Genomic DNA, 455,744 nt, shown 5'->3' with positions numbered 1-455,744 from the left:
AACCGCAAACGGCGTGGTCTCCCCAGCCAGATCCGTATCGTCCTTGATCGCGACCGGCACCCCCAACAACGGCAGCCGCTCCCCCGCCCCCAACCGCCGGTCAGCCTCCCGAGCCTCTAGAAGCGCCGCCTTGTGACGCACCACCCGAAAGGCCCCCAAATCACACCCCTCCTCGGCGGCCTCCAACGCCGAGGCAACGAGCTCCTCCGCCGAAACCTCACCCCGCCCCAACGCCACCGCCTGCTCCCGCAACCCGAGCACGCACAACCCCTCTCGTTCGTTCGAACGAACGATACGCTGGACGTCTCCGATGCGAAAGACTGTGCGACCGTGACCACACCCCGCGAGCGGATCCTGCAAGCCGCCCTGCGCCTGATCGGCGAGCAGGGCGTCGGCGCCGTGACCAACCGCGCCGTGGCGCGCACGGCCGGCGTCTCCCTCGGCTCCCTGACCTACCACTTCCCGAGCCAGTCGGATCTCCTCCGCGAGGCCCTCCAGACGTTCGTGGACGGCGAGATAGCCCGCGTCACCGCCCGCGCCGCCCGCCTCCACGGCGCCGGCCCCGACCAGGCCGCCGACGAGGTCGAGAAGGCCATCGTCGACTTCGCCCACGGCCCGGAGCAGATCGCCAACCTCGAACTCCACCTGCACGCCGCCCGCGACCCCGCCGTCCAGGCCACCGCCACCCGTTCCGTGGAGGCCTACGACCGCCTCGCCACCGCCATCCTCGACACGCTGGGCATCCCCGACCCCGAACGCCACGCCCCCGCGGTCGTCACGATGCTCTACGGCCTGGCCGTCCGCCGCCTGGCCACCGGCGACACCTCCGCCACCGGCACCGCCGACGCCCTCCGCCTCCTCCTGCGGGGCGCCCTCCCCTGAAAAGGCTTCTGGCCCGTACGGCCCCAGAGCGGGGTTACAAGGCCGTACGAGCCAGAAACCAGTCTCAATCAGGAACCTCAGTCGGAACCTCAGCCGACGTTCGCTCTGCTTCCGCCTGTGCACCTCCGCCGTGTCTCCGATGTGACACCCAGAACGCTAGATCCCCCCACCCCCCACCGGAACTCCCTTAAGCCTCACTTAGGGAACCCCTGAGTCAGCCTTATTCGCGCCCCGTCCGGCACCGTCCGGGGAAGTCGACCAGGGAGCCGCTCACCTGCGAAAACAAGGGAAGGAGCCCACGGGACCAGTCCAGGCCCGTCCAGCACCGTCGCATCAAACCGACTGACGCTGGCTCCCCGGATTGGCTCCCGTGGCTCCCCCCTCTCAGCAGGGAGGAGGCCACACCCATGGCCCTAGAAATCACCGCAACCAGGATGACCGCCACAGCAGCCGGCAAGGTCATCGTCACCGCCACGCGAACCGACTGTGGTTGGCACGTCACCACATGCCCACGCCCCGTCGACCGCAACACCGCAATCACGGCCCTGATGCTCGCCGAACGCCTCATCACCCACGGCGAAGACGACCCGTGCGCCCAGGACCTGCGACGGGAGCTGAGCCGTGACTGACCGCCTCATCCGCATCACAACCGCGCTCGCCGTGGTGGCGGTAGCCACGGTGGCAGCCGTCATCTCGTACCGCCACGCCTACGAACTGGTCCACTCCCACGGCGAGTCCGGCCCAACGGCACGCCTCGTCCCGTTCACAGTTGACGGCCTCATCTGGGCAGCCTCCATGGTGATCCTGGACGCCAGCCGCCGAAAGCACCCCGCACCACCGTTGGCCAAGTGGAGCCTCGCCGTAGGCATCGTGGCCACGGTAGGCGCCAACGTGGCGCACGGCGCGACCCACGGCCCCATAGGCGCGATAGTCAGCGCCTGGCCGGCCCTCGCCCTCGTCGGGAGCTTCGAACTCCTGATGACCCTCACCCGCGCCGCAGCCAGCCCAGACCTCACCCAGAACGAGCAGCGCACCGAAGTGGAGCAAACGCCAGAAGAAGCGGTACTGCACGAGTACAGGGCGAGCCTGGACGGCCCAGGCCGTCCCCTTTCCCAGCGCTACCTAGCAGAGAAACACGGCATCGACCGCCGGAGGGTCAAGCGGGTCATCATGAACACGAACTCGGAGCCGATCTAGAGATACAAGGCTGCACCGCTGACGCACAGGAGGCCTCGGCGGTGCAGCCCTCCCACGCCCTCATAGATCGGTGTAAACCCCACCGCCGTCCCATCGATTTGCGAAATCCAGCAGACTCGGGTGGATATATTACAATACCCAGCCCGACGCCTCACAAAACAGATCGGTTCACAAGATGCTCCTGACCCAATGTGGCCACCTTTTAAAGGACAGACGAGATATACAATCGATTGCTATGGCGGGAGAGGATTCACAGCTAATCGGCCAAATTGGTCTTCACAATGCGAAGCGATGGCTGGACAAGTCAACCCGAGTCGCTAAAGCATGGTCCCACGAAGACCTTGGACTAAAAGAACTACTAGAATTCACTTGGCCACACGACAATTCATTCTCATTCGACCTGGGCGGGCAGTTTCGCGGCGAAAAACTAGAAGGACAATATTTTCTTGCCGAGATCAAGAACTACAAAAGCGAGAGCAATCTGCCCGAGCATTATCGATCCTTCCTCGCCAAATGCTATGTAGCATTCACCAAAAAGCCTCAACTCTGTGATCATTTTCTATGGATCTCTTGGTCGCCTTTCCAGGCGCGAAAATGGGATCACCACACGACAGCCGCGACAGTAAAGGAGTCTGTTCTCCACGAGAGGAAGAGAATATTTGACACGGACGATCAGGGACAGGCCCTCGCGCTTCTGGACGTGGCCGCCGTTAGCGCGGTTGCGGACAGACTTTGGCTAATAACTCTGTGCGACAAGCAGTTGCAGTTGGTCCTTTCTCCTGAACATCACGGAGAAGTCCTGAAGCTCATGAAGGTGAACGAAGGATAAGAAAGTGTCTCAAGTTCTTTCCCGCGCCCTAGAAGTGGCTTTTTCTCATCCTTCCCCTGACGACAGAGTTGCTGCGATAAAAACCGCGATCACTGGCCAACTAGAGCAAACAGATACCGGCGCACAGGTACGTCACACCGAGTATTTTAACAACACCATTGCACCCGATCTCGTTATGCACTGGCCGCGCGAGAATCGAGAGCGATTGGTTTTTCTTCGGCCGAGTCCTGCGCCAACCTACTTCACCGAAGATCTCGAATGGATCTCTCCCAGCAAGCCACTTGTCATCACACTGAACACTGCATTTGATAACGGAAATAGAGAGAGCTTTGATGAGCTACGACAGCTCGCCGTTAGCAGTGACACCCTAGTTGCCGACCCAAGAGCAATCGGCGAACTTGGTGAGCGAAATGCCAGCGAGCCAGCCGCAGGACTGATGGCCCAAGCTGTACTTCGAGGAGGACGAGGCCTCCTGGATGAAAAGACGACGCGTGAAGCTATCTCGAAGACTGTGGAAGGATTCCACGGAGCCGAGTTTGTCAATCTAGAAAAAACTCGCCAAGCCACTAACCTAGTATCTTCTCTGCTTCAGCCCGAGCAAGCTGGCCGAATCAGTCGCGTGCTGCAATCTGTTTGGGAGGGTCACGGCGGAAGCGCTTCGCATTTCCCTGGCTCGCCTGACCTGGCTGGGGCGATGAGCGAAGGGGATATTGAATTTCTCATAGAGAACGTTCCTACAAGAAGCACTGACTTTTGGCACAGGATCGGGCGCGGGATCACGGCGACCCAGATCGGACGTCTACAAATAGAAGCCTACTCGACAAACTTTCAGCTTCTAATTACAGCGAACAGCGATGTTCTCCTCGCTAAAGCAATGCGGGTCTTCCGCGGGCAGCGCCGACTCGATGAAGAACACGAGACTTCCACCCCTTATTGGATCACCTCTCGCGGATGCATTGTTCTCAGAGGGGACGGCTGGGAAGCACACATCGCACCGAACAGTATCAACGACCTACCGAAGAGCGTTAGGCAAGACGGACCTTCTCTCGACGACGTCAGAGATAGAGCTGACAGTCATGGGACTGTCATTGGAAACTTGAAGCTCGACACCGGCGATCGCCTCATTTCTTATTCATCTAAGGCAGGAGAGGATGTCCTGCATGATGAGAGAATCGCGCAACTGGTAGGTCAACCGACCGTACGCGTCAGCCGAGCCACACTTGCCCTTCCCGGAGGAAGTCGACTGATCTGCGACTTCAATACGATGACAGCGTCTGGCCAAACGAGCGCCACGTTCGCGGTAGGGAACATCTCCAAATTTGCCCTCCCCATTCTAATGAAATTGCGTGAAGAAGATGATGCCCACCTTGAAAATCTCAACGTTTCTCTCGCTCAATCTGGGGCCGCTGAACAGCAAGAGCTGGACCTAGATCTAGACTTGGATTAAGCCCTTTTCCTTGCAAAGGGCCCTGAGTCATACACTGGAGGAGCACGCCCAAACGCGTTCGAAGCTCTCCAGGTGCGTGCTCGCCATGTCACCGTCTTCTGTCCGCCGCAAGTGAAGGACAGGAGCGTGGGCTGCGGCGATGCCGTAGGCGTGCGGGTTGATCAGTAGGTCGTCATCGGCGCGGTAGACGGAGTTATAGAGCACGGTGTCATGAAGCCGGATATCAACTCCCGCCACCTCGCGTAGGGCGCGGTAGTGGACCAGGGCGTTCCGGATCTTCGCGGCCATGGATTCGCCTACGCCCTCGTCGCTCCCGCGCTCGGCCACGCACGCGCCATCCGGGTCGCCGAGCAGGATGCGAACAGCGACGCCGGCGCGCGCCCGCTGTGCGAGCACGCGCATGATGCCCATGTCTTCGGCGAGGAAGAGTCCCGCGTAGGCCAGGACGCCGATCTCGTCGCGCGCGGCCCGGAAGAGCTGATGCCACACCGGACGAGGCACGGCCATCGGTGCGGGTAGGTCGCCAAGACGTCGATCGCTGGTGGCTCTACCCGGACGTTCGTCATGGCGAGGTGCGGCCACAGGTCGGCCTCGTCTCGTCCGACCAGTGAGGCGACCCGCGTTCGGTGGCGTGGGTAGGGCACGCGCCCGGCGACCCACCGTTGGACGGTCTTGGGGTCCACACGCAACCGCGCCGCAACGTCGGCTTCGGTCAGGTGCGCGTCGGCAAGGGCACGTCGCAACAAGTCGTTCACCGGGCCTCCCGCGATGCAAGTGAGAACGACGCATGACCGACGCTAACAGAAGACGTCCCTAGACGTCCCTGGATGCCGATAGAGAGGTCCCCGTACCGGACGGAAGGCTCAGGACACAGGCGAACACGCCACCTCGTACCAACGAACCCGCAAGACGAGGAGCCCACCCCATGTCCACCGAACAGCCCCCTCAGACCACTCCCGATGTCGTCAAAGCCGAAGCAGAGGCGGCAGAGAAGGCGCTCGCCGACTTGCGCCGGGACTTCACCGGATACCGCATATGGCGCGCCACCCGGTGGGACGGGCGTCTCGGGGACTGGGTGGCGAGCTTGCACGACCCGCGCGCCGGCGTGGATCCGACGGTGATCGCATCGAACCCCGCCGCGTTGCGTGAGGCCCTCGTCCACGAGGGCGAGCGCGCCAAGAACCCGCGCCCAAGGACCCGGTGATGGCACGGGAGCGAGCCCCGCAACTGTCACCGGAGGAGGCCGTGATGGGGAGCACGGCCTCATGGGGTGGGGAGGAGGTGGCGCGGTTGGTGCTGCTTCCCTCGAACGCACCGACCGCGCTCCCTCCGCCCACCTACAGCGGTCCATGGCGCGCATGCTGGCACCTCACGCGTCTCGCCCTCGTCCTGCGCTGTGACGGCTGGACGACTCAACTCCGCACCGAGACTCCCCACACGCTCCTACGCGTCTACTCCAAAGGCGCGCCCACCATCGGCGAGAGCATCTCCGTGGCCTGGGGCAAGGGCACCTGGTGGTACCTGTCCAGCACCGGCCTATGGCTCACGCCGCGCAAACGCCTCTGCCTCGCCGCGGACAAGTTGAACATCCTGCTCCAACCCTGGGTTGCGGCGGCATTCGATCCCCTGAGAGACGAGCAGCACTGACATGACCCGCCGCACGGCATGGGGCACCCACGTGCACATCACCCGCGTGCTACGGCACCGCCTCACAGATGGCAGCTACACCCCAGGCGCCCGCCTACCGAGCGAAGCCGCCCTCTGCGCCGAGTTCGGCGTCGTCCGCAACACCGTGCGGCGGGCCCTGTCAGTCCTACAAGCCGAAGGACTCATCACCGTCCGCGCTGGCGTGGGCCGATTTGTCCCAGACCCCGACACCCAACCGCGCACGAGTACAGAGCACATCGCCGCAAGCCTGCGCCACCAGATCGAGACCGGACGCTTCCAAGCGGAAGACGCGCTCCCCAGCGAGAAGCAACTCGCCCGACGCCACGACGTATCCCGCTCCACCGCCCGCGCAGCCCTCCTTGCCCTCGAAACCGCCGGCCTGATCACGTGTGTGCACGGCAAGGGACGTTACGTCAGCCAGGACGTCCCAAAATGACCCCCGTGTGCCCGTGGACGTCCACCCGCATCCTCGTAGCGTCGAGCTCATGAAGAAGAACACCGCGGCCTGGGCAAGCGACCTCGCGCGCAGTCAGCTAGAGATCCCACTCCCCCGCCGCTGGGCACACACCCAAGGCGTAGCCCATCAGGCCCGCACGCTCGCTCCCCTTCTCGGGGAAAACGCCGACCTCCTAGAGGCAGCAGCCTGGCTCCACGACATCGGCTACGCCCCTGGTCTCATCAGCACAGGCTTCCACCCACTAGACGGCGCCCGATACCTCCGGCAAATCCACGACACCCACGAACAACTGTCTCGTCTTGTCGCCCACCACTCGTGCGCCTTGGTCGAAGCACACGAACGCGGACTAGCTCACGACCTCATTCAGGAGTTTGGTTCAGAACCTCCCTCTCTGAGTGTTCCTCTCACCTATTGCGACATGACCACCGGCCCAGGCGGCGATCGGCTCTCAGTGGAGGAACGGATCAGCGAGGTTCTAGCCCGCTACGGAAACGGACATATAGTAGCAAAAGCTATCCAAGTTGCACATCCCACACTCGTCGGGTCGGTGCAGGTAGTTCACCAGAGTCTTCTCATATCCCAACGAACCGCCTAAACTGAGCAATCCGCAGCAGCTGCTCACCCGAGACCGCAGCTGACTTGCTCGATGAATGGCGGACGCTATGCATGGGGAGACAGGCGCCGAGTTTGAGGTTAGAGCCTTGAAGCTCGCTCGGGCGATCCATGATCCAACCGACACCCAAGGTGCAAGCATGCAAGGAGGGAAAGAGCGGGACGCGGTCTTCATCACTAACGAATCAATTCATATTTACGAGTTCACAGTATCGCGCACCAAAGACAAAGCAACACAAGACGCCAAGAAGATCATTGAGCTGATTGAAACCCTCCACAAGAGACCCGAAAATTCTTACAAGAATTTTACTGGATGGTTTGTCACACGAGAAGAACCTACAGCAGATCAACGCCAGGCGATTGCAGTTCTCCTCAAGAATAAGCACGTTACGGTACATGCAATTAGCATTGCAACACTATACAAGCGCTTGTGTGACTCAGAAGCCTATCTGGCAGCGCGCGAAAACGCTCCCTTTGGGAGCATCGTGTATGCCTCTCAACAGGCACTTCCGCAGACAAAGGTCGAAGTGTCGTTCACTCGGCACGATAGCCAAAAGCTAACTGTTCGAAAACTTTCCGAAAAGCTTATTTCGGGTTCCAGGAACCTACTCACTGGAGAGTTTGGTGTAGGCAAAAGCCATGCCCTTCGTGAAATCTACTTCGAACTACGCAAGCGCTACTTTAAGGGTAACAGACTCACGCCTTTCCCCGTGCACATCAACCTGCGTGATTGCACCGGACTGCGATACCCCTCCGAAATTCTGCGCCGCCACGCGGAAGAGATCGGATTCGCCGATGATAGGAGTCTCATCTCGGCATGGCGTGCCGGTGCCTGCATCCTCCTACTGGACGGATTCGATGAGATTGTCCCCTCGCGGTGGCTGGGTAGCGCATCTGACCTCAAGGGAGTCCGCTGGGAAGCCCTATCACCAATACGGCGTCTAGTCGAGGAAACCCCGCATGGGGCAGGCATTATCGCTTGCGGTAGGTCACACTACTTCTCTTCACCATTCGAGATGGCCGATACGCTGGGTTTCGAGTCAGAGTCCGAAATTATCTCTCTTCAAGATTTCGACCAACAGCAGGTTGCAGATTATCTCGAACTGGCGGGCGTCAAATGGAAAGTGCCTGAATGGATGCCTACACGCCCACTGCTTATCGGCTATCTAATAGCCATGGGCTCTTTTACAGACATAGATGCCAGTAATACCACTCAAGCAGACGCATGGCGCAAACTTTTCCATGCAATTTGCCAACGGGAATCTCGTATCTACACTGCCGTGCGGCCAGAAACAATAAGACTAATCGTCTCTCGCCTTGCCACTCTTGCACGGTCCAAGGGACAAGAAACCGGCCCTGTTGACATGGAAATGATGAAATCTGCCTTCGCCGACATAAATGGGCGTGAGGCGGACGAGGAGGGAATTCAGCTGCTTCTGCGTTTGCCAGGCTTCGCTATCGGCGGTTACGCTGGCACGCAAGAACAGAGAGTATTTGCGGACCGCAATCTAGCGGAGACCGCTTACGGCGAAGACCTCGCAACTTACCTAGTATCGCCTTACGAGGGCCATCCCCTCTCTCGCACCGCGTCCTGGGGTACGGCAGCAAATAGCCTCGGAGTGGAAATCGCGGCATCAGCGTTGCTTGAACAACGAGTTCCCGCATCAACCGCCCTTGCGGCAGCTAGCCGACGTCAGGACAATCACCAGTTTGATGCTGTCTTGGCGGATTCCTTGAGGGTAAGCAGTGAACTAAATCCGACCGACGAGCAAGTCCGTCACGGATTCTTGGTCGAGGGCGTAATCGTCCCATTCCTCGCTATTAACGGCGACGACCCAGTACTCTCGCGAACTATTTTTCGCGACAGCCTGATCGATGTCCTGGATTTGTCGGGGATCTCCAGAGGAGAACGTTATCCTACCTTCCAAAGCTGCATTTTTGGCTACGTTGACGGAATGTCTGGATTTCCATCATGGCTGAAAGAGAACTTCATTGATTGCGAAGTGGAGAAATTCTCCACGGTATCAGAAACAACCTCCGGGATAATGGACCTGAAAATTTCGCCCGAGAGAAGGGTTGCACTTACCGTTCTCAAAAAGGTATACAATCAACCGGGCAGTGGCCGCAAAGAAGAAGCACTATCGCGCGGCCTAGATATGGCGAGCCGCGAACTGGTTCCCAACGTACTAAATAGACTCGTTTCAGACGGATGGCTTCATCCGGTATCGAGTCGCGGCAAAATAATATACGTGCCAGTTAAGGGTCGGCGCGCAGCGGCATTGCAAGCTTTGGAAAGCCCGAACAGTTTCCATATCTAGCAAAGGCTCGACAGTTCAGGCGATCTCGACTCGACTCGACCCTTTATGCAAGTATCTCGTGATTCGTCTTCTCATGGATTGATCCATTTGTCTGCTGAGAAGATTCGCATCGATCGGAACCCACTCCACCGAACTTGATTCTGCACTTCTCCGCATACGGCCTCCAAATGGAAGCGCAGCAAGCAGAATAGAAAACTCCTGACGAACTTCGTTGTTGCTCGTGTAGCGAATGACGTGTTTCGGATCACTGTAGATTCCGACTAGACCAGTGACCTCTACGTCAATGCCGGTCTCTTCCTTGGTTTCCCGAATGGCGGCTTGGGCAACAGACTCTCCCAGGTCAATAGCCCCACCTGGGAGCGCCCAATTTTCATTGTCAGTGCGACGGATCATAAGGATCTCGCCTTTGTCATTCTCGACGACGACATTGACGGAGGGGACGAGGCTGTTGGCCTTCGGGGCGTTGGGGTCGTCGTAGTAGTCAATTCTGCGGCCCATGCGTCAGTCCCCCGCGATGGGTGTGGCGCCTTCCCAGACGCGTTCGAAGCTCTCTAGGTAGGTGTTGACCAGATCTCCGCCGGCTATGCGGCGTAGGTGCCAGACGGGGGCGTGGGGGCCGGTGACGCCGTAGACGTGGGTGTTGACGAGGAGCTGGTCATCGGCACGGTAGATGGAGTTGTAGAGGACCGTGCGGTGAAAGCGGAACTCGACGCCGTCTTGCCTGCGCAGGTTCTTGTAGAGGACCAGGGCGTTGCGGATCTTTGCGGCCTGGGCGTCGCCTACGCCCTCGTCGTCGCCTCGTTCGGCTACCTGTGGGCTGTCCGGGTCGCCGAGGAGGATACGGACGCGGACACCGGCCTCCGCTTTCTCAGCGAACGTGCGTTGGATGCCGGAGTCTTCGGAGAGGAAGAGGCCGGAGTAGACCAGGACGCCGATTTCTTCTTTGGCGGTGGCGAAGAGACGTCCCCATGCGTCCCTCGGGACGGATGTCCGGTGCGGGTAGATCGTCACTAGTTCGCTGCTGGACGCTGCGGTGACCTGCTCGTTAGAGAGTGCGTCCGGCCATAGGAAGGTCTCGTCTACGCCCAATCGCGAAGCTACTGCGTAGCGATGCCGCCGGTAGGGGGTGCGGTCCTTGGTTATCCACCGTTCTACCGTTTTTGGGTCAACGTCGAGTGACTCGGCGAGCGTGGCGATAGTCAGGCCCTGCTCTAGTAGAGCGGCGCGTAGGCGTTCGTTCGGCATGCACCCGTCCGGATTCCGGGACGTCCTAGGACGCGGTCAAGCCTATGAGGACGTCATGAACACGTCCAGTCATGTAGTGATCTCGTCCCGCAGGTCAAGCGCACTCTCTTTCTCGTAGACACCGACCGCCCGGACCGTCCCCGCCGGATACGGGCCTTACGAGAGGAGTGGTCACAGATGATCCTCGTTCTGGCAGCGATCCTCGCCGTCTTCCTCGCTGGCTCCACCTGCGGAATCTTCGCGATGCTCGTCATCGGCATCCACGCCGAAGAGCGCCGGACCGCGCGAGGGCTCGCCGAGACGTCCCCGCGTCGGCACCGCCTCTAGGCGAGTGCTCAGCACCCGCACATGTGACGACATGCCGGCCCGCGTACCGGCGGGGCGGTGACCATGCGGATGCCTCGCGCCATCACCGGTCACACGTGCCCCTGTGGCGCACGCGTCGAGCCCGGTAGCCGGAGGTGCCGCAAGTGCCGCGCCCGCGCCCGGTGGCTCCGCCGCGGGCGCGGCCCGCAATACCCCGTCCCGTGGCTGTGAGGAGGTACGTCAGTGAACGTCTCTCTTCCCCTGGTGGCGATCCTCGGCGCCGTGGTGTGGGTCGCGTGGCGGTACATGGGACTTCGCGGCTGGCACATCGCGGTGTGCCTGCTGTTCGGGTTCTTCCTCGCCGCGACCAGCGCCGCGCCGGAAATCCGCCGCCTGGTGGCCGTCCTCGTCCGGTCCCTTTCTCAGCACTGACGTCCCCTACCGAAGGGAGGGATGCCTTGGTGCCTGATACACCGCCGCATGTCCAAGTCAACATCAAGAGGTGCGTACGCGGAGCCTCGCAGCGCGTGAGATCCTCTCCAGCCTTTCCGAGGCGATGCCGTCCATCGAGGATCTGTGGGCGCGGCTCTACGCCGCGCTCGCCGATGTTCCCCAACTCCTCTCCGAAATCTCCCGGCTCTCGTCCCTGCTCGCGAAAGTCCGGCGGGACCGCGCGAATCTGGCGGCTGCGGGGCGAGCCACTCTCCGAGCCGACCGCGACGGCGAACCGGATCCGCTGTACTACCTGCGCGATGAACTACGCGCGCAAGGCCACCTTCCCCCGGAGTCCTGGGGGCGCTCATGAGCCGGACGCGTCAGATGCGACGGCATGCCCAGAAGATGCGGCGCAGTGGGTTGCAGCCCATGGTGATCATCGACCGTGACGACCAGTTCCCGGACGTGGCCGGCGTGCTCCTCGCGCGGGCCCTGTGGCGGTACCGGTCCGAGCTGGGGCCGGTCTACCTGGTGGCCGCGCTTGCCGTGGGAGGTACGGTCCTACATCTCACCCATCCGGAGTGGTGGCCGTGGCTGTTGGCCCTTGCCTCTTTGGCTGCGTGGGCACTCGCCATGTTCGGCGAGAGGTTGGGCCTCTCTCCGCGAATCGAGCGGCTGTATGCCGCTGGCGTCGTGATGGGGGCTGGTGGGTGGCTGTCTGCGGCTACTGCACTCGGGCCCACGGTCTCGCCGCTTCCTGGGATGCTTGCCGGGGGCGTAATCGCGCTCGCCGCGCCGTGGTGGGCGCACCGGAGGCGGCGCGCCAGAGTGCGAGTCGACCGGCAGATAGCCGCGTGGCCGGAGATCGCGCGGGACGTCGGCCTTGCTGGCTCGCGCGCGCAATCCGCGGTGGTGGACGTGTGGGGATGGCGCGCACGGTTCGCCCTGGCACGCGGCCAGACGATCCAGGACGTCATCGCCAAGGTTCCGGCTATCGAGTCGGCGCTTGGGACGTTCCGGGGTGCTGTACGCGTCGCACCGACGCGCGACGGCAAGGCCAACCGGTTCGAGTTGCGCGTGCTCGACAGGGACCCGCACGCCGACGCGATCCCGTGGCCGGGACCGTCCGTCTCCTCCATCACCGAACCGATCGACCTCGGCCCGTTCGAGGACGCGACCGGCGCGCGTGTTCTGCTGCTGCGACGCCACGGCCTCTTCGGGGGCGTGGCCGGCTCCGGGAAGAGCGGCGGGATCAACGTCCTGATGGGCAACCTCAGCGCATGCCGGGACGTCGTTATCTGGGCCGTCGATCTCAAGCGCGGGATGGAGCTCCAGCCGTGGGCATCCTGTATCGATCGGCTCGCCACCACACCGGAGCAAGCCCGCGCCATGCTGCGCGACGCCGTCACCGTCCTGGAGGCTCGCGCCGAATGGCTCACGGCCAACGGGCGGCGCGTGTGGGATCCGACGCCGGAGCATCCCGCGCTCGTCATCGTCGTGGACGAGTACGCCGAACTCGCCGATGACGCTCCCGACGCCGCAAGCGACACCGACTCGATCGCGCGGCGGGGGCGCGCCGTCGCCGTGACGCTCATTGCGGCGACCCAGCGGCCTACGCAGAAGGCCATGGGCAAGGGGGCCGTCCGGTCACAGATGGACGTCCGCGTGAGCTTCCGCGTCCGGGAACGCAAGGACGTCGATCTCATCCTCGGGCAAGGGATGCTCAGCGCTGGATGGCACGCCCACACCCTCAACGCCCCCGGCAAGTTCCTGCTCTCCGCACCCGAACACGACACACCTCGGCGAGGCCGCGCCTACCTGCTCACGGACGCCACCGTTGCCGAGACAGCAGAGCGCCACGCGTCCATCCGGCCGACGCTGGACGAGGTCTCGCTACGCGCGCTGGACGAGGCACACATGGCGCCCGTCTCTGAGCCGTCCGTCCTCGTAGCGCCGTCCCGTGAAGACCACGCCGAGACAGCACTGAGGGAGGCCCTGGACGGTGCGCCAGAGGAGGGCCTCCCGATCGCCCATCTGCTGATGCTCACCGGGCTGAGCCGTCCCACCCTCTACCGGCGCCTCGCCGAACTGGTGAAGGCCGGCCACGCCGTCCAAGTCGGACGAGGCCGCTACAAGGCGTCCGATCACACCCCGTAATCGTCTCAACGTCTCGTCTCGCGCACGCGTCTGTACGTATGGGCGGCTGAGACGTCCATGAGACGAGACGAGAAACGAGCACACACCGCAACCGAGGAGATGATCCCCACCCACATCCGCGCACGGCCCCGGGACGAAGCCCGGGTGAGAGGAGGTGGTGTCCCCTGCAGGCGTACACCGTCGAGCAAGTGGCCGAGATCCTCAGCATCGGACGGGACAAGGTCTACTTCCTGATCCGCACCGGCCAACTCCGCAGCATCAAGATCGGCAAGCTGCGCCGCATCACTGACCGGCACCTCGCCGAGTTCGTCACCTCCCTGGAAGAGCCCTCCCTCGAAGAGGCCAAGCGCTGACACCCGCACGGGAGGCCCGTCCGGACCTCGCCCGTAAAAAGGGCCTCCCAACCTAGGGACGTCTTGGGACGTCTTGAGTTATGGTCGGTGGTGACCTCGATCGATACGAGGAGGGATCCGTTGGCAAAGATCCTGGTCGGCACGTACGAGGGGTCGATCTACGAGGAGGGCGACGGGTACACCGGCGCGCTCTCGCTCGGCTTCGGCCCGGACGGCAAGCGCAAGCGCAAGCGGCTCAAGAGGAAGGGGCGCACCAAGACAGAGGTCAAGGACAAGCTCAAAGAGGCCGTCGAAGAGCTGGACAAGGGCGTCAAGACGGACCGCAACTACTACGTCCGGGACGCGGTAGAGGAGTTCCTCGCCGCGTTCGCCAAGTCCGGCAAGTCACCGAAGACCAACGAGGTCTACCGGTCACTCGCCGATCACCAGCTCATCCCGTTCATCGGACGGACTCGCCTCAAGGAACTCACGGCCGACGACGTCGAGACGTGGCTCAACGGCAGAGCCGAACACCTCACATCGTCCTCGCTGGGCATCGTTCACAGCATCCTCAAGCGCTCGATCCGCAGAGCGGCGCGCCATGACCGCATCGGCCGGAACGTCGCCGAACTGGTGGACACCCCGGACGGCAAGCCCGCCCGAAAGTCGCGCTCGCTCAGCCTGGTGCAAGCGAGCACGCTGCTCGAAGAGGCAAGCAAGCCGATGCACCGGTTCGGTGCGTACGTCGTCTTGGCGATCGTCTCGGGGCTCCGCACGGAGGAACTCCGCACCCTCAAGTGGAGTGACGTTGACCTCGACAAGGCGACCGTCTACGTCCTGCGAGCCGACCGCCACAAGGGCGAGACCAAGACGGCGCTCAGCCGACGCGGACTCGGCATCGCAGACATGGGCGTGGAGGTGCTCCGCAGCCACAAGACGAGGCAGGGCGCCGAGAAGCTCAAGGCCGGCGAGGCGTACCAGGACAACGATCTCGTGTTCTGCCACGAGGACGGGCGCCCCTACACGGCGCAACACGTCCGGCACCGGTTCCGCAGGGTGCTCACAGCGGCGGACCTAAACCCCACAGAGTGGTGCCCTCGCGAGCTACGGCACACCTTCGTGTCCCTCATGAGCGACCACGACGTCCCCATAGAGAAGATCAGCATCCTCGTCGGGCACTCCAGCACGAAGATCACCGAAACCGTCTACCGCCACCAGCTCAAGCCTGAGATCCGCGACGGCGCTGAGCACATGAACGACATCTTCACCCGCAAGACCAAGTCAGCGTAGGGACGAGCGTGCTCCCGAGCTGGCTCCCCAAGGCATCGGACGGAAAGGCGCCCCTCCCCCACCTGGATCGACACAGAATCCAGGCTTGGGCCTCACTTAGGGAACCGCTGAGCCACCCTTATCCACCCAAGATCCGCCCCAGTCCGAGACAGCCCCCAAAGAGCCACTCACCTGCAAAAACACAAGAAGAGGACCGGGAACCCAGTCCAAGCCAGTCGACCGGCACTCATGTCACTACGAATCACCGAAGACACGATGACCGCAACCGTCAACGGCACGGCCAAGCGCACGCCCGATGGCTGCCACCCACCTGCGTCCCGCTCCCGCACAACTCGGCGATCATGACGCCGCCGGATGCCTGACTGCCTCATTCGCGCCACCACCGCGACCGCCGTCCTGGCTGTCGGTGGCCGCGGTCATCTCCTACCGGCATGCATACGAACTGGTCCGCACGCACGGCGGGCCTGGCAGAACGGCACACCTGGTCCCGTTCACCGTGGACGGCCTGATCTTGGCGGCGTCGATGGCGATCCTGGACGCGAGCCGGCCAAGCGCCCTCTACCACCGGCGCCAACGTGGCGCGCGGCCCCTTGGGCGTATGGGCAGCTCTCGCCTTGGTCGGCTCGTTCGAGTCCTCATGCCCCTCACCCGAAATACCGTGTCACCAGCAACCGGCGAACGGAGAGCAGGAAGCGTCTCCCTGGCTGGATCTGGACTCTAGCCGCACCAAAGTGACGCCAGCCCCAGAAGAGGCGGTTCTCGCTGACTACCTCCCGAGCCTGCAAGGACCAGGAAGGCCGCTCTCACAGCGTGCTCTCGCCGAGAGGTGGCACAACCCGAATCCAGCGTGAGCCACGACAGGCCCTGACCTGCCCAGCCAATGACGTGTGCCACCGTAAGCACGCGTTAGCCGTTGCGACCGAGCGTTGTTTGTACTTTTCTGCTGCACAGCAAACCCTCGGCCTGTGCCGGCATCCGCGTCTATCCCTTATCAGCGGCCTGGATGACGACGCTCGCCAAAGCGCCCGGGACGACCCGACACTGAGCCAGACCATGTTTCGCCGCTCGTGGCGGCGTGTCTCACTAAGTCGAGCAGGTGGATCGGCCGGAACGACCCAGTCAGCCCGTCGATCGGCTGACAGTGTCGAAGTGGCGGGGAGTATGCTGAGCAGCTGATATCTTAAATATCAGGTGGGAAGCGGAACACTGATGAGTATCATGACCACCGACGCTGTCATCCGGAAGTGGGGTGTACCGTTTTCATCGGTACCGGTGCCGGGTGATCGATACAGAGAGTTCGGCGGACGGGTTCCCGACGCCCTCTTGGAGGCTTGGCGGAAGTTTGGTTTCGCCGGTTTCGCCAAAGGTTTGTGGTGGCTGTGCGATCCAGTGGCGTGGCAGCCGGCGGTCGACACCTGGACCGCCGACCTTGAACTCGATCCAGGCCCGGATCGTTGGTGTGCGGTAACACGGTCGGCCTTCGGCCAGTTGAGTCTTTGGGGCGACCGAACCGGAATGGCATTGACGATCAACCCTGTTTTCGGGACGATCTTTCCTGATGACCAGTCCGACGAAATGGACAGTCAGTTCGACCGCGACCTGCAGCTTTATTCGGCATTGCTGACCCAGCAAGCACGGGCGCTGGACATCGATGGCGACGACGAGGTTGGATTGTTCGATCGGGTTCTCGAACGGCTGGGGCCGGTTGGTCCGGATACCATGTATGCTTTCGCGCCTGTTCCGGCATTGGGCGGTCCGATGATTCCCGAGAACGTTGAGATCGCCGACGCGGAAGTGCATATGCAGATATTGAGCGAGACGACGCCCCGTCAGATCATGGCGAATCCGTACCGGTGAGGTCGGGCCGATATCCTGCGGATATTGCTTGCCTCCCGACGCGCCGCGCCGGCGGGGCACCTTGATACCGAACAGCCCAATTCGGCAAGGCTGGTATACCACTGCAGTATCTCAATCCTCGAACCCGCCGGCGGTCGTCCAGGCCACTTGAAATTCTGCCGATGTGATTTCGCAGGCTGCGAAACCTGGTCGTCGAGATATTTCGGACACCATGGGTACCGGGTCATCGTTTAGCCATGTTGTTTCGCCTTCCTCGAGTCCGCCTGCGTAATCGGATCTGCCGTCAGGGAAGATCTCGACTTTACGATTCTCGTACCCCTCCTCATCGATCTCACAGAAGATGGTCACAGGATCGGACGCCGGATCATCGGTACGGTCGATTCTGATGTACCGCATCTCGTCGGACGGCGAAAAAACTGCTGACGCGTCGATGGCCTGCGGTGCGCATTCGCTGGCCTGTCCTGGGAATATGGCAGTAGCATCCGGCGCCGAACTGCCTGAGGGATAGCCGCGCTCGTAGATCAAACGCTCTGCCTCGGCTATCTCGTCGCGCATCCATTGGGGGATCCTCGATCGCGGATACCTCTCAAGGTCAGCTTTGAGCGCAAGGCCGATCGGACTCTTCATTGATGGCCGATCATCGTAGTCAAAGCTCGTGCTGACGTCGCCGTCCGATGTGATGGTCAAATACATCGTAAACCAAGTTCCCGCCCCTGGCATGTACATGACATCCCGCAGTTCGTGCACCGAATCGGTGTCGACAAGCTCGGGCGGAAAGCCGTCATACGGACCCGTTTCCGTCTCAATGGCAATTCGGCGATGAAACCAATTACCTGCGAGCATGTAAACCGCATCAATCCGGGTCCACTTCAATGGCGCCCGGCTGGCCACTCCGCGGCTTATATGCCGAACCAACTCATGTTGCCTGACCAGCTTGGGGGTCCCACCGTCGCGGGACATCATCGATCAACTCCAGTTCTCATATCCTGGTGCGGCCAGTCGGGGTTGGACGTGTTCAGAAAGCGCCACGTGGTCATCTATCCTGCCATGCTGCGGCTTGTGGTGGATGGCGGTGAGGGAGCGGGCTCAGTTGGCGTCCCATGTTTGGTCCGGACCGGTGTGGTACCGTCCGAGATGGCGAAGTATTCTCCGGGGTGACCACACTTTCCTTGTTCTCCCGTAACCTCCTCGGCCGGGCAAGCTCGACGTAGTCGACCGTGTCACCCGGCATGGCCAGGGCTTCAAACGGAGATTGAACATCGGGGAGAACGGTGGTGCTCGGCGATAGCTTGTTCCAGCGACTGCATGAAGGGGCGGCCACCCGGCGCCCCCGCTTGCGGGGCGCCTGTCGAAAGTCTTCATCCGGCGAGGAGAGGATCACCGGGTTCGGTGGCGTTGCCCGCCGGCGAATGACGCCTCACAGTGCGCGATATGCCTTCGTCTGACTGACTCGCCGCAGGTCGTGCTGTCAGATCGTGGACAAGATGAATCAGCCGGAGCCGGGGTCCACGATCTCCGTGCAAACTGATGGGGTCGCGAAGGTCTCTGATCGGCCGCTTTGCTGACAGGATTTGGGTCTCTGGTGGAGCGACAGCGCCGTACTGGGGTCATGGCCTCGGCAGCGCCTCGAACGCACCAAGGCTTCCTTCCCGAAGTCGAAGAGGGCATCTTGCAACAGGGCGAACGCAGCCGATATCACGATGCCGTCGTGGCCGGTCCGGAGAGGAAGCGGTCGGCCTCGTCGAGTGTTCGCGGTTGCTCGGGTGTCACCTTCAGGACGTCGCGCCGGTAGTTGCGGATCTCCAGCACGCTGCCGGGGTCCGCCTCCGGCATGAGCCGCAGCCCCCGTTCCACCATTGCCCGCGGGTAGACCTTGAACGTCTTCTCCCGCACCGAGGTGCGGCCGCCCATTCCCTCGAAGCCGTGCGCCCGCCGCAGGTCGAACTTCAGGTCGATGACGGGGAACGGCTCGCGGTCCCAGGTGGTGGAGGGCATCGAGTTCCGCCCCTGGATCCGTGCCTCGACGAACGTCTCGGTGTCCTCGTCGCCGATCTCGCAGTCGCGGATCGGGAAGACCCTGCCGAGCCTGCCCCCATGGTTCGCGGCCGTCAGCGAGGGCGCACAGAACAGCACGTGGTCGAACGGGCCGATCGGCGCGGGCAGCGGCACCTTGTGATGAGAGCGGCCGTCGAAGGCCAGCCCGACGCGCGGCCGGACGAAGTCCAGGAAGGCCGACACCATCGCATCGTCGTGGCCGGGCTTCTTCACCACCAGGGACAGGCCCCGGCCCGCGGTCTCGCCGAGGATGCAGTAGTCGTAGAACGGCCCGGGCCCGGCCTTGAAGTCGTGGAAGATCACGAACACGCCGGCGTGCCCGGCGACCGGCTCGTACTTGTCGCCGTGCGCGACCACGTCGAGCAGATGGACGTCCGCCTCGGTACCAGGCTCCGCCTGCGGCGCCTCTGGCGCGACCTCGACGTACCCGGCCCGCTTCTTCTCGCTGATCTTCTTGGTGAAGTGGCGGAGCGCGTGCGCTTCGTCGTCGAGCGTCATGCTCGACCCGCGCATGACGCCGCCGGCCACGCCCCAGCCCATGCGGCAGCGGATCCCGTCCAGGGTAATCTGCCAGCGTCGGACGACGTCCTTGTCGTTCTTCTCGAAATACCGTGTCTCCGCCATGTCCCCGCCCCTTGGGATCCGAAAAGCCGCATGTTCCCATGCACGTCCGACACCAGGGAGTCGACCGCACCACCAGGAGCTTCAGTGCCCCTCCGCGAGCAGCGCCGCCGGATCGGCTCGCGCTGGCGGGCGTTGCCGCCCGGCCGCCAAGCCCTGCTGGTGCCGGTGACGCAACGAGACCTCCCAGCAAGGCCCAGCCGATCGACCGGCGCACCGACCCGCACGGCTGCCTGATCTGGGCCTCGGCGGCATTGCCCACGGGCGCACTCACCCGGTGGGCGATCGCGTGGCCATACCGGTGTCTGAGGCACGATCGGCGCTCCTGTGCTCAGCCAGCAAGAGCCGGCACTGAGCTGGATCGCCTGGACGATGGCGGCCAGCCGCGCTGGTGAGCAGCGTGCGTTTGAGGGCGGCGTGGTGCCGGTTGAACACCTTCTTGCAGCGGCCGTGATGTTCGGGTGTCTGGGGTGTCGCTTGGGGAAGCGCTGAGCAAGTCGGCCTACCTGGAAAACGCAGCGTGGCGGGGGTGGTCGAACCAAGTGGGTGGGGGTTGCGTCTCACTTGGCATGATCAGCAGGGTGGTGCGGGGTTTGCGGCGGCGGTTGGGGCTGGTGCTGCTTGTTGCGGGGCTGGTCGTTTGTTTGGCGCTTGCGCCGATCGGCTGGGCGTACGCGGATACCGCGTCGCACCGGAAGGCTGTCCAGGACGTTCCGGTGACGCCGGTGGCGCTGGTTTTGGGAGCGGGGATTCGGGACGGGGAGCCTTCGCTGTCGTTGGCTGGACGGCTTGACGTGGCGGCGGACCTCTATCGCCGCGGCAAGGTGAAGGTGCTGCTCGTTTCGGGCGACAACCGGGTCAAGGAGTACGACGAGCCGACCGTGATGCGCGACCACCTTGTGAAGCGGGGTGTCCCGGCTCGGAGGATCGTCCGGGACTACGCGGGGCGGGACACCTGGGACTCCTGTATCCGGGCCAAGCGGGTGTTCGGTGTGGAGCGGCTGACCGTCGTCACCCAGAGCTTCCACCTGCCGCGTGCGGTGGCGCTCTGCCGGGCCGCCGGGTTGGACGCGTGGGGTGTCGGCCACAGTACATGGATCAGGGGCGCGACCGAGGTGGGGTACGCGCGCGAGCCCCTGGCCATGATGAAGGCGACCACGGATATCGTCAGGCGTCCCGATCCCGCCGTGCTGGGTCGGCCTGAGAACGGCGTGCGCGAGGCGCTGGCTGCGAATTGAAGGAAATGGTCGTGTGCATGTGCTCGACGACATGTCGGGTTTGTCGGAGAGGGCTCGCCGGTTTCTCTCCCTGAATGCTTGGCGGGTGGAGGAGAAGCCGCGTCCGTTCACCGAGATGATGCGAGTGCGGGACGGGCGTGGGCGGTTGGTGCCGGTTCCGTTCGAGGTGGTCGTGCGGCGTGAGGGGTTCGCTGAGCGGTTCGGGGGGCTCAGGTTCCGGACGCGGCGGAGTTTCCTGTATGGGGATGAGGCCGCTGTAAGGACGACGGAGTGGTCGTTCGAGTTGGGGTCGTCCGTGTGGCGCGATCGGAGTGGGTGGTTCTTCGACTGGTACGGGGAGCGGATGGCGATTCCGTTCTGGTTCGTGCAGCACGTGGACGGGCGGTCGGGGGTCAGTGATGGGTCGTTCATTCCCGTGCACGAGGCGGCGCTGGGCGTCATCGAAGAGTGCGCGATGGTCGATCTGGTGGGCGGCTGGCGGCCCCTACCGGACGCGATGAAAGTGGCGTGGCGGCTGCCGGAGTTGCCGGTCGTCCCGGAGGCTTCGGGGCGATGGGTGCGGTGGCGGATGGATGGGCAGGTCGCCGTCCGCGAGGCGTTGGAGTGGACGAGCGAGCGTCCCCGCGCGTGGGGGGCGTGGGCGTGGATGTCAGATGCGGGAGTGGCGGCGTCTGACCAGGCGGCGGGAGCGGCGCTGGGGCGGTAGCCACTTGGTCCGGAACCACATCTGGATCTGCGCGCCGCCCAGTACCGAGCGGTGGATGCGCAGGTGCCCGCCGGTGGCCTCGGCGGCGCGGCGGGCGATGTCCAGGCCCAGGCCGGTGGAGCCGCCGCCGCTGCTGCCGCGCTTCAGCGCGGCGGCGGGGTCGGTGATGCCGGGGCCGGCGTCGGCGACCAGGATGCCGGTGAGGCCCTTGCCGACGTGCAGGGTGACGGCGAAGTCGGTGCCCTCGGCGGTGTGCCGGAACACGTTGCCCAGCAGCGCGTCCACGGCGGCGGCGAGCTCGGTCGCGGGGATCGGGAGCGAGGTGGGGCGGTCGGCGCCGATCAGCTCGCAGGAGCGGCCCTCGTCCTCGGCCAGCACCGACCAGAACGCGACCCGTTCGCGCAGCACCTTGGCGGCGTCGCAGTTGCCGCGGGCGGTCGGCTTGCGGACGGTGCGGATGATCTGGTCGACCTCGTGCTCGATCCGGCCGACGGCCTCGCGGGTCTGGTCGGCGACGGGCCCGCCGCCCAGTGCCTCGGCGTTGAGCCGCAGCGCCGCCAGCGGGGTGCGGAGCCGGTGCGACAGGTCGGCGGCCATCTCGCGTTCGGCGGCCAGGAGCTGCACGACGTGGTCGGCCATCGCGTTGAACGCCAGGCCCGCCTCGACCAGTTCGGGCGGGCCGTCGGGGTCGATCCGCACGCGCAGGTCGCCGTTGCCGAACGCGGCCGCGGCCTCGGCCAGCCGCCGGGTGGAGCGGATCATGCGGGCGCCGAGCCGGTCGGCGACCGCGACCGAGCCCGCCACCAGCGCGGCGGCGACGGCGGTCATGACCAGCCAGGCGTTCCACACGCCGCGGGAGAGGTCCTCGTCGGGGATGAACACCTCGACGACGGCGGTGCGGCCGGCGTCCAGCGACACCGGCTGCAGCAGCGCGTACCCGCCGTCGACGCGGGTGGTGTACGAGCGGCCGCGCCGGGCCGCCTCGGTGATCTGGTCGAGGCGGGCCCGGGAGCCGTCGCGGGGGCCCTGCGGGACGACGGTGTTGTCGGGCATGTGGACGGCCATCCGCCGGGCGGCGCCGGCCTGGGTGCTGGCCACGGCCCGTTCCAGCGCCCCCGGGTCCTCGGTGACGACCAGGACCGGGCCGAGCGCGCTGGCCTGCCGTTCGGCGGTGGTGAGCGCCCGGTCGCGGGCGATCTCCCGGACGGTCAGCGCCAGCGGGATGAGGAACGCCAGCGCGACCATCGAGGTCACCGCCAGCGACACCAGGACGAGCGTCCGCCTCATGGCTTGCGCGGGTCGGCCAGGCGCACGCCGACGCCGCGCACGGTGTGCAGGTAGCGGGGTTTGGCCGCGGTCTCGCCGAGCTTGCGGCGCAGCCACGACAGGTGCACGTCGATGGTCTGGTCGTCGCCGTAGGCCTGCCGCCACACCTCCGCCAGGAGTTCGCGCCGCGCCACCACCCGGCCGGGCCGGGCGGCCAGGTAGGCGAGCAGGTCGAACTCGCGGCGGGTGAGCTCCAGCGGGGCGCCGTCCAGCGCCGCCTCCCGCCGGTCGAGGTCGATGTGCAGGCCGCCGACCCGCAGCTCGGCGGTGGGGCCGGAGCGGGACGCGCGGCGCAGCACCGCCGCCAGCCGGGCGCTGAGGTGCTCGGCCGAGAACGGTTTGATGAGGTAGTCGTCGGCGCCCGCGTTCAGCAGCCGGACGATCTCGGGTTCGTCGTCCCGGGCGGTCGCGATGATGACCGGGACGTCGGACACTCCGCGCAGCATCTTCAGCACCTCGGCCCCGTCGAGGTCGGGCAGGCCCAGATCGAGGATCACCACGTCGGGGGGCGACTGGGTCACCTCGCGCAGGGCGTCCATGGCCGTTCCGACGCTGCGGACGACGTGCGACCGCGCGCTCAGTTCACGGATGAGGGCCGTCCGGACGTTCGGGTCGTCCTCCACCACGAGCACACTCGCCATGCCGGAACCGTATGCCACCATGTGCCAATGCGTCGCGCGATGTCGTACGTTGCCCCATGGGCTCTCGTAACGGCGCTGGCCGTGGCCCTGTCGTGGCTCGGGGTGCGGGACGTGGTGCGCGGCGCGATCTCCGATCGTTCGGCGCCGCCGCCCGTGACGGGCCCGGTGATCCACGCCAGCCCGACCCTCGGGACCCCGGCGGCGCGGGACGATCCGGACGGCGACGGGACGGCCTCGGGCACGCTGTCGCCCTCCCCGACGCCGACGCCCACGCCGACGCGCAGCAAGCGGGAGCGGGAGCGGGGCGGCAACGTGCGCAGCTACTCCACGCACGGCGGCCGGGCCGCGCTGGCGTTCACCGACCGGGACGGGGTGCGGCTGGTGTCGGCGACGCCCAACCCCGGGCACGAGACGCGCGTGACGAGGGCGGAGGGCTGGCTGCGGGTGGACTTCGTCGACAGCGAGCACACCTCGTCGGTGATCGCCAGCTGGTACGAGCACGATCCGATCGTGAGGGTGTACGAGTACGGGACGCGCCAACGCTAGGCGCCCACGCCGTGGTCGGCGGCGAAGGCGGCGAGGCGTTCGGCGGCCTCGCCCGTGCGGCGCCAGGGGCGGACGATGAGCCGGTCGACGCCCAGCGCCTCGAAGGCGGCGACCTCGTCCGGGCCGGAGAGTTCGTAGGCGTGCACGGTGATCTCGAACGGCTCCGTGCGGCCGGCCTCGGCGCGGTACGCGCGGAGCAGGTCGAGTTGCGGCCGGACGCCGTCGAGCGTCTGCGGCATGCTGATCCAGCCGTCGCACAGGGCGGCGGCGCGGCGCAGCGCGGCCTTGGATTCGCCGCCCGCGACCACCGGCAGCCGTTCCTGGACGGGCTTGGGCTCGAACGCGACCTCGGGGAAGTCGAAGAACTCGCCGCGGTGCTCGACCGCAGGCTCGGTCCACAGCCGCCGTGAGACGGAGATCGCCTCGTCCAGCCGCCGCCCGCGGGTGGCGAAGTCGATGCCGGCGGCGATCCATTCGCCCTCGTACCAGCCGGCGCCGACGCCCACGATGGCGCGCCCGCCGGAGATCTGGTCGAGGGTCGCGAAGGCGCGCGCGGCGACGAAGGGGTGCCGCAGGCCGTAGAGGTAGACGGCCGTTCCCAGGCGGACCCGGGAGGTGACGGCGGCGAGCGCGCACAGGTAGGCGGGCGCGTCGAACAGCGGCGTCGCGGGCTTGATGCCGGGGCGGTCGGTGCCCGGGTAGGTGGCGGTGGACAGGTCGGTCGCGAAGACGAGGTGCTCGGGCAGCCACACCGACTCGAAGCCCAGCCGGTCGGCCTCCACGGCCAGGTCCCGCCAGATGGCCGGGTGCACCAGGCCCAGCGGCACGCCGAACTTCATCGTGGGTCCTCCAGGGTGGTGCGGCCGTCGGCGAGGTCTCGCCGGACGGCCTCGGGGTCGCGTTCGGCCGGGTCGCCGTAGCCGCCTCCGCCGGAGGTCTCCACGACCAGTGCGTCCCCGGCGTCGAGCGGCTGGCGGGTGGCCTTGGTGCCGAGCGGCTCGCGGGTGCCGTCGGCGCGCTCGCGGAAGTAGCCGCCCGCGCGGCCGGGTCCGCCGCCCGCCGCGCCGGGCGGCGGGCGCAGCAGCCGGTCGCCGCGGGTGTCGACGCGCGCGTCGTCCAGCATCCGGATCACGGTGCGGGTGCCGAGCCCGCCGCGGTGGCGGCCCGCGCCGCCCGAGCCGGGGATGAGCGAGACCTCCTCGACCCGCACCGGCAGCCGCGCCTCGATCGGCTCGGCCTGCGGGATGATGTTGCGCCCGCCGCCGAACAGCGCGCCCGTCGCGTCCGGGCCGTCGTGGCCGTCGCGGGCGCCCATGCCGCCGAGGTCGAACGACATGTGCAGCCACGGGCGGCCCGCCCCGCTGACGCTGAACGCCTGGAGAATGCCTGACGCCGCCACTCCCCCGCGTCCGGGGGACGCCGCGGTGAGCGCCGCGAAGATCGCCTCCTCGGCCGCCGCGACCGTCCCGAACCGGCCGCCGCCGGGGAACGGGGGCGTGCAGTTGACCAGCGTCCCGGCGGGCAGCCGGACCTCGACGGGGGTGAAGCAGCCCTCGTTCATCGGCAGCGCCGGGTCGACGAAGCAGCGCACCGCGTACAGCACGCCGCCGTGGGTCTGGGAGAAGCCGGAGTTGACCGGCAGCGGCACCTGCTCGTCGGTGCCGTCGAAGTCGACCACAACGCCGCCGCGGCCGTCGACGGTGACGGCGACGCGGACGGTGTGCCCGTCGTCCAGCCGGTACTCGCCGCGGTGCGTGCCCGGCGGGAGCGCGGCCAGGCCGGCGCGCATGCGGCGCTCGGTGTGCGCGAGGTAGGCGTCGACGCCGCGCGCCAGGCCCTCGGGCGTGTGCGTGCGGGCGATCTCCTCCAGCCTGCGCGCCGCGACGTTGGCCCCCGCGACGAGCGCGCGCAGGTCGCCGACGAGCTTGCCGGGCGTGCGGCTGTTGGCGGCCAGCACCCGGACCATGTCGTCGGCGAGGCCGGCGGCGGTGGCGATCCGGACGGGCGGCAGTTGCAGGCCCTCCAGGAACACGTCTGTGGCGTCGGAGGCCATGCCGCCCGCCGACAGCCCGGACAGGTCGGCGACGTGGATGAGCGTGCCCGTGAAGTACGCGGGAGGCGCGCCGTCCCCGAGGAAGACGGGCTTGAAGACGAGGAGGTCGTTGGCGTGGATGCCGCCCTGGTAGACGTCGTTGAGGACGAACACGTCGCCGGGCGCCATCGTGTCCGGCGGGTAGGTCTCGAGCACGTACGGCAGCGCGCTGCGCAGGCTCGCGCACTGGATCAGGGCGGTGGACAGGGAGTGCGCGACGAGCCGTCTCTCCGCGTCCAGGATCGCCGCCGCCGCGTCCGCGCCCTCGACGATGAACGTGGAGTACGCCGAGCGCACCACGACGATGCTGGCCTCCTCGGCCGCCACGCACAGCGCGTTCCGCAGGATCTCGGCGGTCAGGCCGGTGTCCTCGTTCATGCCGGGTCTCCTTCGCGCTGGATGAGGAGGGCGCCGTGGTCGTCGGCGGCGCCGCGCCAGCCGGGCGGGATCAGCAGCGAGCACTGCGGCTCGGTGACGACGCACGGCCCGGCCAGTTCCTCGCCGGGGGCGCATGCCGCGCGGTCCCGGGTGGGGACGTCCCGGAACGCGCCGTCCAGCCACACCCGGCGCGTCCCGGACGCGGGTCGCCCGCCCGGCGGGGAGGCGCCGGGGACGACGCGTTCACGCGAGCCCGCGGGCAGGACGACGCGGACGCGCGCCGTCGTGAGCTCCGCGGGGTCGCGCAGGTCGATGCCGTAGGACTCCTGGTAGCGCTTGTAGAACTCCTCGGCGGCCCGGCGGAGCGTCTCCGGTGTGACGGGCCCCGAGGGCAGCTCGACGGTGAAGGCGTGCGCCTGCCCGATGAAGCGGATCCCGACCGACCTCACGCACACCGCCTCCTCGGCTCCGAGGTCGTCCAAAGCGGCGCGCTCCAGGTCGTCGAAGACGCGCTCCAGGCCGCCGACGCTGCCCGAGCGCGACAGCAGGCCCGCGACGGGCGCGAGGAACGTGCGGGCGCGCTCGATGGCGAGGTCGGCGTACAGCAGGCCGACCGCCGACCCGACGCCCGCGTGCGGCGGCACCAGGACGCGCGCGATGCCGAACCGCTCGGCGAGGCGGGCGGCGTGCGTGGGCGCGGCGCCGCCCAGCGCGACGAGGGTGAAGCCGCGCGGGTCGATGCCGCGCCGCACCGTCACCACGTGCACGGCCGCGCCCATCTGCGCGTTGGCGATGTCGTGGATCGCGGCGGCCGCCTCCACCACGTCCACGCCCAGCGGGCCGGCGACGTGTTCGGCTATGGCCGCGCGGGCCCGCTCCTCCGACAGCGTGAACGCGCCGAAGCCGTCAGGGGCGAGGTGCCCGAGGACGAGGTCGGCGTCGGTAACGGTCGGCAGCGCGCCGCCCCGCCCGTAGCAGGCGGGCCCGGGGTCGGCGCCGGCCGAGCGCGGCCCGACGCGCAGCGTGCCCGCCTCCGCCCACGCGATCGATCCGCCGCCCGATCCGACCTCGGCGAGGTCGATCGCGGGCACCTTGATGGGCACGCCGGTGCCGGGACGGCGCCCGCCGAAGCTGCCCTTGCCGCCGACCTGGAACTCGTGGGTGACGCCGGGACGTCCGCCGCGCACGAGCCCGGCCTTGGCGGTGGTCCCGCCCATGTCGAAGGAGATGAGGTCGGCCAGCCCGCGCCGGGCGCCCTCGCGGGCGGCGGCGATGACCCCCGCCGCCGGGCCGGACTCGATCGTGTAGACGGCGCGGGACGCGGCGAGCGCGGCGGGCAGCACTCCCCCGGCGGACTCCATCACGTGCACCGGAGCCGTGACGCCCAGATCGCGCAGGCGCGCACCGAGCCGTTCGAGGTAGGACGCCATGACGGGGCCCACGTAGGCGGACATGAGGGTCGTGGTGGCGCGCTCGTACTCGCCCAGTTCGGGCCACACCGACGAGGACGTGACCACGGGCGTGCCTACGGGGAGCGCGTTCCGGACGATGTCGGCGAGGCGCTGCTCGTGTTCGGGGTTGACGTAGGAGTGGAGCAGGCAGATGGCCACGGCCGCCACGTCCAGGGCCGCGATGTCTTCGGCGACCTGGGCGGCGGCCTCCTCGTCCAGGGGGACGACCACCTCGCCGTCGGCGGCGATGCGTTCCGGTACGGCGAAGGTGTGCGAGAGGGGGACGGGCGGCTCGGGCCGTTCGTAGGCCAGGTCGTAGCGTTCCTCCTCCACGCGGGCCTGCCGTCCCAGGGCGAGCATGGAACGGAACCCCGCCGTGGTGACGAAAGCCACGGGCACGCCTGTGCGTTCAAGGATGACGTTGGTCGCGAGGGTGGTGGCGTGGACGAACCGTTCGACCCGTCCCGGTTCCGCTCCGGCGTCGGCGAGGACTTGCTCGACCCCTCGCAGCAGTCCGACGGTGGGGTCGTCGGGGGTGGTGAGCGTCTTCGCCACGTGCACGCGCCCGTCGTCCCCGGTGAGGACCACGTCGGTGAAGGTGCCTCCGACATCGCTGGCGAGGGTGAGGGTGGGATCCACGCGACCTCCGGCAGAGACCAACCTAGCGATCGCTTGGTACGCTAGCGTCCGGCCTCCGCCGGGACAAGGGTTCAGACCGGGGTCGCCACGGTCACCGACACCTCGGGACGCCTCCGGAACTCGGCGAGGGCCTCCTCCGGCGCCCCCGCGTCGGTGATGAGCGTCCACGGGCGGTCCAGCGCCGTCCACCAGTGGCTCTCGGCCCGGCCCAGCTTGCTCGCGTCCGCCAGCACGAACACCTCGCGCGCCTGCTCCACCATGAGCCGCTTCAGCGCGGCCTGCTCCGCGGTGCCCTCGCACACCCCGCGCCCGGCCACCACGCCGTCCGCGCCCAGGAACACCGCGTCCGCCGTGATCCCGCGCAGCGCGCCCTCCGCGATCGGCCCGATCATGCCCAGGCTGACATGGCGCACCGCGCCGCCCAGCGCGATCAGCTCCACCCCCGCGCTGTCGGCCAGGGCCTCCAGCGTGGTGAGGCCGTTGGTCACCACCGTGATCCCGGCCCAGGACGCCAGCCGCTCCGCGAGCGCGCCGACCGTCGTCCCGGCGTCCAGCAGCAGCACCGTGCCCGGCCGGACGCACCCCTCCGCGGCCTTCGCGATCGCCGCCTTCTGCGCGAGCGCCAGCTTCTCCCGCTCGTGCAGCGACTGCTCGCCCGGGGCCGCCGACAGGGCGCCGCCGTACGTCCGCACGACCGCGCCCTCGTCGCTGAGCGTCGCCAGGTCGCGCCTGATGGTGGACGGCGACACCGCGAACAGCTCGGCCATCTCCTCCACCCGGACCGGCTGCTCCCGGAGCAGACGGGCGATCCGGACGCGGCGTTCCTCAGCTCTCACGGCCCCCATTGTCCTCCGTCCGCGAGGGTGCGAGATCGACCGCCTGGCGCAGCGCCTCCAGCATGCTCTCGTGGTCGGCGGTGCCCGTCCCCGCGATGTCGAACGCCGTCCCGTGGTCGACGCTGGTGCGGATGACCGGCAGGCCCACGGTGATGTTCACCCCGGCCTCAAGGCCCATCACCTTCACCGGGCCGTGCCCCTGGTCGTGGTACATCGCCACCACCAGATCGAAGTCGCCCCGGACCGCGCGGAAGAACACGGTGTCGGCGGGCAACGGGCCGCGCGCGTCGATCCCGCCGGCGCGCAGCCGCTCGATCGCCGGGACGACCTTCTCCTCCTCCTCGCCCTGCCCGAACAGCCCGTTCTCGCCCGCGTGCGGATTGATCCCGCACACCGCGATCCGCGGCTCGGCCACACCCGACTTCACCAGGGTGGCGTGGCCGCGCCGCACCGTCCGCTCCACCAGGCCGGGCTCGATGCGGCGCACCGCGTCCACCAGCCCGATGTGGGTGGTCACGTGGATCACCTTCAGCTTCGGCGCGCTCAGCATCATCGACACCTCCTCGGTGCCGGTCAGCTCGGCCAGCAGCTCGGTGTGCCCGGGGAAGCGGTGCCCGGCGGCGTGCAGCGCCTCCTTGTTGAGCGGCGCGGTGCAGATCGCGTCGATCCGGCCGGCCATCGCCAGCTCCACCGCCCGCTCGACGAACCGGTACGCGCCCTCACCCGCGACCGCGCTCAGCTCCCCGAACGGAAGGTCCGCGGGGACGCAGGCCAGGTCGACGCAGTCGATGACGCCCGGCTCGAACGCGGCGTCCTCAGGGCCGTCCACCACCTTCACCTCGACCGGCTCGCCGACGATCTCCGCGGCCCGGCGCAGCCGCGCCGCGTCCCCGATGACCAGCGGACGGCTGACGCGGTGCGCCTCCGGCGCCGCCAGCGCGCGCACGATGATCTCCGGTCCGACGCCCGCCGCGTCCCCCATCGTGATCCCGACGATCGGGCGTTCCATTGGCTCACTTCCCATGTCCGGGACTCACTCCCCCTGTTCGGTGCGTACGGCGCGCACCACGCGCGCCAGCGTGGCGGGATCGCCGAAGGCGCCCGCCTTGGTGATGAACAGCGCGCCGGTCCCCCGCACGCGCCCGGCCACCACGCCGGGCTCCGGCTCGCCCACCGGCCACAGTTCGGTGGCGCCCAGCCCCAGCAGCACGGCCCGCGCGGTCTCCCCGCCGGTCGCCGCCAGGATCCCGGCCGCGTCCGCCCCGCCGACCGCGACGGCCGCCAGCGCGCGGGCCGTGGCGAACGCGCGCGCCCGGTCGACCGGGGCGTCCGGGTCGACCGACAGGACGACGTCGCCGCCCGCGAGCCCCGCGCGCACCGCCCGCACGGCCTCGTCGGCACCGGTGCCGCCGGGCCCCACGTGCACCGGCGTCCAGCCGCCCGCGACCAGCTCGGCCCGCTGGGCGCGCGCCAGCTCCGAGTAGCTGCCGATGACGACCAGCGCCGGACCCGCGGGCGCGGTCACCGCGACCGGCTCCGCCGGGCCCAGGGTGCGCGCCAGCGCCGCCGTGAGACCGCCGGAGCCGACCAGCAGCGTCGCCGTCCCGTCGCCTGCCGCGTCGCACACGGCCCTCAGGTCGGCGTCGGTCTCGCCGTCGCACACCACCGCGTCCAGACCGTCGCGCAGCGCCTGCGCGAAACGCGCATCCAGACCCGGGCCGCGCACCGCGTCCAAGCCGATCCGCCGCGCCCGGAGCCCGGCCGCGGCGAGCAGCGCGACCACGTCCCCGCCGTACCGCCGGCCCGGCAGCGGCTCGCCGCCGACCCGGACCACGCCGCCGGACACCGTCCGGCCGGTCGCCGGGAAGGCCGGCGCGACCACCGCCAGGACGCGGCCGCCCGCCGCCTCCCGGGCCGCGGCGATCTCCGCGCCCACGTTCCCGCGCAGCGTCGAGTCGATCTTCTTGACGATCCGGGCGCCGTCCGCGCGGCCCCGCGCCACCGCCTTCCCGACCCGTTCCGCCGCGACCGCCTCCGGCGAGTACCGGCTGTCGGTGTCGACCGCCACGACCCGCGCCCGCGGCCACGCCTCGTCCAGCGCCACCGCCGTGCTCGCCCGCGCCGCGAACGGCACCGCGCTGTCGGCCGCCCCGGTCAGATCGTCGGCGACGATGACCACCTCGGTCATGACGCCTCCGCCGGCTCGGCCGCCCGCTCTTCCCGCTGCCTCACCCGGTTGGCCCACCACGCGGTGACGATCGGCACGAGGATCGCGGTCACCACCACCGAGGCCGCCACCAGGACGGTCGCGTGCGCCGCCGCCTCCTTGTACGCCGGGTTGGCGCTGGCCACGATCGCGGGGACGGCCGCCGCGTTGCCCGCCGTCGACGCCGCCGCCAGGCCCGCGACCCCGGTGCCGCCGGTCAGCTTGTCGGCGGTGAACAGGATCGTCCCGCTGAAGGCGACCACCGCGACGCCCAGGCCCAGGCCGAGCAGCCCGGCCGTCCACACGCTGGTCAGGTCGATGCTCGCGCCGAGCGCGAACGCGAAGAAGGGGATCAGCACGGGCGTCGCCCCGCCCAGCCACTTGCGCAGGTCCGGGTCGAGGTTGCCCAGGATCGCGCCGACCAGCAGCGGCAGCAGCGCGCCGACCATGGTCTGCCAGGGGAACGCCGACAGGCCCGCGACACCCAGGGTGAGCATGGTCAGGAACGGCCCCGACTCGATCGTCATCAGCGAGTAGGCGGCCACGTCCTTGGGCTTGCCGAACTGGCCCATCAGCGCCATGTAGAGGCCGCCGTTGGTGTCGTTCATGGCCGCGACCACCGCCAGGGTGGACAGCCCCGCGAAGAACCCGCCGCTCACCGGCGCCTCGCCGAGCAGCCGGCCCAGCACCACGCCCACGATGACCGAGGCGACGATCTTCGCCCCGAGCAGCGCGCCGCCCTTCTTGACGATGTACGGCGTCGCCCTCACGTCGATGCTCGCGCCCATGCACACGTAGAAGACCGCCAGGATCGTCAGCGATCCGCTGAACAGGGCGCCGGTGAACGAGCCGAAGTACTCGCCGGTCGAGGGGAACAGCGTGTACAGCAGCGCGCCCAGCAGCAGCGGGATGATCATCATGCCGCCGGGGACCCGTTCCACGCTCTTCTTGATCGGGACTTGCATCGCACACTCCGTACCCCGGCGCGCGCGCCGGCCTCACATCCCGGGACGGACCCGTTCCACGTCGCGCTCATGTTACTGCGCGTTTCGCGCATATTGAAGCGCTCAATGCGCGAAACACGCAACCCAACCTAACGCTTGGTACACTGCCCGCATGTCGCTCCAGGGCAAGATCGCGGTCATCACCGGCGCCGGCCCCGGCCTCGGCCGGACCCTCGCCGTCCTCCTGGCCCGCGAGGGCGCCGACCTCGCCCTGGCCGCCCGCACCCCCGCCACCCTCGACGCCATCGCCGCCGAGGTACGGGCCGAGGGCCGCGACGCCCTCCCCGTCCCCACCGACATCGCCCGCCCCGACCAGGCCCGCCGCCTCGCCGACACCGTCGCCGCCCACTACGGCCGCGTCGACGTCCTGGTCAACGCCGCCTTCCCCGGCACCCACCGCCGGAACGTCCTCGACATGGACGAGACCCACCTCGAACAGTGGCGCTCAGCGATCGAGACCGCCGCGTACGGCACCCTCCTGGCCTGCCGCCACCTCTCCCCCCACATGCCCGAGGGCGGCTCCATCGTCAACCTCACCTCGATGTCCAGCCGCACCGGCTACGCGGGCCGCAGCGACTACGCCGCCGGCAAGGCCGCCGTCCACCTGCTCTCCCACTGCCTGGCCGACGAACTGGGCCCCTCCGGCATCCGCGTCAACTGCGTCGCCCCCGGCTGGATCGCCAGCGACGTCCTGGACGACTGGATGCGCACCCGCGCCGCCACCGAGGGCGTCCCCTACGAGGAGATCCGCGCCCGCGACGTCTCCGCCATGGCCCTGCGCCGCATCGCCACCGAGGAGGACGTGGCCCGAGCCGTCCTCCACCTCGCCTCAGACCACTCCCGCTCCACCACCGGCGCCACCCTCGACGTCAACGCCGGCCACCTCTTCACCTGACCCGAACCCCGTCATGCACCCGCACGAACGGCCCGTCCGCGCGCACCGCGTCCAGCACCCGCACGGCCCGCGCCTCGACCATCCGCGCCCGCGCCTCGTCCACCGTCAACCAGGCGACCTCGGCCGCCTCCTCGGTGGCCCGCCCGGCCCCCTCGACCACGCGGCAGCGGAACGCCAGCGTGACCACGCCCCGCTCCATGTTCTTGTAGACGCCTGTCAGCCCCTCGGGCTCGACCCGCACGCCCGTCTCCTCGTACACCTCACGCACGACGCCGGCCTCCGGGCTCTCGTCCAGCTCCAGCACCCCGCCCGGCGGCACCCACCGCCCATCGTCCGCCCGCTTGATCGCCAGCACGCGCCCATCCCGGCGCACCACCACCCCGGTCACGCTCACCGAATGGAGCGGCAGCTCAGAAGGCATCCGGCGCCGCCCACTCGTACGTGAGGCGCCACAACTGCCCGGGGAAGACGTTGGTCACCATCTCCAGGGCCCGCCCGCTCTCATCGAACGCCAGCCGCTGCACTTCCATCACGTACTGGCCCCGCCCGACCTCCAGGAACTCCTGCTCCTCGGCGAGCGGCCGTCGCGCCTCGATCTCCTCCGCGAACCGGACGACCCGATGCCCACGCTCGGCCAGCCGCCGATACATCCCCGTCGGCCCCGTATCCGGTGTCGCGATCTCGATGCCGCCCGCGACGTCCAGCGGAATGTAGGAGACCGCGAGCTGCACCGGCCGCTCGTCCGCGAACATATGACGCCGTCGCACCAGCACGCGCGCCGCGCCCTGGAGGCCGAGGCGCTGCGTCACCCCGGCAGGCACGGCGGCGACCTCGACCTGCACCAGCTCGGTCCGGGGCTCGAGTCCGGCCTTGCGCATCTCTTCCGCGAAGCTGCTGTTCTCCGCGCCTTGTCCGGGCGGTATCCGTCGAACACGCTTCACCGTGGGCGTCTCGACGACGAACGATCCCCGTCCGTGCTCGGTCCGCACGTATCCTTCGGCCTCCAGGAGGGCGATCGCACGGTTGATCGACGTCTGGTTCAGACCGTACTTCCGCGCCAGTTCGGGCTGGCTCGGCAAAGCGTCTCCGGGGCCATGGTCGCCCCGGACGATCGCCTCACGCAGATCGTCCGCGACCTGGCGGTAGCGCGCCCGAGGCGGCTCCAAGCCCATGAGTTCTCCCTTGCCGATGACCGATGTGTCGACCTTAGCGCTGCACCCTCGAACGGACGGTCACGCTATGCGTTCAAACGGCCACGCTACTTATGACATATGTGTCAGGTTCTCGGCGAACGCTCAAGAACAGGCTGTGACCTGGCAGGAGGTCGGGTTTGGTGACCACGAATATCGAGCTCGCCGAGCGGCCGCGCTGCGTGCTCGCGCTCAGACCGGCCCCCACGGAGGTCGGCGTCGCACGGCGCGTACTGCGTGCCGCGCTCCGCGAACGGGAGCAGCCCCATCTGGCGGACGACGCGTGCCTGATCGCCGGCGAGTTGGTGACCAACGCCGTGGAACATGCCGGAAGGATCGCCCTCGTCGCTCATCGGACGTCAAAACACCGTCTCACGCTCGAGGTATGGGACGACAACCCCGTACCACCCGCGTTCGAGGAGGCGTCGCCCGACTCGCTGGGCGGCAGAGGGCTCCTCATCGTCGGAACGCTCGCGTCCGCCTGGGGGTGGCGTCCGGCCTACGGCGGCAAGGTCGTGTGGGCCGCTCTCTGACCTCAGGGAGAGGTCAGAGCAACAGAGCTCTCGGGACGGGTGCAGCGCGCGGCCCGAATGATCGTCTGGGTGGGGTTGGGGGGTGATCTCTGCGGGGTATCGGTGTGGGCAGAGTACGGCGGTGATCGGCGGGGGCGATCGGAAAGGACGGCCCCCATGGTGCTGGATCCCGGCGAGGCGGGACGGGCGCGCGCGCTGGACGAGGCCGAGCGCGGCGGGCAGGTGCGCAAGGCGGCCCTGGCGAGCGTGGTCGGCACGAGTATCGAGTGGTACGACTTCTTCCTCTACAACACCGCCGCCGCGATCGTGTTCAAGGACGTGTTCTTCCCCGAGTCCTCGGACTACGCGGGGACGCTGTCGGCGTTCGCGACGTACGCGGTGGGGTTCGCGGCGCGGCCGGTCGGGGCGGCGATCTTCGGGCACTGGGGCGACCGGCTCGGGCGCAAGGCGACGCTGATCATCACGCTGGTGCTGATGGGGTCTCCAGCGCGCTGATCGGCGTGCTGCCGGGCACCGAGACGCTGGGGGTGGCGGCGCCCGTGCTGCTGGTGCTGCTGCGGATCCTGCAGGGCATCGCGGTCGGCGGCGAGTGGAGCGGCTCGGTGCTGCTGTCGATGGAGTGGGGCGACCAGAGGCGGCGGGGGCTGATGGCGAGCCTGCCGCAGATCGGGGTGCCGATCGGGCTGATCCTGGGCACCGGGGCGATGACGGCGATCGCGCTGTCGGCCGGGGACGCCTTCACCGCCTGGGCGTGGCGGATCCCGTTCCTGCTCAGCCTGGTGCTGGTCGCGATCGGGCTGTGGGTGCGGATCCAGGTGATGGAGACGCCGCTGTTCGCCGAGGTCGTGCAGAAGGCCGAGGTGGCGAAGGTGCCGGTGGCCGAGGTGATCAGGCGGCATCCGAAGGAGATCGTGCTGAGCGCACTGCTGCGCTGCTCGGAGCAGATGCCGTTCTACATCTTCACCTCGTTCGCGCTGACGTTCATCCACGACGAGCTCGGCATGGCGCAGGGGCTGGCTCTGGGGGCGGTGACGGCGGCGGCGGTGCTGGAGCTGTTCACGATCCCGGCCGCCGGGCATCTGGGCGACCGGATCGGCGGGCGGAAGGTGTACGCGGCCGGGTCGCTGCTGGTCGCGGTCATCGCGTTCCCCTACTTCGCGCTGCTCACCACCGAGGTCGCCGTGGTGGTGTTCCTGGCCGTGGTGGTCGCGCAGATCCCGCACGCGATCCAGTACGGCCCGCAGGCGTCGCTGATCGCCGAGAGCTTCCCGACCCGGCTGCGGTACGGCGGCGCGGGCATCGGCTACCAGCTGGCGTCGGTGATCGCGGGCGGCCCGGCGCCGCTGCTGGCGACCTGGCTCCTGCACGATTACGGGTGGTGGGCGATCGCCGTGGCGATGATGGTCAGCTCCGTGCTGACGCTGACGGCGGTGGCGCTGCTGCCCGACCGGTCGCGGGCCGACATCACCAAGGACGAGTCGTACGCCTAGAGGCGGGGCGTGATGAACATCGCGGTGGCCTCGACGGTGGGCTTGCCGTCCGGGCCGATGATGCGGCCGTCGACCCAGCACTTGCGGCCCTCGGCGCGGGTGGCCGCCGCCTCGACGACGAGCGGGACGCTGTGCGGGGTCGGGCGGCGGTAGCGCAGGTCGAAGGTGGCGGTCATGCCCGGGGTGCCGTTGGCGGACGCGGCGACGCCGAGGGCCTGGTCGAGGATGAGCGCGGAGACGCCGCCGTGCACGAGCGTCGGCGGCCCCTCGTAGACGGCGCTGAGCGTGAACTCGCCGCGCACGCCCGCGCCGTCCGGGAGGATCTCGACGTGGACGGGCGGGGAGATCGGGTTGAGCTCGCCGCCGACCGGGCTGGCCAGCTGCCGGACGCCGCCGTGCTCGTCCAGCTGCGCGACCGGCGGGTACTCGCGGCGGACCGCCGACAGCCGCTCGGTCAGCACGGCGATCTCGGCGGTCGCGGCGGCGATCTCGTCGTCGGGGGCGTCGGTGTGCAGGACGGCCTCGGTCAGCTCCCGCACCCGCGCCGCCAGGTCGGCCAGCACGTCGATCCGCGCGCTCTTCAGGGCGTGCCGTTCGCGCGCCACGTAGACGCGACTGATCATCGCCCCGGTCCCGCTCACCCGTTCGACCATGCCGCCCTCCACTGATGCCGAACTGGATTCTAGGCGGGGGCGGGGCCCGGCCGCCCCGGCCGCGACGGTGCTTCTCATCACGTCGCGGCCACGGAGTCAGCTCCAGACGACGGTCTCCAGGTCGCCGAGGTCGGTCAGCGCGACGCGGTCGTCCTCCGCCAGGGCCCGGACGACCTCGGCGGCCTCGTCGAGCGTGGCCCAGCGCCCGTACGAGCAGCGCGCCCCCGGGTCGGGCGTCTCCAGCCAGAACCGCGGGCCCTCCTCCCACATGCCCTGGACGACCTGCCCGGAGCGGCCCTCGCAGGTGATGAAGTTGTCACCGGCGGGCACCAGCTCGTACAGCAGGCCGCGGAAGTCCTCGAACGACATCGTGATCGGCTCGTCCTCGGCGCGGTCGCGGGTGTAGTCGCAGTACGTCACCGCCAGGCTCCCGCCCTCGTCGTCGGGCCCGCCGGGCGAGCGGGCGAGGTGGGCGTAGCGGCGGCGGCGCCAGGTCAGCGGCAGGTGGATGCGGGTGGTGACCTCGCCGTCCCACTCCACGGTCAGGCCGCGCTCGCGCAGGGCGCGCACCGCCCGCCGCCCGATCTCGGCGTCGTCGCCGCCTTCGCTGAACGCGCCGTACGAGAGGAAGAGGCCCTCGCCGCGCGCGGCCGCGTCGACGTCCTGCCGGTGGCAGAAGACGTATCCGGCGGGCGCCTCGCCCGCGGGGGCCTCGGCGCCGATGTCGTTGGTGCCGCAGGACTGGCAGCAGGTGAAGTCGGCGCGGGCCACCACCCCGTCGGCGTCGAGGTCGCGGAACGCCGCCAGCAGCCGTTCGGCGTCGAGCAGGTCGCCGTTCCAGGCGCGCTGCTCCTCGCGGTAGGCGGCGAACTCGGCCCGCGCCACCGCGCCGACCGCGTCGCGGTCGGCCTTGCCGTCCAGCAGGTCGAACGCGTCGGCCACGATGGTGTCGAAGTCGTCCTCGGCGCGGGCCAGCGAGACGCGCACGTGCTCGCGCAGAAGGCTGTGCAGTGATCCGTCGACCATGTCCGAAGTATGGCAACCGCCACCGACGGCGGGGACCGTTCGTTCGAGATCGTCCGTCACGACCCCAGCGGCTCGCCGCGGGCGAACCGGACGGTCTCGTCCACGCTGAGGGCCCGGCCGCGCAGGCGGTGCTCGGCGAACCGCTCCTTCGCCAGCTCCTCCCGGACGCGCATCTCCGGTTGGGCGTCCGGGCCGTGCGGCTGCAGGAGGCTGAGCCGCGGCACGGTCATCGGGTCGGGATACCTGGACGCGGCGCCGATCAGGACCGCGCCCTCGGCGTACCGGTGTTCGCGCGCGTACACGTAGCCGAGCATCTCGAAGCAGTTGGCGAGCCCGGCCGGGTCGCCCATCCTGCGGAACATCTCCAGGCAGGCGCGCAGTTCGGCGGCGCAGCGCTCCCCCTCGCCCAGGCTCCAGTGGGCGAGCGCCTTGACGTAGCCGAGCCAGGACCGCATCCAGCACTCGGTGGGCGCGTCCTTCATCAGCTTCAGCGCGCCGTCGCATTCGGCCAGCGCGGCGCGGGGGTCGCCGGTACGGGCGTTCAGATAGGCGCGCAGGACGTTCACCATGACCAGGTCGGAGTGCAGGCCCGCGGCGTCCAGGAGCACGACGGCCTCGGCGAAGGACCGCCGGGCGCGGGCGGTGTCGTCCATGAACATGGCGGCGGTGCCGAGCGTGCGCAGCGCCCGCGCGTACCCGGCCGTGTCGCCCGCCCGGTCGGCCAGCTTCAGCGACTCGGCGACCAGCGGCAGGGATTCGGGCGACGCGCCCTGGTTGGTGAGCAGGTAGGCGTTCTGCCAGAGGGCCTCGGCGCGTTCCGGCACGGGTTCGGGGACGAGCGCGAGGCCGCGTTCGAGCCAGTACCGGGCCTCGGCGTAGCGCGAGCGGCACAGCCAGATCCCCCACATCGCCGCGGCCAGCCGAAGCCCCGCGCGCTCCTCGCCGGGGACGGTGTAGGAGAACTCCAGCGCGGCGCGGATGTTGTCGCGTTCGGCGTCCAGGCGGCGCACCCAGGACAGCTGGGTGTCGGACATCCACGCCTGCGCGGCGCGCCCGGCGAGCCGCGCCACGCAGTCGCGGTGCCGGGCCAGCAGGGGGCCGATGTCCTCGACCTCCTCCAGCCAGACGGCACCGTACTCGCGGATCGTGTCGAGCATGTCGTAGCGGTCCGCGGAGACGCGGTGCACGATGGACTTCTCCACCAGCCCGGCCAGGTACGCGGCGACGTCCTCGCGGCCGAGCCGCTCGTCGGCGCACACCTCGACGGCCATGCCCAGGTCGAACCCGCCGGCGAAGACGGTCAGCCGGGCCCACAGCAGGCGTTCGAGCGGGGCGCACAGCTCGTGGCTCCAGCCGACGGTGGTGCGGAGCGTCTGGTGGCGCGGCTCCTCGTCCCCGCCGCCGCCCTCCAGCGTCCAGAACAGCCCGTCGACCTTGAGGACGAGGCGGTCCAGCGGCGTCCAGCGCAGCTGCGCGGCGGCCAGCTCGATGGCGAGCGGGATGCCGTCGAGGCGGCGGCACAGCAGCGTGGCCTGGCGCAGCCGGTCGCCGCCGAGGGTGAAGCCGGGGTCGGCCTCGGCGGCCCGCAGCGCGAAGAGCGCGAGCGCGTCGCCGTCTCCGTGACCGTGGCCGGTCGGCGGGGGCAGCGGCAGCGGCGCCACGGACAGGACCGACTCGCCGTCCAGCCGGAGCGGCTGCCGCCCGGTGACCAGCACGTGCAGCCTGCGGCAGGACGGCAGCAGCGACCGGACCAGCTCGGCGCAGTCGGCGACCAGGTGCTCGCAGGTGTCCAGGACCAGCAGGAAGCGGCGGTCGCGCAGGCCCCGGGCGATCAGCTCGGCGGTGGAGGCGGCCGTGCCGTCGCGCAGCCCGAGGGCGGCGGCGACGGTGTCGGCCAGCAGCCTCCCGTCGCGGAGCCCGGACAGCTCGACGAAGGCGACGCCGTCGGGGAAGCGCCCGGCCATCTCGTACGCGGCGCGCAGCGCGATCCTGCTCTTGCCCACGCCGCCCGGTCCGGTCAGCGTGACCAGCCGCGTCCGCGTGACCGCGGAGCGGACGGCGCCGAGTTCGCGCTCGCGTCCCACGAAGCCGCTCGGCTCCGCGGGGAGTTCGCCCTGGGGCCCGCCCACCCTGTCCGCCTCCCGCCGCCGGCGTTCCGGGATCGCCGGCGTTTCAAGTATGCGCTCGCGCACCCTCGGTTCCCAGGAGGTCGCACGAACCGGCCAGAGGCGCCGCTCGCGGGTCAGGACGGCTCGGCCGACTCCAGGAAGGCGGCGCAGCGGCCCAGCAGGGAGACCAGCGTCTCGCGCTCCTCGGCGGTGAACGCCTCGGCGAGCCCGCGCTCGACGCGGATCGCGCGGGCGTCGGCCTCGGCCAGGATCTTCTCGCCCTCGGCGGTGAGCCGGGTCTCCAGGATGTTGCGGTGCCACTCGTGCGGGGTGCGCTCGATGAGGCCGCGCTCCTGGAGGTTCTTGAGCACGGTGTTCATGGTCGGCGGGGTGACGCCGCACGCCCTGGCCAGCGCGGCGGCGGAGATGCCGGGGTTCTCGGCGAGGAACAGCAGCGCGCCGAACTGCGGGACGGTCAGGCCGGACGGTCTGAGCGCGGTGTTCTTGGCCGCGTTGAGCGCCTGCTCGGCCCGCTTGATGTGCGAGCCCAAACGCTGCGCCACCGGCATCGACGTCATCCCCGCATGGTAGCCGGGGCGCCCCGGGGGGATGTGAGAGCCTTGACGAGCATTAGGGTTCTAATTAAAGTTTGGGCTCGAATTCAGAGAAGAACTCTACTGGAGGCGTGATGTCCCCCTTCTTCGGAGCGGCGGCCGTGGCCGCCGCCCTGTCCCTTTCCCTCGCCCCCGGCGCCGCGCCGGCCCTCGCGTCGGAGCGGCCGCCCGAGGCGCGGCCCCACGTCCAGGTCCACGCCCGGATCACGACGGCGTACGAGCTGCCCGGCGACCGCGTCTACCCCGAGGGCGTCGCGGCCGACGCCCGCACCGGGGTCCTCTACGCCGGGTCCTACGCCGACGGCACGATCTACCGGGCGACCCCGGGCCGGAAGGCCGCCGAGGTCTTCCTGCCCGCGGGCGCCGACGGGCGCGACACCGCCAACGGCCTGAAGGTCGACCGCGCCGGACGGCTGTGGGTGACCGACTCCACGACCGGCGTCGCGGTCTACGACACGCGCACCCGCCGCCTGCTGGCCTCGTTCACCGTGCCCGGCGAGGGTGCGCGGTTCGTCAACGACCTCGCCATCGCCCCCGACGGCGGCGCGTACGTGACCGACAGCGTCCGCGCCGTCGTCTACCGCGCCACGCCGCGGCAGCTCGCCCAAGGCGGCGGGACGCTCGTGCCGCGCTTCGACCTGAGCGGCGTCCTGGAGCCGCACGCGCCGGACGCGTTCACCCTCAACGGGATCGTGGCCGCGGGCCGCCACCTGCTGGCCGTGGACATGACCGGCGGCGACCTCTACCGGCTCGACCCGGCGACGGGCGGCATCCGCAAGGTCGCGCTGCGCGGCGGCGACCTGCTGCACGCCGACGGCCTGGAGTTCCAGCACGGCCGCCTCTGGGCCGTCCAGAACACGACCAACACGGTCACCCGCTGGCGGGTCTCCCGGGACGGCTCGGCGGTGTCGCTGGAACGGCGGCTCACCGACACGTCGTTGCGGGTACCGACGACGCTGGCGCGCCACGGCGGGACGCTGTACGTGGTCCGGTCGCAGTTCGACAGGGGCGGGCCGATGGGGCCGGGCGTCCCGGAGACGCCGTTCACCATCGCGGCCGTCCGCGGCCTTTGAGCGCGCGGCTCAGCCGAGGTAGGCGGCGCGCACGACCGGGTCCTCCCGGATCCGCGCGGGCTCGCCGTCGGCGATGACCTTGCCCAGGTCCAGGACCACGATCCGCTCGCACGCCGACATCACGAACCCGACGTCGTGCTCGACCAGCAGGACCGTGGCCTCCAGCCCCCGGACGACCTCGGCGAACAGCGCGGCCTGGTCGCCGTCCAGGCCGGAGGTCGGCTCGTCCAGCAGCAGCACCGACGGCTCGTCGGCGATGGCGCGGGCCAGCTCCACCATGCGCCGCTGCCCGATCGGCAGGTCGGCGGCGTAGGCGTCCCGCAGGTCCCCGATGCCGCAGCGGTCCAGGACGGCGGCGGCGCGGTCGCGGCGCTCGCGCTCCAGGCGCCGCCGGGCGGGCAGGCCGACCAGGTCGGCGGCCAGCCCGCCCCCGCCGCCGTGCCACTCGGTGGCGGTCAGCACGTTGTCGAGGACGGTGAGGCGGCCGAAGACCTGGGGGCGCTGGAAGGTGCGGCGCAGCCCGAGCCGGGACCGCCGCACCGCCCCGGCGCCGGTCACGTCCCGGCCCTCCAGCCGCACCGTCCCGGAGGTCGGGCGGCGCAGCCCGGTCACCACGTCGAACAGGGTCGTCTTGCCCGCCCCGTTCGGCCCGATGACCCCGCAGGTGCGGCCGCGCTCCACGGTCAGGCTCACGCCGTCGAGGGCGTGCACGCCGCCGAACCGGACGCCGACCCCGTCGACCTCGATCACCGCGTCCCCGCTCACTGTGCTCCCTCCGCCGCGAGACCGAGATAGGCGGCGGCGAGGCGGTCGTCGTCCACCTCGGCGCGCGGGCCCTGCCAGGAGATCCGGCCGAGCCGCATGAACGCGACCGTGTCGGCCAGCGCCAGCGCCTCGCTCGCCTTCTCCTCCACGACCAGCAGGCCGACGCCGCGGTCGCGCAGCTCGCCGAACAGCTCGAAGATCTGCTCCACCACCAGCGGCGCCAGGCCGAGCGACGGCTCGTCGGCGATCAGCACCCTGGGCGGGCGGACCAGGGCGGGGGCGAGCGCGAGGAGCTGCTGCTCGCCGCCCGACAGCGCACCGGCGGCGACGGTCCGGCGCCCGGCCAGGTTGGGCAGCCGCTCGTACACCCGCTCCCGGTCGGCGGCGTCCGGCAGCCAGGTGGTGAGGTTCTCCTCGAGGGTGAGGGACGGGAACACGCCGCGACCCTCGGGCGCCAGGTAGATGCCGGCGCGGGCGCGGCGGTGCGCGGGCCAGGCGGTGATGTCGCGGCCCTCCAGCAGGACGCGTCCCGCGGCGGGGGTCATCGACCCGGCGACGGCGCAGGCGGTCGACTTGCCCGCGCCGTTCGCGCCGAGCAGCGCCACGACCCGCCCCGCCGGGACGGCCAGGTCGACGCCGCGCAGCACGGTCGCGTCGCCGTATCCCGCGACGACGCCCTCCAAGCGGAGCACGTCCGGCGGAGCCCCGTCCGCCTCCTCGCGGGGCGCGGCCCGCACCGCGGGCTCGCCGGCGGCCGCGGCCGGAGCGGCGGTCTCGGCATCGGCCTCGGCCCTGGCGAGCCGCTCGCGGCGCTTGCGGCGGCGGTAGCGCTGCTCGGCGAACTGGGCCAGCACGCCGTCGGGATGCCGGGCCAGGATCATGCCGCCCAGCCCGAACAGGATCATCCCGACGTACTCGGAGTCGGTGACGTTGTCGAGCACCTCCGGGGTCAGCGCCATGATCACCCCGCCCAGGACGGCGCCGCCGATCCGCCGCACCCCCTGCAGCACGACCACGGCCAGCCAGACGAACCCGGTGAGCGCGGGCAGGTCGGTGGCGGTGATCTGGCCGTTGAACGTGGCGTGCAGCACCCCGCCCAGGCCCGCGATCCCGGACGCCAGCGCGAACAGCGTGATCTTGGCGCGGGTCGCGGAGATGCCCACCGACCGCGCCGCGGTCGGCGCCGACCGCACGGCCAGGATGGCGCGCCCGGACGCGGACCGTTCCAGGTTGCGGACCAGCAGCGCGACCGCGCCGATCACCGCCAGCAGTAGCACGACGCGGGTGCGCGGATCGTTGGTGTCGGTGAAGCCGAGCGAGAAGGCGGGCAGCTTCCAGCCGACCGTGCCGTTGCTGAACGCGTCGATCTGGAACAGCACCTGGTCGGCCAGCAGCGCCAGCGCGAGCGTGGCCAGCGCCAGCACCCGGCCGCCGAGCCGCAGCGCGGGCAGCGCCACCAGGACGCCGGCGGCGACGGCGGCCAGCACCCCGGCCGCCACCGCCAGCGGGAACGGCAGCCCCTTGCCGAACACCAGCCCGGCGGTCAGCGCCGCCAGCGCGGCGAACGACGCCTGCGCCAGGTTGACCATGCCGCCGATCCCGGTGACCACCACGAACGAGCAGAAGATCAGCGCCAGCACCAGGCCCTGCGCGATCAGGCCCACCCAGTAGTCGTCGCCGAGCGTGAACGTCCAGACCAGCAGCGCCGCCAGCGACAGGCTCCACGGCAGCGCGCGGCGCCAGCGCGGCAGGTCGGCCAGGTAGTCGGGGGGCGGGGCGTCCTCGGCGATCGTCCCGGCGGCGCGGCCGCGCGCCCGGCCCAGCACCAGCAGCCCGGCGAACAGCAGGATCGCCGGGACGGCCGTGCGGAACCCGGTGACCTTCTCGGCGAAGTCGGCGTACCCCGCGACGAGGTTCTGCACGACGCCGAGCCCGAGCCCGGCCGCGAACGTGATGGGGATCGACTGGAGCCGTCCGAACACCGCCGCCGTCGCCGAGGCGAACAGCAGCACGGTGAAGGCGTTGGAGTCCAGCCCCAGCGCCGGGACGGCCAGCACCCCGGCGAGCCCGGCCAGCCCGGAGCTGAGCATCCACGCCTGCGCGGAGGCCGCGTCGGCGTCGACGCCGCGCAGCGTGGCCAGCCACCGGCGGTCGACGGTGGCGCGCATCCGCAGGCCGAACGGGGTGTGCCGCATCAGGACCCACAGCCCGGCGGCGGCCGCGAGCGCGAGCGCGAACGTGACGAGCTGGTCCGAATCGATCGTCACCCCGCCGATCGGGTGCCAGGTCTCCACCGGGCGCGGTCCGAGGCCGCGGGCGGCGGCGCCCTCGGTGACCCTCGGCAGGTCGGCGCCGAACGTGCCGACCAGGACGTCCACCGTCCACAGCCCGAGGGCGGGGAGCGCGATCGTCAGCCCGATGGTGGCGACGATCTGCGCGGTCTCCCCCGCCGTGGCCAGGCCGCGGAACATCAGCCGGTGCAGCAGGTAGCCCAGCAGCGGCGCGAAGACCAGGATGGCGAACGGCCCGGCGATCCAGACGGGCCAGCCGAGCCCGGTGGTGAGCTCGAAGAAGAGCAGCGCGGTGAGGAAGCCGACGGCGCCGTGCGCGAAGTTGAACACGCCGGTGGCGGCGTACGACAGTGTCAGTCCCGAGGCCATCAGCGCGAAGACCGCGCCGGTCACCAGCCCGCTCAGGACGTATCCGACCAGTTCAGACACCCGCTACCTCCGCGTCCTCGCGCCGATGCCGCCGCCGCCCGTGCCCGGGGGGCTCAGAGGGTCGTGTTGTCGAAGCACTTGAGGTTCTGGGCGATGGTGAACTTGCCGCCGTCCAGCTTCACCAGGGCTCCGCAGCCGTTGGACTCGGTCTTGCCGGAGGGGAGGCGGAGGCGGCCGATGCCCTTGTTGTCGTAGGAGAAGGTCTCGACGGCCTTGAGGAAGGAGTCGCGGGTGAGGTCCTTGCCCGCCTTCTGGAGCATGGCGAGGAAGACGTCGGCCGACCAGTAGCCGGTGGCCATGTGCTGGTCGGGGACGACGGTCGCGCCGCCGGTCTTGCGCAGGTCGGCCACCATCGCGACGACCTCGGGCGCGGTCGACTCGAACGGCTCGAACTGCGGCGCCGAGTACACGCCCTCCAGGGCCTGGAGGGTCTGCGGGTCGGCGAGCACCTTGGGGTCGTAGGAGGTGGCGTCGGTGATGAGGCCCTTGTAGCCGGCCTTCTTCAGGGCTCCGTACAGCCCGGAGTTGAACTTGCCGCCGGCCATGACGGACACGACGACCTCGGGCGGCCTCCCGTCCGCGCTCTTCATGATCTTGTTGACGTAGGGCGACCAGTCCTGCGGGGGCGCCTGGGCGGGCAGGGCGGCCGAGGTGCCGGCGAGCGCGAACCCGGCCGCGGTGAACGACTTGGAGATGGTCTGGACGCCGTACTTGCTGGCCGTGGAGTCGGTGGCCTGGACCCAGACCTTCTTGCCCGCGCCGCCGCCGAGCTGGGCGGCGACCTGGTTGCCCCACCAGGTCTGGGTGCCCTGGCCGGGCTTGGGCGCCAGGCAGCCGTTGAAGCCGAACGCGCTGGCCTTGCCGCACCAGAACGGGCCGGTCGCCCAGCCGACCCACGGCACCTTCTGCTGCTCCAGGAACTCGGCGCCGCCGAACTGCGGGGCGCTGACCGGGACCAGCGCGAACACCTTCTCCTTCTGGACGAGCTTGCGGGCCGCGGCGGCGCCCTTGTCGGGGATCATCCCGTCGTCCTCGGCGCCGAGGAACTCGATCTTGCGTCCGTGCACCCCGCCCTCGGCGTTGGCACGTTCGAAACGGGCCTTGGCGCCGAGTTCGGCGCCGCCGGTGGAGTAGCCGGTGGCGCTGGTCTCGGTGAGGATTCCGCCGATCTTGATCGTGCCGTCGGTGACCCCGGCGGCGCCGTCGCCGCCGCCGGACTCGTTGCCGGTGGCGCATCCGGCCAGGGCGAGCGCCAGGGCGGTGGACGCGGCGAGCGTGGTGGCTGTCTTCATCGCGTTCGTGGCCTGCATGGCGCCTCCGGGCACGTTCGACCAGCACGGACGAGGCGGCGGCCGGTGTGACCTAGCGCTCGTTTGGGCAGGAGCGTAAGTTCGGCGGCGCGAGACTGTCAACGCTCCGCCGCCCTCGACCAAGCAATTGCTTGGTGTTACGGTGAGCCGGGGCGACACCGGCGGAAGGATGGGACGGACGTGACGGTGACCGGGAACGACACCGCGGGCACGGGCCCCGGCGAGGAAGCCGGCGCGGGCTCCGGCACGGCGATGCGCGCGGCACTGCTGCGCGGCTTCGGCCGACCGCTGGAGATCGCCGAGGTGACGGTCCAGGACCCGCGCGCCGGCGAGGTGCTGGTGAAGGTGGCCGCATCCGGCATCTGCGGCTCCGACATCAAGGCCGTCGACGGCAAGAGCCCGGTCGTCGCCCACCTGCCCTGCGTGCTCGGCCACGAGAGCGCCGGCGTCGTCGAGAGGACCGGCCCCGGCGTCACCGGCGTCAAGCCCGGCGACCACGTGGTCGTCGCGATGAACGGGCCGTGCGGCCGCTGCCGCAACTGCGCCCGGGCCCGCCCCCACCTGTGCGGCGGCCGGACCCGGATGTCCACGATCATGGGCCTGACCGCCGACGGCACCACCCGGCTGACGGCCGGCGGCGAGGTCGTCCGCCCCTACATCGGCATCGGCTCCTTCGCCGAGAAGGTCGTGGTCGGCGAGGCGATGTGCGTCAAGGTCCCCCGGGACGCCCCGCTCGACCTGCTCGCCCTCACCGCCTGCGGGGTCGTCACGGGCGTCGGCGCCGTGCTCAACACCGCCCGGGTGGAGCCCGGCTCCAGCGTGCTGGTGGTCGGCTGCGGCGGGGTGGGGCTGAACGCCGTCCAGGGCGCGGTCCTGGCCGGCGCCACCACGATCATCGCGGCCGACGTGGTGGAGGCGAAACTGCGGCTGGCCGAGGAGTTCGGCGCCACCCACACCGTGCCGGCCGACGACCTGCCCAAACGGGTCGGCGAGATCGTCCGCGGCGGCGTCGACTACGCCTTCGACGCCACCGGCATCGCCGACGTGCTGGCCACCGCGTTCGCCGCCACCCAGCCGGGCGGCACCACCGTCATGGTGGGCAGCCCCGCCGCCGGCGAGGACCTGCGGATCCCGCCGGGACAGCTGTTCGGCTCGCGGCGGCTGATGGGCACCCAGGGCGGCGACGCCTCCCCCGCCCGCGACCTGCCGCTGCTGGCCGACCTGCACCGGCGCGGCCGGCTCAACCTGGAACGCCTGGTCAGCGAGCGGATCCCGCTGGAGGAGGTCAACGAGGGCGTCGCGCACGTCCGCTCGGGCGCCGTCGCCCGCTCGGTCATCGTCTTCGACTGACGCTCACGAGCGGGAGAGCGTGCCCTCCACGGTCCAGGTCTGGCCTTGGGACGTCCCCCGGTAGCCGAAGCGCAGCGCTCCGCCGGTCTCGCGCGCCAGCGTGGTCGTGCCCGTGTCCACGCACGCCTGGGTGTTCGAGGTGATCTGCTCGCGCAGGGCGAGGGACCGCTCGCCCGGCTCGCCGATCAGCGTGACCACCCCCGAGCACGCGTGCTGGGGATAGGACACCCGCCCCTGCCGCCCGCCCTCGGGAAGCGTGAGCGCGACCGGGAAGACCTTGCCGTCGTTCTGCCGGACCTGCCCCGTCCAGGTGCCGGCGAAGGCGGCGGGGAAGCCCGCGGGATCCTCCGGCGGGTCCTGCCCGTCGGGCGGGGTCTGCGGCTCGTCCGGGACGCCCGGGGTGGACGCCGTCGCGGTGGTGGTCGTGGTCGTGGTCACCCTCGGATTCGCCTGCGGCGGAGTGGACGCGCCACCCGAGGGCCCGCCCCCGCCTCCGATGAACGGGAAGGCGCCGGTCAGCGCCAGCACCGTGACCACGACGGCCACCGAGACCGCGATCACCGCCCCCGACACGGCGACCACCCCGGGCACCCCGCCCCCGGGCTTCGCCGCCGGAACGGTCGCGGGCGGCGGACCGTCCGCAAGCGTGGACGACGCGGGCGGCGCGGGCGGCGCAGGCGTGAGCCCCGGCCCCGTACCGGCGACGGCCGCCGCCCGCAGGACCGCGGGCGGCAGCGGATCCGTGGCCTCCGGCTCCGGCTCTCCGAGCAGCGTCCGCAGCACCTGCGGGGCGGGCGGCCGCAGCGCCGGGTCCTTCTCCAGGCAGCGCGCCGCCAGCTCGCGCAGCGGACCGGGCAGCGCCCCGAGACGCGGCGCCTCGTACAGCACCCGGTGCGCCACCGCCGTCAGGTTGTCGTCACCGAACGGCGGGCGCCCGCAGGAGGCGAAGACCATCGTGCCCGCCCACGCGAACACGTCGGCCGCCGGTCCCGCCCGCTCCCCGGCCAGCTGCTCGGGCGCCATGTACGCGGGGGTGCCCATCCCCACCCCGCTGGCGGTGATCGTCGAACCGTCCAGCGCGCGGGCGATGCCGAAGTCGATGACGCGCGGGCCGTCCGGGCCCAGCAGCACGTTGTGCGGCTTGAAGTCGCGGTGCACCACGCCCGCCTGATGGATCGCCACCAGCGCGGTGGCCGTCCCGACCGCCAGCCGCTCCAGCACCCCGCCGTCGCGCGGGCCCTCGGCCCGGACCACCTGGTGCAGCGACGGGCCGTCCACGTACTCGCTGACGATGTAGGGGTGGTCGCCGTCCACGTCGGCGTCCAGCACCGCCGCCGTGCAGAAGCGGGCGACGCGCTTGGCCGTGTCGAGCTCGCGCATGAAGCGCGCCCGCGCCTCGGGGTCGTGCCCCAGCCAGGCGCGCAGCAGCTTCACCGCCACCGGACCCGCCGGGGCTTCCTCTCCCTCCTCCGGCAGGGCCCGCTCGCCGAGGAACACGACGCCCTGGCCGCCCTCCCCGAGCCTGCCGATCAGCCGGAACGGCCCGATCCGCTCGGGATCTCCCGCGCGCAGTGCCTCGGTCGCCGACATGACACCTCCGTGAGGTGGGACGCCGCCCCGTTCGGCACGGTTCGGATAGATTCCTGTCCCGTGACCGATCAACCTCCCCCCTCGCCCGACAACATCGACCAGCCGCCGCCCTACCACTCCCCCTACGGCCAGGCGCCCGGCGCGCCGCCCCCGCCCGGCTACGGGCACGGCCGGCAGCAGGGCCACGGAGACGGACCGCCCCCGGGCGGCCCCGGCGCCGGCCCCGGTCAGGGGTACGACCCGCGCTGGGGGTACGGCCCGCCCGGCGTCCCCTACGGCCCGGGTCCGCAGGTCTCCAGCGAGGAGACCACCTGGGCGTTGATGAGCTACCTCGGGACGCTCTTCCTGAGCTTCCTCGCCCCGCTCATCATCTACTTCGTGAAGCGGCGCGAGTCGGCGTTCGTCCGCTTCCACGCCGCCCAGTCGCTCAACTACCTGCTCACGATCCTGATCCACCTCGTGGTGGTGCTGCTGGTGTGCGTGCCGCCCGCGATCCTCCTGGACGCGCCGGCGTTCCTGGTCCTGCTGATCCCGGTGTACCTGATCGACGGCCTCGGGCAGTGGGTGTTCCTGATCCTGGGCGCGGTCAAGGCCGGGAAGGGCGAGTACTACCGCTTCCCGACGTTCTTCTGCTTCCGCATGATCCGCTGACCGGCGGGGCTCAGAGCGGCCCGTAGGTCCGCGCGTACCCGTCCAGGACGGGGAGGACCTCGTCGCGCCCGCCCGCCGGCACGCGCAGCACGACCTCCTCCACGCCCAGCGACGCGTAGTAGCCGAGCTTCTCCGGCGTGGGCAGGGTGCCGAACGGGACCACCCGCGCCATCTCCCGTCCCGCCGCCTCGCACGCCCGGCGCAGCGCGGGCAGCGCGTCCCGGATCCCGGCGCCGCCGATGGGCATCCAGCCGTCGCCGAACTCGGCGATGTGCGCGAACAGCGTCGGGCCGGGCGCGCCGCCGAGCAGCACCGGGATCCGGCCCGCCGGCTTGGGCCAGGACCAGCTCGGCTCGAAGGCGGCGAACTCGCCCTTGAACTCCGCCTCGTCCCGCGTCCACAGCTCGCGCATGGCCAGCACGTGCTCGCGGACGACGGCGCGCCGCCGCTCCCACGGCACGCCGTGGTCGGCGGCCTCCTCGGCGTTCCAGCCGTACCCGGCGCCGAGCACGAACCGTCCGCCGGAGATCCGGTCGAGGGTGGCGATCGCCTTGGCGGTGACGATCGGGTCGCGCTGGGCGGGCAGGGCGACGCCGGTGCCGAGCACGATCCGTTCGGTGACGGCCGCCGCGGCGGCCAGCGCCACGAACGGGTCGGGCGTGCGGGCGTACTCCTCCGGCAGCGTGTCGACGCCCGTGGGCGGCGGCGTCCGCCGGGACACCGGGATGTGGGTGTGCTCGGGGAGGTAGAGGGAGGCGAACCCGCGCTCCTCGGCCGCCGCCGCCAGCTCGTGGGCCGCCATGGTCCGGTCGGTCGCGAACAGCGTGATGCCCAGCCGCATCCCGGCGGCCTCCTCTCCCCCAGCGGGCGGTACGCGTCACACCCTATCTTCCTAACCAAGCGATTGCTCGGGTCTTGTCGATTGATGTAGCGTGCGCTTGTTCAAAGATTCTGCACGGGACGGATCGTCGGACCGGAGGACCCCATGCCATTCGCCGAACTGGGGGACGTGCGGCTGTTCTTCACCGACGACGCCCCGAGCGAAGCGAGGGGCGGCGGCGCAGCCGTTGCCGGGGGGTCTGGGGGGTCGCCCCCCCAGAAGCAACACGACGGCGACGACGGCGATGCGGGGAGCCCGCTGCTCCTGGTCCATGGATTCGGGGCCGACTCGCACGACTGGGCGTTCCACATCCCCGAGCTGGCGGCGCGGCACCGGGTGATCGCCCCCGATCTGCGCGGGCACGGCTACTCCTCGGCCCCCGCCGCCGGCTACCGGCCCCGCGACCTGGCCGGGGACCTGGTCCGGCTGCTCGACCACCTGGGCGTCGAACGGGTGACCGCGATCGGCCACTCGCTGGGCGCCTCGGTCGTCAGCGCGCTGGCCGTCGAGCATCCCGGACGCGTCCGCGCGCTGGTGTGCGTGGACCCCGGCTACGGGCAGCCGCCCGCGATCGCCGCCGCGTTCCCCGCCATGATCGAGGCGCTGCGGGGCGACGACCCGTACGGCACCGCGCTCGCCAACGACGCGTGGTGCTACACCCCCGCATCACCGCCCTTCCTCCGGGAATGGCACCGGCGCAAGATCCTGGGCACCTCGCGGCAGGCGCTGGCCCAGGCGTTCGCGGGCCTCTACGAGGGCGACGACCAGTTCGGCGTCCGGCCCGCCTCCGAGGCGTACCTGGCCCGCCGCGCATGCCCGGTGCTGTCGTGCTGGTCGGCCGTCCAGGCCGGGTCCGCCGCCTGGGAGGGCGCCCTGTTCAAGCATCCCGCCTCACGGGCGATCGTCTGGCCCGGGGGCGGGCACCGGCTGCACGCCGAGCGGCCGGCCGAATTCCTGCTCGTCGTCGGCGACTGGCTCAACGAACTCGACACGCTCGACAAGGAGAAGAACGCGTGAAGTTTGCCATCTTCCTCAACCCGCAGATCCCCGGGTCGGGCTGGGCCTCCGAGGAGAACGCCAAGGCCAAGCGGCCGATCGGACGGGACGTCGAGTCGTACCAGAAGCTGCTGCACGAGGTCCGCGAGATCGCGGTGCACGCGGACCGGGTCGGCTTCGACGCGCTGATGATGACCGAGCACCACTTCCACTCCGAGGGCTTCGAGTTCTCGGTCAACCCGCTGATGTTCCTCACCGACCTGGCCGCGCGCACGGAACGGATCCTGCTGGCGCCGCTGGGCATCGTGCTGCCCGCGTGGGACCCGATCCGGGCCGCCGAGGACGTGGCGCTGCTGGACCACTTCTCCAAGGGCCGGCTGCGGCTCGGCGTGGCCCGCGGCTACCAGAACCGGTGGATGAACGTGCTGGGGCAGCGCTGGCACGCCGCCGCGGCCCGTTCGGACGGCTCCAAGTCCGACAACCGCAACTTCGACGTCTTCGGCGAGGTCCTGAAGATCATGAAGATGGCGTGGGCCGAGGACTCGCTGCGCTACAAGAGCGAGGTCCTGGACTACGAGGTCCCCGCGCCCTACTCCGGCATCGAGGGCTGGCCGGCCGCCGACTGGACCCGCACGTTCGGCGCGCCCGGCGAGATCGACGAGGACGGGGTGATCCAGTCGGTGTCGGTGTGCCCGAAGCCGTACCAGAACCCGCATCCCGAGCTGTGGCAGCCCTTCACCGTCTCCGACCGGTCGGTCATCCGGGCGGCGCAGGAGGGCATCATGCCGTGGATGTTCACCCCCAACCCCGACGACCACGCCGCCAAGGCCAAGCTCTACCAGGAGGAGTGCGCGCGCCAGGGCAAGGACTACAAGCTCGGCGAGCACACCGGCATCCTCAAGATCATCGGCATGGCGGACACCCGCGAGGAGGCCATCGCCACCTACGGCAAGGGGATGCAGAAGGACTTCGCGTCGTTCTTCGGCCCGTTCGGGTACCTGGAGGTGCTCCGCAAGAAGGAGGACGACCAGCACAAGCCCATCTCGCCGGAGAAGGGCGACTTCAAGCGCATGAACGAGGTCGAGATGGCGCTGCTGGGCACGCCGGACGACGTCAAGCGCGGCATCCAGCGGATGCTGGACCGGATGCCCGACCTGGAGTGGTTCGGCCTGTTCATGCAGGGCCAGCAAGGCGTGCTGCCGCTGGACACGGTCAAGCGCAACCTGGAGATGTTCGCCACCAAGGTCATCCCCGAGTTCCAGGACTGAGGCGCATGGAGTTCTGGCTCGGGGCGGCGTTCGTCGGCACCCGCGAGTACGTCCCCCTCGCCCAGGCCGCCGACCGGCTCGGGTACGCGGCGGTGGCGGTGTCGGACCACATCTTCTACACCGACTACGACGCGGACTACCCCTACAGCGACACGGGGGCGCCGCCGTACAAGCCCGGCACGCACTGGCCGGACGTGTGGGTGACGATCGGCGCGATGGCGGCCGTCACCGAACGGGTGCGGTTCGCCACCAACGTCTACGTCGCCCCGGCCCGGGACCTGTTCACCGTCGCCAAGTCCGTCTCGACCGCGGCCGTCCTCTCGGATGACCGGGCGATCCTCGGCCTGGGCGTGGGGTGGTGCAAGGACGAGTTCCTGCAGACCGGCCAGGACTTCCACACCCGCGGCAGGCGCCTGGACGAGATGATCCCCGCGCTGCGGGAGCTGTGGAAGGGCGGGACCGCCGAGTTCCACGGCGACCACTACGACTACGGCCCGCTCAGCATCGCGCCCGTCCCGGACAAACCGGTGCCGATCTATTTCGGCGGCGACAGCGACGCGGCACTGCGCCGGACGGCGCGGACCGGCGACGGCTGGATCGGCAACCGCCTCTATTCGGAGGAGCGACTCGAGGTCCTGCTGAAGCGACTGGAGGGCTTCCTGTCCGAACACGACCGGACACTGGACGACCTCGACGTGATCGCGCCCATCGCGGCGATGCCCAGCATCGACCTCTACCGCAGATGGGCGGATCGAGGCGTACGCGGAACACTGGCCGCCCCCTGGTGGACCGCCACCCCCGAGGAGAAGGCCGCGCACGAGCACGACCCGCTGAGCCTCAAGATCGCCACCATGGAACGCTTCGCCGAGGAGGTCATGGCCAAGCTGTGAGGACCACCCCGCCGCTAGCATGGCCGTCATGAGCGAGATGCCGATCGACGATCCGCACGAGACGATCCATCTCGGCGGCCAAACCGCCGTCGTCGTCCCCTTGGACGAATACCTCCGGCTGCGGGAGGCGCAGGTCGAGGCCGAGCAGTTGGCCGCCCATCGCCGTTTCCTCGAGCGCAAGGCGGCGGGCACGACGGCCCCGGGAATGACTCCGGACCAGGTGCGGCAGATGCTGCGGCTGGACCAGGCGTGACCTACACCGTCATGTGGGAGACCGAGGCGACCGCGCTGCTGTCGCGTTTCCTCGACGACCCGAAGGGGGTCTCCGAGGTTCTCGACGCGAGTGAGGATCTCGCTCGGGAGCCCCGCCCCGACCACGCCTTCGCCTACGGCGACGACGACAGGCGCCTTCGGGTCGGGCGGTACCGGATCATGTTCCACATCGACGATGAGGCCCGCGAGGTCCGGATCACCCACGTCGCACGGATCTGATGGGCGTCCGCGTCCGCCGGCACGGGAGGTCTCCGCGGTTACGCGGTGATCTTGGCGATGGCGCGGGTCGGGGCGCCGTCGCCTTCGAGGCGGAGCGGGAAGAGGGAGACTTCGACGGGGCGGCCCGCGGCCTGGGCGTCCAGTAGGCGGTCCAGGGCGGTGAGGTTCTCGGCTATCACCGCTTGTGCGCCGCACAGCACCCGGTGGACGTCCAGGGAGAAGGCGTCGTCGCCGGGCGGGGGCGTGCGGTCGACGCTGAGCGCGTCGATTCCGACGGTGCGGACGCCGGCCGCCACGATCGCCTCGGCCGTCTCGACCGTCGGGTAGGGGTGGGCGAGGTAGGCGTCGGTGCCCCAGTGCCGGGACCATCCGGTGGCGATGAGCAGGACCGTGCCGGGCTCCAGGCCGCCGGGCAGGACCTCCGGGCCGATGGGCGTGCGGGGCGGCAGGCCGCGGGCGTCGGCGACCACGGCGGGGCCGGTGAACCGTTCGAGCGGCAGGTGCTCCAGGCGGGGCAGCGCGTCGTCCACGTGGTACGGGGCGTCCACGTGCGTGCCCGTCTGCGAGCCCAGGTGGAGCCGCCGGACGTTCACGCCCGAGTTGGTCACCGTGAGCGCGGGCGTGACGACCACCTCGGGGTCCCCGGGGTACACCGGCATCCCGGAGAGGATCGGCACGGACAGATCGACCAGCTCAACCGCCATACTCCGATTATCCCGGGGCGCGCGCACCCGCTAACGTGAAGCCGTGCTGCCGCTTGTGAAGGCCATACGCTACGTGACGCCGCTGCGCGAGGGCGGGTCGCTGCCGGGCGTGGTCGAGGCCGACGACCTCGGCACCTACGTGATGAAGTTCCACGGCGCCGGGCAGGGCCGCAAGGCGCTGATCGCCGAGGTGATCGCGGGCGAGCTGGCCCGGCGGCTCGGGCTGCGCGTCCCGGACCAGGTGATCATGGAGCTGGATCCGAAGATCGGCCGCCACGAGCCCGACCCCGACGTGCAGGACCTGCTGAAGGCCAGCACCGGCTGGAACCTCGGCGTCGACTTCCTGCCGGGCTCGCTGGGCTTCGACCCGCTGGGCTGGACACCGGACGCCGAGTTCGCCTCGCGGGTGCTGTGGTTCGACGCGTTCATCGGCAACGTCGACCGCAGCTGGCGCAACCCCAACATGCTGGTCTGGCACGGGAACACGTGGCTGATCGACCACGGCGCCAGCCTGTACTTCCACCACGCCTGGGCCAACGCCGGGCGGCTGTTCTCCGGCCCCTACGACGTCGACGACCACGTGCTGACCCCGTGGGCCAAGAAACTGGCCGACGCCGAGGCCGAGCTGCTCCCCGCGGTCACCGAGACGCTGCTGCGCGAGGTCGCCGGGCTGGTCCCGGACCGCTGGCTGGAGGGAGAGCCGGGCTTCGCCGGGCCCGCCGAGCTCCGCGACGCCTACGTCGCGCTGCTGGCCGAGCGGGCCGGGAAGCCGCGCGACTGGCTGCCGGAGCTGTCGGTCGGCGACCGCCGCCCCGGCGGCACCGCGGCCAAGCGCGGCGAGAACCGCCCCGACTGGCTGGGAGGCCCGGCATGAGCGCCGGCCAGAAGACCGCCGTGCGCGGCACCGACCGGAAGATCTTCGAGTACGCGGCGCTGCGGGTGGTGCCCCGGGTGGAGCGGGGCGAGGCGATGAACGTCGGCGTCCTCGTCTACTGCCAGGGGCTGGACTTCCTCGGCTGCCGCTCGTACCTGGACGAGCCGCGGCTGCGGGCCCTGGACGCCTCGCTCGACCTGGACGGCGTCCGGCACGCGCTGCGGGCCGTGGACGCGCTGTGCTGCGGCGGCGAGAAGGCCGGGCAGGCCGCGGACGAGCCGCCGGGCGGCCGGTTCCGCTGGCTGACCGCGCCGCGCAGCACGATCGTCCAGCCGGGCCCGGTGCACGCCGGGCTCACCACCGACCCGCGGGCCGAGCTCGACCGGCTGCTCGACCTGCTGGTCAAGTAGCTACTCCCACTCCCAGCGCATGCCGTGGTAGCCGGCGGCCACGCCGAACTCGATGAAATGGGCGCTGTGGTAGCTGGACAGCCGCAGGTCGGCCAGGTCCTTGAGGGCGGTCTGGGCGTCGGGGCGCCAGGTGCGGTAGCAGCGGGCGGGCAGCGCCGAGGGGTGGAAGCGCACCTCGATCAGGAACTCGTGCTGCGGCGTGCGGAACCCGCGGCCCTCCTCGGACACCGGGGGGCCGGTCTCGTCGAACCCGAAGCCGTATTCAAGGAGGTACGTCTCGCCCCGGCCGAGGACCCGGTCGAACAGGAGTTCGGCCGCGATCAGACCGCTGGCCTCGTCCACCCGGACCCGGCCGAAGCGGCAGCCGCGGGCGGTGCGGGACGACGGCAGCACCCGCTGCGGATGGTGGTAGACCGCGATCCACCGGTCGGCGCCGCGCTGCTGCGCCTGGAACACCGCGCGGCTGCGGACCTCGCGCAGCTCCCGGCGCGGGCCGATCACGTGCTGGTCGTGCAGGCTGAGCCCGGTGAGCTGGCGTTCGCCGCGCTCCCCGATCTCGTCCATGAGGTCCCGCACGCCCGGCTCCGGGCACAGCTCCTCCACCGGAAGCCACGGGCCCGGGGAGCGTTCCGCGGACGGCCTGAGGAGCGTGAGCAGGGAGTGCCGGGGCAGGCCGAGGATGACCTCCAGGGCCCGTACGGCGCGCAGCGAGTCGGCGCGCTCGGGACGGGTCCGGCCGCGCTGCCAGTAGCTGAGGGTGGACAGGCTGACCGCGATGTCCTGGTCCTCCAGCCGGCGCCGCAGCGCCTCCAGGCTGAGCCCGCGGGCCTGGATCGCCGCGTGCAGGGCCACGTTGAAGGGGCCGTACCGCAGCACCTGCAGGAGATCGTCCTCAGTGACGCTCTGCACCGCCATCGCCTCCGGATCACGTCCGGCCGGCCCCCGCCCTCGGCCTTGACAACAGCAGTCGGGACTTTGGGGCTCACTGTAAGGCCCGTGGGCCCCGATTCCCATCGGCAACTTGTCACAACAGTCGCACGGTTCCCGCGGCGGTCACTCCCATTCCCATTCGATGCCGACGATGCCCCGCCGGACGTCGCCCAGCGCGAGATGCGCGCTGCCCGAGGCGCCGATCCACAGCTCGCCCAGGCGCCGGCGCGGGGCCCCGCCGCCCTCCCGGGCGAACCCGTAGCAGCGGGCCGGGAGCATCTCGGCGTGGAACTGCACGACCGCGAGATAGTCGCGGACGGGACGCGGGAACCGGCGCTCGTACTCCGCGGCGGGACGGCTCAGCTCGTACTCGATCACCACGGTGTCGCCGGACGCCAGCACCCGGTCGAAGATCAGCTCGAAGCCGATCAGGCCGCCCTCGGCGCGGACCCGGCCCGGCCTGCAGTACCGCAGGCCCGCCAGGTCGGGCTCGAGACGCGGCCCCGGGCCTGGCGCGAGGTCCTCCACGGGGTGGACGCGGACGACCCGGTCCACGTCGTCGCCGGTCGCCCGCAGCACCTCGCGGACCGCGAGCGCGCGCGGACGGCGGTCGGGGCCGAGGCGGTAGAGATCGTGGACGCTCAGCCGCTCCACCCGGTGGTCGCCGGAGCGGTCCAGCTGCCCGACCACGCGGGCGTAGCGTTCCGGATCCGGCCACAGCTCCCGGTCCGCGCCCGCCTGCCCGCCCGAGGAGGGCTGCTGGACGGCGCCGCCGCGGCCGCCGGCGAGCCCGCCGCGGGCCGGGACGGCACCGGGCACGGGGTCGTCCAGCAGCTCCAGCAGCGACCCGCCCGGTACGCGCAGGATCTCCTCCAGCGTCGCCACCACCGCGCGGGACCGGGGCCGGCTGCGGCCCCGCTGCCAGTAGCTCAGCGAGGCGACGCTGACCGTGAGCCCGCGCTGGGCCAGCCGGTGGCGGATCCGCTCCAGGGTGAGTCCGCTCGCCTGGATGGCCTGCCGCAGCGCACCGGCGAATTCCACGGGCGAATTTTACCGGTACGTGACCTCGGCGGCCGGTCACGGCCATCGTGCTAGAAGAGCACGGACATGAAGGTGTCGATCTCGGTGAAGCCGACCCGGCGGTACGTGGCGCGCGCACGGGTGTTGAAGTCGTTGACGTACAGCGAGACCGTCGGCGCGATGCCCCGCAGGGACTCCTCCACCAGCGTGGCCATGCCGTGCACCGACAATCCCTGGCCGCGCAGGTCGGGCGGCACCCACACCCCCTGCACCTGGCAGGCGTGGGGGGTGACGGCGCCCACTTCCGCCTTGAACATGACCCGGCCGTCCTCGATGCGGGCGAACGCGCGTCCCGCCCGGATGAGCTCGGCGACCCTGGCCCGGTAGAGGACGCCCCCGTCACCGGTGTTCGGGGAGACGCCGACCTCCTCGGTGAACATCGCCACGCAGGCCGGGTAGACGACGTCGAACTCGTCCATCCGCACGCGCCGGACGCGGTGGTCGGCGGTGACGGGCGGCACCGTGGACGTGGCCATCACCGGCTGCGCGGAACGGATCGCCCTGGGCGGCCCCCAGTAGGGGGCGAGCATGTCCCACAGCTCCCCCACCAGGTCGACGGGGCCCACGATGGACGAGCACCTCCGCCCCTGGGCCTGGGCACGTTCCGCGAACGCGCGCAGGGCGTCGGAGGTGGCGGCCACGGGGACCAGGTTGGCTCCCGAGTAGCACAGCGAGTCCAGATGACCGTCCCGCATGTAGCCCCACATCTGGGCGCCCAGGCGGCGAGGGTCGAGGCCCACGGCGTGCACGCGGGAGCTGACGAAGACGTTGGCGACCGGGTCCGCGTCCAGAATGGCCAGGGCCTCGGCTCGGTGTCGGTCGTCCAGTATCCGTACCGGCAACGACCCCAGCATGCGCATGGCCTACCGGCCCCGCTCCCGGACGGGCGACCATGGACAGGTCACTGCTTTCAGCACCACGCCGACAAGCCTATGACGTTCGGCATCCGGACGTGATGGCCGCCTCCCTAACCAAGCCGGTCATGCGGCACGACACCGGCCACTCCGGCCCCTCGCGCGAACCTGCCCGCCTTCTTCGACGGCCCCGCCTTGGGCTGGGGGCCCGCGGGGCACGACAGGTCGGGGCCGCGGCGGTCGGCGGGGAGCCTGCCGTTCCTCAGGTAGGTCATCACAGGGGTGTCGACGCACGCGTCCCCGCCCAGGGCGACCCCGTGGTTCCCTCCTCCTGCCAGCACGATCAGGCGCGAGCCGGGGAAGAGGCGGTGGGTCTCCAGCGCACCGTGGTAGGGCGTGGCCGCGTCCTCGGTGGCGTGGACGAGCAGGATCGGCGACATCCCGGGCTTGCCGTGGACGTGCGGCCGCGGTCCCCCCGGGACCGGCCAGAACGCGCAAGGGGCGTTGTACCAGGCATTACCCCAGGTCTCGAAACGGTATCCCGAGCGATACAGGCGCCAGTGGTCGTCGTGCCAGACGTTCCACTCGCGGGGCCAGGGCGCGTCCCGGCACTGGACGGCGTTGTAGACGGTGTAGTTGTTCTGCTCCAGCCAGTTCGGGGGCTTCCATGCCTTCACCAGCGGCGTGGGGTCCCTCTTGACGACGTAGGCGGACAGCGCTCGGGCGTGCGCCGGCCAACTGTGGTCGGCGTACCCGTCGGCGAGGAAGATGTCGTCCAGCTCCGACGGCCCCACCTTGCCGTTGAGCGGCCTGGCCTCGGCCCTGGCCCGCGCGCGGTAGTAGGAGGCGGCCACGGCCTTGCGGGTCTTGCCCAGGCGGTACCTGGAGTGGTGGCGGGCGATCCAGGAGAAGTAGGTCTGGATGCGCTTCTCGAACGCGATGTTCTGGTCGAGGTTGCTCCGGTACCAGACGGCGCTCGGCCGCACGACGCTGTCCAGGACCATCCGCCGGACCCGGCCAGGGTAGGCCGAGGCGTAGGCGGCCCCGAGGTAGCTGCCGTAGGAGTAGCCGAAGTAGTTGATCTGCTTCTGCCCCAGGGCGGCGCGGATGGCGTCCATGTCGCGGACCCACTCGCGGGTGCCCATGTAGGGGAGCACGCGGCCGTACTTGGACGCGCAGTCGGCCGCGTAGGCCCGGGCCCGGCGGACCCATGCCCGCTCCTCCGCCTCGTTGGCGGGGACCACGTCGGCCTTGGGACGGTCGGGCTTCTGGTACTTGGTGTCGCACACCAGCACGGGCCTGCTGGCGCCCACGCCGCGCGGGTCGTAGCCGATCCAGTCATAGCCCGCCGCCACGTCCTTGGGCAGCCCGGCCTTGAACAGGCGCGCCAGGTCGCGTCCATGGGCGCCGGGCCCGCCCCGGTTGAGCAGCATCACGCCCTGGGAGCGGGCGGCGGTGTGCCTGGCCCGGGTCAGCGCGAGGGTGATCTGCTCACCGCGCGGCCGGGCGTAGTCGAGCGGCACGCGCAGCGAGCCGCACTCCAGCCCTTCGAGCGCCCCCTTCTCCACGGGGTCCTTCTTGGGGCACCGCTTCCAGGCGATCTTCGGGGCGGCGGCTCCGAGGCCCGCGATCTCCGCGGACGGCGGCAGGGCACGCGCGGGCGCGCCCCCGGAGGCGATGGCGGATGCGGCTCCTGAGGCGGTGGCGGGCACGGAAAGGCTCCCGAGGGCGACGGTGGCGGTCGCCATCCCCGCGGCGGCGGTCTTCGACGCGTTCAGCACCCCCGAGTTCTACCGGGGACGCCCCGTCCCGCCACGGATCCGCGAATCGCGCGATTCCGGGCCCAACAACGGCGAAACGGCCCGGCACCGGAGCGAATCCGAGTGCCGGGCCGTTTCGGCAGGCCCGCCGCGGGGGCTACGGCCGCCCGATGGGGACGTCCTTGCCCTTGCCGGCCCCCGCCGTCCTGGCGGCGCCGGGGTTCGGATCGTTCAGTGCGGGCAGCGCGTCGCAGACCACGTCGGCGCCCTGGCCGGCCCGGCGCGGCGCCAGCGTCCCGTCGGTCAGGTACGCGGCGACCTTCTCGTCCAGGCAGACGTTGCCGTTGAGGGTGTTGCTGTGGGTCTTGCCGCCCCTCTCGGCCAGCAGCGTCGCCGAGGGGAACAGCTTGCGCATCTGCGGGCCGCCCGGGTACGGGGTGGCCGCGTCCAGCGTCGACTGCACCAGCAGGAACCGCGGCACGGCCTTCTGCCTGTCGCCGATCGCGAACGCCTTGCCGCCCTTGGCGGACCAGTAGTGGATCGGGGCGTTGAACCAGGTGTTGGACCAGCTGTTGAAGCGGATCCCGCTCTTGTACTGGCGGACCGCGTCGTCGTGCCAGGTCCTCCACTTGGACGGCCAGGGGGCGTCCACTGCCTGCACGGCGTTGTAGACGGCGAACCCGTTGTCGCCGCCGCCCTCGCTGACCCACTCCAGCAGCGGCGCCGGGTCCTTCTTGGTCACCCACGCCGACAGGGCCTGCGCGAACGGGACGTAGAAGGCGGTGTTGTACCCGGCGCTGAGCACGATGTCGTCGAGCTCGGACGGGCCGACCTTGCCGCCGATCGGGCTCTGCTTCGCGGCCGCGCGCACCTTGTAGTAGTTCGCCTCCACCGCCTTGCCGGTCGCGCCGAGCTTGTAGAGGGAGTTGTACTTGGCGGTCCAGGCCCACCAGAGCTTCATGTTGCGCTCGAAGGCCTCGTTCTGCCGGAGCTGGCCCTGGTACCAGACGTTGCGGGAGTCGACGTTGCCGTCCCAGACCATCCGCTTGACGTTCTTGGGGAACAGCGTGGCGTAGGTGGCGCCGAGGTAGGTGCCGTAGGAGAAGCCGTAGTAGCTGATCTGCTGGGCGCCCAGGGCCGTGCGGATCGAGTCGAGGTCGCGCGCCGAGCTGGTGGTGCGCAGGTGCGGCAGCAGCCAGCCGTACTTCTGCGCGCACAGGTCGGCGTACTTCTTCGAGCGGGCCAGCCAGCGCTTCTCCTCGCGGACGCTGCGCGGGACGTAGTCCGGCCGCACCGGGTCGGAGTAGGCCGGGTAGCAGCTGATCGCCGGCTTGCTGGACTCCACGCCGCGCGGGTCGAACCCGATGATGTCGTAGCGGGCCGCGACCTCCTTGGGCAGCCAGGAGGCCAGCCCGCCGGACAGGTAGAGGCCGGCGCTGCCGGGACCGCCCGGGTTGCCGATCAGGACGCCCTGGTAGTTGGCCCGGTCGGTGGCCTTGACCCGGGACACCGCGACCGAGATCTTGCGCCCGGTCGGGTTGGCGTGGTCCAGCGGGACCTCGACCTGGCCGCACTCGGCGTTCTTCAGGTACGAGCCGCCGGTCACGTCCGTGGGGCACGCGCCCCAGGAGATCTTGGACGCCGCGGCCGGGTTCGCGGTCGTCTCCGGCCCCACGCCCGCGGAGACCGCGACGGCCGTGCCGCCGATGCCCACCGCCGTGGCCGCCGTGATGAGTACGAGCCTCTTCACCAAACCCCCTCGTTCGCCGGCGGCATGCCACGCCGCGCGCGGGGCGGGGGGTGCCCGGCCGTGGCCGCGCGAGGGGCGGGAGCCGCTCCGCTAGAGCGATTCATGCAATAGCTGGAGATTGTGGCGCTTGTGGGGGTATGGACGGCAGGGGCTGTCGGGAGAGGATGCGCAATCGTGACAACCTTCGCGGAACCCGTGATACGACTCACACGTTGAAGGCCCCCGGTCCACGACCAGGGGCCTCGCTCGGGGGGCTTGCTCGGAGGGCTCGGGGGGCTCGCTACGTCAGCCGACGACCACCGTCGCGCCGGGGCCGGTGACGGCGCCCTCCTCGTCGATCTCGATGCCCATCTCCTCGGCGATCCGCATCGCCTCCTCGATGAGCGTCTCGACGATCTGGGCCTCGGGGACGGTCTTGATGACCTGCCCCTTCACGAAGATCTGGCCCTTGCCGTTGCCGGAGGCGACGCCGAGGTCGGCCTCGCGCGCCTCGCCGGGGCCGTTCACCACGCAGCCCATCACGGCCACGCGCAGCGGGACGGGGAAGTCCTTGAGGCCGGCGGTCACCTGCTCGGCCAGGCTGTAGACGTCGACCTGGGCGCGTCCGCACGACGGGCACGACACGATCTCCAGGCCGCGCCGCCGCAGCCCGAGCGACTCCAGGATCTGGGTGCCGACCTTGACCTCCTCCACCGGAGGAGCCGACAGCGACACCCGGATGGTGTCCCCGATCCCCTGCGACAGCAGCGCACCGAACGCCACCGCCGACTTGATCGTCCCCTGGAACGCCGGACCCGCCTCCGTCACCCCCAAGTGCAGCGGATAATCGCACGCCGCCGCCAGCTGCCGGTACGCCTCGATCATCACCACCGGATCGTTGTGCTTCACCGAGATCTTGATGTCCCGGAACCCGTGCTCCTCGAACAGCGAGCACTCCCACAACGCCGACTCCACCAGCGCCTCCGGAGTCGCCCGCCCGTGCTTCTCCAGCAGCCGCTTGTCCAGCGACCCCGCGTTGACCCCGATCCGGATCGGCACCCCCGCGTCCGAGGCCGCCCGCGCGATCTCCCCCACCCGGTCGTCGAACTTCTTGATGTTCCCCGGATTCACCCGCACCGCCGCACACCCGGCATCGATCGCCGCGAACACGTACTTGGGCTGGAAATGAATATCGGCGATCACCGGAATCGGCGACTTGCGCGCGATCACCGGCAACGCCTCCGCGTCATCCTGCGACGGCACCGCCACCCGCACGATCTGGCACCCCGACGCCGTCAACTCCGCGATCTGCTGCAACGTCGCGTTCACATCCGCCGTCAGCGTCGTCGTCATCGACTGCACCGACACCGGCGCGTCCCCGCCCACCGGCACATCCCCCACCATGATCCGCCGAGACGCACGGCGCGCGGCCACGGGACGCGACTCGCCCGCTCCGCCGGCCTCGTCGCGGATCGCCGGAATTCCGAGTGAAACGCTCATCCCTCTCCCTTTGACTGACGACCCTGTCACGGACGGCGCGCACGCCTCCGTCTTCCCCCGCGGGAGGGGCAGGCGGCCGGCCTCACCTCGGGCGCCTGGCCCCTCCTACCCTAAGCGCCCGGGACGAATGGGGTGACGCGGACGGGCGAGCAAAACAGTGACGGTTCAACTACCTGCCGTACACTATTCGGGCAGGCGCAGCGGGTTGATCAGATCGGCCAGAATCAGCAGCAGCCCGAGCCCGATCAGGAGCATCACCGCCAGGTAAGTGATGGGCAGCAGCTTGCTGACGTCGACCGTGCCGGGGTCGGGGCGGCCCCGCGCCCTGGCGGCCAGGGCGCGGGCGCGCTCGTACGCCACGATCGCCAGATGCCCGCCGTCCAGGGGCAGCAGGGGGAGCACGTTGAGCGCCCCGAGGAAGATGTTCACCGAAACGACAAGTGACAGATACAGAACGAGCTTGTCCTGCCAGGAGCTGTGGGAGGCGAAGATCTGGCCGGAGACGTCGGTGGCGCCGACCACGCTGCCGACCTGGCCGCCGGGCGTGCTGCCGCGCTGCTCGGAGAACAGGTTCGGGACGGCGCGGGGCAGGTCGGCCAGGGCCTGCCCGATGCCGCCCACGGTGCGGCCGATGACGCGGGTGGCGAAGACGGCGGCGTTCACCGGACCGGTGCGCTCGTACCGCTCCCCCACGATCCGCGGGGACATGCCGAGGAACGGCGTGCCACCCGACGACGCCAGCGGCACCTGGAGGGTCACCGGCCGGGCGCCCTGCGGGCCGGGCCGTTCGACGACCAGCCGGACGGTCTGGCCGGGCCGGGACGCGCCGATGGCCCGCCGCAGCTGCCCCCAGTCCGCCACCGGCCTGCCGTCGTACGACACCAGCCGGTCGCCCGCGCGCAGCCCCGCGGCGGCGGCCGGCGAGCGCGGGTCGCCGCGCGCGCACACCGCCTGCGCGTTCGCCGGGACGCACGGGCTGACCGTGTCGACCGTGCTGGTGGCGGTGCCGGGGACGCGGATGCCGATGGCCATCGCCATCAGCGTCAGCAGCAGGAACGCGAACGCGAAGTTCACCGCCACCCCGCCGGCGATCACGATCGCGCGCCGCCCGGCCGGCTGCCGGTAGAAGGCGCGCGGCCGGTCGGCCGGGGGGATCTCCTCCAGCGGGGTGTAGCCGACGATCTTGACGAAGCCGCCGAGCGGGATCGCCTTGACGCCGTACTCGGTCTCGCCCTTCCGCCACGACCAGATCGTCGGGCCGAACCCGACGAAGTACTGGGTGGCCTTCATGCCGAACCGCTTGGCGGGGACCAGGTGCCCCGCCTCGTGCAGCATCACCGACACCAGCAGCGCGACGACGAAGGCCACGGCGCCGAGGAGAAAGGCCATCGCTGCCCTCCCCTCGCCCGGCGATCAGCCCAGCCCGGTCACTTCCCTGGCTCTGGCACGCGCCCAGGCGTCGGCGGCGAGGACGTCGTCGAGCGTCAGCCCTCCGCCCCCCGGAACCGAGGAGCCCGTACCGTGCTCCTCCACTACCCGCGCGACCGTGTCGACTATCCCCAGGAACGGCAGGCGTCCCGTACGGAACGCCTCCACGCACTCCTCGTTGGCGGCGTTGTAGACGGCGGGCGCGGTGCCGCCGGTCTCGCCGACCTGGGCGGCCAGCGCGACCGCCGGGAACGCCTCCTCGTCCAGGGGGAAGAGCTCCCAGGTGTGGGCCCGGGTCCAGTCGATGCCGGGCGCGGCGTCGGGCACGCGGTCGGGCCAGGCCATGCCCAGCGCGATCGGCAGCCGCATGTCCGGCGGGCTGGCCTGGGCGATGGTGGAGCCGTCGGTGAACTCCACCATCGAGTGGATCACCGACTGCGGGTGGACCATGACCTCGATCCGGTCGAACGGGACGTCGAAGAGCAGGTGCGCCTCGATGACCTCCAGGCCCTTGTTGACCAGGGTCGCGGAGTTGATCGTCACGACCGGGCCCATGTCCCAGGTCGGGTGGGCCAGCGCCTGCTCGGGGGTGACCCCGGCCAGGTCCTCGCGGCGGCGGCCGCGGAACGGCCCGCCGCTGGCGGTGAGCACCAGCCGCCGCACCTCCGCGGCCCGCCCCCCGCGCAGGCACTGCGCCAGCGCCGAGTGCTCGGAGTCGACCGGGACGATCTGCCCGGGCCGGGCGCGCTCCTTGACCAGCGGGCCGCCGACGATCAGCGACTCCTTGTTGGCCAGCGCCAGGGTGCGGCCCGCGTCGAGGGCGGCCAGCGTGGACGACAGGCCGAGCGCCCCGGTGACGCCGTTCAGGACCAGGTCCGACGGCCAGGCCGCGACCTCGGCGACCGCCTCCGGCCCCGCCACGATCTTCGGGATGGCGTAGTCGCCCGAGGCGTAGCCGCGCTTGCCGGCCTCGGCGTAGAAGGCCAGCTGGAGGTCCTGGGCGGCGGAGGCGCGGGCGACCGCGACGACCTCGGGACGGAACTCCAGGGCCTGCGCGGCGAGCAGGTCCACGCGCGCGCCGCCGGCGGCCAGGCCGGCCACCCGGAACCGGTCCGGGTTGCGGCGGATCACGTCGAGGGCCTGGGTGCCGATCGATCCCGTGGAACCCAGCACGGCCACGTCGCGGCGGGCCCGGCCGCCGGCCGGGCCGTGGGAGGCGGGGGACGCGTCGCTCGAAGAAGGCATCACCCGTCCATTGTCGGCCATGTCGGGACCTCCCGCCGGGGGCCGGGGCTTCCGGCCGCGTTCTCGTGATCACCGCGCGTGCCCGGCCACCCGAAACCCGACATCCATCCTCACATGGGCAAACGTCCAGAGATGCACAGAAGACACCGTTCCTTTGTGCATTTATGCCACTAGTCGCATGGCACCTCCCGAAATTACCGTCCGCTCACGGACGGACACCATGCCCGGCGCCCTCCGCCACCCCCCGACCCCCCGGAGACCCCATGGAACGCTCCCCCCGCTTCAGGGCCATGACCTTCTCCACCCTCGGCGGCGCGCTGCTCGTCGCGCCCCTGCTGACCGCGCCGCACGCCCAGGCCGCGCCCGCGGCGCCCTCCTCCTCACCGTCGCCCGGCGTCCGGCAGCAGGCCACCGACGCGGCCGCCAAGAAGCGCGTCCTCGGCTACTGGACCCGCGAGCGGATGCGCGCCGCCACACCCATGGAACGGCTCTTCACGCCCAAGCGCACGAGCGGGGAGAAGGAGGCCGTCCGGCGCGGCCTCGAGCAGGTCCTCCCGCCCACCGTCGTCCAGTCGATCCCCAATCCGGGCGGCGAATGGACCGGCGGCGGCGCCGTCACCCGCACCGCGGGCCGGGTCTTCTTCACCTACCAGGGCCGCAGCGCCTCCTGCTCCGGCGACGCCGTCAGCAGCGCCAACAAGAGCACCGTGATCACCGCCGGCCACTGCGTGAAGCTGGACGGCGCCTGGCACACCAACTGGGTGTTCGTCCCCGGCTACAAGGACGGCGACCGCCCCCACGGCACCTGGACCGCCGCCAGGACCCTGGCCACGCCGCAGTGGACGGCGAGCGAGGACCTCAGCTACGACGTCGGCGCCGCCGTCGTCAACGCCCTCGACGGCCGCAGGCTCGTCGACGCGGTGGGCGGGCAGGGCATCGCGTTCAACCAGCCGCGCGGGCAGAACATGTACTCCTTCGGCTACCCGGCGGCGGCCCCCTACGACGGCTCCAAGCTCATCTACTGCAGCGGTCGGGTCATCAACGACCCGCTGCTGAGCAGCGGTATCGGGCTGGGCTGCGACATGACCGGCGGCTCCAGCGGCGGCCCCTGGTTCCTGCGGTTCGACGAGGCCGCCGGGACCGGCGTCCAGAACTCGGTCAACAGCTTCAAGTACAACTTCCTGCCGACGCACATGTTCGGCCCCTACTTCGGCGCCGATGCGCAGAACGTCTACAACGAGGCCCAGTCGTCCTAGGCGGACCGGGTCATCCGCCGTCCATCCTGGGCGCGACGGGCGCGGCCGGGGCGGCGGGCGTGACGGGAGCGGCCGTCATCGGCGGCACCGGCGGCCGGAGCACGCGGCGCTGCGGCCGCTCCGGCACGCCGTCGCCCTCCTCCACGGGCGCCCTGTGACGGGGCAGGTGGAGGACGAAGCGGGCGCCGTGCACGCTGGCGCCGACATAGAGGCGGCCGCCGTGGGCGAGCACGATCTCGCGGGCGATCGCCAGACCGAGGCCGCTCCCGCCGCGGTCGCGGCTGCGGGCGGCGTCCACCCGGGCGAAGCGCTCGAAGACCCGCTCGCGGTCCCCGGCGGCGATCCCGGGGCCGTCGTCGTGGACCTCGAGCACGGCGTCGTCCCCCTCCGTGCCCAGCGTGACGTCCACCCGCCGCGCGGCGTGCCGGTCGGCGTTGCTGAGCAGGCTGACCAGGACGCGGCACATCTGCAGCCGGTTGACGTCCACCAGCACGCCGTCCTCCAGCCGGCTGCTCACCGCCGCCCGCGGCAGGCGACCGGCCAGTTCGGCGCGCACCAGCGCGGTCAGGTCCAGCGGGGCGCGGGCCGGCGTCTTCCCCGTGTCCAGCCGGACCAGCTCCAGCAGGTCGTCGACGATCTGGTGCAGCCGCTCGGCGTCGCGCAGGGCGTCGCGGAGCGTGCCGACCAGGTCGGTGTCGGCGGGGTCGGCCAGTGCCACCTCGATCCTGGTGCGCAGCCCGGTGATGGGGGTGCGCAGCTCGTGGGAGGCGTCGGCGGCGAACTGGCGCTGCAGGTCCACCGCGCGCTCCAGCCGGTCCAGCGTGACGTTGACGGTCCGCGTCAGCCGCACCACCCGGTCGTCGGCCGCGGACGGCACCGGCATCCGCGGGAGCGGGTCGGCGCCGGCGTTGATGCCGGCCAGGCCCCGTTCGAGCTCCTCGACCGGGCTCAGCGCCCTGCCCGCGCGCAGCCGGACCGCCCACACGGTCGCTCCGGTGGCGACGGCGGCCAGGACGGCGAGACCCCCGACGATGACCAATGACGGATCGAGCGCCTGGGCGAGGGAGGCGCCACCTCGTACCCACATGTCTCATTTGTATGCGCCTGCCCCCAAACGGAAGGCAAAGCCGATGCCCCGATCCGCCCCCGGCCCGAGGGCCACCGCGCCTTTGCCGCCATTTTCACTTTGAGTAACGAGAGCAACACGTTTCACCACCTATAAAGGATTCTGTGATGTCGGCTCCCGCCGTACAGGGGGAATGGGCAATGGTCCAGACGGGCGAACCTCGGTTCGACCCAAGCGTGCTGACCGCCGCGCAGCGCCAGGGCGACGCATGCGTCGTCTGCCACAAGAAGTGGCCGCGGCCGCGAGTGCGCATAGGGCTCCTGCCCGACGGCCAAGGGGTGTTCGCGTGCGACGATTGCGCACCCGCCCCGCCGAGTCCCCGCGGGCCTCAGCGCCCGCAGGAGCCGACCGCTCGGGTCGGACGCCCGCTCACCCGTCGGGCGCCGGCCAGGAGGCCGGTCTTGGATTAGACCGGTCATCTGGGAGATCTCTCCAGGAGGAAGGGTGACCCGGGCCATCGGGGGGAGGCCCGGGACCACCCGAGGGGCGCGCCCGGCTGGGGGCGGTCGGGCGCGCCGGAGAGATCTCGGCCGCGTCCACCGGCGCTTCGGCGCCGGTGGCGGTTCATGTCACTCTCTGTTACCGGACCGCCGGCCTACTGGCGCGTGGCCTCGTGCCAGGCGAGGGTCCACTCTGCGTAGTCGGTGCAGTCGCGCCGGCCGCCCTCCCGTTCACCCGAGCCGCAGACCTTGGACGGGGTGTGCGCGAAGATGACCTTCTCCAGGTAGTCCCGGTCGCCCACCCGGTAGGTGTCGCAGAACGTGGCGCGCAGCCGGTCGCCGGTGCACGCCTGCGGGTTGGCGGGCGCGACGCCCGACCACTCCGCCACCTGCTGCTGGACGTCCGGGGACGCGGTCCACTGCAGCCACTGGTACATGCAGTTGGGGTGCTCGGCGCGGGCGCCGACCATCCAGGAGGTCATCCACCCGGTCACGCCGCCGGAGGGCACCACGCCCTGCACCGGCTTGCCCGCCCGGGTCAGGACGTCCACCTGGTACGGCCAGACCTGCCCCACCGCGGCCTCGCCCCCGGCGAACGCGCTCACCGCGTCGGCGGGCTGCTCCCAGTAGGTCTTGACGTGCGGCCGCTGCTCGGCCAGCACCTTGGCGGCGGCGTCGAGCTGCTTGCGGGTCAGCGAGTACGGGTCGTTGATCTTGAGCTTGCGCTGCGTGCTCCGCAGGTAGAGGGCGGCCTCGGCGATCACCAGCGGGCTGTCGCGCATGATCAGCCGCCCGGAGTGCTTCTCGGCCTGGTCCGGGTCGAACAGCGCCGCCCAGGTCGAGGGGGCCGACTGCACCGCCCGCGAGTCGTACATGAGCAGGTTGGAGCCCCACACGTACGGGACGCCGTAGACCTTGTCGCCCTTCTTCAGCAGGTTGCGCAGCCGCGGTTCGAGGCGCTTGTAGCCGTCGACCAGGTTGGGGTTGACCGGGGCGGCGTGCTCGCCGGCGATCAGCGGCCCGGTGACCTCGGGCGGCGCGGCCACGCCGTCGTAGCGGCGCGACCGGTTCTGCATGAGCCCCGTCATCTCCTGGGAGTCGCGGGCGACCTTCCAGGAGACCTTGCAGCCGGTGCGCTCCTCGAACGGGGTGACCCAGTCGACCCGCGGGTCGTTGCCGCCGTTCTCCATGTAGCCCGGCAGCGTGACCAGGGTGAGCGAGCCCTCGCCCGGCCCGAGCGTGCTCGCCGCCTTCACCGCGCCGACCGGCTCCTCGGCCTCGCCGCCGCTGCAGGCGACGGCCAGCGCCGCCACCATCGCCGTCACGGCCAGCACCGAGGCCGACGCCTTGGCCTTCAGCCCCATCTCGCTCCCGACTCGCGTCCATGCTTCTGCTGGGGGCGGACCCCCGGCCCCCGGGCTTCGCCCGACTCGAACGGGCCGTCCCCGTCGCGAACCCGCCCGTCGGCGCAGCGTAGCGTCTCGGCGGCCCCGGGACGGCGCGCACCGGACGATCTCACATCCTCCGGGCCGGGCCGCGGCCGCCGGATTCGCCTCTTCCCGGACCTTCCCCGCGCTCCCCCGCACTTCCCCGCGCGGACCGGACGTCCCGGCCGTCCGATCGGCGGTGCCGCGCCGAATTTCCGACGGAATGCACTGAAAGGCGAGCGATCACCCGCACATTATCCGGAAGGGCGGCGATTTCACGCCATTCGGGGGGCCATTTTCGGACGTTCCGGGGGCGGGTTTCCCGGAAACAGGAAAACCGCCGCGGGCCCGGGGACAGTGGGTGCTGGCGTCCGCGCCACACACGGAGGGTGCTGGAGAGGGATGTGGCGCGGGCTACTGTCCGTCCCGGGGCCGCGGCGGCACCGGCGGGCGTGGCGAGGTTGGGGAACAGCGGATCACCTTGCAGTGCTGCCTGGCCACGCGATCACCGGTACCCGGCGGAACGGCGCCGGTGTGACGCCCTCGAGACGGAGGAGGTTCGAGGGCCGGCGGGCGTTCTGCCGGGGGTCGCCGTACGGTCGGGGACCCTGATCGATCGTCGACGTGCTGGGGTCGGCGTGCTGCTGGACCACCTCGATCCGTGCGATGAGCCTCTGCGGGGTCTCGGCCTCGACGAGGGCGCCGGCGTCGCGTCCGCGCGGCGGCAGCGCCCACCAGGTGCCGGTGAACGAGCCGAACCAGACGGTCCAGCCCGGAAAGAGCCGGGCGAGCGCCCGGGCCTCCGCCGCGTGCCGGTGGTCGTCAGCCGTCATGGCGCCGCTCTCCTGCTCATCCCGCCCCACCGAACCCTTACGGCGCCGGACTTCACGGCCCCTGACCAATCCGGAACCCTGACCTTTTCTATTTGCGACCCAATTAATTGAGCCAATCAGATTGTGTCCTCCACCACAGAGGCAGTCAACACTTGTAGCTATTATTTGTCGGACCGGGCTCGACGAAAATTGACGACGAAAACATGCGGGCGGCAGAAAATACCGGCGTGCGGGACCTGCCGGTTGTCACAGCGGGCGACGCCGCGGACCGTACCGGGTGACGGAACACCGCCGCGCCGCCCCGCCGGCGACCTGCGGGCGGGACGGAGGGCGGCACGGAGGACCGCCCGGTCACGAGGCATGCCCGGCGCCCGGCCGCGAGGGTCGCGGCCGGCTCCGGGTTTTCATGATCGCGGAGGGCCATCCGGCGTTCACCGTGGCGTCACCGGAGCCGCCTAGCCTGAGGCCCCTTGTGACCGACAACGCACTCCGCCGGACGCTTCCATCCAGGCGTCTTTTGGCCTTCTTTAGTGGAAAATGGGCGATTCGCCCGTTCATCAGCCACGCACCGTTCCTGGTGGCGCTCATCGGCGGGGCGGTGGTGCGCTGGATCACCGTGCTCGGCTATCCGGGCGTCCTGTGGTTCACCGGGGACTCCTACTTCTACCTCGGCCGCGCCCTGCGCCCCGAGCCCTCGCCCAGCAAGACGCTCGGCTACTCCTACCTGCTGAAACTGCTGGAGCCCGCGCACAGCCTGACCCTCGTCGCCGTCCTCCAGCACCTGATGGGGCTGGCCGTCGCCGTCATGGTGTACGCGCTGCTGCGCCGCGCCGGGCTGCCCGGCTGGGCCGCGACGCTGTGCGCGCTGCCGATCCTGTACGACGCGTACCAGATCGAGCTCGAGCACCTGCTGATGTCGGAGGCGCTCTTCACCTTCCTCATCGCCGCCGCCCTGACGCTCCTCCTCTGGCGGGCCCTGCCCCCGCGGCGGGCCGCCGGAGAGGACGCCCCGCCCACCCCTGACGGTGAGAAGGAGACCGCCAAGGCGGAGGCCGCCGAGGCGGGGGCACGGGCGAAGCGCGGGCGCGGGGGACGGAATCCGGCCTGGTGGATGGCCCTGGCGGCGGGCGGGCTGCTCGGATACGCGGTGCTGGTCCGCTCGGCCGGGGCGCCGCTGATCCCGCTCGTCCTGCTGTGCCTGCTGATGCGCCGCCGCGGCTGGCGCCCCGCCCTGTTCTTCGGCACCGCCGCCGCGGCGCCGCTGATCGCGTACGCGGTCATGTTCCACGGCACGTTCGGCACCTACTCGCTGACCACCAGCGACGGGCTCTACCTGTGGGGGCGCACCGCCCCGTTCGCCGACTGCGCGAAGATGCGGCCGCCGTCCCACATGGAGGCGCTCTGCCTGTCCCCGGAGCTCAGGGCCAAGGGGTACGCGCCGGGGCACCTCATCTGGCGGAGCGAGGTCCCGCCGCGGGTCCTGTACGAGAACGTCACCGCGCCCGAGCACAACTCGACCATGCGGGACTTCGCGATCCGCGCCATCCTGGCCCAGCCCGGCGACTACCTGCGGACCGTCGGGGACGGCCTCGGCAAGGCGTTCAGCCCGAGCCGCTTCCCGCATCCGACGGCGACCACCGAAGGGCTCTACCACTTCCCCGAACGCCCGCAGCTCTTCCCCGGAGGCAAGGGCTGGGGCGGCGGAGCGAACAGCACCGCGCTCTCGGACGCCGCCCGCTACGAGGGCGACCTCACGCTGAGCCGGGTCGTCCCGCCGCACGCGGACCGCATGATCGCCTACCAGCGGTCGGTGTACCTGCCGGGCCCCGCGCTCGGCGTGCTCTTCCTCGCCGGGGCCGCCGCGACGGTGCTGGCCCGGGACCGCCGCGGCGGGCTGCTGGCCTGGTCGGCCGCAGTGACGCTGCTGGTGTTCCCGATCGCCAGCGCGGACTTCGACTACCGGTACGTGGTGCCGGCGATGCCGTTCGCCTGCCTGGCCGCCGGGCTCGCCGTCACCCGCCCGTTCACCCGCTCCCCCGCGTCCGGACCCCGGACCGGACGGCCCGTCCGCACGGACGGCGAGGACCGCGCGGACGAGGCGGACGGGGCGGGAGACGCGCCGGAGATCAGCCGTTGGTGGGGAAGCCGAGGTTCACGCCGCCGTGGCTCGGATCGAGCCAGCGTGCCGTGATGGCTTTCGTGCGGGTGTAGAAGTGCACGCCCTCCATGCCGTGGGCGTGGCTGTCGCCGAACAGTGACGCCTTCCAGCCGCCGAAGGAGTAGTAGGCCATCGGCACCGGGATCGGCACGTTGATGCCGACCATGCCGACCTCCACCTCGTTCTGGAAGCGGCGCGCGGCCCCGCCGTCGTTGGTGAAGATCGCGGTGCCGTTGCCGTACGGGTTGGCGTCGATGATCTTCATGGCGTCCTCGTACGACGCGGCCCGCACCACCGACAGCACCGGCCCGAAGATCTCGTCCCGGTAGGCGTCCATGTCCGGTGTCACGCGGTCGAGGACGGTAGGGCCGAGCCAGAAGCCGTCCCCGGGCCCGCCGAGCACCGGGGTCTCGCGGCCGTCCACGGCCAGGACGGCGCCCTGCGCGACCCCGCTGTCGAGGTAGGAGGCGACCTTGTCCCGGTGCGCCCGGGTGACCAGCGGCCCCATCTCCGACTCGGGGTTGTCGCCCGGCCCCACCTTCAGCCGGGCGACGCGCTCCCTGACCTTGTCGATCAGCTCGTCCCCGACCGGGTCGACCGCGACGACCACGGAGATCGCCATGCAGCGCTCGCCCGCCGACCCGAACCCGGCCGAGACGGCGGCGTCGGCGGCCAGGTCGAGGTCGGCGTCGGGCAGCACCACCATGTGGTTCTTGGCGCCGCCCAGCGCCTGCACCCGCTTGCCGTTGCGGGCGGCGGTCTCGTAGATGTAGCGGGCGATCGGGGTGGAGCCCACGAAGCTGACCGCCTTGACGTCCTCGTGGTGCAGCAGCCCGTCCACGGCCACCTTGTCGCCGTGCACGACGTTGAACACGCCGTCGGGCAGTCCCGCCTCGGACCACAGCTCGGCCAGCCGCACCGACGCCGAGGGGTCCTTCTCCGACGGCTTGAGGACGAAGGTGTTCCCGCAGGCGATCGCCACCGGGAACATCCACATCGGCACCATCGCCGGGAAGTTGAACGGGGTGATCCCCGCCGCCACGCCCAGCGGCTGCAGGATCGAGTAGGCGTCCACCCGGGACGAGACGTTCTCCGAGAACCCGCCCTTGAGCAGATGCGGGATCCCGCAGGCGAACTCCACGACCTCCAGGCCGCGGGCGACCTCCCCGGCCGCGTCCGAGACGACCTTGCCGTGCTCGGAGGAGATCAGCCGGGCCAGTTCCCCGGCGTGCGCGTCGACCAGTTCACGGAAGCGGAACAGGACCTTGGAGCGGCGGGTCAGGGAGGCGTCCCGCCAGGCGGGGAAGGCGGCCTTGGCGGCGGCGACGGCCGCGTCCACCTCGGCCGGGCCGACGAAGTCGACCGTCCCGTTCACCCGCCCGGTCGAGGGCTCGAAGATCTCCCCCCGCCGCCCGGCCTCTCCCCCGTCGAAGGACTTGCCGTTGATCCAGTGGGTGACGTGCTTGCTGGTGGCGTCGGTCATGATGTCGCGGCCCCGTTCACGGTTTCCAGGGAGTCGATCAGGATGCCCAGGCCCTCGGCGGCCTCGGCATCGGTCAGCGTAAGCGGCGGCGCCATCCGCACGACGTTGCCGTACAGGCCGCCCTTGCCGACCAGCAGGCCGCGCTCGCGGGCCGCCTCCATCAGCGCGGCCGCCAGCGGCGGGCTCGGCTCGCCGGTCCCCGGGTCCGCCAGCTCGATCGCGAACATCAGGCCCTTGCCGCGCACGTCCTTGACCACCGGGAACCGCCCGGCCGCCGCGCGCAGCCCGCCGATGATCGTCTCCCCCTGGCGGGCCGCGTTGACCTGCAGGTCGTGGTCCAGGACGTAGTCCAGGGTGGCGTTGCCCGCCGCCATGGAGATCGGGTTGCCGCCGAACGTGGACAGCCCCACCGCGTGCAGGGAGTCCATCAGCTCGCCCCGGGCCACCACGCCGCCGACGGCGAACCCGTTCCCCAGCCCCTTGGCGAAGGTCATCATGTCGGGCGTCACGCCGTGGTTCTCGATGCCGAAGAAGCCCTGGCCGGTCCGGCCCCACCCGGTCTGCACCTCGTCGGAGATGAACAGGATGCCGTACTCGTCCAGGACCTCCTTGTAGGCGGCGAACAGCCCGTCCGGGGCCATCGTGAAGCCGCCCACGCCCTGGATCGGCTCGGCGATCAGCGCGGCCACGTCCCCGCCCGCCGCCGTCGCGAGCAGGTGCCGCAGATCCTCGACGCAGGCCGCCGTGTACGCCTCGTCCGGCAGGCCGGCGAACTGCGGCAGGTGCCGGTCGGCGCCGTGCAGGAAGTGCACGTGCAGCGGCGAGTAGGACAGGTTGGTCCACGCCCGGTTGCCGGTCACGCCGATCGCGCCGAACGACCTGCCGTGGTAGCTCTGCCGCATCGCCAGCACCTGGTCGGTGCGGCGCGCGTAGGCGGCCAGCAGCAGCGCCGTCTCGTTGGCCTCGGTCCCGGAGTTGGTGAAGAACACCTTGGCGTCCGGGATCCGCGACAGCCGCGCGATCTTCTCGGCCAGCTCCACCTGCCCGCGCAGCAGGTAGGAGGTGGAGGTGTGCACGACGCCGGTGGCCAGCTGCCGCTCCACCGCCTCCCGCACCTCGGGCACGTCGTACCCGATCATGTTGGTGAGGATCCCGGTGAAGAAGTCCAGGTAGCCGTTGCCGCCGGCGTCGGTCACCCGGTTGCCCTTGCCGGCGACGATCTCGATGGGTTCGGCGTAGTTGAGCGCCAGCCACGACGGCATCACGGCCCGGTGACGCGCCAGCAGCGACGGGGTGTTCGCAGGTTCCGACATGCTCCCCAGTCTTGTCCGCGCAGGTACCCGCGGCTACCGCCAGAGTGTCACGATCCGGGCCGCGGGATTGACGGTGTGCAGCCTTTACACTGTGTAAGCGATGCTTCCGACGCTGGCCGACGTGCTCTGCCTCGACGCCGTGCGGCGAGGCCAGCCGCACGTGGTCGCCGGCGGCGACCGGCTGGACAACCGGGTCCGCTGGGTGCACGTCGCCGAGGTCACCGACATCGCCCACCTGCTGCACGGCGGCGAGCTGGTCCTCACCACCGGGATCGCGCTGCCCGACGACCCGGCCCGGCTGCGCGCCTACATCTCCGAGCTGGCCGAGGTCGGGGTCAGCGGGCTGATGATCGAGCTGGGCCGGCGCTACGCCGAGTCGCTGCCGCCCGCGCTGCTGGCCGCCGCCGAGGACCACCGGCTCCCGGTGGTCATGCTGGCGCACGAGCCGGCGTTCGTGGACATCACCGAGTCGGTGCACGCCCGGATCGTCCAGGACCAGTTCGCCGAGCTGCGCGCCTCCGAGCGGCTGCACGAGATCTTCACCCAGCTGTCGGTCGAGGGCGCCTCCACCGAGGAGGTCGTCCGGCAGGTGACGGCGCTGGGCGGGCATCCGGTCGTCCTGGAGAACCTCTCCCACCAGGTGCTGGCCGCCGACGCCGACGGCCGCGACCCGGCCGAGCTGCTGTCGGCCTGGGAGACCCGGTCCCGCGCCGTGCGGCCCGAGCAGCGCACCGGCTACGACGAGGCGTCCGGCTGGCTGGTCACCATGGTGGGCGCCCGCGGCGAGGACTGGGGCCGCCTGATCATCCCGCTGGGCGCCCCGCCGTCGCCGCGCGAGACCGTGCTGATCGAGCGGGCCGCGACCACCCTGGCCCTGGGGCGCCTCCTCGACCGGCACGCCGAGAGCGTCGAGCGGCAGGCGCACGGCACGATCATCGCCCGCATCCTGGAGCACTCCTACTCCGACCCGCAGGAGGCCACCGCGCGGGCCCGCGCCCTCGGCGTCCCGCTGTCGGGACGGCGGCTGCTGGGCGTGGTGCTGCGCACCCGCGGCCCGGTCCAGCCCGCCGAGATCTCCGAGCTGGCCGAGCTGGCCGCCGCCGCGTGCAAGGACGCCCGGCTGGCCGCCCTGGTCGGCGTGCTGGACGAGGGCGGCCCCGACTCCCGGGTGGGCGTGCTGGCCTCCCTCCCGGCCCGCGCCGACGCCGAGACCGCCCTCACCGCCGTCGCCACCCGCGTCCGCGGCCAGTCCCACGCGGTCATGGCCGCCGGCTCGATGGTGGAGTCGATCCGCGACGTGCGCCGCTCGTTCCTGGAGGCCGACCAGGTCGCCGACGTCGCCAGCCGCTCGTCCGGCGACCGCCTCTTCTACCGCCTCCCCGACCTGCGCCTGCGCGGCCTGCTCCACCTCCTCCGCGACGACGCCCGCATCCAGACCTTCGTCGAACGCGAACTGGGCCCACTGCTGGAGTACGACGCCGAACGCCACGGCGACCTGACCCGCATCCTGCGCCTCTATCTCGACTCCGGCCGCAACAAGGCCGTGGCCGCCCAGCAGGCCCACCTGTCCCGTCCCGCCTTCTACGAACGCCTCCGCCGCATCGAGCGCGTCCTCAGCGCCGACCTGGACGACGTGGAGTCCTGCGTCTCGCTCCACGTGGCCCTTCTGGCCCTGACCTCCCTCCGCCAGGAACGCCCCTGACGGAAAGCCCGCCGTGGCGCGTACGTAAAGAGTCGCTGGGCAGAACCACACAGTGAGACCGCGCACCTTCGGAGTCGAGGAAGAGCTGCTGCTGGTCGACCCCGAGAGCGGGGCACCGCGGCCGATCTGCGACGCGGTGATCCGGTTCGCCCGCGAGAACGGCGGGCCGCCGCCGGCCCCCGCGGGCGACGCGGAGCTCCTCGAGCCCGAGCTGCAGCGGCAGCAGCTGGAGACCCTCACGCCGCCGTGCGTGTCGCTGGACGAGCTCGCCGACCATGTGCGCGGAGGCCGCCGGGCGGCGTCGGCGGCCGCCGCCGGGGCCGGGGCCGCGGTGGCCGCGCTGGCCACCTGCCCGGTCGAGGTGCATCCGTCGCTGACGCCGTCCCTGCGCTACCGGCGGATGGCCGACGCCTACGGGCTCACCGCCGACGAGCAGCTCACCTGCGGCTGCCACGTGCACGTGGGCATCGGCTCCCCGGACGAGGGCGTGGCCGTCCTCGACCGGATCAGGCCGTGGCTCCCGCCGCTGCTGGCGATCAGCGCGAACTCGCCGTTCTGGCAGGGGAACGACTCCGGGTACGCGAGCTGGCGGCAGCAGGTGTGGTGGCGCTGGCCGTCCAGCGGCCCCACCCAGCTGTTCGGCTCGGCGGAGCACTACCGGGCCACGGTGGACGCGCTGCTGGGCACCGGGGCGCTGCTGGACGAGGGCATGGTCTACTTCGACGCCCGGCTGTCGCGGCGCTACCCGACCGTGGAGGTGCGGGTCGCCGACGTGTGCCTGCGCGCGTCGGACACCGTGCTGGTGGCGGCGCTGGTGCGGGCACTGGTCGACACCGCGGCGCGGGAGTGGCGCGCCGACCGCCCTCCGGACCCGGTCCGGACCGATCTGCTGCGGCTGGCGATGTGGCGGGCGAGCCGCTCGGGCCTGGAGGGCGACCTCGTCCATCCCGTGACGCGCCGGGCCGCCCCCGCCCGCGCGGTGATCGGCGCGCTGCTCGACCACGTGCGGCCCGCGCTGGAGCGCTACGGCGACCTGAAGACGACCGAGCGCCTGCTGGCCCAGGTGGCGGAGGAGGGCACCGGGGCATGCCGCCAGCGCCGCGTGCACAAGGAGAAGGGCAGCGTGGCCGAGGTCGTGTCCGACGCGGTCCGCAGGACGACCACGTCCTAGCGGCCAGAAGCTGGTGATCCGCGGCAGAATGCCGGATGTGACTCGGTTGCTGGGCGAGGAGGCGCTGGAACGGTCGCCCGTGGTCGCCAACTGCACGATGAACCGGGAGCGGTCGCTGACCGGCTCCAACGGCTACGGCCGCGAGCTCGGGCTCGACATCGCCGCCGAGCTGGCCGCCGCGCCGGGCGGGGCGCCCGCGCGCTGGCTCGACCTCTGCTGCGGGACGGGCCGCGCCCTGCACGAGGCGGCGGCGCTGCTGGGCGGGGCCGTGGAGATCGTCGGGGTGGATCTGGCCGGGCACTTCGTCCCGGCCGCGGCGCCGCCCGGGCTGACGCTGGTGGAGGCGTCCGTGACGACGTGGGCGCCGGAGGGCCGGTTCGACCTGGTCACGTCGGTGCACGGGCTGCACTACGTGGGCGACAAACTGGGCGTGCTGGCGCGCGCCGCGTCGTGGCTCACCGGCGACGGGCTGCTGATGGCCAGTTTCGACGCGCGTTCCGTCCGGCTCGCGGGCGGGCGGCGGGTCGCGGCCGAGCTGCGGCGGCAGGGTTTCGCCTACGACGCCAGACGGAAGCGGATCTCGATGCGCGGAGGCCGCGAGGTCTGCTTCCCGTACCGCTACCTGGGCGCCGACGACACCGCCGGGCCCAACTACACGGGACAGCCGGCCGTCGACTCGTTCTACGAGGACCGGAGGACGTAGCCTTCGAGGCGTGGATCTTGGATTGAGCGGCCGGCGCGCCGCGGTGGCGGCGGCGAGCAACGGCCTGGGGTTCGCGGCGGCGCGGGCCCTGCTGGCGGAGGGCGCGCGGGTCGCGATCTGCGGCCGGGACCGGGACCGCCTCGACGCGGCGGCCGCGAAGCTGGGCGGGGACGTGCACCCGATCGTCGCGGACGTGGGGACGCCCGAGGGCGCGACCGCGTTCGTCCAGGCATCGCAGGACGCGCTCGGCGGCGTGGACGTCCTGGTGACCAACGCGGGCGGGCCACCGCCCGGCACCTTCGCCTCCACCCCCGTGGACGCCTACGGCTCGGCCCTCGACCTCAACCTCATGTCGGTGGTCGCGATGTGCAAGGCGGCCGTGCCCGCGATGCAGGAGCGCGGCTGGGGACGGGTCGTGGCGATCACCTCGGTCACCGTGCGGCAGCCGAACCCGGCGCTGATCCTGTCGAACACGGCCCGCGCGGGCGCCACCGGCTTCCTCAAGACGCTGGCGCTGGAGGTGGCGCGGGACGGCGTGACCGTGAACTCGCTGCTGCCCGGCTCGCACGCCACCGACCGGCTGCGCCAGGTGCGCGGCGGCGACCTGGAGCAGGTCGCCGCCGCGATCCCGGCGGGCCGCGTGGGCGACCCCGCCGACTTCGGCGCCCTGGTCGCGTTCCTGGCCTCGGACCAGGCCAAGTTCGTGACCGGCAGCGCCCTGGCGGTGGACGGCGGAGAACACGGCGGCCTCCTCTGACCCGAACCGTGGACGCGTGACTAGCAGGGCGGGGCGGGCCACTGCGAGGTGCCCGAGGCCGGGCGATCCCGGGGCGAGCGCAGCATGCCACCCGCCCGGGGGCGTCCGGTGGCACGGGCTCGGGGGCGGGCCGGGCCGCCGCGGGTGCCCCGGGGGTGGGCGGTCCCGCGGCGGCGGTCGGTGCGCCTGGTGTCCGGCTTCGGCCACATCCGGCCGTGGCGCGTGCCCCTGTCGCGCGCGACGGCCGGGGTGGGTCAGGCGGCGGCGGGGGTGCGCCGCTGGAACGGGAGGTAGCGGTCGGCGCGGCGCGGGCGGGCGAGCAGGCCGGTGGCCTCGACCGCGAGGACGCGGTCGAAGCGGAAGGCCCGGACGCCGCGCCGCATCCGGCACCAGCCGACCAGGTACCAGTGGTCGCGGTGCACGAGGCAGGTGACGGGCTCCACCTCGCGGATCGTGACGTTGGCGTCGGCGTCGCCGTAGCAGAGCCGGACGACGCGGTGCTCGGTGATGGCGGCGGCGATGACGCGCGCCCGGTCGGCCGTGGAGGCGTCGAGGGTCGCGGTCAGCGTGCCGAGGGTGGCGGCGACGACGTCGTCGTGGACGTCGAGGTCGAACAGGGCGCGCAGGGCGCGGCGGGCGGTCGTGGCCTGCGGGCCGGTGCCCAGATGGGCGAGGGAGAGCGCGAGTGCGGCGATCTCGCCCGCGGTGAGGTCGGTGCGCTGGTCGGTCCGGTGCGTCGCAACGTTCGCCATGGTTCGATCATACGTTCGAACACTGACATTTTGCAGGCCCATATCGCCCCGGCCCGGGGCCCCTTGAGAAGCCGCCCGGCCATGCGGAACACTGATCCACCAGTGGGTGTAACGGGGGATACAGGGTCAGTGTTGGGCCGATGGGGGCAACCCGCCGATGAACCGTGACGAGGTGGACCGCGCTCTGCGGCACCTGCGGGAGGAGAAGGAGCGCATCGGCGCGGCGCTGCTCGACCTGGAACGGCACTCGGGTTACCGGCTGCTGGAGGGGGCGGCGCTGAGCGGGGAGACGGGCCGTCGCCAGGCCGAGGTGCGGTCCCGCATGGGCGAGCTGTGGACGCTGTTCGACCTGTACGGGCGGACGCTGGGCGAGGCCGAGGAGCTGCGGGCGCGGCACTCGCGTCCGAACGGCGCGCAGCTGGCCGAGCTGGACCGCCTGCTCACGGGCACCTCGGTCGAGCTGCCCGCGGAGGAGGTCCCGCTGGAGCGCCGCACGCTGCTGCAGTCCCCCTCGGGTGAACGGCTGACGCTGCGCGGTGTCGTGGAACGGATGACGGCCCTGTACGAGGAGTCCGCCCGCGCGGTCGCCGCCGTCGACACGGTCTGGTCGGCGCTGCTGGCGCGGCTCGGGTCGGTGGAGGCCGAGCAGCGCGTCGTCGCCGAGATGGCGGAGTCCCTGGGCCTCGCGGAGGACGCGGAGTACCGGCGCGTGCGGGAGGAGCTCGACGCGCGGGCCCGTACGGTGCGCGGCGATCCGATGGCGCTCAGCCGGGACGGCCGCGCCGACACCGCCGACCTGGAGAGGCTGGCCGCCGATCTGGCGCGGCTCAAAGAACGGTTCGCCGAGGCGGTGCGCTTCCGCGCGCGGTACGACGAGCAGGTGGGCCGGGTGCGGAACGCCGTCGGGCGGGTCCGGGCGGCGGAGGAGGACGTGCGCCGCGCCCGTGACGAGGTGCTGGTGAAGATCGCATCTCCGGCGCTGCCAGCGCCGGCCGCGGCGGCGGCCGCGCTGGCCGACCGGCTGGCCGCCCTGCACACGCTGCGCGACCAACGACGCTGGGGCGAACTCGCGGACCGCGCCGCCGATCTCGAACGCGCCACCCGGGACGCGCTGGAACGGGCCCGCGCCGATCTGGGCCTGGTCACCGGCCTGCTGGAGCGGCGCGAGGAGCTGCGCGGGCGGCTCCAGGCCTACAAGGTGAAGGCCGCGCGGCTCGGGCACGCGGAGGACGCCGGCCTGGCCGGGCTTTACGAGGAGGCCCGCGCGGTGCTGTGGTCCTCCCCCTGCGACCTGAGGAAGGCGACCGTGCTGCTGTCGGGCTATCAGCAGGCCATCTCGTCCAAGGCGGACGCGTCCAAGGCGAAGGGAACGGGCGGATGAACGCGCCGACGAACCGGTGCTCGGCGCCGGGCTGCAACGGAACCATCGAAGACGGCTACTGCGTCGTATGCGGTATGGCTGCCACGGCGAGTCCCGGTCCCTCCAGCGGCGGTACGGCGCCGGGCTCGTGCGCCGAGCCGGGCTGCTCCGGCACGATCGTCGACGGTTACTGCGACGTGTGCGGGCACCCGGCCGCGCAGCCCGCCGCGGCGGCGGCGCCCGCCGCGGCGCCCGCGTCCTCGAAGTGCGGGGAACCCGGGTGCTCGGGCACGATCGTGGACGGCTACTGCGACCTGCACGGGCACCCGGCCGCCACCGGCAGCTCTTCGGGGCGCTCCGCGCCGTCGTCGTCGGTGCCGTTCTCCTCCACCGGCGGCACCTACTCCGGTTCCACGCGCTCCGGGTCCACGTCCGGCCGCACCGGGTCCGCGCGGTCGTCGGGACGCCGCGGCATGCTGGGCGCCGGGCTCGTCGAGGTGCCGCGGGTGCCGTACCGCGACCCGTCCACGGCGGTGCTGACCGACCCGCAGGTCGCCGAGCACAAGCGCTTCTGCAGCAACAGCGACTGCGGGGAGGAGGTCGGGCGCAGCCGGGAGGGACGCCCCGGCCGCACCGAGGGATTCTGCCCCAAGTGCCGGACGCGGTTCTCGTTCACGCCCAAGCTCTCACCCGGCGAGGTGATCGGCGGGCAGTACGAGGTGCTCGGCTGCATCGCGCACGGCGGGCTCGGCTGGATCTACCTGGCCAGGGACCGCAACGTCAACGGCCGCTGGGTGGTGCTCAAGGGCCTGCTGGACAGCGGCGACGCCGAAGCGCTCGCCGCCGCCGAGGCCGAGCGCGCGTTCCTGGCCGAGGTCGAGCACCCCAACATCGTCAAGATCTACAACTTCGTGCGGCACGGCGACGCCGGCTACATCGTGATGGAGTACGTCGGCGGCCAGACCCTCAAGGACATCCTGCTGCGCCACCGGCAGGACACCGCGGCCGAGTCGCTCCCGGTCGGCCAGGCGATCGCCTACGGCCTGGAGGTGCTGCAGGCGTTCGGGTACCTGCACGCGCAGGGGCTGGTCTACTGCGACTTCAAGCCCGACAACGTGATCCAGTCCGAGGAGCAGCTGCGGCTGATCGACCTGGGCGGGGTGCGGCGGCTGGACGACCCGGACGGCGCGATCTACGGCACGGTCGGCTACCAGGCCCCCGAGATCGGGGACGACGGCCCGTCGGTGACGTCCGACCTCTACACCGTCGGCCGCGCGCTGGCGGTGCTGAGCTTCCCGTTCAAGGGCTACACCAGGGCCTACGAGCACAGCCTGCCGCCGCGGGCCGAGGTGCCGGTGCTGGCGCTGCACGAGTCGTTCGACCGGCTGCTGCGCCGCGCCACGCACGAGCGGCCGGCGGAGCGGTTCCAGGACGCGGCGGAGATGGCCGAGCAGCTGACCGGCGTGCTGCGGGAGGTGCTGGCGGCCGAGGACGGCGTGCCGCGGCCCGCGCCGTCCGGGCTGTTCGGCCCGGAGCGGGCGGTGCCGGGCACCGACGTGGCCAAGCTGGCCGACGGCGAGGGTGTGCTGCCGCCGGTGCTGCCCGCCGAGGCCGCGGCCGCGCTGCCGATCCCGCTGGTGGACGGGGGCGACCCGGCCGCCGGGTTCCTGGCCGGGCTGACCGCGCTGGACCCGGCGCGGCTGGCGGCGGCGGTGGCGAGCGCGCCGGAGCAGACGCCGGAGGTGCGGCTGGCGCTGGCCCGGGTCCGGATCGAGCTGGGCGCCTTCGCCGAGGCGGGCGAGTTGCTGGACAAGGTCGAGGAGGATCGTCCCGGGGACTGGCGGATCGACTGGTACCGGGCGCTGGCGCTGCTGGCCGGGGGCCGGCCGGCCGACGCCGCCGCGGGGTTCGACCGGCTGTACTCGCGGCTGCCCGGCGAGGCGGCGCCCAAGCTGGCGCTGGCCTGCTGCCTGGAGCGGAGCGCGCCGGAGGAGGCGGCCCGGCTGTACGAGCTGGTCTGGCGCACCGACCGCACCTACATCGGCGCGGCGTTCGGGCTGGCCCGGGTGCGGCTGGCGGCCGGTGACCGCGCCGCGGTGACGGCGGTGCTGGACTCGGTGCCCGAGGTCTCGATCCGGTACGTGTCGGCGCAGGTGGCGGCGCTCGCCACGGCGGTGCGGGACCGTCCGCCCGCCGAGCTCACCCCGGCGGAGCTGGAGCGGGCCGGGTCCCGGCTGGACGGGCTCGGGCTGGAGGGCGAGCGGCACGACCGGCTGGTCGCGGAGATCCTCGAGGCCGCGCTGGACTGGGTGGAGCACGGCACGGGCGCGGCCGTGGGCACGGGCGTCGCGCGGCCGCAGGGCACCGGCGTGCTGCTGGGCGCGCCGCTGAGCGAGGTCCCGCTGCGCCGCAGGCTGGAGCAGACCTACCGTTCACTGGCCCGCCTCACCACCGACCGGGAGGACCGGCGGTGGCTCATCGACTGCGCCAACGCCGTACGGCCGAGGACACTCCTATGACGGGAAACGCCGAGACTATGAAGACCGCCGAGCTGAACTGCCCCTCGTGCGGCGTGGTGGTGTTCCCCGGCGAGGGCTTCTGCGAGGCGTGCGGGCATCGGCTCAGCGACGACGCGGAGGCGGCCGAGGACACCGCGCCGGCGCCGGCCGCCGCGGCGGTGTCTGCGGCGGCGGGCGGCTGCGTCGGCTGCGGCGGGTCCGCGATCGACGCCGACGGCTACTGCGAGCGGTGCGGCCTGCGCCAGCCCGCCGAGCGCGACCACGTGGAGGTGGAGCTGCCGGGACGGGCCGCGGCCGGGGTCAGCGACCGCGGCAAGCGCTACGCCCGCAACGAGGACGCGATGGCGCTGGCCGGGCACGCCGGAGGCGTCGCCGCGGTCGTCTCGGACGGGGTGGGCTCGTCGCCGAACCCCGACGACGCGTCCCGGACCGCCGCCGACACCGCGCTGGCGGAGCTGGTGGCGCGGCTGGCGGACGGTTCCGCGCCGGACGCGGCGATGCGGGCGGCGATCGCCCGCGCGTCCGACGCGGTGGCCGCCCTCGCGGCCTCCCCGGCGGAGGCGCCGTCGTGCACGTTCGTGTCCGCGGTGACCGCGCCGGGGTCGGTCACGGTCGGCTGGATCGGCGACAGCCGCGCCTACTGGCTGCCGTCCGCTGCCCCGGCCGCCCCGAACGGATCGGCGCCGCGGCGGGCGCCCGGACGGGACGCGGGCTCGCCGCTCGACACCCTCGACCCGGCGGAGGCCGACCGGCCCGAGCTGCGCGCGTCCCGGGCGCTCACCACCGACGACTCCTGGGCCGCGTACATGATCGCGGAGGGGACGCTGACGGAGGCCGAGGCCGAGGTCCACCCGAACGCGCACGTCATCACCGGCTGGCTGGGCGCCGACAACGACGACCTCCGGCCGCACGTCGCCACCTTCGTCCCCGACCCGGACGTGCCGGGCACGCTGCTGGTCTGCAGCGACGGGCTGTGGAACTACCTGCCCGGCGCGGAGGACCTGGCCGCGGTGCTGGCGGAGGCCGCGGCCGACCCGGCGGCCGACCCGCTCGGCGCCGCGCGGGCGCTGGTACGCCGCGCCCTGGACGCCGGCGGGCGCGACAACATCACCGTCGCCGTGATCCCGCTGCCCGCACGGACCACCACCTCCCCTTCGAGCCCCCTGGAGCACGCGCGTTGAGCGAGCAGCCGCAGTTCAGCATCAAGGTCGACCAGAACAAGTTCCTGCCCGAGGGCGGCCGCGAGGTGCACGCCATCGTGTCGGTGGAGGCGACCGGCGCGCCCGTCGCCAGCGCCGCCCCGGCCTCGGCCGCCGAAGTGATCCTCATCGACACCTCGGGGTCGATGTCGTACCCGGACACCAAGCTGCGCTCGGCCATCGCCGCCGCGCAGATCGCGATCGACACCATCCGCGACGGCGTCCACTTCGCGGTCGTGTCCGGCGCGAACTCGGCCGCCATGGTCTACCCGCGCAGCGCCGTGCTGGTGCGCGCCGACGCCCGCACCCGCCAGGAGGCCAAGCACGCGCTCAGCCGGCTCCAGGCGTCCGGCGGCACCGCGATCGGCTCCTGGCTGCGGCTGGCCGACGAGCTGTTCGACCCGCACCAGGACGGCATCCGCCACGCGATCCTGCTGACCGACGGCAAGAACCAGCACGAGACCGCCGAGCAGCTGGACGCGGTGCTGTCGCGCTGCACGGGACGGTTCGTCTGCGACTGCCGCGGCGTGGGCACCGACTGGGAGGTCGCGGAGCTGCGCAAGATCTCCTCGGCGCTGCTCGGCAGCGTCGACATCGTCGCCGACCCGCAGGACCTGGTGGCCGACTTCCAGGCGATGACCGAGGCGGCCATGGGCAAGAACGTCGCCGATGTCGCACTGCGCGTCTGGACGCCGCAGACCGCCCGGCTCCGCTTCGTCAAGCAGGTGATGCCGACGGTGGAGGACCTCACCGGCAGGCGCGCCGAGGCGGGCCCGCAGGCGGGCGACTACCCGATCGGGGCGTGGGGCGCCGAGAGCCGCGACTACCACGTCAGCGTGGAGGTGCCGCCGGGCGAGGTCGGCAAGGAGCTGCGCGCCGCGTGGGTCAAGCTGGTCGTCCCGGGCGCCCCGGGCGAGGAGCCGCAGGTGCTGGCCACCGCGAACGTCCTCGCGCAGTGGACCGACGACGAGGCCGCCTCCACCAGGATCAACGCGCGGGTGGCGCACTACACCGGGCAGGCCGAGCTGGCCGAGGTCATCCAGGAGGGCCTGCAGGCCCGCAAGGACGGCGATCTGGACACCGCCACCGCGCGCCTCGGGCGGGCGGTGGCGCTGGCCGACGAGGCGGGCAACGAGGCGACGAGCAGGCTGCTGCGCAAGGTCGTGGACGTGGTGGACCCGGCCACCGGCACGGTGCGGCTGAAGAAGAACGTCGACAAGGCCGACGAGATGTCGCTGGACACGCGATCGTCCAAGACCGTCCGGACCCGCAAGGGCGAGGGCTGAGCATGGCGATCTGTCCCGGCGGCCACACGTCCTCCGCCGCCGACTACTGCGACGTGTGCGGTGAGCGGATCGGCGGCGCCCCGGTCTCGGCCCCGTCCGCTTCGGGCCCGCCGGGCGGGCGGCCGACCGGCACGATGGAGCTGTCGGCCTCGGCCGGCGGCACGCCCTGCCCCGACTGCGGCACCCCGGCCAGCGACCGCTTCTGCGAGGAGTGCGGGTACGACTTCGCCACGGGTGGCGGCGCGCCCACCCCGGCCGCACCGCCCGCGCCGTCCCCGCCGCCTCCCCCGTCCCCCGATTCCGGCCCCGTGTCCGGCCCTGTGTCCGGTCCCGTGCCGGGCGCGCCGGAGCGGGCGGCGACCGGCACAGGACCTCTGGCCACGGGCGGCTCGCGCGGCACGGGCGGCGGCGCCGGCACCGGCTGGGTCGCGGTCATCACCGCCGACCGCGCGTACTACGACGCGGTCCTCGCCGAGCTCGAACCCGACGCCGGGGTGATCGCCTTCCCGCCGTACTGCCCCGAGCGGCGGGTGCCGATCCGCGGCGAGCAGATCCGCATCGGACGGCACAGCGCGTCCCGGGGCCTCACCCCCGAGATCGACCTGCGGGTCGCGCCGGAGGACCCGGGCGTCTCGCACGTCCACGCGGTGCTGCTGGCCCGTCCCGGCGGCTCCTGGGTGCTGGTCGACCCCGGGTCGACCAACGGCACCAGCCTCAACGGCTCGACCGCGACGATCCCGCTCAACGTGGAGGTGCCGGTCGGGGACGGCGACCGCATCCACGTCGGGGTCTGGACCACGATCACCCTCAGGAAGGGCGGGGCGTCATGACGGCCGTACAGCAGCCGCACGCACGACCGCAGGGCCAGGGCCAGGCTCCGGTGCCCGCGCCCGGCGCGGGCGGCGGGCCGCCCGCACAGGCGCGGCGGCGCCGGTCGGGCGTGCGCAGGCCGCCGTCGCCGCAGCCGTCCGGGCGGTCCCGGTTCCGGCTGGTGCCGCGCACGGTGGCGGGACGGGTCCGCGCGCTGACGAGTGTCACCGTGCTGTCCCTGGCGGGCCTGCTGGCGGTCACCGCGATCGCGGTCGGCAACGCGCGCGACGGCGTCCGGGTGATCGGCCACGACGCGGGGCCGCAGGTGGTGGCGACCGGCAACCTGTACTTCCACCTCACCAACATGGACGCCCAGCTCGCCAACGCGCTGCTGATCGGCGACACGCGGAACCTCGGCATGCGCCGCGAGCAGGCGCTGCAGGGCTTCGACCAGAGCCGGGAGGCCGCGGGCGACGCGCTGCTGCGCGCCGCGAAGCTGGCCGACGAGCCCACCGAGGAGCGCACCGCGCGCGAGTCCCTCAACGCGCTGGCCCGGTACGAGCGGCTGGCCGGGCAGGCGCTGCTGCTCGACCAGCGGGCCCCGCACGAGGCCGGTCCGCCGCAGCAGGAGGTCATCGGGATCTACCGGCAGGCGACCGACCTGATGAAGCTGGACCTGCTGCCCAAGGCCTACAACCTGACGCTCGACAACGGCACGCTCGTCCGCAAGACCTACGAGTCCGAGCGCAGCGCCGTGCAGGCCGGCCAGGTGTGGGTGCTGGTGCTGGGGCTGCTGACGCTGGCGCTGCTGCTCGCCCTGCAGTTCTTCCTGTTCGTCCGGTTCCGGCGGCTGCTGAACCCGGCGCTGGCGGTGAGCACCGCCGTGGTGCTGGTGCTGGTGGGGGCGAGCACGGTCATGCTGCTCGGCCAGGAGCGCCACCTGCGCACCGCCAAGAGCGACGGCTTCGACTCGCTGCTGGCGCTGTCGCGGGCGCGGGCGATCAGCACCAGCGCCAACGCCGACGAGACCCGCTACCTCGTCGACCCGGGCCGCGCCGACACCTACGAGCAGGTCTACCTCAGCAAGTCGCAGACCGTGCTGTACCGGGCGGACGGCAACAACCTCACCCGCTACAACCAGGCGATCCAGCGCGACCTCGGCAAGCCCGGCCTCGACCCGGCCAGGGACCGGTTCCTCGGGTTCCTGGGCCGGGAGGCCGACTACGGCGACCTCCCCGGGCAGCCGGAGGTCTACACCGAGGTGCTGCGGAACTACCGCGCCTTCCAGCAGAGCGACTCGCGGGTGCGGGCCCTGGCGCGGGCTGGGCAGACCGGCAACGCCGTGCAGGCGCGGCTGGGCGGCGGCTCCGGCGGACTCTCCTCCGACCGGGACTTCCGGACCTACGACCAGTCGCTGACCAAGCTGATCAAGATTCACGACGACGCGTTCAACGAGGCCGTCCGCAAGGGCGACGCGGGGACCCGGGGCTGGAACGTGGTGCTGCCGGTGGTGGGGCTGGTCCTGGTCGGTCTCATCCTGGGCGGCGTACGGCCGCGCCTGGCGGAGTACCGGTGAGCCCGATCCCCGTGAACCGGGCCGCGGCCCTGCCGCGGACGTGGCGGCGCGGACGTCGAGGCGTCCGACGAGGTGAGGGAGCGGATGATGCGAGAACGCCGGGCCGGCCTCCTGGCCGCCCTGTCCGCCGCGGCGGCCCTGCTGGCGGGGGCCTGCGGCGTCGCGAACGCCGGGGAGGAGTCCGTCGCCGACAAGGACGCCCTGGTCATCGGGGTCAACACCGACCAGCCCGGGCTGAGCTCCCAGGAGGGCGGCGGCGCCTACGCCGGCTTCGACGTGGACGTCGCCCGCGAGATCGCCCGGCGGCTGGGCGCGACGGTCGCTTTCAGGCCCGTCACCTCGGCCACCCGTGAGACGAGGCTGCGGAGCGGCGACGTCGACCTGGTGGTCGCCAGCTACTCCATCACCCCGCAGCGCAAGACCCTGGTGGCCTTCGCGGGCCCGTACTACGTCGCCCACCAGGACATCCTGGTCCGCGGGTCCGACGCCGGCGCGGTCAAGAACGTGCGCGATCTGGAGGGCCGGCGGCTGTGCCACGTGCGGGGCTCCGTCTCCTACCCCCGCGTCCAGGAGGAGAAGGGCGTCGCCGTGCTCCCCGCGGACGCCGACGGTTACGACCACTGCCTGCAGCGGCTCTCGGCCGGGGAGCTGGACGCGGTCTCCACCGACGACCTGATCCTGGCGGGCCTGGCCGCCAAGGCCGCCAAGGAGGGGCGGGGCGGGCCGCCGCTGCGGATCGTGAACGCGCCGATCTCCGACGAGCCGTACGGGGTCGGCATCGCGCGCGGCGACCTGGACGGCTGCGAGGCGGTCAACCGGGCGATCACCGGCATGTACCAGGACGGCACCGCCGCGCGCCTGCTGAAGACCTGGTTCGGGCCCTCCGGTCTGCGCGTGACGACGACGGTCCCGCAGTTCGAGGGATGCGATTAGCCCGGATCATTGCGCTTCGTCCCATCCCAAAACCGGCCTGGCCGGGACGGTTCGGAACCCTGCGGTCAGTGAGATCAGTCGGTTACGTAAGTGCCCGAATCGGTGCATGATCGTAAGTTATGGTCGCGATCAAAACCCCTTCCGTCAATCGCGACCGGCCCCGAGGAGTTTCATGACGACGGTCATCCTGGTCGTGATGTGCCTGGTGGTCGGGGCCCTTGAGCTGTACGCCGGCAAGCAGAGCAAGGACCAGGCCCGCGCCTTCGTCCGCCGCATCGAGGAGCTGAACGACCAGGTCACCAAGCAGAACAACGTGCTGGTCACGGTGGGCGAGCAGCTCACCGCCGAGCTGTCGAAGGTCAAGCGGGACACGCTGCCGGCGCTGGACGCGCGGCTGCGCTCGCAGACCGGCCAGGTCGAGGAGCTGGCCACGCTGGTGCACCAGGCCGACGAGTACCTGCGGGCGCAGGCCGGGCGGCTGCACGACCTGGAGAAGCAGCGGATCACGCTGGCCGCGCTGCGCCGCAAGCTCGCCGAGGTGGAGACCTCCGTGCGCTCGTTCACCCGGGCGGGCACGGCCGCGGTGGAGAGCAAGGTGGACACCGCCCTGGACCGGCTGGCCGACCTGGAGCGCGGCGGCGAGGAGATCCTGGAGCTCCAGCGCACCCTGACCCGCACGCTGGAGGAGGTCGAGGACGTCGTCGCCGAGCTGCTGCGCTTCACCGAGAGCGAGCTGGACGAGTCGGCCGGCGCGGCGCTGGCCGGACGGCCCCGCAGCCCGTCCGACGACGGCGCCGCGGTGCGCGCCACCGGCCGACTGTGGACACGGGACGGCCAGCTGGACGACATCCTCACCGAGATGTACGAGCGGTGCGTGCGCGCGGCCCGGCTGAACATCCGGTTCCGGACCTCGGAGGGGCCCGGCGGCGCCGCGCCCGGAACCTCCGAGCAGCGCCGCTACTTCCTCGCCGGGCAGCACGTCGAGGACCTCATCGGCGGGTTCACCGCGCTGCTCATCTCGACCGGCGCGGATCTGCCGCACAACGGCACGGGCGAGCGTCAGCGTCCCGGCTCCCTGGCCCGCGTCCAACCAGGCCAGGGCCTGCCGCCGGGCGTGGAGCCGACCCGGCCGCCCGAGGACGAGGCGGCGCTCAAGGCGCTGCTGCGGACGCTGTTCGAGAGCAACGGCGCCATCGCCCAGATCGGCCCGCTGATGGTGGTCCGGACCCGGGACGAGCTGCTGTGCGCCGTCCTGACGCCGCCGCAGTCACTGGAGATGGAGAGCGACGAGGTCTTCTGGGACCCGGCGGCGGCCACGGTGCGGCTGCGGCGGCTGCCGTCCCATCAGCTGTGGGACCTCACCGCCTGGGCCGCGACGCCGTAGGCCCGCACGGTGCGCTCGGAAGGGGCGCCGAGCCGGACGAACAGCGGGCACAGCGGGGCCCGCGTCTCCTGGTCGATCTCCGCGCACAGCCCGACCCCGGCGGCCCGGTCGAGGAAGACGACGTTGTGGACGGCGCGGGCGGCCCGTACCGCGTAGGGCACCGAGTCGGCGTCGGCGGGTTCGAGCAGCTCCTCGAAGGTGAGGCGGCGGGCGAAGCGCAGCAGCGCCTCGGCGTCCACGATCCGGGTGCCGACGGCGGCGGCCGGTCCGGCGATGACGATGCCGAAGCTGGGGTCCTCGCGGCCGCGCACGTAGATCTCCCGGTCGGGTTCGAGGCCGTGGCGGCGCTCGGCCAGGTGCAGCCCGAACCCGGCGTCGCCGTTGAGGAACGCGGGCGCGCCGAAACCGTACGAGCTCTGCGCGGCGGCCGAGCCCGGGACGCGCAGCGCGCCGTCGGGCTGCCGCCAGCCGGGCAGGTAGATGCTGAGGCCGCGCATCAGGAGCCGCCAGACGGGCCGCCCGGTGACGTCGGGGACGAACTCGCCCTGCGCGCCGCGCGCGCCCTCATGGTCGTCCTGGCCCTCGGGATCGTGATCTGCGGGAAGCTCGGGGAGCGGAGGCGCCGTTCGCGGGACGGGCACCGGCGGCCGCGCGGGCGCCGCTGCCGCCTCGGGAACCGGGCCGGGCTGAGGCTGAGACGGTGCGCCCTCTGGCGGCTGCGGCGGGGTCTCCCGCGCCTCCGGCGGCCGGGGCTGCTGTGGACGGGATACGAGAAGCCGGTCCGGCCATGGCTCCTGCCGCCCCCGAGAGGGCTCCCGCGCGCCGTCCATAACGACCATCTTGTGGCGCCGGAGCCACGCGCACAAGGGCGCCGCCGATCATCGTGGGAGGCGGGGCCGCACGGTACCCTGATGGGGTCCGCCCCATCTCGCGGGCATCTCGTGGACGCATCACGACGCGCGGCGGGAGCGGCTCGGCCCCATGAACATGCAGGACCTGATGGTCTACCGCGACCAGAGTTCGCGGACCGTCGACAAGTACCTCATGGCCCACGAGGGACGGGTCATCGCGGTGCGGCGCCATCCCGCCGTCCTGCTGCTGCCCCTCGGGTTCGCGCTGGGCGGCCTGATCCTGTGCGCGTTCGCCGCCACGATCACCGGCGTGCTGTGGCTCTGGTGGGTGTGGCTGGCCGCCCTCGGCTACCTGGGCTGGAAGGTCCTCGCCTGGTCGGTGGAGTTCTTCCTGGTCACCGAGCACCGGGTGATGGTCGTCAGCGGCGTCCTCAACCGGAACGTGGCGATGATGCCGCTGGCCAAGGTCACCGACATCGCCCTGGAACGTTCGCTGGGCGGGCGGCTGCTGGGGTACGGCGAGTTCGTCATGGAGTCCGCCGGCCAGAAGCAGGCGCTGCGGAACGTGGGCTTCATGCCCTACCCGGAGCAGCTCTACCTGGAGGTCTCCGGTGTCATCTTCGGCGCCGAGGACGAGTCCCCCGACTGATCCCGGCCGTCTCTCTCGGCCCGCCCCTTGACGCCCCCGCCGATGAGTTCGCGGCGCTCCCCCGGTCTACCCCCAGAACGGATGGTCCCGGCTACGGGAGCGGAGCGAACGGAGCGTGCGAACGATGAACGGCAACGGCGGCTTCTCCAAGCGGCGTCTGGACCGCATGCGCGAGGTCATGACCGGCCATGTCGAGGCGGGGCGGGTGCCGGGCGCCGTGACGCTCCTCGCCCGGCACGGCGAGGTGCTGGTGGACGCCATCGGCTCCCCCGCGCTCGGCGGCGCGGAGCCGATCCACCCCGGCACCATCTTCCGGATCAGCTCCATGAGCAAGCCGGTCACGGCCGTGGCGGCGCTGATCCTGGTCGAGGAGTGCCGGCTGCGGCTGGACGAGCCGGTGGACCGGCTGCTGCCCGAGCTGGCCGATCGCCGCGTGCTGCGCGCCCCGGACGCCGAGGTGGACGACACCGTCCCGGCCCACCGCCCGATCACCGTGCGGGACCTGCTCGACTTCCGCTGCGGCCTCGGCATGATCTTCGAGCCGGAGGCGTTCGGCTACCCGATCTACCGTGCGGCGCAGGAGCTGGGGGTCACCGGGTTCGGGCCGCCCGACCCTCGCACCCCGCACTCCCCCGACGAGTGGGCGCGGCTGGTCGGCACGCTGCCGCTGGTGTGCCAGCCGGGCGAGCGCTGGCTCTACAACACCGGCTCGTACCTGCTGAGCGTGCTGGTCGCGCGGGCGTCCGGGCAGCCGTTCGAGGCGTTCCTGCGCGAGCGGATCTTCGAGCCGCTGGGCATGAAGGACACCGGCTTCAGCGTCCCGGCCGCCGAGCTGGACCGCCTGGCCACCGCCTACCAGGTGGCCGAGGACGGCACGCTGCGGGAGTACGACTCGCCCCGCGACAGCGGCTGGGCGCGGCCGCCCGCCTTCCCCGACGGCGGCGGCGGGCTGGTCTCGACCGCCGGCGACTACCTCGCGTTCGCGGGGATGCTGCTCGGCAAGGGGACGTACCGGGGCGAGCGCGTCCTGTCGCGGCCCGCCGTGGAGCTGATGACCTCCGACCAGCTCACCGGGGCGCAGCGGCGGGAGGCGTTCGGCGACGCGTCGAGCTGGGGCCTCGGCGTGTCCGTGGCCCTGCGCCGCGACCGCCTGTCCACCACGCCGGGCCGGTACGGCTGGGACGGCGGCCTCGGCACGAGCTGGTACAACGACCCGGCCGAGGACCTGGTGGCGATCCTGATGACGCAGCGCGCCGAGTTCCCCGACGTGAACCCGGTGTGGCTGGACTTCTGGACGGGCGTCTACCAGGCCATCGACGACTAGGGCCGGTCAGGCGTCCACGGCGGGGCGGGCGCGGGCGGGGACCAGCAGGTCGAGGTCGGCCCGGGTGACGCGGGCGCGCTCGGAGAGCTCGTCGCGGTCGACGCCGGAGGCGGCGGTGAGCTCGACCGCCCGGGTCAGCATGGTGGGGCCTTCCAGGGGTCTGGCCTGGCCCGGCTCCTGCCGTCGCCAGCCGCGCGAGGCCATGGTGCTCATCGCGCCGCGGTAGGTGCCCTCCTTCATGATCCCGAGGGTGCGGGCGCGGTAGAGCAGCGCGGACATGCTCACCCCCCAGGCCGCCTTCAGCGCCGCGAGGCGCGACCAGTCGGCGGTGGACGGCAGTTCCCCGGCGATCCCGGCCTCGGGCATGAGGAACTCGGCGGCGAACCGGTGCGCCTGGTCCTCGATGACCTTGCTCCCGGGTTCGGCGTCGGCGTGCATCACCAGGTGGCCGAGCTCGTGGGCGCCGTCGAAGCGGTTGCGCCAGTAGTCGCCCTTGGCCGGGTTGAACATCACCATGGGCCGCGGGTGGGCGCCGATGCTGAACGCGTCGACCCGTTCGGTGGACGGCGGCAGGATCAGCACGATCACGCCGTTCTTCTCCAGCAGCCGCACCATGTGGGGGACGGCGCCGTGCCCCTCGCCGAGCAGCGCCTTCCGGGCGAGCCGGGCGGCCTCCACCGGGCCGGGACCGGCGATCTCGTCGGGCTGCACGGGGTGCTCGGGCAGCTCGGCCGCCGGGAACTCCACCAGGTCCTCCAGCGTCCCGACGATGTCGGCGGCGATCCTGCCGTAGGCCAGCGCCTGGTCGCGTTCGATCTGGGTGGTGGAGCGCAGCGAGCGGAAGTGGGCGTGCGCCGAGTCGAGCGTCACCGGGCTGCGGCCCGCGTGGAAGAACTCCACCGGGACGCCCAGCGCGATCGCCAGCCGCGACAGCGACTTCTCCGAGGGGCGGTGCACGCCCGCCTCGTACTGGCCGATGGCGGTGGGGGTCGTCCCGACGGCCTGGGCGAGCTGGTTCTTGCGCAGGCCGCGCAGGCGCCGGGCCAGGGTCAGCCGTTCGCAGTCGAACAGCAGCCGGGCCTCCGCCACACGGTCGGCGGTGCGGTCGTTCACTGGGCCTTTTCGTCGAGCGGTCGGGCGGCGCGGCGGCCGCGCAGGCGCATGGGGACGTCGGCGTCGGTCGCGGTCCGGCCGCCGCCGCCCGCGCCGTCGCCGGCGTCGGTCCAGAGCGGCAGGGTCGGCTCGGCGGGACGGCGCCGCGGGTCGGGACCGAGCGCGTCGCCGGACAGCTCCAGCAGCCAGTGCCAGGGGTCGCCGCCGCCGGCGTTCAGCCGCGGCCGGCCCAGGAACAGCTCCAGTTCGAGGGGCTCCTCGCTGGCGCTGTGCGCGAGGACCAGCGTCACCGTCCCGGAGTCGTCGCGCGGCCCCGGGTCGGCGGGGAAGGGGAGCGCGAGCTGCGGGTCGCCGTCGAAGCCCTGCCGGGCGACGAGCTGCTTGGTGGCGCTGTCGCGGTCCCAGCGGATGCCGCGGACGGCGCCGAACTCGTGCCGCTTGAGCAGGACGCGGTAGCGCCCGCGCCGCCAGCCCGGCGAGTTGTTCAGGTTGTCGCGGGTGACCGCCGGGTCGCCGTCGAAGACCCGGTCGATCTGGGACTCCAGCACATCGTAGGAGGTGTAGCCGTACGAGCGGTCCTTGAACCCGGCGCCGCGGCTCAGCGACCCGAACACCGCCAGCGTCGCCTCCAGGTGCGCCTCGCGCAGCCCGTGCAGGAACCCCGCCGGGAGGAGCTCGTCCCAGACGTCCCGATCTTCCGAAGACATGCACGGGACTATAGACGCATCCAGTGACGCCCGTGCCGAAATGAAGTCCGTGTCGCCGGCTCGGGGCGAATCGACCATCAGCCGGTGTGGGCGCGGCGGAGGTTCTCGGCCAGCAGGGGGTCACCCGAGTGCTCGGCCAGGAGCAGCGCCGTCTCGTACGCCCGGCCGCCCGCCGCCCTCGTCCGCCGCTTCCGGGCCAGCGCCTCCCCGATCTCGAAGATCGTCCAGATGACCTCGGAGACGAGCTCGGCGGCGTGCGCGGCCAGTCGCGGGAAGGTGTCCGCGGCCTGCTCCGCCCGGCCGTCCAGCGCGGGCAGGACGCAGGCCGCCGCCGCGTGCGCGCCGATGTCCTCGGCCGCCGAGATCCGCCCCCAGGCCGCGGCGGCCTCGCGCAGGTCCTCGCGCCGGACCAGGTACGCGCCGAAGAAGAACCAGGCGCGAGGCCGGAGCGCGCCGAAGCCGACCTCGTCCAGGCGGGCGATCGCGGTCTCGGCGCCGTGCCGTCCGGCCTCGGTGGAGAACATCAGCGCCACGGCGGCCGCGCCCTTGGGCGCGTGCACGGGGTGCGGGCTGTTCGCCTGTGAGGTCGGTTGAGTGAACATGGGGGTGATCAAGTGATCCGGCTTGACGTTTTGTGTTCGTCTCTGTACTTTCGGTAGCGCGATCTGGGACGCCGGGTTCGATGTCAGCGTGCGGGGCCCCCTTTCCACCGGAGTGATGGTCTGGGGCCTCCCCGTCGCCTCTGGTCGAGCCCACATGGCCAGGTCGCGCAGGGAACCGGCCTCCCGGGAACGGACCACGCACGCGATGCGTGTCGCCGCCCCGGGGTCGAGTACGCCGGGGACCAGTGCGTCCAAGACCGTTCGGGGCGCGCGGCTGAGCGACTCATGCACAGTCCTTAGGAACGGTGGCCCGTGTCCATGGCCCGCTCGTACAGGCGGATGGCGCCCTGGAGGTCGCTCTCCTCCAGGGCGGGCTCGGCCAGCCGCAGCGACGCGCTGCCCACGCCGTCCGGTCCCTGCGCCTGGGCGATCGCCTCCGGCCCGGCGGCGGCCACCCGGCGCGGCTCGGCGAGGCCGCCGTCCAGGTCGCCGAACTCCTTCGCCAGCAGCAGCCCGAGGTGGACGGCCGCCATCGACGCGGCCGGTCCCTCGCCGCCCCGCGCCCACCGCAGCACCTCCAGGGCCCGGCGGTGCTCGCCGCGGGCGGCGAGAACGGTCGACAGGTCGGTCGCCGCCATCGCGCCGTAGCGGGGATGCCCCGTGGCCATCGCGCGCTCCAGCACCGCGGCCGCGGCGTCCTGGTCGCCGAGCATGGTGAGGGTGGAGCCGAGGTAGGCCAGCCCCGCGGCGGCCACCTCGGCGACCGGGCACCCGGCCGCCTGCTCGAACGCGGCGCGGGCGGCCTCCAGATCACCGTCGGAGGCCCACAGCCGGCCGCGTCCCAGCGCCGCCCGCCCGGCCACCTCACCGGCGGTGGCGGGCGCGGTACGGGCCGGGACGTCGTGCCGGGCCAGCGTCCGCAGGTTGCCCGCGGCGGCCTCGGCGACCCGTCCCAGGCCGTGGTCGGCGGCGTAGCGGAACGCGGCCTGCGTCGCCTCGGGGTCGGCGTCGACCAGGGCGGCGCCGATCCGCAGCGCCGCGTGCGGGCCGAGCTCGGGCTCGCCGCCCTCCACGATCCGGGCGAACCAGTCGACGGCGTCGGCCACGTCCCCCTGCGCGAGCAGTGCCTCGGCGCACTCGGCCAGCATCTCGGCGCCCTCCCGCGTCCCGGCGATGTCGGCGGCCATCGCCAGCAGCGCCAGGTTCCCGGGTCAGGCGGAGAAGCCCAGCTTCAGGCGGTCGAGGAGGCGCAGCCACGCGCCCCGGCGGCCCCCTCGCCGGTCGGCCCTCGCCATGCCGCGCCGCGTCAGGCCGATCGCGCCGTACCGCAGCGGCTCCGGCGGGAACGGGAAAGGCTTGGAGCCCACCATGGCCAGGCCGGTACGCGCGGGATCCGCACCGGGCAGCCCGAGCAGATCGAGCATCACCTCGGCGCCGAAACGGGTCGCTCCCACGCCCAGGCCGGTGTACCCGGCGGCGTACGCCAGGCGGCCCTCGCAGGCGGATTCGAAGAACGCGCAGAAGCGCGTCGAGGTGTCCACGACACCGCCCCACGCATGGGTGAAACGGAGCCCTTCCAGTTGCGGGAACGTGGTGAAGAAGTTCTCCGCCAATGCCGCGAACGCGGCCCGCCGCTGTTCCAGTTCCGGGCGGACGCGGTTGCCGAAATGGTAGACGGCGTCATGACCGCCCCACACGATCCGGTCGTCGGCCGTCAGCCGGTAGTAGTGGAACTGGTTGCGGTAGTCGCCCAGCCCCTGGCGGTGGCGCCAGCCCAGGGAATCGAGCCGCGCGGCGCTGAGCGGCTCGGTGGCCATCGCGTAGTCGTACACCGGCGCCACGTACCGGCGGGCACGCTTCAGGAGGGGCGGGAAGGCACCCGTCCCCAGGGCGACGTGGCGCGCCGTCAGGGAACCGCGGGGCGTCCCCAGGGTCACCGAGCCGTTCTCGTTGTGCCGGATGTTCGAGACCCGCGTGCCCTCGTAGAAGCGGACGCCCAGGGCACGGCATGCCCCGGCCAGGCCCCAGGCGAGTTTGGCGGGGTGGAGCATGGCCACGCCCTCCCGGTCCCAGAGGCCGCCGACGTAGGTGGGCGAGTCCACTTGGGCGCGGACGGCCTCGGCGCTCAACAGGACGGGCTGCCAACCCAGCTCGAAGGCGACCTCCGCCTCCTCGTTCATCTCGGCCAGTTGCCATTCCTCTGTGGCGACCGAGAGTTCCCCCGTGAGCTCCCATTCGGCGTCAATGCCGTACCGGACCAGGGTCTCCCCGATGGCCTGGAGGTTCTCCCAGCCGAGACGTTCCAGTTCGTGCATGTCGTCGGGCCAGCGGGCCATCCCGTTGAGCACGCCGTGGGTGAGGCTGGCCGCGCAGAACCCTCCGTTCCGCCCGGACGCCGCGGCGCCGATCCGCTCGGCCTCGACCAGCACGACGTCCAGGGACGGGTCGCGCTCCTTCGCGCGCAACGCCGTCCACAATCCGCTGTACCCGCCGCCGACGACCGCGAGGTCGCAGTCGCGCGCCCCCGCGAGCACGGGCGCGGCCTCCGGCCACCCGCCGCCCGCCAGCCAGAAGGCCCGGGGCTCGGCGTCCGCGATCGCCCCGTCCGCGCGGCCCCGCCCCGGGCTCACCGGGAGCCTCTCGCGGTCAGCGTGCGGCGCGCGGAGACCACCGCGATCAGGACGCCCACCGCGAAGATCAGCGTGCCCATCACGTTCACCTGCGGCGGCGTCCCGGTACGGGTGGAACCGTAGATCCACAGCGGGAAGGTGACCGTCGCGCCGCCGGTGAAGCCGGTGATGACGAAGTCGTCGATCGACAGCACGAAGGCCAGCAGCGCGCCCGCCACCACGCCCGGCCGGATCATCGGCAGCGTGACCAGCCGGAACCGGGCCCACGGGCCCGCCCCCAGGTCCCGCGCCGCCTCCTCCACGGCCGGGTCCAGCAGGCTCGCCCGCGCCCGCACCGTCACCGCGACGAACGCGATCGAGAACATCACGTGCGCGACCAGGATCGTCCCGTACCCGCGCGGCAGCCCGAACGTCACGAACATCGACAGCAGCGACGCGCCCATCACCAGCTCCGGGCAGCTGATCGCCAGGAACAGCACGAGCGTGGACGCGCCGCGCCCGCGGAACCGGAACCGGGCCAGCGCCAGCCCCGCCAGCGTCCCCAGCACGGTGCTGATCGCCGTGCTGAGCAGCGCGATCGACAGGGAGTTCAGCAGCGCGGCGGTCAGGTCGGGACGGTCCAGCAGGTCCGCGTACCAGCGCAGCGTGAAGCCCTCCCAGCGGAAGTTCTGCTTGCTCCGGGTGTCGTTGAACCCGAACAGGATCATGATCGCGACCGGCAGCGCCAGCCAGCCGATCAGCGCCCAGGTGTAGATCCGCAGCCCGTGCCCCCGGCTCATCGGCGCGCCGCCTCCAGCACGTCCCGGGTGCCCGCCGCCCGCGCGTACGCGAAGATCCCCAGCAGCAGGATCGCCATCAGGGTGAACGACAGCGCCGACGCCGTCGGGTAGGCGCCGCTGTCGAAGTACTCGGACTGGATCACGTTCCCGATCATGGTGTCTCCGGGGCCGCCGAGGACCTCGGCGTTGACGTAGTCGGACGCCACCGGCACGAACGTCATGATCACGCCCGCGAACACGCCCGGCAGCGACAGGGGCAGGACCACCCGCAGGAACGTCTGGACCCGCGACGCGTACAGGTCGCGCGCCGCCTCCACCACGCGCGGATCGATCCGTTCCAGCGCCACGTAGATGGGCAGCGCCATGAACGGCAGGAAGTTGTAGGCGAGCCCGGACACGACCGCGACCCCGGTGTCCAGCACGTGGAAGTCGTCCGGGAGCAGGCCCCAGCCGCGCAGCGGCCCGAGCACGGGCCCGTTGTCGGTCAGGACGAGTTTCCAGGAGACCGTCCGCAGAATGTAGGAGACGAAGTAGGGCAGCAACAGGAGCAGCAAATACGTCGTCTTCCTGCGACCTCCGTGAAAGGCGATCCAGTAGGCGGCCGGATAGGACAGGGCGATGCACAGCAGCGTCGCCAGGAGTCCGTACCACAGCGACCGGACGAAAGCGTCCCCGTACGTCTGCAGGCCGTCGGTGTAGTTCTGCCAGTGCAGGGTCTGCCGGAACCCGTCGACCAGATTCCCGGTCTGCAACGACAGGGAGACCATCATCGCCAGGGGAATCGCGAAGAACGCCAGCAGCCAGAGCCCGCCAGGCAGGATCATCACATACGGCGTGAACCCTCCGGAAGACCGTCTCCCGGGCCCCGCCGCCATCAGGAACCCTTGGGAATGGGCTCGAAGATCCGCTGGTATTCGGTCTCCTCCGCCTGCGTCAGCCGCCGGTAATCGCGCAGCCGCGCCAGATCGGACGGCGACGGGAACACCAGCGGGCTGGTGGCCAGGCGCTCCAGGTCGGCCTTGTCCTCGCCCTCGGCCTTCCGCGCGTCCGCCTCGATGACGGGCCGCGCCGCCGGAACGGGCGTGATGTAGTTGATGAACTCGGTCAGCCGGGCGTTGTTCTCCGCGTCGTACAGCCAGTCCATGAGCATGAGCGCGTCGACCGGGTTCTCGGCGGTCTTCGGAATGCACAGGTTGTCGGTCCAGAGCGTGCCGCCCTCCTTGGGCACCACGAACTTCACCTCGGGCGAGGTCAGGCTGTAGACGTCCCCCGACCAGGCCATCGTCAGCCACACGTCGCCCTTGCTGACCGCGTCCGCGTAATCCTGCTCGTAGTACTTCCGGACGATCCCCGCGTCCCGCTGCCCGCGCAGTCTCTCCGCCGCCCGCCGCCAGTCCGCCGGAGTCGACTTCTCCGGATCGACCCCCAGCAGGAACATGCCGAAATTGCCCAGCTCCTGCGAGTCGCTCATCATCCCGACCCGCCCCTTGTACCGGGGATCGAAGAGCTGCGCGATGCTGGTGATCTCCTCCTTGACGTACCTGGTGTTGTACGCGATCCCGGTGATGCCGGAGACATAGGGAATCGTGAACGCGTTCCCCGGATCGTAGGAGGGATTCTTGAACTGCGGTCCGGCGTTGGCGGCGAACGTCTTCAGCCTGGAATGGTCCAGCGGCGCCAGATAGCCCAGCTGCCGGAGCTTCTCCAGCTGGATGCCGTTCGTCATGACCATCAGGTCGAACCCGATCGACTGCCCCGCCGCCAGCGGCGCCTGGATCTTCCCGAACCACTGCGCGGTCTCCTGGATGACCTCCTGGTAGGTCACCTTGATCCCGGTCTCCTTCTCGAACGCCCGCACCGTGGCCCGGTCGTCCTCGACGTAACCCGGCCAGTTCGCCCACCGCAGCGCGCCGTTCCTCGCCTTCCCGGCCCAGTACTTCTGGACGTCCGACGGACCGGCCTTCTCCTTGCCGCCCTGCCCTTCCACGCCGCACGCGGCGAGGGCCAGCCCGGCGCCGGAGGCGCCCGCGAGACGGAGGAAGTCGCGCCTGCGGGGCAGGGTCAGCCCGCGCAGCAGCGGAGGGGGTATCGAACTCACTTGAGCGCTCCAATGGCGTACGAGTGCCGCGGGTCCCACGACAGCCACACGGTGTCGCCGCGCACCGCGACGCCGTCGGCCGACGCCGCGTTCTGCGCGAAGACCACCATGTCGGACCCGGTGGCGGTACTGATGGTGTAGTTGGTCGAGGTGCCCAGGTAGACCACCTCGGAGACGGTGCCGCGGACGCCGCACAGCGCCGCGCCCGGACGTTCTGGAACGATCCCGATCTTCTCCGGCCGCACCGCCAGCTCCAGCCTGTCCCCCGCGCCCACCGGCAGTTCCGGGCGCAGCGGCACGATCACGTGCCCGTCCGGGCCGTGCGAGATCACCGCCCGCCCCCCGGAGACCTCCGCGACCTCCCCGCCGAGCAGGTTGGAGGTCCCGATGAACTCCGCCGCGAACCGGGTCGCGGGACGCTCGTAGATCTCCCGGGGCGTGCCGAGCTGCTCGATCCGGCCCTCGTTCATGACGGCGATGCGGTCCGACATCGTCAGCGCCTCGCCCTGGTCGTGCGTGACGTACACGAACGTGACCCCGACCTCCCGCTGGATCCGCTTCAGCTCCCCCTGCATCGCCTGCCGCAACCGCAGGTCCAGCGCGCCGAGCGGCTCGTCCAGGAGGAGCGCACGCGGCCGGTTCACCAGGGCCCGCGCCAGCGCCACCCGCTGCTGCTGCCCGCCCGACAGCTCCGCCGGCCGCCGCCTCCGCTCCCCTCCGGCCAGGTCCACGATCTCCAGCATCGCGCCGACCCGCGCACGGATCTCGCCCTTCGGTACGCGCCTGCGCCGCAGGCCGAACGCGACGTTCTCGAAGACGTCCATGTGCGGAAACAGAGCGTAGGACTGGAACACCATGTTCACGTCACGCCGGTGGGCGGGCACTCCGGTCACGTCCCGACCGTGCAGCAGGACCCGCCCGTCCGTCGGCTCCTCGAATCCCGCGATCATCCGCAGCGTGGTCGTCTTCCCGCACCCCGACGGCCCCAGCAGCGAGAAGAACTCCCCCGAGGCGATCGCCAGGTCCACGCCCCGGACGGCGCCGACCATATCCCCCCGCGCCCGGTACGTCTTGGCCACCCCGGCCAGCTCGATCTCGTCGGGGCGAGGCTCGCTCTGGGCCATGGGCAGGATCCTTTGCACGGGGGCTTCGGCACGCCGGTCACCCGTGCCGCCCCACCATGTTCGCGGTTCCCCCCACGCCCCACCAAACCGGACGGAGCCCCGCCAGAATGCAACTTGCACCACTCATCTCCGCATAAGCCGTTTCGACACCGCCCATCGTGCCGTTTCCACGGAAAGCTTCGCGCGACCCGAACTTCACGGGCAAAGCCATTCTCCGCACATCTTCCGTACGACGCGGACGAGGCCACTGCCGGTTCGTTGCCGTACCTTAGAAACCGTGCTCGCACCAGGGACGACGCCACCCACGTCCAGGAACGGCCTTCACCGTGACCGAAACCCCTGCTCGGCGGCACCGAGTTTCTTCGGCCGGCCGATTTCTCGTTCTTAATGAGGATGCAACCGCGGCCTGGCCCGGCGTACTTTTGAATGCTGCAGGAAGGAGACCGGCCATGTCGGTTCGCCAGGACCTTCCCGACTCCCAACCCGCCGAACGCATCGAACTCCAGACCACCGAGGAGCAGGCCCTCGCGATCCGCAAGGCGGCCGACCTGGTGGGCTGGACGGTCCCTCAATACGTTCTGTCGGCTGCCCTGGACCGGGCCGAACGAGACCTGTACGAACAGGCCGCCCTGGAGGCACAGGCCACCAGGCGAGCACCGTCGAGCGACGGCACGGAAAGAACCGCCGCCGACCCCTTCGTGGCCGTCGTCACCGCCCTCGGCTGGCCCCCGTGACGGCCGTGCGCAGGCGCTCCGCGTAGTCCGCGGCCTCCTCGTCCGAGGCGTACTTCTGGCGCGGCCAGAAGAAGCCTCGCAGGCCGTCCTTGCGGTTGCGCGGCACGACGTGCACGTGGAGGTGCGGCACGCTCTGGCTGACGCGGTTGTTCATCGCCACGAACGACCCCGCCGCGCCCAGCACCGACTCCATCGCGCCCGCGAGCCTCCGCGCGTGCCCGAAGTACGACCCGAGCATCTCCTCGGGGAGGTCGGTCAGGGTCTCGTAGTGCTCGCGCGGGACGAGCAGCGTGTGCCCCTTGAAGAGCGGCCGGGCGTCCAGGAACGCCACCGCGTCCTCGGCCTCCACGACCATGTGCGCCTGCCGCCGCCCTTTGATGATCTCGCAGAAGATGCACGCCACCTCACCCATGCGCCGCATTCTCCCACCCCGCTTACGGCGTGCTTACGGCTCGGCCACTACCTTGCCGTGCTTGTGCGACTGGACCGCGTTGCCTTCCGCTATCACCGGCGCGCGCCCTGGGTTCTGCGGGACGTCACGCTCCTCCTCGCCCCCGGCGAGGTGATCGAGGTAACGGGCCGCAACGGCGCGGGCAAATCCACCTTCCTCCGCCTGCTCGCAGGCCTGCGCACACCAAGCCGCGGCACCGTCACCGGACGCCCCGTCAACATCGGCTACGCCCCCGAACGCTTCCCGACCGACCAGCCGTTCACGGTGCGCAGCTATCTGACCCACATGGCCGCCATACAGCGGGCACCCCGCACGGCCATCGACACCTGGGCGGAACGCCTCACCTTCGACCATCTCCTTGAGACACGCCTCCCCGAACTCTCCAAGGGCAGCGCCCACAAAGTGGGCATGGCCCAAGCCCTGCTCGCCTCCCCTGACCTCCTGATCCTGGACGAACCCTTCGCGGGCCTCGACGCCCCCACACGCGACGCCCTCCCCGCCCTGATCTCCGAACTGGCCTCTCAAGGCACCACCGTCGTAGTCAGCGACCACCAACGCTGCCTAGCCCCGCTACCTGACATCAGCCGCATCCACATAGCCGACCAAACCGCCACCCCAAGCGGTGAGCCGGTTGCATCTGGACACAACGTGCATGGGCCAAGCACACATGCGTCCGACACGCGTAACCGCGACGCAACTGGCCCTTGCGCCAGCGAGCCCAACATGAACGTGCCAGGCACAAGCGCCCCTGAAGCAAACGATCCCGACCCGCACAGCCCTGGCACGGACCAGCGGAGCACGAGTGAGCCCGCCAAGAAAGCCCCTGACGTAAATGGGCCCAGCACGAACAACCCCGACACAGCCGCGCCAAACCCAGCCGGACCCGACGCGGGCGGCCCCGGCGCCAGCGAGCCCGATCCAGCCGGGCCCAGTGCCGTCGGCCCCGACGCGGGCGGCCCAGGTGCCGGTGAGCCCGGCGCAGCGAGGCCCGATGCCGGTGGCCCCGGCGCGAGCGGGCCCAGTGCCGGCGGGCCCAGTGCCGGCGGGCCCAGTGCCGGCGGGCCCAGTGCCGGCGGGCCCGGTGCCGGCGGGTCTGGCACAACCGGGCCCAGTGCCAGTGGCCCCGCCGCGGGTGGGCCGGGTGCAGCCGGGGTCGGTGTCGGTGGGGTGGGTGGTTTCGTGGGGGGCGGCGGTGAGGGGCTAGGGCAGGGGCGCTCGGTGGTGGCTGGCCCAGCAGAAGCCGGGGGGAGCGGGCATGAGGACGGGGCTCCGCAGGGCTTGGTGACCTGGAGGGTTGTGGAGGTGGTCGTCCGGGCGGACGAGTTGGACGAGGTGGTCGGCAAGTTGCGGGCGGCCGGTCTTGAGGTCAGGGAGCCGGAGCGGTGATCGCGCTCGCGCGTTTCCAGGTGGCGGGGTACGTGCGTTCGCTGCGTGTCCTGCAGCCGCTGGTCGTGGTGCTGCTCCTCCTCTCGCTCGTGATCTTGCAGGGCTCGGCCGACGACGCCGAACTGGCCGTGGGGACGTTGGGTGATGTGGCGGCCTTCCTGTTCCCGGTATGGGCGTGGACGGCGCGGGCGCTGCTAAACACCCAGCCGGACGAGCAGCGTTGCCTGTCGGCCCTCGCGGTCCGGGCGCACCGAGTACGGGCGACCGACCGCACGCGCGGAGCCACGGATACGGCTGCAGGCGCGGACGGCCGCGCGGGTGGTATTCGCTCGCGCCTTATGGCGGCGCATTCACGGGCTTTGGCGGGCTTGATCGCGGCGTACGTGGTCAATGCGGGTATCGCCGTGCTGGTTCTGGTGGTTCCGGTGGTCCAGGCCTACCTCGCGGGGGTGGGATCGGGCGCGGTGTTGAACGGTCTCGGGTTGTGCCTGCTGGTCGCGCTGGCGGCGACGGTCCTGGGCGCTTGGACCAGCCGGGCCATCATCACGGACCCGGGCTTCTCCCTGCTGGCGCTGCTGGGCGGAGTCGTCGCCGCGCTCCTTCTCAGCCTCAGCCCCCTCTCCTGGGTCGCGGTGCCCATGGTCGACTGGTTGCGGGCCGCCCACGACGGCCCCGCCGCGTTCACGGGTGCCTTCCCTGCGATCGCGCTGCACCTGGCGCTCTGGATCCTCGTGGTCGGCACGTCCTACCTCGTGGCGAGCCGCAACCGCCCGTGAATGGGCGGGCGGATGCCTATGTCGCTTGGAGAGTGAGCCAGGCCGTCTCCAGCGGTGTGTCCCGGCGTGTACAGAAGTAGATCCGGCCCGGCTCGCCCCAGTGCCAGCCGAGGCTCGGGTCGGAGTCGAGTTGCAGCACCAGTTGCCAGTCATCGGCCAGGGCGGAGACCTCTTCCGGAGAGAGGGGCGTCGTGTCGGGATCAAGTCCCGTGGAGGCGTAGTGGCAGTCGTGGGCGACCGGTCGTTGTACGACCAGCGGCCAGCCACCGATCTGGTGGGCGGGGGTGTCGTCCGGCCAGATGTGCTGCTGCCAGGCCACGTGCAACTGCTCGTACACGGGCAGGACACCGCTGTAGAGGCCTTCGAGGCGCTCGAGGAACGGCTCCTGGGGCGCGGGCAGGGACAGGAAGGGCGCCGCCTTCAACGAGCATTCCGGGAAGGATGATGCCGCGGGCGGGGGCTGCACCTCCTGGAGGTCGCCGCTGAAGAGGCGCCAGGCGTCGCGCTGGCCCAGGTCGTCTCCCCATGGACGCGGCAGGCCGCTGGCGTAGTAGAAGGCGACCGTACCCTTCGCGGGCAGGTCCGCCACCTCGGGTAGTTGGTCGAAGTCGACCGAGCCGAGGTAGTCGAGCGGACGGTCGCGCCAGGTCGGCCAGGTCTCGCCGGGCGGCAGCAGCGGGGCCCCGCCGAGCCGGACCGTCGCCTCGCCCTCGGCGCCGAGCCGGACGGCGGGACGGGCCAGGGGGAGCAGCGCCCCGGTGACCTCGGGAGCGAAGAAGACACCGAACAGTGAACGCAGCCGCTGACGCTGCGCCTCGAAGTGATCCATGTCACTTAGCGTTCCCCGCCGAGGCCCGGTGCGCCAGCCCCTAACAAGATCTGTGGATAACTCAAGAGACTTCTTGGTGCAGTGTCGCCTTATTCGCGACAGCGCCCTTCGCCCGGCTAGATGCCGATTTCGGTCCCCGCCACGGGGATCCGCGGGGACGGGACGCCCAAGACCAGTCTCAACTCAGACCTTGCCGAGCGGGCAGACAAGATCCACATCCGTCCAGGGCCCGCCGGCGCCACCCGAGCCGGTTCGATCAGCCCTGTGGCCCGGTTTCGACGCGAAAGCATGCCTCATTTCGGAAAGTCCAGAACAACGTACTCGAACTCGCTCAGCCGCTGTACCCCGATACCGCGATTCGGCCCGATCCTGCCGTCACGGTTCTTATCGATGAACACGGTGAGGAACACATCGGCGCGCTGACGTTGCAGCACGGTGGATGCATGGCCCAGCACCATCGTGGTGAAACTCACTTTGTCCATGGCGGAGGACAGGGGTGCAATGCGTTCGTCGACGAAATGGTTGTGAGCCTCGTTCTCGAGCCGGAGCCTGCCCGAGCCGTACTCGGAGTCCGGCATTCCCGTGCCCGGGCGGAAGAAGGGAACGTCCCTGACCAGCCCGTCCTCCTGCAATGAGAAGATCGAGCTATCCGTCCAGGCGCAGATCTGCACCGCCATGCCCTTGGGCTGATGCGGGAGGCGAAGTTCGAACGGAGCCCGCTTCATCTGGACCGTGACGTGGCGGTTTTCGTCGCCGCTCACCGACATGGGTGCTTGCCTGCCACTCTGCCAGATCTCCAGTCCCAGGCGGGGCGACCGCGGCACGGGAGCTCCGGGTGGGCTGCTCTCATTCCCCGACCCCGCTCGCACCTCGTTGACCGCTACTGCGGCTCCGGCCGTGATCAATCCGGCGATGAGCGTGGCGGTGGCACCGCCGACGAGCTGCACCGCGAGGGGCTGGGTGGTGATAATGCGCCAGATGCGGGACCGCCGCGGTGCCTCGGATTCGCCTTCGGACACAGGTGCTCCTTTGACCCTGGAATGCGCGGGATCAACGTCACTCTCTGCACGTGGTCGGCGGACACAGCGCGATGATGATACTGACGCGCCGCATCGTCCATGCGATGGTCAATAGCCCGGGGATGACCCGCGGCCAGGCCCAGCGTGGTCATTGCCCTCATGGTCGTGACCGCCGGCAGAAGCGTAACTCTGGACGGGTCACGGCCGGAAGGTACGTCGAGGCCGCGGTGTACTGGCTCCACGTACTCGGGCGGTCACGAGGTCGGCCGGCTTCCGGGCGAAGCAGCTCTCAAAAAGGCGGAGAGATGCCGGTGGCGAATCGCAGCGGCGGCCAAACGCCTTCGGGATTTCCGCGTCACGCAGTGCCGGCTGAACGACGACCGGGAGGGCGGGGTCAGCGGCGTTCCAGGGCGCCGGCCAGTTGCACCAGGAACCGGTCGACCTCGCCCTCGTCGTAGCCCGGGCCGAGCCGGACGATGCGGAACGCGCTGTCCCGTACGTCGCGGGCTGTCATCGGCGGCGCGACCCCGCGCAGGCCTGCGACGACGCGGTCGAGGAAGGCGTCGACGTCACGGACGTCGTATCCGGCGCGCACCCCCGCCCCGGAGAAACGGGCGTTCTGGATCCAGCTGATGAGCCAGCCGGGGTGGACCTTGGGCCGTCCGGGGCGCACCCCCATCGGCGCGGCCGACTGCAGTTCGCGGATGGCCTCCTGCAGCAGTTCGTCCACCGCGCGCTGCTCGTAGCCCCGCAGCACGATGTCGAAACGGGTCCGGCGCACGTCGTCGGCGGTCAGTCCCCAGCGGCCGTAGCGTAACGTCGCGGTGACCCGTTCGAGCAGGGCGTCGACCTGGGCTCGGTCGTACCCGCGCAGCGCCACCGGCAGGCGCGTGTCCGTCTTCACCGGTTCCTCCGCTCCCCGCTCGCTCGCGGGGCACGGCGTCCCGCGCGGCCCACGGCTCGCTCACTCCTTGGTGGCGGCGGCCAGCTGGCCGCAGGCGCCGTCGATCTCCCTCCCCCGAGTATCGCGAACCGTGACCGGCACCCCGTGGGCCTCCAGCCTGCGGACGAACTCCCGCTCGTCCTGGGGCCGGGACGCGGTCCACCGGGACCCCGGCGTGGGGTTCAACGGGATCAGATTGACGTGTACGAGGTGGCCGCGCAAGAGCCTGCCGAGAAGATCCGCCCGCCATGACTGATCGTTGACGTCCTTGATCAGCGCGTACTCGATCGAGACGCGGCGGCCGCTGCGGTCGGCGTACGCCCAGGCGGCGTCGAGGACCTCGTCGACCTTCCAGCGGTTGTTGATCGGCACGAGCTCGTCGCGCAGTTCGTCGTCGGGGGCGTGCAGGGACACCGCGAGCCGCACCGAGAGGTCCTCGGCGGCCAGCTTCTCGATCGCCGGGACCAGGCCCACGGTGGAGACGGTGACCGAGCGCTGCGAGATGCCCAGCCCCGCCGGGGCGGGGTCGGTGATCCTGCGCACCCCGCCGAGCACGGCCTTGTAGTTGGCCAGGGGCTCCCCCATGCCCATGAAGACGATGTTGGAGACGCGGCCCGGCCCGCCCGGGATCCGTCCCCGCGCCATCGCGCGGGCCCCGGCGGCGACCTGCTCGACGATCTCGGCGGTGGAAAGGTTGCGGGTCAGCCCGGCCTGCCCGGTGGCGCAGAACGGGCAGTTCATACCGCAGCCCGCCTGCGAGGACACGCACATCGTGGCCCGGTCCGGATAGCGCATCAGGACCGATTCGAACAGCACGCCGTCGAAGGCCTTCCAGACCGTCTTCAGCGTGGTGCCGCCGTCGCAGTCCAGTTCGCGGACGGGGGTGAGCAGCGTGGGGAGGAGGTCGGCGGCCAGGCGTTCACGGATCGCGGCGGGGAGGTCGGTCATCTGCGCCGGGTCGTCGGCCAGGCGGGAGAAGTAGTGGCGGGAGAGCTGATCGGCCCGGAACGGCTTCTCGCCCAGTTCGGCCACGGCCGCGCGGCGCTCGGCGGTCGTGAGGTCGGCCAGGTGGCGGGGCGGTTTGGCCCGCCGCGGCGCGGCGAAGACCAGCTTCGGCGGGGTCTTCCCCGAGGCGGCGCCCTTGGACGTCTGTGTGGCGGACGTGCCACTGGACGCGCCCCCAGGTTCGGTGTCGGGACGCGGTTCAGTGGCGGCCGGGGCGTCGGCGGCCTGATCGGCGGTTGAAGACATGGTCCTTCCAGTGTGGCAAACGCTCGGGCATGCCTAGGTCGCATCCGAACGGTCCCGTCTGGGCGGAGGGCTGTTGGGAGGACGCATGTGCCCCGTGCCCTGCGCGTCGTTTCAAGCCTCCAGAGCGCCTGGCGAGGAACGCTACAGGCCCGGTCGCCTCAGACTCCCCGGCTCCGAGGACGCCCTCAGCTCAGAAGAGGAGCACGGAGCCGGCGGGCCGTTCAGGGGCGGGAACCGATCGCCTTGGATGACGCTTGACAGGCCGGGTCCGGAAGGGCGTGCGAACACGCCATCGTGGCTCGTGGACAAGCTGTACAGTCTCGATCATGTCGGTATTGCGAAGGGGTTCCGCCGCGGGCAAGGGACCGGCCGTCACGGTCGTCCACACCGAGGACAGCCCCTACGGGAGCCGCCGGCTCGTCGTCGAGACCGACGGGGTCGTCAGCGCGGCGTACCTCAAGGATTCCCGGGACGCGGTCGTCGGCGCCGTCTGGATCACCAACCATGACGCCGCCCCCGCGGCGGTGGACCAGACGCGGCTGGACGACGGCCAGACGCCCATGCTGCCCGCCTCCCATGTACGCCACGCCCAAGGGCGCCCCCAGCTCAAACGCGACGCGCTCGAAGTCGTGTGGTTCGAGGAGGGCGACGGGGTGGCCGTCCTGGAGGAGGGCGAGCCGCTCTGCGTCATCCCTGGGTGGTCCGACATGGCCCGTGGGATCCCCGGTTACAGCCGTGACGTGACGGGTCAGAGCCCTTTCGCGTTCCCTCTGGACGACGAGATCGAGGAGTTCGGCCCGCGCATCGGCCGTGCCCGTGACCACTGGAAGATCTGTGAGGCCGAGGGGTCCTGGGCCGACTTCCAGCAGTCGGTGCTGGGCCATCTGCTGCAGCGCCTGGGGCCGGGGGGCCACTACTGGCACGACGTGGGACGGCAGCTCCCCGGCGGCAACCCCGGCGTCCTGCCCACGGTGGGGGTGACCGAACGTCCCGTACGCGGCGACCGCGAGTTCACCGTGCTGAGCACTGTCGGTATGAGCCGCCAGCGCATGCCCACGGTCGAGTTGTACGAGGACGACGTCTCCCCCTACAGCCGGATCGAACTCGCGGTGGCCACCACGCTGCCCAGCCAGCGGGCCGGAAGCATCTTCCCCTGGCTCGCCCAGTACCCGTGGCGCGCGGTGACGTGGTTCGCGGCCGGCGACGTGGTCAAGTGGTACCACGAGGCGCACACCTTCCCCCTCAACACGGGAGAGACCTCGTGGGAGGGGGTCCTGCTCCTGGACGACCCGAGCCGGTTGGCCGGACCCGTGGCCCCTGGCCTGGCGGGACTGTCCACGGAGGGGGATCCGGTGCGCTGGCTCTGGCTGGTGCCCATCACGGACGAGGAACACCGCTACGCCAAGAACGAGGGCTCGGACGCCCTGATCCGCCGCCTCGCCCAGCAGAACCGCTCCTGGGTCGTCTCCTGACCCTTCCGCGCTCCAAGCCGGGGACGAAGAGAACCGCCCCTTGAAGCACATGCTCCAAGGGGCGGACGGCCGTCGCGCGGCGCGGCTGACCAGCGGCTAGCTGGAGGGCGTGAACAGCTCCAGAAGCAGCCACACCACGGGGGCCGCGGCAAGGAGCGAGTCCAGGCGGTCCATGACGCCTCCGTGCTCGGGGAGCAGGGACCCCATGTCCTTGATGCCGAGGTCGCGCTTCAGCATCGACTCGATCAGGTCGCCCACGGTGGCGGTGACCACGGCCGCGGCGCCGATCAGAACACCGTGCCACCATGCGCCGTCGTGCAGCAGCCACCACATGAGCCACGCGCCCACCAGCATGCAGGCCAGCGCGGACCCGGTCACGCCCTCCCACGTCTTCTTGGGGCTGATGGTCGGCGCCAGTTTGTGGCGGCCGAAGAACGTTCCCGCGAAGAAACCGCCGATATCGCTGGCCACCGTCACCGAAATGAAGATCACGATCCGGTGGTGGCCGTCGTCCGGCGCCATCAGCAGCGCGACGATCCCGCCCATCAGGATCAGGTAGCCGGTGACGAACACCGCCGCGGTGACGTCCCGCACGTACCCGTCGGCGGGCCCGTCGGCCATCCGCCACACCAGCACGGTCAGGACGATCAGCGCCAGGGAGGCGACGAGCGCCTCGGGCCCCCACGTGTACGCGGCGACCGGGGCCGCGACGAGCCCCACGCCGAGCGGGAGCATGGGCACGCGGATGTCCCGGGTCTTGAACGCTCCCGCAAGCTCGCGCAGGCCGAGCAGGAGGAAGACGATCATGACCGCAAGGAAGAGTTCCTTGACGTAGTACAGGGAGAGCAGGACGAGCGCGCCCAGTCCGAGGCCGACGCCGACCGCGATGGGCAGATTGCGTCCGGACCGTCTCTTGGGTGGATCAGCCGTGACGGCGACTCCGTCGTCCGGCCCCTCTGGGACGGCCCCAGCGGTTTCGGCACCGGCGCCCTCATCGGCGGTCCGGTCGGTCGCCGGACGATCGCCGCTCAGGGGACCTCCCGCGTTCGCATCCGCCTCGCCGACGGGCTCAGACTCACCTGAGCCGCCCCCGGTCGTGACGTCGGACTCTGGGACGGCCGAGGGCGTCGAAGCGGCATCCGAAGCACCGGGAGAGGGCCGCTCCCCCCGCCCAAGGGGCTCCTCAGGCCGCCCTTCGACCGCGTCGAGCCTTTCGAGCTCCGGATCAGGCTCCCGCTTCCGCTCCGCGCCGGAATCCGACTCCGCCCCCGGCGCGGGAACCGGCCGACCCGAACCGGAACCGCTCGGACGACCAGAGGCGTCGTCCGGCGGCACCACGGCGGCGACACCGGTCTCGGGCACGGCCTCCACGGTCCTGGAGGCGATGTCCTCAGAACCCGCGGCGGAAGACACGACGGGCGGCACGGGGGGCAGGCCGGGCTCGGCGGCCCCGACGAGGGCGGGGCCGGGAGCCTGCGGCTCACCCGGGGAGCCCGCGGGCTCCCCGGTTCGGTCGAGTCTCATCAAACCTCGAGCAGTTCGGCCTTCTTGTGCTCGAGGAGCTCGTCGATCTGCGCGACGTAACGATGCGTCGTGTCGTCGAGCTCCTTCTCGGCGCGCCGGACGTCGTCCTCGCCGGCCTCGCCGTCCTTGGCCAGCTTGTCGAGGGCCTCCTTGGCCCGCCGCCGGATGTTGCGGATGGAGATCCGGCTGTCCTCCGCCTTGCCGCCCGCCACCTTGATGAACTCCCTGCGGCGCTCCTCCGACAGGTCCGGGAACACGACCCGGATCACGTTGCCGTCGTTGGTGGGGTTCACCCCGAGGTCGCTGTCGCGGATGGCCTTCTCCACCGCCTGCATGGACGACTTGTCGAAGACCTGGACGATCACCATCCGGGGCTCGGGCAGGGTGAACGACGCCAGCTGGTTGATCGGCGTCGGCGTCCCGTAGTACTCGGCGGTGATCTTGTTGAACATGGCGGGGGTGACCCGGCCGGTGCGGATGGCCTGGAAGTCCTCCTTGGCGACCGCGACCGCCTTCTCCATCTTCTCCTCTGCCTCGAGGAGGGTCTCGTCGATCACTTCGACTCCCATGTCATCAGGTCGGCCCTTGTCCGTGCCGGTCCGTACCGCGGGTGGAGCGGATCAGCTGTCCGCCGGACTGACCAGCGTGCCGATCTTCTCACCCCGGACGGCCCGGACGATGTTGCCCTGTCCCATGAGGTCGAAGACCACGATGGGAAGCGCGTTGTCCATGCAGAGGCTGATGGCCGTGGCGTCCATGACCTTCAGGCCCCGCTGTAGAACCTCACCGTAATCCAAACGGTCGAACTTCACCGCGTCCGAATTCTTACGGGGGTCCGCGTCGTACACTCCGTCCACCTGGGTGGCCTTCAGGACGGCCTCCGCGCCGATCTCCAGCGCGCGCTGGGCGGCGGTGGTGTCGGTGGAGAAGAACGGCTGGCCCAGCCCGGCCCCGAAGATCACCACGCGGCCCTTCTCCAGGTGCCGCATGGCGCGGCGCGGGATGTACGGCTCGGCCACCTGGCTCATGGTGATCGCGGTCTGGACCCGGGTGTCGAGGCCGAGCTTCTCCAGGAAGTCCTGCAGCGCCAGGCAGTTGATCACCGTGCCGATCATGCCCATGTAGTCGCCGCGTCCGCGGTCCATGCCGCGCTCGGCCAGGGCCGCGCCGCGGAACATGTTGCCGCCGCCGCAGACCACCGCGACCTGCACGCCGTCGCGCACCGCCTCGGCGATCGCCTCCGCGACGTGCTGGACCACCTCGGGGTCGATGCCCAGCGGGTCGCGCCCGGCGAAGGCCTCGCCCGAGAGCTTCAGGAGCACCCGTTTCCAGCCCGCTCGGGGCCCGTGCTGCGCGCGCGCCTCGTGCTCGGCGGGCTCGGCGCGCCGCTCGTCCGGCGCCGGCGACGACGACGCCGCCGTAGGGTCACTGGTCGTTGGCTCCGGCACGTCGGCGGCCTCCTCGTTACGGCGTCTGGTGACTCGTCGGGGTCCTGTTTCCAGGATTCCCGCTCAACTCGTGTTTCCTCGGTTCGCGACCCTCGTTCGACGGTATAGGGCCGAACCCGCCGCGCCGGCGTGGGCGCCCGCCCCACACCGCCCAAGCTCCGGCGGTACGGGGGCGAATCGCGGCCGACCCCGGTCCTTGAACCTTGCCCGGCATGAGCCCGGTCACTCTCACCCGCTGACTAGACCCTACGCCCTCGGCAAAGATCACCGACCGGAAAACTCCGACCCTGTCCGGACCCCGGCCGTCACCGTCCGCTCACCGAAAGGCCCCGTTCGGTGAACGGGGCCGTTACTCACGGTGGACGCCGCGCCGGACGATCGTCCGCCTGGGACGGCGTCCTCCCGAAAACGGGCCGATCCGTAACGGATCGGCCCGATGCTTCCAGGGCGGCCCGGCAGACCGTCCCGGATCCGGACGGTCGAAACGGGGCCTGGTCTCGGGAGACCGGCCCCGCCCTCCCGAGATCAGGCCTGGCCGACCTTGAAGCGCGCGAAGCGGACGACCTTCACGCCCGCCTCGTCCAGCACCTTGGCGATCGTCTTCTTGTTCTCCTTGACGAACGCCTGCTCCAGCAGCACGAAGTCGCGGAAGTACGCGTTGACGCGCCCCTCCACGATTTTCGGGATGGCCTTCTCGGGCTTGCCCTCGTCGCGGGTCAGCTGCTCGGCCAGCGCCCGCTCCTTCTCGATCGCCTCGGCGGGGATCTCGTCGCGGGTGAGGTACTTGGGGGCCATCGCGGCGATCTGCTGCGCGATGTCCTTGGCTACCTCGGCGTTCTGGGAGTCCAGCTCGACGAGCACGCCGGTGGTCGGCGGCAGCGACGGGTCGGACTTGTGCAGGTAGCTGGCCACGTACTCGCCGGTGAAGTGGGCGAAGCGGCGCAGCTCCAGCTTCTCGCCGATCTTGGCGCTGTTCTCCTCGATCAGGGCTTGGACGGTCTTGCCCGGCTCGATCTCGCTGGACTGCAGGGCCTGCGCGTCGGCGGCGCCGCTGGAGACCGCGAACTTGACCAGCCGGTCGGCGAGCTCGATGAACTGCTCGTTCTTGGCGACGAAGTCGGTCTCGCAGTTGAGCTCGAGGATCGCGCCGTCGCCGTCGCCGGCGAAGTGCTGGGCGACCAGGCCGTTGCCGGCGGTGCGCTCGGCGCGCTTGCCCACGTCCTTGGCGCCCTTGAGGCGCAGCAGCTCGACCGCCTTGTCGAAGTCGCCCTCGGCCTCGGTCAGCGCGTTCTTACAGGCCATCATGCCGGAGCCGGTCAGCTCCCGGAGCCGCTTCACGTCAGCGGCGGTGAAGTTCGCCATCGCTCTCTTCGTCTCTGTGGTGGTGAACGTCTGGTGGAGATTGGAAGATCTGGGTCGCCGTAGGGCCCGGAGCGTCGTCCCGGCTCGAACCCGCGGGACAGGACGCCGTCCCGTTGCCCGGACCGTCGCGCCAACGAAATGGTCGCTCAGGACAATCCCGGCATCAACCGCGACGTCCCGGCGGAGCGGCCCCGGGGCGCGGACGGCGCCCCGGGGTCCGCATCGTCAGCTCTGCCCGGTGCTCCCGAGCTCGGCCTGGTCCTCCTTGACCTCGGCCGGAGCGTCGGCGGGGGCCTCCGTGGCGGCCTCGGCCTCGGGCGCGACCTCGGCTTCGGGCGCGGCCTCGGGCGCAGCCTCGGCCTCGGGCGCGGCGGGAGCCTCGCCCTCGGCGGGCTTGGCAGCCTCGGCGGCCTCGGCGCCTGCCTGCTCCTTGTTCTCCAGCAGCGCGCGCTCCCACTCGGCCAGCGGCTCGGCGGCGGCCACGCCCTCGGCCGGCTTCTCCTCGCCGCCGGTCGCGGCGCCGGCGCGGGCGATGAGCCCGTCGGCGACCGCGTCCGCGACCACCCGGGTCAGCAGGCTGACACTGCGGATCGCGTCGTCGTTGCCCGGGATCGGGTAGTCGACCTCGTCCGGGTCGCAGTTGGTGTCGAGGATCGCCACGACCGGGATGCCGAGCTTCTTGGCCTCGTTGACCGCGATGTGCTCCTTCTTGGTGTCCACGATCCAGACGGCGCTGGGCACCTTGGCCATGTCGCGGATACCGCCGAGGGTGCGCTCCAGCTTGTCCTTCTCGCGGCGCAGCCCCAGGAGCTCCTTCTTGGTCATGCCGGAGCCGGCGACATCGTCGTAGTTGATCTCCTCCAGCTCCTTGAGCCGGGTGAGCCGCTTGTGGACGGTCGAGAAGTTGGTGAGCATGCCGCCCAGCCAGCGCTGGTTGACGTAGGGCATGCCGACGCGGGTGGCCTGCTCGGAGATGGTCTCCTGGGCCTGCTTCTTGGTGCCGACGAACAGGATCGTGCCGCCGTGCGCGACCGTGGCCTTGACGAACTCGAAGGCGCGGTCGATGTAGGACAGCGACTGCTGCAGGTCGATGATGTAGATGCCGTTGCGGTCAGTGAGGATGAACCGCTTCATCTTCGGGTTCCACCGGCGGGTCTGGTGGCCGAAGTGAACGCCGCTCTCGAGCAGCTGCCGCATGGTGACGACGGGTGCCATGTCCCGTACTCTCCTTCTCCGGCCCGTTACCGGGCCACGTTTGGTTGATTGCCTGCGTCCGGACACAACCCCGCCGTCACCGAGATGACGGACCGAGGGGTCGCGCCCCACCATGCGAAGCAAGTGGCTGGCGGACGCATGAATTCGGCCGCGTACACGACCGTCGGCCCGGGATCGCCGCCCGGGCCTGTGACCTGTCCGCTCGACGATGGAGCGGCTTCTCGTTCTGCCGGCCGCGGTGGCCGGTCGAGCGACGGCCAAGCCCTGACCGGTGACCATTCGGGCACGGACCCTAGGTTATCAGGGCCCGGAGGGCGCCGGGGAACGCCGGATCCGCAGGGTTATCCACAGTTCGCGAACCCTCTGTTCCGCCGCCCCGCGGCCCCGGCACACTGCGCTCATGACGCTCCTCACATTGCTGCTCACCTTCGCGCTGCCCGCCTGGATCCCAGCCCAGTCCGACGCGTGGCGCTGGCCGTTAGGGCCGCCCGCGCCCCAGGTCGTGAGAACGTTCTCGCCGCCGCCCCAGCCCTGGGGCCCCGGCCACCGGGGCGTGGACCTCGCCGCCCGTCCGGGCCAGCCGGTGTACGCCGCGGGGGCGGGACGCGTCTCGTACGCGGGTCACTTGGCGGGACGCGGCGTCGTCGCCATCACCCACGGCGCGCTGCGCACGACCTACCTCCCCGTGCGTCCCATCGTCCAAGCGGGCCACGACGTCCGGGCGGGCTCCCGCATAGGCACGGTGGAGCCGTCCGCCCACTGCCCCGCCCCCTGCCTCCACTGGGGCCTCCTACGGGGCCACGCCTACCTCGACCCGATCAACCTCGTCCGACCGGAGGTCCGCCTGCTCCCGCACTGGCCAACCCCGAGCCCTCAGCCCGAAACCCCGCGGCCCACCTCGTCCAGCACGGAGATGGGCCTGCGCGACGCCACAACGGCAGGCAGCGGCGCACTCGCAGGGATGCTGTTCGCATTCACCCTGATGTCGCTTTGGCGACACGGCCGCCCCAGACGCCCTCTCCCACCCGGTGTGATCGACCTGACCCGCGAACGCCGAGAACGCCGCCTACGAAGAGCCCGCTAACCCCCACCCCTCCGAGGCACCACCCCACCTCGGAGGGGTGGCCACCCCAAAACGGCCGTCACGCCGCCGACGGCCCCCAAGCCGCCCCCAGCCCACGCAAACCCCAAAACCACTCCACAACCCACGCCCGACACCCCACGCCCGCTGACGGCACCACCCCACTCGAGACGTCGGGAGCGCCCAGCCAGCGGGCGCGCCACCCGCTGGCCACCCACGAGTGCCCGCTGCGACCAGCGCCAGCACAGGGGCGCGACCTAACAACCCACGCATGCCTCATGACCAACAGCCCACCTGCCCACCTGCCCACCTGCCCACCTGCCCAATCAACCCACGGAAAGGCCCACAAGCCCCAGACGGCCACTTGAACCACACCCAAAGCCCGACACGCCCCCGCAAGTCCCACACGCCTAGTTCATGCCGCAACGCCACGCCACCATGTCGCAGGGCCTGTGGCCAAGGCGGGGCACCCTCGCACATGCCGGTATCCCCGAGTCACCGAGGCCCCCTCAGCCAAACTCCCCGGTGAAACCGGAGGCTGGGAACAACTGGACGGGACTACTCGGCCCCACGGGGGTGCGCCTGGCGGTGCACCTGTCTGAGGCGTTCGGGCGAGACATGGGTGTAGATCTGCGTGGTCTGCAGCGACGCATGCCCGAGGATCTCTTGGACGCTGCGTAGATCCGCTCCGCCTTCGAGCAGATGTGTGGCGGCGCTGTGCCTGAGCCCGTGAGGACTCACGTCAGGCACCTCCCCCACCTCAGCGATACGGGCATGGACGATGCGTCGCGCACTGGTGGGGTGCAGGCGCCCACCGCGGGCGCCCAGGAACAGGGCCGGGCCGCTGTGCTCAGTCGCGATCGCCGGCCGTCCGGCTCGCAGCCAATCCCCCACAGCTCTGGTCGCAGGTTCTCCGACGGGCACGGTCCGTTCCTTGTTGCCCTTGCCCAGGACCCTCGCGGTACCCCGCTCGACATCGATGTCATCGACATCCAAGCCGCACAGTTCGCTGACACGCACGCCCGTGCCGTACAGCACCTCGAGCACGGCCAGATCCCGCAGCCCCAAGGGGCCTTCCACGTCCATCTGGTCCAGTAGCCGCGCGGCCTCATCCTGCCCCAGAACATTGGGCAGATCGCGATGCCGCTTGGGCGTCCCCAGCAGTTGCCCCGGATCCTTCTCGATCAGCCCGCGCCGATGCAGGTACGCCGTGAAGGTACGCACAGCCGCCGTACGGCGAGCCAGTGTGGCCCTGGACCGACCCTCCGCATGCTGTTGAGCCAACCACGCCCGCAGGACGTTGACGTCCAGACCGGCAGGTCCCTCCACGCCGACATCAACCGCGTAACGGCACAGATCCCGGAGGTCGCCTTCGTAGGCGCGCAAGGTATGCGGCGACACATCCCTCTCAGCCCGTAGATGCCGACGAAACCCTTCCAGCGCCTCTTGCAGCCCCTCGGTCACAACGCCCCCATACGGCTCCGCCCAACGTCCGACTCCAAGCACAGCAACAAGCCCGGTCCACGATCAAGCTCTCTTCGCCCCCAGACACCCTCCGCTGCTGAGGCGCTCCCAGGACATCCCCGCAACTCGACCGGCGCTGGGAACTGGCTCCCGCTCCGGGCGTACGCCACCTTGCACGACAACGTCCGCCCCGGCCAGCGGACCCTGCTGTTCACTTCGAGCCACCGTCTGGAGTCGATGGGCCGCGGACTCCCCAACCACCCAGCCAGCCTCAAACTTCTACTCGCTAACGACCCACTACCTCAGCGCGTCCTGCGCCCAGCCGTCCCTCCCGCATCTGGCTTGCCAATCCGCACTTCACACTGGCAGAGCCTTCGAGCTACGAGGAGCCCCCGGAACGTACGCAGTGACCCAGCCGACCACCCATGCACGCACGGGTGTGGCCGCCGCGCAACACCAAGGCTTGCGATAACCAACGTGCCGCGCCGCCCCGAGGGCTGCACTCGCCGCCGTCGCGATCGCCCCATGCCCCCGTCGATCACCCGCACCCCCGCGCACCCCAACCCCCCGCGCATCCCCCCGCGCATCCCAACCCCCCGCGCATCCCCCCGCGCACCCCAACCCGCCGCGCATCCCCCGCGCACCCCAACCCGCCGCGCATCCCCCGCGCATCCCAGCCCCCGCGCATCCCAGCCCCCGCGCATCCCAACTTCCGCGCATCCCAACTTCCGCGCATCCCCGCGCGCATCCAAACCGGCCCCGTATCCCACCCCGCCGCGTATCCATGCCACCGCGTATCCATGCCGCCGGATTCCTGGCCGCCGGCAGCAGCCTGGCCAGAGCGGGGGCGGCCAACCCCGGCCATCACCCTCAACTCCCTTGGTCCTCGCCAAGACGATCATTTCGGCGGAGTTCCACGGCTGCCCGGACGTACTTCGCCCCCCTCACCTCGGCTCACGCCCTGATCACGCAGGAGCGCGGACCGGTCTCCCCTGGCGGTCGCGCGAACCGCCCGAGCGCGTGCGCGGCGCGTGCGGCCGCGCACAGGGCCGCGCGCCGCACGGTCGCAGAACCACCAGTGCCAAGCACCAGCACTCAGACCGAAGTCGCCTCGACCGAAACTCTACGCACCTACATCGCTACGCAAAGTTATCCACAGAACGGGATTCCACTGTTGGCCGCGTCGCCCCTCCGGCAGCTTCGTAGGCGGAGGTGATGAGGTCCATGAACTCCAACCAAAGCCTCGGTGCGCGGGGTGAGAGTGCCGCCGCCGACTACCTCGCCCGCCTGGGCTGGACGGTCCTGGAGCGCAACTGGCGCTGCCGCGACGGCGAGCTCGACATCGTGGCGCACGACGGGACGCGGCATGTCGTCTGCGAGGTGAAGACCCGAAGTTCCACCGACTACGGCGACCCCCTGGAGGCGATCACGCCGGAGAAGGCCGTCCGTTTACGGCGGCTGGCCTGGCGGTGGGCCGCCGAGAACGGCGTGTCCGGGGCCAATGTCGGCGTCGATGTGCTCGGCCTGGTGATCGACCGGGACGGCTTCACGATCCAGCACCTGCGGGAGGTGTGCTGAATGGCCCTCGCCAGAACGCGTTCGGTCTCACTGGTCGGCGTAGAGGGCTTCGTGGTGGACGTCGAGGCCGCGATCACCAGCGGTGTGCCGGGCCTGCATCTGGTCGGCCTGCCGGACGCCGCGCTCAACGAGGCCCGCGACCGGGTCCGGGCCGCGGTCTACAACTCCGGCGAGGACTGGCCCAACCGCCATGTCACCGTCTCCCTCTTCCCGGCAAGCCTCCCCAAACGGGGTTCGATCTTCGACACGGCCATCGCGGTGGCGCTGATGGCGGCCGCGGAGGCGGTCCCGCCGACTTCCTGCGCGGGTCTGGTGGTGATCGGCGAACTGGGCCTGGACGGGCGGCTGCGGGCCATTCCGGGCGTGCTGCCCGCCGTCCTGGCGGCGGCCAACACGGGCTGCCGCAAGGTCGTCGTCCCCCATGCCAACAGCGCGGAAGCAAGACTGGTCCCCGATATGGAGGTGATCTCGGCCGGGACGCTGCGCGGTCTGCTCTGCCTTCTGCGCGACGAGCCGCCGCCGGTCGAGGAGCCCGTAGAGGAGCTCATGACGCCGCGCCGGTCGGCCGACGGCCTGGTGCTGCGCAACCAGGGCCACCGTGGCGATCTCGACCTGGCTGATGTGCGAGGCCAGGCCGAGGCACGTCACGCCTTGGAGATCAGCGCGGCGGGAGGGCACCACCTCTTCTTCAGCGGCCCTCCCGGCTGCGGGAAGACGATGCTCGCCGAGCGCCTGCCGACACTACTCCCGCCGCTGGACCGGGACGCGGCCCTGGAGGTCACGACCATCCATTCCGTGGCCGGCACGCTGCCCTTGGGGCAGCCGCTGATCGTCCAGGCGCCCTTCTACGCGCCGCATCACACCGCGTCCACGCCCGCGATGGTCGGCGGCGGTTCCGGACGGATGCTCCAGCCCGGAGCGGTCTCGCTCGCCCACCGCGGCATCCTGTTCCTGGACGAGGCGCCCGAGTTCCAGCGCGGGGTTCTCGACGCGCTCCGCCAGCCCCTGGAGGAAGGCGAGGTCCGGATCTCCCGCACCGAGGGAACGGCCAGCTTTCCCGCTCGCTTCACCCTCGTCCTGGCCGCGAATCCGTGTCCGTGCGCGGCCGCCAAAACGATCAACTGTTCCTGTGCCCCGAACATCCGGCGCAGATATCTCAGCCGGATCTCCGGTCCCCTGCTCGACCGGATCGACCTCAAACTGGAGCTCACACCCGCCACCCGCGCCGAGCTCCGCTACGACCTGGAGTTCGCCGAGAGCAGCGACGTGGTCGCCGAGCGCGTGCTGCTGGCCCGCGAACGCACCCTCAAACGCCTGGCGGACACGCCTTGGCGGTCCAACTCCGAGATCCCGGGGCCCGAGCTGCGCCGCAGGTACACGCCCCGGCCGGAGGCGATGATGGCCGCCGACGAGGCGCTCCAGAACGGCTCGCTCAGCGCCCGCGGCCTGGACCGGATCCTGCGGGTCGCCTGGACGATCTCCGACCTGGCAGGACGCGACGAACCCGGCGAGGACGACATCGGCGGCGCCCTCGCCCTGTGGACCGGGAGGAGACCATGACCGGCGACGACGAGCGTGCGGCGCGCGCGGCCCTGTGCGGGATCGCCGAGCCGGGCGACACATTCCTCAACCAGATCATCGATCACGTGGGCGCGTCCGCCGCGCTCGAGGCGATCCGCACCGGCCGGCTCCCCGCCGATCTGACCGCCACCGAAGGTGAGATACGGCGCCTGGAGCACTGGCGGATCCGGTTGCGGGCCAACGCGCCCGAGGAGGATATGGCCGTGTGTCAGGAGATGGGCATCCGCTTGGTGTGCCCCGGCGACCCCGAATGGCCCACCACTCTCGACGATCTCCAGGCGGCCCGCCCTTACGCGTTGTGGCTGCGCGGCCCGGCCGACCTTCGCCACCACTGCCTGCGCTCGGTGGCCATGGTGGGATCCCGCGCGGCATCGGGGTACGGGCTGCGCGTGGCCGCCGAGATGGCCTCCGAACTGAGCGAACGCGACTGGACCGTGGTCTCCGGCGGCGCCCTCGGCATCGATGCGGCCGCCCACCGCGGCGCCTTGGCCGCCGACGGCATGACCGTGGCGGTGTTCGCGAACGGCGTGGACGTCCCCTACCCCGGAGGCAATGACGGCCTCTTCGCCGAAATGGCCCGGCGCGCCCTCCTGATCAGCGAGTCACCGCCGGGCACCCCGCCGCACCGGCTCCGCTTCCTCGTCCGGAACAGGGTGATCGCCGCGCTGTCGCGGGGCACGGTGATCGTCGAGGCCGAGCAGCGCAGCGGGGCGCTCAACACCGCCGCCTGGGCCCGCAAGCTCGGCCGCTCCCTGATGGTGGTGCCGGGCCAGGTGGACTCCCGCTCGTCCGCGGGATGCCTCCGTCTGCTCCGAGAAGACCCGGACTCGACACTGGTCACCTGCTCCGACGAGGTCATCGAAATGGTGGGGCGGATAGGCGCCGATCTGGCACAGCGTCCCTCGGCCCCGGTGTTACCGCGCGACCGCCTCGACCGGCTCACCCGGGGCGTCCTGGAGGCCTTCCCGGCACGCGGAGCGGCGGGCCCGGCGCAGCTCGCCGCCAAGGCCGGAATGGACCTTCCCACGGTGAACGGGAAGCTGGGGCTGCTGTCGGCGGGAGGCTTCATCGAGCGCACCCCCGAGGGCTGGCGCCTCACCCGCGCGGCGAAATCCCGGGACTACTGATCGGAGGGCAGCTCGAAGTCGCTCTTGGCCAGTTCCTCGACATTGACGTCCTTGAAGGTGACGACACGGACGTTCTTGACGAAACGGGCTGGCCGGTACATGTCCCAGACCCAGGCGTCCTGCATCGTGACCTCGAAGAAGACCTCGCCGTTCTCGGTGTCGCGCACCTGCAGGTCGACCGAGTTGGTGAGGTAGAAGCGCCGCTCGGTCTCGACCACATAGGTGAACAGGCCGACGACGTCCCGGTACTCGCGATAGAGCTGCAGCTCCATCTCGGTCTCGTACTTCTCGAGATCCTCGGCGCTCACGCTCGTGCCCCTTCCGTCCGGCCGTCGCCGGGGACCTCTTCCACGAGGTCGCCCCCGGTTTCCTCCCCCAAGGCCACCTCCCCATTCTTACGCAAGGCCCGCCCCACATTGACAAAGGAGAACCGATGCTCAGGACACGGACCGTGTTCGGCCAGCGCCGCCGAATGTTCCCGCGTCACATAGCCCTTGTGCACATCGAAGCCGTACTGCGGATAGCGCCCATTGAGCTCCACCATGATCCTGTCTCGGGTCACCTTCGCCACGATGGACGCGGCGGCCACGCACGCGGCCACCTGATCCCCCTTGATCACCGCCAGGGCCGGCACCCCGACCCCCGGCACCCTGAACCCGTCGCTCAGCACGTACGCGGGCCGCCGCTCCAGCGCAGCCAGCGCCCGCCGCATCCCGGTGACATTGCAGCGATGCACACCGATCCGGTCGATGTCATGGCACGGGACGACGATGGCGCTCCACGCCTCCGCCCGCTGGACGATCTGCTCGTACAGCACCTCCCGCCGCGCAGGCGTGAGCAACTTGGAATCGGCCAACCCTTCGATTCTGCCGCGCCGTCCACCGCGCAAAATCACCGCCGCCACCACCAACGGCCCCGCACAGGCCCCGCGCCCCGCCTCGTCGACACCCGCGACCGGGCTCAATCCGGCATGCTCCAAGACGCGCTCATAGGCGTGCAAACCTGCGTCTCGTCGCGGCGTGTAACGGAGTGGACGACCCTTCATGCTCCGCAGCGTACGTCGCCGAAGCCCCTCAAGGCGCCCCGAATCCCCCCTTCGGGCACCCCACCATGCCACCACCGAAAGAATCACCAGCCCACACCCGGCCCCATCCCACGAAGTAACCCGCCTCACAAGCCAACGCCCCCACCCGATCAACACCCCTGCCCCCGCCCCCGCTCCTCCACACACGAGCAACACCACCCCATGCCCCGCCCAGCGCGCCCCCACCAACCCGCGCCGCCCGGCCCCACCCGCACACACGACACCATCCGCAGCCACACCACCACCGCAGCAAGAAGCCCGCGCCCAGCCCGCGACTCAACGCCTTACCCCGTGCCCCCCAAAAGGACCCTCGCACCAGACCACTCAAGGGCAAGTGCGATCAACCCCAGCACACGCACATGCCACACCAGCCACCGCCACTTGCAAGCAGCCCCCCGGCCCGCGCCAGCAAGCACGCCCCACCACCCGCAGGCACGACACCGTCCCAGCCACACCACCGCCCCGGGAGGAAACTCGCGCCCAACCCCCTATTCAGGCATACCAACGTCGCCGCCCTTGCGCTGCCTCGCACACCAGCGACCACGCTCGCTCCCGTCGCGGACATCCATGCGGCCACCACCCGCACGTGTCACATCAGCGGTGACCGCGCCGCCACCAGCTCCAGCGCGCCAGACCGCTCAAAGGCCCGCGCGAGTGCCGAGCAACCCACCACCTGCATTGCCACACCAGCCGCAGAGCGCCGCGTCCAGCAGCACGATGCGTTGGGCGGCGCTGACGACGCCCGGCGCGCCCGTTGCGGTGGTGCCCACCTTGGTCGCGGCGGCCGCGTTCGAGCCCGCCGTCGGCAGCCATGCCGCGTCCCTGACCGATTGGAGACCCCTCGATCCGCAGCGGCGGGCAATACAACGTGATCCAGAGGGAGGTCGCCGCCCCATCCGCAGCGCCCGGTTTGCACCCGCTCTCCAACCCCACACGGCCCCGCGCACCAGCAACCGGGTCAAACTGCATGCGTATGTGCCCGTCAAGCCCTCGCCCGCACATGCCAGACGGCCGCAGCGCATCGCCGCCCGGGAGGGGAATCCGAGCCCAGGCCGGCATTCAAACCCATACGGATGCCGCTGCCTCTCGCACGGGGCGTGGATACCAGCGACCGCTCGCACTCGTCGCGGATATCCATCCAGCGCTAGTCGGCGGCGGGCCCCTCCGGGGGAACGGCCGGTTGCGACGGCGCCCGTCGAGATCCCTGCTGCTCCTCGGTACATGGCGTCGTCCAGGCCGGGGACGCCCTGCGTCCCCGGCCGGCACGTCCCAGCTCTTCCGCGTGCGCGCCCCGACCGGGCGCGGGCGCGGACGCAGCGCCCTGACCAACCGGGGGGATGCGCAGCCCACCCGCGCCACCTGACTTGACCATGATCTTGGTGACACGTGACCGGTGGATGTTTGATCAGCAAGAAGACCTCCGGGCGGTAGCGGAGTTACACGCTTCACCGACGACCTGGGGTCTTGATGGGTCACGCTAACGCCCGGCTGACGTTCCGCGGCAGATGCCTGCTGGTTCGCCGTGTCGTGCTGAAGGGACGCGCACGTGGCGGCCGAGCTGGGGGTCTCGCGCCAGTACGCGCACCGGCGGATGGGCCGGTTCCGCCACCAGGGCTGGGACGGGCTGGCCGATCGGCGCAGCGGACCCCGTTTCTGCCCGTCGCGGACCCCGGCCCAGGTCGACGAGCGGGTGCCGGCGGTCCGACGCGAGCTGCGTGCCGGGCCCGACCGCACGCCCGCGCGACCGGGGCCAGCCCGCACGGTCACCAGGACCCTGCACCGCCACGGCGTCCCCGCCCTGGCGGCCTGCGACCCGGGCACCGGGCAGCAGATCCGCGCCTCGCGCATGAGCCCGCAACGCTATGAGCACGCGGCGCCGGGCGAGATGATCCATCTGGACGTCAAACTGCGGACCAGTGCCGACCGGCACCCTGGACGCTACGGCTGCAGACCGTGCACCTGGCCTCGATTGAACAAGTCAAGAGCCTGGCCCACGCGCCTCATCGCAGTTGTGTCCCCCCGCTGTCCGCCGGTGCGGCTCCAGCCTGTCGAACGCGGCCAGGAGGATCCGGTGCCCACATGGCAGGGCCGAGCGCTTCAACCGCACCCTCGCGCTCGCCGGGCAGGACCCGTATCGGTGCTGCCAGCCATCGCACGGGTGGCTGGAGAGCCTTCACTCGGCGTTCCGCTCCGGATGATCGTTCCAGTGCGCTGTGGCGGGGGCGCTGCTGGTGCGGGCCGGCGGCATCGCACGGGTGGCTGGGGAGCCTTCACTCGGCGTTCCGCTCCGGACGATCTTTCCTATGCGCTGTGGCGGGGGTGCTGCTGGTGTTGTTTCGGCGGCTTGGAGGAGCCGGGCATCGCACGGCAGCGACCGGTCGTACCTCGCCGGCGTGGGTGCTCACCTACAGATCACTTGGTTCAGCAAGATCACTTTTCGCACCTGGAGATGCGCCCCGCATATCGGTGGCTAGCGGACCGGCTTTTGTGAGGAGAGCCTTGTGCTGGGTTCCGATTGCTTGGAGCCGTGCCGCTTACCTCGGACGGGGTCTTGCGGCAGTGATTGCTCGGGCTCGATGGTGTGGGCGGCCAGCGGGAACCGCTGCGTCCTAGCGGTTGCGGAGGCGGCGGGTCAGGTAGGTGATGGGGACGGCGCCTATCAGGCCCAGGGCCATGGGGGTGGCTGGGAGGGCTACGGAGGCGGCGCTCATGGCCGGTTGTTCGAAGGTCTTGGGGATGGGGAGCGTGTCGATGCGGTTGAGCGGCCAGACGATGACGAAGGCTCGGCCGATCACGCGGCTGGTGGGGATGGTGCCGCCGCCCGGGTCGCCGCGGTGGGAACGGGAGTCGTACGAGAGCTCGCGGTGGTCGCCCATCACCCAGAGCTGGCCGTCCTTGACGGTGACCTCGAACGGGTCGTTGGACGGCTTGTTCTGCTCCTGGGTCACCGGGTCGGTGTAGAGGTAGGAGCTCTCGTTGAGGGGGACGCCGTTCACCGTGACGCGGCCCTGGGCGTCGCAGCACTTCACCTGGTCGCCGGGGATGCCGATGACCCGCTTGATGTAGTCCTTCTCGTTGGGCGCGACACCGAAGGCGCCGCCGATGGCGCGGAGCACCTTGGAGACGGGGTTGCTCGGCTCCTGGACCTGCGTCTCCGGGTCCCAGGAGTCGAGGCCGTTGAAGACGACGATGTCACCGCGCTTGATGTCCCGGGTGTGGTAGACGATCTTGTTGACCAGCACCCGGTCGCCGATCTGCAGGGTGTTCTCCATCGACCCCGACGGGATGTAGAACGCCTGGACGGCGAAGGCCTTGATGACAAGGGCGAGCACCAGAGCGACCCCGATCAGGATCGGGAGCTCCTTCCAGAAGGACCCCTGTTTCTTCTTCTTGCCATCGGAGGAGTCGCGCTCCTGGTCGGAGGTCACGGTCTGCTCTTCGTCGGGCACCGCGCCCTCGGCCTCGGATCGCACGTTTCTCCGATCGTCCTCATCGTCCATCAGAACGAAAGCCTATCGGCGTGGAAGCCCCGGCACCGCGTCCGCGGCCCGTGTCGTCCCCTGTCGAGTCGGGCTTCGTACGTACAACCCCGCCTCAAACGGGCAACGCCCCGGCGACCGCAGAGGGTTCCCGGGGCGTTGGAGGCCGAAACTCAGAAGTCGCGCTTCTCCTTGATGCGGGCCGCCTTGCCCCGCAGGTTGCGCAGGTAGTAGAGCTTGGCGCGGCGCACGTCACCGCGGGTCACGACCTCGATCTTGTCGATCGAGGGGCTGTTGAGCGGGAAGGTCCGCTCGACGCCGACGCTGTAGCTGACCTTGCGGACGGTGAAGGTCTCGCGGGCGCCGCCGCCCTGCCGCCGGATCACCACGCCCTGGAAGACCTGGATCCGGCTCCGGTTGCCCTCGGTGACGCGGACGTGCACCTTGAGCGTGTCGCCCGGACGGAAGTCCGGGACGTCGGCGCGCATCGCGGCCTTCTCGATCTCCTGGATCAGGGTGTGCATCGCAGCGGTTCCTCGCAGGTCGAACGCGGACGTCGAGAGGCCCCGTCAGGATGGTGCGGGGGGCGTCGCGCCGCGCGAAATGGATCTTCTTCGAAGTCTGGGCACCGCACAGCAGCGCGCACGGTGACGCTCTAGTGTGCCATAGGTTCGCCGTCGACCGGAAAACCGGCCTCTTCCAGCACCCGCCGATCATGCTTGTCGAGCAGGGCCGGATCCAGCCGGACGAGCAGCTCGGGGCGGTTGCGCGCGGTACGGCGCAGGGCCTCGTCGCGGCGCCAGCGGGCGATGGCCCCGTGGTTGCCGGACAGCAGGACGTCCGGAACGGCGCGTTCACGCCACATCGGGGGCTTGGTGTAGACGGGGCCCTCGATGAGGGACTCCATCGCGCCGGGGGCGAACGAGTCGTCGGCCACCGAGTCGGCGTTGCCCAGGACGCCGGGCAGCAGCCGTCCGACGGCCTCCACGATCACCAGGACGGCGACCTCTCCGCCGGCGAGCACGAAGTCGCCGAGGCTGACCTCGTCGACTCGCATCCGGGTCCGGGCGTCCTCGACCACGCGGGTGTCGATGCCCTCGTACCGGCCGCAGGCGAACACCAGCCACTCTTCGGCGGCGAGTTCGGCCGCCATCGCCTGGGTGAACGGGCGCCCGCTCGGCGTCGGCACGAGGAGGCGGGGCGTGCGGGGCGCGTCCGGGGGCGCGACGGTGTCGAGGGCCTCGCCCCAGGGTTCGGGTTTCATGACCATGCCCGGTCCGCCGCCGTACGGGGTGTCGTCGACCGTGCGGTGCCGGTCGTGCGTCCATTCCCGCAGGTCGTGCACGTGGACGTCGAGCAGGCCGGCCCGGCGGGCCTTGCCGAGCAGGGAGACGTCCAGCGGGGCGAAGTAGTCCGGGAAGATCGTGACGATGTCGAGTCTCATAGGTCCAGGCCGGGCGGGGGGTCGATCACCAGGCGGCCGCCGGGGACGTCCACCTCGGGGACCAGCGCGGCCACGAACGGCACCAGCGCCTCGCCCCCGCCGGAACGGCCGATCACCAGCAGGTCCTGCCCGGTGTGCAGGATCTCGGCGACCTCGCCGATCTCCTCCCCCGCGACGGTGACGACCCGGAGCCCGACCAGCTCCTGGTCGTGGAACTCGTCGGGATCGTCGGAGTCGATGATGTCCTCGGGGTCGACGACCAGCCAGGCGCCGCGCAGTTCCTCCGCGGCGTCGCGGTCGCCGACCCCGGCGAAGCGCACGAGCAGGCGGCCCGAATGCCGGCGGGCACGCTCGATGGTCAGCGGACCGGCGGCCTCCGGGTCGGTGGCGAGCACGGCGCCCGCCGCGAACCGGAGATCCGGGTCGTCGGTGCGGACGTCGACGGTGAGCTCACCACGGACGCCGTGCGGCCGTCCGATCCGGCCGATCACGAGCCGATCGGACGGCCCGCGGGAGGTCATGATCAGCGGACCTCGTTGACGTCGAGCAGGTCGACGCGCACGTACCGGCCCCCGGACAGGGCGCTGATGACCGTGCGCAGGGCCTTGGCGGTACGCCCGCTTCGGCCGATGACCTTGCCGAGGTCCTCGGGGTGCACGCGCACCTCCAGGACCCGGCCGCCCCTGATCCGGCGGGCGCGCACCCGGACGTCGTCCGGGTGCTCGACGATCCCGCGCACCAGGTGCTCGAGCGCTTCTTCGAGCACGTCAGCCCTCGCTCTTGACTTCGGTGTTCTCGTCGGCCTTGGCGGCGCCGTCCTCGCCCTTGGCCTTCTTCGGCTCGGCCTTCTTCTTGGCCTTGGTGGCGGTGGCGGGGGTCTCGACGTCGCCCATGGACTCCTTGACCGCCGACTCGAAGGCGGCCTTCTTGTCGGCCTTGGGCTCGGCCACCTTGAGCGTGCCCTCGGCTCCGGGCTCGCCCTTGAACTTCTGCCAGTCGCCGGTGATCTTCAGCAGGCTGAGGACCGGCTCGGTCGGCTGCGCTCCGACGCCCAGCCAGTACTGGGCGCGCTCGGAGTTCACCTCGATGCGCGAGGGCTCTTCCTTGGGGTGGTAGAGCCCGATCTCCTCGATGGCCCGACCGTCACGCTTGGTGCGGGCATCGGCGACGACGATCCGGTACTGCGGGTTCCGGATCTTCCCCAGACGCTTGAGCTTGATCTTGACTGCCACGGGTGTGGTGTTCTCCAGACTGAATACAGGTGAGCGGGCCTTACCAGGTGGGGACACCGGCGATCGGCCACTCGATGGACTCCGGACACTCAGGACGAGAGAGGGCGCCTGGCGACTCCGGGTTTCCAGCGTGCCATTCTGCCAGACGATCGCGAGAAAAGCGCAATCGCCCCGTGACACGCGCCGCTTCCGCGCGTCGCCGCCCGCGGAGCCGTCCCGCGGAACCTGACGGAACACCACCGCAGGCCCACCAACCACACCAGACACCGCCATGACGGCTCTGACTCGGACATCTGACTACAACCTGACGAGCACTCCCGGTTCCGGCGCCCAGCCGTGCGCGTGACACTCACCCACTGATGTGTCCGGAGCCGGACTTGAGGCCGCCGGTTAGGCGGCCCAGGACGGCACCGCCGGGCGCCGGCCGCCGCCCGGCGGTGCCGATCCCGGCTTCCGGTTCGGGGTGGGGTGCCGGGCCGGTCCGGGTCGCCGGGCTGGACTCGACGTTGCGGGGCCGGGGCGCAGCTCCGGCCCCGGGTGCCGGGCCGACGTGGGGCGCCGACACCGGGGCGGAGTGCGGTGCTGGTGCGGGACGCGGTGCTGGTCCGGACTCGGCGTTGCCGGGGTTACTTCTTTTTGCGGCTTTGGAGCTTGTTCAGGTCGGGCATCTGGAAGCCGGGCGGGAGTTGGCCTCCCAGGCCCGGGGGGAGTTGGCCGCCGAGGCCGGGGGGCAGGCCCTGCGGGGCGCCGTCGACGGCGGGCTGCTGCGGCTCCAGGTCGGCACCGTCCCGCTGGGCGGCGCGCTTGCGGGGGTCGCCGCTGCGCTGCTTGCCCTTCTTGTTCTTGGCCTTGGCCGCCTTCGCGGCCTTGCGGCGGCCCGGCATGCCGGGGATGCCCATGCCGCCGGCCATCTGCCGGACCATCTTCTGGGCGTCGAAGAAGCGGGTGACCAGGCTGCTGACCTCGCCGACGGTCACGCCGGAGCCCTTGGCGATACGGGCCCGGCGGGAGCCGTTGATGACCTTGGGGTTGCTCCGCTCCTGCGGGGTCATCGAGCGGATGATGGCCGCGACCCGGTCCAGGTCCTTGTCGTCGATCTGGCTGACCTGGTCGCGGACCTGCCCCATGCCGGGCATCATGCCGAGCAGGTTCCCGATCGGCCCGAGCTTGCGGATCATCATCATCTGCTCGAGGAAGTCCTCGAGGGTGAAGTCCTCGCCCGAGGCGAACTTGGTGGTCATCCGCTCGGCCTGAGCGGTGTCGAACGCCTGCTCGGCCTGCTCGATCAGGGTGAGGATGTCACCCATGTCGAGGATGCGCCCGGCCATCCGGTCCGGGTGGAAGACGCTGAAGTCCTCGAGCTTCTCACCGGTGGAGGCGAACATGATCGGCCGGCCGGTGATGTGCCGCACCGACAGCGCGGCGCCGCCGCGGGCGTCGCCGTCCAGCTTGGTCAGGACGACCCCGTCGAACCCGACGCCGCCCAGGAACGCCTCGGCGGTGGTGACCGCGTCCTGGCCGATCATCGCGTCGACCACGAACAGGATCTCGTCCGGCTTGACCGCGTCGCGGATGTCGGCGGCCTGCTGCATCATCTCGGCGTCCACGCCGAGGCGGCCGGCGGTGTCGATGACGACCACGTCGTGCTGGGCGTGCCTGGCCTGCTCGATGGAGCGGCGCGCGACGTCGACCGGGTCGCCCACGCCGCTGCCCGGCTCGGGCGCGAACACGGGCACCGTGGCGCGCTCCCCGACCACCTGGAGCTGCTGGACGGCGTTGGGCCGCTGCAGGTCGGCGGCGACCAGGAGGGGCGCGTGGCCCTCGGACTTGAGCCACCGGGCCAGCTTCCCGGCCAGCGTGGTCTTGCCCGCGCCCTGCAGACCGGCCAGCATGATCACGGTGGGCGGGTTCTTGGCGAAGCGGATCCGGCGGGTCTCGCCGCCGAGGATGTTGATGAGCTCCTCGTTGACGATCTTGACGACCTGCTGGGCGGGGTTCAGCGCCTGGGACACCTCCGCGCCCCGGGCCCGCTCCTTGACCTGCGCGATGAAGTCCTTCACCACGGGCAGGGCCACGTCGGCCTCGAGCAGCGCGACACGGATCTCGCGGGCCGTCGCGTTGATGTCGGCCTCGGAGAGCCGGCCCTTGCTGCGCAGCGACGAGAAGACCGTCGTCAACCGGTCGGAGAGCGTCTCGAACACGTGTCTGGACCCGTCCTTGGAAGCTTCTGGGATCAACTCTCAGGGTATCGGTTCGGCGGGCAGGTCCCACCCTGGACGAGTTCACGGTGGTTCTCCCGTTCGGAGTGTGACATTCGTGCCGCTACGTACGCTGAACGCTTCAGGGGTACCCTGCGGCGACCCGGCATGGCCCCTGTGACCGACCGAATCCCCCCACCCACCGAGGACCACCAGGTGAACACGTGGCCGCGGCCGCACGACGGAGGCGCATGAGCGAACGCGCGATGCCCCGGGCCGACGACCAGGCTCTCGAAACGGCCCTGCGGGCCGCCCAGGCCGGAGACGACGAGGCGTTCCGGCTGCTCTACCGGGACCTGCAGCCCCGGCTGCTGCGCTACCTGCGGGCCCTGGTCGGCGCCGAGGCCGAGGACGTGGCCGCCGACGCCTGGCTGCAGATCGCCCGCGATCTCGGCTCGTTCAGCGGCGACTACGACCGGTTCCGCGGGTGGGCGTCCACGATCGCGCGGCACCGGGCGCTGGACCATCTGCGGCGGGTCGGCCGCCGGCCCGACACCAGCGTCCGCGTCGAGGACCTCACCGACCTGGTGGGCCGGGACGATCCGGAGCGGGACGCGCTGGAACGCCTCTCCACCGACTCGGCGATCGCCCTGATCTGCGGTCTGCCGAGGGATCAGGCCGAGGCCGTGCTGCTGCGCGTGGTGGTCGGCCTGGACGCGAAGGAGGCCGGGCGCGTGCTGGGCAAGCGTCCTGGCGCGGTGCGGACCGCCGCCTACCGAGGGCTCCGCCGGCTGTCCGAACGCCTGAACACGTCGGTGAACGATGACTCGGACGGGTCTCCACCCCCCGTAGAGGACCGTTCCGATACGCCTGCGTCCGGCGCCGGGCAGGCGGGAGAAGGCCGTTCGCGGAAGGTCCCACGCGAGGCCTCGCAACCGGGTGGCGCGGCGGGATCCCGAGAGTCGGCAGCGGGAACGCAGGCCGTCTCGGACTCCGCAACGAACTCGCCGGCGTCCAACCCGCCCAACGCGGCATCTGGAGACACAGCGCGGACCCGGGATGGCGGTTCTCCGGCCAGTGAACGGCAAGCGTCCAAGGTCCGCGCCCATGTTCCTGGGGTTTCGACTGCGCCCCAGACCAACCGACAGGGCTCGGGTGTGAGCATGCAGATGCGCCTCCCGGAAGGCTCATCCACAGGAAGCGCCGCCTCGAACGTCGACGGGTGCAATGGCGCGAATCCGCGGGGCGGCGCCGACTCGCACGCGTCCGTGGACGCTTCTGAGGGTTGGCAGGGTCCCGGCGGCGCCTTGGCCGACCCGATGCCGAGGGTTGACCCCTCCGAAGTGCCGAAGGGGCCGGGCAGGCGCTGGATTGACGGCTGGCGGCGCCGGAGCGTCCGGTGGGGTGGGGCTGCCGGGTTCCCGGTCGATGGAACGTTCTTGGGAAGCTCGCGCGGACGCCTCGGCCTCGTCGGCCCATGCTTTCCTGGCGGAGCGGCGGATGCTTCTCGTTGAGGCGCGGTGACGGAACAGGGGGCCGGGTGTGACACGTTCGGGGGCCGTGGCGCTGAAGAGGGTGAGATGAACACCTACGGCCACGGATTGGATCGCGACGCCGCCGAGCGCCTGCTCGACGGCGGTCCCGGCGATCCCCGGAGCGGGTCCGGGGCGCTCGCCGGCGTTCTCGCCGCCGCCTCGGCGCCCGCGCGGGCCGGGGAGCTCGCCGGGGAGGACGCGGCCGTCTCGGCCTTCCAGGTGGCGACCGTGCGGCGGTCGGCCGCGGCACGCCGGCGCGGGTCGGTGTTCGTGCGGCTGGTGCCGCTGAAGATCGCGGCGGTGGTGCTGGGGACGGCGACCGCCGCGAGCGGCATGGTGCTGGCGGGCGGGGCCATGGGGTTGCCCGTCGGCCCGCTGTCGTCCGGACGGGAAAGCCCGCCGCCCTCGATCCCCCTGGACCGGAGCACGTCCACGGCGAGGCCCGATTCGGAGCCGCACGCCAAGTCCGGTACCGCCTCACCCAAGTCTTCGCGTCCCGCCCTCGTGAACCTGTGCCGCGTCTACCTGGCCGTCGACCCGCCCAGGCGCGCTCAGGAGTTGGGCAAGCCGACCCTGCGTGCCCTGGTGGACGCGGCGGGCGGCGCCAATCGCGTCCCGGGGTACTGCGCCGCGCTCACACCGTCCCCTGGGAAGACCCAGGGCAGGGACGACACCGCAACCGGCGACGGCAACAAGAAGAAGTCCACGAAAGGGCCCAACAGGGGGAATGACGGCCAGGGCGAGGACGAGGGCTCCGGCGGCGATGACGACAACGGCGACGGCAACGGCAACGGCAACGGCAACGGCAACGGCCCGAGGCCTTCCAAGGGTGCCGGTTCCAAGCCTGACAAGCAGGATTCCGACGGCGACATGAACGAGCAGTCCTCAGGGGCGCCCCGGCAGAGGCCGACCGCCCCTTCGCCCACCTCGACGCAGACGTCGGCCCCCTGACCCCACAGACCGGCCCGGATCCCGCAGACCACGGGTCCCGGCCACATAAGCGGCGGAGAGACGGTTGTGCCCCCGTGACCGTCTCTCCGCCTTCTTTTCCAGGTTTCTCCTAGCCCAGCGCGGTCAGGACGTGCAGCCGCACGCGTGAGAGCTCCGCGGGCTCGGTCAGGGGCAGTCCTGAGGCGTCGACGACGTAGAAGACGTCCACGGCGTCGGCGCCCAGGGTGTCCACCTGGGCGGCGCGCACCTGGAGGCCGCACTCCCCCAGTGCCTGCCCGACGCGCCACAGGAGCCCCGGACGGTCGTGGGCGCGCACCTCGACGACCGTGGCGGTGCTGGACGCGTCGTCCACGATGGTCACCCGCGGCGGCGGGACGGGCACGCCGGGCCGGACGCGCAAGGACCGGGCCCTGCGTTCCAGCCGTGCGGCCACGTCGAGGCGGTCGGCGAGCATGCGGCGCAGGTCCGCCTCCAGCGCGGCCGGGTCGGGCGGGTTGCCGTACTCCGGCACGGCGGTGAACTCCAGGACGGCCGTGCTCGGGCGGGACCCGCCCGAGGACGCCGGGGACGACACGCGGGCCGTCCGGACGGCGAGGCGGTGCAGGGCCAGTACCCCGGCGGCCCTCCAGAGGAGCCCTGAGCGGTCCGGAGCGGCGATGGTGACGTGCGACCCGGTGATGCGCACCGAACCGCCGTCGTGGCGCGCCAGGGCCAGCTGGGAGGGGTTCAGGGCGGGCGGTGGAGGCGGGGTGCCGCCGGCGAGGGCGGCGGAGGCGCGGCGGGCGAGCTCGGCGATCAGCCCGGCCTTCCACGTGCCCCAGGCGCCGGGCCCGGTCGCCAGGCCGTCGGCGATGGCCAGCCCGGCCAGCAGCTCGACGATCTCGCGTTCCCGGCCGGGGACGGCGGAGACCGCGGAGGTGACGGCCTCGACGGTCCGGGGATCGTCGATGTCGCGGCGGGTGGCGGTCTCGGGGAGCAGCAGGTGGTAGCGCACGACGGTCTCCAGGACCCGCACGTCCTCGTCGGCGAAGCCCATCCGGACGCCCAGGTCGCGGGCCACGACCGCGCCGCCGACCGAGTGGTCGCCGGGCCAGCCCTTGCCGATGTCGTGCAGCAGCGACCCGATGATCAGCAGGTCGGGACGGGACACCTCGCGGGTGAGGGCGGCGGCGCCCGTCGCGGCCTCCACGAGGTGGCGGTCGACCGTGAAGCGGTGGACGGGGTTGCGCTGGGGGCGGTTGCGGACCCTCTCCCAGTCGGGGAGGAGCCGTACGATCAGGCCCGCCTGGTCCAGGGCCTCCCATACGCCGATGGCCGCCGGCCCCGCTCCCAGGAGAGAGACCAGGGCGTCCCTTGCCTGGGCGGGCCAGGGCGTGGGCGGAAGCGTCGCGTGCTCGGCGAGACGGTCTACGGTGGCGGGGGCCAGGGGCAGGCCCGCCTGTGCGGCGGCGGCGGCCACGCGGAGCACGAGTGCCGGGTCGTCCAGGTTCGCGTCCCGGGCGAGGACGACTTCGCCCTCCTGCTCCACGGCCCCGTCTCCCACGGGGCTCCGTTCCACGCCGCGTCTCCCGGAGGGGCCCCGCGCACCGCGAGCCAGAGGTGTACGGCGCGGGGCGCAGAAACGCTCGACGCGCCGCCAGAGGTGGTCACCCGCATAGGTGATCGTGCGGGCGGCCTCGGCGATCGTGCGCAGCAGCACGTTGCCGTCCAGCAGGCCGAGCGCGCCCGCGACGGCCTCCTGCTCCTGCAGGACGAGCCGGTCACTGGCCCTGCCCGTCACCTCGTGCAGCACGTGCCGCACGTCCAGGAGGAAGTCATGCGCGGCCCGCACGCGCGCGTCGGGGGCCGAGGCGACCCAGGACGCGGCGACCGCCTGCATGACGTTGACGTCCCGCAGGCCGCCGTGGGCCTCCTTGAGGTCGGGCTCCAGGAGGAAGGCCAGCTCCCCCTTGGACTCCCAGCGCCGCCGGCACATCTCGCCCAGCTCGGCCAGCCTGCGCCTGGCGTCGGCGCGCCAGTCGGCCAGGACGGCCGCGCGCAGCTCGTCGACCAGGGTGTGCTCTCCCGCGATGCGGCGCGCCGAGAGCAGGCCCAGGGCCGCCTTCATGTCGGTACGGGCGACCTCGCGGGCCTCCTGCACCGTGCGGACGGAGTGGTCGAGCCGGATGCCCGAGTCCCAGACGGGGTACCAGACACGGTCGGCGACCTCCGCCACGTCCGGGCGGCCGCGGTGGAGCAGCACCAGGTCGAGATCGCCGCCCGGAGTCAGCTCCCGGCGGGCGTGGCTGCCCACGGCGACCAGGGCGACGCCGTCCGCGCCGCTCGGGACCAGCGGCCGGCCCCGACGCACGTTCGGCGATCCCGGGGCACTCTCGTTCTCTGCGGCGTCCGCGGCGCCCAGGGCGGTCGTGCCGGCCGCGTGGCCCGCCTGATCCGCGCCGTCCGTGCCGCTCAGATCGGCCGTGAGACCCGCGGTCGATCGCGTTGTTCTCCCGCGGGCCGGAAGGCCGCCCGCGCCGTCGTCACCGAAACCCGTGCGCCGGACGCCGAGCAGACCGGCGAGCCAGCGATCCAGTTCGTCGGCCCGTGCGGCCCGCGCCGCCACGAGGGCTGCGCGGGCCGTACGGGTCTCTCCCCCGACCGATCCGTGAACCAGAGCCACTCCGTTCCCTACAGCGCGTCCGCGCCGGTCTCACCGGTCCGGACCCGGATCACGGTCTCGACGGGAACGGCCCACACCTTGCCGTCACCGATCTTGTCCGTGCGCGCAGCCTTGACGATGACGTCGATGATGTCCTCGGCGTCCTCGTCGTCGACCAGCACCTCGACCCGCAGCTTGGGCACCAGGTCGACCTTGTACTCGGCGCCCCGGTAGACCTCGGTGTGCCCCTTCTGGCGGCCGTACCCGCTGGCCTCGCTCACGGTCATCCCCTTGACCCCGAAGGTCTCCAGGGCCGCCTTGACCTCGTCCAGCTTGAACGGCTTGATCACCGCCGTGATCAGCTTCATGCGTCGGCCTCCACCTTCTTGTCGGCTCCGCCGGTGACCTTACGGGCGGGTGAGGGCAGCGAGGCGCCCACCCCGGCGTGCACGCTGCCGAAGTCGTAGGCCGTCTCCGCGTGCGCCGTGCTGTCGATGCCGGAGACCTCGTCCTCTTCGCTGATCCGGAAGCCCATCACCAGGTCGATCAGCTTGGCGATGATGAAGGTGACCACGAACGAGTAGACGAGGGTGGCGACCACCGCGACCGCCTGCTTGCCCAGCAGCGACAGCCCGCCGCCGGCCAGCAGCCCGTCCGCGCCGGCGTCGTTGACCGACGTGGTGGCGAGGATGCCGATCAGCAGCGCGCCGACGATCCCGCCGACCATGTGCACGCCCACCACGTCCAGGGAGTCGTCATAGCCCAGCTTGTACTTGAGGCCGACCGCGAACGCGCACACCGCGCCGGCGACCAGGCCCAGCGCGATCGCGCCGAGCGGGGTGACGAACGCCGCCGCCGGGGTGATCGCGACCAGGCCGGCCACGATGCCGGAGGCCAGGCCCAGGGTGGTCGAGCTGCCGTCGCGCAGCTTCTCCACCACGATCCAGGCGAACGCCGCGGCGCAGGTGGCGACCAGCGTGTTGATGAACGCGACCGCGGCGGTCGAACCGGCCGACAGCGCCGAGCCGGCGTTGAACCCGAACCAGCCGAACCACAGCAGACCGGCGCCCAGCAGCACGAACGGCAGGTTGTGCGGGCGCATCGGGTCCTTCGGCCAGCCCTTGCGGCGCCCCAGCACCAGCGCCAGCGCCAGCGCCGCCACACCGGCGTTGATGTGGACGACCGTGCCGCCGGCGAAGTCCAGCGCGCCCAGCTCGAAGATCCAGCCGGCCTTGCCGCCGTCCTGACCGTCCGACCACCACACCCAGTGCGCGATGGGCAGGTACACCAGGGTCACCCAGACCAGGGTGAAGACCACCCAGGCCCCGAACTTGGCACGGTCCGCCACGGCGCCGCTGATGAGGGCCACCGTGATGATCGCGAAGGTGGCCTGGAAGGCGACGAACACCAGTTGCGGGATGCCGCTCCCGTCGTCCGCGGTCGCGACCGTCTCCAGGCCGACCAGTCCCCAGTCGCTCAGACCGCCGATGAAGGAGCTGAGCCCCCCGGCCTCGGTGAAGGCGACGGAGTAGCCGTAGACGACCCAGATCATGCCCACCATGGCGATGCTGACGAAGCTCATCATCATCATGTTGAGCACGCTCTTGGCCCGGCTCATCCCCCCGTAGAAGAAGGCCAGACCCGGTGTCATCAGCAGGACGAGCGCCGCGCTCGTCAGCATCCACGCGGTACTACCGCTATCGATCTTCATCGTGGGGAGAGCCCCTCCTCGACCGGGAACTTCGGATTCCTCAGAGACTCTGGGCTGGCGGTTTCACCTGAAAGGCCCTTGTGTTTCTACGGTGTGAAACCCCATCGCGAACTGTTTCCGCGATGTTTCGGAATCCTCACACTCCGTCCGTTCGGGACGGCTCCCCTGGCGAGATGGGCGTTTTGCTTCCCATGGGGTGGTCGAAAGGCACCAATGTGGAGGGGTTGTTTCATTGCAGGGGGACGCCCTCACGCCCCCCGGGACGGCGCGAGGCGCGTCCACAAACGGACGCGCCTCGCTCCAGCCAGGTGGGTCAGTCGCCCAGGATCGCGTCCACGAAGGCTTCGGGTTCGAAGGGGGCCAGGTCGTCCGGGCCTTCGCCCAGGCCGACCAGTTTGACGGGGACGCCCAGTTCGCGCTGGACCTGGACGACGATGCCGCCCTTGGCGGTGCCGTCGAGCTTGGTCAGGACGATGCCGGTGACGTTGACGACCTCGGCGAACACGCGGGCCTGCTGCATGCCGTTCTGGCCGGTGGTGGCGTCCAGGACCAGGAGGACCTCGTCGACCGTGGCCTGCTTCTCGATGACCCGCTTGACCTTGCCGAGCTCGTCCATGAGGCCGGTCTTGGTGTGGAGGCGGCCAGCGGTGTCGACGATCACGGTGTCGACCTTGGCGTCGAGGCCCTGCTTGACGGCCTCGAACGCGACGCTGGCCGGGTCGGCGCCCTCGTCCTTGCGCACGACCTGCGCGCCCACGCGGGCGCCCCAGGTCTCCAGCTGGTCGGCGGCGGCGGCGCGGAAGGTGTCGGCGGCGCCCAGGACCACGGTGCGGCCGTCGCCGACCAGGACCCGGGCGAGCTTGCCGCAGGTGGTGGTCTTGCCGGTGCCGTTCACGCCCACGACCATCAGCACGGCGGGACGGGTGCCGTGCGGCGCGGTGTGCAGCGACCGGTCCAGGTCGGCGCCGATCTGCTTGACCAGCTCCTCCTTCAGGAGCTCCCGCACCTCCTGGGGGCTGCGGGTGCCCAGCACCTGGACGCGGGTGCGCAGGTCCTCGGTGATCTGCCGGGCCACCGAGACGCCGATGTCGGCGCCGATCAGGGTGTCCTCGATCTCCTCCCAGGCGTCGTCGTCGAGGGTCTCGCGCGACAGCAGGCCCAGGAGGGTCTTGCCGAAGGTGTTCTGGGAGCGGGCCAGCCGGGCGCGCAGCCGCACCAGCCGGCCGGCGGAGGGCGGCGGGACCTCGATCTCGACCTTGGGCGGGACCTTCTCGACCGGTGGCGCCCGCTCGGCCGCGGGCGCCGCCCGCTCCTCCTCCTCCTCGACGGTGGTCGTGCCGCCGGGCTGCAGGTCGGCGGGCCGCTCCGCGGGTTCGGCGGGCGGCCGGGGCTTGCGGCGGCCGGGCCGCAGGAACAGGACGCCGCCGATGATCAGGACGACGGCGGCGAGCCCGGCGATGAGGATCAGATAGTCCATAGCGCATCCAGTTTTCCAGACCGGCGCCGATGCGCCGAACCCCGTCCCGTGGCAGGCGAGCCGCCCACCTGCGGTCTTGTCATCCCACGGCCTGCTGCGCCGAGCCCCGTTCGGCGGCCGCCTCGGCCATGATCTGGGCGGTGAAGCTGAAGACGGCGGCCCAGTCGCGTTCCAGATCCTCGTCCCAGCCGGGCCCGGTGAAGTGCGCGAGGGCCGTCAGCAGGCTCACCCCGAACCGCGGGAAGTGGTCGTTGGCGAGGCCGTGGCCGGCGTGCCGGCGGCCCAGCTCCCACAGGTACGGCACGAGGGCGGGCGGGTCGTCCACCAGGGACACGATGTGCGACAGCGCCTCAAGGAGCCTGCGGTTCTGCTTCTCCATCGACGCGGGGAAGAGGTCGCGCAGCCCCGGTTCGCGCTGGAAGAGGTCGGCGTAGAAGTAGGCGATCAGGCCCTCGCCGTTCTCAGCCACCGCGGCGAAGTTGGCCTTGAGCCGCTCGGGATCCATGGGATACCTCTCAGAAGCCGGTCTCCGTCCGGGCAGGCTGCCCGGAGCGGGGTCGGAGAACGACCGGTGCCCATGAGTAGTGGATGGCCCCCTCCCGGCACAAGGCTCAGGCCGGTTCGTGTTCCCGGAGGCGCTGGCTGACCACCTGCGTCACCCCGTCGCCGCGCATGCTGACGCCGTAGAGGGCGTCGGCGCCCTCCATGGTCCGCTTCTGGTGGGTGATCACGATGAGCTGGGACGACTCGCGCAGCTCCTCGAAGACGCGCAGCAGCCGCTGGGTGTTGGTGTCGTCCAGGGCCGCCTCGACCTCGTCCAGGACGTAGAACGGCGACGGCCGGGCCTTGAACACCGCGACCAGGAACGCGATCGCGACCAGGGAGCGCTCGCCGCCCGACAGCAGCGACAGCCGCTTGACCTTCTTGCCCGGCGGGCGGGCCGCGACCTCGACGCCGGTGGCCAGCATGTCCTCCGGCTCGGTCAGCGACAGGCTGCCCTCGCCGCCGGGGAACAGCCGGGCGAAGATCCGCTCGAACTCGCGGGCGGTGTCCTCGTAGGCGGAGGCGAACACCTGCTGCACCCGGTCGTCGACGTCCTTGACGATGTTGAGGAGGTCACGGCGGGTCTTCTTGAGGTCCTCCAGCTGCGAGGTGAGGAACGCGTGCCGCTCCTCCAGGGCGGCGAACTCCTCCAGGGCTAGGGGGTTGACCTTGCCGAGCTGGTTGAGCTGGCGTTCGGCGGCCTTGGCGCGCTTCTCCTGCTCGCGGCGGTCATACGGCGCGGGTTGCGCGTCTCCATCCATTTCACCGCCCGAACCTGCCTCCTCCGGGCCGGGCGGGACGGGCTGGTCGGGGCCGTACTCCGACACCAGGGCCTCGACCTCCAGGCCGAACTCCTCCAGGGCGCGCTGTTCGAGCTGCTCCAGGCGCAGGCGCTGCTCGGCGCGGGCGACCTCGCTGCCGTGCACGACGTTGACCAGGCGTTCCAGGGTGCTGGACAGTTCGCGGACCTGGGTGCGGACGACCTTCAGCTCGGCCTCCCGCTCGGCCCGCGCGCGCTCGGCCGCCTCCCGCTGCGTCACCGCGGACTCCAGGGACGTCTCGATGCGGCGCAGCGCGGTCCGGGCGCCCCGGTGCACCGCCTCGGCGACGCGGGCCTGCCGCTCGCGGCGGGCGCGGCGCTCGGCGGCCCTGGCCCGCTCCTCGCGCTCGCGGCGGGCGCCGCGTTCGAGGGCGTCGGCGCGGCCGGCGATGGCCTGGACGCGCTCCTCGGCGGTGCGGACGGTCAGCCGGGACTCCATCTCGGCGGCGCGCAGCTCCTGGCAGCGGGCGTTGAGCTCGTCGCGGGCCTCGGTGTCGTGCCCGGCCTCGTCGGCGACCTCGGCGGCCTCCTCGGACTCGGCGAGCCGTGCGGCCAGTTCCTCGGCGGCCTGCGCGTCGGTCTCCAGGGACTCGCCGGCCGCGTCCAGGGCCTTGGTGAGGCGCTCCACCTCGCCCTTGGCGGCGCGGACGTCGGCCTCCAGGCGGGCGGCGCGTTTGGCCTCCTGGGCGGCTTGGGCCTCGTGTTCGCGCAGCCTTCCCCGGACGCGGTCGAGGTCGGCCTGGGCCTGGTTGACCCCGCCCTGGGCCTGGTTGACGGCGGCCTGGGCCTCGTCGAGGGCGGCCTGGGTGCGGTGCTCTGCCTCCGTGGCCTCGGTGAGGGCCTCGGCGCTTTGCTCGGCGGCGGTCTCGGCGGCGGCGAGGTCCTCACTGGCCTGGTCGAGGGTGGCGCGCATCTGGAGGAGGCTCTGCGCTCCCCCGGCGGCGCCGCCCTGGGCCCAGTGGGCGCCGACGAGGTCGCCGTCGCGGGTGACGGCGCGCAGACGGGGCTCGCGCCGGACGAGGGCCACGGCGGCGGCCACGTCGTCCACGACGGCGACGTCGCGCAGAAGCTCGCTCATGGCGGCGCCGAGGGTGTCGGGGACGGTCACGGCGTCGGCGGCGTAGTCGATCCCGTCGATCCTGGCGTGCTCCGGACCGGAGTCGCCCGAGCCGATCAGCAGTCCGGCGCGGCCCGCGTCTCGCGCGCGCAGCAGTTCGAGGGCGGCCTGCGCGGTGTCCAGGGAGCCCACGGCGATGGCCTCGGCCGTGCCGGCCAGGGCCGCGGCGACCGCCGTCTCGTAGCCGGGCCGTACGGTCAGCAGCGAGGCGACCGTGCCGAGGACGCCCTCCAGGGAGCCGTCGGCGCCCGCCGCCAGAACGGCCTCGCCGCCCTCCGCGGCGCTGGCCAGGGTCAGGTTGAGGGCCTCGATGCGCGCCTGCAACGCGGCGACCTGCTTCTGCGCGGCCTGGTCGGCGGAACGCGCCGCGGCCACGGCGGTGCGGGCCTCCTTGAGCGCCTGCTTGGGCGCGTCCACGGCGGCCCTGGCGGCCTCCACGGCCTCCTTGGCGGTGGCCAGGGTCTCCTGGGCCAGTTCGTGCTCGGCCATCAGTTCGGGGTCTTCGACGACCTCTGCCTCGAACGCCTCGAACTCGGCCTGCGCGGAGTGGACGCGCTGTTCGGCTTCCGTGCGCGCCTCGCGGAGCCGCCCGATCTCCGACTGCCCCGCCTGGACCTTGCTGTGCAGCGCCTCGACGCGGCCGCGCAGCCGGGCCAGCTGCTCGCGCCGGTCGGCGGCGGCGCGGGCGGCGGCCTGCAGGCGCCGCTCCTCGGCCGCGAGGGCCTCCTCGGCGCCGGACCGCTCCTCCACCGCCGTCGACAGGCCGTCCTGGGCCTCCTCCAGCGCGGCGCGGAGCATCTCCTCCTGCTCGCGGACGGCGACGGCCTCGCGCTCCATGTCCTCGGGGTCGCGGCCCCGGCGTTCCTCGTCGCGCGCTTCGGCGGCGTTGCGGTGCCGTTCGGCGGCCAGGTCGGCCACGCCCCGCAGCCGCTCCTTCAGCGCCGAGAGCTTGAACCAGGTGTCCTGCGCCTGCGCCAGCTTGGGCGCCTGCTCGGCCTCCTCGGCCTCCAGCGCGGCCTCGCGCTCCTGCGCCTCCTGCAGGGCCCGCTCGGTCTCGGTGCGGCGCTCGCGGACGGCGGCCTCGTCGGCGGCCTCCTGGTCCAGCCGGGTGCGCAGGGTGACCAGGTCGTCGGCCAGCAGCCGCAGCCGCGCGTCCCGCAGGTCGGCCTGGATCACCGCGGCCCGCCGCGCGATCTCGGCCTGCCGGCCCAGCGGCTTGAGCTGGCGCCGCAGCTCGCCGGTGAGGTCCTGGACGCGGGTCAGGTTGGCCTGCATCGCGTCCAGCTTCCGCAGCGCCTTCTCCTTGCGCTTGCGGTGCTTGAGGACGCCGGCCGCCTCCTCGATCACGGCGCGGCGGCCCTCCGGCCCCGAGTGCAGCACCCGGTCGAGCTGGCCCTGGCCGATGATCACGTGCATCTCGCGGCCGATGCCCGAGTCCGACAGCAGCTCCTGGATGTCCAGCAGCCGGCAGGAGTCGCCGTTGATCGCGTACTCGCTCTGCCCGGACCGGAACATCAGCCGGCTGATCGTCACCTCGGTGTAGTCGATCGGCAGCGCGCCGTCGGCGTTGTCGATGGTGAGGACGACCTCGGCGCGGCCCAGCGGCGGCCGGCTGGCGGTGCCGGCGAAGATCACGTCCTCCATCTTGCCGCCGCGCAGCGACTTGGCGCCCTGCTCCCCCATCACCCAGGCGAGCGCGTCGACGACGTTGGACTTGCCCGACCCGTTGGGCCCCACGACGCAGGTGATGCCGGGCTCGAACTTGAGGGTGGTGGAGGACGCGAAGGACTTGAAGCCGCGCAGCGTCAGGTTCTTCAGGTACACGCGCTCGCGTCCTCCTCCAAGGGATGCGCACGGGGCCTGCTTCCCAGGCCGCCCCGGCCGCCCGGCCGCCCGGCCGGAGCCCCCGCCCCCGCCTCGACCCGGCTGCCTCCGGGAACGGGTCGAACGATACCGGCCGCCCCCGTCAGGACCCGGCAACCGCGCAGCCGTTCCCCTCCAATGTGCCATGATCTGCCCCGATGCGCCCCGCGGTCGCCGACGGCGACGCCCGCCGGCGGACGAAAAGGGAGCGTCCGGGCATGGCAGGAGGCCCTCAGAGCTCCGCTGGGCCCTCGACGGGGCCGTCGCCGATACGCGAACCGCGCGGGGACGGCCGCGACGCCGAGCGAGCCTCTCGGGGCGCGCACGGCCGCACGCGACCACCGGGGATCCGCACGGCGGTCCGCGGTCCGGGAGTCCGGAAGTGCCGTTCACGAAACGTTTCGCGGCCGTTCAGAGCCGCCCGGGCACTGCACCGACGGTGCCACGGCGTGTCACGCGAGGTGAAACATGCCGGTTTCCGCAGGACAGCGCGATAAGAGCGAACCCAAGATCGACTGTACGGTCACGCCGGGCAGGACCGATCGATCACCGGGAAGAGGACAAAACGTAAGGGACGCCGCGGACGGGCGTCCCTGTCTGTTCCTCGAAAGAAGGCGCCGATCAGGTCAGCGCCGGTTCGCGGTCCTTCACTCCGAGCGACAATACGTCGTCGTCGGTCGCCTCCGTAGCGAGCGCGTCGTTCTCTGCCTGAAGCCGTACGAGCTCGGCTTCCAGATCACGTACGCGCTGCTGAAGGCGCCGCATCTCCGCGACCATACGGGGGTCGGGACCGCCGACGTGGCCGAGTAGAGCCTTCGCCATGACTAAGGGTCCTCCACGCTGAGTAACCAGCAGGGATCGCGCACGAGAATCAACTCAAACGGGTGCGCGTATCGTCTAGAGTCGCACCGGCCGGTGTCCTGGTCAAGACGCACATCACAGGCCGGTAACAACCTGTCCTCACTAGTTTAGCAGGTACAAACCGGAAACCCCTACCCGGCTACCGCTCCTGGAAACCGGGGCCTTCTCCGCGGGGCTCGCTCCAGCGCTCGGCGACGCCCGCGACACGTCCCGGGGTCCCCTCCCCGCGCAGCAGTTCCAGCAGCCTCTCGCAGGCCGGCCGCGACCCTTCGGCGACGATCTCCACCCGGCCGTCGGCGAGGTTGGTGGCGCTGCCGACCAGGCCGAGTTCGAGCGAGCGCGACCGCACCCACCAGCGGAAGCCCACGCCCTGCACCCGCCCGCGCGCCCAGGCGGTCAGCCGTACGGCCTCGCCGGCGTCCACGTCGTCCATCACGCCTAGTATCTCGCTCTCCTGGGACGGGGCTGGCAGGTGGGGCAGCTGTAGGAGGAGCGGTTCATGAACTCGTCGCGGCGGATGGCGGACCCGCAGCGCCTGCACGGCTCGTCGCGGCGCCCGTAGGCGTCCAGCGAGCGGTCGAAGTAGCCGCTCTCCCCGTTCACGTTGACGTAGAGGCTGTCGAAGGACGTGCCCCCCACGGCCAGGGCCGCCGCCATGACCTCTCGCACGCCCTCCAGGACCCGCGTGACCTCGGCCCGTGTCAGCGTCTCCGTGGGGCGCGCCCAGTGGAGCCTGGCCCGCCACAGGGCCTCGTCGGCGTAGATGTTGCCGACGCCGCTGATCAGGGACTGGTCGAGCAGCGCGCGCTTGACGCCGGTGCGGCGGCGGCGCAGCGCTCGGTAGAACGCCTCGTCGTCGAAGACCTCTTCGAGCGGGTCCGCCGCGATGTGGGCGATGGGCTCGGGAACGGGCGTGCCCGCCGTCCCGGCCGCCTCCTCGGCCACCAGCAGGTGCCCGAACGTGCGCTGGTCGACGAAGCGCAGGTCGAAGCCGCCCGCGCCGCCTTCGGTGAAGGTGACGCGGACGCGCAGGTGCTTCTCGTCGGGACGGTCGGGCTCGCCCACCAGCAGCTGCCCGCTCATGCCCAGGTGGGCCAGCAGCGCCTCGCCGGAGTCGAGCGGGATCCACATGTACTTGCCGCGGCGGCGCGGGGCCTGCATGGTGCGCCCGGCCAGGCGCCCGGCGAAGTCGGCCGGGCCCTCGGCGTGCCGCCGCACGGCTCGGGTGTGCAGGACCTCGGCGGACGCGACGGTACGGCCGGTGACCCAGCGGTCGAGGCCGCGCCGGACGACCTCGACCTCGGGCAGCTCCGGCACGGTCAGGCCCCCTGGCCGGACGGCGCGGCACCGTCCGCGCCGCCGTCGCCGGCACCGGCCTCGGCGCCGTCCGTGCCCGTGGTGGCGCCGCCGGCGGCCGCGGACTCGCGCGCGACGACCATCTCGCGGATGGCGTTCCAGGCGGCCTCGGCGGCGTGCTGCTCGGCCTCCTTCTTGCTGCGGCCCTCGCCCGACCCGTAGGTGGTGCCGCCGACCCGCACCGCGGCGCGGAAGGTCTTCTGGTGGTCGGGGCCGCTCTCGGAGACGTGGTACTCCGGGACGCCGAGCTCCTCGACGGCCGTCAGCTCCTGCAGCGAGGTCTTCCAGTCCAGCCCCGCGCCCAGCCCGGCCGAACGGGTGATCAGCGCGTCGAACAGCCGGTGCACCAGCGCGGACGCCTCGTCCAGGCCGCGGTCGAGATAGACCGCCCCGATGAGGGCCTCCAGCGTGTCGGCGAGGATGGAGGCCTTGTCGCGGCCCCCGGTGCCCTCCTCGCCGCGGCCGAGGCGGATGTGGTCGCCCACGCTCAGGGCGCGCGCGACCCCGGCGAGGGCGCGCATGTTGACCACGGCGGCGCGCAGCTTGGCCAGCTGCCCCTCGGGCAGGTCTGGGTGCCCCCGGTACAGGGTGTCGGTGACGACCAGGCCGAGCACCGAGTCGCCCAGGAACTCCAGGCGCTCGTTGGTGGGCAGGCCGCCGTTCTCGTAGGCGAAGGAACGGTGCGTCAGCGCGCGTTCCAGAAGGTCGTCGGTGACCTCGACGCCGAGCGCGCGGGTCAGTTCCGCGCGGTCGGGCGCCGGTTCGGTCCTCTTACCGCTCACAGGCCCTCCTCGGAGGCCTCGCACCGCGCGCGGCGGTGCCGATGGCGGCGGACGGCGCCGGGACGCCCGGAACGGCCGGGAGCCCGGGACGGCGCGGTCGCGCGGCCGAGGAGAGGGTCCACGAAGACGAGGTGCGCGCCGGACGATCGACATCCCCGGCGTGCACCACGGCCTCGGGCGCCGGCCCTCCGCCGTTCACCGCACCGGTGCCACCCGCCGGATGGTCGGGTGATCGTGTGCTGGGTGATGGATGCGGTCCCGGCACGGAAGGGGCGGCCGCGCCGTGCGCGGATCCGCCCCCCGGTGCCGGGATCAGTCCTACCTCAGGACGACGGGGCGATGACCTGCCGCCGGTCGTAGGTCCCGCACGTCGAGCAGGCCGTGTGCGGCAGCTTCTTGTCGCGGCACGTCGGGCAGTCGACCAGGGTCGGCGCGGTGGCCTTCCACTGCGCACGCCGGTGCCGCGTGTTGCTGCGCGACTTCTTACGCTTGGGGACGGCCACGTCAGCCCTCCTGCTTTCGTTCTCGTCGGTCGAATGCCCGGTGGGGGCGCGTACCTCCACCGCCCCCGAGGGGGATGTCAGCGACGGCGCCCGCTAGCCCCCGGAAGAGGTGCCGCCAGGGGCACCCCCGTCGGAGGACGGTCCGCCGCCGGCCAGGCCCCGCAGCGCCTCCCAGCGAGGGTCGGCGACGGCGTGGCCGTGGTCGGGCTCGGCGTCCGCCAGCCGGACGCCGCACTCCGGGCACAGGCCGGGACAGTCGTCCCGGCACAGCGGCGACAGCGGCAGTGCGAGCACCACCGCGTCCCGGAGCACAGGCTCGAGATCGATCAGATCGTCCTCGAGGCGGAGCTCGTCGTCGTCCGCGTGCCCGCCGGAGCGGGTGTCAGAATAGACGAAGAGCTCCTGGAAGTCCGCCTCGAAGGTCGAGGCGATCGGGTCCAGACAGCGCGCGCACTCCCCTTTGAGGGGCACCCGCGCCGTTCCGGTGACGAGCACGCCCTCCAGCACCGCCTCGAACCTCAGATCGAGCTCGATCGCGGCGCCCGCGGGCACGCCCACCATCTCGATGCCGAAATCCTCCGGGGCCGGAACGCGGAGAACCTGCTCGCGGGACGATCCGGGTTGCCTGCTCAGAGCCCGGGTGTCGAGCACGAGCGGAGCGTTCGGATCGAGGCGAGACAGCGGAATCCTGCTTTCGTGAGCCATGGGGATCGCGGCCGTCGGTCAGGCCGATGTCCCAGGGTACCGAACGCACGGACCTCTCCCCAACTCGCGGCCGGTCGGTCAGGTCTCCTGGAGCCGTTCGGCCAGCCGGGCGTGCACCGCCTCGGGGATGAGCCCGGAGACGTCGCCGCCGTACTTGACGATCTCCTTCATCAGGCTGGAGGAGAGGTAGGAGTACAGGGGGTTGGTCGACATGAACATCGTCTCGACCCCGGCCATCCGGTGGTTCATCTGCGCCATCTGCAGCTCGTACTCGTAGTCGCTGACGGCGCGCAGCCCCTTGACGATCATCGGGATGTCGTTCTGCCGGCAGAAGTCCACCAGCAGCCCGTGCCACTTGTCGATCTTGACGTTGCCGTACTCCTTGGTCACCTCCTCCAGCATCTCGATCCGCTCGTCGACGGTGAAGAGCCCCTGTTTGGTCTTGTTGATCATCACGGCGACCACCACCTCGTCGAACAGGCGGGAGGCCCGGCTGACGATGTCGAGATGGCCGTTGGTGACGGGATCGAACGAGCCGGGGCAAACGACACGGCGCACGAGGTGGCTCCATCCTTGCGTCTGGGCTTTTCCGTGCAGGTGGGGCCCTGCGCCGTGAACGTACCAAACCGGTCCGGAGCGGTCCGGCACCGGGCTCGCGTCAAGCCGAAGACCGTTCGGTGGCCGCCCGCCCGTACCAGAAGACGGCCTCGCCGTAGCGCCGGTCGCGCTCGGCGGCGTAGCCGTCGGGCCAGCGCAGCGGCGCCCCGCGCGAGGCGCGCTCGACCACCACGAGGGCGTCGGGCGCGGCCCAGCCGTGGTCGCGCAGCGACTCCAGCAGCGCGGTGACGGCGGCGTCCCCCAGGGCGTAGGGCGGATCGGCGAAGATCAGGTCGTAGGGCGCGTCGGGCGCGCGCCGGACCAGGCGCTCGACCTTGTCCCCCCGCGCGAGGGCGCCGGGCAGGCCGAGGGACCGGACGTTCTCGCGGATGACCTTGAGGGCGCGCGGGTGCGACTCCACCAGCAGGGCGTGCGCGGCGCCGCGCGACAGGGCCTCCAGCCCCACCGCGCCCGACCCGGCGTACAGATCGGCCACGCGCAGCCCGTCGAGCGGGCCGAGCAGCGCGAGCACGGTGGAGAACAGGCCCTCGCGGGCGCGGTCGCTGGTGGGACGGGTGTCGCGTCCCGGCGGCACGGCCAGCCGCCGCCCGCCCGCGCTTCCCGCGATGACCCTGGTCATTGCTCAAGTATCGGGGCGGCGCGGGGCGCCCCGACCCGGACCCCAGAGATAGCGATAAATCCCCTTATGCGCCTTTTGGGAAATAAATACACAGTTATCCAGGCGCAACGTTGTGAACGTGCGCCCAAAACAAGCGAATGCGGTTCACATTCGCTACGTCGCGTGCAAATGTGAACGCAGGTTGTCGAACACGATACCCCCCAGGAGTACCTCGTGCACCACGGTAGAAGACTGGCGGTGACGGCGGGCGCGACGGTGCTGGGTCTGGTGGCCATGAGCGGGGTCGGCCATGCCGACACCGGGGCCTCGACCAGGACCGGCTCCCCCCTGGCCGATCTGACCGGCGCCCTGACCGGGACCCTCGACGGGCTCACCGGCGCCCTCACGGGCGGCGGCTCGTCGCCGTCCGGTCAGACGTCGCGCTCCACCTCGTCGTCCGCCTCTTCCACGCCCCCCGCCACCAAGCCGGCCGCCAAGCGGACGGTCACCAAGACCACGTCCGGATCCGGCGGCAAGACCACCCCCGCCAAGAAGGGCAAGAAGGGCAAGGGCGCCGCGTCCACCAAGAAGGCCAAGAGCGGGCAGGCGCCGGGGCACCTGCGCGTCGAGATCACGCCCGACCTGGACGTGGAGCGCAAGACGGCCAAGGGCAAGCTGGTCGTCGACGCGGGCCTGAACACCCTGCTCGGCCCGGCCGGGCTCAAGCTGGAGGCCGACGGCAGGCTCTCCGCCGAGGACATCTCGATCGGCGATCCGGAGGCCGAGGGCGGGCTGAAGCTCGGCACCCGGCTCGGGGACGCCGGCCTCGGCGTCGCCACCCGCGGCGCCCTGAAGGCGACGCCCGCGGGGGTCGACGCGGACGGTTCGGTGGACGTGTGCGTCGGCGCGGCGAACTGCGCCGACTCTCCCGCACCGCCCACGCCGCCCACTCCCCCGACCCCGCCAACGCCCCCCACGCCCCCCACGCCGCCCAGCCCGCCGTCCCGCCGGGGCCCGGCCAGCCGAGCCCGTCACCGGGGCTGCCCGACCTCCCGCCGTCCTCGCCGCTGCTCCCGGACCTCCCGGTGGCCGGCATCGGCTCGGGCACGGCGGCCGGGGCCGCTCCCGCACCGCCGAAGGACCTGCCCATCACAGGGACCGACAGCATCCCCCTGGCCCTCCTCGGCCTGACCGCGGTGGCGGCCGGCGGCGTCGCCGTCGCGTCCACACGCCGCCGCAGGGCGCAAGAGGACTAACCCTTGTCTATTGCATGCGCGAGCTGCGCTCCTCGCCTGGCGGCTCGTCGCTTGTCGCGCATGCGGCGATCGCTGCATCGCTTCGAACTCGCCTGGCGGCTCGCTCCGCGATCAGTTCCTCGCAGGCTCGGAACTGCCTTCGGACGCGATCGCAGCGCTTGAGCGTCCGTTCGGGGTTGGGCTGACGGTTGAGCTTGTCACTTGGGAGGCAAGGGAAGGGCCGCGCGGTTTCGTGCCGCGCGGCCCCTCTTGGTTTTCGGTGGTCCCCCCTTCAGAGGCGTTCACTTTTGATGACCTGCCAGGCTCCGTTGGACTGGTGGGCCACCAAGCGGTACATGGAGACCTTGTCGGTGGCCTTGCACGCGGCCCTGTCGCACTCGGCGACGGTGACCAGCGCGTTCAGCTGCCCGGCGGAGGCGCCGGGACGCAGTGCGGTCTCGACGACCGAGCCCTCCTTGAGGGTCTGGTGCCGGCCCAGCGCGTCGGCCACCCCGCGGCCCTGGGCGCCCGGCCAGCCGCCGGTGGCGCCGCCGCCCGCGGTCAGGGCCGGCACGGAGTCCGCCTTGAGGAGGTACAGGGTGTCCAGCAGCCAGGAGCCGCCCTGGCGCACCATGGTCACCCGCATCGGCTCGTTCAGCAGTGTGGGCCGGGCGTTCGCCGAGCTGACCGTCCGTTTCACGTTCGACAGGACGGTGACGGTGTCGCGCGTGGCCGCCACGACCGCCGAGTCGGTGACCTCGGTGCCGACCGTGCTGCGGTTGTTGCGCAGCTGGACCCGCCAGCTGTCGGCGGCCAGCTGGCGGTCGTACTCGGCGCGGTAGCGCTGGGTGACGCGGGCGTGCGCGCCGGCCACGTCCTGGTCGATCCGGCGGTAGTCGAAGCTGAGCACCGCCTTGAGCGACTCGCCGGTGGTGCCGAGCACGGCCGCCGCCTCGCCGGGCGGCGCGGGCGTGTCGGCGAAGGGGGCGGGCCCTTTCGGCGTGGTGCCCCCGCCGCCCGACATCAGCGCGTAGGCGGTGCCGCCGGCGCCCAGGAGCAGCAGCGGCGCCGCGACGGCGACGGCGATCCGCCAGCGCCCGCCGCGACCGCCCGGCGACATGGTGTGGACCGGCGGATGGGTGACGGGCTGCGCGGGTCCGGGGCCGGGCCGGCCCGCTCCCCCGCCGGGTCCGGTGCCGCCGACGCCCGGCAGGCCCGGGAACCCCGCGCCCGCGACGCCGCCGGCGAACGAGGCGCCGGTGGTCAGCGCGCCGTCGGGCTCGTCCGACAGGGTGTCCTGGCGGCCGAGCAGGTCGAGCAGCACCTGCTGGGCCTCGGGACGGTGCCTCGGGTCCTTGGCCAGGCACGCGGAGACGATCGCGCGCAGCGTGTCGGGAAGCGGCGACAGGTCGGGCTCGTAGTGCAGGATCCGGTGGAAGACCGCGGAGATGGTGTCGTTCCCGAACGGGTGCCGCCCGGTCGCCGCGAACAGCATGGTCGAGGCCCAGGCGAACATGTCGACGGCCGAGCCCAGTTCGGTGTCGGTGACCTGCTCGGGCGCCATGTACGAGGGGGTGCCCACCACCCCGCTGCCCTTGGCCGCCGCCGCGCCCAGCACCCGCGCGATCCCGAAGTCGATCACGCGCGGGCCGTCCGGGCCCATCAGCACGTTGGCCGGCTTGAAGTCGCGGTGCAGGATCCCGGCGCGGTGGATGGCCGCCAGCGCGGTGACGGTGCCGATCGCCAGCCGGTCGAGGTCGGTGCCGGTGCGCGGTGCGGTGCCGGTGACCAGCTCGGTCAGCGAGGGGCCCGGCACGTACTCGCTGACCACGTACGGGAGCTCGCCGGCGACGTCGTGGTCGACGACCTGGGCGGTGCAGAACCCGGCGACCCGGCCGATCAGCCGCAGCTCCCGCTCGAACCGCGCCCGCCACTCGGGGTTCTGGCTCAGCGCCGCCCGCAGCAGCTTGATCGCCACCTCGCGGCCGTTCTCACCGCGGCCGAGGAAGACGACGCTCTGGCCGCCCTCGCCCAGCCGCCCCTCCAGGTCGTAGGGCCCCAGCCTCACCGGATCGCTCGGCAGGAGGGGGCGAACCGCCGTCATCGATGTCCTCCGTACGCCGCGAAGCCGCCACGAGACCTCTACCCGCACGGGCTCCGGGGCCCATCATCGGCCGTAACTCGTTAGACGTCTGTGATCGACTGCCTGGTTCTCACGGATTCTCGCGGATAGTACCGCCGCGAACACGGAGAAAGAAGGCGCTGAACGGCGAAGCGGGCGGGACGCCCCCACCCCGGAACGTCCCGCCCGCGTCTGTGACGGCGCGGCCTGTGCGGCCCGCCGTGGCTCCTCGCGGTGCCGCGGCCTGCTAGGCGAGCGCCCAGCGTACCTGCGTGCGCACACCCGGATCGGGATCGGTCAACGCCTCGGTCAAGGCGGTGACCACCTCGGGCCGATCCGAAGCCCATTGTTCCAGGGCCTGGACGGCGGCGCGCCGGACGTCCACGATGCGGTCGCGCAGAGCACTCACGAGCGGCTGGACGGCGGTGTCCGGATCGGCCTCGGCCAGCGCGAACGCGGCGCGGCGCCGAACCTGCCAACTCGAATGTGCGATGGAGATCACCACGCGGCCCTCCAGGGGTTCGGGCACGCCGAGCTCCGCCGCGGCGTCGAGCGCGGCCATCCGCACCACCGGGTCGTGGTCGGCGAGGAGGCCCTCCAGGGCGGGCAGCCCGGCGGGACGGGCCAGCCTGGCCAGGCCCTCGGCGACCGCGACGCGCACCTCGCGGGCGGGGTCGTCGGCGGCCTCGGCGACCTGGTCGACCGCGTGCAGGGAGATCAGCCCGAGCACGGCCTGCACCCGCAGGTGGGCCTCGCCGTCGTGCAGGCCCTGCGCGTACAGTTCGCCGGCCCCGGCGGTGAGCCCGGCGAGCAGCTCGGCGGCGGTGGCGCGGACGTCCTCCTCGCGGCCGCGGGCGGCGGCGAGGAGGAGCGCCTTGACTCCGTCGTCGCCGAAGTAGACCTCGGGGAGGTCGCGCAGCAGGCCCGCGGCGGCGCGGCGCACGTCGCGGTGCTCGTCGGCGAGGGCCCAGGCGAGGGCGTCGCCGGTGCCGCGCGGGACGTCGTCGCCCCGTCGCGCGGCCCCGGCCAGGGCGTCGACCGCGGCGGCCCGGACCTCGGGCTCGGGGTCGCGCAGGTGGTCCTCGATGGCGGCGGGACCGAGGGCCCCCGCGCCCGCGTGCAGCTCGTCCACGCGGGTGCGGGGAGTCCGGTCGGTCCGGCGCGTCTCGCCGTCGGTGCGGGGAGCGTCGTTCTGGCGGGTCTGGTCGTTCTCGTGGGTGACGGTCATGACGATGTGCCTCCGGGAAGCCGTCGGATCCTGGGGAAAGAGCGGATCAACGAGCGGAACACAGCGCGCTCGCCTGCCGACGGAAGTCGACGTGGCGGCGCACGGTGAGGGCTTGGACCGGATTCACCCCTTCATCGTGCGCGCAGTTCCCTATTTAGTCAACCGAAATAGTAGGGAACTTGACGAGAACCATGTCACGTTCCCCGCCCGCCCTTGACCGACGCCAAGGTCAGGTCTTCTCCAGGAAATCGGTGCGCTCGTCGTCCAGCAGCGCCGCCAGCTCCGCCGCCAGCCCGGGGTGCTCCGCCAGGTCGGGATCGGCCTCGACCAGCAGGGCGGCCTCGTCCCTGGCGTGCCGGATGACCTCCTCGTCGCGCAGCAGCGTCAGCAGCCGCAGGCTGGAGGAGCGGCCCGCCTGGCTCGCGCCGAGCACGTCGCCCTCGCGGCGCTGCTCCAGGTCGAGCCGGGACAGCTTGAAACCGTCGGTGGTGGAGGCGACCGCGTTCAGCCGCTCCCGCGCCTTGCTCTCCGGCTCGGCGTCGGTGACCAGCAGGCACAGCCCCGGCAGCGTGCCCCGGCCCACCCGGCCGCGCAGCTGGTGCAGCTGCGAGACCCCGAACCGGTCCGCGTCCATGATGACCATGCCGGTGGCGTTGGGCACGTCCACCCCGACCTCGATCACCGTGGTGGCCAGCAGGACGTCCAGCTCCGCCGCGGCGAAGCGGCGCATCACCGCGTCCTTCTCGTCGGGGTGCAGCTTGCCGTGCAGCACCCCGATCCGCAGCCCCGCCAGCAGCTCCTCCAGGTGCGGCAGCAGCTCCATGATCCCCAGCGGGGAGCGCCGCTCGCCGTCCTCGGGCGGCGCCGCGTCGCGGACGTCGCCCTCGTCGCCCTCCTGCCCGCCGATCCGCGGGCAGACGATGTAGACCTGCCGCCCCTGCGCGGCCTCCTCCTTGATCCGCTCCCAGGTGCGGGCCAGGAACGCGGGCTTCTCCGGCGGCACCACATGCGTGTTGATCTTCGCCCGCCCCGCCGGGAGCTGGCCCAGCACCGAGGTCTCCAGATCGCCGAAGACCGTCATCGCGACCGTGCGCGGGATCGGCGTGGCCGTCATGACCAGCACGTGCGGGCGGCCGCCCGCCACCTTCTCGCGCAGCGCGTCCCGCTGCTCGACGCCGAACCGGTGCTGCTCGTCCACCACCACCAGGCCCAGATCGGCGAACTGGACGTGGTCCTCCAGCAGCGCGTGCGTGCCGACCACGATCCCGGCCGAGCCGGACGCCGCCTCCAGCAGCGTCGCCTTGCGCGCCTTGGCCCCCTGCGAACCGGTGAGGAGCGCCACCCGCGTCGCGGTGTCGGCGCCGCCCAGCTGCCCCGCCTGGGCCAGCTCGCCGAGCATCCCGGTGATCGAGCGGTAGTGCTGCTGGGCCAGCACCTCGGTGGGCGCCAGCATCGCGGCCTGCCCGCCGCCGTCCACCACCTGCAGCATCGCCCGCAGCGCGACCACGGTGTTGTGGGTCGGTGTCCAGCCGTCCGTCACATAAAGGCGGTCGGGGTGCGCCACAGATATGCACTGCACCTCTTTGCGCCCCACATGCTCGATCGAGCGGAGCCCCTTGCGCCTGCGTTCATACTTGGAAAGGGGCCGCACCTTGTCGGCCTTCCGTGCCAACCTGAATGGCGGGAAGGCATTCGGAAGCTTGACAGAGGTGATCCAGAACCGCTTCCCCACCTTGGTGACCGGTCTGCACCGCGCGTACCCGCCCAGCGAGCGGGTCAGCCATGCGACATCCTCGGCGAGCCTCCTGGAGGCCGAGGTGAAGCTGACGTCGCGCCCTTCGGCTCGCAAAGTCCCATCGGTGTCCAGCAGACCTTGGAGCAGCGCGTGCCGCTCCTTGACGGGAGCGACCAGATACGAGGCCGGGACGAACTTCTCGTACGAGCCCTTTCCGTAGACATCGAGTTCACGCAAGGCAGCGAGTAGAGGATTTCCGGCGCCCCGGCGCTCACCGAGCACGAACCAGTCCAGTGGACGGCTCTCGCTCTGCCGAATCCGGCAGGCGTCCGGCATCGACTCCGAAACGGCTCGGAGGATCTCGTCGTCACGAGTGCTGATCGTGACCCGCCCGTACAGCAGGCAGCCATCGCCGAGCAGCACGCCCAGGAGGTAGGGATCGACGGGGCGCCCCTCCGGCCCCTCCGGACGATCCAGTTCGGGCGGCTCGATCAGCGGCACGTACCACTTGGCGTTTCCGGACTTCCGCAGCAGGTCATGACGTAGTTCGCGAGTGGTGAGGACTTTGAGGGCGCTGCCCCGGTGCCAGCCCGTGTCCGTCTTGACGGCCCAGAGGTGCTCGTCATCGCACTCGACCGCCGTCCCGTCCGAGAAGACCAGCCTGAACACCTCGCGCGCCCCCTGCGGAAACACACCCGTCACCACCGTCACCTCCCCCGACGGGGTGATGATCTCGTCGCCGACGGCGAGATCTCCCATCTGACGGAAGCCGGTCGGCGTCAGGATCCGGGCATCCAGAGGCTGCGCCTTGCCCGCGCCGACGTCGCCCTGCAGGAGGCGGTGCATCGGGTGCTCGAGAGAGAGGTCCTCGGCGATCTCGCGGCCCACCTCGCGCTGGCCCGCCGTCAACTCGAACGGCAGCCGGGCGTCGAACGCGTCCAGCAGGCCGCCCTCGATCGCGGGCCGCGCCTTGGCGGGCAGTGCGGCGGCGGCCATCCGCCGCTGCGCCAGCGCCACCTGCAGCACGAACGCCTCATCCCACTTCAGCCGCTTGCGGGCGCGCCCCAGCTCCTCCCAGGACCGCGGACGGTGGATGCCCTCGTACGCCTCGCGCAGCCCGACGAAGCCGTGCCGCTTGAGCGTGAGCTCCGGCATCGGGTCGGCGCCCGGCTCCAGGCCGTCCAGGACCATCCCGACCGACTTGCCGATCGTCTCGATGTCCAGGCCCTTGGTGGACGGGTAGATCGGGATGATCTCGTCCGCCCACTCCTGCGCGGCGTCCGCGGCGTCCTGGCCCGCCCGGTCCGGCACGACCTTGTACTGCGGGTGGGCCAGCTGCCGCTGCCCGCGCCCGCTGCGCGGCCGGTAGGTGCTGATCTTCCCCGCGAACAGGCCGCGGGTGCCCGGCGCCAGGTCCTTCTCCGGCCGGTAGGAGCCCTTGCGCCCGAAGAAGCTGAGCTTCAGCTCGCCGGTGCCGTCGGTGACGGTGATCTCCAGGACGTAGCCGGGGCTGCGGCTGAGCGTGCGGCCCTGGACCTTGACCACCTCGGCCATGACCGTGACGTGCTCGCCGTCCTCCAGCTCGTTCAGCGGCGTCAGCTCGCCCCGGTGCGCGTAGCGGCGCGGGTAGTGGTGCAGCAGGTCGCCGACCGTGTGCAGGTCGAGGCCCTTGGCCAGCACCTTGGCGGTCCTGTCCCCCAGCACCCTGTGCAACGACTCGTCGAGTTTCGCCACGTCGACCTTTCTACCGCGCACCACCGACCCTATGCGCGGGACCCGTCATTCCACGCCGATGAGGAGCGGGTAGCGGACCTGGCCGCCGTCGTACACGCCCACCTCCACGTCCGGGTGCCGGACCCGCAGGTGCTCCTCCAGCTCCCCGGTGAGGCCCGCGGGCGCGTACGTGCCGGAGATCAGCGTCACCAGCTCGCCGCCGCCCGACAGCATCCGGTCCAGGACCTGCCGGGCCACCTCCGCCTGCCCGGTCCCGATCACGGCCACGTCCCCCTCGATCAGCCCCAGCACGTCCCCCGGCTGGCACAGCCCGACGCTGGTGAACGCCTCCTCCGCGGCCACCTCCAGATGCCCGAACCGGGTCGCGCCCGCCGCCCGGGTCATCGCGATCACGTCCTCGGCGAACCGGCGCAGCGGGTCGTGCACCGCCAGCGCGGCCAGGCCCTGCACCGACGCCCTGGTCGGGACGACCGCGATCCGCGCCCCGGTGTCGCGGGCCCGCTCGGCCGCCGCCTCCGCCAGCGCCACCACCTCGGGCTCGTTGGGCAGCACGGTCACCTCGTCGCCCGCGGCCAGGATCGCCTCGGCCAGCACCGCCAGCGGCGGCACCGCGCCGGGCTCGCGCAGCACCACGCGGGCCCCGGTGCTCTCGAACAGCGCGGCCAGGCCCTCCGCCGCCGTGACCGCCACCACCGCGCGGCCCGTGCACGGCGCCTGCGGCTGCTGCTCGCCCTCGGCCGCGTGCAGGTAGGTCACCCGGATCCGGTGCGGACGGCCCGCCGCCAGCCCCGCCTCGATCGCCGCGCCCGCGTCGTCGGCGTGCACGTGGACGTTCCACAGCCCGTCGCCGCCCACCACGACCAGCGAGTCGCCCAGCCCGTCCAGGACCTCGCGCAGGTCCGGGACGGACTCGTCCGGGGCGTCCAGCAGGTACATGACCTCGTAGCCCGGCCCCGCCCCCTCGGCCCGCTGCTCCCGGACGGGCGCCTCGCCCGCCGCCCGCGCGGGCACCTCGTACCGCTCCGGATACTCCTCGGTGAGCACGGCGGTGAGGGCGTCCAGCACCACGCACAGCCCCGCCGCGCCCGCGTCCACCACGCCGCTGCGCGCCAGCACCTCCAGCTGCCCGGTGGTGCGCCGGAGCGCCTGCCGCGCCCCGGCCGCCGCCGCCCGCGCCACCCCGGCCAGCCCCGGCCCCGGGGAGTCCGCGTCGATCGCCGGGCCGGAGGCCGCCGCGTCGGAGCAGGCGACCGCCGCCTCCTCCAGGACGCTCAGGATCGTGCCCTCCACCGGGCGCTCCACGGCGTTCCGGGCCAGCACGGACGCGTACCCGAGGGCCTCGGCGAACGCGAGGCCGTCCCCGGCCGTCTCAGGCCGGCCCACGATCTCGGCGAGGCCGCGGAGGAACTGGCTCAGGATCACCCCCGAGTTGCCCCGGGCGCCGACCAGCGCGCCCTGGGTCAGCGCCCGCCACGTCTCGGCCGTGCCCGCGCCCTCGGGCAGCTCGTCCACCGCGTCGGCCGCCGACAGCAGGGTCAGGTGCAGGTTGGTGCCGGTGTCCCCGTCCGGCACGGGGAACACGTTGAGCGCGTCGATCTCCCCCCGAGTGCGGCCCAGCGCCTCCGCCGCGAGCCTGCTCCACCGCCGTACCGCCGCCCCGTCGAGGACTTCGCCCACAATCAGCTCCGCTCGCCGATCCCGCGCCGCCGTTTCCGCGGATACCTCTGTACCGTGCGGAGCGGTCCCAGGGGAACCGGAAGGGCGCTTGCGCCCGCGGGCCGATTCGCGTAGGGAACGAGCGGTGGGCTAATCTGAGTTCTGCGTTTCTTCCGGAACGCTTCCTGCGCGCCCCCGGTGCCCGATCCGGCACGGCGGTCGCTCCGGTTCAGAGCATCGACACCCACTTGGAGTTACCCGTGGCTTCCGTCTGCGACGTCTGCGGCAAGGGACCCGGTTTCGGCATGCGCGTCTCCCACTCGCACCGCCGCACCCCGCGCCGCTGGAACCCCAACATCCAGCGCGTGCGCGCCGTCGTGAACGGTGGCACCAAGCGGATCAACGCCTGCACGTCCTGCATCAAGGCCGGCAAGGTCGTCAAGCCCACCGTCTGACGCGCACCGCCCCGCGGGGGCGGCACCGCCAGGCCACCGGTCGGCTCATCGGATCGCGTTCCGATGAGCCGGCCTTCTGCGTTCCCGGCGCCGGTCAGCCGGTGCCGGCGCGGTGGCGCCAGCCGTGGTCGACCGGGCCGATGCCCGAGCCCAGCGGGAAGCCGGCGGCGATCGCGCCGGTGACGTACTCCTTGGCCTTCCCGACCGCCGTGGGCACGTCGTCGCCCAGCGCCAGCTGCGAGGCGATCGCGGACGCGAGCGTGCAGCCGGTGCCGTGGGTGTGCCGGTTGTCGTGGCGGGGCGCGGTGAAGCGGTGCTCGTGCTCGCCGTCGAAGAGCAGGTCGGCGGCCTCGCCGGGCAGGTGCCCGCCCTTGATCAGCGCCCACCGCGGGCCCAGCGCCAGGACCGCCTCGGCGGCCTCGCGCAGCTGCGACTCGTCCACCACCTTGACGCCGGTGAGCTGCTCGACCTCCCACAGGTTGGGGGTGACGACGGTCGCGGTGGGCAGCAGGACGGTGCGGACCGCGTCCACCGCGTCGGCGGCCAGCAGCGAGTCGCCGTGCTTGGAGACGCCCACCGGGTCGACCACGACGGGCGCGGTGGCGCCGGCCAGCACCTCGGCGACGGTCTCGACCAGGGCGGTCGAGGCCAGCATGCCGGTCTTGATCGCGTGCACCCCGATGTCGGACAGCACCGAGTCGAGCTGGGCCCGCACGGCCTCGGGCGGCAGCTCCCAGTAGCCCTGGACGCCGAGGGAGTTCTGCGCGGTGACTGCCGCGATGACGCTCATGCCGTGGGTGCCCAGGGCCAGCATGGTCTTCAGGTCCGCCTGGATCCCAGCGCCGCCGCCGGAGTCCGATCCGGCGATGGTGAGCACGAGCGGCGGGGCCTGCGGCGAATTCTGCGTCATAGCGCCACTTTAAGGCCGTTCGCGGCCCGGGGACCTGCGCGGCCCGCGGGCCCGCGCGGTCACACGCGCGCGCAGGGCAGGCTGTTCATCGTGCACGAGGAGGGCCCGCCGGCCTTGCCCTGCGCCGCGAAGGTGATCCTCACCGACTGGCCCGGGCCGAGCGCGGGAGCGCCGGTGGGGCTGCGCACCCAGCCGAGCTCGCCGGTGCGGACCACGGTGGCGCCGCTCGCGGAGACGATCGTGGCGCCGGGGATCCGGAACGCCATCGCCCACTTCGGCACGCTGCGCTGCCCGCGGTTGGCGATCGTGGCGGTGAACCGGAACCCGGTCGAGGAGACGGTGCCCATCTTGAACCGGACGACCAGCCCGTCGGCGCGCTGGGCGCCGCGGCTGGCGCGGTCGCCGGGGCCGCGCTGGGAGACCTGGCCCTCGCGGGCCTGGGCCGGCTCCTTGGGGGCGCCGCCGGCGAAGTTGAGGGAGATCTGCTGGGTGCTCAGCGCGTACGACACCACCCCGACCGCCAGGACCAGCGCGACGATCGGCAGCAGCGGCACCGGGACCGAGGAGAGCACCCGCAGCGGGGATTGCCTGGACGATCCTTTGGAGGATCCGGAAGGTTCGGGGGCGACCGGGGGACGGGGGCCGGGGGGCGCCTGCGGCGGGACGCCGTGTGGGGCATGTGACGGGACGCCGTGGGGAGCCTGCGGCGGGAGCCCGTAAGGAGCCTGCGGCGGGACGCCGTACGGCGCGGAGCCGTGGGGCGGAGGGCCGTAGGCGGACGGGCTCATGGAGCCGGAGGGGGGTTCCGCCTCGTCCGGGGCGGTCTCGTCCTCGCTTCGCTCAAGCCTGGTGTGTCGTCCCATCCCATCCCTCTTCGATCACAGGATGTATACCAAACACGCACCAAGCATGCCTACCAGACCGGCAAAGGCGCGCGCGGCGTCCCGCACGCTCCGGCAAGGATTCCCTCCCGATCAGTCACGGAAGTGATCCCAGCCGGCACCCCGGTAGGCACCGCCGTCGACCAGCACTCCCGCACCCTCGGTGACCCTGCCGACCACCGTCCAGGACGACGGGATCGCGGCCCCCGGGGGCACGGTGGCGGCGAAACCGTGGTCTTCCCCGCCGGTGAGGACGTGGCGAAGGCCACCCGGGCCGAGCACCGCCGGCACGGGCACCTCGGCGGTGTCGACCTCTATCCGCACACCGCTGGCCTTGGCGATGTGGCCGAGGTCCTGGAGAAGGCCGTCGCTGACGTCCAGCAGCGCGGTCGCGCCCATCGCGCGGGCCTCGGCTCCGGCGGTGTAGGGGGGCCGCGGCCGCCGGTGGGCCTCGACCAGTTCGGCGGGCTCGTCGCGGCCGTTCTCGAGGAGCTCCAGGCCGGCCGAGGAGTGGCCGAGCCGCCCCCGCACCACCACCAGGTCGCCGGGGCGCGCCCCGGACCGGGTCAGCGGCGGCTCGCCGCCCAGGTCGCCCAGCGCGGTGACCGCCAGGAGGATCCGGGGGGCGGCCACGACGTCGCCGCCGGCCACGGAGGTGCCGGTCATCTCGCATTCCTCGCCGAGCCCGGCGTAGAGCTGCTCGGCCCACTCCACCGGGGTCTCCGCCGGGACGGCCAGCCCGACCAGCAGCACGGTGGGCCGGGCGCCCATCGCGATGACGTCGGCGAGGTTCTGCGCGGCGGCCTTGCAGCCGATCTCGTACGGCCCGGACCAGTCGCGGCGGAAGTGGCGGCCCTCCACGAGCAGGTCGGTGGTGGCCACCACCCGCCCGTCGGGCGCGCGGGCGACCGCGGCGTCGTCGCCGGGGCCGAGTTCGACGGCAGGCCCCTGCGGCAGGCGGTCGGTCAGCCGTGTGATCAGCCCGAACTCGCCCAGCTCCCCGATGCTGCTCATCCGCCCCCGATCTCTCGCCCGCCGGCCGGCCGCCGCGCGCCGTTCGCCCAACCCCCGGCGCCCGCCGGGCCGCGTAACACGATACGGTGACCGTCCGACGGCTTTTTCTCCGCCCGGGGAGGACGTGATGGTGCAGGCCTACATCCTCATCCAGACCGAAGTCGGCAAGGCTGCCGAGGTGGCCGGCGAGATCGCCGGCATCCCGGGTGTCACCCTGGCGGAGGACGTGACGGGGCCGTACGACGTGATCGTCCGAGCGGAGGCGCGCAATGTCGACGAGCTGGGCAAGCTCGTCGTCGCGCAGATCCAGGCGGTCGAAGGGATCACCCGCACGCTCACCTGCCCCATCGTCCACATCTGACCGTCTTCTCCCAATGCGTTCCAGGTTCGTGCGTTCCCGGTCGCTGCCGCTCGTCCTGGCGGCGCTGCTGGCCGGGGCCTTGCCGGCCGGGTGCGCGGAGGGGGCGGTGCAGGTGCCGGTGCCGTCCACGGACGCGGCGGGCGAGCGGTTGTGCGCGGGGCTGCGGCTGCCCGAGCAGGTGCACGGGCAGTCCCGGCGCGACACCTCGCCCGAGTCGCCGCTGACGGCGGCGTGGGGGTCCCCGGCGATCGCGCTGCGCTGCGGGGTGCCGCGGCCCGCGGCGCTGCAGCCGACCTCGCAGCTGGTGACGATCAACGAGGTCGACTGGTTCGGGGAGCCCGCGGGCCGTCCGGTCACGTTCACGGCGGTGTCCCGGCAGGCGTACGTCGAGGTGACGGTGCCGAGCAAGTACAGCCCGCCCGGCGATGTGCTGATCGAGCTGGGCCAGGCGATCTCGGCGACGATCCCGAAGAAGCCCGAGGGCCAGATCTGATCGGGGACCCGTCGCCCGCCGCCGCTATCGCACGTCCAGGCTGACGGGGAGGGCGGCGAAGCCGCGCACGTTGGCGGAGTGGACGCGCCGGGCGCCCACGTGGTCCACCTCGTACGACGACACGGTCCGCACCAGTTCGCCCAGGGCGATGCGGGCCTCCAGGCGGGCGAGCCCGGCGCCCAGGCAGAAGTGCCGTCCGCCTCCGAAGCTGATGAGGCGCGAGGTGTCGCGGTCGAGGTCGTAGGAGTCGGGGCTCTCGAACACGCGCGGGTCGCGGTTGGCCGAGCCGACCAGAAGCAGCACCTGGCCGCCCTCGGGCACGACCTGGCCGTGCCAGGTGGTCTCCTTGGCGGCGGTGCGGGCGAGCATCTGGCTGGAGGTGTCGAAGCGCAGCGTCTCCTCGACCCAATCTCCGACGCGGTCGGGGTCGGCGAACGGCTTGGCGCCCTGGTCGGGGTTCCGGCGGCCCCAGTAGAGGGCGTTGGCCAGCAGCTTGGTGGTGGTCTCGTTGCCGGCCACGACCATGAGGAAGAGGAAGGCGATGATCTCGCGGTCGGCGAGCCGGTCACCGTCGATCTCGGCGTCCAGCAGCGCGGAGGTCAGGTCGCCGCGGCGCCGGGCGCGCCGTTCGGCGAGCATCCCCTCGTAGTAGCCGACGAGGGTGAGGGCGGCCTCCACGCCCGCGGGCGGGACGTCGTCGATGCCCCGCTCGCGGTGCACGACCAGGTCGGCGAGGCGCCGGACCTCGGCGCGGTCGCTCTCGGGGACGCCCATCATCTCGGAGATGACGTCCATGGGGAGCAGCCCGGCGAAGTCGGCCACGAAGTCGCCCTCGCGCCTGTCCAGGAGGGGTTCCAGGTGGCGGCGGGTGAGGCGGAGGATGTCGTCGCTCAGCGCGCTGACCCGCCGCGGGGTGAATCCTTTGGAGACGAGGGCGCGCATGCGGGTGTGCCTGGGCGGGTCCAGGGCGAGGAACGACGAGGTCTTGTGGGCGTGGGGCCCCCAGGCGCTCGGTTCCACGGAGACCCCGTTGGAGTTGGAGAAGGTCGCGTGGTCGCGGAAGGCCGCGGACACGTCGGCGTGCCGGGACAGCGCCCAGAAGCCGAGGTCGTCGTTGCGGTAGAGCGGGGCCTCTTCGCGCAGCCGCTCGTAGGTCGGGTAGGGGTCCTCGTGGATGGCGTAGTCGAAGGGGCTGTAGGCAAGGTCGCTGTTGGACGTGTCGCTGCTGGACGGTTTCACGGTGGCCGTCACCTCACTGGGGGTCGGGCAGGATGAGCTCGACCGTCTCGGCGAGCCGGTCGGCGACGCGCGCGTAGGAGAGGTAGCCCATGCCCGCGTGCACCAGCGCCCCCGTGTAGGCCATCTCCAGCGCGTGGACCATCCGGGAGCGGGCGGCCGGATCGCCGATGCCGCCGCCCTCGCCCTCGCCCTCGGACGAGCCTTCACCCTCGGACGGGCCGTCGCCGATGGCGGTCTGCAGCCGCTCCCGGATGGCCAGGCCGATCCGTTCGCGCAGTTCCCGCACGTCGGGGTCGGTGCCGAGCATGGCGGTGGTGCAGGCGGCGGCCAGTTCGGGCTCGTCGGAGACCAGCAGCACGGTCTCGCGCAGCACGGCGACGATCCGGTCGCGGAGCGCGCCGCCGGCGCCGACCGGCGGCAGCGCCGACAGCCGCCGCCAGAACACCTCGGTGATCAGGTGGTTCTTGGAGGCGAAGTAGGTGTAGGCGGTGGCCGGGGCGACGCCCGCGCGCCGGGCCACGTTCCGCACGGTGAGGCCGTCGTAGCCGGTCCCCCGGACCTCCTCGACCGCGGCGTCGGTGAGCCGCCGGACGGTGTCGGCCTGCCGTTCGGTGAGGCGGCGGCGGGTGGGCTCGGTGATCAGCCGCTGTGTTCCGGACACGTGTCCAGACATTAGTTCAGCCGCCGCGGGCCCGGCAAGCGCCCGGCCGCCACACCCACCCGCCCCTTCCGGCGGTCAGTCCTTGCCGAACGGGTACGGCAGGGCGGGCATCCAGGAGCGCCACGCCTTCTCCAGGCGGCCGTCGGCGATCACGGCCGCCAGCGCCCCGTCCAGGTCGGCGCGGATCCCGGGCCGGTCCTTGGCGACGGCGACGCCCCAGCGGTTGCCGGTCGGGACGGTGAAGGCCAGCTCGAAGTCCGGGTCCTCCCCCAGCGGGACGAACACCACGTCGTCGTCGACCACCGCGTCCACCTCGCCGGAGCGCAGGGCGGCCAGCATGTCGCCGAAGACGTCGTCGGTCTCGCCGCCGAACGGGACGGTGACGGCGCCGCCGAACGTCGCGGCCAGCGCCATGTTGGTGCTGCCGTCGATCGCGGCCACCCGCAGGCCGCGCAGCCCGTCCGGCCCGGTCACCCCGGCGCCCCGCCGCACCAGCACCGACTCGTTGAAGACGGCGTAGGGCCGGGTGAAGTCGACCTGGCGCAGGCGGGCCTCGGTGATGCCCTGCCCGCACCAGACCCCGTCGACCTCGTGCGCGCGCAGCGCCGGGACGAACTCGGCCCACGGCGTGAACACCCACTCCAGCGGGCGGCCCAGCACCTCCGCGACCAGCGCCGCCGCGTCCGGCTCGTAGCCGTGCCGGGTCACCCCGTCCTGGCTGCGGGAGAACAGCGGCGGCGCCTCGGCGTCGATGCAGGCCAGGCGCAACGGCCTCGCGGGGGGTGTGGGGGGTCGTCCCCCACAGGCGACACGACGGTCGGTCACGGGAGGTGCTCCGTGTACATCTCGCGCTCCCAGTCGGTGATGTGGCCGCAGAACCGGGCCCACTCGTCGCCCTTGAGCTCCAGGTACAGCTCGGCCATCTCCTCGGGGAAGGTGCCGCGGACGACCGAGTCGGCGGCGAAGGCGTCCAGCGCGTCCCGGAGAGTCAGGGGAAGCGGCTCGAACTTGCCGGGGGCGCCCTCGTAGCTGCTGCCGGCCTGCGGCGGGCCGGGGTCGATGGCGTGGTCGAGGCCGTCCTTGATCGCGGAGATCAGCGCGGCGTGCGAGAGGTAGGGGTTGACGCTGGCGTCGGGCAGCTTGCACTCCAGCCGCCCGTTGGCCGACAGCCGCACCGTGCACGTCTTGTTGTCCATGCCCCAGTTGATCTGCGAGGGGGCGAACTGGCCGGCGTCCCAGTACCGCTTGTAGGAGTTCACCGTGGGCCCCATCAGCGCCATCATCCCGGCGGCGTGGCTCAGGATCCCGCCGACCGCGTGCCTGCCGAGGTCGGTGAGGTGCATCTCGGTCACCCCGGGGTCGGCGAGGACGTTCTCCGCGTCGTCCCCGGTGCCGCGCCACAGGCTGAGGTTGTGGTGGCAGCCGTTGCCCATCACCCCGGCGGCGGGCTTGGGCATGAAGCTGGCCGTGACGCCCAGCTCCCGCGCCACCTGGCGGCAGATCTGCCGGTAGGTGACGACCCGGTCGGCGGTGGCGTCGGCGTCGTCGAACAGCCAGTTCAGCTCCAGCTGCCCCGGGTCCTCGTAGTCGCCCTCGATCATGTCGAAGCCCAGCGCCTGCGCGTACCGGATCACCCGCTGGTAGACCGGGCGCATCACCTCCAGGCTGTCGACGTGGTACGAGGGGCTCGACCCGGGCTTGACGTGCACGTCCAGGCCGGGGCCGGTCCACGTCATCTCCGGCTCGCAGCCGCTGCGCAGCCGCAGCCCGGTCGCCTCGGTGAACGCCGCGTGCACCCGGCGCAGGTTGGAGCGGGCGTCGGTGGCCAGCGGGCGGCCGCCGACCTCGGGGCGGTGGCCGGGCTCGTACACGCGGCACAGGAACCGGCCGACGGTGGTGTCCCACGGCAGCACGGCGAAGGTCTCGGGGTCGGGCATCGCGGTGAACTCGGCGGCCTCGGTGCCGCCGCCGAGCAGCGCGCCGAACCGGTCGACCTGGAGGTCGGACATGGCGGTGCGGTGCAGGTTGACGCCGCGTTCCAGGTTGCGGCGCAGGTGCCGGGCCGGGACGACCTTGCCCACCACGCGGCCGGTCAGCGACACGGTCTGGTAGTAGACGAACTCGACCCCGGACTCCTCGACCCGCGCGGTGAGGTCGCGCAGCGCGGCCTCGTCGGCGTTGCGTTCCTTGTGCTCGTCGAGAGCCGTCGTCGTTGACATCGGGAACCTTCCCTGGGGGGTGAGTGGGGGTCAGGCGGCGGCAGCGGGGGCGAGGCCGCCGTTCAGCAGCTCGCGGTACCGGCGGTGCTCGGAGGCGGGGATGCCGACGAGCACCACCCCGACCATCTGCCGGTCGCTGTAGTACGCCATCGCGACGCCGCCGGTGAGCGCCCGGGGGTGGTCGAGCCCGCCGTCGAGGAGCACGCAGCGGGCGCCGAGCGCGGGGGCACCGTAGCTCTGCACGCGCACGCCGTACTGGTCGCTCCAGAACGAGGGCAGCGGCGTGAAGGGGCTGTCGTCCTGCGGCCGGACGCCCAGGTGCGAGGCCAGCGTCGTGGCCGCGCGCTTGGCGGTGTCGTTGGGGACGCACCAGTGCTCGACCCGGCGCGGCACGTCGTCGTAGCGCGGGTTGGGGAAGCGGGCCACGTCGCCCACGGCGACGACGCCGGGCAGTCCCTCCACCCGCAGCTGGTTGTCGCACAGGACGCCGTCGTGCAGGTCCAGCCCGTTGCCCTGGAGCCATTCGACGTTGGGGCGGGAGCCGACCGACTCGACGACCAGGTCGGCCGGGACGAGGGTGCCGTCGTCGAGGACGGCGGCGGCGACCCGCTCGCACGGCCCGTCCGACAGCAGTTCGGAGACGATCCGGCCGGTGACGAACCGGACGCCCTGGTCCTCATGGTGCTGCCGCAGCACGCGGCCCAGTTCGGGGCCGAGCGACCGTTCCATGGGCTCGTGGCAGGGCTCGACCACGGTGACGTCGCAGCCGGCCAGCCGGGCGGTGGCGGCGACCTCGCAGCCGATGAACCCGCCGCCGACGACGGCCACGGAGCGGCCGGGAGCGAGCCGCTCGCGCAGCGCGAGCGCGTCGTCGAGGGTGCGCAGCACGTGCCGGCCGAACTCGGGCCCGGGGATGACGGCGCGGCGCGGCCGCAGCCCGGTGGCCACGACCAGCCCGTCGTAGGTGAGGTCGGTGCCGTCGGCAAGGGTCAGCCTGCGGGAGCCCAGCGCGGCCCGCGCGACCGGGGTGCCCAGCCGCCAGGTGACGTCCTCGACGCTCTTGCGGCGCCGGAACTCCGTGGCGGCGTGCGCCTCGGCGACGCCGCCCCGCCCGATCCTGCCCGCCAGCAGTTCCTTGGACAGCGGCGGCCGGTTGTAGGGGAGGTGCTCCTCCGCCCCGACCACGGTGATCGCCCTGTCCCATCCGGCGGCGCGCAACTGCTCGGCGGCGCGCAGCCCGGCCATCCCGGCCCCGACGACGACGACGTGTCCGGCCATCTCAGTCCTCGATCGAAATGGCCTGGACGGGGCACACGTCGGCGGCGTCCTCGGCGTCGCCGCGCAGGGCTTCACCGGGCGAGTCGTCGTACTCCAGCCTCCCGTCCTCGTTGATGCTGAAGACGTCGGGCGCGGCGATGGCGCACTGCCCGTGGTCCTGGCACAGGTCCAGGTCGACGACGACCTTCATCGGGGAACTCCTTCCGTGCGGGCGGCTGCCATGCGGGTGGTCAGCCTCCCTCGGCTTGGCGGGTGGGCGGGGTGAAGGCGATGGGCAGGGTGATCGGGCCGGTGTTGCCGCTGAGCGGCAGGGAGCGGGCCTGGCCACCGGGTCGGGGGTCGCGCATTCTCTGGGCGAGCAGCGGGAGCGCCTCGCTCATGTCGCAGCGGGCGACGAAGTGGCCGAGGCAGTGGTGCGCGCCGCCGCCGAACCCGTAGTGGGGCGGGCGTTCGGCGGTGATGTCGAAGGAGCCGTCCGGCACGGCGCGCGGGTCGGTCCCGGCGGACTCGGTGAAGAGGTGCACGGTGGTGCCGCCGGCGATGTCCACGCCCTGGAACTCGAAGTCCTCCAGGGCCTCCCGGGTCACCCAGGTGGTGGTGGGGGCGACCCGCATGACCTCCTCGACGGCGGCGGCGCCGAGGTCGGGCCGCTCGCCGAGCAACGCCCACTGGTCCGGGTGCCTCAGGAAGGTCTGCATGGCCAGCCCGAGCTGGTTGCGGGTGGTGTCGAACCCGCCGAAGATCAGCAGGATCATCGAGTCGCGCAGCTCGACGCGGCTGAGCCGGTCCTGGTCGCGCTCGGCCTGGACGAGGCGGGTGACGAAGTCGTCGCGGGGCTCGCGCAGCCGGTCGTCGATCAGCTCGTCGACGTAGCCGTACAGGCCGTCCAGCGCGGCCTCGATCTTCGGCAGGTCCTCGGCGATGGTGACGCCCATGGCCAGGCCGATGGTCGCGGACTCGCGGGCGATCACCGGCCATTCCGACTCGGGCAGCCCCAGCATGATCGCGATGACCCTGGCCGCGTACGGCTCGGCGAACTCCGACACGAACTCGCAGCGGTCCGGTTCGGCGAAGGAGTCGACCAGCTCGCCGGCCAGCGCCCGGAACCGCGGCACCAGCCCGCTGATCAGGCGCCGGGAGAACGCGGGGTTCATCAGGCGGCGCAGCCGGTGGTGGTCCTCGCCCTCCTTGTTGAGCACCCAGTTGGACCACCAGTCGGCGAACGGCCCGGTGGTGATGCCGTGGTGCTCGGGCCACTTGGCGCTGCCCTGCCGCAGCTTGGGGTGTTTGAGGAGACGGCTGACCTCGTCGTAGCGCAGGACGGCGATGCCGTAGTTGGTGCGCGCGTACCAGCCGTCCTCGCGGGCCCGCCGCACTTCCTCCGACTGCACCGAGAAGGCGGGGTCGGCGATGTTGAAGTACGGCGCGGTCGCGGCGGTGGTCGGGCTCATGGCCTCCTCCAAGTGCTCATGGGGTCGCTCATGGGGTCGTGAGGGGATCGGTGGCGGGGGCGGCGCGCCCGGCCGCGGGGATCGCGTCTCCGGCCGGGGCGTCACCGCGTCCGTAGTGGCGGGTCGCGGCCATGTAGACCAGGCCCAGGACGATCACGACCGCGCCGGACAGCGGGACGATGTAGTCGTCGTACCAGGGCGCCTCGGGCGTCCTCGGCCAGGACATGTTGACCATCGCGGAGACGCCGTACACCAGCGCGGCGATGTTGACCGCCAGGCCCCAGCGGCCGAGGGTGAAGTGCCCCGCGGGCCGCCAGCCCCTGAGCCGGGCGCGCAGCGCGGCCAGCACGACCATCTGGAAGCCCAGGTAGATGCCCAGCGACGCGAACGAGATGATCTTCGTGAGGGCGTCGGCGGAGAGCTTGGAGCCGATCACCAGCACGGCGGGCAGCACGGCGGCCAGCAGCAGCGCGTACGGCGGGACGTGCCGGGCCCGCGAGAACCGGGCCAGCACCCGGCTGCCGACGATCATGTCGTCCCGGGCGTAGGCGTAGGTCAGCCGGCTGGCGGCGGCCTGCAGGCTCATCGCGCACGACACGAACGAGATCAGCACGATGCCGAGGATCACCTTGACCATGCCGGAGCCGAACGCGGCGGTGAGCGCGGTGGTGACGGGGTCGGCGTCGGCGCCGGAGATGACGGCGCCGAAGTCGGCCACCGACAGCACCAGGGCGAGGGTGACGAAGGTGGCGGCGGCGCCGCCGACGTAGATCGTCATCCGCATCGCGCGGGGGATGCGGCGGGCCGGGTCGCGGACCTCCTCGGCCACGTCGCCGCACGCCTCGAAGCCGTAGTACTGGAAGATGCCGATGAGGGAGGCGGCCAGGAACGCGGCCGCGTACGAGCCGCCCGAGCCGGTGCCCTGTCCGTCGAAGAGCACGCCGAGGCCGTGGTGCCGTTCGGTCGCCAGCAGCCAGATCCCGACGGCCAGCGCGCCGAGCAGTTCGGCGGCGAACCCGATGATGGCGGCCAGCGCCAGCCAGCGGGTGCCGGAGAGGTTGATCAGGGTGGCGACGGCCAGGATGGCCAGGGCGCACACGATGGTGGTGGTGGCGGTGGGCCGGAACCCGAGCATCGCGGCGGCGTAGGGTCCGGCGCCGTAGCTGACGCTGGCGATGGTGGCCAGCAGCGCGAACAGGTAGACCCAGCCGCTCATCCAGGCCCAGCGGCGGCCCCACAGCCGGCGGGCCCACGGGTAGATGCCGCCGCTGACCGGGTACTGGGAGACGATCTCGCCGAACACCAGGGCGACCAGCAGCTGTCCGACGCCGGCGATGACGAACGCCCAGATCATCGGCGGGCCCGCGGTGGCCAGCGAGAACGCGAACAGCGCGTACACGCCGACGACCGGGGACAGGTAGGTGAAGCCGAGGGAGAAGTTGGCCCACAGGCTCATGTCGCGCTTGAAGTGGGTCTCGTAGCCGAGGGCGGCCAGGCGTGCGGAGTCGGCGTCGCCGGGTTCCGCGGCCGGGGGCGCCGCGGCGGGTTCGCGTGCGGTGGACACCGGGGTCCTCCCTTGTCAGCGGGCCTTGTCGGCGGTGTGCGCGCACCGTGCGCCGGCACCTGTCGACAGGGGGGCGGAACCCATCGCGCAAGCGGTCGCGCGGCGGCGGACGGTCGGTGTTCGGTGGTCGGACGGTGTCGGTGGACGGTCCCGGCCGGGCGGCCCGGTGGTCCGGGTCCCGGCCTGCGAAACTGACGGTCGGCGAGGCCACTGCCGAGAGTCGCGGGTACCCTCTGGCCGAAAAGATATGGCGCCAGATATTTTCTGGCAAGGGCTCCGGCGAGATCTCTTCGGCATGCCACCGCCCGAGAACGTGGAAGGGAGAACGATGCCCGCACCGGACGCGGCCGCGACCGCCCGGCTCGCCGTCTTCGCGCCCCTGGAGAGCCGCGGCCGGGCCGAGACGATCACCCGCCGGCTGGCCGACGCGATCTCCCTCGGGCTGCTGGCCGACGGCGAGCAGCTGCCCAGCGAGCCGGACCTGGCCGCCCGGCTGGGCGTGGCGACGGTGACGGTCCGGGAGGCGCTGAGCGAGCTGCGCGAGCAGGGCCTGATCGTGACGCGGCGGGGGCGCGGAGGCGGCAGCTTCGTGCGCGCCCCCAAGCAGGAGGAGACCGCCGAGCGCCTGCGCCGCCGGCTGAGCGACCTCACCGTGGCCGATCTGCGCGACATCGGCGACCACTACTCGACGCTGGCCGCCGGGGCCGCGCTGCTGGCCGCCGAGCGGGCCTCCCCCGACGACCTGGAGCGGCTCGGCGAGGCCGCGGAGGCGTTCGCGGGCGCCGCCGGGATCGAGCGGCAGCACCACACCGACGGCCGCTTCCACGTGGAGGTGGCCGCGGCCGCCCAGTCCGCCCGGCTCACCCGCGAGGAGATCCGGACGCAGACCGACATCGGGCCGCTGCTGTGGCTGCCCGGCGCCGACGTCCACACCCGGCGGCGGCTCGACCTGCAGCATCGCGAGATCGTCGCGGCCATCGCCGCCGAGGACGGCGAGCTGGCCGCCCGGCTCGCCCGGCGGCACGTGAACGAGTCGCTGGAACGGCTTGTGGAGCTCCACCTGAGTCTCGTAGAACCGTTGGGGTGAACCCGGTGACCGAATCTCTCGCACACTCCGCCGCCCGGGATGTCGGGCGGGTGTTCGACGGCGTGCTCCGGTCCGTGGAGCGGCTCAGCGCGCACGTGGTCGGGCTCGTCCACGACGCCGCCGCGCGCGGGGCGCGTCCCGCGCACGAGGAGCTGGCCCCGCTCCGGCTGGAGATCCTCGGGATCCTCGGCGAGCACGCGCCGCTGGTCACCGGCACCGGCTTCGTCGCCGCGCCCGATCTGCTGGCGGACGCGCCGCTGTGGCTGGAGTGGTGGCAGGCCGGGGACGGCCCCGATCCCGAGCGCCTGGTCGTGGACCTCGATCCGGCCGGCCGCGGCTTCTACGACTACACCGGGCGGCCTTGGTTCACCGTCCCGCGGGACACGGGCGGGCCGAACGTGCACGGGCCGTACGTCGACTACCACGGCACCGACCAGTACATCCTGACGATGTCCACGCCCGTGCTGGACGGCGGCGGGTTCCTCGGGATCACCGGCGCGGACCTCTACCTGCGGCGGGTGGAGAAGACCGTGCTGCCGCTGCTGCCGCCGGGCGCGATCCTGCTCAACTCGCAGGGGCGGGTGATCATCTCCCGTTCCGCCCGGCATCTGACGGGCGCGCTGCTGCGCAGGCTCGACATGGAGGCGGCCGAGCGCGCGGCGGCGCCGGTGGAGGTGCCGGGCGGCGGCGGCACGCTGAGCCGCTGCGGCGAGCTCCGCCTCTACCTGCTCACCCCCTAGCGGGACCGGGCAGCGGGACCGGGCAGCGGGGACGGTCAGCGCGGGCGGCGGCGGGGGCGCGGCGCGCGCGCCGCGACGGCCTCGGCCTCGCGCTTGGCGACGGCGTCCTGGATGGTGCGCTCCAGCAGGGCCAGCGCCCCGGCGATCTCCTCGCGGGCGGCCCGGTCGAGCCCCTCCAGCAGCGTCTCCTCGTTGGCCAGGTGCAGCGCGAACACCTCGTCGATCAGCTCGATCCCGGCCGGGGTGAGCTCGGCGAACATCACCCGGCGGTCGCCGGGGTGCGGGCTGCGCCGGATCAGCCCGGCCTTCTCCAGGCTGTCGAGCCGCCCGGTCATGGCGCCGCTGGACAGCAGGGACGACTCGGCCAGCTCCGAGGGGGTCTTGCGGTACGGCGGCCCGCCGCGCCGCAGGTTGGCCAGGACGTCGAAGGACTTGGGGGTCAGCCCGTAGGGCGCGAGGTAGCCCTCCAGCTCGTGCCGGGAGAGCTCGGCGACCCGGCGCAGGCGCCCGAAGACGCCGATCGGCGACGGGTCGAGGTCGGGGCGCTCGCGCCGCCAGTCGTCGAGGACCTTCTCGACCGTGTCCATGGCACCGTCCGTGGATCTGTCCGGGGTGGGGTTCCGGGGTGGGCTCCGGGGTGGGGGCAGCCTAGCGGAAAAGCCGCGCTTCTAAGATACCTTGACACAAGTAATTTAACTCCCAGATACTTCCCCCCAAGTAAAAGCGCCTGGATGAGGTCACCATGCACACACCTGTTGCCACGCTCCGTACGCGATCGCGGCGCCGGAGCCGGCGGAGCCGCTCCCTGGCGGGCGCCGCCGTCGCCACCGCCGCCGCCCTCGCGCTCACCGCGTGCGGAGGGTCCGGCGAGACCAAGGACTCCTCCGGACGGGTCAAGCTGGACGTCCGTACCGACGTCTTCTACACCGGGGCCGTCCTGCCCCTGGTCGCCGGGGTCGACCAGGGCATCTACGAGAAGCACGGCCTGAACGTGACGCTGAACCCGGGCAAGGGCTCGGCCACCACGCTGCAGACCGTCGCCAACGGCTCCGACGACCTCGGCTACGCCGACGCGGGCGCGCTCGTGCAGGCGGCGGGCAAGAACATGCCCGTCCAGATGGTGGCCGGGATGGTCCAGCGCTCCCCGCTGGCGATCTTCGCCAAGAAGGACTCCGGGATCCGCACCGCCAAGGACCTGGCCGGCAAGACCGCCGGGTTCACCGCCGGCTCGGCGCCCGAGACCGTCTTCCCCGCCTTCGCCAAGGCCACCGGCCTGGACCCCGACTCGGTGAAGCTGAACAAGGTGGACGTGCCGACCCGCGACAGCCTGTTCGTCCAGGGCACCGCGCAGTTCACCTTCGGCCTCCTCAACGTGACCGAGCCGAACATGAAGGAGAAGTGCAAGTGCGACCTGGTCGCGCTCGGCTACGCCGACGCCGGCCTGGACGTGCTCAGCTCCGGCATCGTGACCTCCGACAAGTTCGCCGAGGAGAACCCGGACGCCGTCCGCAAGTTCCTCGCCGCGACCGCCGAGGCCGTCCAGGCCACCAACCAGAACCTCGACGGCGCGGTCGCCTCGTTCTTCAAGGTGGCCACGACGAGCACCCTGTCCAAGGAGGTCGTCAAGCAGCAGTGGCAGTCCTCGGCCGGGCTGCTGACCACCGACCGCACCAAGGGGCAGCCGTTCGGCTGCACGGCCGAGGCGGACTGGAAGAGCACCATCCAGGTGATGGAGCAGTACGGCGGCGTGGAGAAGGGCAAGCTGTCCCCCGCCGACGTGGCCAGCAACGCGCACCTGGCCGGCTGCGCCGACGGGCTCGGGAAGAAGTAGCGATGCCCGCCGCCACCACACCGTTCGTCGAGTTCGACGGGTTCACCAAGTCCTTCGCCACCGCGGGCGGCGTCGTCACCGCGGTGAACGAGATGTCCTTCCAGCTGGAGCGGGGCGAGTTCCTCGCCATCGTCGGGCCCAGCGGCTGCGGCAAGAGCACCCTGCTCATGGCGCTGGCCGGGCTCACCCAGCCCACCTCCGGCGAGGTGCGGGTGCGGGGCGAGGCCGTCCTGGAGCCCTACACCGACCTGGGCATCGTGTTCCAGGGCGCGGAGCTGCTGCCCTGGCGGACCGCGCTGCAGAACGTGCTGCTCCAGTCGGAGATCCGCCGCACCCCCAAGAACGAGGCCGCCGCCCGCGCCCGCGAACTGCTGGACCAGGTCGGCCTCAACGGGTTCGAGGACCACTACCCCGAGGAGCTGTCGGGCGGCATGCAGCAGCGCGTCGCGCTGTGCCGCTCGCTGCTGCACGACCCCGAGATCCTGGTGATGGACGAGCCGTTCGGCGCCCTCGACGCGCTGACCCGCGACCAGATCCAGATCGACCTCCAGCGGCTGTGGATGGAGCGGCGCAAGACCGTCGTGTTCGTCACCCACAGCATCGACGAGGCGGTGTTCCTGGCGGACCGGGTGCTGGTCTTCTCCCCGCGCCCGGCCAGCATCGCCGCCGAGTTCCGGGTGCCGCTGGAGCGGCCGCGCCACCTCAGCGCGCGGAGCGGCAAGGAGTTCACCGACCTGGTCGGCGAGATCCGCGGCGTGTTCGAGACCCTCGGCGTCCTGACGGAGGAGCGCAAGTGAGCACCACGGTGCACAAGGGCCCCAAGGGGAAGACGGCCGCCGCCGCGGGCGCGCCGCCCGCCGCCAGGCGCGGGTTCCTGGAGTCGAAGGCCGCCGACTGGGCGCTGCCGACCGCGCTGGTCGTGCTGGTCGTCGCGGGCTGGCAGGGGCTGGTGTCGCTCGGCGGCGTCGAGGAGTACGTGCTGCCCGCGCCCGGCGACGTCGTCGCCAAGATGTTCGGCGACTTCGGCGTGTTCGCCGAGCAGTCGGTCCCCACCATCGTGGCGATCTTCGTCGGGTTCGCGCTGGCCATCGCGGTCGCGCTGCCGATCGCGGTGGGCATGGTCTACAGCGTCGTGGTCCGCAAGGCGGTCTACCCGCTGCTGATCATCGCGCAGGTGGTGCCGAAGGTGGCGATCGCGCCGCTGTTCATCATCTGGTTCGGGTTCGGCCAGCTGCCCAAGATCCTCATGGTGGCGCTGATCTGCTTCTTCCCGGTGGTGATCGACTCGCTGGTCGGCTTCCGCGCCGCCCGTCCCGAGAGCCTGATGCTGGTGCGGTCGATGGGCGCGAGCCGCTGGCAGGCGTTCTGGAAGATCCGCTGGCCGTGGGCGCTGCCCAGCATCTTCGCCGGCATCAAGGTCGGCATCACCCTGGCCGTGGTCGGCGCGGTGGTGGCCGAGTTCGTCGGCGCCGACACCGGCCTCGGCGTGCTGCTGATCACCGCGCGCGGCGACATGGACAGCCTCACCGTGTTCGCCTCCATCGCCTGGCTGACCGTCATCGGCTTCGTGCTGTTCCTCCTGGTGGAGGTGCTGGAGCGGGTGCTGGTGCCGGGCAAGAAGAGCGGCCGCAAGTTCGAGGCGTCGGGGTCGCTGTGACCGGCGGCTCCCAGCGGGCCGTGCTGTACGCGGGGTCCGGCCGCGCCGAGGTGGGCGAGGCTCCGATGCCCGCCCTGGAGGTGCGGCCGGGCCCCGGCGTGCTGCCGCGGCGCTGCGACCACGGCGTGATCGTCCGGACGCTGGCGACCTGCGTGTGCGGCTCCGACCAGCACACCCTGCACGGCCCCGGCGCGGTGCCCGGCATGGTCCTGGGGCACGAACTGACCGGTGTGGTCACCGAGGTGGGCCGGGACGTGGAGCGGATCCGGGTGGGCGACGTGTGCTCGGTGCCGTTCAACGTGGCGTGCGGGCGGTGCGGCAACTGCCGCGCCGGGCTCACCGGGCACTGCCTGAGCACCAACCCGTCCCGGCCGGGCGCCACGTACGGGATGGGCGAGGGCTTCGGCGGCTGGGCCGGACTCCAGGCCGAGTTCGCGCTGGTGCCGTACGCCGACTTCAACCTGCACGTCCTGCCCGACCGCGAGCAGGCGCTGGACCGGCTCCTGGACGTCGCGCTGCTCGGCGACATCCTCCCGACCGGCTACCACGCCGCTCTGGGCGCCCGCGTCGGCCCCGGCACGACCGTCTACGTCGCGGGCGCCGGGCCGGTGGGGCTGGCGTGCGCGGCGGCGTGCCGGCTGCTGGGCGCCGCGACGGTGATCGTGGGCGACTTCAACGCCGAACGCCTCGCCCACGCCCGCTCCGCGGGCTTCGCCCCCGCCGACCTGTCGTCGGGCGAACTGCCGGACCTGGTCGCCGAGATCACCGGAAAGCCGTTCGTGGACGCGGGCATCGACTGCGTCGGGGCTTCCGGTGTTCGGGCCGCCGCGCTCAACGACGTGATCGGCGTCGTGCGGCACGGCGGCGCGATCTCCATTCCCGGCGTGTATCCGGCGGGCGCCCCGGGCGAGCGCCCGGAGCTGGGCGTGTGGCTGGGCGGCATCTGGTCCAGGGCCATCACGGTCTCGTCCGGCGCCACTCCGGTGCGCCGCTACCAGGAGGAACTGGCCGCGGCCGTCCTGCACGACGACGGCCTGGCGATCGCTGACATCGTGCGTGCTACCAGGGTCCCCCTGGCGGAGGCCGCCGACGCCTACGCCCAGTTCGCCGCCGGAGCGGGCAGGAAGTTCGTCCTCATCCCCTAATACCGTGGGGCGCCCCGAACCGATGAAGGTCCCGGCGAGTCTCACGTTGAGTAGTGGTCTACGTGAGTTGCGTGGCGGCTCTCTCGCTGGGGAGTGGAATCCGTGCGGGCCGAATGGCGTGAAGGCGATCGGATCCTGGACCTGTACGAGGTGCGGGGTGTGCAGGGGCGAGGCGGGATGGGCGTGGTGCACCGCGTCCGCCATCTGGGCTGGGACATCGATCTCGCTGTGAAGAGCCCGCGCCCGGAGCTGTTCGGGAGCGAGGAGGCCAGGAAGAACTTCGTCCGCGAGGCCGAGACGTGGGTGGGGTTGGGCATGCACCCGCATGTGTGCGCCTGCCACTACGTCCGCACGATCGATGAGATGCCGCGTGTGTTCGCCGAGTACGTGAACGGGGGCAGCCTCCGCCGCTGGATCGAGGACGGCCGCCTTTATGAGGGCGATGCCCTCGCCCGCGTCCTGGACGTGGCGATCCAGATGGCCTGGGGTCTCGAGCACGCCCATGCTCAGGGACTGGTTCACCAGGACGTGAAACCGGCCAACGTCCTGCTGGAAGCCGACGGCACGGCCAAGATCACCGATTTCGGGCTCGCCAGGATCCGGAGCCCGGCCGCTGGTACCGCGGCCGCCGCCGGCGGCGCGAGCGTGCCGGTGACGGTGTGCGGGATGACGCCCGCTTACGCCTCGCCCGAGCAGGCGGCCGGGGATGCCATCGGCCGGCGCAGCGATGTGTGGAGCTTCGCCGTCAGCCTGCTGGAGATGTTCACCGGGGAGATCACCTGGCTCGTGGGAGCGGCGGCGGGTGAGGCACTGACCGGATCCGCCGCCAGGCGGCTGACCATTCCGTCCTCGGTCGCCGAGATCCTCGCGCACTGCCTGCGCCCCGATGCCGCGGAACGTCCGGCGAGCATGGCCGAGGTCGCCGCGCTGCTCGTCCGCGCGTACGAGCGTGAGACCGGCGGCGGGTACCGGCGTCCGGAGCCGACCGCGGCACAACCCCGGGCGGACGAGCTGAACAACCACGCGCTCTCCCTGCTGGACCTCGGAAGGAAGGACGAGGCCGCGTCGGTCTTCCAGGACACGCTGGCCCTGGACCCCCATCACCTGGAGGCGACCTACAACTTCGGACTGCTGCGCTGGCGGGACGGCGCCATGCGGGACGACGAGCTGGTCGCGGATCTGGAGGCGGCGGCCGCGGCCGCGAAGGACCCGGTGGAGGCTCGGCGGCTGCTGGCCCTGGTGCATCTGGAACGCGACGACGCGGCATCGGCCCGGTCGCTCCTCCAAGAAGCCGCCGCGCATTCGCCGGGCGACAGCCGGATCCAGGACACGCTCGACCTCGCCGGCCCGGCCGAGGAGCACGGCGTGGTCGTCGATCGGCGCAGCAGGTTGCTGCGCAGGCCGCGGCGGGATCGTTACGTGTCGGGCCCGACGAGCGGCGGCCGCGATCTGAGCGCAACGCCGGGCGAGTGGTTCTACGCGGCCCAGGTCGCGCTGAACGCCGACGGAACCCGGGCGCTGTGCTGGGGCTGGCACGGGATCGGGCTGTGGGACGTGGCCGCCGGCAGCCTGCTGCACCCACTCGACACCACCGGCTTCCGGCACCTGATGCACCATGGCGACTCCATGATGATGAGCCTGGACGACGCCGGCGACCGGGCTCTGTTCTCCACCGGATACACCGACGTGCACGTGTGGGACGTCGTGTCCGGACAGCACCTGAGGACGCTGAACCACCCGTGTGAGCGCTTCGTCCTTCACGCCGATCGCCTCGCCAACAGGCTCCGGTCGTCGGCCATCAGCGGTGACGGGCGCCTGGCGATCACCGCCGCCCAGAAAAGCCACGGCGCCCAGGTCTGGGAGACATCCTCAGGCCGCCGCCTCCATGTCCTCAAGGCGGGCCCCCAGGAGAACGGCAAGGAGGGGGAGGTGGTCTCGGTCGCGTTGAACGCCGATGGCCGTATCGCGGCCTGCGGCTCTGACCACGGCGAGATCAAGATCTGGGATCTGGAGACCGGACGCTGCCTCCGGACCCGCCGGGGCACGCGGAGCATCTTCGGGGGCGTGACCAGACTGTGCCTGAGCGGTGACGGCACGATCGTTCTGGCGGTCTCCCGAAAGGCGGTCCTCGCCTGGGATCTGGCGACGGGCGGGCCGCCGCGTACGCTCATCGAGCTGTCCAGCGAGGCGGCGTCGATCAGTCTGAGCGGCGATGGCGAAACCGCTCTGGTGGTGGGCGGCACGCCCGGGGACCCCGTGCGGTTGTGGCATGTGCCCACCGGCCGGTGCGTGCGGACGGTGAAGGGGATCGGTTGGAACCCGCGCGGGGCGCTGAGCGGCGACGGACGCATCGTCGCGCTCCAGAGCAGGGTCCCCGGGTCGGGCGTCCAGGTCATGCCGGCGAAGGTGTGGTCGGTGTCCAAGGCCCCCCATACCTGCGCCTACCGGCTCTGCCGTCCGCGGCCGCACGCCGAGCTGGCGCGCCTGGCCTCCCGGGTGGAGAGATTGGTCGGGGAGGCGACCAGGGCCGCCGCCCAGGGCCGTCACCAGGCCGCCCTGGACCTGCTCGCCCAGGCCCGGCAGGTGCCGGGGTACGAACGGGCACCGGAAGTGCTGCGGCTGTGGCGCTCCCTGACACGGTCCTCGACCCGCACCGCGATCAAGCACGTGTGGCCCCACAAGCCGCCGCAGGATCTGCACGCCCACAGGTTCGGCGTCTGCCTGCTGGGCCGCGGCGACACGCTTCTCACCATGGGCTCGGACGATTCCCAGCACTGGGACCTGGAAACGGGCCGGCATCTCAACCGCGCCCGCGCCGGCGAGCACTCGATCGCCTGGATGGCGTCGAACGCCCATGGCACGCTCGTCCTGACCGGTAACAACGTCGGCATAACGCTCTGGGATGTGGCGACGCTCAGCCGCGTCCGGGCGCTCGACACGGCGGAGAGCCACCACAGGACGTCCCTGAGCATGGATGCGGACGCGCGCCTGGCGGCGGCGACACGCGCCACCGGCTCCATCACCGTCTGGGATCTGAGCACCGGCCGGCGTTTGCGCGACTTCACCGCCGTCACCGAGAAGGGCGAACCCGATCTTTGGGACGGTGGGCTGCTGCCCACGGGCCACCTGAGCGCGGACGGCCGAACCGTCCTGTCCGGCGCCCACGACGGCGCGGTACGCCTCTGGGACACGGCGTCGGGCACCCTTGTGCGCGACTTGGAGGGACACGGCGAACGCATCAGGAGCGTCCGCTTGAGCGACGACGGGCGGCTGGCCCTCTCCGCGTCCCAGGACGGAACGATCCGTGTCTGGGACCTGGAAACCGGACACGGCACGCGCGTGTTCGACACCAGCGCCCACGGGACCATCACCCTGGCGCGCTTCAGCCCCGACGGCCGCTTCGTCTTCTCGACGGACCGGAGCGAGCGCACCATCCAGATCTGGGACATCGCGACCGGTGAGTGCATCCGGGTCATCGAAGGTTTCCGGATGCCGATCAGCACCCTCGAGCCCAGCGCCGACGGCCGCTTCCTCCTCGCCGCGAACGAGTTCCGGGAACTGAGGCTGTGGGAGATCGACTGGGACCTGGAACCAGCCCCCGCACAGCCGTGACCGCGGAGGGCGGCTGTCCAGGGACGGGCGCCCGGCCGGGTGCCCGTCCCCCGGTTCGTCAGTCGCGGGTGATGCCGTGCATGGGGGAGGTGGGCGGGTAGGTGGGGAGCTGCGGCTTCTGGGCGCCGATGACCACGCAGAACAGGGCGTCGGAGTCGCCGATGTTGCGCAGGCTGCGGGGCACTCCGGCCGGGACGCGGATCAGGTCGCGGTAGCCCAGCACGCGGGACGCCGTCCTGGTGCCGTCCTCGACGTCGTGCACGGTCACCTCCAGCTCGCCCTCCAGCACGAAGAACACCTCTTCGACGTCATGGTGGGTGTGCTCGGGGCCGATCGCCCCGGCGGGCAGGCGCATGTTGGAGAAGGTGAAGTGCTCCGACGGCAGGATCCGCTTGTCGCCGTCGTGGTGCCCGGTGGCGCCCGACCCGATGTAGCGGATCTGCGCGCGCCGGAACTCGTCCCCGGCCTTGGCCTGGAAGCCCAGGGTGTCCCAGTCCTCGAGGCGGCTGTCCCTGCTCGCGATGGACGCGTCGATCAGGGCGTCGAGGTCGGTCATGGCATGCTCCTTATGGTTGACGGTACGAGGAAGTCGCGGACGGACCGGGCGAACGCCTCGGGCCGCTCCTGGTTGGAGAGGTGGCCCGCGCCGGGGACCTCGGCATAGAGGGCGCCCGGGATGCCTGCGGCGATGACGCGGCTCTCGGCGGGCGGGCAGACGGCGTCGTGCTCGCCCACGAGGACGAGCGTGCGGGCCTTGACCTCGCCGAGGCGGGGGCCGTGGTCGGTGGCGGCCATCGACGCGGCCGCGTACCCGTACCCGGGCATCCGGATCGCCGCCGCCATCGCCTCCGCCACCTGCGCGACCTCGCGGTCCGAGGCGGCCGGCGACAGCAGGCGGGCCGCGCGCCCGCGGGCGAACGGCCCCGGGCCGAGGCGGTCGAGTTCGTCGCCGCGGGCGCGCATCGCCGCGGCCTTCTCGGGTGCGGCCCCCGAGCCCCGGGTGGAGTCGGCGAGGATCAGCGCGTCCAGCCGGTCGGGGTGGCGCAGCGCGATCCGCGTCGCGATCACCCCGCCCCAGGAGACGCCGAGGACGTGGGCCCGGTCGAGGCCGAGGGCGTCGAGGACGGCGACGGCGGCGTCGGCGTAGCCGTCCATGCCGGGCGGTCCGGCGGGGTCGTCGGCGGAGGCGTAGCCGGGGGCGTCCCAGGCGATCACGCGGAGCCGGTCCACCAGCAGCGGTGTGATCGCGTCGAACGCGGCGCCGCTGGAGCCGATCCCGTGCAGGCAGAGCAGGGGCGCGCCCGCGCCCGCGTCGCGGATCACGCGACCCGCCATGAGGCGCGCAGGTCGCCGAGCGTGCGCAGCACGGCGTAGGGCACCAGGCCGCTGGTGGCGGGGTTGCCGGGGTCGGGCAGGTTGGCCAGCTCGAACCGGTACTGGCCCACCGGCCCGGCGAACTCCACGACATGCCTGGTGAGCGTGCAGCCGGGGGCGGCGACGAGCCGGACCCGGACGATCTCCCAGTCACCGGCGGCGAGCGCGAGCGCGGCGGCGACGTTGGCGTTCTTGGGGAAGCGTTCGGCGGCTTCGCGCGCCGGTCCGTCGTGCAGGACGACGGGTTCGTCCCCGGGTTTGAGGTCGCGGAGGCGGCGCGCCTGCCGCTCGTCCATCCAGGGCTGGATGAGGGAGGACGGCTCTTTGGACGAGGTGAGGCGCACCTCGCGCAGCGGCCCGGCGAGCGCGGCGGCCCGGACGACGTCGAGGCCGCCCAGCGCGCCCGGGCACACCAGGAGGCGGCCGGGCGCGGCGTCGAGCCTGCGGAACAGCCCCTGGTCGGCCAGCGCGCCGACGGAGACGGCGATCAGGTCGCGGCCCGCGTCGAGGACCGCCGGGCCGTGCTCGCGCAGCGCGTCCCGGCCGGCGGCCTCGACGATCACGTCGGAGGCGGCGACCAGCTCGTCCAGGGTCCGGACCCGTTCGGGGACGGCGCCGTCGCCGCGCCGGAGCACCCCGGCCAGTTCGGCGCCCCGGACCCCGCCCGTGCGCAGCACCCCGGCGACCCGCGCCCCGATCGCCCCGTGCCCGAGCACACCGACCCGCACCCGCGCTCACCGCCTATATCTTGGAACGAAAATACTTGGAATAAAAATATCCACCTCCCTCCGGCTTCGCAAGACGGGGCCCTCAGCGCAGGCGCGCCAGGTCGGCGCGCAGCGGCGCGGCGCCGGTGAACAGCACCGACCGGATCCCCAGCACCTCGGCAGCCCGGACGTTCTCCGCGCGGTCGTCCACGAACAGCAGGTCGCCCGGCTCCGCGCCGAGCCGGGCGACCAGGCTCCGGAAGACCTCCGGATCCGGTTTCGCGAGCCGCAGGTCGGCGCTGAAGAGGCGGTGCCGGAACAGGTCCGCCAGCGGCAGCCCGTCCACCATGCGGGCGAGCTCGACCGGCGCGTTCGAGAGGAGCGCCAGCCGCGCGCCCTCCTCGGCCAGTTCCGTGAGCACGGCGACGGTGTCCCCGTTGATGTGCGTCCAGGTGCGGACGTCCAGGGTCACCAGCAGCTCGACGAGATCGGATCTCGCGGGCACGCCCAGGCGCCCCAGCACCGAGTCCCAGAACTCGGCCGCGGTCACCGCGCCCAGGTCGTACGGCTCCCGGTGCGCCCAGTACACCGGCCAGAACCGCTCCGGCCCGACGCCCGCGGCGGGCGGCAGCAGCGCCCCGGCCTCCTCGGGCGGCGCGTGGCTGATGACGCCCGCGTAGTCGAACACGATCCACTCCATGGCGACCTCCCAGGTTTCCTTGACTTTCTCACAAGAAATCTGTTTGATCCAACACATGGAGAGTTCGGAACGGGTGCTCGCGCTCATCGAACGGCTGCGCACCACCGAGCACGTCACCGTCGCCGACCTGGCCGCCGCCACCGGCGCCTCGGAGATGACCATCCGCCGCGACCTCGACCAGCTCGCCGACCGGGGCGTCCTGCGCCGGGTCCGGGGCGGCGCGGTGAGCCTGCTGCTGCGCGGCGAGGCCATGCCGTTCGCCGTCCGCGAGCACGAGGCCCCCGACACCAAGCGGAGGATCGCGGCCGAGGTGGACGGGCTGCTCGCCGACGGCGAGGCCGTCGTCCTGGACTGCGGCACCACCACGCTCACCATCGCCCGCGCGGTCGCCGGACGGCGCCTCACCGTCGTCCCGCTCGACCTGCACTCGGCCGGCGCGCTGAGCGCCGCCCCCGAGATCCGGCTGCTGGTGCCCGGCGGGCGCACCACGCCCGGGGCGCTGGCGTTCACCGGGCCGCTCACCGAGGCGTCGCTGGCCTCACTGCGCGTCGACACCGCCGTGCTCGGCGTGTGCGGGCTGTCGGCCGAGCACGGGCTGACCGCGCACGACCTCGACGAGGTGCCGGTCAAGCGGGCCGCGATCGCGGCGGCCAACCGCGTCATCGCCGTGTGCGACGGGGCCAAGTTCGGCCGCACCGGCCTGGGGGTCGTGTGCCCCGTCACCACCCTCGACGCGGTCATCACCGACCGGACCGCCCCCGCGGCGGCCGTCGCCCGCCTCCGCGACGCCGGGGTCCAGGTGCATCTCGTCTGAGCTCAGTCGAGCTCGAACCACGTGTGCAGGTGCCCGGACTCGATGTAGTGCCCGGAACGGCCGGCCAGCGTCTCGATCAGCATCACGCCGTAGCCGTTGTCGCGCAGTTCCTCCTCCTCCCGCCGGGTCGGGACGGTGGGCCCGCCCTCGTCCACGACCTCGCAGCGCAGGATGTCCCCGGCGCCCATCAGCGTCAGCGTGAACTTGCCCCCGAACCGGGACTCGGAGTGGACGATGCTGTTGGTGCACGCCTCGGAGATCAGCAGCTCGGCCGTGCCGGCCCGCTCGCCGTCCCCCAGGATGCCGACGGCGAAATGCCGGGCCTCCCCCACGCTCTCCGCGACGGCCGCGAGCGTGATCGAGCCGATCACCGTCCAGTCGCCCACGAGACCACCGCCCTCACGTTCATCGCCCACGGCCCGCGCCGCCTCTTCACTCATGACCGTGCTCGCTCTCCTCGGATTTGCACGTCCCGATCGCTTGTCCTGGTGTAACAATGACCTCACCGTGAGTGACAGGGAAGATTCAATCCGAAACTTGAACCCCCCAGGAGAGAGCGATGACCGCAGCAGAAGCACTCGACCCCGACGAGTCCCTCTGGCACGCGCTGTCCTTCCAACTGCGCCACGAGCGCCAGAAGCGCGGCCTGTCCCAGACGGCCACCGGCGACATCATGGGCGTGAACAAGCACGCCGTTTCAAATTACGAAGCCGGTCGCAACCGGATGACCCTCGTCCAGGCCGTCCGCCTGGACCGCGCCTGGGACACCGGCGGCCTCTTCGCCCGCCTCCGCCGCTTCGCCAAGGCCGTCTACGACCCCGAGTGGGGCAAGAAGGTCGAACGCAACCAGCGCGAGGCCGAGCAGCACAAGATCTTCCAGAACAACGTCGTCCCCCTCCCCTTCCAGATCGAGGGGTACGCCCGCAGCCTCCTCGCCGCAGGCCAGGCCGCCGGAGCAGTGGACGATCTCGACGGCGCCGTCCAGCGGCGGATGGACCACCAGGAGGCCATCCTCGAACGCCGCCCGAAACCACCACTCGTCTGGGCCGTCCTCGACGAACTCGCCCTACGGCAGATGGCCCCATCAGAGGTGATGCGAGCCCAGTACGAGCACCTGATCAAGCTCAGCGAACTCCAGCACGTTTCTCTGCGCGTGCTCCCAGCAACAGCAACACCGAACATCGGTGTCGATGGATCCTTCTGGTTCTTCGACCTCCCAGGTCGGCAGGTCGCCGCGTTCGCCGGAACGACTCTCAATGTGGGTCGCTTGATCGACGATCAGGCCGAGGCAGCCACCGCAGCGGTACGATTCGACCATCTCGCTGCACGCGTGTTGAACGAGGAACAATCACGCGAACTCCTGGCAAGAAGGATCGAGGAGACATGACGATCTGGCGCAAGAGCAGCCACAGCGGCGGCGCGGGCGGGACCGACGAGTGCGTTGAGCTGGCCCGCCTGACCGACGCCATCGGCGTGCGCGACAGCAAGAACGCCACCGGCCCCATCCTCCACCTCGACCACCAGACCTTCGCCACCCTCCTCCACACCATCAAGAGCGCGCCGCGTAGCTCCTGATCGGACACGGCAATCCCCCAGTCGCCCCAAGGGCCTAGTCGGGAACAAGCCGATGTCTGTATCGCAGCGGGAACTCGCGTGGGCCGCACTGGTGATCCAGACTGCGGTGCCCACCGAACGGCTGCTGGCAGCGTGGGCGGACGGGCTGGCAAGCAATCGCGCCGCTCCGGATGACGTCCTGAAGGGTCTGCTCGGGTACACGTTCTCCTTCTTGTGGCGACGGCTGCCCGCCTCGGTCGTGGACGCCGCCGTCGACCATCCGGAGTGGAAGGTGCGCGCGCTGCTCGCCGAAGCCCAGCCCGGCATGACCTCCGAGCAGTGGACCCGCCTGGTGCTGAGCGAGAGCGACGCCTCGCGGCGTGCGGACCTCGCGCTCGCCGCGACGGCTCGGGGCGCACGGCTCGCCCCGACCACCTACGAGAAGCTCGCCGCCGATCCATCCGCGCAGGTTCGTGTGGAGGCCGCCTGCTTCCCTGATGTGCCCGCGCACCTGCTGACCGCCCTGGCCGCGGACCCGGACGCGGCGGTACGGGCCGCGGCGTGCGGACCCGCCTGGCCGCACCTGGACGCGCCCGCACGGCAGAAGTTGGTCAACGACCCCGACGGCAAGGTCCGTGCCGCCGCGCTCCTGCGCCACCACGAGGTCGAGCCGCTGTCCCGGGCCGTCTTCGAGTCCGAGGGGCTCCGGGAAGACGCGGTGCGGAACTGCCGTCTCGAACGCGAACTCGCCGAGCATCTGGCTCATGGGCTCGACCCGGCCCGGCGGCGCGCGCTCGCGTGGAACCCGCACCTGCACCCGGACGTGCTCGCCCTCCTCGCCGAGGACCCGGACGCCTCCGTCCGGATGGAGGTGTCCACGCGCCCGGACCTCACCGAGGCCCAGCGTGCGGGCGTCCGCATCGACTTCGACCCGGACCTCCACTCCCACGATTTGGGCTGGGTCGTTGCGCTGCAGGAGGACGCCGACGCCATGCGCAGGCTGGCGGCCTCATCGCATCCGCTGGTGCGCAGGAGCGTGGCCCGCACCAGGCGCCTTCCGCCGGACGTCGTCGAGCGGCTCGCCCGGGACGATGACCGTGTGGTGCGTCTCTTCCTCGCCGAGTCCTGCGACGACGCGCCCGCGGACATGCTCCTGGAGGTGTACCGGTGGTGGACCGGGAGCCTCAGCCATCCCGACCGGCCCCGCGGGCATCCGAACTTCCCCCGCCGCGGACTCCTCCGGTTCGCCGACGATCCGGACCCGCGGATGCGTGTTCTCGCCCTGGACGACCTCGACTCGACGGCCGAACTGGTGGAGCGGCTCGGCGGCGATCCCGAGGCGGAGGTCCGGTCGCGGGTCGCCGTGGATCCGCGGCTGGCGCCCGCGTCGGCGGTGCGGCTTCTCGATGACCCGCACGAGTCCGTGCGGAGGGCGGCCGCCCGGAACCCGCGGCTGCCCGTGCGGGTCCTGGTCGGGCTGCTGGGAGACGCCGGCACCGCCGAGTACGCGGCGGGGAACCCGTCGCTGCCCGGCGGGGTCATGCGGGCGATGGTCCGGCGGCTGCGGGGCTGAATCCGCCACGCGCGTTTTGGGGGAATGTGCGATGGGCGGATCGGGGGCATTCCGGGTGTTTCATCTGGGGGTCTCGGCGGGTCGCGCGGCAAATGGCGCGAAGATCCGGCACGACCACTCCTGAGGCTTTGGCGGTGGCTGATCAGCCGAGCGGTGATCAATGCATGGCAATATTCCGATCAAGCCTGGCAAGTTGACCACTCCCGACCTGCATGAACCCCGACGCCGCGTGCTATTCATAGCCTTGCACTGCTTCACGTAGGTGCGAAGAGAACTCTCCGCGGATGAGCTTAGGAGGCTCATATGATGAAGCGTCTGGCTGCAGCCGGTGTCGTGACCGCCGCCCTGGGCGGCGTCCTGATGTCGGCGGTTCCCGCCCTGGCGAACGACGACGAGGCCGAGATCAACCAGGAGAAGGTCCTGGAGCTCAACATCGCCTGCAACATCCCGATCCTCGCCATCGCGAAGGGCCAGGAGTGCGGCGGTTCCGAGGCCGCCGTCCACGACCACGACGAGGCCAACGAGATCGAGATCAAGGGTCGCTAGACCCTGCGCGCTTGACCAGAAAGGCAGGGGGCCATCCGGCTCCTTGCCTTTCTCTATGTCCGACGGAAAAGCGGAACGCCGCCCCGGGAAGCGGGTCGCACAACGGCGTGAAAGCGCCGATGATCAAGCACCGGCAGAGGTCGGCAATGATCTGGTCAAAGTCCGAATTTTGGCCGCTCCAGCCCGCATGAAATACGCGGTGGCGTGTTATTAATAGCCGTGCACTACATCACAGTAGGCACCCGAAGCACTCTCCACAGAGGCTAGGAGACTCGAATGATGAAGCGACTGGCCGCGGCCGGTGTCGTGACCGCCGCCCTGGGCGGGGTCCTCCTCTCGGCGGCGCCCGCCCTGGCGAACGACGACGAGACCGAGATCAACCAGGAGAAGGTCCTGGAGCTCAACCTGATCTGCAACGTCCCGATTCTGGCCGTCGTCAAGGACCGCCAGGAGTGCGGTGGGACCGAGGCGGTCGTCAAGGACGACGACGAGGCCAACGACATCAAGATCAAGAACGAGCAGCAGCACCACCACCACGGCAAGCAGCACGGCAAGAAGCGCTGACGGCCGTAGCACGGTGGAGAGGCAGGAGACCGCGAGGTCTCCTGCCTCTCCCGCTTTTCAGGCGTCCCGGCGGCGCAGGGTCGCGTACCCGGCGGCGACCGCGGCGGCGGCCCAGGCCGCGACGACCACCAGGCCCGCCAGAGGCGGGTACTCCTCCGACTCGCCGCGCATGAACGCCGCCCCGGCGGTGCCCGGCAGGTAGTGCGCGATCCGCTCCACCGCGGCGATGTCGCTGGCCTGGAGCAGCGCGGGCAGCAGCACGACGACCAGGAAGATCACGATGAGGGTGCCGGCGGCGCTGCGCAGCACCGTCCCGGCCCCCAGGGCGACCACGCTGATGAGCGCCAGGTAGCAGCCCGCGGCGAGGACATCGCCGATCCACCCGGCCGCGTCGAGGTCCGCCCACCGTCCCAGCAGCGGCGCGGCCACGGCTGAACCGAGGGCGGCCAGCAGGAGCCCCGCCGCTCCCCCGACGACGGCCGCGACGACCGTCTTGGACAGCAGCATCACGCCGCGCCGCGGCACCTGCTGGAGGGTGGTGCGGATCGCGCCGCCGGAGTACTCGGCGGTGATGAGCAGCATCGCCAGCCCGATGATCGCGAACTGGACGACGTCGACCGCCTGCACGGCGACGGACCCGACCGCCACCATGCCCCGGTCGTCGGCGGGGTCGTCGTTGGTGTTGGCGTTGGTGGCGAAGATGGAGAACTGGAGGGCGCCCAGTCCCATCAGCGCGGCGGCACCGAACAGGCTCCACCAGGTGCTGCGGACGGTCCACGTCTTGGTCCACTCGGCGGCGACGGCGCCGGGGAACCCGCCGCCGCCGTGCCGGGTCGTGACGGCGGTCATCGGACGGCCTCCGGGTGCGGCGCGCCGTACTCGACGCTGTCGGCGGTGAGTTCCATGTACGCCTGCTCAAGGGTGGCGTCCTGCGGGCTGAGCTCGTACAGCGGGACGCCCAGGCGGTGCGCCAGCTCGCCGACCGGTTCGACGCGCACGCCCGAGACCAGCAGCTCGCCGGGAGCGGTCTCCTCGGCGGACGCGCCCTGCGCGTGCAGCCGGGCGGCCAGTTCGCGCAGGCCGTCCTCGTGCGGGCTGCGGACCTTCACGCGGTGCCGGGAGCTGGCGGCGATGATGTCGGCGACCGGCGCGTCCGCGAGCAGCCTGCCCTTGCCGATGACGACCAGCCGGTCGGCGGTCAGCTCCATCTCGCTCATCAGATGGCTGGAGACGAACACCGTGCGGCCCTCGGCGGCCAGCGACCGCATCAGCTCGCGCACCCAGCGGACGCCGTCGGGGTCCAGACCGTTCACCGGCTCGTCGAACATCAGCACGCCCGGGTCGCCAAGCAGCGCCGCGGCGATGCCGAGCCGCTGGCTCATGCCGAGCGAGTACGCGCCCGCCCTCTTGCGCGCGACGCCGGAGAGCCCGACCGTCGCCAGGACCTCCTCCACACGGGCGGCGGGGATGCCGTTGCTGCGCGCGGTCGCGAGCAGGTGGGCGCGGGCGGACCGGCCCGGGTGCAGCGCGCGGGCGTCCAGCAGCGCGCCGACCTCGCGGAGCGGGTGCGAGAACTCGGCGTAGTGGCGCCCGTTGACCAGGGCGGTGCCCGAGGTGGGCCGGTCCAGGCCGAGGATCATCCGCATGGTCGTGGACTTCCCGGCGCCGTTGGGGCCGAGGAAGCCGGTGACCAGGCCGGGTTCTATGGTCAGGGTCAGCCCCTGGACGGCGGCCGTCTCGCCGTACCGTTTGGTCAACCCGTCGAGGGTGATCATTCGTTCTCCCCGTCTGTCGTCTCCCCGCAAGGTAGGGACGGACGGGGTGCGGGGGCAGTGGGCGATCGTCGCCGGGCGCCCCCGACTTTCGTCAGGTCGGCAGCTCGTAGATCCCGTACGCGAAGCCGTCCGGCCGACCGACGCCAGACGCCCTGGAGACCGAGCACATCCCCGTGCAGCGAGGCGGGCCGGTCAGAGGCTGGGGAGCTTGGCCGCGAGCTTCGGGGTGGGGGCGTTGGAGAAGGCGCACCAGGCGTAGCCCTCGGCCTCTTCGGCTTGGAGGACCACCTTGGGCTCCTGTACCCAGAACGCCCAGCGGAAGTCGGCGTGCCAGTGCTCGGGCTCGTCCTTCGCAGGGTTGGCGGGGATCAGGTGGACGTCGATGTCCACAGGGGTGACGTCATGTCCGGGCGGGGAGACCGCGCCGTGCCAGGAGATCCCGGTCTCCTCCTCCAGTTCCCGGAGGGCGGCGAGCATCAGCCCGTTGTCGTCGGCCTCCAGATGACCACCGGGCAGCAGCCACCGGTTGAGGGCCTTGTGGTGGATGAGCAGCAGCCGGTTGGTGTCGTCGATGACGACCGCGCCGGCGGTGATGTGGCCGCCGTCGAACGTCTTGCGCGAGGTGGGATCGGCCCCGCGCTCCAGCGCTCGGATGAGGGGCGCCAGGTGTTCGGCCTCGTCGGGGTACCGGTCGAGGTAGCGGGAGACGGTGGCGCGGGTCTCGTCGACGGTGATGCTCAAGAAGTGGCTCCATCGAAGTAGCGCAGCCAGGTGGCCGCGATGAACGAACGGTCGGACGCGGTGATCTCGTGCAGGCCCGGCTCGTGGTGGTCGGCGGATGCCAGAGTTGCCAGGGCAGCCAGGATCTCGGCCTGGACGAGGAAGATGAAAGCACCCACACACGCGCCGTGCAGGAAGTTGACCGCGTTCCCGTCGGCCAGCACGTAGAAGTAGTGGCCGGTTCGGGCGTACCGGGTGATGTGGTCCCCGGCCGGGGTCCGCGCGTACAGACCGTCGAGGGCGTCCAGCTCCAGCTCGTCGTCGGAGCTGGTGACGCTCGCGATGTAAGCGCCGTTGGCGACAATCGCGAAGTCGTCCTCCTTGAGCGCCAGGTTCCCCGTGGCGCACACGATCAGTCCGGCCCTGGCCAGCGCTTGGGCGAGGCTGGGCGCGGTTCGGTAGCCCTGGCTGAGTGCCTGGGTGCGCCGGACGGGGTCGGAGTCGTAGACGGTGACGGCGACGTGTTTGGCGTGCAGCATCGCCGCGACCGACCGGCCGAGCTTGCCGTACCCGATCACGGTGGCGGGGCGGCCCTGGAGGATGTCCCCACGGGAGCGGATCAGGGCCTCCGCGGAGAAGGTCACCGACTGCCCGACCAGGTAGTCCTCGGGGTCCTTGAGCGGGGAGCGGGCGACGCTGAACACCGGGCACGGCACCTTGCCCAGGGCCGCGTACCGCTGGTGGCCGTTCTCGGTGTCCTCCACCACCCCCGCGATCCGTCCCGAGAACCGCGAGCACAGGTGCACCAAGGTGGGCGCGAAGTACCCGCCGACGTCCAGCAAGACCACGTCGCGCCTCGCAGCCCGGCCCTCCAGCACGCTGAGGGCATGGCCGGGGTCGGTGAACGCGGCCCGGTCCAGTTCCTCCACCGGCATCAGCCCGGAGATCTCCCGCAGCGCCCCGGCGTCGATCGATTTGGGCTTGGGCAGCACCGCCGCGATGCCGGCCGTCCTGGCGACCGCTCGCAGGAACGCGGGCCGCTCCGGCAACAAGTGCGTGATGACCATCGCCATCATGTCGCCCGACGGCGGGATGTGGGTGGTGACCTTCTTGAAGAAGGCGTCCACCCGCGACACCTCGAAGTCCTCAAGCACAATCATGACGCCCCCACCTTCCGGCCCGGTGCGGGTCGGTGATGGTCTTGGTGTCGGACTCTCGGGGCCGGTCGAAGGACGGCAAGGGAGCCTCCGGAGGGCTGGTGGTCGTGTCCCCTGACACTGGCTCGCCGCGGCCCTCGAAGGCCAGAAAGTTGGTAAGGGTTGGTAGCCGGTGCTCAGTCGTCGATGTCGAACTTCTCGTGCGGCGTCGCACGCTCCCACGCCATCTCGACGGCCGCGACGATCGGAGGGATTTCGCGCGGGTCGGTCACGTAGGTGTAGCCGGGCACGTGCTTGCCCTCACCGTCGTTGTGGTTGAACGCGACGAGCCGCTGATCGAACATCCACAGGTCGCTGTGCGGCAGGAGCAGGCCCAGCGCGTCCGGCCGCCACAGCCAGCGGACGTCCTCCCCGGCCGCGATGTTCTCGTCAGTCACCAGGTGCAGCCATCGCGAGTACGCCGATGGCGGGCGGGAGATGATCCGAACCCGGCGTACCGTGACGCCCCGCGATACCGCTCCTCCGATCAGCCGGTCCCATCGGCCGCCGTCGTCCGAAACCCGTGTCGGGCCTCCGGCCTGCCAAGCGTTGAAGTCCTCGCTTGGGCCGTAGAAGTCGCGCAGCTCCAGGTGGATCGCCGACCGGCGGGCACCCGCCAGCATCTGTTCGAAGTCCGGGGAGCCGTGCCCCTGTCTGCCCTGCTCGTACTCGGTGAGCGCGTCGAGGATGACCTGACGCATACGGGCCGGGAGCCATACGACGCTCTCGTCGGAGGCGAGTACGGCGTGCTCGCCGAGCATTTCCAGCACGGCCGGGTCGGTGATCACGCGGCCCTGGAACAGGAAGTCTCCAGTCAACGGATCGACGAACACCGCCGGGCAGTGCTCTCGGTCGGACTTGTCGTCGCCTCCGGCGAAATCGAGGCGGACGAAGCGGGGGTCGGTCATCCTCAACTCCTGAGGGCGGACAACGAACCATTCTCCGAGACTTTCACCCGCCGTCGTCCAGGGCGTCAACCGCCCTGAGCGCATCGAGGATCAAAGCCCGTGCCTGGTTCCCGTAGACGGCGATGGACTCCAAGCGTGCCCACATCTCCAGGTAGAGGCGCACCTCCGGCGGGGCGGTGATGTTCAGGTGCCCCGAGGTCAGCTCGACCGAAACGAGGCTCGCGTCGTCCATCGTGAACGACTCGCCGGTGATGACGCCGCGCCTGTCGATGCCACGGGGGATGATGCCGAGGAACACCGTGGGGCGCCGCATCACCTCCAGCAGGTGCGACAACTGGCCCTGGTGGGTCTCCAGCGGCCCCGGCCGATACCACAGGACGTCCTCCTCCAGGATGAACAGCCACCGGGCGTCCGGGCGCTTCAGGCACTCCTGACGGGCGAGGCGCGCGGCAACGGCTTCAGCGACGTCGTCGATCTCGATGTGCTGGTCGATCCGCACCCGGTCGAGCAAGAAGGAGATCATGTCCGCTGTTTGCAGCAGGCCGGGGACTACACGCGTCTGGTAGACGCGCTGCACCGCCACCTGCCAGTAGATGCCGCGCAGCCGCTCCTGCCGGGCCTTCAGGCCGCCCCGGTTCAACTCCATGTGCGTCGCCCAGGCGTCCGCCACGTTCGCCTGCTCGGCGAGCAGTTCAGCCGTCAGCTCCAGCGACGCGCCGGTGACCCGGCACCACAGCCGCACCGTGTCGGCCGTGATCGCGTACTGCCCTTTCTCGATCTTCGTGACGTTCGCCGCCGACCGCCAGCCCGCACGCGCCGCGAACGCGCGGCCGGTCAGCCCGGTGCCGGCGCGCAGCTCCCGCAGCCTGGCCCCCAGACGAACGCGGGCCGCTTGGGCCGAGGAGGACGGGGACGAGCTCATCAAGGAAATCATGCCCCGCCAGGCACCGGGCTCGGCCGTCTCGCCGTACCGTTTGGTCAACCCGTCAAGGGTGATCATTCGTTCTCCCTCAGGCCGGCCGGGGCAGCTCGTAGATCCCGTACGCGAAGCCGTCCGAGGTGATCGAGTCCGCGGTGAGCGTGACACCGGAGCCTTCGACGGCGCGCGCGGCGGCGAGGCCGGGTGGGGCGGGGGTCGAGGCGGGCTCGCGGCGCGGGTTGACGACGACGAGGAAGCGGCCGCCACGCACGTAAGTGAACGGGAAGCCGTCGTGCAGGATCTCGGTCGCGCCCTCGCCGCGCAGTTCCGGGGACGAGGCGCGCAGCGCGATCAGGCGCCGCACCAGATGCAGCAGCGACCCGGGATCGGCGCGCTGGCCAGCGACGGTGGGACGGGACGGGTCCGGGTCGACGGGCAGGTAGAGCCGGTCGGCGGGCGCGGTGGAGAAGCCGGCGTTCGGGCCGCCGTCCCACTGCATGGGCGTCCGGGAGCCCGCGCGGTTGTAGCGCGGCCCGAGCACGCTGCCCTCGGTGTCGGGCAGCCCGGGGATGTAGCGCATGCCGATCTCGTCGCCGTAGTAGATGGCGGGCAGCGTCGGCCAGGTGAGCTGGAGCGCGAACGCGGCGGGCAGTTGCTCCGGGGTGCGGGCGCCGCAGGCCAGCCGCGCGAAGTCGTGGTTGGACGTGGGCAGCGAGATGTGCCCCGCGCCGCCGATCGCCGCGGTGGCGTGCCGCCATGCCTCGACGAACGGGCGCGGGGAGCCGTTGCCGCCCGCGTCGAAGAAGCAGTCGGCCGGGTCCCAGTGGTCGAGCACGGTGCCCTCGTGGTTGTTCCACAGCGACCGCATGGGCAGGCCGTCGGTGGGGCCGCCGAACTGGAGGAAGAAGTCGGCGTGGAAGCCCGCCGGGACCGACACCGCCGGGTCGCCCCACTCCGCGAGCAGCGCAGCGTCGGGGTGGGCGCGGTCGAGCCAGGCCCGCAGCTCCGTCCACAGCCGGGTCGTCTCGCGCATGCCGGGGTCGTCCTTGACCAGGGACGAGGCCATGTCGACCCGGAAACCGGACAGGCCCAGCCCCAGCCAGTGGTCCATGATGTCGCGGAGGGCGGCGCGGTTGGCGCGCGGGCCGTCGGCGTCGACCGGCTGCCGCCACGGCTGGTCCGGGTCGGTGCGGGCGTAGCCGAAGTTGAGCGCGGGCTGGGATTCGAAGAAGTTCGGCAGGTACGCGCCGGGCCGCGTCCCGGGTGAGGGGACGAAACCGGGCGGGTGGGAGCCGTCGGCGGCCGCCCAGATGTAGCGGTGGTCGGACGGGTCGTCCGCGGACGCCCGGAACCACGGGTGCTCGTCGGAGGTGTGCCCCGCCACCAGATCGAGCAGCACCCTGATGCCGTGGCCGCGGGCAGCCTCGACCAGGCGCGCCAGGTCGTCGCCGGTGCCGTAGCGGGGAGCGACGCGGAAGTAGTCGGACACGTCGTACCCGGCGTCGCGGAACGGCGACACGAAGCACGGGTTGAGCCAGATCGTGTTCACGCCGAGCCAGGACAGATGGTCGAGCCGTTCGATGACGCCGTTGAAGTCGCCGATCCCGTCACCATCGGAGTCGGCGAAGCTCTGCGGATAGATCTGGTACAGGACGGCGTCGGCCAGCCAGGACGGGCCGGTGCGGGGCGTCGGCATGGGCGGCGGGAGCCTTCCTACTCGCTCAGCGGGTCGTCATCCCCGACGTTCTCACAGTGTCTCGATGGTGGGGCGGACGGCGGCGCGGGTGTGGCCCCGGGCGTCGAAGAGGAGCGTGGCGTGCGCGGCGAGCGTCTCCGGGTCGTAGTCGGCGTGGCCGGTGAGGAGCAGGACCAGGTCGGCGGCTTCGAGTGCGGCGGGCAGGTCGGTGCCTGCGGTGGGGATGGGGGTGTCGTCGACGTGCCAGGTGGTGACGTAGGGGTCGTGGTAGGTGAGGTGGGCGCCCAGGCGGGTGAGGCGGCGGGCGATGGGGCGGGCGGGGGATTCGCGTTGGTCGGCGATGTCGGCTTTGTAGGTGACGCCGAGGAGGAGGACGTTGGCGTCTTTGAGGGCGCGGCCTTGGTTGTTGAGGAGTTGCTGGGCGCGCTCCACGATGTAGCGGGGCATGCGGTCGTTGATCTCTTGGGCGAGTTCGACGAAGCGGAAGGGGTAGCCCAGGGAGCGGACCTTGTAGGAGAGGTAGTTGGGGTCGATGGGGATGCAGTGGCCGCCGACGCCGGGTCCGGGGCGGAAGGCTTGGAAGCCGAAGGGTTTGGTGGCGGCGCAGTCGATGGCGTCCCACAGGTCGATGCCGAGTTCGTGGCAGAAGACGGCCATCTCGTTGACCAGGGCGATGTTGACGTGGCGGTAGGTGTTCTCCAGGAGTTTGGCCATCTCGGCCTCGCGGGTGCCTTTGGCCTGGACGACCTGGTCGACGAATTTGCCGTAGAGGGCGGCGGCGGCGGTGGCGCAGGCTTCGGTGAGGCCGCCGACGATCTTGGGGGTGTTGGCGACGCCGTAGACGGGGTTGCCGGGGTCGATGCGCTCGGGTGAGAAGGCCAGGTGGAAGTCGGTGCCGGCCTTGAGGCCGGAGCCTTCTTCCAGGAGGGGGCGCAGGACTTCGTCGGTGGTGCCGGGGTAGGTGGTCGATTCCAGGACGACCAGCGTGCCCGGTTGCAGGTGGGCGGCGATGGTGGTGGCGGCGCCGCGCACGGCGGCCAGGTCGGGGCCCCCTTCCTCCGAGAGCGGGGTGGGGACGCAGATGACGATGGAGCGGGCGTCGTCCAGGACCGCCTCGTCCAGGGTGGGGGTGAAGCCCGCGGTGAGCATGTCGCTCACCTGGGCGTCGTCCACGTCGTCGATGTGCGAGCGCCCGGCCTTGAGTCCTTCGACGACGCGGGGGTCGCGGTCCAGGCCGCCCACCCGCAGTCCGGCCTGGGCGGCCTCCCGTACCAGCGGCAGCCCGACGTAACCGAGCCCGATGACCACCAGATCCATGTCCATGGCTACTTCGCCTTCTTCCAGTGGCGGATCACGTCGGCTATGCGTTCTCCGGCGTGGCCGTCCCACAGCGGTGGCTTGCGGGCGGTGGCGTGTTCGGTGTCGAGGGCCTTGCGGGTCTGGGGGACCAGGTCCTCGAAAGTGACGAGGCGGTTGGTGCCGTGGGTGATGGTGATCGGCCGCTCGGTGTTGGGCCGGACGGTCAGGCACGGCACGCCCAGGATGGTGGTCTCCTCCTGGAGTCCGCCCGAGTCGGTCACGACCGCGGCCGCGCCCCGGACCGCGGCGATGAAGTCGATGTAGCCCAGGGGCTCCAGGACGTGCACGCCGGGGTGGTCGTCCAGGCCGGCGGCCAGCAGGGTGGCGCGGCCGCGGGGGTGCACCGGGATGACGACCTCGGCCAGGTCGGCGACCCCGTGCAGGTGCTCGACCAGCGCCGCGGCCGTCTCGGGGGAGTCGACGTTGGCGGGGGCGGTGCAGGGTGGCCAGCACGTACCGGCCGGGCAGGGAGTGCTCGGCGCGGACCTTGGCGGTGTCGAAGGCGTCCAGGTTCTTCAGCAGGGTGTCGATCATCGGGTTGCCCACGAAGTGCGACCGCTGGACGCCGATGCCCTCTGCGGCCAGGTGGCCGATCGCCTCGGGGCTGGTGACCAGGCACAGGTCCGACAGCTGGTCGGTCAGGCGCCGGTTGACCTCCTCGGGCATGGTCATGTCGAAGCTGCGCAGGCCGGCCTCCACATGCGCGACCGGGATGTGCAGCTTGGCCGCGACCAGCGCGGCGGCGATCGTCGAGTTCACGTCGCCGTACACCACGACCAGGTCCGGCGCGCGGCGCAGGAGCTCCCCTTCGAGGCCCGTCATGAGTGCGGCCGTCTGCGCGGCGTGGCTCCCCGACCCCACGCCGAGGTTCACGTCCGGCTCGGGCAGCCCCAGCTCGCGGAAGAAGATCTCCGACATCCGCTCGTCGTAGTGCTGGCCGGTGTGGACGACCGCCTGCCCGACCCCTCCGGCCCGCAGCGCCTCGATGACCGGAGCCGCCTTGACGAAGTTGGGACGCGCGCCGAGCACATGCAAGATGATCATGAGGGTTCCGTTCCGGATCGGGGCGGGATTCAGGGGGCGGCCGGTCAGTAGGCGCCCGAGCCGCGCACCACGGCGGCGATGGTCTTCCAGAGGATCTGGGTGTCGAGGGTGAGCGACCAGTTCTCGATGTAGCGCAGGTCCAGCCGGACCGACTCGTCCCAGGACAGGTCCGAGCGCCCGCTGACCTGCCACAGGCCGGTCATGCCGGGCTTGACCGCCAGGCGCCGGTGCACGTCCTCGCCGTACCGGTCCACCTCGGCGGGCAGCGGCGGGCGCGGGCCCACCAGCGACATCTCGCCGCGCAGCACGTTCACCAGCTGCGGCAGCTCGTCCAGCGAGAAGCGGCGCAGCCGGGCGCCCAGCCGGGTGATGCGGGGATCGTCGCGCAACTTGAACAGCAGGCCGTTGCGGCCCCCGGCGGCCGACAGCACGTCGCGGCGGCGGTCGGCGCCGACGACCATCGTGCGGAACTTCAGCATCCGGAAGCGGCGGCCGTCCCGGCCGATCCGCTCCTGCGCGTAGAGCGCCGGACCCGGGTCGTCGGCCCGGATGAGCAGCGCCATCACCGCCCACAGCGGGCTCAGCAGGATCAGCGCCAGGCCCGCCACCGTCCGGTCGAACACGCCCTTGAGCAGCCGCCGCAGCCCGGCCAGCTCGGGATGGTCCACGTGCAGCAGCGGCAGCCCGGCGGCCGGGCGGATCGTGGTGCGGGGCCCGGCGATGTCCAGCAGCGCCGAGGCGACCAGCAGTTCGGTCTCGCTCTCCTCCAGCCGCCAGGCCAGCCGCCGCAGCTCCACCCCGGCCAGCTCGGGACAGGCCAGCACCGCGACGGTGTCGGCGCCGGTCCGTCCGACGACGTCGGCGACCTCGTCGAGACCGCCCTCCACGGGGACCGTCCCGAGCATGTCCGGGCCGCCGTCGGCCGGGACGCAGGCGGCCACGATCTGCATGCCGTGGTACGGGGCGCGCCCGAACTCGCGGACCAGTTCGGCCACCGCCTCGCGATGCCCGGCCGCCACGACCCGGCGCAGGCACTCCCCCCTCCCCCGCCGCCGGTGCAGCCGCTTGCGCAGGTGGTACCGCGCGACCAGGGTCAGCAGCGTGACCAGCGGTAACGCGATGACGACGTAGCCGCGCGCGACCTCGGCCTTGGTGGCGTACGAGGCGATGGCGACCGCGGCGGTCAGGCTGACGCCCGCGGTGAGGACCCGCCGGTACTCGTCGGACCCGATCCCGAAGAAGCGGGCGTCGTAGGCGCGGGCCGCGGCGGCCCACCCGACCCACAGCAGCGGCAGCCCGGCGGCCAGCACCGCGTCCGGCCGGGGGGTCAGGGAGTGCTCGCCGAAACGGAACACGAAACCGGCCAGCCCGGCCGTGAGGGCGCAGCAGAAATCCACGGCAATGGCGAGGCGAACATAGCGTGAAACCCAGGCGTCCACCCCCGCCGCCCGTCTTCTCCGGCCGGGCCGGACCCCCGTGGAAGCATGATCGATGACGCTCACCCGGCCATCCCCCGTCACCCTCTCCGTTGCCAGAAAGAACATTGACCGCAGGGTTAAGTTGCCAGTCGGGACAGGTAAAAGGAAGGTAATGTACGGGGGCCGGACGTGGCCGCGGCGCGATTTCCGTGGTCACCGGCCATTCGACTGGCCGGATTCGGACGAATAAAGGGCGGCACCGGATCACGCACTTAACCTTGCGCCTATGTGCGACACCTTCACGGATCGGGGCATGGACCGGGACATGGGCCGGATCCGGTGACGCCGCGTCCGCGTTCGCGGGCCGTCGCGGCCGGCGCCGCGGCGGCGGTCGCCGCGGTGGCCGCGGGAGCGGTGGTGCTGGCGGGCGGCGACGGCTCCGGGAGCGGCCCGGAGACGCGCGGCGGGCAGGGCCCGGCCGGCGGCGGCCTCGGCGCGCTCGGCGGCCTCGACAGGCCCGGCAAGCTGCTGTTCCGCAACGCCGTCCCCGGCCCGCAGTCGGGCAGGCTGGCCGGGGTGCCGCTCGCGGCGCCCGGCGGCGCCCGCGCGGTCAGCGGCCTGTCCTGCGTCCGCGTGCACGCCAGGGGCGGCACGGGCGTGTGCCTGACGGTCGAGCGCTCGGCCCACCCGCAGGCGTACGCGATCGCCCTGGACGCCGCGCTGCGCCCCACCCGCAGGATCCCGGTCCCGGGCACGCCGAGCCGGGCCCAGGTGTCCCCCAGCGGCCGGATGATCTCCTGGACGGTCTTCGTCAGCGGCCACTCCTACGCCGGGAAGGACCTGTCCACCCGGACCGGAATCCTCGACACCCGCACCGGCGACGTCATCCCTGACCTGGAGCGATTCACCCTGCTCCGGGACGGGCGGCCCGACACCGGCGTCGACCTCAACTACTGGGGCGTCACCTTCACCCGCGACGACGACCGCTTCTACGCCACCGCCAAGACCAAGGGCACGACCTATCTGGTGGAGGGCCGCGTCAGCACCCAGGCCATGTGGACGAAGCGCACCGACCTGGAGTGCCCGTCGCTGTCCCCGGACGGCACCCGGCTGGCGTTCAAGAAGGCCACCGGCGACCCGGCCCGGCCCTGGCGGCTGCACGTCCTGCGGCTGCGCGACATGAAGGAGACCGCCCTGGCCGAGCGGGAGTCGGTGGACGACCAGGTGGTCTGGACCGACGACCGGACGCTGGCCTACGGGCGGCTGCGCGGCGCGTCGACGGACGTCTGGACGGTGCCCGCCGACGGCTCCGGGGCGCCGCGGATGCTGCTGTCCGGCGCGTTCTCGCCCGCCCCGCTCTCCTGACGCCGGCGCCGCCGGGCGGCCCTCCCGGCACGGCCTGAATTGGCCAGCCAAGGACCTGGCCAGCTTTGGCCGCAGTGATCATCCGGATTCGGCGTGCGACAATTCCGAGCCCGTTCATCGGGCGATGCACTTTTGGTGCTGCCGTTATGGGCACATTTTGTTCACTTTCGCGGCTGGCCGGGGTAGGCCACTTTACTCGGTGGCTTTTCCGAGGAACGCGGACGCAATATTGGGGCCGACGACGGGGAAACGGGTTCGGGGAGATGCGTTGAGCCGACTGCACGCATTGCGTCATCGTTTCGTGGACGCGCCGGGTTCCCTCGGCGCGCGTTACCGCGCGCGCCGCTGGGACCGGCTGCTCGCCGCCTTTCCCGATCTCGGGGAGATGTCGGTCATCGATCTGGGCGGGACCGCCGAGTCCTGGCGGCGGGCACCGGTCCGCCCGGCCCGGGTGCACCTGGTCAACCTGGAGAAACCGCCCGAGGACCCGCCCGCCTGGCTGCGCGCCGACCACGCCGACGCCTGCGAGCTGCCGCCGGAGATCCTGGCCGGCGGCTACGACCTGGTGGTCTCCAACTCGGTGGTGGAGCACGTCGGCGGGCACGCCCGGCGCCGCATGTTCGCCGACGCCGTGCACCGCCTCGCCGACCGGCACTGGGTGCAGACGCCCTACCGCTACTTCCCCGTCGAGCCGCACTGGGTGTGCCCGGGGATGCAGTTCCTGCCGCCGCCCGCGAAGGTCACCGTGGCGCGGCACTGGCCGCTGGTGCACACCCCGCCCGCCGACCGCGCGGAGGCGCTGCGCGCGGTGCTGGAGGTGGAGCTGCTGAGCCGCACCGAGATGCGGGCCTACTTCCCCGGCTCGCTGATCCTGTCCGAGCGGGTCGCCGGGCTGACCAAGTCGCTGATCGCGGTGAGGCGGGCATGACCGCCGGTCCCGCCGACGCGTCCCCGCCCGCCGACGCGTCCCGGCCCGCCGCGCCGGTAACGGACCCGGCCCGGCTGCGCAGGCTGGGCGCCGCCGACGGCGCCGCCCGCGACGTGATCGCCGGGCTGCTCGGCCAGGCGGTGCGGGGGCTGCCCCGGATGCGCCACAACCAGTCGGGCCCGTTCGTGTTCACAATGCGCGGCGAGCCCGAAGGCCCGACCGCCAGCGGCGATGCGACGCGGCACCGCGCCGTCCCGGCCGGGCGCAGCCTGCGGTACGCGGCGATCGTGGCGCTCGGCGCGCGGCTGCTGCCGCCGGACGAGCAGCGGGCCGCGCTGGGCGGCCAGTCGGCGGCCGAGCTGACCGGGACGCTGCTGCCCCGGCTCGCCGCCACCGGCCCGGACGCGGTCACCTCGCTCGGTGACATCGCGCTGGTGGCCTGGGCCGCGGCCGAGACCGGCCACGACGGGCTGCCGCAGGCGCTGCGGCGCCTCGCCGCCGCCGACCGTCCCGGGCGCGGCGCCGTCTACACCGTCGACGCGGCCTGGGTCGCGTCCGCCCTCGCCGCCGCCCGCGACGCCGGCGCCGACCCGGCCGCCGAGCACCTCGAACGGTCCCGCCGCCGCCTCCTGGACGGCCTGCGCGGCCGCGCCCTGTACACCCACGAGGTCGGCGGGCGCGGCCTGGTCCCCCGCTACCGCGCGCACGTCGGCTGCTTCGCCGACCAGGTGTACCCCGTCCAGGCACTGGCCCGGCTCGGTGACGGCGAGGCCGTCGCGGCGGCCGACCGGGTCGCCGCGGCGATCTGCGCCGCGCAGGGCCCCGGCGGCCAGTGGTGGTGGCACTACGACGCCCGCACCGGCGGCGTCGTCGAGGGCTACCCCGTCTACAGCGTGCACCAGCACGCGATGGCGCCCATGGCGCTGCTCGACCTGGCCGAGGCCGGCGGCGCCGACCACCTCGGCGCGATCGCCCGCGGCGTCGGCTGGCTGGCCGCGCCGCCCGAGACCGGCGAGCCGCTGATGCCCGGCGACCCGGTCATGACCTGGCGCAAGGTCGCGCGCCGCGACCCGCGCAAGGCGGTGCGCGGCGCGCGCGCCGCCACCACCCTGCTGCGCCCCGGGTGGCGGGCCGCCGCGCTGGACCGGGCGTTCCCGCCCGGCGCGGTCGACCGCGAGTGCCGCCCCTACGAGCTCGGCTGGCTGCTGTATTCCTGGCTGGAGGACCACGCATGAAGCGCGAGCAGCACACCGGACGGTACGGCGGCGCACGTCCCGCGCCGTCCAGGCGGCACTTCCTCGGGGTCTGGCTGGACCCGCTGAGCATCGACGAGACGGTCGCCGCCTGTGTCAAGGCCGTCGAGCAGCGGACGCCCCTGACCATCGGGGTGCTGAACGCCGCCAAGATCGTCCGGCTGCGCCAGAACGACGGGCTGCGCCGCGCCGTGCTGGGCTGCGACCTGGTCCTGGCCGACGGCCAGTCGGTGGTGTGGGCGTCCAGGCTGCTGCGCGAGCCGCTGCCCGAACGGGTCGCCGGGATCGATCTGATGCTGGCGCTGCTGCCGGAGGCCGAGCGGCGCGGCGACCGGGTGTTCTTCTTCGGCGCCCGCCCCGACGTGCTGGAGCGCACGCTGGCGGAGGTCCGGCGGCGCTTCCCCGCGCTGGTCATCGCCGGGTCCCGGCACGGCTACTTCTCCTCGGCGGAGGCGCCCGAGATCGCCGACTCCATCCGCGAGGCCCGCACCGACCTGCTCTTCATCGGCGTCTCCTCGCCGATGAAGGAGCTGTTCATCCGGGACTGGGCGGCGCGGACGGGCGCGTGCGTCGCGCACGGCGTCGGGGGGGACGTTCGACGTGCTGGCCGGGGAGGTGCGGCGGGCGCCCGAGTGGTGGCAGCGGCACGGCCTCGAATGGCTCTACCGGGTGATCCAGGAGCCGCTGCGGCTCGGGCCGCGCTACTTCACCACCAACTTCACCTTCGTGGCGCTGGTCGCGGGGGCGGCCGCGGGCGAGGCGCTGCGCGGCGCCGCGTCCCGCCTCCTCAGGCGCGGGCGGCCGCCGGGCGCGAGGCCACGGTGACGCGCCGGCGGTCGGCGGCGACCGCCGCGTACAGCGTCAGCACCGCGCCCAGCAGGCCGATCGCCAGCAGCCGCCGCGACGGCCGGCCCGTCACCGGCACCGGCCGCCCGCTCCCGGCCGTCACCTGCCAGGAGATCAGCGAGCCGGGCAGCGCGCCCTGGACCCGCTGCCGGTCCAGCAGCTGCCGCCACATCACCTCCAGCACGGCGGCGTGGGTGCGCCGGGCGTCCTCGGCGGTGGACGCGACCGCCGTCACGGTGAGGTGCGGCTGATCATGGATGGGCTGTTCCATGTTGCCCCGGTTGGCCAGCAGCACCTGGTAGGAGGCGGTGCCCCCGGCGGCGCGGACCTGCCGCCGCCCGGCCTCCGACCCCATCGTGCGCGCGGAGATCTCGGCGTTGGTCACCAGCGCGGGCGTGAAGCCCGCGTAGGCGTTGCGGGGGAACGGGGCGCGCGGCGACAGCAGCGTGATGGCCGAGCGCACCTCGTAGTCGGGACGGGCCGTCTTGACGTGCAGGGCCAGCAGCAGCGTCAGCGTGACCGCCGCCAGCGTCACCACCGGATGGCGCCGCAGCGCTCCCCCGAAATGCCGGATCGTCACAGCCCGCTCCCGCCCCGTCGGTCCCCGCCATCGTGGCACGGGGCCCGCGGCGGCGGTCGAACCTCGCCAGGTGTGGCCAGAGGGGTGACGGGGCCGCGGCCGGTCCGCACGATGGTGATCGACGGCCCCGCCGGGGGCGGCGGGGGCACCGAGGGGGACGGGTGGATCTGCTCGACTGGATAGGCATCCTGCTGAGGAGGTGGAAGCTGACCGTGCCCCTGCTGCTGCTGGCGCTGGGCGGCGTCGGCGCCGCGGCGACGGTGACGCCCTGGACCTACGAGGCCAGGGCCAACCTGGTGTTCCTGGCCTCGCCGTTCCAGGCCAGGCAGGCGGGCGGGAACCCGTGGCTGGTGTTCGACAGCTCCCTCACCGTCACCGCCGAGGTGGTGGGCCGGGAGATGATGGACGACCGGACCGCCGCCGGACTGCGCGGCCGGGGGCTGACGGCCGCCTACGAGATCGGCGTCGCGCAGGACTCCACCGGCCCGGTGCTCGCCGTGGACGTCTCCGGCGACGACCCGCGGGTCACCAAGGCGACGCTGGACGCGCTGGTCGCCGAGATCCCGCGGCGGCTGACGCAGATCCAGGTCGAGGAGGGCGTGACCGAACGCGCCCAGATCAAGGCGAGCGTGGTCACCGCCAGCCCGAAGGCGGCCCTCGCCGCGACCGGCAAGCTGCGCGTCCTGGTGATGGCCCTGTTCGTGGGGCTGGCGCTCACGGTGGCGGTGCCGCTGTTCGCCGAGGTGCTGTCGGAGCGGCGCAGGCGCGGCCGTGCCCCGGACCCGGAACCCGCGCCGGCGCCGGACCCGGCCCCGGAGAAGCCCAACGGTGTCACGTTGCCGGATCTCACCGGGTCCGCCAACGGCGAGAGCGCGGGCGCCGGGCTCGTCCGCAGGTCGAGAGACTGACCAGGGCTCCGATGGGCCTCCTCTCGACACCCGCCGCGCCGGCGCCGGAGGCCCCGCGGCCGCTCGGACGGGTGGACGCGGTCACCGTCCTCAGCGTCTTCGTGGTCATGCTGACCGTGGTGCCCGCCCGGTTCGTCGTGGGCCCGCTGGGCGCCGCCGGGACCCCGGCGGGGATCATGGCGGTGCTCTGCCTGGGCTGGTACCTCAGCTCGATGATCACCGCGCGGACCACGCCGATCCGCGGCCCGCAGCCGGTCCGCTCGGTGGTGGTGCTGTTCGGCTGCTCGATCCTGGCCGCCTACGCCGCCGCGATGGGCCGCTCGCTCCCCGGGCTGGAGGCCAACGGCGCCGACCGCGGGCTGATCCTGATGCTGGGCTGGATCGGCGTGGCGCTGCTGGCCGCCGACGGGATCCCGTCCCTGGACCGGCTGGAGGCGGTGCGGCGCAGGCTGGTGGCGGGCGGCGGGTTCATCGCCGTCCTGGGCGCCGTGCAGTTCTTCACCGGGTTCGACCTGGCCGGGCACCTGGCGTTCCCGGGGCTGAGCACCAGCACGTCCTACACCTCGCTCCTGCAGCGCGAGGAGTTCAACCGGCCGATGGCCACGGCCACCCACCCGATCGAGTTCGGCGTGGTGCTGGCGATGCTGCTGCCCCTGGCGCTGCACGGCGCGATCCACTCCGAGGAGGGCAAGCGGTTCCGGGCCTGGCTGCCGGTCGGGCTGATCATGGTGGTGCTGCCGATGACGGTGTCCCGGTCGGCGGTGCTGGGCATGGTCGTCGTCGGGCTGGTGGTGCTGCCGATCTGGCCCGCGATGTGGCGGGTGTGGGCGCTGCTGGCGGTCGGGCTGCTGTCGGTGGCGCTGCGCGCGGTGGTGCCCGGCCTGATCGGCACGCTGACCAGCCTGGTGTCCTCGATCGGCAGCGACTCCAGCACCGTCACCCGCACCAACGACTACGCGGTGATCGGGGAGGCGGTGGCGGAGCGGCCCTGGTTCGGGCAGGGCTTCGGCACCTACCTCCCGCAGACCTACCGCATCCTCGACAACCAGTACCTGCTCACGCTGGTGGAGACCGGGCTGCTCGGGCTCGCCGCGATGCTGACGGTGCTGGTCACGGGATGGGTGCTGGCGCGCAAGGCCCGCAAGGCGAGCGCCGATCCGGTCACCCGGCACCTGGCGCAGTGCTTCGCGGCGTCGATGGCGGTGGCGGTGGCCTCGTTCGCGACGTTCGACGCCTTCAGCTTCCCGATGGCGGCGAACCTGACGTTCCTGTGCCTGGGCTGCACGGGCGCGCTGTGGCGGCTCACCCGTCCCGGCGCCGCGGCCTGAAGGGCCGGCTCAGGGTTTCACGGGCTTGCCGGTGTCGTGCCACACGTTGTCGCGCCACACGTTGCCGCGCCCGGACCGCTCGAACGCGGTGACCGGCCCGTAGAACCCGCCCTTCTTGAAGTGCCGCCGCGTGAAGGCGTTCCGCATGACCCTGATGTTGGACGAGCGCCCGAACTTCCCCTTGCCGCCGTACAGCGCGTAGCCGCCCCCGCCGAGCAGGTTGCCGACCACGGTGACGTCGTGCGCCCGCCCGAAGTCCTGGTAGATCGAGACCGCCGAGGTCTGCGCGACCGGGTTCAGCAGCACGTTGTTGCGGACGACCAGCGACAGCCCGGGTGCGGGCCCCGAGTTGGACTGGACGGCGGTCACGTGGTCGCCGGGGAACTCCTTCAGGCCGTCCACCACCGAGTCCTCGACGAGCCCGTGGTCGGTGTTGATGCCGTTGGAGACGGTGTGGACGTGCACCCGGCGGGCGGTGATCATGCCGCCGTGGTTGACGATGCCGTACTGCACCTTGGTCCGGCCGTCCCCGTTGATCTCGGAGTTCTCCACCCGCAGCCCGGACCGGCCCTTCCGCTGGATGATCGCCCACTGCCCGGCGCCGACGACCTGGGTGTTGCGGATGGTGACGTTGTCGGCCTCCACGTTGATCTCGGTGGAGACCCGCAGGCCGTCGATGACCGCCCCGTTCCGCCGGACCGTGATGGGCCCGCTGCGGCGCAGCTTCTTGCCGCGCGGGACGCCGACGGTGCCGAGGGTCGGCCAGGTGACGCGGGAGCCCTCGCCGCCGACCGGCGCGGGGCTCTTGAGCTGGAGGGGCGGCACCGGCACCGACGCGGTGGGCGCGGCGCTGGGCGTCGCGGACGGCGGGACCTGCGGGGAGCGGGCGCTCTTGCGCTCCCCCGCACGATCGTCGCCGGCGCCCGAGCACGCCGTGGCGGCCAGGCACGCGACGGCCGCCAGCACGGGGGCCGTTCTCGACAGGGCCATCGGGCTCCCTTCCAGGGATGCGGCGGTCAGCCGAGGATCTTGTGGAGGGCGGCCGCGACCCGCTCCTGCTGCGCCGCGGTGATCTGCGGGAACATCGGCAGCGACAGGATCTCCCCGGCGGCGCGCTCGGCCACCGGGAAGTCGCCGGGGCCGTGGCCCAGGTACCGGAACGCCCGCTGCAGGTGGACGGGGACGGGATAGTGCACGCCGCAGCGCACCCCCATGTCGCCGAGCCGGCCGGCCACCTCGTCGCGCGCGGGGACGCGGACGACGTACAGGTGCCACACGTGTTCCTGCCCGCCGCCCGGACCCGTCCCGGGCGGCGAGGGCAGGACCAGGCCCGGGACGCCGTCGAGCAGCTCGGCGTAGCGGGCGGCGGCGGCGCGGCGCAGGTCGTTCCACCGGGCCAGGCGGCGCAGCTTGGCCCGCAGGACGACCGCCTGGAGGGTGTCCAGCCGCGAGTTGAAGCCGACGATCTCGTGCCGGTACTTGCGCTCGCTGCCGTGGTCGCGCAGCAGCCGCACCGTCCTGGCCAGCTCGGCCGAGCCGGTGACGACCGCGCCCGCGTCGCCGTAGGCGCCGAGGTTCTTGCCCGGGTAGAAGCTGGTGGCGGCGACGGCGCCGAACAGGCCCTGGCCGTCGTGGAGGGCGCCCTGCGACTGGGCGGCGTCCTCCAGGACGGGCGGGCCGAGGTCCAGCAGCGGGTCCATCGGGACGAGCCGCCCGTACAGGTGCACGGGGACGATCGCCGCGGTGGACGGCCCGACCGCCGCGGCCGCCCGCTCCGGGTCGATCAGCAGGTCGCCGGGCTCGGCGTCGACCAGGACCGGGCGGGCGCCCGCCCGGACCACGGCCTCGGCGGTGGCGACGAAGGTGTTGGCGGGCAGCACGACCTCGGCGCCGGGGCCGGTGCCGAGGGCGCGCAGGGCCAGTTCGAGGGCGTCGGTGCCGTTGGCGACGCCGACGCAGTGCCCGGCGCCGGTGAACCGCGCGTACTCCTCCTCGAACTCCCGCACGTCATCGCCCTGCACGAACGCGGTGGAGGCCAGGACGCGCTGGAAGCCGTCCAGCACCTCACGTTCCACCTCGGCGTGCGCGGCGGCCAGGTCGACGAACGGCACCTCGGCCATCACTGTCCCTCCTTCCGTTTCTCCTTCGTCGCGGGGCGCAGCAGGCGGGCGGGCGAACCGGCCCACACCTCTCCCGGCGGCACGTCGCGCAGCACGACCGACCCCATCCCGACCAGCGCGCCCGCGCCGATCGAGACGCCCTCCCGGACCAGCGCGCCCGCGCCCAGGTACGCGCCGAACCCGACCCGCACGCCGCCGCCCAGCCGCACCCCGGACGCGATCGTCACGAAGTCCTCGACCTGGTCGTCGTGCGTCAGCGTGACGTGCGGCATGATCGCGACATGGGCGCCGACCCGGACCGACGCGGTCAGCACGGTCTGCGCCAGCACCACCGACCCCGGGCCGACGCGCGAGGACGGCGACACCCACGCCGCCGGGTGGACGAGCGTGGCGTAGCGCCGCGCGGGCAGTCCCAGCCGCCGCACGATCCGCCGCCGCACCGACGGGTCGCGCGGGCTCGCGGTGCACACCGCCAGCCGCGCGGTCGCGTGCGCCTTGGCGGTCTCCTCCGCGTCGCCGAGGACGGGCACGCCGTCGACGGCGGTGCCGCGCCTGTCGAAGTCGTCGTCGGCGAAGCCCAGCAGCCGCCAGGCGGGCAGCGCGGTCACCGCCTGCGCGACCTCGCGGCCGAGGCCGCCCGCGCCGACGATGATCAGGTCATCCGGTTCCGGCATCGGCCGCCTCCAGTGTCGTCCGGTCTTCTTCGGGGTCGTCGGCGCGCCCGTCGATGGCGCGGAGCGCGCGCAGGGCGTCCCGCATCGGGCGGAACAGCAGGGCGAACGCGGCCGCCGCCGCGGTCCCCGCGACCGCCAGCGCCAGTACGTCGAGGTCGATCGCGGTGTGCGCGGCCCAGGCGGCGAGCCCGACCGCCGCCGCCAGCAGCGCCGGGAGGGCGGTGCGTCCCAGCACCCGCGCCGGGGGGACGCCCGCGCGGCGCAGCTCCCACAGGTACAGCGGCAGCACGACCAGCGCCGCGACGAGCACGTGCGCGACGGCGACCCCGGCGATCCCGTCCAGGCGGGCACCCGCGACCAGCGCCGGGACGAGGACGGCCAGCCACACCGCCTGCACGGCGAACACGGCGCGGGAGCGGGCCAGCACCACGAAGTAGTCGTAGAACAGCTCGAACATGATCCGCAGCCCGCCGAGGACCGCCAGCCACAGCAGCGCCGCCGCGGCCGGCTCCCAGGACGTCCCGTACACCAGCCGGACCAGCGGTTCGGCCGCGCCCGCCAGCAGCAGGCAGACCGGCAGCGTGAGCCCGGCCAGCAGCCCCGCCGTGGACAGGAACGCGCGGCGCAGCGCGGGCGGATCGTGCTGGATGCGGGCGAACGCGGCGGGCGCGACGCTGCGGACCGGCTGGGAGAACATCGCGACCGGCCAGTTCGACAGGTTGAACGCCAGGACGTAGAAGCCCAGCGCGGTCGGGCCGAGCACGTGCCCCACGATGAGCTGGTCCACGCCGCCGACCGCGAACACCACCGCGCTCGACCCGGCCAGCGGCAGCCCGAAGCGCAGCAGCCTCCGCGCCGCGGCCGGGTCGAACCCGAACCGCAGCGGCTCCGGGGACGCCCGCACCAGCAGCACGGCCGAGGCCGCGGCGCCCGCCAGCCGTCCCACCGCCAGGCTCATCGCGCCCGTCCCGGCGGCGGCGAGCGCGATCGACACGGCCGCGCCGCCCCAGTTGTTCACCTGGTCGGCCAGCATCTTGCGGTCCTGGCGGAACCCGCGCTGCAGCAGCGCGGCGGGCACCGCCACCAGCCCGTTGATCACGACGTTGAGGGTGAGCAGCCGGATCACCCCGGTCGCGGAGGGCGCGCCCATCGCGGACGCGAACGCGGGCGCCGCCAGAAAGCAGCCCGCGTACACCGCGCAGCTCGACACCAGCGAGAGCGTCGCGACCGTCGGCGCGATCGCGCGCGGGTCGCCGGGCCAGCGGACGATCGCCAGGCTGACGCCCAGCTCGTTGAAGCTGAGCACGGCCAGCAGCGCCACCAGCGCGACCGCGAACACCCCGAACTCGGTCGGCCCGAGGATCCGGGCCAGCGCGATCCCGATGGCGAGCGTCCCCAGCCGTCCCGCCGCCGTGTTGACCAGGCTCCAGCCCAGGGCGCGCGACGCCCTGCCGAAGAGCGTCCCGTCCTCCCCCACGGCCAGCCGTTTCAGGGGGTTCGTCCAGCGCTTCACCGCGGGCTGCTCCGCGCGGCCGCGCCCTTGGAGGCGACTGCGTTGAAGTCGTCCAGGGCGACCGCGCCGCGCAGGCGGCGGGCACGGCGCTCGACCTTGTACGCCAGGACGCGGCCCACCGTGCTCGCCGCGTCCCGCCGCACGGCCAGCGCGCCCGCTCCGGTACGGGCGGCGTCGAGGGCGTCGCGGTAGATGCGCTCCTGGACGCGCGCCGCCCCGTCCAGGCTGAACCGCTCGACCACCAGCCGCCGCCCGAACTCCCCCAACTCGCGGCGGCGCGCGGCATCCCCGGCCAGGGTGCGCAGGATCGTCTCGAGCCGGTCGGCGCCCTCGCCGCCGATGCCGTACCAGCCCTGCTCCAGGAACATCCCGGCCGACTCGGGCGTCAGCGGCTCGAAGAACCCGCGCTCGCCCTGCACGACCAGCGGCTTGGCGAACGCCATCGCGCGCAGCGCCGACCCGCCCATGCCCAGCGCGATCGACGCCGACGCGTACGCGGGGCGCGGATCGTCCAGCTGCCCGGTGAGGACCACGGCGCGCCGGCCCGCGCGGGCGTTGGCCTCGGCGGCGCGGGCCTCGACCCGATCGCGGCACGGGCCGTCCCCGACGACCACCAGCCGCAGCCCGGTCTCGGCGGCCAGCCGCCCCGCCACGTCCACGGCCGTGAGCAGGCCCTCCAGCTTCAGCTCGGCCGCGAGCCTGCTCACCACCACCACGTCGATCGGTCCGGGCTCCAGCTCGAACCGCCTGCGGAACTCCTCGGCCGGGTGGCCGGGCGCGTTGGCGGCCACGTCCACCGGCGGCTCGATCAGGTGGACGGCGCCGGGCCTGCGCCCGCGCCGGGCGAGCACGTCCTGCTTGATCTGCTCGGTCCCGACCACCAGCGGCAGCGTCGGCGGGAGGAACGGCGCGACCGCCATCGACATCACGGTGCACACGGCGGCGGCGTCCCGGCGGTTCCGCACCGCGTGGAAGGCCTCCAGGCCGGGCGGCCACTCGTAGCCGTGCACGACGTCGAACCCGCGCTCGGCGACCAGCGCCCGGAGCCGCCGCACGGTGGACGGCGCGGGCCGGCGGCGGCCCGGATCGAGCGTGAAGTGCTCCAGGCCCTCCTCCCGGACCCGCTCCACCAGCGGGCCCGGCTCGCTGATGATCGCGGCCCGGTGGCCCAGCCCGCGCATGGCGGCGGCCAGCTCGATCGCGTTCAGCTGGCTCCCGCCGATCCGCATGTCGTGCGGATACACCAGGATGTTCAGCTCCCCGCTCATGCTGTCTCCCTCGTGGGGGGACGACCCCCCACACCCCCCGGCAAGAACCGCCTCATGCCCTCGCTTCGCTCGGTCATGAGGCGGCCGCCGTGATCGTCTCGACCACCCGGTCCTGCTGGGACGCGGTCATCTCGTGGAACAGCGGCAGGATGAGCGAGCGCTCGGCGAACCGGTCGGTGACCGGCAGGTCGGCGGTGCGCCGCCCGCGCACGTCGGCGTAGGCGGGCTCGCGGTGCGCCGCCATGATCCCGCGCCGGGCCGACACGCCCGCCGTCAGCATCCGGCGCAGCAGGTCGTCGCGGCCCACCGGGAAGTCGTCCGGCAGGACGATCCAGAACGACTGGTAGTTGGTCCGGCCCAGGCCCGGATCCCGCACGCACGCGATGCCGGGGATCTCCGCCAGCAGCCGCTGGTAGCGGGCGGCCAGCGCGCGCCGGCGGCCGATGATCGCGTCCAGCCTGCCCAGCTGGACCAGCCCGATCGCGGCCTGCAGGTCGGTCATCCGGTAGTTGAAGCCGGTCTCGCCGTACTCCTCGATGACCACCCGATCGCTGGCGTGCCGCTCGGCGGCGCTCACGCTCATCCCGTGCTCGCGCAGCCGCCGCGCCCGCTTCGCCCTTTCCCCGTCGGGGAGGGTCAGCATGCCGCCCTCGCCGGTGGTCAGCAGCTTGCGCGGATGGAACGACCACGCCGCCAGTTCCGCCGCCGCCCCGACCGGCCGGTCGCGGTAGACCGACCCGGCGGCGCACGCGGCGTCCTCGACCACCGTGATCCCGCGCGGATCGCACAGCGTGCGGATCTCCTCCAGGTCGACCGGCACCCCGCCCTGGTCGACGGCGATCACCGCGCGGGTGCGGCCGGTCAGCGCCACCTCGACGGTCTTGCCGGTGACGTTGCCCGTGACCGGGTCCACGTCGGCGAAGACCACCTCGGCGCCCGCGTGCCGGACGACGTTGGCGGTGGCGATGAACGACAGCGACGGCACGACCACCTCGTCGCCCGGCCCCACGCCCGCCAGCAGCAGCGCCAGGTGCAGCGCCGTCGTGCACGAGGACGTCGCCACGCCGTGGCCCGCGGCGACCCTGGCGGCGAACGCGGTCTCGAACTCGGCGACCCGCGGCCCCTGGGCCACCCAGCCCGACCGCACCACCTCGGCCACCGCGGCGGCCTCCTCCTCGCCCAGTACCGGCTTGATCACAGGGATCACGGGGATCACGGCGCGGGCACCTCCTCTCGTGCGCTTCCGGCGGGAATGTCGAGCACCCGGGCCAGATCCCGGGCGCGATGGGTCCAGTCGTGCCGCTCGGCGAACCGGCGCCGCCGCGCGGCCGTCCCGGCCGGGGCCTCGGCCGCCAGCTCCTCGCCGACCGCCCGGACGAACCCGGCCGCGCCGGCCTCCGCCCTGATCAGCTCCGCGCCCTCGGGGTCGCGGTCGCGCAGCCAGCGGGTGGACGGCAGCTCGGAGGCGACCACGGCGCGTCCGGCGGCCAGGTAGTCGAAGGTCTTGATGGGGAAGCTGGCGTCGTTGAAGGCGCTGCGCGCGTACGGGGTCAGCCCGACCTTGATGACGCGCATGTGGGACGGCAGTTCGGCGAAGCTCCTGCGGCCCGTCCAGCGGACGTTCGGGCGGGCGGTCAGGGCCCGGAACCGGGCCGGTTCGTGGGACGGGTCGTGCGGCCCCACCAGCAGCAGCGGATGCCCGGCCGCCGCCACGCCCTCCAGGACGTCCATGTCGATCCGGGCGTTGATGTGCCCGACGAACCCGGCGGCGGGCCGGTCGCGGCCGAAGTCCTCCAGGCCGGGCGGCCAGGGGGCGTCGTCGATGCCGTCGTAGGCGCCGGGGGCGCAGCCGGTCGGGATCATCGCGGCGTCCGTGCCGCGCGCGCGGAAGTCGTCCTGAAGGTGCGGCGAGACGGCCACGACCGCGTCCGCGCCCGTCAGGAGCCGGTCGCGGGCCGCCTCCAGCCGCCGCCTCGGCAGCCCGATCAGGTCCGCCCCGGCGACCAGGTCGTCGGTGGCGTAGAAGACGGTCCGGGCGCCCGGCACGGCGCCGAGCAGCCCGGCGTCGTAGGTGGCGATGACGACGGCCGTGACCCGGCCGCCGAGCCGCCGCGCCGCCCGGCGGACGGCGCGGCGCACCAGCGCGGCGCTGGCGTGGTGCACGCCGGGCCGGTACGCGCCCGGCAGTACGCGCGGGATCAGCCGCCACAGGCCGCGGGCCTGCCTGCGCAGCGGCGGGCCGTCCAGGGAACCGGCCAGGTGCGGGCGCAGCAGCGGCGTCACGAGCGAGATGGGCGGATCGACGTACAGGACGGGTTCCAGCGCGGCGAGCCGGTCGGCCAGCTGCCGGTCCGTGCCCGCGACGCCGTCGTAGGCCGTCCCGGCGAAGTAGACGATCACGGCGCCCCCGGGTCCCCGGCGGCGCGCTCGGCGCGCCACCAGTCGACCAGGCGCCGCAGCCCCTCCTCCAGCCCGATCCGCGGCTTCCAGCCGAGGCGCTCGCGGGCGGCGGAGATGTCGGCCAGCCGCCGCTCCACCCCGTTCACCGCGCGGGGCGGGCCGAACTCCAGGCCGAGGTCCGCGGCGTCCATGGTGCGCAGCAGCGCCTCGGCCAGCTCGCGCAGGCTCGTCTCCACACCGCAGCCGATGTTGAACACCGCGTCGGTGGCGTCGGACTCGGCGGCCAGCAGGTTGGCGCGGGCGATGTCCTCGGTGAAGACGAAGTCCATGGTCTGCAGGCCGTCGCCGAGGATCAGCGGCGGTTCCCCGGCGGCGATCCGGTCCATCCAGCGGATCAGGACCTCGGTGTAGAGGCCGTGGACGTCCATGCGCGGCCCGTACACGTTGAAGTAGCGCAGCGCCACGTAGTCCAGGCCGCGCATGGCGTGGAAGCTGCGCAGCATGCCCTCGTTGAACGCCTTCGCCGCCCCGTAGAAGGTGTCGTTGTCGTAGGGGTGCTGGTCCTCGGGGGTGGGGAACGCGGTCGCCGTCCCGTACACCGACGCCGACGAGGCCGCCACGACCTTGCGCACGCGGTGGTCCGCCGCCGCCTCGATGACCTCGTAGGTGCCGTCGACCAGCACCTCCAGGGCCAGCCTCGGCTCCTGCGCGCACTGGGTGATCCGGATCGCGGCCTGGTGGAAGAGCACGTCCACGCCGTCCATCAGCGCCCGCACCAGCGCGCGGTCGCGGATGTCGCCCTCCACCACCCGGACCCGGTCGCCGGCCTCGGCCACGGCGGCGGCCAGGTTGGCGCGCCGGCCGCGGGTGAAGGTGTCGAGCACGACAACCTCGGCGGCGCCCGCCTCGACGAGCTGGTCGACGATGGTGGAGCCGATCGTGCCGGCACCGCCGGTGACCAGGCAGCGGGATCCTGCGATCATGCGTTCTCCTTGGTGCGCTCGGTGAGGCGGACGGGGCGGCCGCCGGACGCGGCGCTGCGGCTGGCGGCGGCCAGCTGGGCGACCACGCGCAGGCCCGCGCGGCCGTCGGTGCGGGCCGGGCGCCCCTCGGCGATCGCCGCCGCGAACTCGGCCATCACCTCCCGCAGCGCCTCCCGCTCGGGCAGCGCCGGAACGAGGACGTCGCCGACCCGGTAGCTGATCAGCGCCTGGTGCCGCTCGGCCGGGTCGAGCGAGCCCGCCGGGGCCAGGTCGACGCCCCGGTCGTACACCGCGATCCGCTGGACGGGGTTGAGGTCGTCCCACACGATCGTGCGCCGCGACCCGCCGATCACCGTCGTGCGGATCTTGGTGGGGCTGAGCCAGTTCACGTGGACGTGCGCCATCACCCCGGTCGACAGCCACACCGACAGGTGCGCCATGCACAGCCGCCCGGCGTCGATCGGGTCGGCGCCGTGCGCGGCCACCGCCTCGACCGTGACGCCGCCGGGCAGCACGTGGTCCAGGATCGACAGGTCGTGCGGGGCCAGGTCCCACAGCACGTCCACGTCGGGCTGGACCAGGCCGAGGTTGATGCGCACCGAGTCCACGAACTGGATGTCGCCGATCTCGCCGCCGTGGATCAGCTCGCGGATCTTCCGGACGGCCGGGGTGTAGCAGTAGGTGTGGTCGCACATCAGCACCAGCCCGGCCCGCTCGGCGAGCTCGACCAGCTTGGCGCTCTCGTGCACGGTGGGCGTGAGGGGCTTCTCCACCAGGACGTGCTTTCCGGCCTCCAGCGCCGCGCGCACCAGGTCGAAGTGCGTCGCGGCGGGGGTCGCTATGGCGACGGCCTTGACGGCGGGGTCGTCCAGGACGTCCTGGTACGACGCCGTGGCCCGCACGGTCGTGTACGGGCCGAGCACGCCCCGCGCACGTTCCTCGTTCAGATCGCACAGCCACTCCAGGCGCAGCGCCGGAGTGGCCTGGGCGGTCCGGACCAGATTGGGCCCCCAGTACCCGGCGCCGATCACCGCCAGGCCGATGGCCTCTACCCCGATGGTCGTGGACAAGGAAAGCTCCTCACGGTGCCGTGGTGGTGAAGATGGCGTCGACCCAGTAGTTGGAGGTGGACGCGGTGGACGGGAAGCCCCCGGAGCCGTAGCGGTAGACGCCGTTGGGGCCGTCCTCTCCCGACCGCAGGGCGTGGAGCGGGGGCGCGTCGACGCCCTGGTTCTGGAAGGCGCCGACGCTGGCCGAGTAGTGGCCGTCGGGGGCGAGGTAGGACACGACGTAGGTCGTCCCGGCCGTCACCTGGACGGGGGTGGCGAAGCGGACCTCCTGCCAGCCGGAGGCCGATTCGTTGGTGAAGGTCGCCGTGGCCAGGCGGTTGCCGTCCCTGTCCCACAGGCTGCCGGTGTGCGTGCCGGTGTTCTGGGCGCCCTTGTAGAAGCGGACGCCGGTGACCCAGCCGTTGGAGTCGGCGCGGAACTTCAGCCCCAGCTCCACCGAGCCCGCGTCGTCCACGCTCGCTATCTGCGGCGTCGCCTCGTCGGGCCAGATGGAGCAGGGGCACTGGCCGGGCGTGGTCTGCCTGGCGGTGGTGAACGACCAGGTGCGCGTGCCGGTCATCGTGTTGCCCGCGAGGTCCTTGGCTCCCTGGACGGTGGCGGTGTACCGGGTCGTCCAGGCGAGTGGGGCCGCGGGCGTGAACGTGGCGGTGCGCGTGTCGGGGTCGTAGCTCACCGACCCGTCCACCTGGGCGCCGCCGGGTCCTGTCAGGGTGAACTGCACGGTGCCGCCCTGCACGGGTTCGTCGAACGTCACCGAGGGACGTGCTGCGCGCGGCGCGCTGGTGGCCCCGTTCGCGGGGTCGATGGCGTCCACGGTGGGTTTGGTGGTGTCCCCCGGGTCGGCGTCGGTGAAGACGGCGTCCACCCAGTAGTTCGCCCCGCCCCACGTGCTGCTGGGGAAGCGCGAGGTGGAGGTGTAGGTGTAGACGCCGTTCCCTCCGGGCGTGGTGCCGGTGGCGAGGCCGTGCAAGGGGGCGTTGTCGTAGGCGGAGGTGAAGTAGCCTCCGTCGGCCGAGTAGTGGCCGTTGGGCGCGTGGTACGAGGCGACATAGGTCGCCCCTGCGGCGACGGCGACCGGGGCCGAGAACGTGAGGGTCTGCCAGCCCGACGCCGTCTCGTTGGTGAACGTCCCCTGCGCCTTGCGGATGCCGTCGTGGGTCCAGAGGCTTCCCACGTGCGTGCCCGTGTTCCCGGGCCCCTTGTAGAAGCGGATGCCGGAGACCCATCCGGCCCGGTCGGCGGTGAACTTGACGCCCACCTCGATGGCCCGGGTGTCGCTGTCGGCTACGGTCGTGGGCACGGCGTCGCTGGGGAAGAGAGTGCACGGGCACGCCCCCGACGTCGTGAACGACCATTGCGTGGTGCCCGCCATCACGTTGCCCGCCACGTCCCTGGCACCGCTGACCCTGGCCGTATAGCGGGTGGCGGCGGCGAGGCCGGTGGACGGGGTGAACGTCAGCGTCCGCCCGGTCGCGTCCAGGACCGCGGTGCCCGCGACCTCCTGACCGCTGGGCCCGGCCAGGGTGAATACGGGCGTTCCGGAGCGCACCGGCTCGTTGAAGGTCACCTTGACCTTGGCCCCGGTCGGGACGCTGGTGGCCTCGTTCGAGGGGCTGCCCTTGGACACGGTCGGGGGCGTGGTGTCCGGCGGGGGCGTGAACACGACGTCGACCCAATAGTTCGTCGCGCCGTACGACTGGTTGGGGAAACCCCGCGGGCCGTACTTGTAGACGCCGTTCCCGCCGCCGTTCCCGTTGGCGAGGGCCTGGAGCGGCGGGTTGTCCACGGCGCCGCCGAGCCCGCCATACGTGGCCGAGTACCAGCCCTTGGTCGTGTGGTACGAGGCGACGTACGTCTCCCCCGCCTGCACCTGGACGGGCGTGGAGAAGGTGACCTCCTGCCAGCCCAGGGTCGACTCGTTCGAGAACGTCGCCGTGGCGAGCTGCCCCCCGGTCTTGCTCCAGAGGGTGCCGATGTGGGGGCCGTCATTGTTGCGGCCCTTGTAGAAGCGAACGCCGTTGACGAACCCGTCGCGGTCGGCGGTGAAGCGCACGCCCAGCTCGATCTCGTTCGCGTCGGCGACGCCCTCCACCGCCGGGGTCGTGTCGTCCGGCCAGATGCTGCACGGGCACTGCCCCGGGACGGGCGCGGGCTTCGCCGTCGTGAAGGAGTAGCCGAAGCCCTCCATCGTGTTGCCCGCGTCGTCGCTCGCCCCGGCGACCGAGGCCGTGAGCCTGGTGGAGGCGGGCAGCGGTGAGGAGGGCGTGAAGGTGAGGACCGTCCTGGAGTCGTCCAGGCTCGCCGTGCCCGGGATCGCGGTCGTGCCGTTCCTCAGGGTGAACTGCGGCGTCCCCTGCCGGATCGGCTCGCTGAACGTCACCGCCGGCCTGGTCGAGGTCTTCACGCTCGACGAGCCCGCGTAGGGCGTGTTGTCCACGATGGTGGGCTTCATCGTGTCCGGCGGCTTCACCGTGACGAACGTGACGTCCACGTAGTAGTTGCCGCCGTTGAACGTGGACGTGGGGAACCCCGAGTAGCCGGAGCGGTAGACGCCGTTGCCGCCCGGCGTGTCCGCCTTGAGCCCCGTCAACGGCGGAACGCTGTGCTCCTTCAGGGCGAAGTAGGCGGGATCGGCCGCGTACCGGCCGTTGGGCGCGAAGTAGGACGCGACGTAGGTCGTGCCCGCCTGCACCTGGACGGGTGTGGGGAACGACGCCGTCTGCCAGCCCGACCCCGTCTCGTCCACGAACGTCGTGGACGACAGCCGGTTGCCGTCCTTGTCCCACAGGGTGCCGGTGTGCGTCCCGGTGTTGCCCTGGCCCTTGTAGAAGCGGATGCCGGTGATCCAGCCGTTCGAGGCCGCCCTGAACTTCACCCCGAGCTCGGTCGCCGTGGTGTCGCTGTCGGACGGCCGCGACGGCACCGCCGAATCACCGAACAGCCGGCACGGGCACGCCACGTCGAACGTCGTCCCGGCACCGGGCGTCTCGATGTTGCCGCTGTCGTCGACCGCCCGCGTCTTGATCGTCACCGGGCCGTTGCCGGCGGCGTCCCACGCGTAGGTCCAGTTCGCCCGGCCCTTCGCCGCCCGCCACGTCGTCCCGCCGTCGGTCGAGACCTCCACGCCCCCGACCTGGCCGCCGCCCACGTCCGACGCCGTACCGGAGATCGTCAGGGTGCGGCCGTTCACCACGTCCGTGCCCGGCGCCGGCGAGGTGACCGACGACACCGGCGGCGTCCGGTCGGCCGACGCCGACGCCCTGACCAGCCCGCTCTGCAACGTCAGCGGCTGCACGCCCATGTCGGCGAACAGGTTCACCGTCGCCTGCCGCACGTTCGGATCGGGGGACGTCGGCGCGTCCGACGGGCCGTCGTGCACCGCGTCCAGCCCCCACGACCACTGCACCGTGCCGCCGCCGAACACCAGCGCCCCGCTCGGCGCCCGGTACATCGTCAGCGAGTGCGTCGCCGTGCCCGGCGCCACCTCCGACCCGTAGTCGACGAGCTTCTCCGGCACCTCCGCCGTCGTCGACGACATCCGGAACAGGCCCGCGGGCCGCGCCCCGTTGTCGAGGTCCTCGTCCCACTCGTACCCGACCGTCTGGTCGACCAGCGTCATCGTCGACCCCGCCGGCTGCCCGGCCACGGCCGTGCCCCGCCAGAACCGCATCTTCCCGTCCGCCGCCGGCACCTTCAGCGCCACCCCGCAGCAGTTCACCGTGAAGATCGTCCCGGTCAGGCCGTTCTCCGGCCGGCCGCCGTCGTAGGGCGGGCTGAACCGGGGATCCCGCCACGTCCCCGTCCACTCCTGCGACGGATCGATCTTGGCGTTGGCGCGGGTCTCCTTGTAGACCACCAGCGTCCGGTGCGACGCCCCCGACGCGCCCGCGCCGTTCTCCCAGCGCGTCTTCCAGTACACCTCGTTGCCGCTGAAGAACGCCAGGTGCACGCCCGCGTCCCGGGCCGCCTCCACGTGCGCGCGCTCCGCACCCGACCAGTACTCGTCGTGCCCCACCGACAGGAACATCCGGTGGTTCCTGATGAGCTGCCCGCGCGCGTCGGCGTCCACGCCGCCGATATAGCTCACGTCGTAGCCGTTGGCCTCCAGGAACCGCACCATCGGGTACTCGTTGGCGAACACGAAGTCACGCCCCCACGGGGTGTCCTCCCGCGTCCCGAACGGCCGGTTGTAGCTCACCTTCACCGCGCGCCCGGACGCCGCCGTGCTGTCCCCCGCGTACAGGCTGTTGCCGCCCCACTTGTTGTACGCCTGCCACGTCGTGTCGGAGGTCTTGAACACCATGTCCGACCGGCTCGCGTCGTCGCGGACCACGAACACCACGTGGTTGTCGTCGCCCTCGCCGTCCGTCCGGACCAGATGCGCGAAGTAGATCCCCGACACCGCCGTGGCCGGCACCGGCCAGCTCGCCGACACCCCCCAGTTGCCGCAGTCGACCAGCCCGGACGCGTCGTCGGTCAGGCACGCGGGCTGCGGCTGCGGCAGCGCCGCCGACGGTGCCAGCTGCGCGATCTTACGCGCACCATTACCACCGTAATAACCCATCCGGTAAATGCCGATCGAGTAACCGGTGGCCGGCGTCCTGATTTTGAACTGGACGGTCTGCCCCACGTTCACGCTGAACGAGGTCGTGAAACCCTCGATCGTCTGGCCGCCTCCGGACGCCTTTTCCCATTCCGAAGGAGGCGAACCCGGCTTCGAATTCTCGCACGCCACCGGATTGCCGCCCGCGTCGCACGGCCCCGCCGCGGCCCGCACCGCGGGCGTCGCCAGCGCCGCCAGACACCCTGCTACCAGGGCGAACACCATCAGCAGACTGGCCCGCACCCGAATGGGGGCCGCGTTCATGACGATCGTGCCCTCACTGCGCGCCCCCTAGCGACCCCACCGCGAGCAGGACCACCGGAAACCCGAATAAGGACCGGCCCCGCCCCGAATACCGAGCTCCGAAAAACAACCCCGTACCGAAAGCGTCTCGACTATAAGCGCGGCCCCCGCCGAAAGAAGAGGGTCTGGCCGGTGGTGGCCTAGGGGGTCAGCGCGGCGCAAGATCCAAACATCCGGCGGCCGCCTCCACGTAATCCTCACCGGTCCGCGGGCACCGCCACCGGCCGCCGCCCGCGTCCTCCAGCGGCACCCCGGCCCGCCCCACCCACCGGATCCGGCGCGCCGGGGTCCCGGCGACCAGCGCGAAGTCCGGCACGTCCCGCGCCACCACCGCGCCCGCCGCGACCAGCGCCCACCGACCGACCGTCACCCCCGCCACCACCACGGCCCGCGCCCCCACCGAGGCCCCCTCCCGCACCGTCACGCCGAGCGCGTCCCAGTCCGCCGGCCGCTTCAACTTCCCGTCCACGTCCACCGAACGCGGATACAGGTCGTTGGTCAGGACCGCGGCGGGGCCGATGAACACCCCGTCCTCCAGCACCGCCGGCTCGTACACCAGCGCGTGGTTCTGCAGCTTGACCGCGTCCCCGATCCGCACCCCCGGCCCGACGTACGCGCCCCGGCTCACGATGCAGTCGCGGCCCAGGACCGCGTTCTCGCGCACCTGCGCCAGATGCCACACCGCCGTGCCGTCCCCGATCACCGCGCTCTCGTCGACATCGGCGCTTGGCTCGATCCGGACGCCCATGGATCTCCCTCCTGGTCCATACTCGCCACTTGTGGTGAGCATCGTGATCCCCGCACACGACGAGGCCAAGGTCATCGGCCGGCTGCTGCGGGGCCTGCTGGAATCGGCCCGGCCCGGCGACCTCGACATCGTCGTCGTCCCCAACGGCTGCACCGACGCCACCGCGGACATCGCCGCCTCATTCGGCGACGCGGTCCGGGTCGTCGAGACACCCGAGGCGTCCAAGGCCGCCGCGCTCCGCCTCGGCGACACCGCCGCCCGCGGCTTCCCCCGCCTCTACGTGGACGCCGACGTCGAACTGCGCACCGCCGACGTCCACGCCCTCGCCGCCGCCCTCGACCGCCCCGGCATCCTGGCCGCCGCCCCGTCCCGCGCCCTGAACATGACCGGCCGCCCCTGGACGGTCCGCGCCTACTACGCCGTGTGGACGCGCCTGCCCGAAATCCGCCGCGGCCTCTTCGGACGCGGCGTCATCGGCGTCACCGCCGAAGGCCACACCCGCATCGCCGCACTCCCCCAGGTCATGGCCGACGACCTCGCCGCCTCCCTCGCCTTCGCCCCCCACGAACGCGCCATCGCGAACGGCGCGCGCGTCGTCGTCCACCCGCCCCGCACCCTCGCCGACCTGCTCCGCCGCCGCGAACGCGCCGCCGCCGGCACCGACCAACTCGAAAGCGCCGCCCCAGACCAGCCCGGCGGCTCCGCCCGCACCGGCGTCGCCGACCTGGCCGCCATAGCCCGCCGCGCCCCCTGGCTCACCCCGCACATCGCCCTGTTCCTCACCGTGGCCCTCATAGCCCGCCACCGAGCCCGCCACGCCACCCCGACCACCTGGCAACGCGACAACAGCAGCCGAGCATGACCTGGTGGCGGGCCGGGGGGTCACTGGGCGGGCCAGCCTTTGGACCAGTCGCGGCGTCGTTTCCATAGTTCGCGCCAGTCCGCGCCCTTGGCGGTGGGTCTGCCCTGGCGGCCGGGGCGGGCGCTGACGACGCGGCTGAGCGCGGCGCGCAGGAAGACGCCCGTCAGGAGCAGCCGCACCGCGCCCTTGCCGACGTGACGGCGCATCACGGTCGCCTTGCCGGTGAAGAGCATGACGAGCTTGGCGGCGCCGCTCGACGACGCGCCCACCTCGTGCCGGAACGTCGCGCGGCCCGTCACCGTGGGCGTGTAGCCCAGACCGGCCGCGCGCAGGCACAGGTCGGCGTCCTCGCCGTACATGAAGAACGACCGGTCGAAACCGCCGGTCTCCTCCCACACCCGTTTGGACACCAGCATGAACCCGCCGGTGACCACGGGCACCTGCTGGACGTCGCTCGACCACGGCCGCGGCGCCTCCGGGTCGAACAGCCGGTTGCCGGGGAACAGCGAGCTGAGCAGGGTCGCGAAGCAGAACGCCGACCACAGGTCCGGACGTCCCCACCAGCTGCGCGGGTCGGTCGTGCCGTCCGGGGCGATGCAGCGGCCGCCCACGATCCCGGCCTGCGGCTCGGCGTGGGCGCAGTCCAGGAGGGCCTCGATGCTGCCGGGGGCGGGGACCGCGTCGGGGTTGACGAAGACCAGCCACTGGCCGCGGGCCCTGGCCACGCCCTCGTGGCAGCCGTGGGCGAACCCGCCGTTCCGGCCGCTGTCGACCACCCGGGCGTCCGGCGCCACGGTACGGGCGAGTTCGGCGGTGTCGTCCGGGGAGTCGTTGTCCACGATGATCAGTTCGGCGGCGCCGTCCCGGGCGGCGCGGCGCAGCGCGGCCACGCACGCCTCGACGTGCCGCGCGCTGCGGTACGTCACCACGATGATCGACACGCCGTCGCCCGGCGGCTCCGCGTCCGCGAAGCGGCCGTCGCCGTCCTCGTCCCGCACCTGGACCTCCCCCGTGCCCGCCCTCCGGGGTCAGCGTCCCGCATCCGCCGCCCGCAACCGGCGCCCTGACCGGTCGTGGTCAAGCGGGGCGAGGCCGCGTCTCCGAGTCCCGGCCTACGGCGCTCGCCCGGCGGCTCGTCCCTGACCGGCCGCCGCCCTTTCCCATGAACAGCGGCAGGGACCGGGTCTTTCCTTTCCAGAAATGGCATGCGGAAAGGAAATAATGGGTGGGGCGGGTGGGATTCGAACCCACTCAGCGCTAGGCGACTGGGTTACAGCCAGCCCCGACTCTCCAGCGTCGGCGCCGCCCCTCGTTCGGCTGGGATTTCTACCGCGTACCCCCGGCGGGATTCGAACCCGCACCATTCCTGCTCCTCGGGCAGGCGCCTCTGCCTGTTGGGCGACGGGGGCGTCGTGCGGCTCCCGGGAGTCGAACCCGGAACATCCACGTCCTGAGAGTGGCCTCTCTGCCTGTTGGAGTAGAGCCGCGTGACAAGGATCGAGGTAGGGCGTCACTGCGATCCGCGCGGCCGGCGAAGCTCAGGAGGCGGGATAATACCGGCCGGCGGGGGCGCATGACGCCTGGGGCAGTCGATAAAGTAGTCGCCGCACGGCCGGCCTCCTCTCAGAAGTCTCGCTGTCATTCCCGTTCCGGGCTGACGGGTACTACAGTGCCATCATTCCCCGGTTAACGCAATCCCTTTTTCTTTAGGGCGTCGAACCCGAAGTGTCATCGCCGATCGCCCAGCCGATGGCGATCAGGACCCAGAAGGCCACCATGATCCAGCCGAGCGCGATCCCGGCCGCGGCCATTCCGGCGCCGCGTTCGCCGGTGCGTTTCACCTTCACCCAGCCCATGTGGCCGGCGATGATCGCGGGGATCGACGGAAGGCCGCAGGTGAACATCCCCAGCACGCCGAAGGTGATCGCGTAGACGGCGGCGCTGTTGTAGCGCGGCTGGGCGTAGCCGTGCGCGCCGGCGTGCGTGGGGGCGGGGGTGTTGTACGCGACCGGCCGGTTGTAGGCGGTCTGGTACGGGGCGCGGTTGTAGGTCTGCTGCCCCGCGGCGGCCCGGCGGTACCAGTACTCGGCCTCGGCCGTCTGGCCGCGCCACTTCAGCAGGACGCCCAGGTTGTACATGGCCGCCGTGTCGCCGGCCTCGGCGGCCAGGCGGTACTGCCGCTCGACCAGGGCGGCGGACTCGTCCGAGCCCATCGCGGGCGGCGGGAGCGGCTGCTGCACGTGGACGGACGGCGGCGGCGGAGGCGGCGCCGACTGGGTGCCCGGCTGGGTCGCGGGCTGCTGCGTGCTGGAGACCAGGCGCTGGAGGAGCTGCTGCGCGGTGGGACGGCCGGCGGGGTCCTTGGCGAGCGCGGCCCGCACGACGGTCAGGAGCGTGCCGTCGAGGCCGCGCAGTTCGGGCTCGGCCGTGAGGATCTGGTGGATGATCGCGGGCAGCGTGCTCCCGCCGAAGCAGGGCCGGCCGCTGGCGGCGAACGCGAGCGTCGCGCCCCAGGCGAACACGTCGGAGGCGGGGGTGGCGTCGCGGCCGTTGAGCTGCTCGGGCGACATGAACGTGGGCGTGCCGACCAGCCCGCCGGTGGCGGTGAGCCGGGTCGCGTCCGCGCCCCGCGCGATCCCGAAGTCGATCACCCGCGGCCCGTACGGCGACAGCAGCACGTTGGCGGGCTTGAGATCGCGGTGCACCACGCCCGCGTCGTGGATCGCGGTCAGCGCGGAGGCCATCCCGACGGCCAGCGCCTCCAGGTCGGCGCCGCGCAGCGGGGCCGCCTCCTGCAGGCTGGACCCGGAGACGAACTCGGTGACCAGGTAGGGCGGGTCGGCGCGCGGGTCGGCGTCCAGGACCGGGGCGGTGCAGAACGGCCGGACGCGCTGCGCCGCCGCGACCTCCGACTCGAACCGGGCCCGGTAGCGGGGGTCGGCCGCGTGCTCCTTGCGGATGACCTTGATGGCGACCTTGCCGCCGGAGTCGTCGGCGCCCAGGTACACCGTGCCCATGCCGCCCTCGCCGAGCCGGTCCAGGATCCGGTACGGACCGATACGGGCCGGATGATCAAGGTGCGACGGGCCCGGCACGATGCGTTCTCCTTGCGGGTCGTGGGCGGCAAGCCTCACAAGGTTCGCATATCACAGGAGTTCCGGCGTCACTGTTCGCCCGGCCAGCGGGGCGGGACGGACGCCGGACCGGCGCCGCCGGCCGCGAACCGGGTCGGCCGGTAGGCGCGCAGCCAGGCGGATTCGGCGCCGTGCACCTCGGCCGCCACCTCCTCCGCGAGCAGGGCGGAGAGGGTGATCCCGCTGTGCGTGGCGACGACGTAGACGCGGGCGTGGCCGTCGGCGAAACCGGCGACCGTGAGGCCGTCGGCGGGCATGGCGCGCTGCCCGACCACGAGCCGTTCGAGGCGGGCGCCCGGCACCGGTGCCAGGACGCCCGGGAGCCGGGAGAGCAGCTCCGTCCCGATCGCGGGCGCGGGCTCGGCGGCCGGATCGGCCGTGGCGTCCAGGTCGAGCGCGTGCAGCATGATCCGCCCGCCGCCGTCGGGCCGCAGGTTGAGGCGGCCGGTGGTGACGTGCCGGGACAGCCGGGCCGGGATGGGGGCGGTCACGCCCAGGTAGGCGTTGACGGCCGGGCCGGACACGCGCGGGTCGAGCATCGGCACGGTCAGTCCGGCGGACGCGGCCACCTCCTGCGTCCACCGCCCCGCGCACGTCACCGCGACGTCGGCGGTGAGCGTGCGGCCGCCGGCGAGCGCGAGCGTCACGCCGGAGGGCGAGGAGGCGATCTCGCGGACCTCCGCGCCGGTCTCGACGCGGGCGCCGCCGTCGCGGGCCTCGCCGAGGAAACGGGCGAGCAGCCTGATCGGGTGGGCGTGCGCCTCCTCGGGGAAGAACGCGTAGTCGGCCCCGTCCGGCCGGACCAGGTCAGGCTCCAGCTCGCGGACCTCGTCCGCCGTGAGGTAGCGCACCGGGTAGGCGCGACTCCGCAGCTTGGCGACCCGCTCCGCGAGCCACCCGCGGTGCTCGTCGCTCGCCGCGACCTCCAGGCTGCCGGTGGGGACGAACCAGTCGCCGCCGCCCGCCGCCAGCGCGTGATGCGCCCGGACGCCCGCGTGGTTGAACGCGAAGTAGTGGTCAGGGTCCTTGTTGTTGGAGTTGATCCAGGCGATCGTGGTGGCGGTCGTCCCGGCCCCCGGCACGTCCCGGTCGAGCAGGACGACCTCCGCACCCCGCCGGGTCAGCCCGGCCGCGACCGCGGCCCCCACGACCCCGGCCCCGATGACAGCGACTCGCATGACCCCATTGGACTACAGGTTCAGGGTCAGGCGGCCGGCGCTCGCTCGTGATACGCAGATGAGGATCGAGCCGTCGTCGGGGTCGGAGGGGGCCCGGCGGTCGGCGTCGCCGGCCAGGAGGGGGGTGCGGCAGGTGCCGCAGAACCCCTGGCGGCAGGAGTAGGGCACATCCGGCAGGGCCTCGCGGATGACGTCGAGCGCGGAGCGGTCGGCGGGTATCCGAAGGGTGAGCCCGCTGCGGCGCAGCTCGACCTCGAACGGGCGGCCGTCGACGACCGCGGGCGGGGCGAAGCGTTCGAAGTGGAGGGTGCGGTTCCCGTCCGGGACGAACGCCCCCCGCACGGCGTCGATCATCGGTGCGGGGCCGCAGCAGTACACGGCCGTGCCGGGCCGCGCCCCGCGCAGCAGCCCGGCGCCGTCCGGCACCCCGACCTCGTCGTCGGCACGGACGGTGATCCGGTCCGCGGGGAGCGCGGCGAGTTCGTCCAGGAACGGGAGCGAGGCGCGGGTCCGGCCCGTGTAGACCAGGTGCCAGTCCGCGCCGAGGTGGTGGGCTGCCCGCACCATCGGGAGGACGGGCGTGATGCCGATGCCGCCGGCGAGGAACAGGTAGCGGTCGCGGACCAGGAACGGGAAGGCGTTCCGCGGGCCCTCGACGGTGAGGGTCGTTCCCTCGTGCAGCTCGTGGTGGATCTCGGTCGAGCCGGCGCCGCCGGGGATCATGCGGACCGCGACGCGGTACGCGCGGCGGTCGGCCGGGTCGCCGCACAGCGAGTACTGGCGGCGCCGCCCGGACGGGAGCCGAACGTCCAGGTGGCAGCCCGGCTGCCAGCGCGGCAGCGCCCGGCCGTCGGGGGCGCCGAGCCGCAGGCTCACCACGCCGTCCGCCTCGGGCCGTACCTCCTGGACGACCAGGCGCAGCGTCCGGTCCACCGGGGGCACGTTCGGGATCACCGGCGCGCGCAGGGACCGCACCCGCTCGATCCCCCGGAAGACGGCGCTGACCGTCACCCAGAAGGGGTCGCGGGCGCGGCGGCCGCGCAGGTCGGGCGGCATGGCGGTCATCGCAGCGCCGCCTGCGCGGCCGGGGACGTCGCGAGGTAGTCCAGGGCCCTGGACGTGGAGCCCTCGTTCAGCGGGCTGTAGGAGCGTTTGAGGTAGCGGCCGACCGAGCGCCCAAGGAGGCGGCCCTGGGGCAGCAGGCCCGCGCGCCCCGCGCGGTACATGTGGCGGAGGCCGCCCTTCACCGGGTGGCCGGCCATGAGCGGGTCGCGGGCCATGAGGAAGCGGTGCCCGCGCTGCCACAGGGACGTCAGCATGGTGATCGTCTCGGCCATGGCGCGGATCCGGGCCGCGTACGAGCCGTCCAGGTGCATGAACAGGTCGTGGGCGACGTGCCGGTGCTCGACCTCCTCGGCGCCGTGCCAGCGCAGCAGGTCCATCATCATCGGGTCGGCGCCCGCCGCGTCCAGCGCCTCGGCGCCCAGGATCCAGTCGCCGAGGACGCCGGTGAAGTGCTCGATGGCGGCGACGATGGCCAGCCGCTCGTTCAGCCAGACGCGCGCCCGGACGCCGGTGAGGTCGCGGTCGCCGAGCAGGCTCCCGAACATGAAGTCCATCTGGCGGACGAACGGCCGCACGTCCAGGCCCTGGGCGACGAAGTGGTCGAGGACGGCGTCGTGCGAGGCGGCGTGGACGGCCTCCTGGCCGATGAAGCCGAGCACGTCCTGGCGCAGCCGCTCGTCGCGCACGTACGGGAGGGCCTGCTTGAGCACGCGGACGAACCACTGCTCGCCCGCGGGCAGCAGCAGGTGCAGGACGTTGATCAGGTGGGTGGCCTCGGGCTCGCCCGGGATCCAGTGCAGCGGCACCCGGGACCAGTCGAAGCGCACGTCGCGGGCGCGCAGGACGATGTTCTCGGGTTCGGCGAGCTCGGGAGGGGGCATCGGCGCTCCTATTGACATTTGGTCTAAGACGCTACTCCCGAGCCCTTCCATGAACAACAGTGAGCCTGCTCACGCGGGGAGCTCCGCGCGGACCGTCCCGGCCACCACCCGGGCGGTCACCTTCAGCGGCTCGGTGTCGTGCGCCGCGCGGCTGAGCACGATCGCGCCCTCGAACGCGGCCAGCACGTAGGTGGCCAGCTCCCCGGCCGGCTCCGGCGCGATCCCGGCGGAGGCCAGCCGCCGCGCGATCGCCTCCCGCCACGAGGCGAACACCTCCGCGCACGCGTGCCGCAGCGGCTCGCTCGTGCCGGACGCCTCCAGCGCCACGGTCGCGATGGGACACCCGTCGCCCCACTCCGACCGCTCCAGCGCGTCGACGCTCAGGTGGAAGAAGTCCTCGATCGCCCGGGCGACGCCCTCGCCGCCCTCCGCCCGCTCGTAGACCAGGTCGAACAGCCGCAGGTAGCGCTCCCCGGAGTGGCCGACCGCCTCGACGCCCAGCTGCTCCTTGCCGCCCGGGAAGAAGTGGTAGAGCGACCCCCAGGGGGCCTGGGACGCGGCGGTGATCTGTTTGAGGCCGGTCGCCGCGTATCCCTGCTCCCGGAAGAGCTGCGCGGCGGCCTCCAGCAGCCGGCGTCGCGTGTCCGTCGCCATGCCCGGAATCCTAGCCCTTGTTCTTGCTAGATCGATCTATCTAGAATGCCGTTCGAGTCGACCCGGGAGGCCGTCATGCCCAGCAGCACCATCCGCACCGAGCGCCGCGACGCCGTCCAGATCGTCACCCTGGACCGGCCCGGACGGCGCAACGCCGTCGACGGCCCCGCCGCCGAGGCGCTCGGCCGCGCCATCGCCGCCGCCGAGCGGGACAAGGGAGTCCGCGCCATCGTGCTCACCGGCGCGGGCGGCACCTTCTGCGCGGGCAACGACCTCAAGGCGATGGCGGCGGGCGACTTCCCCACCCCCGCCGAGGACGGCCCGCCGCCCATGAACGTCACGCGCGCACCCGCGTCCAAGCCGGTGGTCGCGGCGGTCGAGGGCTACTGCTTCGGCGGCGGGTTCGAGCTGGCGCTGTGGTGCGACCTGCGGGTGGCGTCCACGACCGCCGAGTTCGGCGCGCTCAACCTGAACCACGGCCTGCCGTGCATGGACGCGGGCACGGTACGGCTGCCCCGCGTCGTCGGCCAGGCGCGGGCCCTCGACATCCTGCTCACCGCGCGCCGCGTCCCGGCCGCCGAGGCCCTCGCCATCGGCCTGGTCACCCGCCTGGTGGAACCCGGGGAGGCGCTGCCCGAGGCCGTGCGGCTGGCCGCCGCGATCGCCGCCCTGCCCGCGCCCGCGCTGGACGCCGTCCGCCGCTCGGTCACCGAGCAGTGGTCGCTGCCGGAACCGGACGCCGCCCGCAACGAGACCCGGCTCGCCCTCGCCCTCCTGGCCGGGGCGGACGCGGGTCAGCCCGCGCCGCCCCCCTCCGCGGCGTCGTCATAGCGCCGCTGCGACACCTGGATCGTCGGCATGCTCGCGGCGATCCAGTCGACCAGCTGCTGCAGCGACCCGGCCAGCTCCTGCCCGAACGGGCTGAGCCGGTACGACACGCGCGGCGGGCTGGACGGCTCCACCTCGCGCTCGATGATCCCGTCCCGGGTCAGCACCTTGAGATTCTGGGAGAGCATCTTCTCGCTGATCCCGCCGATGCGGTCGCGCAGCATGTAGAACCGCATCGGGCCGTCGCGCAGCGCGATCAGGACGAGCATGCCCCAGCGCCCGGAGATGTGCTCGAAGACCGCGCGCCCGGGGCAGTCGCTGCGGAACACATCGCTCAGGTCGCCCGGGTCGCCCAGCGGGCCGGCCTCGCCCGTAGGGCCCCCCGCGTCGGCTCTCACGTCCACCATCAGGAGCCTACCCGCGGGAAACGGCGCCAGGAGGGGCCCGGACGCGCCTCGATCACGCCTGTGGGGCGTGCCAGGTGAGCGCGACCTGGTGCTCCTGGAAGCCCATCGACCGGTAGAGCGCGGCGCCCTCCGCCGGGGCGTGCAGGTCGACCCGGGAGACGCCCTTGCCGCGGAACCACGCCAGCAGCTCCTGCATGATCAGCCGCGCGTAGCCCCGGCCCCGGTACAGCGGATCGGTGACCATGCCGAGCACGTAGCCGGCCGACGCGCCGCCCTGGTACGGCCCGGGGAGCCGGTACTCGATCACCCCGAGCCCGCAGGCGGCGAGCTTGTCCTCCTCGCCGTCCACGACGAACACGCCCAGCGACCCGCCCAGGCGCTCCTTCAGGTCGCGGGCGAACTCCTCGCGCCAGTTCCCCTCGCGGGGCTGGTCGGCGTCCTGGTCGGCGGAGTCCATCACGCGCCGGAACAGGAGCTCGCGCAGCCGCGTGAGCTCGGGAATGTCGTCGGCGGTCGCCGGGCGAACGATCACACTGACACCCTAGGCGACCGGTGCCACTCCGCGCGCCCCCGACGGAGATCGTCCCGGGCGCCGCGACCCGTCCCCGCGCCGGCGGCCGTCCCGGCGGCTCACGCGGGCCCCGCCATCAGCAGCGGACCGGTGACGTTGAAGCGCTCGACCCCCTGCCGGGTGAGGTTGACCCGCAGGTCGATCCAGCCGGGCCGGCCCTCGAACCGGCAGTCGGCCCCGCCGCCGGGCGGGAAGTGCAGATCGCCGACCGACAGCTTGGCGCCGCGCACGTGGACGGGCAGCAGGATCCGCGACCCCGGGCCGAGCCGCGCGATGCCGCAGCCGCCGATCTCCCGGCCGCGCTCCTCGCTGCGCAGCGCCTCCCGCGCCACCTGCCCGTACAGGGCCCCGTAGGTGACCGAACCGGGCCTGATCCGGCCGAGCAGCGCGCCGTCCTGGACGGCGGGGGCCGCGGCGGGGACGGGCGCGGGCGCCCCGGACGCGGGCGCGCAGCCGATGACGCCGGGATGGCCGTGCGGCGCGTACACGCCGTCGGAACGGCCCACGCCGAGCACGTCCACCACGATCACGTCGCCCGGCTCCGCGCCGACCACCACCAGCGGGCCGCACAGCACGGCCTCCTCGCCGGGCTCCCGGCCCTCGCACTCCATCCGCACCGAGCCGCCGGTGATCACCTCGGCGACGGCGGGGATGTCGGGATGCCAGCGGTTGTGCCCGGGTACCGAGCGGGTCGCGGAGCCGGCCGCGGCGGGCGGGCCGGGAAAGCGGACGACCGGCGGTGCGGCCGCGAGCGTGGGCGCCAAGGCAGGGTCCTTCCGGAGCGGGAGAGCGGAGAAGATCAGATGAACAGATCCTGCCGACCGTGCTGTTTCCGGCTGGTTTCGGCGTTCTGACAGTTGAGTAAGGCCGGGATCACCGAAGTTTTCCGGAACCTTCCACGACCGGCCGGCGTCTAAGGGCAATGCCGTCCCGAAGGCTCATCGCATGCCTCCCGCTGGCGCTGCTGGCGGGTGCGTGCAGCGGCGCCGCGCCCACCGGTCCGGGCCCGGCGGCCCCGGCGATGGCGCTGGTCGCCTACAACGGCTGCGACGAGTTGCTGAAGGGCCTGCGGGCCGCGACCGAGCGCGACGTCGGCCCGTACGGCCTGGGCGGCTTCGAGCTGGAGTCCGGTCGCCTGCCGCTCGGCGCGGTTCCCGAGGGCGCCGTCCCGGACGGCGCGGCCCGCGCGCAGGGCTCGGCCCCGGGCGCGGCCGCCGAGAAGCAGGCGCCCGGCCACTCCGGCACCAACACTCACGAGGCCGGCGCCGACGAACCCGACCTGGTGAAGACCGACGGCACCCGGATCGTGACGCTCGCCAAGGGGCGCCTCCAGGTCATCGACGCCAAGACCCGCGCGGTCGTGCACCGGCTCGACCTGCGCGAGGCGTCCGGCACCCCGGGCGAGACCTCGCCGATCGGGTACGGGCAGTCGCAGTTGCTGCTGAGCGGCGACCGCGTCCTGATCGTGACGCCGCGGAGCCGGCTGCTGAGGCCGCTGCCCGACGGGCCCGCGCTGTCCAAGCCGGTCGTCCCGTTCGCCCGGAGCCAGACCACGCTCACGCAGGTCAGCCTGGCCGGCACGCCCCGCGTCGTCGGGACGATGACCGCCGAGGGCACCTACGTCGACGCCCGCCAGACCGGCTCCACGGCGCACGTGGTGGTCACGTCCACACCGCGGATCGACTTCCCCGACCTGCCCGGCAGGCCCGGCGGGCCCGACAGCGAGCGGCAGGCCACCGAGCGCAACCGGCAGATCGTCCGGTCGGCGCCGCTGGACGCCTGGCTCCCCCGGTTCGAGGTCCGTGCCGGGACGGCGGCCCCGAAATCGTTCCGGACGCCCTGCGAGCACGTGAGCCGTCCCGGCTCGCAGCCCGGCACCACCATGCTCTCCGTGCTGACCCTCGACCTGGCCCGCGACCTCGGCGACCCCCGGCCGGTGACCGTCGCCGCCGACGGCCAGACCGTCTACGGCAACGGCAGGAGCCTCTACGTCACCGGAAACGGGACGGGGGCGAGGGAGGCCGCGGCGCGCGAGAGCACGCACGTCCACCGGTTCGACGTGACCGGCGGCGCACGCCCCCGCTACGTCGCGTCCGGATCCGTGCCCGGCCGGCTGCTCAACCAGTACTCGATGTCCGAGCACGACGGCAGGCTGCGCGTCGCGACCACCACCTCACCGGCGGCGTCCACGGTGCGCCCGGACGGCCCCGCCGCGTCGAGCACCGCGCCCCGCTCGCAGAGCGCGGTGCACGTCCTGGCCGCCGACGGCCGCGCGCTGCGCGAGATCGGCAAGGTGGACGGCCTCGGCAAGGGCGAGCGGATCTACTCGGTGCGCTTCATCGGCACCACCGCGTACGTGGTCACCTTCCGCCAGGTCGACCCGCTCTACGTGATCGACCTGAAGGACCCGGCACGGCCCCGGGTGACCGGCGAGCTCAAGATCACCGGCTATTCGGCCTACCTGCATCCCGTCGCCGGCGGCCGGCTCCTCGGCGTCGGCCAGGAGGCGAGCACCGACGGCCGCACGCGCGGCACCCAGGTGTCGCTCTTCGACGTCAACGGGCCGCCGCGCCGCGTCGGCGCCTACCACCTGCCCGGCTCCAGCGCGACCGCCGAGTTCGAGCCGCACGCCTTCCTGCACTGGCCCCAGACGGGCCTGACCGTGCTGCCGATCAGCCATCGCACCGCCGAGAGCGAGGCGCTGGTGCTGAAGGTGGACGCCGCGGGCGTGCACCGCGCCGGAACGGTGCGGCACCCCCGCGACGGCGCCTACCCCGGCCCGATCCGCCGGTCCCTGATCGTCGGCGACACGCTGTGGACGCTCTCCGACCAGGGCGCCCGCGCCACCGACACCGCCACCCTCGCCGAGCGCGCCTGGCTGCGCTTCTGAGGGGGCATCGATCACCCCGGTCCCGGTCCGTGGGGGTTCCGGGACCGGGGTTACGCTTCAGCGGAGGCCGGTGGAGCGCCGGAGCGCGGTCTGGATGAGCCGGTCGACCAGCGCTGGGTAGTCCAGCCCGGTCGCCGCCCACATCTGCGGGAACGCCGACGCCGGGGTGAACCCGGGCATGGTGTTGATCTCGTTGAGGATCCAGCGGCCGTCGGGCGTGTAGAAGAAGTCGACCCTGGCCAGGCCCTCGCAGTCGAGCGCGTCGAACGCCTGCGCGGCCAGCCGCTGGACCTCCTCGACCGCCGCCGGGTCCAGGTCCGGCGGGATGTCCAGCCGCAGCGAGTTGTCGAGGTACTTGGTCTCGAAGTCGTAGAAGTCGTGGCCGCCGCTCATGAGGACCTCGGCGGGCAGGCTGGCCTCGGGCGGGCCGTCGTCCAGCCCCTGCAGCACCCCGCACTCGATCTCGCGGCCCTCGATCGCGGCCTCGACGATCACCTTCGGGTCGTGCTCGCGGGCCGCCTCCACCGCGGCCTCCAGGTCCTCCTCGGCGGTGACCCGGGTGATGCCCATGCTGGACCCGGCGCGGGCGGGCTTGACGAACACCGGCCGGCCCAGGTCCTTGATCTCGTCGATCTTGCGCTTGCGCTCGCGGCGCCACTCCCGGTCGCCGACCAGGACGTACGGGCCGACCGGCAGGCCGCGCGCCTGCCAGACCAGCTTCATGAAGCCCTTGTCCATCCCGACCGCGCTGGCCAGCACCCCGGCGCCGACGTAGCGGACCCCCGCCAGGTCGAGCATGCCCTGGATGGTGCCGTCCTCGCCGTACGGGCCGTGCAGCAGCGGCAGCACCACGTCGACCTCGGCGAGCGTCGCGGGGACCCGGCCCGGCTCGATCACCATCAGGCCGCGGCTGTCGGGATCGAACGGCAGCGCCAGCGCGGCGCCGCCCTCGGCGGTCACCTCGGGCAGCCGGCCGTCGGCGATCTCCAGCCGCTGGTCGGGCGAGGCCAGCACCCAGCGGCCGTCGCGGGCGATGCCGACCGGCACCACCTCGTAGCGGTCCCGGTCGATCGCCGCCATGACCGCGCCGGCGGTGACGCAGGAGATGGCGTGCTCGGAGCTGCGCCCGCCGAACACCACGGCCACGCGGATCTTGGGTGAAACCTGCGACATGACGCCCGACCCTACCGTTGATCAGGCCGGCTCGGCCACGAGCGGGACGCCCGCGTCCCGGGCGCGGTCCTCCCGCAGGTCACAGGCCTCCCGGGGGTCACAACCCGACCCGCGAGGTGCCCTTCTGAGCGGACTGGTGAGCGTGGTGACTCCCATCATCCGGGTCGTCAGGGCACCTCTTCCTCATCCCGCCTCCGCGCCCGAGAGCCCGCTCGGTCTATCCGGGCCTATCCGGGCTCGGGCATCGAGCTCAGCGGCCGATCTCCACGACGATGCCGTTCTCACCCCGGACGATCTTGCCGCCCTGCGTCCTGGCCTTGGCCGCTGCGTCGGCCGGGGACAGCGAGGGCGTCGACATCGCACGCTCGGCATCGGTGTAGCCGCTGATCTGGCCGTTCTCGTCCAGAACCGGGATCTGGTCCGGGAGGGCGGCGGTGTCGACATTCCCGTTGCCATCCACCCACGTGGGATTGGCGGAGGATTTCCGCGCCGTGTGGATGGTTTCCGGGAAGGTGTGCTCACCCGACCAGACGGGCCCGCCCTTCCAGAACCAGCCCTTCCAGTGGGCGGTGATCGCCACGCTGCCGTAAGTACCCGCGCCGCAGGGCGGCTCGGAGAAGTCCTCGAGCCTCACCGCGAAGGAGAAATAATGGTCGGGGTTGAAAAGAAAGCCGGTGTCCCGGCAGATTCCCCAGAACGGGCCCTGCCGCTTGAGATAGAGGATCCGCGCCGTGATGTTGCCCGGCTCCTGGATCTCCCACTCGCCGCAGGGTCCGTTGGCGCCGGTGAACGCCTCGCCCTCCGCGAACGCACCGCCGTTGCCGTTGGTCGGCAGTACATACGACCTGGTCAGGTGGCAGGCGCCGGTGTCACTGCGGTAGGTCCACGCCTCCTTGCCGACCTCATGCGCCGACGCCGGCGATGCCGCGAGAGCGATCCCCGAACCCGTCGCCGCGAGCAGCGCGGCCACACTTCCGAGTCGCTTCCCGGAAACCTTCTTGATTCGCACCTTCGACTCCTTTCTTCGGTGGCAGGCCAAGTCCACAATGTTCACTGATAAGACGGCCGCCGCTGGTGATCTCGGATTGCAAGGGCCACCGGGCCCGGAGCGGTCTGCTCCGGGCCCGGCACGGACGACACTGCGGAACTGTCCGTTGCCCGACTTCAGATCTCTACGCGGTCGTCACCGTCCGACCACCGCCACGTCGGCGAGCGTCACTGGATCTTGCAGATGCTGCCCGAGATGCTCTGGGGGAAGGTGGCGAAGCCGTACCTGCGGATGGTGGTGGCGGCTCCGGAGTTGGCCCGGCAGATGTAGCCGGGGCCGGCGTTGGGGTTGCTGGTCTTGTCGCCGTAGAAGCGGAGCGCCTGGTCCGACTTGGGCGTCACGCCGTTGTAGGAGATGTTGTAGACGCGCCGGACGCCCAGGAAGTCCGAGGGCTCCTTCACCACGTTGGGGTTGGGGACGAGGTTGGGCGTGGTCCCCGACACCGGGTTCAGGTTGCCCGCGGTGGTCTCCTGGGTCATGAACACCGAGCTGGCGCGCTTGTCGGTCACCACGGCGTTGCCCTGCGCGATCCACTGGGCCACCGAGTAGGGCAGGACGGCGGTCCCGTAGTCGGCCGCGGCGACCTGCGTGCCGTCGTTCTCCTGGACCTTCTTCAGGGCACCGCAGCTCGTGGACGGCTCCGCGCCCAGGACGGTGTTGACGAAGAACGACCGGGTACCGGAGTCGTCCTGCGGGATGTAGCGGACGATGGTGCCGTTGCCACCGCCCACCTGGTTCCAGTTGGTCTTGGTGCAGGAGTAGATGTCGCGGATCTCCTGGATGCTCAGCGAGGCGGGGGCGACCGAACCCGGGAACTTCACCACGCCCACCGCGTCCAGCCCGAAGGCGTAGTACTCGAACGCGGCCGGGTCGGAGCTCGACGGGCCCGAAGACGACCGCGCACCGTCGAAGCAGCCGGTCGTGGCGTTGTCGGTCGGGAACGGCGCGACACCCTGCAGCGCCCGCTTGCCGTCGGACGACCCGTTGGGCGCCGGGTACGGCGGCGGCGTCGCCGGGGCCAGGGCCTTGTCCACGTAGGCGCGAGTACCGCAGTTGGCGTCGCCCGGCACGGAGAAGCCCGGAGCGGCCCCGGGCAGCACCGGGACGTTCTTCACCACGTCGCCGTCGGGGTTGTAGGTGGTGTTGGTGTTGTACTCGGCCGCCAGGGCGTCCATGACGTCCTCGGTGGTGTCCGAGCCGCCCATCGTGATCGTCTGAACGATGCCGTCGCCGGGCGCCACCGCGTTCGCGGGCGCCGCCATGAGGCCGCCCAGGGCCACGGCCGCGGCTCCTGCGAGCAGCACCTTTCTGATGCCAAGTCTCATGACATCCTTCCGGTCACTCGGCCCGGGCCCAGTTACCCGGGGCCAGACCCCATTGAGAGGTCCGTGGGTAACGCCCGACAGGCCGAGAAACGGACGGCCGACGGCCCCACCGTTCAGGCCCGACGACCGGAGGAACGGTCCTGATCGGGGTTCACCCGGCACCACCGCCGGGATCCGCGGCGAGGACCGGCGGCGCCTCGATGGCCGGCGTGAACGCCGCGATGCCCGGCCGGCGGAGGTACCGCCGGCCGGGCATCGTCGGCCACGTGCGGCCCCGGGGCCGGGGCCGTTCAGAGCGCGGAGGCGCTCAGCCGCTCACCTCTTGATCAGACGGGCCCGCCGGGCCAGCCACCGCGTCCGGGCCCGCAGGGCCGCCCACCAAGCCAGCAGGTCGCCTCCCCGGTGCCGGCCGGACGTTCCGTACGCGGTGCCCGAGGTGATCGCGTTGGTGAGGACCAGCGCGGAGATCGGCACGATCAGCACGAGCGCCGCCAGCCCGGCGAACAGCGGGATATGGGTGCCCTGCGCCCCGGCCAGCGCCTGCTGCTGCCCGGCCTTCGTCACCGGCCGCGTCGGATGGTCCCCGTCCGCCCCGGCCGGGTCCGGAGTGTCCCCACCGGGGTTCGAGGCGGGAGTCCCGCCGTTCGGCCCGCCGCCGTCGGGGTCGCCGCCGGGGTCGCCGCCGGGAGGGTCACCGCCGTCCTGGGCGCAGGGTCCCGTGGTCTGCGCGCCGACCTTGTCCACCGCCTTGGCCGCCTCGCTCTTCAACCCCTCGGGCAGCGCCGCGAACCCTGCCGGCAACCGCTGCTGACCGGCCCCGGCCATGTAGCCGAGAACGTCCCGCACCCGGTCGGCGCCCGCGAGACCGGTGCAGGCCGGCGCGTGGGCGTACTCGACGTAGGTGAGCGGGTAGGCGCCCTTGCCGTCGGCCGCGGGGTCGGGCACCAGGGCGCCGTCGGGCAGCCGCTTCATCTGCCCCGCGGCCGCGGTCATGGTCGCCGGGGTGGGGGCCACGTACTCGCCCGCGGCGTTGCGCAGCTTCACGACCGGAAGCCCGAGGTGCGCCGCGGTGGCCGCGTCCGTGAGCACGAAGTTGAGGCATCCGGCCTCGATCGAGCCGCAGTCGCCGACGAAGTCCGGGTTGTCGAGGATCTTGCCGAGGCCGACCCGGTCCCCGGCCAGCGAGAGGAAGCGGCCCCCGGAGGGGTTCAGCACGTCCAGCCGCCACAGCTCCCCGATCGCCTCACCGGGGTCGTCGTACTGGCTGGGGACGTCCGGGTAGCGCCAGTCCTGCGGGGCGTGCCGGGCCAGGTGCCGCGACAGCACCCAGTGCCCGACCTCGCGGGTCGCGTACGCGGCGATGTCCGCGTTCTGCAGCCGGCCGGCGAGAAGCGTGGCCAGCTGCGGGTTGGCCTCCCTGACCGCCGCCTGGTGCCGGCCGGTGACGAGGGCGCCCGACGTGGTCACGAGCTCGGCGAACTGCTCGGGCGTCAGCTTGATGTCGTCGATGTAGGCGGGCCGGTTGAGGCCGCCCATGCCGGACGCCGGGTACTGTCCCGTGATCGCCAGCACCTGGGCGTTCAGCGCCACCGGGACGCCCACCGACGGGCGTTTGGCGACGGCCGCCGCCTGCTCCCCCGCCGTCACGCCGCCGCCGCCGAGGAACACCGTTCCCTGGCCGTCCCGGAAGCCCTCCCGGGCGGTCACGTCGTCGTTGGCGGTGTACTCCATGTCGATGGCCTTGCCGCCGCCGCAGCGGCTCTGCACCCACCCCACGTACGCCGGCGCCAGCCGGTGCGGCCCGACCATGTCGACGACCTCTCCCGGCTTGGGCTCCTCGCACCCCTCGAAGGCGTTCGGCTGCTTCACCGTGAAGGCCAGCGACGACGCCTCCTGGAGGTACACCAGATCGCCGGCCTCCGTGAGGTAGAGGATGGTGAACCCGACTGAGCACCGGCGGCCCGGCTCGCAGGAGAGCGCGGGGGTGTCGGTCGCCGGGTAGGTGTTCTCCCCCTCGGGCGGGACGGTGATCGTGAACGTGAACGTGCCGCCGGGATCGGGGGGCGTCTGGTCCGGCACGTCGATCTTGAGCACGTTCTTGCACACGGTCGGGTAGTTCTCCTCGTCCACGCCCGCGGGCAGCGGAGAGGGGCACAGTTGCGGGTTGGTCAGCACGGCGACCTGGGCGCCGGGGACCTTGAACTTGATCTCCACCCGCACCCGGTCGCCGGGACGGACGTCCGCGAGGTCCGCCAGCGTGGCGGCGGAGATCTCGTAATCCGTCGGGGCGGCCGCCGCGGTGCCGCCCGGGACGATCGACAGGGCGGCCGCGCAGACCAGTAGCACGACCACGCCGGCCGCCTTCCGCAGCCGGTGCATCCAACCCACCACTACCGGTCCTCCCCGTGATCGCGGTCCGCGCGGTACCGCCGCGTCGATGGACCGGGCGCGCGCCGCCATGGCCCGCCGCCAGCGTCCGGCGGCGGCGTGGAGGCGGTCAACGGCGCTCGGAGTCGGTTCACCCGCCGCCCGTCGCGTGTTCACAGTGGTGCCCGGCGCGGGCGCGCGGCCGTGCCCGCACCCGCGCCGGGTGGTCCGGCGATCCGCGGTCACGCCGTGCCCTCCCGCGTCCAGTCACGGCCCGTCCAGTCACGGCGCACCCCGGCGGCATGGGACCGTTCCGCTGCGAGAGAGCCCCCGCCGTGGCCGATCTGGATGACCTTGTCCACCACCTCGGCGTCCCGGGCGCCCGTGCGGAACCGCTGCGCCGCGGCCTGTGCCTCCAGCCGGCGGCCGTAGGCGTGTGCGCTGACGGCGACGCGGCGGCCGTCGAGGCGCATCGTCCACGTCCACTCGCCGCCCTGCACGCTGGTCAGGTCGATCACCGCGGTGGCGGCGTGCGCCCGGACCGCACCGGCGGCCTCGGCGACCTCCTCCGTGCTGGCGAAACCTTCCGCGGCGATCGCGACGATTCGGTGGTTGCGACTCAGCATCCGCCAATAAAACGCAGCGTCGGATGATCGGTAGATTTGGAACCTCATGACATCGCCCTCGGCTGGAGTCGGCTGGAGGCATTCGTCAGACTTTGATCAACAGCAGTAAAATTCAGGGCGCTTTTGAAAGTTCAATGAACGTGGACTTAACGCGCGACGTGGCTGCATGTCGCAGATAATTCACCTGGCTGTATCAGGCCATCAGGTAAACCGCGTCAATGGTGGCGCGTCGGGGGTCGCGCCTTCCCCGCCGGGACGGTCCGCCCCGCTGACGCCACCGGCCCGGCCCCTCGGTGAGAGGCCGGGCCGGCGCGCGGGAGGCCGAGGTCAGGGCCGGGTCAGGGCCGCGTGTGGAGGGCACGGCGGCGGGCGGCGACCATGACGCCTCCCCCGGTCGCCGAGAGCCCCGCGCCGGCCAGCACCAGCGGGACGATGGCGCCGCCGGTCTTCGGCAGCGCGTCGTCGTCGCCCGTGTCGGCGGGGTCGCCACCGCCGCCGTCGGGCGGCGGCGTGGTGCAGTCGGTCGGCGTCGGGCTGGGCGACCCCGTGTCCGTCGGCGTGGTGGTGGGCGTCGTCGAGGCGGTCGTGGTGGCCAGGGCCCGCCGCTTCGCCGACAGCCCCATCGCCCCGTCGCTCGAGTCGCTGGACGTCGCCGTCGGGCTCGTGGTGGGCGTGCCCGTGTCGGTGGGCGTGGGCGACGCGCAGTCGGACGGCGGGTCCGTGGGGCTGCCGGTGGGCGTGGGCGAGCCGGACGTGGGCGTCGTGGTCGGGGTGGTGGCCGCCGCCCGCGCCTCCTGGCTGCCCGTCCCGGTCGGCACGCCCGCGTGCAGGAGCGACACCGTGACGGCGCCCAGGTCGGCCCCGGCGAATTGGCCGGAGGGGAAGGCGTCCGCCCCGGACGCGGTCAGCGTCGCCGGGATCTCGCTCCAGGTGACGTCGCGGCCCGCCGACCGCGGGGGCATGCCGAAGGTCTTCAGCTCGCCGATCTCGGTCTCGGCGGCGGCGGTCGCCGTGGGTGCCGGGGTGCGCGGCGCGCGCGCCTGCCCGGAGGGCTCCCCGCCCGTGCCGGCCGGCCCGACCACCGCGCTCAGCACCGGCCGCGCCGTCCCGCCGAGCTCGGCCACCGGGTCCCGCAGCGTCACCTCGCCTTCGGGGTAGGTGAGCACGACCCAGCCCTCGTACGACACCCGCGCCGCGCCCGAGCGCGTGTCGTAGGTGCCGTTCTCCGCCTTGAACCGGACCGAGCCGTCCTTGAGCACGGTCGCCCCGTCACCGGCCTCCAGCGACGGGACGGGACCGCCGGACCGGGCGGGCCGCCAGTCAAGATGGCCGCCGGTGACACCGGCCACGGTGGCGGGCGCGACCGGCGGCGCGGGCGCGGCCGGGCCGGCGAAGGCGACCCCGCTCACCCCCAGCGCCGCACCGGCCGCCAGCAGCGCCGCCCCGACGGCGGTCATCACGCGGACGCGCGGCGGGGGATTCTTCGAGTTCTCCGTACCGACTTTGCTCATCGCGTGCCGACTTTCCACGAGAGGACATCGAGAGACAACAGTCATGGATTATTATGCCGAGCGCTTCGCCATTGAATTGCGCGACCTTTTTCACCATGGCCCGCCGTCGGCTCTTAACCGTCCATTCACCTCCGCTTGAGAAGGGGGCCGGTCACCGCGATGACACGCTCCTCCCCGATGGTCTCCGGCGCGGCCGGCCCGCACGATCCCCGGTTCCCCGACGACCCGCCGCCCCTGGTCAGCCGCCGGACGGTGTTCGCCGCCGGCGAGATACTGCTCACGCTGGGGCTGGTGGTCCTGCTGTTCGCGGCCTACGAGTTCGCCGGCAAGGCGTGGGCCGCCGACCGCGCCCAGAACGACCTGGACCGGCGCTGGGAACAGGGGCTGCCCGTCCCCGGGCAGCCGATCGGCCGGCTGCACATTCCGCGGCTGGGGAAGAAATGGGTCGTCGCCGAGGGCGTCTCGCGCGGCGCCCTCGCCAAGGGCCCCGGGCACTATCCCGATTCGGACGACCCGGGCGAGGTCGGCAATGTCGCCATCGCCGGTCACCGGATGCCGTCGGTCTTCTGGAACCTGGACCGGCTGCGGGCCGGGGACCCGATCGTGCTGGAGACGCGCAGCGGCTGGTTCGTCTACCGCACCACGCGGTCGAAGGTCGTCCCGCCGACCCGGGTCCAGGTCGTCGCCCCCGACCCCGACAGGCCGAGCGCCAAGCCCAGCCGGCGGCTGCTCACGCTGACCACCTGCAATCCCAAGTTCGACAACTACCAGCGGCTGATCGTGCACGCCGAGCTCAGCCGGGCCCAGGCCAAGAGCGCGGGCCGCCCGCCCGAACTGGCCCGCCGCTGACCGGAACCCGGAACTGGAAGAACTCGGAGGACATCGCGGATGTACGCCTGGATCTGGCACCGGCTGCCCGGCGCCCGGCCCGTCAAGATCGTCGAAGCGGTGCTGCTGGCCGCGGCCGTGCTCGCGCTGCTGTGGTTCGTGGTCTTCCCGCTGCTGGGACCGCTGCTGCCGTTCGACGACGTGACCGTGGACTGAGCGACCGTGGACCGAGCGCCCGCGGACCGACGCGCCCCGGGAACGCCGGGGCCGTCAGGTCCAGGCGGGGAGCAGGCGGGTGCCGGCCTCGGTCGCCAGCACCAGCAGCGCCACCAGGACGGGCGCGCTCAGCACGTAGGTCGACACCATCAGCCAGCGCCGGTAGAGCATGACGGAGGCGTACGCCGCCCCCGCGAACCCGCCCCCGAACAGCAGGAACAGCGGCAGCGCGGCCGGGTCCCCGTGCCGGCCGTCGTGGCCCTCGGAGAGGGTGGCCTGCGGCGTCGCCGGATAGGGCAGCCCCGACATGGCCGCGACCACGACGTAGGCCCGCCCGCTCTCCCAGGGCGCCCAGCTCGCCGAGGTGATCAGCGTGAGCCGGTCGTCCCGGCTCGGCGCCTGGACGTCGCGGCGGGACAGGTTCGTCCGCGCCACCGACCGCACCTTGTACAGCGCCTGCCCCTGCACGGTGAACACGATGATGTCGTCGCCCGGCCGCAGCGAGGTGAGCCTGAGGAAGGGCGCGCCGAAGCCGTGCCGCCGCCCCGCCACCACGGAGTTGCCCGGCTGGCCGGGGCCGGCGGTCCCCGCCACGTGCGCGGGCCCCGCCTGCGTCCCCCCGGGGTCGGCGCCCTCCACGATCACCTGCTGCAGCTTCAGGCGCGGGATCTGCACGATCGCGACGGGCTCGCCGTACCCGGGGACCCGGGGCGTCTCCTGCTTGGCGAACAGCGTCTGCTGCAGCCCCACGGCGCGGGCGATGTCACCGCGCATGTCGTCGAGGAGGGCGCGCTGCTGGCGGCTCTCCATCAGGCCGCCCAGGCCGTACACGACGAGGGCCGCCGAGAGGACGACCGCGGCCGTCCACACCGCGGCGAGCGCCCGGACCCGGCGCCGCGTCCACGGCACGGGCGCGGCGGGCCCGGGAGGCAGGCGGCGGCGGCCGCCGTCCGGGTCCTCGCCCGGGGCGGTCCTGTCCTTGACGGCCTCGATCACCACGACTCCTCGATCACCGGGACTCCTCGGACGCGCGGGCGCGTCCGCCCCTGTGCCGGGGCCCGCCCAGCTTCAGCGGGCGCGCGCGACAGGGTCAACGCCGCCCGGAACCGCTTCACCGTGGTCCCGTCGGGCCTTAACTCCCGCGCCACCCATGCCGGTCGCCGCGCGCGCACACTTGCTGATCAGCGGATGCGGCCGCCGCCGGTGGCGCGGCCGGACCTCCGCGTGTCCCCGACCGACCGCAGGCCCTGCTAGGAGCCCGATGACGACCCTCGCCGGCCCTGCGCCGCCGCCCGAGCCGCCCGCGCCGTCACGGGAGCCGCGTCCACGGCCGCTGACCGAGCGGCTGGGCCGGGCGGACCGCGTGTTCCACCGCGTGGCCGCCGGCGCCGGGGCGGCGCTGTTCCTCCTGCTCGTGCTGATCGGCTTCTTCCTGCTGCTGCGCTCGGCACCGGCGCTGCGGACGGCGGGCTTCGGCTTCTTCACCACCATCGAATGGCGCACCGACGTCGACCCGCCGGTCTTCGGCGTGCTCGGCATGCTGTCCGGAACCGTGATCGTCGCGCTGATCGCCTGCCTGGTCGCGATCCCGGTGAGCCTGCTGGCGGCCCTGTTCATCACCGAGTACGCCTCCGCGCGCCTGCGCGACACGCTGACCGGTGTGGTCGACCTGCTCGCGGCGATCCCGAGCCTGCTGTACGGCCTGTGGGGGATGGCCTACCTCAACGACCGGATCGTCCCGCTGTCGCGCTGGCTGGCCGACAACCTCGGCTGGATCCCGATCTTCTCCACCCGGGCGGAGGCCGAGCTGACCGGCTCGATGTTCATCGCCGGGCTGATCGTCTCGCTGATGGTGATGCCGATCACCACCTCGATCATGCGGGAGGTCTTCGCGCAGACGCCGCCGGGCGAGAAGGAGGCGGCGCTGGCGCTGGGCGGCACGCGCTGGGGCATGATCCGCAACGTGGTGCTGCCGTTCGGGCGCGGCGGCCTGGTCGGCGGCTCGATGCTCGGGCTGGGCCGCGCCCTCGGCGAGACGATCGCGGTCAAGCTGATGCTGCCGCAGGTCCCGATCCTGTCGGGGCACGTCCTGGAGAACGGCGGCGCCACGATCTCGGGCTTCATCGCGCACAACGCCGGCGCCAACGAGAAGATCACCGGCGCGCTGCTGGCGTTCGGCCTGGTGCTGTTCGCCTTCACGATCGCGGTCAACCTGGTCGCCTCGTGGATCATCGCCCGGAGCAGGTCCGGATCGGGAGTGGACGCCTGATGACCATCACACGAGACCCCGGCCCCACCGCCGCCGGCACCGGCACCGGCACCGGCCGGGACGGTGGCGCGGCGCCCCTCCCCCGGCCACAGCGCCGTATCCGCGGCATGACCAGGGAGGACGTCGGGGTGCTCGCGGGCTGCGGGCTGTCCTCGTTCACGCTGATCTGGCTGATCTTCGCCCGGCTGTCGGACGGCGCCGGATGGCTCGGCTTCCTGGTCGCCTGGTACGCGGCCTTCCTGGTCATGCTGTACGTCGTCACCTGGGAGCGGCGCGGCCGGCTCGCCGCGGCCGACCAGGTGGCGGGCACCGTGATCAGGACCGGGATGCTCATGCTGGTGCTGCCGCTCGGCTGGCTGCTGGCGTTCGTGGCGCTGGAGGGCGTGCCGACCCTGCGGCTGACCTTCTTCACCACCGACCAGACCGGGGTCACCCCGGACATGCCCGCCACCGCGGGCGGCGCGCTGCACTCGATCGTCGGCACCCTGGAGCAGGTCGGCATGGCCCTGATCTGGGCGGTTCCGCTGAGCGTGCTCACCGCGATCTACCTCAACGAGACCCGCTCGCGGCTGCGCCGCCCGCTGCGGATCCTGGTGGACGCCATGAGCGGCCTGCCCTCGATCGTGGCGGGCCTGTTCATCTACGCGGCGCTGATCATCCCGCTGGAGGGGGCGCTGTTCAACTTCAACGGGCTGATGGCCAGCCTCGCGCTGAGCATCATCATGCTCCCCACCGTGACGCGCACCATCGAGGTCGTGCTGAGGCTGGTCCCGCAGGGGCTGCGGGAGGCGTCGCTGGCGCTGGGCGCCTCCCGGGCCCGGACGGTCTGGTCGGTGGTCCTGCCGACGGCGCGCACGGGCGTGACCACGGCCGTCGTCCTGGGCATCGCCCGCACGGTCGGCGAGACCGCCCCGCTGCTCTACACCTCCTTCGGGCTGGACCTGTTCAACGCCAATCCGCTGGCCGAGCCGCAGGACAGCCTGCCGCTCTTCGTCTACTCGAACGTGCAGAAGCCGTCGGCGGCCGCGGCGGAACGCGGGTTCGCCGGGGCGGTGGTCCTCATCGGGGTCGTCCTGGGGCTGTTCGCCCTGGCCCGCTACGTGGGCCGGGACCGTTCCCGGAGGCGCTCCCGATGACGCGCCCCTCCCGGCACCGCCGATCACAACGCCGACAAGGAGACCACGTGCCCGCCGTCCAGAAGCCGGAACCATCCGCCGAGCCGCCCGCCGAGCCGTCCATGGAGCCGTCCATGGAGCCGCCCGCGGACGTCCCCACCAGGCGGACGGGCCTGACCACCTCCGACCGGGAGATCGTGCTCACCGGCGGCCCTCCGCCCGGCGCCGCGGAACTGCTGGCCAGGGACGTGTGCGCCTGGTTCGGCGGACGGCTCGTCCTGGACGGCGTCTCCCTGCGGATGGAACCGCGGCGGGTGACCGCCCTCATCGGGCCCTCCGGCTGCGGCAAGTCGACGTTCCTGCGCATCCTCAACCGGATGCACGAACTGGTGCCGGGCGCCGAGCTGGCGGGCGAGGTGCTGCTGGACGGCGAGGACGTCTACGACCCGCGGCAGCGCGCCCAGCAGGTGCGGATGCGGATCGGCATGGTCTTCCAGAAGCCCAACCCGTTCCCCGCGATGAGCATCAAGGAGAACGTGCTCGCCGGCCTCAAACTCGCCGGGATCAAGTGCGGCGACAAGAACGCGCTCGTCGAGCGGAGCCTGCTCCGGGCCGGGCTGTGGAAGGAGGTCCGGGACCGGCTGGACTCCCCCGGCGGGGCGCTGTCGGGCGGGCAGCAGCAGCGCCTGTGCATCGCCCGCTCGCTGGCCGTCCGCCCGAACGTGCTGCTGATGGACGAGCCCTGCTCCGCGCTCGACCCGACCTCCACCCGGCGGATCGAGGAGACCATCGCCGAGATCGGCCACGAGGTCACCGTGGTGATCGTCACGCACAACATGCAGCAGGCGCAGCGGGTCTCCGACCACTGCGCGTTCTTCCTCGCCGAGGAGAACCAGCCGGGACGGATCGTCGAGCACGGCGAGACCGACCGGATGTTCAACTCGCCCACCGACCCTCGCACGCTCGACTACGTCCGGGGCCACTTCGGCTGATCCGGCGCCGCCGCGCCCCCGCGGCGCGGCCGGCCCGCCCTCGGGAGGTACCGCCGTCATGTCCGTCCGCACCGGCCCCGCGCGGCGCTTCCAGCGCGCCGCGCTCGCCGCGCTGCTCCTGCTGTGCGCCTGCTCGGCCGGGCTGGCCGTCGCGGCCGCCCCGGCCGGGGCGGCCACCCTGGTGACGGGTTCGGGATCCAGCTACGTGGCGCTGGCCATGGACGACTGGGTGCGCAGCAGCCAGGTCCGCGGGATCCGGGTCACCTACAACGGCAACCTCGGCTCACCCGGAGGCGTCGACCAGTACAGCAGCCGCCAGGTCGACTTCGCCGGGACCGAGGCCGAGGTGCGCTCGCTCATGAACGGCGACCCCGACCTGCCCCGCGGCTACCAGTACGTGCCCGACGTCGCGGGCGCCGTGTCGATCATGTACAACGTGCGGGACGCGGCCGGAAACAAGATCAACTGGCTGCATCTGAGCCAGCGCACCGTCTCCAAGATCTTCACCGGCGCCATCTCACGCTGGTCGCATCCGGAGATCTCCGCCGACAACCGCGGGGTCAGGCTGCCCGACCAGCCGATCAAGGTCGTCTACCGCACCGGCCGGTCCGGCACCACCGCGCTGTTCTACGACTTCGTCCGGGAGGCCGCGCGGGACGTCTACGAGCCGTGGCGGGAGCGGCACCGCCTCCCCGACCGCCGCATCGTCGAGCTGCCCGAGCGCGGGCCCTCCGGAAGCTTCGCGCCCAACATCGTCGGCATGACCACCTCCGACGCCATGGCCGCCTACGTCGCCAGCCGCAACGGCGAGTGGAGCATCGGGTACGACGAGTTCGGCTACGCCATCAAGCACAACGCGCCCGCCGCCTACATCAGGAACGGCGCGGGCAAGTGGGTCCAGCCGTACGCGGAGAACATCGCCGAGGCCCTCAAGGACGCCGATCTGCGGGCCGACCTGAGCCAGGAGCTCTCGGGCGTCTACACCTCCCGCCGCGCCAAGGCGTACCCGATCTCCGCCTACAGCTACATGATGGTCCAGTGCCATGCGGGGCGTGGCCGCGACACCTGCCGGGGCCCCTACTCCGACGGCGGCAAGGCCGACACCCTCGCCAAGTTCATGCGGTTCGTGGCCTGCGACGGACAGGTCAAGATGGCGCGGATCGGCTATTCCCCGCTCCCCCCGAACCTCTCGCAGGAGATGGTGAACTCCATCGCGCGGATGACCGGGCGGACGGCCGAGCAGCTGTCCCGGGGCAACTGCGCCAACCCGACGTTCTCCGGCGGCCTGGGCGAGGGCGCCAAGGCCCCGGACGACCCGTTCGACCGGCTGAACGGCGGCAACGGGCCGGGCGGGAACGGGCCGTCGGCCGGCCCGTCCGCCGGCGCCGGGGCCACGGCCGGAGCGGGGGCCGGAGCGGGAGGGCCCGGGACAACCGGTCCGGGCACGGGCACCGGGCAGAGCCGCGGCGCCAGACCGGTGGGCTTCAACGGCCCGGCCTCCCCCGGACTCGGCGCACTGCCCGTCCTGGTGCTCCTGCTCACGCTCGCCGTGCCGCCCGCGGTGATCGCCGCCGTCCGCCGGCGCGGCTGAGCCGTTGGCCCGGGGCCGGGGCGGTCAGAGGCCGTACCGCTCCGGCTTGGGCGAGCGGGAGATCAGCGCGCTGGCCGCGTCGGCGATCGGGACGCCCTCGTACAGCACCTGCACCACCGCCTCGGTGATCGGCATCTCCACGTTGTGCTTGCGGGCCAGCTCGTGCACGGCCCCGGACGACTTCACGCCCTCGGCGGTCTGCTTGGTCACGGCGACCACCTGCTCCAGCGTCATGCCGCGGCCGAGGTTCTCCCCGAACGTGCGGTTGCGCGACAACGGCGAGCTGCACGTGCCGATCAGGTCGCCCATCCCGGCCAGCCCCGCGAAGGTGTGCTCGTCGGCGCCCAGCGCCGCGCCCAGCCGCGCGATCTCGGCCAGCCCGCGGGTCATCAGCAGCGCCCGCGTGTTGTCGCCGAACCCGAGCCCGACCGCCATCCCCACGCACAGCGCGACGATGTTCTTCACCGCGCCGCCCAGCTCCACGCCCACCACGTCGGTGCTGGTGTAGACGCGGAAGTACGGGGTCATGGTGGCGGACTGGAGCCGCCGCGCGGCGTCCTCGTCGGCGCACGCCGACACCGCGGCGCCCGGCTGGCCGGCGGCGATCTCCCGGGCCAGGTTGGGGCCGGAGAACACCGCGACCCGCTCGGCGGGCACGTCGGCGACCTCCCCGATCACCTCCGACATCCGCCGGCAGGTGCCCAGCTCCACCCCCTTCATCAGGCTGACCAGCACCGACTCGGGCGGCAGCAGGGGCACCCAGGCGGCGAGGTTCTCCCGCAGGGTCTGCGCGGGCACCGCCAGCGCCACGAAGTCGGCCCCCGCCAGCGCCTCGGCCGGGTCGGTGGTGGCGCGCAGCCCGGCGGGCAGCTCCACGCCGGGCAGGTAGTCGGCGTTCTCGTGCCGCTCGTTGACCGCCTCCACCACGGGGGCGCGGCGGCCCCACAGCGTGACCTCGCCGCCCGCGTCGCACAGCAGCTTGGCGACCGTCGTCCCCCAGGACCCCGCGCCCATGACGGCGGTACGGAAGGTCACAGAGCCCCCTCGCGTGTCATGACGCCTCCTCCCCTGCGGCGCCGAGGCCGCGGCGCCGCTCCTCCAGCACCCTATGGTGGTCGTAGAGCTCCTCGGGCGGCTCTTGGCCGCGCAGCTCCCCGAGCAGGGCGGCGATCTGCCGCATGATGTCGTCGGCGGCCTCGCGCAGCACGGCCTTGTCGAGCGGACGGCCCTCGTACCGCGACAGGTCGACCGGCGGCCCCGCGATCACCTTCATCGTCTTGCGCGGGAACGGGTGGAAGCCCTTCTTCAGGGATCCGGCCAGGCCGCGCCGCTCGCCCTTGGTGTAGGGCAGCAGCTCGTGCGCGCCCCAGCTCGCCACCGGCACCACCTTGGCACCGGTCTGCAGCGCCATCCGCGCCACGCCCGTCTGGCCCGTCATCGGCCACAGCTCGGGGTCGCGGGTGCAGCTGCCCTCCGGGTAGAACATCAGGCACTCGCCGGCCAGCAGCGCCTCCTCGGCGTCCCGGAGCGCCAGCGCGGCGTCGGCGCTGTCGCGGTAGACGGGGATCTGGCCGGTCCCGCGCAGCACGGTCCGGACGAACCGCACGTCGAACAGCGTCGACTTGGCGAGGTAGACCGGGTAGCGGCCGGACGCGTACACGAAGTGGGCCAGCGCGAGCGGGTCGGCCTCGGAGATGTGGTTGGCGGCGATGATGACGCAGCCCTCGCGCGGGACGTTGTCACGTCCCCGCCACTCCCTCTTCAGGAGCCCGTTGAGCAGGGGCCGCAGGATGACGATCGTCACCTTCCGCCAACCCGGCGAGTACGCGTGACCCATCCCGTCCCCTCCTCGGTCGCTCCACGGTGTGCGTGGGGTGTCCTCAAGTGTCGCGGCGCTTGCGCATAGTGTCGAGTTGCCATGTCTACAGCAGAGCGCAGTACACCCCAGCACCCGGAGCCTCCGCTCCGATGGTCGCTCGTCGTGCCGGTCAAGGTGCTGGCCCGGGCGAAGACCCGAATGTCCGGGGCCGCCGGGCCGCACCGCGAGGCGCTCGCGCTGGCGGTGGCGGCCGACACCGTGGCCGCCGCGCTGCGCTGCGACCGGGTGCGTCGTGTGATCGTGGTCACCGACGACCCGGTGCCGGCGGCCGAGCTGGCCGCGCTGGGGGCGCGGATCGTACCGGACGAGCCGGACGCGGGCCTCAATCCGGCCCTGGTGCACGGGGCGTCCCGCGGCCGCGAGGACGCCCCCGGCGACGGGGTCGGGGCGGTCTCGGCGGACCTGCCCGCGCTGCGTCCCGGGGAGCTGGCCCGGGTCCTGGACGCCGCGGCGGGGTGGCCGGAGGCGTTCGTGCCGGACGCGGCCGGGATCGGGACGACGCTCTACACGGCCCGGCCGGGCGTGCCGTTCTCCCCGGCGTTCGGGCAGGACTCGCGGGCCGCGCACCGCGCGCGGGGGGCGCGGGAGCTGCTGCCCGGCGACATCGACAGCGTGCGGCGCGACGTCGACACCCTGGACGATCTGCGCGCCGCGCTCGCCCTGGGCACGGGCCCGCGGACCGCGGCCGTGGCCGAGCTGCTGCCCGCCTTCCGCGCCTCGGCGTGACGATCACCGGCGCGGGGCGGCGGGACGCCTGAGTAGGGTGCTGGCCATGCAGGCAACGGTGCGGCACTTCGACGCCGGGACCCGCTCGGGCAGCGTCCTGCTCGACGACGGGACCGAGCTGCCCTTCGACACGGAGGCGTTCGACGCGGGGGGCCTGCGGCTGCTGCGCCTCGGCCAGCGGGTCAACATCGCCGTCGAGGGCGCGGCGGGCGACGCGAGCGGGGCCGGGCCCGGCCGGATCACGGTGATCACCCTGTCGACGTTCCCGCTGCCCTGACCCCGCCCCCGCCACCGGATCGGAACCCGGGGGCCCTGGACGCGAGAACGCCCGGGGCCGCGGACGAAACCGCGGCCCCGGGCGCTGTCGAAGGGTGCTACTTCTTTCCGGCCACCAGGTTCTTGAAGTCGGCGCCCGCCTTGAACTTCGGCACCGACGTCGCGGGGACCTGGATGGTCTTGCCCGTTGCGGGGTTACGGGCCGTACGGGCAGGCCGGTCGGCCTTCTCGAACGAACCGAACCCGGTGATCGCGACCTTGTCGCCCTTGGCGACGGCGGTCTGAATCGTGTCCAGGATCGCGTCGACGGCCTCGGCTGCGGCCTTCTTGCTGCCCAGCCGGTCAGAGATCGCGTCGACCAGCTCACGCTTGTTCATGGGTTACTCCTCTAGTTCCCCCCTTGCCCGAACGAAACTAAAGGGTCGATAGCACCGACACAATCACCTGCAAGCAAGAGTTCCCGTGTCGCAGGCGTTTTTGTCGGTCTCGCCCCCGTCTCGCCGGGCAGCCGGACCGGATCCGGCCACCCCGCACGCTAGCGGGCGTCCGGCGCCCTGCGGAAATCGGTGAGGAAGGTCTCCAGCCTGCGTCCGGCCAGCGCGGGGTCGCGTTTGGCCAGATCGGTGATCGCCAGGAGGTGCCGGATGAGCCGGCGCCGGGTCTCCTGTGGCAGCGGCGCCACCAGCCGGTGGGCTTCCCTCAGCTGCTGGGCGAGGCGGGTGAGCGCAGGGTCCTCCCACTCAGGACCGGTCCACGGGTCCCTGTCCCGTGCCTCCGGTTCAGTCAATGTCCAAGCCCCCAACGAGTCGAGCGTGTCTCCGCACCTTATGAATTGTCGTCGGTGAGGAGACACGCTCGTGCATCCGGGGGGCGGTCGGCGCCCCGAAGCCCTAGGCCGTGACGGGGAGCCAGGAGGCGCGGCGGCCCTCGTAGGCGGCGATGTCGTCGGCGTGGCGGAGGGTCAGGCCGATGTCGTCCATGCCCTCCATGAGCCGCCAGCGGGTGTAGTCGTCGATCTCGAAGGAGGCGGTCAGGTCGCCGCTGCGCACTTCGCGGGCGCCGAGGTCGACGGTGATCTCCGCGGTGGGGTCGCTCTCGGCCTGGGCCTGGAGCGCCTCGACGGTCTCGGCCGGCAGGATCACCGGCAGCAGGCCCATCTTGGTGGAGTTGTTGCGGAAGATGTCGCCGAAGCGCGGCGCGATGACGACGCGGAAGCCGTACTGCTGCAGGGCCCAGACGGCGTGCTCGCGGGACGACCCCGTCCCGAAGTCCGGCCCGGCGATCAGGACGCTCGCGCCCTCGTACTGCGGCTGGTTGAGCACGAAGCCCGGGTCCTCGCGCCAGGCGGAGAACAGGCCCTTGTCGAAGCCGGTGCGGCTGACCTGCTTGAGCCAGACGGCCGGGATGATCTGGTCGGTGTCGACGTTGCTGCGGCGCAGCGGCACGCCGCGCCCGGTGTGGGTGGTGAACGCTTCCATGATCGTGGAGTCCTCGGTGCTCAGAGGTCGGTGTCATTCTGGGGGGACGACCCCCCAGGCCCCCCGGCGGCTCCGCCGAGGTCAGAAGGGGCGGCCAGGCGGCCGGTGACGGCGGTGGCCGCGGCGACGGCGGGCGAGACCAGGTGGGTCCGGCCGCCGGGGCCCTGCCGGCCCTCGAAGTTGCGGTTGGACGTGGACGCGCTGCGCTCGCCCGGGGTGAGCTTGTCGGGGTTCATGGCCAGGCACATCGAGCAGCCGGCCTCGCGCCACTCGGCGCCGGAGGCGGAGATGACCTCGTTCAGGCCCTCCTCCTCGGCCTGCTTCTTGACCTTCATGGACCCCGGCACGACCAGCATGCGGACGCCGTCGGCGACCTTCCGGCCCTCCAGGACGCCGGCGACGGCGCGCAGGTCCTCGATGCGGCCGTTGGTGCAGGAGCCGACGAAGACGGTGTCGACCTTGATCTCGCGCAGCGGCGTCCCGGCGGTCAGCCCCATGTACTCCAGGGCCCGCTCGGCGGCCTGGCGGTCGGTCGGGTCGGCGTAGGAGGCGGGGTCGGGCACCGACTCGCCCAGCGGCAGGCCCTGCCCGGGGTTGGTGCCCCAGGTGACGAACGGCGTCAGCTCGGCCGCGTCGATCACGACCTCCTTGTCGAAGACCGCGTCGTCGTCGGTGCGCAGCGACGTCCAGTACTCGACGGCCCGGTCCCAGTCCGCCCCTTGCGGGGCGTGCGGGCGGCCCTCCAGGTAGGCGAAGGTGGTCGCGTCCGGGGCGATCATCCCGGCGCGGGCGCCGGCCTCGATGGACATGTTGCAGACCGTCATCCGGCCCTCCATCGACAGCGCCCGGATCGCCTCGCCGCGGTACTCGATGATGTGGCCCTGGCCGCCGCCGGTGCCGATCCGGGCGATGATCGCCAGGATGAGGTCCTTGGCGGTGACGCCCTCGGGCAGCTCCCCGTCCACGGTCACGGCCATGGTCTTCGGCTTGATCTGCGGCAGCGTCTGGGTGGCCAGGACGTGCTCGACCTCGCTGGTGCCGATCCCGAAGGCCAGGGCGCCGAACGCGCCGTGCGTGGAGGTGTGCGAGTCGCCGCAGACCACGGTCATGCCGGGCTGGGTCAGGCCCAGCTGGGGGCCGATGACGTGGACGATGCCCTGGCCGTCGTCGCCCATCGGGTGCAGGCGGATCCCGAAGTCGGCGCAGTTCTTGCGCAGCGTCTCCACCTGGGTGCGCGACACCGGGTCGGCGATCGGCTTGAGCAGGTCGGTGGTCGGGACGTTGTGGTCCTCGGTGGCGATCGTCAGCTCGGGGCGGCGCACCTTGCGGCCGGCCATCCGCAGGCCGTCGAACGCCTGCGGACTGGTCACCTCGTGGACCAGGTGAAGATCGATGTAGAGCAGGTCCGGTTCGCCCTCGGCTCGTCGCACGACGTGCGCGTCGTACACCTTCTCGGCCAATGTGCGGCCCATCGCTCCACCTCACCCTGGTTGGTCCTCCGGCGCGCGGCGCGCGCCGTGGTCTCTGTCACCTTGCCGTCCCCGTCGGGGGTCCGGGGGTCGCCCCCCGGGTCGGCATCACGGGCAGCGGCGAAGGCGCGCGTAGCGCGACGAGCGCCCCTACCCGAGTTGCATCTCATATGACGAGACGGCAATATCAAGACATGGACAACTCTAGCGGAGTCGGCGTACTTGACAAAGCGGTTCTGGTCCTGAACGCGCTGGAGGCCGGCCCGGCGTCGCTGGCACAGCTCGTCCAGACGACCGGTCTGGCGCGCCCGACCGCCCACCGGCTCGCCGTCGCGCTGGAGCACCACCGCCTCGTCCACCGCGACACCCAGGGCCGTTTCATCCTGGGCCCGCGGCTGGCGGAGCTGGCCGTGGCCGCCGGGGAGGACCGGCTGCTGGCCATCGCCCAGCCCGTCCTGGTCCAGCTCCGCGACCTCACCGGGGAGAGCGCCTCCCTGTTCCGCCGCCAGGGCGACGTGCGGGTGTGCGTGGCCGCCGCCGAGCGCAGCAGCGGGCTGCGCGACACCATCCCGGTCGGGGCCGCGCTGCCGATGACCGCCGGGTCGGCCGCGCAGATACTGCTGGCCTGGGAGGAGCCCGACCGCCTGCACCGCGGCCTGCGCGGCGCCAAGTTCGAGGCCACCACGCTGTCGACGGTGCGGCGGCGTGGCTGGGCGCAGAGCGTCGGCGAGCGCGAGCAGGGCGTCGGGTCGGTGTCGGCGGCCGTCCGCGGCGCCGGCGGCCGGGTCATCGCGGCCGTCTCGGTGTCCGGGCCGCTGGAGCGGCTCACCCGCTCCCCCGGCAGGTTGCACGCCGGTCCGGTGCTGGCCGCGGCCGAGAAGATCTCCGAGTCGATGCGCCGCACGACCTCCTGACCTGCTCTAATAGCCCTGTGGACGCGGAGGGCCTGGAGGCCGATCTGCGGGGGCGGCTGGCGCGGCTGTCCCTGGAGGAGAAGGTCGGCCTGCTCACCGGCGCCGGCTTCTGGACGCTCCGCCCGATCGAGAAGATCGGCCTGGCGCCGCTGGTGCTGTCGGACGGCCCCAGCGGCGTGCGCGGCACCGCCTGGGACGAGCGCCGTCCGAGCCTGCTGTTCCCCAACCCGACCGCGCTCGCCGCCACCTGGGATCCGGACGCGGCCGAGGAGACCGGACGGCTGAACGGGGCGCAGGCCCGCGACAAGGGCGTGCACGTCCAGCTCGCCCCGACGGTGAACCTGCACCGCACCCCGCTGGGCGGCCGCCATTTCGAGAACTACTCCGAGGACCCGCTGCTGGCCGCCCGGATCGCGGCCGGCTTCGTACGCGGCGTGCAGTCGGCCGGGGTCGCCGCGACGGTCAAGCACTTCGTCGGCAACGACTCCGAGACCGCGCGGATGTCCTACGACGCCCGCATCGACGACCGCACCCTGGACGACCTCTACCTGCGCCCCTTCGAGGAAGCGGTCCGCGGGGCCGGGGCGTGGGCGGTGATGGCCGCCTACAACCGGGTCAACGGCACCGCCATGACCGAGCACCGGCCGCTGCTGACCGGCCTGCTCAAGGAGGAGTGGGGCTTCGACGGCGTGGTGGTCTCGGACTGGACCGCGATCCGCTCCACCGAGGCCAGCGCCGCGGCGGGCATGGACCTGGAGATGCCCGGCCTGCCCACCGGCCGGTGGGGGGACCGGCTGGCCGCCGCCGTCCGCGACGGGCGGATCGGCGAGGAGGTCATCGACGACAAGGTGCTGCGGATCCTGCGGCTGGCCGCCCGGGTCGGCGCCCTGGGCGGCGTCCCCGGGCCGCCGCCCGCCACCACGCCCGGGGACGCCCGCCGCCGGCTGCGCGACCTGGCCGTGCGCGGCGCCGTGCTGCTGCGCAACGACGGCGTCCTGCCGCTGCGGGGGGCCGCGCACGTGGCGCTGATCGGCCCCAACGCGGTCCGGTTCGCCGCCCAGGGCGGCGGCAGCGCGCACGTGCACCCCGAGCGCGTGGTGACGCCGTACGAGGGGCTGCGGCGGGCGCTGGGCGAGGACGCCGTGATCACCGTCCGGTCCGGGGTCGACCCGCACGCCCGGCTGGCGCCGCTCCCGCTCGCACTGGCGGCCGACCCGGTGACCGGCGAGCCCGGCACGCGCGTCGACTACCTCGACGCCGCCGGGACGGTGCTGCTGTCCGAGCACCGCCGCACCGCCGCCCTGCTCTTCCTGGGCGGGCTCCCCGAGGGCACGCGGCGGATCGTGCTGCGGGCACTGGTCACCCCGTCCGAGGACGGCGTCCACACCTTCGCCGCCGCCGGGACGGGCCGCTTCGACCTGCGCGTCGGCGACGACATCGCCGAGACCCTCACCCTCGTCCCCGAGGGCGGCGGCATGGTCGAGTCGCTGACGCGACCGCCCGAGCGCCGGGTCACGCTCGGGCTGCCCGCCGGGCGGCCGGTGCCGGTGGAACTGCGGCACTCCTTCGACGAGCCGGCGTTCGCGGTCGCGTTCGGCCTCGGCTACCGCGAGCCGCGGCCGCCCGAGGACGAGGAGTTCGCCGCCGCCGTCGAGGCCGCCCGCGCCGCCGGCACCGCCGTGGTCGTCGTCGGCACCGACTCCGGCGTCGAGAGCGAGGGCTTCGACCGGACGAGCCTGGCGCTGCCCGGCCGCCAGGACGAGCTCGTCTCCGCGGTCGCGGCCGCCAATCCCCGCACGGTCGTGGTGGTCAACGCGGGCGCGCCCGTCCTGATGCCGTGGCGGGAGGAGGTCGCCGCGGTGCTGTGGGCGTGGCTGCCCGGCCAGGAGGGCGGGGACGCGATCGCCGACGTGCTCACCGGCCTGGCCGAGCCGGGCGGGCGGCTGCCGACCACCTTCCCGGCCACCCAGACGGGCGTGCTGTCGCCGCTCCCCGGCCCGGACGGGACGCTGGAGTACGCCGAGGGCGCCGCGATCGGCTACCGCCGCTACGCCCCCGAGGACATCGCCTACCCGTTCGGGCACGGCCTCGGCTACACGGCCTGGGAGTACGAGTCGGTCGCGGTCGCGCCGTCCGGGGAGGCCGCCGAGGTGACCGTGCGCAACGCGGGCAACCGGCGGGGGCGCGAGGTCGTCCAGTGCTACGCCTCGGGCCCGGTCCTGTCGATCAGGCTCGCGGGCTTCGCGGTCGTGGAGGCGGGCCCCGGCGAGCGGGTGACAGTCACGGTGCCGCTGGACGGGCGGCTGCCCCGCGCGTACCGGCTGCACGCGGGCCGTTCCATCGGCGACCTGATCGTGGACACCGAGGTCTAGAGGGGCAGCGGCCGGTAGATGGGGACGCCGGAGCGCTCCAGCTCGTCCCGCAGCGCGAAGTAGGCGTCCCCGAACGGGTCCTCGCCGGTCAGGGCCATCAGGCCGCGCCGGATGGCCACGTCGTGCGGGGCCAGCGCGGCGGCCTCGTCCAGGTGGCGGCGGGCGGCGGCGGCCCGTCCCTCCCGGGCCAGCCAGACCGCGAGCCGGGCGTGCGCCCGCGCCCGCCGCTCCTCGGCGGTCGGCACGCGCAGATGCTCCCGGACCTCCGCGGCGGTCAGCCCCGGGTCGCGGTCCAGGACCCAGCGGCGCAGCGCGGCGTGGGACGCCTCCGAGTCCAGGCCGTTCATGGAGCGGAACAGGTCGGTGGCCGTCTGGCTGTCCTGCGGCCGGACGATCCGGCCCTCCTCGTCGATCCACACCACGGTCGGCACGTTGATCACGTTGTAGAGCTCGGCGGCCACGCCCTCGGCGTCGACCAGCGCCGGATGGGTGACCTTCGCCTCCTCGATCCAGGGCCGCGCGTCGGCGGCGGACCGGTCGAGCGCCACGCTCACCACGGTCAGCCCGTCGCCCTCCAGGGCCGCGTGCCGTTCCTGCCAGGCGGGCAGGTCGTACCGGCAGCCGCACCAGGACGCCCAGAACACCAGCGCGACCTTGCGTCCCCGCAGGTCCGACAGGGCGACGCCGTCCAGCGTGAAATCGGGCGCCTCATCGGCGCCGAGGGCCTGCGCGGCGCCCTCCGCGAACGCCACCGCCCGCTCGTCCGGATCGATCACGGCGACCTTGCCGACCAGGCCGGCGAACGCGGCGACGTCCACGCCCCCGGGGGTCTCGGCGGCGGCCGCGCGGGCGGCGGGCAGGCACGCCTCCTCCCGGCACCAGCCGTGCGGCTTGCGCTCCCAGCCGAGCAGCGGCCGGTCCGGCGCGGCCAGCAGCCGCCCCCGATCGTCGAGACGCGCGTCCAGCCCGTAGGCCCGGCCCGCTTCCACGGCGGTGAACATGGAGACCCCTTCATTGGATAGTGACAGTATCCAATACTTGGATAGCTCTAGTATCCAAGTCAAGGGGGAACGCCGATGCAGATCTCGGAACTGAGCGACCGCAGCGGTCTGACGGTCCAGACGATCAAGTTCTACATTCGCGAGGAACTGCTGCCGAAGGGCACCGCCTCGGGCGCCACCCGCGCCGAGTACGACGAGGGCCACCTCGAGCGGCTGCGCCTCATCCGCGCGCTCCGCGAGGTCGGCGACCTGCCGGTCGCCGCCATCCGCCGCATCCTCGCCGCCGTCGAGAACGACGCCGTCGGCATGCACGACCTGTTCGGCACCACGCAGTACGCCATCGGCCCGCACGTCACCCCGCCAGACGACCCGCACTGGCGCGCCGCCCGCCAGGACGTCGACGCCCTCATCGCCGAACTGGGCTGGCACGTCACCGACCGCGCCCCCGCCCGCGACCTGCTCGCCCAGACCTTCGTCGCGCTGCGCCGCCTCGGCTTCCCGGTCACCCTCACCGACCTGCGCCCCTACGTCCACGCCGCCGCCGAGGTCGCCGAGCACGAGATCGGCCGCGTCACCGACGGCGCCCCCCGCAGCCGGACGGTGCACTCGATGCTGGTCTCCACCGTCCTGTACGAGCAGGTCCTCACCGCGCTGCACCGGCTGGCCCAGGAGGACGCCTCGGCCCGCCGCTTCGGCACCGCCGAGGGCTAGGACATTCCAGCCATGACAAGTCGGAATTGCGCAATTCATCACCAATTCGGCGTTTAAATTGCCCATCGCCTAATATGGTGATTGATGACCGCTATGGAAGGTGAACCCCACGGCAGCCGGTGGACGGACCGGCTGCTGGCCGAGGGCGACGATCCCGACCCACGCTTCACGCTGGCCAACGAGCGGACCTTCCTGGCCTGGATCCGCACCGCGCTGGCCGTGATCGCCGCCGGGATCGGAGTCGCGCTCAGCGGCGACGCGCTGGCCGTCCTGCTGCGCAACGGGCTGGCGATCGCCTTCTCCGCCACCGGCGCGCTCCTCGCCGCGCTGGCGTTCCGCCGCTGGCTGCGGACCGAGCGGGCGCTGCGCCGGGCCGAGACGCTGCCGCCGCCCGCACTCGCGCCGATCATGTCGTACGGGCTGGCGCTGGCCGCCGTGGTGCTGCTGGTGGCGCTGCTGGCGACCCGATGAGCGCCGGGCGCGGGCTCAGGGACCCCGGCGCCCAGCCGGAACGCACCGCACTGGCCTGGAACCGCACCACGCTCTCGCTCATCGTCGCGGGCCTGCTCTGCGTGCGGCTCGCGCCGTCCTCGACCACCGCCGCCCTGGCCGCCGCCACGGTCTGCGCGGCGGTGTCGCTGCAACTGCGCCGATCCCTGACCCGCCACCCGGGACACCATCGGCGCCCGGTGGCGGCCGACCCGGTGTCGGTGCTGATGGCCACCATCGTGACGATCATGCTGGGCATGCTCGGCCTGCTCTTCGCGCTGCACTGAGGGTACGCTCGGGGGCCGTGTTCATCAGCCTGACCACCGACTTCGGGGACGCCTACACCGCGACCTGCGCCGGGGTCGTCTACACGATCGCACCGGCGGCGACCGTCCTGGTCCTCAGCGACGAGGTCACCCCGTACGCGATCGTCGAGGGCGCGATGCTGCTCCGCCAGGCCCTCCCGTACCTGCCGCGCGGCGTGCACGTCGGCATCGTCGACCCCGGCGTCGGCACCCCCCGCCGCCCGGTCGCGATCACCACCGGCCGCGGCGACGTCCTGATCGGCCCCGACAACGGCCTGCTGCCGCCCGCCGCCGAACGGCTGGGCGGCGCGGTCACCGCCCACCTCCTGGAGAACCCGGCCTACCGGCTGCCCGAGGTGTCGTCCTCCTTCCACGGCCGCGACATCTTCTCCCCCGCCGCCGCGCACCTCGCCGCGGGCACCGCCCTCACCGACCTCGGCCCGGAGATCGACATCGCCGACCTGGTGCGCCTCGACCTCCCCGCCCCGGTCATCGGCGACGGCGAACTCAAGGCGACCGTCCTCTACACCGACCGCTTCGGCAGCCTGATCACCTCCGCCGACGAGAACGACCTGACCTCAGCCCTGGGCCCCCTCCGGCACGGGACCGTCCTGGAGGCGTCCTGGCATAACGGAACGGCCCGCCTGCCCTACGAGGCCACTTACGGCCGCGTCGCCAAGGGCGAGGCACTGATCTGGACCGACTCCTCCGGCCTCCTCGGCCTGGCCGTCAACCAGGGCTCCGCCGCCGAGCACTTCGGGCTCGGCGACGGAGCCGTGCTGACCATCCGCCGGGCGCTGGCACACTGATCGCCATGGAGGACCTCGACGTCGTCGCCTGGGTGCACGTCTCCCGCGACCGGATGCTGGCGGTACGGTCGCGCGGCCGCGACCTGCTCTACCTGCCCGGCGGCAAGCGCGAGCCCGGCGAGGACGACTGGTCGGCCCTGTCCCGCGAGGTGCGCGAGGAACTGGCGCTGGAACTGGACCGCGGCTCGTTCCAGGAACTGGGCGTGATCCGCGCCGCCGCCCACGACCAGCCGGCGTTCGACCGGGTGCGGATGGCCTGCTTCACCGCGGGCTACGCGGGCGACATCGCCGCCACCGGCGAGGTCGACGAGTACCGCTACGTCGGACGCGCCGAACGCGCCCTCCTGGCCCCCGCCGCCCGCGCGGCCCTGGACCTGGCGGTCGACAGGGGGCTGCTCTCCTGAGCCCGACCCGGCCACCGAACACTGGGAAACAAAACTCCGCCGCTTTCCCGCCAATTCGGCCCGCCGGGCTCCGAAGATTATTGGGGGCGAGAAGTCCAATGAGGAGATCTTCCTACCAGTCCTTTGCTTTCGTACACTTCTCCTTTGTGCTGTCACGAAGGGGGAGAACGTGAGCACAATTGGTGGGCGCGGTGAACCGGACGCTTCATCCGGACAGGGTTCCCTACCTCCGCCACCCCCACCCAGCTGGGGCAGACCCGCTCCCCCGCCGCCGCGCGACGACAAGCTGGTGGCGAGCTGGCGCAGCTCCCCGTCCAAGCCGGCGGGCCCTCCCCCACCCCCATCCTCGCGTTATGGCAGGCCGAAGGGCCCAAGCGTCCCGCAACTCCCACCGCCACCCTGGCTGAACCAGGCACCAACCCCCCAACCGACCCCCGCCCCACCCCTGCCCGCCCCCATCCCCACCGCCACACAGCCGCCACCCGCCAAGCAGGCGCCGACACGGACGCGAACACCGGCACAGGCGCCACCCGCAGCACCGCCCTCACGCCAGCAGGCGTCACCTCCCGTACAAACTCCGCCCCCCAAGCAGGCGCCGCCCCCACCGCAGGCACCGCCGCCCTCGCGAACACCGGCACGCGCTACGGAACGACCGTCCCCGGCGCAAACGCCACCACCGGCGCGGACAACGACGCCATCCACCCAACCGCCGTCACCCCCGCAAGCATCACCAACCGCGCAAACACCGGCGCCAGCCTCCAGGCAGGCGCCGACACAGGCGCGACCCCCTGCACAGGCACCGCCCCCCGCAGGGCCACCCTCGCCTCAGCAGCCGCCACCCGCGCAAACACCGCCGCCCCCCACAAAGTCACAAGCCGCACCATCGCAGCCACCCGCAAAGCCGTCATCACCTACGCAGCCGTCACCCGTCACGAACCCGCCAGCCGCGGCACAGGCGCCACCACCCCCGCGCACCACGACGCCATCCACGCAACCGCCGTCACCCCCGCAAGCACCACCACCGGCCCCACCGCAGGCACCGCCGCCCGCGCGAACACCGGCACGCGCCACGGAGCGACCGTCCCCGACGCAAACGCCACCACCCGCGCAAACACCGCCAACCGCCGCAAAGCCGCCAGCCGCGGCACAGACGACGTCACCACGCGCACGAACGACAACGCCGTCCGCGCAACCGCCGTCGCCCCCACAGCCGTCACCGCCTGCGCAACCGTCGGCCCCACCGCAGGCACCGCCACCCGCACGCGCCATGGAGCGACCGGCCCCGGCGCAAACGCCGCCAACCGCCGCAAAGCCACCAACCGCGGCACAGGCGCCGCCACCCGCGCGAACCACGTCGCCATCCGCGCAACCGCCGTCACCACCTGGGCAAACAACGCCGCCCCTCACGAAGCCGCCAGCTGCGGCGCAGGCGCCGCCACCCGCGCGAACGACGACGCCATCCGCGCAGCCGTCATCACCCGTACAAACTCCGGCCCCGAGGCAAACGCCGCCCAAGCAGGCGTCGGGGCCACCGCAGGCACCGGCGCCCGCGCGAACGCGCGCCATGGAGCGACCGGCCCCGCAGGCGCCGGCCGCGGGGGCGGCGGTCACGCGGGGTGAGCCGTTCGAGCGGCCCCACGCGGCCCCCACGCCGCCGAGCGGGCGCGGCGGCGGGACGCGCGTGTTCAAGCCCGGGGTGGTCTCGGGCATCGCCGTCGCGGCGGTCGCGGGCGTGCTGATCGCCGGGGCGGTCTCCCTGGTCCGCGACGGCGGCTCCGGCGCGGCCCGCGACGGCTCCGCCGCCGGCGACGGCGCCCGGCCGGCCGACAAGATCTTCGCGGTGGCGCCCGCCCTGTACGACGGGCACGAGCAGTCCCTGCACGGTGCCGCCGTCCGCGGCCGGACGGTGGTGACCGTCGGTGCCGAGACGGCCCGCGGACAGTTCCTCGTCTCGGCCGACGGCGGCCGGGAATGGCGGCTCGCCACGGTCCGCACGGCCTCCGGCGACGGCACCGCGCCCCCGGACGTGCCGCGCGTGATCGCGGCGGGCCCCCGCGCCTGGGCCGCGCTCGGCGACGGCGACGCGGGCGTCGCGACCTGGACCAGCCCCGACGGCCGCACCTGGACCCACCGTCCGGCCGGCGGCGGGACGTTCGCCCCCGGCGACAAGGTGACCGCGCTGGCCGCCACCCAGTCCGGGTTCGCCGCCATGGGCGTCTCCGCGCAGGGCCGGCCGGTCCTGTGGACGTCGGCCGACGGCGCCGCCTGGCAGCGCTCCGCCCCCGCCCTTCCCGAGGGCGCGGACGCCGAGCCCGCGCGGCTCGCCGCGTCCGGCTCGGTCCTGGTCGCCCAGGCCCGCGACAACGGCGACCTGTGGCGGTCGGCCGACGGCGGGCGCACCTGGTCGAAGGCGGACATCCCGCAGAGCGACGGGTCGTACGGCCCGGTGGTCGCGCTGACCGCCGGTCCCGGCGGCGTGTACGCGGCGCGCGAGGGCCGTACCGGCAAGGACCGCAAGCAGGCGGTCTTCTTCCGCTCCGCGGACGGGGTGAGCTGGGGGCGCGCCAGCGTGATCGAGCGCGGCACCTACGACCGCCTGGCCGCGCTGGGCGGCTCCGACAGCGGCCTGGCGGCGCTCGTCCCGCTGTCGGACGGCCGGATCGCGGTGCACCGCAGCGCCGACGGCTCGTCCTGGACCCCGGTCGAACGCCTGGAGGGCGAGGGCGGACGCAAGCCCGAGGGCGCGGCCGCGCTGCCGCAGGGCGTCCTCGTACTCGGCCGCCAGGACACCGGCGCCTACCTGGCCGTCCCCGGCGCCCGGGGCGGCGACATCGACCTGCTCGCCATCCCCGGCGCGGTCACCCCCGACCGGACCGTCACCCGCCTGGTCTCCGGCGGCGGAACGGTCCTGGCGATCGGGAGCGGCGGCGGCGACGGCGCGATCTGGAACACCCGGGACGCGCGGACCTGGTCGCGGGCGGGCGGCGAGGGCCTGGCGGGCCCGGGCATGCAGCGGCTCGCCGCCGCCGCGTACGGGCCGAACGGCTGGGTCGCGGTGGGCCGCGGCGCCGACCGCACCAAGCCCCTCCTGGTCACCTCGCAGGACGGCACCGCGTGGAAGCCCGGCCAGGCCATCGACCAGGAGGGCGAGCTGAGCGGCGCCGCGCACGGCACCGGCGGCTACGTCGCCGTCGGCACGGGCATGGCCTGGCAGTCCGGCGACCTCGCCACCTGGACGGCCGGTACGGGCGATCTCAAGGACGCCGCGCTCCGCGACGTCGCCGCCGTCTCGAACGGCTACGTCGCCGTCGGGGACCGCAAGGACCAGGGCCCCACGGCCTGGACCTCCGCGGACGGCAAGAAGTGGACCGCCGTCGCGGTCCCGCGCCCGCAGGGGATCACCTCGGCCTCGCTCACCCAGGTCGCGGCGCGTGGCGACGCGCTCGTCGCCATCGGCAGCGGCGGCGGGCAGGCGTTCGTCGCCTCGTCCGCCGACGCGGGCAGGACGTGGCGCACCCAGGCCCTCCCCGCGGTCGCGCTCACCACCGTCATGGCCTCGCCGCGCGGCTTCACCGTGTCCGGGGACCCGTCGGGCGCGGGCCGTTCGGACGTCTCGCTGTGGACGTCGGCGGACGGATCGTCATGGCGCCAGTCCCGCCCCCGGGGCCGCGGCCTGGACGGCGACGGCCTCCAGCGTCTCACCGCCCTGACCGTCCACGCCAACGGCCTCCTGGCCGTGGGCACCGACGGCACGACCCCCACCCTGTGGCAGGCGCCTCTCCCCTGAAAAGCCGAAAAGGCTCCGGCCACTCACGTGGTCGGAGCCGATCTGTACCCCCGAGCGGATTCGAACCGCCGTTACCGCCTTGAGAGGGCGGCGTCCTAGGCCACTAGACGACGGGGGCCTGTCCAACTCCCGGAGATCATCCTCCGGGCCTTACCGTGAGCCTCGAACTGCGAGAACTCACCGTACCCCCGAGCGGATTCGAACCGCCGTTACCGCCTTGAGAGGGCGGCGTCCTAGGCCACTAGACGACGGGGGCCAGACCTTACAAACCCGAAAACGAAGCCGAGTAAACCTCAGCCGCGCACCCGCGAAGGCGAAGCCTTCGCGGCCCGGGGGTTCCAGGGGGTCGCCCCCCTGGGCTAGCACTGCGGGGGTCGCCCCCCTGGGCCAACACTGCCAAGCCTCGGCGAAGCCGCCAAAAAGCGGCAAGTAGCCTCAGCCAGCTGGGGTACCAGGACTCGAACCTAGACTAACTGAACCAGAATCAGTCGTGCTGCCGATTACACCATACCCCAGTGCGGTAAGCGGGCCCTTCGGTTGTGAGGCCGTCCGGTCGCTCGCGCCTCGATGAGAATACAGGACCTTGGGAGTCGAACCAAAACGATTGCCGGGGTCGGCAGGGCGGTTCAGCGGGCGAAGCCGGGCGGGCCGATGTGCTCCTCGCTCCAGCGGGCGAGTGGGAGCAGGCGGCGCCAGGACGCGCGGACGCGCTCGACGGCCTCATGCGTGGCCATCCACGGGTCGGCGGGCCAGCCCTCGCGGGCGTACAGGGAGCGGTGCCGCAGCAGGTCGAGGCGGGGGTGGTCGGCGCGGGTGCCGCGCGGACGGGTCTTGAGGCGGTCTCCGGCGATCTCCATTCCGGAGGCGCGGAGGGCCTCGACGAGGGCCTCCAGCTCCTTGCCGGTGGAGTCGGCGTCGACGGCGGCGCGGTAGCGGCGGAGCTGGTCGGGCTCGGGGGCGTACAGGCCGCCGGCGACCATCAGGCCGTCGGCGTCGATCTGGACGTACAGGCCGCGGCGGGAGTGGGCGCCCTGGTGGGTCTTGTACGGCGTCTTGTCGGCCGCGAAGCGGACGTCGCGGTAGGGGCGGAACAGTTTCGCCGGGCCGAACTCGTCCTCGAGTTCGGCGCACAGCTCGGCCAGGGGTTCGCGCACGTACCGTTCGTAGGCGTCCTTGTGCGCGGTCCAGTAGGACTTGGTGTTGTCGGCGAGCAGCCCTTCGTAGAAGGCGAAGGTCTCGTCGGTGAATCCGCGGAATGCCATGGCGCCCCCTCACATGTCGTACGACCTCCAGGGTACGGAGGCCGTACGACGTCCAGGGGCGGGCGTCACTCGCGGGCGATGACGCGGTTGGTGAGGCTGCCGACGCCCTCGACGGTGACGGTGACCTCGTCACCGATCTCCAGGGGGCCGACGCCTTCGGGGGTGCCGGTGAGGATGACGTCGCCGGGCAGCAGCGTCATGACCTGGCTGACGTACTCGACCAGCGCGGGGATGTCGTGCACCATCTGGGAGGTGCGCGCGTCCTGCCTGGTCTCGCCGTTGACGGTGGTGCCGATGGCCAGGTCGGACGGGTCGGCCTCGGTCTCGATCCAGGGGCCCAGCGGGCAGAAGGTGTCGAAGCCCTTGGCGCGGGTCCACTGCCCGTCCTTCTTCTGCAGGTCGCGGGCGGTGACGTCGTTGGCGCAGGTGTAGCCGAGGATGACCTCGGCGGCGCGGGCGGCGGGGACCTCCCGGCACATCCGGCCGATGACGACCGCCAGCTCGCCCTCGAAGTCGACCCGTTCGCTGAGCTTCTCGGGGTAGGCGACGGCCTCGCCGGGGCCGATCACCGCGGTGGACGGCTTGGCGAAGATCATCGGTTCGGCGGGGGCCTCCCCGCCCATCTCGCGGGCGTGCGCGGCGTAGTTCTTGCCGATCGCGATGACCTTGCTGGGCAGGATCGGGGCCAGCAGCCGCACGTCGGCGAGCGGAAGGCGCTGCCCGGTGAAGGTGAGTTCTCCGAACGGATGGGCCGCTACGGCGGCGACGGTGTTCTCCTCCACCACCCCGAAGGACATGCCCTCGTCGGTGGCGAACCTCGCGATACGCATGGTCAAGAGCCTAGTGCCAGCCGGGTGAACCCGTTCAACCGGTCAGAACCCGCAGGGTGCGCCGTTCAGCCGGCAGCCCTTCGGGTCGGCCGCCGCCCCCTCGGCGCCGAACTGGATCTCCCAGGTGGCGCCGGGCGGGATGGTCCGCGCGTTGTCGAGGTTGCGGATCTCGACGCTGCCGCCGCCGCGGACGAGCCGGGCGCCCCAGATGTTCTTGACGTTGCCGCCGGGGGCCTGGAACGTGATCGTCCAGTCGGTCATGGGGCGGCCGGTCCGGTTGGTGAAGACGAACTTGCCCTCGTAGTAGCCGGGGTCGCGCTGGACGAGCTGGTAGGTGATGCCGTTCCCCTCGACGACGGGTCCGGCGGGCGGGGCGCTCGGGGGCGGCACGGCCTGTCCCGGTGCCTGGCCGGGGTCCTGGCCCTGCGGGGGCGCGGGGGCGCCGGTCGTGCCGCCGGGCGCGGGGTCGCCGGTGGTGCCGGGCGAGGCGGGCCCGGTGGGCGCGCCCGTGTCGGACGGGGCCGGGCCTGCGGGCGGCGCGGAGCGCGCGGCGGGCTTGCGGTCCGGGCCTCCGGAGTCGGACGCGGTGACGGCGGCGATGATCGCGCCGACGCCGATGACCAGCATGGCCGCGATGACGGCGGCCAGGAGCACTGGGCGCCGCGGCTTCTCCTGCGGCGGGGGTCCGGCGGGTGCGGCGGGGCCGACGGGCGTGCCCGGCGGCAGCCCGGGCGACGGGGACGCCGCGGGAGGCGGTGTCGCGTTCTCGGCGGGGGCGGAGCCGGGCGGCGGCGCGGCGGGCGGCGCAGGCGCGGGCGGCGCGGGCGGCGCAGGCGCGGGCGGCACGGGCGGTGGAAGGGGCGGTGTGGGCGCCCCGGCGGGCTGCTGCGGGACGGTGGGTCCCGCGGGCGCCTCGGGCCCGGGGGCGGGCGGAGCCTCCTGCCGGAGGGCGGCGGGCCGCTCCCCCGTGCTCTCCTCGGCGCCGAACTGCTCGGTCCACGGCCCCGGCTCGGAGGCCTTGAACATGACCACCTCCGGCGGCGTCTTCGGCGCCGGAGGGGCGGCGGCCGCGGCGACGACGGGCGGCGGCGCCGCGGGCTCGGCCGGCTCGGGGTCTTCGGGCGCCGTCTCCGCGACGGTCTCGTCCGGCGGCGCGAGGACCGGCCGGTCGACGAACGTGTCGGCGGCGCCGGTCTCGACGTCGGTCACGGTCGAGGGCGCCTCGGGCGGCTCCACGACCGTGGCCGCCGGGTCGGCCGGCTCCGGGGTCAGCGGCCGGTCCACGACGGTGGAGTCGGCGGGGTCCGCCGGGACGGTGTCGGCCTCGTCGTCCTGCGCACCGCCCGTGGCCTGCGGGATCGCGAACTCGGTGGTGCTCTTGTGGTCCGGGGGGACGTACCCGGGCTCCTCGCCGCTCAACTCCGTCACCTTCCCATGGCGTGGGCCCCGATGGCCGGGCTCATGGAGTCCGACGACGGCGGCGGCCCCGAGGTTCGGATCAGCCCGCGGCGGCGGGCTCCAGGCCGCGGCGGGCCGCCGCCCGCTGGTGCCGGTCCAGCATGTCGGTGATCATCCCGATCGCGTCGGGACGGGTGGTGTCCAGGCCCTCGCTGAGCCAGCGGCTCGCCTCGGCCAGCAGTTCCTCCGAGCCGGCGGCGCCGCGCTCGTCGGCCAGCCGGTTCAGCACGGCGCTCAGCCGGATCGCGGCGCCGGGCCGGTCGCTCTCGGCGGCCTGCCGGAACCAGCGGGCGGCCTGGTCGAGGTCGCCCTCGCTCTCGTACAGCAGCCCGAGCCCGAAGGCGATCTCGCCCCACGAGCCGCCGCACGGCCCGCCCAGGCCGCGATGCTCCGCGGGCTCGGGACGCGAGAGGCGGACGACGGACATGCGATCACTCCGTGGGTTCATGGGTCAGGGGTTCGGAAACCGCCGGGCCACGGCGCCGGGTGCGGATCCGGGCGGCCGCGGCCGTGGGATCAACATCATGACGGCCGGAGAACGGGTTCGCCACTCGTTTGGACGGTAACGGCGATTTTCCCGACGGACGGCCGCTTACCGCAGTCATCGCCCATGTCAGACATGCCCAGTTAACCGGGCGACCGGGGCGCGCCGGGCGGCGGGTGCCCGAGGGGGCGCGGGGGCCGCCGGATAGGGTCGGTCACGGAGATCGACGAAGGAGTCCGACCGTGTCCGTGGTGAAGATCAACGTACTGACCGTCCCCGAGGAGATGCGCGCGGAGCTCGAGAAGCGCTTCGCCGGCCGGGCCGGAATGGTCGAGGCCGCCGACGGCTTCGAGCACTTCGAGCTGCTCCGCCCGGTGGACGGCACCGACCGCTACCTCGTCTACACCCGCTGGCGCAGCGACGAGGACTTCACGCGCTGGACGGAGAGCCAGGCGTTCCAGCGCGGCCACGCCCAGGCGGGCGGCGGCGGGGGCGAAGGCCAGGGCCACGGCCACGGGCATGGCCACGGCGGGCCCGCGGCCACCGGCTCGGAGCAGTGGTCGTTCGAGGTGCTCCAGAGCGCCGGCCCCAAGGAGTAGCGCCCCGCGAAGGCGTGAACGGCCCTCCCGGCGGCGCGCCGGATCGCGCGCCGCCGGAAGGGCTCGGGCTCACGCCTCGACGAGATCCTGGTAGTCGGGGTGCTTCTCGATCCAGCCCTTGATGAACGGGCACAGCGGCACGACCGCGAGGCCCTTGGCCCGCGCGTCGTCCAGCGCGCCGCGGGCGAGGGCGCCGCCGACGCCCTGCCCGCCGAACGCCCCGTCCACCTCGGTGTGCGTGAACACGATCTTGCCCGGGCGGAGCCGGTACTCCGCGAACCCGGCCGGCTCGCCGTCCACGCGGACCTCGTACCGCTTCGCCTCGGCGTTGTCGGTGACCTCTTTGCTCATGTCCCGCTCAATGCCCGGCGGGCCGCAAAGATTCCTTCCGGGGGAACCCCGGGCACGCTCAGCTCACCTCGTGGCCCGCGTGCAGCAGGCAGTAGGTGACGGCCTCCTCCAGGGCCTGCCAGGACGCCGCGATGACGTTGTCCTCGACCCCCACGGTCCCCCACTCGCGCTCGCCGTCGCTGGACTCGACCAGGACCCGGGTGCGGGCGCCCGTCCCGTGCGAGCCCTCCAGGATCCGGACCTTGTAGTCGACCAGCTCCAGCCGGGCCAGCTCCGGGTAGAGCCGCCCCAGCGCCACCCGCAGCGCGTTGTCCAGGGCGTTGACCGGGCCGTTCCCCTCGCCGGTGGCGACGATCCGCTCGCCCTTGGCGTGCAGCTTCACCGTGGCCTCGCTGACCATGGAGCCGTCCGGGCGGCGCTCGACGATCGCCCGCCACGACTCGACCTCGAAGTGCCGCTGCCGGACGCCGGTCAGCTCCTCGCGCAGCAGCAGCTCGAACGAGGCGTCGGCCGCCTCGAAGGTGTAGCCGGTCGACTCCAGCTCCTTGACCCGCGCCACGACCTGCTTGGCCTTCTCGCCGGACAGGTCGTAGCCGAGCTCGCGGCCCTTGAGCTCCACCGAGGCGCGCCCGGCCATGCTGGAGACCAGCATCCGCATGTCGTTGCCGACGGTCGCGGGGTCGATGTGCTGGTAGAGGTCGGGGTCCACCTTGATCGCCGAGGCGTGCAGCCCGGCCTTGTGCGCGAACGCCGACAGCCCCACGTACGGCTGCTGCGAGCTGGGCGTGACGTTGGTGACCTCGGAGACCGCGTGCGCGATCCGGGTCATCTCGGCCATCTGGCCCTCGGACACCAGCCGCATGCCCCGCTTGAGCTGGAGGTTGCCGATGACGGTGAACAGGTTGGCGTTGCCGCTGCGCTCGCCGTACCCGTTGGCGCAGCCCTGCACGTGGGTGGCGCCGGCCTTCACCGCGGCCAGCGAGTTGGCCACCGCGCAGCCGGAGTCGTCGTGGCAGTGGATGCCGACGCGGGCGCCGGCCGAGACGACCTCGTGCACGACGTCGGCCAGCTCGTCGGGGAGCATCCCGCCGTTGGTGTCGCACAGCGCGACGACGTCGGCGCCGGCCTCGGCGGCGGTCCGCACGACCTCCAGCGCGTAGGCGCGGTTGGCCTTGTAGCCGTCGAAGAAGTGCTCGGCGTCCAGGAAGACGCGTTGGCCCTCCGCACGCAGGTGGGAGACCGTGTCGCGGATCATCGCGAGGTTCTCCTCCAGGGTCGTGCGGAGGGCCAGCTCGACATGCCGGTCGTGGCTCTTGGCGACGAGCGTCACGACCGGCGCGCCGGATTCGCGCAGGGCGGCCACCAGGGGGTCGTCGGCGGCCTTCACTCCGGCCCGGCGGGTCGCGCCGAACGCGGTGAGCTGCGCGTGCCTCAGGTCGAGCTCGGTCTGGGCCCGCCTGAAGAACTCGGTGTCCTTGGGGTTGGCGCCGGGCCAGCCGCCCTCGATGAATCCGACGCCCAGGTCGTCGAGGTGGCGCGCGACGGCCAGCTTGTCGGCCACGGAGAGGTTGAGCCCCTCCTGCTGCGAGCCGTCGCGCAGCGTGGTGTCGTAGACGTGGAAGGCGTCAGCCTGCATCGTCGTGTTCCCCCTCAGGGTTCTGGGCTGGCGCGCCGCTTGCCGTCCGTGCCGCTCCGCCGCGTTCCGCGGAGTCCTGGAATGCAAAAAGACCCCTCACGGACGTGAGAGGTCTGCGCGCCGGCGGTGTCCCGTTGTCAGCCGGCGCGCCAGCCGATAATCACGAGGCTGTGGCGCATGATGACGTCAGTCTGCCATACGGAGCGCGACGATGGGACATCGGTCTCAGCATCCGAGACGGGCGTGTCATCGTGCCTGGCCGGGCCCCCGCACGCGCGGGCGGGGGCCGGCCGCTCCCGCACCTCAGACGATCTTGTGGACCCAGCCGTACGGGTCGGGACGGGCGCCGTACTGGATGCCGATCAGCTCCTCGCGCAGCCGCATCGAGATCTCCCCGGGCTCACCGTCGCCGATGCTCCACTCGCGGTCGGCGCCCTTGACCTGGCCGACCGGGCTGATCACCGCGGCGGTGCCGCAGCCGAACACCTCGGTGATCTCGCCGGACGCGCAGCCGGCCTGCCACTCGTCCACGCTGATCTTGCCCTCCTCGACCGGGATGCCCAGGTCGGGGGCCAGCTTGAGCATCGAGTCGCGGGTGATGCCGGGCAGCAGCGTGCCGGTGAGCGCCGGGGTGAGCAGTCTGGGTCCCCGCCCGGGGCCATCCTCGCCCGAGCCGTACACGAACATCAGGTTCATCGACCCGACCTCCTCGACCCAGCGGTGCTCCACCGCGTCGAGCCAGACGACCTGGTCGCAGCCGTGCTCCACGGCCTGCGCCTGCCCCGCGAACGACGCCGCGTAGTTGCCGCCGGTCTTGGCCTCGCCGGTGCCGCCGGGCGCGGCGCGGGTGTAGTCGCGCGACAGCCAGACCGAGACCGGCCTGATCCCCCGGGCGTAGTAGTTGCCCGATGGAGAGGCGATGACCACGAACAGGAACTCGTCGGCGGGCTGGTTGACGCCGAGCGCGCGGGTGGTGGCGAACATGAAGGGCCGCAGGTAGAGGCTGAAGCCCTCCTTGGTCGGCACCCAGTCGCGGTCGGTGCGGACCAGCAGCTCCAGCGCGTCCACGAACAGCTGCTCGGGGATCTCCGGCATCGCCATCCGCCGGGCCGAGCGGTTCATCCGGGCGGCGTTCGCGTACGGGCGGAACGTCACGATCGTCCCGTCGGCCTGCCGGTACGCCTTGAGGCCCTCGAACAGCTCCTGGGAGTAGTGGAAGACCTGGCTGGCCGGATCCATCGGGATCGGCCCGTACGGCTCCAGCCGGGCGTCGTACCAGCCCTTCCCCGCCGCGTAACGGATGGTGACCATGTGGTCGGTGAAGTGCTGGCCCCAGCCGGGGTCGGCGAGGACGGCCTCGCGGTCGGCGGCGAGCGCGGGGCGCTCGCTGAGCGTGATCTCGAAGTCCAGCGTGCTCATCGTGGGGTCCTCTCCCGGATCGCCGCCCCGGCCCCGTCGCCGGTGGGCATTCCCTTAATCCTTATTGTCGTACTTCATCCAGCCCAACTCCTCCGTCGCGGCGCACACGAAAAACCGGGCGCGCCGCGAGGCGCGCCCGGTTGAGCGAACGCGCCGCCTAGCCGGATACTCGCTTGGCGATGGCGTCGCCGATCTGGGCCGTGGAACGGGCGCCCTGCCCGGCCCGCTCGGCCAGGTCCTCGGCGACGGCGCGCTCGACGCGGCGGGCGGCCTCGGCGGCGCCGAGGTGGTCCAGCAGCATGACCACCGACAGGATCGTGGCGGTCGGGTCGGCCTTGCCCTGCCCGGCGATGTCGGGGGCGGAGCCGTGGACGGGCTCGAACATCGAGGGGGCCGTGCCGTCGGGGTTGACGTTGCCGGAGGCGGCCAGGCCGATCCCCCCGGCGATCGCGGCGCCGATGTCGGTGATGATGTCGCCGAACAGGTTGTCGGTGACGACCACGTCGAACCGGCCCGGCTGGTTCACGAAGAACATGGTGGCCGCGTCGACGTGGCAGTAGTCGGTGGTGACCTGCGGGTACTCCGCCGCGACCTTCTTGAGGACGCGCTGGTAGAGGTCACCGGCGAAGGTCAGCACGTTGTCCTTGTGGACCAGGGTCAGCTTTCTGCGCGGCCGGTTGGCGGCCTGCTCGAAGGCGTACCGGACGACCCGCTCGACCCCGAAGGCGGTGTTGACGCTCTCCTGGGTGGCGACCTCGTGGGGGGTGCCCTTGCGCAGCACGCCGCCGACGCCCGTGTACGGGCCCTCGGTGCCCTCACGGACGACGATCATGTCGACGTCCTCCGTGGTCACCCCGGCCAGCGGGGTGGACACGCCCGGGAACAGCTTCACCGGACGCAGGTTGACGTAGTGGTCGAGCTCGAACCGGGCCCGCAGCAGCAGCCCGCGCTCCAGCACGCCGCTCGGCACGCTGGGATCGCCCACGGCGCCGAGCAGGATCGCGTCCTGCCCGCGCAACTCCTCCAGAACGGAGTCGGGCAGGGTCTCGCCGGTGCGGTGCCAGCGGGCGGCGCCGAGATCGTAGGACGTGCGCTCGAACGCCAGCCCGGACGAGGGGGCCACGGCGTCGAGGACCTTCAACCCCTCGGCGACCACCTCGGGACCGATCCCGTCACCGGGGATGACGGCCAGGTGAATGCTGCGGGATGCCATGCGCGCACTCTACTGCAAACGTCTCAGTTCCTGAGCATCCGTCTCAGATCCCGGTACGCATGTCTCGCCCGCCCGCTACCGTTCGGGCCACCGGCCGCGCTGTTGAGTAGGCCCTACTCATGGCGGGCGGGCCGGTGCCTGGAGGAGGCTCGGAAGACGGAGGCGACACGGCTTCCGCGGGAGGGAAGCCCATCATGGTGTACGCCAGGCTGCAGACCGTCCGGGGCATGCCCTGCCACGACGAGGCCGGGCCGGTGGAGCGCGAGCTGATGGAGATCGTGGCCCGCCACCCCGGCTTCGCCGGGCTGTGCCTGATGTCGGCCGTCGAGGACACCGAGGCGGGCGCGCTGCTCACCCTGTGGCGGACGCGGGAGGACGCCCGGCTCGCCGCCGACCGCACCGCGCGGGCACGGCCGTACCCCCGCCCGGTCACCCTGGAGAGCGACCGGATCTACCAGGTCCAGGGCGAGTACGAGGGGCCCGACGCCGGCAGTCCCGCCGCCGCGGCCGTGATCCTGTTCTTCGACGGCCCGTACGACGAGGAGTGGCTGGAGTCGGCCCGGTTCGCCCACCGCGAGCGGATCGCCCCGGCCCTGCTCGCCTCCCCGGGCTTCATCCGCGGCGTCGCCCTGTGGGACCCGCAGGACCGCGTCTGCGCCGTCGTCAACCTGGCGGTCTCGCTGGAGGCGCTGGCCCGCGCCGAGCGCGCGGTCAACTCCACCGAACTGCTCCCGGGCGAGAACCCGGCGCTGCTGACCGGGCCGGACCGCGCGGTCGTCCACCGCGTGTCGGGGTACGTGGGGGCGCCGTCCTGACCGCCGATCTGACCGGGAAACCGCGTAACGGTGGATCACGGGCCGTGACGGCTCGTACGATGCGGGCGTGGCCGCAATGCGCCAGCCGGAACCGCCCGCCCCGCCACGGCCCGGCGGCTGGCCCTTCGTCGGCCGGGCGGCCGAGGTGGCCGCGGTGCGGTCGGCGCTGCTCGACTCCACCCGCTCCGGGGTCGTCGTGGTCGGCGACGCCGGGGTCGGCAAGTCCTGGCTGGCCGCCAAGGTCGCCGACGACCTCGACCCGGGCCGCAACCTGGTGGTCCGGGCGAAGGGGACGCAGGCCGCGGCGCGGATCCCGTACGGGGCGCTCGCCCACCTGCTGCCCGCCGGTCCCGTCCGGGGCGGCGAGCCCCGGCTGGCCGCACCGGAGGCCGGGCGGCGCCTGGTCGTGGCCGTGGACGACGCGCACAGCCTCGACCCCGCCTCCGCCGAGCTGATCGCCGACCTGCTCGAGCGCGGCGCGGCCCGGCTGCTGGCGACGGCCCGTACCGGGGCGCGCGCCCCCTCCCCCCTCGCCCCCTTCTGGGGCGCGGACCCCGACGAGGCCGAACGCCGCGTACACCGCCTGGAACTGGGCCCCCTGGGGCACGCGCAGACGGCCCAGCTGCTGGAGGCCGCGGTCGGCGGCCAGGTCGAGGACGCGGGCTCCCGGCGGCTGTGGCGGGTCACCCGGGGGAACCCGCTGTTCCTGCGGGAGCTGGTCCTGGCCGGGATGCTCGAGGAGAGCGGCGGGGTGTGGCGCTGCGCGCCCGGCCCGACGCTCACGCCGCGGCTGCGCGAGCTGATCGAGGCGCGGATCGGCGGCGTGGACGAGCGGGAACGCCTCGCCCTGGAGTACCTGGCCCTGGGCGAGCCCCTGGACGAGGCGCTGCTGCACGATCTCACCGACGCGGCGGCGGTCGGCAGGCTGACCGGCCGGGACCTGGTCATGGCCGCCGGGGCGGAGCTGCGGCTCGTCCACCCCCTGTACGGGGAGGCGGTGCGGGCCGGGATGGGCCCGCTGGCGACCCGCACCCGGCTGCGCCGCCTGGCCGACGCGGTGGACGGCGCGGGCCTGCGGCGGCGCCAGGACGTGCTGCGGCTGGCCACCTGGCGGCTGGACTCGGGCGGCGGCACCGACCCCGACCTGCTGCTGAGGGCGGCCCGGATCGCCTGGTCGGGGTTGGCCATGGAGCCCGCCGCCCGGCTGGCGGCGGCGGCGCTGGAGGCGTACCTGGCGCGGCCGGAGCGGCGTCCGGGCAGCGCGGGCGAGGCCGCCGCGCTGCTGGCCACCGTCCTGCACTTCGCCGACCGCGACGGCGAGGCGGAGACGGCGCTGGGCGAGGTCGCGGGGCGGCTGCTCGACGATCGCGAGCGGGGCCTGCACGCGGGCGCGCTCGGGCTGGTCCTGGCCTGGGGCCTGGCCCGCGACGGCGACGCCCGCGCCGTCCTGGCCGAGGCCGCCGCCACGATCGGGGACCCGGCGTGGCGGCGGCACGTCCTGGCCCTCGGCGCGTGGATCGACCTGTCCGCGGGACGGGTCGCCGACGCCCGCGGCGCGGTGGAACGATCACGCGAGCTGGAACCGGCGCCCGCCCCGTTCGCCGCGGAGACCGGCGCGGCCGAGGCCCTCATCGGCGCCTACGGCGGCGACCACGCGCGGGCCGTGGCGATCGCCGCGGCGTCCATGGACGAGCGCGCCCGCTGGCGCGACGAGGTCCCGATCGTGATGCCCGTGCTCGCCCAGGCCCGCACGGTGGCGCACCTGTTCGCCGGCGAGGTCGGCGAGGGACTGGCGGCGACGGCCGCGGGCCTGGACCTGGTCGAGGAGTTCGGCCGGTGGAACCGGGTCGAGGCCTCGTTCTGCGGCTGGCGGGCCCATCTGCACCGGCTGCGCGGCGATCTGGCCGAGGCGGTGCGCTGGGCCCGGGACGGCGCGGCCCGGATCGGCGGCCGCTCGGCCATGTTCGCCGGGCTGTGCTTCGGCGAGCTGGCCTCCGCCGAGGCCCAGCGCGGCCGGGCCGGCGAGGCGGAGGAGGCGCTGCGCCGGGCCGAGGACCTGGCCCGCCCCGCCTGGCACGGCGTGGAGTTCTCCCTGGCCCTGGCCCGCCCGTGGGTGCTGGCGGCGCGCGGTCAGACCGGCGAGGCGGTGTCCGCCGCGCTGGCCGCCGCCGACGACGCCGAGGCCCGCGGACTGCGCGGGTACGCGATGTTCGCGCTGCACGACACCGTCCGCCTGGGTGCCGCCGACCGCGCCGCCGCCCGCCTGACGGCCCTGGCGTCCCAGATGGACGGCCCCCTGGCCCCTCTGTGCGCCCACCACGCCACCGCGGCCGCCGCCCGGGACGCCAAGGCGCTCGCCACGGCCTCGGAGTCGTTCGAGGCGCTGGGCATGCTCCTGTACGCCGCGGAGGCCGCCGCCCAGGGGTCGGCCGCCGCCCGCGCCCGGACGCTCGCCGAACGCTGCGGCAACCCGCTGACCCCCGCGCTGACCTCCCTGGCCGCGCCGCAGCTCACGTCCCGCCAGCGCGAGATCGCCCGGCTGGCCGCCCAGGGCCTCAGCAACAGGGAGATCGCCGACCGCCTGTCGATCTCGATCCGCACCGTGGGCAACCACCTGGTGATGATCTACGAACGCCTCGGCACCAGCGACCGCGAGTCCCTCGCGAGACTCTTCACCAACCCCTGACACCCCACCGGCACCACGCCGGCCGCCTCACTCCTTGCCCCACAATGAAACGTCGGTTACGCCTACGCGGTCGTAGACGGCCTGGAGGTGGTTGGCGACGGTGCGGACGGACAGGACGAGGCGTTCGGCGATCTCGCGGTTGCCGAGCCCGGCGGCGGCGAGGCGGGCGATCTCCAGCTGGCGGGTGGTGAGTTCGGGGGCGGCCAGGCCGGAGAGGGCGGGGGTGCGGGCGCCGGTGCAGTTTCCGGCCAGGAGCCAGGCCCGGGTGGCGGCGGCGTTGGCCTCGCGGGAGCCGGGGGCGTGCCGCTCGTGGGCGCGGGCGGCCTCGGCGGCGGTTTCGGCGGCGTAGAGGGTCATGCCCCGGTCGGCGAAGGCCTTGGAGAGGTCGTCGAGCGCTTCGGGGTCCTGTCTGGCGGCGGCGTCGGCGTGGCGGGCGCAGAGGCGGACGAGGGGCCCGTCGGTGTGCTCGGCCAGGTCGGCGAGGCGGTCGCGGGCCTGGGCGGCGGCGCCGAGGCGGACGGCGTCGTGCAGGGCGAACATCGCGTAGGGGCGCAGGGTCCGCTCCTCGAAGCGGGTGGCGGCGTCCAGGGCGATGGCGGCGGCGCCCGCGACGTCGCCGGAGGCGGCGCGGATCCAGGCGCGGCCGAGGTCGGCGCGGAAGTGGAAGATGCGCCCGCCGGGGATGCGGCGGCGCTGGGCCTTGCGCACGGCCGTGGTCGCGGTGGCGGCGTCCCCGGCGACGGACGCGGCGTAGGCGAGCATCTCGTGGCCGTGGCCGGACAGCGCCCAGAGCGCCCCGGTGCCGTGGGAGACGGCCTCGTGGGCCCAGCGGACGGCGCGCCGTATGTCGCCGCGCAGCAGGCACCACTCGACGCGCAGGGTGCGGGAGGTCGTGGCGGCGACGGGCGAGAGGTGCTCCTCGGTGAACAGGCGTTCGCCGTAGGCGATGTAGGAGTCGGCGGCGGCCAGGTCGCCGGCCCAGAGGGAGGCTGCGGCGCGGGCGTCGCTGTAGGTCGCCACGAGGCTGGGCATGTGCTCCAGCCATTCGGCCGAGGCGTCCAAAGCCTCGTCGGCCATGGCGACGGCCTCGTCGAACCGGCCGGTGAACACGAGCCGGAGGGCCTCGGCGCCGCCGGCCAGACCGGCGGCCTCGGGCGGGACGCCCGTGGCGGCGCGCAGTTCGGCGAGCTGCGGCTCCGCCTCGGCGAACCGGGCCGAGTAGACCCGGCCGACGGCCTGGTACGCCTGGATCTGCTGCCGTAAGGCCGGGGCGGTGGCGTGCGCGGCGGCGTCGTCCAGCAGGGCCTCGGCCCGCTCCTGCTCGCCCAGGCCCATGCTGAGGTTGAACGAGCGCATGCAGGTCACGCCGGTGCGGGTGGCCTCGTCCATCGGCTCGGCGGCGACCCTGGACAGCTGGGCCTCGACCTCGTCGTGCCGGCCCGCCAGCAGCAGGACGGGAGCGATCCGGACGGTCGCGGCGGCGTCCACGCCGGCGGCCAGCGCGGACCGTCCGCAGCGCAGGGCCAGGTCCATGTCGTGCAGCATGAACGCCTGGCCGCAGGCCGCGAGGAGCAGATCAGGCCCGGCGGGGGCGCCGGCGTCCAGGTGCCAGAGGGCGACGCGCAGCAGGTCGCCGTGCCGGCGCATCCCGGTGCCCTCCAGCGTCCGGGCGAGCGCGGTGAGGCGGTCGCGGACCCGTCCGGGGCCCGCGGCGGCCCGTGCGACCTCGCCGTACAGGGGGTGCGCGGTCCTGACCTCCAGGCGGCGCCCGGTGGCGGAGGAGGCGACCAGACTGCGGGTCTCGGCCCGTTCCACCGCGTCCTCGGAGGTCAGCTCGGCCAGCGTCGCTGCGCCGATCGGCTCGCCGAGCGCCACGTACTCCAGGACCTCGCGCTCGGCCTCGCCGGCGGCGGCCAGCCGTGTCTCGATCAGCCCGCGCAGCCGGGGGCTCAGCGGCAGATCGCCGTCCCAGTGCCAGACGCCGCGGGTCTGGGCGAGGCGTCCCTCGGCCAGCCCGGACAGCACCAGCTCGTGCAGGAACAGCAGGTTGCCCCGGGTGCTGTGGTAGAGCCGCCGGGCGGTGGGGGTGCCGAGCTGCCCGCCGAGCGCGGCCTCCACAACGGCCTGGCTCTCCAGCTTCGTCAGCGGCACCAGGTCGAGGCGCCGGGCCAGGTCGTCCTTCCACAGGGCGGTGACGGGGTCGGGGGCGGCGGCGCCGGTCCGCACGGTGGCCAGCACCCGGGCCTCCCGGTGCAGGACGAGATGGTGCACCAGGGCGGCCGAGGTGGGATCGAGCAGGTGGGCGTCGTCGACCGCGACCAGCAGCGGGGCCGGTTCGGCGAGGCCGCGCAGCGCCTCGGTGGCCCAGCGCAGGGGGTTGACGACGGTCGTCGCGACGTCCTCGACCGGCAGCAGGTGCCCGAAGGCGCCGAACGGGATGCCGGTGTTGGCGCTGGTGCCGCCGGTCCGCACGACCGTGAACCGGTCGGGTTCGAGCCGTTCCAGGGCCTCGTTCACCAGGCGGGTCTTGCCGACCCCCGCGTCCCCCGCGACCACCACGCCCCGCGTGGCCCGCGCGTTCAGCAGGGAGCCCACCTCGTCGAGCGTCGACGCACGGCCGGTGAACGGCCAGGAGGTACGCACACCAGGATCGTACGTCGCCGTGCCGGAGCCCCCGCGGCGAATTGAGTAAGGGCTACTCATGTGGCCCGCCTCCCGTTGTTGGACCCTCGATATAGGGAGCTTTTCCCGGACGGCATGCCAGCCCTTCCGGGACGGGCGACCTGTACGCCCCGGCGGCGGCCGGCCGAAACACACCGCCGCCGGCTTAGGAGGGGGCATCGTCCGTATCTCCAGCGGGGGGAGATACGAACGGTGTCCCCTCTTTCACGTCGTGCATGCACCGGCGTGGCGAGCCGGAGACTTGACGCGGAGCCCGGTCAAAGGGGACCCTCAGGGCGACAAGTTCACATATGAGGCGACGGTGCGCAGGAACCTGGTGCGATTCCAGGACGGTCCCGCCACTGTGACCAGGGAGCCTCTCCCGCACGCGACCACGGCCCGCCGGCTGGAAGGTCGGGAGAGGCGATGATCTGGGAGTCAGGAGACTGACCCGTCGTCCTCCCGTACCGGGGCGAGTGCACCCCGTGAGGAGATCCCCAATGGCCCAGCCCGCCGTTCCCCCGACGCAGGCCGCCGCGCCGTCTCCGGCCGCCCTTCCCGTCCCGCACCGCGTGCCCGTCCGCGAGATCCTGCCCTGGGCGGTGTTCGCGCTGGTCCTGGGCGCCGCGCTGCTCTACTTCGTCGGCGCCGAGCAGGGCGCCACCTCCCTCGTCGGCGGTACCTGGGTGCACGAGTTCACCCACGACGGCCGTCATCTGCTCGGCTTCCCCTGCCACTGAGGCGGGGGACCCGTTGATGATGAGGTCCCTGCTGGTCCGCGGCATGATCGTCGGTCTGGTCGCGGCGGCGGCCGGGCTGCTGATCGCCTGGATCTACGGCGAGCCCCAGGTGGCGAACGCGATCGCGTTCGAGGAGTCCCAGGCGGCCGCCGAGCACGCCGCGCACGGCGCCGGGCACGGCGGCCACGCGGAGGAGGAGGTGGTGAGCCGGACGGTCCAGCAGACCATCGGGCTGATCACCGCCATGGCGTTCTACGGGGCGGCGGTCGGCGGCCTGTTCTCCATCGCGTTCGCCTTCGCCCTCGGGCGGATCGGGACGGCGGGCGCCCGCGCCACGTCCGGCCTGGTGGCGCTGCTGGGGTTCACGGCGGTCGTGCTGGTGCCGTTCCTGAAGTACCCGCCCACTCCCCCGGCGGTCGGGAACCCCGACACCATCGGGGGGCGCACGGCGCTGTACTTCGGCATGGTGGCGCTGGGCGTGCTGGCCACGGTCGCCGCGGTGATCGTGTTCGGCCGGCTGGCGCCGCGGCTGGGCTCGTGGAACGCCGCGATCGCCTCGACGGCCGGATTCGCGCTGGTGGTGGCAGTGGTGTTCCGGCTGACGCCGCGTCCCGACGCGGTGGCCGAGGGCTTCCCCGCGGCGGTCCTGTGGGACTTCCGGCTCGCCTCGCTGGGCGTGCAGGTGGTGCTGTGGGCGACGCTGGGGCTGCTGTTCGGCGCCCTCACCGAGCGGGCGTTCCGGCGGAGCGCGCCGTCCCGGGCGGAGGGCGAGCCCGTCCCGGCGGCCTAGGCCCTGTCTCGACGTGGCCCCAGGCACCGCGCGAGCGCGTTACCTGGGCGGTGAGGCGATGCCGGAGGCGAGCGTCACCGGCCAGATCGCGAAGCGATGCCGCGCTCGCCAAAGGCCCGGTAAGGGGCGAGCCGCCAGGCGAGCCCCGTAGGCCGGGACTCAGGAACACAGCGCGCAGTCGCCGCACATCTCGCCGCCGGGCGGCACCCGGTAGTAGAGGCAGCAGCTGCGCCGGACGAAGCCGCGCCGGTCGAAGGTTCCCGTGCCCTTGAGGGGTTCGTGCGCGAACAGCTCGTGGAGGAGGGAGCGCACCGGCGCGGCCAGCCCGGCGTCAAGGGTTCCGGCGCGCAGCGTCCCGGCGAGGGCGGAGGCGGCGTTGCCCCACAGGAGGCCGTCGGCGAGCCGGACGAACCCGAGCATGGTGGCGCGGAGCGGGCGCAGCTGCCGCTCGACGACCTCGCGGTGGACCAGCGCGGCCCCCTCGGCCGGGGTCGCGGCCCGGTGGCCGGACGGGTCGGCCAGCCACAGCGCGATCGGCGCGCCGGGCGCCCAGCGCCAGTGCAGGCCGGACAGGTCCGGGACGATCCCGCGCGCCGCGGCCGCGACCATCGGCGACCAGAGCCGCGAGGCGAGGCCCTGGAAGAGGATCGAGGCGGCGACCCGCCGCTCGGCGGTGCCGAGCCGGTCCGCGTAGGCGCCGGTGAGCTCGAGCAGCCGAGCGGTGTCGAGCTCGGGCAGCGGCCGCCAGGTCGGGTCGGCCTCTTCGGCGGGATCGGTGGTGATCTCGAAGAACGGGCCGAGCGCCGCGGCGCCGGCCAGCGCGGAGGCGACCTCGCGGGCTCCGGCCCGTTCCACGGTGGGTTCCGCCGTCATGTCCCCATGATCGCACCAGGGCGCGCTGACACGGGGCGCGGGGACACGCGGGTCAGCCGGCGGGACGGCCGCCGTTGTCGCGGCGGTCCAGCGCGGTCTGCAGCGCCCGCGCGGCCTCCTCGTCGGCGTCGTCGGGCGTGGCGGACAGGGGGTGGGAGTTCAGGGTGCGCATGGAAAGGCTCCGTAGCTTCACGGGAAAAGAGCGGCGATGGATCACAGGGCTTACGGCCAGTGCCGGACTCCGCGACGGGGTTGGCCCGCCTATCGGGCCCCGTCGCGGCGGCGAAGGATCACTACGAAGTGCCGCATCTCGCTTTCACGGTACCCGCCGTCCCCGGCACTGTCCTGACCCGTGGCCGAACTTCTCACATGCCGAGACGACGACGCCGTGACCCCGGCGAGCGGGATCACGGCGGCGGACGAGGTGCCCGATCGGATCAGCCGTCCAGGTCGACGCGGCGGCCGGTGTCGGCGCCGATCTCGTTCTTGATCACGTCGAGCAGCTGGACCGGGATGCCGGAGTCGACGGTCAGCGCGATCAGCGCCCGGCCGCCCTTGGTGTCCCGGCCGACCTGCATGCTGGCGATGTTGACCCCGGCGTCGCCGAGCAGCCGCCCGACCACCCCGACGATGCCGGGACGGTCGGAGTAGACGAAGAAGGCCATGTGCTCGGTCGGCACCAGCTCCATCTGGTAGCCGTTGACCTCGATGATCCGCTCGGTGTGCTTGGGGCCGGTGAGCGTGCCGGACACCGACACCACCGAGCCGTCGGTCATCGTGCCGCGCACCTGGACCACGTTGCGCCAGTCGGGGCTGTCGTCGGAGGTGGTGAGGGTGACCTCGACGCCGCGGTCGCGGGCCAGCAGCGGGGCGTTGACGAACGTCACCGCCTCCTCGATCACGTCCACGAACACGCCCTTGAGCGCGGCCAGCTCCAGCACCTTGACGTCGTGCTCGGCGATCTCGCCGCGGACCACCACGTCCAGCCGCACCGGCACGCCGCCGGCCAGCGCGGTGAAGATCCGGCCCAGCTTCTCGGCCAGCGGCAGGCCGGGCTTGACGTCCTCGGCGACCGCGCCGCCCTGGACGTTGACCGCGTCCGGCACGAACTCGCCGGACAGCGCCAGCTTCACCGAGCGGGCGACCTGGGTGCCGGCCTTCTCCTGCGCCTCGTGCGTGCTGGCGCCCAGGTGCGGGGTGACCACCACGTTGTCGTGGTGGAACAGCGGGCTCTCGGTGCACGGCTCGGTGCGGAACACGTCGATGCCGGCCCCGGCCACCCGGCCGTCCTTGAGCGCCAGCTCCAGGGCCTCCTCGTCGACGATCCCGCCGCGGGCGGCGTTGACGATGCGCACGCTGGGCTTGACCCGGTGCAGCTCGCGGTCGCCGATCAGCCCCAGGGTCTCGGGCGTCTTGGGCAGGTGGACGGTGATGAAGTCGCTCTCGGCCAGCAGCTCGTCGAGCGTGACCAGCTTCACGCCGAGCTGGGCGGCGCGGGCGGCCTGCACGTACGGGTCGAAGGCGATCACGTTCATGTCGAAGGAGGCCAGCCGCTGCGCGACCAGCACGCCGATCCGGCCGAGGCCGAGCACGCCGACGGTCTTGCCCTGCAGCTCGACGCCGGTGTACTTGGAGCGCTTCCACTCGCCCTGCTTGAGCGCGGCGTGGCCCTGTGGCACGTTCCGCGCGATCGCCAGCAGCAGCGCGATCGCGTGCTCGGCGGCGGTGACGATGTTGGAGGTGGGCGCGTTGACGACCATGACGCCGGCCTTGGTGGCGGCCTCGACGTCGACGTTGTCGAGCCCGACCCCCGCGCGCGCGACCACGCGCAGCTTGCGGGCGGCCTGGAACACCTCCGCGGTGACCTTGGTGGCGCTCCGCACGATCAGCGCGTCGACGTCGGCGACGGCGGGCAGCAGCGCCGCCTTGTCGGCGCCGTCGACCTGGCGGACCTCGAAGTCGGATTCGAGGACGGCGATGCCGGCCGGGGAGAGTTCTTCTGCGACGAGGACGACAGGCTTGCTCAAGGAACGGTCCTTCGGGACGTGGATGTGCAGAGGTGGGAAAAGCTGTGGGTGCGGGGAAAGTCGCGAGTCACCACGGTGTGCCCTCGGCTCGTTCCCGAGTCTATCCCCCGTCGGCGGCGCCCCTCGCGAACCGGGCGACACGCACCGGAACACACCATTTGTCCCGGCCAGCGCACTGGTCCCCCCGGTCATGCCCCGCCGCCCCGTACGGCCCAGAAGCGCCCCGAACCGTCCCGCGCGCACCGGTCCGCCGCCGCGTCCGCCCAGGTCGGAGGGGGCGGTCCGGGCGGGGCCGCATCCGGCCGGGGCCGCGTCCGGACGGCGGCGCCGCCCGCCGGCGTCCCGAACCGGCCTTTCCGGGCGGCGGGACCCGCTCCGGGGCGCCCGCGGGGAGGCGGATCTCACACCCCGCCGGCCGGCGGGGTCAAGCCGCGTTGGGCTCCGGGAGAGCCGTCAGGATGCCCGCCACGCGGTCGGCGTCGGCGACTTTGATGTGCGGGACGTCGACGAAGACCCGCAGCGGCCCCGACGGGAGCCCGAGCTCCTCGGCCACCTGCAGCTGGACGCCGCGCAGCGGGATGTAGGCCAGGTAGCCGTGGGAGACGTCCTGCGACCGGAACATCGCCGTCATGATCAGCCGGTAGCCGCGGATCCGGAACGACAGCGCGACCAGCCGCGGCACGGATCCGGCCGGTTCGCCGGGGACGACCAGGGAGATCCACGCGCTGGTGGTCCACGGCCGCGCCCGCAGCAGCTCGGTGACCCAGCGCAGCTGGTCGACGCCGTTCCGGTCGCGCATCCGCGCCCGGTGCTCCGGAACGCGGCGGTCCGGGCGGGTGCCGCCGCGGGTGCGCTCGTGCGCGCGGCCGACCAGCCGGTCGCGGTCGCCGTGCTCGCGCAGCAGCGGATCCTCCCAGCTCAGCGAGGCGATCTCGAACAGGGCCGGGGGTCCCTCGATGATCGGCCCGAGCTCCTCCATGCCGGCCTCACCCGCCGACCAGACGTGCCGGAGCAGCGCGATCCACGCCTGCCCGCACGTCTCCCACCGCTGGACGGCCCGGTCCGCGGCCGCCACCTCACCGCTCCTCGCCGTGTTCGCCTCCGCCGGCCGCATCGCGCCGCGGAGAATGAGCCGCCGTCGATGATCGGAGCCGGCGGGAGAATTGCCTCGCCGGTTCTCCGATTCGCTGCCCAGCACCGTTCATGTGTCCGCCCCACCACCGGCGCGGGCACGGCCACCTTGAGTGTTCGCCCTGGTGCGCCGGGGGTTGCCCGCGCCCGCTGCGACTTACTTCAAGTATCGGGCAAAAAACGCGGAAAGTGTAGGGCACGGCGCCAGGGGATGATTTTCACCGGCTTTCTGACACCCCATGCCGCCATGGGTCATCGGGGCGCCGCCGATTCGCGGGTGAGGACGATGTAACCGGCCTGCCGGAACACCGGGCGGTACCCCTCATTGATCAACCGCGCGACCCTGTGGCGCTGTTCTTCCAGGGTGGTGAAGGGAAAGGTGTGCCGCCCGATGTCGGCGACGACCCACGGGGCCCCGCGGGGCTCCCGGTCCCACAGCAGGACGCGGGTCCGCGCCGAGAGGGCGGGCCCCAGGTTGTTGGCGGTCTCGACCAGCGCGCCGTCCGGGACGGCGGCGACGGCGGCGCCCGCGGCCCGGTCGCGCCCGTCCGGGCGGTAGAGCCCGGGATCGGCCAGGTCGCCGAACGCGAAGAACGGGACGGTCACCACGGCCCCCGCCAGCAGCGCGGCGGCGGGCAGGTGGCGCCGCAGCGCCCGCCACGGCCGCATCCGCCGCAGCGCGGCGACCGGACGCGAACGGCGGAGCGCGGCGACCGGGCGCAGCCGGGTCAGCGCGGCCGGCGGGCGGCGGCCGCGGAGCCGGTACGCGCCGTCCACCGCCGCCATGACCAGGATCGCGACGATGAACGCGTTGTAGTGGTAGCCCGGCTCCCACCAGTTGGGGAAGCGGTCGGCCAGCATCCGTTCCGCCAGCAGCGGCAGCGCCGCCAGCGCCAGCGGGGACCGCAGCGGGAGCAGCAGCAGCGGGACGACCAGCAGCGCCATCGTGAGCAGCTTGACCGGCGGCGAGCCCACCGCGCCGGGCAGGATCCACGGGTGCGTCAGGACGCGCACGGCCGCGTCCGCCATCCCGTCGCCGAGCGAGCCGTACGCCCAGTAGTAGTCGTTGTCGCCGCCGAACAGCGAGATCAGCACCCGCGAGGAGGCCCAGGTCGCGGCGATCCCGGCCGCGGCGTAGGCGGCCCCGGCGCGCCGTTCGCCGCGCCGGGCGAGCAGGAAGAACCCGAAGCCGACCAGCAGCAGGCCCATGTCCTCCTTGACCATGAGCAGCCCGGCCGCGGCGAGGGCGGCCTGGACGCGGCGGCCCGCGTCGTACCGCTCCACGAGCAGCGCCGACAGCAGCGGCACGAACGCGACCTCGTGGAAGTCGAACGCCAGCGCCTCGGCGATCGGCCACGACAGCGCGTACGCCCCGGCGACCAGGTGCGCGGAGACCGGGCCGAACCGGCGCGCCGCGTACCGCCAGACGGGCACGGCCGCCAGCGCGAACAGCACGGCCTGCGCCACCAGCAGCGTCTCGGGGCCGTCGTGCAGCCAGTACAGCGGGGCCAGCACCGCCAGGATCGGGGAGAAGTGGTCGCCGAGCACGGAGAAGTCGGGGCCGAAGCCGTTGTGCACGCCCTTGACCATCGCGACGGGGGCGCCGAACCGGCTGTAGGACCGCAGCGCCTGGTCGAAGATGACCAGGTCGTAGGTGCTGGCCTGGAACGCCCGCAGCCGCAGCAGCGAGGACGCCGCGTACACCAGGGCCGACAGCGCGACGAGCGCGGCCAGGATCCGGGCGTGCCGGGACCGGCCTGACGCGGACCGGCCGGGGACGCCGCGGGACGCCGCGCGCCCCGCCGCCACCGCCTCCGCCACGTGCCAAGACGCTACCAGTGCCGCCGCACCCGTCCGGCCCGCGCCGCATGCCCGGCGCACGCCCGGGGCCCGGCGAGACACGCGGCGGCGCGTTCCCCCGTGCCGATCTCCGCGCGCCTTACCGTAACTACGATTCCCCGGCCTACATGGAGAACCCCGTGATCTCGGAGTACGCGATCAGTGTGCTGCACGACGTCCTTCGCGTGTACGACCAGCGATTCCTGGACCTGGACGGGCCGCAGCGCGAGCGACTGGTGGAGGAGACCCGGCGGGTGCTGGGCGAGGAGGCCCTCAGCGACGACGCCCGCGCCGCGCTGCCCTCGTCCTACCGGCTGCGGGCGTTCTGCATCCGGCACGGCCTGGGCGAGGAACTGGAGCGGCTGATCCGGGACGAGGTGGAGGGCCGTCCGGCGGGCGCCGTGGTGGTCGGCGGCCGGGTGTACGCCATGTACCCCTACCTGCGCGGCGTCCCGCGCCAGGACGCCGACATCACCGCCGAGGTCGGGGTGGCGCACCGGCTGGACGCGGCGGGCTGGCAGGGCCGCCGGCTGCGGCTGCGCGGCCGGGCGGGCATCGAGCGGGTCCAGGCCCGCGAGCACGGGGCCGAGATCATCCTGCGGGAGCGCGACACCGGGGAGGAGGCGCGCACCGCCGCCACCGCGACGCCGGACGAGGGCTTCGAGGCGGACGTGCCCGTACCCGGCCCCGGCCTCTGGGACGTTCACGTGGCCGTGTCGGCGCTCGGCGTGACCCGCGAGGCGCGGCTGGGCCCCGAGCGCGGCCCCCGTGTGAAGACGGAGCCGCAGCGCCGCGGCCTAGGCTCCGGCACGGACGCGACGATCCACTTCACCGGCGACGGCCATCTCGCCGTCCTGGTGGAAGGCGGCGAACACCACGACGGCGAGGCGCGCCCCGGCGGCCTGCGCGGCCTGCTGAGCCTCCCGCTGCGGCTGCTCCGCCGCGACTGACCGGCACCCGGAGCGGAGCGCCAGCGGAGTGGAGGGTGACGGTCAGTCTGCCCTTGCCGGGGAGTCTGAGGGGTCGCCCCCTCAGAGTGTTACTACCGCCCGGCACCGCACAGCGCCGAGGCCGCCCGCGCGTCACCCGCGGGCGGCCTCACGGCATTGAACGAGAAGGCTCGGTCGTTCAGTCGTTGAGCCAGCTCATCATCGGGCGGAGCTTGGCGCCGGTCTTCTCGATCGGGTGCTCGGCGAGCTGCTCGCGGTACTTGCCGAACTGGACCTGGCCGCCCTCGAACTCGGCCACCAGCTCCTTGGCGTACTCGCCGGACTGGATCTCGGCGAGGATCTTCTTCATCTCCGCCTTGGTCTCGGAGGTGACCACCCGCGAGCCGCGGCTGTACCCGCCGTACTCGGCGTTGTCGGACACCGACCAGTACATCTTGGAGATGCCGCCCTCGTAGATGAGGTCGACGATCAGCTTCACCTCGTGCAGCGTCTCGAAGTAGGCCACCTCCGGCTGGTAGCCGGCCTCGGTGAGCACCTCGAACCCGTTCTTGATCAGCTCGGAGAGCCCGCCGCACAGCACGACCTGCTCGCCGAACAGGTCGGTCTCGGTCTCCTCGGTGAAGGTGGTCTTGATCCCGCCGGCGCGCAGCCCGCCGATCGCCTTGGCGTACGACAGCGCCAGCGACCAGGCGTTCCCGGACGGGTCCTTCTCCACCGCCACGATCACCGGGACGCCGCGGCCCGCGGTGAACTGGCGGCGCACCAGGTGGCCCGGGCCCTTGGGCGCGACCATGCAGACGTCCACGCCCTCCGGCGGCTGGACCAGGTCGTAGCGGATGCTGAAGCCGTGCCCGAAGAACAGCGCGTCGCCGTCGACCAGGGCCGGCCTGATGTCCTTCTCGAAGATCTCGCGGTGGTGGTGGTCGGGCGCCAGCAGCATGATCAGGTCGGCCTCCTCGGCCGCCTCCGCCGGGGTCACCACGCGCAGCCCCTCGGCCTCGGCCTTCTCCCGGCTCGGGGAGCCCTCGCGCAGGCCGACCCGGACGTCGACGCCGGAGTCGCGCAGCGAGAGCGCGTGCGCGTGCCCCTGGCTGCCGTACCCGATGATGGCGACATGCCGGCCCTGGATGACGCTCAGGTCCGCGTCGTTGTCATAGAACATCTCAGCCACTGTGCTGCTGCCTTTCGTAGTTGATATCGGGTCGATCCCAGGGTGTCCGCGGTCCGGAGTGTCCGGGGGCGCTCCCGGACGCGCGGTTCACGCGCTGCGCTCGATGGCACGCAGCGAACGGTCGGTGATGGAGCGGGCGCCGCGGCCGATGGCGACCATGCCCGACTGCACCAGTTCCTTGATGCCGAACGGCTCCAGCATCCGGATCAGCGCGTCCAGCTTGTCGCGGTTGCCGGTGGCCTCGATGGTGACCGCGTCCGGCGCCACGTCGACGACCTTGGCCCGGAACAGCTGGACGGTCTCCAGCACCTGGGACCGGGTCTCGGCGTCGGCGCGCACCTTGATCAGCACCAGCTCGCGCTGGACCGAGGCGGAGGTGTCCAGCTCGACGATCTTGAGCACGTTGACCAGCTTGTTCAGCTGCTTGGTGACCTGCTCGAGCGGCAGCTCGGCCACGTTCACCACAATGGTCATCCGGGAGATCTCGGGATGCTCGGTGACGCCGACGGCCAGCGACTCGATGTTGAACCCGCGCCGCGAGAACAGCGCCGCCACCCTCGCGAGGATGCCGGGCTTGTTCTCCACCAGAACCGAGAGAGTGTGCAGGCTCATCGCGGTCAGTCTCCGTTCTCCCAGTCGGGGGCCATGTCCCGGGCGATCTTGATGTCGTCGTTGGCGGTGCCGGCGGCGACCATCGGCCACACCATCGCGTCCTGGTGGACGACGAAGTCGATGACCACCGGGGCGTCGTCGATCTCCATCGCCTTGGCGATGACCGCGTCGACGTCCTCGGCGCTGTCGCAGCGCAGCCCGACGCAGCCGTAGGCCTCCGCCAGCTTGACGAAGTCCGGGATGCGGACGGTCGTGGTCTCCTTCGACTGGAGGTCGGTGTTGGAGTAGCGCTCGTTGTAGAAGAGCGTCTGCCACTGCCGCACCATGCCGAGGTTACCGTTGTTGATCACCGCGATCTTGACCGGGATGCCCTCGATCGCGCAGGTCGCGAGCTCCTGGTTGGTCATCTGGAAGCAGCCGTCGCCGTCGATCGCCCACACCTGGGTGCCGGGCGCGCCGACCTTGGCGCCCATCGCGGCCGGGACGGCGTAGCCCATCGTCCCCGCGCCGCCGGAGTTGAGGAACGCGCCCGGCCGCTCGTACTTGATGAACTGCGCGGCCCACATCTGGTGCTGGCCGACGCCCGCGACGTAGTAGGCGTCGGGGCCGGCCAGCTCGCCGATCCGCTGGATGACGTACTGCGGCGACAGCGAGCCGTCGGCGGGCTGGTCGTAGCCGAGCGGGTAGGTCTCGCGCCAGGCGTTGAGCTGGCGCCACCAGGCCTCGTAGTCGCCGGTGCGGCCCGCGTCGTGCTCGGCCTGGACGGCGACGATCAGGTCGGCGATGACCTCGCGGGCGTCGCCGACGATCGGGACGTCGGCGTGCCGGTTCTTGGAGATCTCGGCCGGGTCGATGTCGGCGTGCACGACCTTGGCGTTCGGGGCGAACCCGTCCAGCTTGCCGGTGACCCGGTCGTCGAAGCGGGCGCCGAGGGTGACCAGCAGGTCGGCCTTCTGCAGGGCGCCGACCGCGCCGACGCTGCCGTGCATGCCGGGCATGCCCATGTGCTGCGGGTGGCTGTCGGGCAGCGCGCCCTTGGCCATCAGGGTGGTGACGACGGGGGCGCCGGTCAGCTCGGCCAGCACCTTCAGCTCCGCGGACGCGCCGGCCTTCAGGACGCCGCCGCCGACGTACAGCACCGGGCGCCGGGACTCCACGATCAGCCGTGCCGCCTCGCGCACCTGCTTGGAGTGCGGCCGGGTGACCGGGCGGTAGCCCGGGAGCTGCATGGTGACGGGCCACTCGAAGTCGAAGGTCGTCTGCAGCGCGTCCTTGGCGATGTCGACCAGCACCGGGCCGGGGCGGCCGGTGGCGGCGATGTGGAACGCCTCGACGATGGTGCGGGCGATGTCCTCCGGCTTGGTCACCAGGAAGTTGTGCTTGGTGATCGGCATGGTGATGCCGGCGATGTCGGCCTCCTGGAAGGCGTCGGTGCCGATCGCCTTGCTGGCCACCTGCCCCGTGATCGCCACCATCGGGACCGAGTCCATGTAGGCGTCGGAGATGGGGGTGACCAGGTTGGTCGCTCCCGGCCCGCTGGTGGCCATGCACACCCCGACCTTGCCCGTGACCATCGCGTAGCCCTGGGCCGCGTGCCCGGCGCCCTGCTCGTGCCGCACCAGGATGTGGCGAAGCTTCTCGGAGTCGAAGATGGGGTCGTACGCCGGGAGGATCGCGCCGCCCGGAATGCCGAACACGGTGTCGACGCCGACGTTCTCCAGGGCGCGGACCAGCGCCTGGGCTCCCGTCATCTGTTCGGTCGTCATGTTCCAGTTCCTTGGAGGAGTCTGTGCTCGCTGGGAGCGCGGGGTCCGCGGGGCCACCCGTTCTCAGGTCACACGGCCAACAAAAAACCCCCGCCGCCGGATGGCGGTCGAGGGGCGCGCGCAGGACGAGGTGCTTGATCAGCCTGCGCGCCGACCAAGTACTACGAGGATGATGGAACTGCTCTGCACGGGCCCCACTTTCGCCGACTTCCCGCCCGCGGTCAAATCCCTGGACAGTTTATCTCACCATGCGAGATGGCATGGGCGGTTCCATGGGCGGCTCGCCCAGCGGCAGCGCGATCGCCCCCGGCGGCAGGTCGCCGGGGGACTCCAGGTTGGTGCGCACCAGCGACTCCACCCGTCCCGCCGCCATCGGCCGCGCCACCAGGTAGCCCTGGCCCCGCGGGCACTCCATCCCGCGCAGCAGCTCCAGCTGCTCGGGCCGCTCGATGCCCTCGGCCACCACGGTCAGGCCCAGGTCGCTGCCCAGCCGCACGATCGTCCGGGTGAGCAGGGTCAGCGTCTCGTCCGAGCCCAGCCCCGCCACGAACGACGGGTCGATCTTGATGATGTCGACCGGGAGCTGCCCCAGGTAGGCCAGCGAGGCGTACCCGGTGCCGAAGTCGTCGATGGCCAGCCGCACGCCCAGGCCGCGCAGCTCCGACAGCCGCGCCACGTTCTGCCCCGCGTCCTCGACCAGCACCTCCTCGCGCACCTCCAGGGTCAGCGCGCTCGGCGGCAGCCCGGTCTCCTCCAGCGCCGCCGCGACCGACTCCACGAACCGCGGCGCCGCGATCTGCCGGGCGGTGAAGTTGACCGACAGCCCGATGTCCCAGGCCTCGCCGCGCCACCCGGCCACCTCCCGGCACGCCTCGCGCAGCACCCAGTCGCCCAGCGGCACCATCAGCCCGGACTCCTCGGCCGGGCCGATGAACCGCTCCGGCGGGACGCTCTCGCTCCCCCGCCACCAGCGCAGCAGCGCCTCCACCCCGGTCACCCGGGAGGTGGCCAGCTCCACCACCGGCTGGAACTCGACCGCGAACTGCTCCTCGGCCATCGCGCGCCGCAGGTCGCCGCCCAGCTCCAGCCTGCGTACGACGTCGGAGTGCATGTGCGGGGCGAACACCTCGACCCGGCCGCCGCCGAGCTCCTTGGCCCGGGCCATCGCCAGGTCGCCGTTGCGGATCAGGTCGGCCGCGCTGCGCCGCAGCCGCCGGCCCGCCGCCGCGGCCGACCGCGGGCCCGGCCGCCCGGACGCGCCCGGTCCGGCGGGCTCCTCCTCGTCGCCCGCGAACGCGATGCCGATGCTGGCGGTCAGCGCGATCCCCTTGCCGCCCACCTTGTACGGCTCCAGCGTCAGTACCCGCAGCATCCGCTCGGCCAGCTCCACCGCCGCGCGGGTCTCGGCCGCGCCCGGCCCGCCGCCCGCGCCGTCGCCCGCGAGCCGCACCAGGACGGCGAACTCGTCGCCGCCCCAGCGGCACACGGTGTCCTCGGCCAGCACGGTGCCGCGCAGCCGCCGCGCGGCCTGCGCCAGCACCTGGTCGCCCGCGGCGTGCCCGGCCGAGTCGTTCACGGCGGTGAAGCCGTCGAGGTCGACGAACAGCACCGCGACCCGGCCGCCGGCCCGCTGCCGGGACAGCACCTCCTGGGTGCGCTCCTCGAAGTAGGCGCGGTTGGGCAGCCCGGTCAGGCCGTCGTGGAAGGTCAGGTGGGTGACCTGGCGGCGCAGCGCGGCCTGCTCGCTCAGGTCCCGGGTGGTGATCAGCAGCCGTCCGGGGGCGTCCCCGGGGCCGCTGTAGCGGGAGATCGTCGACTCGGTGGGCAGCCAGGTGCCGTCGGCCGCGCGGACCCGGCAGGCCAGCCGCAGCGTGCCGTCGGCCGCGTCCCGGACCACCGCGTCCTCCACGGTGTCGACCGCGGGGACGGCGTCGTCGGCGGGCTCCTCGGGGTCGTCGGCGCTCCCGTCGCGGCCGTCGGCGTCGCCGTCGTCGTCGTCGCCGGACACGAACGCCAGGAACCCGGCCCGCACCCGCGGCAGGTCCTCCGGGTGGATGATCTCGTGCAGGGAGCGGCTCAGCAGCTCCCCGGGCGTGTAGCGGTAGGTGCGCAGCGCCCCGGCGCTGACGTACTGGACGATGCCCTTCAGGTCGCAGATGAGGACCGCGTCGTTGATGCTCTCCGACAGGGCGCGGAAGTGGTCCTCGCCGGTGCCGACCGCGCGCCGCAGCCGCTGGTTCTCCCGCAGCAGCCCGGCCAGCCGGCCCAGCACCACCAGCGTGGCCGTCCCCGCGACCATCGGCACCACCGGTTCCAGGCCGTTGGACCCGGTCAGCGAGTGCCCCGCGACGAACAGCGCCGCCGCGGCCGCGGCGGCCGCCGTGGCGATGCCCGGCCCGATCAGCCGGCCTCCTTCGGGCGCGTCCGAGGGAACGCCCGCGGGGGCGTCGGCGGGGCCGCCGGGAAGGGTCCCGGACGGGGGCCGGGCCACCTCGGGATCGTCCTCGGGGTCGTCGGCGAGCGGGTCGCCGGTCTCCGGCGGCGCGGCCGGCGCCGTCGTCAGCGGGATCAGGATGAGCAGCAGCAGGCCGCCGAGCCGCAGAATGTCGGCGGGGTCGTCGGCGGGCGCGCCGCCGCGCAGCCGCACCACGGTGGTCACGATGTCGGCGGCGGCGAAGGCGACCAGCGCGCCGTACGCCGTCCACGCCGTGCGTCGGTGGCCCCGGGACGAGCCCAGCACGAACGGCAGCGCCCCGCACACCACCACGATGTCGATCAGCGGGTACAGCAGTTCCAGCAGGAACTCCGACGGGGTCTCCCCCGACCGGTGGTAGAGCCCGCTGAACTGCGCCACCCACCCCAGCACGAACAGCGCGCCCGCGCACACGTAGGTGTCGGCCGCGTACCGGACCCAGGTGTAGGCGTCCCGGGGCAGCCGGATCGGCACGATCAGCCCGGTCACCAGCGCGCCCACCGCGCCCAGGTAGAACAGGTCGGTCACCGACAGCGACAGGGCGCTGCGGCTCGACACGGTGGACGCCAGCGCGCCGCCGAACGCCGCGACGCACCACGACGCGGCCGCGATGCCGAACCACCGCCACGACGCCCGCCACACCGACGGCGCGGACGGCCCGTCCGGCACCCCGTCCGGGTCGGCGGCGCCGGCCGGCGGCGCGGGCACCGCACCGGGGACGCCGGTGACGGCGCCCTCGGCGGACGGGCGCCGGGACGCGGCCAGCAGCGCCACCGCGGCGATCAGCGCGGCGGCCGCCTCACCCCAGGAGATGAGGGCCGTGCCGCCCCAGCCCAGCAGCGAGCCGATGGCGTAGAGCACACCGGCGATCGCGACCACGCCGACCGGCAGCGCCCGCGGCGGGATCCGCCGCGGCGACCACCTGGCCCTCTCGCCGCTCATCGCGCCGTGTCCCCTCCTGCCCTTCCCCCGGCGCCGCCGTCGCCACGACCGCGCCGCGTCGCGCCCGGGGGTTCCTCGTCATCGATTCGTTGATTCGTTGATGTGGTCGATCCATCGGCCGGTCGGCCGCCGATCCGCACCGGTCACCCGGCCAACGCCGGCGCGCGGACGATCGTGCCCCGCGCGGGGTGGGCGCCGGGATCGCGGCGGGCGCATCGGCTGCGCCGACTGTAGGTCAGCGACGTTGCTGCGGTGCGGGATCACCGTGTCGCTCACTGTACGTTCCGTAGGTCACGGAGCGATTGAGGCTGGGCGTCCACCCGGAGACGAACGGCCTTGTCGGGCGTTCGCGCTCCGGCGTGTCGGCCCCGAACGTCACCTCTGCCGGAACCGGCCCGCGAACACCCTCCGTGGTCGCCGGTGGGGCAACTTGGCCGGACTCGGCCGTTTATGTACGGGTACGAGGCGGGCGCGGACGGCCGTTCACGGGAACACCGGGGCGTGCCGTTGTGCGGCACCGCCCGCGGCGTCGTGCTCATTATGGCGGCGGCTCCCGTGAGCGCCCCGTAAAAGCTCGCGCGCCACGCACGGGCGGAACGAGATCGCCGCCACATCCGTAGTAGAAGGTAAGTGACGGAGAGGCGATCCATGAGACAGCACTCGATCACCGTGGCCGCCGTGGCGGTCTCCGGCGTCCTGCTGGCGGGCGCGTGCTCGTCCGGTGGCGGTGGAGGCGGCGACGGCCAGGCGCGCACCCCCGCCCCCATCACCACCACCCAGGGCGGCGGCGCCACCGCCGGAGCGGCCCGGCTCGGCGAGCCGCGCGTGCTGGCCACCGGCCTGGAGGTCCCGTGGGCGGTGACCTTCCTCCCCGGCGGCGACGCCCTGGTCACCGAGCGCGACAGGGGCGACCTGCTCAGGGTCACTCCGGGGGGCAAGGTCACGGAGGTCGGCAAGGTGCCCGGGGTCGAGGCCGAGGGCGAGGGCGGCCTGCTGGGCGTGGCCGTCTCACCGTCGTTCGACCGCGACTGGTACGTCTACCTCTACTTCACCGCCGCCGGCGACAACCGGGTCGTCCGCTACCGCTACGACGACCGCCTCGGAAGCCCGCAGCCGATCGTGACGGGCATCCCCAAGGGCAGCAACCACAACGGCGGGCGCATCGCCTTCGGCCCCGACGGCATGCTCTACATCGGCACCGGCGAGATCTACCGGACCGAGCTCGCCCAGAACCGCGACTCCCTCGGCGGGAAGATCCTGCGCGTCACCCCCGACGGCAGGCCCGCACCGGGCAACCCCTACGGCACCAGGATCTGGACGTACGGCCACCGCAACGTGCAGGGCCTGGCCTGGGACGACGCCAAGCGCATGTACGCCACCGAGTTCGGCCAGGACCGCTTCGACGAGATCAACCGGATCGAGCGAGGCGCCAACTACGGCTGGCCCCGTGTGGAGGGCGTCGGCGGGCAGCGGCAGTACACCGACCCGCTGCTGACCTGGTCGACCGCCGAGGCGTCGCCGTCCGGGCTCGCCTACGCGGGCGGCTCGCTGTGGGCCGCCGCGCTGCGCGGCGAACGGCTGTGGCAGGTGCCGCTGGACGGCAACGGCAACGTGGGCCGTCCCATCGCCCACTACCAGGGCCGGTACGGCCGCCTCCGCGCCGCCGTGGCGTCCCCCGACGGCCGCTCGCTGTGGGTCACCACCAGCAACCGCGACGGCCGCGGCGACCCGCGCCAGGGCGACGACACGATCCTCGTCATCCCCGTGCAGCGCTGAGCGCCGCCGGTCAGCCGGAGGATGCCTGCTTGACGCCCTGCCCGCACGCCTCCAGGTACGCGGGCTTCCCGGCCGGGAACCTCCCGCCGTCCTTCTCGGCCTTCTGGTAGGCGTTCTCGCAGAAGTTCGCCGGGACGTTCCCGCCCGCCTGGCGGGCGGCGCGCGCCATCGCGTCCGCCAGCGACTGGCGGCCGTACTTGGTGCCCTTGGCGTCGACCAGCACGACCTGGAGGGCGGGCGGCGGGGGCGGCGGGGCCGGGGCGCCACCGGGCGCCGCGGGCGCTCCCGGAGCGGACGGGGCTCCCGGGGCGGACGGCGCTCCCGAGGTGGCCGCGCCCTGCCCCGGCGAGGCGGGCGCGGAGGAGGAGGCGGACGCGGACGGCGGCGCGGCCTTCTCGCCGTCGTCGCCGCCGCACGCGGCCGTCCCGAACGCGAGGATCCCCAGTGACGCGGCGGCCATCAGCGTGGTGATGTTCTTGTTCAACGTTCCCTGCTTCGTCCCGGCGGGCACGATCAGTGACGGACGATATCGCACCGCCCATCCCGGCCGCGCGCCCATTATCGGGACGATCGGGGCGCCCCGGAGATACCCGCAGGTCGCTCCCGGCACGGACGGTTCCGGCCGGTCGCCCGCCGCGGGACCGTCCCGGAAAGGGGCGCCCCGAACGGGTGGATCAGGACGCCCCGAGACGCTCCAGGATCAGCTGCCGGGCCCGGCCCGCGTCGGCCTGCCCGCGGGTGGCCTTCATCACCGGGCCGATCAGCGCGCCCACCGCGTTGACCTTCCCGCCGCGGACCTTCTCGGCCACGTCCGGGTTGTCGGCGATCACCTGGTCGACGATCGCGGTCAGCGCGCCGTCGTCGCTGACCACCTTCAGCCCGCGGGCGGCGACCACCTCGTCGGGCCCGCCCTCGCCGTCCAGGACGCCGGTGAAGACCTGGCGGGCCAGCTTGTCGTTCAGCTCGCCGGCCGCGACCATCTCCTGGATCCGCGCCACCTGCGCCGGGGTGATCGGCAGGTCGGCCAGCTCCGCGCCCTGCTCGGTGGCGCGCCGCGACAGCTCGTTCATCCACCACTTGCGGGCCGCGGCGGCGTCGGCGCCCGCGCCGATCGTCTCCTCGATCAGGTCGAGCGCCCCGGCGTTGACGACGTCGCGCAGCTCCAGGTCGGACAGGCCCCACTCCTTCTGCACCCGCGCGCGGCGGGCGGCGGGCGGCTCGGGCAGCGTCGCGCGCAGCTCCTCCACCCACTCCCGGGACGGCGCCATCGGCACCAGGTCGGGCTCGGGGAAGTAGCGGTAGTCCTGCGCCTCCTCCTTGCTCCGCCCGCTGGTGGTGGCGCCGGTCTCCTCGTGGAAGTGCCGGGTCTCCTGGACCACCCGGCCGCCGGACTCCAGCACCCCGGCCTGCCGCTCGATCTCCGACCGCACCGACCGCTCGACCGAGCGCAGCGAGTTGACGTTCTTGGTCTCGGTGCGGGTGCCCCACGCGGAGGCGCCGCGCGGCATCAGCGACACGTTGACGTCGCAGCGCATCGAGCCCTGCTCCATCCGCACGTCCGACACGCCCAGCGAGCGCACCAGCTCGCGCAGCTCGGTCGCGTACGCGCGCGCCACCAGCGGCGCCCGGTCACCGGTCGCGGGGATCGGCTTGGTGACGATCTCCACCAGCGGGATCCCGGCCCGGTTGTAGTCGACCAGCGAGTACTCGGCCCCGTGGATGCGGCCCGTGGCGCCGCCCACGTGCAGGGACTTGCCGGTGTCCTCCTCCATGTGGACGCGCTCGATCTCGATCCGGTACGTCTCGCCCTCGACCTCGACCTCGAGGTGGCCGTCCACGCACAGCGGCTCGTCGTACTGGGAGATCTGGAAGTTCTTCGGCATGTCCGGATAGAAGTAGTTCTTCCGGGCGAACCTGCACCAGTCCACGATCTCGCAGTTCAGCGCCAGACCGATCTTGATGATGCCCTCGATCGCGGCCCGGTTGGTCACCGGCAGCGCCCCGGGCAGGCCCAGGCACACCGGGCAGACCTGGGTGTTGGGCTCGGCGCCGAACACGGTGCGGCAGCCGCAGAACATCTTGGTCTCGGTGCCCAGCTCGATGTGGGTCTCGATGCCCAGCACCGGCTCGTACTTCGCCAGCGCCTCGTCGTACTTCATCACCGTCGGCGTGCTCACTTGCCGGCCTCCGCGAGTTCGGGGGCCTTGGCCAGCAGCGGGCCGCCCCAGCGGTCTTCCAGGGCCCGCTCGACGGCGGCGCCGACCCGGTACACCCGGTCGTCGCCCAGCACGGGGGCCATGATCTGCAACCCGACCGGCAGCCCGTCGCCGGACAGCCCGCACGGCACGGAGATGGCCGCGTTGCCCGCCAGGTTGGCCGGGATCGTGCACAGGTCGGCGAGGTACATCGCCATCGGGTCGTCGGCGCGCTCCCCGATCGCGAACGCGGTCGTCGGCGTGGTCGGCGAGATCAGCACGTCCACCTGCCCGAACGCGGCGTCGAAGTCGCGCTGGATCAGCGTGCGGACCTGCTGCGCCTTGCCGTAGTAGGCGTCGTAGTAGCCCGAGGACAGCGCGTAGGTGCCCAGCATGATCCGCCGCTTGACCTCGGGACCGAAGCCCTCGGCCCGGGTGAGCGCCATGACCTCCTCGGCGCTGCGGGTGCCGTCGTCGCCGACCCGCAGCCCGTACCGCATGGCGTCGAACCGCGCCAGGTTGGACGAGCACTCCGAGGGCGCGATCAGGTAGTAGGCGGGCAGCGCGTAGGTGAAGTTGGGGCAGGACACCTCGACGACCTTGGCGCCCAGCGACTCCAGCAGCTCGACCGTCTCGTCGAAGCGGGCCAGCACGCCCGGCTGGTAGCCGTCGCCGGCGAACTCCTTCACCACGCCCACGGTGAGCCCGGTCACGTCGGCGCGGCGGGCGGCCTCCACGACCGGCGGCACCGGCTCGTCGATCGAGGTGGCGTCCATCCGGTCGTGGCCCGAGAACGCCTCGTGCAGCAGCGCCGCGTCCAGCACGGTGCGCGCGAACGGGCCCGGCGTGTCCAGCGACGACGCGAACGCGATCACGCCGTACCGGGACGACCCGCCGTAGGTCGGCTTGGCGCCCACGATCCCGGTCACCGCGGCCGGCTGGCGGATCGAGCCGCCGGTGTCGGTGCCGGTGGCCAGCGGCGCCTGGTACGCGGCGACCGCCGCCGAGGACCCGCCGGACGACCCGCCCGGGATCCGCTCCAGGTCCCACGGGTTGCGGGTCGTCTGGTAGGCGCTGTTCTCGGTGGAGGAGCCCATCGCGAACTCGTCCATGTTGGTCTTGCCGAGGATGACCAGCCCGGCCTCGCGCAGCCGCGCGGTCACGGTCGAGTCGTACGGCGGCCGCCACCCCTGCAGGATCTTCGACCCGGCGGTGGTGGGCATGTCGGTGGTGGTGAACACGTCCTTGTGCGCGATCGGCACCCCGGCCAGCGGCCCGAGCTCCTCCCCCGCGGCGCGCCGCTCGTCGATCGCGCGCGCCTGGGCGAGCACGGCCTCCTCGTCGACGTGCAGGAACGCGCCGACGGCGCCGTCGACGGCGGCCACCCGGTCCAGGTGCGCCCGCGCCACCTCGGCCGCGGACGCCTGCCCGGAGGCCATCAGCTCCGCCAGCTCCGCGGCGGTCCGCCTGACCAGATCGCTGGCTGTGCTCCCCGGTCGCCTCCGGGGCGCCTCCTGGCGACGCCTTCCCTCCTCGCTCGTTCCTCGCTCGTCAGTCCAGGCGCCGCCGCGCCCCTCCGGCTCCCTCGTCTCCGCCATGCTCAGGCCTCCTCGTCCAGGATCCGGGGTACGCGGAAGCGCTGCTCCTCGGCCTTCGGAGCGCCCGAGAGGGCCTGCTCCGGGGTCAGCGAGGGCCGGACCTCGTCGGCCCGGTACACGTTGGTCAGCGGCAGCGCGTGCGAGGAGGGCGGGATGTCCTCCGCGGCAACCTCCTGCACCCGCGCGACCGCGGAGATGATCTGGTCGAGCTGCGCGGCGAGATGGTCGAGCTCATCGTCGGCCAGCGCCAGCCGGGACAGCCGAGCGAGGTGCGCCACCTCGTCACGGGTGATGGCGGACATGTGACAACCGTTCCTGCGATCGATGAAGTTAGCTGCCATCCTATGGGCCGCACCCCCACGACCCGACCGGATTTACCCCCGGCCGCCCGCCGCGCGCGGCGCCCGCCCGGGACCGCCGGGCGGTGGCGGGCACCCACGGCGGGTCGCGGGAGCCGCCCGGAACCCGGCGGGACGATCGTCCGGCACCGTCCGCGGCGGCGACGATCCACACCGCCCGAGCCGCTTCCGATCACCGCGAATACGCGGGCGCCCCGGCGCCGGAGAATTCGATCGGGCCGGCAATTGCGCCGCGCGGCCGATGAGCGCCGTACCCGAATAACGTTTTCGGCTGGGCGGCTCAGCGGGAAGGGCCGGGCTGCTGGGGCGGGCCCGCCTGCGGGCCGCCTTGCTGGGGCTGGCCGCCGTACGCGCCGTAGGGCGGGGTCGCGGGCTGGGAGTAGGGCTGGGCCTGGGGCTGCGCTTGGGGCTGGGCCGCCTGGGGAGGAGCGCCGGGCGGGACGAAGCGTGCGACCTTCGGGGCGGGCGGGGTCATGCCGTTGAGCGCGCCGGCCGCGATCATCGCGCTGGCGATGGCGAGCAGCCCGCAGACCAGGGCCCCCTTGGCGCTGGTCTCGGAGTCGCTCTCGATGTACTGGGTCGCGGTGGCACCCATCAGCAGCGTTCCAAGAAGGAAAACGCCGAAGATTATCCCACGTGCCGCATTATTCATGGACGAATCGTAGCGTTCCCACCCCTTCCCTCGGCCGATCTCTGACCGGGCCTCCGACTTTCACTCTCCGCCGGGTCAGGGCGATCGTTTCATCACTCCCATTCCGGACATCCGCCGGGCGACAGGTTTCAAGCGGATATGTCGGGAAGGTTGGGCGGGTACGGCAGGGACGAGAGGAGTGGCACCGTGACCATCGGAGGCGGACTCGCACTGATCATCATCGGGGCGATCCTGACGTACGCGGTGGAGTTCGAGGTCAGCGGGGTCGACATCCGGGTGGTCGGGATCATCCCCATGGTCGGCGGGCTGGCCGGGCTGATCCTGGGGATCGTCCGGTTCGCGAGCGCGCGCCGCCGGCCGCCGGCCGTCCGCGAGGAGCACTACTACGAGGACGTCGAGCCCGAGTACCGGCGCCGCTACTGACGGCGTCAGGCCGCCGGTTCGGGCGCGCGCTGCGTGCGGCGGCGCAGCCAGTCGGTGGCGGTGGCGGCGTCCATGGGACGGCCGAAGTGCCAGCCCTGGGCGGCGTCGCAGCCCATCTCGCGCACCGCCGCGGCGGTCTGCGGATCCTCCACGCCCTCGGCGACCGAGCGCAGGCCCAGGGTGCGGGCCAGGTCGATGACGGACCGCACGATCACCGCGTCGTCGGCGGAGGCGGTGATCCGGGACACGAACGAGGCGTCGATCTTGATCTCCTCGACCGGCATCCGCTTGAGCCGGACCAGCGAGGAGTAGCCGGTGCCGAAGTCGTCCAGGCTGAGCGGGATGCCCAGCGCGGCCAGCGCCGTCACCGTGTCGGAGGCGTAGGCCTGCTCGTTCATCAGGATCTTCTCGGTGATCTCCAGCTGCAGCGACGCCGCGGGCAGGCCCCGGCGCAGCAGGCCCTCCTCGATGGTCTCGGTGAGACCGGTGTCGAGCAGGTCGCGGCCGGAGGCGTTCACCGCGACCTGGACGGTGAGGTCCTCCCGCCACCACGCGGCCGCCTGCGCCAGCGCGGACTCCACCACGTACTGGGTGATCGAGCGCATCAGGTAGGTCTGCTCGGCGATCGGCAGGAAGTGCTCCGGCTCCAGCAGGCCCTTGTCGGGGTGCCGCCAGCGCAGCAGCGCCTCCATGCCCACCAGCTGGCCGTCGTGCAGCGCGACCTTGGGCTGGTAGAACAGCTCCAGCTCGCCGCGGTCGACGGCGCGGCGCAGGTCGCCGAGCATCGTCAGCCGGGCCGGGGAGTTGCGGTCCTTGGACGGCGAGTAGACCTCGACACCGGTGCGCCTCCCCTTGGCCTCGTACATCGCGACGTCGGCGCGCTGGAGCAGCAGCTCGAAGTCGGGGGCGTGGTCGGGGAACAGCGCGATCCCGACGCTGGCCTCCAGGTCGAACGACATGCCGTCCAGGCGCACCGGCTCGCTGAGCGCGGCCCGCAGCCGGGCGGCGACCTCGCGGGCCGCGGCCGCGTCGCGGACGGTGGGCAGCAGCACCGCGAACTCGTCGCCGCCGAGCCGGGCCACCAGGTCGCCGGGGCGGACGCTGTGAGTGAGCCGGTGCGCGACCAGCTGCAGGAGGCGGTCGCCGGTCGGGTGCCCGAGGGTGTCGTTGACCTCCTTGAACCGGTCGAGGTCGAGGAGGAAGAGCCCGGTGCGGCGGCCGGGCTCGCCGGCGCCCTTGAGCCGCCGGGCGGCGCCCGCGCCGGGCAGCCTGGAGGCCCCTGACCGGTTCGCCGCCGCCGCGGCGGCAGCGGCGGCGCGGGCCCGCGCGCCGCGCGCCTCGGCCAGCGCCTCCTCCGTGCGGACGATCAGCAGCTTGCGGTTGGGCAGCCCGGTCAGGCCGTCGTGCAGCGCCTGGTGCTCGCGCCGCACCGACACCGAGGCGTTCAGGTACACCGCGATGAACGGCAGCACGATCAGCGGGACGAACGCGGCCGAGCGGTCCATCGCGACGACCATCAGCGGCGCCAGCCCGAGCAGGGCCAGGTGCACCAGCACCTGGTAGCCGAGGTCCCAGCGCAGCGCCTTCACCAGCGACACCCGCTCGTGCAGCGCGATCGCGGTGCCGACCAGGGTGTCGTTGCAGACGAAGTAGACGGCGCCGGCCAGCGCGATCGCGGGCAGGTCCTGGCCTTCGGGCACCCACAGGGAGGTCGGGGTGGCGCGCACCCCGAACAGCATGAGGACGAGCTGGGCGGCGCCCAGGCTGAGGGTGTACTGCGCGACGTTGAACGCGATGCGGTGCGGGCTGCGGCCCCGCAGGATGCCGCAGGTGGCGGCGGCGACGGCCTGGAGCAGCGCGGCGATGGGCAGCCCCGCGTACAGCAGCGCCGCGAACGAGAACGTCGTGGAGGTCGTGGCGCCGTTGTTCTCGGTGGAGCCGGGCGTGATGATCGGCCGCAGCTCGCCGAACACGATGAAGCAGCCCAGGATCCAGAAGAGCGGATTGCCCAGGAGGGCGTCGACGTCGGCGCCCGACAGCCCGGCGAGCGCGACGACACACGCGGCGCCGCCCGCCAGGACGGCGACCACGAAGTAGATCCACAGCGGGGAGCCCCGGCGCGGCATCGTGTTCCGCGTGTTGTTCGGGTCCTTCATCACATCCTCGGGGGGAGTACGAGGGCCGACCCCCGGCCCGGGGCCCGCGGCCGCCGGCGGTGCTGGAGGGCGCTCCCCTGTGTTACGACCGGAGGTTCTGCTGGGTCGTGATGACAGGGAGGGTACGACCTTTGCTCAACTTCGCGAAACCGATTGGGTACGTTCCGTTATGCCCATTCTGCACTAGGACACCGCCGGTGGGTAGTCGTACTGTACCGTTGGGTAACACCAACCTGGTTATCCGTGCAACGACCACGGCCCGGTCATGCGTCCCCGCTCTGGGTCACGTTTTTGGCCGCTTCCGGCCCCTCGGCCAGCAGCACGCGGAATCCGTCCTCGTCCAGCACCGGCACACCGAGCTTGACGGCCTTGTCGTATTTGGACCCGGGTTTGTCGCCCGCGACCACGAAGCCCGTCTTCTTCGACACCGACCCGCTGACCTTGCCGCCCAGCGCCTGCACCGCCTCGGTGGCCGAGTCCCGGCTGTACTCCTGCATCGACCCGGTGATCACCACCGTGACGCCCTCCAGCGGGCGCGGGCCCGCCGCGCCCTCCTCCTCCATCCGGACGCCCGCCTCGGCCCACTTGCGCACGATCTCCCGGTGCCAGTCGACCTCGAACCAGCTCTTGATCGACCGCGCGATGGTGGGCCCGACCCCGTCCACCGCGGCCAGCTCCTCCTCGGACGCCTCCCGGATCGCGTCCATCGAGCGCATCTCCCGGGCCAGGTCGCGGGCCGCCGACGGGCCGACATGCCGGATCGACAGCGCCACCAGCACCCGCCACAGCGGCTGCTCCTTGGCCTTCTCCAGCTCCTCGAAGAGGATCTCGACGATCTTCTTCGGCTCGCCCTCCTTGTTGGCGAAGAACGTCACGACCTTCGGCTCGCCGGTCTTCTCGTCGACCTTCGGCAGGCCGGTGCGGCGGTCGCGCACCACCGTCCTGATCGGCAGCAGCCGCTCCACCGTCAGGCCGAACAGGTCGCCCTCGTTCTTCACCGGCGGATCGGCGGGCTCCAGCGGCTGGGTCAGCGCGGTCGCCGCGACGTAGCCCAGCGCGTCGATGTCGAGCCGCTCCCGCTCGGCCGCGAAGAACACCCGCTCGCGCAGCTGCGCCGGGCAGTACCGGGCGTTGGGGCAGCGGATGTCGGCGTCGCCCTCCTTCTCGTACGCCAGCTCGGTGCCGCACTCGGGGCAGTGCGAGGGCATCGTGAACTCGCGCTCGGAGCCGTCGCGCAGCCCGGGCACCGGCGCCACGATCTCGGGGATCACGTCGCCCGCCTTGCGCAGCACCACCATGTCGCCGATCAGCACGCCCTTGCGCTTGACCTCGCCCGCGTTGTGGAGCGTGGCGTACTCCACCGTGGTCTGGGCGACCCTGACCGGCTCCATCACCCCGTACGGGGTGACCCGCCCGGTACGGCCCACGCCGACCTTGATGTCCAGCAGCCGGGTGTTGACCTCCTCCGGCGGGTACTTCCACGCGATCGCCCAGCGCGGCGCCCGCGAGGTGGACCCCAGCCGCCGCTGCAGCGGGAACTGGTCGACCTTGACGACCACGCCGTCGATCTCGTACGCGGTGCCGTGCCGGTGCTCGCCGTAGTACTCGATGTACTCGCGGACGGCGTCCATGGTCTCGACGACCCGGTAGCGGTCGCTGACCGGCAGGCCCCACCCGCCCATCACCTCGTACGCCTCGGCCTGGCTGTCGGGCCGCACCCCGCCCTGCCAGCGCCCGAACCCGTGGATCAGCATGTCCAGCGGCCGCCGCGCGGTGACCCGCGGGTCCTTCTGCCGCAGCGACCCGGCGGCGGCGTTGCGCGGGTTGGCGAACGGCTCCTTGCCCGCCTCCGCCTGCACCTCGTTGACCTGCTGGAACCCCTCGACCGTCAGGAAGACCTCGCCGCGCACCTCCAGCACCGCCGGCCAGCCCTCGCCCGCCAGCCGGGACGGCACCGAGGCGATGGTGCGGACGTTGTGGGTGACGTCCTCCCCGGTCTGGCCGTCGCCGCGGGTGACGGCCCGCACCAGCCGGCCGTCCTCGTACACCAGCGCGATCGCCAGCCCGTCGATCTTCGGCTCGCACAGGTAGGCGGCGATCCGGCCCGCCTCCCGCACCACCCGGTCGTCCCAGGCCAGCAGCTCGTCGGTGTTCATCGCGTTGTCGAGGCTCTGCATCCGCTCCAGATGCCCGACGGTCGCGAAGTCGGTGGTGATCGGCGCGCCGACCCTCTGGGTCGGCGAGTCGGGGGTGACCAGCTCCGGGTGCTCCTCCTCCAGCGCCCGCAGCTCGCGCATCCGCCGGTCGTAGGCGGCGTCGCTCAGCGTCGGGGCGTCGAGCACGTAGTACCGGTAGTTGGCCTCGTCGATCTCCTGGCTCAGCTCCCGATGGCGCTGAGCGGCCTCCATGGGCACACCCTGGCTCGCGGTCATGCCCCCATTCTGGCCGGTGCCCCGGACAGTTTGGCCACCCGCCGCGCCCCGTCCGACGTGCGCGGATACCGGACGGAACGCGCCGCGCCGCCTACTCGGCGGCCTCGTACAGCATCCGGGCGGCGTCGCGGCAGCGCTTCAGCGCCGCCCGCGCGTACCGCGGCGAGGCGCCCGCCAGACCGCACGCCGGTGTGATCACGACCTGCTCGGCCAGCCGCGGCGCGGGGAACCCCAGCCGCCGCCACAGCTCCCGCACGGGCGCGGCGGTGGCCTCCAGGGACGGCAGCGCCGCGTCCACGCCCGGGACCGCGCCGAGGAACAGCGCGACCCCGGCGTCGATCGTCTCCCCCACCGCGTCGTCGTCCTTCCGCGGGACCATGGTGAGATCGACCGAGATCGCCTTCGCCCCGGCGCCCCGCAGCAGGGCGTAAGGGACCTGGCGCGCACAGCAGTGCACGACGGGGAACGCCTCGCCGTCCACGGCCTCGATCACCTGGCGCAGCCCGTGCTCGGCCAGCGGCGGCTCCACCGCGCGCAGCCGCGAGAACCCGCTGGCGGTCGGCACCCGTCCGGCCAGCGCCGCGGGCAGCCCCGGCTCGTCGATCTGGAGCAGGATCCGGGCGTGCGGGAGCCGCCGCCGCACGTCCGCGACGTGCCGGGCCACGCCCTCGGCCAGCGACTCGGTCAGGTCGCGGACCGCGCCCGGGTCGCGGAGCGCGCGGTCGCCGTGCCGCAGCTCGATCCCGGCCGCCAGCGTCCAGGGCCCGCACACCTGGATCTTGAACGGGCCGTCGTGCCCTTCCGCGACCTCCTCCAGCAGGTCCAGATCGCGCGCCAGATGGTCGTGGCTGCGCCGGGTGTCGCGGCCCGGACGGTCGGAGAACCGCCACCCGGACGGCTCCACGTGCACGGCCAGGTCGACCAGCAGCCCGGCGGTGCGGCCGATCATGTCGGCGCCCGGACCGCGCGCGGGCAGCTCGGGCAGGTGCGGCAGCTCGGGCACCTCGCCCAGCACGGTCCGCAGCGCCTCGGCGGCGTCCCCGCCGGGGTAGGAGCCCACCCCGGTGGCCGTCCCCGGGCCCCAGGGGTAGGGCCGGTCCTCGTCGTTCACGGCGTCGGTGGTCATAGCAGCCCGGCCAGCTCGTCGAGTTCGCGGAGGGTGCCGTCCTCCGGCAGGGTCTTCAGGTTGAACAGGGCCTGGTCGGCGCCGGCCGCCTCCAGCTCCGCCACGACCGCGGCCTCGGCCGGGACGCCGAACACCGTCACCGGCACCCGCCGCCCGGCCCGCTCCCGCAGCTCGGCGATCTGGACGGCCAGGTCGCCCGCGCCCCGGCCGTAGATCGGCATCCAGCCGTCGCCGAACTCCAGCACCCGGTCGAACGTCGTCGGGCCCGCGCCGCCGACCAGCACCGGCGGGTGCGGGTCCTGGACGGGCTTGGGGTAGAGGTGCACCGGGTCGAAGTCGACGAACTCGCCGTGGAACTCCGCCTCCTCCTGCGTCCACAGCGTCTTGATCGCCCGCACCCGCTCGGCGAGCAGCCGCATCCGGGTGCGCGGGTCGGTGCCGTGGTTGCGCATCTCCTCGCGGTTCCAGCCCGCGCCCACGCCCAGCACCGCCCGTCCGCCCGACACCAGGTCGAGGGAGGCGATCTCCTTGGCCAGGACGATCGGGTCGCGCTGCACGACCAGCGCGATGCCGGTGCCGACCTCCAGCCGCTCGGTCGCCACCGCCGCGGCGGTCAGCGTCACGAGCGGGTCGAGGGTCCGGTAGTACCAGCGCGGCAGGTCGGCGCCGCCCGGCCACCGGGACTCCCGCTTCACCGGGATGTGGGTGTGCTCGGCGACGTAGAGGGACCCGAAGCCGCGTTCCTCCAGGGCGCGGCCCAGCTCGGCCGGGCCGATCCCCTCGTCCGTCACGAAGGTGGAGACACCGAACCTCACGAATCCTCACCTCACGAATCTGCTCGGCCGCGTACCCGGCCTGTACTCGATCGACTTCAGGCGCCCGCGTGCCCGGGAGCGGCGCACGGGGAAGGGCGCCTAGGGAAGATAGCGGCTCCCGGCCCTCACGCGGGGAGGCGGGCCGCCTCGGCGATGGTGGCCGAGGCCAGCACGCGGTCCCCCGCGTACAGCACCGCCGCCTGGCCCGGGGCCACCCCGCGCGCGGGACGGGCCAGCCGGATCCGCAGCAGGCCGTCCCGCGGCTCGGCGACGCAGTCGTGGACCTCGCCGTGCGCCCGCAGCTGCACCTGGCAGCCGAACGCCCCGGCGGGCTCCTCCGACAGCCACACCGGCCGCTCGCCCACGATCTCGTGGACGTCCAGCGCCTCCCGCGGCCCCACGGTGACGGTGTTGGTCACCGGGGAGATGTCGAGCACGTAGCGGGGCCGGCCGTCGGGCGCGGGACGCCCGATGCGCAGGCCCTTGCGCTGCCCCACGGTGTAGGCGTAGGCGCCCTCGTGCTCGCCGACCTCGTTGCCGTCGACGTCCACGATCGGGCCGGGGGCCGTGCCGAGCCGGTCGGCCAGGAACCCCTTGGTGTCGCCGTCGGCGATGAAGCAGATGTCGTGGCTGTCGGGCTTGTCGGCCACCTGCAGGCCGCGCCGCTCCGCCTCGGCCCGGATGCCGGCCTTGGTGGTGTCGCCCAGCGGGAACATCGCGTGCGCGAGCTGCTCGGGCGTGCACACCGCCAGCACGTACGACTGGTCCTTGCCCGCGTCGACGCCGCGGCGCAGCACGCCGCCCTCGCCGAGGCGGGCGTAGTGGCCGGTGCAGACCGCGTCGAAGCCCAGCGCCAGCGCCCGGTCCAGCAGCGCCGCGAACTTGATCTTCTCGTTGCAGCGCAGGCACGGGTTGGGGGTGCGGCCCGCGGCGTACTCGTCGACGAAGTCCTCCACCACGTCGCGGTGGAAGCGTTCGGCGAGATCCCATACGTAGAACGGGATGCCGATCACGTCGGCGGCGCGGCGGGCGTCCCGGGAGTCCTCCAGGGTGCAGCAGCCCCGGGCGCCCGTCCGGTAGGACTGCGGGTTGCTGGACAGCGCCATGTGGACGCCGGTCACCTCGTGACCGGCCTCGGCGGCGCGGGCGGCGGCCACGGCGGAGTCGACGCCGCCCGACATGGCGGCGAGTACGCGCAAAGTCATAACGCTCCCAGACTAAGCGCTGCCGGGCCCTGTCGCTGCGGCCCGATCACCGGGTTTGCGCGTACGATGAGCCCGCTATGGGAATCTTCCGCCGTCCCCGCGAGACGTCCGCCGCCACACCCGCCTCGATCAGCGAGTTCTGGGAGTGGTGGGCGCGAGCGCGCCCGGAGATCGAGAAGTCGATCAACGCCTCCGCCCACGCCCTCGCCGTCGACGAATCGCCCGGCGAATCCGGCGAATCCGGTGACGCGGGTGACGACGGGGACGCCGGCGGCGAGGGGCTGCCGGCCGCCATCGTGGAGGACCTCTCGCACCGGGTGCACAAGATCCACCCCGAGCTGCAGTGGGAGATCGGCGGCGGTGACGACGACGCCCCCACCCTGACCGTCACCGGGGCGGGCGACCCCGAGCTGCGCGGCCTGGCCGAGCGCTGGCACCGCGCGGCGCCCCGGGGCGCCGCGGCCGGCGGCTGGCGGTTCTTCCCGGCGCGGCAGGCCGACCTGGAGATGCTGGAGCACAAGCTCGTCCTGGGCGACCACGAGTTCGACCTCGACTACGTGAAGCTGGGCATGCGCGCCGACGCGGGCCGCGCCCGGGTGCACATCTCCGCCTACCACCCCGACTTCCTGTTCGTGTCGGAGGAGCAGCGGATGCAGGTGGCCGCGCACGTCCTCGACTGGTCCATGGGCGAGGACGACGTGGCCCGCTGGATCGGCGAGATCACGATCGCGACCGAGGCGCCGGTGGACGCGCTGCCGCCGTCGATGCTGCCCGCCGTGGTCGAGCAGATCGCCGAGCCGTTCGAGGAGCCGACCTGGCTGACCGGCGAGAGCCGCACCCCGCGCGGCCACCCGGCCCGGCTGGGCGCGCGGTTCCCGCTGCACCGCCAGGACTACCCGCTGTGCGACCTGCACGTGGCGATCACGGTGCCGTACGCGCACAGCAACCCCGACCGGCTGCCGGTGGAGCCCTCCGCCGGGGCGCTGCGCAAGTTCGAGAAGAAGCTCACCTCGCTGGGCGACCGGGCGGTGCTGGCGGTACGGGAGACCGGCGACGGGCTGCGGGTGTTCCACCTGTACGCCGACCCCGACTCCGGAGTGATCGCCGAGCTGGACCAGATGGCGGCGGGCTGGCCCGAGGGCAAGGCCAAGGTCGCCTCCACCAGCGACCCGGGCTGGCGGGCGCTCGCCCCCTACAAGCCCTAGCCCTCCAGGCCCTCTAGGAGAGGCCGGCGCGGCGGGCGCGTTCGACGACGGGGCCGATGGCCTCGGCCAGCGCCTTGACGTCGTCCTCGGTCGAGGTGTGGCCGAGGGTGAAGCGCAGGGAGCCGCGGGCGCGGGCCGGGTCGGCGCCCATGGCCAGCAGCACGTGGCTGGGCTGGGACACCCCGGCCGAGCAGGCGGAGCCGGTGGAGCAGGCGATGCCGCGCGCGTCCAGCAGCATCAGCAGCGCGTCGCCCTCGCAGCCGGGGAAGGAGAAGTGCGCGTTCCCCGGCAGCCTCCCGGCGGGGTCGCCGTTCAGGACGGCGTCGGGGACGGCCTCCAGCACGGCCTCGATCAGCCGGTCGCGCAGCCCGGACAGCCGCCGCGCCTCGGCGTCCCGCCGTCCGGCCGCGATCTGGACGGCGGCGGCGAGGCCCGCGATGGCCGGGGTGTCGAGCGTCCCGGAGCGCACGTCGCGCTCCTGGCCGCCGCCGTGCAGCAGCGGCACCGGGTCGACGCCCTTGCCGAGCAGCAGCGCGCCCACGCCGAGCGGCCCGCCGAGCTTGTGCCCGCTGAGGGTGAGCGCCTGCGCGCCGCTGTGGTGCAGCCCGACCGGGAGGTGCCCGGCGGCCTGGACGGCGTCGGTGTGGAAGGGGACGCCGTGCTCGCGGGCGACGGCGGCCAGCTCGTCCACCGGCTGGACGGTGCCGACCTCGTTGTTGGCCCACATCACCGTGACCAACGCCACATCGGGAGCGATCAGCTCGCGCAGCGCCTCCGGCAGGACGCGGCCGCTGCCGTCCACCGGGATCCAGTCGACGCGGGCGCCCTCGTGGTCGGCCAGCCACTGCACCGTGTCGAGGACGGCGTGGTGCTCGACGGCCCCGGCCAGCACGCGGGTGCGGGACGGGTCGGCGGCGCGGCGGGCCCAGTACAGGCCCTTGATCGCGAGGTTGTCGGCCTCGGTGCCGCCGGAGGTGAAGACGACCTCGCTGGGCCGGGCGCCGAAGGTCTCCGCGATGACCTCCCGGGACTCCTCCACCACCCGGCGGGCCCGGCGGCCCGCGACGTGCAGCGAGGACGGGTTGCCCACGCGGCCCAGCTCGGCCGTCATCGCCGCGACGGCCTCGGGCAGCATCGGGGTGGTCGCCGCATGGTCGAGGTAGGTCACCACCCGCCCAACACTAGCCGCGCCCGGATCCTTCCCCGAGACCGGCCGCTGCCCGGCGTGCGGGCGGTTGCGGAGGTCGTGGTGATCACGCGCAGGACGTCCGGTTTGTCCACTGAACCGTCCAGCCGGTACAGTAGCCTCGCCATGAAGAAGAACGCCCTCCTCGACGCCGCCGAGGCCCTGCTGTCCGAGCAGGGCACGCAGGCGCTGACGCTCACCGCGGTCGCCGACCGCGCCGGCGTCAGCAAGGGCGGGCTGCTCTACCACTTCCCGTCCAAGGAGGCCCTGGTCAAGGGCCTGGTCGCGCGGGTGATCGAGGAGTTCGACGCGCTGGTCGCCGCGCACGACGACGGCGGCCCCGGCTCCTACGCGCGGGCGTACGTGGAGGCGACGTTCGAGATCCTCACCGGGGAGGCCCGCGCCTACCGGCGCTGGTCGGCGATCACGGCGGCCGCCGCCGATCCCGAGCTGGCCGCCCCGCTCAACGAGGCGATGGCGCGCTGGCACGGGGCGCCTCCCCCCGGCGACCCCGACCCGGTGGCGGCGATGATCGTGCGGCTGGCGGCCGAGGGCCTGTGGGAAGTGATCAGCCACTCGCCGGAGTCGTACGACGCCGAGCGGCTCGGCGCGCTGAAACGGCGCCTGCTCGACCTGACCCGGCCATGACGGCCCGCCGACGACGCTTCGCCCGCTTCCCCGCGGGCTGACCGCCCCGATCGACCTTCCTCCGCCGGCCCCGGCGGCGCCTTGCCGAGGCCGGCCGTTCCATGGCGTCCTCCCCCCGAGCACAGTAAGAGGTGAACCGATGCTGTCCCGCGCCCGTCTGGGCACGTTCCTGACCTTCGCCCTGGCAGGACTGCTCACTGGAGTGTGGGTGGCCCGCATGCCCGCGCTGGCCGGCAAGTTCGGGACCACCGAGAGCGAGATCGGCATCGTCGTGCTCGTCTGGGGGCTCGGCGCGATCGCCGCGATGCAGGGGCTGCGGGCGGTGATGGCCCGCGCCGGCAGCCGCACCGTCCTGCGCGTCGCGCTGCCGCTCACCGCGGTCGCCTACCTGCTGGTCGCGCTGGCCCCGACCTACGGGCTGCTGCTGGCCGCGGTGGCGGTGTTCGGCATGACCTTCGGGATCACCGACATCGCGATGAACGCCCAGGGCAGCGTGGTCGAGCAGGCCCACCGGCGGCCGATCATGAGCGGCATGCACGCCGGCTGGTGCGCGGGCGCGATGAGCGGCGGCCTGTTCGGCGTCGCCACCGCCGCGGCGGGCCTGGGCTTCACCGCGACCGTGCTGGCCGCCGCGCTGCTGTCGCTGCCCGCCGGGCTGGCGCTGGGCCGCACCTACCTGGCCGACCCGCCCGCCCCCGCCGCGTCCGGAGACGGGCGCCGCGCCGCCCGGATGCCGCTCGCCGTCTACCTGATCGGCGCGCTGGCGTTCATCGCTTTCATGACCGAGGGCTCCATCGCCGACTGGAGCGGGCTGCTCCTGCACGACGAGCTCGGCGCCACCCAGGCGGTGGCGGCGCTGGGCTACCCGGTGTTCGAGCTGGCCATGCTGTTCGGGCGGCTTGCCGGCGACCGGATCCGGACGCGGATCGGCACCCGGCGCCTGCTGGTGGGCGCCGGGATCGGCACCGCGCTGGGCATGACCGTGGTCGTGCTGGCGCCGGGCGCGCCAGTGGCGATCGCCGGGTTCTTCGTGACCGGGCTGGTGGTCTGCCTCGTCGTCCCGACCACGATCTCGCTGGCCGGGACGGCCGTGCCGGACCGTCCGGCCGCCGCGGTCGCGCAGGTCGGCGCGATGGGCTACGGCGGGCTGCTGCTCGGCCCGGTGGTGGTCGGGTTCCTGGCGGACGCGACCTCGCTGCGCGTGGGCGTGGGCGTGACGGTCGTGCTGGCGCTGCTGATCGCGTTCGGGGCCCGGTACGTGCCGCTCGCCGGGGCGGTCGAGTCGGCCCCGCACGCCTCCGGGGCCGGGTCCGGCCGCGGCGCGGCCGGGGCCGAGCCGGAGCCCGAGCCGGAGCCGCTGGCCGCCTGAACCGGGCGCCGGGGATCCGGAGATCCTGTATAACCCCTTCTGGGTTGATCACAGCACGGAGGGTGGCGCTCCATGGGCGGCGAGTGGCGGGTCCCGGGGTACAGCGAGCTGAAGGTCCTCGGCGAGGGCGCGCAGGGGCGGGTCGTGCTGGCCCGGCACGACGGCACCGGCGCGCCCGCCGCGATCAAGTACCTGGCGCCCCGGCTGCGCGACGACGCGGGCTTCCGGGCGCGTTTCCGGGACGAGGCCGATCTGCTGCGGCGGGTCCGCCACCCCTGCATCGCCCGGCTGTACGGACTGGTGGAGCGGCCCCAGGGCGCGGCGATCGTCATGGAGGCGGTGGACGGCGCGTCCCTCAAGGCGGTGCTGGCCGAGCGGGCGCCGCTCGCGCCCGAGGCCGCGCTGGCGGTGCTCAAGGGCTCGCTGCTGGGCCTGGGCGCGGCGCACGAGCTGGGCGTCGTCCACCGCGACTACAAGCCCGCCAACGTGATCGTGCGCGGCGACGGGCTGAGCAAGCTGATCGACTTCGGGATCGCGGTGGACGCGGGCGAGGCGGGCCGCTCGGGGACGCCGGTCTACATGGCCCCCGAGCAGTGGCGTGCCGAGCCCGCCTCTCCGGCCACCGACGTGTACGCGGCGACCTGCGTGTTCTTCGAGTGCGTCACAGGACGGCGTCCGTTCGCCGCCGGGGAGCCGGGCGCGCTCATGCACCGGCACCTGAACGTCCCGGTCCCGGTGGAGGAGGTGCCCGAGCCGCTGCGCCCGCTCGTCGCGCAAGGCATGGCCAAGGATCCGTGGGAGCGGCCCGCGGGCGCGGTCGCCTTCGTCGCCGAGTTGGAGCGCGTGGCGTCGGCGGCGTACGGGGCCGGGTGGGAGCGGCAGGGGCTGCGCGCCCTGGCGGGCGCCGCGGCGGCGGTGGCGATGCTGTTCCCGCTGGCCGCGCTGGGCCTGGCTCCGTCGGGCGCGAGCGTGGCCGCGGCGGGCGCCGCCGGCGTGAGCGGTGCGGGCACGGCCGGAGCGGGCGGTGCCGGCGCCGTCGGCGCGGGCGCGGCCGGAGCCGGTGGTGCCGGGGCCGGGACGGCGGGCGCCGCCGGGGCGGGCGGCGTGATCGGCGCGAAGGGCGCGGCGATCGCGGGCGCGGCGGTGGTCGTGGCCGCGGGCGGCGGCACCGCCGTGTACGTCGCCGCCGACGACGGCCCGCAGGCGCCCCCGCTGACCTTCTCCCTCGCCTCGCACCAGGACGCCACGTCCACTCCCCCGTTCCAGGTCAACGGGCGGATCGTCCGGGTCGGCGGCGGCGCCGACCCGGCCTTGGCGCAGCGCGTCAACGCAGCGCTGCGCGCCCCGGTCGACACGCGCGCAGCCGAGTACCGCCGCGCGCTCACCGACTTCCGGGGCGAGCCGTCGTCCACGACGGTCACGCCGTCGGTGCGGCTGGGCGGGCCCCGCTACCTCTCGGTCCGGTACGACTTCGTCCTTGCCTCGCAGGCGCTCGGCCACTCCAGCTGGAGCCGCGCCCGCACCGTCACCGTCGACCTCACGACCGGCCGCGCGCTGCGCGCCGAAGACCTGTTCCTGCCCGCCGCGCTCACCGGGAGCGGCCTGCAGACGCTGACGGCCCGGATCCGGGAACGCGGCACCGGCACGTGCTTCGCCGACCGCCCGCCGTCCCTGGGCATCCCCCAGCTGAACGGGCCGTACGTCCAGCTCGCGCTCACCAAGGGAGAACTGGAGCTGTCCCTGGACGCGCCCGGGCTCGGCACCTACGAGATGGCCTGCGGCCAGCCCGTGGTCAAGATCCCCTACGACCGGCTCTCCGGGCTGCTGCGGCCCGAGGTGGTCAAGGCCGTCCCGTTCCCGCCGTCGTCGGTGCGGCCCTCGGGCCGTCCCTGACCGGCGGCCGGTTTCGGCGCGCCGCCGCCCTCCGGCCGGGCGACCGCGGCCCCGGCCAGCAGCAGCACCGCCCGGGGCGTGCCGACGTCGGCGGCGAGCGCGCGGGCGATCCGCCGCCGCGAGCCGGGCGGTGCGGGGCCCGGCGCGTACCGTGCCTGTTCGGCGTCGGCGGCCACGGCCGCCACGTGCGGGCCGATCCGGCCGAGCTGGTCGCGCAGGTCGCCGAGGGTGGTGGCGGGCGTGACCGTGCCGCCGGTCCGGACGACGAGCCGTTCCAGCAGCTCGCCGTCGTGGCCGCCGCCGCGACGCGAGCGGCGCCGCAGGGTGAGCCCGACGACGGCGGCCAGCACCAGCGACAGGCCCGCGGCCGGGCCGGCGAGGGCGAAGCCGCCCTTGTCGGGTGCGGGCGGCGGCGACAGCGGGTCGACCTCCGCGGCCACCTCGGCGTCGGCCGCCGGGGTCGGGTCGAACGGCACCCAGCCGACGCCCTCGAAGTAGACCTCGATCCAGGCGTGCGCGTCGGTGTCGCGCACCTTGTAGATGCCGTCCTCGGACCTGCCGGTGGCGAACCCGGCGACCACCCGGGTCGGCACCCCCGCCAGCCGCAGCAGCAGCGCGGCGGCCCCGGCGAAGTGCTGGCAGTAGCCGGTGCGGCTCGCGGTCAGGAAGTCCAGGATCGGGAAGCCGACGCCGCGCTCCACCTCGGTGGAGTAGCGGAACCGCCCGCCGCCGGTGAGGTGGCGCTCGACCCGTTCGACGACCTCGTACTGCGAGCGCGCGCCGCTGCCCAGCTGCCGGGCCGTCTCGATGACCTCGCCCATCGCCGGGACGCGCTGGATGAAGCGCTCGAGCCGGGGCGACACGTCCGGCGCCGCCCCGTACTGGCCGAGGTTGCCCGCGAGCCGCTCGCCGCCCCACCGGTACATGAGGTTGGTGTAGGCGTGCAGGGCCGGGTCGGTCGGCGGCGGCGCGGCCCGCAGCGCCTTCGGGTCGGTCCGGACCATCTCCGCCTGGACGCGGTAGGTGTCGTCCTGCCGGGGCTGCGGGATGACGCGCTGCGCGTCCCCCGGCATCGTGTCGATCTTCCCGGACGCCTCGACCGAGGTGATGTGCCCCGGCGAGACGACCTGGGAGTCGCGCAGGCCGCGCACCGTCACCTCGATGGACACCGGCTCGGCGGCCGGCTCGGGCAGCCGGTCGCGCACCACCCCGCCGCCGACCTCCCAGCCGCGCCAGCTGTAGCGCTCCAGCACCTGCATCCGCCACAGCGCGGGGCGCGGCGAGGCGATCTCCAGCATCGTCGCGCCGCTGCGCCGGTCGGTGATCGGGCCGTAGGACTGGGTGGTGTTGAGCGTGCGGAACTGCTCCTCGCGGCCCACCATGTCGTCGACGTTCAGCCACTGCGAGCGGGGCCCGAGCGCCTGCGCGGCGACGGTCGCGACGAGGGCCGCGGACGTGCCGAGCGCCAGCACGGGCAGCGCGGCCCGGCGCGGCGCGAACCACAGCAGCCCGGCCAGCAGCAGCGCGGCGCCCGGCCAGGCCGTCTCGTCGGTCTGCCGGATCGCGGCGGCCACCGCCCACGGGACGGCGACGACCGCGAAGGCGGTGCCCGAGCGCAGCCGGGACGCGGGCGCGGGCGCGGCCAGCGCGGCGGCCAGGAGGTAGAGCACGCCGGCGCCGAGCAGCCAGACCGAGCGGGTGCCGATGTCGCCCGCCCGCTCGCCCGGGACCAGCAGGGCCAGCTCCCGCACGCCGTCCGACAGCGCGAGCACGATCGTGTCCCAGGCACCCGGCCACAGCCAGCCGGCCGGGGCGCCGCCCGCCAGCACCGCCGCGGGGATCCAGGCGAGCTGCGCCGCCGCCGCGAGCCGGACGGGGAACCGTTCGACGGCCAGGGCGCCGGCGGCCAGCGCGACGACCGGGGCGACCCACAGCACCCTCCAGCCGAGCAGCGGCACCCACGCCGCCGCCGTGACCGCGACCGCCAGCAGCAGTCCCGCGGCGCGCATCATCGCACCGGCTCCCGGTCCCTGGGCGCGGCGCCAGAAGCTTTGGGCCGCCTGAGCGGCGCGCCGTCCAGGGTGACGGCGAGGGCCTCGCCGTGCCCGGCCGGCAGCGGGACGACACCGGGCGGCAGCGGCGGACGCGGCGGGCCGAGGTCGAGCCCCGGCGGCACGTGGACGACCGACGAGCCGCGGCCGCCGGGCGGGCGCCGCGCCTGCCCGTGGCCGCCCTCCTCCAGCAGCGCGAGGCGGCGGTGCAGCGCCCGCCAGCCCGGCGCGTCCACCACGGTCATGGGGGTCGCGGCGCCGGGGAGGAGGACCTCGCAGCCGCCGCCGCGCGCCAGCGTCAGCGCGCATCCGGCGGCGGCCCGCGCCACCCAGTCGACCGCGCGCGGGTCGGCGGCGCCCGCGGTGTCGACGATCACCAGCGGCAGCCCGGTCGGGGGCGCGGCCATCCGCCGCTCCTGCAGCTCGCCGCCGCGCGCCAGGGACGCCCAGTGGATGCGGCTGATCGGGCTGCCGGGCACGTAGGGGCGCAGCCCGTCGGGCTCCAGGTCGTCGGCGCGGGCGCCGCGCGGCGGGACGACCCGCGCGTCGGTGCCGGGCTCGGGCAGGACCAGCACCGGCTCGGGCACCCCGGCGGTCAGCGGACGGCGCACGATCCCGAGCGGATCGCCGAGCCGGATCCGGGACGGCCCCACCGCGAACGCGCCGCGCCGCTCGACGAACAGGTCGACGGTGCCGCCCTCGCGCTCCAGCGGGACCCAGATGCCCTGGCCGGTGTCCACCTCCAGGCGGACGGGCAGCCAGGACGGCGCCCGCACCCGGAACTCCAGCGGCAGCGGCTCGTCCTCGCGCACCTCGCGGACCGGCACGGTGCGCTCGACCGCCAGCCGCCCGGACGCCGGCAGCACCACGACGGCGGCGCCGGCCACGGTCAGCACCAGGCCGGCGGCGAGGGTGAAGAGAGTGAGGGAGGGCAGCGCGCCCGCGAGCGCGACGAGCATCGCGGCGGCGAGCAGCCACAGCCACCAGCGCCCGCCGATCCGGTCGGCCCGCTCGGCCCGCCGCCGCCGGCGGCGGGCGGTCACCGGGCCGGTCATCGGGCGCGGACCTGCCCGACGGCGTCCTCGACGATCTCCCGTGCCGCGCTCGACGGTGCCGCCGCGGTGGGCTGCAACCGGTGCGCCAGGACGGGGACGGCGAGGGCCTGCACGTCGTCGGGCAGCACGAACGCGCGGCCGTTGAGCGCCGCGCGCGCACGGGCCGCCGCCAGCAGCAGCAGCCCGGCGCGGGGGCTGGCGCCGACCTCCGCCAACGGGTGCTCGCGGGTCGCCGCCAGCAGCCCGACGACGTACCGCAGCAGCGGGTCGGCGGCGTGCACGGCCGCGGCGCCTTCTTGCGCCGCCAGCAGCCGCTCGGGGTCGGTGACCGCGGCGGTGCCCGGCTCGGGCCCGGCCCGGAGCAGGTCCATCTCCTGCTCGGGCGTCGGGTAGCCGAGCGAGACCTGCGACAGGAAGCGGTCGAGTTGCGCGGGCGGCAGCGGGTAGGTGCCGTCGTAGCCCGCGGCCGGGTTCTGCGTGGCGATGACGATCATGGGAGCGGGCAGCGGCCGGCTGTCGCCGTCCACGGTGACCTGCCGCTCCTCCATCGCCTCCAGCAGCCCCGACTGCGTCTTGGGGGTGGCCCGGTTGATCTCGTCGACCAGCACCACGTTGGCGAACACCGGGCCGGGCCGGAACTCGAACTCGCCGCGGTCGGCCCGCCACACGTTGGCGCCGACGATGTCGGCGGGGAGCAGGTCGACGGTGGCCTGCACGCGGGCGAAGCGCCCGTCGAGGGTGCGGGCGAGGGTGCGGGCCAGCTGCGTCTTGCCGACGCCGGGGTGGTCCTCCACCAGCAGGTGCCCGCCCGCCAGCACGGTCGCCAGGACGACCTCCAGCACCTCGGCGGGCATCCGGACCGCGCGGCCGATGCCGTCGCGCAGCCGCTCGCCGAGCCGGGCGACCTGGTCGACGGTCAGCGGGACGCGCTCGCGCGGGGTGACCGACAGGGAGCGCGGCGCCGGGGCCAGTCGGCCGTGCGGCGCCGTGCGGGTGTGTCCGTTGCTTTCGGGAATCGCTTCCATGGCTCCCTTGGGGTCTGCGGTCACCGCTCGCACTCACAACGCGGACGAGGCGCCGCACTGTTCCATACGGCATGGGGCGGGGGCCGCGTTCACGGCCGCCCCATGCCGTCGCTCGCGCAAGACGGGACGGCGGCGTGTGCCCCGTCCCGCGTCGGCAGTCTTCCCACCCCTGCCGAAAAAGCACCTAAAGCCCCACGAAGCGGAAGCGTCGCGCGCAGGGCGGCGGCGCGGCCGGGACGCGCCGGACCCGGAGACGCGGAACGGCCGGGACGGTCGCCCGTCCCGGCCGCTCGCACGCGCCGCACCGCGCCCCGGAGGGCGCGGCACCGCTCACTTGCGCTTGGTGATCTCCTCGGTGAGCTGCGGGGCCACCTGGAAGAGGTCGCCCACCACGCCGTAGTCGACCAGCTCGAAGATCGGCGCCTCGGGGTCCTTGTTGATGGCGACGATCGTCTTGGAGGTCTGCATGCCGGCCCGGTGCTGGATGGCCCCGGAGATCCCGACCGCGATGTACAGCTGTGGCGAGACGGTCTTACCGGTCTGGCCCACCTGGAACTGGTGCGGGTACCAGCCGGCGTCGGTCGCGGCGCGGGAGGCGCCCACGGCCGCGCCGAGCGAGTCGGCCAGCCCCTCGATGATGGTGAAGTTCTCGGCGCCGCCGACGCCGCGTCCGCCGGAGACCACGATCGCGGCCTCGGTCAGGTCGGGGCGCTCGCCCTTCTCCTGGACGACCTTCTCCACGATCTTGGCGGCCTTGTCGGCGTCCGTCAGCGCCACCGAGACCTGCTCCTCGGCCGGGGTGGCCGGGGACGCCTCGGGCGCGACCGAGTTCGGCCGCACCGCGATGATCGGCGTGCCGGTGTTCACCTTGGCGTGGGCGATGATGCCGCCGCCGAAGATGGAGTGCTCGCCGACGAAGCCCTCGGCGACGTCCACGACGTCGGTGAGGACGCCGGAGCCGGTCTTGACGGCCAGCCGCCCGGCGATCTCCTTGCCCTCGGCGGTGGCCGACACCAGCACCGCGGCGGGCGACTTCTCGCTCACCAGCTGGGCCAGCAGGCTCGCCTTGGGGGCGACGACGTAGGAGTTCAGCTCCTCGTCGGCGGCCACGTAGACCTTGGCGGCGCCGTACTCGGCCAGCCTGTCCTTGGCGCCCTCGTAGCCGGGACCGATCCAGACCGCGGCGGGCTCACCGAACCGCCCGGCCAGCGTCAGCAGCTCGAGGGCGACCTTCTTGACCTCGCCGTCGACATGGTCGACGAGGACGAGAATCTCAGCCATTATCCGTGCTTCCCTTCCTCGCTCAGACGAACTTCTTCGACGCGAGGAACTCGGCGATCTTCGCGCCGCCGTCGCCCTCGTCGGTGACGATCTGGCCCTGGGCCCGCGGCGGGGCCTCGGCGAAGTCCACCACCGCGGTGGCGGCGTTCGCCAGGCCGACCTGGCCGGCCTCGATGCCCGCGTCGGCGATGCCGAGGGTCTCGACCGGCTTCTTCTTGGCCGCCATGATCCCCTTGAACGACGGGTAGCGCGGCTCGTTGATCTTCTCGACCACGCTCACCACCGCGGGCAGGCTCGCCTCGACCTTGTCGTAGCCGTAGTCGGTCTGCCGCTGGATCTTGATGGCGGTGCCGTCGATCTCGACCTTGTTGGCCAGCGACAGCTGCGGGACGCCGAGGCGCTCGGCCAGCATCGCGGCCAGCACGCCGGTGCGCGCGTCGGTGGACTCCGAGCCGAGGATCACCAGGTCGAACCCGGTGCGGCCGAGGACCTGCTGGATGGCGTACGAGGTCTGCAGCGCGTCGGAGCCGGTCAGGGCGTCGTCGATGAGGTGCACCGCCTTGTCCGCGCCCATGGCCAGGGCCTTGCGGATCGAGTCGGTCGCCTTGTCGGGGCCCATGGTCAGGACGGTCACCTCGCCGTCGTGGGCCTCCTTGACGCGCAGCGCCTCCTCGATGGCGTACTCATCGAGCTCGTTGATGACACCGTCCGCGGCGGCACGGTCGAGCGTGCTGTCGTCGGACTTGAGCTTGCGCGGGCTCTCCGTGTCGGGAACCTGCTTCACCAGGACGACGATGTTCATGGCCGGTGGCCGACCTCCCATGCACTCTTCTGGGCCGCTGGGGTGAGCGGCAGAGGGGCGCCGCCCAGGGCGGGTCGACGCGGTCTGACATGCGTTAGCACCTCACAGCCTGCCAAACACCCGAACGCGCTTCGGCCCCGGGTCCCTGATTAAGCCGTGCACCCCATATGTTACTCGCTGGTAGCCTAGTGGCAAATCCCAGCGTTCGAGACATTACCCACCCGCCCTCCGGCCGCGGAGAGCCGGTACCCGCCTTAGCGTCCCGTGACGCGGATCACTCGCCCGCCCGCGCCCGCGAGGGGGTCACTGGATGGCGTGCTGGAAGCGGGCGACGCTGCTCTCCAGGGTGCTCTGCAGGCCGTACATCGGCGCGAGGCTGGGCGTCAGGGAGATCGCCGCCACCACGGCGCCCAGGGCCAGCACGCCCAGCACGATCCCGGCGGGCACGATGCGGCCGGGGCCGCGCACCACGGAGGCGAACGCCTCTTCCAAGCGGCGGCGCGGGCCCCGGGCGCCCGGCACCGCCCAGAGGACGCCGACGGCCGCGCCCGCGCCGAACGCGCACGCGCCCAGCGGATCCACCTCGACCCCGAGCAGCGAGATCGCGGCCAGGCCGAGGGTGACCAGCACCGCCACCGGCGCCGCGCACACGACGCCGAGGGCCGCGCCGCCCACGGCGCGGGCCGCGCCGTCCGAGCCCGCCCGCAGGACCGTCACCGCCGCCAGCGACAGCGCGATCCCGGCGAGCGGCATCGCGATGGCGATCCCGACCGCGATGACGACCACCATCGCGGTCAGCAGCCGGGACCAGGCCCGCGCCACCGCCAGTTCGTGCGCCTCGCGCCGGTCCTGCCCGGGGGTCGGCGCGGCGTTCGGCGCGGTGGGGGCCGGCACCGGCGGCGCCGCCTCTCGCACCGGGGAGGCCGCGGACGAGGGCGCGGCAGGAGCGGGCGCGGACGTTCGCGCGCCCTCGGCGAGGACGGGCTTGAGCGCGGCCACCTCGTCGGCGAGCCGCTCTGCGGTGAGCGGAGCGCCCCCCTGCTCTTCGGCCGCGGCGTCCCCGGTCGCGAGTTCCCCGGACGCCGCCTCCAAGAGCGGCCGGAGCGCCTCGGGAATCGCCTCGCCCGCGACGGCGACGGGATCGGGCGCGGTCAGGCACCGCGCGTCGGCGGTCGCGGCGAACGCCACGGTGGCGGCCCACGCGCGCAGGTCGCGGGCGGGCTCGCCGGGCACGAGGGCGAAGTCGATGACCACCGGCGCGCCGTCCACCACCAGGACGTGGTCGGGACGCAGATCGCCGTGGGTCAGCCCGGCCCGGTGGATGGCGGCGACGGCCTTGGCCAGGCCCAGCGCCATCCGGTGCAGCCCGGCGCCCTCCAGCGGGGCCGTCAGCCACTCGTCCAGCGGCCGGCCGGGCACGAAGCGGCTGACGACGTACGGCCGATCCCCGTCGCCCGCCCCGTCGAGGACGTCCACGACGTACGGGCTGCGCACCTCGCGCATGGCCGCGACGTCGTAGGTCCCCGGGGGCAGCACCCTGATCGCCACGTCGCGCCCGCCGGGATCGGCGGCGCGGTGGACGACGCCGACCCCGCCGCCGACGCGGTCCAGCAGCCGGTACGGCCCGATGTGCTCCCGGTGGCTCGTTTCCCTGCTCATAAGGATCGCCACCTTACCGATCATGCGTAGCCGAGGTGGCGCATCTCCGCTTCCAGCGTGGCCTTGAACGCCTCGACCTCGTCCCGGACGTAGGCCTCGCGCATGCGGCGCACGGTGAACCGCCTGGCCCGCACGTCGTCGGCGCCGATCACCTGGGCGAGCTCGCGATGGTCGCCGCCGAACCAGGTCCGCAGCTGGCCGACGAAGGCGTCCACCTCGGCGGGGTCGTACCCCTCCTTGAAGCGGACCCGGGTGAAGCGGGCCCCGGCCAGCAGCGCGGCGACCCGGCCGGTGTCGACGAGCCGGCCCGGCGGCAGCGAGACGCCGCCCAGCAGGCTGCGGGCGTGCGCGGCGTACGTCGTGGCGGCCCGGATGATCTCGGCGAGGCGGGGCGCGTTGGCGGGCACCCCGGTGCCGACCTCGGCGTCGCGCACCGCCCGCGCCGCCGCCTCCAGCGTGCGGCGCGCGTACGCGGCCGAGTCGTCGGCCCAGCTGCCGCCCAGCGCGCGGAGCCGCTCGGCGACGGCCAGCTCCCGCTTGACCTCCTGCAGCGTCACCTCGATCACCGGGAGGGTCAGCGCCAGCCCGGCCCGGGCGAACGCCTCGCGGCCCCCGGCCGACGGCTCGGGCTCGGGACGCGGCGGAGCGGGCGCCGGCTCGGGGCGCGGGCGGTGCAGCCGCGGCGCGATGGAGCCGGGATTGACGAACCTGGCGTTCAGCTCGCCCGCGCTGGGCCGCAGCGCGGGATCGCGGGCCAGGCAGTCCTGCAGCACCTCGCGCAGGTCGCGGTCGATGCCGGCCAGGTCGGGCTCGCCGGTCAGCACCCGGCGGACGAACGCGGCGGGGCTGGTGGCCTCGTACGCGCGCCGCCCGGTCGCGGCGAACGCCACGGTCGCCGCCCACGCGAACACGTCGGCGGCCGGCCCGGCCTGCCTGCCCTCCACGACCTCCGGGGCGACGTACCCGGGCGTGCCGACCGGGCCGCGGGTGAGCGGGTCGGCGCCGGTGAGGTAGGCGATGCCGAAGTCGATGACCACCGGCTCCCCGGCGACCATCATCACGTTGCCCGGGTTGATGTCGCGGTGCACGCTCTCCGCGGCGTGCACGGCCTGCAGCGCCCCGGCCAGGCCGCCCGCCAGCCGCAGCAGCGCGTCCCGCTCCAGCGGGCCCTTGCGGCGGACGACGTCCAGCAGCGCGGTGCCCTCGACGTAGCGGGTGACGATGTAGGGCGGGTCGGCGTCGAGGCCGTGGTCGACCAGCTCGACGACGTGCGGGTCGCGGACGCGCCGCATCGCCTCGACCTCGCGCCGCAGCCGGTCCTTGGCCTGGAACTCGGCGGGCAGCAGCGGCAGCAGCGTCTTGATCGCGACCATCCGGCCGTCGTCGGCGCGGGCCAGGAAGACCTCGCCCATACCGCCCTTCCCGAGCCGCTGCAGCGGCCGGTACGGGCCGATCGGGGCGAGTGGACGGGGCCGTGCCGCGCGGGCGGCGGCAGGCATGACCACGCCCCCGCCCGTGCCCCCGCCCGTGCCGCCGCCGGTCGGGCCGGTGCCGCCGCCGGTGGAGGGGCCGCTGCCGCCCGAGGCGCGCATCCCCAGGCCGATGGAGTCGGGCCGCAGCGCGCGCAGCCGCCGCACCAGCCCGTCCGCCCCCGGGCGCTGCGCCGGGTCGGACGCCAGCGCCTCGGCCAGCAGCCCGCGCACCTCCTGCGGCACGTCGCCCAGATCGTGGTCGCCCCGGATGATCCGTACGCAGACCGCGGCGTCGTTGGGCGCGTCGTACAGGTCGCGGCCCGTCGCGGCGAACGCCACCATCGCCGCCCACGCGAACACGTCGGCGGCCGGACCCGCGTCCTCGCCCTCCAGCAACTCGGGCGAGAGGTAGCGCCAGGTGCCCGACCGGCCCCCGGTGTGCGTCAGCCGGGTGTCGTCGACGCCCTGGGAGATGCCGAAGTCGATGACGACGGGCTCGCCCGCCTCCAGCAGGACGTTCCCGGGCTTGATGTCGCGGTGGACGACCCCGGCCCGGTGGATGGCGTCCAGGGCCTCGGCGGTGCCGGTCGCGACCCGCCACAGCGCCGCGCCGGTCATCGGGCCCGCGGTGCGCACCTCGTCCAGCAGCGGGCGGCCCTCGACGTAGCGGGTGACCACGTACGGGATAGGCGCGTCCACGTCGAACGTCAGGACCTCCGCGACCCGCGGGGTGGTGACGCGTCCCATCGTCTCCACCTCGCGGCGCAGGCGGGTGCGCGCGTCGCCCGCGTCGACCAGGTGCGGGTGCAGCGTCTTGACGGCGACCTCGGAGCCGTCGGGCGCGACGGCGCGGAACACCTGCCCCATGCCGCCCGCGCCGATCAGCTCGACGGGGCGGTACGGGCCGATCCGCTCGGGCAGCGCGGCCGCCCCGCGCACGGGCGCGTCCACGAGCGCGGGCATGGGCACGGGCGCCGCCATGGGCATGGGCGGGGGGAGCCGGAAGTCCTCGGACATGGGAGCAGGGGTCGTCAGATCAGCGGGAGCCCGGAGACCAGTTCACGGATGCTGACGCGGAGGTCTTCGAGGCTCTGGCTCATGCCGCCGATCGGCGTGGTGTCGGGCGGCTGCTGCTGCGACAGGGCGACCAGGACGACCGCGAAGACGCCCACGATCAGCGCGCCCGCCAGCGCCGCCTCGGTGCGCGGCAGCAGGGCGCCCCACAGCCGCGCCATCTGGCGGCGCGGCGCGCCGCTGCCGGGCGCCAGGCACAGCAGCACGATCACGGCCATGCACGAGTACGCGATCGCCCTCGACGCGGTCATGTCGGGGTTGGCGAACATGAGCACGACCAGCAGGATGAACCCGGCCAGCGCGGCCAGGCCCGCCAGCAGCAGCGTCATGAGCACCGCGCCCGGCAGGTGCAGCGGCGTCTTGAACGCCGCCGCCATCGCGTCGCCGGAGCGCGGGCCGCGCCGGGTCCGCTTGTTCTCCATACCCTTGGCGGCCTTGTCGCCCATCCGGAGCACCAGCACGCCGACCACCGTAACGGCCAGGGAGAGAACCGGGGCGATGTTCGCAAATCCGAGCAAGGCGACCAGGACGAGGAAGCTGAGCACCCGGTACCAGCCGTACGGCTTGGCCGCCTCCCGGTCGCCGGGCCGCCGCGCGTCGCGCTGCTGCTGGTCGGGCCGCCGGTCGGAGCGCTGGTCCGGCCGCTGGTCGGGCCGCGGCTGGGTGCCCGGCCCGTACGGGTCGTACGGCGCGGGCCCCGGCGGAGGGGCGCCCTGGTCACCGCGCTGCAACGCGCCGCGCGACGGCTGCGGCGGCTGCGGCGGCTGCTGCTGGGGCTGGTACGGAGCGTAGGACGCCTGGTCGTACCAGCTCTGGTCGTACCGCTGCCCGGTCTCGTACGGGCTCGGCCCGGGCGGCGGCACCGGCGGCGGCGCGGCCGGGGGCAGCATGCCCTTGAAGTCCTTGGGCTGCGACGGCGCGGGCGGCGTCGGCGGCGGGACGGGAGCCGCCGCCGGGATCGGCGGCGGGGTGGGCGGCGGCGTCTCGACCGGCCGCGACGCCCGCCCGTCCTGCGACGGCTGCGACACCGAGGGCTGCGAGGCCGACGGCGGCATCGAGAACGTCTGCGCGTGGTCGGTCGGCGGCCGCTCCACCGGCTGCGAGGCGCCCGGCGACCCCTGGTCGGGCAGCGTGAAGTGCTCGTCGACGCGGGTCGTGTCGGTGATGGTGGTCTCGAAGTGGATCCGCCGGGTCAGCTGCCCCAGGCTGACCGCGGTGGGCCGCTCGGCGGGGTTGCGGGCCATCGCCGAGCGCAGCACCGGCATCAGCGCCTCGGGCACCCCGTCCAGGTCCGGCGTGCCCGACATGATCTTGTAGAAGATCGACTCGAAGGTGCCGGAGCCGAACGGCGGCCGGCCGGTGGCGGCGTAGGCCACCGTGCCCGCCCAGGCGTGCACGTCCGACGGCGCGCCCGCGTCCTCGCCCTCGATGATCTCCGGGGCCAGGTAGCCGGGGGTGCCGATCACCATGCCGGTGGCGGTCAGCCGGGTCGCGTCCGCGCCCTGCGCGATGCCGAAGTCGATGACCACCGGCTCGGTGTCGACCAGCATCACGTTGCCGGGCTTCAGGTCGCGGTGGATGATGCCCGCGCCGTGGATCGCCGACAGCGCCGAGGCCAGCCCGACCGCCAGCCGCTGCAGGGCGTGCCCGTAGATCGGGCCGTCCTCCTCGACCAGCTCCTCCAGGGTGCGGCCCGGCACGTACTGGGTGACGATGTAGGGCCGGTCGGCGGTGACGTCGGCGTCGAGGATCTCCGCGACGTTCGGGCTGTGCACCCGGCGCATGGAGTCGACCTCGCGCGCCAGCCGGCGGCGCGCGGTGGCGTCGCCGGCGACCGCGGGCCGCAGCACCTTGATGGCCACGTTGCGCCCCTCCGGATCGGCGCCGAGGTACACGACGCCCATCCCGCCCTCCCCCAGGGTCTTCAGGACGCGGTAGTGGCCGATACGGTCCCCGGACGTGGCAACCCCCTTCATCGTTTACGAAACCCTACCTTCGCCTCTATGGCCGAGTGGAGCCGAGTGGATCGGCGCGGCCGTATCCGGCATCGTCGGGTCCTGCCCTTCCCGCGCCCCGTGACTATGCGAACATCACCCTTCCGCCCTCGGCGGCGCCGGCGTTCCCGGGCGCCAGCGCGCCGGCGAACCAGCGCGCGGTCGGCCGCCGCGCCGGGTCGCGGCGCAGCCCCAGCGGCAGCAGCGAGGCCAGCGGCTCGCCGAGTCCCGCCAGGTCGTGCTCGCCGCGCAGGATCCGGAAGCACACCGCGTGCAGCGTCCCGCCGCCGAACGGCGGGCGCCCGGTGCCGGCGTAGGCCAGCGTGGCGGCCCAGGAGAACACGTCCGACGCGGTCGTCGCCGGCTCCCCCTCGATGATCTCCGGCGGCAGGTAGGCGGGGGTCCCGGCCACCATGCCGCGGACGGTGGTCCGCCCGGCGTCCCGGCCGTGCGCGATCCCGAAGTCGATCAGGGTGGGCCGGTCGCCGAGCACGATCACGTTCTTGGGCGCCACGTCGCGGTGCAGCACCCCGGCGTCGTGCACCGCCGCCACCGCCAGCGCGAGGCGGCGGGCCAGCCGGGGCAGCCGCTCGCCGCCGAACGGGCCGTACTGGGCGACCAGGTCGCCCAGCGGGCTGCCGGCCGCGTACTGCATCACCACGTACGGCCGGCCGGCGGCCACCTCCCCGCCCAGCAGGCGCGCCACGTACGGGCTGTCGACCCTGGACTGCGCCGCCATCTCACGGGCCAGCGCGCCGCGCCCCGCCGGCTCGGCCGCGTACTCGGGCCGCAGCTCCTTGACCACGACCTCGCGGCCGGCGGAGTCCATGGCCAGGTGGACGACGGACGTCGTCCCCCGGCCGATCTCGTCCAGCAACCGATACCCACCCAGTCGCCGCTGAGTCCCCATACACCCTTTGACGCCGGAAAAGCGGGAGTCGTTCCTATCGAGATGCTTCCGTGATCATCTTTGTCCGGTGGCGGTCATCCGGCCTTGCGGGCGGCCTGGCGGGCGCGGCGCTCCGCGCGGCGCTCCTCGAACTTGGTCGCCGCCGCGTCCAGCTGCGCCAGGAACTCCGACAGCTCCTCGCGCGCCTTGTCGCCGTCGCCGGTGAGGTCGGTGCGGTCGAACACGCCCCACTTGCGCAGCACCGGGGTCAGCACGTCGTCGTGGTGCAGCCGCAGGTCGTAGATCCCGGCGTTGGCGATGATCACGGACTTGCGGAGGAAGCCTTCGATGCCGGCCCCGGGCATCTCGAACGCCTTGACGACCTCGGTGACCGCCCGCATCGTCTCGTTCGGGGCGATCTCCAGCGCGGCGGCCAGCAGGTTCCGGTAGAAGATCATGTGCAGGTTCTCGTCGGCCGCGATCCGGGAGAGCATCTGCTCGCAGATCGGGTCGCCCGAGGCCTTGCCGGTGTTGCGGTGCGCGACCCGGGTGGCCAGCTCCTGGAACGACACGTACGCGATGCCGTGCAGCATCTCGGTGCCGTGCGTCGGCTCGTACCCGACCTCCATGTGGTGCATCCGGGCGCGCTCCAGCGCGATCGGGTCGACGGCCCGGGTGACGGTGAGGTAGTCGCGGATGGCGATGCCGTGCCGGTTCTCCTCGGCGGTCCACCGGTTGACCCAGGTGCCCCAGGCGCCGTCGCGGCCGAACACGTCGGCGATCGCGCGGTGGTAGCCGGGCAGGTTGTCCTCGGTCAGCAGGTTGACGATCAGCGACTCGCGGGCCTCGGTCCCCAGCTTGGAGTCCTCGGGCGTCCAGCCCTCCCCGCCCAGCGGACCGTCGAAGTCGCGGCCCTGCCCCCACGGGACGTACTGGTGCGGGAACCACTCCTTGGCCATCGACATGTGCCGGTCGATCTCCTTCTCGACCACCGGCTCGAGGTCGAGCATCAGCCTGGTCTGCAACGGCACGGGCATTCCTGCGTCCTTCGCTGTACGAGGGGGCCGGGGCCGGCTGGCCACCGACCGACGGCATCGGAAAACGGTTCCCAAGCAGGCACGACACAACCTACTTAACCGTAGGTTCGATGCTCGCGAGCCCCGTGCCCCCCGTCAAGTCACCCCACGCACAACGCGCACGCGCATTTTCTTGTAGACGTGAGCGAAACTCCGGTCCCGCTTTTGTCATCGTCCGCCGACGGTCAAGGAGTGCCGGCGGGGGTCAGCGGGTGTCGGCGGCCTGGCGCCACATCCGGTTGGCCGCCGCCCTCAGCAGCGGCCTCGGCATCATCCGCAGCGCGGGCAGCGCCGCCTTGTACTGCGCCCCCGGCACGCACAGCGCCCGGCCCGCCGCCACCGCGTCCAGCCCCGCCCTGGCGACGTCCGCGCGGCGCAGCCACAGCAGGCCGGGCTCCGACTCCTCGTCGGTGCGGGTGAACCCCGGGCACAGCGCCGTCACGTGCACGCCCCTGCCCGCGACCTCCGCGTGCAGGCTCTCGGAGAACGCCGTCACGTACGCCTTCGTCGCCCCGTAGGTCGCGCTCCCCGGCGACGGCGCGAACCCCGCCATCGACGCCACGTTCAGCACCCCGCCGCGGCGCCGCTCCAGCATCCCCGGCAGCGCGGCGTGGGTGAGCCGGACCAGCGCCGCCACGTTCAGCTCGATCTGCCGCAGATGATCGTCCAGGGGCAGGTCCGAGAACGTTCCGAACGCACCGTGACCTGCGTTGTTGACCAGCAGCTCCACCGGGTCGGTGCGCAGCCGCCGCTCCACGTCCCCGCGCTCCAGCGGATCGGTGAGGTCGGCCGCCACCACCTCCACCGCGACCCGGTACCGCTCGACCAGCTCGCGCGCCAGCTCGTCCAGCAGGCCGGCCCGGCGGGCCACGATCACCAGATCGGTGCCGCGGCCCGCCAGAGCCCGCGCGAAGCTCTCCCCGATCCCGCTGGAGGCGCCGGTCACCAGCGCCGTGCGGTACGCCTGTCGCATGGCGCGAGATGCTAGCGACTGGCGGACTCTGTCGCGATCAATCCGGCATGTCCGGTAGCGATCTCGCAGCCCCGCGCTCAGCGGCCGGTGAACGTCGCCTTCCCCGGCCCCTCCTCGACGAAGCTGCGCATGCCGTTCTTCTGGTCGTCGGTGGAGAACAGCGCCGCGAACTGGGTCCGCTCGATCTCCAGGCCGGTGCCCAGGTCGACCTCCCAGCCCGCGTCGATGGCCTGCTTGGCCGCCCGCAGCGCGATCGCGGGCCCGCCCACGAACGTCGCCGCCCACTCCCGGGCCGCCGCGTACACCTCCGCGTCCGGCACCACCTTCTCCACCAGGCCGATCTCCAGCGCCTCCGCCGCCGACAGGTGCCGCCCCGAGAAGATCAGGTCCTTGGCCCGGGCCGGGCCGATCAGCCGCGCCAGCCGCTGGGTGCCGCCCGCGCCCGGGATGATCCCGAGCTGGATCTCCGGCTGGCCCACCTTGGCGCCCTCGCCCGCCACCCGGAAGTCCGCGCACAGCGCCACCTCCAGCCCGCCGCCCAGCGCGTACCCGTTCACCGCCGCGATCACCGGCTTGGGGATCCCGGCCAGCGCCTTCGCGAAGTCCTGCAGCAGCCGCGAGTGGCCCCCGGCCATCTCCGCGTACGACATCCCGGCCATCTCCTTGATGTCCGCGCCCGCCGCGAACACCCGCTCGCCGCCGTAGAGGATCACCGCGCTGACCTCGTCGTCCTGGGTGACCTCCCGGGACGCCTCGATGAGCTCCCGCTGCATCTGCGCGTTCAGCGCGTTCATCTTGGGACGGTCCAGCCGGATCGTCGCGATGCCGTCCTCGACCTCCACACGCACGAACTCCGCCACAACGCCCTCCACAGGTCACTCGTTACAGAACCGTTTCCGAGATGCCCCAGAGCCTAACTTCCCGGCCCTTCCCGGCCCGCGCCGCCCGTCCCGACCGGCCGCGCCTGTCACACCCCGCTGGTAGCTTCAGGACCGGCCGCCTCACCTGCACGTCCGGGGGAACTGCGTCATGCTCGTCGCGCACGCCACATGGCACGGCGGTGCGCTGTGCCTGTGGGCCGAGCGCACCGGCCCCTACGACACCGGCGCCTCGGAGACCCACCCGTTCGCCTCCCGCGACTTCACCGGCACCTCCTACGAACCCTTCGTCAAGGGCGCCGCACGGGTCGAGCTGACGATGACGCTCCCCACCCACGGCGGCCTGCCGACGCCGTCCGCCGAGCTGGGCCCGCGCCCGATCGACGGCGAACCGGGGCTGCGCGGCTGGCGGGTGCCCGCCCTGGTGCTGGAGCCGTTCCCCGCGATGGCGCTGCTCCAGGCCGCCGAGGACGCCGCCGACGTGATCCCCGGCTCCGACCTGCGCTACCTGTGCCTGCTCGCCGACGAGGCCGTGCACCTGGCCGGGCGCGGCCGGGTGCTGCCCCGGCTGCTGCGCGAGGACGGCGACCTGGTCGCCCGCTGGCACCCCGTCCTCGACGACGCGGGCCGCCTCGGCGACCTCGTCCGCGCCATGCCCGCCGCCTGCCGCGCCGCCGACGGGGGCCGCCCCGCCGCCGAGGTCCTGCGCGAGGCGCTGTGCGGCCTGGTCGACACCGCCGTGCGCGGCGTCGTCCCGCACCCCCTCCTGCCGGTCCGGCGCGGCAAGGTCCCCGACCGCGTCCCCCTGGCCGAGCGCTGGGTCGAGGCGCTCACCGGGCCGTCCCCCGAGGTGCCCCGCGAGCCCCGCGACGACGCCGACGACCTCATCGCCGAGCTGGACGCCTGGGCCGCCGCCGCGCGCCGTCCGTCCGGCCCCCTCCGCGTCTGCTTCCGCCTCGCCGAACCCACCCCCGGCGTGCCCGGCGGCGACGTGCTCGACGCGGCCGCCTCCTGGACGCTCGACCAGAAGGAGCGGCCCGGCGACCCGTGGCGGGTCGAGTTCGCCCTCCAGGGCACCGACGACCCGAGCCTGTACGTGCCCGCCGCGATGCTCTGGGCCGGGGAGGCCGCCTCCGTCCCCGACGCCGAGGAGACGCTCCTCACCGGCCTGGGCCGGGCCCTGCGCCTCTTCCCCGACCTGGCCGCGGCCCTCGACACCCCCACCCCCTTCGAGCTGACGCTCGACACCGCCGGGGCGTTCCGCTTCCTGCGCCAGGCGGCCCCGATGCTGTCGGCCGCGGGCTTCGGCGTCCTGCTCCCCCAGTGGGCGGGCAAGGCCAAGCTCGGCATGAAGCTCACCACCCGCAGCCAGGACGGCGAGGGCTCCGGCGCCGTCGCCTCGTCCGGTTTCGACCTCCAGGGCATGGTCGACTTCCGCTGGGACCTGGCGATCGGCGACGACACCGTCGACGAGGCCGAACTGGAGGAGCTGGCCCGCCTCAAGACCCCCCTCGTCCGGCTGCGCGGCCAGTGGGTCGAGCTCGACGAGGAGCAGCTCCAGGCCGCCCTCGACTTCCTCCGCCACCCCCGCCAGGGCACCATGACCGCCGGCGAGGCGATGCGCGCGGTCATCCACGCCGGCGACGACGCCCTCCCCCTCACCGAGGTCGACGCCGACGGCGCCTTCGGCGTCCTCATCAGCGGCGAGTCCGACCGCCGCCTCACCCCCATGACCACGCCCGAGGGCTTCAACGGCACCCTCCGCCCCTTCCAGGAACGCGGCCTGGCCTGGCTCACCTTCCTCGAAAAAGTCGGCCTCGGCGGCATATTGGCGGATTCAATGGGTTTGGGAAAAACGGCGCAGACGCTGGCGTTGCTGGCCTCGGAGCGGGAGGACGGGGCCGCGCCCGCGCCGACGCTGCTGATCGGGCCGATGTCCCTGGTCGGCAACTGGCAGCGTGAGGCGGCCAAGTTCACGCCCAAGCTGCGGGTCTACGTCCACCACGGCACGGCGCGGCACCGCGACGACGATCTCGTGGCGGCGGTCGGGCGCTCCGACCTGGTCCTGACCACCTACGGCACCGCGGCGCGCGACGCCGAGTCGCTGGCCCGGGTCCGGTGGGGGCGGGTGGTGTGCGACGAGGCGCAGGCCCTCAAGAACAGCGGCACGCGGCAGGCGCGGGCGGTGCGGAGCATCCCGGCGCGCACGCGGATCGCGCTGACCGGCACCCCGGTGGAGAACCACCTCACCGAGCTGTGGTCGATCATGGAGTTCGCGAATCCGGGGCTGCTGGGGCCGCGGTCGGCGTTCCGGGAGCGGTTCGCGGTGCCGATCGAGAAGGACGGCGACGAGCGGGCGGCGCAGGCCCTCCGGCGGGCCACCCAGCCGTTCGTCCTGCGGCGCCTCAAGACCGACAAGTCGATCATCTCGGATCTGCCGGAGAAGCAGGAGATCAAGGTCTACTGCAACCTCACCCCCGAGCAGGCCTCGCTGTACCAGGCGACGCTCGACGACATGCTCGCGCAGATCTCCGAGTCCGACGAAAAGCAGCGCCGCGGGCTGGTGCTGGCGACGATGGCCAAGCTCAAGCAGGTCTGCAACCATCCCGCGCACCTCCTCAAGGACGGCTCGCGGCTACCGGGGCGCTCCGGAAAGCTGGAGCGGCTGGAGGAGATCTGCGCGGAGGTCCTGGACCAGGGCGAGAAGGCGCTGGTCTTCACGCAGTACGCCGAGTTCGGCTCGATGCTGCGGCCCTACCTCGCCTCCCGCCTGGAGCGTCCCGTCCTGTGGCTGCACGGCGGCACGTCCAGGACCGAGCGCGACGAGCTGGTGCAGCGCTTCCAGTCCGAGGAGGAGCCGTCGGTCTTCCTGCTCTCCCTGAAGGCCGCGGGCACCGGCCTCACCCTGACGGCGGCCAACCACGTCGTGCACGTCGACCGCTGGTGGAACCCCGCGGTCGAGGACCAGGCCACCGACCGGGCGTTCCGCATCGGCCAGACCAGGAACGTCCAGGTCCGCAAGTTCATCTGCGTCGGCACCATGGAGGAGCGGGTGGACGAGATGATCGAGCGCAAGAAGGCGCTGGCCGAGTCGATCGTCGGCACCGGCGAGGACTGGCTCACCGAGCTGTCGGTCGCCGAACTCCGCGACGTGCTGCGCCTGTCGCCCGAGGCGGTGAGCTCCTGATGGAGTGGCGGCCGCCGATCGAGGCCGACGGCATCCGCGCGCGGACGTCCCGCGGCTCGATCGGGTCGACGTGGTGGTCGCGCCGGTTCATCGACCTCGTGGAGTCGTTCGCCGACTCGGGCCGACTGCAGCGGGGCCGGGCGTACGCGCGCAAAGGGCAGGTGCTCGACCTGCGCGTGGAGCGGTACGAGGTCACCGCCCGAGTCCAGGGGTCGGTCGAGGAGCCCTACGAGGTGGCGCTGGGCATCGACGCCATCCCCGAGTCCGGCTGGCGCCGGGTCGAGGAGGAACTGGCGTCCCGGGCGGTCTTCCAGGCACGCCTGCTGGCCGGGGAGATGCCCCCGGAGATCGAGTGGGTGTTCGCCGAGCTCGGCCTGGCCCTCTTCCCGGGCGCCGCGGAGGAGCTGCACATGATGTGCAGCTGCCCCGACTGGGGCGACCCGTGCAAGCACGCCGCCGCCGTCCTCTACCTGCTGGCCGAGGCGTTCGACGACGACCCGTTCCTCATCCTCGCCTGGAACGGCCGCACCAAGGACCAGCTCCTGAAGGCCCTGCGCCGCCGCAAGACCGGCGCCCCCGACCCGCTGGAGATGGAACCCGAGCCTCTGACGGCCGACGGTTTCTGGACGCCCCCCACCGGCCTGGCCGCCCTGCGCGAGCGGCGCCCCACTCCACCCGTCCCACCCGGCTTCATCCTCCAGGTGGCCACACCCCCGCCCGTCCGCATCCGCCGCCGAGACCTCACCGACGTCCTGACCCCCGCCTACGAGTCCCTGGCCGACCCCACCTGACCCGGTGCGTAACGCTCGCTGCGCGGTTCCTGTGTCTCCCTTGCCTGGGTTCTGCCAGAAGAGGGTGCCGTCGCCTCGGGGGGTGAGCTTCTGCAGGCCGCCCAGGGTGCAGCCGTCGCCCGGGGTGAGGAGGCGGCTGGAGAAGATGACGATCTCGCTTTCGGCGGAGACGAGGGTCGCCATGGCCTGGCATCGGCCGGCGGTGACCTTGACGGCCTCCTGGCCGACGGGGGCGTTGCGGATCTCGACGGTTCGTCCGGGGGCGGTGCCCGAGCGCGGTTTGTCGATGGTGACGCGCCAGGTGCCGTGGTACTGCCTGCGAGGCCCAGTGGACGGTGCCGTCGCCGTTCAGGGTCATTCTCTGGCGGGCGCCCTGGCCGCATTTCCCGGTGGGGAGGCTGCGGGTGGTGTGGGTGCGGATCTCGATGGAGGGGCCGCCGGCGAGCAGGGTGGCGTTGAACTCGCACAGCTCGTCGTTGTTGGCGGAGCGGACGCGGGCGACGGTGTCGCCGGCCCAGCCCTGTTCGACGGTGATGCGGCGGAGCCACTGGGAGCCGGTGCCGTTCCTGCGGACCCAGCCCTCCCAGGTGCCGATCATTTTGGCGGGGACGACGCCCTTGGCGGCCGGGCCCGAGCTCGTGGGGGCGGCCGGAGGTAGGCGGCGGGGGGCACGGGGGGCGGGTTCTGGTTCTTCGGGTCTTCGAGGTCGAGGAGGGCGGCGGCGTGGCGGCCCAGGACCCTGTCTCGGTGGCCTCAGGTACCGCGCGAGCGCGTTACCTGGCCGGTGAGGCGATGCCGGAGGCGAGCTTCACCGGCCAGATCGCGAAGCGATGCCGCGCTCGCCAAGGACCGGTTAGGGGCGAGCCGCCAGGCGAGCGCCGTAGGCCGGGACTTTGAGACACAGCCCAGTTCGGAGATGACGTCGGGGGGCAGCCAGGACGGGGGCACCGGCGGCAGCGAGTCCAGGATCTCGGCGAGACTCGGGCGCCGCGTCGGGTCCTTGGCCAGGCAGGATTCCACCAGGTCGCGAACCGGTCCGGACAGGTCGCCCAGGTCGGGGGGTTCCTGGGCGACGCGGAAGAGGAGGGCGTGCAGGCCGCTGTCGCCGACGCTGAACGGCTGCCGTCCGGTCGCCGTGTACGCCAGGACGGAGCCGAGGCAGAAGATGTCGCCGGCCGGGGTGAGGGGCGTGCCGCGGACCTGCTCGGGCGACATGAAGCCGGGCGAGCCGATCAGGGCGCCGGTGCGGGTGGCGACGCCGGCGTCCACGGACCGGACGATGCCGAAGTCGATGACCCGCGGCCCGTCGATCGTGACCAGGACGTTGGAGGGTTTGAGGTCGCGGTGGATGAGGTGGCGGCCGTGGACGGCCTGGAGGGCGCGGGCGAGGCCGGAGGCCAGGGCCAGGACGGTGGCCTCCGGGAGGGGGCCGTGCCGTTCGACGGTCTCGCTGAGGGTGGGGCCGGGGACGTAGCCGGTGGCGACCCAGGGGGTGTCGGACTCGGGGTCGGCGTCCAGCACGGGCGCGGTCCACGCGCCGCCGACGCGGCGGGCGGCGTCGATCTCCTGCCGGAAGCGGCGGCGGAACCGGGGGTCGCGGGCGAGTTCGGCGTGCACGAGCTTGACGGCGACCATGCGCCCGGTGCGGGAGCGGCCCAGGAAGACCCGGCCCATGCCGCCGGCGCCGAGCCGTCCGAGCAGCCGGTAGTCGCCCGTCCGCCGCGGGTCCTCGGGCCGCAGGGCCTCCACGCGCGCTCCCCCTCGCCTCGAGATGATCAATCGGCAGGATAGGGGCGCATACGGACGTCCCGCCACCGGACGGTCAGCGCCGTTCCCTGCGGCGGGCGCGCCGGTCGGCGACGAGCGCGGCGACGCCGCCCGTGACGGCGAGGGCGACGGGCAGCGGCGCGGGGAGGCCGGGGGCGTCGACGACGAGCCTGCCGACCCCGGCGGCGAGGAGTTCCAGGGCGAAGCCGGCGAAGAGTCCGGCGATGAAGCCCAGCAGGACCGCGCCGACCGCTCTCATCCGACCCCCTTGTCGTCCTCATGCCCGATGATGGCGAAGGCGGGGCGTGCGGGAAACCCGCGGGAGGCGGGACCGCGCGTACGCCTCGCGCGTTAAGCGGGTGGCCGTTCCTACATCTCCGGTCGTACGCCGGGGTCGAGCGGGAGGGTCGCGCGGACGCGGTAGCCGCCGCCTTCGGCGGGTCCCGCCTCGAAGGTCCCGCCGAGCGCTTCGGCGCGCTCGCGCATGCCGCCCAGGCCGCTGCCCGACCCGTCGCCGTCGCCGTCGCCGTTGGGGTGGCCGTCGTCGGCGATCTCCACGCGCACGTCGGTGCCGGTGTAGCGGACGCGGACGGTGGCGGTGGCGGCGTCGGAGTGCCGGGTGACGTTGGTGAGGGCCTCCTGGACGATCCGGTACACGGCCAGGTCGGTCTCGGGCGGCAGGGGACGCGGTTCGCCCTCCGTCTCGGTCCGCACGGCGGGCCCGGCCGCGGTGGTGCGACGGGCGAGTTCGCCGAGGCGGTCGACGCCGGGCGCGGGGGCGGTCGGCGCCTCCTCGTCGACCTGGCGGAGCACGCCGAGGGTGGTGCGCAGTTCGCGCAGCGTCTCCTTGCTGGCGCGTTTGATCGCCTCCAGCGCGGCCTCGTTGCCGTGCGGGTCGCCGGCGTGCAGCGCGGCGGTGGCCTGGACGTTGATCAGCGAGATGTTGTGGCCGAGGACGTCGTGCAGTTCGCGGGCGATGCGCAGCCGCTCCTCGGTGGCGCGGCGCCGGGCCTCCTCCTCGCGGCCGCGTTCGGCGGCGAGGGCGCGCCGGTCGGCCTCGCGCAGGTAGGCGCGGCGGTTGTGGACGACCCCGCCGATGGCGACGACCGCGACGATCCAGCCGGCCAGCAGCCACACCGCGGCGTCCTCGAGGTGGTTGACGTCGCTGCCGGCCTCGCCGTACACGACGACCGCCATCGCGATCGCGGCGACGGTCACCGCCGCCCGGACGCGGCCCAGAGAGGCGGCGTTGTAGAGCGCCACCACGAACACGATCATGATCGGGCCGTCCGGCTCGGTCAGCGGGTAGTACAGCAGGCACGCGACCAGGGCGGTCGCCAGGACGGCGGTGGGGTGGCGGCGCCGCCAGTACAGCGCGGCGCAGGCGATCACGATCAGCGCCCAGCCGAGTCCGGGGACGGGCGCGCGGCCGTCGCTCCGCAGGTCCGCCCAGACCGTCGGGACGAGGACGGCCCCCAGGAGCGCCAGGGCCAGGAGCGCGTCGGCGGTCCGGCCGCGCGGCCGGGTCGGTGATCGCACCGTTCCATCCTGCCAGCACCGCCGCCGTCATGACTCTGCGATGAGATGTAGTACATGTGCTATCTTCGATCGCAGAGATACTTCAGAGAGGAGTAGGGTCATGACAGCTCCGGCCCTCAGGATCCGCGGCCTGCGGATGCGGTACGACCGCACCGAGGTGCTGCGCGGCGAGCCCGGCCACTGATCGTCCACGGGAGACTGTGCCGGTGTCCACGGACAAAGAACTCGTCCACAACCGGATCGCCGTACTGCGGGCCGAGCGCGGGGTCTCGCGCCGCGACCTGGCGACGGCGCTGGGCGTCCACTACCAGACGATCGGCTACCTGGAGCGCGGCGAGTACAGCCCCAGCCTGCACCTGGCCCTGCGCATCGCCGCGTACTTCGAGGTGCCGGTGGAGATCGTCTTCTCGCTCGAACCCTTCCCCCGGCTCGGCAGCGCCTGAGCCCCCACCGAGAAAGAACGGGAGTCGACCATGAAACCGCGCAACAAGCGCGAGGAGCGGTTGCTCGAACTGACGCAGGAGCGCCCGAAGCGCTGGTCCGCGGGCCGCGCCGGGCGGCGCCGCGCCGTCCTGCTGTGCGCGGGGCTGCTGGGGCTGCTGTGGGTGAACGCCGGGGTGTCCTACGCGCTGGCGCCCAGCGACGCCGCGATGTTCACCTGCTTCGCGATCATCGCGGTGGTCGTGGTCGCCGCGAGCGTGCTGTTCCGGGCGCTGATCGTGGGCACCCGCGGCACCATCGGGCTGCCCGAGCACCTGCTGGACGAGCGGCAGCGCGGCGAGCGGCTGCGGGCGCACGCGCTCTCGCACCGGCTGACCCTCATCCTGCTCTTCGTCGTCTACTTCGCGGTGCCGGCCGCGGTGGGCTCGGACGACTCGATCAGCCGGATCCCGAGCGCGGCCGTGTTCCTGCTGTTCGCGGCGCTGCTGGCCACGGTCGCCGTCATGCCGACCCTCGTCATCGCCTGGCGGGTGCCGGAGCCGCCCGGCGACGGCGAGGACGGCGAAGACGACGCGCACGACAACGACGGGCACGACGCGTACGGCAAGCGGGCCTGACGCCTACCGCAGGTCGCCGTTGGTCATGCCGTGCGGCGCGGGCGGCAGCGCGATCAGCCCCATCTCCGCACGGCCAGCCAGCAGCCGGTGCCGCGGCACCACCCGCACGCTGTACCCGAACGCGCCGCTGCGGGTCAGCGGCACCTCGCCGACGTAGCGCAGCCCGCCGCCGTCGACCGGGTCGCCGCCCGCCAGCTCCAGGTACGCCGGGTCGATCAGCGCGTCGGACTCGTCCACCCGCCCGTACACCGCCTCCACGGCGGCGTCGGACGGGTCGAGCCCGCCCAGGTCGACGACCACCCGGATCGAGAGCCGGGCGCCGACGTGCGGGCTGTCCTCCCCGCTCGACTCGACGTGCTCGACGCCCACGCCCGGCCACGCCTTGAGGACCCGCTGCTTCCACGCGGCCAGCGCGCGGGCCCCGGCGTACCCGTCGGCGGCCATCGCCCGCGCCGACCGGGCCGCCGGGGTGTAGTAGCCCTCGACGTAGTCGCGCAGCATGCGGGTGGCCAGGACCCGGGGGCCGAGGGTGGCGATGGTGTGCTTGACCATCTCCAGCCAGCGGCGCGGCAGCCCGGCCGAGTCGCGGTCGTAGAACGTCACCGCGACGTGGTCCTCGATCAGCTCGTACATCGCGGCGGCCTCGAGCGCGTCGCGGCGGTCGGGGGCGGCCAGGCCGTCGGCGGACGGGATCGCCCAGCCGTTCTGGCCGTCGTACCACTCGTCCCACCAGCCGTCGCGGACCGACAGGTTGAGCGCGCCGTTCAGCGCGGCCTTCATCCCGGAGGTGCCGCACGCCTCCAGCGGGCGCAGCGGGTTGTTCATCCACACGTCGCAGCCCTGGACGAGCGCGCGGCCCAGCGCCATGTCGTAGTCGGGCAGGAACACGATCCGGTGCCGCACGTCCTCGTCGTCGGCGAACCGGACGATCTCCTGGATGAGCCGCTTGCCGCCCTCGTCGGCCGGGTGCGCCTTGCCCGCGATGACGATCTGCACCGGCCGCACCGGGTCGAGCAGCAGCTCCCGCAGCCGTTCGGGGTCGCGCAGCATCAGGGTGAGCCGCTTGTAGGACGGCACCCGCCGGGCGAACCCGATGGTCAGGACGTCGGGGTCGAGCGCGTCGTCGATCCAGGCGATCTCGGCCTCGCTGGCGCCGCGCTGCCGCCACGACTCGCGCAGCCGGCGCCGGGCGTCGTGCACCAGCCGCTCGCGCAGCACGCGGCGGACCCGCCAGATCTCCCCGGCCGGGACGACGCGGACGCCGTCCCAGCCGCGCCCGCTCTCCACCACGGCGGGCACCTCGCGGGCGGCCAGGTCGAGGATCTCCCGGGCCACCCACGTTCCGGCGTGCACGCCGTTGGTGACCGACCCGACCGGGACCTCGGAGGTGTCGAAACCGGGCCACAGGCCGCCGAACATCTCGCGGCTGACCCGGCCGTGCAGCTCGCTGACGCCGTTGACGCGCTGGGCGAGCCGCATGCCCATGACGGCCATGTTGAACACGGTGCGGTCGCCGTCGGGGTAGCTCTCGGCGCCCAGCTCCAGCACCCGGTGGACGGGGACGTCGGGCGTCTCGTTCACGCCGCCGAAGTAGCGCTGGACCAGCTCGCGCGGGAACCGGTCGATGCCGGCGGGCACGGGCGTGTGGGTGGTGAAGACGGTGCCGGCGCGGACCGCCTCCAGCGCCTCGTCGAAGGTGAGCCCGGCCTCCGAGACCAGCTCGCGGATGCGTTCCAGGCCCAGGAACCCGGCGTGGCCCTCGTTGGTGTGGAACACCTCGGGGGCGGGATGGCCGCTGATCTCGCAGTAGGCGCGGATGGCGCGGACGCCGCCGATGCCCAGCAGCATCTCCTGGAGCAGCCGGTGGTCGCCGCCGCCGCCGTACAGCCGGTCGGTGATGTCGCGGTTGGCCTGGTCGTTCTCCTCGACGTCGGAGTCGAGGAGGAGCTGCGGCACCCGGCCGACCCGGGCCAGCCACACCTGCGCGTGCAGGTCGCGTCCTTGGGGCAGCCCGATGGTGACGTGGACGGGGGCGCCGGACGCGTCGCGCAGCAGCCGCAGCGGCAGCCCGTTGGGGTCGATCGCCGGGTAGTGCTCCAGCTGCCAGCCGTCCGGCGACAGCGATTGGGAGAAGTACCCGTGCCGGTACAGCAGCCCGACGGCGATGATCGGCACGCCCAGGTCGCTGGCGGTCTTGAGATGGTCGCCGGCCAGGATGCCGAGGCCGCCGGAGTACTGCGGCAGCGCGGCGGTGATCCCGTACTCGGGCGAGAAGTAGGCGATGGCGCGCGGCGGCGCGTCCTCGCCGGATCCGGCGAGGCCCTGGTACCAGCGCGGGGCGGTCAGGTAGTCGTTGAGGTCGTCGGAGGCGTCCTGGAGGCGGCGCAGGAAGCGGCGGTCCTCGGACAGCGCCGCCAGCCGGTCGGCCGGGACCTCGCCCAGCAGCCGTACCGGGTCGTGGCCCACGGCCTCCCACAGGGCCGGGTCCACCGACCGGAAGAGGTCGAGCGTCTCGTGGTGCCACGACCAGCGCAGGTTGAGGATCAGCTCCTCCAGGCCGCGCAGCGGCTCCGGCAGGACGGTGCGCACGGTGAATCGTCGAATGGCCTTCACGTACCGTCACGCTAGACAAGACCCGCCGTTGATCGCGAGCCCGCGGGACGAGAGCGTCACCTCCGGGTCCGTTCTTCGCCAAGACCTCCCCAGCGGAGCAACCCCCGCGCCGCGACCGCGCCGACGGCCACGCCGAAGGAGTCGCAGGCCCGGTCGCCGGGGTCGCGCAGCCGCGGCACGGGCGCGGCATGGATCGCGGTGAGCATTCGATCGGTTGCGCAAAGTTATCGCAAGCTACAGGGCGGTAAAGGCGGAATCGCGGGCATGGACGTTTTGAAATCGACGACCGGGTAGGGGATGGCGCATGCAGGGAAGGTCCGGGACGTCCTCGGCGGCCTCCGCGCGACAGGCCGCGACACGGCCGACCGGGCCGCCCCGCGCGCCCGAGACACCGCAGCAGCCTGGAACGCCCGAGGCGTCCGGCGCTCCCGAGCCGGAGCTGGGCCGCATCCCGATCCTGGACGTCGAGCCCCGGGTGGGCGGCGGCCGGTGGCCGGCCAAGGCGGTGGTCGGCGAGACGTTCGAGATCTCCGCGACCGTGTTCCGCGAGGGCCACGAGATGCTCGGCGCCGAGATCGTCCTGCGCGCCCCCGACGGCACCGTGCGCCCGCCGGTGCGGATGACCGACGTGGCGCCCGGCCTGGACCGGCTGGCCGCCCCGGCCACGCCGACCGAGACCGGGCTGTGGCACTTCCGGGTCGAGGCGTGGGGCGACCCGGTCGCGCACTGGCGGCACGACGCGGAGATCAAGGTGCCGCGCGGCCAGGACGTGGAGCTGATGCTCGCCGAGGGGTCGCTGCTGTACGCCCGCGCCGCCGAGGGGCTGCCCGCCGTCCACCGGCAGACGTTCGTCCGGCTGGCCGCCCTGCTCGCCGACGGGACCGTCTCCCCGGACGAGCGGATGGAGGCCGCCCGCCACCCCGACGTCCGCGACCTCGAATGGCGCTACCCGCTGCGCGACCTGCTCACCGTCTCCGCGTGGGCGCCGCTGGTCGTGCACCGCGAGCGGGCGCTGATCGGGTCGTGGTACGAGTTCTTCCCGCGTTCGGAGGGCGCCTCGTACGACCCGATGGGCCGCCGCGGCCCGGCGTCGGGCACCTTCGGAACCGCGATGAAGCGGCTCCCCGCGATCGCCGAGATGGGCTTCGACGTGGTGTACCTGCCGCCGATCCACCCGATCGGCCGCACGTTCCGCAAGGGCCCCAACAACACGCTGGAGGCCGGGCCGTACGATCCGGGCTCGCCCTGGGCGATCGGCTCGGAGGACGGCGGCCACGACGCGATCCACCCCGACCTGGGCACCCTGGAGGACTTCGGGGCGTTCGTGTCCTACGCCGGCGACCTCGGCATGGAGGTCGCGCTCGACCTGGCCCTCCAGTGCTCGCCCGACCACCCGTGGGTGACCGAGCACCCCGAGTGGTTCACCACGCGCGCGGACGGGACGATCGCGTACGCGGAGAACCCGCCCAAGAAGTACCAGGACATCTACCCCCTGAACTTCGACAACGACCCCGAGGGGATCTACCGCGAGGTGCTGCGGGTGGTGCGGCACTGGATGGACCAGGGGGTGCGGATCTTCCGGGTGGACAACCCGCACACCAAGCCGGTCCCGTTCTGGGAGCGGCTGCTGGCGGAGGTCGCCCGGACCGATCCCGACGTGCTGTTCCTGGCCGAGGCGTTCACCCGGCCCGCGATGATGCACACCCTCGCCAAGATCGGGTTCCACCAGTCCTACACCTACTTCACCTGGAAGAACTCGCGCGAGGAGCTGGAGGACTACTTCCGGGAGCTGGCGGGCGGCGCGGCCGCGTACATGCGGCCCAACGTCTTCGTCAACACCCCCGACATCCTCAACGAGTACCTGGTGCACGGGGGGCGCGCCGCGTACGAGATCAGGGCGGTGCTGGCCGCGCTGCTCTCCCCCACCTGGGGCGTCTACTCCGGATACGAGCTGATCGAGAACGTCCCCGTGCGTCCCGGCAGCGAGGAGTACCGCGACTCGGAGAAGTACCAGTACAGGCCGCGGGACTGGGAGGACGCCGAGCGGGAGGGGCGCAGCGTCGCGCCGCTGATCACCCGGCTGAACGACTTCCGGCGGGCGCATCCGGCGCTGCACGGGCTGCGCGGCCTGCGCTTCCACCACCCCGACCAGCCCGAGATCATCGCGTTCTCGAAGACGCACGGCGTCGGGAACGACGCGGCCGGCGGCGCCGCGGGCATGTCCGTGCACACCGTGGGGGCCTCGGGGGAGGCCGCTCCCCTGAGCGGGTTCGACGACGTGGTGCTGGCCGTGGTCAACCTCAACCCCCACCAGGTCCGCGAGGCCACCGTCCACCTGGACCTGCCGGCGCTGGGCCTGCCGGGCGACCGGGACGACGTCGCGTTCGACGTGGTCGACGAGTTGTCCGGCGAGACCTACCGCTGGGGGCGGTCCAACTACGTGCGCCTCGATCCGCATGTCCGGCCGGCCCACATCTTCACGCTCCGGAGAGACGAGAGTTGAGCGACGCGAGCATTCCCCCTCCGCCGGGGGCGGTCCCCGTCGAAGAGCCGATCACGGAGGTCCCGCCCGACGCGTTCGACAGCACGCCGTTCGAGCCCGTGCCGGACGCCTTCGACCCCGAGGTGCCGCGCGATCCGCACTGGTTCAAGACCGCGGTGTTCTACGAGGTGTCGGTGCGGGGGTTCGCCGACTCCAACGGGGACGGGTACGGCGACCTGCGCGGGCTGATCCAGCGGCTGGACCATCTGCAGTGGCTGGGCGTCGACTGCCTGTGGCTGCTGCCGATCTACCGGTCGCCGCTGAAGGACGGCGGCTACGACATCGCCGACTTCACCAAGATCCTGCCCGACTTCGGGGAGCTGGGCGACTTCGTGGAGCTGATCGAGGAGGCGCACGCCCGCGGCATCCGGGTGATCGCCGACCTGGTCATGAACCACACCAGCGACCAGCACCCGTGGTTCCAGGCGTCCCGGAACGATCCGGACGGCCCGTTCGGCGACTTCTACGTGTGGTCGGACACCGACGAGCCGTACCCCGACGCCCGGATCATCTTCGTCGACACCGAGACCTCCAACTGGACCTACGACCCGGTGCGGGGGCAGTACTTCTGGCACCGGTTCTTCTCCCACCAGCCCGACCTGAACTTCGACAACCCCGCGGTGCAGGACGCGATGCTGGAGGTGCTGCGGTTCTGGCTGGACCTGGGCATCGACGGGTTCCGGCTGGACGCGGTGCCGTACCTGTTCGAGCGGGAGGGCACCAACTGCGAGAACCTCCCCGAGACGCACGCCTACCTCAAGCGGGTCCGGTCCGAGGTGGACCGGCTCTACCCCGACCGGGTGCTGCTGGCCGAGGCGAACCAGTGGCCGGCCGACGTGGTGGAGTACTTCGGCGATCCGGCGGCGGGCGGCGACGAGTGCCACATGGCGTTCCACTTCCCGGTGATGCCGCGGATCTTCATGGCGGTGCGGCGGGAGCAGCGCTACCCCATCTCGGAGATCATGACGCAGACGCCGAAGATCCCCGAGAGCTGCCAGTGGGGGATCTTCCTGCGCAACCACGACGAGCTGACGCTCGAGATGGTCACCGACGAAGAGCGCGACTACATGTACGCCGAGTACGCCAAGGATCCCCGGATGAAGGCCAACATCGGGATCCGGCGGCGGCTGGCGCCGCTGCTCGAGAACGACCGCAACCAGCTGGAGCTGTTCACGGCGCTGCTGCTGTCGCTGCCCGGCTCGCCCGTCCTGTACTACGGCGACGAGATCGGCATGGGCGACAACATCTGGCTGGGCGACCGGGACGCGGTGCGCACGCCGATGCAGTGGACCCCGGACCGGAACGCGGGGTTCTCGCAGTGCGACCCGGCCCGGCTCTACCTGCCGGTGATCATGGATCCGATCTACGGGTACCAGGCCGTCAACGTGGAGGCGCAGCGCAACAACCCCGGCTCGCTGCTGCACTGGACCCGGAAGATGATCGAGATCCGGCAGCGGCACCCGGTGTTCGGGGTGGGGTCGTACGTGGAGCTGACCGCGTCCAACCCCAGCGTGCTGGCGTTCGTCCGGGAGATCGGCGAGGGCGAGTCCAACCACTGGGGCGGCATGGACACGGTGCTGTGCGTGAACAACCTGTCCCGCTTCCCGCAGCCGGTGGAGCTGGACCTGCGCCGGTTCCAGGGGTCGGCGCCGGTCGAGTGCATGGGCGGGGTGCGGTTCCCGCCGATCGGGGAGCTGCCGTACCTGCTGACGCTGCCCGGCCACGGTTTCTACTGGTTCCTGCTCCCGCCGCCGCCCGAGCCGCCCGATCCGGGATCCGGCGCCGGGGACCGGGGACCGGAGACGAGGTGATGACGCGATGCGGCCGCTGGACCGTGCCCTGACCGGAGCCCTCGCCCACTGGCTGCCGCGGCAGCGGTGGTTCGCCGGCAAGGACCGGCCGATCGGCGAGGTGACGATCAGTTCCGACACCGAGCTGCCGGTGGCCGCGGGGGACGTCCCCGGCGGCCCGCACGACGCCCCCGGCGCGCACGGCGCGCGCGACGCCCACCGGGCGCACGACGCGTACGGCGCGCACGGCGGCGAGGGCGGTCCCGTCCCGTCGTCGGTGCGGCACGTGGTCGTCGACGTCCGGCAGGGCGCGGACGTCGACCGGTACCAGCTGCTGGTGGGCCGCCGCGACGAGCTGCCCGAACGGCTGCGTCCGGGAGAGATCGGCGAGGACCCCGAGGGCGGGCACCTGTACGACGCCGTCCACGACCCCGGCCTGACCCGCGTGCTGCTGGACGGCATCGCCGCGGAGACCCGGGCGGGCGCGCTGCGGTTCCACCGGGCGCCGGGCGTGGAGATCGAGACCGGGCTGACCGCCGTGCCGGGCTCGGCCGAGCAGAGCAACACCTCGCTGGTCTTCGGTGAGTCCTACATGTGCAAGCTGTTCCGCCGGCTGTCCCCGGGCGTCAACCCGGACCTGGAGGTCAACCTCGCGCTGACCCGGGCGGGCTGCGAGCACGTCGCCGGGGTGCGCGGCTGGATCGAGATGGAGCCGGACGGCGGTGGCGAGCCGATCACGCTGGCGCTGATGTCGGAGTACCTGCGGACCGCGACCGACGGCTGGCAGCTGGCGATCACCAGCGTGCGGGACTGGCTGGCCCATCCCGGCCCGGACGGGCACGGGCGGTATCCGGGCGGCGGGCCCGGCTCGGGCGGGTTCCCCGACCCGACCGGCCGGTCCGCGGCGGGCCTGGGCCGGCACGGCGAGGTGATCTGGGAGAACGGCCGGGCCGCGGCCCCCGAGGAGCACGAGCAGCCCGCCGAGCTGGACGCGGGCGGCGCGGGCGGCGACTTCGCGGCCGAGGCCGAGCGGCTGGGCGCCGCCACCGCCGCCGTGCACCGCGACCTGGCGGTGGCGTTCGGGGTGACGACGGCGCCGGCCGCGCAGGTGCGCGAGCTGGCCCGCGGGATGCACCGCCAGCTCGACGAGGTCAGCGCCGCGGTGCCCGAGCTGGCCCCGCACGCCGGGCCGATCGGCCGGGCGTTCGACGAGCTCGCCGCGCGGGCCGCCGACATCCCGCTGCAGCGCGTGCACGGCGACTACCACCTCGGGCAGGTGATGCGCAGCGAGACGGGCTGGGTGCTGCTGGACTTCGAGGGCGAGCCGGCCCGCTCCCCCGAGGAGCGCCGCGCGATGGCGCATCCGCTGCGGGACGTGGCCGGGATGCTGCGCTCGTTCGAGTACGCGGCGCGCTTCCTGCCCGCCGGCGACGCCAGCCTGTCGCCCGAGGCGGCGCGCGGGCTGGAGCTGCGCGCCAGGGCCTGGGCCGACCGCAACCGGGAGGCGTTCTGCCGCGGCTACGCGGAGGCGGGCGGGGCCGATCCGGCGGCGAACGCGGTGCTGATCCGCGCGCTGGAGCTGGACAAGGCCGTGTACGAGATCCGGTACGAGGCGCGGAACCGGCCCTCGTGGCTGCCCGTGCCGCTGAGGTCGCTGGAGCACATCACCGCCGGCGCGGGCTGAGGCCGGCCGTCCGGGACGGCCCGGCGGACCGCCGGGCCCCGCGACCACGGGGTCGCCGCGGGACCCGGACGAATGACGTCCGCGCGCTACCCGTTCCCGTACCCGCAAAGACGCGGCGGCGTTTTACGGCAATCTCCAGGATCACCCGACTCCCCCGCATTGCGTTATCACCGCGCGGTCGACAATGCCGTCCCGCGGCGCACCGGAAACCTCCCTTTCCTCCGGTAAGGATAAGTACCGCCGACGGCCGCGTTGATCAATTCCCGATTTCCGATCTTGGTCCTTGACCAGTGAAGACGCCGCCTCCGACCTGCGGCTGACCGGAAGCGGCCAGGGGTTCACCATTAACAAATTCGTGATTTCCCGCGTCCCCCGCCGCGCAATGCGTGACGATGCCCTTACCTGCCGGAGCGGTACAGGGTGCGTAGGACCGCCTGCGCCGGGAGTGCTTCGCGAGTTCCTCCAAACATGATGGGCGCACCCGACATCTCAACCGGGAAAGACGCCGACACATACGGGGAATCCCATGCAATCTCCTGACTCTTCCGTGCGCGAGTCCCACGCGCACGCGGAGGGCGCGCCGAGGGCGGCCCGCCTCGGACGCGCCCCGGACCGGTCCCCCGCGCACCGCACCGCCCGCCGCTGGCCCACGGTCACCGCGGTCGTGCCGACCCTCAACGAGGCCGACAACCTCCGCTGGCTCCTGCCGCGGCTCGCCGCCGTGGACGAGATCGTGATCGTGGACGGGCAGTCCACCGACGGGACGGTCGAGTTCGTGCTGTCGGTCCGGCCGGACGCACGGATCATCGTCGAGCCGCCCACCGGGAAGGGCAGCGCCATGCGGACGGGGATGGCCGCGGCGAGCTCCGAGATGATCATCATGCTGGACGCCGACGGCAGCATGGACCCCGCCGAGTTCGACGCGTTCCTGGCGCTGCTGTGCCGCGGCTACGACTTCGTGAAGGGCACCCGGTACGGCTGCGGGGGCGGCTCGGACGACCTGACCGGCCTGCGGCGGCTGGGCAACTCCGCCCTGACCGCGCTGGCCAACGCGCTGTACCGGCAGCACTGGTCGGACCTGTGCTACGGCTACGTCGCGATGCGCCGGGACGCGGTGGAGCGGCTGCGGCTGGAGTCCACCGGCTTCGAGATCGAGACCGAGATGTGCGTCAACGCCGTCCGGGCCGGGCTGCGGATCGCCGAGGTGGTCAGCCACGAGACCGAGCGCCGGCACGGGGAGTCCAACCTCAACACCTGGCGGGACGGCTGGCGGGTGCTCAAGACGATGGTCCGGCTGCGCTTCCGGGGCGCGCTGGAGCCGCTGCCAGGCGACGGCGCCCCCGCCCCCGCCGAGCCGTCCCCGTCCCCGGCTCCGGGCCCGGCCGGACTGCGGCCGGCGGCCGGCGGCCCTCAGCCGCACCGCCACCGAGTGACCGGGACGGCATCACCGTGAAGGTCACCGTGGTGCGCCCGCGCGACCTCGGCCCGGCCGAGATCGGGCGCTGGCGCGAGCTGCAGCTCACCGACCCCGAACTGGGCAACCCGTTCCTGGCGCCCGAGTTCGCCCTGGGGGTCGGCCGGTTCCGGGACGGCGCCCGGATCGCCGTGGTCGAGGACGGCCCGCAGGTCGTGGCGTTCTTCCCCTACGAGCGCGGCCCGGCCGGCATCGGCCACCCGGTCGGGTCCGGCCTCACCGACCTCCAGGGGATCGTCGCCCCGCCCGGCCTGCGCCTGGACGCCCGCGCCCTGCTGCGCGCCTGCGGGCTCGGCGTCTGGGACTTCGACCACCTGCTGGCGCACCAGGCGCTGTTCGCGCCGTACCACGCGGCGCGGCGGGTCGAGCCGGTGATGGACCTGGGCGCCGGGTTCGCGGCGTTCGAGGGGGAGATGCGGCGGGCCGCGCCCAAGACCCACCGGACCCTCCGCTACAAGGAGCGCAAGCTCGGCCGCGAGGTCGGCGAGGTGCGGTACGTGTTCGCCTCCGCCGACCCCGCCGACCTGCGCCGGCTGATGGAGTGGAAGTCCGCGCAGTACACCCGGACGGGCCGCGCCGACCGGTTCGCCCGGCCCTGGATCGTGCGGCTGGTGCGGCACTTCCACGAGACCGGCTTCGGGGTGCTCAGCGTGCTGTGGGCCGGGGAGGAACCGGTGTCGGCGCACTTCGGCCTGCGCGGCGGCACGGTCATGGCGGGCTGGTTCCCCGCCTACGACGTCCGCTTCGGCAGGTACTCCCCCGGCATGCTCGGCCATCTGCGGCTGGCCCGCGGCTGCGCGGAGGCCGGCGTCGCCGAGATCGCGATGGGCCGCGGCGGCAAGGAGTTCAAGGAGTGCTTCAAGGGCCGCGAGATCCCCATCGCCGAGGGCCGGGTCGCCCGCCGCACCGCGGGCGCGGGCCTGCACTGGGTGCGCGCCGCGCCGCTCGGCCGGGCGCGCGGCGCCGTGCTGGACCACCCGGCGCTCTACCGGCGCGCCGACCGCGTCCTGAAGACCTGCGCCAGGCTGAGGGGGCGGACGCGATGACCGTGCCCGGCCCCCGCTTCTCGGTCGTCGTCTGCGCCTACACCGACCGGCGCTGGGACGATGTGCACGCCGCGGTCGCGTCCGTGCGCGCGCAGCGGCACGCGCCCGAGGAGATCATCCTGGTCGTCGACCACAATCCGGACCTGCGCGACCGGCTCAGGCGCTCGCTGCGCGACGTCGCGGTCGTGCCGAACGCCGGGGCGCGCGGCCTGTCGGGCGGCAAGAACACCGGCGTCGCGGCCGCCCGCGGCGACGTGGTGGCCTTCCTCGACGACGACGCGGTGGCCGCGCCGGGCTGGCTCGCCGCGTTCGCCCGGCACTACGCCGACCCGCGGACCGCGGGCGTCGGCGGCCTGACGCTGCCGCTGTGGCCGGGCTCGACGCCGCCGGCCGGGCCGGCCTCGTCCGCGGAGCCGGATCCGGAGCCGGCCGGGCGGCGCCCGCGCTGGTTCCCCGAGGAGTTCGACTGGACGGTCGGGTGCACCTACCGCGGCCTGGTCCCCGGTCCGGTGCGGAACCTGATGGGCGGCAACGCCTCGTTCCGCAGCGAGGCGTTCCCGATCGCCGGCGGCTTCGACAGCGGCATCGGCCGCACCTTCAGCGGGCGGCCCCTGGGCTGCGAGGAGACCGAGTTCTGCATCCGGCTGCGCCAGCGCAGCCCCGGGTCCGAGCTGGTGTACGACGACGGCGCCGTCATCTGGCACCGCGTCCCGGCCGAGCGCGCCCGGTTCGCCTACTTCCGCGAACGCTGCTACGCCGAGGGCCTGTCCAAGGCCCTGGTCACCCGGAGCGTGGGCAGCCAGGACGGCCTGGCCAGCGAGCGCGCCCACGTCCTCAGGACGCTGCCCCTGGGCGCGCTGCACGGCGTCGGCGACGCCCTCCGCGGCGACCCGGCCGGCCTCGGCCGCGCCTCCGCCATCTCCGTCGGGCTGGCCTGGACGGCGTGGGGGTACGCCATGGGCCGCTTCGGGGGCGCGTGACCGTGCGCTCCGTGCCCGTGCTCATGTACCACTCGATCGCCGACCGGCCGCCGCGCGCGACCGCCGGGCTCGCGGTGCGTCCCGCCGCGTTCGCCGACCAGATGGCGCTGCTGGCGGACGAGGGCTTCACGCCCGTCCCGTTCTCGGCGCTGGCGGGGGGCGCGGCCGGGGTCCGGCGCCCGATCGCCCTCACCTTCGACGACGGCTACGCCGACTTCCACGCGGCGGCGCTGCCCGTCCTGGAGCGGCACGGCTTCGCGGCGACCGTGTTCGTCACCACCGGCTGGCTGGCCGACGCCGGACCGGACGCGGCCGGCCGCCCGCCGACCGCGATGATGGCGTGGTCGCAGGTGCGGGAGTCGGCGGCGTCCGGGATCGAGATCGGCGCCCACAGCCACGGCCACCCGCAGCTCGACCAGCTCCCGGACCCGGCGCTCGCCGACGAGCTGACCCGCAGCCGCGGCCTCCTGGAGGATCGGCTCGGCACGGCCGTCACCACGATGGCCTACCCGTACGGCTACTCCAGCGCGCGGGTGCGGCGCGCGGTCCGCGCCGCCGGGTACGACAGCGCCTGCGCCGTCGCCAACCGCCTCGCGCCCCTTCCCCCCGCGGCGGACGGCACGCTGACCGTCCCCCGGCTGACCGTCCGCGCCTCGACCACGCTCGCCACGTTCGCCCGGATCGCCGGCGGGCGGCGCATCCCCCTGATCTTCCTCCGGGACCGGGCGCTGACGAAGGGGTACGCCGCCGTCCGGCGGACCCGCCACGGGCTGCGGCGGGTGAGCCGCCATGGCTGATCTGGCCGTCGCCGGGCGGCTGCGCCGCGAGCTGTCCGACCCGCTGTTCCGCAACGCCTACGCGCTGGTCGCCAACGGCGGGCTCACCGGGCTGCTGGGGCTGGCGTACTGGGGCCTGGGCGCCGCGCTGTACGCCCCCGAGGCCATGGGCCGCGACTGGGCCGTGATCCAGGCGATCATGTTCGTGGGCGGCGTGACGATGCTCAACTTCCTGCTCATCCGGTTCGTCCCGCAGACCGCCCGGCGCACCCGCGCGCTGGTGCTGGCCTGCTACGCCGCCGGCGCGGCCGCGGCGGCCCTGCTCGCCCTCGGCTTCCTGCTCACCCTGGACCTGTGGGGCGAGTCGTTCGCCCACCTCGGCGGCTGGCGGACCGGGCTGTGGTTCCTGGCCATGGCGGTGGCGTGGAACCTGTGGAACCAGCAGGAGGGCGTGTTCACCGGGCTGCGGCACGCCGGCTGGGTCCCGGTCGTGAACGCGGCCTTCGGCGTGGCCAAGCTGCTGCTGCTGGTCGCGCTGGCGACGGCGTTCCCCTCCGGCGGGGTGACGCTGTCGTGGTTCGTGCCCGCCATCGCGATGCTCGTCCCGGTCGGCCTGCTCGTCTTCGGGCGGCTGATCCCCGAGCACAGCCGCCGCAACCTCGGCCGCGGCGCCCGCCCCACCCGCCGCGACATCGCCCGGTACGCCGGGGGCGCCTACCTGGGCGGCGCGTTCCAGTACGCCTCGGTCAGCCTGGTCCCGGTCGTGGTGGCCGCGCACCTCGACCCGGCCGCCAACGCCTACTTCCAGATGGCCTGGGCGCTGGGCATCATGCTCGACCTGCTCGCCCTCACCCTGTCGACGTCGCTGACCGTCGAGGGGTCCTTCGACCGGGAACGGCTCGCCGGGTCCGCGGCGGCCGCGCTGCGCCGCACGCTCACCCTGATGACCCCGGCCGTCCTGCTCGTGGTGGCGGCGGCACCGCTCGGGCTGCGCCTCTTCGGCCACGAGTACGCCGAACGGGGCGCGCCGCTGCTGCAGACGCTGGCACTGGCCGCGCTGCCCAAGGCGATCATCGAGCTGTACATCGGGGTGCTGCGGGTGGAGAGCCGCACCCGGCTGATCGCCGCGCTGCAGGCGGTCCGGTTCCTCGGGGTGCTGGCGCTGGTGCCGGTGGTGATCGACCCGGACCGGCTGGCCACCACCGGCCTGGCCATCGTCGGCGTGAACACCATCGTCGCGGCGCTCGTGCTGCCCGGCCTGCTGAGCGCGACCCGGGACGGGCCATGAACGTGACGGCACTCCCGGCGCGCCGGGAAGCCCCGGCCGCTCCCCCGTCACCCCCGGGCACCCCGCGCCTCCTCCTGGCCGCCCTGATCACGTCCCTGCTGACCGGCGCCGCGCTGTTCTGGCTGCCGCTGCGCGGCGTGGACCTGGAGGAGCTGACCGGCCACGGCCTCATCGGCGTCCTGCCCGCCGCCACCCTCGCCGGCGCCGCCGTGATCGTGCTGACCTTCATGGCCACGCTCGCGCTCCGCACGCCCCACCGGCCGCTCCTCGCCGCCCAGATCGGCGTGCTGATCATCTCGCTGCACGGCGTCACGCCGGCGCTGGAGCCGATCGCCCGCTTCCCCACCGCCTGGCAGACCGCCGGGTTCATCGAGTACGTCTCCCGCACCGGGACCGTCGCCTGGGACCTGGACGCCCGCTTCTCCACCCCCGGCTTCTTCGCCTTCGTCTCCTTCGTCATGAAGGCGGCCGGGCAGCACGACATCGAGCCGGTGCTGCGCTGGGCGCCCCCCGTCACCAACCTGATGTACCTGGTGCCGTACGCGCTGATCCTGCGGGCGCTGCGGGCGTCCTGGCGGGCCAAGTGGTTCGCGGCCTGGCTGTTCATCGCGGCCAACTGGGTCGGGCAGGACTACCTGTCCCCGCAGGCGTTCGCGTACCTGCTCTACCTGTACTTCGTCGCGATCCTGGTCAACTGGTTCCGCCACCGCGAGTGGACCCCGCGGCGGAGGGGCCGCCGCCGTACCGTCCGGCGTCCCAAGGACCCCGGGGAGCTGCCCGCGCCCGCCGTCCCGGCCCGGGAACGCTCGATCCTGTTCGTCCTGCTGTTCCTCCTCCTGCTGGCCGGGACCGCCGCGCACCAGCTCACCCCGTTCCTGATGACGGCCGCGTGCGCCGGGCTGGTGCTGGTGCGCCGCTGCGAGCTGCGCGGCCTGCCGTTCATCGCCGGCGTCGTGTACGCGGCGTGGATCAGCTTCATGACGGTCGGCCACTGGTCGAGCCGCAAGGAGGAGATCTTCGGCGGCCTCGGCAAGGTGTTCACCAACGTGCAGCAGAGCACCGGCGGCCGGCTCGGCGACGCGGCCGGCGAGACCCGCGACATCCAGCTGCTGCGGATCCTCATCGCCGTGACCGTGGTGGTACTGGCACTGGCCGGGCTGCTGCGGCGCCGCGCCCGGGGCATCGACGACCGGGTCGCGCCGGTGCTGATGCTGGTGCCGTTCTCCTCGTTCGGGCTGCAGAACTACGGCGGCGAGATCGCGCTGCGGATCTACTTCTTCATGCTGCCCGCCGCCTGCCTGCTGATCGCCTACCTGTTCTTCCCGGCGCCGCGCGCCGGCACCCGCCGCCACTGGCCGACGGTGGCGCTCGCCTCCGCGTTCGCCCTCCTGCTGACCGGAGGCTTCCTCACCGTCCGGTACGGCAACGAGCGCTACGAGCAGGTCCGCCAGAGCGACGTGACCGCCTTCGACGTGATGCTGCGCGAGCACCAGGGCGCGATCGGCGTGGTCTGGCTGAGCGCCGAGGACCCCGACCTGGTCGGCGGGACGCCGGTGATGCCGTGGTCGTACCGCGGCTGGGAACGGTTCACCTACACCCCCGTCATCGCCGACCGGGACGACCCCGCCGACGTCTCGCGGATCCTCCGGCGCCTCGGCGAGCAGGGACCCGGCGGCTTCTTCGTCACCACCCGCGGCCACGAGGACTTCCAGGTGCTGACCGCGGGCCTGGCCCCCGACTACGGCCCCCGGATGCGGCGCGCGCTGGCGTCCCACCCGGCGATCCGCACGGTCTTCGCCGACCGCGACGCCGCCGTCTTCCGACTGCGGAACCCGCCACCGGAACCGGTGGCCCAGGTGCCGCCCCCGGCGGGCCTCGGCCTGCGCTCCTCCCCCTGGACCCCGGCCGGGCTCGTCTACCTGCCGGTCCTGCTGGGCGTGCTGCTGACCCGCGAGCTGCGCCGCCTGCGCGTCCCGCCCGGCGGGCAGGCCCGCCTGCGGCCGCTGACCGTCCTGGCGGTCCCGCTGTTCGTCAGCGTGGTCGCGGTCATCGTGGAGAGGTTCGTGGTGATCCGGTGACCCTCCTGCTGCTGGCCCTGCTCTTCGTCGCGCCGGGCGCGGCCTTCTGGACCCTGGTACGGAACCTGGACCCGATCGGCCGCCTGGTGGCCGCCGCCGCCGCGAGCATCGTCACGGTCGCCTGCACGGCCCAGCTCATGCTGATGACCGGCACCTGGTCGCCCCGCGCCGGCCTGGCCGCCGTCCTCCTCATCAGCACCCTGGTCGCCGTCCCCCGCCTCCCGCTCAGAGATCGATCGCGAAGTCGAGGACCACGCGGTCGGCGGGGATGACGATGTCGCGGCACACCTCCAGGACGCGGGGGCCCGACAGGAGCCGGCGGGTGATGGTGAGGACGGGGACGCCGGCGCCCATCCGCAGGGTCTCGGACTCCTCCGGGGTGGGCATCCGCGAGGTCACCGACTCCTCGACCCGGGTCGGGGGGTGGCCGAGGAAGCGGAGCTGGGCGAGGGTGCCGCCGGGCCAGGGCTCGTTGGCGGGGTCGGCGACGGGGGTGTCGCCGACCACGTCCCACGGCAGGTAGTTGACGGAGATCTGCTGAGGTTCGCCGCGAGCGTAGAAGACGAAGCGGCGGCGGAGCATCTCGGTGCCGGGGGCGAGTTCGAAGAGTTCGGCGAGGGGGGCGTCGGCGGTGGTCCGGGTGAACTCCCGGTCGAGGCGGTACTCGTTCCAGGAGATCCGCTGGTCGTGGGTGAACGTGGTCGCGGGCACGGCCATCGGCCGGGTCACGCTGCGGTAGCGGTCCATGGCGACGCGGCGTACCGGGGGCGCCACCTTCACGATCGTCCCGCCGCCGCGGCGGGTCTCGACCAGGCCCTCGCCGCGCAGCAGGGCGATCGCCTGGCGCACGACGATCTCCGAGACCCCGTGCTCGGCGCGCAGGTCGGCCATGGTGGGCAGGCGCGCCCCCTGCGGGTAGCGGCCGTCCCTGATCCGGGCCCGCAGCTGGTCGGCAATACGGAGGTAGGCCGGACGGTCCGGCACCGGCATCACCTTCTCTCGTCCCCCGGCCCACCGTTCCCCCCGGATCGATGAGCCGTTCGATCCCGGCCCGTCGCCCCCCGCCCTGCATCCTTCCCTTCGCTAACCCCAGGGGGACGGTCCGCTTACGGACAGCTTGACACCTCTTTGACCGAGTAAGACTTTTGTATACGGAAGAACCGCCTCGGGGAAAGGACGACCTTGATGGGCGACTTCGAGGATCTGAAGACGGCCATCGAGAGGGAGTTCCCGGGGTGGCTGGTGTGGCGGAGCGACGCGGGCCGCTGGTACGCCACGCGCAGTGGCGATCTCACCGACGCCCAGTTGCAGGCGGGCTACGCGATGACGGTCGCGGCCGATGACGCGGCGGGGCTGCGCGAGCTGCTGCGTGATCAGGCCCGGCGCGACGACGAGGAGCGGTGAGGGCCCGTGGCGGGCGGGGGGCGGCGGCGCCGTTCCGCGGGCGCCGGCGGGCGGCCGGGGAGGCCGTGCGGCCCGGTCCGCGCACGGGGGCGGACCGGGCCGGGACGGCGCGGGGCGCAAGATACCTGTGTCGCTGAGGTGACACAGGAGTGGAGGCTTGGTCGGCGTGGTCGATGTCACCACGGGGGCCAGAAGAGCGTGACCGCACGGATGGCACATCGGCGCGACCCCTACGTGAAGAGTCGTGCCATCCGTGCGGTCGCGGCCGGCGCCCGCGCCATTTCGCGATCACACATTCCGATCACGCTTTTCACGAGGCCGTCTCACATCGTCGCGGGTTGTGTTCTCCTCGTTCCGGTCGCAGGGCGCCGGCGGTCGCGCCGGAAGTAAGGCAGATGTCACGACAACGTGGTGCGGAACGGCGAACTCCGGCCGTGCCCACCACGTTCTAAGGAAGGTGCCGGGCGAGTCCCCGGCGCTTTTGCCCGTTCCTTTCTGGGGGCCCCCTTGGACGTGCAATCAAGGACGCGCGACAGCCGTCCCGCGCTGTTCCGCACCCGGCAGGGCCGGCACGGCCGCCCGCCCCGGAGGCGCCTTTTCCTGGTCGCGCTCGCGGCCGCGCTCGCGGGGGTGGCGACGTCCGCGATCGTCCTGGGGGTGACGGGGTGGCGGCCCGGCGGGGGCGCGGGCGGCACGGTGGAGGCGCCCGCCTCGCCCGCCGCCCGGGTCGGGGCCGGGGCCGGGGCCGACTGGCCCGCGTGGGGCTTCACCCACACGCAGAACTCGGTCGACCACGAGCAGGGCCCGCGGCGGGCCCTCGCCGACCTGTCCGCGGGCCCGGTCGTGCAGGTCACGCCCATCATGGGATGGGGGGTGGACAACCCGCGGCCGCGGCCGGGCGAGTACGACTGGGCGTCGCTGGACCGGCGGATCCAGACGATCGAGGCGACCAAGGGCGTTCCGGTCATCACGCTGTGCTGCGCGCCCGACTGGATGAAGGGCGGGCCGCCCGGCGACACCGACTGGAGCCGGCTGGAACTGGCCGTCGAGCCGAGGTACTTCGACGCGTTCGCGGAGCTGTCGGCGGAGATCGCGAAACGCTATCCCCAGGTGAAGTACTACACCGTATGGAACGAGTTCAAGGGTTTCTGGTATCCGCCCGGAAATCGCTGGGATTATGAGGGTTACACCCGGCTCTACAACAAGGTTTACGACGCCCTGAAGAAGGTCGACGGGGACATCCGCGTCGGCGGCCCCTACATGGTCATGAACAGCAACGCCCCCGGCGGCCGGTACGGTCCGCCTTCGGAGTTGAAGGGCGCGTGGGGCAGTATGGACCAGCGCAATCTGGACGCCGTCGAATACTGGATGCGGCACAAGAGGGGCGCCGATTTCATCGCGGTCGACGGGCACAGCCAGCCCGTCCAGCGCGAGATCGTCCTGAACGACTTCCAGGCGCTGACGAAGTTCTCCGACGTGACCCGGTGGCTGCGCGCGCTCGACCCGGACCTGCCGGTGTGGTGGGCCGAGTGGTACGTCGAGCCGGTGCCGTCGAACTGGACGGCCGGGCGCCGCGCCGCCGTCCACACCGCGGCGATGATGGAGTTCGTGCGGGGCGGCGCGGCCAGCGCGTTCTACTGGAGCCCGCAGACGACCACGACCGGCGACTGCCCCGGCTGCCTGTGGTCGGGCCCGGCGAAGGGCGGCGGGGCCACGCCGACGCTGGCGATGCTGCAGAACTTCGCCCTCTGGTTCCCGCCCGGCACCGCGCTGGTGGAGGTGAAGGCGTCCGACCCGGCGGTGCGGGTGCTGGCGCAGCGGGAGCGGATGGTCGTGGTGAACGGCTCGGCCAAGGCCGTCCGGCCGCTGGTCGACGGCAAAGCGCTGGAGCTGCGCCCCTACGAGGTCAGGTGGGTGGCGCGGTGACGGCGCCGGCGCGGCGGGTCACCGGCATCGACCTGGTGGGCATGGAGTTCTGGGACCGGCCGCCGGAGCGGCGGCTGGCCGACTTCGCGCGGCTGCGGGAGCTGGGGCGGCCGGTGTACTTCCCCGAGCCGCGGGTGCCGCTCGTCCGGTCGGGCCGGGGCTTCCACGCGCTGGTGCGGCACGCCGACGTGGTCGAGGCGAGCCGGAACGCGGCGGTGTTCTCCAGCGAGCCGGCGGCGACGTCGCCGGAGCCGCCGCCGTGGCTGCCGGCGCTGTTCGGCACCCCGATGGTCAACATGGACGATCCCGCGCACGCCCGGCTGCGGCGCATCGTGTTCCGCGCGTTCACACCGAAAATGCTGGCCCGGATCGAGGAGGACGTGCGGGCGACCGCGGCGCGGATCGTCGACGACGTGCTCGCCGAGGGGCCGCGGGACTTCGTGGAGCAGGTCGCGGCGCGGCTGCCGATCAACGTGATCTGCGCGATGATGGGCGTCCCGGAGCGGACCCGCCCGTACGTGCTGGGCCGGATCGACGCGATGACCGCGTACTCGGGGGTGCGCGGGTCGCCGGCGAGCCCGCGCACGCTGCGGCTGCTGTACGGCAACCTGCGGGCCATCGTCGACCTGCACCGGCTGGTGGCCCGGCTGGGCCGGGCCCGCCGCGAGAACCCGGCAGGCGATCTGGTGTCGGCGCTGGTCAACGCCAATCCCGACGGCGAGCGGCTGTCGGTGAAGGAGCTGGGGTCGTTCTTCGACCTGCTGCTGGTGGCGGGCAACGAGACCACGCGGAACGCGCTGTCGCACGGGCTGCGGCTGTTCACCGAGCATCCCGGGCAGCGGGAGCTGCTGACGGCCGGCGACCTGGCCGCCTACGACGGGCGGATCGGCGGGGCGATCGAGGAGATCGTCCGGTACGCCTCGCCGATCATCCAGTTCCGGCGGACGCTCACGCGGGACCACGAGCTGGGCGGGCACCCGTTCCGGGCGGGCGACAAGGTGGTGCTGTTCTACCCGGCGGCCAACCGCGACCCGGAGGTCTTCGCCGATCCCGACTCCTTCGACATCACCCGCTCGCCCAATCCGCACGTCGGTTTCGGCGGTCCGGGCCCGCACCTGTGCCTGGGCGCGAACCTGGCCCGGATGGAGCTGAGGATCATGTTCCGGGAGCTGTACGGGCGGCTGCCGGGGCTGCGGGCGGACGGCGGGCCCGAGTACCTGCGCTCCAGCTTCGACAACGGCATCACCCGGCTGCCGTTCACGTTCGCGAGGTGATCGCGGTGCACGTCGCGGTGACGCGTCCCGGCGAACTCGGCCCGGCCGAGCTGGCGGCCTGGCGCGCGCTGCAGGACGGGCGGCCCGAGCTCGCCAACCCGTTCCTGTCGGCGGGCTACGCGGTCGCGGTCGACCACGTGATCGCGGGCGCTCGGGTGGCGGTGCTGAGCGAGCGGGCGGGCGGCGACATCGTCGGGTTCCTGCCCTACGAGCTGCACGGCCGGGTTTCGGCGGGGGCGATCGGCGGGTGGCTGTCGCTCGGCCAGGGCCTGGTGCACGCGCCGGGACTGGAGCTGGACGCGCGCGAGCTGCTGCGCTCGTGCGGGCTGTCGGCCTACGCGTTCGGGACGCTGGCGCCCGGCCAGCCGTGGTTCGCGCCGTACGCGACCAAGCGGCTCGACTCGGCGGTGATGGACCTGACCGGCGGCTTCGACGCGTTCGCCGGGTCGCTGCGCGCCAGGGGGTCCAAGGTCGTCAGGCAGACCCGCTACAAGGAGCGGAAGCTGGGCCGCGAGGCGGGTGAGGTGTCGTTCGCGTTCGACGTGCGCGACGACGCGTCGCTGGCGCTCGTCCAGTCGTGGAAGTCGGCCCAGTACCGGGCGATGGGCCGCGCCGACCGGTTCTCCCGGCCCTGGGTGGTGCGGCTGGTGGAGCGGCTGCACGGCACCCACGACGACGGCTTCGCCGGGGTGCTGTCCATGCTGTACGCCGCCGGCAGGCCGGTCGCGGGCCATTTCGGGCTGCGCAGCGACCACACCCTGGTGACGTGGTTCCCGGTGTACGACCCCGAGTTCGCCAAGTACTCGCCCGGCCTCGTCCTGCACCTGCGCATGGCGGAGGAGGCCGCGGCGCTGGGCGTGCGGCACATCGACATGGGCCCGGCCGTCGGCTGGCGCTACAAGGAGGAGCTGCGGAACCACTCCATCACGGTGGCGGAGGGGGTGGTGCGGCGCCGTTCGCCGGGCGGGGCCGCGCACTGGCTCAGGCACGCCCCGGTCACCCGCGGCCGCGACCTCGTCCTCGGCAGCGAGCGGTTGTACGGCATGGCCGACCGGGCGATGCGGGGCTATGGCCGCTGGCGGTCGCGCGGCGGCTGAGACCCGTCCCGGCCGCAGGTGAGTTATGCCGTTCCCGGGGCACTCCTAGGGGCGTACCGGACCCAGGGAACGAGGAGGCCATGATCACATGGCACGGGTGACGCGCGAGGAGATCGAGAGACTGGTGGGGGGGCGACCACCACGATCCGCACGGCGTCCTCGGTGCACATCCCGAGCGCTCGGGCGTGACGGTGCGTGCGCTGCGGCCGCTGGCCGAGCGGGTGGAGGTGGTGCTGCCGAACGGGGACCGGCACCGGCTGCGCCACTTCCACGAGGGCGTCTTCGCCGGGACGCTGCCCGAGGACGCGTCGCTGTCGGGGACCGACCCCGGCGCCGCTCCGCTGGCCGTCCCCGACTACCGGCTCGCGGTCACCTACGGCAACGGGGAGGAGTTCCTCCAGGACGACCCGTACCGGCACCTGCCCACCCTGGGCGAGCTCGACATGCACCTCATCAGCGAGGGCAGGCACGAGGAACTGTGGCGCGCGCTCGGCGCGCGGGTCCGCGCCTACGCGTCCGCGTTCGGTCCGGTGTCGGGCACGGGCTTCGCTGTGTGGGCGCCGACCGCCCGCGGGGTGCGGGTGGTGGGCGACTTCAACCACTGGGACGGGCGCGCCCACCCGATGCGCTCCCTCGGCTCCACCGGCGTGTGGGAGCTGTTCGTCCCGGGCGTGGGCGACGGCGACACCTACAAGTACGAGATCCTCGGCGCGGACGGCCAGTGGCGCATCAAGGCCGACCCGATGGCGCAGTGGACCGAGGTGCCCCCGGCCACGGGCTCGCGCGTCTTCACCTCCGCCTACGAGTGGGCCGACGGCGACTGGATGGACCTCCGCAAGGAGCGGTCCTGGGTGAACGAGCCCATGAGCGTGTACGAGGTGCACCTGGGGTCGTGGAAGCCCGGCCTGAGCTACCGGGACCTGGCCGACGAGCTCACCCGCTACGTGAGCGACATGGGCTTCACGCACGTGGAGTTCCTGCCCGTGGCCGAGCACCCGTACGGGCCGTCCTGGGGGTACCAGGTCACCTCCTACTACGCGCCCACGTCGCGCTTCGGGGACCCCGACGACTTCCGGCATCTGGTGGACCGGCTCCACCAGGCGGGCATCGGCGTCATCGTCGACTGGGTCCCGGCCCACTTCCCCAAGGACGAGTGGGCGCTGGCCCGGTTCGACGGCACCGCCCTGTACGAGCACGAGGACCCGTTCCGCGGCGAGCACCCCGACTGGGGCACGCTGGTGTTCAACTTCGGCCGCGCCGAGGTCCGCAACTTCCTGGTGGCCAACGCCTGCTACTGGCTGGAGGAGTTCCACGTCGACGGGCTGCGCGTGGACGCGGTGGCCTCGATGCTGTACCTGGACTACTCGCGCGAGGAAGGCCAGTGGACGCCCAACGTCTACGGCGGCCGGGAGAACCTGGAGGCCATCTCCTTCCTCCAGGAGATGAACGCCACCGCCTACAAGCGCAACCCCGGCATCATGACGATCGCCGAGGAGTCCACCGCGTGGCCGGGCGTCTCGCGTCCCACCCACCTGGGCGGGCTCGGGTTCGGGTTCAAGTGGAACATGGGCTGGATGCACGACACGCTGGAGTACTTCCGGCACGAGCCCCTCTTCCGCCACTACCACCACGGGGAGATCACCTTCTCCCTCGTCTACGCGTTCTCCGAGAACTACGTGCTGCCCCTCTCCCATGACGAGGTGGTGCACGGCAAGGGGTCGCTCCTGGCGAAGATGCCCGGCGACGCGTGGCAGAAGTTCGCGGGGCTGCGGGCCCTGCTGGCCTACATGTGGTCCCACCCGGGCAAGCAGCTGCTGTTCATGGGCTCGGAGTTCGCGCAGGGCGCCGAATGGGCCGAGGAGCGCTCACTCGACTGGTGGCTCCTGGACAACGCCTCCGAGGGCGCCCACCACCTGGGCGTCCAGAAACTCGTGCGCGACCTCAACCGGCTCTACCGCTCCGAACCGGCCTTCTACGCCATGGACGACGCCCCCGACGGCTTCCGCTGGATCGACGCCAACGACGCGGAGGGGAACACCCTCTCCTTCCTCCGCTACGGCACCGCCCCGTCCCCGCGGCAGGAGCAGCCCGTCATCGCCTGCGTGGTCAACTTCTCCGGCGCCCCGCACGAGAACTACCGCCTGGGCCTGCCCAGGGCGGGCGGATGGCGCGAGGTCCTCAACACCGACGCCTACGACTACGGGGGCAGCGGCGTGGGGAACATGGGGCGCGTCGAGGCCACCGAGGAGCCGCAGCACGCCATGCCCGCCTCCGCCCTCGTGCGGGTGCCTCCGCTGGGCGCGCTCTTCCTCGTCCCGGAGGAGACGGGGCCCGGGCAGGCGCCGCCGGACTAGGGTGGCGGCATGTCTCAGCGCCTTCACATCGTGCCGTCGCAGTTCATCGTGGAGCACCTGCCCAACGCCACGTTCCCCGACGACGACGAGTGGATCGCGCTGGTGCGCGCGCCCGAGGGCCTGACCGTCATCCGGGAGGTCCCGCCGTTCGTGGAGGCCGAGCGCTGGGTCGGCTTCTACGGCGAGCCGGACCACTCCCTGGACACGCCCGGCGTGCTGGCCGCGATCGTGGGACCGCTGGCCGGCGCGGGGATCCCGGTCTTCGTGACCTCCACGTTCCACGCCGACCTCGTCCTCGTCCCGGAACTGAAGGTGCCCGAGGCGACCGCGGCCCTGAAGGAGGCCGGGCACCAGGTCGTGCAGTCGTCCTAGGCCTTCCCAGGGAGGCAGCCGAGCAGCCAGCGGGGGCCGGCCACGGACGCGCCCGCCGCCCGGCTGCGGGCGCGGAGCTCGCGGTCGGCGGTGACCACGACGTAGACGGCGCCGGGATCGGGACGGCTCACCAGGTCCACGATCTGGTCGTCGCCGCTCCCGGAGGCCGCCACGACGCGCATGCCGTCGGCGGGCTCGTCGGCGATCCTGCCGGCCGCGCCCTCCACCACCATGACGACCTCGGGAAAGCACGTGTCCAGGGGAAGGACGTCCTCGGGAAGCCCCGACACCCCTTCCTTCAGGGCGGCCAGTTCGTCGCGGAGGCGCGCGTTGGCGCCCGCGCGGTCCTTCCACCAGCCGTCGGCGCGCGCGCCGACGACGTTCGCCGCGTCCACGACCAGCACCAGCCGCTTCAGGGCGTTGCGCAGCACCGGCCACGAAGCGGCGAACGGCGGGAACAGCTTCTTGTCCTCCACCTCCCCTAGGCGCACCCAGGCGGCCTTGCGCGTCTCCCGGGAGGCGGGCCGCACGTCCTGCTTCTCTGGAACGGCCCCGACGATGGAGGCGAACTGCCAGCCCCCGTGGTCCTCGACCCGGATCCCCTGGACCCGGACGCTGCGGGTGTCGAGCGTGCACTCCTCGGCGGTCTCGCGGAGAGCCCCCGGCACCGGGTCCTCGTGGCTGTTCAAGGCGCCGCCGAACATCCCCCACGTCCCGCCGCCGATCCCCCACCAGGCGCGCTGCTGGAGCAGGATCCACACCTCGCCGTCCCGGTCGCGGTGGTAGGCCAGCAGCCCGGACGCGCCGAACCGGCCCCAGTGCGTGTGGCCCCTGGCGCACCGCGCCCAGCCGTCACCGTCGCCTCCCATGCCGCGACCCTAGCCCCTCCCCACCGGGCCGCGGCGAAGGGGCCGTGACGAACGGCACAGCCCCCCGGGGCCGCCGCCCCGCCGGGACCGGAATACGATTCGGTGCTGGACGATGGAACGCGCCCGAGCACGGGGGGACCCAGGTGAGCGTGGAGGCCGCGTACGACCCGACCGCCGGCCCCGGTGCCGATCTGTGGAACACCCTGTCCGGCGCCGACCTGATCCAGGCGATGGGCGACGGGCGGTTCCCGGAGATCTCCGGCGTGAACACCCACATCGGCCAGGCGATCAGCCGCGCCGTGCCCGGCCGCGTCGAGATCGACTGGACCCCCGGCGAGCGGCTCACCAACCCCGGCGGCGCCGTCCACGGCGGCTACATCGCCATGATCCTCGACAACGCGGTGTGCCTGGCCGGCTCCAGCACCTGCGAGCACTTCATGCCGATGCTCACCCTCAGCCTCAACGTCGACTACCTGCGCGCCGCCATGCCCGGCGACACCTACCGGGTCGTCGGCACCTGCGTGCACCCCGGCCGCACCCGCATGGTCTCCAACGCCGTGGTCACCGACGCGCAGGACCGTCTCGTCGCGCAGGCGTCCGCGGCCGTGGTGCCCAACCGGGCTTTCGCGCGCTGAACGCATAGGCTGGGGCCCATGGTGGATCCCGGCACAGTCGTCAACGTCATCAAGCAGGCCCGCGATCGGCGCACCGCGCCGCTGATCCTGGAACTGGACCTCACCGACGGGCTCGTGGAGTCCGCCCCGTCCGACCCGCTGACGGCGCTCATGTCGATCCGCCGCAACCACCTCCGCGACGTCCTGGACGGGCTGCGCCGCGCCCGCGGCGACGCCCGCGTCCGGGGCCTGATCGTGAAGGTGTCCGGCGGCGTCGGCCTGGCCATGGCCCAGGAACTGCGCGAGGCCGTACGGGACTTCCGGGAGGCGGGCAAGCTCACCGTCGCCTGGGCCGAGACCTTCGGCGAGGCCGGGCACGGCACCGTCCCCTACTACCTGGCGAGCGCGTTCGAGCGCGTCTACCTCCAGCCGTCCGGGGACGTGGGGCTGACCGGCGTCGCCCTGGAGGAGCCGTTCCTGGCCGGCGCGCTGGAGAAGGCCGGGATCCAGCCCCGGTTCGCCAAGCGCCACGAGTACAAGACCATGGCCAACACCTTCATGGAGAAGACCTACACGCCCGAGCACGAGGAGTCGTCCCGGCGGCTGGTCGCCTCCCTCGGCGAGCAGATCACCTCCGGGATCGCCGCGGCCCGCGGCCTCACCGAGGAACGCGTCCGGAAGCTGACCGACCAGGGCCCCCTGCTGGCGTCCGAGGCGCTGGAGGCCGGGCTGGTCGACCGGCTCGGCTACCGCGACCAGGTGTACGGCGACGTCCGCAAGGAGATCGGCGACGAGGCGCTGCTGCGCTACGTCTCCCGCTACAACCGCACGCACGGCCTCACCCGCCGCCTCCCCCAGCCCGGCCGCCACGACACGATCGCCCTCGTCAACGGGAACGGCCCCATCCGCCTCGGCCGCGGCGGCCGCGGCGGGCCGCTGCCCGGCCAGGCCCCCGCGATGGGCTCCGACACCATCGGCGCCGCGCTGCGCGCCGCCGCCCGCGACGACCGCGTCAAGGCGATCGTGTTCCGCGTCAACAGCCCCGGCGGCTCCGCCGTCGCCTCCGACGCCATCTGGCGCGAGGTCGTGCTGGCCCGCGAGGCCGGCAAGCCCGTCATCGTCTCGATGGGCAACGTGGCCGCCTCCGGCGGCTACTACGTCGCCATGGCCGCCGACGCCATCGTCGCCCAGCCGGGCACCATCACCGGCTCCATCGGCGTCGTCGTCGGGAAGGCCGTCGTCAACGACCTGCTCGACCGGGTCGGCGTGGGCCTCGGCGCCGTCGCCGACGGCGACCACGCCCGCATGTTCAGCGCCACCAAGGACTTCAGCGACTCCGAGTGGGAGCGGATCAACGCCTCGCTCGACCGCATCTACGACGATTTCACCGCCAAGGCCGCCGAAGGCCGCGGCATGTCCCGCGAACGCCTCCACGAGCTGGCCCGCGGCCGGGTCTGGACCGGCGCCGACGCCAAGGCCAACGGCCTGGTGGACGAACTCGGCGGCCTGGACCTCGCCCTCGACCTGGCCCGCAAGCGCGCCGGGCTGCCCGAGGACGCCCCCGTCCGCACCTTCCCGCACGCCACCCCGCTGGACCGGCTCCGCCCGCCCGAGTCCAGCGACGACCGCACCGCCGCCCGCGCCCGCTTCGACGCCTGGGGCTCCCTGGGCGGCCTCGCCGCGCGCCTGGGCCTGCCCTCGGCGGGCCCGCTCACCCTCCCGGGCTCCTGGGAGATCCGCTGAACGGGGTCACCGACTTCACCGAGGCCATCTCAAGCTTCGCCACCGGCGTGGTCGTCCTGACCGTCCGGGACGGCCGCGACGACCTCGGCATCACTGTGACCTCGTTCATGTCGGTGTCCCTGGAACCGCCGATGGTGCTGGCCGGAATCACCTCCACGTCTTACCTGGCCGAGGTGCTCGACCGCGGCGACCGCTGGGCGGCGACCGTGCTGGGCACCGGGCAGCGGGCCCTCGCCGGCCGCTTCGCCATTCAGGGCCGCCCCAACGCCCGCATCCTCCTCGCGAGCGAGCCGCACCACCGGGGGCCCCTCTCCGACGCCCTGATCGTCGAGGGGGGCCTGGCCGCCCTGGAGTGCGAGACCCGGCAGCGCGTCCAGGCCGGCGACCACACCCTCTTCGTCGCCGAAGTCCGGTCCGCCGACTACGTCGACCGCGGCAAGGACCCCCTGATCAGGGTGAACCGCCGTTATGTCTGAGTCTTGAGATCACTGGGGAGGCGTTCCAGGAGGCCCCTGAGGTCGTCGGCGTGCTCTTCCTCCTGCTCCAGGATGCGCTCGAAGATGCGCTTGGTGGTGGGGTCGCCGTCGCCGATCCACTGGACGATCTCGGTGTAGGACATGATCGCGACGCGTTCGGCGACCAGATCCTCCTTGATCATCTCGACCAGGTCGAGGCTCGCGTCGTACTCGGCGTGGGCGCGGGTGGTGAGGGTGTCGGGTGAGAAGTCGGGCTCGCCGCCCAGCTGGACGATCCGCTCGGCCAGCATGTCCGCGTGCTGCTGCTCCTCCTGGGCGTGCTCCAGGAACTCGGCGGCCACCGACTCGGCGTGGATGCCGGTGGCGGTGTAGAAGTGCCGCTTGTAGCGCAGCGTGCACACGATCTCGGTGGCCAGCGCCTCGTTGCAGACCTGGACGACCCGTTCCCGGTCGGCTCCGTACGCCTCGGTGACCGGACCCTTGTCGATCTCCTGCCGGGCTCGGTCGCGCAACGTCTTGAGATCGGTCAGGAACTCCGCCATGCGTGCCTCCCTCGTGCTGTGCGGGCACGCAGGCTCCTACCCGACGCACGCGTTTCACACTTTCCGTTCAGCGGACGGCCAGGGGCGGGACACGGGATTCTTGAATGATCAGCTGGTTGTTCCCCATCTGACCGAAAGGGTCACTTGTGAACCAGTTCGTCCCCCGCGCCCTGCTCGCCGCCTCCGTCGCGGCGGCCACCCTCGTCGCGGCCGGGCCGTCCCAGGCGGCGGAACCCAAGGAGCGGTCCGTGGTCGCCGGACACCGCGGCTCCCCCGGGCTGGCCCCCGAGGAGACGCCCGCCTCGTACCGGCAGGCGCTCGCCGAGCGCGCCGAGGTCCTGGAGGGCGACGTCCAGCTCACCTCGGACGGCGAGATGGTGCTCGTCCACGACGACACCCTGGTCCGCACGACCGACGCGGAGACGGTGTTCCCCGACCGCGCGCCGTGGCGGGTGGGGCAGTTCACGCTGGCCGAGATCAAGCGGCTGGACGCCGGGTCGTGGTTCCACCCGCGCTTCGCCGGCGAGCGGGTGCCGACCGTGCGGGAGCTGCTGGAGATCAACCGGGGGAAGGCCGGGCTGACGCTGGAGCTGAAGTCGCCCGCCAACAGCCCCGGCGTGGGCGCCAAGCTGGCCGCGGAGCTGAACCGGGCCGGGCTCACCGACGGCAGGACGCTGAAGTCGGGCGCGTGGCGGGTCAAGGTGCACTCGCGGGACGAGGCGGCGCTGCGCGAGTTCCACGCGGGCGCGCCCAAGGTGCAGCTGGCCGTGCTGACCGGCGGCGCGATGCTGGACGACGCGGCGCTGGACCGGCTCTCCGGCTGGACGGTCGGCGTGTTCTCCCACCCGCGGGTCACCTCCGCCGCCGATGTGGAACGTGCCCATCGGCGCGGCCTCAAGGTCTTCAGCGACCCGGTGGACAGCCCCGCGGAGATCACCATGGCGCTGCGCCAGGGCTACGACTGGACGATCACCAACTTCCCGGCGACGGCGCTGCGCGTGCGGGCGGGCAAGGAGCCCTTCCCGCGCGCCAACGGCGTCGTCGTCGACCACGTGTTCCCCAACCCGAGCGGCGACGACCTCCAGCCCGAGACCGGCGAGCACGTGACGCTGCGCAACACCACCGGCAAGCCGATCGACGTGAGCGGGCACTACCTGCGCGACCAGGCCACCAACCTGCTGCGCATCGGCGAGGGGCAGGTGATCCCGCCGGGGAGCCTGCTGCGCGTTTACGTCGGGCCCGGGACCGACCGGCCCGGCGCGTACTACAACAACCTGACCACGGGCTTCCTCAACAACACCGGGGGTGACACGGTGACCTACTTCTCGGCCGGCCACACGGTGCTGGACACCCACTCCTACATCGTTCCCTGAGCGACGCCGCCCTTCCAGACCGCCGCGACCTGGGGCACTCCCGGGCGGTAGGCGAGGTGGACGTGGGAGGGCGCGTCCAGCACGAGCACGTCCGCGCGGGCGCCGGGGCCGAGCCGTCCCACGTCGGTGCGGCGCAGCGCCCGCGCTCCCCCGGCGGTGGCGGACCACACCGCCTCCGCCGGGGTCATGCGCATGTCCCGTACGGCGACCGCGACGCAGAACGCCATGCTGGAGCTGTAGCAGGAGCCCGGGTTGCAGTCGGTGGCCAGCGCCACGGTCGCCCCGGCGTCGATCAGCCGCCGCGCGTCGGGGTAGGGCTGGCGGGTGGAGAACTCGACGCCCGGCAGCAGGGTGGCGACGGTTTCGGAGTTCGCGAGCGCGTCCACGTCCGCGTCCGTGAGAAAGGTGCAGTGGTCGGCGGACGCGGCGCCCATCTCCACGGCTAGTCGCACGCCCGGCCCGGCGCGGAGCTGGTTGGCGTGCAGGCGGGGCGTCAGCCCGGCCCCGATCCCGGCCGCGAGGATCTCCCGGGTCTGGCTGGCGTCGAAGGCGCCCTCCTCGCAGAAGACGTCGATCCAGCGGGCGTGCGGGGCGCACGCGGCCAGCATGTCCGTGGTGACGAGCCGCACGTACCCGGCGGCGTCGCCGGCGTACTCGGACGGCACGACGTGCGCGCCCAGGAAGGTGACCTCGTCGGCGACCTCGGCGGCGATCCGCACCGCCCGCTCCTCCTGCTCGACCGACAGGCCGTAGCCGGACTTGCACTCGACGGTCGTGGTGCCCTGCCGGGCCATCTCCGCGACGAGGCGGCGCAGGTTGGCGCGCAGTTCATCGTCGGTGGCGGCGCGGGTGCGGGCGACGGTGGTGCGGATACCGCCCGCCGCGTACGGCCGGCCGCTCATCCTGGCGGCGAACTCCTCGGCCCGCTCCCCCGCGAACACCAGGTGGGCGTGGGAGTCGACGAAGCCGGGGAGGACGGCGCGGCCGCGGGCGTCGTACGCCTCGTCGGCGGCGGGCGCGGCCACGGACGGCCCGGCCCAGGCGACCGCGCCGCCGTCCAGGATCAGCGCCGCGTCGCGCAGCAGCCCGAGCGGGCCCTCGCCGAGCCCGGGCTCGTTGGTGACCAGTTCCCCGATGTTGGTGATCGCGATGCCCACCGGCCCAGAATCGCATGGCCGGGGGCGGTGCGGACCGGTGTCCGCGCCGGTGGTGTCCCGGATCCGAGACACCACATTGTGGGGGGACGACCCCCCACACCTCCCGGCCAGAACGCACGACCGCCCTCCGGGCACTCGGCCGGTCGTGCCCGGCGGCGGCGGGTTACCAGCCCTGCGGCGGCGGGCCGCCCTGCCCGGGGGGCGGGGGCGGCGGGTAGCCGGGACCGGGCGGCGCGGGCGGCGGCTGCTGGTAGCCGGGGCCGGCCGGCGGCGGGGGCGGGTAGCCTCCGCCGGGCGGGGCCGGCGGGTAGCCCTGTCCGGGCGGCGGGGGCGGTGCGCCGTGGCCCGGCTGGGGCGGGTACGGCGCGCCGGGGCCGGGCGGCGGCGGGACCGCGCCGGGCATCGGGGCACCGGGCATCGGGGCGCCCATCGGCGGGCCGCCGGGGCCGGGGGGCATCGGCGGCTTCTTGTTGCCGCTCGTGGCCAGCTTGGCGATACCGGCGACGGCCAGGACCACCAGCGCGATCACACCGAAGATGATGAACTTGCCGATGCCGCCGCCGCGGCGCCGGCCGGTGCTGACATCGGGGTCGGTGTCGATGTCCGGCGGGTTGTAGGTCGGGGCCGAGAAGGACGGCGTCGGCGCCGGGTCGGTCGTCGGGGTGCCGGCGGGGGCGTTGCCCCGCAGCGACTGCAGCAGCGCGACGTAGGCGCGCGTGGGGTCGCGGGTGGTGCGGGCGCTGCGCCCGAACGCGCTGGTCGCCGCCGACAGGTCGGAGTTGGTGAAACCCGACGAGGCGCTGGCGGTGATGTAGAGGTAGTCCAGCGTCGGGTGGTACCCCACCACCACCGTGTCGGTGCTGGTCCGCCGGTCCTTGATCCACTGCTCCATCGCCGTCCTGGTGGACGGCACCCGGGTCGTGTAGACCTTCACCCTTCCCGGAATCGAGTCGGCGATGGGCCGGATCTCGGCTTCCCTCAGCACGTTCGCCAGATCCAGCACCATGGCCGGCCCCGTCGCCGCGGAGGCCGGCATCGTGCCGGGCACCGCGAACCCAATCGTCATCACTCCGAAGAGCAGCAGCAACCGCCGCAACATAACCCACGTCCCCGTAAAGCGAATATCTTCCACAAACCTGACCATGCAGGGAACCACACTTGGCCCGCCGACGCACGGAAAATCACCAGATCACTCTTGTGAGATCAAACGTCCTGGTCGTCCGCCCCGCTCACGACCGCGACGGCACGCCCGAGGGCGCCGGGGACGTCGTCGACGAGCAGGTGGCGGCCGTCCCGGACGATCTCGCGCCCGGACACCACGACCGTGCGGACGTCGGCGGCGGTGGCGGCGAACACCGCGGCCTCGGCGGCGTGCCGCGGCCCGGCGCCGGCGGTGCGGACCGAGTCCAGCGAGACGGCGACCAGGTCGGCGTAGGCGCCGGGCTCCAGCCGGCCCGCCTCCGGCCAGCCGAGGCCGGAGTGGCCGTTCCAGGTGGCGGCGGCCAGCAGCTCCCCGGCGGACCAGTGGCCGCGCTCGCGGGTGCGCAGCCGCTCGTCCAGCTCGACCGCGCGGGCCTCCTCGAACAGGTCGATCACCGCGTGCTGGTCCGAGCCCAGGCAGACCGGCGACCCGGCGCGGAACAGGTCGCGGGCGGGGCCGATGCCGTCGGCGAGGTCGCGCTCGGTGGTGGGGCACATGCACACGCCGGTCATGGTGGCGCCGAGCAGCCCGATGTCCTCGGGTTCGAGGTGGGTGGCGTGCACGGCGACGGTACGGGCGCCCAGCGCGCCGCACTCGGCGAGGAGGCGGGTGGGGGTCATGCCGTAGGCGTCCCGGCACGCCTCGTTCTCGGCGGGCTGCTCGGAGAGGTGGACGTGCAGCGGCGCGCCGCGGTCCTTGGCCCAGCCCGCCACCGCGTGGATCTGCTCGCGCGGCACCGCCCGCACCGAGTGGATCGCGGCGCCGACGCGGGCGTGCCGGCGGCCCGCCTTGCCGGTCAGCTCGTGCAGGCTGTCGACGCGGCGCGCCCAGTTGCCCGCGCTGCCGTCGCCGAAGCGCAGCTGCGAGCCCTGGAGCGGGCGCCCGATCCCGCCCGCGAGGTAACAGGTGTCGAGCAGGGTGATGCGGATGCCCGCGTCGGCGGCGGCGGCGATCAGCGCCTCGCCCATCGCGTTGGGGTCGTCGTACGGGGCGCCGCCCGGCCGGTGGTGCAGGTAGTGGAACTCGCCGACGCAGCTGATCCCGGCGAGGGCCATCTCGGCGTACACGGCGGTCGCGAGGGCGCGGTAGGTGCCGGGGTCGAGCCGGTCGGCCACCCTGTACATCTGCTCGCGCCACGTCCAGAACGTTCCCCGGTCGGCCTGGACGCGGCCGCGGAGGGCGCGGTGGAAGGCGTGGGAGTGGGCGTCGGCCAGTCCCGGGAGGGTGAGGCCGGGGAGGCGGGGCGTGCCGGGCGGGGCCGGCACGCCGGGGGTCACGGCGGTGAAGCGCTCGCCGTCGGCTTCGAGGAGCACATCGGCGGCCACCTCGTCCCCGAGCCAGGCGAACTCGGCATGCCACTGCATATCGGTCTTCCTACCCGCCTGCCAGGTCGCCCAGCACCGCGGTGAGGGCCTCGACACCCGCGAGGCGGTCGGCGGGTTCGGCGTGCTCTTCGGGGGCGTGCGAGACGCCCGTCGGGTTGCGGACGAACAGCATCGCGGTCGGCAGCCGGGCGGCCAGGATCCCCGCGTCGTGCCCGGCCCCGGTGGGCAGCACGGGCGCCCCGCCGAGCGCGGCGGCGACGCGGTCGCGCAGCGCGGTGTCGAAGTCGACGACCGGCGAGTACGACTCCTCGGCCAGCTCGACGGCGACGCCGTGCTCGCGCGCCGCGTCCCGCGCCGCCTCGTGCACCTCCGCGACGGTGCGCCGCACGGCGTCGTCGGCGGGGCCGCGGCCGTCCAGCCAGGCGGTGACCTCGGACGGGATCGCGTTCACGCCGTTCGGGACCACCTCGACCCTGCCGACGGTGGTGAGCGTCCCGTGCCGCCCGGCGGCCTCCCGCGCCGCCAGCACCATGCGAGCGAACGGCAGCATGGGGTCGCGCCGGTCCTCCAGGAGAGTGGTGCCGGCATGGTTGCCCTCGCCGGCGAACCCGAACCGCCACCGCCCGTGCGGGACGATCGCGCTCGCGACCCCGACCGGCTCCGCCAGCGCGCGCCCCTGCTCGACGTGCAGTTCGACGTAGCAGGAGACGCGGCCGAGGAGGTCCTCGTCCGGGCCGATCAGGGCGGGGTCGAGGTCGTGCTCGGCGATCACGTCGGCGAACGCGCGGCCGTCGCGGTCGCGCAGGCCGCGGGCGCGCTCCGGGGAGATCGCGCCGGTGAGGAGCCGCGACCCCAGGCACGCCACCCCGAACCGGGCGCCCTCCTCCTCGGCGAACGCGGCGATCCCGATCGGCCGGGCGGGCCGGACGCCGCGCTCGCGCAGCAGGTCGACCGCGGCGAACGCGGACACGATCCCGAGGGGGCCGTCGAAGGCGCCGCCGCCCGGCACCGAGTCCAGATGGCTGCCGGTCAGGACGGCGCCGCCGCGCGTTCCGTCCGGATCCCACCAGGCGAACAGGTTGCCGTTGCGGTCGCGTTCGACGGCCAGGTCGCGGCGGCGCGCCTCGTCCAGGAACCAGGCGCGGCACTCCAGCTCGGGCGGCGTCCAGGCGAACCGGTGGTAGCCGCCGGTACCCGCGTCCCGGCCGACGGGCAGCAGCGCCGCCCACATCTCCTCGAAGCTCACTGTGTTCCCCGCTCGCCTTCGGGGCGCCTCCTGGCGCCGCCTTCCCTCCTCACTCCGGTCGCTCGTTCCTCGCTCCCTGCGTTCGTCAGTCCAGGCGGCACCGCGCCCCTCCGGCTCGCTCACAACTCCTGCATGGGGATGCGGACGCCGCGCTCGGCGGCGACCTCGGCGGCGCGGTCGTAGCCCGCGTCCACGTGCCGCATCACGCCCGACCCCGGGTCGTTGGTCAGGACGCGCTCCAGCTTCTGGGCGGCCAGGGGCGTGCCGTCGGCGACGCACACCTGCCCCGCGTGGATCGAACGGCCGATGCCCACGCCCCCGCCGTGGTGGATCGACACCCAGGTGGCACCGGAGGAGGTGTTGAGCATGGCGTTCAGCAACGGCCAGTCGGCGATCGCGTCCGAGCCGTCGGCCATGCCCTCGGTCTCCCGATACGGGGACGCGACCGAGCCGGTGTCGAGGTGGTCGCGGCCCAGGGCGAGCGGCGCGCTGATCTCGCCGCGGGCCACCAGGTCGTTGAACAGCGCCCCGGCCTTGTCGCGCTCGCCGTACCCGAGCCAGCAGATCCGGGACGGCAGCCCCTGGAAGCGCACCTTCTCCCCCGCCATCCTGATCCACCGGCTGAGCGGCTCGTTGTCGGGGAACAGGTCGAGGATCGCCCGGTCGGTGCGGTGGATGTCCCTGGGGTCGCCGGACAGCGCGGCCCACCGGAACGGGCCCTTGCCCTCGCAGAACAGCGGCCGGATGTAGGCGGGCACGAACCCCGGGAACGCGAACGCCCGGTCGTACCCGGCCAGCCGCGCCTCGCCGCGGATGGAGTTGCCGTAGTCGAACACCTCGGCGCCCGCGTCCCGGAAGCCGACCATCGCCTCCACGTGCGCGGCCATCGACTCGCGCGCCTTGGAGACGAAGCCCTCGGGGTCCTTGTCGCGCTCGGCGGCCCAGTCCTCGAACGCCACCCCGCGCGGCAGGTACATCAGCGGGTCGTGGGCGCTGGTCTGGTCGGTGACGATGTCGATCGGGGCGCCGCGGCGCAGCAGCTCGGGGACGAGGTCGGCGGCGTTGCCGAGCACGGCGACGGAGAGGGGGCGCCGTTCGGCCGCGGCCTCCTCGGCGAGGCGGAGCGCCTCGTCCAGCGACTCCGCCCTGCGGTCGCAGTAGCGGTGCGCGACGCGGCGCTCGATGCGGGACGGGTCGCACTCCACGCAGATCGCGACGCCGCCGTTCATGGTGACGGCCAGGGGCTGGGCGCCGCCCATCCCGCCGAGCCCGGCGGTCAGCGTGATCGTCCCGGCCAGGCTCCCCCCGAAACGCTTGGCGGCGACGGCGGCGAACGTCTCGTAGGTGCCCTGCAGGATGCCCTGCGTGCCGATGTAGATCCACGATCCGGCGGTCATCTGCCCGAACATCGTCAGCCCGAGCGACTCCAGCCGCCGGAACTCCTCCCAGGTCGCCCACTGCGGGACCAGGTTGGAGTTGGCGATGAGCACCCGCGGCGCCCACTCGTGCGTGCGGAAGATCCCGACCGGCTTGCCGGACTGGACGAGCAGCGTCTCGTCCCCCTCCAGTCCCTGCAGCGACCGGACGATCGCGTCGAAGGACGCCCAGTCGCGGGCCGCCTTCCCTGAGCCGCCGTAGACGACCAGCTCGTCGGGGTGCTCGGCGACCTCCGGGTCGAGGTTGTTCATGAGCATGCGCAGGGCGGCCTCCTGCGGCCACCCCTTGGCGTTGGACGGCTTCGTGCCGCGCGGCGCCTGCACGACCGGCCGAGCGCCCGAAGGGCGGTCGTGCGTTCTTGCCGGGGGGTGTGGGGGGTCGTCCCCCCACAATGACTCGGGTCTGGGACCGGACATGTCGAGAGCTCCTTAGGAGAGGCGGCCGGTGACGGCCTCGGCGGCCGCGACGAGGCCGCCGCCGCGGACGAGTGTGGTGGCGGCGGCGATCTCGGGGGCGAGATGGCGGTCCGGCCCGGGGCCGGGGACGTGCTCGCGCAGCGCGGCGACGACGGCCGCGGTGGCGGGCCCGGGACGCAGCGGGCGGCGCAGGTCCAGGGCCCGCGCGGCGGTGAGGATCTCGATCCCGACGACCTGCGCGAGCCCGTCCACCGCCCGGCGCAGCTTGCGGGCGGCGTTCCAGCCCATCGAGACGTGGTCCTCCTGCATCGCCGAGCTGGGGATGGAGTCGGCGGAGGCGGGCACCGCGAGCCGCTTGAGCTCGGACACGATCGCGGCCTGGGTGTACTGGGCGATCATGTGGCCGGAGTCGACGCCGGGGTCGTCGGCCAGGAACGCCGGGAGCCCGCCCGAGCGGGCCCGGTCGAGCATCCGGTCGGTGCGGCGCTCCGCCATGGAGGCCACGTCGGCGACCGGGATCGCCAGGAAGTCCAGCACGTAGGCGAGGGGGGCGCCGTGGAAGTTGCCGTTGGACTCGACCCGTCCGTCGGGCAGCACCACGGGGTTGTCGATGGCCGAGGCCAGCTCGCGGGAGGCGACCAGTTCGGCGTGCGCGAGGGTGTCGCGGGCCGCGCCGTTCACCTGCGGGGCGCAGCGCAGCGAGTAGGCGTCCTGGACGCGGGTGCAGTCCGGCCCGCGATGCGACTTCATGATCTCCGAGTCGGCCAGCAGCGCCCGCAGGTTGGCGGCCGAGACGCCCTGCCCGGGGTGCGGGCGCAGCTCCTGGAGGTCGGCGGCGAAGACGCGGTCGGTGCCCAGCAGGGCCTCGACGGTCATCGCGGCGGCCAGGTCGGCGTTGGTGAGCAGGCGGCGCAGGTCGTGCATGGCCAGCACCAGCATGCCGAGCATGCCGTCGGTGCCGTTGAGCAGCGCGAGGCCCTCCTTGGCGCCGAGGGTGACCGGGGCGATCCCGGCGGCGGCGAGCGCCTCGGCGGCGGGCCGAAGCTCACCGGCGGCGTCGCGCACGTTCCCCTCGCCGATGAGCGCGAGGGCCACGTGCGCCAGCGGGGCGAGGTCGCCCGAGCAGCCGAGGCTGCCGTGTTCGTGGACGACCGGGGTGATGCCCGCGTTGAGCAGCGCGGCCAGGGTGCGCGCGGTGGCCTGCTGGACGCCGGTGCGGCCGGTGGCGAGGGTCCGCAGCCGCAGCAGCATCAGCGCCCGCACGACCTCCCGCTCCACCTCCGGCCCTGATCCGGCGGCGTGCGATCGGACGATGTTCAGCTGCAGTTGCGCGCGCAGTTCCGGCGCGATGTGCCGGGTGGCCAGGGCGCCGAAGCCGGTGGACACCCCGTAGACGGGCGTGGGCCGCGACGCCAGCTCCTCGATGTGCGCCCGCGACCCGGCGATCAGTTTGAGCGCCTCGTCGGTCAGCGCGACGCGGGCGCCGTCCCGTGCGACCGCCACGACCTGGTCGAAGGACGGCGGTTCCGGGCCGACCTCGACGAGTGCTTCCCCCATGCCGTTCTGCATACCCACCATTGGAACGGCAGGCGGCCCGCGCGGAGGAGCCCGCGCGGCGGCATTGTGTCTCACATGCGAGACAATGGGCGGATGGGACAGGTACCGGCCGCGAAGCGGGCGCTGGCGGTGCTCCGGCTGCTGGCGGGCGCCGCCGGGCCGCTGCCCGCCTCGGCGATCGCGCGGGAGCTGGGGCTGCCGCGCTCCAGCACCTACCACCTGCTGTCCGCGATGGCCGAGGACGGCTTCGTCGCGTACGTCCCGGAGGAGCGGCGGTGGGGCCTGGGCGTCGCGGCGTTCGAGATCGGCTCGGCCTACCTGCGGCACGGCCCCCTCGAACGGCTCGCCCGCCCGCTGCTGCGCCGCCTGGTCGACCGGGTCGGCGACATCGCGCAGCTGGGCGTCCTGCACGGCGCCGAGACCCTCTACCTGCTGAAGGAGCAGCCGCCCCGGCACGCCACCCTCGTGACGGACGTCGGCGTGCGGATGCCCGCCCAGCTCACCGCCAGCGGCCGCTCGATGCTGGCGCACCTGCCGCCCGCGCAGGTCAGGGCGCTGTTCCCGGGGCCGTTCGTGGACCGCACGGGGCACGGGCCGGGCTCGCTGCGCGAACTGCGCCGCGGCCTGGCCGAGGACGCCCGGCGCGGCTGGTCGACCGAGGACGGCTACATCACCGAGGGGCTGGCCAGCATCGCGGCCTGCTCGTTCGACCACACCGGGCACCCCACGGCGGCGATCACGGTGACGTTCCGGCGGGAGACCCGTCCGGAGGAGACCTGGCCGGACCTCGCCGGGGTGGTGCGGGCGTCCGCGGCCGAGCTCACGGCACGGCTCGGCGGACGCCCGCCCTCATGAGGCGAGGAGTCCCCGGTCGGGATCAGGAGACGAGACCGGCCTTCTTGAGCCAGTCCTTGGCGACCGTCTCCTGGTCGGCCTTGTCGATCGAGACCCGCTTCATCATGTCCAGCAGGTCCTGCGTCGTCAGCTTGGCCGAGATCGCGTTCAGCGCCTCGCGGCCGGTGGCGTTCACCGCGGACTTGTAGATCAGCGGCGTGACGTTCTGCGAGGCGAACAGGTTCTTGGGGTCCTGCAGGACGACGAAGCCCTCCGCCGCGATGGACGGGTCGGTGGTGTAGAGGTTGGCGGCCTGGATGTCGCCGTCCTTGAGCAGCTTGACCACCGTGCTCTGCGCGCCGGCGTCCACCGACTGGAACTTCTTGAACTTCACCCCGTAGACCGACTCCAGCCCGACGGCGCCCTGCTGGCGGGTCTTGAACTCCGAGCCGGCGGCCAGCGTCATCTGCCCGGCGACGTTCTTGAGCTGGTCCAGCGAGGTGAGGTTGTGCTTCTGCGAGGTGGCCTTGGTGACCGTGATCGAGTCCTTGTCCTCGGCCTGCGCCGAGTTCAGGATCTCCACCGACTGCGGCAGCTTGGCCTTCAGCTCGGCGTTGATCTGGTCCGGGGTGGTGGCCTTGCTGTTCTTGTCGACCGAGGTGGCCAGCAGCGCGCCGTTGTACTCGGGGACGACGCTCAGCCCGCCCTTGACGACCTGGTCGTAGTAGACCTCGCGGGCCCCGATGTCGAACTTGCGGGTGACCTTGATGTTCTTGGCCTCCAGCGCCTGCGCGTAGATCTCGGCGAGCAGCGAGCTCTCGACGAAGTTGGCCGAGCCGACGGTGACGCCGCCACCGCCGCCGGTGTCGCCCGACAGCGGGTCGCCGTCACCCCCTCCCCCGCCGCAGGCGGCGAGGCTCAGGGCAACGGCCAGCGACACGACGACGCCGCGGAGTGTGCGAGTCATGTGGTTCCTTCTCTCAGGAGGAGGGCGCCCGGCCCAGCAGTCCGGGCGAGACGATCAGGCGCCGGAGCGCGGTGAACAGGGCCTGGACGAGGAGGGCCAGCGACACGACGACGACCGAGCCGCCGATGACCATCTCGTAGTCGTTGCGGGACAGGCCGTCGACGATGTAGCGGCCGAGGCCGCCCAGGCCGGGGTAGGCCGCGACGGTCGCGGTGGCCACCACCTGGATGGCGGCGGTGCGCAGCCCCAGCAGGATCAGCGGGAGGGCCATCGGGACCTCGACCCGCCACAGCACCCCCCAGCCGGTCATGCCCATGCCCCGCGCGGCGTCCTTCGCGTCGGCCTCCACGCCGCGGACGCCCTCGAAGGTGTTGACCAGGATCGGCGGGACCGCCAGCGCGACCAGCGCGACCACGACCGGGGTGACCTGGATCCCGACGAGCGTGACGATCAGCACCACCAGGCCGAAGGTGGGGATGGCGCGGGCCAGGTTGGCCAGGCTCGCCACCCCGAACGCGCCGCGCCCGGTGTGCCCGACCAGGAGCCCGAGCGCCAGCCCGATCAGGGCGGCGAACAGCAGCGACAGGCCGCTGTAGGTGAGGTGCTCGGCCAGCCGGTTCGGGATGCCGTCGTCGCCCCGCCACTGGGCGGAGGAGCTCAGCCAGTCCGCGACCAGCGTGATCTGGTTCCAGAGCCCGTTCATGCGTGCCTCCTTGTGGGGGGCGACCCCCCACACCCCCCGGCAAGAACCGCGATCATTCCCTCGCTCCGCTCGGTCATGACGCCCCTCGCGCCCGCTGCCACGGGGTGAGCAGCCGCTGCAGCAGCACCAGCAGCGCGTCCGTCACCAGGGCCAGCAGCACGATCAGGACGATCGCGACGATGATCTGGGTCGGGAAGTCCAGCTGCATGCCGCGGGTGATGTAGTAGCCGAGGCCGCCCTGGCCGATCAGCTGGCCGACCGCGACCAGGCTGATGGAGGAGACGGCCGCCACCCGGACGCCGGCGATCACGACCGGGACGGCGATGGGCAGCTCCACCCGGACGAGCCGGCGCAGCGTGCCGAAGCCCATCGCGGTGGCCGCCTGCCGGACCGGCTCGGGGACGGCCGCGAGCCCGTCCACGACGTTGGGCAGCAGCACCGCCAGCGTGTAGAGGGTGAGCGGGATCATCACCGTGCTGCCGGTCAGCCCGGTGTACTGGACGAAGATCATGAACAGTGCCAGCGACGGGATCGCGTACAGCACGTTGGTCGCGGTGAGGGCGGGCGGGTAGAGCCAGCCCCAGCGGCGGCACGCCACCCCCAGCGGCACCGCGATGACCAGCCCGAACAGCACGGGCAGCAGCGCCAGCCGCAGGTGGACCCCGGTGTACTCGGCCAGCTCGGCGGCGTTGTCGCCGATCCAGGACCACCGGATCAGCGGCTCGCCGTCGGCGGCCAGGGCGGTCATCCGGTGCCGCCGTGGGTGGGCACCGCGAGCAGGTCGGCGCCGCCGGCCACGCCGGCGACCGCGCCGTCGGGGCCGAGCCCGACCGCGAGCCCGGCCGGGGACAGCACCGCCGCGTCCAGGGCGCCGCGCACAGTGTCGGTGGCGACGTCGAAGGTGCCGCCGACCGGGGACAGCGGCGCCTCCCCCGGCGTGCCGGTGATCTCCGCGGTGCGCGCCCAGCCCAGCGGGCGCCGGTCGGCGTCGACCACCAGCACCCATTCGGAGTCGGCGGCGTCCACGCCGGCGGCGGTCTCCTTGACGACGACGTCGTCGCGCAGCCGCAGGTCGGCCGCCCTGGCGAAGGACAGGCTCCGGATGCCGCGGTTCTGGCCGATGAACTCGGCCACGAAGTCGTCGGCCGGGTGCGCCAGCAGGTGCTCGGGGGTGTCGAACTGCACCAGCTTGCCGCCGGTGCGGAACACCGCGATCTTGTCGCCCAGCCGGATCGCCTCGTCGATGTCGTGGGTGACGAAGACGATCGTCTTCTCCAGCTCGGCCTGGAGCCGGAGGAACTCGTCCTGCAGCTCGGCGCGGACCACCGGGTCGACCGCGCTGAACGGCTCGTCCATCAGCATGATCGGCGGGTCGGCGGCCAGCGCCCGCGCCACGCCGACCCGCTGCTGCTGGCCGCCGGACAGCTGGAAGGGGTAGCGCCTGGCCATGCCGGTGTCGAGCCCGACCCGCTCCATCAGGTCGAGCGCGCGGGCCCGCGCCTTCTTCTTGTCCCAGCCCAGCAGGTAGGGGACGGTGGCGATGTTGTCGACGATGGTGCGGTGCGGGAACAGCCCGGCGTGCTGGATCACGTAGCCGATGCCGCGGCGCAGCTCGGCGGGCGGCCGGTCGCGCACGTCCGCGCCGTCGATCAGCACCCGGCCGGCGGTCGGGTCGACCATCCGGTTGATGGTGCGCAGCGCCGTGGTCTTGCCGCCCCCGGAGGTGCCGACGAAGACCGTGATCCGGCCCGTCTCGCACTCCAGGCTGACCTCGTCGAGGGCGACGGTGCCGTCGGGGTACCTTTTGGAGACGCCGTCAAAGGTGATCAACGACTCACCTCCCGGCGGCGATCGTCGCCGCTTCTGTATCGAATGTCGGAATCGAATGTCGGTATGGTCGCACGTCGGGCGGTTCGTCACAGGACCGTACCCGCCGTCGAGAACGATGTAGTGCCCGGAATGTGACCATGAGAACCCGATAATACTGACCGCATTAGCCTGAATTGGACGCCATGGAACCCGTCTGGCTCACCTTCCTCAACGGCACGGACGTCGAACGCCTCGCCCTCGGCGACGCGGAGATCCTGGACGCGGTCGAGGCGGGGCTGCGCGCGCAGGGCCGGGGCGAGACCGTGATCGAGCCGCGCGTCCACCTGGAGCCCGACCCGGCGTTCCGCGGCCACTTCAACGTCCTGCGCGGCTACGTCGCGCCGCTGGGCGTGGCCGGGGTGAAGGTCGTCGGCGACTACGTCGACAACTACAAGCTGGGCCTGCCGTCGGAGATGGCGCTGCTCAACCTGTTCGACCCGCGCACCGGGATGCCGGTGGCGATCCTGGACGCCACGGCGATCACCGAGATGCGCACCGGGGCGGTGACCGCGCTGGGCGCCCGGCACCTGGCCCGTCCCGGGTCGAAGGTGCTCGGGCACATCGGGGCGCGCGGCACGGCGTACTGGAACGTCCGGCTGCTCGACCGGATCTTCGGGTTCGAGGAGATCCGGGTGCACTCGCGGCGCCCCGAGAGCCGGACCGCGTTCGCCGAGCGGCTGGAGCGCGACCTCGGCAAGCCGGTGACGGTGACCGGCGACTGGGAGTCGTGCGTGCGGGGCGCAGACATCGTGGTGGAGGCGTCCCGGCTCCCCGAGCCGGAGCCCCTGCTGAAGACGGAATGGATCGCTCCAGGCGCGTGCGTGATCCCCTACGGCACGATGAGCGCGGTCGAGCTGTCGCTGACCGACGTCATGGACAAGATCGTGGTGGACGACTGGGGGCAGTGCCGCACCGGCCGGTTCGGCGCGCTGCGCGCCCACGTGGAGTCGGGCCGGCTGACCGAGGACACCCTGCACGCCGAGCTCGGCGAGATCGTCGCCGGGACGAGGCCGGGCCGCGAGGACGACGCGGAGACCACCCTGTTCTGGCACCGGGGGCTGTCGCTGTCGGACATCGCGCTCGGCGCCGCCATGCTCGAGAAGGCCGCGGCGCTCGGCCTGGGCCAGCGGCTGCGGTACGCATGACGGGCCAGGTGATCGTCGATGGACGCACCCTGACCTGCGAAGACGTGGCTGCGGTCGCGCGGGGCGGGGCCCGGGTGGCGCTGGCCCCGGACGTGCCCGCCCGCCTGGAGCGCGACCGCGCCGTCGTCGACGGCGCCGTCGACCGGCAGGTCCCCGCCTACGGCGTCACCACCGGGCTCGGCAGCCGGTCGACCTACGCGCTGCCGCGCGAGGAGCTGGCCGAGTTCAGCGTCCGGACGGTCCGGGGCCGCGCCAACGCCGTCGGCGCGCCGCTGCCCGCCGGGGTGGTGCGCGCCGCCGTCCTGGCCCGGGTCAACGGCGTCGCGGGCGGCGGCAGCGGCGTCCAGCCCGCCGTGGCCCGGCTGCTGGTGGACCTGCTGAACGCGGGCGTGACCCCGGTGGTGCCGGAGGTGGGGTCGATCGGGTCGGCCGACCTGTGCCAGTCCGCGCACATCGGGCTCGTGGTGATCGGGGAGGGCCTGGCCGAACTGGACGGGGAGGTCCTCGACGGCGCCGAGGCGCTGCGCCGGGCCGGTCTGGCCCCGGCGCGGCTCGGGCCCAAGGACGGCCTCGTGCTGTGCGGCGCGAGCCCGGTCGCCGCCGGGCACGGCGCGCTGGTCGTCCACGACGCGGCGGCCGCCCTCACCTTCGCCCAGGCCGTGACCGCGCTCACCTTCGAGGGCTTCCGGGCCAACGTCGGGGTGCTCGACCCGCGCGTCCAGGCCGCCCGCCCCGCGCCGGGGCAGGCCGCGGCGGCACAGGAGCTGCTCGCGCTGCTCGACGGCGGTGACCTGGCCGGACGGGCGCGGCGCGTCCAGGACCCGGTCAGCCTGCGCTGCGCCGCCCAGGTGCACGGCTCGGTGCACGCCGCGCTCGACTTCGCACGGGCCGCGCTGGAGCCCGAGCTCAACGGCAGCGGCGACAACCCGCTCGTCGTGGCCGACGAGATCCTCTCGACCGGGAACTTCCACACCCCGGCGCTCGCGCTGGCGTTCGACACCCTGGCCCTGGCGCTGACCCAGCTGGCGGCGGTGTCGGCGGCGCGCATGCAGCGGCTCCTGACGCCCTCGCTCAGCGGGCTGCCGGCGAACCTGTCCCCCCACGGGCCGGAGCGCTCCGGGCTGGCGCCGCTGGCCAAGACCGCGCAGGCGCTCGTCACCGAGATCCGGGCGCTGTCCGCGCCGGTGAGCACCGATCCCCGGTACGGCGCGGAGATGGTCGAGGACGACTCCACCAACGCCTCCCTCGGGGCCAGGCGGCTGGACCGCGTCCTCGGCCTGCTGGAGCGCCTGATCGCGGTCGAGGCGGTGGCCGCGGCCCAGGCGGTCGACCTGGTCCGGGACGGGGAGTCGCCCGGCGTCCTCGGGCGGGGACCCGCGTTCCTGCACGCGGCGATCCGACGGGCCGTCCCGCGGCTGGACGACGACCGGCCCTCCGGGGGCGATGTCGAACGGGTGGCGGCCGAGATCCTCGGCGACCCCGAGGTCAGGCGGACGCTCGCGGAGATGTCTCGCATGTGAGACATCTCCGCTTCCGCCGTACGGCGGCGGCCGGAGGCCGGTCACTAGCGTGGGCCGGGTGAGGACCATCGTCGTCGACGGTACCGCGCTGACCTGCGCGCAGGTCGCCCGCGCCGCCCGGGAGGAGGTGCCGGTCGCCGTCTCCCCCGAGGGCGTGGCACGGGCCCGCGCGGCCTGGCGGACGGCCCGCGAGGTCGCCGCCGAGCAGCCGGTGTACGGCCGCACCACCGGGGTCGGCGCCAACCGCGAGGTGGGCGTGGAGTGGGAGGACGCCGACGCGCACGGGCTGCGGCTGCTGCGCAGCCACGCTGCGGGCGCCGGGCCGCTGGTGGCGCCCGAGATCGTCCGGGCCATGCTGGTCGTGCGGCTCAACCAGCTCGCCGCGGGCGGCTCCGGCGTCGACCCGGGCGTGCTGGCCGTGCTGGCCGACGTGCTCAACCTGGGCCTGCTCCCGCCCGTCCCGGTGTACGGGGCGATCGGCACCGGCGACCTGACCGCGCTGGCCTCGACCGCGCTGTGCCTGCTCGGCGAGCGCCACTGGCTCCCCGCACCCGACGGAGCCCCCCACCGCGGCCCCGGTTTCAGGCTGCGCTCGGCCGACGCGCTGGCCTTCATCAGCTCCAACGCCGCCACGCTCGGGGAGTCGGCGCTGGCCGTCACCGACCTGCGCACGCTGCTGTCGGCCTCGACCGTCGTGGCGGCGCTGTCGCTGCACGCCGTGCGCGGCTCGGAGGAGCCGTACGCGCCGGCCGTGCACGAGGCGTGCCCCCACCCCGGGCAGCAGGAGGTCGCCACCGCGATGCGGACGCTGCTGGCCTTCGAGAAGCCGGCCCCGATGCGGATCCAGGACCCCTACGGCTACCGCGCGTTCCCGCAGGTGCACGGGCCCGCGCTGGAGGCCGGCGGCTACGCCGCCGACGTGGTCGGCAGGGAGATCAACGCGGCGGCGGAGAACCCGCTGGTGGACGTGGCGGGCCGCGCCGTCTGGCACAACGGCAACTTCCACACCGCCTATGCGGGCCTGGCCCTGGACGCCGCCCGCGCCGCGCTCTTCCAGACGATGGCGCTGTCGGCGGCCCGGCTCGGCACGCTGTCGGAGCCGTCGTTCACCGGGCTCTACCCGTTCCAGGGCGCGACCGAGGCGTCGTCGGGGATCATGATCCTGGAGTACGTGGCGCACTCGGCGCTCGCCGACGTCCGCCGCCTGGCGACCCCGGCGGCGCTGGGCAGCGCGGTGCTGTCGCGCGGCGTGGAGGAGCACGCCGGGTTCTCCACCCAGTCGGCCCGCGCCACCACCGAGGCGCTGGGCGCGTACCGGATCGCACTGGGCTGCGAGCTGGTCGCGGCCGTCCGGGCGCTGCGGACGCAGGGCCGGCCCCCGGCGGGCGGCCCGCTGCGGTCGGCCTACGGCGTGGCCGCCGAGGCGCTGGACCCGCGGGTGGACGACCGCCCGCTGGACACCGACATCGCGGTCGCCGCCGACCTCCTCCCCACCCTGGCCCGCCTCCTCCCCTGACCCGGGTCAGCGGCCGGTGGTGGACTCGCGGACGCGCAGGGACGGCTCGCGGACGACGCGGCGCTTGCGCGGCTTGCCGTCGATGACGTCGACGACCAGCCGGACGGCCGAGTGCACGATGCCGTCGATGTCCCAGTCGACCGTGGTGAGCGGCGGGCTGAGCAGGGCCGACATCGGATGGCTGTCGTAGCCGCAGACCGCCACGTCGCCGGGGACGGCCAGGCCCAGGGTGCGGGTCGCCGCGTAGACGCCGTAGGCGATGGAGTCGGAGAAGCAGAAGACCGCCGAGGGGCGGGCGGGGCCGCGCAGGCTCTCGACCGCGACCTCGGTGGCCTCGGCCAGCGACTGGGGCGCCACGACCACCTCGACGTCCAGGCCGAGCCGGACCGCCTCGGCGTTGACGTGCACGTCGGCGGGGCGGTCCGGGGTGCTGGCCAGGGTCGGGGTGAACACCGTGACGCGCCGGTGGCCGAGCTCGCGCAGGTGCTCCAGCGCGAGCGTGACGCCGCGCCGGTTGTCGAAGACCACCTCGCCCTGGGAGCGCCCGCCGTGCAGCGCGTCGCCGATGGAGACCACCGGGAGCGCCTCCGACAGCTCGGCCCACAGCGGCGCGGACGGGTCGAGGGGCTGCACGATGAGGCCGTCGACCCGCTGGTCGCGCAGCTGGCGGGCCAGGGACAGCTCCCGGGCGGGATCGTTGAAGGCGTCGACGATCAGGGCGTAGCGGTCGCGGGCGAGCAGCGACCGGCTGATCCCCACCGCCAGGGACTGCTGCCAGTAGTCCTCCAGCGAGCCGCACAGCAGGCCGACCATGCCGGAGCGCCCGCTGGCCAGCGCGCGGGCGATCGGATGGGCCTCGTAGCCGAGCTCGTCGGCGGCGGCGCGGACCCGCTCCTGGGTCTCCTCGGAGGTCTGGATCCCGCGCAGCGCGTACGACACGGCCGCAGGCGACAGCCCCGTCGCCTGCGCCACCTCGCGGATGGTCGCGCGCTTGCGCCGCTCTGGCACGCACCCAACCCTAGACGGCCGGTGCGACAGAACGGGGAACGACTTGACGGGATGTCTTCTGAACCGGTTCACTGAAGCGGTTAACTGATGCGGTTCAGTAGGATGGGGAGCACTGTGAGCAGGGGGCCCGTGGACGTCCACCAGCACCTGTGGGGCGCCCCGCTGATCGAGGCGCTCCGCGCCCGGCGCACCCCGCCCTTCCTGGACGGCTGGACACTCCACCTGGACGGCGAACCGCCCTACGAGGTCGATCCGGCCGACCACGACCCCGCCCTCCGCGCCGGCCTGGCCCGCGCGGACGGGCTCGGCCTCGCCCTGGTCTCCCTCTCCACGCCGCTCGGCGCCGAATGGCTGCCTCCCGGCGAGGCGTGGCCGCTTCTGGACGCCTACCACGAGGGCGCCGCCGCACTGCCCGAGCCGTTCGGCGCGTGGGCCTCCACCTGCGTGCGGAAGATCGACGCGGACGCCACCGCCCGCGCCCTCGACCTGCCCGTCGCGGGCCTGCAACTGCCCGCCACCGCCCTCGCCGACGCGGACGGCTACGACCGCTGCGCCCCGCTCCTCGACCTCCTCCAAGAGCGGGACCTGCCCCTCTTCGTCCACCCCGGCCCGGCCCCGGCCTCCTCCGGAGCGCCCGCGTGGTGGGCGGCGCTGGTGCCCTACGTCCAGCAGATGCACGCCGCCTGGTTCGCCTTCCGCGCCCACGGCCGCCCGCGCCATCCCCGGCTCAGGGTGTGCTTCGCCATGCTCGCCGGGCTCGCTCCCCTGCACGGCGAACGCCTCGCCGCCCGTGGCGGAGGGCGCGGCACGGTCGATCCGGACGCGTTCGTGGAGACGTCCTCCTACGGACCCCGCGCGGCGGACTCCGCCGTACGGGCCCTGGGCGTCGACGTGATCGTCCACGGCACGGACCGGCCCTATGCGGCCCCCCGCGACCTGGCCCTGGGTGAGGCCGCCCATCACGCCTTCCGCGTGACCAACCCCCACCGCCTTCTGAAGAGAGAGGAGCGACCCCATGCAGGCTGAGGCGGAGGCACGTCGGACGGTTTGGAAGGGCCTGCCCGCCCGAGCCCTCGGCAAGCACGAACTGCGCGCACTCGTCGACGCCTTGGCCGAACAGCCCGAACTGTGGCGGCAGCACGTCCGCTTCTCCTCCGACCGCCGCCACTACGCCTCGCTCCACCGGGACGAGTACGTCGACGTGTGGCTGCTGTGCTGGACCCCGCAGAACGACACCGGCTGGCACGACCACGACATCTCCTCCGGGGCCGTACGGGTCGTGGCCGGTTCACTGGAGGAGTGCAACCCGCGCATAGGCGGGCTCCACATCAAGACACTCGTGCCGGAGAACACCTCGTTCTGCTTCGGCCCCGACCACATCCACAGGCTCGTGGGCGCGGCCGACACCAGCGTGTCCCTCCACGCCTACTCGCCCCCGCTGTGGCGGCTCGGGCAGTACACCATCGCCGAGGACGGCCTCATGCGCCGCACCTCGGTCAGCTACGCCGACGAGCTGCGTCCCCTGGACCCCGGCTGAAATTGGGGAGGGCGCGCCGCCCGATCCCCGCTCTGACCGGACTGGCCCGCCCTCTACTCATGACAGCGCCGGCCGCTCCATGAACGTCACACCGTCTGCCGATTTTTCTGGGGACGGGCGCGCCCGCGCCTCCGCACCGGCCCGGGCACGCACGCCACCACCACACGATCATGGCGTGCCGCCCCCGGGCCGCACGCGGCAGGGTCAGGGCCGGACGAGTTCCGCCTTCGTCTCGTCCGCGGCCCGCGGCTGCGGAACCACCGCCGCGGTCTCCTCCCGCCCGTCGCCGCCGCGGATCGGAATCAGCGACTCGCGCAGCCTGGCCCGCATCCACGCCTGCCCCGGCTTCTCCACCAGGCGGTACACCGCGTACGCCACCGCCAGCGACACCGCGATGACCAGCACCAGGGCGGCATAGCGGTTCAGGCCCGGGTAGACGTGCTTCAGCAGCGGCAGCGCGACCTGCGAATGCGTCAGGTACAGCGGGTAGGTCAGCGCCCCGAGCACCGTCAGGCCCTTCCAGCGCAGCCACCGCAGCCGCCCGGTCGCCACCAGGATCATCACCGCGAAGATGAGCGTGACGGCCACCGCGACCACGTTCTCGTTCGCCGTCGTGAACACGTGCCCGGTCCGCCACGCGCTCCAGTGCACGGCCAGCAGCCAGGACACGCCGACGTACCCCCACAGCAGCAGCGTCGGACCGAACTTGTACATCAGGAACAGCGCCATGCCCGCAACGAAGTACGGGCTCCACGTCGGCATCAGCATGACCTGGAGGAACTTGTTGCCAGCCTCGTCGGCGAACACTCCGGCGAGCGTCCAGACCGCCATGAACACCAGGCAGCTGCGGTAGGTGATCCTGATCGCGGCCAGCGCGCCGATCAGCACGTAGAAGTGCAGTTCCACCCAGAGCGTCCAGAACACCGCGTCGATGTTCTTCAGCCCGAGCCCCGCCTGCAGCATCGACAGGTTGGGCAGCACCAGGCCCGGCACCCCGTTGCCCAGCCGGAACCCGAGGTAGATGACCAGCCCGATCAGCACCCCGGCCCAGTAGGCGGGCATCAGCCGCACCACCCGGGAGATCCCGAACTCGCCCGGGCTGCGCCCCCACGCGCTCATCAGGATCACGAACCCGCTGATCATGAAGAACAGGTCGACGCCCAGGTACCCGTACCGGGTGATCGCCCCCGCCCCCGGGAACAGCTCCAGCGAGGGCTCCGGCCACGGCCCGGCGCCCTTGAACCCGGTGAAGTGGAAGAGCACCACCGCCATGGCCGCCAGGAAGCGCAGCAGATCCAGTTCGCGCAGGCGGCGGTCGTGTCGTGTCACCCGCGAGACCCTCGCGTCACCGGGTGGCCGACCAGGGACCCCGGAATGAGCCCCCGGTGAACGCCAGGTGTAGGACGCATGCCCGAGCGACAAGAGGGTATGAGCACAGGTTCAGCGGAGGAGCGACCGCCGCAACTGTCCGGCCCGGAGCGGAACGCCGGCGGAGTGGAGGGACGGGCAGGCGGGGTCGTCCCCCCACAATGAAACGTAGTGTGCGCACGCGGCCACGGATTCTTCTAAAATCGGGACGACACCCCTCCTCACGGAAGACCGGTGGTCCCCCCATGACCTCTCGCCGCGCCCGTCGCGGCGCGGCGCTCCTTGCGCTGTGCCTCGCCTCCTTCCCGGCCACCGGGTGCGGCGCGTTCGGCGACGAGCCGGCGCAGAACTCCAGTCCGGCGGCGGCCAGCACCAGTCCCGTCGCCTCGTCCACGCCCCTGGTGATGTTCCTGGGCGACAGTTACACGGTCGGCGAGCGCGGCAGCTTCCCCGAGTACACCTACGCGGCCGCGACCGCGCGGTTGCTGGGGTGGCAGCCCGTCCTGGCGGGGCAGGGCGGTACCGGGTTCATCGCGGGCAGCCATGTGCGGCGGACGTTCGGCACGCTGTACGAGAGCCAGCTCGGCTGGCGGCCCGCGCCCGATCTGCTGATCGTCTCGGGTGGCCACAACGACTGGTCGTACCCGCCGCAGGAGGTGGGCGCGGCGGCGCACGAGTTGCTCGAACGGGCCCGCGGGCGGTGGCCCGACTCGCGGATCGCGGTGCTCGGGCCGATCTGGGGCAACCAGTCCCCGCCGCAGGGGGCGCTGGCGGTGCGGGACGCGCTGCGCCAGGTGGCCCAGCAGCTCGGGATGCCGTTCATCGATCCGATCGCCGAGCAGTGGATCACCGGGAACCGCGCGCACGGCACCGGCAACGCCGCGCGGCTCATCCAGCGGGACGGGACGCATCCCAACCAGGAGGGCCACCGTTACCTGGCGACCCGCCTGGTCGAGAGCCTCAAGCGGCTGGGGCTGGCGCACCCCGCGCAGTCGTGACCGGCTAGGCGGCGGGGCGGGCGAGGCTGAGGGAGAAGTCGCCCGACTCGTCGGTCCAGAATCCGGCCAGTGCCAGGCCGGCCCTGCCGAGTTCGGCCTCCAGGCGGTCCCGGCGGAACTTGGCGGAGATCTCGGTGCGCATCTCCTCGCCCGCCGCGAACGCGATCTCCAGGTCCAGGCCGCCGATCCGGACGGTCTGGTCGCGGGTGGAGCGGAGCCGCATCTCGATCCACTCCTCTGCCTCCTTCCACACGGCCACGTGCTCGAAGGCCGACGGGTCGAAGCCGGCGTCCAGCTCACGGTTGATCACGTGCAGCACGTTGCGGTTGAACTCGGCGGTGATCCCGGCCGCGTCGTCGTAGGCGGCGACCAGCCGTGCCTCGTCCTTGACCAGGTCGGCGCCCAGCAGCAGCGCGTCCCCGGGGCCCATCGTGGCGCGCAGCCCGGTCAGGAAGCCGAGGCGGTCGGCGGGCGGCATGTTGCCGATCGTGCCGCCGAGGAAGGCCACCAGCCGCCGCTCGCCCGCGGGCAGCAGGTGCAGGTGCTGCTCGTAGTCGGCGACGACGGTCCGCACCTCCAGTCCGGGATGGTCGGCGGCGATCCGGGCCGCCGCCTCCTCCAGGAAGTCGCCGCTGACGTCCACCGGCACGTACGAGCGCAGCGTGCCGTTCAGGGCGTTCAGGAGGAGCCGGGTCTTCTCGCCCGATCCGGCGCCCAGCTCCAGCAGCGTCCGGGCGCCGGTGGCGGCGGCGATCTCCGGGGCGCGGGCGATGAGGATCTCGCGTTCGCGGCGGGTCGGGTAGTACTCCTCCAGCCTGGTGATCTCCTCGAAGAGTTCGCTGCCCCGTTCGTCGTAGAACCATTTGGGCGGCAGGGTCTTCGGGGTGGCCTCCAGGCCCTCCCGTACGTCCTGGCGGAGCGTCTTGGCAAGGTCGTCGGCGGTCAGGAACCGGTCCACGGAGCCTCCTTCGGTAGGGACGGCGTCACAGCGGGGTGACGTGCACGCCGGACGCCAGGTCTGCGGTGACGAGCGAGCGTTCGGGCACGGGCCGCCAACCGGGGTCGTCGTCGAGCGGCTCGGAGGAGATCCACACCTCCCGGAGCCGGGGCCGGTCCTTCACCGGCGCCCCGGTGGCCTGCTCGACCCGCCAGGCGGTGTGGCCGCGCTCCCGGACGAACAGCGAGTCGCCCCAGGTGGTGGCGGCCAGCGCCGTGCCGTCGGCGGCGAGCAGGTTGTAGCGGCCGGGCGACAGGGCCGCGGCCTCGCGGACGGTCTCGGCGAGGCCGTCGCCGAGCGTGCGGCCGTCCCGCCACAGCCGCGCGGCCAGGGCGAACAGCAGGGCCGAGTCGACCGGCGCCCGCGCGTCGGGGACGGCGGCGACGTCCCCGGCCAGCTCGCGCAGCTTGCCCTCGATCCCCGCGAACCCCTCGATCTTCCCGTTGTGGCTGAAGAAGCGGCCCCGCCCGCCGGCGGCGGCGCGGAACGGCTGGGCGCACGACTCGTCCACCGGGAACCCGACGGTGGCGGAGCGGATCGCCGCGACCGCGCAGGTGGTCTCGGTGACCTCGGCGATCTCGCGGAACGAGGGGTCGGCCCAGATCGGCTGCGCCCGCCGGAACCGCACCGCGCGGCCGCCGTCCCCGTGGTACCAGCCCGCGCCGAACCCGTCGGCGTTGAGGAGGTTGCCCTGGGTCATGCGGGGCGCGTACGACTGGTGCTCCAGCGAGTACTCCCCCTCGTAGATGAGGGAGGCGAGCGTGCGGGCCGGCCCCAGGTATCCGAGGTGACGGCACATCAGGCGGCCCCGGCGGTGCGGGCGCAGCGGAAGCCGGCGAAGATCTGCCGCCGGATGGGGTAGTCCCAGTTGCGGAACGTGCCGCGCACGGCCAGCGGGTGGGTCGCCCAGGAACCGCCCCTCAGCACCTTGTAGTCGGGCCCGAAGAACACCTCCGAGTACTCCTTGTAGGGGAACGACCGGAAGCCCGGGTAGCCGTGGAAGTCGGAGGACGTCCATTCCCAGACGTCCCCCACGAGGCGGCGCACCCCGTACGCGGACGCCCCCGACTCGTACGACCCGGCCTCGGCGGGACGCAGCAGTCGCTGCCCGAGGTTGGCGCGGCCCTCCTCGTACACGTCGCCCCACGGGTAGCGGCGGGAGCGGCCCGCGGCCGGGTCCCAGCGCGCGGCCTTCTCCCACTCGGCTTCGGTGGGGAGGCGCTTGCCCGCCCACCGCGCGTAGGCGTCCGCCTCGTACCAGCACACGTGCTGCACCGGCTCGTCGAGCGGGAGCGGCTCGGTACGGCCGAAGCGCCGCCGCAGCCACGGCCCGCCCCCGTCGCGCGACCAGAACCCGGGCGCGCGCTTGCCGCTCTCGGAGCGCCACTCCCATCCCTTGGGATGCCAGTGGCGCGGGTCGTCGTACCCGCCCGCCTCGATGAACGCGATGTAGTCGGCGTTGGTCACCGGCTCGGTGTCGATGTAGTAGGCGGGCAGGTCCACGATGTGGCCCGGACGCTCGTTGTCGTAGGCCCAGGGGTCGTCCGAGGTGCCCATCTCGAAGGGGCCCGCCTCGATGAGGACTTCGCCGGCCGCGCCAGGGGCGTGGGCGTCCAGCAAGGCGCCGGGCGGGTCGAGCAGGGCCGGGGCCCCTTTGCGGAGCTGGTGCGTGGCGAGCATGGTCTCGTCGTGCATGTGCTCGTGCTGGACGACCATCCCGTACACGAACCCGCCCCTGGTGAGGGGGTCGCCCTTGTCGAAGCGGACCGAGTCCAAAGAGTCCAGCACCTTGGAACGGACCGTCGCGATGTAGGCGCGTGCCTCCTCGGGCTGGAGCAGCGGCAGGCGCGGCCGTTCCGCGCGGGGGTGCTCGAACGCGTCGTACAGGTCGTCGATCTCCGGCCGCATCGCCTCCACTCCGGCGGCGGCCCTCAGCAGCCACAGCTCCTCGTAGTTGCCGACGTGCGCCAGGTCCCAGACCAGCGGGGACATCAGCGGCGACACCTGCGCGGTCAGCTCGGCGGCGTCCAGGGCCCCGGTGGTCAGGCCCAGGCTGCGGTCCCGGACCGCGCCCAGCTCGGCGGCGATCAGCTCCTTCAGCGCGGGCTCGTCCAGCGAGCCCGGCGCCGCTCTCAGCCCGCCCGGCGATCCGGGGGCGCTCATCGCGGCCATGTCAGTCTCTCCGTCTCCTCGGGCAGGTCACACTCTGCCTCCGCCCCCGGGCTAGCGAAGTCGGTCGGGAAGTCGTCGGCGGGGCAGCGGCCCCGGTCCACGTACCGCCGGGCGTACTCCTCCACCACCGGGACGAGCTCGGCGGCGCCCATCCTCGGCAGCGCCTCCAGCGCGGCGGCGAAGCACTGCCGCGCGGCCTCGGCCAGCGCGGGGCTGTCGGGCCCGCAGCGCGCGGCCTCCTCCCAGAGGGAGGCGACCGGTTCGGTGGCGGCCTCCGCCTCCGCCGAGGCCCGCGGGTCGTCCAGGAGCGCGGCGGCGACCGCGACCGGGACCGGCCAGTACGGGTCGGGCAGCGCGTCGATCATGCGCAGTTCGAGCCAGCCGCGCGGTCTGACCGGCGGGAACAGGGTGGACAGGTGGTAGCCGAGATCCTCCAGCCCCGGCTCGCCTTCGGCCACCCACTCCCCGAAGGTCATGCCGGGATCGGCCACCCAGTCGCCCGCCTCGGTGCGCAGCGCCATCACGCGGGCGTCCAGGGCGTAGCGCGTCCAGGACTCCCAGGGGTCCTCCCCGTCGGAGGCGCCCGGTCCAGGCACGGCGTGGACCGGAAGCGTCCTGCAGGGGTCCAGCGCCGTCCAGACCGCCTGCCGCGTCGAGCGCAGCCCGGTGCGGCGCCCTCCGCGCAGCGGCGAGTTGGCGAACGCCGAGACCAGGACGGGGCCGAGCGCGTGCGCGAGCCGCCACCGCCGGGCGGCGTCGGCGGCGTCGGCGCCGATGTCCAGGCACACCTGGACCGAGGCGGTCGAGCACATCATGGCCGCCCCGGCGTCGGCGAACCCGCCGGAGTCGAAGTAGCTGCGCATGGACCGGTAGCGGGGATGCTCGGCCTGGAAGTGCGGCGGCCGCACGGGGTCGACGCCGTGCCCGGCCAGGACGAGCCCTCCCCCGGCCAGCGCGGCGCGGACATGGTCCAGGTCGGCGGCCAGCGCACGGTGCAGCCGGGCCGGCCCCGGGAACGGGAGCGAACTGAGCTCGAGCTGCCCGCCCGGCTCGTAGGTGATCTTGGAGTCGTGCGGAAGCGGTCCCGCCGCCTCCAGCAGGGCCTGCGGCCGCGCGGCCGGCACGGTGGCGCCGGGGGCGGCGGCGTCGAGGACGAACCACTCGGTCTCCGCTCCCACGGTGCCGGGCGGGCCGTTCTTGAAGCAGACCCCGCGGATGTACCGGTAGACCTCGTCGACGGTGAGTCCGGCCATGAACTCCCCCTCACTCCGATATTCCGATGGCGAGTTCGAGACCTTCCCGGCTGAACCGCATCACCAATCAACCGATCACCAGAATCTTCCGGAAATCTCAGTGAACCTGGCATACGTGAGATGAATCATTACTCTCCGTAAGACCCGACACGCCCGGACAGTCACGGACTTCTCAGACTTAACCCCCGTGCGCTAGAGTCCCCCTCCCGACCGGTCCGTTCGGCCGCGGACGACGCCCGGATCGGCACACGACGGAGGACACATGCGCGGGGACCTGGGAACCCTCTACGACGCGCACGCCGATCGCCTGCTGGCTCACTGCTGGTCACTGCTCGGTGACGAGGGCGCGGCGGACGCGGTCCAGGACGCCTTCGTCGCGGCGGTACGGCACCCGCCGCGCGGCGACATCGTCCTCTGGCTCTACGCACTGTCACGATCGGCGTGCGCCGAGCGCGACGCCTTCGCCGGGACGATCCGGCCCGTCTTCGGCGCCGTTTCCGGTCCCGCCCCCGCCGCCGCGCCCGGACTCACCGGCCGGCCGGTCGCCGCCGACCCGCTGCTGCGCGCCGTCGGCGCGCTGCGCCCCGACCACCGCGAGGCGCTGCTGCTGGACGCCGGCGAGTGGCTGGAGGTGCCCGACATCGCCCGGGTCCTCGGCATCGCGCCCGACACCGCCCGCGGGCTGCTGCACGCCGCGCGGACCCGGCTGGAGCGCGCCGTGGTGGACCAGCTCATGCGCGGCGCCCCCGGGGACCACCGGGACGTCATCACCGCGTTCGAGAAGGGCCGGCTGCCGCACCTGCTGGCCCGCCGGGCGCCCGCCCGGCCGCCGTCCTGGCTGCGCGACCGGGTCCTGGAGGCGTGCGACGCCACCGCCACCCGCCCGCTCACCGAGATCACCTCGCCCAGCCCGCTGGTGGTGATCGGGTCCGAGGTGGCCGCGCCCCCGGGCCGCGGCCGCACGGGCCGCGACCGCGCCGGCCGCCGCAAGGGGATCAGGGGTGCCGGCGCCATGGCGGGCATGGCCGCGTCGGTGGCGGCGGCCGTCGGCCTGCTGGTCTCGTGGCCGTCGGCCAAGAGCGACGGCGTCGGCGCGATCGCGCCGTCCGCCGGGAACAGCCCGACCGGGACGGCCGAGCCGACCGGGCTCCTCACCGGCTCCGGCGGCGCGACCCCGGAGCGCGGCAACCGCAAGGGCACCGCCCCGGAGCCCAGCCCGGCGACCCAGGACCAGCGACCCACCTCGACCGCCCCGCAGGGAACCGGCTCAGGCGGCGGCACGGGTGCCGCGCCCGCCGCCCCCGCGCCCTCCAAGCCCGAGACCTCGAAGCCCGACGAGACGACGGCGCCGCCGCAGGACTCGCCCGCACCGCAGGACCCGTCCCCGACCGGCCCGGACGCTCCCGAGGAGCCGTCCACGCCCCCGGACTCGCCGGCCCCGTCGGACCCGCCCGACCCGTCCCAGCCCCCGTCGGACCCGCCGCCGGACGAGGGCCCCGAGCCGGGCCCGAGCCCGACCTCGAACCCGGCTCCCAGCCCGACGACCACCGGCTGACGACCGGCGGTCGCCCCTACTCGGCGGCGGCCGCGTGGGCGGCGCCCTCGATCCGCCCCATGACCAGGCGCGGGTGGAAGTAGCTGATGGCGACGCGCTCGCTGTCGGTCACGCAGACGATGCGGTAGCCGTTGCGGCCGTCCTCGTCGGGGGTGCTGAACTCCTCGGGGGCCAGCGCCCCGCGCCGTTCCATCTCCTTGAACCAGCGTCCCAGGGCGTACACGTCGGGAAACGACTCCCGCCCCATCCCCCGCCGCCCGAGGGTGTAGATGACCTCGAACGTGCAGCCGTCCGGAGGATACGTCGTCACGTCAGATCATTCCTTCGCCCCGGCAGACACCGCAGGTCTGGCCTCTGTGGACGCCCGAACCCTTGCAGCCGGGGCATGTGCGCGTGGGCGGCTTGCTGTGCTTGCCCATCATCAAATGACCTCCGAGGAAACCCCGGCCTTGACTTGAGGCCGGGGAGGAATCGGCCCCCCGGGGGAGCAAGGCAGGGGAAGGAGACTTGCTCCGGGGGCGAGTGTTGGTTGAGCAGGCACGAGGCAGCACGTTTCGCCCCTGTGTTCGAGCGTGCACGCTAGGCTCGCCCCGTGCCGCGTTACCGCATGGACCCCACGCCCGAGCAGCACACCGCCTTGCTCGGGCATTGCGCGCACGCCCGGTACGTGTGGAACCTCGCCGTCGAGCAACACAGCTTCTGGTCCCCGCACCGGGGCAGGGCACCCGGCTACAACGAGCAGTCCCGGCAGCTCACCGCGGCCCGCGCCGAATTCGACTGGTTGCAGGCCGGGTCGCAGACCGTGCAGCAGCAGGCGCTGCGTGACTTCGCGCAGGCGATGGGCAACTTCTTCGCCGGCACCCACCGCCGCCCCACCTGGCGCAAGCAAGGCGTCCATGAGGGGTTCCGGCAGGTCGGCGTCAAACCCCACCAGGTCGAGCGGTTGTCGCGCAGGTGGGGTGCGGTGCTGGTGCCCAAGTGCGGGTGGGTGCGGTTCCGCCTGTCGCGGCCGGTACCCCCAGGTGTGAAGTCCTACCGGGTGACCCGTGATCGGGCCGGGCGCTGGCATGTGGCGTTCGCGCACGTCCCGCCCCCGGTCCCCGGCCCCGGCGAAGGAACCGTGATCGGGGTGGACCGGGGCGTCACCGTCAGCGCCGCCCTGTCCACCGGGGCCCTGCTCAAGGTCCCCGGCCTCATACCCGGGGAGACGCGGCGCCGGAAGTTGCTGGCCCGCAAGCTGGGGCGCGCCCGGCGCGGCTCCCGCCGCCGCGCAAGGCTCAAGGCCGCGCTCGCCCGGCTCAAAGCCCGCCAAACCGACCGCCGCAAGAACTGGGTCGAGCAGACCTCCACCACGCTGGCCCGCCAGTTCGACGCGATCGGCGTCGAGGACCTCAACATCCGAGGCATGACCCGCTCCGCCAAAGGCACCCTCCAGCGGCCAGGACGCAACGTCGCCGCCAAGGCCGGGTTGAACCGGGGCATCCTGGCCAGCGGATGGGCCATGCTGGTCGAGCGGCTGGAGCACAAGGCGCCCGGCCGCGTGTACAAGATCGATCCCGCGTACACCTCGCAGCGCTGCTCGGCGTGCAGGACCATCGACCCGCAGGCGCGTGAGAGCCAAGCGCGTTTCCGGTGCCGGTCCTGCGGCTTCGCCTGCAACGCCGACGTGAACGCGGCACGCAACATCGCCCACGAGACCAGACTCCTCTGCACGCTCGCGGGCACGGCGGCCGGACCGGCCGTCGCTGCGCGGGGACGCCCCGGGGTACCGGAGCGGACGAACCGCGAACCTCAACCTGTCCTCCTCTCCTGAGGCCACGGGTTGGAATCCCCCTCGTTCACGAGGGGGAGGAGGTCAAGACCCTCCTACGCGGCCTGCGACCTCCGATCGCGCGGCAGTCTATGACGCCCCAGGAGTGTTTCGCTGCCTCCCCGGTAACACGGGCCGGACGCGGCAGGGTCGGACGACGGCGCGTCAGAGGGCGGCGGCGCCCTCGACCGGGGACTGCCCCCGGCGGACGAGCAGGGCGGCCAGGATCGCGACCAGGGCGACCGCGCCCGCCACGGACAGCGCCGACTGGAAGCCGTCCATGAACGCCAGATGGCTGCCGGTGGTGATCGCCTCGGCCGCGGGCGCGGGCGTCCCCGGTGGTACGGGCGCCACCCCCTGGGAGACCAGGCCGCCCGCCCCCTGGAGCTGCCCGGCGGACGACGCCGGGACCCCGGCCTCGGTGAGGCGGCCGACGAGGACGTCACCGACGCGGGTGGACAGGATCGTGCCGAGGACGGCGGTGCCGAGCACGCCGCCGACCTGCGCCGCCGTCTGCTGGAGGCCGCCCGCGACGCCCGCGAGCTGCGGCGGGGCGTTGCCGACGATGGCCTCGGTGCCGCCGACCATCACGAACCCGAACGCCAGCCCGACCAGCACGAACCACGGCCACAGCTGGGCGTAGGGCGCCTCCGCCCCGACCCGGGAGAGGCCGAACATCGCGGCGGCGGTGAAGGCCATTCCCAGCGACAGCGGCGCCCGGGGGCCGAACCGGCTGGTCAGGACGCCCGCGAGGGGTGAGGCGACGATGAACATGGCGGTCATCGGCAGCAGCCGCACGCCCGCGTCCACCGGGCTCATGCCGTGCACCTGCTGGAGGTAGAGGGTCAGGAAGAAGATCGTCCCGAACATGGTGAAGAAGCCGAGCACGATCAGCCCGGTCGCCGCCGAGAGGGACACCGAGCGGAACAGGCTCATCGGGAGCAGCGGGCGCTCGGCGCGCAGCTCGTTGAGGACGAAGAGCGCGCCCAGCACGACGGCGGCGCCGAAGGAGACCAGCGGGACGGTGTCGCCGAAGCCGTCCTCGCCCGCCTTGATGAGCCCCCAGACCAGGGCGAACAGCCCGCCGCTGAGCAGCACGACGCCGGGCAGGTCGAACGATCCGGCGGCCTCCTCGTCCCGGGACTCGCGGATCACCCACAGGCCGACGGCCAGCGCGATCAGGCCGAGCGGGGCGTTGAGGAAGAAGACCGACTCCCAGGTGACGTTCTCGACCAGGAGCCCGGCGACGATGGGGCCGCCCGCGATGGACACGCCGACGGTGCCGCCCCAGACGCCGATGGCGGTGTTGAGCCGTTCGGCCGGGAAGGTGTTGCGCAGGATGGCCAGGCTGGCCGGCTGCAGGAGCGCCCCCGCGAAGCCCTGCACCACCCGCCAGAAGATCACCGCGCCGAGCCCGCCGGACAGGCCGATCAGCACCGAGGAGACGGCGAAGCCGACCACCCCCGCGAGGAAGGTGCGGCGCCGGCCGAACCGGTCGGCGATCTTGCCGGCCGGGATCAGCGTGACCGCGATGGTGAGCAGGTAGGCGTTGGTCACCCACTGCAGGCCGGACAGGTCGGCGCCGAGGTCGCGGGCGATGGCGGGGTTGGCGATGGACACGACGGTGGCGTCCAGGCCGACCATCATCACGCCGAGCGCCACGGCGAGGAGGGTGAGCCAGGGATGGCCGTGGCCGGCCCGGCCGCCGCGGCGTGCGGGCCGGACCGGTGGCGTGTCGTGGTGGAGCGGGGGGCCGGGCACGGCGACGCCGGCCCCGGGCGGTTGCGACATGGAACGTCCTCCAAGGACGGACGAAGGCGACGGGAAGTCGTACGGCTCGTACGGCTCGTACGGAGCAAAAGTGTCATGGCATGACAGTTGTCGTCAACTGGCGAGAGTCATTGAGAGACATGCTTCACGTTCTGCCAATCGACACCGGACGGCGATTGGCAGCGGGTCGCCCGCTGGTTACACTTCGCCCATGACCGCGACCGTCCCCGAGGCCCACCCCGCGGGTCCCGGCACCCACCCCGCGGGGCGGCGCGAACGCAAGAAGCAGCGCACCCGGAAGGCGCTGGTCGACGCCGCGTTCCGGCTCTTCGCCGAGAAGGGCTTCGACGCCACCACCGTGGAGGAGATCGCCGACGCGGTGGACGTGTCGTCGCGGACCTTCTTCCGCTACTTCGCCTCCAAGGAGGACGTGGCCCTCACGTTCCAGGAGGAGCAGCACGCCGCCATGCTCGCGGCGCTGAACGACCGGCCCGCCGACGAACCGATCATGACGGCGGTGCGCCGCGCCGTGGTGGGCATCGCGGTCGCCTGCGAGCGCGGCGAGCTGGGCTTCAGCGCCGACCGCTTCGAGTGCATGATGACGCTGACCGCCGACAGCGACACCCTGCTGGCCGGCAGCCTGGAGCACGCGCAGAAGAAGCAGGTCCTGATCACCCGCGCGATCGCGGACCGGATGGGCGTCGACCCGGCCGGCGACCTGCGCCCGCACGTGGTCGCCTCCACGGTCATCGCCGCCTTCCACGCCGCCGCCGAGGCCGTCGCCACGGGCACCCTGGGCTACAGCACCCTCTCGGAGGCGGCGGACGCCGCGTTCCAGCTCCTGGAGGAGGGCGTCAACTACCCCACGGAACGCTGACCGGCGCGGGCGGGGTCAGGCCGCGCCCAGGACCAGCCCGCTGGTGGGGACGCCGGTCCCGGCGGTGACCAGGACGTTCCGCACGTCCGGGACCTGGTTGACCGAGGTGCCGCGCACCTGCCGGACCCCCTCGGCGATCCCGTTCATGCCGTGGATGTAGGCCTCGCCGAGCTGGCCGCCGTTGGGGTTGACCGGCAGCCGGCCGCCGAGCTCGATCCCGCCGTCCCGGACGAAGCCGGCCGCCTCGCCGCGCCCGCAGAAGCCCAGCTCCTCCAGCTGCACCAGGACGAACGGCGTGAAGTGGTCGTACAGGATCGCGGTCTGCACGTCGGCGGGCGTCAGGCCCGAGCGGCGCCACAGGTCGGCGCCGACGTTGCCCATCGCGGGCAGCGCCGCCAGGTCGCCGCCGTAGTAGCCGAACATCATCATCTGGTCCGGGCCGGTGCCCTGCGCCGCCGCGTTGATCAGCACGGGCGGGCGGGGCAGGTCGCGGGCGCGCTCGGCGGAGGTCACCACGATCGCCACGCCGCCGTCGGACTCCTGGCAGCAGTCCAGCAGGTGCAGCGGGTCCACGATCCAGCGGGACTCCTGGTGCTCCTCCAGCGTGATCGGACGGCCGTGGAACCACGCCCGCGGGTTGGTGGCGGCGTGCCGGCGCATCGCGACCGCGACCCGGCCGAAGTCCTCGCTGGTGGCGCCGTACTCGTGCATGTAGCGGCGGGCGTGCATCGCCACCCAGGCCGCCGGGGTCGCGAACCCGTACGGCAGGTGCCAGGAGAACTCCAGCCCGGTCGAGTCGGCCCGGCCGGACGCGGTGGCCTGCCCGAACCGGTGCCCGGACCGCTCGTTGAACGCCCGGTAGCACACCACCACGTCGGCCTGCCCGGTCGCCACGGCCATCGCGGCGTGCGCGACGGTCCCGCACGCGGCGCCGCCGCCGTAGTCGACGCGGGAGAAGAACCGCAGGCCGGCGATGCCCAGCTCGCGCTGGACGGCGATTTCGGAGTTGGCGTCGGCGGCGAAGGTGACCAGGCCGTCGACGTCGGCGGGGGCCAGGCCCGCGTCGCGCAGCGCGTCCAGGCACGCCTCGGCCGCGAGCTGGAGCTCCGAGCGGCCCGACTCCTTGGAGAACTCGGTGGCGCCGATCCCGGCGATCGCGGTCTTGCCGGAGAGAGTCACTCACCCTCCTTGATCGTGACGGTGGCGGTGACGTGGTCGCCCAGGGACACCGCGCCGCGCACGCGCACCGTGGCCGCGTCCGCGCGCTCGGCGTACAGGCGCAGGGTGTCCCCGGCGTAGGCGGGCGCGCCCAGCCTGACCTGGACGCGCTCCAGCGCGGCGCCGGGCGCTGCCTCCAGCGCCGCGCGCTGCACCAGGCCCATGGTGGTGAGGATGTTGACGAAGATGTCCTTGGTCCCCTGGGCGCGGGCCAGCGCGGTGTCGTGGTGGACGGGGGTGAAGTCGCGGGTCGCCAGCGCCGTCGCGATCACGAACGTGGGGGTCAGCGGGATCTCCAGGACCGGCGGCGGCCCCTCCGGCCCGTCCTCGTCCGGCACGACCTCGGCCGAGGCGGCGGGGATCCACTGCGGCAGGACGAGCTCGTCGTCCATGCGCTCGAAGGCGAGCTTGACCGGCATGCCGATCGCCACGTCCTCCGGCGGGCAGCCGTTGACGTTGCCGACGATCCGGACGCCCTCCTCCAGGTCCACGACCGCGACGACGTACGGCGGCGTGCGGCCGGGCACCGGCGGATGGTGGTGGACGACGTAGCTGTGCACCTCGCCGCGCCCGCTCGCCACGACGAAGTCCCGCTTCACCGAGTGGCAGGACGGGCACATCGGGCCGGGCGGGTGGCGCAGGGCGCCGCAGTCGGCGCAGCGCTGGATACGCAGCTCGCCGGCCTTGACGCCGTCCCAGAAGAACGCGGTGTCCGGCCCGACCGCGGGCTGGAAGGGGTACGTGCCGCCCTTGGCGGGAGCGCGCCCGGCCGCCCGCTTGCGCGGCTTGAACTTCAGGACCCGGAACAGCATCTCCGCCACGCGCCGGTCGCGCTCGTCGTACCAGGTCTGGTGCCAGGTGACGAAGTAGCCCTCCCCCATCGCGGTCCGCTTCGGCCCGTCGAGGCCGCCGAACCGCATGGTGGAGCGCAGCCGCTCGCCGTGCCGCAGGTAGCGGTCGTAGGTCTGCTCGCAGTTGGTGGCGACGACGCCCGAGAAGCCCGACTCGTCCAGCAGGCGCAGCACGCGGTCCCCGGCCGAGCCGCCCTTGCCACCGCCCGGGGCGCGCAGCCCGGGCATCGACCAGACCTGGATCATGGCGGGGGGCGCGAGCCCGCCCTCGTGCCAGGCCGGGTCCGGGTCGCCGAGCGCCTGCGTCCAGTTGCGGATCATCGGCTCGTTGACCGGGTCGGCGCAGGGCGGCGAGGGCCGTTCACCGGCCGCGGCCAGCTCCGCCGCCAGCGCGGTCAGCCGCGCGTGGACGCCGGCGTCCTCCCCCGGCTCACCGGTGGTGCCCGTCACCGCGGCGCCCGGGGCAGGCCGAGGCCGATCATCGCGATCAGCTCGCGCTGGATCTCGTTGACGCCGCCGCCGAAGGTGAGCACCATCGCGCCCTTGACGCCGTGGTCGAGCCGGTCCATGAACTCGGCGGTCGCCGGGTCGCCGGGGTCGCCGAACCGGGCCAGGACGTCCCCGACGATCCGGCCCACGTCCTGCATCCGCTCCGAGCCGTAGATCTTGGTGGCGGAGGCGTCCGGGGCGCCCAGCCAGCCCAGGTCCTGGTTGGCCGCGACCTGCCAGTTCAGGAACTCGTTGACGCGCAGGTAGCCGTACACCTGCGCGACCGCGCGGCGCACCGCCGGCTCCTCGGTCAGCGGCCTGCCGTCGCGGCCCCTGGCGGTACGGGCCCACCGCTCGAACCGGTCGTAGGTGTGCCCGATGTTGCCCGCCGGGCCGAGCGTGACCCGCTCGTGGTTGAGCTGGTTGACGATCAGGTCCCAGCCCTTGTTCTCCTCGCCGACCAGCATGTCCACCGGCACCCGCACGTCCTGGTAGTAGGTGGCGTTGGTGTGGTGGCGGCCGTCCATGGTGACGATCGGCGTCCAGGAGTACCCCGGGTCCTCGCAGTCGACGATGAGCATCGAGATGCCCTTGTGCTTCTTGGCGCCGGGGTCGGTGCGCGCGGCCAGCCAGACGTAGTCGGAGAAGTGCCCCCCGGAGGTGAAGATCTTCTGGCCGTTGACGACGTAGTGGTCGCCGTCGCGGACCGCGCTGGTGCGCAGCGAGGCCAGGTCGGTGCCGGCGCCCGGCTCGCTGTAGCCGATCGCGAAGTGGCACTCCCCCGCCAGGATCCGGGGCAGGAAGAACTCCTTGTGCGCGTCGGAGCCGTACTGCAGGATCGTCGGCGCGACCGAGTTCAGCGTGATGATCGGGTAGGGCACCTCGGCGCGCGCGATCTCGTTGGCGAAGATCTGCTGCTCCATCGGGCCGTAGCCGCGGCCGCCGTACTCCTTGGGCAGCGCGACGCCGAGCATGCCGTCCGCGCCGAGCCGCTTGCAGTGCTCCATGTACGCGGCGCCGAACGGGTCGCCGGCGATCGCGGCGCGCTGCCCGGCGTCCAGGCAGTTCCGGAAGTACTCGCGCAGCTCGGCGCGGAGCCTCTTCTGCTCGGCGGTCAGATCGATGAACAACTCACGCCTCCTGGGAGATCAGGACACCGAGGGTGTCGAGCTGGTCCTCGGCGCCGCCGAGCAGGTGCCCGGCCTGCTTGGCCCAGGCGAAGTGGCGGTGCAGCGGGTAGGTCACGTCCAGCCCGATCCCGCCGTGCAGGTGCTGGCAGGTGTAGAGCGCCTTCACCACCGGGTCGCAGGCGTTGTACGACGCGATGGCGAGGACCTCGTCGGCGTCCTCCGCGCCCTCGGCGAGCCGCCAGGCGCCCGCCCAGACCGCCACGTCCAGGGCCCGCTTGGCGATGTAGACGTCGCCGATCTGCATGGTCACGGCCTGGAACTGCGCCAGCGGGCGCTCGAACTGCTCGCGGGTCTTGACGTACTCGGTGGTGAGGTTCAGCGCCGCCTCGATCGCGCCGGACGACAGCGCCACCGCCCCGGCGACCGCCGACCGGCGGAAGGTGCGCCAGGCCGCGCCGTCGGCGGTGCCGCCGAGGAGCGCGTCCGCGTCCACCCGCACGCCGCCCAGCGCGATGCGGGAGAGCGGCTCGGTGGTCGCCGACGGCTGCGGGGTGAGCTCCACCGCCGACGGCTCGACCAGGAACACTCCGATGCCGGCGCCGTCCACGCGGGCGGGGACGAGGATGCGGGACGCCTCGGCCGCGTACGGGACGAACGTCTTCACGCCGTCCAGCACGTACCCGTCGCCGTCGCGCCGCGCGGTCGCCGCGACCGTCCCGGCCGGGCCGACCTCGCGGTAGGCGCCGGTGAAGACCGCCTCGCCGTCGTTCAGTGGCGCGAGCAGGGCCTTCTGCTCCGCGGTGCCGTGCGCGGCGACCGGGGCGGCGGCCAGCGCCAGCGACGCGTACGCCGGGACGGGCGCGGCGTGCGCGCCGATCTCCCGCAGCACCACGGTCAGCTCGATCGCGCCCAGTCCCGCCCCGCCGACCTCCTCGGGCAGGCAGACGCCCAGCAGCCCGGCCTGGCCGAGAGCCTTCCAGAGCGCGTCGTCATAGGCGGCGCCGGTCTTCTCGAACGCCTCCAGCCGTTCCCGGGACGCCTCCCGCCCGAGCAGGCCGGTGGCGAAGCCACGCAGCTCCTGCCGGGTCTCGTCGAGGTTGAAGTCCACTCATCCACTCCCTTCCAGGAGGTCGTGCAGCAGGTGCAGCCGGCCGCGCCGCTCGAACTCGGCGCGGAGGCGGGCCTTGTCGTCCGGGGTCATCGGGCGGTAGCCGAGGTCGCGGCCGGGACGCCACCACACCGGGTCGCCGGTGCCCCATCCGTCCCGGACCAGGGACCGTTTGAGGATCTTGTTGGAGGCGGTGGCGGGCAGCTCCGGCGCGACCCGGACGTAGCGGGGCGGCCACTTGGGGCCCAGGTCCGCGCGGCCCCGGAGGTAGGCGGCGAACGCCTCGGGGTCGAAGGGGCCGGCGGCGGTGTCCAGGACGAGGGCGAGCATCACTTGGTCGCCGGAGGCCGCGTCCGGCACCCCGTACACCGCGAGCCGCCGCGCGCCGGGCAGGTCGGCGAGGACCCGCTCGACCTGGGCGGCGCCGAAGTTCTCGCCGTCCACGCGGATCCGGTCGGCGGACCGTCCGGCGAAGTAGACGTGACCGTTCGCGTCGGCGTAGGCGTGGTCGCCGCTCCAGAACATCCCGTCGCGGAGCCGGTCGGGGGCGTCCTCGTTGTAGTAGCCGTCGAAGAGGCCCAGGCCCCGGGTGTTGACCAGCTCGCCGATGGCCTCCTCGCCGTTGAGCAGGCGCCCGGACGCGTCGAGGCGGGCGGGCGGGCACTCGCGGCCGGTCTCGGGATCGAGCACCTTGACCCCCTCGGCGAGGCGGCCGAGCGAGCCGGGCGGGCCGGCGGGGTCGGGGCTGAGCGAGATCGCGGTCTCGGTGGAGCCGTAGGCGTCGACGACCGCGCAGCCGAACCGCTCGGCGAAGGCCCGCTGCTCGCGCGGCGCCGCCTCGTTCCCGAACGCGACCCGCAGCGGGTTGTCGCGGTCGGCGGGGGTCTCGGGGGTGGCCAGCGCGTACGACAGCGCCTTGCCGACGTAGTGCAGGTAGGTGCAGCCGTGCGCGCGGACGTCCGGCAGCAGCCCGGAGGCGGAGAACCGGGAGCGCAGCACCAGCTCGGCGCCGGCGGCGAGCGCGGGCGCGTAGGCCGCCATGACCGCGCCGGAGTGGAACAGCGGCATCGGGCAGTAGACCGCGTCGCCGGGTCCGAGCAACCGCCCGGCGAGGTTCTCGCCCGGGACGGTCACCTTGCGGTGGGTGACGCGGACCGCGCGGGGGCGTCCGGACGTGCCCGAGGTGAAGATCAGCATCAGCAGCGTCCCGTCGTCCGGCGGGCCGGGCGGCGCGGCGGCGGTCGGCGGGGGCGGCGGGTCCGCGCGGTAGGACGCGTTCTCGATGGGGAGCACCGGGAGCGGCGCGTGCGTCGCGGCCGCCGCGACGGCGGCGGCCAGGTCCGCGTGCCGGGCCTGCGTGACGATCAGGTCGCAGTCGGCGCGGCCGGCGTCCCCGGCGAGCTCGGCGGCGCTCCGGGTCGGGTTCAGGGCGACCAGGACCGCCCCCGACAGCGCCGCGCCGCCCAGCAGGAAGACCATCTCGGGGACGTTGTCGAGCAGCACGCCCACGTGCGCCGGGCGGTCGGGACGGGCCCGGGCGGCCAGCCGCAGGGCCCGGTCCTCGCACTCGGCGACGACCTCCCGCCAGGTCCAGGACCGGCCGTCGTCGGCGCAGCGCAGCCCCGGCCGGTCGTCGTCCGCGCGGGCCCGCAGCAGTTCCGCCACCGTCACCGCGCCCCACCTCCCGGACCGCCGTCCGCGACCCTTGCCGTCGGCCGCAAAACTAGAACAGATTCTAGTCAGTGTCCAGAGCTAAGATCACCCCTGGCAGATCCCTGGTTCCCCACGCATGTCAGGGTTGACTGACTGCCCGGAAACGCTTTCACCGCCCGCCGGCAGGGGGCTATCAGATAACACGTTCTTGCTCGCGCGGTAGGCTAGGGCGAGGGCCACTTCTGAGCGCGGTACGCGCGCTCGCCCGGGGAAGGGAACACGACCGTGACCGCAGAGCCGACGGCGACCGAGCAGGGCGTGCGCTCGCGCAGCCAGCACCAGCGGCGCAAGCGCATCGTGCAGGCCGCCGCCGCGCTGGCCTCCCGCGGCGGGGTCGAGGCGATGCAGATGCGCACGGTCGCCGAGCGCGCCGGGGTCGCGCTGGGCACCCTCTACCGCTACTTCCCGTCCAAGATGGACCTGGTCGTGGCCGTGGTCAGCGAGGAGCTCGACCTGCTGGAGGGCAGCATCGAGCGCCGCCCGCCGCGCACCGAGAGCCCGGCCCTGCGCGCGGTGGAGGTGCTGATGCGCGCCACCCGCGGGCTGATGCGCGAGCCCGAGCTGGCCGAGGCGCTGATCCGCTCGCTGCTGCTGTCGGACGTCAAGACCGACTTCGGCGACCGGATGACCGGGATGCTGCTGCGCGCCGCCGCCGGGCCGGGCACCGAGGTGCCCGAGGGCGACTCGCGCCGCGTGGTGGCGCGGGCGCTGTCCAGCGTCTGGACCATGGAGATGATCGAGATGCTGCGCGGCCACGCCACCATGGAGCAGATCCAGGTCCGGCTGGAGACGATCGCGGGCCGCCTCCTCACCGACTTCTGACCGGGACCTCAGGGCCGGGTCTCAGGGGCGCTGCCCCGCCTTGTCGACGACCCCGCTGCCGACCACCCGCATGTTGAGCCCGCCGCCGGAGAGGGCTCCGCATGCCTTCATGACCTCGCGGCGGTCCTTGACCGCGGTGGACCGCTGGCCGACGTAGCGGTAGGTCCGGGCGTCGAACAGCACCTCGTTGAACTGCCACCCGCTGACGTGGCGCCCCAGGCCGACCTCCGCCTGGTCGTCGCCGGGGCCCAGGTGCTTGGTGACGAGGACGCCAGGGGTCTTCTTCATCGCGCGGTAGATCGCGGCCTCCACCTTCGGTGGGGGCATGCCGTTCCCCAGCATTCTCAAGAGGTCGTTGAACGCGTAATCGTCCCGGAGTGACCGCGGGTCGGGTGGGCATCCGAGGAGGCGGACGCCCGGCCGGCTATGTGGCTCCTCCACGGGCGGGACGTGCCGGTAGACCAGGGCAAGTAGCTCATCGGGGTCGGTCGGCAGCGCGGCCAGCACCGCGTAGTCCGACGGAGGCCACACATCCTGCGGGCGCCTCTCCTCGTTGACGAAGTGCAGCTTTCCTCCGTCGCGGTAGGCCGACCGCCTGCCGTCCGCACGCGCCCACTGCTCCTCGACGATGCGGCTGCTGAAATCGTTCCCCGCAGAGTCGGTCAGGGGCCAGCGCTCTTTCACCTTCACGTTCTTGTAGCGCGTGTAGACCCACTGGTCCGGACGGGGCGTCGTGAACGGCCGGCGCTCGGCGGCGGTGGCGGCACGGTCGAGGGCCTCCGCCGCGCTCGCGGCGGGCGCGGGCGGGACGCCGGGGACCACGGCACGGTCGCCGCCCCAGCTCTGCAGGACGGTCACGCCGGTCGCGATGGCGGCGGCCAGCGCCGCGACCGCGACCAGCCGTACGCCCAGCCGGGGCAGGCGGAACCCGCGCCGGGTCCTTGGAGCCGAGGGAGCGTCCGCGGCGGCGCGTTCGAGGAGGGCCGCTCGGGCCGTCGCGCGGGCTTCGTCGGAGGGCGGCTCGGTTCCGGCCCAGGCGGCGCGCAGGGTCTCCAGGTCGTCGAGGTCGTTCATCGGTCGCTGTCCTCTCCGTGGGCGGTGGCGCCGAGCGCGGCGCGGATCCTCTTGCGGGTCCGGTGCAGCCGCGACCGGGCGGTGCCCGCCGGGATGCCGAGCGCCTCGGCCGCCTCCTGGACGGTCAGTTCCGCCCAGGCGACCAGCAGCAGCACGTCCCGGTCGCCGTCGGCGAGCGCGGCCAGCGCGGCGGCGAGCGGGCCCCGGGCGGCCTGCGCGTCGATCCGGACCGCGACCCGGTCGGCGTGGCCCTCGGCCACCTCGTCCGTCCCGGCCCGGGCCAGCGCCCGGTACTGGCGGACCTCCGCCCGGTGGCGGCGGGCGATCAGGTTGGACGCGATCCCGTACAGCCAGGGCCGCGCGTCGGACCGGTCGAGGTCGTATCCCCCGCGCCGGTCGAAGGCGATCAGGAAGGTCTCGGCGGCGACGTCGTCGGCGAGGGCCGGGCCGAGGCGGCGCGCCGCGTACCCGTGGATCGCGGCGTGGTAGCGGTCGAAGAGGGCGGCGAACAGCTCGGGCTCGTGCCGCGACCGGCCGATGATCGCGGCATCGGTGTCCCGGCGTCCGGGGGTGTCAGGGAGGCGTGTCAACGCTGCCACGAGGGCCTCATTCGCGTCATCGTGCGCCTTTCGGTGGTGGACGGTCATCCCTCCTTCGCCGATGAGCGCCGCGGCGTTCGCGGCCCGGACTAGCCTTGAGTGCCAAGCAGGTGCCAGGACGGAAAAGGGTGCGCAGTGAGCGAGCAGCAGCCGGTACTCAGTGACGGCGTCATCATCGAGTTCATCGACGGCAAGGACGTGCCCGTGAAGCACAAGGACTTCGGGGAGCGGGCGGTCGTCATGCGCGACGCCAAGAACTCCGACGGCCCGATCCTGTACTTCACCGAGGCCGAGTGGGACGCCTTCGTCGCGGGCGTCAAGGACGGCGAGTTCGACGATCTGCTCGAGGAGGAGCCGCCCGCCGGCGGCTGAGCGGCGGGCGGTCCGGTCTCACGCCGGCCGGGGCGGGGCCCGGTGCCCCGTTCCGGCCGGCGTGAGCTCGTTCCAGCGGTCGGTGAGGAGGCGCTCGCCGGCGGCGGTCAGGTCGCCGAGGAGGCGGAGCCGGGTGAGGCCGCCGTCCGGGTGGATGTCCAGGCGCGCGTGGGTGATCTCGCGCGGGGCGTCCGGGGCGGTGTCGAGGCGGACGCGGTGCCGCCCGTCGGGCTGGACGCGGGTGCGCCCGAGCAGTTCGCGCCAGGCGCCGGGGTCGTCGAGGTCACCGGTGCGGGCGTCGATCCCCGACAGCGACACGTGGCCGGGCGCGTTGAACTTCAGGTGCGTGGTGTCGAACTCGGCGAGCCGGACGACGCCGGGAGCGGCCAGCCTGATGATCGCCCAGTCGTTGCCGGGGCCGCGGCGGCGCGCGGTCTCCCAGCCCTCGGCCTGGTTGCGGGCCGTGCCGGGGAACAGCATGTTGTCCGGCACGGAGTAGAACATGTCGGAGCAGCCGATCACCCGCGCGCCGTTCTCCAGCGCCGCCAGGTCGACGGTCAGCCCCGCCAGCAGCCGGGGGTCGGGGACGACGTCGCCGTGCACGCGCAGCCGGGCGACGCCGCCGTCGGGGAAGATGTTGAGCCGGACGTGGGTGAAGCGCCGGGCCGCGCCGGCCTCGAAGGCGTGCGCGGCGTCGCCCCCGAGCGGGCTCGGCGGCACGATCTCCGTCCAGTCGGCGGCCGCGAGCTCGGCGGGCGAGGGGTGGCCGTCCACACCGCACGCCTCCACGGACGCGTACGGCGGGAAGTTGCCCTTGAACCAGGCGGTGTCGATGACGACGCCGCGGATCACGCCGGGCAGCCCGAGCCGGACGATCGCCCAGTCGTGCCCCAGTGCGCCGTCCTCGCCGGGGCGGCGGCGCGCGGTCTCCCAGCCGTCGTACTCCTGCCCCTTGGTGCCGAACGTTTGGGGCTGGAAGGCGGGCGCCCACGGGTTGAGGAGGTTCTCCTTGTCGGCGAACGATTCGTCGCTGGCGGCGACGACCGAGCCGCCGAGCGTCCGAACGGCCAGGTCGGGCAGCGAGGCGAAACCAGCGGCGTTCACGCCTCTCCCTTCTCGGTGGCGGGGCGGCGCAGCAGCTCGCCGCGCGGCGGGCCGTCGAGGTCGACGACCTGCCCGCGCAGCCAGGCGGTCTGGACGGCCCCGGTGAGCGCGAGCCCGCCGTAGGGGGTGACGGGGTGGCGGTGCCGCAGCCCGGCTGGGTCCACCACGAACGTCTCGTCGGGGTCGAAGGCCACCAGGTCGGCGTCGGCCCCGGCCTCGATCCGCCCCTTGCGTCCGTCCAGTCCCGCGAGGGCGGCGGGGCCCTCCGCCATCCAGCGGACCACTGCGGCGAGGCCGTGCCCGCGCGCGCTTGCGGCGGTCCACACGGCGGACAGGCCGAGCTGGAGGGACGAGACGCCGCCCCAGGCCGTCGCGAAGTCGCCCTTCTTGAGCTCGGGCGTGCAGGGGGAATGGTCGGTGACGACGCAGGAGATGACGCCGCCGTCCAGGCCGCGCCACAGTTCCTCGCGGTTGGCGGCATCGCGGATGGGCGGGCAGCACTTGAAGGCGGTGGAGTGCGGGGCCGGTACGTCCTCCGCGGCCAGGGTCAGGTAGTGGGGACAGGTCTCGGCGGTCACCGGGAGCCCCCGGGCCTGCGCCTCGGCGAGCGGCTCCAGGCAGGTGGCGGACGACAGGTGCAGGATGTGGGCCCGCGCTCCGGTCTCCTCGACGAGCCGGACGACCTGCTCGACCGCGCGGCGCTCGGCGCCGGGCGGCCGGGAGGCCAGGAACGCCGGGTAGCCGCCGTCGCCGGGCTCCGCCAGGGCGGCCGGGTCCTCGGCGTGCACGATGACCAGGCCGCCGAACGAGGCGATCTCGGCGAACGCCTCCCGCATCCGCTCGTACGGGAGCGGCGGGAACTCCGGGACGCCCGAGTCGGAGGTGAAGCACTTGAACCCGAAGACCCCCTCCTCGTGCAGCGGGCGCAGGGCGGACGGCACGTTGCCGGGCACGGCGCCGCCCCAGAACCCGACGTCCACGTGCACCTGTCCGCGCGCCGCGTCCCGCTTGGCCTCCAGCGCCCGCGGCTCTGTGGTGGGCGGCAAGGAGTTCAGCGGCATGTCGACCAGCGTGGTGACGCCCCCGGCCGCGGCGGCGCGGGTGGCGGTGGCGAAGCCCTCCCACTCGGTGCGGCCCGGCTCGTTGATGTGGACGTGGGTGTCGACCAGGCCGGGCAGCAGCGCGACGGCGCCCAGGTCGACCTCGGTGGTGCCCTCCAGACGGTCGCCGCGGCCGCCGACCGCGGCGATCCGGCCGCCGTCGACGGCCACCGCCGCCGGGCGCTCCCCGCCGGGCAGCACGACCCGCGAGGAGCGGATCACCAGGTCGTGCCGGGTCACCGGCCCGCCTCCCCGAGGACGATGTGCTCGGGGCGCACCGGCACGCGGGTCAGCGGCCTGCCGGTGGCGGCGCGCACGGCCGCGACGATCGCGGGCGTCGAGGAGAGCGTGGGCGGCTCCCCGGCGCCGCGCAGCCCGTAGGGGGCGTTCGGGTCGGGATATTCCAGGATGTCGAGTCTCATCGGCGGCATGTCGAGGATGGTGGGGATCAGGTAGTCGGTGAACGACGGGTTCCGGACCGTCCCGCCCGACACCACGATCTCCTCCATCACCGCCAGCCCGAGACCCTGGGCTGAGCCGCCGTGGATCTGGCCCTCCAGCGCCTGCCGGTTCATGATCTTCCCGACGTCCTGGACGGCGGCCAGCTCCACCACCTTGACCAGGCCCAGCTCCACGTCCACGTCCACCACCGCGCGGTGCACGCACAGCGCGAGCTGGGTGTGGCTGGCGCCCTGCCCGGTGACCGGGTCCATCGCCACGGTGGGCCGGTGGTGGAACTCGCGGGTCTCCTCGACGGCCTCCTCCCCGAGGATCTCCTCGATGGACGCGACGACGCCCGCCGACCGCGACACGATCTTGCCGCCCAGCAGGGTCAGGTCCCCGTAGGTGCGGTCGAGGCGGCGTCCGGCCAGGGCGAGCAGCCGCTCCCGCACCGCCTCGCACGCCGCCTTCACCGCGCCGCCGGTCATGTACGACTGGCGCGAGGCCGAGCTGGACCCGGCGTCGCCGACCCGGTCGTCGGCGGGCTGCACGGTCACCCTCTCCACGCCCAGCTCGGTGCGGGCGATCTGCGCCTGCAGCGTCACCAGCCCCTGCCCGACCTCGGCGGCGGCGGTGTGCACCAGCGCGGCCGGCTCGCCGCCGATCACCTCCAGCCGGACCCGGGCGGTGGACAGGTCGTCGAAGCCCTCGGAGAAGCAGATGTTCTTGATCCCGATGCCGTAGCCGACGCCCCGCACCACGCCCTCGCCGTGCGTGGTCTGGGACGCGCCGCCGGGCAGGTCGCGCAGGTCGGAGGGGTCCAGCGGCGGCGGCATCGGGACGGCCTCCAGCCGGTCGAGCATCTCCGCCATCGGCGCCGGGGAGTCGATCACCTGCCCGGTGGCGAGCCTCGACCCCTGGCCCACCGCGTTGCGCCGCCGCACCTCCAGCGGGCCGATCCCGCAGGCCGCGGCGACCCTGTCCATCATCGACTCGTAGGCGAAGCACGCCTGCACGGCGCCGAACCCGCGCATCGCGCCGCACGGCGGGTTGTTGGTGTAGACGCCGTACGCCTCGATACGGATGTCGGGGATCTCGTACGGGCCGACGCCGAGCGAGGCCGCGTTGCCGACCACGGCGCCGGTGGACGAGGTGTACGCCCCGCCGTCCAGGATGATCTCCACGTCGGCGTACAGCAGCCGCCCGTCCACGGTGGCGCCGTACTCGTACCGCATCAGGGCGGGATGCCGGTGCACGTGCCCGAAGAACGACTCCTGCCGGTTGTAGGACATCTTCACGGGCCGGCCGGTGCGCAGCGCGAGCATGCCCGCGTGGATCTGCATCGACAGGTCCTCGCGCCCGCCGAACGCGCCGCCCACCCCGGCCAGCGTCAGCCTGACCTTCTCCGCGGGCAGGCCCAGGCAGGGCACGATCTGCTCCAGGTCGCCGTGCAGCCACTGCGTGGAGACGTACAGGTCGACCCCGCCGTCGTCGGCGGGCACCGCGAGCCCGGACTCGGGGCCGAGGAACGCCTGGTCCTGGATGCCGACCTCGTACTCGCCGGAGACGACCACCGGGGCGGTGGCCTTCGCGCGGTCCACGTCGCCGACCCGCACCGGCTGGTGGCGGACGACGCCGCCGCGCGGCTGCACCCGGTGCCGCTCGGGGTCGGCGACGACTGCGCGCGGGTCGGTGACCGGCTCCAGCACCTCCCACCCGATCGCGATCCGCCCCAGCGCCTTCCGGGCGATCTCGGGGTGGTCGGCGGCGACGAGCGCGATCGGCTCGCCCTGGTGCCGCACCTCGCCCTCGGCCAGGACGGGCTGGTCGGGCACCTCGCCCAGGCCGTACAGCTTCCTGCCGGGCACGTCCTCGTGGGTGAGGACGGCGTGCACCCCTGGCGTCGCCAGCGCCGGGCCGACGTCCATGGACAGGATCCTCGCGCGGGGGTGCGGGCTGCGGAGCGTGGCGCCCCAGAGCATCCCGTCCATCCACAGGTCGGAGGCGTAGGCGAACTCCCCCGAGACCTTGAGGGTGCCGTCCGGCCGCCGCGCGCTCTCCCCCACGCCGCCGAGCCCCGTCACCGCCGCCTCACTCGTCTCCATGGTCATCACAACACCTCTTCGGCGAGCTTCATGAGGCGGCGGTGGGCGGCGGCGCCGCGGCGGCCCACCTCGTCCTGCGGGACGGTGACCAGGGCGTCGTCCTCCACCACGGTGCGGCCCCCGACCAGCAGCCTGGCCAGCGGCGGCGTCCGGCCGAACGCGAACGCGACCACCGGGTCGTCCACGGCCGGGTAGAACTCGGCGCCCGGCCCGTCCAGCCGCCACAGCGCGATGTCGGCGAGCTTGCCGGGCTCCAGCGAGCCGATCTCGTCCGCGCGGCCCAGGCAGCGGGCGCCGCCCAGGGTCGCGATCTCCAGCGCCTGGCGGGCGGTCAGGGCGGACGGGCCGTACCGGGCCCGCTGCATGTACATGGCCTGGCGGACCTCCCCGGCCAGCGGGACCAGCTCGGCCGACGCGGCCCCGTCCACGCCCAGCCCGACCGGCGCGCCCGCCTCCAGCAGATGCGCCACCCGGGCGATCCCGGCGCCCAGCCGGGCGTTGGAGCTGGGGCAGTGCGCGACGCCGGTGCCGGTCTCCGCCAGCCGCTTGACGTCGGAGTCGTGCAGGTGGACGCAGTGCGCCAGCCACACATCGCCGCCGAGCCAGCCGAGATCGTCCATGTACTCGGCCGGGGTCGTCCCGAACTGCTCGCGGGTGTGCTCCTCCTCGTCGAGCGTCTCGGCGAGGTGGGTGTGCAGCCGCACGCCCTTCTCCCGAGCCAGCCGCGCCGACTCCACCAGCAGCTCCCGGCTGACCGAGAACGGCGAGCACGGCGCCACCGCCACCCGCAGCATCGAGCCGGGCGAGGGGTCGTGGTGGCGGTCGATCGCCGCCTCGGTCTCGGCCAGGATCGTGTCCAGGTCCTCGACCACCTCGTCGGGCGGCAGCCCGCCCTCCGACTGCCCGCGGTCCATGGAACCCCGGCACGGATGGAACCGGATGCCCAGCTCGGCGGCGGCGTCGATCTCGGCGGCGAACAGGTCGCCCCGCCCCTTCGGGAACACGTAGTGGTGGTCGGTGGAGGTGGTGCAGCCCGACTTGGCCAGCCAGCCCAGCCCGGCGCTCGCCGCGCCCGCGACGACCTCCGCGTCCATCTTCGACCAGGGCTTGTAGAGCGTGGTCAGCCACTCGAAAAGGGTGCCGTCGGTGGCCAGGCCCTGGCTCGCCCACTGGTAGAGGTGGTGGTGGGTGTTGACCAGCCCGGGGGTGGCGAGGTGGCCCGCGGCGTCGACGCGTTCCGCGCCCTCGGGCACCGCGCCGGCGGGGGCGGAGCCAGGGCCGAGCGCGGTGATCCGGTCGCCGTCGACCACGATGTGCCCGGACGGGTGCTCCGCGCCGGAGACGGTGACGACATGGGCGTTCTCGATGACGACGCTCATGCGCCCCTCCTCCGCTCCGCGGCGAGGCGCACCGCGTCCAGGATCTTCTCGTAGCCGGTGCAGCGGCACAGGTTCCCCGCGAGCGCCTCGCGGATCTCGGCGTCGGACGGGTCCGGCACCCGGTCGATCAGGGCGTGCGACTGGACGATCAGCCCCGGCGTGCAGAACCCGCACTGCACCGCGCCCGCGTCCACGAACGCCCGCTGCACGGGGTCGAGCCCGTCCTGCCCCTCGCGCCCGGCCAGGCCCTCGACGGTGCGGACCTCACGGCCCTCCACCTGCCCGGCGGCCACCAGGCACGAGCACGCCGTCACCCCGTCCAGGTACACCGTGCACGACCCGCACTCGCCCTGCTCGCAGGCGTTCTTGGAACCCGGCAGGCCCATCCGCTCGCGCAGCACGTACAGCAGGCTCTCGCCCTCCCACACGTCGTCGACGGTCTCCTCCGAGCCGTTGACGGTGAACGTCACCCGCATCAGGACGCCTCCCTGGTCGCCGCTCCGGTGTGCTCGTTCCAGGCCCACGCGAGCGTGCGCCGCGCCATGACCGCCAGCGCGTGCTCCCGGTAGCCCGCGGTGCCGCGCACGTCGTCGATGGGCGAGGCGGCCCCCCTGACCAGCTCGCCGAAGCGCCGCGCGGCGGCCGGGGAGACGGGCGCGCCGCCGTCCCAGTCCAGCTCTGCGCTCAGGAACTCCTCGGCGGCGGCGGCGCGGCGCGGGGTGGGCGCCGCCGAGCCGAGGCCCGTCCCGACGCGGCGCTCCTCCGGGCGCAGCGCGATCGCGAACGAGCAGACCGCGATCACCATCGCGTTCCGCGTCCCGATCTTGGAGAAGTACTGCGGGCCGGACGCGGGGGCCGTCCAGAACGCGCGGATCAGCTCGTCCGGCTCCAGCGCCGAGCGCTTCACCCCGGCGTAGAACGCCTCGACCGGGATCATCCGGACGCCGCGCGCCGCCGACTCCACCTCGATCTCGGCTCCGGCGGCCAGCAGCGGCGGATGGGAGTCGCCCGCGGGCGAGGCGGCGCCCAGGTTGCCGCCGACCGTGCCGCGGTTGCGGATCTGCGGCGACCCGACCGTGCGGGACGCCTGGGCGAGCCCGGGCAGCCGGTCCCCCAGCCCGTCGATCAGCCGCGCGTAGGTGACGCCGGCGCCGACCCGCAGCCGGCCGTCCGGCGCCGTGTCCCAGTCCGCCAGCCCGCCGACCCGGGTGAGGTCCAGCAGCGCGTCCGGGCGGCGCGCGGCGAAGTTGAGCTCCACCATCACGTCGGTGCCGCCCTGGACGGGCAGCGCGCCCGGCCGCTCCGCCCTCGCCGCGAGCGCGTCCTCCCAGGACGCGGGCCGCAGGAAGTCCATCCGAATTCCCCTGTCTCCAGAATGTCTCAGGTCCACGCGGCCGGGACGGCGGGGGCGGCGTCGTCCAGCACGGTGCCCTCGATCAGCCCGTACGGGCGGTCGGCGGCGAAGTAGACCTCGTTGTCGTTGTCCAGCCCGAACGGTTCCAGATCGACGAGGAAGTGATGCTTGTTGGGCATCGTCAGCCGCACCTCGCAGATCTCCGGCCGCTCCTCCAGGACGCGGCGTCCCATCGCGTACAGCGTCTGCTGCAGCGAGAGGCTGTGCGTCCCGGCGAACGCCTCCAGCAGGCAGCGGCGGGCCGCCGCGAACGAGCCCCCGTACTCCGAGCGGCCGGGGTCGCGGTGGCGCCAGCGCGCGGTCACCTCCGTGGCCAGGACCCGGTCGTCGGTCGGCTGGAGCGTCGTGTACTCGTCCCGGATGAAGCCGTGGAACTCGCTCCCGGTCGAATTGAGCACCACCAGGTCCTTCAACCCCGACACCACCGACTCGGCCCCGCCGGGCCCGTCGCTGTGCACCAGCGCCGTGCGGACCTCCGTCCCCGACCGGACGAACGAGTGCCCGCTCCCGGAGGGAATCCGCGACCAGGAGTACTCCTCGATCTCGACGCGGGCGTGCCGGATCGTGGGCTGCGCGGCGGTGAAATGCCGGGCCAGCAGCAGCGCGAACTCCTCGATCTCCCCGATCCCGTGCTCCCGGGCGAAGGCGAACACGGTGTTCTTCTGCGAGTCGGTCGGCAGCACCGCCGCGTTGTCGCCGGTCAGGTGGACCTCGTCCATGTCGCCGGACAGGGAGATCCCCACGTTGAGGTCGCGGAGGTGATGGACATCGCCGTCCCTGGTCACGTGGACGACCCGGGTCTCCGCCTTCCCGTACCGGTTCGGCCCGAGCACGATGGCCACCCGATCAACCCCCCGTCCCGCGCGCGGCGGCGCCGTCCAGCAGTTCGTCCAGCCGCAACCGCATGATCCTGCCCAGTTCCCGGCGCACGATCACCCGCTCGGCCGCGGCGTCGTTGCCGAGCCGCTCCTCCAGGGCCGCGAGCATCTCGGCCGCGCCGAGCCCCGTCGCGCAGATCAGGAAGACGTGGTCGAAGCGCTCCTCGTACCGCCGGTTCCCCTCGGCCAGCGCCTCACGCACCTCTCGCCCGGCCGCGTCCATCCCGGACTGCTCGCGCCGGGACCAGGACGCCTCGCGGCCCGCGCCCGCCGCCCGCTCCCCGATCCGCGGATGCGCGGCCAGCGCCTCCTCGACATCGGCCCACTCCAGGCCGTCCAGCGCCGCCGACGCGGCCGACCGCAGCCTCCCGGGGTCGCCGAACGGCCGCCCGCCCGCCACCTCCGCCGCCCAGCGGCGCGAGGCGCAGCACGCCAGCAGCGCGGCCTCCGCGTCCGCCGCGGCGAGCGCGTCGAACTCCTCCAAGGTCACCGGCCCCCTCCCTCCACCAGCAGTACACACAGCCCGCCCCGCGCCGGTCGAGACGCAGGACCTCCGAACCGCGCCTCCTCCGAACGGGTACTTTTCGTGCATTGCTCCAAGAGAGGCCCCATGAAACTGCGAGCCCTGCTGGCCATGCCCGACCTCCGGCTGCGCGCCGTCACGGGCGAGGACGGCCTCGACCGCGAGATCCGCTGGGTCGTCACCACCGACCTGCTCGACCCCGGCCGCTACCTCAGCGGCGGCGAACTGGTCCTGACCGGGCTGGTCTGGTGGTCCGGGCCCGCCGACTCCGAGGTGTTCGTCCGCGCCTTGGCCCGCTCGGGCGTGTCCGGCCTGGCCGCCTGGGACGTCGAGCGCGGCCGCATCCCCGCCGACCTGACGGCGGCCTGCGAGCGGCACGACATCCCGCTGTTCCAGGTGCCCGAGGACGTGGCGTTCGCCACGATCACCGAGCAGGTCGTGCGGCGGCTGTCCACCGCCCGCGCCGCCGACCTCGGCGCCGTCCTGGACCGGCACCGCCGCCTGGTCGCCGGGCTGACCCGCGGCACCGGGCTGGACCCGGTGCTGGAGCTCGTCGGCCGCGACCTGGGCATGCGCTGCTGGGTCCTCACCCCGGCCGGTCGCCTGGTCGCGGGCCCGCACCCCCTGGACACCGACCCGTCCGCCCTCGCCCGCGCCTTCCTCACCGCGGACCGGCTCCCCTGCCACCAGGCCGGACCCGACATCACGCTCCTCCCCGTCGCCGAGGAGACCACCTCGCGGGTGGCCGACTGGTTCATCGCCTGCGAGGGCGACTGGTCCGAATGGCCCGCCGAGCGCCGCGCCCTCACCGACGAGCTCGCCGCGATCGTGGCCCTGGAACGCGCCCGCCTGGACGACCGCCTCAGCACCGAGGGCCGCCTCTCCCAGGAACTGGTCCGGGTGGTCGCCTCACGCGACGACGAGATCCTGCCCCACCTCAAGCTCACCGGCCTGGACCTGGACGTCCCGTTCACCGCCGTGGCCGCCACCGCACACGGCGACCTTCGCCCAGGGGAACTGCGCACCGTCCTGGCGGAGATCCTCCCCGACCACTCGCTCATAGGTCTCCTTGGCGAGGAGGCCATCGCCCTGGTCCCTGCCCGGGACGACCTGACCGCCCCCCTGCGCACCGCCCTCTCCGCCCTCGCCCCCGGACTCGCCGGACTCGCCGTGGGCGTGAGCAAACCGGTGGCCGCCGGAGAACTGCGCGGCGCGACGGAGGAGGCCCGCTACGCGCGGCGCCTGGCCGCCGCCCGCACCGACCCGGTGTGCGTGGTCGGCCACGACGAACTGGCCACGCACGTACTCCTGCTGGCCAGCGTCCCCGACGACGTCAGGCAGATGTTCAAGGAGCGCCTGCTGGACCCCCTCCTCACCTACGACGAGGAGCACAAAGCCGACCTCGTCCTCACCCTGGAGACCTTTCTCCAGCACTCCGGCTCCTGGACGCGCTGCGCCGAACAGCTGCACCTGCACGTCAACTCGGTCCGCTACCGCATACAGCGCATCGAGGAACTCACAGGCCGCGACCTCTCCCGCCTGGAGGACCGGGTCGACTTCTTCCTCGCCCTACGCCTGCGCTGACGACAGCCTCTCGGCCCGCACGCGGGCGGCGTCCTCCTCGTTGCCGTCCAGGACGTGCGCCCTCTCCAGCACTTCGAGCACCTCCACAAGGCGCTCCCCGTACTCGGGCCGCCCGCGATAGCGGTCGGCCACCCCTTCCAGGGACACCGCCTGCCTTCCGGCCGTCCGGACGAGATCGTCGTACAGACCATCACCGGGACCGGCCGCGACGGCCTGCCGGTAGATCTCCATCGCGCCGCTCAGGTGGCCCTCGTCCGGCCGCCCCAGGCGCTCCAGCCGCAGCCCCTGGCGGATCCGCGACTCGGCCAGGGACATCCGGCTGCGCCCCGGATCCTTCGCCAGCCGCTCCCCTTCCTCGGCGATCGACCGTTCGCCCAGCTCCAGCGCCTCCTCCAGGCGCCCCGCCGCGGCCAGGAACTCCGCCTGCAACCGCTCCCCGGAAACGACCTCGTCGAACCACCGCGGATCCAGCCCGGCCAGCCGCCGGAACTGCTCCAACGACTCCCGCCCGGACTCCACCGCGTCGTCGTCTCGGTCGAGACCGCCCAGGCATACGGCCATGTTCCGCAGGCTCCAGGCCAGCGCCTCGATCTCGTCCGGCCCAGGCGACTCCATGGCCCGCTGCGCCGCCACGGCCTCCCGCATGAACGCCAGCCCCTCCTCGGGCTCGCCGCCTCTCGCCAGCGTCACCCCGAGCCGGTCCGCCGCCAGCGCCAGGTTGAACCGCACCTCATCACCGGTCTGCACCCGGTACGCCTCCACGGCACGGCGCAGATGCCCCGCGCCTTCCTCAGTACGACCCGCGCTCAGCAGCCGCAGCCCGTGGTCGAGGCAGGCGTTCCCCAACTCCCCCTGGCCGGGGTCGCGCGCCGTCAGCACCTCCTCGTACCGCACCAGCCGCTCGCCCGCCTCCAGCGTCTCCTCGGTACGCCCCGCCCGCTCCAGCACCGAGATGAGCAGCCCCTCGGAGACCGCGGCCTCCTCGTCCAGGCCGAGGCCGTGCCGTCCCGGCTCGATCAGCAGCGCCTCGTCCCGGGCCGCCGTCGCCGCCTCCAGCGCCCCGTCCAGGTCGCCGCCGTCCCGCAGCAGCGTCGCCAGCCGCCGCTGCGACCGCAGCCGGTAGGGGCGCATCTCCCCGGGCACGCCGCGCAGGACCTCGTCCTCCTCGTACCCGGACGTCGCCGCGCCGATCTCCCGCAGCGCCGCCTCGCGCTCGCCGGGGTTCCCCTCCCGCAGCGCCTGCACCAGCCCGAGCAGCGCGAAGACGATCACCATCCGGCAGCCGGCCGGGTTCTCCGCGAACATCCGCCGCGCCGAGGGCAGCACGGAGCGCAGATCGGCCGCGGCCTCGACCACCCGATCCGGATCGAGCACCGCCGCGTCACCCATGGAAACCCTCCACACCAAGATCGCCATCCAGAACTCCGCTACAGACGCACGCCCCCACCCGCGGGTTCCGCCGATGAAGCCGGGGCCCGCCGTACCCGGTGCCGGTCCCCGCGAGCAGCCGCCCGAGGGCCCGCCCCGTGGCCGCCGGCTTCCGTCTCCCGTCTCGCGGGCACCAAGGGCGACGAATCCGCCGAACCTGCGCCACGCAAAGCCATTACCGACGACAACACCTCAATATCGCTCCGATCGGCGGAAGGCCACGGGAGCGGACCGCCAGCTCTTTCTAGATAAGGCGGAAAAATGCGGCCTTCCACCTCGGCAGGGATCGCGTCTTGACCCCACGTTGACCACATCGGACCAGCTCTCGTATGCTTTGAATACGAAGCGTGGCCAATCGATAACATTTCGCGATGGGCTCTTTCCTCTCCATGTCGCCATGCGAAGCCCATCCCTGTAAAGCGCGAACGAAGTGGTGATCCGATGCGCGAATCCCGGGACGGTGAGCCGCCGCTGATCGACAGGGCGCGCGAGGGCGCGCGCCTGTCGCGGAGGGTGCGGCGCAATCTGGAGATCCTCGACGAGCATTCCCGGGATCCGGAGTTCCGGCGGCTGGTCCGGAGGGTGCTGGACGGGCGGGCGCCGCGGCGGGACGGGTCCGGCTCCTGACGGCGGCGGGCGCAATAGTTGGGATTGACTATTCGATGGTTGATAGTTGATCCTGGCTATATGGAGAAGCGGCGGGTGGCCAATCCCCTGGCGTTGGCGGTGCTGGCGTTCCTGCTCTGGGAGCCCATGCATCCCTACGAGCTGGGGCGGCGCCTCAAGGAGACCGACAAGGAGCGCAGCTTCAAGTACAACCGGGGCTCGCTCTACATGGTCGTGAACCAGCTGCGGAAGGCCGGGTTCATCGTCGAGCGGGAGACGGTGCGCGACACCCAGCGGCCCGAGCGGACGGTCTACGAGCTCACCGGCGAGGGCCGGGCGGAGCTCTACGACTGGTTGCGGGAGCTGGTGGCGCAGCCCCAGGAGGAGTACCCCCGGTTCGGCGCCGCCCTGTCGCTGCTCAGCGTGCTCGCGCCGGACGAGGCGGTCGAGCTGCTCGGGCGGCGGGCGGAGGCGCTGGACGGGCAGGCGGAGGAGATCCGCGGCAAGGTCAGGCAGGCCACCGAGCAGGGGGTGGCCTGGGTGTTCCTGGTCGAGGAGGAGTACCGCCTGGAGGTGCTCGACGCCGAGCGCCGCTTCGTGGGGCGGCTGGTGGAGTCGCTCCGGGACCCGGCGTACGGCCGGGAATGGCAACGGATCTTCGGGAGCCGAGCATGACGGACAGGACGGCACTGGTCATCGGCGGCGGCATCGCCGGGACGGTCGCGGCGATGGCGTTGAAGCGGGCGGGCGTGGAGCCCGTGGTGTACGAGGCGTACGCGGGCGGCGCCGACGGCGTGGGCGGGCAGCTCACGCTCGCGCCCAACGGGCTGGCGGCATTGGAGGCGGTCGGCGCGGCGGAGGCGGTGCGGGGCGTCGGGCAGCCGATGAGCCACTCGGTCATGCTGGACGGCAAGGGCAAGAAGATCGGCGTGATGCGGGGCCTGGACGGGCTCCCGCCCGGTCGGGCGCTGTGGCGCTACGACCTCTATCGGGTGCTGCAGGACAGGGCCCTTGCGGAGGGCGTGCGGATCGAGCACGGCAGAAGGCTGGTCGATGTCGAGGAGGGGCCCGGCGGGATCACGGCCCGGTTCGCCGACGGGAGCACCGCCACCGGTGACCTGCTGGTCGGGGCGGACGGGATCCGGTCGACGGTCCGGACGCTGATCGACCGGGAGGCGCCCGGCCCCGAGCACGTGCCGCTGCTGAACCTGGGCGCGCGGGCCGACATCGCGGTCGACGCCGAGCCGGACACGGCGTACTTCGCGTTCGGCGACCGGGCCTTCCTGGGCTACTGGGTGCAGCCGGACGGGACGACGGCGTGGTTCGGCAACGTCCCGCACCGGGAGCCGATGACGTCGGCGCAGGCCCGCGAGGTGCCGAACGAGGAGTGGCTGCGGCGGCTGCGGGAGATCTACGCCGCCGACCGGCCGGGGCGGGAGCTGGTGGAGAGCACCCCGGCGGAGCGGCTGTTCGTGCTGGGCACGACGCAGATCATGCCGGACGTGCCGCGCTGGCACCGGGGCCGGATGGTGCTGGTCGGGGACTCGGTGCACGCGCCGTCGCCCAGTTCGGGGCAGGGCGCGTCGCTGGCCGCCGAGAGCGCGGTGGAGCTGGCCCGGTGCGTGCGGGACCTGCCCGATCTCGGCGACGCGTTCGCCGCGTACGAGCGGCTGCGCCGCGGCCGGGTGCGGAAGGTCGCGGCGCGGGCGGCGCGGACGAACAACAGCAAGACGCTGGGCCCGGCGGCGCTGGCCATGATGAAGCTGATGATGCCGGTCGCGACGCGGACGTTCATGACGCCGGAGCGGACGCTCGGCGAGGAGCACCGGTTCCGGATCGACTGGGAGCGGCCGGTGGGTCAGGGCAGGATGGCGTCGATGTAGCCGCCGTCGACCCGCACGGCGCCGCCGGTGGTCGCGGAGGCGTGGTCGGAGCCGAGGTAGACGACCATCTTGGCGATCTCCTCGGGCTCGATGAGGCGGTGCAGCAGGGAGTTGGGGCGGTGCTCGGCCATGAAGCGGCGCTGGGCGTCGTCCCAGGGGAGGCCGGCGCCGACCAGTTCGGCGACGAAGTCCTCCACGCCCTCGGTGTGGGTGGGCCCGGCCATGACGGTGTTGACGGTGACGCCGGTGCCCGCGGCGGCCTTGGCGTAGCCGCGGGAGACGGCGAGCAGCGCGGTCTTGGTCATGCCGTAGTGCACCATCTCCTCGGGCGTCACGACGGCGGAGTCGCTGGCGATGAACTGGACCCGGCCCCAGCCGCGTTCCATCATGCCGGGCAGGTACTGGCGGGTGAGCCGCACCCCGGAGAGCACGTTGATCTCGAAGTAGCGGCGCCATTCGGCGTCGTCGATCTCCAGGACGGGCCGCGGGCCGAAGATCCCGAGGTTGTTGACCAGGATGTCGACGGCCGGGACCCGTTCCAGCAGGGTGTGGGCGCCCGCGGCGGTGGCGAGGTCGGCGGCGACGCCGGTGAGGTCGGCGCCGGGCAGTTCGGCGGTGAGCTCCTCGACGGCGGCGGCGACCCCGGTCCCGGACCGGCCGTTGATCACGGTGCGGGCTCCGGCGCGGGCGAGCCCGGCGGCGATGGCCCGGCCGATGCCCTGGGTGGAGCCGCTGACGAGGGCGGTGCGCCCGGTGAGTTCGATCTCCATGCCGTCCTACCTTCCCCGGCCGGGCGGCTCCTCTACCAGGCGGCGGCGCCCGCGAAGGTGGTGGCGGCGGGCTCGTAGCCGAGGACGGAGCGGGCGGCGGTGATGTCGAGGGTGCGTTCGACGGCGAGGTGGCCGATGGCGTACCGGGTGAGGGTGGGCGGCTGGGGGCGGCGGGCGAGGAGGTAGGCGCCCTCGACGGCGGCGGCCAGGGACCGGACGGGCGCGGCGGGCAGGTAGACGGGGCGGGCCTTGACGCCGCGTTCGCCGAGGAGGGCGCGGAACGCCTCGTCGAGCGTCACCGGTTCGGCGTCGGTGATGTTGTAGACGCCCGTCCCGACGGGGCCGCAGGCGGCCAGGAGGCACGCCTGGGCGAGGTTGGCGACGGAGGTGAGGCTGACGCGCTGCCGGGGCCTGCCGACGGCGGTGAGGACGGGGCCGCGCACCGAGGACAGGACGCGCGGCAGGAGGGTGGTGTCGCCGGGGCCGTAGACGGCGTGGGGCCGGAGGATGAGGGCTTCGCGGCGGCTGGGGCCGCGCCAGAGCGCCCTGCCGTGGCCCCGCATCACCGACAGCACGGCCCGTTCGGCGGCGGCCTTGGACGCCCCGTAGGCGTTGAGGTAGCGGGGCGCGGGGGCCTCGTGCTCCTTGGCCATGACGGTGGGGCTGTACGGGTCGTACACGCTGGCGGTGCTGACGTGCACGAACCGCGCCTTGGGGAAGGCGGCCAGGGCGTTCTTGGTGCCGGTCAGGTTGGTGGCGAAGAGGGTGGACGCCCGGCCCCAGTCGCTGACGCTGCCCGCGCAGTGGATGACGGCGTTGACCTCTGGGGCGTCCAGGAGGGGCCCTTGGGTCAGGTCCCAGGAACGGTAGGACGCGCCGCCCACGTGCGCGCGGTCCACGACGGTGCGTCGGCCGTAAGCGTGCGTCTCGATTCCACGCTCGGCCAGGGCGCGGCACACGGCCCCGCCGACGAATCCGGATGCCCCCGTGACGGCGACTTTCATACGGCCGCCTCCCTTACCAGTTCGCGCAGGCGGTCCCGGTCGAGCTTGCGGCCGCGCCCGGAGCGGGGCAGGGCGGGGAGGACGACGACGCGGTCCGGGAGGGCGTCGTGGTCGATGACCTCGGGGAGCCGGCGGCGCAGGCGGCCGGGGTCGGTGTCGCCGACGACGGCCAGGACGACCTCCTCGTCGCCGGTCTCCGGGTCGGGCAGGCCCACGATGGCGGCCTCGGCGACGCCGTCCAGCGCGGCGATGGCCGGCTCGTACAGGCCGGGGTAGAGGTTGAACTTCCCCCGGATCAGCATGTCCTTCTTCCGGCCGGTGAGGACGAGGCGGCCGTCGTCGAGGCGGGCCAGGTCGCCGGTGGGCAGCTCGGTGAGGGGCGGGTCGCCGAGGTAGCCGCGGCAGAGGTTGGGCCCGGACAGGTGGAGTTCGCCGGAGGCGTCGAGGCGTGCGGGGACGAGGGGTTCGCCCAGCAGGTCCCCGTCGGAGCCCGAGCGGGTGTGGGCCAGTTTCTCTTCGGCGGAGGCGATCGCCACGGGGAGGATCTCGGTCATCGCGTAGACGGAAAGGACCTTGGCTGAGGGGGCGGCTGCGGACAGGGCGCGGCGCAGGATCGCGGGGGGTGCGGGGGCCGCGCCAAGAAGAACGTAGCGCAGGGCGGCCGGGAATTCGGGGGCGGCGTCCAGGATCTCGGCGAGGTGGACCGGGACGCAGAAGGTGTGGGTGGCTCCGCGGTCCCTGAGGAGGCGCGCGAACGCGGCCGGGGAGCAGAACAGCGGCGGCATCGACCAGCGCGCCCCCGAGATGAGCGTCGGCAGGCCGAGCATGAGCTGGTCGGTGTGGACGACGTCGCCCGGCCCCAGCGGCAGCCGTTCCCGGAACAGGTCGAGCGCGGCGGCGAGCGAACCCTGCGAATGGACGACCGCGCGGGGGTTCTCGGTGGTGCCGGAGGTGAAGATGACGGTGGCGGGCGCGTCGGGATCCCCGGCATCGGGGGGCTCCTCCGCGGGCCCCTGGACGATCTTGGCGAGGGACAGGGCGCCGCGCGGCACGCCGGGCAGCCACCGTCCCGTGTAGATGTGCCGCATCCGCCCCTCCCCCGGGACCTCCAGGGCACCGAGGTCGGGGAGCAGCAGGCCGCGGCGCCGCGCGTACGCCCGGACGGGCCCCAGCCTGCTCGCCGCGTACAGGAACGACTCGGCGGCCGACCACCGGGGACGCGCCAGGCGCAGCCGGGCGGTGAACATCTCCGGGCCCGCGCCCGGGTCGGCGAAGACCACCACGCCCCGGGCGGCCACGACGCCGAGCGCCAGCACGAGGGCTTCGGGCGACGGCCGTACGGAGAACAGCACCCCGTCCCCCGGTTCCAGCCCGGTGGCGAGGAGGGCGTGCCGGACGGCGAGGACCTGCCGGCGCAGTCCGCCGTAGGACAGCTCCGTCCCGTCCCCCGCGACCAGCGCGACGGCCTCGGGCGTCGCGGCGGCCTGCGCCAGGAGCCGCTCGATCAGGATCATCGGGCCCGCTCCGCTCTCACGGTCAGCCGCGCGTAGGTCGGGATCAGCACGCGGCGCGCGGCCGCACGACCGGTGATCTTCAGCGGTGCGGCGGCGAGGACCGTCCGGGCGACCGCGCGGATCTCGGCCATCGCCAGCGGGTAGCCGATGCAGAAGTGCGGCCCCGCGCCGAACCACAGGCGGCGCAGCTCGGGCGGGTGCGGCGGCCCGTCCGGGTCGAACGGCCCGTACGCGCGGCAGCAGTTGTAGGTGGCGATGAGGATCCGGTCGCCCGGCCCCACCCGCACCCCGCCCAGGTCCACGCGGCGGTGGACGCTGCGCAGCATGACGGGCGTGGGCGTCGTCACGCGCATCGCCTCGTCGATCGCCCGGTCGAGCGCCGACGGCGACGCCGCCGGACCGGACGCAGCCGGGACGTCGAGGCGGCCGGTGTCGTGCAGCAGGGCGATCAGGCGCGGCACGAGCGTGGCGACGGTCTCGGTCCCGGTGAGGAAGAACGCCCCGGCGGCGCCGCGCGCCTCCTCCTCCGACAGCCCGAGTTCCCGCATCCGGCCCATCACCGTGGAGTCCCCGCCCGCCGCGTACGCCTTGGCGGCGATGTCGCCGAGCGGGCCGAGCACGGCGCGGGCCCGTTCCACCTGGCGGGGCGAGAGGCTGCGGCTGCGCAGCGACACCATCGACACGATCCGCTCGCCCTGCTCGAACAGCTCCCGGAAGCCGGCCTCCGCGCCGTCCCCCGGACGCCTCTCCAAGCCGATGACCTCGCTCATCACGGCGCCCGCCATCACCCGCATCGTGTCCACCAGGTCGACCACCGCGCCCCGCTCCAGGTGGTCGGCGAGGCGTTCCAGCGGCTCGGCCAGGACACGGGCGCACAGGTCCTGGGTGTAGGAGGGCGTGAACAGCTCGGTGAGGCGGCGGCGCAGCACCCGGTGCGCCTCGCCCTCCATGTTGAGCAGCACGGACGGGCCGAGCACCGGCGTCCACAGGTCGCCGGGCGAGCCGGGCCCGTCCTTGCGGAAGGTGTCGCCGTCCATCAAAACCTCGCGGGCGCGGGCGGCGTCGTTCACCACCACGCCGACCCCGGGCACCCGGACGACGGGGCCGCGCCGGGCCAGGCCGCGCAGCAGCGGGTAGGCGACGGGGTGCGCGGCCAGGTAGAGCCGCCGTTCCCAGGCGTCCGAGGAAGGCGTCATCGCAGGTCCCCGATCCGGATGTCGACGATCTCGGGCGTGTGGCGGTGGTCGGCGTACCAGCCGAGCGTCCCGACCAGGCCGTAGGCGCGCAGCCGCCGCACCGAGCCGTGCACGAGGACGTCCTTGCGCAGCCCGTACGCGCGGGTCAGCCGGCGCACCCGGTTGACCAGGGCGCGGTCCTCGTGGACGTCCTCGATGCGGGTGCGCGGGAAGCCCCCGGCCCGCTCGTACAGGTCGGCGGTGATCGCGAGGTTGCAGCCCGGCATCATCACGTACGGCCCGAGGTAGGCGGGGTCCTGGTTGCCCGGCCGGAACCGGCCGAACAGCGCGGCGGTCGAGATCACGGCGGGCAGCAGCCGCCGCTCCCAGAACCTGAGCGCGAACTCGTCGGTGCGGGGCCGCAGCGGTCCGCTGACCAACTCCAGGCCGTCCGCGAACGCCCCCTTCACCGCCGCGATCCAGCCCGGGTCGGGCAGGCAGTCGGCGTCGGTGCGGGCGACGTGGGTGGCCCCGGCGGTGATGGCGTGCCGGAAGCCGGTGTCGGCGGCGGCGCCGGTGCCCTTCTGCGGCTCGGTGACGATCCGCACCTCCGGGCCGCCCGGGTGGGCGGCGGCGAAGGCGCGGACCGCGTCGGCGGTGCCGTCGGTGCTGCCGTTGTCGACCACGACGAGGGTGAACCCGGGGTCGGTCTGCTCGGCGAGCCGCCGCAGCGTCGCCCCGATCGAGCGCTCCTCGTCGTAGGCGGGGATCACGACCCACAGGTTCATCGGAACGACTCCGTTCTCGTTCACAGTTCGGCGAACACGACGCCGAGGCTGACGCCGCCCGCCAACCCGACGAACGCGACCAGGTCGCCCGGCCCGCACCGGCCCGCGCGCAGCGCCGTGTCGAACTGCAGCGGCAGGGACGCGGAGGCGAGGTTGCCGTGCTCGGGGAGCGTCACCACGAGCCGGTCCTCCGGAATGCCCAGGACCGACCGGAGCGTCTCCAGGTAGGGCAGGGTCACCTGGTGCACGCACACGGCGGCGAAGTCGTCCCAGGTCAGCCCGGTCTTCTCCAGGGCGGTGACGAACATCTCGGGGCCGTGGCCGAGGAAGGCGTCCTTGAGTTTGCGGCCGTCGCCGCTGAAGTAGGAGCGGTCGGGGTCGCGGGGGTGCATCGACCCTCCGCCGGGCAGTGTGCCGACGTCCCAGGCGGTGGAGACGGCGGTGAAGTCGCGGTAGAAGATCCCGCCGTCGGGGGCGGCCTCGACGAGCATCGCGGCGCCGCCGTCCGACAGCGTGTAGCCGGCGAACGCGTCCGCGAACTGCGCGCGGTCCCGCACCGACCAGCGGATCGCGCGCGACGGGCTCTCCCCCGTGCACACCAGCACCCGCTCGTGCTGCCCGGTGCGGATCAGCGCGTCGGCGACCTGGAGCCCGTTGAGGAAGCTGTTGCAGGCGTTCTTGACGTCGAACACCGGGCAGGTCGCGCCCAGCTTGGCGGCGACGATGTGCGCGGTGGCCGGTTCGACCAGGTCCTGCGAGGCCGACCCGAAGATCAGCAGGTCCAGCCGGTCGGGGCCGTGGCCGCGCTCGGCCAGCACCCGCCGGGCGGCGGCCACGGCCAGGTCGGACGCCTGCTCGTGGTCGGCCATGACATGGCGGGTCTCGATGCCGGTCATCCGCCGGACGATCGTCGGGAGCGGCCGGAAGCCCGCGCTGCGGGCCTCGACCAGCGCCTCCACCTCGGCGCTGGTGCGGGTGCGCTCGGGCAGGTGCGCGGCGACCCCTGCGATGCGGGCTCTCATGTGGTCCGGACTCCCGTTCCTGTCGATCCGTGCTGGTCGTGCCGTGTTCGTTGACGTACCGACAGCCTCACCGGCCGCGCCGGGTCCCGGCCAGGGAGACCCTACGGAACCGTGACCAGGCACTCCACCCCGGTTCGGGGTGAGTACCACCACTCAGGTCATTGAGGTGAAGTGCCTGGTCCGACCGGTACGTCCCAGGCCGCAGACTCTCCTTGTGATCAGGACGGAACACGCGGCGGCGGCCCGGCACGAGGCCCGGCTGCTCTGGAACGGCAACAAGGGCCTGTTCGCCCTGCTGAAGGCGGCCCGGCACACCGGCCCCATCACGCGCGTCCCCCGGCTGGGGTGGGAACTGTTCGTCTGTGAGGTCGGTTGAGTGGACATACGGGTAATCGAGTGGTTCGAGTTGACGTTCGGTGTTGGTTTCTGTACTTTCAGTAGCGCGATCTGGGACGCCGGGTTCGATGTCGGCGTGCGGGGCCCCCTTTCCACCGGAGTGATGGTCTGGGGCCTCCCCGTCGCCTCTGGTCGAGCCCACATGGCCAGGTCGCATAGGGAACCGGCCTCCCGGGAACGGACCACACACAGGATGCGTGTCGCCGCCCCGGGGTCGAGTACGCCGGGGACCAGTGCGCCCAGCACCGTTCGGGGCGCGCGGCTGAGCAACTCATGCACAGTCCCTAGGAACGGTGGGTGGTGACCGATCCGCTGCTGGCCCGGCAGGTCCTCGCCGACCACGCGTGCTTCAGCATGGTCGGCGAGGGCGGCGTCGGCCACATGTGGGCACAGTTCTTCGGTGAGGAGATGGCGCAGTTCTTCGGGGGCGCCCGGCACACGGAGGTGCGGACCAAGGCCCGCGACCTCTTCACCGAGGACGGCGCCCGCGGGCTCGCCACGCTGCTGGCCATCGCGGGCACCGAGACGGGCGCCTCGGGGACGTCCCGCACGGTCGCGCTCCTGCACGACACCGGCCAGCAGCACGCGCTGCTGGCCGATCCCGGCCTGATGGACAACGCCGTGCGGGAGGGGCTGCGGATGTCCACGCCCGCGCCGGTCATCGGACGGCACGTGGCGCGCGACGCGACGGTCGGCGGGCGGCGGCTGCGGGCGGGCGAGCGGGTACTGCTGCTGACCTACCTGGCCACCACGCGGGTGGGGCCGTTCGACATCGGGCGGGACTACGTGCCCGAGACGCGGCAGCTGTGGTTCGGCGGGGGACGGCACCTGTGCCTGGGGGCGGCGGTGGCCCGGGTCCAGATCGCGCGGATGCTCCAGAACCTGCTCTCGCAGGGCCGTCCGTACCGGATCGTGGCACGCCGAGCGGCCACCCGGGTCCTGGTGCCGACATACGCGAGCTTGCAGGTCAGGCTGGTTCCATGATGCAGAGACTTGCGGTTAGACGCAAGTCTCATTTCCTCTTGTTCCCGCCTTGAAACGCGTTCTACGTTGGGGCCATGACGAGCCTCGTGCCCGAGAGTGTCACCGTCCCCGAGCACTTCGACCCCAGCTGCCCCGACCTGATGGCCGAGCGGGTCCCGCTGGAGGAGTTCGCGGCGCTGCGCCGCACCGCCCGCCCCTGGTGGAACGCCCAGCCGCGCGGCCGCACCGGCTTCGACGACGGCGGGTTCTGGGTGGTGAGCAAGCACGCCCACGTCAAGGAGATCTCCCGCGACCACGAGCGGTTCTCCGCCGCGGCCAACGGCTCGGTGATCCGCTTCAACGGCTCGTTCACCCCCGAGGAGCTGGCGGTGCAGCGGGCGAACCTGCTGATCAACATGGACGCGCCGCAGCACGCCACGCTGCGCCGGATCGTCTCGCGCGGCTTCACCCCGCGCGTGGTCGAGGGGTTGCGGGACGCGCTGCGCGAACGGGCCGGGCGGATCGTGGCCGAGGCCCGCCGCGACGGCGGGGGCGGCGCGTTCGACTTCGTCACCCGGATCGCCGCCGAGCTGCCGCTGCAGGCGATCGCGGAGCTGATGGGCGTGCCGCAGGAGGATCGGGGGCGGCTGTTCGCATGGTCCAACCGGATGCTCGGCTACGACGACCCCGAGTACGACGCCGACCCCACCGGCTCCGCCGCCGAGATCATCGGCTACTCGATGGACCTGGCCGAGCGCCGCCGCGCCTGCCCCGCGCACGACATCGTCACCCGGCTCGTCCAGGCCGACGTCCGGGACGGCGGCGACGGCGCCCGCGGGCTGACCGACGACGAGTTCGGCTATTTCATGATCGTGCTGGCGGTGGCCGGGAACGAGACCACCCGCAACGCCATCACCCACGGCATGATCGCGTTCCTGGACGATCCGGGGCAGTGGGAGCTGTTCCGGGCCGAGCGGCCGGAGACGACGGCGGACGAGGTGGTGCGCTGGTCGACCCCGGTCACCGCGTTCCAGCGCACCGCCGTCCGCGACACCGAGCTGGGCGGGGCGGAGATCCGGGCCGGCGACCGGCTGGCCATGTACTACAGCTCGGCCAACTTCGACGAGGAGGTGTTCGAGCGCCCCGAGCGGTTCGACATCACCCGCTCCCCCAACCCGCATCTGGGTTTCGGCGGGACGGGCGCGCACTACTGCATCGGCGCGAGCCTGGCCCGGCTGGAGATCGGGCTGATGTTCGAGGCGATCGCCGACGAGCTGCCGGGCATCCGGCGGGCGGGCGAGCCGCGCCGGCTGCGGTCGGCGTGGATCAACGGCATCAAGGAGCTGCCCGTGCGCTGCGGCTGACGCCGCGGCGGTCCCCTTCCACCCGAAACTAGAACACGTTACAGTTGAACCTGAATCGGGTTCTAGACGTGGCCTCAGGTACCGCGCGAGCGCGTTACCTGGCCGGTGATGCGACGCCGGAGGCGAGTGTCACCGGCCAGATCGCGAAGCGATGCCGCGCTCGCACAGGCCCGGTTAGGGGCGAGCCGCCAGGCGAGCGCCGTAGGCCGGGACTTTGGAATCGCAGCCTAGAAGGAGACCGCAATGGGCACTCCCGTGATCGTCGACGCGGTGCGCACGCCGCTCGGTAAGCGCAACGGCTGGCTCGCGGGCCTCAAGGCGCAGGCCGTCCTGGCGCACGCCTACCGGGCGCTGCTCGACCGCTCCGGCCTGGACGCAGGCGAGGTCGAGCAGGTCTTCGCCGGATGCGTCACGCAGTCCGGCGAGCAGGGCGGCCACGTCGGCCGGTACGCCTGGCTGTACGCGGGACTCCCCTGGCAGGCCGGCGTCACCACCATCGACGCCCAGTGCGGCTCCGCCCAGCAGGCCGTGCACCTGGCGGCCGCGCAGGTCGCCGCCGGGGTGGTGGACGCGGCCATAGGCGGCGGCGTCGAGGTGATGAGCCGGTCGCCGCTGGGCAGCAACGTGCTGCCCGCCAATCCGCGGCCCGACGACTGGTCGCTCGACATGCCCAACCAGTTCGAGGCCGCCGAGCGGATCGCCGCCCGGCGCGGCCTCGCCCGCGCCGACCTGGACGCCTTCGGCGCCCGCTCCCAGCAGCTGGCCGCCAAGGCGTGGGCCGACGGGCGCTTCGACCGCGAGATCGCCCCGATCGAGGCGCCCGTCCTGGACGCCGAGGGCGCCCCGACCGGCGAGACCCGCACCGTCACCCGCGACCAGGGCCTGCGCGAGACGACCGCCGAGGGCCTGGCCCGGCTCAAGCCGGTGCTGGGCGAGGGCGCCCTGCACACCGCGGGCACCTCCTCGCAGATCTCCGACGGCGCCGCCGCCGTCCTGGTCATGGACGAGGACCGGGCCCGCGCCCTGGGCCTGCGCCCCCGCGCGCGGATCAGGACGCAGGCGCTGGTGGGCTCCGAGCCGTACTACCACCTGGACGGCCCCGTCCAGTCCACCGAGCGGGCGCTGTCCCGCGCGGGCATGACCATGGCCGACATCGACATCACCGAGATCAACGAGGCGTTCGCGTCGGTGGTGCTGTCGTGGGCGTCGGTGCACGGGCCCGACATGGACCGCGTCAACGTCAACGGCGGCGCCATCGCGCTCGGCCATCCGGTCGGCGCGACCGGGGCCCGGCTGATCACCACCGCGCTGCACGAGCTGGAGCGCCGCGACGCCGCGACCGCGCTGGTCACCATGTGCTGCGGCGGCGCGCTGTCCACCGCGACCGTGCTCGAGAGGGTCTGAGCGGGTGCCGTCCGCACCGGCGGGACCTGAGGACCTCGGCGGCGGCGTGTGGAGCGTGCCGGTGCCGATCCCCGGCAACCCGCTCGCCTACACCCTCGTGTACGCGGTGGAGAGCCCGCGCGGCCCCGTCCTGGTCGACGCCGGGTGGGAGCACGAGGACGCCTGGGCGGCGCTCAAGGACGGGCTGGGCACGTTCGGGATCGACCTCGCCGACGTGTACGGGGTGGTGGTCACCCACTTCCATCCCGACCACGCCGGGCTGGCGGGCCGGGTGCGGGAGGCGTCCGGCGCCTGGATCGCGATGCACCGCGACGACGCCGCGATCGTCCGGGCGTTCCGCGGCGTGCTGCGGCGGGACGGCGAGCGGCGCTGGGAGACCGACGCGATGCGGCGCGCGGGCGCGGGCGAGGAGGAGCTGGCCGGGCACGACCCGCGCGGCGGCGTGGACCCGCCCGCCGAGCCCGACCGCGAGCTGGCCGACGGGGACCTGGTGGACCTGCCCGGCCGCGCGCTGCGCACGGTGTGGACGCCCGGCCACTCGCCCGGCCACGTGTGCCTGCACCTGGAGGACGGCGACCGGATCTTCACCGGCGACCACGTGCTGCCGCGGATCACCCCGCACATCGGGCTGTACCCGTACGACATCCCGGACGTGGACCCGCTGGGCGACTTCCTGGCCTCGCTGGAGCGGGTCGCCCGGATGGGCGTGGGCGAGGTGCTGCCCGCCCACCAGTACCGCTTCCGGGGGCTCACCGAGCGGGCCGAGGAGATCATCGGGCATCACGAGGACCGGCTGAGCGAGATCACCGGCCTGCTGTCCGCCGAGCCGGCCACGCTGTGGGAGCTGGCGGCGGGGATGACCTGGCGCGACACCTGGGACGCGATGCCGCTGACGTCCCGCCGGATGGCGGCGGGCGAGGCGGCCGCGCACCTGCGCGCCCTGGAGCGGCGCGGCGTCGCCCGCCGCGAGGGGAACGGCGGCACGCTCAGCTTCGTCCGCACGGCCTGACACCTCTCCACGCACCCCCGGCGCCTCCGGGCCGGGGGTGCGACTCATGTCACTTCCCCGCACGGGACTCTTGATGAGACTCGAGTCTCATGTTAGAACGTGTTCTAGATCGTTCCCCCAAGCAAGCGCTCAGTCATCTAGATCGGAACCCGGCGCCAGCGCCGGTGGACGGGCCCCGAGGCGCGACGGCGGCCCCTCCGCCCGGCGCCGCGTTCCCCCGTACCGCCCCCGGGAAGGGACCGCAGTGACCGACCCAGATGTGAGCCTCGCCGGACGGGTGGCCGTGGTCACCGGCGCCGGCGACGGGCTCGGCCGGGCCGAGGCCCTCGCGCTGGCCTCCGCCGGAGCCCGGCTGGTGCTCAACGACGTGCGCGCCGAGACCGCCGAGGCGGTCGCCGAGGAGATCAGGGACCGCGGCGGCGAGGCCGCCGTCCACGCCGGAGACGTCGCGGCGTGGGAGACGGCCGAGGGCCTCCTCGCCACCGCGCTCGCCGCGTTCGGCGGGCTGGACGTGCTGGTCAACAACGCCGGCTTCACCCGCGACCGAATGCTGTTCAACATGTCCGCCGACGAGTGGGACGCGGTCGTGCGCGTCCACCTCCGGGGCCACTTCGTCACCTCCCGGATCGCCGCCGCGCACTGGCGGGCGCGCTCCAAGGAGACCGGCGGGCCCGTGTACGCGCGGATCGTCAACACCTCCTCCGAGGCGTTCATGATCGGCGCGCCGGGACAGCCCAACTACGCCGCGGCCAAGGGCGGCGTGGCGGCGCTGACTCTCTCGACCGCGCTGTCGTGCGGCCGGTACGGGGTGCGCGCCAACGCGATCTGCCCGCGCGCCCGCACCGCCATGACCACCGCGGTCTTCGGGCCCGCCCCGTCCGAGGGGCCCGACCCGCTCGCGCCCGAGCACGTCGCCCCGCTGGTGGCCTACCTCGCCTCGCCCGCCGCCCAGGACGTCACCGGCCAGGTCTTCATGGCCCACGGCGCCCGCGTCGCGGTCATGGCGCCGCCCACCGTCGCCTACGAGGCCCGCACCGAGAGCACGTGGACGGCCGCCGCCCTGGCCGCCGAACTGGGCCCCAAAGTCGCCACCGGCACCGCCGGCTTCGTCTCCGCCCTCTCCTGAGCACGACCCCTCGACCTGACCGCCCACCCCGGCCAGAAGGATCCTCCATGTCGCCTGAGACCGGCATCCTCCCCGACATCGACGTCATCGACCCCGGCGTGTACGAGAGGGAGGGCATCCCGCACGAGCAGTTCGCCTGGCTGCGCGAGCACGACCCCGTCCACTGGCACCCGGACCCCAACGACGGCGTCCCCGGCTTCTGGGCGGTGACCCGGCACGAGGACGTCGTGCACGTCTCCCGGCACCCCGAGCTGTTCTCCTCCCACACCCGCACGTCGATGTTCGAGGAGTTCACGCAGGAGGACATCGCCCTCTACGGGATGATGATGCTCTTCCAGGACCCGCCCGACCACACCCGGCTGCGGTCCATGGTCAACAAGGGCTTCACCCCGCGCATGATCGGCAAGCTGCAGGACCACATCCGGCGGATCTGCGATCGCCTGATCGACGCCGCCGCCCCGCTGGGCACCTGCGACTTCGTCGAGCACTTCGCGGCGCCGCTGCCCCTCTACACGATCTGCGAGCTGCTCGGCGCGCCGCTGGAGGACCGCGAGAAGATCTTCCACTGGTCCAACAAGCTGGTGGCGTTCAACGACCCCGAGTACATCGGGGACCGTTCCGAGTCGGCCGCCTGCGCCGCCGAGTTCGCCGCCTGGGCGGGCGAGCTGGCCCGCGACCGCGTCTCCACCCCGCGCGACGACATCGTGACCAAGCTGCTGCAGCCCGACCCCGACGGCACGCGCCTCGGCGACGAGGAGTTCCAGCTCTTCGTGATCATGCTGTCGATCGCCGGGAACGAGACCACCCGCACCGCCACCGCGGGCGGCATGCAGACCTTCTTCGAGCGCCCCGAGCAGTGGGAGCGCCTGAAGGCCGACCGGAGCCTGCTGCCCACCGCGGTCGAGGAGATCGTCCGCTGGGTCAGCCCGATCAACCAGTTCCGCCGCACCGCGACCCGCGACACCGAACTGGGCGGCAGGCGGATCAAGGCGGGCGACAAGGTCGTCCTGTTCTACGGCTCGGCCAACCGCGACGAGCGGGTCTTCGAGAACCCCCACGCCTTCGACGTCGGCCGCGACCCCAACCCGCACCTCGGCTTCGGCGGCGGCGGCCCGCATTTCTGCCTCGGAACCCACCTCGCGCGGATGAATCTGAGCATCATCTTTGAGACGATTCTCGATCGGATGCCCGACATCCGCCCGGTAGGCGAACCGCGCCGGCTGCGCTCCAACTTCGTCAACGGCGTCAAAGAACTCCAGGTCCAGTTCACCCCCGCCGACACCTGACCCCCGCGCCTCCCCACCCCATGAAAAGAGGCCCGCCATGACCCGCGTCTCCCACGTCGAGCTGGTCGATCCGAGTGTGTACGAGGCGGGTGGTGTGCCCCATGAGCACCTCACGGCGCTGCGGGAGCACGCCCCCGTCCACCGGCACCACGGCGATCCGGAGGCGGAGGCTCCTCCGTTCTGGGCGGTGACGCGGCACGCGGACGTGGTGCACGTCTCCCGGCATCCGGAGGTGTTCTCCTCCTACGAGCGGCTGGCGCTGTTCGAGGAGCCGGCGCCCGAGCAGCTGGCGCTGCAGCGGATGATGATGCTGAACCAGGATCCGCCGGAGCACACGGGCAAGCGGAGCATCGTGAACCGCGGGTTCACGCCGCGGGCGATCGGGGCGCTGGAGGAGCACGTCCGGGACATCTGCCGCGACCTGGTCGGGGAGGTCGCGGCGACGCTGGAGGCGGGCGGGGAGGCCGACTTCGTCCGGGACGTGGCGGCGCCGCTGCCGCTGTACGTGATCTGCGAGCTGCTCGGGGCACCGGTGGAGGACCGCGACAAGATCTTCCACTGGTCGAACACGCTGATCGGCGGCAGCGATCCGGAGCTGCAGTCGTCCCCGGAGGCCGGGGACACGGCGGCGGCCGAGCTGTACGCGTACGCGGCCGGGCTGGCGGAGGCCCGGCGGGCCGAGCCGCGCGAGGACATCATCACCCGGCTGCTGCAACCGGACGCGGACGGCAACGAGCTGACCGGGAACGAGTTCGAGCTGTTCGTGATGCTGCTGTCGGTGGCGGGCAACGAGACGACCCGGAACGCGGCGTCGGGCGGGATGCTGGCGCTGTTCGAGCATCCGGAGCAGTGGGCGCGGCTGCGCGCCGACCGGGCGCTGGTCCGGACGGCGGTGGACGAGATCGTCCGGTGGGTCACGCCGGTCAACCTGTTCCGCCGCACCGCGATCCGGGACACCGAGCTGGGCGGCGAGCGGATCGCGGCGGGCGACAAGGTCGTGGTGTTCTACGCGTCGGCGAACCGGGACGAGCGGGTGTTCGACGACCCGTTCGCGTTCGATGTGGGCCGGGAGCCCAATCCGCACCTCGGCTTCGGCGGCGGGGGGCCGCATTTCTGCCTCGGCGCCCATCTTGCCCGGCTCGAGCTGAGTGTGCTCTTCGAAACACTTTTGGACACTCTGCCCAATATTGAACTCTCCGGTAACGTCCGGAGGCTAAGGTCTAGTTTCATCAACGGCATCAAGGGGATGCCGGTGCGCCAGCGCCCGGCGTTCCACGACTGACAGGAGTGGTGCGTGAGCTGGGACTGGCGTGGCTGACACAGAGGAGTCGTCGGGCGGTCCGTTGCGCGTGGCCCTGCTCTCGTACCGGAGCAAGCCGCACTGCGGCGGTCAGGGCGTCTACCTCCGGCATCTGAGCCGTGAGCTGGCCGACCTGGGGCACACGGTCGAGGTGCTGTCCGGGCAACCGTATCCCGAGCTGGACCGCGACGAGATCACTTTGACCAAGATCCCGAGCCTGGACCTCTATCGGGACGAGGACCCCTTCCGCACGCCGGCGCTGCGCGAGTTCCGCGACTGGATCGACGTGCTCGAGTTCGCCCACATGAAGACCGGCGGCTTCCCCGAGCCGCTGACCTTCAGCCTGCGCGTGGTGCGCGAGCTGCGGCGCCGCCGCCGCGACTTCGACGTCGCGCACGACAACCAGGTCCTGGGCCTGGGCAACCTCGGCATCGGCCGGCTGGACCTGCCCCTGGTCACCAGCATCCACCATCCGATCAGCGTGGACCGGCGGATCGAGCTGGAGGCGGCGCGCGGCATCAGGCAGAACCTCGGCAAGCGCCGCTGGTACGGCTTCGTCGCCATGCAGTCGCAGGTCGCGCGGCGGATCGGCCCGGTGCTGACGGTGTCGGAGTCCTCCAAGGTCGACATCGTCAAGGACTTCCGGGTCGACCCGCGCGACATCGAGATCCTGCCGCTGGGCGTCGACACCCGGATCTTCCATCCGCGAGGCGAGCGCGTCCCCGGCCGCATCGTGGCCATGGCCAGCGCCGACGCCCCCATCAAGGGCGTGGACGTGCTGCTGCGGGCGGTCGCCAAGGTCGCCACCGAGCGGGACGTGCACGTGATCGTGGTCAGCCGCCCGCAGAAGGACGGCCCCACCGCCAAGCTCGTCCGGGAACTGGCCCTGGGCGAGCGGGTGCGGTTCGTCAGCGGCATCAGCGACGAGGAGCTGGGCGAGCTGCTGGCCTCGGCCGAGACCGCCGTCGTGCCGTCGCGGTACGAGGGCTTCTCGCTGCCCGCCGTGGAGCACATGGCCTCGGGCACCCCGCTGGTCGCCAGCCGAGCCGGGGCGCTGCCGGAGGTCGTCGGCGACGCCGGGATCCTCGTCAAGCCGGGCGATGTGGAGGAGCTGGCCGCGACGCTGCGCCGGCTGCACGACTCCCCCTCCGAACGGGCCCGCGCGGGCGAGGCGGGCCTGGCCCGCGTGCAGCGCAGGTTCGCCTGGCCGGCCGTGGCGCGGGCCACGGTGGAGCACTACCGCGCCGCGATCGACCAGCAGCGCTACCGGCGGATGGCCGCGGGCGGGGCCTGACCGGGGCCCGCACGGCACGCGCCGCGAGCGAGCCCCCGTAGGGCGCCGCGGCCCGACACAGGCGGGGACCGCCCCGGCGGCGTCCCCCGGTACGGAAGGAGCATCACCCTGCTGACCGTGGATTTCCAGCGGTTCCGCGTCAAACCCGGAGAGCGCGTCCTGGACATGGGATGCGGCGCCGGGCGGCACGCCTTCGAGCTGTACCGCAGGGGGGCGCACGTCACGGCCTTCGACCTGGACGCCGGCGAGCTCGCCGGCGTGGAGAAGATGTTCGGCGCCATGCGGCTGGAGGGGGAGGTCCCCGAGGGGGCGTCCGCCGAGACCGTGCGGGGCGACGCGCTGGAGCTGCCGTTCCCCGACGGCCACTTCGACAAGATCGTCGCGTCCGAGGTGCTGGAGCACATCCCCGACGACATGAGCGCCATGCGGGAGCTGCTGCGGGTGCTGCGGCCGGGCGGGAGGCTGGCGGTCACGGTGCCGAGCTGGCTGCCCGAGCGGGTCTGCTGGGCCCTGTCGGAGGACTACCACACCGCCCCCGGCGGGCACGTCCGCATCTACACCCGGGCCGAGCTCGAGGCCAAGCTGAAGGCCACCGGCTTCCGCGTGAACGGCCACCACCACGCGCACGGCCTGCACGCCCCCTACTGGTGGATCAAGTGCGCGGTCGGGGTGAACAACGACGATCACCCGGCCGCGAAGGCGTACCACCGGCTCCTGGTGTGGGACATCATGAAGCGGCCGCTGGCGACCCGCCTGGCCGAGCAGGTCCTCAACCCCGTCATCGGGAAGAGCGTCGTGGTGTACTTCACCAAGCCCGCCGGGTCCGCCGGGACCGCGGCGGCCGCCGAGGACGCGGAGACCGCGGATGCGGTCTGAGACCGCGCCTCCCGCCGTGCCCGGCGTGCTCGGTCCCGACGACGTCGTCGCGACCGCGCGCAGCATCGTCGCCCAGCAGGAGGAGTCGGGCGCGATCCCCTGGTTCAGCCCGACCGGCGGCGTGCCGGGGCACGTGGACGCCTGGAACCACGTCGAGGCCGCGATGGCCCTCACCGTGGCCGGGCTGCGCGAGCCCGCCCGCAGGGCCTACGAGTGGCTGCGCTCGGTGCAGCGGCCGGACGGGTCCTGGCCCGCCAAGTGGGTGCTGGGCGAGGTCACCGAGCCGTGGGGCGAGTCCAACCACGCCGCCTACCTCGCCGTGGGCGTCTGGCACGAGCTGCTGATGACCGGGGACGAGGAGTTCGTCCGGCGGATGTGGCCCGCCGTGCGGCGGGCCGTCGACTTCGTGCTCGGCCTGCAGACCGGCCGCGGCGAGATCATCTGGATGCGGAACCCGGACGGCGCCCCCTCCGACCACGCGCTGCTGACCGGCTGCTCCTCGATCTACCAGTCGCTGCGCTGCGCGGTGGCGCTGGCGGAGGCGCTGGGCGAGCCGGAGCCGGACTGGGAGCTGGCCGCCGACCAGCTCGGCCACGTCGTCGCCGCGCACCCCGAGGCGTTCGCCGACAAGAGCCGCTGGTCGATGGACTGGTACTACCCGGTCCTGTCGGGGCCGCTGCGCGGCGAGGCCGCGGCGCGGCGGCTCGCCGAGAGCTGGGACGCCTTCGTGGTGCCGGGGCTGGGCTGCCGCTGCGTGGCCGACCAGCCGTGGGTGACGGCCGCCGAGAGCTGCGAGCTGGTGATGGCCCTGGACGCGGCGGGCGACCGCGACCGCGCCCTGGAGCTGTTCCGCACCATCCAGCACCTGCGGCACGAGGACGGCTCGTACTGGACCGGCTGGCAGTACGAGAACCAGCGGCACTTCCCCGGGGACCGCTCCACCTACACGGCCGCCGCGGTCATCCTGGCGGCCGACGCGCTCGCGGACGCCTCCCCCGGCGCCCGCCTGTTCAAGGAGATCGCCGGGCGCCCGCTGGGCCCGTCCACGGCCGCCGACCCGATCGCCTGCGGCTGCGGGGTGTTCACCCGGGAGGCGACGCCCACACCCGGGGCGTACTGACCCGGGGCGTCACAGGACGGGGGTGTCGGCCGTTCTCTCCAGGACGCGCAGCGAGCCCTCGACCCGGTGCTCGGTGAAGGCTCCGCTGGCCAGGGCGCGCTGGTAGACGTGGTACGGGGCCTGGCCGCCGTCGGCGGGGTCGGGGAAGACGTCGTGGATCGCCAGCGCGCCGCCGACGGCGATCCACGGCGCCCAGTCGGCGTAGTCGGCCTGCGCCAGGTCCTCGGCGTGGCCGCCGTCGATGAAGAGCAGGGCGACCGGGGTGCGCCAGAACGCGGCGACGGTGCGGGAGGCCCCGACGATCGCGACGACGTGGTCCTCGAGCCCGGCGGCGCCGAGGGTCCTGCGGAAGCTCGGGAGGGTGTCCATGCGCCCGGTGAGGGGGTCCACCAGGGACGGGTCGTGGTGCTCCCAGCCCGCCTGGTTCTCCTCCGAGCCGTGGTGGTGGTCGACGGTCACGACGGTCGCGCCGGTCGCCCTGGCCGCGGCGCCCAGGTAGATCGCGGACTTGCCGCAGTAGCTGCCGATCTCCAGGAGGGGGCGGCCGGAGCCGCCGTGCCGCGCGCCGTACTCCAGGGCCGTCTCGTACAGGGCCCGGCCCTCGTCGTCGGGCATGAAGCCCTTGGCGGCGCGGGCCGCGCGCAGCAGGTCGCCCGGCATCGGCACGGCGGGCGCGGCGTCCGGCCGCGGGCCGTCCTGGGGCGGTGCCGGGGGTGGGGTCGTCCCCGCGTGGGTGGACGCCGTGCTGTGGGTCATCGGTCTCCTCCGCCGGGCGTGTCCCGGCACTTTATCCATATTCGGTCGGGGTTGAACCAAGTGTCCCCGGCGGCTGTGATTTCGACGCGTCCGGGCCGCCGGACATCCCCGGTTTCCGGGTGATACGGGGGTGTCCCGGAGGCTTGCCCGACAATAGTGGAACGTGTTCTACTTTTCCCCGAGCGGGTGCCCCGGCGCCCGGCAGGGCGCGTATCGAAGATCGAACCTGGTTCGGTATGTTGGCCCGCGCGGAACGACCGTGTCGGGCTCACCGGTGGCGCGTCCCACCGGGTGGTGGAACGGAGACAACGACGATGAAGGTAAGCGTCGACCCCATGGTGTGCGAGGCCAACGCCGTCTGCGTCGGTCTGGCCCCGGAGGTCTTCGACCTCAACGACGACGACGAGCTGACGATCCTCCTGCCGGAGGTTCCCGAGGACCAGGCCGACCGCGTCCGGCACGCGGTGCGGTCCTGCCCCAAGGCCGCGCTCAGCCTCGACGAGTAGCACCGGACCGCGGCACGCCGCGCCGGCCTCCCGCACCCCTTCACATCCACCCCTTCGAGGGCGCCCCCGGGCGTCCGACCCCTGTGGAGGCAGACATGGCACGTGCCGCGGTACTGCACGCGGTCGGCGACGACGAGCTGGACCTGCGCGACGACGTCGGCACGGCCGACCCGGGTCCGGACCAGGTCAAGGTCCGGATCAGGGCGACCGGGGTCTGCCACTCCGACCTGTCGACCATGACCGGGGTGCTGCCCACCATGCCGCCCACCGTGATGGGGCACGAGGGCGCGGGCGTGGTGGCCGAGGTCGGCGCGCACGTCACCAACGTCGCGGTCGGCGACCACGTGGTCGTCAACTGGACGCCCGACTGCGGCACCTGCCCGGACTGCCTGCGCGGCGAGCCGTACCTGTGCATGACCTTCATCGCCCAGGCGTTCGGCGACCCCAGGTTCACGCTCGGCGACGGCACCCCCGCGTTCGGGATGGCCGGGGTCGGCACCTGGGCGGACGAGATGACGGTGCCCTGGCAGGGCGTCATCAA

Annotated in this window: 407 protein-coding genes, 6 tRNA genes, 5 pseudogenes and 1 riboswitch (2 of these 419 only partly in view); of the genes and pseudogenes, 171 read left to right on the top strand and 247 right to left on the bottom strand. The window is 72.9% G+C overall.

Annotation, left to right across the window (positions count from 1 at the left end; all coding sequences use genetic code 11):
* On the bottom strand, positions 1-261 hold the start of the coding sequence (locus ACZ466_RS34120; protein WP_378287654.1) for an amidase. Its footprint begins 1,116 nt before the window's first position; only the first 261 of its 1,377 coding nucleotides appear in the window; its start codon is at positions 259-261; its stop codon lies beyond the left edge, outside the window.
* 69 nt (positions 262-330) lie between these two features.
* Here ACZ466_RS34120 and ACZ466_RS34115 point away from each other — a divergent pair, with 69 nt between their 5' ends.
* The 5 genes from ACZ466_RS34115 to ACZ466_RS34095 all read left to right on the top strand — a co-directional run bounded on the left by ACZ466_RS34115 (position 331) and on the right by ACZ466_RS34095 (position 4,355).
* Positions 331-882, top strand: coding sequence for a TetR/AcrR family transcriptional regulator (locus ACZ466_RS34115; RefSeq protein ID WP_378287652.1), 552 nt, complete (start codon positions 331-333; stop codon positions 880-882).
* 407 nt (positions 883-1,289) lie between these two features.
* Entirely contained in the window at positions 1,290-1,511 is a 222-nt protein-coding gene (locus tag ACZ466_RS34110; RefSeq protein ID WP_378287650.1) for a hypothetical protein, read from the top strand.
* The gene (locus ACZ466_RS34105) at positions 1,504-2,079 is read left to right on the top strand and encodes a DUF2637 domain-containing protein (RefSeq protein ID WP_378287649.1); all 576 of its coding nucleotides are present in this window, start codon (positions 1,504-1,506) and stop codon (positions 2,077-2,079) included. The genes ACZ466_RS34110 and ACZ466_RS34105 overlap by 8 nt, the downstream gene beginning before the upstream one ends.
* A 235-nt stretch (positions 2,080-2,314) precedes the next feature.
* Positions 2,315-2,908 (top strand): hypothetical protein, encoded by a 594-nt coding sequence (locus ACZ466_RS34100; protein ID WP_353821829.1) that lies wholly within the window; start codon positions 2,315-2,317, stop codon positions 2,906-2,908.
* A 4-nt stretch (positions 2,909-2,912) separates the two neighbouring features.
* Positions 2,913-4,355 carry a hypothetical protein gene (locus tag ACZ466_RS34095; protein WP_378287646.1) on the top strand — a complete coding sequence of 481 codons (1,443 nt, stop codon included), beginning with the start codon at positions 2,913-2,915 and terminating at the stop codon, positions 4,353-4,355.
* A gap of 27 nt (positions 4,356-4,382) precedes the next feature.
* Here the strand turns inward: ACZ466_RS34095 and ACZ466_RS34090 are convergent, their stop codons facing one another.
* Complete coding sequence (locus ACZ466_RS34090) at positions 4,383-4,844, bottom strand: hypothetical protein (RefSeq protein WP_378287645.1); 462 nt, start codon at positions 4,842-4,844, stop codon at positions 4,383-4,385.
* A 436-nt stretch (positions 4,845-5,280) separates the two neighbouring features.
* On the opposite strand from ACZ466_RS34090, the gene ACZ466_RS34085 reads away from it, so the two are divergent.
* From ACZ466_RS34085 to ACZ466_RS34065, 5 genes are all read left to right on the top strand, one after another.
* Positions 5,281-5,559: a hypothetical protein gene (locus ACZ466_RS34085; protein ID WP_378287643.1), complete on the top strand. Its 279-nt coding sequence runs from the start codon at positions 5,281-5,283 to the stop codon at positions 5,557-5,559.
* 86 nt (positions 5,560-5,645) lie between these two features.
* Positions 5,646-6,002, top strand: coding sequence for a hypothetical protein (locus ACZ466_RS34080; protein WP_378287641.1), 357 nt, complete (start codon positions 5,646-5,648; stop codon positions 6,000-6,002).
* 1 nt (position 6,003) lies between these two features.
* Positions 6,004-6,459: a winged helix-turn-helix domain-containing protein gene (locus tag ACZ466_RS34075; protein WP_378287639.1), complete on the top strand. Its 456-nt coding sequence runs from the start codon at positions 6,004-6,006 to the stop codon at positions 6,457-6,459.
* A 49-nt stretch (positions 6,460-6,508) separates the two neighbouring features.
* Positions 6,509-7,075: an HD domain-containing protein gene (locus tag ACZ466_RS34070; RefSeq protein WP_378287638.1), complete on the top strand. Its 567-nt coding sequence runs from the start codon at positions 6,509-6,511 to the stop codon at positions 7,073-7,075.
* A gap of 106 nt (positions 7,076-7,181) precedes the next feature.
* Positions 7,182-9,410, top strand: coding sequence for an NACHT domain-containing protein (locus ACZ466_RS34065; RefSeq protein ID WP_378287637.1), 2,229 nt, complete (start codon positions 7,182-7,184; stop codon positions 9,408-9,410).
* A 15-nt stretch (positions 9,411-9,425) separates the two neighbouring features.
* On the opposite strand, the gene ACZ466_RS34060 is transcribed toward ACZ466_RS34065, so the two are convergent.
* A complete protein-coding gene (locus ACZ466_RS34060) occupies positions 9,426-9,908 on the bottom strand; it encodes an NUDIX domain-containing protein (RefSeq protein ID WP_378287635.1) in 483 nt (160 codons plus the stop codon).
* A 3-nt stretch (positions 9,909-9,911) separates the two neighbouring features.
* Complete coding sequence (locus ACZ466_RS34055) at positions 9,912-10,655, bottom strand: helix-turn-helix domain-containing protein (RefSeq protein ID WP_378287634.1); 744 nt, start codon at positions 10,653-10,655, stop codon at positions 9,912-9,914.
* A 177-nt stretch (positions 10,656-10,832) separates the two neighbouring features.
* On the opposite strand from ACZ466_RS34055, the gene ACZ466_RS34050 reads away from it, so the two are divergent.
* The 8 genes from ACZ466_RS34050 (at position 10,833) to ACZ466_RS34015 (ending at position 17,032) form a co-directional block, all read left to right on the top strand.
* A complete protein-coding gene (locus ACZ466_RS34050) occupies positions 10,833-10,982 on the top strand; it encodes a hypothetical protein (RefSeq protein WP_378287632.1) in 150 nt (49 codons plus the stop codon).
* A gap of 222 nt (positions 10,983-11,204) precedes the next feature.
* Positions 11,205-11,393: a hypothetical protein gene (locus ACZ466_RS34045; protein WP_378287631.1), complete on the top strand. Its 189-nt coding sequence runs from the start codon at positions 11,205-11,207 to the stop codon at positions 11,391-11,393.
* 70 nt (positions 11,394-11,463) lie between these two features.
* Positions 11,464-11,766, top strand: coding sequence for a hypothetical protein (locus ACZ466_RS34040; protein WP_378287630.1), 303 nt, complete (start codon positions 11,464-11,466; stop codon positions 11,764-11,766).
* Positions 11,767-11,825: 59 nt separating this feature from the next.
* Entirely contained in the window at positions 11,826-13,553 is a 1,728-nt protein-coding gene (locus ACZ466_RS34035; protein WP_378287629.1) for a cell division protein FtsK, read from the top strand.
* A gap of 164 nt (positions 13,554-13,717) precedes the next feature.
* Entirely contained in the window at positions 13,718-13,906 is a 189-nt protein-coding gene (locus ACZ466_RS34030) for a helix-turn-helix domain-containing protein (protein WP_353832870.1), read from the top strand.
* Between the two features lie 90 nt (positions 13,907-13,996).
* Positions 13,997-15,175, top strand: coding sequence for a site-specific integrase (locus ACZ466_RS34025; RefSeq protein ID WP_378287628.1), 1,179 nt, complete (start codon positions 13,997-13,999; stop codon positions 15,173-15,175).
* 295 nt (positions 15,176-15,470) lie between these two features.
* A complete protein-coding gene (locus ACZ466_RS34020) occupies positions 15,471-15,896 on the top strand; it encodes a DUF2637 domain-containing protein (RefSeq protein ID WP_378287627.1) in 426 nt (141 codons plus the stop codon).
* Between the two features lie 497 nt (positions 15,897-16,393).
* Complete coding sequence (locus ACZ466_RS34015) at positions 16,394-17,032, top strand: GAD-like domain-containing protein (RefSeq protein ID WP_378287625.1); 639 nt, start codon at positions 16,394-16,396, stop codon at positions 17,030-17,032.
* Positions 17,033-17,143: 111 nt separating this feature from the next.
* Here ACZ466_RS34015 and ACZ466_RS34010 read toward each other — a convergent pair whose 3' ends face one another.
* Both ACZ466_RS34010 and ACZ466_RS34005 read right to left on the bottom strand, forming a co-directional pair.
* Positions 17,144-17,923 (bottom strand): DUF6881 domain-containing protein, encoded by a 780-nt coding sequence (locus ACZ466_RS34010; protein WP_378287623.1) that lies wholly within the window; start codon positions 17,921-17,923, stop codon positions 17,144-17,146.
* Between the two features lie 804 nt (positions 17,924-18,727).
* Positions 18,728-19,711, bottom strand: coding sequence for a WGR domain-containing protein (locus ACZ466_RS34005; RefSeq protein WP_464041788.1), 984 nt, complete (start codon positions 19,709-19,711; stop codon positions 18,728-18,730).
* 566 nt (positions 19,712-20,277) lie between these two features.
* Here ACZ466_RS34005 and ACZ466_RS34000 point away from each other — a divergent pair.
* Positions 20,278-20,946 carry a SanA/YdcF family protein gene (locus ACZ466_RS34000; RefSeq protein ID WP_378289136.1) on the top strand — a complete coding sequence of 223 codons (669 nt, stop codon included), beginning with the start codon at positions 20,278-20,280 and terminating at the stop codon, positions 20,944-20,946.
* A 13-nt stretch (positions 20,947-20,959) separates the two neighbouring features.
* Complete coding sequence (locus ACZ466_RS33995; RefSeq protein ID WP_378289138.1) at positions 20,960-21,652, top strand: hypothetical protein; 693 nt, start codon at positions 20,960-20,962, stop codon at positions 21,650-21,652.
* On the opposite strand, the gene ACZ466_RS33990 is transcribed toward ACZ466_RS33995, so the two are convergent.
* Together ACZ466_RS33990 and ACZ466_RS33985 are read right to left on the bottom strand one after the other, a co-directional pair.
* Positions 21,596-22,939 (bottom strand): sensor histidine kinase, encoded by a 1,344-nt coding sequence (locus ACZ466_RS33990; RefSeq protein ID WP_378289140.1) that lies wholly within the window; start codon positions 22,937-22,939, stop codon positions 21,596-21,598. The two genes, ACZ466_RS33995 and ACZ466_RS33990, sit on opposite strands and share 57 nt — an antisense overlap.
* The gene (locus ACZ466_RS33985; protein WP_378289143.1) at positions 22,936-23,619 is read right to left on the bottom strand and encodes a response regulator transcription factor; all 684 of its coding nucleotides are present in this window, start codon (positions 23,617-23,619) and stop codon (positions 22,936-22,938) included. The genes ACZ466_RS33990 and ACZ466_RS33985 overlap by 4 nt, the downstream gene beginning before the upstream one ends.
* A gap of 81 nt (positions 23,620-23,700) precedes the next feature.
* On the opposite strand from ACZ466_RS33985, the gene ACZ466_RS33980 reads away from it, so the two are divergent.
* Positions 23,701-24,165 carry a hypothetical protein gene (locus ACZ466_RS33980; protein ID WP_464041787.1) on the top strand — a complete coding sequence of 155 codons (465 nt, stop codon included), beginning with the start codon at positions 23,701-23,703 and terminating at the stop codon, positions 24,163-24,165.
* On the opposite strand, the gene ACZ466_RS33975 is transcribed toward ACZ466_RS33980, so the two are convergent.
* The 7 genes from ACZ466_RS33975 to ACZ466_RS33945 all read right to left on the bottom strand — a co-directional run bounded on the left by ACZ466_RS33975 (position 24,162) and on the right by ACZ466_RS33945 (position 32,732).
* Positions 24,162-25,004: a TIGR03619 family F420-dependent LLM class oxidoreductase gene (locus tag ACZ466_RS33975; RefSeq protein WP_378289147.1), complete on the bottom strand. Its 843-nt coding sequence runs from the start codon at positions 25,002-25,004 to the stop codon at positions 24,162-24,164. The genes ACZ466_RS33980 and ACZ466_RS33975 overlap by 4 nt on opposite strands.
* The gene (locus ACZ466_RS33970) at positions 25,001-26,635 is read right to left on the bottom strand and encodes a hydantoinase B/oxoprolinase family protein (protein ID WP_378289149.1); all 1,635 of its coding nucleotides are present in this window, start codon (positions 26,633-26,635) and stop codon (positions 25,001-25,003) included. Before ACZ466_RS33970 ends, ACZ466_RS33975 begins: the two co-directional genes overlap by 4 nt.
* On the bottom strand, positions 26,632-28,725 hold the full coding sequence (locus tag ACZ466_RS33965; protein ID WP_378289151.1) for a hydantoinase/oxoprolinase family protein: 2,094 nt from the start codon (positions 28,723-28,725) through the stop codon (positions 26,632-26,634). Before ACZ466_RS33965 ends, ACZ466_RS33970 begins: the two co-directional genes overlap by 4 nt.
* A gap of 71 nt (positions 28,726-28,796) precedes the next feature.
* Positions 28,797-29,561, bottom strand: a complete 765-nt coding sequence (locus tag ACZ466_RS33960; RefSeq protein WP_378289153.1) for a DeoR/GlpR family DNA-binding transcription regulator — start codon at positions 29,559-29,561, stop codon at positions 28,797-28,799.
* Entirely contained in the window at positions 29,551-30,585 is a 1,035-nt protein-coding gene (gene pdxA / locus ACZ466_RS33955; RefSeq protein ID WP_378289155.1) for a 4-hydroxythreonine-4-phosphate dehydrogenase PdxA, read from the bottom strand. Before pdxA ends, ACZ466_RS33960 begins: the two co-directional genes overlap by 11 nt.
* A 9-nt stretch (positions 30,586-30,594) precedes the next feature.
* Complete coding sequence (locus tag ACZ466_RS33950) at positions 30,595-31,749, bottom strand: four-carbon acid sugar kinase family protein (protein WP_378289157.1); 1,155 nt, start codon at positions 31,747-31,749, stop codon at positions 30,595-30,597.
* Positions 31,746-32,732, bottom strand: a complete 987-nt coding sequence (locus tag ACZ466_RS33945) for a 2-keto-3-deoxygluconate permease (protein ID WP_378289159.1) — start codon at positions 32,730-32,732, stop codon at positions 31,746-31,748. Before ACZ466_RS33945 ends, ACZ466_RS33950 begins: the two co-directional genes overlap by 4 nt.
* 151 nt (positions 32,733-32,883) lie before the next feature.
* Between ACZ466_RS33945 and ACZ466_RS33940 the strand changes: the two genes are divergently transcribed.
* The gene (locus ACZ466_RS33940; RefSeq protein ID WP_378289161.1) at positions 32,884-33,666 is read left to right on the top strand and encodes an SDR family oxidoreductase; all 783 of its coding nucleotides are present in this window, start codon (positions 32,884-32,886) and stop codon (positions 33,664-33,666) included.
* Here ACZ466_RS33940 and ACZ466_RS33935 read toward each other — a convergent pair.
* Positions 33,659-34,087: an NUDIX hydrolase gene (locus ACZ466_RS33935; protein ID WP_378289163.1), complete on the bottom strand. Its 429-nt coding sequence runs from the start codon at positions 34,085-34,087 to the stop codon at positions 33,659-33,661. The two genes, ACZ466_RS33940 and ACZ466_RS33935, sit on opposite strands and share 8 nt — an antisense overlap.
* Positions 34,077-34,838, bottom strand: coding sequence for a GntR family transcriptional regulator (locus ACZ466_RS33930; protein WP_378289165.1), 762 nt, complete (start codon positions 34,836-34,838; stop codon positions 34,077-34,079). Before ACZ466_RS33930 ends, ACZ466_RS33935 begins: the two co-directional genes overlap by 11 nt.
* Positions 34,839-34,999: 161 nt before the next feature.
* On the opposite strand from ACZ466_RS33930, the gene ACZ466_RS33925 reads away from it, so the two are divergent.
* The 3 genes from ACZ466_RS33925 to ACZ466_RS33915 all read left to right on the top strand — a co-directional run bounded on the left by ACZ466_RS33925 (position 35,000) and on the right by ACZ466_RS33915 (position 36,879).
* Positions 35,000-35,389 (top strand): ATP-binding protein, encoded by a 390-nt coding sequence (locus ACZ466_RS33925; RefSeq protein WP_378289167.1) that lies wholly within the window; start codon positions 35,000-35,002, stop codon positions 35,387-35,389.
* A gap of 156 nt (positions 35,390-35,545) precedes the next feature.
* A complete protein-coding gene (locus ACZ466_RS33920) occupies positions 35,546-35,884 on the top strand; it encodes an MFS transporter (RefSeq protein WP_378289169.1) in 339 nt (112 codons plus the stop codon).
* A 5-nt stretch (positions 35,885-35,889) separates the two neighbouring features.
* A complete protein-coding gene (locus ACZ466_RS33915) occupies positions 35,890-36,879 on the top strand; it encodes an MFS transporter (protein ID WP_378289171.1) in 990 nt (329 codons plus the stop codon).
* Here the strand turns inward: ACZ466_RS33915 and ACZ466_RS33910 are convergent.
* The 4 genes from ACZ466_RS33910 to ACZ466_RS33895 form a co-directional block, all read right to left on the bottom strand.
* Positions 36,876-37,532, bottom strand: coding sequence for a PaaI family thioesterase (locus tag ACZ466_RS33910; protein WP_378289173.1), 657 nt, complete (start codon positions 37,530-37,532; stop codon positions 36,876-36,878). The two genes, ACZ466_RS33915 and ACZ466_RS33910, sit on opposite strands and share 4 nt — an antisense overlap.
* A 96-nt stretch (positions 37,533-37,628) precedes the next feature.
* Positions 37,629-38,558: a DUF6891 domain-containing protein gene (locus ACZ466_RS33905; RefSeq protein ID WP_378289175.1), complete on the bottom strand. Its 930-nt coding sequence runs from the start codon at positions 38,556-38,558 to the stop codon at positions 37,629-37,631.
* 56 nt (positions 38,559-38,614) lie between these two features.
* Positions 38,615-40,687: an ATP-binding protein gene (locus ACZ466_RS33900; protein WP_378289177.1), complete on the bottom strand. Its 2,073-nt coding sequence runs from the start codon at positions 40,685-40,687 to the stop codon at positions 38,615-38,617.
* A 113-nt stretch (positions 40,688-40,800) separates the two neighbouring features.
* A complete protein-coding gene (locus tag ACZ466_RS33895) occupies positions 40,801-41,244 on the bottom strand; it encodes a MarR family winged helix-turn-helix transcriptional regulator (protein WP_378289179.1) in 444 nt (147 codons plus the stop codon).
* 110 nt (positions 41,245-41,354) lie between these two features.
* Here ACZ466_RS33895 and ACZ466_RS33890 point away from each other — a divergent pair, with 110 nt between their 5' ends.
* Positions 41,355-42,353 carry an SMP-30/gluconolactonase/LRE family protein gene (locus ACZ466_RS33890; protein WP_378289181.1) on the top strand — a complete coding sequence of 333 codons (999 nt, stop codon included), beginning with the start codon at positions 41,355-41,357 and terminating at the stop codon, positions 42,351-42,353.
* A 9-nt stretch (positions 42,354-42,362) separates the two neighbouring features.
* Here ACZ466_RS33890 and ACZ466_RS33885 read toward each other — a convergent pair whose 3' ends face one another.
* From ACZ466_RS33885 to ACZ466_RS33875, 3 genes are read right to left on the bottom strand one after another with little or no spacing between them, the layout of a single operon-like run.
* The gene (locus tag ACZ466_RS33885; RefSeq protein WP_378289183.1) at positions 42,363-43,118 is read right to left on the bottom strand and encodes an ABC transporter ATP-binding protein; all 756 of its coding nucleotides are present in this window, start codon (positions 43,116-43,118) and stop codon (positions 42,363-42,365) included.
* Complete coding sequence (locus tag ACZ466_RS33880) at positions 43,115-45,838, bottom strand: ABC transporter permease subunit (RefSeq protein WP_378289185.1); 2,724 nt, start codon at positions 45,836-45,838, stop codon at positions 43,115-43,117. Before ACZ466_RS33880 ends, ACZ466_RS33885 begins: the two co-directional genes overlap by 4 nt.
* A 53-nt stretch (positions 45,839-45,891) precedes the next feature.
* A complete protein-coding gene (locus ACZ466_RS33875) occupies positions 45,892-47,148 on the bottom strand; it encodes an ABC transporter substrate-binding protein (protein WP_378289187.1) in 1,257 nt (418 codons plus the stop codon).
* Between the two features lie 252 nt (positions 47,149-47,400).
* On the opposite strand from ACZ466_RS33875, the gene ACZ466_RS33870 reads away from it, so the two are divergent.
* A complete protein-coding gene (locus ACZ466_RS33870) occupies positions 47,401-48,498 on the top strand; it encodes a zinc-binding dehydrogenase (protein ID WP_378289223.1) in 1,098 nt (365 codons plus the stop codon).
* Between the two features lie 3 nt (positions 48,499-48,501).
* Here ACZ466_RS33870 and ACZ466_RS33865 read toward each other — a convergent pair whose 3' ends face one another.
* Positions 48,502-50,088 (bottom strand): serine/threonine-protein kinase, encoded by a 1,587-nt coding sequence (locus tag ACZ466_RS33865; protein WP_378289189.1) that lies wholly within the window; start codon positions 50,086-50,088, stop codon positions 48,502-48,504.
* Between the two features lie 60 nt (positions 50,089-50,148).
* On the opposite strand from ACZ466_RS33865, the gene ACZ466_RS33860 reads away from it, so the two are divergent.
* Positions 50,149-50,739: a DUF4870 domain-containing protein gene (locus tag ACZ466_RS33860; protein WP_378289191.1), complete on the top strand. Its 591-nt coding sequence runs from the start codon at positions 50,149-50,151 to the stop codon at positions 50,737-50,739.
* 10 nt (positions 50,740-50,749) lie between these two features.
* Here ACZ466_RS33860 and ACZ466_RS33855 read toward each other — a convergent pair whose 3' ends face one another.
* Positions 50,750-51,580, bottom strand: coding sequence for a TIGR03619 family F420-dependent LLM class oxidoreductase (locus ACZ466_RS33855; protein WP_378289193.1), 831 nt, complete (start codon positions 51,578-51,580; stop codon positions 50,750-50,752).
* A gap of 144 nt (positions 51,581-51,724) precedes the next feature.
* Between ACZ466_RS33855 and ACZ466_RS33850 the strand changes: the two genes are divergently transcribed.
* The 5 genes from ACZ466_RS33850 to ACZ466_RS33830 are packed head-to-tail and all read left to right on the top strand — an operon-like array spanning position 51,725 to position 55,265.
* Positions 51,725-52,636 (top strand): alpha/beta fold hydrolase, encoded by a 912-nt coding sequence (locus tag ACZ466_RS33850; RefSeq protein ID WP_378289195.1) that lies wholly within the window; start codon positions 51,725-51,727, stop codon positions 52,634-52,636.
* A complete protein-coding gene (locus tag ACZ466_RS33845) occupies positions 52,633-53,883 on the top strand; it encodes an LLM class flavin-dependent oxidoreductase (RefSeq protein ID WP_378289197.1) in 1,251 nt (416 codons plus the stop codon). Before ACZ466_RS33850 ends, ACZ466_RS33845 begins: the two co-directional genes overlap by 4 nt.
* Before the next feature lie 5 nt (positions 53,884-53,888).
* On the top strand, positions 53,889-54,773 hold the full coding sequence (locus ACZ466_RS33840; protein WP_378289199.1) for a TIGR03619 family F420-dependent LLM class oxidoreductase: 885 nt from the start codon (positions 53,889-53,891) through the stop codon (positions 54,771-54,773).
* Positions 54,774-54,801: 28 nt separating this feature from the next.
* Entirely contained in the window at positions 54,802-55,026 is a 225-nt protein-coding gene (locus tag ACZ466_RS33835; protein ID WP_378289201.1) for a hypothetical protein, read from the top strand.
* Complete coding sequence (locus ACZ466_RS33830; protein WP_378289203.1) at positions 55,023-55,265, top strand: type II toxin-antitoxin system RelE family toxin; 243 nt, start codon at positions 55,023-55,025, stop codon at positions 55,263-55,265. Before ACZ466_RS33835 ends, ACZ466_RS33830 begins: the two co-directional genes overlap by 4 nt.
* 38 nt (positions 55,266-55,303) lie before the next feature.
* On the opposite strand, the gene ACZ466_RS33825 is transcribed toward ACZ466_RS33830, so the two are convergent.
* Entirely contained in the window at positions 55,304-55,969 is a 666-nt protein-coding gene (locus ACZ466_RS33825; RefSeq protein WP_378289205.1) for a cyclase family protein, read from the bottom strand.
* Positions 55,970-56,012: 43 nt separating this feature from the next.
* On the opposite strand from ACZ466_RS33825, the gene ACZ466_RS33820 reads away from it, so the two are divergent.
* Together ACZ466_RS33820 and ACZ466_RS33815 are read left to right on the top strand one after the other, a co-directional pair.
* The gene (locus ACZ466_RS33820; RefSeq protein WP_378289207.1) at positions 56,013-56,843 is read left to right on the top strand and encodes a HipA family kinase; all 831 of its coding nucleotides are present in this window, start codon (positions 56,013-56,015) and stop codon (positions 56,841-56,843) included.
* Positions 56,840-57,253, top strand: a complete 414-nt coding sequence (locus ACZ466_RS33815; protein ID WP_378289209.1) for a DUF3037 domain-containing protein — start codon at positions 56,840-56,842, stop codon at positions 57,251-57,253. Before ACZ466_RS33820 ends, ACZ466_RS33815 begins: the two co-directional genes overlap by 4 nt.
* On the opposite strand, the gene ACZ466_RS33810 is transcribed toward ACZ466_RS33815, so the two are convergent.
* From ACZ466_RS33810 to dxr, 8 genes are all read right to left on the bottom strand, one after another.
* Complete coding sequence (locus ACZ466_RS33810; protein WP_378289211.1) at positions 57,254-58,162, bottom strand: hypothetical protein; 909 nt, start codon at positions 58,160-58,162, stop codon at positions 57,254-57,256. It abuts the gene before it with no gap.
* Positions 58,163-58,306: 144 nt separating this feature from the next.
* Positions 58,307-59,224: a hypothetical protein gene (locus ACZ466_RS33805; protein ID WP_378289213.1), complete on the bottom strand. Its 918-nt coding sequence runs from the start codon at positions 59,222-59,224 to the stop codon at positions 58,307-58,309.
* A gap of 50 nt (positions 59,225-59,274) precedes the next feature.
* Entirely contained in the window at positions 59,275-60,117 is an 843-nt protein-coding gene (locus ACZ466_RS33800; RefSeq protein ID WP_378289215.1) for a GNAT family N-acetyltransferase, read from the bottom strand.
* Positions 60,118-60,230: 113 nt separating this feature from the next.
* Complete coding sequence (locus ACZ466_RS33795; protein ID WP_378289217.1) at positions 60,231-61,898, bottom strand: alpha/beta hydrolase; 1,668 nt, start codon at positions 61,896-61,898, stop codon at positions 60,231-60,233.
* Between the two features lie 136 nt (positions 61,899-62,034).
* Positions 62,035-63,627, bottom strand: coding sequence for an alpha/beta fold hydrolase (locus ACZ466_RS33790; protein ID WP_378289219.1), 1,593 nt, complete (start codon positions 63,625-63,627; stop codon positions 62,035-62,037).
* A gap of 285 nt (positions 63,628-63,912) precedes the next feature.
* Positions 63,913-65,106 carry a flavodoxin-dependent (E)-4-hydroxy-3-methylbut-2-enyl-diphosphate synthase gene (ispG, locus tag ACZ466_RS33785; protein ID WP_464041786.1) on the bottom strand — a complete coding sequence of 398 codons (1,194 nt, stop codon included), beginning with the start codon at positions 65,104-65,106 and terminating at the stop codon, positions 63,913-63,915.
* Positions 65,107-65,289: 183 nt separating this feature from the next.
* A complete protein-coding gene (locus ACZ466_RS33780; RefSeq protein ID WP_378290326.1) occupies positions 65,290-66,495 on the bottom strand; it encodes a M50 family metallopeptidase in 1,206 nt (401 codons plus the stop codon).
* A 24-nt stretch (positions 66,496-66,519) separates the two neighbouring features.
* Positions 66,520-67,779, bottom strand: a complete 1,260-nt coding sequence (dxr, locus tag ACZ466_RS33775; RefSeq protein ID WP_378290324.1) for a 1-deoxy-D-xylulose-5-phosphate reductoisomerase — start codon at positions 67,777-67,779, stop codon at positions 66,520-66,522.
* Positions 67,780-68,042: 263 nt separating this feature from the next.
* Here dxr and ACZ466_RS33770 point away from each other — a divergent pair, with 263 nt between their 5' ends.
* On the top strand, positions 68,043-69,035 hold the full coding sequence (locus tag ACZ466_RS33770; protein ID WP_378290322.1) for a trypsin-like serine peptidase: 993 nt from the start codon (positions 68,043-68,045) through the stop codon (positions 69,033-69,035).
* 10 nt (positions 69,036-69,045) lie between these two features.
* On the opposite strand, the gene ACZ466_RS33765 is transcribed toward ACZ466_RS33770, so the two are convergent.
* The 3 genes from ACZ466_RS33765 to ACZ466_RS33755 form a co-directional block, all read right to left on the bottom strand.
* Positions 69,046-70,122 carry a sensor histidine kinase gene (locus ACZ466_RS33765; protein WP_378290320.1) on the bottom strand — a complete coding sequence of 359 codons (1,077 nt, stop codon included), beginning with the start codon at positions 70,120-70,122 and terminating at the stop codon, positions 69,046-69,048.
* 634 nt (positions 70,123-70,756) lie between these two features.
* Positions 70,757-71,965, bottom strand: coding sequence for an ABC transporter substrate-binding protein (locus ACZ466_RS33760; RefSeq protein WP_378290318.1), 1,209 nt, complete (start codon positions 71,963-71,965; stop codon positions 70,757-70,759).
* A 539-nt stretch (positions 71,966-72,504) separates the two neighbouring features.
* The gene (locus tag ACZ466_RS33755) at positions 72,505-72,861 is read right to left on the bottom strand and encodes a hypothetical protein (RefSeq protein ID WP_378290316.1); all 357 of its coding nucleotides are present in this window, start codon (positions 72,859-72,861) and stop codon (positions 72,505-72,507) included.
* Between the two features lie 577 nt (positions 72,862-73,438).
* On the opposite strand from ACZ466_RS33755, the gene ACZ466_RS33750 reads away from it, so the two are divergent.
* Entirely contained in the window at positions 73,439-75,052 is a 1,614-nt protein-coding gene (locus tag ACZ466_RS33750; protein ID WP_378290314.1) for a hypothetical protein, read from the top strand.
* On the opposite strand, the gene ACZ466_RS33745 is transcribed toward ACZ466_RS33750, so the two are convergent.
* Positions 74,988-76,502 carry a CoA-acylating methylmalonate-semialdehyde dehydrogenase gene (locus ACZ466_RS33745; protein ID WP_378290312.1) on the bottom strand — a complete coding sequence of 505 codons (1,515 nt, stop codon included), beginning with the start codon at positions 76,500-76,502 and terminating at the stop codon, positions 74,988-74,990. The two genes, ACZ466_RS33750 and ACZ466_RS33745, sit on opposite strands and share 65 nt — an antisense overlap.
* A complete protein-coding gene (locus ACZ466_RS33740) occupies positions 76,499-77,815 on the bottom strand; it encodes an aspartate aminotransferase family protein (protein WP_378290310.1) in 1,317 nt (438 codons plus the stop codon). The genes ACZ466_RS33745 and ACZ466_RS33740 overlap by 4 nt, the downstream gene beginning before the upstream one ends.
* 100 nt (positions 77,816-77,915) lie before the next feature.
* Here ACZ466_RS33740 and ACZ466_RS33735 point away from each other — a divergent pair, with 100 nt between their 5' ends.
* From ACZ466_RS33735 to ACZ466_RS33720, 4 genes are read left to right on the top strand one after another with little or no spacing between them, the layout of a single operon-like run.
* Positions 77,916-79,517 carry a PucR family transcriptional regulator gene (locus ACZ466_RS33735; protein ID WP_378290308.1) on the top strand — a complete coding sequence of 534 codons (1,602 nt, stop codon included), beginning with the start codon at positions 77,916-77,918 and terminating at the stop codon, positions 79,515-79,517.
* Between the two features lie 52 nt (positions 79,518-79,569).
* Positions 79,570-80,688 carry a carboxylate-amine ligase gene (locus tag ACZ466_RS33730; protein ID WP_378290306.1) on the top strand — a complete coding sequence of 373 codons (1,119 nt, stop codon included), beginning with the start codon at positions 79,570-79,572 and terminating at the stop codon, positions 80,686-80,688.
* Between the two features lie 37 nt (positions 80,689-80,725).
* The gene (locus tag ACZ466_RS33725; RefSeq protein WP_378290304.1) at positions 80,726-81,391 is read left to right on the top strand and encodes a class I SAM-dependent methyltransferase; all 666 of its coding nucleotides are present in this window, start codon (positions 80,726-80,728) and stop codon (positions 81,389-81,391) included.
* 10 nt (positions 81,392-81,401) lie between these two features.
* Entirely contained in the window at positions 81,402-82,148 is a 747-nt protein-coding gene (locus ACZ466_RS33720) for an SDR family oxidoreductase (protein ID WP_378290302.1), read from the top strand.
* A gap of 254 nt (positions 82,149-82,402) precedes the next feature.
* Here the strand turns inward: ACZ466_RS33720 and ACZ466_RS33715 are convergent, their stop codons facing one another.
* A complete protein-coding gene (locus tag ACZ466_RS33715) occupies positions 82,403-82,900 on the bottom strand; it encodes a helix-turn-helix transcriptional regulator (protein ID WP_378290300.1) in 498 nt (165 codons plus the stop codon).
* Between the two features lie 157 nt (positions 82,901-83,057).
* Here ACZ466_RS33715 and ACZ466_RS33710 point away from each other — a divergent pair, with 157 nt between their 5' ends.
* From ACZ466_RS33710 to ACZ466_RS33675, 8 genes are all read left to right on the top strand, one after another.
* A complete protein-coding gene (locus ACZ466_RS33710) occupies positions 83,058-84,281 on the top strand; it encodes a coiled-coil domain-containing protein (RefSeq protein ID WP_378290298.1) in 1,224 nt (407 codons plus the stop codon).
* Between the two features lie 452 nt (positions 84,282-84,733).
* Entirely contained in the window at positions 84,734-86,779 is a 2,046-nt protein-coding gene (locus ACZ466_RS33705; protein ID WP_464044034.1) for a serine/threonine-protein kinase, read from the top strand.
* Entirely contained in the window at positions 86,776-87,960 is a 1,185-nt protein-coding gene (locus ACZ466_RS33700) for a PP2C family protein-serine/threonine phosphatase (RefSeq protein ID WP_378290294.1), read from the top strand. Before ACZ466_RS33705 ends, ACZ466_RS33700 begins: the two co-directional genes overlap by 4 nt.
* Positions 87,957-89,264: a vWA domain-containing protein gene (locus tag ACZ466_RS33695; RefSeq protein WP_378290292.1), complete on the top strand. Its 1,308-nt coding sequence runs from the start codon at positions 87,957-87,959 to the stop codon at positions 89,262-89,264. The genes ACZ466_RS33700 and ACZ466_RS33695 overlap by 4 nt, the downstream gene beginning before the upstream one ends.
* A gap of 2 nt (positions 89,265-89,266) precedes the next feature.
* On the top strand, positions 89,267-90,094 hold the full coding sequence (locus tag ACZ466_RS33690) for an FHA domain-containing protein (RefSeq protein ID WP_378290290.1): 828 nt from the start codon (positions 89,267-89,269) through the stop codon (positions 90,092-90,094).
* Complete coding sequence (locus ACZ466_RS33685) at positions 90,091-91,650, top strand: hypothetical protein (protein ID WP_378290288.1); 1,560 nt, start codon at positions 90,091-90,093, stop codon at positions 91,648-91,650. The genes ACZ466_RS33690 and ACZ466_RS33685 overlap by 4 nt, the downstream gene beginning before the upstream one ends.
* 84 nt (positions 91,651-91,734) lie before the next feature.
* The gene (locus ACZ466_RS33680; protein ID WP_378290286.1) at positions 91,735-92,583 is read left to right on the top strand and encodes a transporter substrate-binding domain-containing protein; all 849 of its coding nucleotides are present in this window, start codon (positions 91,735-91,737) and stop codon (positions 92,581-92,583) included.
* Between the two features lie 172 nt (positions 92,584-92,755).
* Positions 92,756-93,967: a hypothetical protein gene (locus ACZ466_RS33675; protein ID WP_378290284.1), complete on the top strand. Its 1,212-nt coding sequence runs from the start codon at positions 92,756-92,758 to the stop codon at positions 93,965-93,967.
* Here ACZ466_RS33675 and ACZ466_RS33670 read toward each other — a convergent pair.
* On the bottom strand, positions 93,928-94,608 hold the full coding sequence (locus ACZ466_RS33670; RefSeq protein WP_378290282.1) for a hypothetical protein: 681 nt from the start codon (positions 94,606-94,608) through the stop codon (positions 93,928-93,930). The genes ACZ466_RS33675 and ACZ466_RS33670 overlap by 40 nt on opposite strands.
* Before the next feature lie 340 nt (positions 94,609-94,948).
* Between ACZ466_RS33670 and ACZ466_RS33665 the strand changes: the two genes are divergently transcribed.
* Both ACZ466_RS33665 and ACZ466_RS33660 read left to right on the top strand, forming a co-directional pair.
* On the top strand, positions 94,949-95,467 hold the full coding sequence (locus ACZ466_RS33665) for a PH domain-containing protein (RefSeq protein WP_378290280.1): 519 nt from the start codon (positions 94,949-94,951) through the stop codon (positions 95,465-95,467).
* Between the two features lie 124 nt (positions 95,468-95,591).
* The gene (locus tag ACZ466_RS33660; RefSeq protein ID WP_378290278.1) at positions 95,592-96,791 is read left to right on the top strand and encodes a serine hydrolase domain-containing protein; all 1,200 of its coding nucleotides are present in this window, start codon (positions 95,592-95,594) and stop codon (positions 96,789-96,791) included.
* 6 nt (positions 96,792-96,797) lie between these two features.
* Here the strand turns inward: ACZ466_RS33660 and ACZ466_RS33655 are convergent, their stop codons facing one another.
* The 9 genes from ACZ466_RS33655 to ACZ466_RS33615 all read right to left on the bottom strand — a co-directional run bounded on the left by ACZ466_RS33655 (position 96,798) and on the right by ACZ466_RS33615 (position 105,844).
* Positions 96,798-97,904: an XRE family transcriptional regulator gene (locus ACZ466_RS33655; RefSeq protein ID WP_378290276.1), complete on the bottom strand. Its 1,107-nt coding sequence runs from the start codon at positions 97,902-97,904 to the stop codon at positions 96,798-96,800.
* The gene (locus ACZ466_RS33650; RefSeq protein WP_378290274.1) at positions 97,901-98,611 is read right to left on the bottom strand and encodes a hypothetical protein; all 711 of its coding nucleotides are present in this window, start codon (positions 98,609-98,611) and stop codon (positions 97,901-97,903) included. Before ACZ466_RS33650 ends, ACZ466_RS33655 begins: the two co-directional genes overlap by 4 nt.
* Before the next feature lie 77 nt (positions 98,612-98,688).
* Complete coding sequence (locus ACZ466_RS33645; protein WP_378290272.1) at positions 98,689-99,213, bottom strand: hypothetical protein; 525 nt, start codon at positions 99,211-99,213, stop codon at positions 98,689-98,691.
* A 296-nt stretch (positions 99,214-99,509) separates the two neighbouring features.
* Positions 99,510-100,400: a tetratricopeptide repeat protein gene (locus ACZ466_RS33640; RefSeq protein WP_378291824.1), complete on the bottom strand. Its 891-nt coding sequence runs from the start codon at positions 100,398-100,400 to the stop codon at positions 99,510-99,512.
* Positions 100,401-100,424: 24 nt separating this feature from the next.
* Positions 100,425-101,843 carry an NAD(P)/FAD-dependent oxidoreductase gene (locus ACZ466_RS33635; RefSeq protein ID WP_378291826.1) on the bottom strand — a complete coding sequence of 473 codons (1,419 nt, stop codon included), beginning with the start codon at positions 101,841-101,843 and terminating at the stop codon, positions 100,425-100,427.
* Complete coding sequence (locus ACZ466_RS33630) at positions 101,840-102,622, bottom strand: ABC transporter permease (RefSeq protein WP_378291828.1); 783 nt, start codon at positions 102,620-102,622, stop codon at positions 101,840-101,842. Before ACZ466_RS33630 ends, ACZ466_RS33635 begins: the two co-directional genes overlap by 4 nt.
* Positions 102,619-103,446: an ABC transporter permease gene (locus tag ACZ466_RS33625; RefSeq protein WP_378291831.1), complete on the bottom strand. Its 828-nt coding sequence runs from the start codon at positions 103,444-103,446 to the stop codon at positions 102,619-102,621. Before ACZ466_RS33625 ends, ACZ466_RS33630 begins: the two co-directional genes overlap by 4 nt.
* 50 nt (positions 103,447-103,496) lie before the next feature.
* The gene (locus ACZ466_RS33620) at positions 103,497-104,720 is read right to left on the bottom strand and encodes a polyamine ABC transporter substrate-binding protein (protein ID WP_378291833.1); all 1,224 of its coding nucleotides are present in this window, start codon (positions 104,718-104,720) and stop codon (positions 103,497-103,499) included.
* On the bottom strand, positions 104,717-105,844 hold the full coding sequence (locus tag ACZ466_RS33615; protein WP_378291836.1) for an ABC transporter ATP-binding protein: 1,128 nt from the start codon (positions 105,842-105,844) through the stop codon (positions 104,717-104,719). Before ACZ466_RS33615 ends, ACZ466_RS33620 begins: the two co-directional genes overlap by 4 nt.
* 449 nt (positions 105,845-106,293) lie before the next feature.
* On the opposite strand from ACZ466_RS33615, the gene ACZ466_RS33610 reads away from it, so the two are divergent.
* Positions 106,294-106,578, top strand: coding sequence for a type II toxin -antitoxin system TacA 1-like antitoxin (locus ACZ466_RS33610; protein WP_378291838.1), 285 nt, complete (start codon positions 106,294-106,296; stop codon positions 106,576-106,578).
* Here the strand turns inward: ACZ466_RS33610 and ACZ466_RS33605 are convergent.
* A complete protein-coding gene (locus ACZ466_RS33605; protein ID WP_378291841.1) occupies positions 106,553-106,990 on the bottom strand; it encodes an HIT family protein in 438 nt (145 codons plus the stop codon). The genes ACZ466_RS33610 and ACZ466_RS33605 overlap by 26 nt on opposite strands.
* Between ACZ466_RS33605 and ACZ466_RS33600 the strand changes: the two are divergent.
* A pseudogene (locus ACZ466_RS33600) lies at positions 106,871-107,434 on the top strand (ATP-binding cassette domain-containing protein); the annotation flags it as partial. The gene ACZ466_RS33605 and the pseudogene ACZ466_RS33600 overlap by 120 nt on opposite strands.
* A 977-nt stretch (positions 107,435-108,411) precedes the next feature.
* Positions 108,412-109,191 (top strand): hypothetical protein, encoded by a 780-nt coding sequence (locus tag ACZ466_RS33595; RefSeq protein ID WP_378291843.1) that lies wholly within the window; start codon positions 108,412-108,414, stop codon positions 109,189-109,191.
* A gap of 16 nt (positions 109,192-109,207) precedes the next feature.
* Here the strand turns inward: ACZ466_RS33595 and ACZ466_RS33590 are convergent, their stop codons facing one another.
* The 4 genes from ACZ466_RS33590 to rlmN form a co-directional block, all read right to left on the bottom strand.
* Positions 109,208-110,020: a DUF1963 domain-containing protein gene (locus ACZ466_RS33590; RefSeq protein ID WP_378291845.1), complete on the bottom strand. Its 813-nt coding sequence runs from the start codon at positions 110,018-110,020 to the stop codon at positions 109,208-109,210.
* 293 nt (positions 110,021-110,313) lie between these two features.
* A complete protein-coding gene (locus ACZ466_RS33585) occupies positions 110,314-111,039 on the bottom strand; it encodes a hypothetical protein (RefSeq protein ID WP_378291848.1) in 726 nt (241 codons plus the stop codon).
* Between the two features lie 394 nt (positions 111,040-111,433).
* Entirely contained in the window at positions 111,434-111,943 is a 510-nt protein-coding gene (locus tag ACZ466_RS33580) for a DivIVA domain-containing protein (protein ID WP_378291850.1), read from the bottom strand.
* A gap of 60 nt (positions 111,944-112,003) precedes the next feature.
* Positions 112,004-113,233 carry a dual-specificity RNA methyltransferase RlmN gene (rlmN, locus tag ACZ466_RS33575; protein WP_378291852.1) on the bottom strand — a complete coding sequence of 410 codons (1,230 nt, stop codon included), beginning with the start codon at positions 113,231-113,233 and terminating at the stop codon, positions 112,004-112,006.
* Positions 113,234-113,559: 326 nt separating this feature from the next.
* On the opposite strand from rlmN, the gene ACZ466_RS33570 reads away from it, so the two are divergent.
* The gene (locus ACZ466_RS33570) at positions 113,560-114,705 is read left to right on the top strand and encodes a suppressor of fused domain protein (protein WP_378291855.1); all 1,146 of its coding nucleotides are present in this window, start codon (positions 113,560-113,562) and stop codon (positions 114,703-114,705) included.
* A gap of 96 nt (positions 114,706-114,801) precedes the next feature.
* On the opposite strand, the gene ACZ466_RS33565 is transcribed toward ACZ466_RS33570, so the two are convergent.
* The 5 genes from ACZ466_RS33565 to rpsB form a co-directional block, all read right to left on the bottom strand.
* Positions 114,802-115,737 carry a phosphatidate cytidylyltransferase gene (locus tag ACZ466_RS33565; protein ID WP_464044033.1) on the bottom strand — a complete coding sequence of 312 codons (936 nt, stop codon included), beginning with the start codon at positions 115,735-115,737 and terminating at the stop codon, positions 114,802-114,804.
* A gap of 491 nt (positions 115,738-116,228) precedes the next feature.
* Positions 116,229-116,786, bottom strand: coding sequence for a ribosome recycling factor (gene frr / locus ACZ466_RS33560; protein WP_378291872.1), 558 nt, complete (start codon positions 116,784-116,786; stop codon positions 116,229-116,231).
* Between the two features lie 63 nt (positions 116,787-116,849).
* Entirely contained in the window at positions 116,850-117,677 is an 828-nt protein-coding gene (pyrH, locus tag ACZ466_RS33555; RefSeq protein WP_378291857.1) for a UMP kinase, read from the bottom strand.
* Positions 117,678-118,202: 525 nt separating this feature from the next.
* Positions 118,203-119,039: a translation elongation factor Ts gene (gene tsf / locus ACZ466_RS33550; protein ID WP_378291859.1), complete on the bottom strand. Its 837-nt coding sequence runs from the start codon at positions 119,037-119,039 to the stop codon at positions 118,203-118,205.
* Between the two features lie 225 nt (positions 119,040-119,264).
* Positions 119,265-120,254: a 30S ribosomal protein S2 gene (gene rpsB, locus ACZ466_RS33545; protein WP_378291861.1), complete on the bottom strand. Its 990-nt coding sequence runs from the start codon at positions 120,252-120,254 to the stop codon at positions 119,265-119,267.
* Positions 120,255-120,654: 400 nt separating this feature from the next.
* Between rpsB and ACZ466_RS33540 the strand changes: the two genes are divergently transcribed.
* Entirely contained in the window at positions 120,655-121,338 is a 684-nt protein-coding gene (locus tag ACZ466_RS33540; protein ID WP_378291864.1) for a M23 family metallopeptidase, read from the top strand.
* 555 nt (positions 121,339-121,893) lie between these two features.
* Here ACZ466_RS33540 and ACZ466_RS33535 read toward each other — a convergent pair.
* A complete protein-coding gene (locus ACZ466_RS33535; protein WP_378291866.1) occupies positions 121,894-122,799 on the bottom strand; it encodes a tyrosine recombinase XerC in 906 nt (301 codons plus the stop codon).
* A 1,224-nt stretch (positions 122,800-124,023) separates the two neighbouring features.
* On the opposite strand from ACZ466_RS33535, the gene ACZ466_RS33530 reads away from it, so the two are divergent.
* From ACZ466_RS33530 to dprA, 3 genes are read left to right on the top strand one after another with little or no spacing between them, the layout of a single operon-like run.
* Entirely contained in the window at positions 124,024-124,377 is a 354-nt protein-coding gene (locus tag ACZ466_RS33530) for a YraN family protein (RefSeq protein ID WP_378286002.1), read from the top strand.
* Complete coding sequence (locus tag ACZ466_RS33525; protein ID WP_378286003.1) at positions 124,378-125,937, top strand: YifB family Mg chelatase-like AAA ATPase; 1,560 nt, start codon at positions 124,378-124,380, stop codon at positions 125,935-125,937. It abuts the gene before it with no gap.
* Positions 125,934-127,085: a DNA-processing protein DprA gene (gene dprA / locus ACZ466_RS33520; protein WP_378286004.1), complete on the top strand. Its 1,152-nt coding sequence runs from the start codon at positions 125,934-125,936 to the stop codon at positions 127,083-127,085. Before ACZ466_RS33525 ends, dprA begins: the two co-directional genes overlap by 4 nt.
* Here dprA and ACZ466_RS33515 read toward each other — a convergent pair.
* Both ACZ466_RS33515 and ACZ466_RS33510 read right to left on the bottom strand, forming a co-directional pair.
* Entirely contained in the window at positions 127,079-127,393 is a 315-nt protein-coding gene (locus ACZ466_RS33515) for a DUF2469 domain-containing protein (protein WP_378286005.1), read from the bottom strand. The genes dprA and ACZ466_RS33515 overlap by 7 nt on opposite strands.
* Positions 127,390-128,130 carry a ribonuclease HII gene (locus ACZ466_RS33510; protein WP_378286006.1) on the bottom strand — a complete coding sequence of 247 codons (741 nt, stop codon included), beginning with the start codon at positions 128,128-128,130 and terminating at the stop codon, positions 127,390-127,392. The genes ACZ466_RS33515 and ACZ466_RS33510 overlap by 4 nt, the downstream gene beginning before the upstream one ends.
* A gap of 1,585 nt (positions 128,131-129,715) precedes the next feature.
* Between ACZ466_RS33510 and ACZ466_RS33505 the strand changes: the two genes are divergently transcribed.
* A complete protein-coding gene (locus ACZ466_RS33505) occupies positions 129,716-130,660 on the top strand; it encodes a helix-turn-helix domain-containing protein (RefSeq protein ID WP_378286007.1) in 945 nt (314 codons plus the stop codon).
* Between the two features lie 118 nt (positions 130,661-130,778).
* Here the strand turns inward: ACZ466_RS33505 and lepB are convergent, their stop codons facing one another.
* The 7 genes from lepB to ffh all read right to left on the bottom strand — a co-directional run bounded on the left by lepB (position 130,779) and on the right by ffh (position 136,525).
* Positions 130,779-131,642 (bottom strand): signal peptidase I, encoded by an 864-nt coding sequence (gene lepB / locus ACZ466_RS33500; RefSeq protein WP_464041785.1) that lies wholly within the window; start codon positions 131,640-131,642, stop codon positions 130,779-130,781.
* Between the two features lie 179 nt (positions 131,643-131,821).
* Positions 131,822-132,172 (bottom strand): 50S ribosomal protein L19, encoded by a 351-nt coding sequence (gene rplS / locus ACZ466_RS33495; protein ID WP_067461562.1) that lies wholly within the window; start codon positions 132,170-132,172, stop codon positions 131,822-131,824.
* Positions 132,173-132,303: 131 nt separating this feature from the next.
* Positions 132,304-133,092 (bottom strand): tRNA (guanosine(37)-N1)-methyltransferase TrmD, encoded by a 789-nt coding sequence (gene trmD, locus ACZ466_RS33490; protein WP_378286009.1) that lies wholly within the window; start codon positions 133,090-133,092, stop codon positions 132,304-132,306.
* Entirely contained in the window at positions 133,089-133,613 is a 525-nt protein-coding gene (gene rimM / locus ACZ466_RS33485) for a ribosome maturation factor RimM (RefSeq protein ID WP_378286010.1), read from the bottom strand. Before rimM ends, trmD begins: the two co-directional genes overlap by 4 nt.
* A gap of 2 nt (positions 133,614-133,615) precedes the next feature.
* On the bottom strand, positions 133,616-133,858 hold the full coding sequence (locus tag ACZ466_RS33480) for an RNA-binding protein (RefSeq protein WP_151568089.1): 243 nt from the start codon (positions 133,856-133,858) through the stop codon (positions 133,616-133,618).
* Position 133,859: 1 nt separating this feature from the next.
* Positions 133,860-134,324 (bottom strand): 30S ribosomal protein S16, encoded by a 465-nt coding sequence (gene rpsP / locus ACZ466_RS33475; protein ID WP_378286011.1) that lies wholly within the window; start codon positions 134,322-134,324, stop codon positions 133,860-133,862.
* A gap of 626 nt (positions 134,325-134,950) precedes the next feature.
* Positions 134,951-136,525 (bottom strand): signal recognition particle protein, encoded by a 1,575-nt coding sequence (gene ffh / locus ACZ466_RS33470; RefSeq protein WP_378286012.1) that lies wholly within the window; start codon positions 136,523-136,525, stop codon positions 134,951-134,953.
* 248 nt (positions 136,526-136,773) lie between these two features.
* Here ffh and ACZ466_RS33465 point away from each other — a divergent pair, with 248 nt between their 5' ends.
* Positions 136,774-138,036: an RNA polymerase sigma factor gene (locus ACZ466_RS33465; protein WP_378286013.1), complete on the top strand. Its 1,263-nt coding sequence runs from the start codon at positions 136,774-136,776 to the stop codon at positions 138,034-138,036.
* Positions 138,037-138,102: 66 nt separating this feature from the next.
* Positions 138,103-139,008, top strand: coding sequence for a hypothetical protein (locus ACZ466_RS33460; protein ID WP_378286014.1), 906 nt, complete (start codon positions 138,103-138,105; stop codon positions 139,006-139,008).
* Between the two features lie 109 nt (positions 139,009-139,117).
* Here the strand turns inward: ACZ466_RS33460 and ACZ466_RS33455 are convergent, their stop codons facing one another.
* From ACZ466_RS33455 to rsmD, 14 genes are all read right to left on the bottom strand, one after another.
* Positions 139,118-141,670, bottom strand: coding sequence for a [protein-PII] uridylyltransferase (locus tag ACZ466_RS33455; protein ID WP_378286015.1), 2,553 nt, complete (start codon positions 141,668-141,670; stop codon positions 139,118-139,120).
* A gap of 8 nt (positions 141,671-141,678) precedes the next feature.
* Positions 141,679-142,017 carry a P-II family nitrogen regulator gene (locus ACZ466_RS33450; RefSeq protein ID WP_378286016.1) on the bottom strand — a complete coding sequence of 113 codons (339 nt, stop codon included), beginning with the start codon at positions 142,015-142,017 and terminating at the stop codon, positions 141,679-141,681.
* Positions 142,014-143,360: an ammonium transporter gene (locus ACZ466_RS33445; RefSeq protein WP_378286017.1), complete on the bottom strand. Its 1,347-nt coding sequence runs from the start codon at positions 143,358-143,360 to the stop codon at positions 142,014-142,016. Before ACZ466_RS33445 ends, ACZ466_RS33450 begins: the two co-directional genes overlap by 4 nt.
* A gap of 313 nt (positions 143,361-143,673) precedes the next feature.
* The gene (gene ftsY, locus ACZ466_RS33440) at positions 143,674-144,837 is read right to left on the bottom strand and encodes a signal recognition particle-docking protein FtsY (RefSeq protein WP_378286018.1); all 1,164 of its coding nucleotides are present in this window, start codon (positions 144,835-144,837) and stop codon (positions 143,674-143,676) included.
* A gap of 79 nt (positions 144,838-144,916) precedes the next feature.
* The gene (locus tag ACZ466_RS33435) at positions 144,917-145,342 is read right to left on the bottom strand and encodes a globin domain-containing protein (RefSeq protein WP_378286019.1); all 426 of its coding nucleotides are present in this window, start codon (positions 145,340-145,342) and stop codon (positions 144,917-144,919) included.
* 106 nt (positions 145,343-145,448) lie between these two features.
* The gene (smc, locus tag ACZ466_RS33430) at positions 145,449-149,141 is read right to left on the bottom strand and encodes a chromosome segregation protein SMC (RefSeq protein ID WP_378286020.1); all 3,693 of its coding nucleotides are present in this window, start codon (positions 149,139-149,141) and stop codon (positions 145,449-145,451) included.
* A gap of 660 nt (positions 149,142-149,801) precedes the next feature.
* Positions 149,802-150,002, bottom strand: coding sequence for a hypothetical protein (locus ACZ466_RS33425; protein WP_378286021.1), 201 nt, complete (start codon positions 150,000-150,002; stop codon positions 149,802-149,804).
* Between the two features lie 178 nt (positions 150,003-150,180).
* A complete protein-coding gene (locus tag ACZ466_RS33420) occupies positions 150,181-150,474 on the bottom strand; it encodes an acylphosphatase (protein ID WP_378286022.1) in 294 nt (97 codons plus the stop codon).
* A gap of 5 nt (positions 150,475-150,479) precedes the next feature.
* Positions 150,480-151,358, bottom strand: a complete 879-nt coding sequence (gene mutM, locus ACZ466_RS33415) for a bifunctional DNA-formamidopyrimidine glycosylase/DNA-(apurinic or apyrimidinic site) lyase (RefSeq protein ID WP_378286023.1) — start codon at positions 151,356-151,358, stop codon at positions 150,480-150,482.
* A 2-nt stretch (positions 151,359-151,360) separates the two neighbouring features.
* Entirely contained in the window at positions 151,361-152,137 is a 777-nt protein-coding gene (gene rnc, locus ACZ466_RS33410; RefSeq protein ID WP_378286073.1) for a ribonuclease III, read from the bottom strand.
* Positions 152,138-152,502: 365 nt separating this feature from the next.
* Positions 152,503-152,682 carry a 50S ribosomal protein L32 gene (gene rpmF, locus ACZ466_RS33405; RefSeq protein WP_378286024.1) on the bottom strand — a complete coding sequence of 60 codons (180 nt, stop codon included), beginning with the start codon at positions 152,680-152,682 and terminating at the stop codon, positions 152,503-152,505.
* A 93-nt stretch (positions 152,683-152,775) separates the two neighbouring features.
* Positions 152,776-153,387, bottom strand: a complete 612-nt coding sequence (locus tag ACZ466_RS33400; protein ID WP_378286025.1) for a YceD family protein — start codon at positions 153,385-153,387, stop codon at positions 152,776-152,778.
* Positions 153,388-153,465: 78 nt separating this feature from the next.
* On the bottom strand, positions 153,466-153,945 hold the full coding sequence (gene coaD / locus ACZ466_RS33395) for a pantetheine-phosphate adenylyltransferase (RefSeq protein ID WP_378286026.1): 480 nt from the start codon (positions 153,943-153,945) through the stop codon (positions 153,466-153,468).
* A 100-nt stretch (positions 153,946-154,045) separates the two neighbouring features.
* On the bottom strand, positions 154,046-154,624 hold the full coding sequence (gene rsmD, locus ACZ466_RS33390) for a 16S rRNA (guanine(966)-N(2))-methyltransferase RsmD (protein ID WP_378286027.1): 579 nt from the start codon (positions 154,622-154,624) through the stop codon (positions 154,046-154,048).
* A gap of 213 nt (positions 154,625-154,837) precedes the next feature.
* Here rsmD and ACZ466_RS33385 point away from each other — a divergent pair, with 213 nt between their 5' ends.
* Positions 154,838-155,794, top strand: coding sequence for a hypothetical protein (locus ACZ466_RS33385; protein ID WP_378286028.1), 957 nt, complete (start codon positions 154,838-154,840; stop codon positions 155,792-155,794).
* A 336-nt stretch (positions 155,795-156,130) separates the two neighbouring features.
* Here ACZ466_RS33385 and ACZ466_RS33380 read toward each other — a convergent pair whose 3' ends face one another.
* The 5 genes and pseudogenes from ACZ466_RS33380 to ACZ466_RS33360 all read right to left on the bottom strand — a co-directional run bounded on the left by ACZ466_RS33380 (position 156,131) and on the right by ACZ466_RS33360 (position 164,334).
* Complete coding sequence (locus ACZ466_RS33380; RefSeq protein WP_378286029.1) at positions 156,131-157,942, bottom strand: serine/threonine-protein kinase; 1,812 nt, start codon at positions 157,940-157,942, stop codon at positions 156,131-156,133.
* 265 nt (positions 157,943-158,207) lie between these two features.
* Positions 158,208-159,188: a HEAT repeat domain-containing protein gene (locus tag ACZ466_RS33375; RefSeq protein ID WP_378286031.1), complete on the bottom strand. Its 981-nt coding sequence runs from the start codon at positions 159,186-159,188 to the stop codon at positions 158,208-158,210.
* A gap of 229 nt (positions 159,189-159,417) precedes the next feature.
* Positions 159,418-161,064 (bottom strand): annotated as a pseudogene (locus tag ACZ466_RS33370) (ATP-dependent DNA helicase RecG); the annotation flags it as partial.
* A 1,071-nt stretch (positions 161,065-162,135) separates the two neighbouring features.
* Positions 162,136-162,627 (bottom strand): annotated as a pseudogene (locus tag ACZ466_RS33365) (OB-fold nucleic acid binding domain-containing protein); the annotation flags it as partial.
* A 75-nt stretch (positions 162,628-162,702) separates the two neighbouring features.
* Positions 162,703-164,334 carry a DAK2 domain-containing protein gene (locus ACZ466_RS33360; protein ID WP_378286032.1) on the bottom strand — a complete coding sequence of 544 codons (1,632 nt, stop codon included), beginning with the start codon at positions 164,332-164,334 and terminating at the stop codon, positions 162,703-162,705.
* 239 nt (positions 164,335-164,573) lie between these two features.
* Between ACZ466_RS33360 and rpmB the strand changes: the two genes are divergently transcribed.
* A complete protein-coding gene (rpmB, locus tag ACZ466_RS33355) occupies positions 164,574-164,768 on the top strand; it encodes a 50S ribosomal protein L28 (RefSeq protein ID WP_026341916.1) in 195 nt (64 codons plus the stop codon).
* A 94-nt stretch (positions 164,769-164,862) separates the two neighbouring features.
* On the opposite strand, the gene thiD is transcribed toward rpmB, so the two are convergent.
* The 3 genes from thiD to ACZ466_RS33340 form a co-directional block, all read right to left on the bottom strand.
* On the bottom strand, positions 164,863-165,678 hold the full coding sequence (gene thiD, locus ACZ466_RS33350) for a bifunctional hydroxymethylpyrimidine kinase/phosphomethylpyrimidine kinase (RefSeq protein ID WP_378286033.1): 816 nt from the start codon (positions 165,676-165,678) through the stop codon (positions 164,863-164,865).
* A 59-nt stretch (positions 165,679-165,737) separates the two neighbouring features.
* Positions 165,738-166,541: a cellulose binding domain-containing protein gene (locus ACZ466_RS33345; protein WP_378286034.1), complete on the bottom strand. Its 804-nt coding sequence runs from the start codon at positions 166,539-166,541 to the stop codon at positions 165,738-165,740.
* A 111-nt stretch (positions 166,542-166,652) separates the two neighbouring features.
* Positions 166,653-167,573: a thiamine-phosphate kinase gene (locus ACZ466_RS33340; protein WP_378286035.1), complete on the bottom strand. Its 921-nt coding sequence runs from the start codon at positions 167,571-167,573 to the stop codon at positions 166,653-166,655.
* 127 nt (positions 167,574-167,700) lie between these two features.
* On the opposite strand from ACZ466_RS33340, the gene ACZ466_RS33335 reads away from it, so the two are divergent.
* Positions 167,701-167,934 (top strand): Lrp/AsnC family transcriptional regulator, encoded by a 234-nt coding sequence (locus ACZ466_RS33335; RefSeq protein ID WP_131758312.1) that lies wholly within the window; start codon positions 167,701-167,703, stop codon positions 167,932-167,934.
* A 13-nt stretch (positions 167,935-167,947) separates the two neighbouring features.
* A complete protein-coding gene (locus ACZ466_RS33330; protein ID WP_378286036.1) occupies positions 167,948-168,427 on the top strand; it encodes a DUF3515 domain-containing protein in 480 nt (159 codons plus the stop codon).
* A 24-nt stretch (positions 168,428-168,451) separates the two neighbouring features.
* On the opposite strand, the gene ACZ466_RS33325 is transcribed toward ACZ466_RS33330, so the two are convergent.
* The 8 genes from ACZ466_RS33325 to ACZ466_RS33290 form a co-directional block, all read right to left on the bottom strand.
* Positions 168,452-169,666, bottom strand: coding sequence for a cytochrome P450 (locus ACZ466_RS33325; RefSeq protein WP_378286037.1), 1,215 nt, complete (start codon positions 169,664-169,666; stop codon positions 168,452-168,454).
* A 13-nt stretch (positions 169,667-169,679) separates the two neighbouring features.
* Positions 169,680-170,327 carry a TetR/AcrR family transcriptional regulator gene (locus tag ACZ466_RS33320; RefSeq protein WP_378286038.1) on the bottom strand — a complete coding sequence of 216 codons (648 nt, stop codon included), beginning with the start codon at positions 170,325-170,327 and terminating at the stop codon, positions 169,680-169,682.
* Between the two features lie 75 nt (positions 170,328-170,402).
* Entirely contained in the window at positions 170,403-171,152 is a 750-nt protein-coding gene (locus tag ACZ466_RS33315; RefSeq protein ID WP_378286040.1) for a substrate-binding periplasmic protein, read from the bottom strand.
* Positions 171,149-172,546: a glutamine synthetase family protein gene (locus ACZ466_RS33310; protein WP_378286041.1), complete on the bottom strand. Its 1,398-nt coding sequence runs from the start codon at positions 172,544-172,546 to the stop codon at positions 171,149-171,151. Before ACZ466_RS33310 ends, ACZ466_RS33315 begins: the two co-directional genes overlap by 4 nt.
* Before the next feature lie 30 nt (positions 172,547-172,576).
* Positions 172,577-173,824 carry an NAD(P)/FAD-dependent oxidoreductase gene (locus ACZ466_RS33305; RefSeq protein WP_378286042.1) on the bottom strand — a complete coding sequence of 416 codons (1,248 nt, stop codon included), beginning with the start codon at positions 173,822-173,824 and terminating at the stop codon, positions 172,577-172,579.
* Position 173,825: 1 nt separating this feature from the next.
* On the bottom strand, positions 173,826-174,014 hold the full coding sequence (locus ACZ466_RS33300) for a ferredoxin (protein ID WP_378286043.1): 189 nt from the start codon (positions 174,012-174,014) through the stop codon (positions 173,826-173,828).
* A 40-nt stretch (positions 174,015-174,054) separates the two neighbouring features.
* Entirely contained in the window at positions 174,055-175,275 is a 1,221-nt protein-coding gene (locus ACZ466_RS33295; protein WP_378286044.1) for a cytochrome P450, read from the bottom strand.
* A 28-nt stretch (positions 175,276-175,303) separates the two neighbouring features.
* Complete coding sequence (locus tag ACZ466_RS33290) at positions 175,304-176,839, bottom strand: APC family permease (protein ID WP_378286045.1); 1,536 nt, start codon at positions 176,837-176,839, stop codon at positions 175,304-175,306.
* Between the two features lie 328 nt (positions 176,840-177,167).
* On the opposite strand from ACZ466_RS33290, the gene ACZ466_RS33285 reads away from it, so the two are divergent.
* Complete coding sequence (locus ACZ466_RS33285; RefSeq protein ID WP_378286046.1) at positions 177,168-177,926, top strand: FadR/GntR family transcriptional regulator; 759 nt, start codon at positions 177,168-177,170, stop codon at positions 177,924-177,926.
* A gap of 5 nt (positions 177,927-177,931) precedes the next feature.
* Positions 177,932-178,666, top strand: coding sequence for a cache domain-containing protein (locus ACZ466_RS33280; RefSeq protein ID WP_378286047.1), 735 nt, complete (start codon positions 177,932-177,934; stop codon positions 178,664-178,666).
* A gap of 35 nt (positions 178,667-178,701) precedes the next feature.
* Here the strand turns inward: ACZ466_RS33280 and ACZ466_RS33275 are convergent, their stop codons facing one another.
* Entirely contained in the window at positions 178,702-179,253 is a 552-nt protein-coding gene (locus ACZ466_RS33275; RefSeq protein WP_378286048.1) for a MarR family winged helix-turn-helix transcriptional regulator, read from the bottom strand.
* A gap of 155 nt (positions 179,254-179,408) precedes the next feature.
* Here ACZ466_RS33275 and ACZ466_RS33270 point away from each other — a divergent pair, with 155 nt between their 5' ends.
* From ACZ466_RS33270 to ACZ466_RS33250, 5 genes are all read left to right on the top strand, one after another.
* Positions 179,409-180,497 carry an ABC transporter substrate-binding protein gene (locus ACZ466_RS33270; protein ID WP_378286049.1) on the top strand — a complete coding sequence of 363 codons (1,089 nt, stop codon included), beginning with the start codon at positions 179,409-179,411 and terminating at the stop codon, positions 180,495-180,497.
* 2 nt (positions 180,498-180,499) lie between these two features.
* Complete coding sequence (locus ACZ466_RS33265; protein ID WP_378286050.1) at positions 180,500-181,294, top strand: ABC transporter ATP-binding protein; 795 nt, start codon at positions 180,500-180,502, stop codon at positions 181,292-181,294.
* Positions 181,291-182,154 (top strand): ABC transporter permease, encoded by an 864-nt coding sequence (locus tag ACZ466_RS33260; RefSeq protein ID WP_378286051.1) that lies wholly within the window; start codon positions 181,291-181,293, stop codon positions 182,152-182,154. The genes ACZ466_RS33265 and ACZ466_RS33260 overlap by 4 nt, the downstream gene beginning before the upstream one ends.
* Positions 182,151-183,299 (top strand): alcohol dehydrogenase catalytic domain-containing protein, encoded by a 1,149-nt coding sequence (locus tag ACZ466_RS33255; protein WP_378286052.1) that lies wholly within the window; start codon positions 182,151-182,153, stop codon positions 183,297-183,299. Before ACZ466_RS33260 ends, ACZ466_RS33255 begins: the two co-directional genes overlap by 4 nt.
* Positions 183,300-183,401: 102 nt before the next feature.
* Positions 183,402-186,911, top strand: coding sequence for a protein kinase domain-containing protein (locus tag ACZ466_RS33250; RefSeq protein WP_378286054.1), 3,510 nt, complete (start codon positions 183,402-183,404; stop codon positions 186,909-186,911).
* A 58-nt stretch (positions 186,912-186,969) separates the two neighbouring features.
* Here ACZ466_RS33250 and ACZ466_RS33245 read toward each other — a convergent pair whose 3' ends face one another.
* From ACZ466_RS33245 to ACZ466_RS33230, 4 genes are all read right to left on the bottom strand, one after another.
* Positions 186,970-187,467, bottom strand: a complete 498-nt coding sequence (locus tag ACZ466_RS33245; RefSeq protein ID WP_378286055.1) for a cupin domain-containing protein — start codon at positions 187,465-187,467, stop codon at positions 186,970-186,972.
* Positions 187,464-188,234 carry an alpha/beta fold hydrolase gene (locus ACZ466_RS33240; RefSeq protein ID WP_378286056.1) on the bottom strand — a complete coding sequence of 257 codons (771 nt, stop codon included), beginning with the start codon at positions 188,232-188,234 and terminating at the stop codon, positions 187,464-187,466. Before ACZ466_RS33240 ends, ACZ466_RS33245 begins: the two co-directional genes overlap by 4 nt.
* Positions 188,231-189,013, bottom strand: a complete 783-nt coding sequence (locus tag ACZ466_RS33235; RefSeq protein WP_378286057.1) for an aspartate dehydrogenase domain-containing protein — start codon at positions 189,011-189,013, stop codon at positions 188,231-188,233. Before ACZ466_RS33235 ends, ACZ466_RS33240 begins: the two co-directional genes overlap by 4 nt.
* An 82-nt stretch (positions 189,014-189,095) precedes the next feature.
* Positions 189,096-189,692, bottom strand: coding sequence for an HAD family hydrolase (locus ACZ466_RS33230; protein WP_378286058.1), 597 nt, complete (start codon positions 189,690-189,692; stop codon positions 189,096-189,098).
* Positions 189,693-189,747: 55 nt separating this feature from the next.
* On the opposite strand from ACZ466_RS33230, the gene ACZ466_RS33225 reads away from it, so the two are divergent.
* Positions 189,748-190,506, top strand: a complete 759-nt coding sequence (locus ACZ466_RS33225; protein ID WP_378286059.1) for a DeoR/GlpR family DNA-binding transcription regulator — start codon at positions 189,748-189,750, stop codon at positions 190,504-190,506.
* 2 nt (positions 190,507-190,508) lie between these two features.
* Here ACZ466_RS33225 and ACZ466_RS33220 read toward each other — a convergent pair whose 3' ends face one another.
* Positions 190,509-190,946: an ATP-binding protein gene (locus tag ACZ466_RS33220; RefSeq protein ID WP_378286060.1), complete on the bottom strand. Its 438-nt coding sequence runs from the start codon at positions 190,944-190,946 to the stop codon at positions 190,509-190,511.
* Between the two features lie 119 nt (positions 190,947-191,065).
* Here ACZ466_RS33220 and ACZ466_RS33215 point away from each other — a divergent pair, with 119 nt between their 5' ends.
* From ACZ466_RS33215 to ACZ466_RS33195, 5 genes are all read left to right on the top strand, one after another.
* The gene (locus tag ACZ466_RS33215) at positions 191,066-191,893 is read left to right on the top strand and encodes a helix-turn-helix domain-containing protein (RefSeq protein ID WP_378286061.1); all 828 of its coding nucleotides are present in this window, start codon (positions 191,066-191,068) and stop codon (positions 191,891-191,893) included.
* The gene (locus ACZ466_RS33210) at positions 191,890-192,081 is read left to right on the top strand and encodes a DUF397 domain-containing protein (protein WP_378286062.1); all 192 of its coding nucleotides are present in this window, start codon (positions 191,890-191,892) and stop codon (positions 192,079-192,081) included. Before ACZ466_RS33215 ends, ACZ466_RS33210 begins: the two co-directional genes overlap by 4 nt.
* Positions 192,082-192,133: 52 nt before the next feature.
* Positions 192,134-193,633 (top strand): hypothetical protein, encoded by a 1,500-nt coding sequence (locus tag ACZ466_RS33205; protein ID WP_378286063.1) that lies wholly within the window; start codon positions 192,134-192,136, stop codon positions 193,631-193,633.
* A 303-nt stretch (positions 193,634-193,936) separates the two neighbouring features.
* Positions 193,937-194,179 (top strand): hypothetical protein, encoded by a 243-nt coding sequence (locus ACZ466_RS33200; protein WP_378286064.1) that lies wholly within the window; start codon positions 193,937-193,939, stop codon positions 194,177-194,179.
* A gap of 276 nt (positions 194,180-194,455) precedes the next feature.
* Positions 194,456-194,743: a hypothetical protein gene (locus tag ACZ466_RS33195; protein WP_378286065.1), complete on the top strand. Its 288-nt coding sequence runs from the start codon at positions 194,456-194,458 to the stop codon at positions 194,741-194,743.
* Positions 194,744-194,800: 57 nt separating this feature from the next.
* Here the strand turns inward: ACZ466_RS33195 and ACZ466_RS33190 are convergent, their stop codons facing one another.
* From ACZ466_RS33190 to ACZ466_RS33145, 10 genes and pseudogenes are all read right to left on the bottom strand, one after another.
* Complete coding sequence (locus tag ACZ466_RS33190; RefSeq protein ID WP_378286066.1) at positions 194,801-195,592, bottom strand: hypothetical protein; 792 nt, start codon at positions 195,590-195,592, stop codon at positions 194,801-194,803.
* Complete coding sequence (locus ACZ466_RS33185; RefSeq protein WP_378286067.1) at positions 195,589-196,518, bottom strand: ABC transporter ATP-binding protein; 930 nt, start codon at positions 196,516-196,518, stop codon at positions 195,589-195,591. Before ACZ466_RS33185 ends, ACZ466_RS33190 begins: the two co-directional genes overlap by 4 nt.
* 192 nt (positions 196,519-196,710) lie before the next feature.
* Complete coding sequence (locus ACZ466_RS33180) at positions 196,711-197,259, bottom strand: NUDIX hydrolase (protein ID WP_378286068.1); 549 nt, start codon at positions 197,257-197,259, stop codon at positions 196,711-196,713.
* Positions 197,256-198,398, bottom strand: coding sequence for an NAD(P)-dependent oxidoreductase (locus tag ACZ466_RS33175; protein ID WP_378286069.1), 1,143 nt, complete (start codon positions 198,396-198,398; stop codon positions 197,256-197,258). The genes ACZ466_RS33180 and ACZ466_RS33175 overlap by 4 nt, the downstream gene beginning before the upstream one ends.
* Positions 198,399-198,571: 173 nt before the next feature.
* Positions 198,572-199,342, bottom strand: coding sequence for a DUF6879 family protein (locus ACZ466_RS33170; protein WP_378286070.1), 771 nt, complete (start codon positions 199,340-199,342; stop codon positions 198,572-198,574).
* 43 nt (positions 199,343-199,385) lie between these two features.
* Positions 199,386-200,264, bottom strand: coding sequence for a helix-turn-helix domain-containing protein (locus ACZ466_RS33165; RefSeq protein ID WP_378286071.1), 879 nt, complete (start codon positions 200,262-200,264; stop codon positions 199,386-199,388).
* Positions 200,265-200,352: 88 nt separating this feature from the next.
* Positions 200,353-201,957, bottom strand: a complete 1,605-nt coding sequence (locus tag ACZ466_RS33160; RefSeq protein ID WP_378286072.1) for an alpha-amylase family glycosyl hydrolase — start codon at positions 201,955-201,957, stop codon at positions 200,353-200,355.
* A 51-nt stretch (positions 201,958-202,008) separates the two neighbouring features.
* Complete coding sequence (locus ACZ466_RS33155; RefSeq protein WP_464044032.1) at positions 202,009-203,274, bottom strand: nucleotide sugar dehydrogenase; 1,266 nt, start codon at positions 203,272-203,274, stop codon at positions 202,009-202,011.
* An 8-nt stretch (positions 203,275-203,282) separates the two neighbouring features.
* Positions 203,283-204,360: pseudogene (gene wecB / locus ACZ466_RS33150) on the bottom strand (non-hydrolyzing UDP-N-acetylglucosamine 2-epimerase).
* 44 nt (positions 204,361-204,404) lie between these two features.
* Positions 204,405-205,757 carry a sugar transferase gene (locus tag ACZ466_RS33145; protein WP_378287759.1) on the bottom strand — a complete coding sequence of 451 codons (1,353 nt, stop codon included), beginning with the start codon at positions 205,755-205,757 and terminating at the stop codon, positions 204,405-204,407.
* A 360-nt stretch (positions 205,758-206,117) separates the two neighbouring features.
* Here ACZ466_RS33145 and ACZ466_RS33140 point away from each other — a divergent pair, with 360 nt between their 5' ends.
* From ACZ466_RS33140 to ACZ466_RS33120, 5 genes and pseudogenes are all read left to right on the top strand, one after another.
* A complete protein-coding gene (locus ACZ466_RS33140) occupies positions 206,118-207,143 on the top strand; it encodes a TolB family protein (protein WP_378287758.1) in 1,026 nt (341 codons plus the stop codon).
* Between the two features lie 268 nt (positions 207,144-207,411).
* Positions 207,412-208,071, top strand: coding sequence for a hypothetical protein (locus ACZ466_RS33135; RefSeq protein ID WP_378287757.1), 660 nt, complete (start codon positions 207,412-207,414; stop codon positions 208,069-208,071).
* Complete coding sequence (locus ACZ466_RS33130; RefSeq protein ID WP_378287756.1) at positions 208,068-209,306, top strand: hypothetical protein; 1,239 nt, start codon at positions 208,068-208,070, stop codon at positions 209,304-209,306. The genes ACZ466_RS33135 and ACZ466_RS33130 overlap by 4 nt, the downstream gene beginning before the upstream one ends.
* Positions 209,303-209,854: pseudogene (locus ACZ466_RS33125) on the top strand (WecB/TagA/CpsF family glycosyltransferase); the annotation flags it as partial. The gene ACZ466_RS33130 and the pseudogene ACZ466_RS33125, both read left to right, overlap by 4 nt.
* A 70-nt stretch (positions 209,855-209,924) precedes the next feature.
* Positions 209,925-210,149, top strand: a complete 225-nt coding sequence (locus ACZ466_RS33120; RefSeq protein ID WP_464041784.1) for a WecB/TagA/CpsF family glycosyltransferase — start codon at positions 209,925-209,927, stop codon at positions 210,147-210,149.
* Here the strand turns inward: ACZ466_RS33120 and ACZ466_RS33115 are convergent.
* Positions 210,112-210,750 (bottom strand): hypothetical protein, encoded by a 639-nt coding sequence (locus tag ACZ466_RS33115; RefSeq protein ID WP_378287754.1) that lies wholly within the window; start codon positions 210,748-210,750, stop codon positions 210,112-210,114. The two genes, ACZ466_RS33120 and ACZ466_RS33115, sit on opposite strands and share 38 nt — an antisense overlap.
* Positions 210,751-210,911: 161 nt before the next feature.
* Between ACZ466_RS33115 and ACZ466_RS33110 the strand changes: the two genes are divergently transcribed.
* On the top strand, positions 210,912-211,658 hold the full coding sequence (locus ACZ466_RS33110; protein ID WP_378287753.1) for a hypothetical protein: 747 nt from the start codon (positions 210,912-210,914) through the stop codon (positions 211,656-211,658).
* Between the two features lie 11 nt (positions 211,659-211,669).
* The gene (locus ACZ466_RS33105; RefSeq protein ID WP_378287752.1) at positions 211,670-212,986 is read left to right on the top strand and encodes an O-antigen ligase family protein; all 1,317 of its coding nucleotides are present in this window, start codon (positions 211,670-211,672) and stop codon (positions 212,984-212,986) included.
* 9 nt (positions 212,987-212,995) lie between these two features.
* Here the strand turns inward: ACZ466_RS33105 and ACZ466_RS33100 are convergent, their stop codons facing one another.
* The 10 genes from ACZ466_RS33100 to ACZ466_RS33055 all read right to left on the bottom strand — a co-directional run bounded on the left by ACZ466_RS33100 (position 212,996) and on the right by ACZ466_RS33055 (position 227,644).
* Positions 212,996-213,976 carry a right-handed parallel beta-helix repeat-containing protein gene (locus ACZ466_RS33100; RefSeq protein ID WP_378287751.1) on the bottom strand — a complete coding sequence of 327 codons (981 nt, stop codon included), beginning with the start codon at positions 213,974-213,976 and terminating at the stop codon, positions 212,996-212,998.
* 26 nt (positions 213,977-214,002) lie between these two features.
* A complete protein-coding gene (locus ACZ466_RS33095) occupies positions 214,003-215,106 on the bottom strand; it encodes a DegT/DnrJ/EryC1/StrS family aminotransferase (protein ID WP_378287750.1) in 1,104 nt (367 codons plus the stop codon).
* Positions 215,106-215,780, bottom strand: coding sequence for an acetyltransferase (locus tag ACZ466_RS33090; protein WP_378287749.1), 675 nt, complete (start codon positions 215,778-215,780; stop codon positions 215,106-215,108). The genes ACZ466_RS33095 and ACZ466_RS33090 overlap by 1 nt, the downstream gene beginning before the upstream one ends.
* Positions 215,764-217,293, bottom strand: coding sequence for an oligosaccharide flippase family protein (locus ACZ466_RS33085; RefSeq protein ID WP_378287762.1), 1,530 nt, complete (start codon positions 217,291-217,293; stop codon positions 215,764-215,766). The genes ACZ466_RS33090 and ACZ466_RS33085 overlap by 17 nt, the downstream gene beginning before the upstream one ends.
* The gene (locus ACZ466_RS33080; protein ID WP_464041783.1) at positions 217,290-218,561 is read right to left on the bottom strand and encodes a glycosyltransferase; all 1,272 of its coding nucleotides are present in this window, start codon (positions 218,559-218,561) and stop codon (positions 217,290-217,292) included. The genes ACZ466_RS33085 and ACZ466_RS33080 overlap by 4 nt, the downstream gene beginning before the upstream one ends.
* Before the next feature lie 73 nt (positions 218,562-218,634).
* Positions 218,635-219,777 carry a DegT/DnrJ/EryC1/StrS family aminotransferase gene (locus ACZ466_RS33075; protein ID WP_464041782.1) on the bottom strand — a complete coding sequence of 381 codons (1,143 nt, stop codon included), beginning with the start codon at positions 219,775-219,777 and terminating at the stop codon, positions 218,635-218,637.
* Complete coding sequence (locus ACZ466_RS33070) at positions 219,774-220,961, bottom strand: glycosyltransferase (protein ID WP_378287747.1); 1,188 nt, start codon at positions 220,959-220,961, stop codon at positions 219,774-219,776. The genes ACZ466_RS33075 and ACZ466_RS33070 overlap by 4 nt, the downstream gene beginning before the upstream one ends.
* A complete protein-coding gene (locus ACZ466_RS33065) occupies positions 220,958-221,944 on the bottom strand; it encodes an SDR family NAD(P)-dependent oxidoreductase (protein WP_378287746.1) in 987 nt (328 codons plus the stop codon). Before ACZ466_RS33065 ends, ACZ466_RS33070 begins: the two co-directional genes overlap by 4 nt.
* Positions 221,941-223,014, bottom strand: coding sequence for a Gfo/Idh/MocA family protein (locus ACZ466_RS33060; RefSeq protein ID WP_378287745.1), 1,074 nt, complete (start codon positions 223,012-223,014; stop codon positions 221,941-221,943). Before ACZ466_RS33060 ends, ACZ466_RS33065 begins: the two co-directional genes overlap by 4 nt.
* 10 nt (positions 223,015-223,024) lie before the next feature.
* Complete coding sequence (locus ACZ466_RS33055) at positions 223,025-227,644, bottom strand: DUF4082 domain-containing protein (protein ID WP_378287761.1); 4,620 nt, start codon at positions 227,642-227,644, stop codon at positions 223,025-223,027.
* Here ACZ466_RS33055 and ACZ466_RS33050 point away from each other — a divergent pair.
* Entirely contained in the window at positions 227,604-227,912 is a 309-nt protein-coding gene (locus ACZ466_RS33050; protein ID WP_378287763.1) for a hypothetical protein, read from the top strand. The two genes, ACZ466_RS33055 and ACZ466_RS33050, sit on opposite strands and share 41 nt — an antisense overlap.
* Before the next feature lie 156 nt (positions 227,913-228,068).
* Here ACZ466_RS33050 and ACZ466_RS33045 read toward each other — a convergent pair whose 3' ends face one another.
* Positions 228,069-228,668 (bottom strand): LbetaH domain-containing protein, encoded by a 600-nt coding sequence (locus ACZ466_RS33045; RefSeq protein ID WP_378287744.1) that lies wholly within the window; start codon positions 228,666-228,668, stop codon positions 228,069-228,071.
* 43 nt (positions 228,669-228,711) lie between these two features.
* Between ACZ466_RS33045 and ACZ466_RS33040 the strand changes: the two genes are divergently transcribed.
* Complete coding sequence (locus ACZ466_RS33040) at positions 228,712-229,530, top strand: glycosyltransferase family 2 protein (protein ID WP_464041781.1); 819 nt, start codon at positions 228,712-228,714, stop codon at positions 229,528-229,530.
* Between the two features lie 20 nt (positions 229,531-229,550).
* On the opposite strand, the gene ACZ466_RS33035 is transcribed toward ACZ466_RS33040, so the two are convergent.
* From ACZ466_RS33035 to ACZ466_RS32995, 9 genes are all read right to left on the bottom strand, one after another.
* Positions 229,551-230,528 (bottom strand): glycosyltransferase family 2 protein, encoded by a 978-nt coding sequence (locus ACZ466_RS33035; RefSeq protein WP_378287742.1) that lies wholly within the window; start codon positions 230,526-230,528, stop codon positions 229,551-229,553.
* Between the two features lie 228 nt (positions 230,529-230,756).
* A tRNA-Tyr gene (locus tag ACZ466_RS33030) sits at positions 230,757-230,839 on the bottom strand.
* Positions 230,840-230,864: 25 nt separating this feature from the next.
* Positions 230,865-230,939, bottom strand: a tRNA-Leu gene (locus ACZ466_RS33025).
* A 4-nt stretch (positions 230,940-230,943) separates the two neighbouring features.
* A tRNA-Leu gene (locus ACZ466_RS33020) sits at positions 230,944-231,017 on the bottom strand.
* Positions 231,018-231,236: 219 nt separating this feature from the next.
* Positions 231,237-232,625 (bottom strand): protein kinase domain-containing protein, encoded by a 1,389-nt coding sequence (locus ACZ466_RS33015; RefSeq protein WP_378287741.1) that lies wholly within the window; start codon positions 232,623-232,625, stop codon positions 231,237-231,239.
* A gap of 68 nt (positions 232,626-232,693) precedes the next feature.
* Entirely contained in the window at positions 232,694-233,842 is a 1,149-nt protein-coding gene (locus ACZ466_RS33010; RefSeq protein ID WP_378287740.1) for an NAD(P)/FAD-dependent oxidoreductase, read from the bottom strand.
* Between the two features lie 12 nt (positions 233,843-233,854).
* The gene (locus ACZ466_RS33005; protein ID WP_378287739.1) at positions 233,855-234,907 is read right to left on the bottom strand and encodes a PDR/VanB family oxidoreductase; all 1,053 of its coding nucleotides are present in this window, start codon (positions 234,905-234,907) and stop codon (positions 233,855-233,857) included.
* Positions 234,904-235,788, bottom strand: coding sequence for a metal-dependent hydrolase (locus ACZ466_RS33000; protein ID WP_378287738.1), 885 nt, complete (start codon positions 235,786-235,788; stop codon positions 234,904-234,906). The genes ACZ466_RS33005 and ACZ466_RS33000 overlap by 4 nt, the downstream gene beginning before the upstream one ends.
* 69 nt (positions 235,789-235,857) lie before the next feature.
* On the bottom strand, positions 235,858-236,442 hold the full coding sequence (locus tag ACZ466_RS32995; protein ID WP_378287737.1) for a TetR/AcrR family transcriptional regulator: 585 nt from the start codon (positions 236,440-236,442) through the stop codon (positions 235,858-235,860).
* Between the two features lie 75 nt (positions 236,443-236,517).
* Between ACZ466_RS32995 and ACZ466_RS32990 the strand changes: the two genes are divergently transcribed.
* Positions 236,518-237,273 (top strand): enoyl-CoA hydratase-related protein, encoded by a 756-nt coding sequence (locus ACZ466_RS32990; protein ID WP_378287736.1) that lies wholly within the window; start codon positions 236,518-236,520, stop codon positions 237,271-237,273.
* Here the strand turns inward: ACZ466_RS32990 and ACZ466_RS32985 are convergent.
* The 3 genes from ACZ466_RS32985 to ACZ466_RS32975 form a co-directional block, all read right to left on the bottom strand.
* A complete protein-coding gene (locus ACZ466_RS32985) occupies positions 237,237-237,677 on the bottom strand; it encodes a winged helix-turn-helix transcriptional regulator (RefSeq protein WP_378287735.1) in 441 nt (146 codons plus the stop codon). The two genes, ACZ466_RS32990 and ACZ466_RS32985, sit on opposite strands and share 37 nt — an antisense overlap.
* Before the next feature lie 52 nt (positions 237,678-237,729).
* Positions 237,730-238,209 (bottom strand): GNAT family N-acetyltransferase, encoded by a 480-nt coding sequence (locus ACZ466_RS32980; protein WP_378287734.1) that lies wholly within the window; start codon positions 238,207-238,209, stop codon positions 237,730-237,732.
* Positions 238,210-238,307: 98 nt separating this feature from the next.
* On the bottom strand, positions 238,308-239,012 hold the full coding sequence (locus ACZ466_RS32975; protein ID WP_378287733.1) for an acetamidase/formamidase family protein: 705 nt from the start codon (positions 239,010-239,012) through the stop codon (positions 238,308-238,310).
* Between the two features lie 158 nt (positions 239,013-239,170).
* Here ACZ466_RS32975 and ACZ466_RS32970 point away from each other — a divergent pair, with 158 nt between their 5' ends.
* The gene (locus tag ACZ466_RS32970; protein ID WP_378287732.1) at positions 239,171-241,138 is read left to right on the top strand and encodes a beta-propeller domain-containing protein; all 1,968 of its coding nucleotides are present in this window, start codon (positions 239,171-239,173) and stop codon (positions 241,136-241,138) included.
* 57 nt (positions 241,139-241,195) lie between these two features.
* Here ACZ466_RS32970 and ACZ466_RS32965 read toward each other — a convergent pair whose 3' ends face one another.
* From ACZ466_RS32965 to ACZ466_RS32940, 6 genes are all read right to left on the bottom strand, one after another.
* The gene (locus ACZ466_RS32965) at positions 241,196-242,311 is read right to left on the bottom strand and encodes a D-alanine--D-alanine ligase family protein (protein ID WP_378287731.1); all 1,116 of its coding nucleotides are present in this window, start codon (positions 242,309-242,311) and stop codon (positions 241,196-241,198) included.
* Between the two features lie 250 nt (positions 242,312-242,561).
* The gene (locus ACZ466_RS32960; RefSeq protein ID WP_378287730.1) at positions 242,562-243,320 is read right to left on the bottom strand and encodes a hypothetical protein; all 759 of its coding nucleotides are present in this window, start codon (positions 243,318-243,320) and stop codon (positions 242,562-242,564) included.
* Between the two features lie 206 nt (positions 243,321-243,526).
* Positions 243,527-244,684 carry a substrate-binding domain-containing protein gene (locus ACZ466_RS32955; RefSeq protein ID WP_378287729.1) on the bottom strand — a complete coding sequence of 386 codons (1,158 nt, stop codon included), beginning with the start codon at positions 244,682-244,684 and terminating at the stop codon, positions 243,527-243,529.
* A 315-nt stretch (positions 244,685-244,999) separates the two neighbouring features.
* Positions 245,000-247,063, bottom strand: coding sequence for a hypothetical protein (locus tag ACZ466_RS32950; RefSeq protein WP_378287728.1), 2,064 nt, complete (start codon positions 247,061-247,063; stop codon positions 245,000-245,002).
* A 230-nt stretch (positions 247,064-247,293) separates the two neighbouring features.
* On the bottom strand, positions 247,294-247,725 hold the full coding sequence (locus ACZ466_RS32945) for a DUF1508 domain-containing protein (protein ID WP_378287727.1): 432 nt from the start codon (positions 247,723-247,725) through the stop codon (positions 247,294-247,296).
* A gap of 290 nt (positions 247,726-248,015) precedes the next feature.
* Positions 248,016-249,188, bottom strand: coding sequence for an HtaA domain-containing protein (locus ACZ466_RS32940; RefSeq protein WP_378287726.1), 1,173 nt, complete (start codon positions 249,186-249,188; stop codon positions 248,016-248,018).
* Between the two features lie 159 nt (positions 249,189-249,347).
* Between ACZ466_RS32940 and ACZ466_RS32935 the strand changes: the two genes are divergently transcribed.
* Together ACZ466_RS32935 and ACZ466_RS32930 are read left to right on the top strand one after the other, a co-directional pair.
* Positions 249,348-250,037 (top strand): class E sortase, encoded by a 690-nt coding sequence (locus tag ACZ466_RS32935; RefSeq protein WP_378287725.1) that lies wholly within the window; start codon positions 249,348-249,350, stop codon positions 250,035-250,037.
* 39 nt (positions 250,038-250,076) lie between these two features.
* Positions 250,077-250,232, top strand: coding sequence for a hypothetical protein (locus ACZ466_RS32930; protein ID WP_378287724.1), 156 nt, complete (start codon positions 250,077-250,079; stop codon positions 250,230-250,232).
* A 54-nt stretch (positions 250,233-250,286) separates the two neighbouring features.
* On the opposite strand, the gene ACZ466_RS32925 is transcribed toward ACZ466_RS32930, so the two are convergent.
* Positions 250,287-251,228, bottom strand: coding sequence for a sortase (locus ACZ466_RS32925; protein WP_378287723.1), 942 nt, complete (start codon positions 251,226-251,228; stop codon positions 250,287-250,289).
* Positions 251,229-251,493: 265 nt separating this feature from the next.
* On the opposite strand from ACZ466_RS32925, the gene pstC reads away from it, so the two are divergent.
* From pstC to ACZ466_RS32905, 4 genes are read left to right on the top strand one after another with little or no spacing between them, the layout of a single operon-like run.
* The gene (gene pstC / locus ACZ466_RS32920; protein WP_378287722.1) at positions 251,494-252,501 is read left to right on the top strand and encodes a phosphate ABC transporter permease subunit PstC; all 1,008 of its coding nucleotides are present in this window, start codon (positions 251,494-251,496) and stop codon (positions 252,499-252,501) included.
* Positions 252,501-253,637 carry a phosphate ABC transporter permease PstA gene (pstA, locus tag ACZ466_RS32915; RefSeq protein ID WP_378287721.1) on the top strand — a complete coding sequence of 379 codons (1,137 nt, stop codon included), beginning with the start codon at positions 252,501-252,503 and terminating at the stop codon, positions 253,635-253,637. The genes pstC and pstA overlap by 1 nt, the downstream gene beginning before the upstream one ends.
* Positions 253,638-253,684: 47 nt before the next feature.
* Positions 253,685-254,608, top strand: coding sequence for a phosphate ABC transporter ATP-binding protein (locus ACZ466_RS32910; protein ID WP_378287720.1), 924 nt, complete (start codon positions 253,685-253,687; stop codon positions 254,606-254,608).
* Positions 254,609-254,666: 58 nt separating this feature from the next.
* On the top strand, positions 254,667-256,199 hold the full coding sequence (locus ACZ466_RS32905) for a substrate-binding domain-containing protein (protein WP_464041780.1): 1,533 nt from the start codon (positions 254,667-254,669) through the stop codon (positions 256,197-256,199).
* Between the two features lie 24 nt (positions 256,200-256,223).
* Here the strand turns inward: ACZ466_RS32905 and ACZ466_RS32900 are convergent, their stop codons facing one another.
* Both ACZ466_RS32900 and ACZ466_RS32895 read right to left on the bottom strand, forming a co-directional pair.
* Positions 256,224-257,213, bottom strand: a complete 990-nt coding sequence (locus tag ACZ466_RS32900; RefSeq protein WP_378287760.1) for an NAD(P)H-dependent glycerol-3-phosphate dehydrogenase — start codon at positions 257,211-257,213, stop codon at positions 256,224-256,226.
* Between the two features lie 37 nt (positions 257,214-257,250).
* Positions 257,251-258,036, bottom strand: coding sequence for a lysophospholipid acyltransferase family protein (locus ACZ466_RS32895; protein WP_378287718.1), 786 nt, complete (start codon positions 258,034-258,036; stop codon positions 257,251-257,253).
* 81 nt (positions 258,037-258,117) lie between these two features.
* On the opposite strand from ACZ466_RS32895, the gene cofC reads away from it, so the two are divergent.
* Both cofC and ACZ466_RS32885 read left to right on the top strand, forming a co-directional pair.
* On the top strand, positions 258,118-258,804 hold the full coding sequence (gene cofC, locus ACZ466_RS32890) for a 2-phospho-L-lactate guanylyltransferase (RefSeq protein WP_378287717.1): 687 nt from the start codon (positions 258,118-258,120) through the stop codon (positions 258,802-258,804).
* 46 nt (positions 258,805-258,850) lie between these two features.
* A complete protein-coding gene (locus tag ACZ466_RS32885) occupies positions 258,851-259,081 on the top strand; it encodes a hypothetical protein (RefSeq protein ID WP_378287716.1) in 231 nt (76 codons plus the stop codon).
* A 97-nt stretch (positions 259,082-259,178) separates the two neighbouring features.
* Here the strand turns inward: ACZ466_RS32885 and ACZ466_RS32880 are convergent, their stop codons facing one another.
* From ACZ466_RS32880 to leuC, 4 genes are all read right to left on the bottom strand, one after another.
* Complete coding sequence (locus tag ACZ466_RS32880; protein ID WP_378287715.1) at positions 259,179-259,457, bottom strand: HU family DNA-binding protein; 279 nt, start codon at positions 259,455-259,457, stop codon at positions 259,179-259,181.
* 158 nt (positions 259,458-259,615) lie between these two features.
* Entirely contained in the window at positions 259,616-259,867 is a 252-nt protein-coding gene (locus tag ACZ466_RS32875; RefSeq protein WP_378287714.1) for an SCO5555 family protein, read from the bottom strand.
* 103 nt (positions 259,868-259,970) lie between these two features.
* Positions 259,971-260,558: a 3-isopropylmalate dehydratase small subunit gene (gene leuD, locus ACZ466_RS32870; RefSeq protein WP_378287713.1), complete on the bottom strand. Its 588-nt coding sequence runs from the start codon at positions 260,556-260,558 to the stop codon at positions 259,971-259,973.
* 20 nt (positions 260,559-260,578) lie between these two features.
* On the bottom strand, positions 260,579-262,030 hold the full coding sequence (leuC, locus tag ACZ466_RS32865) for a 3-isopropylmalate dehydratase large subunit (protein ID WP_378287712.1): 1,452 nt from the start codon (positions 262,028-262,030) through the stop codon (positions 260,579-260,581).
* Positions 262,031-262,221: 191 nt separating this feature from the next.
* Here leuC and ACZ466_RS32860 point away from each other — a divergent pair, with 191 nt between their 5' ends.
* A complete protein-coding gene (locus ACZ466_RS32860; RefSeq protein ID WP_378287711.1) occupies positions 262,222-262,941 on the top strand; it encodes an IclR family transcriptional regulator in 720 nt (239 codons plus the stop codon).
* 17 nt (positions 262,942-262,958) lie between these two features.
* Complete coding sequence (locus ACZ466_RS32855; RefSeq protein ID WP_378287710.1) at positions 262,959-265,313, top strand: glycoside hydrolase family 3 protein; 2,355 nt, start codon at positions 262,959-262,961, stop codon at positions 265,311-265,313.
* On the opposite strand, the gene ACZ466_RS32850 is transcribed toward ACZ466_RS32855, so the two are convergent.
* Positions 265,310-266,314: a redoxin domain-containing protein gene (locus ACZ466_RS32850; protein WP_378287709.1), complete on the bottom strand. Its 1,005-nt coding sequence runs from the start codon at positions 266,312-266,314 to the stop codon at positions 265,310-265,312. The two genes, ACZ466_RS32855 and ACZ466_RS32850, sit on opposite strands and share 4 nt — an antisense overlap.
* 75 nt (positions 266,315-266,389) lie before the next feature.
* Here ACZ466_RS32850 and ACZ466_RS32845 point away from each other — a divergent pair, with 75 nt between their 5' ends.
* From ACZ466_RS32845 to ACZ466_RS32825, 5 genes are all read left to right on the top strand, one after another.
* Positions 266,390-267,025, top strand: coding sequence for a MerR family transcriptional regulator (locus tag ACZ466_RS32845; RefSeq protein ID WP_378287708.1), 636 nt, complete (start codon positions 266,390-266,392; stop codon positions 267,023-267,025).
* Between the two features lie 84 nt (positions 267,026-267,109).
* Positions 267,110-267,496 carry a YidH family protein gene (locus ACZ466_RS32840; protein WP_378287707.1) on the top strand — a complete coding sequence of 129 codons (387 nt, stop codon included), beginning with the start codon at positions 267,110-267,112 and terminating at the stop codon, positions 267,494-267,496.
* On the top strand, positions 267,493-267,801 hold the full coding sequence (locus tag ACZ466_RS32835; protein WP_378287706.1) for a DUF202 domain-containing protein: 309 nt from the start codon (positions 267,493-267,495) through the stop codon (positions 267,799-267,801). The genes ACZ466_RS32840 and ACZ466_RS32835 overlap by 4 nt, the downstream gene beginning before the upstream one ends.
* Before the next feature lie 17 nt (positions 267,802-267,818).
* A complete protein-coding gene (locus ACZ466_RS32830; RefSeq protein WP_378287705.1) occupies positions 267,819-268,628 on the top strand; it encodes an SAM hydrolase/SAM-dependent halogenase family protein in 810 nt (269 codons plus the stop codon).
* Positions 268,629-268,633: 5 nt separating this feature from the next.
* Positions 268,634-269,032 carry an NUDIX hydrolase gene (locus ACZ466_RS32825; RefSeq protein ID WP_378287704.1) on the top strand — a complete coding sequence of 133 codons (399 nt, stop codon included), beginning with the start codon at positions 268,634-268,636 and terminating at the stop codon, positions 269,030-269,032.
* A 929-nt stretch (positions 269,033-269,961) separates the two neighbouring features.
* Here the strand turns inward: ACZ466_RS32825 and ACZ466_RS32820 are convergent.
* Positions 269,962-270,426 (bottom strand): hypothetical protein, encoded by a 465-nt coding sequence (locus ACZ466_RS32820; RefSeq protein WP_378287703.1) that lies wholly within the window; start codon positions 270,424-270,426, stop codon positions 269,962-269,964.
* 170 nt (positions 270,427-270,596) lie between these two features.
* Between ACZ466_RS32820 and ACZ466_RS32815 the strand changes: the two genes are divergently transcribed.
* The gene (locus ACZ466_RS32815) at positions 270,597-272,819 is read left to right on the top strand and encodes a hypothetical protein (RefSeq protein WP_378287702.1); all 2,223 of its coding nucleotides are present in this window, start codon (positions 270,597-270,599) and stop codon (positions 272,817-272,819) included.
* 45 nt (positions 272,820-272,864) lie between these two features.
* On the opposite strand, the gene ACZ466_RS32810 is transcribed toward ACZ466_RS32815, so the two are convergent.
* The 7 genes from ACZ466_RS32810 to ACZ466_RS32780 form a co-directional block, all read right to left on the bottom strand.
* Positions 272,865-272,937 (bottom strand) — tRNA-Glu (locus ACZ466_RS32810).
* 65 nt (positions 272,938-273,002) lie between these two features.
* Positions 273,003-273,075 (bottom strand) — tRNA-Glu (locus tag ACZ466_RS32805).
* Positions 273,076-273,262: 187 nt separating this feature from the next.
* Positions 273,263-273,334, bottom strand: a tRNA-Gln gene (locus ACZ466_RS32800).
* A 111-nt stretch (positions 273,335-273,445) separates the two neighbouring features.
* Positions 273,446-274,081, bottom strand: coding sequence for a DUF2461 domain-containing protein (locus tag ACZ466_RS32795; protein ID WP_378287701.1), 636 nt, complete (start codon positions 274,079-274,081; stop codon positions 273,446-273,448).
* A gap of 65 nt (positions 274,082-274,146) precedes the next feature.
* The gene (locus ACZ466_RS32790; protein WP_378287700.1) at positions 274,147-274,911 is read right to left on the bottom strand and encodes a fumarylacetoacetate hydrolase family protein; all 765 of its coding nucleotides are present in this window, start codon (positions 274,909-274,911) and stop codon (positions 274,147-274,149) included.
* Positions 274,912-274,953: 42 nt separating this feature from the next.
* On the bottom strand, positions 274,954-276,330 hold the full coding sequence (locus tag ACZ466_RS32785; RefSeq protein ID WP_464041779.1) for a cellulose binding domain-containing protein: 1,377 nt from the start codon (positions 276,328-276,330) through the stop codon (positions 274,954-274,956).
* Between the two features lie 79 nt (positions 276,331-276,409).
* Positions 276,410-276,796: a hypothetical protein gene (locus ACZ466_RS32780; protein ID WP_378291576.1), complete on the bottom strand. Its 387-nt coding sequence runs from the start codon at positions 276,794-276,796 to the stop codon at positions 276,410-276,412.
* A gap of 299 nt (positions 276,797-277,095) precedes the next feature.
* Here ACZ466_RS32780 and ACZ466_RS32775 point away from each other — a divergent pair, with 299 nt between their 5' ends.
* Positions 277,096-277,452 carry an antibiotic biosynthesis monooxygenase family protein gene (locus ACZ466_RS32775; protein WP_378291574.1) on the top strand — a complete coding sequence of 119 codons (357 nt, stop codon included), beginning with the start codon at positions 277,096-277,098 and terminating at the stop codon, positions 277,450-277,452.
* 69 nt (positions 277,453-277,521) lie between these two features.
* Here the strand turns inward: ACZ466_RS32775 and ACZ466_RS32770 are convergent, their stop codons facing one another.
* From ACZ466_RS32770 to ACZ466_RS32755, 4 genes are all read right to left on the bottom strand, one after another.
* Positions 277,522-277,803: a GNAT family N-acetyltransferase gene (locus ACZ466_RS32770; RefSeq protein WP_378291572.1), complete on the bottom strand. Its 282-nt coding sequence runs from the start codon at positions 277,801-277,803 to the stop codon at positions 277,522-277,524.
* A 58-nt stretch (positions 277,804-277,861) separates the two neighbouring features.
* Complete coding sequence (gene cimA, locus ACZ466_RS32765; protein WP_378291570.1) at positions 277,862-279,439, bottom strand: citramalate synthase; 1,578 nt, start codon at positions 279,437-279,439, stop codon at positions 277,862-277,864.
* A gap of 303 nt (positions 279,440-279,742) precedes the next feature.
* Positions 279,743-280,858 carry a branched-chain amino acid aminotransferase gene (locus ACZ466_RS32760; protein ID WP_378291568.1) on the bottom strand — a complete coding sequence of 372 codons (1,116 nt, stop codon included), beginning with the start codon at positions 280,856-280,858 and terminating at the stop codon, positions 279,743-279,745.
* 157 nt (positions 280,859-281,015) lie between these two features.
* Positions 281,016-282,071: a 3-isopropylmalate dehydrogenase gene (locus ACZ466_RS32755; protein WP_378291566.1), complete on the bottom strand. Its 1,056-nt coding sequence runs from the start codon at positions 282,069-282,071 to the stop codon at positions 281,016-281,018.
* Positions 282,072-282,265: 194 nt separating this feature from the next.
* Here ACZ466_RS32755 and ACZ466_RS32750 point away from each other — a divergent pair, with 194 nt between their 5' ends.
* On the top strand, positions 282,266-282,886 hold the full coding sequence (locus ACZ466_RS32750) for a hypothetical protein (RefSeq protein ID WP_378291564.1): 621 nt from the start codon (positions 282,266-282,268) through the stop codon (positions 282,884-282,886).
* A gap of 76 nt (positions 282,887-282,962) precedes the next feature.
* Entirely contained in the window at positions 282,963-285,572 is a 2,610-nt protein-coding gene (locus ACZ466_RS32745) for a LuxR C-terminal-related transcriptional regulator (RefSeq protein ID WP_378291578.1), read from the top strand.
* 27 nt (positions 285,573-285,599) lie between these two features.
* Here the strand turns inward: ACZ466_RS32745 and ACZ466_RS32740 are convergent, their stop codons facing one another.
* On the bottom strand, positions 285,600-288,215 hold the full coding sequence (locus ACZ466_RS32740) for an AAA family ATPase (RefSeq protein WP_378291562.1): 2,616 nt from the start codon (positions 288,213-288,215) through the stop codon (positions 285,600-285,602).
* Between the two features lie 302 nt (positions 288,216-288,517).
* Positions 288,518-288,702, top strand: a riboswitch (cobalamin riboswitch).
* 31 nt (positions 288,703-288,733) lie between these two features.
* Here ACZ466_RS32740 and ACZ466_RS32735 point away from each other — a divergent pair.
* On the top strand, positions 288,734-288,973 hold the full coding sequence (locus ACZ466_RS32735; protein ID WP_378291560.1) for a CbtB domain-containing protein: 240 nt from the start codon (positions 288,734-288,736) through the stop codon (positions 288,971-288,973).
* 16 nt (positions 288,974-288,989) lie between these two features.
* Positions 288,990-289,763 (top strand): CbtA family protein, encoded by a 774-nt coding sequence (locus ACZ466_RS32730; RefSeq protein ID WP_378291558.1) that lies wholly within the window; start codon positions 288,990-288,992, stop codon positions 289,761-289,763.
* A 159-nt stretch (positions 289,764-289,922) separates the two neighbouring features.
* On the opposite strand, the gene ACZ466_RS32725 is transcribed toward ACZ466_RS32730, so the two are convergent.
* The 4 genes from ACZ466_RS32725 to ACZ466_RS32710 form a co-directional block, all read right to left on the bottom strand.
* On the bottom strand, positions 289,923-290,636 hold the full coding sequence (locus tag ACZ466_RS32725) for a (2Fe-2S)-binding protein (protein ID WP_378291556.1): 714 nt from the start codon (positions 290,634-290,636) through the stop codon (positions 289,923-289,925).
* Positions 290,637-291,073: 437 nt separating this feature from the next.
* Positions 291,074-292,663 (bottom strand): phosphoglycerate dehydrogenase, encoded by a 1,590-nt coding sequence (serA, locus tag ACZ466_RS32720; RefSeq protein ID WP_378291554.1) that lies wholly within the window; start codon positions 292,661-292,663, stop codon positions 291,074-291,076.
* 424 nt (positions 292,664-293,087) lie between these two features.
* Complete coding sequence (locus ACZ466_RS32715) at positions 293,088-293,738, bottom strand: thymidylate synthase family protein (protein ID WP_378291551.1); 651 nt, start codon at positions 293,736-293,738, stop codon at positions 293,088-293,090.
* A 308-nt stretch (positions 293,739-294,046) separates the two neighbouring features.
* Entirely contained in the window at positions 294,047-295,615 is a 1,569-nt protein-coding gene (locus ACZ466_RS32710; RefSeq protein WP_378291549.1) for a DUF2079 domain-containing protein, read from the bottom strand.
* 146 nt (positions 295,616-295,761) lie between these two features.
* Between ACZ466_RS32710 and ACZ466_RS32705 the strand changes: the two genes are divergently transcribed.
* Positions 295,762-296,583 carry a hypothetical protein gene (locus ACZ466_RS32705; RefSeq protein ID WP_378291547.1) on the top strand — a complete coding sequence of 274 codons (822 nt, stop codon included), beginning with the start codon at positions 295,762-295,764 and terminating at the stop codon, positions 296,581-296,583.
* A 178-nt stretch (positions 296,584-296,761) separates the two neighbouring features.
* On the opposite strand, the gene ilvC is transcribed toward ACZ466_RS32705, so the two are convergent.
* From ilvC to ACZ466_RS32685, 4 genes are all read right to left on the bottom strand, one after another.
* The gene (gene ilvC / locus ACZ466_RS32700) at positions 296,762-297,745 is read right to left on the bottom strand and encodes a ketol-acid reductoisomerase (RefSeq protein ID WP_378291545.1); all 984 of its coding nucleotides are present in this window, start codon (positions 297,743-297,745) and stop codon (positions 296,762-296,764) included.
* Between the two features lie 96 nt (positions 297,746-297,841).
* Entirely contained in the window at positions 297,842-298,366 is a 525-nt protein-coding gene (ilvN, locus tag ACZ466_RS32695) for an acetolactate synthase small subunit (RefSeq protein WP_378291543.1), read from the bottom strand.
* A 5-nt stretch (positions 298,367-298,371) separates the two neighbouring features.
* The gene (locus ACZ466_RS32690) at positions 298,372-300,189 is read right to left on the bottom strand and encodes an acetolactate synthase large subunit (RefSeq protein WP_464041778.1); all 1,818 of its coding nucleotides are present in this window, start codon (positions 300,187-300,189) and stop codon (positions 298,372-298,374) included.
* A gap of 181 nt (positions 300,190-300,370) precedes the next feature.
* Positions 300,371-303,547, bottom strand: a complete 3,177-nt coding sequence (locus ACZ466_RS32685) for a putative bifunctional diguanylate cyclase/phosphodiesterase (protein WP_464041777.1) — start codon at positions 303,545-303,547, stop codon at positions 300,371-300,373.
* Between the two features lie 648 nt (positions 303,548-304,195).
* On the opposite strand from ACZ466_RS32685, the gene ACZ466_RS32680 reads away from it, so the two are divergent.
* Entirely contained in the window at positions 304,196-305,323 is a 1,128-nt protein-coding gene (locus ACZ466_RS32680; protein ID WP_378292179.1) for a PQQ-dependent sugar dehydrogenase, read from the top strand.
* A 10-nt stretch (positions 305,324-305,333) separates the two neighbouring features.
* On the opposite strand, the gene ACZ466_RS32675 is transcribed toward ACZ466_RS32680, so the two are convergent.
* From ACZ466_RS32675 to ACZ466_RS32655, 5 genes are all read right to left on the bottom strand, one after another.
* A complete protein-coding gene (locus tag ACZ466_RS32675) occupies positions 305,334-305,807 on the bottom strand; it encodes a hypothetical protein (RefSeq protein WP_464041776.1) in 474 nt (157 codons plus the stop codon).
* 190 nt (positions 305,808-305,997) lie between these two features.
* A complete protein-coding gene (gene gatB / locus ACZ466_RS32670) occupies positions 305,998-307,482 on the bottom strand; it encodes an Asp-tRNA(Asn)/Glu-tRNA(Gln) amidotransferase subunit GatB (protein ID WP_378292185.1) in 1,485 nt (494 codons plus the stop codon).
* A gap of 14 nt (positions 307,483-307,496) precedes the next feature.
* Positions 307,497-308,957: an Asp-tRNA(Asn)/Glu-tRNA(Gln) amidotransferase subunit GatA gene (gene gatA / locus ACZ466_RS32665; protein ID WP_378292183.1), complete on the bottom strand. Its 1,461-nt coding sequence runs from the start codon at positions 308,955-308,957 to the stop codon at positions 307,497-307,499.
* A gap of 161 nt (positions 308,958-309,118) precedes the next feature.
* Positions 309,119-309,418 carry an Asp-tRNA(Asn)/Glu-tRNA(Gln) amidotransferase subunit GatC gene (gatC, locus tag ACZ466_RS32660; RefSeq protein WP_378292175.1) on the bottom strand — a complete coding sequence of 100 codons (300 nt, stop codon included), beginning with the start codon at positions 309,416-309,418 and terminating at the stop codon, positions 309,119-309,121.
* Between the two features lie 337 nt (positions 309,419-309,755).
* On the bottom strand, positions 309,756-310,070 hold the full coding sequence (locus tag ACZ466_RS32655) for a hypothetical protein (protein WP_378292172.1): 315 nt from the start codon (positions 310,068-310,070) through the stop codon (positions 309,756-309,758).
* A gap of 243 nt (positions 310,071-310,313) precedes the next feature.
* Between ACZ466_RS32655 and ACZ466_RS32650 the strand changes: the two genes are divergently transcribed.
* A complete protein-coding gene (locus ACZ466_RS32650) occupies positions 310,314-310,550 on the top strand; it encodes a DUF6458 family protein (RefSeq protein WP_378292170.1) in 237 nt (78 codons plus the stop codon).
* Between the two features lie 5 nt (positions 310,551-310,555).
* On the opposite strand, the gene ACZ466_RS32645 is transcribed toward ACZ466_RS32650, so the two are convergent.
* From ACZ466_RS32645 to mnmA, 5 genes are all read right to left on the bottom strand, one after another.
* Positions 310,556-312,706 (bottom strand): putative bifunctional diguanylate cyclase/phosphodiesterase, encoded by a 2,151-nt coding sequence (locus ACZ466_RS32645; protein ID WP_464041775.1) that lies wholly within the window; start codon positions 312,704-312,706, stop codon positions 310,556-310,558.
* A 263-nt stretch (positions 312,707-312,969) separates the two neighbouring features.
* Positions 312,970-315,138: an NAD-dependent DNA ligase LigA gene (ligA, locus tag ACZ466_RS32640; protein WP_378292166.1), complete on the bottom strand. Its 2,169-nt coding sequence runs from the start codon at positions 315,136-315,138 to the stop codon at positions 312,970-312,972.
* 91 nt (positions 315,139-315,229) lie between these two features.
* The gene (locus tag ACZ466_RS32635; RefSeq protein ID WP_378292164.1) at positions 315,230-316,264 is read right to left on the bottom strand and encodes a methionine synthase; all 1,035 of its coding nucleotides are present in this window, start codon (positions 316,262-316,264) and stop codon (positions 315,230-315,232) included.
* The gene (locus tag ACZ466_RS32630) at positions 316,261-317,079 is read right to left on the bottom strand and encodes an LLM class F420-dependent oxidoreductase (RefSeq protein WP_378292162.1); all 819 of its coding nucleotides are present in this window, start codon (positions 317,077-317,079) and stop codon (positions 316,261-316,263) included. The genes ACZ466_RS32635 and ACZ466_RS32630 overlap by 4 nt, the downstream gene beginning before the upstream one ends.
* Positions 317,080-317,204: 125 nt before the next feature.
* Positions 317,205-318,284 (bottom strand): tRNA 2-thiouridine(34) synthase MnmA, encoded by a 1,080-nt coding sequence (gene mnmA / locus ACZ466_RS32625; protein ID WP_378292159.1) that lies wholly within the window; start codon positions 318,282-318,284, stop codon positions 317,205-317,207.
* A 77-nt stretch (positions 318,285-318,361) separates the two neighbouring features.
* Between mnmA and ACZ466_RS32620 the strand changes: the two genes are divergently transcribed.
* Positions 318,362-319,489 carry a DUF695 domain-containing protein gene (locus ACZ466_RS32620; protein ID WP_378292157.1) on the top strand — a complete coding sequence of 376 codons (1,128 nt, stop codon included), beginning with the start codon at positions 318,362-318,364 and terminating at the stop codon, positions 319,487-319,489.
* A gap of 13 nt (positions 319,490-319,502) precedes the next feature.
* On the opposite strand, the gene ACZ466_RS32615 is transcribed toward ACZ466_RS32620, so the two are convergent.
* On the bottom strand, positions 319,503-320,657 hold the full coding sequence (locus ACZ466_RS32615) for a cysteine desulfurase family protein (RefSeq protein WP_378292181.1): 1,155 nt from the start codon (positions 320,655-320,657) through the stop codon (positions 319,503-319,505).
* Between the two features lie 144 nt (positions 320,658-320,801).
* On the opposite strand from ACZ466_RS32615, the gene ACZ466_RS32610 reads away from it, so the two are divergent.
* From ACZ466_RS32610 to ACZ466_RS32600, 3 genes are all read left to right on the top strand, one after another.
* On the top strand, positions 320,802-321,323 hold the full coding sequence (locus ACZ466_RS32610; protein WP_378292155.1) for a TetR/AcrR family transcriptional regulator: 522 nt from the start codon (positions 320,802-320,804) through the stop codon (positions 321,321-321,323).
* Between the two features lie 139 nt (positions 321,324-321,462).
* Positions 321,463-322,692, top strand: a complete 1,230-nt coding sequence (locus ACZ466_RS32605; RefSeq protein ID WP_378292153.1) for an MFS transporter — start codon at positions 321,463-321,465, stop codon at positions 322,690-322,692.
* A gap of 72 nt (positions 322,693-322,764) precedes the next feature.
* Complete coding sequence (locus ACZ466_RS32600; RefSeq protein WP_464041774.1) at positions 322,765-324,585, top strand: serine/threonine-protein kinase; 1,821 nt, start codon at positions 322,765-322,767, stop codon at positions 324,583-324,585.
* Here ACZ466_RS32600 and ACZ466_RS32595 read toward each other — a convergent pair.
* The 12 genes from ACZ466_RS32595 to ACZ466_RS32540 form a co-directional block, all read right to left on the bottom strand.
* Positions 324,495-326,597: a transglutaminase-like domain-containing protein gene (locus ACZ466_RS32595; protein ID WP_378282414.1), complete on the bottom strand. Its 2,103-nt coding sequence runs from the start codon at positions 326,595-326,597 to the stop codon at positions 324,495-324,497. The two genes, ACZ466_RS32600 and ACZ466_RS32595, sit on opposite strands and share 91 nt — an antisense overlap.
* A complete protein-coding gene (locus ACZ466_RS32590) occupies positions 326,594-327,691 on the bottom strand; it encodes a DUF58 domain-containing protein (protein ID WP_378282415.1) in 1,098 nt (365 codons plus the stop codon). Before ACZ466_RS32590 ends, ACZ466_RS32595 begins: the two co-directional genes overlap by 4 nt.
* Complete coding sequence (locus tag ACZ466_RS32585; RefSeq protein WP_378282416.1) at positions 327,688-328,716, bottom strand: AAA family ATPase; 1,029 nt, start codon at positions 328,714-328,716, stop codon at positions 327,688-327,690. The genes ACZ466_RS32590 and ACZ466_RS32585 overlap by 4 nt, the downstream gene beginning before the upstream one ends.
* A 330-nt stretch (positions 328,717-329,046) precedes the next feature.
* Entirely contained in the window at positions 329,047-329,997 is a 951-nt protein-coding gene (locus ACZ466_RS32580; RefSeq protein ID WP_378282417.1) for an electron transfer flavoprotein subunit alpha/FixB family protein, read from the bottom strand.
* A 22-nt stretch (positions 329,998-330,019) separates the two neighbouring features.
* Positions 330,020-330,799, bottom strand: a complete 780-nt coding sequence (locus ACZ466_RS32575) for an electron transfer flavoprotein subunit beta/FixA family protein (RefSeq protein WP_378282418.1) — start codon at positions 330,797-330,799, stop codon at positions 330,020-330,022.
* A gap of 303 nt (positions 330,800-331,102) precedes the next feature.
* Complete coding sequence (locus ACZ466_RS32570; RefSeq protein WP_378282419.1) at positions 331,103-332,458, bottom strand: protein kinase family protein; 1,356 nt, start codon at positions 332,456-332,458, stop codon at positions 331,103-331,105.
* A 20-nt stretch (positions 332,459-332,478) separates the two neighbouring features.
* On the bottom strand, positions 332,479-334,947 hold the full coding sequence (locus ACZ466_RS32565) for a serine/threonine-protein kinase (RefSeq protein WP_378282420.1): 2,469 nt from the start codon (positions 334,945-334,947) through the stop codon (positions 332,479-332,481).
* A 14-nt stretch (positions 334,948-334,961) separates the two neighbouring features.
* The gene (locus tag ACZ466_RS32560) at positions 334,962-336,980 is read right to left on the bottom strand and encodes a serine/threonine-protein kinase (RefSeq protein ID WP_378282421.1); all 2,019 of its coding nucleotides are present in this window, start codon (positions 336,978-336,980) and stop codon (positions 334,962-334,964) included.
* A 103-nt stretch (positions 336,981-337,083) separates the two neighbouring features.
* Positions 337,084-337,875 (bottom strand): serine/threonine-protein kinase, encoded by a 792-nt coding sequence (locus ACZ466_RS32555; protein ID WP_378282422.1) that lies wholly within the window; start codon positions 337,873-337,875, stop codon positions 337,084-337,086.
* 107 nt (positions 337,876-337,982) lie between these two features.
* A complete protein-coding gene (locus ACZ466_RS32550) occupies positions 337,983-338,924 on the bottom strand; it encodes an acyl-ACP desaturase (protein ID WP_378282423.1) in 942 nt (313 codons plus the stop codon).
* Positions 338,925-339,168: 244 nt separating this feature from the next.
* On the bottom strand, positions 339,169-339,936 hold the full coding sequence (locus ACZ466_RS32545) for an SDR family NAD(P)-dependent oxidoreductase (protein WP_378282424.1): 768 nt from the start codon (positions 339,934-339,936) through the stop codon (positions 339,169-339,171).
* A gap of 77 nt (positions 339,937-340,013) precedes the next feature.
* On the bottom strand, positions 340,014-340,796 hold the full coding sequence (locus ACZ466_RS32540; protein ID WP_378282425.1) for an enoyl-CoA hydratase/isomerase family protein: 783 nt from the start codon (positions 340,794-340,796) through the stop codon (positions 340,014-340,016).
* Positions 340,797-340,965: 169 nt separating this feature from the next.
* Between ACZ466_RS32540 and ACZ466_RS32535 the strand changes: the two genes are divergently transcribed.
* Together ACZ466_RS32535 and ACZ466_RS32530 are read left to right on the top strand one after the other, a co-directional pair.
* Positions 340,966-344,001, top strand: coding sequence for a DEAD/DEAH box helicase (locus ACZ466_RS32535; RefSeq protein WP_378282426.1), 3,036 nt, complete (start codon positions 340,966-340,968; stop codon positions 343,999-344,001).
* The gene (locus tag ACZ466_RS32530) at positions 344,001-344,792 is read left to right on the top strand and encodes an SWIM zinc finger family protein (protein ID WP_378282427.1); all 792 of its coding nucleotides are present in this window, start codon (positions 344,001-344,003) and stop codon (positions 344,790-344,792) included. Before ACZ466_RS32535 ends, ACZ466_RS32530 begins: the two co-directional genes overlap by 1 nt.
* 753 nt (positions 344,793-345,545) lie before the next feature.
* On the opposite strand, the gene ACZ466_RS32525 is transcribed toward ACZ466_RS32530, so the two are convergent.
* The 3 genes from ACZ466_RS32525 to ACZ466_RS32515 all read right to left on the bottom strand — a co-directional run bounded on the left by ACZ466_RS32525 (position 345,546) and on the right by ACZ466_RS32515 (position 348,098).
* The gene (locus ACZ466_RS32525) at positions 345,546-346,541 is read right to left on the bottom strand and encodes a serine/threonine-protein kinase (protein ID WP_378282428.1); all 996 of its coding nucleotides are present in this window, start codon (positions 346,539-346,541) and stop codon (positions 345,546-345,548) included.
* 73 nt (positions 346,542-346,614) lie between these two features.
* Positions 346,615-346,818 (bottom strand): hypothetical protein, encoded by a 204-nt coding sequence (locus ACZ466_RS32520; RefSeq protein WP_378282429.1) that lies wholly within the window; start codon positions 346,816-346,818, stop codon positions 346,615-346,617.
* Between the two features lie 110 nt (positions 346,819-346,928).
* Entirely contained in the window at positions 346,929-348,098 is a 1,170-nt protein-coding gene (locus tag ACZ466_RS32515) for a sensor histidine kinase (protein WP_378282430.1), read from the bottom strand.
* A 200-nt stretch (positions 348,099-348,298) separates the two neighbouring features.
* On the opposite strand from ACZ466_RS32515, the gene ACZ466_RS32510 reads away from it, so the two are divergent.
* Positions 348,299-348,541, top strand: a complete 243-nt coding sequence (locus tag ACZ466_RS32510) for a helix-turn-helix transcriptional regulator (protein ID WP_378282431.1) — start codon at positions 348,299-348,301, stop codon at positions 348,539-348,541.
* A gap of 30 nt (positions 348,542-348,571) precedes the next feature.
* A complete protein-coding gene (locus ACZ466_RS32505) occupies positions 348,572-349,156 on the top strand; it encodes a hypothetical protein (protein WP_378282432.1) in 585 nt (194 codons plus the stop codon).
* Positions 349,157-349,159: 3 nt separating this feature from the next.
* On the opposite strand, the gene glgP is transcribed toward ACZ466_RS32505, so the two are convergent.
* The gene (gene glgP, locus ACZ466_RS32500; protein WP_378282433.1) at positions 349,160-351,769 is read right to left on the bottom strand and encodes an alpha-glucan family phosphorylase; all 2,610 of its coding nucleotides are present in this window, start codon (positions 351,767-351,769) and stop codon (positions 349,160-349,162) included.
* Positions 351,770-352,073: 304 nt separating this feature from the next.
* On the opposite strand from glgP, the gene ACZ466_RS32495 reads away from it, so the two are divergent.
* From ACZ466_RS32495 to ACZ466_RS32450, 10 genes are all read left to right on the top strand, one after another.
* Positions 352,074-354,272 carry an alpha-1,4-glucan--maltose-1-phosphate maltosyltransferase gene (locus ACZ466_RS32495; RefSeq protein ID WP_378282434.1) on the top strand — a complete coding sequence of 733 codons (2,199 nt, stop codon included), beginning with the start codon at positions 352,074-352,076 and terminating at the stop codon, positions 354,270-354,272.
* A 50-nt stretch (positions 354,273-354,322) separates the two neighbouring features.
* Positions 354,323-356,122, top strand: coding sequence for a maltose alpha-D-glucosyltransferase (treS, locus tag ACZ466_RS32490; protein ID WP_378282524.1), 1,800 nt, complete (start codon positions 354,323-354,325; stop codon positions 356,120-356,122).
* Between the two features lie 7 nt (positions 356,123-356,129).
* Positions 356,130-357,785, top strand: a complete 1,656-nt coding sequence (locus tag ACZ466_RS32485; protein ID WP_378282435.1) for a maltokinase N-terminal cap-like domain-containing protein — start codon at positions 356,130-356,132, stop codon at positions 357,783-357,785.
* Positions 357,786-358,332: 547 nt separating this feature from the next.
* Positions 358,333-359,238 (top strand): glycosyltransferase family 2 protein, encoded by a 906-nt coding sequence (locus ACZ466_RS32480; RefSeq protein ID WP_378282436.1) that lies wholly within the window; start codon positions 358,333-358,335, stop codon positions 359,236-359,238.
* Positions 359,235-360,305: a GNAT family N-acetyltransferase gene (locus ACZ466_RS32475; protein ID WP_378282437.1), complete on the top strand. Its 1,071-nt coding sequence runs from the start codon at positions 359,235-359,237 to the stop codon at positions 360,303-360,305. Before ACZ466_RS32480 ends, ACZ466_RS32475 begins: the two co-directional genes overlap by 4 nt.
* A complete protein-coding gene (locus ACZ466_RS32470; protein ID WP_378282438.1) occupies positions 360,302-361,285 on the top strand; it encodes a glycosyltransferase family 2 protein in 984 nt (327 codons plus the stop codon). The genes ACZ466_RS32475 and ACZ466_RS32470 overlap by 4 nt, the downstream gene beginning before the upstream one ends.
* 11 nt (positions 361,286-361,296) lie before the next feature.
* The gene (locus ACZ466_RS32465; protein WP_378282439.1) at positions 361,297-362,082 is read left to right on the top strand and encodes a polysaccharide deacetylase family protein; all 786 of its coding nucleotides are present in this window, start codon (positions 361,297-361,299) and stop codon (positions 362,080-362,082) included.
* A complete protein-coding gene (locus ACZ466_RS32460; protein ID WP_378282440.1) occupies positions 362,075-363,349 on the top strand; it encodes a hypothetical protein in 1,275 nt (424 codons plus the stop codon). The genes ACZ466_RS32465 and ACZ466_RS32460 overlap by 8 nt, the downstream gene beginning before the upstream one ends.
* Positions 363,346-365,427 carry a hypothetical protein gene (locus ACZ466_RS32455; RefSeq protein WP_378282441.1) on the top strand — a complete coding sequence of 694 codons (2,082 nt, stop codon included), beginning with the start codon at positions 363,346-363,348 and terminating at the stop codon, positions 365,425-365,427. Before ACZ466_RS32460 ends, ACZ466_RS32455 begins: the two co-directional genes overlap by 4 nt.
* Complete coding sequence (locus ACZ466_RS32450) at positions 365,424-365,699, top strand: hypothetical protein (RefSeq protein WP_378282442.1); 276 nt, start codon at positions 365,424-365,426, stop codon at positions 365,697-365,699. Before ACZ466_RS32455 ends, ACZ466_RS32450 begins: the two co-directional genes overlap by 4 nt.
* On the opposite strand, the gene ACZ466_RS32445 is transcribed toward ACZ466_RS32450, so the two are convergent.
* Positions 365,653-366,417: a GntR family transcriptional regulator gene (locus ACZ466_RS32445; protein ID WP_378282443.1), complete on the bottom strand. Its 765-nt coding sequence runs from the start codon at positions 366,415-366,417 to the stop codon at positions 365,653-365,655. The two genes, ACZ466_RS32450 and ACZ466_RS32445, sit on opposite strands and share 47 nt — an antisense overlap.
* A 195-nt stretch (positions 366,418-366,612) precedes the next feature.
* Between ACZ466_RS32445 and ACZ466_RS32440 the strand changes: the two genes are divergently transcribed.
* The 6 genes from ACZ466_RS32440 (at position 366,613) to ACZ466_RS32415 (ending at position 373,854) form a co-directional block, all read left to right on the top strand.
* Entirely contained in the window at positions 366,613-366,831 is a 219-nt protein-coding gene (locus ACZ466_RS32440; RefSeq protein WP_378282444.1) for a hypothetical protein, read from the top strand.
* Between the two features lie 513 nt (positions 366,832-367,344).
* Positions 367,345-368,757, top strand: coding sequence for a xylan 1,4-beta-xylosidase (locus ACZ466_RS32435; protein WP_378282525.1), 1,413 nt, complete (start codon positions 367,345-367,347; stop codon positions 368,755-368,757).
* Between the two features lie 41 nt (positions 368,758-368,798).
* Positions 368,799-370,031, top strand: coding sequence for a cytochrome P450 (locus ACZ466_RS32430; RefSeq protein ID WP_378282526.1), 1,233 nt, complete (start codon positions 368,799-368,801; stop codon positions 370,029-370,031).
* Positions 370,028-371,128 (top strand): GNAT family N-acetyltransferase, encoded by a 1,101-nt coding sequence (locus tag ACZ466_RS32425; RefSeq protein ID WP_378282445.1) that lies wholly within the window; start codon positions 370,028-370,030, stop codon positions 371,126-371,128. The genes ACZ466_RS32430 and ACZ466_RS32425 overlap by 4 nt, the downstream gene beginning before the upstream one ends.
* A gap of 185 nt (positions 371,129-371,313) precedes the next feature.
* On the top strand, positions 371,314-373,482 hold the full coding sequence (gene glgB, locus ACZ466_RS32420) for a 1,4-alpha-glucan branching protein GlgB (protein WP_464041773.1): 2,169 nt from the start codon (positions 371,314-371,316) through the stop codon (positions 373,480-373,482).
* A gap of 9 nt (positions 373,483-373,491) precedes the next feature.
* Positions 373,492-373,854: an ACT domain-containing protein gene (locus ACZ466_RS32415; RefSeq protein ID WP_378282447.1), complete on the top strand. Its 363-nt coding sequence runs from the start codon at positions 373,492-373,494 to the stop codon at positions 373,852-373,854.
* Here the strand turns inward: ACZ466_RS32415 and ACZ466_RS32410 are convergent.
* Positions 373,851-374,723, bottom strand: coding sequence for an NUDIX domain-containing protein (locus ACZ466_RS32410; protein ID WP_378282448.1), 873 nt, complete (start codon positions 374,721-374,723; stop codon positions 373,851-373,853). The genes ACZ466_RS32415 and ACZ466_RS32410 overlap by 4 nt on opposite strands.
* Before the next feature lie 143 nt (positions 374,724-374,866).
* Here ACZ466_RS32410 and ACZ466_RS32405 point away from each other — a divergent pair, with 143 nt between their 5' ends.
* The 3 genes from ACZ466_RS32405 to ACZ466_RS32395 are packed head-to-tail and all read left to right on the top strand — an operon-like array spanning position 374,867 to position 377,556.
* Positions 374,867-375,358, top strand: a complete 492-nt coding sequence (locus tag ACZ466_RS32405; protein WP_378282449.1) for a PaaI family thioesterase — start codon at positions 374,867-374,869, stop codon at positions 375,356-375,358.
* Positions 375,359-375,376: 18 nt separating this feature from the next.
* Entirely contained in the window at positions 375,377-377,080 is a 1,704-nt protein-coding gene (gene sppA / locus ACZ466_RS32400; protein WP_378282450.1) for a signal peptide peptidase SppA, read from the top strand.
* A 47-nt stretch (positions 377,081-377,127) separates the two neighbouring features.
* Complete coding sequence (locus tag ACZ466_RS32395; protein WP_378282451.1) at positions 377,128-377,556, top strand: flavin reductase family protein; 429 nt, start codon at positions 377,128-377,130, stop codon at positions 377,554-377,556.
* Here ACZ466_RS32395 and ACZ466_RS32390 read toward each other — a convergent pair.
* Positions 377,547-378,098 carry a ferritin-like domain-containing protein gene (locus ACZ466_RS32390; RefSeq protein WP_378282452.1) on the bottom strand — a complete coding sequence of 184 codons (552 nt, stop codon included), beginning with the start codon at positions 378,096-378,098 and terminating at the stop codon, positions 377,547-377,549. The genes ACZ466_RS32395 and ACZ466_RS32390 overlap by 10 nt on opposite strands.
* 146 nt (positions 378,099-378,244) lie before the next feature.
* Here ACZ466_RS32390 and ACZ466_RS32385 point away from each other — a divergent pair, with 146 nt between their 5' ends.
* On the top strand, positions 378,245-379,471 hold the full coding sequence (locus ACZ466_RS32385; RefSeq protein ID WP_378282453.1) for a glycerophosphodiester phosphodiesterase family protein: 1,227 nt from the start codon (positions 378,245-378,247) through the stop codon (positions 379,469-379,471).
* Here ACZ466_RS32385 and hutI read toward each other — a convergent pair.
* From hutI to hutH, 6 genes are all read right to left on the bottom strand, one after another.
* The gene (gene hutI / locus ACZ466_RS32380; protein ID WP_378282454.1) at positions 379,456-380,628 is read right to left on the bottom strand and encodes an imidazolonepropionase; all 1,173 of its coding nucleotides are present in this window, start codon (positions 380,626-380,628) and stop codon (positions 379,456-379,458) included. The two genes, ACZ466_RS32385 and hutI, sit on opposite strands and share 16 nt — an antisense overlap.
* Before the next feature lie 163 nt (positions 380,629-380,791).
* Entirely contained in the window at positions 380,792-381,694 is a 903-nt protein-coding gene (locus tag ACZ466_RS32375) for a hypothetical protein (RefSeq protein ID WP_464041772.1), read from the bottom strand.
* Positions 381,695-381,831: 137 nt separating this feature from the next.
* Complete coding sequence (locus ACZ466_RS32370) at positions 381,832-383,193, bottom strand: formimidoylglutamate deiminase (protein WP_378282456.1); 1,362 nt, start codon at positions 383,191-383,193, stop codon at positions 381,832-381,834.
* Between the two features lie 10 nt (positions 383,194-383,203).
* On the bottom strand, positions 383,204-384,400 hold the full coding sequence (locus tag ACZ466_RS32365; RefSeq protein WP_378282457.1) for an allantoate amidohydrolase: 1,197 nt from the start codon (positions 384,398-384,400) through the stop codon (positions 383,204-383,206).
* Positions 384,401-384,519: 119 nt separating this feature from the next.
* Positions 384,520-386,253 (bottom strand): urocanate hydratase, encoded by a 1,734-nt coding sequence (hutU, locus tag ACZ466_RS32360; protein ID WP_378282458.1) that lies wholly within the window; start codon positions 386,251-386,253, stop codon positions 384,520-384,522.
* Between the two features lie 12 nt (positions 386,254-386,265).
* The gene (hutH, locus tag ACZ466_RS32355) at positions 386,266-387,810 is read right to left on the bottom strand and encodes a histidine ammonia-lyase (protein WP_378282459.1); all 1,545 of its coding nucleotides are present in this window, start codon (positions 387,808-387,810) and stop codon (positions 386,266-386,268) included.
* Positions 387,811-387,903: 93 nt separating this feature from the next.
* On the opposite strand from hutH, the gene ACZ466_RS32350 reads away from it, so the two are divergent.
* Positions 387,904-388,665 (top strand): IclR family transcriptional regulator, encoded by a 762-nt coding sequence (locus ACZ466_RS32350; protein ID WP_378282460.1) that lies wholly within the window; start codon positions 387,904-387,906, stop codon positions 388,663-388,665.
* Positions 388,666-388,687: 22 nt separating this feature from the next.
* On the opposite strand, the gene ACZ466_RS32345 is transcribed toward ACZ466_RS32350, so the two are convergent.
* From ACZ466_RS32345 to ACZ466_RS32330, 4 genes are all read right to left on the bottom strand, one after another.
* A complete protein-coding gene (locus tag ACZ466_RS32345; protein WP_378282461.1) occupies positions 388,688-389,611 on the bottom strand; it encodes an ABC transporter substrate-binding protein in 924 nt (307 codons plus the stop codon).
* Positions 389,612-389,624: 13 nt separating this feature from the next.
* A complete protein-coding gene (locus tag ACZ466_RS32340; protein WP_378282462.1) occupies positions 389,625-390,314 on the bottom strand; it encodes an ABC transporter permease in 690 nt (229 codons plus the stop codon).
* 73 nt (positions 390,315-390,387) lie between these two features.
* Positions 390,388-391,062 carry an ABC transporter permease gene (locus tag ACZ466_RS32335; RefSeq protein WP_378282463.1) on the bottom strand — a complete coding sequence of 225 codons (675 nt, stop codon included), beginning with the start codon at positions 391,060-391,062 and terminating at the stop codon, positions 390,388-390,390.
* Complete coding sequence (locus tag ACZ466_RS32330; protein ID WP_378282464.1) at positions 391,059-392,144, bottom strand: ABC transporter ATP-binding protein; 1,086 nt, start codon at positions 392,142-392,144, stop codon at positions 391,059-391,061. Before ACZ466_RS32330 ends, ACZ466_RS32335 begins: the two co-directional genes overlap by 4 nt.
* Before the next feature lie 182 nt (positions 392,145-392,326).
* On the opposite strand from ACZ466_RS32330, the gene ACZ466_RS32325 reads away from it, so the two are divergent.
* The 3 genes from ACZ466_RS32325 to ACZ466_RS32315 are packed head-to-tail and all read left to right on the top strand — an operon-like array spanning position 392,327 to position 396,364.
* Entirely contained in the window at positions 392,327-393,328 is a 1,002-nt protein-coding gene (locus tag ACZ466_RS32325; RefSeq protein WP_378282465.1) for an ornithine cyclodeaminase family protein, read from the top strand.
* Between the two features lie 8 nt (positions 393,329-393,336).
* The gene (locus ACZ466_RS32320) at positions 393,337-394,848 is read left to right on the top strand and encodes an HAL/PAL/TAL family ammonia-lyase (RefSeq protein ID WP_378282466.1); all 1,512 of its coding nucleotides are present in this window, start codon (positions 393,337-393,339) and stop codon (positions 394,846-394,848) included.
* A 58-nt stretch (positions 394,849-394,906) separates the two neighbouring features.
* A complete protein-coding gene (locus tag ACZ466_RS32315) occupies positions 394,907-396,364 on the top strand; it encodes an aromatic amino acid ammonia-lyase (protein ID WP_378282467.1) in 1,458 nt (485 codons plus the stop codon).
* A 6-nt stretch (positions 396,365-396,370) separates the two neighbouring features.
* Here the strand turns inward: ACZ466_RS32315 and ACZ466_RS32310 are convergent, their stop codons facing one another.
* On the bottom strand, positions 396,371-397,372 hold the full coding sequence (locus ACZ466_RS32310) for a LacI family DNA-binding transcriptional regulator (protein WP_378282468.1): 1,002 nt from the start codon (positions 397,370-397,372) through the stop codon (positions 396,371-396,373).
* Between the two features lie 114 nt (positions 397,373-397,486).
* Between ACZ466_RS32310 and ACZ466_RS32305 the strand changes: the two genes are divergently transcribed.
* A complete protein-coding gene (locus tag ACZ466_RS32305; protein WP_378282469.1) occupies positions 397,487-398,398 on the top strand; it encodes an amidohydrolase family protein in 912 nt (303 codons plus the stop codon).
* Entirely contained in the window at positions 398,388-398,909 is a 522-nt protein-coding gene (locus tag ACZ466_RS32300) for a cysteine dioxygenase (protein WP_378282470.1), read from the top strand. The genes ACZ466_RS32305 and ACZ466_RS32300 overlap by 11 nt, the downstream gene beginning before the upstream one ends.
* 204 nt (positions 398,910-399,113) lie before the next feature.
* On the opposite strand, the gene ACZ466_RS32295 is transcribed toward ACZ466_RS32300, so the two are convergent.
* Positions 399,114-400,238 (bottom strand): acyltransferase family protein, encoded by a 1,125-nt coding sequence (locus tag ACZ466_RS32295; RefSeq protein WP_378282471.1) that lies wholly within the window; start codon positions 400,236-400,238, stop codon positions 399,114-399,116.
* 284 nt (positions 400,239-400,522) lie between these two features.
* On the opposite strand from ACZ466_RS32295, the gene ACZ466_RS32290 reads away from it, so the two are divergent.
* Positions 400,523-401,275 (top strand): SGNH/GDSL hydrolase family protein, encoded by a 753-nt coding sequence (locus ACZ466_RS32290; protein ID WP_378282472.1) that lies wholly within the window; start codon positions 400,523-400,525, stop codon positions 401,273-401,275.
* Between the two features lie 4 nt (positions 401,276-401,279).
* On the opposite strand, the gene egtD is transcribed toward ACZ466_RS32290, so the two are convergent.
* The 4 genes from egtD to egtA are packed head-to-tail and all read right to left on the bottom strand — an operon-like array spanning position 401,280 to position 405,697.
* Positions 401,280-402,233 (bottom strand): L-histidine N(alpha)-methyltransferase, encoded by a 954-nt coding sequence (egtD, locus tag ACZ466_RS32285; RefSeq protein WP_378282473.1) that lies wholly within the window; start codon positions 402,231-402,233, stop codon positions 401,280-401,282.
* A gap of 25 nt (positions 402,234-402,258) precedes the next feature.
* Entirely contained in the window at positions 402,259-403,071 is an 813-nt protein-coding gene (gene egtC, locus ACZ466_RS32280) for an ergothioneine biosynthesis protein EgtC (RefSeq protein WP_378282474.1), read from the bottom strand.
* Positions 403,071-404,435, bottom strand: a complete 1,365-nt coding sequence (gene egtB / locus ACZ466_RS32275) for an ergothioneine biosynthesis protein EgtB (RefSeq protein WP_378282527.1) — start codon at positions 404,433-404,435, stop codon at positions 403,071-403,073. The genes egtC and egtB overlap by 1 nt, the downstream gene beginning before the upstream one ends.
* Positions 404,432-405,697 carry an ergothioneine biosynthesis glutamate--cysteine ligase EgtA gene (gene egtA, locus ACZ466_RS32270; RefSeq protein ID WP_378282475.1) on the bottom strand — a complete coding sequence of 422 codons (1,266 nt, stop codon included), beginning with the start codon at positions 405,695-405,697 and terminating at the stop codon, positions 404,432-404,434. The genes egtB and egtA overlap by 4 nt, the downstream gene beginning before the upstream one ends.
* A gap of 262 nt (positions 405,698-405,959) precedes the next feature.
* On the opposite strand from egtA, the gene ACZ466_RS32265 reads away from it, so the two are divergent.
* Entirely contained in the window at positions 405,960-407,252 is a 1,293-nt protein-coding gene (locus ACZ466_RS32265; RefSeq protein ID WP_378282476.1) for a sigma factor-like helix-turn-helix DNA-binding protein, read from the top strand.
* A gap of 16 nt (positions 407,253-407,268) precedes the next feature.
* On the opposite strand, the gene ACZ466_RS32260 is transcribed toward ACZ466_RS32265, so the two are convergent.
* Positions 407,269-407,562, bottom strand: a complete 294-nt coding sequence (locus tag ACZ466_RS32260) for a hypothetical protein (RefSeq protein ID WP_378282477.1) — start codon at positions 407,560-407,562, stop codon at positions 407,269-407,271.
* A gap of 282 nt (positions 407,563-407,844) precedes the next feature.
* Here ACZ466_RS32260 and ACZ466_RS32255 point away from each other — a divergent pair, with 282 nt between their 5' ends.
* Positions 407,845-409,065, top strand: a complete 1,221-nt coding sequence (locus ACZ466_RS32255) for an RNA-guided endonuclease InsQ/TnpB family protein (RefSeq protein ID WP_378282478.1) — start codon at positions 407,845-407,847, stop codon at positions 409,063-409,065.
* Between the two features lie 162 nt (positions 409,066-409,227).
* Here the strand turns inward: ACZ466_RS32255 and ACZ466_RS32250 are convergent, their stop codons facing one another.
* Complete coding sequence (locus ACZ466_RS32250; protein WP_378282479.1) at positions 409,228-410,853, bottom strand: MFS transporter; 1,626 nt, start codon at positions 410,851-410,853, stop codon at positions 409,228-409,230.
* A 190-nt stretch (positions 410,854-411,043) separates the two neighbouring features.
* On the opposite strand from ACZ466_RS32250, the gene ACZ466_RS32245 reads away from it, so the two are divergent.
* A complete protein-coding gene (locus tag ACZ466_RS32245; protein ID WP_378282480.1) occupies positions 411,044-411,709 on the top strand; it encodes a TetR family transcriptional regulator in 666 nt (221 codons plus the stop codon).
* 15 nt (positions 411,710-411,724) lie between these two features.
* Here ACZ466_RS32245 and ACZ466_RS32240 read toward each other — a convergent pair whose 3' ends face one another.
* Genes ACZ466_RS32240 through ACZ466_RS32220 form a run of 5 tightly spaced genes read right to left on the bottom strand, consistent with a single transcriptional unit; the run spans position 411,725 to position 418,176 of the window.
* Entirely contained in the window at positions 411,725-412,888 is a 1,164-nt protein-coding gene (locus ACZ466_RS32240; RefSeq protein WP_378282481.1) for a lipid-transfer protein, read from the bottom strand.
* Positions 412,885-414,228 (bottom strand): OB-fold domain-containing protein, encoded by a 1,344-nt coding sequence (locus tag ACZ466_RS32235; RefSeq protein WP_378282482.1) that lies wholly within the window; start codon positions 414,226-414,228, stop codon positions 412,885-412,887. The genes ACZ466_RS32240 and ACZ466_RS32235 overlap by 4 nt, the downstream gene beginning before the upstream one ends.
* Positions 414,225-415,397 carry an acyl-CoA dehydrogenase family protein gene (locus tag ACZ466_RS32230; RefSeq protein WP_378282483.1) on the bottom strand — a complete coding sequence of 391 codons (1,173 nt, stop codon included), beginning with the start codon at positions 415,395-415,397 and terminating at the stop codon, positions 414,225-414,227. Before ACZ466_RS32230 ends, ACZ466_RS32235 begins: the two co-directional genes overlap by 4 nt.
* A gap of 1 nt (position 415,398) precedes the next feature.
* On the bottom strand, positions 415,399-416,505 hold the full coding sequence (locus tag ACZ466_RS32225) for an acyl-CoA dehydrogenase family protein (protein ID WP_378282484.1): 1,107 nt from the start codon (positions 416,503-416,505) through the stop codon (positions 415,399-415,401).
* Complete coding sequence (locus tag ACZ466_RS32220; protein WP_378282485.1) at positions 416,506-418,176, bottom strand: AMP-binding protein; 1,671 nt, start codon at positions 418,174-418,176, stop codon at positions 416,506-416,508.
* Between the two features lie 267 nt (positions 418,177-418,443).
* Between ACZ466_RS32220 and ACZ466_RS32215 the strand changes: the two genes are divergently transcribed.
* A complete protein-coding gene (locus tag ACZ466_RS32215) occupies positions 418,444-419,040 on the top strand; it encodes a TetR family transcriptional regulator (RefSeq protein WP_378282486.1) in 597 nt (198 codons plus the stop codon).
* Between the two features lie 21 nt (positions 419,041-419,061).
* Here ACZ466_RS32215 and ACZ466_RS32210 read toward each other — a convergent pair whose 3' ends face one another.
* Entirely contained in the window at positions 419,062-420,114 is a 1,053-nt protein-coding gene (locus ACZ466_RS32210; protein ID WP_378282487.1) for a CU044_5270 family protein, read from the bottom strand.
* Positions 420,111-420,713, bottom strand: coding sequence for an RNA polymerase sigma factor (locus ACZ466_RS32205; protein WP_378282488.1), 603 nt, complete (start codon positions 420,711-420,713; stop codon positions 420,111-420,113). Before ACZ466_RS32205 ends, ACZ466_RS32210 begins: the two co-directional genes overlap by 4 nt.
* Positions 420,714-420,848: 135 nt before the next feature.
* On the opposite strand from ACZ466_RS32205, the gene ACZ466_RS32200 reads away from it, so the two are divergent.
* Complete coding sequence (locus ACZ466_RS32200) at positions 420,849-421,085, top strand: DUF397 domain-containing protein (RefSeq protein ID WP_378282489.1); 237 nt, start codon at positions 420,849-420,851, stop codon at positions 421,083-421,085.
* Positions 421,086-421,103: 18 nt separating this feature from the next.
* On the opposite strand, the gene alc is transcribed toward ACZ466_RS32200, so the two are convergent.
* Genes alc through uraD form a run of 8 tightly spaced genes read right to left on the bottom strand, consistent with a single transcriptional unit; the run spans position 421,104 to position 429,996 of the window.
* The gene (gene alc / locus ACZ466_RS32195) at positions 421,104-422,189 is read right to left on the bottom strand and encodes an allantoicase (RefSeq protein ID WP_378282490.1); all 1,086 of its coding nucleotides are present in this window, start codon (positions 422,187-422,189) and stop codon (positions 421,104-421,106) included.
* Complete coding sequence (gene allB, locus ACZ466_RS32190) at positions 422,186-423,529, bottom strand: allantoinase AllB (RefSeq protein WP_378282491.1); 1,344 nt, start codon at positions 423,527-423,529, stop codon at positions 422,186-422,188. Before allB ends, alc begins: the two co-directional genes overlap by 4 nt.
* Complete coding sequence (gene pucD, locus ACZ466_RS32185) at positions 423,526-425,841, bottom strand: xanthine dehydrogenase subunit D (RefSeq protein ID WP_378282492.1); 2,316 nt, start codon at positions 425,839-425,841, stop codon at positions 423,526-423,528. Before pucD ends, allB begins: the two co-directional genes overlap by 4 nt.
* The gene (locus tag ACZ466_RS32180; RefSeq protein WP_378282493.1) at positions 425,841-427,214 is read right to left on the bottom strand and encodes an 8-oxoguanine deaminase; all 1,374 of its coding nucleotides are present in this window, start codon (positions 427,212-427,214) and stop codon (positions 425,841-425,843) included. Before ACZ466_RS32180 ends, pucD begins: the two co-directional genes overlap by 1 nt.
* Positions 427,211-427,690, bottom strand: a complete 480-nt coding sequence (locus ACZ466_RS32175; protein ID WP_378282494.1) for a (2Fe-2S)-binding protein — start codon at positions 427,688-427,690, stop codon at positions 427,211-427,213. Before ACZ466_RS32175 ends, ACZ466_RS32180 begins: the two co-directional genes overlap by 4 nt.
* Entirely contained in the window at positions 427,690-428,568 is an 879-nt protein-coding gene (locus ACZ466_RS32170; RefSeq protein ID WP_378282495.1) for an FAD binding domain-containing protein, read from the bottom strand. Before ACZ466_RS32170 ends, ACZ466_RS32175 begins: the two co-directional genes overlap by 1 nt.
* A 26-nt stretch (positions 428,569-428,594) precedes the next feature.
* A complete protein-coding gene (gene pucL / locus ACZ466_RS32165; protein WP_378282496.1) occupies positions 428,595-429,470 on the bottom strand; it encodes a factor-independent urate hydroxylase in 876 nt (291 codons plus the stop codon).
* Positions 429,471-429,474: 4 nt separating this feature from the next.
* On the bottom strand, positions 429,475-429,996 hold the full coding sequence (gene uraD, locus ACZ466_RS32160; protein ID WP_378282497.1) for a 2-oxo-4-hydroxy-4-carboxy-5-ureidoimidazoline decarboxylase: 522 nt from the start codon (positions 429,994-429,996) through the stop codon (positions 429,475-429,477).
* A 120-nt stretch (positions 429,997-430,116) separates the two neighbouring features.
* Here uraD and ACZ466_RS32155 point away from each other — a divergent pair, with 120 nt between their 5' ends.
* A complete protein-coding gene (locus ACZ466_RS32155; protein ID WP_378282498.1) occupies positions 430,117-431,613 on the top strand; it encodes a PucR family transcriptional regulator in 1,497 nt (498 codons plus the stop codon).
* On the opposite strand, the gene ACZ466_RS32150 is transcribed toward ACZ466_RS32155, so the two are convergent.
* Positions 431,599-433,002, bottom strand: a complete 1,404-nt coding sequence (locus ACZ466_RS32150) for a hypothetical protein (protein ID WP_378282499.1) — start codon at positions 433,000-433,002, stop codon at positions 431,599-431,601. The genes ACZ466_RS32155 and ACZ466_RS32150 overlap by 15 nt on opposite strands.
* A 480-nt stretch (positions 433,003-433,482) precedes the next feature.
* Here ACZ466_RS32150 and ACZ466_RS32145 point away from each other — a divergent pair, with 480 nt between their 5' ends.
* Genes ACZ466_RS32145 through ACZ466_RS32135 form a run of 3 tightly spaced genes read left to right on the top strand, consistent with a single transcriptional unit; the run spans position 433,483 to position 435,530 of the window.
* A complete protein-coding gene (locus ACZ466_RS32145) occupies positions 433,483-433,668 on the top strand; it encodes a hypothetical protein (protein ID WP_378282500.1) in 186 nt (61 codons plus the stop codon).
* A gap of 60 nt (positions 433,669-433,728) precedes the next feature.
* Positions 433,729-434,322, top strand: coding sequence for a PadR family transcriptional regulator (locus ACZ466_RS32140; protein ID WP_378282501.1), 594 nt, complete (start codon positions 433,729-433,731; stop codon positions 434,320-434,322).
* Complete coding sequence (locus ACZ466_RS32135; RefSeq protein ID WP_378282502.1) at positions 434,319-435,530, top strand: FAD-dependent oxidoreductase; 1,212 nt, start codon at positions 434,319-434,321, stop codon at positions 435,528-435,530. The genes ACZ466_RS32140 and ACZ466_RS32135 overlap by 4 nt, the downstream gene beginning before the upstream one ends.
* Here ACZ466_RS32135 and ACZ466_RS32130 read toward each other — a convergent pair.
* Genes ACZ466_RS32130 through ACZ466_RS32105 form a run of 6 tightly spaced genes read right to left on the bottom strand, consistent with a single transcriptional unit; the run spans position 435,506 to position 441,803 of the window.
* Entirely contained in the window at positions 435,506-436,300 is a 795-nt protein-coding gene (locus ACZ466_RS32130) for an SDR family NAD(P)-dependent oxidoreductase (RefSeq protein WP_378282503.1), read from the bottom strand. The two genes, ACZ466_RS32135 and ACZ466_RS32130, sit on opposite strands and share 25 nt — an antisense overlap.
* 32 nt (positions 436,301-436,332) lie before the next feature.
* Positions 436,333-437,304: an NAD-dependent epimerase/dehydratase family protein gene (locus ACZ466_RS32125; RefSeq protein WP_378282504.1), complete on the bottom strand. Its 972-nt coding sequence runs from the start codon at positions 437,302-437,304 to the stop codon at positions 436,333-436,335.
* Entirely contained in the window at positions 437,301-438,818 is a 1,518-nt protein-coding gene (locus ACZ466_RS32120) for a class I adenylate-forming enzyme family protein (RefSeq protein ID WP_378282505.1), read from the bottom strand. Before ACZ466_RS32120 ends, ACZ466_RS32125 begins: the two co-directional genes overlap by 4 nt.
* Positions 438,815-440,014 carry a cytochrome P450 gene (locus tag ACZ466_RS32115; protein WP_378282506.1) on the bottom strand — a complete coding sequence of 400 codons (1,200 nt, stop codon included), beginning with the start codon at positions 440,012-440,014 and terminating at the stop codon, positions 438,815-438,817. The genes ACZ466_RS32120 and ACZ466_RS32115 overlap by 4 nt, the downstream gene beginning before the upstream one ends.
* Positions 440,011-440,781, bottom strand: coding sequence for a glycosyltransferase family 2 protein (locus ACZ466_RS32110; RefSeq protein ID WP_378282507.1), 771 nt, complete (start codon positions 440,779-440,781; stop codon positions 440,011-440,013). Before ACZ466_RS32110 ends, ACZ466_RS32115 begins: the two co-directional genes overlap by 4 nt.
* 20 nt (positions 440,782-440,801) lie before the next feature.
* The gene (locus ACZ466_RS32105) at positions 440,802-441,803 is read right to left on the bottom strand and encodes a 3-oxoacyl-ACP synthase III family protein (protein WP_378282508.1); all 1,002 of its coding nucleotides are present in this window, start codon (positions 441,801-441,803) and stop codon (positions 440,802-440,804) included.
* A 214-nt stretch (positions 441,804-442,017) separates the two neighbouring features.
* Here ACZ466_RS32105 and ACZ466_RS32100 point away from each other — a divergent pair, with 214 nt between their 5' ends.
* The 11 genes from ACZ466_RS32100 (at position 442,018) to ACZ466_RS32050 (ending at position 453,941) form a co-directional block, all read left to right on the top strand.
* A complete protein-coding gene (locus ACZ466_RS32100; RefSeq protein ID WP_378282509.1) occupies positions 442,018-442,179 on the top strand; it encodes a hypothetical protein in 162 nt (53 codons plus the stop codon).
* 317 nt (positions 442,180-442,496) lie between these two features.
* On the top strand, positions 442,497-443,183 hold the full coding sequence (locus ACZ466_RS32095) for a cytochrome P450 (protein WP_378282510.1): 687 nt from the start codon (positions 442,497-442,499) through the stop codon (positions 443,181-443,183).
* A gap of 74 nt (positions 443,184-443,257) precedes the next feature.
* Positions 443,258-444,526, top strand: a complete 1,269-nt coding sequence (locus tag ACZ466_RS32090) for a cytochrome P450 (RefSeq protein ID WP_378282511.1) — start codon at positions 443,258-443,260, stop codon at positions 444,524-444,526.
* Positions 444,527-444,769: 243 nt separating this feature from the next.
* The gene (locus ACZ466_RS32085; protein WP_378282512.1) at positions 444,770-445,930 is read left to right on the top strand and encodes a steroid 3-ketoacyl-CoA thiolase; all 1,161 of its coding nucleotides are present in this window, start codon (positions 444,770-444,772) and stop codon (positions 445,928-445,930) included.
* Positions 445,931-445,934: 4 nt separating this feature from the next.
* The gene (locus tag ACZ466_RS32080) at positions 445,935-446,939 is read left to right on the top strand and encodes an MBL fold metallo-hydrolase (RefSeq protein WP_378282513.1); all 1,005 of its coding nucleotides are present in this window, start codon (positions 445,935-445,937) and stop codon (positions 446,937-446,939) included.
* Between the two features lie 244 nt (positions 446,940-447,183).
* Positions 447,184-448,065: an SDR family NAD(P)-dependent oxidoreductase gene (locus ACZ466_RS32075; protein WP_378282514.1), complete on the top strand. Its 882-nt coding sequence runs from the start codon at positions 447,184-447,186 to the stop codon at positions 448,063-448,065.
* Positions 448,066-448,112: 47 nt separating this feature from the next.
* Positions 448,113-449,351: a cytochrome P450 gene (locus tag ACZ466_RS32070; protein WP_378282515.1), complete on the top strand. Its 1,239-nt coding sequence runs from the start codon at positions 448,113-448,115 to the stop codon at positions 449,349-449,351.
* Positions 449,352-449,388: 37 nt separating this feature from the next.
* A complete protein-coding gene (locus tag ACZ466_RS32065) occupies positions 449,389-450,633 on the top strand; it encodes a cytochrome P450 (protein WP_378282516.1) in 1,245 nt (414 codons plus the stop codon).
* A 28-nt stretch (positions 450,634-450,661) separates the two neighbouring features.
* Positions 450,662-451,945 carry a glycosyltransferase family 4 protein gene (locus tag ACZ466_RS32060; protein ID WP_378282517.1) on the top strand — a complete coding sequence of 428 codons (1,284 nt, stop codon included), beginning with the start codon at positions 450,662-450,664 and terminating at the stop codon, positions 451,943-451,945.
* Positions 451,946-452,053: 108 nt separating this feature from the next.
* The gene (locus tag ACZ466_RS32055; RefSeq protein WP_378282528.1) at positions 452,054-452,821 is read left to right on the top strand and encodes a class I SAM-dependent methyltransferase; all 768 of its coding nucleotides are present in this window, start codon (positions 452,054-452,056) and stop codon (positions 452,819-452,821) included.
* Positions 452,811-453,941 (top strand): prenyltransferase/squalene oxidase repeat-containing protein, encoded by a 1,131-nt coding sequence (locus ACZ466_RS32050; RefSeq protein ID WP_378282518.1) that lies wholly within the window; start codon positions 452,811-452,813, stop codon positions 453,939-453,941. The genes ACZ466_RS32055 and ACZ466_RS32050 overlap by 11 nt, the downstream gene beginning before the upstream one ends.
* 9 nt (positions 453,942-453,950) lie before the next feature.
* Here the strand turns inward: ACZ466_RS32050 and ACZ466_RS32045 are convergent, their stop codons facing one another.
* On the bottom strand, positions 453,951-454,601 hold the full coding sequence (locus ACZ466_RS32045; RefSeq protein WP_378282529.1) for a class I SAM-dependent methyltransferase: 651 nt from the start codon (positions 454,599-454,601) through the stop codon (positions 453,951-453,953).
* A 410-nt stretch (positions 454,602-455,011) separates the two neighbouring features.
* Between ACZ466_RS32045 and ACZ466_RS32040 the strand changes: the two genes are divergently transcribed.
* Positions 455,012-455,203 carry a ferredoxin gene (locus tag ACZ466_RS32040; protein WP_378282519.1) on the top strand — a complete coding sequence of 64 codons (192 nt, stop codon included), beginning with the start codon at positions 455,012-455,014 and terminating at the stop codon, positions 455,201-455,203.
* Positions 455,204-455,298: 95 nt separating this feature from the next.
* A protein-coding gene (locus ACZ466_RS32035; RefSeq protein WP_378282520.1) for a Zn-dependent alcohol dehydrogenase crosses the window boundary here: on the top strand, positions 455,299-455,744 show its 5' portion. It continues 643 nt past the right edge of the window; only the first 446 of its 1,089 coding nucleotides appear in the window; the start codon lies at positions 455,299-455,301; its stop codon lies beyond the right edge, outside the window.

Source organism: Actinomadura rugatobispora, assembly GCF_055379765.1.
This window is presented reverse-complemented; position numbering and strand designations above follow the sequence as displayed.

What these genes read in the sequence shown, in the direction of transcription:
- ACZ466_RS34110 (WP_378287650.1), top strand. Translation starts at nt 1,290, where the DNA reads ATGGCCCTAGAAATCACCGCAACCAGGATGACCGCCACAGCAGCCGGC.
- ACZ466_RS34100 (WP_353821829.1), top strand. Translation starts at nt 2,315, where the DNA reads ATGGCGGGAGAGGATTCACAGCTAATCGGCCAAATTGGTCTTCACAAT.
- ACZ466_RS34085 (WP_378287643.1), top strand. Translation starts at nt 5,281, where the DNA reads ATGTCCACCGAACAGCCCCCTCAGACCACTCCCGATGTCGTCAAAGCC.
- ACZ466_RS34075 (WP_378287639.1), top strand. Translation starts at nt 6,004, where the DNA reads ATGACCCGCCGCACGGCATGGGGCACCCACGTGCACATCACCCGCGTG.
- ACZ466_RS34070 (WP_378287638.1), top strand. Translation starts at nt 6,509, where the DNA reads ATGAAGAAGAACACCGCGGCCTGGGCAAGCGACCTCGCGCGCAGTCAG.
- ACZ466_RS34060 (WP_378287635.1), bottom strand. Translation starts at nt 9,908, where the DNA reads ATGGGCCGCAGAATTGACTACTACGACGACCCCAACGCCCCGAAGGCC.
- ACZ466_RS34055 (WP_378287634.1), bottom strand. Translation starts at nt 10,655, where the DNA reads ATGCCGAACGAACGCCTACGCGCCGCTCTACTAGAGCAGGGCCTGACT.
- ACZ466_RS34050 (WP_378287632.1), top strand. Translation starts at nt 10,833, where the DNA reads ATGATCCTCGTTCTGGCAGCGATCCTCGCCGTCTTCCTCGCTGGCTCC.
- ACZ466_RS34035 (WP_378287629.1), top strand. Translation starts at nt 11,826, where the DNA reads ATGGTGATCATCGACCGTGACGACCAGTTCCCGGACGTGGCCGGCGTG.
- ACZ466_RS34020 (WP_378287627.1), top strand. Translation starts at nt 15,471, where the DNA reads ATGGCTGCCACCCACCTGCGTCCCGCTCCCGCACAACTCGGCGATCAT.
- ACZ466_RS34015 (WP_378287625.1), top strand. Translation starts at nt 16,394, where the DNA reads ATGACCACCGACGCTGTCATCCGGAAGTGGGGTGTACCGTTTTCATCG.
- ACZ466_RS34005 (WP_464041788.1), bottom strand. Translation starts at nt 19,711, where the DNA reads ATGGCGGAGACACGGTATTTCGAGAAGAACGACAAGGACGTCGTCCGA.
- ACZ466_RS34000 (WP_378289136.1), top strand. Translation starts at nt 20,278, where the DNA reads ATGATCAGCAGGGTGGTGCGGGGTTTGCGGCGGCGGTTGGGGCTGGTG.
- ACZ466_RS33990 (WP_378289140.1), bottom strand. Translation starts at nt 22,939, where the DNA reads ATGAGGCGGACGCTCGTCCTGGTGTCGCTGGCGGTGACCTCGATGGTC.
- ACZ466_RS33985 (WP_378289143.1), bottom strand. Translation starts at nt 23,619, where the DNA reads ATGGCGAGTGTGCTCGTGGTGGAGGACGACCCGAACGTCCGGACGGCC.
- ACZ466_RS33975 (WP_378289147.1), bottom strand. Translation starts at nt 25,004, where the DNA reads ATGAAGTTCGGCGTGCCGCTGGGCCTGGTGCACCCGGCCATCTGGCGG.
- ACZ466_RS33970 (WP_378289149.1), bottom strand. Translation starts at nt 26,635, where the DNA reads ATGAACGAGGACACCGGCCTGACCGCCGAGATCCTGCGGAACGCGCTG.
- pdxA (WP_378289155.1), bottom strand. Translation starts at nt 30,585, where the DNA reads ATGGGAAGTGAGCCAATGGAACGCCCGATCGTCGGGATCACGATGGGG.
- ACZ466_RS33950 (WP_378289157.1), bottom strand. Translation starts at nt 31,749, where the DNA reads ATGACCGAGGTGGTCATCGTCGCCGACGATCTGACCGGGGCGGCCGAC.
- ACZ466_RS33945 (WP_378289159.1), bottom strand. Translation starts at nt 32,732, where the DNA reads ATGCAAGTCCCGATCAAGAAGAGCGTGGAACGGGTCCCCGGCGGCATG.
- ACZ466_RS33940 (WP_378289161.1), top strand. Translation starts at nt 32,884, where the DNA reads ATGTCGCTCCAGGGCAAGATCGCGGTCATCACCGGCGCCGGCCCCGGC.
- ACZ466_RS33935 (WP_378289163.1), bottom strand. Translation starts at nt 34,087, where the DNA reads ATGCCTTCTGAGCTGCCGCTCCATTCGGTGAGCGTGACCGGGGTGGTG.
- ACZ466_RS33930 (WP_378289165.1), bottom strand. Translation starts at nt 34,838, where the DNA reads ATGGGCTTGGAGCCGCCTCGGGCGCGCTACCGCCAGGTCGCGGACGAT.
- ACZ466_RS33920 (WP_378289169.1), top strand. Translation starts at nt 35,546, where the DNA reads ATGGTGCTGGATCCCGGCGAGGCGGGACGGGCGCGCGCGCTGGACGAG.
- ACZ466_RS33910 (WP_378289173.1), bottom strand. Translation starts at nt 37,532, where the DNA reads ATGGTCGAACGGGTGAGCGGGACCGGGGCGATGATCAGTCGCGTCTAC.
- ACZ466_RS33905 (WP_378289175.1), bottom strand. Translation starts at nt 38,558, where the DNA reads ATGGTCGACGGATCACTGCACAGCCTTCTGCGCGAGCACGTGCGCGTC.
- ACZ466_RS33895 (WP_378289179.1), bottom strand. Translation starts at nt 41,244, where the DNA reads ATGACGTCGATGCCGGTGGCGCAGCGTTTGGGCTCGCACATCAAGCGG.
- ACZ466_RS33890 (WP_378289181.1), top strand. Translation starts at nt 41,355, where the DNA reads ATGTCCCCCTTCTTCGGAGCGGCGGCCGTGGCCGCCGCCCTGTCCCTT.
- ACZ466_RS33875 (WP_378289187.1), bottom strand. Translation starts at nt 47,148, where the DNA reads ATGCAGGCCACGAACGCGATGAAGACAGCCACCACGCTCGCCGCGTCC.
- ACZ466_RS33870 (WP_378289223.1), top strand. Translation starts at nt 47,401, where the DNA reads ATGCGCGCGGCACTGCTGCGCGGCTTCGGCCGACCGCTGGAGATCGCC.
- ACZ466_RS33865 (WP_378289189.1), bottom strand. Translation starts at nt 50,088, where the DNA reads ATGTCGGCGACCGAGGCACTGCGCGCGGGAGATCCCGAGCGGATCGGG.
- ACZ466_RS33855 (WP_378289193.1), bottom strand. Translation starts at nt 51,580, where the DNA reads ATGCGGCTGGGCATCACGCTGTTCGCGACCGACCGGACCATGGCGGCC.
- ACZ466_RS33850 (WP_378289195.1), top strand. Translation starts at nt 51,725, where the DNA reads ATGCCATTCGCCGAACTGGGGGACGTGCGGCTGTTCTTCACCGACGAC.
- ACZ466_RS33840 (WP_378289199.1), top strand. Translation starts at nt 53,889, where the DNA reads ATGGAGTTCTGGCTCGGGGCGGCGTTCGTCGGCACCCGCGAGTACGTC.
- ACZ466_RS33835 (WP_378289201.1), top strand. Translation starts at nt 54,802, where the DNA reads ATGAGCGAGATGCCGATCGACGATCCGCACGAGACGATCCATCTCGGC.
- ACZ466_RS33825 (WP_378289205.1), bottom strand. Translation starts at nt 55,969, where the DNA reads ATGGCGGTTGAGCTGGTCGATCTGTCCGTGCCGATCCTCTCCGGGATG.
- ACZ466_RS33815 (WP_378289209.1), top strand. Translation starts at nt 56,840, where the DNA reads ATGAGCGCCGGCCAGAAGACCGCCGTGCGCGGCACCGACCGGAAGATC.
- ACZ466_RS33800 (WP_378289215.1), bottom strand. Translation starts at nt 60,117, where the DNA reads ATGCTGGGGTCGTTGCCGGTACGGATACTGGACGACCGACACCGAGCC.
- ispG (WP_464041786.1), bottom strand. Translation starts at nt 65,106, where the DNA reads ATGAGCGTTTCACTCGGAATTCCGGCGATCCGCGACGAGGCCGGCGGA.
- ACZ466_RS33780 (WP_378290326.1), bottom strand. Translation starts at nt 66,495, where the DNA reads ATGGCCTTTCTCCTCGGCGCCGTGGCCTTCGTCGTCGCGCTGCTGGTG.
- dxr (WP_378290324.1), bottom strand. Translation starts at nt 67,779, where the DNA reads ATGCCTTCTTCGAGCGACGCGTCCCCCGCCTCCCACGGCCCGGCCGGC.
- ACZ466_RS33770 (WP_378290322.1), top strand. Translation starts at nt 68,043, where the DNA reads ATGGAACGCTCCCCCCGCTTCAGGGCCATGACCTTCTCCACCCTCGGC.
- ACZ466_RS33765 (WP_378290320.1), bottom strand. Translation starts at nt 70,122, where the DNA reads ATGTGGGTACGAGGTGGCGCCTCCCTCGCCCAGGCGCTCGATCCGTCA.
- ACZ466_RS33760 (WP_378290318.1), bottom strand. Translation starts at nt 71,965, where the DNA reads ATGGGGCTGAAGGCCAAGGCGTCGGCCTCGGTGCTGGCCGTGACGGCG.
- ACZ466_RS33755 (WP_378290316.1), bottom strand. Translation starts at nt 72,861, where the DNA reads ATGACGGCTGACGACCACCGGCACGCGGCGGAGGCCCGGGCGCTCGCC.
- ACZ466_RS33745 (WP_378290312.1), bottom strand. Translation starts at nt 76,502, where the DNA reads ATGACCGACGCCACCAGCAAGCACGTCACCCACTGGATCAACGGCAAG.
- ACZ466_RS33740 (WP_378290310.1), bottom strand. Translation starts at nt 77,815, where the DNA reads ATGTCGGAACCTGCGAACACCCCGTCGCTGCTGGCGCGTCACCGGGCC.
- ACZ466_RS33735 (WP_378290308.1), top strand. Translation starts at nt 77,916, where the DNA reads ATGCTTCCGACGCTGGCCGACGTGCTCTGCCTCGACGCCGTGCGGCGA.
- ACZ466_RS33715 (WP_378290300.1), bottom strand. Translation starts at nt 82,900, where the DNA reads ATGGCGAACGTTGCGACGCACCGGACCGACCAGCGCACCGACCTCACC.
- ACZ466_RS33710 (WP_378290298.1), top strand. Translation starts at nt 83,058, where the DNA reads ATGAACCGTGACGAGGTGGACCGCGCTCTGCGGCACCTGCGGGAGGAG.
- ACZ466_RS33705 (WP_464044034.1), top strand. Translation starts at nt 84,734, where the DNA reads ATGCTGGGCGCCGGGCTCGTCGAGGTGCCGCGGGTGCCGTACCGCGAC.
- ACZ466_RS33700 (WP_378290294.1), top strand. Translation starts at nt 86,776, where the DNA reads ATGACGGGAAACGCCGAGACTATGAAGACCGCCGAGCTGAACTGCCCC.
- ACZ466_RS33690 (WP_378290290.1), top strand. Translation starts at nt 89,267, where the DNA reads ATGGCGATCTGTCCCGGCGGCCACACGTCCTCCGCCGCCGACTACTGC.
- ACZ466_RS33685 (WP_378290288.1), top strand. Translation starts at nt 90,091, where the DNA reads ATGACGGCCGTACAGCAGCCGCACGCACGACCGCAGGGCCAGGGCCAG.
- ACZ466_RS33680 (WP_378290286.1), top strand. Translation starts at nt 91,735, where the DNA reads ATGATGCGAGAACGCCGGGCCGGCCTCCTGGCCGCCCTGTCCGCCGCG.
- ACZ466_RS33675 (WP_378290284.1), top strand. Translation starts at nt 92,756, where the DNA reads ATGACGACGGTCATCCTGGTCGTGATGTGCCTGGTGGTCGGGGCCCTT.
- ACZ466_RS33665 (WP_378290280.1), top strand. Translation starts at nt 94,949, where the DNA reads ATGAACATGCAGGACCTGATGGTCTACCGCGACCAGAGTTCGCGGACC.
- ACZ466_RS33660 (WP_378290278.1), top strand. Translation starts at nt 95,592, where the DNA reads ATGAACGGCAACGGCGGCTTCTCCAAGCGGCGTCTGGACCGCATGCGC.
- ACZ466_RS33650 (WP_378290274.1), bottom strand. Translation starts at nt 98,611, where the DNA reads ATGTCTTCGGAAGATCGGGACGTCTGGGACGAGCTCCTCCCGGCGGGG.
- ACZ466_RS33645 (WP_378290272.1), bottom strand. Translation starts at nt 99,213, where the DNA reads ATGTTCACTCAACCGACCTCACAGGCGAACAGCCCGCACCCCGTGCAC.
- ACZ466_RS33640 (WP_378291824.1), bottom strand. Translation starts at nt 100,400, where the DNA reads ATGGCCGCCGACATCGCCGGGACGCGGGAGGGCGCCGAGATGCTGGCC.
- ACZ466_RS33630 (WP_378291828.1), bottom strand. Translation starts at nt 102,622, where the DNA reads ATGAGCCGGGGGCACGGGCTGCGGATCTACACCTGGGCGCTGATCGGC.
- ACZ466_RS33625 (WP_378291831.1), bottom strand. Translation starts at nt 103,446, where the DNA reads ATGATCCTGCCTGGCGGGCTCTGGCTGCTGGCGTTCTTCGCGATTCCC.
- ACZ466_RS33615 (WP_378291836.1), bottom strand. Translation starts at nt 105,844, where the DNA reads ATGGCCCAGAGCGAGCCTCGCCCCGACGAGATCGAGCTGGCCGGGGTG.
- ACZ466_RS33610 (WP_378291838.1), top strand. Translation starts at nt 106,294, where the DNA reads ATGTCGGTTCGCCAGGACCTTCCCGACTCCCAACCCGCCGAACGCATC.
- ACZ466_RS33605 (WP_378291841.1), bottom strand. Translation starts at nt 106,990, where the DNA reads ATGGGTGAGGTGGCGTGCATCTTCTGCGAGATCATCAAAGGGCGGCGG.
- ACZ466_RS33590 (WP_378291845.1), bottom strand. Translation starts at nt 110,020, where the DNA reads ATGGATCACTTCGAGGCGCAGCGTCAGCGGCTGCGTTCACTGTTCGGT.
- rlmN (WP_378291852.1), bottom strand. Translation starts at nt 113,233, where the DNA reads ATGTCTTCAACCGCCGATCAGGCCGCCGACGCCCCGGCCGCCACTGAA.
- ACZ466_RS33570 (WP_378291855.1), top strand. Translation starts at nt 113,560, where the DNA reads ATGTCGGTATTGCGAAGGGGTTCCGCCGCGGGCAAGGGACCGGCCGTC.
- tsf (WP_378291859.1), bottom strand. Translation starts at nt 119,039, where the DNA reads ATGGCGAACTTCACCGCCGCTGACGTGAAGCGGCTCCGGGAGCTGACC.
- rpsB (WP_378291861.1), bottom strand. Translation starts at nt 120,254, where the DNA reads ATGGCACCCGTCGTCACCATGCGGCAGCTGCTCGAGAGCGGCGTTCAC.
- ACZ466_RS33540 (WP_378291864.1), top strand. Translation starts at nt 120,655, where the DNA reads ATGACGCTCCTCACATTGCTGCTCACCTTCGCGCTGCCCGCCTGGATC.
- ACZ466_RS33530 (WP_378286002.1), top strand. Translation starts at nt 124,024, where the DNA reads ATGAACTCCAACCAAAGCCTCGGTGCGCGGGGTGAGAGTGCCGCCGCC.
- ACZ466_RS33525 (WP_378286003.1), top strand. Translation starts at nt 124,378, where the DNA reads ATGGCCCTCGCCAGAACGCGTTCGGTCTCACTGGTCGGCGTAGAGGGC.
- dprA (WP_378286004.1), top strand. Translation starts at nt 125,934, where the DNA reads ATGACCGGCGACGACGAGCGTGCGGCGCGCGCGGCCCTGTGCGGGATC.
- ACZ466_RS33510 (WP_378286006.1), bottom strand. Translation starts at nt 128,130, where the DNA reads ATGAAGGGTCGTCCACTCCGTTACACGCCGCGACGAGACGCAGGTTTG.
- rplS (WP_067461562.1), bottom strand. Translation starts at nt 132,172, where the DNA reads ATGCACACCCTGATCCAGGAGATCGAGAAGGCCGCGATGCGCGCCGAC.
- trmD (WP_378286009.1), bottom strand. Translation starts at nt 133,092, where the DNA reads ATGAGACTCGACATCGTCACGATCTTCCCGGACTACTTCGCCCCGCTG.
- rimM (WP_378286010.1), bottom strand. Translation starts at nt 133,613, where the DNA reads ATGACCTCCCGCGGGCCGTCCGATCGGCTCGTGATCGGCCGGATCGGA.
- ACZ466_RS33465 (WP_378286013.1), top strand. Translation starts at nt 136,774, where the DNA reads ATGAGCGAACGCGCGATGCCCCGGGCCGACGACCAGGCTCTCGAAACG.
- ACZ466_RS33460 (WP_378286014.1), top strand. Translation starts at nt 138,103, where the DNA reads ATGAACACCTACGGCCACGGATTGGATCGCGACGCCGCCGAGCGCCTG.
- ACZ466_RS33450 (WP_378286016.1), bottom strand. Translation starts at nt 142,017, where the DNA reads ATGAAGCTGATCACGGCGGTGATCAAGCCGTTCAAGCTGGACGAGGTC.
- ACZ466_RS33445 (WP_378286017.1), bottom strand. Translation starts at nt 143,360, where the DNA reads ATGAAGATCGATAGCGGTAGTACCGCGTGGATGCTGACGAGCGCGGCG.
- ftsY (WP_378286018.1), bottom strand. Translation starts at nt 144,837, where the DNA reads ATGGACTATCTGATCCTCATCGCCGGGCTCGCCGCCGTCGTCCTGATC.
- ACZ466_RS33435 (WP_378286019.1), bottom strand. Translation starts at nt 145,342, where the DNA reads ATGGATCCCGAGCGGCTCAAGGCCAACTTCGCCGCGGTGGCTGAGAAC.
- ACZ466_RS33425 (WP_378286021.1), bottom strand. Translation starts at nt 150,002, where the DNA reads ATGGCGAAGGCTCTACTCGGCCACGTCGGCGGTCCCGACCCCCGTATG.
- ACZ466_RS33420 (WP_378286022.1), bottom strand. Translation starts at nt 150,474, where the DNA reads ATGGACGACGTGGACGCCGGCGAGGCCGTACGGCTGACCGCCTGGGCG.
- ACZ466_RS33400 (WP_378286025.1), bottom strand. Translation starts at nt 153,387, where the DNA reads ATGGCTCACGAAAGCAGGATTCCGCTGTCTCGCCTCGATCCGAACGCT.
- rsmD (WP_378286027.1), bottom strand. Translation starts at nt 154,624, where the DNA reads ATGACCAGGGTCATCGCGGGAAGCGCGGGCGGGCGGCGGCTGGCCGTG.
- ACZ466_RS33380 (WP_378286029.1), bottom strand. Translation starts at nt 157,942, where the DNA reads ATGACGGCGGTTCGCCCCCTCCTGCCGAGCGATCCGGTGAGGCTGGGG.
- ACZ466_RS33375 (WP_378286031.1), bottom strand. Translation starts at nt 159,188, where the DNA reads ATGACCGTCACCCACGAGAACGACCAGACCCGCCAGAACGACGCTCCC.
- thiD (WP_378286033.1), bottom strand. Translation starts at nt 165,678, where the DNA reads ATGACGCAGAATTCGCCGCAGGCCCCGCCGCTCGTGCTCACCATCGCC.
- ACZ466_RS33345 (WP_378286034.1), bottom strand. Translation starts at nt 166,541, where the DNA reads ATGGGACGACACACCAGGCTTGAGCGAAGCGAGGACGAGACCGCCCCG.
- ACZ466_RS33340 (WP_378286035.1), bottom strand. Translation starts at nt 167,573, where the DNA reads ATGAGCAGCATCGGGGAGCTGGGCGAGTTCGGGCTGATCACACGGCTG.
- ACZ466_RS33335 (WP_131758312.1), top strand. Translation starts at nt 167,701, where the DNA reads ATGGTGCAGGCCTACATCCTCATCCAGACCGAAGTCGGCAAGGCTGCC.
- ACZ466_RS33330 (WP_378286036.1), top strand. Translation starts at nt 167,948, where the DNA reads ATGCGTTCCAGGTTCGTGCGTTCCCGGTCGCTGCCGCTCGTCCTGGCG.
- ACZ466_RS33310 (WP_378286041.1), bottom strand. Translation starts at nt 172,546, where the DNA reads ATGTCAACGACGACGGCTCTCGACGAGCACAAGGAACGCAACGCCGAC.
- ACZ466_RS33305 (WP_378286042.1), bottom strand. Translation starts at nt 173,824, where the DNA reads ATGGCCGGACACGTCGTCGTCGTCGGGGCCGGGATGGCCGGGCTGCGC.
- ACZ466_RS33300 (WP_378286043.1), bottom strand. Translation starts at nt 174,014, where the DNA reads ATGAAGGTCGTCGTCGACCTGGACCTGTGCCAGGACCACGGGCAGTGC.
- ACZ466_RS33295 (WP_378286044.1), bottom strand. Translation starts at nt 175,275, where the DNA reads ATGAGCCCGACCACCGCCGCGACCGCGCCGTACTTCAACATCGCCGAC.
- ACZ466_RS33285 (WP_378286046.1), top strand. Translation starts at nt 177,168, where the DNA reads ATGCCCGCACCGGACGCGGCCGCGACCGCCCGGCTCGCCGTCTTCGCG.
- ACZ466_RS33275 (WP_378286048.1), bottom strand. Translation starts at nt 179,253, where the DNA reads ATGGACACGGTCGAGAAGGTCCTCGACGACTGGCGGCGCGAGCGCCCC.
- ACZ466_RS33270 (WP_378286049.1), top strand. Translation starts at nt 179,409, where the DNA reads ATGCACACACCTGTTGCCACGCTCCGTACGCGATCGCGGCGCCGGAGC.
- ACZ466_RS33265 (WP_378286050.1), top strand. Translation starts at nt 180,500, where the DNA reads ATGCCCGCCGCCACCACACCGTTCGTCGAGTTCGACGGGTTCACCAAG.
- ACZ466_RS33245 (WP_378286055.1), bottom strand. Translation starts at nt 187,467, where the DNA reads ATGACCGACCTCGACGCCCTGATCGACGCGTCCATCGCGAGCAGGGAC.
- ACZ466_RS33230 (WP_378286058.1), bottom strand. Translation starts at nt 189,692, where the DNA reads ATGGAGTGGATCGTGTTCGACTACGCGGGCGTCATCAGCCACGCGCCG.
- ACZ466_RS33225 (WP_378286059.1), top strand. Translation starts at nt 189,748, where the DNA reads ATGGAGAGTTCGGAACGGGTGCTCGCGCTCATCGAACGGCTGCGCACC.
- ACZ466_RS33220 (WP_378286060.1), bottom strand. Translation starts at nt 190,946, where the DNA reads ATGAGTGAAGAGGCGGCGCGGGCCGTGGGCGATGAACGTGAGGGCGGT.
- ACZ466_RS33215 (WP_378286061.1), top strand. Translation starts at nt 191,066, where the DNA reads ATGACCGCAGCAGAAGCACTCGACCCCGACGAGTCCCTCTGGCACGCG.
- ACZ466_RS33210 (WP_378286062.1), top strand. Translation starts at nt 191,890, where the DNA reads ATGACGATCTGGCGCAAGAGCAGCCACAGCGGCGGCGCGGGCGGGACC.
- ACZ466_RS33205 (WP_378286063.1), top strand. Translation starts at nt 192,134, where the DNA reads ATGTCTGTATCGCAGCGGGAACTCGCGTGGGCCGCACTGGTGATCCAG.
- ACZ466_RS33200 (WP_378286064.1), top strand. Translation starts at nt 193,937, where the DNA reads ATGATGAAGCGTCTGGCTGCAGCCGGTGTCGTGACCGCCGCCCTGGGC.
- ACZ466_RS33195 (WP_378286065.1), top strand. Translation starts at nt 194,456, where the DNA reads ATGATGAAGCGACTGGCCGCGGCCGGTGTCGTGACCGCCGCCCTGGGC.
- ACZ466_RS33190 (WP_378286066.1), bottom strand. Translation starts at nt 195,592, where the DNA reads ATGACCGCCGTCACGACCCGGCACGGCGGCGGCGGGTTCCCCGGCGCC.
- ACZ466_RS33185 (WP_378286067.1), bottom strand. Translation starts at nt 196,518, where the DNA reads ATGATCACCCTCGACGGGTTGACCAAACGGTACGGCGAGACGGCCGCC.
- ACZ466_RS33175 (WP_378286069.1), bottom strand. Translation starts at nt 198,398, where the DNA reads ATGATTGTGCTTGAGGACTTCGAGGTGTCGCGGGTGGACGCCTTCTTC.
- ACZ466_RS33170 (WP_378286070.1), bottom strand. Translation starts at nt 199,342, where the DNA reads ATGACCGACCCCCGCTTCGTCCGCCTCGATTTCGCCGGAGGCGACGAC.
- ACZ466_RS33165 (WP_378286071.1), bottom strand. Translation starts at nt 200,264, where the DNA reads ATGAGCTCGTCCCCGTCCTCCTCGGCCCAAGCGGCCCGCGTTCGTCTG.
- ACZ466_RS33160 (WP_378286072.1), bottom strand. Translation starts at nt 201,957, where the DNA reads ATGCCGACGCCCCGCACCGGCCCGTCCTGGCTGGCCGACGCCGTCCTG.
- ACZ466_RS33155 (WP_464044032.1), bottom strand. Translation starts at nt 203,274, where the DNA reads ATGGATCTGGTGGTCATCGGGCTCGGTTACGTCGGGCTGCCGCTGGTA.
- ACZ466_RS33130 (WP_378287756.1), top strand. Translation starts at nt 208,068, where the DNA reads ATGACCGCCGGTCCCGCCGACGCGTCCCCGCCCGCCGACGCGTCCCGG.
- ACZ466_RS33105 (WP_378287752.1), top strand. Translation starts at nt 211,670, where the DNA reads ATGGGCCTCCTCTCGACACCCGCCGCGCCGGCGCCGGAGGCCCCGCGG.
- ACZ466_RS33100 (WP_378287751.1), bottom strand. Translation starts at nt 213,976, where the DNA reads ATGGCCCTGTCGAGAACGGCCCCCGTGCTGGCGGCCGTCGCGTGCCTG.
- ACZ466_RS33095 (WP_378287750.1), bottom strand. Translation starts at nt 215,106, where the DNA reads ATGGCCGAGGTGCCGTTCGTCGACCTGGCCGCCGCGCACGCCGAGGTG.
- ACZ466_RS33090 (WP_378287749.1), bottom strand. Translation starts at nt 215,780, where the DNA reads ATGCCGGAACCGGATGACCTGATCATCGTCGGCGCGGGCGGCCTCGGC.
- ACZ466_RS33080 (WP_464041783.1), bottom strand. Translation starts at nt 218,561, where the DNA reads ATGAGCGGGGAGCTGAACATCCTGGTGTATCCGCACGACATGCGGATC.
- ACZ466_RS33065 (WP_378287746.1), bottom strand. Translation starts at nt 221,944, where the DNA reads ATGATCGCAGGATCCCGCTGCCTGGTCACCGGCGGTGCCGGCACGATC.
- ACZ466_RS33045 (WP_378287744.1), bottom strand. Translation starts at nt 228,668, where the DNA reads ATGGGCGTCCGGATCGAGCCAAGCGCCGATGTCGACGAGAGCGCGGTG.
- ACZ466_RS33010 (WP_378287740.1), bottom strand. Translation starts at nt 233,842, where the DNA reads ATGCGAGTCGCTGTCATCGGGGCCGGGGTCGTGGGGGCCGCGGTCGCG.
- ACZ466_RS33005 (WP_378287739.1), bottom strand. Translation starts at nt 234,907, where the DNA reads ATGACCGCCATGCCGCCCGACCTGCGCGGCCGCCGCGCCCGCGACCCC.
- ACZ466_RS33000 (WP_378287738.1), bottom strand. Translation starts at nt 235,788, where the DNA reads ATGCCCCCTCCCGAGCTCGCCGAACCCGAGAACATCGTCCTGCGCGCC.
- ACZ466_RS32995 (WP_378287737.1), bottom strand. Translation starts at nt 236,442, where the DNA reads ATGGCGACGGACACGCGACGCCGGCTGCTGGAGGCCGCCGCGCAGCTC.
- ACZ466_RS32990 (WP_378287736.1), top strand. Translation starts at nt 236,518, where the DNA reads ATGCCCAGCAGCACCATCCGCACCGAGCGCCGCGACGCCGTCCAGATC.
- ACZ466_RS32985 (WP_378287735.1), bottom strand. Translation starts at nt 237,677, where the DNA reads ATGGTGGACGTGAGAGCCGACGCGGGGGGCCCTACGGGCGAGGCCGGC.
- ACZ466_RS32970 (WP_378287732.1), top strand. Translation starts at nt 239,171, where the DNA reads ATGCCGTCCCGAAGGCTCATCGCATGCCTCCCGCTGGCGCTGCTGGCG.
- ACZ466_RS32965 (WP_378287731.1), bottom strand. Translation starts at nt 242,311, where the DNA reads ATGTCGCAGGTTTCACCCAAGATCCGCGTGGCCGTGGTGTTCGGCGGG.
- ACZ466_RS32955 (WP_378287729.1), bottom strand. Translation starts at nt 244,684, where the DNA reads ATGAGACTTGGCATCAGAAAGGTGCTGCTCGCAGGAGCCGCGGCCGTG.
- ACZ466_RS32950 (WP_378287728.1), bottom strand. Translation starts at nt 247,063, where the DNA reads ATGCACCGGCTGCGGAAGGCGGCCGGCGTGGTCGTGCTACTGGTCTGC.
- ACZ466_RS32945 (WP_378287727.1), bottom strand. Translation starts at nt 247,725, where the DNA reads ATGAGGTTCCAAATCTACCGATCATCCGACGCTGCGTTTTATTGGCGG.
- ACZ466_RS32940 (WP_378287726.1), bottom strand. Translation starts at nt 249,188, where the DNA reads ATGAGCAAAGTCGGTACGGAGAACTCGAAGAATCCCCCGCCGCGCGTC.
- ACZ466_RS32935 (WP_378287725.1), top strand. Translation starts at nt 249,348, where the DNA reads ATGACACGCTCCTCCCCGATGGTCTCCGGCGCGGCCGGCCCGCACGAT.
- ACZ466_RS32930 (WP_378287724.1), top strand. Translation starts at nt 250,077, where the DNA reads ATGTACGCCTGGATCTGGCACCGGCTGCCCGGCGCCCGGCCCGTCAAG.
- pstC (WP_378287722.1), top strand. Translation starts at nt 251,494, where the DNA reads ATGACGACCCTCGCCGGCCCTGCGCCGCCGCCCGAGCCGCCCGCGCCG.
- pstA (WP_378287721.1), top strand. Translation starts at nt 252,501, where the DNA reads ATGACCATCACACGAGACCCCGGCCCCACCGCCGCCGGCACCGGCACC.
- ACZ466_RS32905 (WP_464041780.1), top strand. Translation starts at nt 254,667, where the DNA reads ATGTCCGTCCGCACCGGCCCCGCGCGGCGCTTCCAGCGCGCCGCGCTC.
- ACZ466_RS32900 (WP_378287760.1), bottom strand. Translation starts at nt 257,213, where the DNA reads ATGGGCGCGGGGTCCTGGGGGACGACGGTCGCCAAGCTGCTGTGCGAC.
- ACZ466_RS32895 (WP_378287718.1), bottom strand. Translation starts at nt 258,036, where the DNA reads ATGGGTCACGCGTACTCGCCGGGTTGGCGGAAGGTGACGATCGTCATC.
- cofC (WP_378287717.1), top strand. Translation starts at nt 258,118, where the DNA reads ATGTCTACAGCAGAGCGCAGTACACCCCAGCACCCGGAGCCTCCGCTC.
- ACZ466_RS32885 (WP_378287716.1), top strand. Translation starts at nt 258,851, where the DNA reads ATGCAGGCAACGGTGCGGCACTTCGACGCCGGGACCCGCTCGGGCAGC.
- ACZ466_RS32880 (WP_378287715.1), bottom strand. Translation starts at nt 259,457, where the DNA reads ATGAACAAGCGTGAGCTGGTCGACGCGATCTCTGACCGGCTGGGCAGC.
- leuD (WP_378287713.1), bottom strand. Translation starts at nt 260,558, where the DNA reads ATGGAAGCGTTCACCACCCACACCGGGCGCGGCGTGCCGCTGCGCCGC.
- leuC (WP_378287712.1), bottom strand. Translation starts at nt 262,030, where the DNA reads ATGGGCCGCACATTGGCCGAGAAGGTGTACGACGCGCACGTCGTGCGA.
- ACZ466_RS32860 (WP_378287711.1), top strand. Translation starts at nt 262,222, where the DNA reads ATGGACAACTCTAGCGGAGTCGGCGTACTTGACAAAGCGGTTCTGGTC.
- ACZ466_RS32850 (WP_378287709.1), bottom strand. Translation starts at nt 266,314, where the DNA reads ATGTTCACCGCCGTGGAAGCGGGCCGGGCCTACGGGCTGGACGCGCGT.
- ACZ466_RS32845 (WP_378287708.1), top strand. Translation starts at nt 266,390, where the DNA reads ATGCAGATCTCGGAACTGAGCGACCGCAGCGGTCTGACGGTCCAGACG.
- ACZ466_RS32840 (WP_378287707.1), top strand. Translation starts at nt 267,110, where the DNA reads ATGACCGCTATGGAAGGTGAACCCCACGGCAGCCGGTGGACGGACCGG.
- ACZ466_RS32835 (WP_378287706.1), top strand. Translation starts at nt 267,493, where the DNA reads ATGAGCGCCGGGCGCGGGCTCAGGGACCCCGGCGCCCAGCCGGAACGC.
- ACZ466_RS32825 (WP_378287704.1), top strand. Translation starts at nt 268,634, where the DNA reads ATGGAGGACCTCGACGTCGTCGCCTGGGTGCACGTCTCCCGCGACCGG.
- ACZ466_RS32815 (WP_378287702.1), top strand. Translation starts at nt 270,597, where the DNA reads ATGGAGCGACCGGCCCCGCAGGCGCCGGCCGCGGGGGCGGCGGTCACG.
- ACZ466_RS32795 (WP_378287701.1), bottom strand. Translation starts at nt 274,081, where the DNA reads ATGGCATTCCGCGGATTCACCGACGAGACCTTCGCCTTCTACGAAGGG.
- ACZ466_RS32790 (WP_378287700.1), bottom strand. Translation starts at nt 274,911, where the DNA reads ATGCGTATCGCGAGGTTCGCCACCGACGAGGGCATGTCCTTCGGGGTG.
- ACZ466_RS32780 (WP_378291576.1), bottom strand. Translation starts at nt 276,796, where the DNA reads ATGTCCGTCGTCCGCCTCTCGCGTCCCGAGCCCGCGGAGCATCGCGGC.
- ACZ466_RS32770 (WP_378291572.1), bottom strand. Translation starts at nt 277,803, where the DNA reads ATGAGCAAAGAGGTCACCGACAACGCCGAGGCGAAGCGGTACGAGGTC.
- cimA (WP_378291570.1), bottom strand. Translation starts at nt 279,439, where the DNA reads ATGCAGGCTGACGCCTTCCACGTCTACGACACCACGCTGCGCGACGGC.
- ACZ466_RS32760 (WP_378291568.1), bottom strand. Translation starts at nt 280,858, where the DNA reads ATGAGCACGCTGGACTTCGAGATCACGCTCAGCGAGCGCCCCGCGCTC.
- ACZ466_RS32755 (WP_378291566.1), bottom strand. Translation starts at nt 282,071, where the DNA reads ATGGCATCCCGCAGCATTCACCTGGCCGTCATCCCCGGTGACGGGATC.
- ACZ466_RS32750 (WP_378291564.1), top strand. Translation starts at nt 282,266, where the DNA reads ATGGTGTACGCCAGGCTGCAGACCGTCCGGGGCATGCCCTGCCACGAC.
- ACZ466_RS32745 (WP_378291578.1), top strand. Translation starts at nt 282,963, where the DNA reads ATGCGCCAGCCGGAACCGCCCGCCCCGCCACGGCCCGGCGGCTGGCCC.
- ACZ466_RS32735 (WP_378291560.1), top strand. Translation starts at nt 288,734, where the DNA reads ATGGCCCAGCCCGCCGTTCCCCCGACGCAGGCCGCCGCGCCGTCTCCG.
- ACZ466_RS32730 (WP_378291558.1), top strand. Translation starts at nt 288,990, where the DNA reads ATGATGAGGTCCCTGCTGGTCCGCGGCATGATCGTCGGTCTGGTCGCG.
- ACZ466_RS32725 (WP_378291556.1), bottom strand. Translation starts at nt 290,636, where the DNA reads ATGACGGCGGAACCCACCGTGGAACGGGCCGGAGCCCGCGAGGTCGCC.
- ACZ466_RS32705 (WP_378291547.1), top strand. Translation starts at nt 295,762, where the DNA reads ATGGAGAACCCCGTGATCTCGGAGTACGCGATCAGTGTGCTGCACGAC.
- ilvC (WP_378291545.1), bottom strand. Translation starts at nt 297,745, where the DNA reads ATGTTCTATGACAACGACGCGGACCTGAGCGTCATCCAGGGCCGGCAT.
- ilvN (WP_378291543.1), bottom strand. Translation starts at nt 298,366, where the DNA reads ATGAGCCTGCACACTCTCTCGGTTCTGGTGGAGAACAAGCCCGGCATC.
- ACZ466_RS32685 (WP_464041777.1), bottom strand. Translation starts at nt 303,547, where the DNA reads ATGAGCGGCGAGAGGGCCAGGTGGTCGCCGCGGCGGATCCCGCCGCGG.
- ACZ466_RS32680 (WP_378292179.1), top strand. Translation starts at nt 304,196, where the DNA reads ATGAGACAGCACTCGATCACCGTGGCCGCCGTGGCGGTCTCCGGCGTC.
- gatB (WP_378292185.1), bottom strand. Translation starts at nt 307,482, where the DNA reads ATGAAGTACGACGAGGCGCTGGCGAAGTACGAGCCGGTGCTGGGCATC.
- gatA (WP_378292183.1), bottom strand. Translation starts at nt 308,957, where the DNA reads ATGGCCTCCGGGCAGGCGTCCGCGGCCGAGGTGGCGCGGGCGCACCTG.
- gatC (WP_378292175.1), bottom strand. Translation starts at nt 309,418, where the DNA reads ATGTCCGCCATCACCCGTGACGAGGTGGCGCACCTCGCTCGGCTGTCC.
- ACZ466_RS32655 (WP_378292172.1), bottom strand. Translation starts at nt 310,070, where the DNA reads ATGGGTGCCACCGCGACCCAGTACATCGAGAGCGACTCCGAGACCAGC.
- ACZ466_RS32645 (WP_464041775.1), bottom strand. Translation starts at nt 312,706, where the DNA reads ATGAAGGACCCGAACAACACGCGGAACACGATGCCGCGCCGGGGCTCC.
- ligA (WP_378292166.1), bottom strand. Translation starts at nt 315,138, where the DNA reads ATGACCGCGAGCCAGGGTGTGCCCATGGAGGCCGCTCAGCGCCATCGG.
- ACZ466_RS32635 (WP_378292164.1), bottom strand. Translation starts at nt 316,264, where the DNA reads ATGACCACCGACGCCGTGAACGACGAGGACCGGCCCTACCCCTGGGGC.
- mnmA (WP_378292159.1), bottom strand. Translation starts at nt 318,284, where the DNA reads ATGACTTTGCGCGTACTCGCCGCCATGTCGGGCGGCGTCGACTCCGCC.
- ACZ466_RS32620 (WP_378292157.1), top strand. Translation starts at nt 318,362, where the DNA reads ATGGGAATCTTCCGCCGTCCCCGCGAGACGTCCGCCGCCACACCCGCC.
- ACZ466_RS32610 (WP_378292155.1), top strand. Translation starts at nt 320,802, where the DNA reads ATGAAGAAGAACGCCCTCCTCGACGCCGCCGAGGCCCTGCTGTCCGAG.
- ACZ466_RS32605 (WP_378292153.1), top strand. Translation starts at nt 321,463, where the DNA reads ATGCTGTCCCGCGCCCGTCTGGGCACGTTCCTGACCTTCGCCCTGGCA.
- ACZ466_RS32600 (WP_464041774.1), top strand. Translation starts at nt 322,765, where the DNA reads ATGGGCGGCGAGTGGCGGGTCCCGGGGTACAGCGAGCTGAAGGTCCTC.
- ACZ466_RS32595 (WP_378282414.1), bottom strand. Translation starts at nt 326,597, where the DNA reads ATGATGCGCGCCGCGGGACTGCTGCTGGCGGTCGCGGTCACGGCGGCG.
- ACZ466_RS32590 (WP_378282415.1), bottom strand. Translation starts at nt 327,691, where the DNA reads ATGACCGGCCCGGTGACCGCCCGCCGCCGGCGGCGGCGGGCCGAGCGG.
- ACZ466_RS32585 (WP_378282416.1), bottom strand. Translation starts at nt 328,716, where the DNA reads ATGGAAGCGATTCCCGAAAGCAACGGACACACCCGCACGGCGCCGCAC.
- ACZ466_RS32580 (WP_378282417.1), bottom strand. Translation starts at nt 329,997, where the DNA reads ATGGCTGAGATTCTCGTCCTCGTCGACCATGTCGACGGCGAGGTCAAG.
- ACZ466_RS32575 (WP_378282418.1), bottom strand. Translation starts at nt 330,799, where the DNA reads ATGAACATCGTCGTCCTGGTGAAGCAGGTTCCCGACACGGAGAGCCCG.
- ACZ466_RS32570 (WP_378282419.1), bottom strand. Translation starts at nt 332,458, where the DNA reads ATGAGCAGGGAAACGAGCCACCGGGAGCACATCGGGCCGTACCGGCTG.
- ACZ466_RS32565 (WP_378282420.1), bottom strand. Translation starts at nt 334,947, where the DNA reads ATGTCCGAGGACTTCCGGCTCCCCCCGCCCATGCCCATGGCGGCGCCC.
- ACZ466_RS32560 (WP_378282421.1), bottom strand. Translation starts at nt 336,980, where the DNA reads ATGAAGGGGGTTGCCACGTCCGGGGACCGTATCGGCCACTACCGCGTC.
- ACZ466_RS32550 (WP_378282423.1), bottom strand. Translation starts at nt 338,924, where the DNA reads ATGCCCGTGCCGTTGCAGACCAGGCTGATGCTCGACCTCGAGCCGGTG.
- ACZ466_RS32545 (WP_378282424.1), bottom strand. Translation starts at nt 339,936, where the DNA reads ATGCGACAGGCGTACCGCACGGCGCTGGTGACCGGCGCCTCCAGCGGG.
- ACZ466_RS32535 (WP_378282426.1), top strand. Translation starts at nt 340,966, where the DNA reads ATGCTCGTCGCGCACGCCACATGGCACGGCGGTGCGCTGTGCCTGTGG.
- ACZ466_RS32530 (WP_378282427.1), top strand. Translation starts at nt 344,001, where the DNA reads ATGGAGTGGCGGCCGCCGATCGAGGCCGACGGCATCCGCGCGCGGACG.
- ACZ466_RS32520 (WP_378282429.1), bottom strand. Translation starts at nt 346,818, where the DNA reads ATGAGAGCGGTCGGCGCGGTCCTGCTGGGCTTCATCGCCGGACTCTTC.
- ACZ466_RS32505 (WP_378282432.1), top strand. Translation starts at nt 348,572, where the DNA reads ATGAAACCGCGCAACAAGCGCGAGGAGCGGTTGCTCGAACTGACGCAG.
- ACZ466_RS32495 (WP_378282434.1), top strand. Translation starts at nt 352,074, where the DNA reads ATGCAGGGAAGGTCCGGGACGTCCTCGGCGGCCTCCGCGCGACAGGCC.
- ACZ466_RS32485 (WP_378282435.1), top strand. Translation starts at nt 356,130, where the DNA reads ATGCGGCCGCTGGACCGTGCCCTGACCGGAGCCCTCGCCCACTGGCTG.
- ACZ466_RS32470 (WP_378282438.1), top strand. Translation starts at nt 360,302, where the DNA reads ATGACCGTGCCCGGCCCCCGCTTCTCGGTCGTCGTCTGCGCCTACACC.
- ACZ466_RS32460 (WP_378282440.1), top strand. Translation starts at nt 362,075, where the DNA reads ATGGCTGATCTGGCCGTCGCCGGGCGGCTGCGCCGCGAGCTGTCCGAC.
- ACZ466_RS32455 (WP_378282441.1), top strand. Translation starts at nt 363,346, where the DNA reads ATGAACGTGACGGCACTCCCGGCGCGCCGGGAAGCCCCGGCCGCTCCC.
- ACZ466_RS32445 (WP_378282443.1), bottom strand. Translation starts at nt 366,417, where the DNA reads ATGCCGGTGCCGGACCGTCCGGCCTACCTCCGTATTGCCGACCAGCTG.
- ACZ466_RS32440 (WP_378282444.1), top strand. Translation starts at nt 366,613, where the DNA reads ATGGGCGACTTCGAGGATCTGAAGACGGCCATCGAGAGGGAGTTCCCG.
- ACZ466_RS32430 (WP_378282526.1), top strand. Translation starts at nt 368,799, where the DNA reads ATGGAGTTCTGGGACCGGCCGCCGGAGCGGCGGCTGGCCGACTTCGCG.
- ACZ466_RS32415 (WP_378282447.1), top strand. Translation starts at nt 373,492, where the DNA reads ATGTCTCAGCGCCTTCACATCGTGCCGTCGCAGTTCATCGTGGAGCAC.
- ACZ466_RS32410 (WP_378282448.1), bottom strand. Translation starts at nt 374,723, where the DNA reads ATGGGAGGCGACGGTGACGGCTGGGCGCGGTGCGCCAGGGGCCACACG.
- sppA (WP_378282450.1), top strand. Translation starts at nt 375,377, where the DNA reads ATGGTGGATCCCGGCACAGTCGTCAACGTCATCAAGCAGGCCCGCGAT.
- ACZ466_RS32390 (WP_378282452.1), bottom strand. Translation starts at nt 378,098, where the DNA reads ATGGCGGAGTTCCTGACCGATCTCAAGACGTTGCGCGACCGAGCCCGG.
- ACZ466_RS32375 (WP_464041772.1), bottom strand. Translation starts at nt 381,694, where the DNA reads ATGACGATTGGGTTCGCGGTGCCCGGCACGATGCCGGCCTCCGCGGCG.
- ACZ466_RS32370 (WP_378282456.1), bottom strand. Translation starts at nt 383,193, where the DNA reads ATGCAGTGGCATGCCGAGTTCGCCTGGCTCGGGGACGAGGTGGCCGCC.
- hutU (WP_378282458.1), bottom strand. Translation starts at nt 386,253, where the DNA reads ATGTCCGGTCCCAGACCCGAGTCATTGTGGGGGGACGACCCCCCACAC.
- hutH (WP_378282459.1), bottom strand. Translation starts at nt 387,810, where the DNA reads ATGGGGGAAGCACTCGTCGAGGTCGGCCCGGAACCGCCGTCCTTCGAC.
- ACZ466_RS32350 (WP_378282460.1), top strand. Translation starts at nt 387,904, where the DNA reads ATGGGACAGGTACCGGCCGCGAAGCGGGCGCTGGCGGTGCTCCGGCTG.
- ACZ466_RS32345 (WP_378282461.1), bottom strand. Translation starts at nt 389,611, where the DNA reads ATGACTCGCACACTCCGCGGCGTCGTCGTGTCGCTGGCCGTTGCCCTG.
- ACZ466_RS32340 (WP_378282462.1), bottom strand. Translation starts at nt 390,314, where the DNA reads ATGAACGGGCTCTGGAACCAGATCACGCTGGTCGCGGACTGGCTGAGC.
- ACZ466_RS32335 (WP_378282463.1), bottom strand. Translation starts at nt 391,062, where the DNA reads ATGACCGCCCTGGCCGCCGACGGCGAGCCGCTGATCCGGTGGTCCTGG.
- ACZ466_RS32325 (WP_378282465.1), top strand. Translation starts at nt 392,327, where the DNA reads ATGGAACCCGTCTGGCTCACCTTCCTCAACGGCACGGACGTCGAACGC.
- ACZ466_RS32300 (WP_378282470.1), top strand. Translation starts at nt 398,388, where the DNA reads ATGCAGGCTGAGGCGGAGGCACGTCGGACGGTTTGGAAGGGCCTGCCC.
- ACZ466_RS32290 (WP_378282472.1), top strand. Translation starts at nt 400,523, where the DNA reads ATGACCTCTCGCCGCGCCCGTCGCGGCGCGGCGCTCCTTGCGCTGTGC.
- egtC (WP_378282474.1), bottom strand. Translation starts at nt 403,071, where the DNA reads ATGTGCCGTCACCTCGGATACCTGGGGCCGGCCCGCACGCTCGCCTCC.
- egtB (WP_378282527.1), bottom strand. Translation starts at nt 404,435, where the DNA reads ATGAGCGCCCCCGGATCGCCGGGCGGGCTGAGAGCGGCGCCGGGCTCG.
- egtA (WP_378282475.1), bottom strand. Translation starts at nt 405,697, where the DNA reads ATGGCCGGACTCACCGTCGACGAGGTCTACCGGTACATCCGCGGGGTC.
- ACZ466_RS32265 (WP_378282476.1), top strand. Translation starts at nt 405,960, where the DNA reads ATGCGCGGGGACCTGGGAACCCTCTACGACGCGCACGCCGATCGCCTG.
- ACZ466_RS32250 (WP_378282479.1), bottom strand. Translation starts at nt 410,853, where the DNA reads ATGTCGCAACCGCCCGGGGCCGGCGTCGCCGTGCCCGGCCCCCCGCTC.
- ACZ466_RS32245 (WP_378282480.1), top strand. Translation starts at nt 411,044, where the DNA reads ATGACCGCGACCGTCCCCGAGGCCCACCCCGCGGGTCCCGGCACCCAC.
- ACZ466_RS32210 (WP_378282487.1), bottom strand. Translation starts at nt 420,114, where the DNA reads ATGAACGACCTCGACGACCTGGAGACCCTGCGCGCCGCCTGGGCCGGA.
- pucD (WP_378282492.1), bottom strand. Translation starts at nt 425,841, where the DNA reads ATGACCATGGAGACGAGTGAGGCGGCGGTGACGGGGCTCGGCGGCGTG.
- ACZ466_RS32180 (WP_378282493.1), bottom strand. Translation starts at nt 427,214, where the DNA reads ATGAGCGTCGTCATCGAGAACGCCCATGTCGTCACCGTCTCCGGCGCG.
- ACZ466_RS32175 (WP_378282494.1), bottom strand. Translation starts at nt 427,690, where the DNA reads ATGCGGGTGACGTTCACCGTCAACGGCTCGGAGGAGACCGTCGACGAC.
- ACZ466_RS32170 (WP_378282495.1), bottom strand. Translation starts at nt 428,568, where the DNA reads ATGGACTTCCTGCGGCCCGCGTCCTGGGAGGACGCGCTCGCGGCGAGG.
- ACZ466_RS32155 (WP_378282498.1), top strand. Translation starts at nt 430,117, where the DNA reads ATGAAACTGCGAGCCCTGCTGGCCATGCCCGACCTCCGGCTGCGCGCC.
- ACZ466_RS32150 (WP_378282499.1), bottom strand. Translation starts at nt 433,002, where the DNA reads ATGGGTGACGCGGCGGTGCTCGATCCGGATCGGGTGGTCGAGGCCGCG.
- ACZ466_RS32145 (WP_378282500.1), top strand. Translation starts at nt 433,483, where the DNA reads ATGCGCGAATCCCGGGACGGTGAGCCGCCGCTGATCGACAGGGCGCGC.
- ACZ466_RS32140 (WP_378282501.1), top strand. Translation starts at nt 433,729, where the DNA reads ATGGAGAAGCGGCGGGTGGCCAATCCCCTGGCGTTGGCGGTGCTGGCG.
- ACZ466_RS32135 (WP_378282502.1), top strand. Translation starts at nt 434,319, where the DNA reads ATGACGGACAGGACGGCACTGGTCATCGGCGGCGGCATCGCCGGGACG.
- ACZ466_RS32130 (WP_378282503.1), bottom strand. Translation starts at nt 436,300, where the DNA reads ATGGAGATCGAACTCACCGGGCGCACCGCCCTCGTCAGCGGCTCCACC.
- ACZ466_RS32125 (WP_378282504.1), bottom strand. Translation starts at nt 437,304, where the DNA reads ATGAAAGTCGCCGTCACGGGGGCATCCGGATTCGTCGGCGGGGCCGTG.
- ACZ466_RS32120 (WP_378282505.1), bottom strand. Translation starts at nt 438,818, where the DNA reads ATGATCCTGATCGAGCGGCTCCTGGCGCAGGCCGCCGCGACGCCCGAG.
- ACZ466_RS32115 (WP_378282506.1), bottom strand. Translation starts at nt 440,014, where the DNA reads ATGACGCCTTCCTCGGACGCCTGGGAACGGCGGCTCTACCTGGCCGCG.
- ACZ466_RS32110 (WP_378282507.1), bottom strand. Translation starts at nt 440,781, where the DNA reads ATGAACCTGTGGGTCGTGATCCCCGCCTACGACGAGGAGCGCTCGATC.
- ACZ466_RS32105 (WP_378282508.1), bottom strand. Translation starts at nt 441,803, where the DNA reads ATGAGAGCCCGCATCGCAGGGGTCGCCGCGCACCTGCCCGAGCGCACC.
- ACZ466_RS32090 (WP_378282511.1), top strand. Translation starts at nt 443,258, where the DNA reads ATGACGAGCCTCGTGCCCGAGAGTGTCACCGTCCCCGAGCACTTCGAC.
- ACZ466_RS32085 (WP_378282512.1), top strand. Translation starts at nt 444,770, where the DNA reads ATGGGCACTCCCGTGATCGTCGACGCGGTGCGCACGCCGCTCGGTAAG.
- ACZ466_RS32070 (WP_378282515.1), top strand. Translation starts at nt 448,113, where the DNA reads ATGTCGCCTGAGACCGGCATCCTCCCCGACATCGACGTCATCGACCCC.
- ACZ466_RS32065 (WP_378282516.1), top strand. Translation starts at nt 449,389, where the DNA reads ATGACCCGCGTCTCCCACGTCGAGCTGGTCGATCCGAGTGTGTACGAG.
- ACZ466_RS32050 (WP_378282518.1), top strand. Translation starts at nt 452,811, where the DNA reads ATGCGGTCTGAGACCGCGCCTCCCGCCGTGCCCGGCGTGCTCGGTCCC.
- ACZ466_RS32045 (WP_378282529.1), bottom strand. Translation starts at nt 454,601, where the DNA reads ATGCCGGGCGACCTGCTGCGCGCGGCCCGCGCCGCCAAGGGCTTCATG.
- ACZ466_RS32040 (WP_378282519.1), top strand. Translation starts at nt 455,012, where the DNA reads ATGAAGGTAAGCGTCGACCCCATGGTGTGCGAGGCCAACGCCGTCTGC.